Here is a 457,079-nt window from a genome sequence, read left to right on the forward strand (position 1 = left end):
TCCGGTAACGACGACCTGAACCTGCGGGTTCAGGTGTCAGACCATACAATCAGGAAACCTGATTTGTGTATACCGTCCGATTAACTTCGGGGTTTCCATGCCATTAAGAAAGCGTCACCCTCGGACCGGTTCAAACGGCAGGGCTTACCGATGGGTGAATCCCGGTGGGCGGTATCCAAAGCGGCGAAACCGCCAAAAAAGCGCGGACATCACGTGCTGTGATTTTGGTCAGATGTAGTCAAAGGCCCACTCGTTATATCCCTGTTCGCCGCGATACCAGATGACCCGGTCCGTGCCGCTTTCCCCATGGTTCCAGCGCTGTTTTTCGCCCTGCATCATTGCCGATCTCACTAGGGCGCGCCGTTTTTGGCTGAGCAGGATGTCGCGGGTCAACTCAGCCTCGTTCCATTTTTGCGAAACCTCTTTGCGGAAGCTTGCGACGGTGTCCTGATGGGTCTGCTCGTGGATCAGGTTGATACGCTCGTCCGGGTCGTTCGACAGGTCAAACAGCAGGTCTCCATCATGCGAGGATGAGATGAATTTGAACGCCCCGCGCCGGATCATGAAGATCGGCACCGGGGTCGCCTCGGCCAGATACTCTGCATAGACGGCCCGACGTGGTTCCGGGTCGTCCTGATTGGTCAGACTGGCAAGATCCACGCCTTCAAGGGGTTCGACTTCGCATTCCACGCCTGCGATGGCGTTGAACGTGGGCAGAAGGTCAACAAGTGAGGTCAGTTCCCGCACGCGTTGGGGCTCTATCCATGGGGCTGACATTATCAGCGGAATCCGCAGGGATTTTTCAAAGAAGTGTTTCTTGAACCACATACCGCGTTCGCCCAGCATTTCGCCGTGATCCGAGGTGAAAACCACCACAGTGTTTCTATCGGCGCCGGTGGCCCCAAGCGCATCCAAAACCCGGGCCACAAGGCTGTCGATGTAACTGATCGACCCGTAATAGGCGCGGATTGCGCGACGGATATCTTCATCGCTGAACTGAATGCCCAGCATTCCGAAATCGCGCAGAAGACGGGCAGAGTGCGGGTCATGTTCCTGCTCGGGCAGTGCGCCGACGCGCGGCATCGGGATATCCTTGCCTTCGTACAGGTCCCAGAATTCCTTTCGGCACAGGTAAGGTTCGTGCGGATGGGTATAGGAGACCTGCAAAAAGAAGGGCCGGTCATCGCCCGAGCGCGCCATGTCATAAATTTGCTGGACGGCCCTGAAGGTGACCTCTTCATCATAGTCGATCTGGACCGAACGCTCGCATATCCCGGCAATCCGAACGGCGCGCGGGTCGTTGGTGTCGCGCTTGCCCTCGTTGCCCCAACTGGGCACCCAGGCGAAATCTGCCGGGTAGAGGTCGGCGGTCAGGCGCTTTTCAAAGCCATGAAACTGGTCCGGCCCGATGAAGTGCATCTTGCCGGACAGCGCAGTCTGATAGCCCGCCGCGCGCAGGTAATGCGCGTATGTGGGGATTTCGGCCGAAAACTCGGCCGCATTGTCATAAGCCCCGACAGCCGAACAAAGCTGGCCCGTCGCCATGGAAAATCGCGAGGGCGCACACAGCGGGAAGTTGCAATAAGCGTTCTCGAAGACCACACCGTTATTTGCCAGCGCATCCAGCGTGGGTGCGTGGCAGATCGTATCGCCATAGGACCGCAGCGCCGAGGCGGTCAGTTGGTCCACCTGCAGAAACAGAATGTTGGGCCGGTCCGACATCGGTCTAGGCCTTCCCGATCAGGGCACGCACAGCGCCCACCGGGCCGGTTTCGTACCATTTCTTGTGGTTGCGTTCGCGGGCCGAGATGCCGAAGCTTTGCGAGGTGCGGTCGATGACGATGGCCAGAAAGACAATTCCCAGCCCGCCGACCGTGGCAAGGCCCATGTCCAGACGCCCGATACCCCGCAGCACCATCTGCCCCAGTCCTGTGACCGAGATCATCGAGGACACAACAACCATGGACAGGGCCATCATGATGGTCTGGTTCACACCGGCCATGATCGTGGGCATCGCCAACGGCAATTCGATTTTGTACAGCGTTTGACGGTTCGACGCCCCAAAGGCGCGGGCCGCCTCGACCATGTCCGGGCGCACCTGCCGGATACCCAGATTGGTCAGGCGGACAACCGGCGGCAACGCGTAGATAAAGGTCACAATCACGCCCGAGACGTTGCCGATTGAAAACAGCATGACGATCGGGACCAGATAGACAAAGGACGGAATGGTCTGCATCAGGTCCAGAATGGGCTGCAACACGGTCCAGAACCGGTTGTTCTTGGCCGCAATCACGCCCAACGGGATACCGATGAGCGAGCAGAAGACGACGCATGTCAGCACGATGGACAGGGTTGTCATGCTTTCTTCCCACGCGCCCATCAGACCAATGCCCAACATGCACGCCGTCGAAACCAAGCCCAGTTTTCGGCCACCTGCCTGCCACGCGATCAGTATGATCAGTGCAAAGATCAACAGATCGGGGGCCTGCGTTAAAGCATCCTCCAGACTGGTCAGTACGATTTCGAACGGGACTTTGATGGCCTGAAAGATAAAGCGGAAATTGGTCACCACCCATTGCAAGGCGTTCTCGACCCAGGTGCCGACCGGCACCCACTCGGTATCGAAGATATTCCAGAGATCCATGGTGCCTCCCTTAACCGCGCAGCGCCGTCAGTGCGGCTTTGATGGTGATTTGACCCACAGCGGGGCCGTCCGGGCTGACAACGGTCACCGGCAATTGGTCGTCCATGAAATGTTCGATGATTTCGCCAAGCTCGGCATCGGTGCGCACCTGTTTCGCGGTTGCCTCGCGACCGTCCAGCTTGTCCATGATGGTTTCGGCGCGCACCAGACCGACACGGCTGATGCCTTTGACGAATTCGGCGACATAATCGTCGCGCGGGTTGGTCACGATCTCTTCCGGTGTGCCGATCTGCACGATCTCACCGTCATTCATGATGGCGATGTGATCGCCCATTCGGATGGCCTCATCCAGATCATGCGTGATGAAAAGGGTGGTTTTGTCCAAATGGGCGGACAGGTTCAGGAACTGGTCCTGCAACTGGCGGCGTATCAGGGGGTCGAGGGCCGAAAACGGCTCGTCCATCAGCAGGATTTCGGGGTCGGCGGCCAGCGCACGGGCAAGGCCCACACGCTGCTGCATTCCGCCCGAAAGCTGATCCGGGTAGTGATCGATCCATCCGCCAAGGTCCATAGCCTCAAGCGCTTTGATCGCTGCGTCGCGACGCTTCTGTGCCGTGATACCACGTACTTCGAGGCCGAAACCCACGTTGTCGCCCAGCGTCCGATGCGGCCAGAGCGCCATGTGTTGAAAAACCATCCCGATGGTCTCGGCCCGCAATTGCCGCAACTGAGATTCGTCCATCGTATCAACGCGCTGCCCGGCGACGTGGATTTCGCCCGAGGTCGGTTCGATCAGACGGTTCACGTGCCTGACAAGGGTCGACTTACCTGAACCTGACAGGCCCATGATGCAGAAAATCTCGCCCTTTTGGACGGTGAAGCTGGCATCCCTTACACCCAGAACGCAATCAAACCGGTCGCGTACCTCTTCCTTGCTCAGCCCTTCGGTCAGAACGGCCTGCATCGCTTCGTCTGCGCGTCGGCCATAAATCTTCCACAGATCGCGACATTCAATTTGCGCGTCACTCATGGACAGTCCTTTCCGGAAAAGAGAGGGCGCGACACGGGCCGCGCCACCAGTGACGAGGAGGTATCAATTGGCCTGAGCGGCTTCGGCAACCCAGCTGTCGAACGTGTCCTGATTGGCGGCAACCCAGTCTGCGGCGTGGCGACGGAAATCTTCCAGCGTGTTTTCCCCGTCGCGCAGCTTGACCTGAGCCGCGTTGACAGCCGAGATCGGGATATCGACCAGCTCAAAGAACCTGGCCGCTGCGGGGTTGTCTTCGAGGAAATCGTTGTTGGCGACGATATACACGTCGTTCACCGCAAACCCCGCGTCGAAATCGCCGTCGGTCGGTACGCCGATTTTAACGACATCCGTTCCGGGGACCAACACGTCGCTGATCCAGTTCGGGGTCCATGTGTAATACAGGATCGATCCGCCCTCGTTGTAGCGGGTGATCGTGTCTGCCATGATCGCGAAGTAGCTGCCCTGATCATGCTGGACCACCTCGCGCAGGTCGTAGTCGTCCAGATGCGTTTCGATAGCGAGTTCGCACCCCCAACCCGGATTGCAGCCCGAAAGGTTGGCGCGCCCGTCGCCGTCGCTGTCGAAGACGGCTGCCAGTGCCGTATCCGACAATTGACCGATATCCGTAATGCCGTGCTCTTCGGCGGTTTTCTTGTCGATGAAATAGCCCTGACCCGCGCCTTTGATGGCCGGGTTAACGCGGGTCATCACGCTTTCCCCGCCCGACTTGTCGAAGAATTCGTTGTGCAGCGGCTTCCAATGATTGAACGTATAATCCGCGTCCCCGGAAGAGACCGCCAGATGGACAGCCGGGAAATCTGCTTCCAGCGTCTCTTCGACCTCGTAGCCCAGTTGTTCCAGGCCCAACTGCACCACCATGTGCTGAAACCACGCATTGGCAGGCGAGCCCTTGATCGGCGATACAGTTACGCCCGCTCCGGGTTGATCCGCTGCCAGTGACGGCAGAGCAAGTGTAGCGCCAAGCGCGGTGGCCAGGGTGAGTTTGGTGAATGTCGTCATGCTGTCCTCCCATATGCGCGGAAAACCGGGGCAGACCGCGCCGTTGCGCATAATGTTTGGTGAGAATGCCGGGCTTGTGAAGTTCCAAAATGCGTCGCCTTCTGTTAACCATAGCGTTATGGCAAATCTCCGAAACACGCTTACAAAGATACCGCATCTGATCACTTTTGAAGCGGCCAGCCGACACTCAAACTTTACAAGAGCGGCCGAGGAACTTGGCGTCAGCCGGGTATCGGTAAGCCGCCAGATCGCCGATCTGGAAGCCGCGCTGGGGGCCAAGCTGTTCTATCGGGAACACCGAAAAGTCACGTTGACGCAAACCGGTAAGGCACTGGAGTCCGAGGTCTCGCCGGCCTTGCACCAGATCGCCTCGGCGCTGAGCAGCGTACAGGCCCGTTCCGGTGGGCGGCGGCTTACGGTTACGACCACATCGGCCTTTGCCACCTATTGGCTGATGCCTCGTGTGGTCGAGTTCAGCAATATCCACCCCGAGATCGAACTGAATTTGATGGTTTCCGACCGCAAGCTTGATCTTGAGGCCGAGGGCGTGGATGTGGCGATCCGATATTCAAAAACGCTGCCCGGCGGGAAGTCGGTAACGCCACTGTTGCAGGAAGTTGTTTTCCCGGTTGTCAGCCCGAAATACCACGCGCGTACCGCGTTGCGCGAACCTCAGGACCTGATTCAGGAAAACCTTCTGCACCTGTCCGGCATTTACCGTCCGGGCGCGCGCTGGCCGAACTGGTTCCGCCAGAACGCGATCACCCCGCCGCAAGAGTCGTCGGGGGTGGTTCTGAACACCTATATCAACATGCTTCAGGCGGCGATCGCCGGGCACGGCATAGCATTGGCCGGAAACCCGCTGGTTGATCCTTATCTTGAGGATGGATCGCTCAGGAAACTTGACGGGTTTCTCGAGATCGAACGCGATTGGTTTTACCTGATCAACACGACCGAAAACCGCGCCGATGCCGAGGCTTTTTACGATTGGTTGATCGAACAGGCGCTGGGCATGGTTTGAAACGGTTTGGTCTCTGACGCCCATCCTCGGGCGTGTTGGGCTGAACGGCCTTTCGCGGACTGACAATAAGCGAAGATTATCTTCTGCGGACTTGCAGGCCCAATTCAGTTTCGCCAGTTTGAACGGGACCATAGGGGAGGGCAGACCATGGGTTGGGCAGAGTATCTGGACACACATCAACCGCGTTTCGTGGAAGAGTTGTGCGATTTTATAAGAATTCCGTCTGTTTCAGCCAAACCCGAAAACGCGGGCGATGTTCGGAACGCCGGGCAATGGGTGGTCGACCGGCTCATTTCGGCCGGAATGGAAAATGTGCAGATGATGGACACCGCAGGCCATCCGGTCGTTTGCGCCGACTGGCTTCATGCCGGGTCGGGTGCGCCGACGATCCTGATCTACGGTCATTTCGACGTGCAGCCGGCGGAACCGTTTGAACTCTGGTCTTCTCCCCCGTTTGAACCAACCATCCGCGGGGATCGGATTTACGGGCGCGGGGCGACCGACGACAAGGGGGCGATGCTGATACCGATCCTCGCTGCCGAGGCGCTGCTGGCAGAGACCGGTAAACTGCCGGTAAACGTGCGGTTTTTCTTTGAAGGGCAGGAAGAGATTGGCTCGCCCGATCTGCCGCCATTCATCGAAGCCAATCTCGACCGCCTTCAGGCGGATATGATTTTTTCGGCGGATGGCAGCCAGTGGGATACAGAGACCCCGCAGCTGGTTCTGGGCCTGAAAGGCCTCACCTCGCTTGAAATTTCGGTGCAGGGCGCGGCATCCGATTTGCACTCGGGCCTGCATGGGGGAGGGGTCGCAAACCCGGCAATGGCCCTTGCCCAGCTGCTGGCCAGCATGAAGTCACCCGATGGGCGGATCACGGTTGCCGGTTTCTACGACGATGTTATCGACCTGACCGATGAAGATCGCGCGGCGATCGCGAAGGTGCCGTGGGATGAAGCGGCTTATCTTGCGCAAACCGGTGCCCCCTCGACACTTGGTGAGCCGGGATTCACAACGCGTGAAAACCTGTGGGCGCGCCCGACACTTGAGGTCAATGGTTTAACCAGCGGCTGGCAGGGCCAGGGCACAAAGACCGTGTTGCCTGCGGTCGCCTCGGCCAAGATCACCTGCAGGCTGGTGGCAGATCAGAACCCCGAGAAGGTTTTTGACCTGATTGCCGCGCATGTCGGTGCGCATTGCCCGCCCGGCGTAACCGCCGAGGTGTCGCGGAACCCCGGTCGGGCGGATCCGTTTCTTGTCCCCGCCGGGCACAACGCGACCGCCATTGCGGGGCAGGTTCTGGAAGAGGTTTATGGAAAACCTGCCTACAAGACGCGGGTTGGCGGGTCGATCCCAGTGATGTCAACGCTTCTGGATGAGCTTGGGCTGCACGCCGTGATGTTTGCGTTCGGCCACGAAGACGAAAACCAACATGCCCCGGATGAGTTCTTTCGCCTGCCCACCTTCCGGCGGGGCCAGACGGCATACGCACGGCTTATGGAACGATTGGGAGAGTGAGCGCAGGCGGTGTTTTTTCCACCCCGGGACGGTCATTTCCAGATCTAAAAATGTAAGTTGAAGCGGCGCGCTATCCCTGCGACCTTCATCGCAATAGCTGAGGAGACCACGCATGCCCAACACAGCCCTGATCACCGGCGCGTCCTCTGGCATCGGCCGGGAATTTGCACGCCTGCATGCCCGCAATGGGGGCGATGTCATCATCACGGCGCGCCGTAAGGACGAGTTGGAAGCGCTCAAGACCGAGCTTGAGGCCGAGCACAAGGTGGCGGTCACAGCGATCCCGCTGGATCTTGGTGCCGAAGGGGGTGCGCAGACTCTCTATGATACGGTGGCGAAGACCGGCGTTCAGGTCGATATCCTGATCAACAATGCAGGCTTCGGCGGCCACGGCAAGTTCGTCGAGCGCGAGTTGCAAGCCGATCAGGCGATGATCGATCTTAACATCGACGCGCTGGTCGCGCTCTGCCATATGTATGGCAAGGACATGGTGGCACGGGGCGGCGGCAGGATCCTCAACGTCTCGTCCACGGCGGCGCATATGCCGGGGCCATTACAGGCCACGTATTTTGCCACAAAAGCCTTTGTATCCAGCTTCAGTCAGGCGCTGGCCGAGGAAATGAAGAACGACCGGGTGACGGTGACGGCGCTGGAACCCGGCTATGTCGAAACGGGCTTTGCCGATGCCGCCGATCTGGGGGGCACCGGTCTGGTCAAACAAAAGGGAATGACGGCGGCCGCGACCGCCAGGATCGGCTATGACGCCATGCTTGCGGGCAAGTTGACCGTGATAAACGAGGGCCGGTTGGGCTTTGTTCTGAACTGGGTTTTGCCGTTTCTTCCCCAAAAGACCAAGCTGTCGATGGTGCGGAAGATGCAAGAGAAGTAGGTGCCGGACGCGCGCTTGATCCAGACCGGGAAACGCAGGGCTTTGCGCTGGCGGCAAGAGGCCGGTTCGATGGGCCTGAACGCCACATCACTTGGTCGCCAGAAAGCGGGACCCTGTCCAAAACACGCTTTGCTAGCTACGGCAGAAAGGGGCGACAAAGCCGCCTTGGAAATACAATCGCCAGGCAGAAAAACCGCGAAATACCAACTCTGATTAATCAGTTGCAGTAAATGAGAATCCGCGTTTAACTCCTTAGTATTGCGAGAAACCGCGACAAATTTGAACGGTCAACACGGTGGCGAAAATCATGGGCACCCAGAAGCTGCAGGTCGGGAACGCAACGCCTTTTCTGGTATTTGATGACGTCAAGAAAACCTACGATCAGAAAAATCTGGTCGTAAAGGGCTTTGACATGCAGGTCGAAGAAGGTGAATTCATTACCCTTCTTGGTCCGTCCGGGTCCGGCAAGACCACCGTTCTGATGATGCTGGCCGGGTTTGAAAGCGTCACCTCGGGCGACATTGCGATCAGGGGGCAGTCGATCAACCGCATCGCACCTTACCGCCGAAACATCGGGATGGTCTTTCAGAACTACGCGCTGTTTCCGCATATGACTGTCGCGGAAAATCTGGCCTATCCGCTTTCGGTTCGGAAAATGTCCAAATCCGAGATCGAGGCCAAAGTGGTTGCCTCCCTCAAGCTTGTTGAACTGGATGGATTTGGGGGGCGTTATCCCGGTCAGCTTTCCGGCGGGCAAAGACAACGGGTTGCACTGGCGCGGTCGATGATATTCGAGCCGACGCTGATCCTGATGGATGAACCGCTGGGGGCGCTGGACAAGAAACTGCGCGAACAGATGCAGTATGAGATTACGCGCCTGCACGAACAGCTTGGCGTCACCGTGATCTACGTGACCCACGATCAGGCCGAGGCGCTTTCGATGTCCAGCCGGATCGCCGTATTCAACGACGGTGTCGTGCAGCAATGCGCGCCGCCTGCCGAACTTTATGAACGTCCTTCGAATGCTTTCGTGGCCGAATTCATCGGTGAGAACAACTTTATCGAAGGGCAGGTGCAGTCGATCTCGGGCGATGAAGCCAGGATCGTGACGCCGGGCGGCGAAACCGTGGTGGCCGTGGCGGGGGAGGGGCTGGCCGAGAACGCGCCGTGCCGCGTGTCGGTGCGGCCCGAAAAGCTGTTCATTTATCCCACAACCCATGATCACGACAACGAACTAACCGCGAAATTTATCACCCGCATCTATGTGGGCGATTTCATCCGGTATTATTTCAAACTGGCGAACGGGTCCGAGATCGTCGTCAAAGTTCTCAACGACCTGTCGGCGCCAGAGTTTTCGGAAGGACAGGATGGTCGCCTGATGTGGCTGACTTCGGATTGCATTGCGTTCCCGGCATAAGGGCGCGCGAGGCATGTACAGGGAAGGCGGGACCCAAATCTCCCGCGACAACAGGAGGTGAAAGTGATTAGAAAATCTGAATTGCTCACATGCGCTGCCGCTCTGGCACTGGCGGCATCTGGTGCCGCTGCGCAGGACCTGACCGTCACATCGTTCGGCGGTGCCTACGGGGCCGCGCAGCAAGAGCACATGATCGATCCCTACATGGCCGAGAGCGGCGTCAATGTCCTGTTCGAGGATTACGGCGGCGGCGTGGCCGAAATGAAGGCGCAAAGCGAATCCGGCAACGTTCAGTGGGATGTCGTCGATATCGAGGTGATCGACCTCGAACGCGCCTGCTCGGAAGGCTATCTCGAGGTCATCGATCACTCGATACTGCCAGCCGGGGATGACGGCACCCCGGCGGCGGATGACTTCATCCCCGAGGCGCTGCACGAATGCGGTGTCGGCAACATCGTCTGGACCATCATCTTTGCCTACAAAAACGATGCTTATGCCGACGGGCCCACGACCATCGCCGATTTCTTCGACACCGAAGCCTTCCCGGGCAAGCGCGGCCTGCGCAAACGTCCGCAGGTGAATATGGAATGGGCCCTACTGGCCGATGGCGTCGCACCTGACCAGGTCTACGACGTCCTGTCCACCGACGAGGGCCAGGCGCAAGCCTTCGCCAAGCTCGACACCATCAAGGACGACATCGTCTGGTATGATAGCTGGTCGCAGGCGCCCGTTCTGTTGAACGACGGCGGTGCGCAGATGGTGCAGTCGGCCAATGGCCGTATCTTTGCCGCCATCAAGGAAGAAAGCGCGCCCTTCACAATGGTCTGGGACAGCCATGTCTATGACCTTGACGTGTGGTCGATCATGAAAGGCACGGATCAGCTGGACACGGCGCTGGAGTTCGTAAAGTTCGCAACCCAGACCGTGCCGCTGTCGGGCATGCAGGACGTGGCCTACGGCCCGACCCGCAAGTCTGCGCAGGCGCTTCTGCCCGAAGACGTCAAGCAGGACCTGCCGACGGCACACCTCGACAAAGGGGTCAAGGCTGACGGTATTTTCTGGGCCGACTATGGCGAGTCGCTGGGTGAGAAGTTCAACGAATGGCTGCTGCAGTAAGCCTGTGACACCTGCCTGTGCCGGTTTCCCGGCGCAGGCATTCTGACCGGAGAAAAGCATTTGCCCGACACGACAGGCACAGTTTCAGAGGGTTTGAGCCGCGAAGACGCCCGCAACGCCGCGCGCGAATACCGGGCGCGCCGCCGCCGGGCGTTTATGTTCGTTGTGCCGCTGCTGGCCTTTATCGGCTTTTCTTTCGTCGCGCCGATTGCCTCGATGCTGTATCGCGGCGTCTACAATCCAACGGTTGCCAGCCTTGTTCCCGACACCCTTGCGCCGCTTGCCGATTGGGACGGTCAGGCGCGACCGGATGACGAGATACTCAATACCTTCGCCGCTGACCTTAAGCGGCTCGCCAATGACCGCACATCCGGCCAACTGGCCGAAGAGGTGAACCGCGCCCTTCCCGGGTCGTCCAGCGTCATCAAGTCCACCGCACGCAAGCTGCGCCGGGCCGAGGACAGCGAACTGGCCAGCAACGGCTCCGCGATTCTGATTGAGGCCAATGCCAAATGGGGTGAACCCGAAATCTGGCAGGCGCTGAAGAAAACCGGTCAGGTCTATACCGCCGGATATTACCTTACGGCGCTTGATCTGGAAAACGATCCCGACGGCGGCATCCAGCGCCGCGAGACGCAGATTTATGTCAAACTCTATGGCAAAACGCTCTGGATGGCGCTGATCATCACCATCCTGACCGTCATTCTGGGCTATCCGCTGGCCTATTTCATGGCCAACAGTTCCAGCGGAACCGCGAACCTGCTGATGGTCTTTGTGCTGTTGCCCTTCTGGACATCGCTTCTTGTGCGAACGACTGCCTGGATCGCCCTGTTGCAAACGAACGGAGTGGTCAACTCTACCCTGCTTGCCCTGGGCCTGACCGATGCGCCGCTCGAGATGTTGTATACGCAGTTCTCGACCATCATCGCGATGACGCATATCCTGCTGCCCTTCATGATCCTGCCGCTCTATTCGGTCATGCGCGGCATCGACCCCAGCTATATGCGCGCGGCGATGTCGATGGGCAGCCCGCCAATTGCCGCGTTTCTTCGCATCTATCTTCCGATGAGCTTGCCGGGCCTGTCGGCTGGCGCGCTGCTGGTTTTCATAATCTCGGTTGGCTACTATATCACGCCGGCTCTGGTCGGGGGCACGGATGGCCAGATGATCTCGAACATCATTGCCTTCCACATGCAGCAATCGAACAACTGGGAACTTGCAGCCGCCCTTGGCTCGCTTCTGCTGTTCCTGATCCTTGCGCTTTACTGGCTCTATGACCGGTTCGTGGGCGCGGGCAACATCAAGCTGGGCTAAGGCGATGCGGAAGTTCCCAGAGTATTTTACCTTTTGGCACATCGCCGGGCACTATGCATTGCGCTTTTCGGCCTATCTGGTGCTTGTATTTCTGATGCTGCCCATTCTGGTCATCGTGCCCCTGTCCTTTAACGCCGAGCCGTTCTTTACCTTCACCGAAGGCATGCTCTCGCTCGACCCCGAGGCTTATTCCCTGCGCTGGTATCAGGCCATCGCCGAGGATCAGAAATGGACGCTGGCGATCTGGAACAGTTTCGTCGTCGGGATCGCCGCCGCGATTTTGGCAACGGTGCTGGGCACGCTGGCAGCGGTTGGGCTTGCGTCGCCCTGGATGCCGTTCAAACGCCTGATCACCGCGCTGCTTCTGTCGCCCATGATCGTGCCGTTGATCATCATCGCGGCGGGCATGTTCTTCTTCTACACGAATTTCAATCTGGTCAGCACCTATGCAGGTCTGATCATCGCCCACGCCGCCCTTGGCGTGCCGTTTGTCATCATCACCGTCACCGCAACGCTGACCGGCTTTGATCGATCTTTGTTCAGTGCGGGCCTCAGCCTGGGGGCATCGCCGGTAAAGGTGTTCTTCGATGTGGTCATACCGATCATCCGGCCCGGCGTGATCTCGGGCGGGCTATTTGCGTTTGTGACATCGTTTGATGAGGTTGTTCTGGTGTTGTTTCTGGCCGGTCCCGAACAACGCACAATACCCCGCCAGATGTTCTCGGGCCTCCGGGAACAGATCAACCCGACGATTCTTGCGGTGGCGACACTGTTGGTGCTTTTGTCCATCGCGCTGTTGGCAACGCTCGAATTGCTGCGCCGCAGGTCCGAACGCTTGAGGGGGGCCTTTCAGGCGGACGCGGCCTGACACGGCTTCAATTTTGTCCGGCCGCGTCGCCAACGGGAACACCCAAACCGACCTTCTTTCGTCCCATCACAACGGATGTCCGAAAGCGACGGACGTTTGAATTGTCGAAGAAAAGCCGCTGTGTGAGTTCCTGAAAGTCGTCCATATCCTTTGCGGTACAGACCAGACAGAAATCGGCGTCTCCGGTGATGTAGTAGCATTGCTGGACCATGGGTTCAGACTGCACCTGGCGCGAGAAAGCGTCGATCTGATCCTGACGTTCGCGTTCCAGTTCGACCATCACGATGAAGCTCATCGCAACGCCCAGCTTTTTTGGGTCGACGATCGCCACTTCGGAAAGAATTGCCCCGAGGTTCTGAGCGCTTTCAGCCGCCGTTGGACGGATGCAACGGACAGGCCTGTTTCGGACGCCAAAGCTTCAAGGCCCATTTTCGCGTCGGTTTGCATCAGTTGAAGCAGGTTTCGGTCGAACTGATCGAGTTTCACGAGTTTTCCCTATGATTTGAGAAATTTTCCCAAAAATTTAGCCAAATTGACCATAAATGATCAAACTTTAAACGTAAAACTCTTCCTATGGAAAACTCTGTCAAACTCGACGTTGCGAAGCCGCTGGCTTTGCTGGCTGAATGCCCCGCCTACAGACCCAGCCCCTTGGAAACCTGCGGTTTTCGGGGGCGGTCAATACTCATCAAGGATGAAACCAACCGCATGGGCCTTGGCGCGTTCAAAGCGCTGGGCGGGGTTTATGCGGTCGCCAAGCTGATCGAAGCGCGCGTTGGTCGCCCGTTGGAAGCCAGCGCCTTTCTGGATGATCCCGTAAGGGAAACTGCCCGCTTGATGACCTTTGTCTGCGCCAGCGCAGGCAATCACGGCATGGCCGTGGCCGCTGGCGCGCGCCTGTTTGGCGCGCAGGCCCGCATTCATCTTGCCGAAACGGTGCCCGAGGACTTTGCCATTCGTCTGCGGGACAAGGGGGCCCGGGTTGTTCGATCCGGCGAAGACTACGAGGCAAGCGTAGCAGCAGCCATTGCCGATGCCGAGGCAAGCGGTGCCATCCACCTTGCCGATGGGTCCTGGCCGGGATACACCGAACCGCCCCGGCTGGTGATGGGAGGCTATACCGTCATTGCCGAGGAAATACGCCGCAAGCTAAAGGGCGCGGGGACCTGGCCCAGCCATGTGTATTTGCAGGCAGGCGTTGGCGGGCTGGCTGCGGGGGTAGCATACATGATCCGGTCGAACTGGCCGGTTCAGCCTAAGATCATCGTCGTCGAACCGGACGCCGCCCCGTGCCTCAAGGAAAGTGCGCGAGCGGGACAGATCGTGACCGTCGATGGCCCGGTGTCGAACATGGGGCGTCTGGATTGCAAAACGCCATCCATGCTGGCTTTGGATATTCTGAAACACTGTGCCGACGATTGGGTGACGATCAGTGATCAGCAGGCTCTGGCCGCTGTTGAGCAGGCGCGCGAATTGGGGTTTTCCACCACACCCTCCGGGGCGGCAGGTCTGGCAGCCTGCTTGACGGATCAGGCGGAATTGCCGTTGATTGTCTTGTCTGAAGGAAGTGTGTCCGATGCCTGACCTCACCGCATTTCGCCGTGATCTGCATGCCCACCCGGAAACCGGCTTTGATCTTGACCGGACCCCGCATCTGATCGCTACAGAGCTGGAGCGCGCCGGGCTTGAGGTTGCCCGTGGCGTAGGCCGGTCGGGTATCGTTGCCACCTTGCGCCGCGGTCCCGAGGACACCGCAATCGGCTTTCGTGCCGATATGGACGCCCTGCCGATTCAGGAAGCGACCAACTTGCCCTATCGCTCGCAAACAGACGGCAAGTTTCACGGATGCGGTCACGACGGCCACAGCGCCATGCTGCTCGGAGTCGCGCTGGAACTCGCCGCAGACCCAGCTTTCAAACGCACCGTTCATTTCATCTTTCAGCCGGATGAAGAGAACGGAAACGGGGCCGCCGCGATGATCGCGGATGGATTGTTCGACCGCTTCCCCATGGCCGCGATCTTCGGCCTGCACAATTTGCCGGGAATGGAGCTTGGCCATTTCGCCACGCAAGCGGGCCCGTTCTGCGCGTTCGAGGACAATTTCGAGATCCGCATTCAAGGCCGGGGCGGGCATGCCTCGATGCCAGAGGCAGGCATTGATCCGATAGTGACAGGGTCCGCGATTGTGCAGCAGTTGCAGTCGATCGTCTCTCGCTCGCTTTCCCCTCGTGAACACGCAGTGGTTTCCGTCACCGAGTTTCTGACCGATGGCGCGCGGAATATCCTGCCGAGCAATGCCACCCTGCGTGGGGATTGCCGTGGGTTTTCTGACGATGTTTCTGCAACTATCGAACGCAGAATGCGCGCCATCGTGGCCGGCGTCTGTGCGGCGCAAGAGGCCGAGGCGCAAGTCGACTACTCGACGTCATTCCGGCCTCTGGTCAACGATGCCGCAGCCACCGACCTGATCGCGAAAGCGGCCCGCGATGTCGGCCGTGTCGATGCCAATTACGGACGGGTGGGGTTCTCAGAGGATTTTGCCGAGTTTCTTGCCCATCGTCCGGGGGCATTCATCATGATGGGCAACGGGGTCGAGGGGAACAACGCAATGCCGCTTCACAACCCCTCCTACGATTTCAACGATGACGCGATCCGTCACGGCATCGCGTTCTGGACCAACCTTGCGCGGCGGGGGTTTTGACCGCGAAGCCCCAGTCGAAAATTGCAGACCCAATAATGTGTTGCACCGCCGCTTCCCGAACGCTTGGACAAAGGCCCCCAACACTGCTGAGGGCCTTCGTCCTGTTCCGATCAGGAAATCAGCGGGTCGTCACCAACTCGACTCCAAGCGTGTTCTGAACGTCAAGCAGATGGTTGTGGATCGTGATAATGGGCGAACCTGCAAACAGCAGTCCGACCCCGTTCAGATCAAAGTCCATCAGCAAGCTGCCAGAGTCGCCGCCTGCCGCCATTGCCGTCGTCAGGATCTGGTGCCGGAAGGTCGCAACACCTGCGCCGCCGAACCCGACCTGAACCGTTGCATTGGTCGCCAGAACCACTCCGGCGGTCACTTCCGTTGTGCGGCCAACTTTCAGGACGTTCATAAGCGGGAAGGCCTGACCAACCCCGGTCGGGGCCGCAGCGCCAAGGATTGACGCGGTGACATTGCGGCTGTCTGTCGGGCGCGCCACTGCGGCATCGACAAGATTGTACCCGCTTGCGCCAAACACAATTTCTTCGGTGCGCTCGAACGTCGCCACCATGTCCGAGGGGAACAGACCGCCATCCACAGGGCCCGGCTGCAGGATCTTGTCACCCGGGCGGGCCTGATTGACATCCGCCAGAACGTGGTTGTTGGACAGGATCAGATAGTCGCTTTCGCAGTCCTGACGATACCCGTCGCAGTCACACCCTTTCTCGACCTTGCAGCAGCACCGCCGCACATCCCGGACCAGAGCACCGAACGTGCCGGCCGTGATATTGTAATGCCCGATGCTGTAGCCGGGCAAAGCTGGCCGGACCTTTGCGTTGAACGCAAGCGCCTCAATCTCGCCGACTTCGACGACATCGGTGGGAACACCATCAATTCTCGAGGGCACTTTTGACGCCTTGTCGAGATTTGCCGACTTTTGTTTTGCGGTGACGTAAACGGTCAGGGTGCTTTGATCCCCAGGGTTTCCGCCCTTGACCTTTTTCGAAGCGGCAACGCCGACGACGTTATCCATTGCCAAAAGCTCGGCCTCGTGCTTGTCCTGCACTTCCGCAATACGGGCGATATCACCCATCGCGGACAGACTTTGTTCATTAGGTGCGCCCTGCTGCTGCTTTGCAAACGCAGTCCACGAATCTGCAGATTTCTGACCGGTTTTCTGTTGAGCACTTGTCCATTTTGAAAGATTTTTGGGCATAATTTACTCCTAAAAATGAAGTTCTTCTGAGAAAATACACGCTCCGTCCCGACCTGAAAAAAGGTCACGGAAGTTTCTTCATTGAATGAGTGGAGCGAGATTCAAGTATAGCAGAAACAACCATAATGCGAAACAGCGGCCACGCTGTCTTGGCGGCAATCCGCCAAGGTGACGAGGCATGCCAGGCCAAGCTCTGGTTGTTTTCTAAGGCGGCGAACTTATATTTGAAAGCCAGAGTAGGGTACGCTTGGGTCGATCAACGGGTTGGCGTCTACTCAACTGACTTGGGAAAGCATGGTAAGATGATTGCCCAGATTTTGATCGTTGCCATCAGCAACGCGTTTACCGTTTCACCGGCAGAACACAGCGCAAACGGTTTTCATCCTATTTCCATTTTGGAGGGGCCAATGACAAAGACACCGGGACCAAATTGGTCAGAAGATCAGATTGCCGCCGGACGCCAATTCGCGGACGGGTGGCGGAAATTTGCCGCGGTAAGCGACGCGCCACAGCCGCTTGCTGCTGATCGAACAAAAGTCGCAGGCGTTCTGGCCCGGCACGAGGCCGAGTTGATGGGTTATCCGCATGTGGTGGCCGTGGCGGATGGGGTCTGCCGCGATGACGATGGCTCGGCCTGTATCGTCATCTACGTCGAAAAAATGGTGGCTCAGGAGGAACTGAGCGAAGACGAGCGGTTTCCGGAAGAGATTGAAGGCGTCAGGGTGGAGGTGGTCGAGGTCGGGCAATTCAATGCCCTGCCTTTGGAGTAAAGGCCGGAACCAAGCCGGACTAATGGCATCGCACTAATACGTCGGGGGTGTCAGTCCCGCCTGAAACCAGCTGACAAGCGAAACCATCGAATAGACCGGCAGGCCTGTTGCCTGCTGAATATCCGCCGCATAGGGGCACATATTCGTGCATTCCAGAACAATCGCGCCCAGATCGGGGTGGTTTGACTGCAGGTCAAGGGCGGCCTCGATATTGTCAGCGCGGGCCTTGTCCACATCCAGCGAGATCTCATTTCCCAGAATGGCCCGGGTGAATTCATGGCCGCCTTCGGTGGTGCCGATCGGCGTGCCCAGCGGTACCTGCGCTGCCTGCAAGTGATCACCGGTCAGCGTTGAGGCCGAGATCGTCAGAATACCTGCCCGTTTGCCCGCCGGAAGCGTCCGGTTCACCATGTCGACCTGCGTCAGCGAGGATGTGACGACCGGAACCGGAACGGCGCTGGCCAGTTCCTGCTGGAACAGTGACAGGAACCCGCAATTGGTGGTGATACCATCCGCGCCATCTTTGACCAGCTCTTGGGCGGCGTCGATGAAGGCCTCCAGCATGCCCTCGGCTTTATGACGCACAACCCGGTCGGGTGAGGCATCGCGGACAATTCGATAGAGAACCGGGAACGGCCATGTCAGAGCGTTGCCCATGTCGCCCGGGATGCGGGGAAACCGGGCGTCCAGCATGAGGATGCCGACGGACGCGCCGTAGATGGATTTTCCGCCCTGCGCGATCATGCCTGCGCCTCCTCGATGATGCGGGTCGAGATGACCTCGGACCCTTCCATGTAGATGCTGGAGATGCCTTGCCGCACGGCGTCCTGCACCTGATCCATCCGTTTGGCGATATGGTTGCCCAGAATGCGCGTGGCCTCATCCGCGTTGCGGTTCAGTAGGGCCTGCATGACCTGCTTGTGTTCGTCTTTCGAGCGGTGCAGCCGGTCCATGCTCATCGAGATCCAGCGGATATAGCGGATGCGTTCGTTGATCCGGGTCAGGGTCTGCAAAAGCTCTGAATTGCCAGTGAGTTTTGCGATGCCTAGATGAAAGGCCTCGTCCCGGTTGACGGCGTCCTCGACGGTCAGGCCGGTGATGTCGATCCCGGTTGCATAAAGGTCATCCCGCAGTGACTGCAGGTCGTCGTCCGAGGCTTTGGCACAGGCGGTACGAACAGCCGCGACCTCGATGATCTGGCGCAGTTCGAACAGGTCAAACACGCTTTGCGCATCCAGCGGTCGGCAAAAGAAGCCTTGGCCGGGGCGGAAATCGAACAGCCGCTCGGCGACCAGCCGGTTCAGCGCCTCGCGCAGGGGGGTGCGGCTGACGCCCAGCTCTTTTGACAGCGCGACTTCATTCAGGCGGTCACCGGGACGAAGACGGAAAGAAACCGCCATCGCCTTAACCTGATCATAGATGTCATCGACGCGCGGACCCGCCATGTGCTCTGTCCTTTCGGTTGCGATCCACAGGTGCCACAAGCAGTTCTTGAAATCAATATACAAATCTGTATACAGGCTTGTGTGCAGAATTGACCTAAAGGAATCGCAAGCCATGACAGGGACGAATTATCTGACCGGAGCCGAGGCGATGGTGCGCATGCTCGAAGCGCATGGCGTGACCCATATGTTCGGCCTGTGCGGTGATACCACGCTGCCGTTCTATGATGCGCTGGCGCGGATGGATCATGGCATTCAGCATTTCCTGACACGGGACGAACGGCACGCGGCCTATATGGCCGATGGCTATGCCCGCGTGACCGGCAAGCCGGGGGTTTGCGAGGGGCCGTCCGGGGGTGGGGCGACTTACATTCTGCCGGGGGTGGTCGAGGCCAATGAAAGCTCGGTTCCGATTCTGGCGATCACCTCTGACGTGGCGACGACCAGCCGGGGGAAATATCCGCTGACCGAGTTGGACCAACCGGCGCTGTTTCGACCCCTTGCCAAGTGGAACGCCTCGCTGGATGACGCGGCGCGGTTGCCCGCCATGGTCCGCGCCGCGTTCCGGGCGATGACAACCGGCACACCCGGCGCGACCCATCTGGCGCTGCCGTTTGACACGCAGAAGGCCCATGTGGACGAGGCCGAGATCTGGGCCGATGCGCGCCATCGCAGCTATCCGGCGGAACGCGCTGGGCCTGATCTGGATGCGATTGAGGCGGCGGCAGAGATACTGGCCAAGGCAAAATCCGCCGTGGCCGTCTGTGGTGGCGGGCCGGTTCTGTCCGGTGCCGAAGGCGCACTGCGCCGCGTTGCCAGCCTGTTGGACATGCCGGTCGCCACCACCGTCTCGGGGCAGGGATCGATTGCCGAGACCGACCCGCTTTCCCTGGGTGTCGTCGGATCGAACGGAGGCGTCCCGGCAACCCGCGCCGTGGTGGATCAGGCCGATGTGGTCCTGTTTATCGGCTGCCGCGCCGGGTCCGTAACCACTGAACGTTGGCGCAGCCCCGGTCGCGACGCCACCATCATCCACATCGACAGTGACCCGATGGTGATAGGCGCGAATTATCAGACCAAGGTCGCCATCTGCGCCGATGCCCGTCTGGCGCTGGAAGCTCTGGCCGCAGCGCTTGAGGCACAGCAGGATCTGCCAAGCCTCGGCGGTGCCGAGAAAGCGCGCGCGGCGTGGCAGGCCAAGATGGCCGCCTTTGCCCCGCTTGCCGCAAGCCGTGAAACCCCGATCCGGCCCGAGGCTGTTATGGCATCCCTGATGGATATCCTCGACGACGATGCGATTGTTGTCGCCGATCCCGGCACGCCTTGCCCCTATTTCAGCGCGCATTATCGCTGGCGCAAGCCGGGGCGGCATTTCATCACCAACCGGGCGCATGGGGCGTTGGGCTATTCGCTGGGGGCCGCGATGGGGGCGCATGTAGGGCGCCCGTCCGTCAAAACCCTGTCTGTCATGGGCGACGGGTCGTTCGGGTTCACCTGCGGCGAGTTCGAAACCATGGTTCGGCACAATATGCCGATCACCTCGATCGTGTTTTCGAATTCGGTCTTTGGCTGGATCAAGGCCGGGCAGGAGGCCGGGTTCGGTCAGCGCTACTATAACGTCGATTTCAACCGCACGGATCACGCCGCCGTCGCCTCGGCCTTTGGCGTTAAATCATGGACGGTCAAAGACCCCGAGGATCTGCCCAAGGTTCTGAAACAGGCCATCGAACATGACGGCCCGACGCTGGTGGACATCCATTCGCAACAGCTTCACGAAGCGGCGGCGCCGGTTTCGGAATGGGTGGCGTAAGCGGCGATTGACGGGGTCAGTTGCGCCAGAAACGCCTGCGCGATGGTCGAAAGGGGCCGACCCTTGGCTGTGATGATTGCAAGGTCCAACATCACCGCCGGACGGAAGGGGCGGGTCTGATACCCGCTCTCTTCGTCAAAGGTGACGGTGAACGGGTCGATCATCGCAACGCCCATGCCCTGTTTGACGAAACTCAGCAGGTTTTCGGACAGGTGCGTGTGAATCTGGGTGCGCCATGTGCGCCCTGCGGTCTGGAATATGTCGCGGGTTCTGCGGTGGGTCTGATGCTCGGGGCCCATGACGATGAAGGGCTCGTTTTCCAGAATATCCGGGGTGAGCACGTCGTGTTTCGCCAGTGGACTGCCCTCGGGAAAGGTCGCCAGCGTTTCGAACTGAAACACCTGATAGTTCAGCGTGTCGTGCAGGATGGGCATCTCGACAATGCCGATCTCGAACAGGCCCGAGATCACCCATTCCTGAATCTTCGACGAATACTGCGATTGAAAACTCACCGACAGGTTCGGTCGGCTTTTGGCGAAGCGCGCGATCTCGCGCGGCATGAAGCCGAAGGACAGCAGATGCGGCGCGGCCACCTGCAACTGACCTGGGTGTTTGTTCTGCAGGTCTGTGACCGCCTGCGCCACGTGATCCAGCCCGCGCACGACCGTATCGACCTCTCGGTACAGCAATTCGGCCTCGGGTGTCGGCAGCAGACGGCCCTTGTTGCGTTCGAAAAGAGGCAACCGCGCTTCGCGTTCCAACTGAGCCAGCAGGTTGCTGATCCCCGGTTGCGAAATACCCAGAACCGAGGCCGCGCCGGTCACGGTTCCGGTCTCCATGATGGCGTGAAAGGCCTGTAGCTGGCGAAATCGTAGGGACATGGTCAGGCATCATTTTTTCTGATGAACTCTCAAAGATATAGTATTTGAAATGATATACCGGTCAAGGCAGGCTTGCTTTCGTCAACTGGGGGCGAAATGAGCGATCTGGACCAGAAAATCATCGGGTTTGATCTGTGGCACCTGAAACTGCCGGTCACGTCGCGGCGGGATCATGGCATTGGCTCGGTCGAAGGCGCCTGTGAGATTGTCGTCCTGCGTCTTACGGCAGAGGGCGGGGCGGAAGGGTTCGGAGAGGCCTCGCCCTGGTCGGTATTCACCGGGACGCCCGAAGCCACTTATGCTGCGCTGGATCGCTATCTGCGCCCGCTTGTGATGGGCGCAAGGGTCGGGGATCGGTCGGCGATCATGGCGCGCGCCGCCTATGCGGTGGCCCATTGTACCGAGGCCAAGGCGGCGCTGGAAACCGCGCTGCTGGATCTTGCCGGGCGGATCAGCGGGGTGCCGGTGTGGTCCCTGCTGGGGGGCCGGTGTCGTGATACGATTCCGCTAAGCTGTTCCATCGCGAACCCGGATTTCGCGCAGGATGTCGAACTGCTGGCGCGGTTGCAGGAGGATGGTGTCCGGATCGTCAAACTCAAGACCGGGTTCAGGGATCATGCGTTTGATATCATGCGGTTAGAGCATCTTGCTCAGAACTATCCCGAGTTCTCGGTGCGGGTGGATTATAACCAAGGGCTTGGTATCGAAGAGGCTGCGGCGCAGGTGCGGGATGTGGCTCAGTTCAACCCGGACTTCATCGAACAGCCGGTGCGCGCGCATCATTTCGGGATGATGGCAAAGCTGCGGCAGATGATCGATGTGCCGCTTTTGGCGGATGAAAGCGTCTTTGGCCCCGAAGATATGGAGCGCGCCGCGCGCGAAGGGATTTGTGACGGCGTGTCGGTGAAAATCATGAAATCCGGCGGCCTGACGCGCGGCCAGACGGTTGCGCGCATAGCTGCGGCGCATGGGCTGACGGCCTATGGCGGCGACATGTTCGAGGCCGGTCTGGCGCATCTGGCAGGCGCCCATATGATCGCCGCAACGCCCGAAATCACGCTGGGGTGCGAGTTCTATCAGGCGTCGTATTTCCTGCAGGAAGATATTCTGGAAGACCCGTTCCAAATCCGCGATGGGCAGGTCGTCGTGCCCTCGGGGCCCGGTTTTGGCAGCAGGCCCGATGTGGCGAAAATGGATCATTACGCTGTGGCCAAGGCGGTGGCAATGTGAGCGACAGGAAGACCATAGCCATTATCGGCGCGGGGATTGTGGGCGTATCGGCGGCGGTCTGGCTGCAACGCGACGGCCATGACGTGATCCTGATCGACAAAGCCGGACCGGGTGAGGGCACATCGCACGGGAATGGCGGTGTTCTGGCCTCCTGTTCCATCGTGCCCGTGACGGTTCCGGGGCTGCTGGGCAAAGCGCCGAGAATGCTGTTTAGCCCGTCTCAGCCGTTGTTTCTGAAATGGGGCTATCTGCCGAAACTGATCCCGTGGCTGAGGCGATATCTGAGCCACGCCAACGCCGATGACGTCGCGCGGATCGCTGCCGCCCTTGCGCCCATCGTTGGCGACAGCCTGAACGATCACAAGGCTCTGGCCGCCGGCACAGGTGCCGAAACGTGGATCGTGCCGTCTGACTATCTGTTCCTCTACAACGACCGGGCGCATTTCGAAGGGGATGCGTTCGGCTGGGACATCCGGCGCAAGAACGGGTTTCAGTGGGACGAGTTGGAGGGCAAGGCGTTCCACGACTACGACCCGGTGTTCAGTCCTGAGATCGGCTTTGCCGCCAGGCTGCCAGACCACGGGCACATCACAGACCCCGGACGGTATGTAAAGGACCTCGCTGCCCATGTCGAAGCGAACGGAGGCCGGATCGTCCGCGCCAGTGTAGAAGACGTGGTACGTGACAATGGCCGCGTCACGGGGGTACGTACAAATGGCGAAACCATCCCATGTGACACGGCAATCATAACCGCCGGGGTCTGGTCCGGGCCATTGGCCAAACGGTTGGGAATTTCTGTTCCTCTGGAAAGCGAACGTGGCTATCATCTTGAATTGGTGGACCCTTCTGCGATGCCGCGCAGCCCGGTCATGGTGGCATCAGGCAAGTTTGTTGCCACGCCCATGGACGGGCGGATACGTTTGGCGGGGATTGTGGAATTTGGCGGGCTGGATGCACCGCCCTCGCGCGCACCGTTTGAGTTGATGCGCAAGAATGCCCGGGCGGCCTTTCCGGGCGTGACATGGAAGGAGGAGGTAGAGTGGATGGGGCACAGGCCCGCACCGGCTGACTCGATCCCGATCATTGGCGATGTTCCGGGGGTTGATGGGGCGTATATGGGTTTTGGTCATCATCACATCGGCCTGACAGGCGGGCCGAAAACCGGGCGTCTTCTGGCGCAGATGATCGCGGGCAGAACCCCGAACACGGATATGAGCGTCTACGCGCCCTCACGTTTTGCAATATAAAAACAGGCCGGTGGCAAACATCGGCGCTTTGAAATCAAACAGGGAGACTATGATGAAAAAACTGACACATCTTCTGGCAGCGACCGCTCTGACTGCCGCTTCAGCCGCACCTGCACTGGCCGAGAAATGGGACATGCCGATGGCCTATTCGGCGTCGAACTTCCATTCGGCCACGGGCGCAGAGTTTGCCAAATGCGTGACCACCGGCACAGGCGGTGAGATTGAAATTGTCACCCATCCGTCGGGCTCGCTGTTCAAAGGCGGCGACATCAAGCGCGCGATCCAAACTGGGCAGGCCCCGATTGGCGAACGCCTGCTGTCCGGTCACCAGAACGAAAACGCGCTGTTCGGGTTCGACTCGATCCCGTTTCTGGCGACCTCGTTCGACGACAGCGCCAAGCTTTGGGAGGCTGCGAAGCCTGCAATCGAAAAGCTGCTGGCCGAGCAGAACCTGACGCTGCTTTACGCCGTGCCATGGCCGCCGCAAGGCCTCTATTTCAAGAACGAGGTGAACTCGGTCGCTGACATGAAGGGCATCAAGTTTCGCTCGTACAACAACGCCACATCACGGTTGGCCGAACTGACGGGGATGCTGCCCGTGACCATCGAAGCGGCTGAAATCAGTCAGGCCTTTGCTACCGGTGTCGCGGATTCGATGGTGTCTTCGGGTTCTACCGGCTATGACCGTAAGGTTTGGGAAAGCCTGAACTATTTCTACGAGGTCGACGCCTGGCTGCCGCGCAATTACGTCATGGTAAACTCGGACGTCTGGTCGGGTGTGTCGGATGCCAACAAGAACGTCATCAAGGCCTGCTCGGAACTGGCTGAATACGCCGGCAACTGGCGCGCCAAGGAATACACCGGCTTCACCCTGCAGGGTCTACGGGATGGCGGCATGACCGTTGGTCCGGCCTCGGATCAGATGGTGGGTGAGTTGAAGGAAATCGGCGTCACCATGACCAATGAATGGCTGGAAGCCGCCGGGGATGAAGGCAAGGCCATCGTCGACGCGTTCAATTCGTCACAGTAACGGCACATGCGGGCGGCGGGGTCTCTGCCGCCCGAAACCTGCACGATCATAACATAACGGGGACGGTATGGCGGTATTGCGAGGGCTTCGGTCCGTACTGGATTTCATCTATCTGGCAGCAGGGGTTCTGGCGGCGCTCAGCCTGATCGCTATCCTGTTGCTGATTGTCGTGCAGATGTTGGCCCGCTGGACCGGCGAGGTCTTTCCCGGCGCGCCCGACTATGCCGGATACGCGATGGCCGCCGCCTCGTTCCTTGCTTTTGCCAATGCCCTGAACCGGGGCAGCCATATCCGCGTCTCGATCCTGCTGAACGCGGTTCCGGATGGCGCCCGCCGCATCCTTGAAATCTGGTGTTTTGCCATCGGCACCGCTGTCATGTGGTACTTCTGCTGGTACGCCTACCGGTTCGTCTACTGGAGCTGGAAGTTCAACGATGTCAGTCAGGGGCAGGACAAGACCGCCCTGTGGATACCGCAATCCGCCATGCTGATCGGGGCCGTGATCCTTGCCATCGCGCTGACCGATCACCTGTTCCATGTCCTGTTCAAGGGTGACCACCGGATCACCCGCGATCTGGCCGACCAGAGCCACGGAGAGTAAGCGCATGGAAAACCTGTCCGTCATCATCCTTTTTCTCTTTGTTCTGTTTACCCTTCTGGGCACCGGCGTCTGGGTCGGGCTGGCGCTGATGGGCGTCGCCTGGGTCGGGATGGAGCTGTTCACGACCCGCCCCGTCGGCGACGTGATGATCACCACCATCTGGTCGGCATCCTCATCCTGGACCCTGACCGCTTTGCCGATGTTCATCTGGATGGGCGAGATCCTGTACCGAACGCGATTATCCGAGGACATGTTCAAGGGTCTGTCGCCCTGGATGGCGCCGCTGCCCGGTGGTCTGGTGCACACGAATATCGTGGGTTGCACCGTGTTTGCCGCCGTTTCAGGCTCTTCCGCCGCCACGCTGACCACGGTTGGCAAGATGTCGATCCCGGAATTGCGCAAACGCAATTACCCCGAGCGGATGATCATCGGCACCCTGACAGGGGCGGCGACGCTGGGGCTGATGATCCCGCCGTCACTGACGCTGATCGTCTATGGGGTCACGATCAATGAATCCATCACCAAGCTGTTCTTTGCGGGCATCCTGCCGGGCCTCGTGCTGGCGGCGATGTTCATGGGCTATGTCGCGATCTACTCGAAGCTGGGAAAGGACTGGAACCCGAATAGCGAGGGCAAACTGACCTTTTCCGAAAAGCTCAGGAACTCGCGTTTTCTGCTGCCGGTGATCCTGCTGATCATGGTGGTGATCGGGTCGATGTATCTGGGCTATGCCACCGCGACCGAGGCCGCAGCCTTTGGCGTGATCGGCGGGCTGCTGCTGGCCGCAGGGCAGGGTTCACTGAACTGGAAGACCTTCACCGAAAGCCTGATGGGCGCGACCCGGACCAGCGCGATGATCGCGCTGATCCTTGCGGGTGCTGCGTTCTTGTCGCTGTCGATGGGCTTCACCGGCCTGCCGCGGGGCTTGGCCGACCTGATTGCCGGGTGGGAACTGACGCGGTTCGAGCTGCTCATGGTTCTGCTGGTGTTCTACATCATTCTGGGCTGTTTCCTTGACGGGATTTCCTCGGTCGTGCTGACCATGGCCGTGGTCGAGCCGATGATCCGCGAGGCTGGGATCGACCTGATCTGGTTTGGCATCTTCATCGTGGTTGTCGTCGAAATGGCCCAGATCACGCCGCCGATCGGTTTCAACCTGTTCGTGATGCAAGGCATGACCAACCACGAGATGAGCTATATCGCCCGCGCCGCGATCCCGATGTTCCTGATCATGGTGCTGATGGTCTTTATCCTAATCTGGTTCCCCGATCTCGCCACCTGGCTGCCCGAGAACCTGCGTCAGAGTCCCGGCGGGTAGGGCCGCCCCGGTGAACCCGCTGCTCTGGGCGGCGCGCAACGGCCCTTATGTCATGGTCTCGGGGCTTGTGGCCGGGTTGCTGCTGCCCGGGCTGGCCGAGCCGATGCTGCCCTTGTTGCCGCCGCTTGTGGTTCTGCTGCTGTTCGTGACCATTCTGCGGATGGAACCTGCGGCCATTCTGGGATCGCTGGCCGATCTGCGTCAGGTGATGACTGCGGTGATCGCGTTTCAGCTTCTCACGCCGCTGGCCTTCATCGCGGTCGGGTTTGCCGGAGGTTGGATAGGGACAGCGATCATCCTGTCAGTGCTGATCATGACCGCCGCGCCGTCCATCTCGGGCAGTCCGAACATGTGCATGATGATGGGCTACCCCGCCGAACATGCCATGCGTCTGGTCGTGGTCGGTACCGCCCTATTGCCGCTGACGGCATTGCCGATCTTCTGGCTGATGCCCGAGCTTGGCGATCTGAGGGCGGTTCTGAAGGCGGCATTCAATCTGTTTCTGACGATTTCCATCGTCACGCTGGTTGCCGTCAGCATCCGCCAGTCCGTACTGCGCAATCCATCGCAAAGAACGCTTCTGAAACTCGAAGGATTTGCGGCGATCACCTTGGCCGTCTTCGTCACCGGTCTGATGCCGGCGGTCAGCGCGGCGGCGCTGACCGATCCGTGGCGTGCCGGGTTCTGGATCGCTTTCGCCTGTCTGGTGAATTTCGGCGCTCAGATCGTCACCTTCCGACTGACACGCAATCGCTTGCCACCGGCCAGCGCGACCGCAGTGTCCGTGATCGCCGGAAACCGCAACGTCGCGCTGTTCTTCCTGGCCTTGCCGCCCGAGGCCACGGCACCCATTATGGTGTTCATCGGGGCCTACCAGATACCGATGTACCTGACGCCTCTGGTCATGCGCCGGATGTATCGCGCGTGATCATGCGGCGTGCAGTTGGGGCCTTTGTTCAGTCAGTCAACTTTCACGACCATCTTGCCAAAGTTGCCACCGGCCAGCAGTTGATAGAAGGCTTCCGGAGCATTCTCCAACCCCTCAACCATATGTTCCTTGTAGTGTATTGACCCATCCGCCAGCCAGGCGGTCATGTCGCGGACAAACTCTTGATACACGTCGGCACCGAAATTGTCGTAGATGATGAACCCCTGCATTTTGACTTTCATCCGCAGGATCGTGCCCAGGATCGCTGGCCCCATGTCCGGGCCGTCCGGCAGGCCCGGTAGGTTGTACCACGATACAATCCCGCAGACAGGGACGCGCGCGAACGGGTTCAACAACGGCAGCACCGCGTACAGGACCTTGCCCCCAACGTTTTCGAAATACACGTCAATGCCATCCGGGCAGGCCGCGCGCAATTGTGTCGCCAGATCGTCGGAGCGGTGGTCCAGACAGGCGTCAAATCCAAGGTTCTCGACAACATGCGTGCATTTTTCCGAACCGCCAGCGATGCCGACCACGCGGCACCCTTTGAGCTTTGCAATCTGCCCGACCGTTGCGCCAACCGGGCCTGCCGCAGCGGCCACGACAACCGTCTCGCCAGCCTTGGGCTCTCCGATTTTCAGCAAACCGGCATAGGCCGTGTATCCCGGCATGCCCAGAATGCCGAGCGACCATGACGGGTTGTCCGGGGATTTGCCCAGATTGACGACCTGCGCTCCGTCTGAGACGGCGTAGTCCTGCCACCCGCTTGGATTGAGCACGTAGTCTCCGGCCTCGTAGCCCTCGATGTTCGATTTCACCACCTCTCCCACGACCTGAGCTGTCATCACGCCGCCAATCGCAACCGGTTCGGCATAGGATTTGCCGTCATTCATGCGACCCCGCATGTAAGGGTCCAGCGACAGATACACCGTTCGCACCAGCATCTCTGCCGGGCCGGGTTCGGGGATGTCCGTGGTTTCAAGACGCAGCGTATTTTCGTCCGGCTGTCCCTTCGGGCGTTCGGCCAGAACGAAACGACGGTTGGCGGTGGATGTCTGGGGCATTGTGACCTCGTGCAAAGCAGATGTCGTGCAGCAGAAACCGTATGCGGCCGGAGTGCAACCAAAACAGTGTCAGCACTGGGCTTGTGAACTTAGTAGCCTCAGAGTCCTTTTAGAAGCGTTTTGCCATCTCACACCGCTTTGATCTTTAGTGCGACCGGGAAATGATCGCTGAAACCGGTCTTGTCCACGTTCTTTCCGGCATCTCCCTTCGGTAGCCCGAACCGGCGCGGTCCTTCACCCGTTTTATGGGAAACCATGGCAGGAAAAGCGAACAAGCCCGCGCTGCCATCGACATATTTGAAGCCGCTGTCTTTCTTGGCATCAAGAAGCGGGCGATTGATCAGGATCTGGTCGAACAGATTGCCGTTGCTCTTGAAATACAGCGTGCCCTCCAGTTGGCGCTTCTTCCCGTTCAGATCCACGGTGTCCGAGATCAGGTAGTCCCAGGACAGGTTGTAGAACTTCGGGGACGTCGCCCGCCGAACATCGCCGCGCTCACGCGTGGCCAGCGCGTTCACGGTGACACTTCTGTCCCACGGATCGTCATTCAGATCGCCAAACGCCACGACCGGCGTTCGCTTTTTCAGAGGCGCGGCCTCGAAAATACGGCTGTGCCAGTAAGACAAGGTTTCCCCCGCCGTGGCCCGGAACCCGGCCGAGTCCTGCGCGCTCCCTCCTGACCGCGAGGGCCAGTGATTGGCCATGACCACGATTTCATTGTTATCGGCAACGGCCTTGAACGTTGCCTGCAAAATGTCCCGCGTCCCGGTCCGGCGCATGACAAAATGGTTGAAGACCAGCTTCTTATCGACGCTGAACTGGTTCTGATCATAGATGAACGCGGTGTCGATCCCCCGCGAGCTCAGGTCATCCGAGGCAAACACCGTCGCAAATTTTCGGGCGGGCAGCATCGGTGCGAGTGTTGCGATGAGGTCCTTCAGAACCGCTTCATCCTCGGCCTCGCAAACGCCAAGAATATCCGGCCCCGCACCATCGTTCATGGCCGCGATGACTTTTGCCAGTTGCTTGAGCTTGGTGCCATAAAGCGCCTTGGTCCAACCCTTCAGATCGTTCTTGACCTGCTTTTGAACCCATTCCGGCCTGTCCGGATGGTTCGACGGGCCAAAGAGGTTTTCCAGATTCCAGAACGCAAGATAATACTCGGCCATTGTCTTTTCTCCCAAAGCCGCTTTTCAAGAAATCCTTTGCCGCCACTTTAGGCACAGCGCTTGGGCTGGCTGCAACAGCTTTGATTACCGTGTCTGGCTGCGGCGCAAGGTTGGGACTTGGGATTGTGCAGAGCTTGCCCTAGTCGGTGTAGATGCCGCTAAAAAGCGGGACACGCGGGGATTTTTGAGACGGCAGCGCCGGATTTGTTTCGAGGGGCAGCATAAGGTTCGGCGACAGAAAGCCATACTTCTCCTCAAGGGCAGAGTTAAAGAGTGCGCCCAGATTGTCCGTGCGATAGGTCGCAATCACCAGGTGGGGCTCACCTTTCAGCAGCGCGGCGTAGAGGGTTGAGTTCTGGCCTTCTTTTCTGGTCTTGATAACGGCTTGGGCGTCGAGCCAAAGGCGTGGTTCCATCCGGCGGCTGGGGATCATACCTATGCCGTCGAAATAGGTGTCGCCATTTTCAAGCTGCGCTTCGGCCTGCTGGACCAGCGCTATTTGCGCCCGGTTGTCATGATCCAGATACTGTACATTCCGAACCGTGCTTTGCACGGCGATGATTATCAGTATCCCCGGAACCGCCGCTGACCATCTGTCCGAATACCGCAGCAGCCAGATCACTGCCGCCGCGCCGTAGACCGCCAGGAACGGCAGCGCCATGATGAAAACGTACGGCCATGTCTGATTGTGAAAGAAAACAAGCGCCGTGATCAGCACCGTGTAGATCAGGAATATGCGACCGGCTCCATCGCATCTGAAAAACCGCGTGGCCGCCAGAACAAGCCCGAAGACAACCAACCCATATTGCAAAGCGTTACGGAAAAGCGTTTGCCAGACATAGGCGTCCAGCCCTTCGTAGTAGCTACCGCCGTTGAGTGCGAGTTCGGCAGGACCCAGGAAAAGAACCTCAAGAACCTGCGGCATCGCTCGGCCCCCGAGCAGGACGCCGTATAAAGCTATTGCAATGACCCAACCCAGAACCAGCAGTGCCCCGCGTTTGATCGCGCGCGTGACCGAGGGCATGCAGATCGCATCGACGACCAGCGCGGCCCCCAAAGCGAAATTGAAATAGATCGATTTCTGGGTCGTCACAAAGGCAAGTCCGCTGAGCAGACCCGCGATGACAAGGGTTTTGGCCCGGTCGGTTTCGTATCGGATGACAACCAAGACCGCCATAGCCGCAAACAACGTGGCCAGTGGCTCGGATCTTAGGCGAAACCCGCGCTCGATAAAATTGCTGAAGCTGAGCAGAAGCGCCACGGCAAGGATCGCTGTAATACGTTCATGGCCAAGGGCGCGGGCGCATTTGTAGATGCACCAGGTCAATGTCAGCGCAAGGCATGCGGTGGTCAGTCGACCCGCCATCAGCATAGAGGTGGCATCCCAGCCAATCAGGTGAGAAAGCTCATAAAAAACCGCGTAGCCAACTGCTTTTTTGGGCCAGATTGTATCGAACGTGCCGTCGAACAGGTAAACTGGCTGGGTAAAGTGCCAGAATTCATCCATCACGAAGCGGGTGTTGAACGCCAGTACAAGCAGGACGGCGATTTTAAGCACCACGAACGCCCGGATCGCGAGCGACAGCTTTTGATCCTGGCTCAGGCCCTGTGGTCGGATTTGGCTTAGCGCGGTCATTCCCTGTGCCCTACCGTACGACCTTGAAGGCGTGGTTCTGTGACCAGGGTTTGATCGACTGTTCCGCGGCGATTGCGTCGTGCCCGAAAACGGACGTTATCAGAGCCCGCTGCTCCTCCATCGCCATGTAGGCCACGTTCTTGTCGCCGCCGATATGAACATCGGCCACGTAACATGCGGCGTGGATCGGGGTTTTCCGTCTCAGCCAGTCCTTGAACACAAGAACACCGCCCGGCATCAGCAGCTTTTTAGCAGCTTCCAGAATGTCCGCGCGGATCGCCTGTGGCACGTGATGCATGACGTCGTTGATCACGACCAGATCAAACTGCCCGGCGCATTCTTCGGCAAGGTCCTGCGCGTCGACCTGACGGAATTTGGCGCGATCCCCGTCATACATGCGCCCCAGATGAGGAATGATGTCGATACCCAGATAAGACGAGTTGGGGAAGTCCCGGCACAGGCGTTCCGCCAATGCCCCTTCACCGCACCCGATCTCGCAGATGGCTGTTGGGTCGGTCCAGTCCTGAATACAGTCTGCCAGATCTTCTAAATCAATGAAAACGCTGCGATACAGCTCTGACACTTGCCGCTCATAGGGGCCAAAAGCACGGCGTACACTTGCTCCGATCGAACCCAAGTCATGTTCCTCTTCTCAGGGCCAGCTTAAGCCGGGGTGCCAATCTGTTCACAATCTGCGTTGTCATCAGGAAATCGCGCCATTCAGACGGACCAAGCAACAGGGCCGCACGCAGGGCTGAACCGACACCGCGCAGATTGCGGTGATGCAAGCCAGCCAAACAGACGTTCAGCGCGTTGGCTGCTTCTGCACGCTTGCGGGCGCGTGTTACCAGCCGTTCCGGCAAATGCTCCAGATGACGGTCCAGCGGTATCTGCAACTGGCGTTTGAAGGACTGCAGGTCGCGCGATCCCGTCATGGTCAGAGACTTCGCGTGAATTCGAAACGCCGAGGCGCGCGTAGGGTCCCAGGCCAAACCGTTCTGCGCAAGGTTCAACCAAAGATCCCAATCGGCCGTGTACCAAAGGTTTTCATCCAAGCCACCGAGGCGCAATGCTGCGTCGCGCCGGAACATGGCCGCGGGCAGCGCCACGGTATTTTGCACGATCAGGCGCGACAGCGCCTCTTCCGAGGGCAAGACACACCGCACATTTCCAAAAGGTGGGCTCATCTGCCCGATGGTGTTCCCTTGCGCGTCAATTAGATCCGCACCGTGTACCCAGATGTCGACCTCAGGATGTTGGGTGCTCATCTCTTTCAAAAGCGCCGCACGCCCCGGCGACCAGATATCGTCCTGATGCAGCATCGTGACAAGCGGAGCGCGCGCTTCGCGCAGGCCGATATTTGTGTTCTCGGTCCACGATCTGCCATCGGGATTGTCGAATACCCGGATCGGAAGACGGGTCTGAGCTGCCTCAAGGATGTCACGGCTGCCATCGGTTGATCCCTGATCGACGGCGATAATCTCAAGCCCGTCGCACTGCCCCACAAGAGATGTCAGCGCGGCATCCAGCGTCGCGCGACCGTTGAAGACGGGCATGATCACTGAAAGCCAGGCCTGCGTCATGACGCGCCCCTTTTGCCGGGGTGAAGGCCGGTGAGCAAAAGCGGGGCGATCAGGAAAAAGCCCAGGGTCGAGATCACACGCAACGCCAAAGCGGCCTCGACCGCCTGATCGAACGGCAATCCTTCGCGCACAAGCACGCCCGCCCATGTCACTTCGACCACCCCGAGCCCACCGGGGAAGAACGGCAGGGACATGAGAAACAAAACCAAGGGATAGGCGATCAGCAGGGGCAGGATATCGACACCCGTAATCGCGCTCAGCAGCAGAACATTCAACCCGGCCAGGACGGCATATCCAAGAAGACTTAGTGCGGTGACGGACAGCAGGATCCGATCCGGCAATTGCGCGGCTTTCTCGAAACCTTGTTGCAGGCGCATTGCGATCTGAGACAAAAGCGATGCGTCAGGACCTGCGATACGGACCAGCAGCTTCGATGCCAGATGAATGGCAAACCTGACGAACACGACCATCGCAACCAAAGCAAGGATCGGGGCAATTGCGTTGAATATCCAGCCAACCGTGGGCACCAGAAACAAAAAGCTCAGGACTGCGGCGCTGACCAGTACGAGAAGCTGAAATGTCTGCTCAAGCGTCGAAGTGCCCAAAGACCTCAGGACCGGGATATCAAAACGCGACGCGAACCATGCGCGAATGACCGGGGTGCAAAGCTGGATCGGCAGGATTTGCCCGGCAATTGCCGCCGATGCCGTCGCCGCCACCGCAGGCCGCAGCGCCAGTGTTTCACCTTTAGGCGACACGGCTTTCAACAGCATTCTCCAGCGTATAGCCGCCAATATGACGATTGTGGCCTGAGCAAAGGCAATTACGCCATAAGCCCAAAGGGGAATGCGGGCGCACAAGGCTAAGAAATCGGCGAAGGACGCGCCGCTGCCCCAGAAAAGCGCGATCAACCCAAGGACCGCGCAGGCCGTGATCGACAGCGCGAAGACCACTCGACCGCGCTTTGTCTCTGGCCTTTCGATGATATGCTCTCCGGTCATCATGCGCATCGCCAGCGGAACTCAGACCCCCAAAGCAAACAGGTGTCTGGTGCGATTGCCGGATACCACCGACATTAGGAAGCCGGAAAAGAACACTTGCGCACCGATCACGCACATCGTTCCGGCGGCAAGCATCGAGCGCATCGCGCTGAGGCCCGCATAATCCGATGCGATCCAGCCGAACGTGATGGTGCTGATCCAGGTCAGGCCGACCGCGATCAACAGCATGCCTGTCAACAGCCAGTATCCAAGCCGCGACGCCTTGAGGAAAGCCAACGCGCGTTTGCCGGGCCGCCGGATATGTTCTTTGTAGTTATATAGCTGGGCAAAGAAGCCCATGGTTATCATCTGCACGGATACGATCATTGCCGCACTGGCCATGACAGCCCAGTGGCTGCCAAAGAAAAACCCGCCGATCTGCACCAACTCGTCCCCTCCGGCGACAAGCAGGGCGGTCATCAGGACAAGACCCAGAAGGCCAAGCGTTACGCCCGGCGCCATGAACAGCCAGCTTGGGCTGAGCAAAAGCATGTAGATGAGGTGCCGCATCCCGTCGCGCCAGGGGTTCAGATGGGGCGGGCGGCCGCGCTCATCAGGGGACAGGGTGACCGGAATTTCGGCGATTTTATAGTCCAGCAGAACCGATTTCAGAAGCATTTCCGAGGCGAATTCCATCCCCGTGGACGACAGGTTCAGGCGATCCAATGCGGGCGCAGTCAAGGCGCGCAATCCGCAATGGGCGTCGCCGATGTTGGTCTTGAACAGAGCCCGCAGAATGCCAGACAAAGCCGGGTTGCCGATATAGCGGTTCTTCCAAGGCATCGCGCCGGACTTTATTCCGCCACGAAACCGGTTGCCCATGCACAGGTCTGCCCCGTTCAAAAGTTCCTCGATCATCGGAACGGCTTCAACGAAGTCATAGGAACAATCGCTGTCGCCCATCACGAGGTATTGCGATTTTGCCGCGCCAAACCCGGAGATCAGGGCCGCGCCATAGCCGCGTTCCGTCACATGCACGACCTTTGCGCCGGCGCGCTGGGCGATGTCCTGGCTGCCGTCGTCGCTTCCGTTGTCGGCAACAATCACTTCGCCGGAAAGGCCAAACCTCTCGCGAACGAGCGTCAAAGCCTCTTTCGCTCTGAGAATACACCTTTCAAGTGTCGCTGCCTCGTTAAGACAGGGCAAAACAAAAGCGACAGAGATGGTTTCGTTCTTCATAAGCCCCTCATTCGCCAAAAGCTAAATTTCTGAACAGTTTGTTTCCGAATTGGCGGGTTTTTGTGTCGAGATTGGGGCGGGCTTCGTACTGATTTATGATTTACGCATGGCGGTCTTCCCTTCTGTGCGTAATAAACTTCAAGCTTAAAATATTTTTACTTGAAAGGACTCATTCCCCGATCTAACCTTTCAGGCAATCAGCTTTGGGGGGGGTATCATTTCATGCGCATTGCATGTCTTGGCGGTGGTCCCGCGGGTCTCTATTTCGGGATATCCATGAAGTTGCGCGATCCATCTGCCGAGGTGGTGGTGATCGAACGCAACCGCGCGGATGATACCTTTGGCTGGGGCGTGGTTCTGTCCGACGAAACGCTGGACAATCTGGCCGCCAATGACCCCGTCAGCGCCGAAGCCATCCGCAAGCATTTTGCCTATTGGGATGACGTGGCGCTGGTGCATCAGGGCAAGCGGACGGTTTCAAGCGGTCATGGCTTTTGCGGCATCGGGCGCAAGCAACTGTTGTTGATCCTGCAGGATCGCGCCCGCGAATTGGGTGTCGAATTGCGGTTTGAGACCGAGGTGGAAAGCGCCTCGGCCTATATGAGCGAGTTCGACGTGGTGGTGGCCGCAGACGGGCTGAACTCGAAAACGCGGGCTGAATTCGCCGAGGTTTTCAAACCCGATATCGACGAACGGCTGTGCCAGTTCGTCTGGCTCGGCACCCATCAGAAATTTGACGACGCGTTTACGTTTATCTTCGAGCACACCGACAAGGGATGGGTCTGGGCCCATGCCTATCAGTTCGACGACGATACAGCGACTTTCATTGTCGAATGCACGCAAGAGACGTTTGACGCCTATGGCTTTGGCGAGATGAACCAGGCAGAGTCAATCAAGGTCTGCGAAGAGATTTTCCGCGATCATCTGGGTGGCTATTCCCTGATGACCAATGCCAGCCATATCAGAGGCTCTGCCTGGCTGCGCTTCCCCCGGGTGCTTTGCGAAAAGTGGAGCTACAAGAATGTCGTCCTGATGGGCGACGCGGCCGCAACGGCGCATTTTTCGATTGGCTCGGGCAGCAAGCTGGCGATGGAAAGCGCGATCGCATTGGCGGAATATATCGTCAGCGAAGATACGCTCGAGGCCGCGTTCGCCCGTTATGAAGACGAGCGGCGGCTCGAGGTTCTGAGGTTGCAGTCAGCGGCGCGGAACTCTCTGGAATGGTTCGAAAATGTCGAGCGTTATCTGGATCTTGACCCGGTGCAGCTGAACTATTCGATGCTGACCCGTTCCCAACGGATCAGCCATGAGAATCTGCGCGAACGCGATGGTGCGTGGTTGAAGCAGGCCGAGGCGTGGTTCCTGCAACAGGCCGGTGTCGGGGCCAATGCGCCCGTCCGGGCACCGATGTTCGCGCCACTTCGCTTGCGGGATATGAGCCTGAAGAACCGTGTCGTCGTTTCGCCCATGGCGCAATACAAGGCGGTCGATGGCTGCCCGACCGACTGGCACCTGATCCATTATGGCGAGCGCGCCAAGGGCGGGGCCGGGCTGGTCTATACCGAGATGACCTGCGTTTCCGCCGATGGGCGGATCACCCCCGGCTGCCCGGGGCTCTATGCGCCCGAACACGAAGCCGCGTGGAAGCGTCTGACCGATTTTGTCCATGCCGAGACCGAGGCGAAGATTTGCTGCCAGATCGGTCATGCGGGGCGTAAGGGGTCGACCCGGCTGGGGTGGGAGGGCATGGATCAGCCGTTGGAGACGGACAACTGGCCGATCATTTCAGCCTCGGCCATTCCCTGGTCCGAAGGTAACGCCGCGCCAAAGGCGATGGACCGCGCCGATATGGACCGGGTCACGGCTGAATTCGTGGCCGCCGCCGGAATGGCGGATCGCGCGGGCTTTGACATGATCGAACTGCACGCGGCGCATGGCTATCTGATCTCGTCCTTCATCTCGCCGCTGTCGAACACCCGCGACGATGCCTATGGCGGGGCACTGGAAAACCGGATGCGCTATCCGCTTGAGGTTTTTGCGGCAATGCGTGCCGTCTGGCCTGACACAAAGCCGATGGCCGTGCGGATTTCGGCCAGCGATTGGGCAGGGGATCACGGGGTGACGGCTGAGGAAGCGGTCGGTATTTCCAGGATGTTCGCCGCCGCGGGGGCCGATATCGTCGATGTGTCGGCGGGCCAGACCTCGACCGGGGCCAAGCCTGTTTACGGGCGCATGTTTCAGACCCCGTTCTCGGACCGTATCCGCAACGAGGCCGGGATCAGGACAATGGCCGTCGGCAATATCTATGAACCGGACCATGTGAATTCGATCCTGATGGCCGGGCGGGCCGATCTTGTCTGTCTGGCGCGCCCGCATCTGAACGACCCCTATTGGACGCTGCACGCCGCGACCGCCCTTGGCGACCGGCAGGCGGTGTGGCCGAAACCTTATGAAGCGGGACGGGATCAGGCATGGCGACTGGCGGATCGGGAAGCGGAAATGGAGTTGAAGGCATGAGACGGGTTCTGGTTACAGGCGGCGGTACAGGGATCGGTCGGGCGATTGCCCGCGCCTTTGCCGAAGAAGGCGACGATGTGACCATCTGCGGCCGTCGGCTGAAACTGTTGAAGGACACTGCCGAAGGCTTTGAAATGACGGTGAAACAAGCGGACGTGACGGATGAGGACTCGGTCGCGGAGCTGTTTGAAAGCCCCTTTGACGTCGTGATCGCCAATGCCGGGATCGCGCGCACCGGGAAAGTAAAAGACCTGTCGCTAACCGATTGGAACGACACGCTGAACACCACGCTGACCGGAGTTTTCCTGACCTTCCGTGCCGCGCTCAGGGGCATGGATCCGGGGGGGCGGCTGATTGCCATCGCCTCGACCGCGTCTTTGCAGGGTGGCGCGACGCTGGCGGCTTATTGTGCGGCCAAGCACGGGGTTCTGGGTCTGGTCCGGTCGACCGCGAAAGAGGTCGCCAAGGGCGGGATCACCTGCAACGCCATTTGCCCCGGCTTCGTCGACACCGAAATGGCAACGAATGCGGCGCGCGGCGTGGCCGAGAAATTCAATGTGGACGAGGCAACCGCGATGGAGAAGATCACCGCCGCCAACCCCATGCACCGCCTGATCGCGCCCGAAGAGGTCGCGGCGACGGCGATTTTTCTGGCCTCGAAAGGGGCGGCGTCGATCAATGGTCACGGCCTCAGCGTCTCGGGGGGCGAGGTATGAGGTCGGGCCTGGCGCAAATCCCGCTGGAGGCCGCATCGAAGGAGCGGTTGCGCCTTTGGCTGCGGCTTCTGAAAACCACCCGCGCCATCGAAGGGCAGCTGCGCGAGAACCTGCGCGATGAATTCAAAACCACGCTGCCCCGGTTCGACGTGATGGCGGCGTTGTCCCGCTACGAGGATGGTCTGAAGATGAGCCAGATTTCGGGCGCGCTGCGTGTGTCCAATGGAAATGTGACCGGGATCGTGGATCGGCTGGTCGAAGACGGCCATCTTGAGCGTGTGGCCGTACCGGGCGACCGGCGCGCGCATCGGGTTCGCATGACGCGGCAGGGGCGCGCGGAATTCGCCCGTCAGGCCTCGGCCCATGAGGCGTGGATTGCCGATTTGCTGGGCCAGTTCTCGGCTGAAGAAGCCCGCGCCTTGGCCGCCGAATTCAACATGCCGGAGGATGCCGATGCGCAGTGACACGAAGCACTTCCAGTGCCGGATCGAAAACCGGATTGCCACCGTGGCGCTGAACCGGCCCGAGCGGAAAAACCCGCTGACGTTTGAAAGCTACGCCGAACTGCGCGACTGGTTCCGGGATCTGGTTTATGCCGATGATGTGGATGCGGTGATCTTTGCCGCGAATGGCGGCAATTTCTCGTCCGGTGGGGATGTGCATGACATCATCGGGCCGCTGACGCGCATGAATACGAAAGAGCTTTTGGCCTTTACCCGAATGACCGGCGATCTGGTCAAGGCGATGGTCAATTGCGGCAAGCCGGTCATCGCGGCGATTGATGGGGTCTGCGTTGGGGCGGGCGCGATCATCGCCATGGCCTCGGACTTGCGTATCGCGACGCCCGAGGCCAAATGCGCCTTTCTGTTCACCCGGGTCGGTCTGGCGGGCTGTGACATGGGGGCTTGCGCCATTCTGCCCCGGATCATCGGGCAGGGTAGGGCGGCAGAACTGCTGTATACGGGTCGGTCGCTGACCGCCGATGAGGGCGCGGCGTGGGGGTTTTACAACCGGGTCGTCGCGGCGAACGAGCTGGACGGCGCAGCGCAAGGACTAGCCGAACGGATCGCGGCGGGGCCGAACTTTGCGCATATGATGACCAAGACGATGCTGGCGCAGGAGTGGTCGATGTCGATCGAACAGGCCATCGAGGCTGAGGCACAGGCGCAGGCCATCTGCATGCAGACCGGCGATTTCGAACGGGCCTACAATGCCTTTGTTGCCAAAGAAAAACCGGTGTTCGAGGGGGATTGATGGCGGATCAGACCTTCCTTGACTGGCCTTTCTTTGAGCCTCGCCACCGCGACTGGGCTGTGCGGGTGGAAGAGGTTGCGGCAGGTCTGGACGTGGATCATGCCGACACCGATGCCACATGCCGTAAGTTGGTGGCGCTTTTGGGCGAGGCCGGGCTGTTGAGTGTCACTGCCGACCAAAACGGTCAACTGGATGTGCGGACCCTCTGTCTGGCACGCGAGACATTGGCGCGTCATGACGGGCTGGCGGATTTCGCCTTTGCCATGCAGGGGCTCGGGACCGGGGCGATTACGCTATTCGGCTCGGACACGCAAAAGGCGCGGTGGCTGCCCGAAACGCGCGCGGGACAGGCCATTTCCGCCTTTGCCCTGACCGAACCGCAATCGGGCTCGGACGTGGCAAATTCCACGATGACCGCCACTCTGGATGGCGACAGCTATGTGCTGAATGGCGAGAAAACATGGATATCGAACGGGGGTATCGCCGATCTCTACACGCTGTTCGCCCGGACCGGAGAGGCCCCCGGGGCCAAGGGGCTGTCAGCCTTCATCGTCACGCCCGACTTGCCGGGATTCGAAGTTGTCGAGCGGCTGGACACCATCGCACCACACCCCCTCGCACGGCTCAGGTTTACCGATTGCCGGGTGCCGGTGACGGCGATGATCGGCGCACCGGGGCAGGGGTTTCGTATTGCCATGTCGGTGCTGGATGTCTTCCGCTCGACCGTGGCCGCCGCCGCCTTGGGCTTTGCCCGCCGCGCGCTGGACGAGGCGCTGCAGCGGGTCACCACACGACAGGTGCAAGGCGCGCCTCTGTTCGATCTGCAGATGGTGCAGGGCCACATCGCCGACATGGCGCTGGATGTGGACGCAAGCGCCTTGCTGGTCTATCGCGCGGCCTGGGCCAAGGACAGCGGCGCGCCCCGAATTACCCGCGAAGCCGCTATGGCCAAGCTGTATGCCACGGATCAGGCCCAGCAGGTGATCGACAAGGCGGTTCAGCTGTTCGGCGGCGAAGGCGTCCGCTCGGGCAATTCGGTCGAGCGGCTTTACAGGGAAATCCGCGCGCTGCGCATCTATGAAGGCGCGTCCGATGTGCAAAAGGTCATCATCGCACGCGCGGCACAGGCGGCACATTTGGGAGGTTCGTGATGCTTGGTCCTTCGGCCCATACCGACACATTCGCACGGGACAACCTGCCGCCGCAGGATCAATGGCCGGACTTCCTGCTGGACGGATTCGACTATCCTGATCGATTGAACGTCGGCTACGAACTCACTGATGAAATGGTCGAAAAAGGCTTTGGTGACAACACCGCGCTGATCGGCAACGGCCGCTTGCGCACCTACAAGGAACTGACCGACTGGACCAACCGTCTGGCCCATGCGCTGGTTCAGGATCTGGGCGTCGAGCCCGGCAACCGGGTGCTGATCCGGTCGGCCAACAACCCGGCCATGGTTGCCTGCTGGCTGGCCGCGACCAAAGTGGGCGCAGTGGTGGTGAACACGATGCCGATGCTGCGGGCCTCTGAACTGACCAAATATGTCGACAAGGCCGAGATTCAGTTCGCGCTGTGCGACACGCGGCTGATGGATGAGATGTCGACCTGCGCCAAGGGCAGTCAATATCTAAAGAAGGTCGTGGGTTTTGACGGCACCTCGAACCACGACGCCGAACTGGACCGGCTGGCGCTGGAAAAACCCGTGAAGTTCGATTGCGTCGCCACCGGGCGCGATGACGTTGCGCTGTTGGGGTTCACCTCGGGTTCGACCGGCGAGCCCAAGGCGACGATGCATTTCCACCGCGACATCCTGATCATCGCCGACGGCTATGCGCGCGAGGTTCTGGGTGTCACGCAAGAGGATGTCTTTGTCGGATCACCGCCCTTGGCCTTTACCTTTGGGCTGGGCGGGCTGGCCGTGTTTCCGCTGCGGTTCGGGGCGACGGCGACCTTGCTGGAACAGGCCTCACCCCCCGGCATGATCGAGATCATCGAGAAATACAAAGCCACCGTCTGCTTCACCGCGCCCACCGCCTATCGCGTCATGCTGGGCGCGATGGAAGAGGGCGCGGACCTGTCGAGTCTGCGCGCTGCTGTTTCCGCCGGTGAGACCTTGCCTAAGCCCATCTATGACGACTGGATGGCGAAGACCGGCAAACCGATGCTCGACGGGATCGGCGCGACCGAGCTTTTGCATATCTTCATCAGCAATCGCTTTGACGATCACCAGCCTGCCTGCACGGGCAAACCGGTCTCGGGCTATCAGGCCAAGGTGTTGCGCCCCGACGGGGCCGAGGCCGATATTGGTGAGGTCGGCCGCCTGGCCGTGCGCGGCCCGACGGGCTGCCGCTATCTGAACGATGACCGGCAGGCGGGCTATGTTGCGGATGGTTGGAACATCACCGGCGACAGTTTTTCGAAGGACGCAGAGGGTTATTTCCACTTTGCCGCCCGCAACGACGACATGATTGTTTCGGCGGGCTACAACATCGCGGGCCCCGAGGTTGAGGCCGCGCTGCTGTCGCATCCCGCCGTCGCCGAATGCGCGGTGATCGGCATGCCGGACAAGGAACGGGGCCATATCGTTCAGGCACATGTGGTTCTGGCCGAAGGTGCCGAGCCGTCCGATGCTACTGTCGAAGCGCTGCAGGCCCATGTCAAATCCGCCATCGCGCCCTACAAGTACCCGCGCAGCGTTGTTTTCTGCGACGACCTGCCAAAAACGCAGACCGGCAAGGTGCAACGGTTCAAACTAAAAGCAGAAGCGGTTGCAAGCTGATGAAACCTAACCATAATCGCCGGGATTGGGGCGTGAAGCTGATAACCAACAAGGGGAGACTGAAATGAAAAAACTACTTATGGCCGCTGCCGCCACGGCGCTGTGCACCTCATCGGCACTGGCCGAGGTCAAGGTCGGTATGATCACAACGCTGTCCGGCGGCGGGGCCGGGCTGGGCATCGATGTGCGCGACGGCTTCATGCTGGCCATCGCGCAGTCGGGCCGCGACGACATCGATGTCGTGATCGAGGACGACCAGCGCAAACCCGACATCGCCGTGCAGCTGTCCGACAAGATGATCCAGTCCGAACGTGTGGATGTGATGACCGGCATCATCTGGTCGAACCTTGCGATGGCCGTTGTGCCTGCTGCGGTGAACCAGAACGTGTTCTACCTGTCGCCGAATGCCGGACCGTCGCCTCTGGCAGGCAAGAACTGCCATCAGAACTATTTCAACGTTGCCTGGCAGAACGACAACCTGCACGAGGCTGCAGGGGCGTATGCCAACGGTGCCGGATACAAGAACAGCTTCATCCTTGCCCCGAACTACCCGGCGGGCACCGACGCGCTGACTGGCTACAAACGCTTCTTCGAAGGGGATCTGGCGGGTGAGGTTTATACTCAGCTTGGTCAGACGGACTATGCGGCTGAACTGGCGCAGATCCGGGCCAGCGATGCGGACAGCGTGTTCTTCTTTCTGCCGGGGGGCATGGGGATTTCCTTCCTCAAGCAATACGCAGACAGCGGCATTGACCTGCCCGTGGTCGGCCCCGCCTTCAGCTTCGATCAGGGTATTCTGCAGGCGGTTGGCGATGCGGCACTGGGCGTGGTGAACACCTCGCAATGGAACAAGGATATCGACAACCCGACCAACGCGGGTTTTGTCGAAAGCTTCCAGGCGGAATACGGGCGGCTGCCGTCGCTCTACGCAAGTCAGGGCTTTGACACGGCGAACCTGCTGCTGTCCGCGCTGGAAAAAGCCGATCCTTCGGATGCCGATGCCTTCCGCGAAGCGCTGCGCGCCGCCGAGTTTGACAGCACACGCGGCGATTTCTCGTTCGGGCCGAACCACCACCCGGTGCAGACGATCTATGCGCGCGAGGTGATCAAGGACGGCGACGTGTTCACCAACAAGATCATCGGCACCGCGCTGGAAAACCACTCGGATGCCTATGCGGCTGACTGCAAGATGTAAGCCCTTTGCGCGCCCGGTTTCGGGCGCGCAACGTCCGGAGATTTCATGTCCTCGATCCTGATTATCGAACAGGTCCTGAACGGTCTGCAGTTCGGCGTCATGCTGTTTTTGATGGCCGCTGGTCTGACGCTGATCTTCGGCGTCATGGGGCTGATCAACCTGGCCCATGGCTCGCTTTACATGGTCGGTGCCTTTGCGGCTGCGGCGGTGGCGGGCGCGACGGGGTCGTTTTTTTGGGGCCTCGTGGCCGCCTTGGCGGCGGCGGCGCTGGCCGGGGCGGTGATCGAAATGGCGGTGATCCGGCGGCTCTACAAGGCTCCGCATCTGGATCAGGTGCTGGCAACCTTCGCGCTGATCCTGATCTTTTCGGAAGGAACCCGTTGGGTTTTCGGCTCATTCCCGCTGTTTCTGGATATCCCCGAGGCGCTGTCGGGGCCCGTTACACTGCTCGGTGGGATCGAATACCCGCTTTACCGCCTGACCCTGATTGCCATCGGCCTTGCGGTTGCCATCGGCCTTTGGGCGCTGATTGAACGCACACGTCTTGGGGTGCAAATCCGCGCCGGTGAAAACGACCGCGAGATGATCGCGGCGCTGGGGGTCGATATCTCGAAGCTGTATACGCTGGTCTTTGCACTTGGCGCGGCCTTGGCGGGGCTGGCCGGGGCGCTGGTGGGGGCCATCCAATCGGTGCAGGTCGGTATGGGAGAGCCGGTTTTGATCCTTGCTTTCGTGGTGATCGTCATCGGCGGCATCGGCTCGATCCGGGGGGCCTTTATCGGTGCGCTGCTGGTCGGGTTGACCGACACGCTGGGCGGGGTTTTCCTGCCCGAACTTTTCAAGCTGTTCATGGACACCGGCGCGGCGCAAAAAAGCGGCGCGGCAATCGCCTCGATGGGCATTTACGTACTGATGGGGCTGGTGCTGTTCTTCCGACCTACCGGACTGTTCGGAGCGCGTGCATGAAGATCAACGAACGCCTGCTGAACGCGCTGGTGATCGGCGGTCTTGTGGCGCTGCCCCTTTTCGCGCTGGTCGTGGATGAGCCCTTTACCATCACACTGGTCACGCGCGCGGTGATCCTGGCACTGGCCGCCGTTGGGCTGAACATCATCCTTGGCATCGGCGGCATGGTCAGCTTTGGCCACGCGTTGTTTTTCGGCCTCGGCGGTTATGCCATGGGCATTCTGGCCTATCACGCGCAGACCTATACCACGCTCGATCTGGGGCTGTTTTCCACCGACGGCACCAATTCCATGCCGGTGATCTGGCTGGTGGCCATGCTGGTCTCGGCCATCCTCGCCTTTTTCATCGGGCTGCTGACGCTGCAGACCACGGGCGTCTACTTCATCATGATCACGCTCGCCTTCGGGCAGATGTTCTTTTACTTCGCGATTTCCTGGGCCGAATACGGGGGCGAGGATGGGGTATCCATCTATGTGCGCAACGGGTTTCCGGGGCTGAACACATTGGTCCCGATCCAGTTCTTCGGCATCTGCTTTGTGATCCTGTGTGCGGTTCTGTATCTCAACGCGCGGCTGCAGGCGTCGCCCTTCGGTCTGGCGCTGAACGCCGCCCGGCAATCCGGCATCCGGGTCGAGACCGTGGGGATGAACCCGGTGCGCCTGAAATTGCTGGCCTTCGTGATTTCCGGCGCAATCACCGGGCTTGCGGGTGCTTTGTTTGCTGATCTCAACCGCTTTGTCTCTCCTTCCATGTTCGGCTGGCAGTTGTCGGGCGAGTTGATCGTTCTGATCATCATAGGCGGGGTCGGTCGCCTGATGGGGCCGGTTGTCGGAGCCTGCGTTTTTGTGGCGCTCGAGCATTTTCTGGGCGGGCTGACCGAATACTGGCATGTGTTTCTGGGGATCATCCTGCTGTGCATCGTCCTGTTCGGGCGTGGCGGATTGATCGGTCTGTTGACCGGCAAGGAGGGGGCGCATGTCTGACCCTGTCCTCGCCACCCAAAACCTGAGGAAAAGCTTTGGGGCCCTGAAGGCCACGGATGACGTATCAATCGATCTGAAAGCCGGAGAGATACATGCAATCATCGGACCAAACGGCGCTGGCAAGTCGACCCTGATCCAGCAGATTTGCGGCGGGCTGACGCCGGATTCCGGGCGGGTATTTCTGCAGGGGCGCGATGTGTCCGCGCTCAGCACACAGGCGCGGGCCCGGGCGGGGATGGGGCGCACCTTCCAGATCTCGGCCCTGTGCATGGAGGACACTGTGCTGGAAAACGCGGTGCTTGGCGCAATCGGGGCCAGCGGGTCCGCCTGGCGGTTCTGGCGTGCTGCGTTGAAGACCCGCGCCCTGACCGAACGGGCCGAGGCTGCGCTGGAACGCGTGGGCCTCAGCGATGACCGCAACACCCGCTGCGCCAACCTGAGCCACGGGCAGCGCCGCCAGCTGGAGGTCGCCGTTGCCCTGACACTGTCCCCCCGCGTGTTCGTCATGGACGAGCCGATGGCTGGGCTTGGGGCAGGGGGTTCGAAACGGCTGACCGGTTTTCTGGATGGCCTGCGGGCCGAGGCTCCGATCCTTCTGGTCGAACATGACATGGATGCAGTCTTTGCGCTGGCCGACCGCATCAGCGTTCTGGTCTATGGCAAGGTCATCGCCACCGGCACGGCGGACGAAATCCGCACCAGCGCCGAGGTGCGCGAAGCCTATCTGGGGGAAGAGGCATGAGCTTTCTGAGCCTCGACACCCTCACCGCGACCTATGGCGTCAGTCAGGCGCTGTTTGGCGTTGACCTGACAATGGCCGAGGGCGAGGTGACGGCGCTGATGGGGCGCAACGGCATGGGCAAGACGACAACGGTCAAGGCCATCTGCCGCATGATCCGGTCCGAGGGCGGGCTGAGGTTTGACGGCCACGACCTGCACGCGCTGCCCAGCCACAAGGTTGCCCGTCTGGGCGTCGGGCTGGTGCCCGAAGGCCGTCGGTGCTTTGCCGATCTGACCGTGCGGGAAAACCTGATCGCCGCCGCGCGGCCCGGCGCGTGGACGTTGCGCACCGTGGCCGACCTGTTCCCGCGCCTCGGCGAACGCTCGGATCAGCGCGCGGCGTCCTTGTCGGGTGGCGAGCAGCAGATGCTGGCCATCGGCCGGGCCCTGATGACCAACCCGCGCCTGTTGATTCTGGATGAAGCGACCGAGGGGTTGGCCCCGATCATCCGGCAGGAAATCTGGGCCGCATTGTGCCGCCTCAAGTCGGAAACCAGCGTCGCCATCCTGTTGATCGACAAATCGCTCAAGGAACTGGCCGCCGTGTCGGACAAGGCAGTGATCCTGGAACGTGGCAAAACCGTCTGGGCAGGGGCGATGACGGACCTGACCCCCGACATCTCGGAACGGTATGTGGGGGTGTGATGGCGTTTTCCTTTCCGCAAAAAGTGCTGTTCAAACATTGCGACCCTGCCGGGATCGTCTTTTTCCCCCGGTATTTCGAGATGATGAACGACTGCGTCGAGGCTTTTTTCGACGAAGCGCTGGGCCTTCCGTTCGAAACCCTGCACAAAACCGGCGCTGTGCCTACCGGCCAGATCCAGACACGGTTTTCCGCCCCCAGCCGCCATGGCGACCATCTGGTGCTGCAACTGGTCATCACCCGGATCGGCACCAGTTCGGTCGATTACCGCATGACCGCCCATTCGGGGGACGAGTTGCGCTTTACCACCACAGCAACGCTGGTTCACACCGGTCCGGGCGGGCGCTCGGCCCCGTGGCCGGACGAAATTCGCGAAAAACTCTCAGCATTCAGGGATGAAACCTCAGGCCCCGCACAGTGATCCATCCGCAAGGCTGGCTGTCGGCCAAGGGCTACGCAAACGGCACGCTGACCCGAGACAGGTCTGAACTGACCTGTCGACGCGACGGGGTCGAACCCTCGCTCTGATATCCATTGTAGTGTAAGATTGCCGAGTATCCGAACACATGTACGGAGGCGACAAGCATGCGCGTCTACCTTTCGTCAACGTTCCGCGACCTTCAATCCTATCGGGATGCAGCAGCGGCGGCCTTGCAGCGGCTGGGTTTTGCCGTCGTTCAGATGGAGCACTACGGGGCCGAAAACCGAACGCCGCTTGCAAAGGTCATGCAGGACATTCGCGGCTGCGACGCCTTTGTCGGCCTGTATGCGTGGCGGCTGGGGTCCAAACCTTCGAAAACGGGGAATAACAATCTGGTGTTGCCCGATGACATCAAGCTTGGCGTGTCCTCTTACACCCAATGCGAATTGGCTATCGCCAAAGAGGCCGGGGTTCACGATTTTCTCTTCGTGCTGGAAGACACGGTCCCGTGGCCCCCCTATTACATTGACGGGCTGGACGAAAATTCGACGATCGAGCCCATCAAGGCGCTTAGAAAGCAGGTGCAGGTCAGCAATCTGGTGGCGCAATTCCGCAGCCCCGAGGATCTGGCAACCAAGGTCGCGACCTCGCTGTCCAATTTTGAACCGACCCGCCAGTTTCTGATACTGATCTCTCCGGCCAAGGCTATGGACATGAACGATGAGCTTATGCTGGCAAACACGGAGATTAGTGAAAGCAGCCTGAGCGCGATTAGTGAACACTTGGACGACATCGCCACCGCCGTGGCCAGCGATCGAAGCGTTCGCGTTTTCAGAATCAATATCGACAACGTCTGGTGGTCGACTCGACTTCTGCTGCTGGCCGCTTTGGGCAGGAAACTTTCCGACATTCAAAGGATCATGATCACCGGAGGTCAGGGGGAAAACGAAGCGTTCGTTGGGCTGATCTCGACCGATACGGTCATCAGCAAGCTCTTGCAGGTTCACCCCGAACTCAAGGACGCCATAGACAAGATCGGAACCCTGACCGACGACAAGACCACCCGTGAGGAAGAAGTTAAGTCCTACATAGAAGAATTCCGGCAGACATTTTCGCAGAATGCGCCGTCAACCGGGGCTAAAGGCGGTCGCGGCAAGAAATCCGCTCGGTCAAGCAGCGCCAAACCTAAAAATAAAGCCGAGTGGGAACACAGCATCGTCGTCACGCGCGAAATTCTGCGGCGCTGGTTCGGGGATGCGCTTTTGACAAAGCCGCTGGTCATCAGCGATGCGGAAAGACCAACGCGCATCGATCTGGCCCTGGTTACGCGCTATCCGCACAACTTTGTGCCTATCGAACTGCGCCGACCCTATGAGCGCAAGGGTGGCAAGAATCCAACCCGATCAGCCCAGCGTTTCTGGGTGATCGATCAGTCCGGGTTGTCCGAGACGATGGCCGAGTTCTACCTTTCCGAGTTGTTTGCCCGGTAAAATTTCCAGCGGTGGTAGCGACCTGGGTGGCGTAGTTGAAGTCTCGTAACCACCTTCGTTCAGGGTGTACGACACTCAAATGCAGCCGTCGAACCAGATCGGTTCGTCTTCTTCGCGCCACGGTTTGTATTTGTTCATGATCAGCCCAAAGGATTCGCTATCCAGAAACCGGTCCAGCCACGCGATCAGATTTGGCCAGGGCTGATGGTCAAACCAAGCCCGGTCGATGTGAGTAAACTGGCGGACAAACGGCAGCAGCGCCAGATCGGCAAGGGTCGGGCGGTTTCCGAAAAGCCAGGGCCGACCGCTTAGCTGCCGGTCGAGGTCAATCAGATAACTGGCCGCCTTGATCCGCTCGGCTTCGTGGTCCAGTTCGGGATACCGGGTGGCGTATTTTGTATGGTCCAATGCAGCCTTGAACGGACCATCATTCGTCTCGATCAGGTGCCATCCGTCCTTAGGCATTTCCAGCAAGCGCTTTGGATCGTTTCGCTCCAGCGCCCAGATCATGATGTCCAGGCTCTCATCGAGAACCCGATCCTCCAGACGCAGGGCGGGCACGGTTGCTGTGGCCGATGTCTCAAGAAAAGCCTGCGGTTTGTCCCGCAGCAGGATTTCCCGCAACTCGACGGTTACGCCCGCGCTCAGGATGCCAAGCCGCGCCCGCATGGCGTAGGGGCAGCGGCGGAACGTCCACAGGATTGGATGCTGCGTCATGCGGCACTCTATCCGTGAAATTTCCGGCGGGGTCAAATCGCTACCGGATGCGCATCTCGAGCCTTGCGGTTGGGAACGATTTCAGGATGGTCTGCGCTTGCGCAGCGGGGGCGGCGCAGAGGGCGGTCGACAGGCCGTCCGCAAGGGCAGCCTCGGGTGCGGAAACGGATACGGTGTCCGGTGTCGCCGCCTGACCGTTGGGGTTCAGGATATGGCCCTGGCCATCCGCAAACAGTGTGCCCTTGGCCGATGAGGTCGCAACCGCCCGGTCCCGCAATGCGATTTCCCGGATCACCGTTCCTTCGTCGGACAGACCGACCTGCCAGGGCCGTCCGTCCCTGCGGTGGCCCATGGCGACGATTTCTCCCATATCCACCATGACATCCCGCAACCCGAAAGATCGCAGCAATGCCGCGACGCGATCCGTGATCGCGCCCTGCGCGATGCCGTTCAGCGTAAGGGCCGAGATACCGGACACCGGCAGGCGCACCTCGCGCCCGTCAAACCGGACCCGGTGCCAGCCAACGGTCATTTGCGCCGCGGCAAGGTCCGAGGCATCGGCCTGCAAAGCCAGAGCCTGCCAGACCGGTTGAATGGTCGGGTCGAATGCCCCGTCCGAGGCCGCATGCAGCGCCGAGCACAGGCTCAGGACGTTCAGCAATTCGGGGGCGGGTGCTGTCAGAACCCCCTTCCGGTTCAACTGGCTGAGCTGCGATTGCGGTCGGTAGAGGCTGAATATGTTCTCAAGGCGACTGAGTTCGGCTTCGATCGACGAGATGAACGGCGCGGCTTGCGCCTCGTCCAATCCTACCAATTGCAGGCTAGCTTTTGCGCCAAGCGCGGTGCCGCGCCATCGGGCGACGGGTGCAGCTGATGTGAGCGTCGGGACCGCAGCGCAGGCGGCGGAAATGGACAGAAAGCGGCGGCGGGACAGGGGGGTCATGCGGGGGTCTCCAGCTTCAGGTCCAGATCGACGGGGCCCAGCACCTCGGTATCCGGGATGTCGGACAGGGGCAGGGCCGCGCCGCCATAGTCGTTGATGAACGCCTCGGCGGCGGTCGGGTCGGCAAAGGGCACCACCTCGCGCGCGCCCATGCCGCCGGCGACGTTGGAGCCCACCACGAAAGTCGCGCCATCGGCGGCGATCCAGTTGGAAATACCCGGCTGCCGCCAACTGGGGGCCGCGCCCATATCGCTGACATAAACGGCGGTGATGTCCGCATCCCGCTCGGGGCTTTTGAGATAGGCCACCATATCGCGCACTTGGGCAAAGAACAGCGGCGCGGGGTAACCTTCCAGATGGATCTGACCCTTGGGGCCGCCATGTTCGGCGATGTTCATCTGGCAGAAAAAACTCAGCGCGTCGGGGGTCAGGTCGACCGGGTCGGGGGCCTCGGCCAGTTCTTCCTTGCAGGCCACCAGCGCGACCAAGGCGATCAGGGCGAGGCGTGTCATGGCTCGACCCTCCGGAACGCCAGCCGCGCGAGGGCAAAGCCCAGCACCGGCCAGATCAGCAAGGACACGGGCGCAGCCCAGACCGGCAGCGCCTGCGCGGCCCCGGTCATGCCGGATGCCATGGCGACGCCTTCGGTCGCGGCGATGTTCCACAGACGGAATGCGTCGGCCGGGTTGGCCACCATCACCCATGGAAAGACGGATTGGGTGAAGACGCCGCCCTTGTCCATGACGACGGCCCCCAACAGGCCCAGATCATAGAGGACGACAAAGACCAGCCAGAGCCCGGCCGACAGACCCGCCGCCGCCGTGGCCCCCTTTGCCAGGGCGGACAGCAGGTATCCCAGCGCCAGAAAGACAGCGCCCAGCAGGATGGAGGTGAGGATGAGGCGGACCAGCGCCATCAGGCTTTCCGGCCCGGCACCGCCAAAGAAGGCCGCCACCGCGCCGGCAGTACCGAAACCGACCGTCATGGCAAAGGCCAGCGCGGCAAGATGGGCGGTGAACTTACCCAACAGGATTTCTCCGCGCCCCGCCGGGTAGGACAGCAGCAACGACAGGCTGCCCCGATCCACGTCGCCTGCGATGGCGTCGAATGAAATCATCAAGGCCAGCAACGGCGCGAGGTAGACCGAAAGCGTGGTCATCGAGGCGACCGAGACGGTCAGCATGTCGACGCCCAACGTGCCGGTGGGGGCGCTGCCTGCAAAGGTCAGCGCCAGCGCGAACAGCACCATGATCAGCGTGGCGACCAGCAGCCAGCGGTTGCGGCGCAGGATCAGCATCTCGGTGCGGGTGATGGCGAGGAAGCGGGTCATTGCAAATCCTCCTGTGCGTAGTGGCGATACAGGTCTTCCAGCTTGGGCGGGGTCATTTCGACATCCGCCACGGCGTCGCCCAATCCGGCGATGCGGCGCAGGGCCTGCATCTTGTCATCGGGGGTGCAGAGCAGTTCGACCGACGCGCCGTTGATCCGGCTACCGCCCAGTTCGGCGGCCAGCGCGTCGGCATTGGTGCTGGCGCGGACCTTCAGGCGGATCGGCAGACCGGCCAGCGCCGACAGGTTGGTCAGTGTGTCGTCGGCCACCATCCGGCCCTTGCGCATGATGGCGATGCGGTCGGTGCGGGCCTCGACCTCGGTCAGTGCGTGCGACGCGATCAGAACGGCGGTGCCCTGTGCGGCCAGCTCGTCGATGATGGCATAAAGATCCTGTCGCGAGATCGGATCCAGCCCGCTGGTGGGTTCGTCCAGAAGCGCCACTTTCGGCTGGCCCAGCAACACCTGCGCCAGGCCCAGACGTTGCCGCATCCCTTTGGAATAGGCTCCGATACGGCGGTCCAGCGCATCGCTGAGGCCGACGCGGTTCAGCAAGCCGGGCACATCGGCCTTCGCGCCCGACAGTTGCGCAAACAGGGTCAGTTGCTCGCGGCCCGTCAGCGCCGGGTGGAAGGATACCGCTTCGGGCAGATAGGCCGTCTCGCGCCGCGCTTGCGCGCTGCCGGGGGTGGCGTCTCCGATCCGGATGGCGCCGCCGTGAATCGGCGTCAGGCCGAGGATGGATTTGATCAGGGTCGACTTGCCCGCGCCGTTATGGCCCAGCAGCGCCACGCGCTGGCCGGGGGCAAGAAACAGGGTGATATCGTCCAGAACGCGGGTTTTCCCCCGGTCCTTGCAGACGTTGTTTATCGTCAGGGCCTTATCCGTCATGAGGCACCTTTTTCATAGCTGGGGGTTCAGGGGCTTGCATCAAGGGATTGCTGTCCATCACACCGCCCGGCAACAGTGCCGGGAAGGCCGATTGCGACCAGCGCACCAGCTGCACGGCAGGCGAGCCGAGCAGCAATTTGGCTGCGGGTTGGGTCCACAGCACATGGTCCATCGAGTCATTGGGGCGATAGGGGGCATCAGCAATGCCGTTGCCATCCACATCAAAGGCGGCGAAATCGGACCAGTAATTGCCGCGGCCACCTTCCGACCACTCGACCCATTTTGTCGAGACGTATTTCACCTGCGTCCGATTGCCGACAAAGGCGTTGCCGACGATCCGATTGCGCTCGGACCCGGCGGTAAAGTGGATGCCGATGCCGCAACCCTGGAACCAGTTGTCGGTGAATTCGTTCTTGTTGGAATTATACAGGAAGGTGCATTTTTCCTTGGCACCTTTCACCACATTGCCGGTGATGGTGCTTTTATTGGCATAGTTCAGCATCACGCCATGCTCGCGGTCGCCGATGGATACATTGTTGGCGACAGTCACATTGGTCGTGAACATCACCGCATAGCCCAGATCATTGCCGATCGAGACGTTATCGCTGACCACCGAATTGTCGGCATACATGTAGTGCACAGCAAAGCGCAGGTCGCGGAACAGGTTGCCGGTAAAGGTGTTTTTCTTCGACGAGTTCACAAAAATCCCGTCACGACCGAACCTTATATCATTGTCTTCAACCACAGCACCCGGCGCGTTCCAGACATAGACGCCATTGCCACGCGCGTTCATGTGGCGGTCCTGCCGCCCTTCGATCCGGTTGCGGCGCACGATGCTGTCTTTGGCGCCGTGAATGTCGATGCCATAGAGATTGCCCAGCAGCACGTTATCCTCGACCACCGGCGCGGTGGCCGTTTTGGTCAACTGGATGCCGCTGTCGATCCCGTCATGGTCCGAGCCCGAGCCGATCACCGTCAGCCCGCGCACGGTCACGCCCGGTCCGGTCACGGTGATGACGCTGCCTTCCCCCTGTCCGTCAATCGTCGCCAAGCCCTGACCGTCGATGGTGACAGGCCGGTCCAGAACCAGCGTTTCGGCATAGGTGCCGGGGCGCAGGCGGAGGGTGTCTCCATCCGCCGCCTGCGCCAGTATCTGATTGATGGCCCCCGCCCGGTTGGGCACATCCCAATCCGCCGCCCAAAGGGGCGAGCCGAGCAGGAGCGGTATGAGCAGGGACCAACGCATGTTTACGCGCTCCGCGGCTCAACGAACATCCGGCCGCGCATTTCCATGTGCAGCGCGTGGCAGAACCACTGGCAATAGAACCAGTGCACGCCCGGACGGTCGGCAATGAAGGTGACCGAGGCGGTGGCTTGCGGCGCAACCTCCATCGCGATGCCGAAGTTCGACAGGCACAGCCCATGGGTCACGTCATCCACATCGTCCAGGTTGGTGACATAGATAGTCACCTCGTCGCCCTGTTTGACCGTGAACTTCTCCATGCTGAAGATCGGCGCGGTCGAGGTCATGTAGACGCGGACCTTGTTGCCATCGCGGATGGGTTCCTCGGCGCCTTCCTCAAGATCGACACCGTCGGCGGCGGCCTGCTGGCGCGCATCTTCCCACATCGGGTCGTTGCGGTCCCAGACGTTGACCGGGTTCACCTTGGAGCGGTGGACAAGGATCGAGTCATGCGGCTCGGCAAAGGTCGGGCCGTCATGGACCACCTTCATCTTGTCGCCCGAAATGTCGATCAACTGCTCGTTTTCCGGTTTCAGCGGACCTACGTTCAGGAAGCGGTCTTTCGAGAACTTGTTCATCGAAATCAGCCACTTGCCGTCAGCTTCGGCCGTTTCGCCCATCGAGGTCGAGTTGTGGCCCGGCTGATAATGCACATCCACCTTATCGACGATCGGGTCAACATCCGCCCCACCATAGGCCTCGATAGCTTTGGCGATGTCCCATTTTACCACCTGGCTGTCCAGGAACAGGGTTGTGTAGGCGTTGCCCTTGCCGTCGAAGGCGGTGTGAAGCGGGCCAAGACCCAACTGCGGTTCGGCCACGATGGCGGAACGCGGATCGGCGTTGTCAGCAAACAGCGCGTCGACCTTCTCCACATCGATCACCGAAACCGTCGGCGACAGTTTCCCGTTGATCATGATGTGTTTCTTGTCAGGCGCGGCGTTGACACCATGCGGCGAGTTCGGGATCGGAATGTAACGGGTCAGGTTGCCACCCGCCTCTTTGCGACCGTCCACAACCTTGACGCCGTTCAGTTCCTGAAAGTTCCCGGCGGCAATCGCGTCTTCGATGCCCTTGAGGTTGAACACGACCACATGGTCCAGCTCATTCTCGGTCATCTCGGCCAGGTTCATGCCCATTTCCGAGTTGTACGAGGTCGAGAAGGCGTATTTGCCCTGATAGTCGCAGTCGGTGTTGTCGAGGTTGCCTGACACCATCACCTGCCAGGCGATTTCCATCGTATCACCGTCGATGGCGGTGAAGATGTTCACGTATTGCGACGGATCGTCGAGGATTTCACCATCGTTGACCAACGGTGCTTCGTGTTCGCCATTGGCAAAGACGTAACCGGTGCGCGGATATTTCTGCGGGCGCAATCCGTGGATGTCATGGGCGTTCGGGATCTCGATGATCTTGTCGCATTTCATCACGTCGCAGCGCACGCGGGCGACGCGGGTGTTGGCTTTGTCGTTCATGAACAGATAGCGGCCGTCATAGGTGCCATCGGTGAAGGACATATGCGGGTGGTGCAGGTCGCCGTTGTCATAGGTGACCTTGCCGTTTGCGGCCAGATATTCCTTGGTTTCCGGCAGCAGCCCTTCGGTCAGGATCTTCAGCGATTCATTGGTCTGACCCCAGCCCGTGGCCGAGCAGCGGTTGAACACGGGAATACGCATCAGCTCGCGCATGGAAGGCACACCAAGGATGCGAACTTCGCCGGTCTGACCCGAAGACCAGAAGCCGTAATATTCGTCCAGCTCACCGGGTTCCAGATGCGCATTGGCGGCGGCGCTGGCTTCGCGCGCGGTCATCAGGGTTGACCCCAGACCGGTCCCCGCGATCACGGCACCGGTGGCAGTTGCCCCCAGCATCCCGCGGCGGGTGATGTTCAGTTTGTTTTCGTGGTCCGACATGATCGTTCCTCCTTTTTAGGAAACGGATTGCGGTTTGGCGTTCGGATGGTTCGCCGGTGGTTGCCCGAGGGGGGTCTTGATGGTGACCGACCCTGTCTTGGCCCGCCGTTTCAACTGGCGGATAACGACGGGACATGTGTCCTCGGACTGGTAGAGCACCTGACAATGCAGGCAGGTGACGCACTCGTTCGGATTGATCTCGCCGGTGGGGTGGATCGCCTGAACGGGGCATTCGTTGGCGCAGGTCTGACAGGGGGTGCCGCAATCCTTGTAGCGGCGCAGCCAGTCGAACATGCGGATACGGGCGGGGATCGCCAGCGCGCCGCCTAAGGGGCAGAGATAGCGGCAGTAGAACCGTTCGATGAACAGCCCGATCCCCAGCAGGGCCAGCGCAAAGACCACAAACGGCCAGTCGCGCATGAATTTCAGAATGATCGCGGTCTTGAACGGCTCGATCTCGGCATATTTCTCGGCCAGCGGGATCGAGACGAAACTGATCCCGAACAGCACGAGGAAGATCATGTATTTCGCAGGCCAAAGCCGTTCGTTCAGGCCCCAGGGCAGGGTCCATTGCGGCACTTTCAGCGCGCGCGCGATCTTGTTAGTCAGTTCCTGCAGCGCGCCAAACGGGCAGAGCCAACCGCAATAGGCCCCACGCCCCCAGAACAGCAGCGCAGCGGCAACGGCGAACCATTGGATAAAGACCAGCGGGTCCAGCAGGAAGGCATCCCACGAGAACCCGGTGCGCAGGCTGCCGGCCAGTGCCATCAGGTTCACCACGCTTAGCTGCGCATTGGCGTACCAGCCGATGAAGAACAGCGTCATGGTCAGGAACCCGATGCGGAACCAATAGAAGACCCGCGCATTCATCGTGGCGTGGAACTGGAAGAAGAAGGTGGCCGTCAGCAGCAACAGCATCGCGCCCAGAACGCCGATCTCGACCACGCGGTCTTTCCAGATGCGCTGCCACAGGGCGGCCTTGGCGGCGGCCTCGCCGGTCGCGTCATCAACCACTGCGGGGGCGGCGACGGGCAGCAGATACTGTTCCGGCAGCTTGTAGCCCAGATCAAAGGTCAGAAAGGTCTTTTCAACCGCACCTACGGCGCGTTGCACCAGCAGTTGCAGGCGGAAGGGCTCGGCCGGGTCAAACTCGGCATCCGCGGGGATCTTGAAAATGTCCAACTCGGTAAAGCTGGGCGCATCGGGGGCAGCGACCTTGCCCAGACGGCGCTGTTGCTTGTCGAAGAACCGAACCGAGCTGTCGCCCTGGATCAGCTGAATCCGGTCGAAAATCCCGCCGCGCACATAGCCCGATCCCTTGAAGCTGTAGGCCCCGCGCCCCAGCACCAGAATGGCCTGTTCGCCCTCATCCAGCCAGTCGACAAGGTTCTGGTACTCGGCCTCGCCCAGCAGCGACTTGCCGATCGACGGCACCGAAACCAGCGCCATATGCATGTCGATAAAGGTGTCGTCGGGCTCGCCCGGTTCGGGGCGCTTGATGGCGCGCTGATCGCCTGTGGCCTCGAACGCCGCATTAACCTGCCCAATATCCAGCGTCAGCCGCCGGACCGAGCCGTCACCGGACAGGGTGGTCCAGTCGTAGACCGCATCCTGCGCCATATCGACTTCGCGTTTCGGCCCATCGGCCTGCAAGGGTGACAGACCGCCCAGCCCCAGCGCGCGGGCCACTTTGATGCCGCCGCGCACGAGGCTGTCATCGATCACCATGATCGTGACCGTCGCGCCCGAGATGATGTCGAGGTCATGCCCCTCGCCCCCGGTTTCGGCCTCGACCTTCAGGTCCAGACCCGCATAGCCTTCGGTCAGTTCGACCATGCGCGCGTTGGGGATGCCGATCAGAACGATGGGTTCGGAATGTTTGACCAGTTTCACCCCGGTCAGCACCGCATCACCGTCGATGGCGGCAACCACGTGGATGGGTTTGCCGGAATAGCCGGTAGTGCCCACGAAATCCGAGGTCAGAAAGGCCCAGGCAACGGTGTCTGCGCCCTTCAGCACCGGGGCCACCGGTACGTCATCGCGGACGGGGCCAAAGGCATCGGCACCGGGCACCAGATCGGCGGGGTCTATGTCGGGCAGAAAGCTGGCAAGGCTGTCGGCGCGGGCGCTGATCGCCATCAGGCAGGACAGGAGAAGGGCCAGCAGGATATGGATTGCGCGACTTACGACCATGGCGCACCTCCGGTCTTTTGGGTGGGGGCCATGGACGCGCGCTGGGCGCGTTCAGATGTGTCTTGGATTGCTGGCGGAGGCCCACGGGTTTCGGGCCACAACCGTTTCACGCCATCGGGCCGGACTTCACAACGCGGTGCTGCAGGCGCGCTCTGAACCCGGTCGTGCTGCATCAGAACCGGCAGGCCGGGCACCGGGGCCGCCGAGGTGACGGCGCATAGCGCGCAGTCGGCGCATTTGGGGCAGGGCACGGTCGGGTCGTGATCTTCCTCCTCTAGGTCTATCTGGACCCAGACCGCCCCTGCGTCCGAGCAGATCTCAACCCACATGCTTTGCCCGGGACTCGCCAGCACCGGGCCAAGCATTTGCATCAACAGCAGGAAGATACCCGCCCATGCACAGGTCGCGCGCAGGGCACGAACAGGGAGACTGTGCAGAGGGTTAGAGGCGGGCATTGAGAATCCAACTCGGCAATCTTTCCTGAGTCCTATGCCTCTCTCTCGATTCGAAACTTGACTTATGTCATTTGTTTTCGAGCGGGCTGAAATTTAATTACCGGTATTTTTTGATATGAAAACATGCGATTAGAGGGGCGCCTCAGCCATCCGCCTCATCCATCAGCCCGCGCAGCCAGCGGCCCGCCAGCCACGCCGCTGGCACGCCCAAAGGCACGGACCATATCAGCGCGGTGACCGGCGGGATCACCCCGAACCCCGCGCTGTTGGCGATCAGACCGGCCAGAAACAGATTGATGGCCACCGCCAGCGCCGTGGCGGGATAAAGCAGGATGGCCAGTTTCCAGACCGGCCAGCGCCCGTCAGTGGCTGGTGCCTTCCGAGAAGGTGATCTTGTTCCAGACATTGTATTTCCCCGAGGGTTTGCGCATCGGCAGGCGGCGGACCTCTTCCAGGGTCTGCGCGTCATAGACGATCACCGCGCCGTCATCTTCCCAGATTGACACCAGCGCGTGGCGGCCATCCTTGGTGAATTCCACATGGGCCACCGTCTTGCCGGGGGCAGGGCGCAGGGTTTGGACGATCTCAAGGCTCTGCTTGTCGATCACATGCATCGCGTCCTTGTTGGGGCCAAAGAACACGTCGGCCCAGACATAAGGTGAGTTTTCATGGCTGCGCATGAAAAATCCCGGCCCTTCGGTCTTGATCCGCTTCACGGTCTCCCACGTCTCCATGTCGATCACCGAGACGGTGCCATCGGTCAGATGCGGGGTGGCCATCACGGTCGTGTCGCCATGTTTCCAGGTAATCCCCGAGCCCAGATGCGGCATCCCCGGCAGGTCCAGATCGGCCACTTTCTGACCGATCACCAGATCGATCACCTGACCGCCCGTTCCTTCGCGGGACGCGCCCATGACATATTCATAGCTCTGGTCGAAAAAGAAATCGTCCAGATAGTCGGGCGTGGTGATCTTGCGCACCGGGAACGGGTCAGGGTTCTTGAACTGACCTTCGATGCGGAAGTCGTGCCCCAGCCCGAATTGCGGCGGGTTGGCACCGTAGAAGACTTCCCAAATCTCGGGCACGTCCTTCAGCGCCAGAACAAAGCTTTCACGCGGCGGCGCCTGATAGACGGCAGAGACCCGGCTGGGAACGCCCTTCTTGCTTTTAACGTCGACAACCTTGGCGACCGACAAATCCGCAGTCGACAGCAGAGTCAGAGAGTTCGGCAGGTAGTTCGCCACCGCTACCCATTTGCCATCGCCCGACATGGCGATGTTGCGGCTGTTGAGGCCCGCGCGCACGCGGCCCACCTGCCGCAAAGCCCAGATGTCATATTTCTGCACCCAGCCATCGCGGGACATGATGAACACATAGCGCCCATCGGGGCTGAATTTCGGCCCGCCATGCACGGCAAAGGGCGTCTCGAACCGGTCCAGAACCTCGAACGTGTCGCCATCCAGAACGCTGACATGGTGATCGCCGGTCTCGACCGCCAGCGTGATGTTCATCGGGTCGCTGTCCCAGACCGGCGCATCCACCGCCACATATTCCTCATCCAGCGAGCGGCTGGCCATGATATCCGCCTCACCCCATTCGGGATTGGTCTCCAGCGGAGATTTCAGCCACCCCGCCAGTTCCTCGATCTGCAGCGCATCCAACTCATGCGAAAACGCAGGCATCTGCGTCGCAGTGCGCCCCTCGGCAATCACCGCCGCCACCCGTGGCCCCCGCATCCGCTTGAGCGTCTCGGGGATCAGCGCCGGACCAACTCCTCCCAACCGGTTCTCGCCATGGCAGGAGGCGCAAAACTCCGCATAATCCGAAGGCGCATCCGCCCAGGCCGCACCCACGCTCAGAAGGCAGACCAGCCCCCCCATCTTCATCTTTTCAAGAATACTCCCGCCGGAGGCTCCCGCATTCTCAACCCGAGCGGGGGCTGGACTGGAACGACCAACGGTTTCAAAAGAACTGATGCGCCGGATCATGACGTTTCCCCCGGAATGGCGTGACCTGCAGGCGTTCGCCCGCCTCATCCACGCCGATTTCTTCGTTTGACAGGTAACAGGCCGGATCTTCCGCCCATGGGTCGCCGGTCAGTTGCAGCGCGCGAATGCGGGTGTTGCCGCCGCACACGTCCTTCAAGCGGCAGGCCCCACAGCGCCCTTTCAAAGGTCGCGGGCGGGTGCGCAGCATCGCCAGCATCGGGTCATCGCCAGTCCAAAGCTCGGAAAACGGCGTCGTTTTCACGTTCCCCACCGTGTAGTCCGACCAATAGGTATCGGGATGCACGCGGCCCAGATTGTCGATATTGGCCACGCCCAACCCGCTCGAGTTACCACCCCACGCGGCCAGATGCGCGCGCACATGGGCCATTTTCTCGTCGTCGAAATGCGCCTGCACCCAGTTCAGGAAATATCCCGCATCGGCATCATTGTTGCCGGTCACAACATCCAGCGGACGCCCGCCCGAGGCGGCCTCCCACGCGCGTTCCAGCAGCAGGTCCATGCCCTTGCGGGTGCGCAGATGCTCGGCATCCTCGCCCCGGTTCTTGTCGCCACGTCCGGCGTAAACGAGGTGGGACAGATAGAACTTGTCCACCCCTTCGTCATCGCAAAGCTGCAGTAGGTCGGGCAGGTGATGCTGGGTGCCTTCGGTCAGGCAGAACCGCAGACCCACCTTGATGCCGCGTTTCTTGCATTCGCGGACACCGCGCAATGCGTCGGCAAAGGCCCCTTCGACGCCTCTGAACCAGTCATTCGTGGCCCCGATCCCATCCAGCGAAATGCCGACATAGCTGAAACCGACATCGGCGATCATGTCGGCGGTTTCATCGTAAATCCGCGTGCCGTTGGTCGACAGCGCCAGCATCGGCACCAATTCGCGGGCACGCTTGGCGATGTCGAAGAAATCGAACCGGTCCAGCGGTTCCCCACCCGAGAGGATCAGGGCCGGGACGCGGAACTGGCCCAGATCCTCAAGGGTTACCATGGCTTGCTCATGGCTGAGCTCACCGGGGAAGGCCACATTCGCCGAGACGGTGTAGCAATGGCGGCATTTCAGATTGCAGCGCCGCGTCAGGTTCCAGATCACCACCGGTTTCACCGGTCCGGGGCGGCGTTTGCGAACTGGTGTGGGGTGAACCAGTTGATGCATGTATTCGGTCAGGCGGAACATGGATCTCAGCCTTTCGTTTTCAGGCGCAGCCCGGTTTTCTTCAGGATGCGCGTGGAATAGAGGATATCTTTGGCCCGGCAGGCATCGCCAAGGATCGCGGCGATTTCGGCGCGTTTCTCTTCAACCTCGGCCTTGTCGGTGCCGTGCACCATGGCAAACAGGTTATAGGGCCAGTCGGGCAGGGCGCGGGGGCGTTCGTAGCTGTGGGTGACAAAGGGCAGCGCACCGATCTGCGCGCCCAGCTCGGTGATGCGGCTGTCTTCGACATCCCAGACGGTCATGCCATTTGCGGTCATGCCCAGCTTATAGTGGTTGGGCGCTGCCGCGATGCGCCGGATGACGCCGCGCGATTTCATGTCGGCCAGACGGAACAGCAGGGTGTCTTCGTCCAGACCCAACCCCTCGGCCACCTGCGCGTAAGGTTCAGGCACCAGGGGCAGGCCGCCTTGCAGCGCCTCGATAATCTCTCTGTCTTTTGCGTCGATCATGCTGCCACCCGGAAGCCGATGAAGAATTCCTGAAGTTTGGGGAATTGCAGGACCTTGATCCCGGTTTCCCGTTCGATTGCTTGGGCTGCGGCGGCGATCCCTTCGGGCGTTTCGGTTGCCAGAACGAACCACATGTTCAGCCGGTGCGTGCGCTCATAATTATGCGCGACTTCGGGATGCGCATTGACTTTGGTCAGTACGGTTTCAAAATCTTCCGAGGGGACTGCCATCGCGCACAGGCAAAAGGCCCCGCCCATCGCGGCGGCGTCGAAGAAGGGGCCAAACCGGGTGATCACGCGGTCGTCCTTCATGCGGGTCAGGCGTGCCAGCAAGTCAGCCTCGTCAATCCCCAGTTCCTCGGCCACGGTGGCATAAGGGCGCGAGGTCAGCGGCAGGTCGTCCTGCATCCGGTTCAGAATCGCGCGGTCGGTATCGTCGAGCGTCATGCGGCCACCTCTTTCGGCTGGATCAGTGCACCGGTCTGTTTGAAGCAACGGGTCGAGAACAGCACCTTGTGCCGCGCGCCCGCCATTTCGGGCAGGGCGGTGGCCCCGGACAGAACCTTGTGCGCCTCGGGGCGCGAGCGGGCGTGGATCATGGAATACAAACGATAGGGCCAGACCCCTTCGACCGGGTTGCGTTCGTAGCACAGCGTGACACCGGGATGCGCCGCAAGGGCGGGCCCGGCAGAGCCGACCTGTTCGGCGGGCATATCCCAGACCACCATCGCATTGGCCGACCACCCCAACGCGCGGTGGCGCACGATGACACCCAGACGCGAAATGATACCCGCTGCAAGCAGCGCCTCGATCCGCGCCATTACCTTCTCTACGTCGCGGTTCAGGCTATGGGCCAACTTGGTGTATGGATCAGCGATCAGCTGCAGCCCGGAACTGAGCGCCTGCAACAGGTGCCGGTCACCGTCCTGCATGACCGAGCGATCCACCTTGCGCGGGCCGGGAACGTTGCGGGTTTCCCCGGACATCCGGAACCCCAGGTCCACATTGAACGGACGCACCAGCCGCAGATCGAGAACCCGCAGCCCGGTGCGCCGGGCGATCCGGGCGAGCGTGTCATTGACGTGCTGCCGGTCGGGGCCGGTGGCGACGAACCAGAGGTTCCAGTCATCCTCGCGCTGGTAATTGTGGTTCACGCCGGGTTCCGCGTCGATCAGGGCCGCGACCTGTTCCAGCCGGTCGTCTGGCGCGGCGACGGCGGCCAGAGTACTGGCTGAAACGGCACCGGGTGCGATGGTGGCACCAACCCGCGTGATCCGCCCGGTCTTGCGCATCCGGGCCAGACGGTCCAGCACCTCGGCCTCGTCCAGACCCAGCGCGTCTGCCAGAACCTGAAACGGGCGTTCGGTGATGGGGAAATCGCGCTGGAACTCGTCCAGCAGGCGGCGGTCGATCGGGTCGGTGATGTGCTGCATCGGTTACAGCCCCGTTCTGTGCGCGCGGGCGGTGAAGAAGATGCCCGAGGGGCTGTCGGCCTCGATCTCGCGCAGTTTCTCGAAAGTCTGCGTGTCGTAAACCATGACCTTGTTCGCATCGCGCACGCTGAGCCAGACCTCATGGCCGCGGGGGGTAAACTCCATATGCAGCACCGCAGGACCGGGTTGGAATTCGTGGATGATCTCTTTGCTGACCGAGTCGATCACCTGAATCGTGTCGTTCAGCGGGTGGGCGAAATTCACCCAGACCTGCCGTCCGTCAGGACGCGCCATGGCAAAGACCGGCTGACCGTGGGTTTTGGTGCGCCCGGTTTCGGTCAGGGTGTCAGCGTCGATCCACAGAACCTCGTGATGGCCAACGGCGGGCAGCACGAATTCGCGGCCCGTCAATGCCCAACCTTCCAGATGAGGCATCTTGTAAACCGGCATCTCTTCCTGTCCGCGCCCGTAGTTCGGCAGCACGCGGATCGGTTCCGGCGTCTCGGCCCACAGGTCCAGCGCAGTCAGGCCATCCTCGCCGAACAGGCCGGTGATATAGGTGCGGCCATTGGCGGTGATCAGCGCGTCATAGGGGTTCTTGCCCATGTCGGGGATCTTTGTGATCGCGGGGTCGCCCTTGGCGAAATCGGCGATCCATGTCTCGCCCGTGTCCCACATGGTGAACACGAACCGGCGCCCGGGTGCATCGACCAGACCGATGGTTTTGCTGTCGGTGGGGATGTCGGCCACCATCTCGAGCGTATCCGCATCAAAAACCCGCACGCCGCCGGGTTCGTAATTCGACACGGCCACCAGCTTGCCATCGTCCGAGATCGCGCCGCCGATGGCGTTGCCCGCCTGCACGACACGGTTCACGATCTGGCGGGTGACGATATCAACCTTGGTCAGCCCTCCGTCCCGTCCAAAGACGTAAGCGAACCGTTCATCGGGCGAATAGACCAGCGAGGCATGAGACAGATCGCCCAGCCCGACGATCCGGGCCAGCGCGGCACGGTCGGATTGATCGACCAGCAGGACCGAGCCCTTGGCCCGTTCGATCACAAGCCCAAGGTCCCCGGTCGCGGTGGGTTCCGCCTGTGCGGTGGTCATCATCAGGGTGGCGGCAAGGGTGAGGATGAGCTGTTTCATTGTGCCTCTGGCTCCAGAAGATAGCGGGCGATCCATTCGGCCTCTTCCTGGCTGATCAGGGGCCGCCATGGGGGCATCGCGGTGTCGGGAATGCCGTCGAGGATCACGCCGGTCAGGACGTCCGCGTCGTAATGTTCCAGCGTCCCGGACCGCAGATCGGGGCCAAGCCCGCCTTTGAGCGACAGCCCATGGCATGATCCGCAATCCTGATGGACAAGGCGTTTCAGCGCATTGGGGTCGAGGGTTTCGGCGGCGAAGGCCGAGGTTGCAACAAGCACTGCGGTCGTCAGAACAGCGCGCGCGGTCCAGCCGGATCGTCCGGCGGGCAACGCCCGGGCCTGCCCCGAACTTCTACATCCAAGCCTAGCCATGAGCCTGCTCCAGCAACTCGGTCACAGGCTGGTCCGCATAAAGCGAGACCACCTTGCCGATGATAAACAGCGTGGGCGCTTTCAGATCGGCCTCGCGCACATCTGCCGCCAGCCGGTCCAGCCGCGAGACAAGGCGGCTTTCATCCGGTGTGGTGGCCTTGCCAACCGCCAGAACCGGGGTCGAGCCGGGCAGGTTCTCGGTCATCAGCCCCATGGCGATCTGGCCGATATTGGCAACGCCCATATAGACGACCAGTGTCGAATCCGGGTCGGCCAGACGTTTCCAATCGAGGTCAAGCACCTTGTCGGCCTGCCGATGCCCGGTGACATATTGCACCGAGGTCGCCAGCCCGCGATGCGTCAGCGGCACGCCGGTGGAACAGGACGCGCCCTGAGCGGCCGTGATACCAGGCGCGTATTCGACCGGGATGCCTCGGGCCATGAGGAAGGCAGCCTCTTCCGAACCGCGCCCGAAAATCATTGGATCGCCGCCCTTCAGCCGCGCAACCGTGTGACCGGCGCGGGCTTCTTCGACGAGGATGTCGTTGATACGTTCCTGCGGAACTGTGTGGCATTTGGGGGCCTTCCCGACCGGGATCAGCCGCGCGCCATCGGCATGCAGGTTGAGGATGTCGGTCGAGACCAGACGGTCATAGACCACCACATCCGCCTGTTGCAGCATCCGCAGCGCGCGCAGGGTCATCAGTTCGGGGTCGCCGGGGCCTGCGCCAATCAGAAAAACCTTACCGCTCATGTGCAAACTCGCTTGGTCTGAAGCTTTCTGAAGCCCGGGTTGGCCCGCACGATTCCGCTGAGTTTACGGGACGTTGCTGGGAAGGCCGGGCGTGTCATGGGGGCAGACTGGCGCAATCGAAAACAATCCTCCTTGACATAAGTTAAGGAGCGCGGGTTTTACGCTCGCGCTCCTCTCTCTCGTGCCTGTATGGTTGCCTCGGCTCAGGGTTCGACTGTGATCATTCCGATCATGTTCTGTGTCTCCCAATGCGGCCCGCACAGGTATTCCTGCGGGCCGGGGGTGAGGAAGGTCAGATCGACCGTTTCCTCGGGGAAAAGTCGGTCGCTTTCGGGCTCGCTGCCGTCTTTCAGCAGGACCGAGTGGCTGGTTCGTTTGTCGACATTCACCCAGCGCACCGTTGTGCCCGGTTTCACAGTCAGCTCGACCGGGCAGAAGGTGTATTTGTACATCAGTACCACCTCGGCATCCTCAACAGCCGAGGAAGGCTGGCCGAACAGTTCGACATAGCGCTCTTCGGCCTCGGCACACAGTTCGGCGGTCTCATCCGCCCATGCAGGGGCGGCCAGACACAGCAGCGCGGGAAGAAGGTGTTGGGGTTTCATCGACTTCTCCTCATCCAGGGGAAGGGGCCGGATTGTCCGGCCCCGATCCGTTATTGTTTGACCACGTTGATGAAGGCGCTGTCGTCATCCAGCGCCAGGCTGGTGTCCAGCGTCACGTGGTGGAACCGCGCGGCGGCAAAGTCATCGTGGATGGCAAAGCCCACCGTATAGGTCTGACCGGCCTCAAGCGGTACATCCCCTGCAGCGCCCGAGTTCAGCGGGCGGGTGAACACCACCGTCCAGATGCCGCCGTCCAGGCTGGCCGAGGCGGCAATCTCGCCGTCATTGACCACGCGCTGCTCCAGCAGATAGCCATTGGTGGCGCTGCCATCGGCATAGACGCGCATCAGGTCCAGATAGGTGCCGTCGGCCAGATACTGCTCGATCTGTTCAGCGGCCTGCAGCTTGTCCCATCCCCCCAGCGCTTTGCCGCGACGGCCTTTGATTTCGACCTCGGTCCGGCTTTCGCTGATGTATTTGGTCACGGTGTCCCGTGCGGTCATGCGACCGGCGACATCGCCGTTGGCGGCAATCGCCTCGGCGCCCGGATCAAAGGGCATATAGCTGTTGTCGGCGTGGCACGAGGCCCAGCAACCCACCTGATCACCCATCTCGATACCGGTGCCGGTGATCATCATCGCCACCTTGATCTGGTTGTCGGGATCCATCTTACCGCCATCGACGAAGGGCGCAGGATTGTGCCCGGCATCCGGCCATTGCAGACGGATATAAAGGTTCTCGTCATCATGGGCCGCCTGCACGGTGGCGTCGATCACACCACGCTTGCCAGGGATCGGGGTTGGCTCCAGATCGCCGCCCGCCACGATCTTGTTGCCGATCGCATCCAGTTCCTTGGCATGGCAGGTCGTGCATTGATCGCCGCCCTTGGTCAGAGGCCGCGCGCCGCCATGGGACCGTCCGTTCTGCACCCATTCAAACGAGGCCTGACCGGGGTAGAACAGTTTCATGTCGGTGCTGGCGACCGCGTTCCAGTCGATATTGCTTGCAACATCGCTACCGCCGCCTGCAGGCGCCGCCGGGGCGTCACCGCTGGCGCTGGCGCGTTCTTCGGCCAACGCGGCGTCAACTGCGGCTGCAATCTGTGCCTGCACAGCCTCTTGCTGGGCGACGCGCGCGGCTTTTTCGGCCTCGGCTTCGGCGGCTTCCTTGGCTTCGATCCGCTCAAGGCTGGCCAGATATTCAGGCGGGATCTCGCGGATGAAGGCGGGGTTCGGGGCTTCGAGTTCTTCCAGATACTCTTCATCCGCCCGGTCACGGGCATCCGAGTGCGCAATCCCCTTATGGCAGTCGATGCAGGTCTGACCGACCGTCATCGCGTTCAAGTGCTGCTGACGCGCGCGGGGTTTCTGGAACTCGGGCATCATCGACTCGAAGTCATGACAGTTGCGGCATTCGCGCGAGTCGGTGGACTTCATCCGCTCCCACTCGTTCATGGCCAGATGCACGCGCTTGGCTTCGAATTTCTCGCGCGTGTTGATCGAGCCGACCATCTTGCCATACAGCTCTCGGGACGCCTTGATCTTGCGGATCATCTTATGCGTCCAGTCCTTGGGTACGTGGCAGTCGGAACAGACCGCCCCCACGCCCGAGCGGTTCACGTCGTGGATCGTGCCGGTGTATTCCTCGTAGACGAAATCGCGCATCTCGTGGCACGAGATGCAGAATTCCTTGGTGTTGGTGGCCTCCATGGCGGTGTTGAACCCGCCCCAGAAGATGATGCCGGCGGCAAACGCCACGGCGATGCCGGCCACGGGCATTCCCCACAGGAAATACCGGCGCCAGATTGGTTTTTTCTTTTCCGGTTCCGAGGTCATATCCGGGCTCCGTTTTGGCTGTCTTGACTGGCCCGGTGTGCCGGGCGGGCGTGTTTGGCTGATGGGTCAAACGTGGAAAGGGCGGGCGAGGGGCCCGCCCTTTCCGGTTTCTGGTGTCATATCCGTCAGGTGACGTGGTTCGACCGGTTGTAGACGTTGAACTTGCCGGTCGGGGCAAACAGACCCTTCACGCGGCCGATCTCTTCCAGCGTCTTGGCGTCGAAGATCACGATCTCACCGTTGGCCTCTTTCGAGGTCGAGCGGTTCCATTTGGAAACCCAGACCTCGGAGCCGTCCTGGTTGAACTCGAAGTGGACGGCGACGTTGCCTTCCTCTTCGGTGATCTGGATCGTTTTCACGATCTCACCGGTTGCCTTGTCGATGACCTGCACCGATTGCTGAATTTCAGGCTCGGGGTGCTTGGTTTGGTCGGCCCAGATGTAGTCCGAGGTCGGGTGTGTCCGGATGAACAGACCGGGACCATCGGTTTCCACCTCATAGCAGACCTTCCACGCGTCATCCGGGCGACCTTCGGGGTCGTTGCCCCAGACGGTGACCGTGCCTTCGCCCAGGTGGGTCGTACCGGCGACCGGACCGCAATTCGGGTCATCCCAGTTGGCACCCGGGCCGGGGTGCGGCAGCGGTGCGGTGTCGATCATGGCTTCCAGCTTGTGGGTCTGGGTGTCGACCACAACCATCTTGTTCGACGCATTTGCGGCGATCTGGAAGAAGCGACCGGACGGATCGAAGAACCCGTCATGCAGGAACTTGGCGCTGTCGATCTTGTCGATGCGCAGGTTCTCGAGGTCGGTATAGTCCACCTGCCAGAGCTGACCGAGTTCCTTGACGGCCACGATCCAAGTCGGTTCGTTCGGGGTGGTGTAGATGGCGGCCACGCGGGCCTCTTCCACATAATCCCCGTCCACGTTGTAGCCGCGGGTCGAAACGACCTTTTTCGGCTCCATGGTATGGGCGTCGACGATGGCGAAATGCGGCGGCCAGTAGGCCCCACCGATCACGTATTTACCGTCACCCGATACGGCCACGTCGCGGGCGTCATAGCCAATGGTAACTTCCGCCACCAGCATGTTTTCGGGGTTCTGCCACAGGTCGATCTTGGTCATCTTGCCGTCGCGGCCCATGGTGTACCAGAAGCGGCCCGGGTTTTCCGGCTCTTCCAGCTTGTGGTGTTCCGAGGCTTTCAGAACGTGCACCGCATAACCGGTCGGGATATGCGCCAGCACTTCCTTGGTGTCGCCGTCGATCACGGCCACCTTGCCCACGTCCCGTTCGATGACCACAAAGAAGTTTTCCCAGTTGCGGCCATGCAGCGGCTCGGTCGGGTAATCTTCGGGTTCGACATAGACCTTGCGGGTCGCCATCATCTGCTCAAGCGACATTTCCGGCGGCTTGGGCGGCTCCATCTGGATATAGGTCGCCATATCGCGAATCTCGTCCTCGGACATCACGTCCGAGAAGTTGTTCATCCCGCCTTCGGTGCCCCAGGCGATGATCTTTTCAAGCCGCTCCTGACCCAGTTTCAGGGTGCCGGATTCGGTGACGGTGCCATCGGCGTTCTTTGTTTCCACCAATGGCTCGAGGCTTTTGCCCGTCGCCCCTTTGCGCAGCACGCCGTGACAGCCGGCGCAGCGTTCAAAGTAAAGTTGTTTGGACGATTCAAAGGCTTCCTTGCTCAGGGTTGGCTCTTCGGCAAAGGCTGGCGCGGCAACGCTGCCCAGCAACATCGCCAAACCGACCCCAAAGGCGCGGCCAGTTTTGTTGTAGCTGATTCCAAGTGACATGATCACTCTCCGTTTGCTGGTGAGGCAGGTTCCAGCCTGATACATCGGCGCCGGATGGTCCTTGACGAAAGTCAACAGCGGAGCAGGGAGCGTGACGATTTCCGCAAAAAGATTGCCGTAAAATCTGAGTCTTAGGTTCATATTTCCGCGCCGTTTTGACTTTGGTTAAGCCGCGCGTCAGGACGGCCTGCTAGGGTGCCCAAAACCGTTCAGGAGAGCAGTCATGCCCGCAATCATCACCCGTATTTTCGGGGAGGGGTTCCGCGTTTTCTTTTTGTCCGCCGGACTTTACGGCCTGTTCGTCGGGCTGGTCTGGGGGCTTTGGCTGACCGTGCCCTATATGGCACCGGATTACGGCATGACCCCACCGATGTGGCACGCGCATGAGATGATTTTCGGCTATGCCACCGCCGCGCTGGGCGGGTTCTTTCTGACAGCCGTGCCCAACTGGACCGGAGCGCCCGACGCGCGGGCGCGATTCATCACTCTGGCGGCGGGTCTGTGGCTGGCCGGGCGGATGGCGATGTGGTTTTCGGGGGTGCTGTCGCCGGTTCTGGTGGCGGTGGTCGATCTGGCCTTTGTGCCGATTCTGGCGGCCAAGATCGCAACGCAGCTGGTCCGGCGTCCGAAACCGCAGAACATGATCTTTCTGCTGCTGCTGAGCTTCATCTGGCTGGCCGATTTGCTGACCCATCTGGAATGGATCGGCCTTACCGCCGGCACGTTGCAAACCGGGCTGCGCGCGGGGCTGCTGACGCTGTGTTCCATGATCGCGATTCTGGGCGGGCGCATCACCCCGGCTTTCACCCGAAACGCCATGAAACGCGCCGGAGTGCCCGAGGCGGGCTGGCCGATCTCGGTCGCTGTTCTGGACAAGGTGGGGATGGTGCTGGCCCTTGTGCTGCCGCTGAGCGTTCTGGCGCTGGGAGTCGGGCCGGTATCTGGCGCAGTGGCGCTGGTTCTTGGGATTGTGCAGATCCTGCGCATGGCACGGTGGCGCACCCGCTGGACCGTGCGGCAGCCGATCCTGCTGGCGCTGCATCTGGGGCTGGCCATGCTGGCGCTGGGGCTGATCCTGTGGGGGCTGGCGGGGCTGGGCATCGGCAATGAGGTCGCCGCTGTCCATATCCTCGGCATCGGCTGCGTGGGCGGAATGACTCTAGCGGTCATGAGCCGCGCCGCTTTGGGCCACAGCGGCCGACCGCTGGTGGCACCGGCGCCAATGGTCGTGGCCTACGGGCTGATGGCGGCGGCTGCCCTGGCGCGCTGGGTCGGCACCGATCTGAGCGCAGGCTATCTGGTTGCCATGCTGCTGTCGGATGGCCTATGGGTCGGGGCGTTTGCGCTGTATCTGATCGCAATGTGGCCCGCGCTGACGGGCCCCCGGGCCGCTCGGGAGGGATGAATTTCAGTTCCGGTCGAGAGTCTTGACTTTCGTTAAGGCACCCGGACGACCCAACCGCCATTGTCGTCATACTAGCTAATCTGCGCAAAGGAGAGCGCAATGCGAGAAGTCATGACAAAGAGCATGGCTCGTAACATATTCTATGGCGGGTCACTGTTCTTCATACTAATCTTTCTGGCCCTGTCGGCCCATTCCCACCTGTATATCGTGCGATCCGAGAATGCTGCGAAACTGGATGAAAGTGTCATCCGGGGTAAGCACGTCTGGGAAAAGCACGCCTGCATCAACTGTCACACGATTCTGGGCGAGGGGGCCTACTTTGCTCCCGAAGTCGCGAATGTGATGACCCGCTGGGGCGTACTGGACGACCCGGAATCAGCCTTTGAAGCCCTCAAAGGCTGGATGGAGGCGCAGCCCACCGGAATTCCCGGCCGCCGGCAGATGCCACAATTCAACCTCAGCGACGAAGAGCTCCGCGACCTGACCAACTTCCTGATCTGGACGGACAATATCGACGCGCAGGGCTGGCCGCCCAACGAGGCGGGCTGAGAAGGGGACAAGGACAATGAAATACGAATCCCAAAAAATCGCCTATGCCTACTTTGCGGTGGCAATGGCCCTGTTCGCGATACAGGTGATCGGCGGCCTGCTGGCCGGTTTCATCTATGTATTCCCGAATTTCCTGAGTGAGCTTCTGCCGTTCAACATCGTGCGGATGCTGCACACCAACTCGCTGATCGTCTGGCTGATCCTGGGCTTCTTCGGGGCCGCCTACTTCCTGATCCCGGAAGAGGCCGAGCGCGAGATCCATTCGACCAAGCTGGCCTATCTGCAGCTGATCATCCTTGTGGTCGGCACGCTGGGCGTTGTGGTCACTTACGTCTTCAACCTGTTCGAAGGCAACTGGCTGCTGGGCAAAGAGGGGCGCGAGTTCCTTGAACAGCCCAAATGGGTCAAGGCGGGTATCGTCGTGGCCGCGCTGATCTTCCTTTACAACGTGTCGATGACCGTTCTGAAGGGCAAGAAAACCGCGATCACCAACATCCTTCTTTTGGGTCTTTGGGGTCTGGCGCTGCTGTTCCTGTTTGCCTTCTACAACCCCGGCAACCTGTCCCTGGACAAGCAATACTGGTGGTATGTCGTCCACCTGTGGGTCGAAGGTGTGTGGGAGCTGATCATGGCCTCGATCCTGGCCTATCTGATGCTGAAGCTGACCGGTGTGGACCGTGAGGTGGTCGAGAAATGGCTCTATGTCATTGTCGCCGCCGCGCTGTTCTCGGGCATACTTGGCACCGGGCACCACTATTACTGGATCGGGACACCTGCGTACTGGCAGTGGATCGGGTCGATCTTCTCGAGCCTCGAGGTGATCCCGTTCTTTGCGATGATGGCCTTTGCCTTCGTCATGGTCTGGAAGGGCCGCCGGGACCACCCCAACAAGGCTGCGCTGCTGTGGTCGCTGGGCTGTGCCACATTGGCCTTCTTTGGCGCTGGCGTCTGGGGCTTCCTGCACACGCTGCACGGGGTGAACTACTATACCCACGGCACGCAGATCACAGCCGCACATGGTCACCTGGCCTTCTACGGCGCCTATGTCTGCCTCAACCTGGCGATCTTCAGCTACGCGATGCCGATCCTCAAGAACCGTGATCCGTACAATCAGGTGCTGAACATGGGTTCGTTCTGGCTGATGACCAGCGGCATGGTCTTCATGACTTTCGTCCTGACCTTCGGCGGCACCGTGCAGACACATATGCAACGTGTGGTCGGAGACTACTTCATGGACGTACAGGACCAGATCGCGATCTTCTACTGGATGCGTCTTGGCTCTGGTGTGGTCGTGGTCCTTGGCGCGCTTCTGTTCATCTACTCGATCTGGGTTCCCCGGAAAGAGGTCATTGAACCCGGCGCAGCCGAAACCCCTGCGGAGTGATGGATATGGACGGCTCCATGCAACTGAACGAGGGGGCGGCAAACGCCCCCTTCTACCTGCCCCAGGGCGATGAATGCGATGTGTTCACCGCCGCCTATAACAACGACCTGCCGGTTCTGCTGAAAGGCCCGACAGGCTGCGGCAAGACCCGGTTCGTGGCCCATATGGCCGCCCGCCTTGGCCGCCCGCTTTATACCGTCGCCTGCCACGACGATCTGGCCGCCGCCGATCTGATCGGGCGCTACCTGCTGAAAGGCGGCGAGACGGTCTGGGTCGATGGCCCTCTGACCCGCGCGGTGCGCGAAGGCGCGATCTGCTATCTGGATGAAGTGGTCGAGGCCCGCAAGGACGTCACCGTCGTGCTGCACCCGCTGACCGACGACCGGCGCATCCTGCCGATCGACCGCACCGGAGAAGAACTTGAAGCCGCGCCGGGCTTCATGCTGGTCGCATCCTATAACCCCGGATACCAGAATATCCTGAAAACCCTGAAACCCTCGACCCGCCAGCGGTTCATCTCGCTCGAGTTCGACTTCCCGTCGCCTGACATGGAGGCACAGGTCGTCGCACAGGAAAGCGGGCTGGCGCTGGAGCGCTGCAAGCCGCTGATCCGGCTGGCGAACAAGCTGCGCGGGCTCAAGGGTCAGGATCTTGAGGAGGGCGTCTCCACCCGACTGGTCGTCTATGCCGCGACGCTGATCGCACAGGGCATGTCCACCGACCGCGCCATCCTTGCCGCAATGATCGAACCTCTGACCGATGACGAGGATATCAAACGCGGGCTCCTCGATCTTGTCACGGCTGTCTTTGGGTGAGGCCGGCCGATGGTCAAGATCGATTTTGAGCCATGGGAACCCGAAGAAACGATCGGGAAACTGTGGCACACCCTTGCCAGCCGCCTTGATGCACCTTTGGTGCATGATGGAGCCGCGGTCGACCTCTCGCAGGTCGCGGGGCGGCTGGCTGTCCTCTTTCGGGGGCTTGGGGGTAGCCCGGGCGTTGAATTGCGCCCGGTCTCACCCGAGATTTCACGCCACCGTCTAAGCTGGCGCCGCAAACTGGCGACCGAGGCGGAACTGATGCCGCGCGCGTCGTTCGATGGCGAAGTGTTGCGCCTGCCCGACCGGCTGGCTGTTTTCCCTGCGCGCGAGGCCAACGGCGCGCTGTATGTCTGGCTGGCCGCCGCTGCCGCCCATGCCGGAACCCGGATTGACGAAGGTGATCCGTTGCGCGCCGACCTGCGAGCCCTGATCGCCGCGCGAAACATGGTCGATGCGACGCTGGACGATGCCCCGGGCCTGCGCCCGCTTTACTCTGAACTGTGCAAGGGCGTTCTGCACCTTCGCGATGTACCCGGCCTGCCGCCGGTCGAGGCTGCGGTCGAAGAACTGGTCCGTCACATGCTGGGTGATCCTCAGCCGCTGTCAGAACGGGCTGAACAGATACTGGCGTTGCCCGACGAACTGACCGCCCCGCGCCGCTATCAGCCGATGCGCCCGGTGCCCCTGTGGCCGGACCTGCGCGCCGTGGGCTTTTCCGAACATAACGAGGTCGAAAACCCCGACACCGAAGGCCCGCCCGAGGAATCGGGCGAAAAAACCCACCGCGCCCGCCGCCGCAAATCGGATCAGGCCTCGCGCAGTGACAGCTTCATCCTGCACAAGTTCGAAGCCATCCTCAGCTGGGCCGAGTTCCTGAACATCAACCGCCGCATCGACGATGACGACCCCGACAATGCCAAAAAGGCTGCCGATGATCAGGAAGAAATTGGGTTGGGCCAGATCTCCAAGGCGCCACCGACCAAGCTGAAACTGCATCTGGACCTCGCGCCCGAGGATGTGAACCGCGAGCGTCTGTCGGGCCGCATCCTCTATCCCGAATGGGATGTGCGCACCGGGCAATACCTGCCGGACCACGTCAACGTCCTGCTATCCGACGCCGATATCCGCGACGACGCCGCCGAATTCGGCAAAGACCCCGCCACCGCCCGCCGCATCCGCGCCGTCAAACGCCAGTTCGAAGCCCTGCGCCCGGGTCGCGTCATGACCCGAGGCCATCTGGATGGCGACCAGCTGGATATCGAGGCCGCGGTACGCGCCGAAACTGACCGCCACGCCAGCGGCGAAGGCAATGAACGTGTCTGGATGCAATCCCGCCCCGAAGCGCGCGATCTGGCGGTCTCGATCCTGCTGGATGTCAGCCGCTCGACCGAAAGCGCCGTGACAGGCCGCGCCGTGATCGACATCGAACGCGAGGCGCTGGCCGCGCTGGCCTGGGGCCTGAACGCCTGTGGCGACGATTTCGCCATCCACGCCTTCAGTTCCCTGAAACGCCAACGCGTCTATGTGCAGCGCTGCAAGCGGTTTGATGAGCCGATGGGCGCCAACGTCGAACAACGCATCGCCTCGCTGCGCCCCGGTCACTACACGCGGCTCGGCGCGGCGATCCGCCACTGTTCGGCCGATCTGGCAGACCAAACCCGCAAACGCCGCCTGCTGCTGGTGATCACCGATGGCAAACCCAACGATCTGGACCATTACGAAGGCCGCCACGGCATCGAAGACACGCGGCAAGCCGTCCGCGAAGCCCGCCGCGCCGGGCAGTCGGTGTTCGGCGTTACCATCGACAAAACCGGCAAAAGCTGGTTCCCGCGCATGTTTGGTCAGGGCGGCTTCGCCGTCATCCCCGACCCGAACCGCCTGACCATGGCACTGCCGCAGATCTACCGCCAACTGGTCGGCGCATGAGCGACACCTCTCTCATCGACGAGCTTCCGGGCGAGTTGCTGATGTGGGTGCTGATCATCTCGGAACTGCTGGTCTTCGGCGCGGGCATGATCGCTTTCATGGGCGTGCGCCTGACCGACCCCGCAGGCTTTGCCGAGGCGCAATCGCACCTCTACCGCACCGGGGCCGCGTTCAACACGGCCGTTCTGGTGACGTCAGGCTACCTCGCTGCCCAGGCCCTGCACTGGCGGCAGGCCGCCCGACGCGCCGCCGCCCGTCTGGCGCTGATCGTCGCTGCCGCGGTGGGTGTCGTATTCCTGATCATCAAAGGTGCGGAATACGCCGATAAAGCCGCACAGGGCATCACCTACGAAACCCACCCGTTCTTCCTGTTCTACTACCTGCTCACAGGCTTCCACGCCGCGCATGTGCTGGCCGGAGTTTGCATCCTGCTACTGGTCGCCTGGCGCGACGAACCCCGCAACATCGAGGCCGGCGCGCAGTTCTGGCACATGGTCGATCTGGTCTGGATCATGCTCTTCCCCGTGATCTACCTGCTGGGATGAGAGCGATGCCAGCATCTTCATCTTTTCTCAAATACTCCCGCCGGAGGCTCCCGAACCCACTCACACGCGCCTGGCTCAGCCTTCTTGCGCTCAGCCTCGCATCAGCACTGCTGACCCTTCCGCCCATCCCACCGGCGGTCCTGGGCGGCGGTATCCTTGCCCTTGCACTGGCCAAATCCCGCATCATCCTTGCGCGCTACCTCGATCTTGCGACAAGCGCTGCCTGGCTGCGCGGCTTCACTATGGTGCTGACCGGCTTCGCGCTAATCATCTTCACGCTCTACCTGATCTGACCAAAGAAAAACGCCGCCTCTTTACGGGGCGGCGCTTAAGCAGGCGAGGGGCGCTTTGGCGTTACTGGGCGGCCATCGGCATCCGCGCGATCTGACAGCGTTGCCACAGCGCCGACAGCGCGCCGACCAGATGGTCGATATCCTCGTCCGTATGCACCGGCGAGGGCGTGATCCGCAGCCGCTCGGTCCCTTTCGGAACGGTGGGGTAGTTGATTGGCTGGATATAGATGCCGAATTCTTCCAGCAGCGTGTCCGAGATGAATTTGCATTTCACCGGATCGCCCACCATCACCGGGATGATGTGGCTGGGGTTTGGAAGATGCGGAATGCCCTCGGCGTCCAGCCGGGCGCGGACCTGCGCCACGCGGGCCTGTTGCTGGTCACGCTCGGTATTCGATTGCTTCAGATGCCGTATCGAAGCGGCAGCCCCGGCGGCAATTGACGGAGGCAGGGCGGTGGTGAAGATGAACCCGCTGGCAAAGCTGCGCACGAAATCGCAGAGCGCGGCTGAGGCGGCGATATAGCCGCCGACCACGCCAAATGCCTTGCCCAAGGTGCCCTCGATCACGGTCAGCCGATCCATCAGGCCTTCGCGTTCGGCAATACCGCCGCCGCGCGGGCCATACAGACCCACGGCGTGCACCTCGTCCAGATAGGTCATCGCGCCGTATTTGTCGGCCAGATCGCAAATCTCTTTGATCGGGGCGATGTCACCGTCCATGGAATAGACCGATTCAAAGGCGATCATCTTGGGCGCATCAGGGTCGGCGGCGGCCAGTTTCGCCTCAAGATCCTCAAGGTCGTTATGCTTCCAGATCACCTTTTGCGCGCGTGAATGGCGGATGCCTTCGATCATCGAGGCATGGTTCAGCGCATCAGAGAAAACAACCAAACCGGGGATTTTCGCGGCCAGCGTTCCCAGCGCGGCCCAGTTCGACACGTAGCCGGATGTGAACATCAACGCGGCCTCTTTCCCATGCAGATCGGCCAGTTCGCCCTCAAGCAAGACGTGGTCGTGGGTTGTGCCCGAGATGTTCCGTGTGCCCCCGGCACCCGCACCGCAGCGGTCCAGAGCATCATGCATCGCGGAAATCACGGCCGGGTGCTGGCCCATGCCAAGATAGTCGTTCGAACACCAGATCCGTACATCGCGTTGGGTTGCGCCATCGGTCTGGCGCGCGTTCGGGAAGGCGCCGCAGCGCCGTTGCAGGTCGATGAAGACGCGGTAGTTCCCTTCTTCCCTCAGGGCGTCCAGGCTCTGGGTGAAAAATCGCTCATAGTCCATAACTGGCTCCCCGGCTTGCTGGTGTTGAGCGAAGAATATGCCCGGCTTGCCTCGGGCGACATGACAATAGTCAAGTTGCCCAGCCGAATTGGGCTGGTGGTCTAGAACCGATTTGGCTTAGGCTACAGGCGAAGGATGGGCTGGCCGGACCATCGGCCAGGGAAGAGGGGACCCTTCGTGGCGCATGAAACACAAAAAGCTGTTGCGCGGCAATCGCTTCTGCTCAAGAGCTTGCCGGATCAGTATCTGGACCATTTGCTGAGCCGCGCGATCTGGCGGTCTTATGACCGGGGGGAAACGATTTTCCTGCAGGAAGAAGAGGCCAGGGCCGTGCACGTGGTTCTGTCGGGCTGGGTGAAATTGTTTCGCGTGTCGCCCACGGGGGCCGAGGCCGTCGTCAGCGTCTTCACGCGTGGTGAAAGCTTTGGCGAAGCGGTCGCTTTGCGCAATGTGCCTTACCCGGTTTCGGCCGAGGCCGTGTCTGCCTGCGAGATCATGCATATCCCCAGCCCGGTGCTGTTGTCGCTGATGAAGGAAGACCCCGAGATCGGCATATCCATCCTGGCCTCGACCTTCACGCATCTTCATTCGCTGGTGGCGCAACTGGAACAGCTCAAGGCTCAGACCGGGGCGCAACGGGTGGCCGAGTTCCTTCTGAACCTGTGCGAGATCGAAGATGGCGGCTGCGACGTGGAATTGCCCTATGACAAGATGCTGATCGCGGGCCGTTTGGGAATGAAGCCAGAAAGCCTGAGCCGTGCGTTTTCACGGCTGAAATCTGTTGGCGTGAAGATCAACCGCAATCATGCGGTGATTTCAGATGTCATCGAACTGCGCAACTACGCCGAAAACGAAGCCTCATAGCCGGATTGGCAGGGGCGGTTCCTGCCAAATCCGCCGCCGTGTCGTCACGTATGCAACAGCAGTTCGTAGACCCCACCCAGCGACACCGTTTGCGAGGCCGGCGCGCCGGCGACTGAGAACGTCATCGTGGCACCCGAGGCCGAGATGCTCTGGATCGACAGCCCCGAATTTGCGCCATCCCACCAGCGGGCGTTGGGGGTGGTCGTGTCCGAGAAATCCGTGGCAACGGGGGCTGCGTAAAGGTCGTCGGCATCCCCGGAATTGACGTTGTTTTCCAGATCGAACCGCCCATCGGCTTGTTCCAGCGACAGTTCGTAGTGCATCGAAGGCGTCATTTGCTCGTCATTGTTCGAGCCGCCTTCATCCACATGCCAGATGGCCAGACCCGCATCCGGAACCGCAGCGTCGCGCCCTGTCTGCTGGCGGTTTTCAATGATGAAATACTCCGCATTGTTGCGCGGGAAGATGTAAAAGTCGTTCTGCCCAGCGGTCACGGACGCGGTCATGCCGGGCGTCAGGGTCGTGATGCTCGAGGTCCATCCGGCAGCATGTTTCAGATAGGCATCGATCTGCACCGGATTGGTCGGGTTGCCGCTGGAGGACATCAGCGAATAGCGCCCGGTCCCCCGGGATTCCCCGCCGTAGTCGTAAAGATCCGGAAAGTCGCAGATCATGTGGCCATTCTCGTGGCAGAACGTGCCCAGCGTCAGCGAACTGCCCATATTGGTGAACTGATAGTCGTAAAACCGCCGTCCGCTGGGAAGATTATAAGGCGCGGCAAGCGACCAGGAATGCGGCCACAGCCCCTCGGACCAGTTGTTCACCCTTGGCCCAACATAGAAGACATTCAGCGCGTAGATATAATTGCCGCCATCGGCGCTGAGCGGGCTGAAATCGAAGCCGGACGCGACCAGATCATCCAGCGCCTCGGTGATCAACTCGCGCGCGCGGGTTCCGAAAGCGATGGCAGGATCGGTGTAGTAGGACCGGTTGTTGGCCGCTGTGTAATAGTGCGTGACGATGTTGGTATAGGTCAGCCTGCCGTCCGAGACGTCAAAGAAATAGTCCCGCACCGAGCCGTTATTGCCAAACCCGGAATAGCCGATCTGATTGCAGTAATTTTCAACCTCGGTGGGCTGGATGGTTGCGGCCACGTCCGGGAACTCGATCAGAACACATAAGCCGACATAGGTGCCAACAGTCGCCCCCGGAGGCGGAGCCGCGCTGATCCCCATGGATTCGGGCGAGATCGAGCGCAACGCCATGTGCCGCGCAGCCCCGCGTTCCTCCCACCGTCTGCGACCGCTGAGCATGCGGGCATGCGCCGCTTCGGCCTTGGCGGCCTGCGGGCTGGCATGAAGATGTTCGAGCAAGTCCGAGGCTTTGGGATCATCGCGCCCGGGCACAAGCGGCGAAGCCTGCAGGCGCTGCCCGTCGGACGAGGGTTCGGCAAACCGCCACTCGCCGCTGGCGTAATCTTTCACGACGGTATAGCCGTCTTCGGTCTCGAAATGCGCAAAAAACTGATTTCCGCTACCCCGGACTTTGAACGTAGTTCCATCGGGGTTTTCGAAGGTAAATTCCTGATCATCAAATGGCATCGGCATGGGGGTCTCTCCCGGAATTGCGAATGGCGCGGCTCTGGGACAACGATTAGGGTCGCCGGTCGTCTGACCGCGCTTTGCGTCACTTGCGTGGTTTTTTCGGTGCCGCTCGGCGTCTTGGTGCCTTTGGTTTCGCCTTGGCTTTGGGGTCGTCTGAAACGTCAGACGCGGGCACATTCAGGGGCTCAAGCGTTGGGGCCTCGTTCCGGGGCGCTTCTGCATCCCCGATGTCCCAGGGCGGCGGATTTTCGATTGACGATCCTGGCGCAGTGCCAGGCGCTGCACCAACGCTGCCCGGTAAGGTTTCAGGGCTCGGGTTCAGGTGATCGTCAAGCGCGCTGTCGCCATCAAGCGGCGGGTTGGCGATTGTGTCGGGCCGCGACGACGGCCCATGGGCGGGCACCGATTGGTCCGGCGGCGGGTTGGTAATCTCTGACATCGGCTCCTCCTTGCAGCATACAGGTGGCTCGTTCCAAGCCGGCGAGGCTGTCAATTGATGATGTAGAGCCTGTTGATGGTGCTGTAGCCCGAGGTTGAGGTCAGATAGGTATTCACCCGCTTCGACAGGCTGACCGCGGTAAGCGCGGTGGCCAGCATTTCGCGCTCCATCGCGGGAACGGCGATGAACCAGTTGTGGAAACTGTTATCGGTCGCCCGCAATGCGATATAGATCGTTCCGTTCTCGGCGGGACCGGCCTGTGTCACGTTACATGTTTTCCAGGGCATAGCGTTCACTCCCATTCTGGGTCAAAAATCCAATAAAATAAGACAAACCCGCCTGCGGAATGCGGGCGTTTTATGAAACGTGGAATTTGCTGATTGCAGTTGGAAATATACCTCGATTCGCCGTTTTTCACAACTTGAGGGACTTTTGACAAGCGAACCGACACGCTGGGAACTTGCCCCGCACCGCACCTGTTTCAGCATGGTTCGCAGGGAATATGGGCCGTGTCAGAATGGCTTAGCGTTGGTCGGGCAGGGCTGTTTCGCCACCCGTTGCGATAAGCGGAGTTTCACCCATGAATCACGTCGTGAAGGGCCCCGGTGTCCCAAAGACCGGCTTAAGACCTGCTCTGGCAGGGCACATCACCCGGCAAAGATGCCGGTTTGTGAACCGCCACGCCAAACATGACCAGCAGGACGCCTGCCATATCTGCGAGGCTGGGGATCTGCCGCAGAACAATCACGCCGATGATCGTCGCGGTGGCGGGCAATAGGGCCAGCAGAAAGGCGAAACTGGCACGGGGCAATCGCGACATGGCGAGCTGGTCGCAGACATATGGGATAACCGATGAACAGATGCCAACGCCAATCCCCGCAAGAACAAGCAACGGTGCCCCGAAAACGGCCAGCGCCTGCATCAAGCCGATGGGCATGACGAAAAGGAACGCGGCAGCCATTGCAGCGCCGAGCCGCTCGACCCCACCGGATGCGCCGCCTTCGGAAATCCTGTGGCCGAGAATGATGTAAAGGACGAACAACCCGCCATTCAGCGCCGCCCAGAACAGGCCGAGCAGGTCTGACGCAAGCGCCTGCCCATCGGCGGCCAGAAGCGAAGGCACATCGATCAGCAGGGCAACACCAGCGATAGCGACGGCCAAAGCCAGATAGTTTCTGCCGGTGCGCAAGCCCCATAGGGCAATGCCGATGGTTCCGACGAACTCGATGGCGGCCACCAGCGCAATCGGCAGCCGGTTCAGGGCCAGATAAAACGAACAGTTCATCAAGGTGAGGCAAGCCCCAAGGGCCAGCAACAGAACGCGCTCGCGATTGCCGGACGTTCGGAAAACCCGCCACGGTTTGGTGATGGGGGCAAGAACCAGTGCGGCCGACGCGATGCGGAACCAGGCTGTGCCAAGGACACCGACCACCGGGAACAGAAGTATCGCAAAGGCGGGGCCCAGATAGTGAAACACCGCCGAGACGCCGAACCATGTGTGGGGCGGCACCGCATCCGCCATGCGTGACAGGGTGCCGGTTGGAGGTTTGATTATAGAACGCGCGGGTGATTGATTTACCATTTGGTTATGATGCAAGGTAAAGCGATCGAACTATATGGTTTATCAGCATGCGGAATCCGAAAGTGACGACATATCGGAAGGAAGAAACCGACTTTGGCATTCGATCCGAAGTTTCGGGTTTGGACAGCATTGATGCAAAGATTCTGCGCGAGCTTTGCACCGATGCCCGCATTCCCCGGGCCGAGTTGTCGCGCCGTGTCGGCCTGTCCGCGCCCAGCGTTGCCGAGCGTGTCAGACGCCTTGAGGACGCAGGGATCATCACTGGCTATGGCGCGCGGATCGATCCGTCGCGCCTTGGCTATGGCCTCACGATCCTGATCCGCGCGCGGCCATTGCCGGGTGAGATGAAAAACATGATCGAGGCGATCCGCGAGACTCCGCAGATCGTGTCCTGCGACAGGGTTTCCGGTGAAGACTGCTTTGTCGCTCGGGCGCATGTCCGCGACGTGGCAGAGATGGAGGCGGTGATAGATCGGATCGTACCCTTCGGCGCGACCAACAGTGCAATCGTGCAGTCCTCACCGGTGGAAGAGCGTTTGGTGCGACTTTAAAAAGGCCGTGTATCTGTTTAATATCATTTGAGAAAGTAAGAATGTTTCCAAGCGGGCCGGTCGGCTGCAAGGCAATGAAGCCGCCGCAGGTCATGCTTGTACTAGGTGCTGCGATCAGAAACGCTCAGGACGCGATGGACCTGCACCGGGCTGGCGATCCCTTTCAACTCCACACTGCCCAGTTCATCGGTTTGGGCGATGCCTTCTATGTCCATCAGCGCCCTTTGGTTGATCAGGATCTGCCCATCTTGTGAGACATCGCAAAGTCTGGATGCAGTGTTCACGACGCCACCAATCGCGGTGTAATCCGCGCGGCCATGGAAGCCGATCAGCCCGAGGGTGGCGTATCCGCTGCTGATCCCGATGCCCAGCCCCATCATGTGGCCAAGCTTTTGCCAGGGTGCGCGGATGCCTTCGAAAGCCTCCCCAATGGCCATCCCCAGCCGCACCGCTTCCAAGACTGGCTGGTCGCAGGGAACGGGATCGTTGAAGAACACCATCAGCCCGTCCCCGGCGCGGTAGCCGATTGTGCCCTTGTGCCGGGCGACAAGGCTGCCGACCTCATCGTGGAAGCGCTGCAACAGCGTTATGACGTCTTCCGGTTCGATGACCTCGGACACGGCGGTAAAGTTCCGTATGTCGCAGAACAGGCAGGCGATGTAGCGGCGATGGGTCTTGAGCAGCTCGTCGCTGTCTTTCTCGACCACAAGTTCCGCGACCTGAGGAGCAAGGAACTGCTTTAAGCGGCCAAGCCTGTCGATTTCCGTTTCCTGCCGTTTCACCTTTTCGGTCAGCTTTTCGTTCAGCGCTTCGATCTGGTGCGTCTGGGTGCGGACAGTGTGGTTCAGGGTATCCAGAATGAAGTTCTGGTTGAGCAGGGCGGCGATCACCAGAAGCACATAGGCCAGCGCCTCGACCCGCTCATCATAGCCAAAATACAGCGTCACGATCAGGATCAGAGCGGCAAGACCGCCGAGGACAAGCGGAAGCTCTTTCGAGTGGCGCTTTCTGTCCCGCCAAAGGAAGGCCACCGCCAGCAGCGCCAGCGCCCACATCAGTACAGCCTGCGCATGCGGGTTTATCGAAAACGCCTGAAAGCCGAAGAGATAGGTTGCCAGTATCCCGGAATAGCACGTCGCCAATGAGGCCAGCGCGGCAATGACGGCCCCGATGCCGATGGGCATCGATATCCTGAACTCTTCGGTCGCCGCCCCAAACCCCTCGGCCACCGCATGGGGCGGGGGGGGTGAAGCCGTGCGATTTGTGTTCTCTGGATCTGGCATTGGTCTGGTTAGTGATTGGATGGTCCGAGACTACGGTTGAATTGTGATTGCGTCAAAAAACCCGAAGCCTTCCCGTCCCACGTCAAACGCCCAGACCAGATGCCGCATCCGCCAGTATTTCGCGGAACTGCGTGCTTGAGGCCGGGACAAGCGCCAGAATGTGCTCTTGCCGAAGGTCCGGGTTTCGGCGGCGCGCCTCGTTCACCCACCACTGCGATCTTTCGGTATTGCCGTTCAGCCAGTTGCTCATCGCGGCGAAAAAGGCCATCCCGGCATGGGACCATGGTGTGCGGGCGGCAATTTCCGCCCATTTCGTCGCCTTTTCCAGATCGCCATGCGCGATATACACCCACATCTTGTTGCCCGTCATGCCGGGCCGGAACGGGTCAATCGGGCTCAGGTCGATGGCGCGGTTGGCGTTTTCCATGGCGGTGTCGAAATCACCGGTGAACACGCTCGCCCAGCTGGCACCATAATGGCCCCATGTGTAGTTCGGGCACGAGGCGATGGATTGTGCGAACCATTGCTTGCTGGCTTCGGGGTCGTGGTCCAGCCAGTGACAGCGCCCCATCATGAAGTTGGCAAACGGGTCGCGCGGCTGCAGTGACAGGCTGGTTTCCGCAAAGCGCCGTGCGCGTTCGGCTTCGGATGCTGTATCCGGCGAATAGCGCATAAAGGCGTTCTGAAAGTGAACGAAGGCCATTCCGGCGCTGGCGCGCGCCAGATGAGGGTCCAGCTCCAACGCGCGGCTCAGCATCGTTTTCGCCATCTCATTACCGCTGCGGCTGAACTGGCTCATATAGCGAAATCCCAGATGCATGGCGGACCAGGCATCCAGATTTTCAGCTTCGGTCTGCGTCAGGGTCGAGGCCTCGTGCTGCGGGATTTCCAGCTCGGCCACCATGATGACATTGGCGGCGATTTCCGCGCGCAGGGCGTGAATATCGTCGATGTCGGCGCTTTTGCGCAGGGCCCAGATGACCTGAGAACTGCGGGTGTCGGACAGTTCGGTGTCGATGGTGATCCGGTTGCCGGTCAGATCGATAACGCCCGTCAGGCAATAGCGCGCGTTCAGGATTTGGTTCACCTGCGCCAGATCGATCTGCTTGCCGCGAAACTTAAAGGCGGACCCGTGCGAGACCACCTTGATCCATCGCAGGCTTGCCAGCGTCATGATCAACTCGCGCGGGATCGCCTCTTCAATGGCCTCGAACCTGTCCTGATCGCCATTTCTTTGAAAGGGCAGCACAGCGATCGAGGGTTGCGCGCGATTGCCGGTCATCAGTGGCTGGTCTGTGGTCGTCTGCGCGGTGGGTGTTGCCGCCGCAGGGGCCGCGCGCAAGTTGACATCGCCAGCGAACCGGAACCCGTGGCCGCGTACCGTGCGCACAAGGGTCGCGTCCTGACCGGCCTCTGCCAGAACGCGCCGAAGGTCCCGAATGCGGCTGGAGATCGCGTCGTCAGAGACGATGCGCCCTTTCCAGACTTTCTCGACAATCTCATCCCGGCTGATTACGCGATGGGCGTTTTCCACCAAAAGGGACAGAAGATCAAAGACCTGCGGCTGCAGGTGAACCGGCTGCCCGGCGCACCATAATTCACGGCGCGCATCGTCCAGCAAAAAAGGTTCGAACGCATATTTCACAACGACCGTTCGCTTCTTGAAATCCGTCTTTCAAGCATACCGGGATTGGGAAACCCTGCAATATCCCGGTTTTCTCCCCTTTGTCTCCAAGCAGCGCAGGTGAAATCGGCCTAGGGCTGGCGGATCGAACCATTTCAACGGAGATAGATTATGTCAGATTTTGTTACGAACCCTGCACTGCCGCTGGCCAGTGACGGTTACTTTTTGACCGATGGCGGAATTGAAACCACGCTGATCTTTCACGACGGCATCGATCTGCCGCTGTTTGCATCCTTCGTCCTGCTGGAAACCGAAGACGGACGGCGGGCGCTGACCGAGTATTTCGAGCGCCACATCGCCGTGGCCCGCGCGCATGGGCTTGGTTTCATTCTGGAAAGCCCGACCTGGCGGTCCAGCCGGGATTGGGCGCGGAAGCTGGGCTATAGCGACGCCGATCTGGACAAGATTAATGCCGAGGCGATCTATCTGATGCGCACGTTGCGGAACCGTCACGAAGATACCGTCTCGCCACTGGTCATCAGCGGCTGTGTCGGGCCCCGGGGTGACGGGTATGTGCCGGGCGAGCTGATGAGCGCGACCCAGGCGCAGACCTATCACGCGCCGCAGATCACCGTCATGGCCAAGGCCGGGGCGGATATGGTCACCGCGATCACGATGAACAACACGCCCGAGGCCACGGGAATTGCGCTGGCCGCCAAGGATCAGGGCGTGCCCGTGGTCATCGCCTTTACCGTCGAAACAGACGGCGCGCTTGCCACTGGTCAAACACTGGCCGACGCTATTCGCGAAGTCGACGCGGCCACCGGCGGCTATCCGATCTACTACATGGTCAACTGCGCGCATCCCGATCACTTCGAGCATGTTCTGCGGGATGGCAGCGACTGGCTTGGGCGGATCGGCGGGGTCCGGGCAAACGCCTCGCGCATGTCCCATGCCGAGCTGGATGAAAGCGAGGTGCTGGATGACGGAAACCCGGCGGAACTGGGGGAAGATTATCGCAGGCTGATGAAGTTTCTTCCCAATCTGCGGGTCATGGGCGGGTGCTGCGGCACCGATCATCGCCACGTTGATGCCATGGGGCGGGTGTGCACGCACGCCCATCCTGTTGCTGCGCAATAGTCGCCCTGAATGCCAGATCGATCCGGGCCAACGCCCGGATCACATTTTTTAAAAAAGGATTTAACTCCATGGACTTTACAATTCGCGCCGTCGCTGCCGAGGACACGAAATCCGTCGCAGTGATCCTGTCTGATCCAACTGTCATGCTGGGCACCATGCGTCTGCCCTTTGTCCCGGATGCGCTGGTGGCCGAACGGACCGCAGCGGAACCCGGACTCTACCGCCTGGTGGCAGAGGTCGAGGATGAGGTCGTCGCATATTGCCAGATGCGCACCTTCCCCGAAACGCCGCGTCACAATCATGTCGGTGAAATCGACCTGGTCGCCGTGCGCAGCGGGTTTCAGGGGCAGGGGATCGGCAAAGCGCTGATGGCCGCCGTTCTCGATCTTGCGGACAATTGGCTGCAGTTGCAGCGCACCGGCCTGCTGGTCTGGTCGGACAATGCCCGCGCCATCGCCCTGTACGAAGCCTTCGGGTTTGAGGTCGAAGGCACCCTGCGGCGCTATGCAAGACGACCGGGCGGGTTTGCCGATGCGTACACGATGGCCCGGCTGGTCGATGATCCGGCGCGTGTTGTGGCTGTGTCCACAGTCGGTGACCAATCCCCGTTTGACCGACCGAGTTCTGAGCGCAACGGGGAAGCCCCGCAAACTGTCCCCGGTTGAAGGGTCACTTAAGTGAGGTGTTTGGCGGGCGATTCGTACAGGGTTGCCCGCTCTTTGAGTCGTTCAGACAAAAAACACTGGACAAGATCGGTTTTCCGTTTATTGATAGCGCTAACAATTGACCGTTAATGGTCGAAAGGGTGGATTCGCTTGGGCGCTTGAAACCAGCCCGGCGCGCAGAAAAGGGAACGGTGCGAACGGCACCTTGTCGGGTGGACCCCCCGACTTGCCATCGGAGGAGGCAAGCCACACGCCGGGATTAAGTGCTCGCGCTGCGGGGTTTGGAAGTATCCAGATGGTTATCGGTAAGTATGGACTCGGTATCAGCCGAATGCCATGCTGGCCCTATGTAAAGAACAGAGCACCCTGAAAAAGGGGCCGAGCAATAGAGTACGCATTTAGGGAGGAAACAAGAATGCGCAATCTAATCAAGACAAAATCGCTGATTGTGGCGGGGCTTCTGTGCACGACGAGCATCGCGCAGGCCGAAGAGGTCGAAGTTCTGCACTGGTGGACCTCGGGCGGCGAAGCCGCGGCGCTGAACGTTCTTAAGCAAGACCTGGAAGGTCAGGGCATCGGCTGGACCGACATGCCGGTTGCCGGCGGTGGCGGAGAGCAGGCGATGACCGTTCTGCGGGCACGCGTCACGGCTGGAAACGCGCCGACCTCGGTGCAGATGTTGGGTTTTGACATTCTGGACTGGGCGGATCAGGGCGCGCTGGCGGACCTGAATGAGGTCGCGGCCAAAGAAGGTTGGGACGAGGTTGTTCCCGACGCGCTGAAAGCCTTTGCCAAGCATGACGGCAAATGGGTGTCGGCGCCGGTGAACGTGCATTCAGTGAACTGGGTCTGGGCCAACAAGAAAATCTTTGACGACAACGGCATCGCGCCGCCCCAGACATGGGACGAGCTTGTCGCGGCAATGGAAAAGCTGCAGGCCGCGGGGATTACCCCCTTGGCGCAGGGCGGTCAGCCCTGGCAGGAAGCGACCATGTTCGACTCGATCGTGATGGCGACCGGAGGCCCCGATTTCTACAAGGCCGCCTTTATCGATCTGGATGAAGAAGCCTTGGGTTCCGACACCATGAAAGAGGCGTTTGATCGCCTTGGGGTGATGCGCGCCAATACGGACGAGAATTTTGCAGGCCGTGAATGGAACCTTGCAACCGCGATGGTCATCAACGGTGAAGCGGCGTTTCAGGTCATGGGCGATTGGGCCAAGGGCGAGTTTGTGAACGCCGAAAAGGTTCCGGGCGAAGACTTCCTGTGTTTCCGCTTCCCGGGCACGACTGATCAGGTGATGTTCAACGCCGACCAGTTCGCGATGTTCGATCAGGGCGGCGTCGTCTCGGCGGAACAGGCAGCTCTGGCCAGTTCGATCCTGTCACCCACATTCCAATCGGCCTTCAACGTCGTCAAGGGTTCGGTGCCCGCCCGCACCGATGTCAGCGATGCGGATTTCGACGCCTGCGGCAAGCAAGGCATGAAGGATCTGGCGGCAGCGGCGTCTTCGGGCAACCTGTTTGGGTCGATGGCACAGGGGCACGCGGCCCCGGCATCAGTCAAAAACGCCTATTACGATGTCGTAACGGCATTTTTCAACGGCGAGTATGACAGCGAAACAGCCGTGGTCGAGCTGGTCGACGCGGTATCGATCGCCAAGTGATCCTGATGTGATCCTGTCGACGGGGCGGCTGGCTGGCCGCCCTGTCCCGCAGGGGCGGGATAAGCCCCGAAAACAACAACTCTGGAACGAGGAGGGCGCGCCATGGCTGTTTCAGCCGACGCGGACTTCAAGACACGCCTTCAGAACTGGCTTCCCAAACTGGTCCTGTCGCCATCGCTGGCCATGGTTCTGGTCTTTGTCTACGGCTTCATCCTGTTTTCGATCTATCTGTCCTTCACCGACAGCCGGATCTTGCCCTCGTTTGGCTGGGTCGGTTGGGAGAATTACGATAAGCTTTGGCGGCTAAGTCACTGGGAAACCTCGCTGATCAACATGGGCATCTTTGCGGGGCTCTATATCGTGATCTGCACCAGCATTGGTTTGGGACTGGCGATTTTCCTCGATCAGAAAATCCGGGGTGAGGGGTTTCTGCGCCCGATTTACCTGTACCCCATGGCACTAAGCTTCATCGTGACCGGCACCGCGTGGAAGTGGTTTCTGGACCCCGGCATCGGGCTTGAGAACGTCATGCACACATGGGGCTGGACCAGTTTCGAATTTGACTGGATCAAGAACCGCGACTACGCGATCTATACGGTGGTCATGGCAGCCGTCTGGCAGACCAGCGGATTTGTCATGGCTATGTTTTTGGCGGGTCTGCGCGGGATCGACAACGAGATTCTGCGCGCGGCGCAGATGGATGGGGCCTCGAACTGGAACCTCTATCGGCGGATTATCATCCCTCAATTGCGCCCCGCGTTCCTGTCGGCTTTTGTGATCCTCAGCCACCTTGCGATCAAGACCTTTGACCTTGTGATCGCCCTGACCGGAGGCGGGCCGGGCCGAGCAACCGAACTGCCCGCGACCTTCATGTATTCCTACACCTTTACGCGGAACCAGATGGGGATCGGCGCGGCCTCGGCCACGATCATGCTGATGACCATCGCGGCGATCATGATCCCGTACCTGTATGCAGAACTGCGGGAGAAACGCTAATGAGCCAGGCCTCGCAAGATACCGCAATCCGCACCGGCCGCGTCACGCGCACGCTGATCTATGTGGTGCTGGTCCTGTTCGCTTTGTTCTACCTGCTGCCACTTTACGTGATGCTGGTGAACTCGGTTAAACCGCTGGAAGAGATCACGGGCGGCGGCATGATGAACCTGCCGCAGGTCTTCACGCTTGAGCCGTGGTTCAAGGCGTGGAATTCAGCCCAGATCGGTGTCGAGCCGACCGGTCTGAAACCTTACTTCTGGAACTCAATCAAGATGGTGGTTCCGGCGGTGATCGTCTCGACCATTTTGGGCGCGCTGAACGGCTATGTGCTGACCAAATGGCGCTTCAAGTATGACACCATCCTGTTCGGAATGATGCTGTTTGCCTGTTTCATCCCGTTCCAGATCGTGCTGATTCCGATGGCGCGGATGCTGGGGATCATCGGTCTGGCGGGCACCACCTGGGGTCTGGCGCTGGTACACGTGGTCTATGGGATCGGCTTCACCACGCTTTACTTCCGCAATTACTATGCCGTGTTCCCGACCGAACTGATCCGGGCTGCGCAGATCGACGGTGCGGGGTTCTTCCAGATCTTCTGGCGCATCCTGCTGCCCAGTTCCGGGCCGATCGCGGTGGTGTCGATCATCTGGCAGTTCACCAACATCTGGAATGACTTCCTGTTCGGCGCCTCCTTTGCCGATGCCAACAGCCAGCCGATGACGGTGGCGCTGAACAATCTGGTGCAGTCGTCAACCGGGGTTAAGGAATACAACGTTCATTTCGCAGGGGCCATTCTGGCCGCCATGCCAACTCTGCTCGTCTACATCGTGGCCGGTCGATATTTCGTCCGCGGCCTGATGGCGGGTTCGGTGAAAGGATAAGACCTGATGGGTTTTCTGGACATAGATAACGCGACCAAATCCTATGGGTCGGTCGAGGTTCTGCACAAGGTGGACATCTCGGTGCAGGAGGGCGAGTTTCTGGTGCTGGTCGGCCCCTCGGGCTGTGGCAAATCCACCCTGCTGAACATGATCGCGGGGCTGGAAGAGATCACCAGCGGCGAGATTCGTATCAAAGATCAGGTCATGAACGGGGTGCACCCGTCGAACCGCAACATCGCCATGGTGTTCCAAAGCTATGCTTTGTATCCCAACATGACCGTCGGGCAGAACATCACCTTCGGGCTTGAGATGCACGGCGTTCCCAAGGCGGACCGCGACACCGCGATGCAGGAGGTCGCCAAGCTTCTGCAGATCGAGCAGTTGCTGGACCGTAAACCGGGGCAGCTTTCGGGCGGTCAGCGTCAGCGGGTCGCGATGGGTAGGGCTTTGGTGCGCAATCCGGATGTGTTCTTGTTCGACGAACCCCTGTCCAACCTCGACGCCAAGCTGCGTGTGGACATGCGGACCGAGATCAAGAAACTGCACCAGAACCTCGGCACCACCATCGTCTACGTGACCCACGACCAGATCGAGGCGATGACCCTGTCCAGCCGCATCGCTGTCATGAATGGCGGCTATGTGCAGCAGCTTGGCACGCCGCAGGAAATCTACGACACGCCCGCCAATATCTTCGTCGCGACCTTCATGGGCTCGCCCGCGATGAATGTCGTGCCCGCCCGCGTGGCGGTGCTGAATGGCCGCCCCCATGCCGAAGTCGCGCTGCACGACGGATCAATGTCGCAACTGCCGTTCAGTCAGGACAACCTCTCTGCCTGGGACGGGCGCGAGATTTTGTTGGGCATCCGCCCGGAAACCATCACGGATATGGATGGAGCGGACCGGAAATCGTCGAATATCGCACCTATGACCAACCGCATCGTGGTCACGGAACCTGCAGGCTCGGACACGTTCGTTTCGATGCAACTGGGCGGGCGGGACGTGATTGCCCGGATGCGCTCGGATGCCGAGGTTGCGCCGGGGCAGGATTTCCCTTTCGCCGTGAACATGGAAAAAGCCGTAGCCTTTGATCCCGAGTCCGAAATGCGGATCACTCCATGACGAGAGCTGCGCGCCGCTAAGACGCTCTGAGGGCAAGCCGGATGCCTGAAGGATATGATTTCATCGTGATCGGCGGCGGCTCGGCGGGCTCGGTCATCGCCGCACGCCTGTCCGAAGAGCCCTCGGCCTCCGTGCTGCTGCTCGAGGCCGGTTCGACCGACCGCCATCCGTTTTTCCACCTGCCCGCCGGGTTTGCGAAGATGACCAAGGGCATCGGCAGCTGGGGCTGGTCAACGGTTCCGCAAAAGCACATGCGGAACAAGGTTTTCAACTATACGCAGGCCAAGGTGATCGGTGGCGGGTCGGCCATCAACGCCCAGATCTACACCCGTGGTGCCGCGCAAGATTATGACGAGTGGCGGCAGATGGGGTGCGCGGGTTGGGGCTATGCCGATGTGCTTCCCTATTTCAGGAAATCCGAAGACAACGACACCTATGATGATGCGTTCCACGGCAGGGGCGGGCCTTTGGGCGTTTCTATGCCCGCAGCCCCTTTGCCGATCTGCGACGCCTATATCAAAGCCGCGGCGCAGGTCGGCATACCCGAAACGCGCGATGTGAATGGCGCGAAACAGGATGGTGCGGGGTACTACCAACTGACCCAGCGCAACGCGCGGCGCTCATCCGCTGCAATGGCGTTTCTTGCACCCAACCGCGCCCGACCGAACCTGAGGGTGCGCACGGGCGTTCAGGTCCGTCGCATCCTTGTGGACAAGGGCAGGGCGCGCGGTGTCGAGATGCTGAACGGTGAGACGATCAGCGCCGCGAAAGAGGTTATCCTGTCTTCGGGCGCCATCGGCTCTCCGCGCCTGTTGCAGCTTTCAGGGATCGGCCCGGCGGAACATCTGGAAAGCCTTGGGATCAGGACAGTTTACGATCAGCCGCAGGTTGGCGAGAACCTGCAAGACCATCTGGACCTCTATGCAATCTGCGAGGTGAGCGGCCCGCACACCTATGACCGGTTCGCCAGACTGCCATTCTCGGCCCTTGCGGGTTTGCGGTACCTGTTTACCCGCAAGGGTCCCGTGGCCTCGAGCTTGTTTGAAACCGGCGGGTTCTGGTACGCGGACCCCAATGCGCGCTCGCCTGACATTCAGATGCATCTGGGGCTGGGTACCGGTATCGAAGCGGGGGTCGAGGCGATGCCGAACGGCGGCGTCACGCTGAACGCGTGTTTCCTGCGGCCCCGGTCGCGCGGTACCGTGCGGTTGCAAAGCGCCGATCCTGCGGCGATGCCGTTGATCGACCCCAATTATCTGGCTGATCCCTATGATCGCGAGATGTCCATTCGAGGTCTGAAACTGGTGCAGACCATTCTGGCGCAGGACGCCCTGAAGCCCTTTATCCTTGCCGAACGCCTGCCGGGCCCGGGTGTGCGCACCGATCAGGACTATTTCGACTTCATCTGCGTTCACTCCAAAACCTCGCATCATTGCGCCGGCACCTGTCGGATGGGCGGTGATGAGCAGGCGGTGCTGGACCCGCGTTTGCGCTTCAACGGGATCGAGGGGCTGCGGGTTGCGGATGCGTCGATCATGCCGAGGGTCAATTCCTCGAACACTAACGCGCCTGCGATCATGATCGGTGAAAAAGCCGCCGATATGATCAAGCAGGACGACGGGTTTACCTTGTGATCCGCCACGTTGCGCCACCATCTCTTTTCCATTGGGTGGATTTGTGCCGATTGCGCGGGCTTAGGGCAGCGAAAGGCCCGAAAATCGTCGAATTGTGCTATGGTCGGGGCGCTATTTTCCCATTTTTTCAGCAGCGGGGGATGCCACGTTGCAAGATCATTTCAAACATACCGCCCAGCAAAAGTCTGCAAAACGGACGTATTGCAAACGCCGAAACCTGAACACACCGAGGGAGATTCTGTCGGCTGCGGACGGCATAGCTGCACTATCAGATGACGCAAAAACGCTGGTGGTGCCGACCCGGACCGGCATTGCCGTTCTGGATCTAAGCGCCGAGGCTTCGGGTTGCAGCCCGATCTGCATCGATCTGCCCTCACGCGCGCGGGCTTTGTCCATCGCGCCCGACGGCGCGATCTTTGCCCTGTCCAAAGACCCCTGCGCGGGCTGGGCCATTCACCGGGTGCGCGGTGACGACGCGCATTGCGTTATTGAACTTCCGCTGCCGGTGCGCGATTTCGTGGCCACCCGGCACAGGCTGGTTGTTGCAACCGCCGCCTCGGGGTTGGAGCCGCCGGGCCTTGCCGTGTTTGGCCGGGACAGTGGCCGCATAATCTCTCGCGAGGCTGTAAGGCGTCCGCCCCGCCTTCGCCGCGGTAAGCGGGATGAAGTTCTGGTGATGGAGCCGGGCTCGGGCACCCTGCGCCGGGTTGACGTGAACCGCAGGAAGTCTGCCTGCGACCCGTCCGATGATCCGACGTGGCCTGAACCTGATCCGACCCCGGACACGGGTCACCGTCCGCCCAAAAAGCCCTGTTGCTGCACACCCGATGACCGGGAGCCGCCGAAAGACGATGACCCGGACCGCGTGCCGCCTCGGATACCCGAAGAGCCGCCTGAGACGTGCGTACCGGGCGACGATGGCGATTCGGACGGCTGTTTTGTCTATGTGCAGGCCGGATCGTCGATCATCGTGCAGAATATCTGCGATCCGGGTCAAGGGCCGTGTTCCCAGGACCTGGGCTTTGGCATATCCGCCGTGCGCAAGGCGGGCCGGTCCGTGGCCGCGCTGTCGGATGATGGCCGTCAACTTACCCTGCTTGCGGCGGAAACTCTGAAACCGCTGTCCACGCTCAGCCTGTCACGTGGCACCACGCCGCTTTTTGCACGCGAAAGTGATACAATTCTGCTGCTGGCCCCGGATGGCGGGCTAGAGGAAGTGGACCCGACGCCAGTACTGCCCAGCCTTGACCTTGAATTGCAAAGCAATTCGGGCGGGCGCGTCTATATGGGGCAGGAATCGCCGGTGATCTGGTCGCGCGGCGGTGTTCAGACCGGGCCGGTTCGCGTGCTGATCATCCCGGTTCTGGAACCCGGGCAGGGCGATTTCCGGGGCACGATCAACGACTATTTCGATCACCCCGATTTTGAGGAAGCGCTGGAACTTGTCCGCTCATACTACGCCGAAGTGTCCTATTCCGACGACCGCGAGGCGAATGACGTCGATGTCAGTTTCCGGATCTTTGGCCGCGACACGCCCACGGCCTATTCCGGCCCGCCGGTTGTGCTGGATCGTCCATTCCGGGACTTCTGGAACACCGGCTACATTCCGGGCGGGATCATCGCCGAGGCGACATTGCCTGCAAATGGCATCCTGCGCTTTGACGGCGACGAACGCCTGACGCTGGACACCTTCACCGCGATCCCGACGGTGAACAAGCAGTTCGATGTCGCGTTCCCTGCCGCCTGCATCAAGGTCCGGATACCCGAAAGCACCTCTGGCTATTCCCTTGAATTCAGCGGTGGCAGCGCGCCCGGCCGGAGCTTTTCGCTGTCCGGCACCGACCGAAGCGGAGGCGCGTTCAATACCAACGCAAACAATTCGGCGCTGAGCGGATCGCAAACCGTCGTGATCCCGAATGTCGAGGCGATCCCCGGCGTGATCGACCAGATCGCCGATATTCTGGAAGAGATGCTAAGCGGTGCCACAGACCAACCCTTTGCGCGGCCAACCGTGGTCTGGCACGATGACGGCGAAGGCTGGGGCAGCCTGAGCGTGACGTTCTTTTTTGCCGGCAGCGGCGGGTCGCCTCAGGTCGATCTGGTGGATTTCGCGAACCTGTTCGTTATGGGGGAATTGGGCAGCCTCACCGCGATTGACGGGGAATTTGATATGTCCGTCACAGGCGATGTGTCGGATTTCGCCAGCTACATCTCAATCGCGCTGGCCCATTCGATGGCGTCGCAGGGGGGCATCTACAACTCTTCGACCGGGCAATTCGACCTTGGCCGGTTTCAGGCCCCGCAGGTCACGGTGCAGGGCAACCAGTTGACCGTCGATATCCGCCTGTCACAGGACTATGCCTATTCGCTGGACAAGGACAGCAACAGCGACACCGACCAGTCGCGGATCGAAGTCGCCTCGCAGCAGGGCCTGTCGAAGATCGGCATGGACAGCGCCACGGCTTTCATTGGCGAGGAAACCAAGCGAAGCAGTTCGGGCGGGCCTACGCTGGACAAGGCCCATATTCTGTTTGATCTGACATATACGCGGATGATCGACGCCATCATCCGGGACGGTGGCGGCAACCTGCAAACCCGGATCGATCGGGCCAACACACTGTTCAACTGCGACGGGCTCACCGCCATCGAATGCAACGTGTTCGAGCTGATCAATGTGTATATGATCATGCCGGTTTATCGGCGATACGGCGGTGTTTTCGGCCCGGCATTTGATCCAGACATTGACGACAACGGTGCCGATAAACGCCGTTTGCGAGCCTCGGCCCCGATTCTAGCCATGGATGACATGCCCGAAGAATACAGCGACAAGGACCCGACCCGCACGCTGAAGGCGATGCAGATCCCGAACTCGCGCGGGATGATGGTGACGCGATTGCGGTTCGGCGATCCGCTGGACCCGGACCGGCACCTGTCAGACGCGGCCACGCTGACGCATGAAATCGGGCATTCGCTTCTGGCCTTTTCCGATCAGTATCAGCAAAGCCAGGACCGCGATGATCTGGACTATGCGGGGGCCTATGACCCGATGGCGTCGTCCAGCCTCGCGCTGCCGCATTTCTCGAGCTATCACAAGCTGATTTCGGGGTGGCTGGGCGTTGGCTCGATCATCGATTTCACCCGCCCCCGCGAAGGCGACCGGATCGACGAAGACATCGTTCTGGTCAATATCGAAGGCTGGGACCCGCTGGACAGGGATAATCTGGCGCAGATGGCGCGGGATTTCCTGGACGTCCCGGACGAGTTCCGCATGGGACCCGCCGCGCTGTTGCGGCTGGGTGAGGACAGCACGCAATTCAACCTGCTTGAACTGCGCGGGCCGGGCGATCAGTTCTCGCAGGAGTTGTCACCGCCGCGGCTGGTCATGCTCAACGCCATCGATCCGCGCGACAGCACCCGCTACGGGGTGGGTGTGGACGATCCGGACACGCCAGAGGATGAAGGCGAGACCGGCCACAGCGTGCTGACCCGTTACCGCCGACAGTTGCACCTGATCGACGACAGCGTGCGCAATCAGCAGATCACCGGAGGGTCCGGGCCCGGAACGACCTATGATGTGGGCACGCATGATGCGCTCGCCGAAGTGGGGCTGCGATACACGCTTGTGCATCTGGTTCAGGTGGGCCTCGCCGCCCGCACCATCTGGATGGCCAAGGTCCGGGTTGAGTGGGAACGCGGACCGGCGGTTGATGTGGGGTTCGACAGTCAGGTGCCCGAGTGGCAGAGCCCCGATATCGCGGTCCTGTTGCCCGGCGATTTCACCCCGGGCGAGATTGGCGATTTCCCGGACCAGCAGGACCCGCAGGGGATCGAGTATTTCCGCACTCCCGGCGACGGGGACGATCCGCTGGAACATCAGGTTCTTGTGCGCGTCCATAACTTCGGCGATGCCGAGGCCCGCAATGTCGAGGTTCATCTGCGCGCCCGCATCCCCTATGGCAACGGCGACTGGACCAGCGACCCGTTCGACAATGACATGCCCTTCGCCCCTCAGGTGATCGACAGTATCGGCCCGGACGCCGAGGTCGTGATCGCGTTTCCCATGTTCGTCGAAAATGTCGAGGACGCGCATATGTGCCTTAGGGCCGAGATTGCGGATCTCGATCCCGTGTCGGGGGCCTCAAACGACGGAAACTCAAATAACGACTGGACGCAGCAGAACGTCTTTCGGGAAGAGGTGGTGCAAAACAGCCCGCTGCCGCCGCTTGACCGGCTGGTCTCGGTCACCAATGACGGGCCCTATGCCGAGGATGTCTTCATCGCCCCCCGCAACATGGTGCCGGGTGCAAAGCTGACGATCCGCCCGGCACAGATGCGCATTCCGGGCAAGTCGCGCGGCGTGTTCAGCGTGCGGGCGGAACTGGACGATTCGATGCTCGATGCCAAATGCGGTGGCGATTTCCCGGTGGTCATCGACGCGTGGATGCAACGCGACCATTATTGGGACCGATGGGGTGCGACCAAGATCGTGTACCAGCCGAAACGGGCCACCAAGATTGACCTGTCCATCAGCCTCGCCCCTGGTACGGGCATTCGGCTGTTCGGCGCTGTGACGCCGGACATTGGTGGTGAGGACCTGGACTTCCACGTCGTCCTGCCCGGCGCGGACCCGGTCTGGATTCGCCGCCCCCTAGGGCCCGGATCGACATTTGAGCACGTGATCGAAGGGGCGGTTGGGCCTAACGAGACCGCCTTTGCAACGGCCTATTTCGACGGCAATGACGAGTTCGCGTCGTCGGTGTCACAGACAGTTTCTGTCACGAATGTGATCGCGGGATGATCCGGTTGTCAGGCCGGGGGACACACGACTTCGATCAGAGAGGGTCCTTCGCTGGCCAGCCCGGCGGATAAGGCCTTGACGAAGCTGTCGATGTCTTCTGCCCGCGTTCCCGGAACACCGTGGCCCTTGGCGAGTGCAACCCAGTCCAGCACCGGATTTTCCACGTCGAACATGGCCTGAGCATTGCGTCCATAGCTTTCGACCCCGACATTCGCAAGCTCGTCGCGCAGGATCTGATAGCCGCGGTTCGCAAAGACGATCACGGTGACGTCCAGGTTCTCGCGGGCCATCGTCCACAACGACTGCAGCGTGTACATCGCCGAACCGTCACCGGTCAGCGCAATCACCTTTCTGTCGGGGCAGGCAATCGCCGCCCCGGTCGCGCAGGGCAGGCACAGCCCGATCGCCCCGCCGGTGCCGGAAAGCACCTCATGCGGGCGCGCCGAGGCTGTCGGCGGCATGACATGAAAGCCCGAGGTGACAGATTCATTGCAGATAATCGCGTTCTCAGGGATCAGCGCCGCCAGCGCCTGACCGACCTTTGCCAGCGTCAGGTCTCCGGTCGGAATGTCGGGCAGGTTCAGCGCATAGGTTTCCGGCTGGGTTTTGTCCGACACGCCGACCGCATCCGCCAGCGCCTGTATCGTCCATTCGATATCGTCTGTGGGGCTGCACAGGCTTGTGATCGAAGAACCGGCAGGTTCGGGCGTGCTGGGTTTTTTCGGGTAGGCAAAAAAGGCGACGGGCCTGTCGGTGCCCAGCAGCGAAATCGACGAGGTTTGTTCCAGTTGCGCGATCTTGGGTGTGATCGGATACACAAGCTGGTCCAGACGGGCCGTTTCGGCCCCCTTCGATATGCGCGGGATCAGCGTATCGGCCAGCAGGCGGCACCCGGTTGCAGCGGAGATTTTGCCGGCCAACATGCGCAGAGGTCCGAACAATGCAGACCCGCCGATCATCAGTGCCGCACCTTGGGTGTTCAGGCGCGCGGCTGTGGCCTCGACCTCTTCCGCAGACGGGCGATGCAACTGGGGCAGAGCACTGGCCGTTGCCGGACCGGTGGCAGGGTCCCAGGCGGTGTCCGCAGGCAGGATCAGCGTGGCGATCTGGCCATTTCGCGAGCGTGCCGCGCGGATTGCGGCGGCCCCGTCCTCAGCCACGCTGGAAGCGTGATCCGACACGCGGGTCCAATGGCTGATCGACTGGCTGATGCCAACGATATCACCTTTCAAAGGGCTTTCGTGGCGCAAGTGACGCGTCGTGTGATCGCCCACCACGTTCACGAGGCCAGAGTTCGCCTTGCGGGCATTGTGCAGGTTGGCAAAGGCATTGCCAAAGCCCGGTGCCAGATGCAGCAGCGTTCCGGCAACGTCCCGTTTCATGCGGTAATACCCATCGGCGGCCCCGGTCGTGCCGCCTTCGAACAGGCACAGAACGCAGTTCATCTGGGGGTGATCGTCCAGCGCGGCGACAAAATGCATCTCGGACGTGCCGGGATTCGCGAAAACCGTGTTCACGCCGCTTTGCAGAAAGGTTTTGACCAGAGTTTCCGCGCCGTTCATGTGACCCCCATTTGCTCAGCCATTGCAAGAGACTAGGGGACGGATGATCCGGGTGTCACTTAAAACTTTGGGCGCGCGACTAATTCTGAACCATGCAGCGCAGTCTATCCGTGCCTTGCGGGTTGCCCGACTTTGACCAGATATCCGAGAACAGGGCCTGAACCTCTTGCAGCGATTTCTTGTCGACCAGCACGATGATCCTGTCGGCCGGTACGCGCTGGGCCAGTGCCTTGATCTCAAACTGAATGCCTGTGCTGGACTGCTCGAACCCACGCATATCGATCAGCACGCGCTGCGCGTGGCTCATCAGCGTCAGGACGGTGGGTCGCCAACTGTTGTCCCGGCAATAGAAATCCCGCATCGGAAAGAGGCCGTCGCTGAGCCGGGCGTTGCCTTCGGCCTCGGCCTGCTTCAGGTCATCGGGGGTTTCGATGAAGATGTCCCGCAGGCGACGCCTGAGAAACGCCGAAAGCTCGGGCGCGTCCAGCGTTTCGGTGGCAAGATCGGCGGACCCGACCAACAGTACCGGGCCCGTTCTACGCCAGTCCAGAAGCAGCCCACGGGCGAGCGAGGTTTGCAACCGCCGCTGCCCGAAGACGCGAAGCAGCAAGTTCACGTCCGTTGCGCCGGAGGTTGGGCGGAGAAGACGGAGCGTGACTCGGTAGGCTGCGAAGGCGAGGACATAGGAAAGGGCCAATAGGCCACTTGTGTCCCACGCCAGCCCGATCATCCAGATTGTCTGGAACAACCAAAGCAAATCAAGCTGCATGGTTAATTCACTTGACCCAGCCAATGCCCGGGCAACAAGCCGCACGGCGAACGACGCGCATACGACCCCGATAGCAAGTGAAATCCCTAAAGCGATAACGAGGTATATAACCGCGACGAGCCGAACCGGAGCAAAGAGAAGCAGAAAATCCAGAACTCCGCTATCCATTAGCACAAAGAGTATTTCAAACGAAAACACGAACGGCACGACAAGCAAAACAGCAACAAGAAACAGCGGGATCGCGGTTGTTCTGAGGTACGGATTGCCGACGAGCAAAGAAAGGATCACAGCCGGTCCGACAAACATGCCTATCAAACCCGTGCTTTGGGGTGCGATGAGATTGAGCAGAAACATCCAGAACACGCCAAACAGCAGCACCCAGTACCAGCGCAGGCCTGCCACGTAGAGCGCGATGATCATCACCGGAAACGAAAATGACAGGACCACCACCGTAAAGCGGAACGGAAGAAATTCGGTCTCATCGAGGACGAACAGAGTGACTACCATAACGATGGCAAACACCACGCCGGACGCCAGATACCGAGAGGCAAGCCCAAACCGGAAAGGCAGGCGCTGCGCCGCTGGGGAGACGTCGAACTCAAGCGCCGATCTGTTCGGACGTATCGCTTGTGGCACGACAAACGCAGATTCCGGCGCACCTGATCGGGCCATCATCTCCCGTTTGATCGCCTTTCGATAACGCGCTTTGACAATCACCCCCAGGATTGCCGCGACCGGAACAGAAAGGAAAAACAAGAAAGCCAGAAATCCGCTGAAGTTGTATGCGTTAACCATGTCAGCTCCGGTCACGTCGGTTGGCTTTTTCGCATGGGGAAACGTGCCGCCCCGCAGAGCGACGTCAAGGCAGGCTCAGAGGCCGCGCGCCACCCCAATTCGTGATGCAACTCTAAGTCATGCGACCAATCCGGCAAAGCGCCGCGTGGGATGTGCCCTTTGGACCCGGCGGTTCCTGCTAAAGCGCGCGTTGAAACCCAACCGTGGCCTCACCACGGGTTTCCGGCTGCACCGTGTCACAGGTGGCTTTGCCGCCGGGCGCGGGGACGCAAGAGATTTTGCGCTGGTGAATATACCCGTTGTCCTGACACGGCAGATTTCCTGGCTCCAGCAGGTCAAGCCGCCCCTCGGAGAACTGCGCCTGAACCGGCCCTTCGCAGGTGATCCCATCGTCGGACCGCATGATCTGCTTGCCGTTGCCCTCAGTATCGAAGCACATTTGCCAGTCGCGATAGGTTCGGATGTCTCCGGTATCGACATCGCGGGTGCGATAGGTCGTATCCAGCGCCCAGCAGCCATAGAGCATCGTGAGATCAGCGTTGTCCCAGCCCTCGTCATTCAGCGGCCCGGTCGCATCGGGCGGGGCCTTGACGCATTGCAGGGCGGCCAGTTCGCGTTCAAGCTGGAAAATCCGGCGGAGCAGTTCCTCGTTATACGCGCCCGAGGTGGCAAGGCGTTCGACCGTCGCCAATTCCTCGGGCTGGGGGCACCGGGACAGGTGCCGCAGCAGCGGAATGTTCAACGCACAGGCCTGCAGGATAAGGGCGGTTGCCACACCGGCCAGCCCGATCAGACCGGCACTGGCCAGACCGACGGAAATCACGGATTTAAAAGACATAAACGCTCACAACAACCGCCAGATACCTGCCATACATCGTGTCAGAGTTGCGGATTATCCGGCGCTGGTCAATCCGTTCGCGATGATAGTTTTCGTCACTTTGCGGGGCCCTCAATTGCGCTATAGTGACCGGATATTGAGTGTGGAGTAAATTCGTGTCGCGGTTCAGCCAATTCTTCAGGTCCCTGTTTGCCGTCATCCTGTTTGTTGTCTTGGGCGCGGCAGCCCTTGCGCAGCACCAGAGCCCGAACCAGATCACCCGAGTGCTGTGGTTCAGCGGGATGCCGGATATCGGCGCTGATTTCACGTCTCGGCACCGCCAGAAAATGGCCGACTATCTGGGGCAATACGGGGACGGCAAGGTCTTTGCCGTCACTTATACTCGGAACCTTTCGGGGGGCGGTCTGGCTAATGCACTGCGCGGCGGGCAGTATGATATTGTGATCCTCGACATGGCGAACCGGCGCAAACGCGTGAATGGGGCTGATCTGCAGGCCCTGCAACAGTTTTACCAGGCCGGAAACCGGACCCTGATGCTGGATGGCTCGTTCGCAATTCGCAGCTTCAGGCACAATACCACGACCAATTTTCCGGGCCGCAACGGATCGAGCGCGGCGATCCTTGTCAATCAGTTGTCGGCCATGGCCCAGCGGGGCGGTGGTATTCTGATCGGGACGGATCACAACATCTGGCAGGTCAATGCGAATGCGGTCCTCGCGGCGCTCCTGCCGGGCGCGCAGTTCCGGGGAACGACAAACCCCTCGACCGATGGCGATTTTATTGGTGTGACCCTGATCGGCGGTCGCGAGTCGATCAAAGCGATTGATCTGCTGAGGCATTGGGAATCGGTTCCAAATCAGGGCGAGGCTCCGGTCGGCACGTTTCAGGATTTCACCGGCCAGCAGGTGGTGCTGTATTCGCTGGTCGAAACGGCGGATAAACCCGGCGGCGGGCGCAAACGGCCCTATATCTCGGCCAGCTACTTCCCGGGGGACAACCGCATTCCGATCGACAGCGAAGAAGAGATTTTCGACAACCTCCCCACACATAAAAGCGGGGGCTGAGCGGGGTCAGGTTGCGCCTTCCCGCAGAACCTCCGCCGGGTCTACCCGCGCGGCGCTTCGGGCGGCAAAGAAGGCGGATGTGCCGACAAACAACAAGGTCAGCCCGATGATCGCGATGGTTTGGGGGAGGCTGAGAACGACAAGCCCGCTTTCCCCGGTCAGTCCGTTGTCAAACAGCGTTTCCGCAACGGCCCCCGCGATCCGGTACAAGACAAAGCTGACAACCAGCCCCAGCAAGCCGCTGACCAGCGCCTGAATGACCGGAAACAGCCAAAGACGGCGCGGACTGATACCCAACAGCGCCAGCGCTGCCAAAGTCTGACGTTTGCGCGCAACCTCGCCCCAGAAGCCGAAGACCAGCGCCGCTGCCAGCCCGAGGCTGGCCACGACGGCAATCAGGATCAGCGCCAGATTCAGGTTGCGCCCAAGGCTGAGCACACCGCTGACCTCGGCCGTGCGCGCCTCGGTCTGGACGCCGAAGCGCTGTTCGACTTTTGACTGTAGTTCAGCCAGTTCGGTAATGTCGCGGGCAAAGATGCGCATGCCTTCGAATTCGGGAACGCGCAGGTTCAGATCGCGCCCTTCGGTGATGCCGTGATCGGGCAGGGCGTATTCGTCATAGAACGCCTCGACCAGATCGAGCACGGCGATGTCGGCCAGAACGGTTCGGCCAGACAGGGCGGAATCCGGCAGAATGGCGATCAGGTTCAGGGGCAGCATCAATTGCCGCTTCCGCTCGCTGGCCTGAGTGAAAATCTGCACCGTGTCGCCCACCGTGAAATCCAGCTGACGTGCCAGACTGGCGCTGAGGACGGCCTGATTGACCGCCAGTTCCATGCCTTTCGGCAGAGTCGGATCGCCGGTTCCCGACGGGACAAGCACCGCATCCCGCTTGGCAATCTCACCCTGTTTGCGGACGTTGACGAAATCGAAAACCGACCGCGTTTTGGCGGTGGCAAAGGCGGTCTGGTCCCAGCCAGCAACCTCGGCCACGTCACTGTCGACAAACGCGCTGTTGCCGGTGGTTTCGATCCGCAACGTCGCGGGGTCGTTCAGAAGCCGACCGATCAGGGCATCGTAAATCCCGTTCTTGGCGCCGAAAATCACCATCAGCGGCACAAGCACGCCGGCCAGGATCGCAACATTGCAGATCAGGTGCGTGCGCTGGCGCAGCAGGTCGCGCAGGGCCAGTTCGAACATCAGCTTCATGACGCATCTCGCTTTGGCATGGCATGGGTCTGGCCCTGCAACTGGCTAATAACGGCCGAGGCACCGGGTTCGCTGATCAGATTCAATGTCACGCGCCGCAGGTCGAACTGATCCAGCAAGCCAAGATCATGGGATGAGATGATCACGCCAGCCCCGTCCGAGGCTGCCATGTCGATCAAAAGCCCCATCGCGGTTGCGGCGGCATCGGGGTCCAGCGCCGCCGTGGGCTCATCCGCGATCACGAAAGCGGGGCGATGCGCCAGCGCCCGGCAGATGGCAACGCGCTGGCGTTGTCCGATGGACAGCGCGCCGGGGTACAGTGCGGAAATGTTGCCGATGCCAAGGCGATCCAACAGAACGGCGCACCATTGCGGATCGGGTTTCCCGGCGATTTTCTGCGACAGCGTGATATTCTCGGCTACGGTCAGAAAAGGCAGCAGCCCGCCACTTTGCGGCACAAAGCCAAACTGTGTCCCGCGCACAAGGGCAGGGGGCATCTGCCCCGAGTCCCAGACCCCGGCAAGATCGATCCCGCCTTGCTGCGATTCAATCTGAAACCGTTTCACAGCCTGCGGTCGCCGCAGCAGCCCAAGCGTTTCCAGTAGCAGCGTTTTCCCGGTGCCGCTTGGGCCGGTCAGACCGACAGCCTCGCCCGAGGCCAGATCGAAAGCAGGCACACTCAGCGTAAAGCGGCGGTCCTGATCGGCCAGACTGACCGAAACATCCCTGAGAAACAGAGTCTCGGTCATCAGTTAAGGCAGCACATCGAAAGGCATGGCAAAGACATGTTCGCCATCTGGCGCTCCGTCGTAGAGCGGGGTCCAAACCGAGCTGTCGAACAGCCATTTGCGGTACTGCGCCAGTTTTTGACGCATGCCGTCGATGACGCTGCGGCGGAACATGGCGCTTTCGGCCCAGCGTTGCTCGCTCATGCCCAGAACCTGACTTTGATAGGGCAGCCGGTCGAGAAACTCCATCGCGCCACCCAGCGTATCGGCATCGGCATTGACCAGCAGGTCGGGGTTTTGCGCCATATCCGCGATCAGACCGCGCACCTGCGAGAAGAAATCAAGCGACTGTTCCGAGCTTTGCGCGGTTTCGCCAAAACGGACGAGGTTATCCAGAAACTCGGCCATGCTGGCCATTTCGTTCTTGGTCACCAGCAGGCGGGGCTCGATGGCCAGCCGGTCCGGAGCCTCGACCGCGCGGTTTGACAGCCAGCCCTTGATCACGCTGGGGGCCTGTGTGCCCTTCTGCTCACCCAGCCAGGCAAGCTGCATGGCGCGGCCCAGTTCGACCAGACCCTCTCCGGCCTCTTCGGGGTTCAGCACGGTCTTTTCGCCGCGCACCAGCCGCACGTGGTCGGTCAGGGCGGTAACAACGCGGCTGACCACGCCTTCGAACGCTTCTTCGGAACCGCCCTCAATCGGGAAGTAGTATTCCCGCCCGGCAAAACGCGACAACTCGCGGTATTTTCCGGCGGCATAGGCATGGTTGCCCGACCCGTTCGGGGTTTTCAGGTGCAGTGTCATGATGACGATATTCCGGCCTTCGGCGTCTTTCTGCAGCTCAACCGTGCCGATTTCCGACCGGGCGTTCGGATCGCGCGGGTCTTTCGGGCCGGCATCGGTAACAAGGATCACGTAGCGCGCATCAATCTTGTCGCCATCGGCCTTGGTCAGATCCCAGTCGATCTTGTCGATGGCGTCCTCAACCCCGGCCAGACTGTCCTCGTTGAAGCCCGGAGAATTAGCCCGTGCCACATTGGTAGCCTGACCGATTGCCGCCAGAACCTGTGTCTGATCGCTTCGGCGGTCGACATCCATCAGCGTTTTGGTGCGGTATTCCAGGTCCGGCACCGCTTCGGTGTTGTCGCGAAAGCCGATCACGCCGAAATTCACCAACTCGCCGATTTCCGTGCCTTCGATCTGCCGCACGGTGTTTTGCAGCACCCGCTGCGTGGCGGCGATATAGGGTTCCATCGACTGCGTGGTGTCCAGAACAAAGACGATGCCCACATCAAAGGCCGATGTTTCGCCCTGCAATTCCTGCGCGCCCGAGGTATCTTTCTGTTTCGGGACCGACGCGACCTGCATCATCAGGATCTCGTCATATGTCAGCGGGTGCAGCGCCTCGGTGAAGTCGAGGATCGGCATCAGGTACAGCTCATCCTTGATGTTGACGAATTCCTGCGGTTCAACCGAAACCACACCGTTTTCCCCGTTTATGACCCCGGCCGAGGCTTCGGCGACCAGACGTTCCTGAATGTCCCGCAGCGCCTCGTGATTCATCAGCCAGTCCAGATCGCCCTGCGTATCAAACAGCAACTGGCGGCTGCGCCCGGCCGAGTTGGTGAAGGCACCTACGATGTTCTGCTTCCAGGGAACGGTTCCGTTTTCCTGAACCCACCCTTCCGGCGCGGCGTTGGGGCTGGGCCCGACCTCAAGCCAGTCACCTTCGCGGGCAAACACGTAAAGCGGCTGAAAAGCGGGGTAGGTGACCTGAACAGGCCCGTTCGCTGCCGCATGGCCCGTCGTTCCGGGGCGGGTCAGGACGCGTTGATAGATGGTCTGAGTGCCCTCCAGCAGCAGCGGTTTGCGCTGCTGCGCCACCGCATCCGCCGGTACAAATGCCCAGAGAAGCGCGGTCAGACAGGCCAGCCGGAATGTCAAAGCGAGTTGCATGATAGTTGGGCTCCTCAGGTTCACTGGCAATAATCTTCAAGCGCGCTTTGGGACAGGGTGTCGGATTTCAGCCTGAGCCGGTTGCAGACCGCGTTCAGGTGTGTGGCGGCCTGTTCCGAGCCTGCTGTGGCGGCACGGCTGTAATACTCTGCCGCGCGCGAGGGTTGGTCCGGGAAGGTCAGGCCGATCTGCCCCTCGATCACGTCGTCGGTCACGGTGGCGTCATAGAGCGTTCCGAACAGCGCAAGCGCGTCCGCATCGCCGGAATTGGCTGCCTTTTCGACAAACCCAAGTGCGTTGTCGGCGGATACCGAACTGCCGCACTCGCGTATTTTGCCAGCCAATGCGGTGAAGCCTTGGGACGACAGTTCCGCCAATTGGGACTGTTCGCAGGGGTCCGTTGCGGGGGCGTTCTGTTCAGGTTCGACAACGGCGGTTTCGGTCGCGTCGACCTCGGGTTCGTCCGACATGTTCAGGAAGAAATACGCACCGCCCGCAAGCAGCAGAACCAGTGCCGCAATGCCCGCTATCAGGCCGATCGAGCTGGATTTGTCCTCATCACCTGTGTTGTCCTCGGTCGCGCTGTCTTCTTCCGCTGCCGCTTCCTGATCCTCATCAGATGTTTCCGTTGCGGACAGCACGGTTTCGGAACTATCCGCCTCGGGCGCGGCGGCCATGACTGTGGGCGCTTTGGCTTCCGGCGTTGCACCGGTGCCGCCGATGCCGCCGATGATAGCCTCGTCCGGCCCGGCGTTGATATCATCCGGCCAATACGTATCCCAACTGCCCGCGCCGACCTCGATCCGGATCGGCGTATCCTCTTCGATCTGATTGACGATTTCGGGGCCGACGATCAGCCGCAGCACATCACCGTTCTGAATTGCGGATCGGGCGGGAATGGCTGCCTTGTTGGCCTGCCACCCTTCGGGGCTGAGCCACTTTTGCTGGTAGCTGTTGAACACCGCAACCGTCACCGGGTCACCCTCGGCCACGGCGCCAGAGATGGTGAGTTCGGCAAAGCCGCCATGCGGGTGTTTGGGATCTGGCCTGATCTCGATCACGAGGGCTGCTCCGTTCCTGTTGACAGCTCGGTCAGGACGCCGCCAAGTTTGATGTTCTGTTCGATATTGACCGTACCCGCATCACTGTCCTTGGCGTTTTCAACAAAGAGCGAATCCAGCGCAAAGACCCAGTCGGTCCAGGTGTCGGTTGCCGCGGCGCGCGGGGTTTCGGGCAGGCTTTCGGCGCTGTCGGCCCCAATGCGCGGCGCAAAGGCTTTCCGGCTGTTTCCGTCGCCCAGATCAATGTCCAGACCCTTGCCATCCTGCACATCCCGCGCGCCAAGCGTCGTGACGAAACCGTTGATGCGTTCCGAACACACGATCGCTGCCGAGGGGGCCTGTTTGTCCACCGTCAGCCCATAGGAGATCGCGCGCAGCATCTCCATGATGTCGTCCTGAACATTGGTGCGCGACAGCCCGTGGATCATCTCATTGACCAGATCGCCCGCCTTTTCCTGATTCAACTGGTAGACGGCAAGGCGTTCTTCGTCTTCTTTGAACCGGTTAAGTTCTTCAATCCAAACGGAAACAGCCGTCGACGCCTGAAAGGATTCCGGCGTCATGGTCCGGATCGTGTTTGCCTTTGGCTTGGCGGCTTCTTCCTCGGCGGGGGCCTGTTGCGCCACCGGGGCTTCAGCCGCAGGTGAAGCCGGACGGGCTGGCGCACCGGGGCGTAGTGGTGCCCCTGGACGGGCAGGGCGCGAGGTCGCGGCGGCCGGGGCCGCTGCCGCAGCGGGTTTCGGGGCCTCGTTCGCCACCGCGTTGGTGATACGGATCGAGGACGGCACCCGCGAAATCCGATCCTGCACCGCGTCCTGATCCACCGAAAGCGCCTTGAGGAAGGCTCCGAACCGGTGGTTCGACAGGGTCAATTCCAGGCCGTCGATGATCCCGGCGGCGGCCACCCGTTTCTCTTCAATGCGTTGTTCGACGTCGTCCGAGACATAGAACTGGGCCAGTTCCTGATGCAAGGATGCGGCGACGGCTTCGACCTGAGTGCTGATCTGGCGTAACTTGCTTTCCGGTTTGCAGACCTTGGTCAACTCATCGATCAGATAGCTGACGCCACCATCGTTCAGGCCAAGGGCGGCCTCCCACGCGCGATCGGGGTCTTTGAAGTGCTTTAGCACGGGCTCTGCCTGCAGGCATCCGGCCTTGAGCTGCGAGACCCGTTCGACCTTTTCGGGGATGATTTCGACTTCGCGATCATCTTCGTAGCGGATGAGCGCCTCAATGGGATAATAGGGGTTTCGCAGCCAGTAGCAGTTCGTAAAGGGCTCGGACCCGGCCCATTTATGCACCCAGGACGTCGGCACCTTGCCAAACCCCTTGAGCAGCGAGGCGTCCATGCGCCGTTCGAACCGCTCATAATCTTCCGCGCCCGAGGCGCTGTCGATCAGGTGTTTGTCGAACTTGGTCATCACAAAGAACAGGATGCAGTCGTTCTTGGCCCGCTCATCCGGGGTAGCGCCATGGGTCAGTTCGATCCATTGTTCGACCAGCCCCGGCAGGCTGAGCGTTTCCATATTGCTGTCCGGCACGCAGAGCAGCATCGAGGTGATTTCCTGGTTCGACACATAGCGGTCGAACAGATAGGCCACCTTGCCGCGCAGAAGCATGTTGGTAACGGCTTCTTCCGGGTTGCGAAGGGTCACAGACAATGGCGCCTCGAACCGGTTGCGGGCACCGGGGAAGTCGAGCAGATCGGTCTCGGCAAACAAGGGCGAGGGCTGTTCGTCCATCGGAAACACCAGTTCCGCCGCCAGTGCCGTTGTCACCGCCCGGTTCAACTGACCGTTCTGACCGGCAGCGGTCTGGATCGACAGCATGTCCTCGTTTTCGGGGCCGAACAGACCTGACAGGGTATTCACGTCGATAATCGACGTCTCGCGCGGTTGCAGCGAGTCGAGCGAGGCGTAGATCACCTCGGCATGGTTAATAGTCGCCAGCGCTTTGGACAGCTTGATGTAGAGGTTCGTCAGAGGTTCATAACCGCCCCACAGGATCGCAAGAAACTGACCGCGGTCTTCGGGTGAAAGCCGGGGGGCCAGTTCCGCCGCCTCGTCCCAGAACCCGCCGAGGTTAAAGGCATAAGACGATTTGCTGACCCATTTCTGCACATAATCGGCGATCTCATAGACTTCTTCATAGTCCAGCCCGCCAGTGGGCGCGCCTTGCGCCTTGCCGGAATGCGCCTTGAAATGCGCCTCGAGCGCTTCGGGGGTCGGGGGTTCTTCGCTCAGGTCGCCGTCTTCGTAGAAACTGTTGATCAGGGTGCGGGCAATGTCCGCCTCGGTCAGCAGGTTCAGCTGGATCGGAAAGCCATCCGGGGTAGGGGCCTTGGTCATCGTGAAGCGCGTCACAAGACCGGTGGATTCGCCATCCCCCGCCGGGTTGACCTGACTGATATAGTCCAGCTTGCCGCCCGGCCCGTTGAAATCCGCCACCAGTCGCCCCTCGTTCGGGCGCGCCAGAACCGAGACCAGAAAGGACTTACCGGCCTGCGACGGGCCGAAAACACTGACGCTCATCTTGGTTTGCGCCGCGCGGCTCAGCCGTTCCGCCCGCCGTGCGCTTTTGCGCAGAACCTTGGGCAGATGGGCAACCCGGCCTTCGACGGTTTTTTCGTTTTCAGGATCGTTGATCCACTCCAGCGCGGCGCGCGACAGGCGGGCGACCTCGGTGCAGCGGGCGGACAGGGCGTCTTGTTGGCTCATTTCATCGTCTCATCTCTTCAAACGGGTCAGACCTGGAACACGCCAGTGTCGATCCAGTATTCATCTTCAAAACCAAGGGTGTGCAGGCGCAGGATAACCTCGCTGGACTTCATCGCGCCGCCTTCGCCATCCTCGACCTGATCGATCTCGAACGCTTCGCGCATGGATTCGCGCCGCAGCTTGTCTTCGCTGGTCTCGCCATCACTGTCGTCGAAATCGGTCTTGCGCAGTTCAACCTTGATCGGCAGGGGCCGGGTCTGGTTGCCGGTATCCGCAAAATCCAGTCGGAACAGCGGCGTCGTGGTCCAGCGATCCAGCGGCAACTGGCGCGAGCCGATATAGACCGGGGAATACAGGTTCACGGTCGCCGTGTCGTTGCTGGACCCGTCAGAATCCAGATCGACATCGCTGAACAGAATACGCGCGTCGGGAATCTGGCCGTTGATGTCCATTTCCCCGACATAGCGCGCGGTGGATTGCATCTGGAATGCGCCGGTTGTGACCTTGAAGTTGGGGATGCGGTTTTCCGACAGCGCGATCAGCATGCCCCCAACGGCCACCGTCGATTTCGGATCGCCGATCTTCTGCGAAACCGGATCACGGAACGGATACCAGCGGCCGGTCTTGTATTGATGCATCGAGATCAGTCGGTGCGGTGGAACCACCAGCATTTCTTCGACAATGGATCGAATGGCGGGCAGGCGCGAGGGCCGCCCGGTCAGCAGAACCACATCGACGCCCAGATGGTCGATCACCTCGCACATATTGCCCAGAACGCGCTGGAACACCTCGCGGCTGATCGCATCCACATCCTCGCGCGAGGATGTCAGGATCAGATCCGCCAGTTTCCAATCCCGCGCGCCCAGAGCGGCAGCGGCGTCCTCGACGTATGACAGGATTTCCGACCCAACTTCTCCGCTGCTGTCGGTTTCAGGGGGGGGATCGGACGGCGTGACGGGCGTGGTTTCTTCCTCGCTCTCCTGCTCGTCAGGCTCGACCGGTTCGGGCATGCCCAGAATGCGGGCAACCGGCAGGTCAAAGCGTTCGAATTCTTCGGATGTTTCGCAATGGGCCAGCGTGGCCTCAGCCAGTGGCACCAGCACCCTTAGCGAGAATTGCCGTCGTCGTTGTACCGCCTGCTGGTCCTGTCCGCCGATATCGCCGCCGAACAGTTCCCGCAATTTCTCGGCGACATACACGCCGCCCGCGGCTTCGATGGATTCCTGAATGCGCGGAATGACGATGGCGCTGACGACCCGGTGCACAAGGTCATCGCCGGCAACCCGGAACCCTTCACGGAAGGTCTGTTCGGGGTGCAGAACGCGGTTTGCCTCGTTCCGGTAGGTGGTGATCATCAGGTCGGTGGTGCCGCCACCCACATCAATGCTTGCCAGCCGCAGCGAGGGTTCTTCGGCCCCCGACGGGGCCATCCGGGGCTTGCCCTTGAGATCGATAAATGTGTCCAGCCGACCGTCGAATTTCTGCGTCAGTTCGCTGTAGAGGTAGACCAGTTGCGTGCACGAGGCCTCATCCCAATCCACCTTGACCTCGGGCTTTGTCGAATAGGGTTTCTGAGCGTTGTCCAGACCCAATTGATGCCAGATCAGGCTCAGCGCGCCCTGCGTGCGGGACCGGATGATCGCCTGTTCCTTGATGGGCGTTGCGGTCGGCAGGCTAAGGATGATGCGGTTCAGGCGTCGGGGCAGGTCCGATTGCGCCCGGCGGGACCGGCCCGCAGGGTCGTTAATCTGGATCAGGGCGTGGGCGATAATCTCGCCCATCATGAACCCGAACAGCGAACTGCGCGAGAAACGCGGACGAATGGCGGGCGTCGTCGGCGTTTCCCCGCGACGGCGCAGGCGCTGTTCTTCCTCGTACCGGACCTGTTTCATCACATCGCCCGCCTCGTTCAGGTGGCGCATGGCTGACCGCACCGCCTTGGGCAGGTTGTTCGGGTCCATATGGTTGTGAAAGCGCCAGTCCTGCTGCACGGCGGCGCTGTCCCAGAGATAGCGTTTGGGCGAGGACAGGCCCGACAGGGTTTCCGTGCCTTCTTCGCCTTGTACCAGCCGCACCGCCTCGGGGCCGATGCGGACGAAACTGGGCCACAGAAATGCGTTGCGCCGACCCGACCGGCTGGCATAGCGGTCATCGCCGAACCGGACATCCGAGAATTCGACCCGGCTGGGAAACAGGCCGCTATAGTGAAACTCGGGGCGGCTCAGGTCGCGGATTTCCAGCGGGAAAGACCGGGCCAGATCGACCCGCGTTTCGCCCGGAAACTGTTCGATCAGAATGCCACAGGTGCGGCTGTTGCCAACGTCGAGTACCAAATCGACATTCACCGGCGTCACCGCATCGCGGGGGCTGACCGTATTGGCAAAGCGGATGGTCGGCGGGTTCGCGGCCTTTTGCACAACGTGCAAATAGGCAAGGTAGCGCGCCCAGTGTTCGAACCGGTGGGGCAGGTCCTCTTCTGCGAACCGGCGACCGGGGCGTTCGGCACGTTTGAAATCCAGAAACAACTCTTTCAGCCAGTCCGAGACCCAGCGCTGATGATCCAGCATGTTGCCGTTTTCATCCGTCTCGGGGCGGCGCAGGAACCAGCGCATGTCATTGGGTTCTGAAATCAGCCGGAAATCGCGGGCCTTTTCGGCGTCAGACTTTTCAGGCGCAACATAGTTCACGTCCTGCTGCAAATCGACCAACGCCGTATCCAGCGCGATCTGAATGCGGTGGGTGTGCCCGGTTTCCGGATCGGGTTCGGCCAGTTCAACCGTCCGCATCCGCGCCCAGCTTGTCGGGCCGGGATCGAATTGCAGTTCACCCGCATGCCCGCGCTGGCTTTTCTGCCGCAGGAACGGAATGGGCACCCATTTGTCCAGAAACGGATCGAGCGCGGCGGTAACGCGGACGGAATACTCATCATCGTCGTCCTGCCGCGCATCCAGCACCTCGGCATCGCGGGTATCGTCGCCGGACAGGGGGAACAGGGTCAGGATCTTCTCGCCATCCTGCTCGCCCGTCACCCGTTCGATATACCGCAGCGGGCGCATTTCCAGCTTGGCAATGTCAAAGCCGAAATCCAGCATTTGCGTGCCTGAAAACGGAATCAGAGTGATTTCATCGCGCAAATTCGCGAGTTTACGAATTTGTGGTTTGCGATCTCTGAGCATTAGTTACCCTTTCCGACTTCGTATATCGCGGTCCAGGCCGGTTGGTTTTGGGATACCGAGCCTGTGAACGTTTTGATCTTGCTGCCCTCTTTGACCCGCAGGCGAAACGGTTGCGTCGTGCTTTGGCCGTGTGGGTGGAAAAGAGAGATTGATATGAAATAGGTCCCGTCTGCCGGCGCGTCGAAATACATGCTTTCAATCGCGTTGGGCACGGCTGTGGTGATATCGTGGTTGCCGCCGATATCGAGCGTTCCGCCACAGGCTGACCGGTTGTCGTAGTTGATGATCTGGCTGCCGGGGCACCGCACATCCATGTGCAAATCCGCAATCGAGTCCCATAGCAGCGAAATCGTCAGCTTCCCTTCGCGCGCGCCGCGTTCGGTCAGCCTGTTGCTATCAACATCGGGGGCGGCCTCGGTCCGGTCTTTCGGGTCGGGGATCGGGGCCAACACCTTTTCAGGCTGGCAGGCCCGGTCGGCCATGCCAATCTGTCGTTCCAGGCTGGCAATCCGGTCCCTCAACCAAAGCGTGCGGCGTTCCTCTTCCGAAGCCTCCGCAGCCGGAGGCGGGCAGTAGCTTTCCACGCCCGGAAGGCGCAGGGCGCAGGCTTCGACCATCAGATACCAGATCGCGGCGATCATCAGCAGCAGCAACAACCAGCCAAACCACATCAGCCACCACAGGTTGAGGGGGCCCCGGTCAGCAGTGGCAACGGCTGCAGGCGCCGTGTCCTGACCGGTTGGCTGAGCGGCAGAGGCCGCCGTCGCCGCAGCTTGCGCCGCCGCTTTCTTTTGCGCCCGCGCGGCCCCTTCGGCCCCGCTGAGGTCACCGGTCACGGCGGCTTGATTGTCGGACACCCAGGCCCAGTTCAGCATGACCGGCTGTTTGGTGTCCCCGTCTTCCAGCACATAAACGCAGTCAGGTCCGGGATGCTGCACGGCGTTGCACAAAGCCTCGCCCAGTCGCTGCTGGTCGGGGTCTTTGCTGTCCAGCAGCGACTGGCCATATTCGGTGATATCGGACAGCAGCGACTGAAAGTCGTCTTCAATTTCACCGCGTACGTCTTCGTCGAAACTGTCCAACTGGCGCGGCTCACCCGCGGTGGTCGCGTACCAGTCGAACCGGTCGCCATATTGCGTCGCCACCGGTTCGGCGAACAGAGCGGCGTGCCGCTCGCCCAGTTTGTCGCGCACGGTGCCGGTGATCAGCTCGAACGACCGCTGCGGTGCGGTTCCAAGCGGGGACAGGCCCTGCGTTGATGTGTTTGCGAGGAAAGCTTCAAACATTACGCCAACTCACTCGCTTTTCGGCGTCAGCGTGGGAAGCTTGGGTAGGGGGGCCTCGGTGCTTTCCGGCACTCCCGAAGCCTGCGCGCTGTCCGGTGGCAGCGGGCGCTGGATCTGTGGCGCACAGTTCTGGGTCACAACCGTCGGCAGCGCGCCGGTGCCGTTCAGAAACTGCATGAGGTCGGGCGTGGACAGGGCAAAGTTCAGGCTGCGCATCGGCCCGACCTTGACGAATGTATTCACACCGACAAGACGGCCGCACATGTCGACAAGCGGCCCGCCGGAGTTGCCCCTTGAGATCGGTGCAGAGTGTACCACGACCTTATACTGCGGGTTGATCTGCTGTTCGGTGGACACCGTTCCATCCGTGACGGCCAATTCCGGCACAGCTGTCCGGTCGCCCGCCCGCAATTGCTGAAACCGCGCATCGCTTTGCAACAGATCGCCGGGATACCCGGCCGCGATGACAGATTGCAGGCGCAGTGATTCGTTTGAATCCAAGACGTTGAAGGACGGTTGTTGCGCCCCTTCGACCCGCAAAAGGGCAAAATCCCCTCCGGTCGCTTCCAACGGACCCAACGTTTTGAGAACCTGCGCTTCGCGCAGGGAACCCAGCGCGTTGTTGGTGACATAGATTGTCGAACCGGGGGCCGCGATGACGTGGTAATTCGTGACCAGTAGATCGGGGCCCACAAAGAACCCGGAGCCGCTGCCCAGACCTGCCGGGGAAGGGGCCAGCACAATCGCGGTGCGCTCTTCGATATAGGCCAGCAGCGATTTGGTGTCCTTCGGGCCGTCCGAGTCCGGAACCTGCACGCGCTCGGGATCGGGGGGCAGAATGGCTGTCCGCTCGGCGGGCCGGATCGCGCCGGGGATGTCGGTGCGATCATTGGGGTTTGGCGGCAGCAGCCCTTCGATAGTGCGTCCGTTGGGCATCAGAAGGGTTCCGTCCGCCTCGCAAACGGCACCGTCGATGGCGGTTTGCAACGTGGCCAGCCGCTGTTCCAGCGACTTGTTGGCGTTTGCCACTGCGGCCAGCGCGGCCTCATCAGTAATGGCCTTGTCGCCCGCCTGTTCCGGGAAAATGCGATTGCCGGGGATCAGCAGCCAGATCAACACGACACCCGCAATCAGCACCAGAAGCAACAGCGGAAGCCACGCCCACAAAGGCACCCGCTGCGGTGCGGCGGCGGCAGGCTGCGGCGCCTGGGGCGGAGGCGGCGGGGTCGTGCCGCCCGTGGCACCAACCGGCGGTGCGACCGAGGCGGAACCGGGGGCTTGTGAAGCTTGGGATGCGGCCTGTGCGGGCGCGGCCACCTCGGCGGTTGCAACCGCCGACGCGGCGACCGGCGCTGCCAGCGGCAGAAAGCGCCCGAGGGTCTGGGCGTAATGCGCCTTGCGCGTGTCTGCATCATGCTTGGCGCCTGCAGGCATCATGCCCCAGTTGATAATGACCGGCGTGCCATCCACGGACCACACATCGTTCAGGTCGGAAATATGCAACGCACTGCCCAGCAGGCCGCTGTTTTCATCACTCAAAGCGGACCGAAGCGGTTCCAGCCTGCGCGTCAGTTCTGCCGACAGCGCCGATTGCGAGGCCTCATCCAGCCGCCCGAACGGCGTGGCGTTGCCCTGAACGTTTGTATACCAGGACACCGATGGCGAAACCTGATCATTGCCGCGGCTCAGCAAAGGCTCGGCGAAAAGCTGGGCAGCCTCATCCCCCCCGGCTGACTTGAGGGCGTCCTGCAGGGCCGCAAAACCCTCGATCGCCAGTTCGCCATCAACCTCGAGGCATTGTTTCAGTTCAATCTGTGTTTTGGTCAGAAAATGTTCGGCCATCAGTTGCCTCTTGTGGATCGGCGGAATTCTACGGTTGCGGAACTTCCGACCTCGGGTTGTGTCACGACACAGTTTGCCGTGCCGGCCTGGTTCAGTTCGCAACTGCTGCGCAGGCGGTAGATATAGCCGCCATCGCTGCAGGACAGATCGCCGGGTTCTTCAATGATCAGCGCGCCGCTGCCGTCAAATGCGCCGGTCACAGGGCCCTCGCAGCTGTTGCCGTTGGCGGCGCGCATCTCTTCGCGGCCAACACCGTTTGCATCGAAACACATGATCCATTGGTTGTACGTGGTTTCAACGCCGGTGGTGCGGTTGGTTGTCACGAAACTGGAATCCAGTTCCCAACACCCTTCCAGCAATCCGATGCGCCGGCCTTCCCAATCCCCGCGATCGATCTTTTCGGGCAGCGGGGCCGGTTCCGGCAGGGCTGCCTGTTGGGGTTCCTCCGGCTGGCACTGTATCAGGGCAAGCTCGCGCTCGCGCTGAAGAATGCGATCCAGCAAAATCTTGTTTTGACCTTCCAGAACCGCCAACTGCGCTTCGGTCTCTTTGGCCTTGTTCACGGGGCACCAGTCGAACCATGTGGCTGCAACACGGTCCCCGGCACCACATGCCGGCACCAGCGCGGCAGCGGACCAGGCGACAATTGCGACAAGCAATGCAGTGCCAAAAAAGACCGAGACAATTCGGAGCAAAACGAAAACACCCCCTACAAATCGAAAGTCAGTAAACGTGACTCAACACTGATGGTCAACGCAATTCTGCGACTGCGATCAGTTACAAAAAATGTCATGCCCACCCGATTACAAAAGCTGTCATTTCAAACGGCTAACCGTACCCGCTACGAAGTTACCAAATGGTAAACACGTATGGGATTTGGGTCATGTTCGACTTTGAAACAGCAGAAAGAAACGAAACTCAGAAGACGCTTTTGTCGGTTTCCGGAGGCGGCCTGCTTGGGGTTATTCCAGCCGCGATGCTGATGCGTTTCGAGGCGCTTGGAAAAGACGCTTACGGACCTGCCTACCGGCTGTGCGACAGCTTCGATTCCGTTTCGGGGACTTCCACCGGAGCGGTGATCGCCGCCGGGGTCGCGCTTGGGCTTTCGGCCCAGGATATCGCCGACTTCTATCTGCGCGACGTGCCCCGTGGGTTCAAACGGCGCAAGCGCGCTGTTCCCCTGCTGCATGATGTCTTTGACAGCGAATTGCTGCACAGTTTCTTCGAACAACGCACCCAAGGGCGGCTGCTGGACCGAAGCCAGTTGGAATGCGATCTGACGGTGCTGACCAAGGACCTGCAGCGCGGAAAAGCCATTGCTTTTACGACAGTTGACAGCGATATCGATACGATCTTGTCCGCAGAAATTCGCCGCGAAATGCTGCCGCTGTCTGACCTGTTGCGCGCCAGCACCGCCGCGCCGGGGTTGTTTTCTCCGATCACACTGAACTTGAAGGGTCTCGGTCAGACCCGGTTGGTGGATGGCGGTTTCAGTCTGTTCAACGATCCGTCCTATCTGCTGACCCGGCTGACCCGCGAAGCGGGAGCTCGCCGGGCGGCTCTGATCTCGCTTGGAACCGGCAGTTCGCGGCCGACCTATTCCGGCAAAGACCTGGTGGACCGGGTCTCGGTTCTGCGCGCCTTTCGCGGTCTGTTCGGCCTGATCAAGGATGCCGAGGCACTGTCGCAGGAACTGATGCGCGACATGGCGCAGATGTTCGGCCCGTCCCTGCAGCACGACCATTACGACATGAGCCTGACCCGCGACACGTTCGAGGCGCTGTCCTTTTCCCTGAAACCCGGCGAATTAAGCGACATGCGGAAATTCGCGGATTTCGCGGGCAAAGAGCGGCTGTTCGAAGCCGCAGGTCTTTTGGCCGAGCGCCTGATTTCAGAGCCACTGCCGCTGACCGGCAGCGCATTAGTCACTGAAACGGTTGACAGATAATTCCATTTCCGCACCATTTGGGCAGTTGGGAATTTTAGCATGAAAACAATTGATGTCTCATATCTGGGTGGCATTCCCGAAAAAAAGGCCGCGCGCATAGCCATACTGGATGCTCAGAAACTTTCTGTCGCCAGTTCCGGCGAAGGGACTGTGACTGTTCTGGATACAGAAACGCTGCCGGATGAAGAGGCGGATGCCCGGCTTGCAGAGGTCTCGCAAACCGCGTCTCGGATATTGGTTTTGTTTTCCCTGTCGCACGGCGTCAGCTTCCGCAACCGGCGCGACGCGCTGCTGGCTGTTGGCGCAAGCGACGTCATGTCCGCCGACGGAACGGACGAAGAGTTTCTGACCCGTGTTCAGGCGCTGAAACTGCAGGCTCAGCCTCCGCGCATTCTGATCGTCGAGGATGAAGAGGAGATCGGCGATTGGGCCATCGACGTTCTGCGCGACGCCGGAATGGACGCAACCCGCGTGCGCACATTGAAAGAGGCGCAGGACCGGTTCGAGGCCGGTCCCGTCGATGCCCTGATCGTTGATCGTGGCCTGCCCGACGGCGATGGCCTGACCTTCATCAGCCGGTTGCGCGACCTCGGCATCCGCATTCCGGCGCTGTTGTTCACCGCGCTCGACTCCATCGAGGACAGAATTCGCGGCCTCGAAACGGCGCGGGCGGACGACTACATCTGCAAACCGGTGCACGAGGGCGAATTGCGCGCCCGTGTTCAGGTTTTGCTGCGCCCGCTGATCTCAGAGGAAACGATGGTCTTCGGCCCGCTCGAGATCAATCGCAAGGACAGAATAGTACGCTGGCGCGGCACACGGGTCGAGCTTCGGCCAAAAGAATGCGAGATGCTGATCTATCTGGCCGAACGCGAAGGCCTGCCGATCCCCAAACGGATGATCTATCTGGATGTCTGGCAAAAAACCTTCATGGATGTCGGCTCGAACCCGGTGACAGCCGCGCGGCACCGGCTGGTGCGCGATTTCAAATCGGCGCTTGGTGAGCGGGGCGACGAGTATCCTGAATTTCTGGCAACCGACGGCGACGCCTATGTGTTTCTGTCCGAAGAACTGTTGCGCATTCCGCCGGTAATAGGATCGGGACCGTGAACAAAAGGGCCGCAGCCTTCCCACAGCCCTTGCGCATGGTGACAGGGCAGGGGCTGTTTTACGCAGCGCTGGGCGTGTACCTGATGCTGGCTGCGGTCTTCTGCGTTTCGGTCTTTACAGCTGCCGACAGGGCGGATCAGAGGGCGCTGCACAGCGTCGAGGCGCAGATGCTGCGTATCCTAGAAGACACTGGGGTCAGTGGGCTGGCCACCGCGTTTGACCGGTCGCGCAACATTGTTCTGCCAGGAACGGATCGGCTGGAACTGGCGCTGTGGCAGATCGGTGGCGGCAAGCGGCGCGTGTTGCTGGAAACCGCCCCCGGCGCAGCAGCGGCGCTTGACAGCGAAGCGACGCAAGCCACCGTCGACGGCATCAATCTGGAACTGCGGTCGGTCGATGTTGCCGCCGCGTCCAGTGACTGGGCTTTGCCCATGGGGGACGTGGCGCTTGTGTTCGGCATCGAAGCCCCCAGCGCCGAGGCCAAACGCGCCCGGCGGCTTGCGCTTGCGACAGGTTTCATCTCGCTGTTTGTGTGCGGGCTGATGGTTCTGCTGCAGGTCGCGCACTGGCAACGCTATCGCCGCAATTTGCAGCGGATCAACACTTTGCTCGATCGCTATTCCTCGGGCGAAACCCGCATCCGGTTCGAGGATGAAAACCCCGCGCCCGAACTGCGCGAACTGGCGCGGCAACTGAACACGGCGCTGCCCAAGATTGATGAGCTTTTTGCCGATTTGCGCGCCCTGTCGGCGCATCTGGCGCATGAAATGCGAACCCCGCTGCAGAATATCCGCAGCGGCCTGCGCAAGATCGTGCGTGCCGAAACCGATGAAGAAAGACGCGCGCAAGCCCAGCGCATCGACATGGGCATCGACGCCGCCGATGCGCGCCTGCAGTCGATCATGCAACTGTTTCGCCTGCAAGCGGATGCGGATATCCAGTTCGAGCCAGAGGTCGCTTTGGGCGATATCCTCGAAGACCTGGTGTATGACTTCGAGGAAGACCTGACCGCGCAGGGCCGCGATCTGACGGTACGGATCGACAAATCGGTGTGCGTGACGGGTAATACGCATCTGCTGGAACTGCTGCTGGCCAATCTGCTGTCCAATGCGGTGAAATACGCGCCCGACAACTCGGGTATCTCGGTGGATCTGCAGCAGCGGGCCGGACAGTTCGAACTGAGGATTTCCAATGACGGGTCATTGCCGGAGGGGTTCACCGACAACGCGTTCGACCGGTACGCGCAAAGCGCCGAGAATCCGGGCTATGGGCTGGGCCTGGGGCTGGTCAAGGCTATTGCGCAAAAGCACGGGTTCAAGGCAGAGTTGGCCGGAGGCGAAGACGGGACCCGCGTCACCGCATATGTGCACGGCGCGGCGCTGCCGCAATCTGCGGAGGACGGTGATGACTAAGACGCACATCGTTTCAACCGTCCTTGGCCTCTGCCTTTGCTCCGCAGTTTCGGCGCAACCCGATCACCCCGTCGCCCGTGTTGCGGCGGGTCTGGTTCTGGCGGAAACCGCAGTTGAGGCGGAAAACGCGCCGCTGCTGTTATCGGCGCTTGAGATGATCTCGGCCCATTCTCCAAAGGGTGAGGCCGCAGCGCGATTGCTGGGGCAGTATCAGGCCGAGGCTCAGTTTCTTGCGCGCGGCGACCCGGGCTTGATTGACCGCCATGGCAAACTGTCCGGCGCGGGACCGGTTTCATCGCAACAACCGATGATATGGATTCTGAACGGCAGCGACAGCTTCCAGGTGCCCGACGCACAGGGCATTACGGCGTTCGCATCGCAATCCGGTGCGTCGGCGGACCAGGTACTTGGGGCCGCCGGATCAGCCTGCCACCGCGATGGGTTTATTTGGACATGCGCTCCACCGCTTGTGCAGGGACAGGTGACGATCCGCCCCGAAACATGGGTTGTGATCGAGACCCGCCCGGCAGCGCAATGAGACGTCTGGCCCTTTTGTTCAGCGCCTTGGCCTGTGTTTGCGCGCAGGCCGTCAACGCAGAGCACAAGGCGCTGATGATCGGTGTCATGAACTACGCAGCCGATCAGACCCGGGAGTTTGACACGCTGGGCGGACCGGGGCCGGACGTGGCCCTGATGACGCAGGTTTTCGTAGATATGGGGGTCGATGCGCATCAGATCACCGTTCTGACCGACGCGCCCGAGTTTCTGCGCACAGAGGGTATCACCCCATCCGTTCCCGACCGCGCCAACATACTCACCGCCCTGAACCGGCTTGCTGAAAACGCGAAGCCGGGGGACCTGATTACCGTCTATCTGGCGGGTCATGGGGCGCAGATACCAGCGCATGCGACGTCTGCGGAAACCGATGGCTTTGACGAGGTGTTCCTGCCCGCAGATTTCGGCTTTGACGCGGATGGGGCACCCGTGAACGTGGTTCTGGACGATGAAATCGGTGCCAGGATCGACCAGATGATTGCCGCCGGGGCACATGTCTGGCTGATTGCCGATACCTGCCACTCGGGCAGTTTTCGGCGCGACTTAGGGACTGATTTGGTGCCCAGGTTCGTTGACCTGAACCCGGACAACTCGCCCGGGGCCGGGGCGGATACGTTGGCCGACCTTTCGCCACCAAGCGCGCAGACCTCGGGGCAATTCACAGGGTTCTACGGGGCGGCGGCCGGGGCGCTGGCCTATGAGGCAAAGGTTGCAGGGTCAGAAACGCCCCATGGGCTGCTCACATGGGCACTGGCCCGCGCGCTGCGTGAGGGGCGGGCAAGCACCTTTTCAGACCTCGCGCGGCAGGTGACGTCCACCATCTGGACTGTCGGAAAAGGCCGGTCTGACCCGCAGTTCGAAGGAGCGCTGGGCGCAACCCACGCCTTTGCCGAGCACGCAGCGGATGCTGGCCGGTTTGCCCTGTCGGTTGATCAGGACATTGCCATCGCTGCCGGTCGAATTGACGGCATAACACCCGGCACTGTTTTTTCAGTGCGCGACCAGACCGAAACGGTGTTGTTCGAGGTGGTGGTTAGCGAGGTGTCCCTGACGCACAGCACTGGCTCACTACCCGCCGGGGCGCAGCCGGAACTCGACGGAAAACTGACTTCCGAAGGGCTGGACCCGACCCGTTTCCGTCTGCGCTGGCTACAGGACCGCGCGCCCGTTCTGACGGCCGAAGTAACGTCCCGGCCAACGGACTTGTCTTTTTCGGTGGCGCTGTCCCTGCAGGGCGTTGATGCCGGGATGTCCGAGCGCATCGCGCAGATGATCAGCGACTTAAGCCCGCGCCTGCGCCTTGAGCAGGACAAGGCAGACCTGCGCATCGTGGCCGAAGAGGATCAGCTTGTCCTGCAACCAACCGCACCCGGAGCGCAACATGCGATGGCAGTTCCATTGGATACTGCGCAGTTGCCTCGGTTGCGGAACATGCTGCAGCTTTATGCGAAATCGCGCTCGTTGCTCTCGGTCGCACAGTCCTTGCAGGCAACGGAGCTTGCAACAAATCTGACGGTCGGTCTGCAGCAACGCGCCGGGCAGGCGGGCGAGGGCGGGGTATGTAAGGACACCGTTGGCGCAAATCCGAACGCGCAGGACCCATCCCCCGGCGTGCCTCGGGTAACGCACTGCGACACTGTTTCCGTCACGGTTCAAAACCGCAACCCATGGCCGGTCGATCTGACGCCGCTTTATATCGCGCCCGACAATCAGGTGTATTTCCTGTCCGGATACCGGGATGCCGCGAAAGGCGGCTGGCGGATCGGGGCCAACGAAGCGGACACCCTGCGCTATGTCGAGGCGACGCAACACCCCGATGGTTCACCGCTTGCGACGGGACCGATGCGTCTTGTTATACTGGCCGAGCGTGGCGTTCCCGGTGCTGTTCCGGCCGATTTCCGGTATCTGCAATCGTCTGTCGCGCCGCCCGCCACCAGATCGGCAGACCCTGCGTCGTTGACCGCGCTGCTGACAGAGGCCGGGTTCGGACAATCCGCGCGCCGCTCGATCGGGGATACGGTCATGCGGCAAAGCGGGGCGGTGATCTTGCCGCTGAGAACGGTAGGGGAAGAGGGGAAGGATCGCGTTGCTGAGTAGATACAAGACAGTTGCAATAGGCCTGATTTGCCTGACATCGATGTGTTGGGCCGCTGCGGCGGTCGCGCAGGACAACAGGCTCAGCGCACAGGTTGCAGCGCGATGGGCCGTTGAGGCTCGCAACCCGCAGGCTTTGGCCGACAGCCTGTCTGTTTTGCTGGCAGAGGGCAGCACGCTGGATCGCGAAGATCCGTTCTCAGTTTCGCATTTCGCCGATGAATTGGCAGCCATGCCCCGTGGCCCGGACCTGCTAAAGGCCGTTCTGGCCGCAAAATCCCGTGGTCAGTTGGGCGGGGCGGCCCGGCTGGATCTGGAGCTTGCACCGGGCGAGGCGCATGAGGTGGAAGTCGTGCTTGTGGGCCATGAACTGACATGGGTCGAAGCCCGCCTCTGGCGCGGGTCAGCGGGTGCGGACATAGACGTTGTTCTGACCGGCACAGATGGCACAGGGCTTGCCGCCGACACGCAGCCGCAAACAGGCGTCGAAGGGGTTGCCGCTTTGCTGGATGTCTGGGTCGAATCCTGCACGCGCGCCAGATTGCGGATCACCAACGCCGGGACTGCCGTTGGCCGCGTTGCCCTGTTTGTCCCCCAGACCACCCGCCCGAACTGCGAGGCACCGGGATGAGGGCGATTATCGCGCTGGCAGGCAGCGTCTGCACCATATTGCTGCTGTCAGGTCAGCCCGTGACGGCGCAAACCCGGCCCGAGACGTTGCGCGAGCAAGCCGTTCAGGCGCTTATCGCGCAGGACTTCGCGACCGCCCGGGAACTGGCCGTTCAGCTTGAGCAGATGATAGATCAAGGGCAGCGCCCCGAAGGGACAAGCGGCGTGTCGCAATACGGTCTTGTGGCCGAGATGTTGTTCCATATGGGCGATGTCGAGGGCGCTGAACGCGCCTACTCAAAAGCCGTTGAAGCGGCGCGGTCCGAGGGGCTTTGGACCAGTCAGCAGGGTCTATATGTCCGTTACGAATATGGCAGTCTGCTGTTGGTGCAGGGCCGGACCCCGGCGGCGTTGGAGGTAGGGCAGGCGCTTCTGGCTGATCTCGACCATCTCGGGCAACTGGCCGGTCCCGCCGGTCTGGACACGGCCATTCTGGTTGGCATGGCGCAGCAGACCATGGGCGACCCCGAGCAGGCGAGCCGGACCTTCAAAGCTGCGGTTGATGCTGCGCAGAAGGGTGGCGAAAGCGGCCAGAAACTCAGGCTAGCGCTTGTGGGTCTGACGAATGCGCTGACGGAGCTGGGTGCGTTCGAAGCGGCGCTGGACCCGGCCCGTCGGGTTGTTGACATCGACCGGAGGCAGGGCGCGTCGGGCACCGAACAGGGGCTTTTCGCTCGCCTGCGCTATGGCATGGCGCTGGAAGGAGCGGGAGAGTTAACCGAGGGCAGATCCGTCACGCAGGCCGTTTTGGACGACGCGCTGCGCAGCCTGCCGCCGGGGCACAACGTGACGCAATTCGCCCGCCGGACGCTTGAAAAAATCGAGCGTGCGGAAGGGCGCAAGTTTGCGGCGCGCGCGCTGAACCGGCAGATCACAGACGCCGCCATCAACAGCGAGGACCCATCCGTCCGATTGGATGCGCTGCTGAATCTGGCTGCTCACAATCTGGCCAATGGCGCGTTGGATGGCTACGAAACATCTCTTCTGGCGGCGCTGGCGTTGATAACCGAGCATCCCCAGGCCGCGCCACCAACGCGCCGGGCCGAGATATTGTTCTCGCTGGCGGATTTTCTGGTCAATTACCGTCTGATGTTTGCCGAAGCCAAACCGCTTTATGAGCTTGCGATCGGTATCCTGACTCAGGAATTGGGGCCGCATCACCGGGAAACACTGCGCGCAAAGGCGCGTAGAATTCATGCGAAAGACAAGGAAATTCAGGTCTCGGCCTTGCCAATTTCCAGCGATCAGCCGGTGTTCTGGGACGGAACTGACGCTGGCAAAAAGCCGACAGCGGATGATCTGGATACACTGCGCCGCCTCGCCGATGAGGAGGGCAGGCATGGGACAAGGTTCGAGGCCTATGCCGCACATCTCAAATACGCGTTTTACCTGTCGGAAGCGGGGCAGTTTGACCTTGCGCTGGACGTGATTGAAACGCAGATCGACAAGCGCCGGGCAGAGCACTCCGTACCCGACCCGGAAATCGACTACAGGCTGGCCGATGCCCATGGAACGGCGTTGCTGAAAAGCGGGCGCTATGCCCTTGCGGCACAGGCTTTTGGCACTGGCACTGACGCCCTTTTGCTGTATCTGCGCGGTCTTCAATGGCTGGAAGGTCAGGTGAACGCGACGGCGCTGAACCTGCAGGGGCAGGTTTATGGTGAGCTTTACGCCTCGGCAGTATTGCGCGCGGCTGAAGACAGCCCGGCTGCGGAAAAAGAGCGAATGACCCAAATGGCGTTCGAGGCGACGCAACTGGCCGGATATGGCCCTGCATCGGTGGCGGTCGCCCGGGCAGCGATCCGCGAGGCTGCCGAGGACCCGGAGCTTGTCAAGCTGGCGGCGGACTGGCAGCAGGCGGTTCTGAACACGCCCGCCGAAGGGCAGAACACGGATCTGGACCGTTTGCGATCCCGCATGTCCGCCGATTTCGCCCAGTATTTCGAATGGCAGATTCCGGCCCCGACGGACCTGATCGACGTGCAGGAAAACCTTCTGGACCCGGATGAGGCTCTGATCACGCTTCTGACCGCAACGACCCAAAGCGCCAGTGACGGGGCGGTCAAAGGGTTGGTGCTGGCGGTCACACAGGACAAGGCAGTGTTGGCCGAGATACCGTTGGACTGGGCGCAGGTGGTCCAGGACATAAGCGCCCTGCACCAATCGCTCGACCCGAAGGTGCCGGAACGGATGGCGGCGCTTCGGGCACCGCTGGCCAGTGTTCAGGAGACATCTGAAACGGCATCGAGGCTTGCGGCCCCTTTTGCGTTCGATGCGGCCCAACGCCTGCACGATGCGTTCTTTGGCGAGCCGGAAATCGCAGACCTGATCAGTTCCAAACCGGTCTGGACGCTTGTGCCTTATGGCGAGACGATGGGCATCCCCTTTGCCGCCCTGATTGCGGGCGAGGAACGCAGTAACGCCCCGATGCAGCGCCGTACCGCAGACGAACTGCGCCAGATACGGTGGTTGGGGCACGAGCGGGCCTTGCAGGTCGTGCCCTCGGTGCATGCGCTGAAAGCGCTGCGCGCGAGCCGGACGCAGCGCCCCTCGGCCAGCCGACTGGCTTATGTCGGGATCGGCGCGCCCGAGTTTTCCGGCTCGCAATATGCCGCCTTGCCCAGCACGGATGCGGTCATGCTGCGATCCGCGTCCGAGCGGTTGAAGGCCGTCAGCGCTTTGCCGGCCTTGCCCGGCACGCGGCGTGAAATTGAAGCGTTGGCCGATGTGTTCGGCATGGACAGCAGCGAGGTCCGGCTGGGTGCCGAGGCGAACGAGCTTCAGATCAAGTCGCTCAATGACGAAGGCGTATTGGCGCAGGCCGATATTCTTCATTTCGCGACGCATGGCTTGCTGTCCGGCGCGTTCGAGGGGTTGTCGGAACCGGCCCTGGCGCTGACGCCCGATCTGGCCGCAAATGACGAACTGCAGTGGGATCGCGATGGCCTTTTGACGGCGTCCGAGGCTGCCCGGCTGAACCTCGACGCCGATTGGGTCATCCTTTCGGCCTGTGACACCGCAGGTGAGGACAAGCTGGGCGGTGAGGGGCTGGGCGGACTGGTTCAGGGATTCTTCGCGGCGGGCGCTCGTAACGTGCTTGCCTCGCATTGGCGGGTTGATGATCAGGCAGCCGAGCGGCTTATCACCCGCACGGTCGGTTTGTCGCAGAGTGGAACAGGCAAGGCCGAGGCGCTGCGCCGCGCCATGGTGGAACTGTCGGAAGATCAAACGCGCGATCAGTCTTTGCTGACCAATGCCCACCCGTCTGTTTGGGCTCCGTTCCTGATGATCGGCGGTGGTTGAGCGTGCGCCAACAAAAATGGCCAGCCCGAAGGCTGACCATTTTGCAACGTCTGTCGATACCGCTTAGTTCTTCGGTGCCAGAACAGGCAGCGTATTCGAGACCGGTACGACTTTCGGCAATGTATGATTGCCGCCGCTTGCGCGCTGGCTCTGAACCTGCAGCGCGGTGCGGATGACCTGAATGCGCTCAGGCGTCGTGCTGGGCACGAAGACCGGGGTTGCGCCACGCTCCAGCGCGTCCATCGCGTTCACGTACCACGGTGTCGCCGCCGAGGCAGAGGTCTGTACGCCAAATCCTTCACGCAGATGGTGGCCGACCAGTTCGCCGTAAGGATCGTTCCCGGCTGCCATCATCGTCAACGCGCCGGCCAGTGCCATTTCCGCATTGTCGAGGCGATATCCGATGCCGATGCAAATCTGCCCGTAGACGCCCATCGTTGCAGCATCGCTCAGACCCAGCTGCTGTGCTGTCGACTGCACGTTCGGAATGACCTGACCCGGAGCTGCGGTGCCAAGACCGGCAATCGTATCGCCAAACCCTGTGGCAATCTGTTCGCACAGCGCTGTCATTTCATTTTCGGACACCGCATATTGCGACGCCACCGATCCGCCCTGCGTGATTGCAAATCCGCGCGCTTCGCAGAACTTCTCGCTCAGCGCCTGGTTCGGGTCCGTCATATTGGTCGCCTGAACGACGCCGCCCTGAATACGCGTGGTTTGATCCACCAGTTCACAGCGGGCCGCCGCAGATGCCGCAACCTGACCCAGAGGCTGCAACGGCTTCAGTTTCGGCACCGTGCCAGCGGCGTTCCCGATGACCTGACCGCCTTGAGGCTGTACCTGAGGTACCTGCGCCTGAGGCACCTGTGCCTGAGGCTGAATTGCCGCGTTCTGAGTGCCATTATCGGGCCAGCGGTTGATCGTGCCTTCATTGTTGGCGCCGTAATTGGTGCCTACCAGGTCGCCGTAGCGCGACGCATAGTTCGGATCACGACCGATGTTCAGCAGCCCGCGTGGACCTTCGGCTGCCATGGTGCGCGGATAGGCACCACCGGCACCGGCCTGATATTTCTGCCAGCCGTCGATCAGGTTCTGACGTTCCCAATCCGACAGTTGGCCGGTCTGGGGGTAGCCCATGTAACCCTGATAATCCCGGATCGCCGCACGGCTGCGGTTTCCCATCACGCCATCAACGCCGCCGACGTTCCAGCCAAACCCATTCAGTGCTGACTGCACCTGCATGTTTTGCTGACGCTCCGCCGAATTCACAGATGAGCGGGGCTGAGACCGCGTCGCTTGCTGTTTCTTCTTGCCCTTACAATTGATGGCTCCGGATGCGCAGCCAATAATTGCCACAGCACCTGCGCCGATGATGACATCCGCAAGATCAGCCTGTGCGCGGCCCACTCCGGTAGTGATGAACATGGAGGCAAGAAGCGCGCCACCGATTGATTTACTAATAAACTGAAACCGCATTTCAGCTACCTCCATACCAAATACGTTGCACCGTAATATCTACGTAAACATGTGATTCAATGCATGTTACAAAAATTGTCACCGAATTGCATCCAACCATTTCTGGCGGGTTGCTGAATGTGAACTTGGTGCCGTGGGTGATTCTTTCGGTTAAGTCTTTGCTAAAAAATTAAAAAGTGGGCGTTCGTTCCGCGCAGTACTCGACCTCCTCACGCGTCCGAGATTCGCCTTCTTGTTGTAGGTGCGACATAGGCTCTCGAATTACGTGTGCCGGTGATCGCCCCGCCCGAATTCTCAAAACGATTCGCGTGATTGCGGGACATCATTAAAAGCCAACAACTTACGTTGCTTGCTCTGTCCTACTGTATGGCAATCTGCAGCAACTGGTCCTTTTCCATGTCCGGTGACTCGAGATACAAGGCCATGTCGTCCCAGAACCGGTTGAGCATATCCAGCAGCTGAAGCTGCTCTGCCTCTGCAAGGTCCTGCGCCAGCACCGAATAGGCGGTCACGCGCATCTCGGTTTCGACGTCCGATCCCAGCGTCTCAAGCGCGGCGCGGTAGGAAAGCAGATATGTGTCCCGGCTGGCCCGCAACGCATCCAACCGGTCGAGGTTGAGGTTCAGCGTCTGCATCAACTGCGCCCGCTGATCGCCGACCGTGACCTGAACGGTGTCCAGCAGCCTGCGGCTGTCACGCTCCAGCTGCCGGATTTCCCGGCTGCCCTCGATCAATGTTTCGACAAAGGCCGCGCCGCTCAGCAAAGTGGACTTGGCCGCCTGAGACAGGGATTCAGCCGCCTCTTCCCGCGCAATGCGGAACTCAAGCTGCAAATCCCCCAGCGCCGAGCGGCGGCGCGGGTCCACTTCGTCTTCCAGCAGCGTTTTCAGGGTGGATAGCGGGTCGGCCTCGGAATCCGTCGACCTGTCGGCCTCTTCCGTCCAGCCGGTGCGGATGGCGTTATACCGGTCTTCCGAGACCACGATTGCGCTGATCACCAGCCGGATGCCAAAGTATTCCCCCGCCAGCGCTTTGCCTGTCAGGTTGCTGTACATCGGGTATTCGTTGCGCCGCGCGGTGTAAATCTGCGCGTCTTCCTGATCGACCGAGCCACCCCGGGTCACAAGCCCACCGGGCTGGCCATGGGTGCGGCCTATGGCGTTCAAGCGGAACGGCTCGAGCATCAGTTCCTCGGCATTGCCGTAGATGTCCAGCAGCCCAAGCGGGTTCGGGGTGCGGCGGGCGCCGATGATCGACAGTTTCTTGCTGCCGCTGCCCGGCGCAAGATAGACCGCGTAATCCGTCAAGGACCCTTCGGAAAAGAAGCGCCGCGCTGCAAAGACCGAGGCATCCGCCTTGGCCCCGCCACGGGCGGCAAATTCCCATTCCGGCTCGGTTGGCAGGCGCAAGAACCCGATCCTGTCCCCTTGTTGCGGCAGGCTGTCGCGTGCATTCTGCATCAGCCACTCGGAATAGGCGCGCGAGACATCCACCGCCTGAAACCACGTCAGCCCGCCCTTGGCGCGGGCGTCGACGGGTTTGAAACCTCCCTCGCAATCGCCGGTGATGGCGCGGTATTGCCCTTCATTCAGCTCATAGCGCGCGATGTAATAGTAGCTGACCTGAGTTTCCGGGTCGTCGAATGCGCCGCGCAGATAGGTCGGCTTCAGGTAATCCGAGAATGCGGTATCCGCGTCGGACTGGCCCATGCGAAACGGCCGGTCCGACAGTGGGCTTGCCACATCCACCGGCACGTTGACACGCTGAAACGCCATCCCGCCACCGCAGGGCATGGGCAGGATCAGGTCCGCCGGGCCGTGGAACTTGCTGGACGGGTCCGTCAGAAGCTCGGGCCATTGCGCGTCATTCGCAAGCGCTGGCGCGCACCAGGTCAGGAATACCCCCAGGCAGAAACGGATGGAAACGGGCAACTCGGGATCTCCTTCAACCAGCAGTCCGCATGAACCGCATTGGCCAGTTTTGCACAAATCGGATGAACTTCAACCGACAAGATCGGGGTATTTCGGCTGGCTGCGCAGGCTCTTGCGGCGGGCGTGTTCTGCTTTTGCGTGCATCCACACCGAGACTGTTTCGCGAAACGTTAATTTTTGTTATCGTTGAGAATTATTGATCATATTATTTGGAGCACATTACCTGCCGGATTCAAAGTTGGTCTTTGGTTTCAATTTTCGAACTGCGCTTCGGAGACTTGAAGCGAGTTCGCCTCAACCATCACGGCAACCTGGCAAGTTTTGCGAAAGGGTCATCATGTGGATCTCGGTGCAACGAATGCTCTGTGCCAACAGCAGTCTCTTCGTCCGTCTCTTCCCCATGAAGGTTCGTGAACACAGCCCAAAAACAAAGTACCACGACCACCCGTTCGCGGAAGAAACTCGCGGCCATCGAGAAAATCAACATGATCCGAAAGGGGCAGATTGCACTTTCGACAATAGCTTTCCGTCAATTTGCAGAGGTCGACTATTATTTCCGCCTGCTCATAGCGATAGTTTCAAAAAAACACCAAAGTTTGCGATACCACCCATCTTCCGTTTACATGGTCGGCGAAAAGGCCGTGCAGGTCATTCTGGAGGACGCCTAACAAAACACTTTCATAGAAGGAGGCCATCATGGCACATAGCGTCGAATCCCTCATGGACTTGAGTCAGGAGGAGCTGGACGAATTGTTCTCCAGCGTGGCGGCCGGGGATATTCCCGACGGTGAGGCTGAAGGGACTGCCATCGTGGCTCCAGGCACCAGGTTCACACCACTGATCTCGCGCTTCATAAACAGCTTTGCCTGGCAGGGTAAAGTCTTCGACCAGCAGAAAGGCGTGCTACGCAATCGCATCCTGCCTTTCGGGCTCAATGCGATTCTGGCGAAAGTCTACAAGGACAAAAGCTGGCTTGACGGAAAAGAGTGCATCGTGCTGGATTACTCCGAAACGTCGCTTCTCGCGCAATGGATTCGCGACGAAATACGTGCCGTTGGTCCCGGACTCTATCTGGGTAAAGTCTATTGGGACGACAATCGTTTGATCGATTTTGCGCTGGACTTCAATGCCGATACAGCATCGCCCTGAATCTGGTAGACACATCCCGCCATGACACAGCAAAGCACATTTCTGATCTTGGCCCCAGTCGACGAAGGGCGCATTGAGGATCTGCGTGCGCTGCTGTCCGAAATGGTACTCAAACCCGGGTTGGCGAACCCTGAGAACCCGATTGTACCCTTTGCAGAATTCGATCGTCTGCACGTCGCGCGGTTCTTCCTTACTCAGGTCGACACATGGCGCGACATCGAAGCCTACAATGTGGAAGCGCGTCCATTTCCACCGCATCTGGCCTTTCTGGGCGACATTGACGGAGATCGGGACAGCTTTCTGGACGAGTTGGCAGATCAGGCAGGCGAAGGTTTGCGGCGGATCTTTTCGCATTGCGAGGGCTTCCGCGAAGACACGGACCTGAGCGATTGGATGGCTCGGTACAACGTGGTCGAGGCCGCCAATTACGTGAACATGCGCGGCCGCACCGTGCAGCAGGTTCGCGAGGAAGCTGCGCTTGCCCAGGCACTGAAATCGGAGTTGCGCGCGCTTGTCGAGGCGTATGGCGCGGATGATGCCATTCTGTTGCACGAGCGTTTGCAAGAATTCGTCTCGACCGAACAGCGGGCAGGGCGTCTGCGCCTGACGCCGCCGCAACCAACGCCATTGCCGCAGGCCGCCGTCGATTGGATCGAGAAGATCGCTGTGCCGATGCTGCTGCTGGCTATTTCGCCTCTCGTGCTGTTGGCCTCGCCGCTGCTGCTTTGGTGGCTGCGTCGACTTGAACGGTCGGACCCCGAAATCCTGCCGCGCCCGGACGACGCACATGTCGCCGCTATGGGCACCTATGAAGATCATGATGTTACCAACCCCTTTACCGCAGTTGGCGATCTAAAGCCCGGTGGTTTCCGGCGCGCGATTACTACGGTCGCTCTGTATCTGCTGAATTACGCTGCCAAGCATATCTTTTCGCGCGGCTATCTGACCCGCGTGCAGACAATCCATTTCGCGCGGTGGGTTTATTTCGACAACAAACGCCGCGTGATGTTCTGCAGCAACTACGATGGGGCATTGGAAAGCTACATGGACGATTTCGTTAACAAGGTCGCCTGGGGGCTCAACCTCGTGTTCTCGAATGGTGTCGGGTATCCAAGTACGCGGTTTCTGATCAAGGATGGGGCCGAGCAAGAGAGCAAGTTCAAGCGGTTCCTGCGAAACCGTCAGCAAGCCACCCCGGTGTGGTACAAGGCCTATCCCGGTCTGACGGCTATCGACCTCGACAGGCACTCTCAGATTCGTGCCGGACTTGAGCGGCGGCCCCTCGGGCTGCGGGCATTGCGAAAATGGCTGACAAAAATATGAAGAAAAACGGGGATATCACGGTCACACGGCCTGACTTTTCTGACATGCAGGGCTTGGTCCGGTTCGGTCATGGCAAGCTGACGGAAGCAGAGTTCCTGCTGCTGACAATCTCCGACGCGCAGACCGCGCGGGATTGGTTGACGACCGCGCCGATCACATCAGCCGAATGGATGGACACCCCCCCGGAAACGGCGCTGCAAGTCGCATTCACAGCAAACGGATTGCAGGCGCTTGGTTTACCGGCCGAGGCCCTTTCGCAGTTTTCGCAGCCGTTCCTGGCCGGGATGGCAGGCGAGGAAAGCCGCATCCGGCGGCTTGGTGATACCGGCGGGAACGCGCCGGAGAACTGGGTCTGGGATGGTGTTGAGATCCACGTTCTATTGATGCTCTATGCGCGCGAGGGTGGGCTGGAGGCCCTGAAATCGACTTTGCTGGAAGGCATTTTCAAAGATGCGTTCGACATCGCCCATTCACTTCCAACGCGCGCAAATGACGGCATTGAACCTTTCGGATTTGCCGATGGGATCAGCGAACCAAAAGTGGATTGGGACCAACAAAGCCCGCCGCCAAAACATGGCCGCGAAAAATACGCCAACCTGATCGCACCCGGCGAAATCGTTTTGGGCCATGTCAATGAATACAAGGAAGTCTCACTTGCCCGGCAGATCAATGCTGGCGAGGGGGATCACGACTTCGGGTGTAATGGCACCTACCTGGTCCTGCGCCAACTTGAGCAGGACGTGACGGGTTTCTGGCAGTATCTGGATACCGCGGCAAACGGGGACGCGGCGCGGCGCGAGGCGCTGGCGACCGCCATGGTGGGCCGCGCGCGGGATGGTACGCCTTTGATCAAGGGCCGACGCGAGATTGAGGGCGGGCGAAAGGGGAACGATTTCACCTACGAGGATGACGTCGACGGCGTGGTCTGCCCCGTTGGTGCCCATATCCGGCGGGCCAACCCACGAACCGGTGACCAGCCACCCGGCGTTGATAGCCGATGGGCCTGGCTTACCAGCACCCTCGGGTTTCGACGTAGACGCGATGGCCTGCCGGGCCGACACGATCTTGTTGCCTCGACACGGTTTCACCGTCTTGCCCGTCGTGGACGTGCTTATGGCCCGCCGCTATCTCCCGAGAAGGCGCTCTCGGACACTCCCGACACCCAAGAAGCGAGAGGGCTGCACTTCATCTGCCTCTGCGCCGATATCACGCGTCAGTTCGAATTCGTCCAGAACGCATGGATGTCCTCTCCTACCTTCGATGGTCTGCATGGTGAGGCGGACCCGATCGTCGGCAGCCGCGAACCCGTCGGAGGCGTGCCATCAGACAGTTTCAGTATCCAAAACGCGACCGGCATTGCCGAGCGGCTTGAAGGTATGCCCCAATTTGTGACCGTTAAGGGCGGCGGCTATTTCTTCCTGCCCAGCATGCGCGCGTTGCGCTTTCTCGCAGGGCAGAAGGACTAGGAGATATTTATGCGCGCCATCCTTCTTGTTATTCGCCGTTTCTTGCACTCTCTGCTTCAGATCGGGTTGCACTTCGAACGCAGGCTAGAGCCGTTTTTCCGCCCACAGCTTAACCGCCTCTTACGCGACCCGGCGGCCCGGTTCCTTCAGCGCCACAAGAATCGCAGGCGTCCAAACCACGGGCTTGGTCTGGCTGAGGAGAAGATATTCGACTGGGAAGAAGAGGCTTTGCAAACGATCATCGATGAGATGCGCGAGCAGATGAATCTGCATTTTCAGCCCGGCGCCTACGAACGCGGCGGTAATACAAAAACGCATGGGTTGGTACGCGCGACCTTTACGGTGAACTCCGATTTGCCCGAGCACCTGCGCAAAGGCGTGTTCGGTGATGAACGAAGCTATCCGGCCTATATTCGCTTTGCCGGACCCGGCCCCGACGTGCCCGAAGATATCCGCGATGTCGGCTTCGGATCGATGTCGGTCAAGCTCATGGACGTTCCTGGCCCGAAGCTGATGGAAGAAGAGAAATTCACGCAGGACTGGCCCGCTGTCGTCACGCCGACTTTCGTCACGCCGGACGTGCGTGAGAATGCCAAGTTGCAGTACTGGAGCACCATCGACGAGCCGATCTGGTATTTCCTGAACCCCAAGGACGCGCACCTGATCGACTTTCTCATGCAGGGTCTGTGGAACGAAACGCAGTACAATCCACTGGGCCAACGCTACTATAGCTGCGTGCCGTATCTGCTGGGCGAAGGGCAGGCAATGCTCTACTCCTACAAGCCGCTAACGGATGTTCCGATGACCATTCCCGGCGTCCCGTTCGGGCGTGTGCCTCCGAACTACCTGCGCGACAACATGGCCCGCGCGCTGCGCGCGGGTCCCGCCGAGTTCGAGATGATGGTCCAGATCCAGACCGACCCGCATCTGATGCCCGTTGAGGATGCCTCGGTGCTGTGGCCTGAAGAAAAATCGCCTTGGATACCGGTCGCACGCATCCATATCCCTCAGCAGGAATTCGACACGCCTGCACAAATGTCCTTTGCGCGGAACCTGCGTATCAACCCCTGGCATTCGCTGCCCGAACACCGCCCATTGGGCAACCAAAGCCGGGCGCGGCGGCGAATGTATCAGGAATTAGCGGCGTTTCGCCAGAAAATGAACAAGGCTGACCACGTCGAACCCGACGGGACAGAGACGTTCGAGTGACAATATCGCTGACCCGTTGCAAGTGATTGGAACAGCCAGATGCAGCGTTTCACCTCGGGATCAAACACCTAGGGTGATGCGAACCGCTCAAACATTTCCGGCAACAGCGTATTTCGGTAGAGGCCTTCAAAGTCTGACGGACGGATGGCAGCTGGCTGACCAGCGCGGGCGAGCATGCGGAAGAACGACTCCCATTGCTTGGTGGTGAGATCATCCAAAGCGTTCTTCTCTGCCAAGAGCGCCATGAACTCTTCCTCGGGGATCAGATCGTCGTCATGCTTTGCAGCCAAGTCAGTCAGTGTCCCCATATAGTCCGCTAGCAGATCTTCATCGATCATGCCGTTTTCATCATAGACCATCGTGCGTTTGCCGGGGCGGCGTTTCGCCATCTCTTTCAGGGGAATGCCACGACCCAGAAGGAGGTTTTTTAGCCCGCCGAATTTGAAGGTCGATCCAAGGGTCAGAAACAGCGCCCGAGACCCGCTCGTTTCAAACGTTTGCCAACCTTTCAGGTTCTCCGGCAGCCCAGCACGAGAAATGTCGTTGCCCAGGTTGAAGGGAAGGATATGCTTTTCCATATCCGTCAGCTTAAGTTGCACGCCTTCGCGTTTTTCGTCCTTGCGATAGCCTCTGAGTTGATTCACCTCCTTCTGCGTTAAAATCCACTCGCTCACAAAGCCAGGATGCTCGGGCGACTGGTAGCCGGGCCAAGGGTACCTTTTCTCTTTCAGAATAGCCTTGGCCGCTGCAATCAGTTCGACGCGGGTGACGCCATCGGGATCTTTGGTCAGTATGTCGCGGGCGAAGACACGGCCGTTACCTTCCAAGTCGGCGAAGACGGCGCCATCGGTTATGTCGACGATATAGACCGTGCCCCCATGTGCCACGCGGATCAGTTGGTTGGGCACATTGTCATTGAAATGCGCATCCTTCCACGGGTCACCAAGTCCCATGTCGCGAATATGCTGATCGCCCCACGTGATGATGCCAGTGGATTCGAGCGGATGCTCGTCCGGCGCTTCGGCTGCGGAGGTGCCGACATATTCGTACGTGTTGACCGTTTTTCGGCTCTCTAGCCAATCGCGCAGTTCTGGGCAGTGCAGGTAGAGCAGCTTTTCCTTATCGACGGCTTCTACCAGATTGATGGCTGTCCAACTGACTTCGTCCGGGCGCCATTTCTCGGTGAGATAAGGGTTTTTGCGGATGCGGCTGGTGGCTTCCTGCACGAAGGTCTGAAAGCCTTCGTTGGTGATCGCCAGACCCTCAGGCCTATGCTCGTTCAAGGTCAGCCCGATGATTGCATCCAATGTTTCAATGCCCTCAGGGTAGAGTTCTTTCAGCTTTGAAATCGTCGCTTTGGACGTCTCGCTTGATGGATCAAGGAATAGGTGCTCCCACTTCTCGCTTGGCGGGATGTTGTGGGCACGCTGATAGTCTGTCCAGAAGGGCGTGCCACGCTCGCGGTCTTTGCGGATTTCCTGCTCCAACATGTTCATGACACCTTCTTCGGTCGCCATGTTCCGGAAGAAATCGGCCGTATTGCCTGCAACGGGTGCACCAAGGCGGGTATTCATCATGTAATAGTAGACCGCTCCCAGGCCCTCATCCTTGAGGAATTGGTGGCCATCGAGCTCGCGCAAGTTCATCATGTTCACTTCGCGCGTGCCGTCCTTGGCGATCTCTCCAATGGGCGGGCACTTCAGCTGATCAACCCAGATTTGGTGGCCAAAACGGTAGGCTTTGCTGAAGAAGTTTCCTTTTATCTCGGGCTTGTTCTTCTCGACGTTCCCAGCGGCAATGCCGTGAGCCACTGGATCCGTGCCTTGCTCAGGCCGGTAGATCTTTTTGTCGAAATGCGGCCGCTTGCGTTCCGCGCGGCCGAACAGATTGGCGTTCAGCCCGTTGACCACGGCTTCATTGGCAAACAGCGTGTGTGTCCAGGTGCCGGTGTGGATTTTCACATAGGTCATGGTGACCACGCGCCGCGCGATCTGGAAAATCTGATTATCTGACCAATTTGGATAACGCTCCTTCAGAACCTCCGCGACCCAATTGTGATGGCGCGCATAGAGCGTGTGTTCGGCTTCCAACGGGGCCGTCATATTGCGCCCAAAGCCGGTAACAATCTGCTTTTGCAATGGGCCTTCTTCACTGACAGGCACGTCTTTCAGTGGAAGAAACCCGCCTGTACCATCTTCTTCAGTGTCTTCCAGATAGAGCTTACCGCCGGGCACTGGCGTGCCGTCTGGGAATGAGCGCACTTCTGCCAGCGTTTCGATATCGCTGCCATAAATGTGGCTCATGTCCCACCAGACAGTGGTGCCATGCATGCCTTCGCCATCTTCGCGCAAGGCATGCGGCGCATCGGACCGGCTCCAATCATATTTGACACCGAGCGCCGCCCATTCGCTGTCCGGGTCGATGGGGATCGCGTGTTTCAACGCATTGTCCGGCGCGGTTTGTGCCACGTCATGGACCAACTGCTGCAGGTGGGCGGCTGCATGAAAGCTGGCCGTCTTTGCTTCGATGGTTTTACCATTGCGATAGCCAAAAACTTTCGCAACATCCGCTTCGCTTGGCAGTTTTGAATTTTGGGATTGGTCTTGCGGGCGATAACCTATTTGAAGTCCGTGATCGACAAACTCTTGGCCCACACGGCCTTCCCCCGGCCCAAATTGTGTATCGAGATACGCGCCATCGGGAGAAAAGCCAGAATCCGCCCATTTGGGTATGTCGCCTTTGGGCAGCTGTCCGACGATGTCACCGCGTTCCCCGTCAGGGTCGCGCTCGCCCTTTTCCATCTGCGTGCGCGCATCGCCCAAAGCTGCGAGCCGCAGAATGCCAAGCTTGCGCTGCGTCCAACGGCCAGCATTGCCAGGCGTCGCGCCGGAATTCGCCCAGGCACCAACGGGACCGAGCGCCAGAGATACCAGAGAATCCTTGAAGTTTCGCGCCCTATCCAACAGCGATTTTTCGGGGATATGGTCTCCCGGTCGCTGGAAATCCGTGCACAAAACCCACGCGTCCTTGTGGCCGTCATAAGCCTTGGCAGGGTCGGTCTTTAAATAATCTTCCGTCAACGCGTTGGGCCGAAGGACACCCGCGCCGTTATTCCCATCCACCCGGTTCTTATCGATCTGTTGGGCCCAGAATGCCACAAGCTTGTGACTTGGGTCTTTCTGAACGGCCTTCTCGAACCAATCCGCCGCCGAGAGAAAGTCTCCCACATTGCGGAAAGCGTGCGCACCGAGGGCATAATCTTCCGCAGTTGCAAGACCCTCTTCGTGGCGATCGGCATATAGCTTTATGGCTGTCGAAAAGTTGCCTGCATTTATGTTCTCCAAAGGGTCTTCAGAGACAAGATCGACCCGCTGGTCGTGCTTTGCAGAGACAGGACACCTGGAAACGACATTCATTTCAACCTCCAACAAAACCTTGGGTTGAGGTGTGGCAGGACACCGAAAACCCTGAATGAGATTTAGAAACGTGACACCTACCAGCGGAAATTGGCTAGTGGGTTAGAGCTTATTCTAAATTACCCGGCTACTCAGGGCGACTATTTTTTCTGGCATGACCGGGGGGGCCTTAAATCTCGACACCCAGGGGCTCGGTTGCGTAATCCCTACCTAACGCGTGTCGGACCCTTTCCCCGCAGATGGGTGATCCCAAATTCAGCGACCGGTTTGGCACGATGCGGGGCGTTGATTATGAGACGCCGAAATGGCGGGTAATGGACCTGCTTTGCCGATTGCGGCGATGAAACACGTCCGCGCGCACGCCGTTGGGCTGCGGCATCATGGCGAACACTTCATCAAAGGCAAATGCCCGCCGTATTATCCCACCATGTCAGATGCGGTGGATGCAGTGATCGCGGGCAAGTTCGGGCCGGACGGCATCTACAAGAACGAGGCGCTGTTCGAGCGCATCTACAAGGGCGAATTCGGAGACAAGTATCTGGAAGAGGCGGGAGAATACAAGCAGGACGTGATCGACTGCGTCCGTGACATATGCACCTATATTCACAAAACCCATGGCCGCTTCCCCGCCCATTGCGAGGCCATCCATGCGCCCGGCATCTGGTTGCAGACCCATTGTGTCGAAAACGAGTATTACGACACCTATTTCGACAACGGCCTGACTGCCGCGCAACGCGCACATGACGACAACTGGGGGGTGTAACCTCAGAAACCGGCCAACTTCAGGCCTTCGAGGAAATGCTGTGTATCGGCTTGCAGTCGGTCGGGCTGAATGTCGGCCCAGCGGGACAGAGAGAAATTCGGATGCACGGCGCGGTGTTTGTCGGCGACCAACCGCGCCATTTCCAACTCGCCCAGTTGCGCATAGCTGGCTGCAAGCATGCGCTGACCCTCGGTGGGGTTGTGCATTTTGTTCACGGTTTCAATGACATCCCCGTAGCGCTTCAAGTTGAAATACGCGCCGCCCAGATGCCACAGATACTGGTCGGGGAAATACGGGTTCAGCCGCATGGCCTGCTTGAGGTGTGAGATCGCGCTCTCGTTGTCGCCGGAATGCGCCAGCGCATCGGCGAAATCCGAATGCAGGTCCGCGTCGTTCGGGTTCAGCGCCAAAGCCCGCTTATAGGACTGGATCGCCGAGTCATGTTCCTTGCGGTAAAGCTGCACAAAGCCCAACTCACCAAACCCGCGCGCGTCGGTCGGGTCCAGATCAATGGCGCGCTGGGCATAGGACAGCGCCTGATCCAGCGCGTTTTCAGCGCCATTGTCCCAGGAGTAGCGCCAGTTGATGTTCAGCGTCCGCGAAAGGGCTGCCGACGCGCGGGCATAGCCATCGTCGCGTTCAAGGGCAAACTCATAGCAGCTCTGCGCCCTTTGATTGTCGTTGCGGGTGTATTTGAAGATATAGTGCTGGCCCTTCAGAACCGCGCCGTAAGCCTCGAGGTCCGAGGGCGTGGCCTGCGCCATCCGCTGCTTTTCCTGCGACTCGATCATCACGGCGGCGGCGGCGACGATGCATTCCGTCACCTCGTCCAGAATGTCGAAAACGTCATCGATCTTGCGATCAAAGCGCTCGGCCCAGATGGTGCGTTCCGAGTTCACGTCGATCAGTTCGGTAGTGATCCTGATACGGCTTTGCGAGCGGCGAATGCTGCCACGGGCGATGTAGCGGACGTTCAGCCTGCGGGCGGCTTCTTTCGGCGGCATCGTCTCGGCCTTGAAGAAGAAGGACGAGTTTCGGGCGATGACGAACAGGTTTCGGAACTTCGACAAGTTCATGATGATGTCGTCGGTCAGCCCCTCGGCGATCCAGTTGTCTTCGGGTTCGCCGCTGGCGCTGGAAAACGGCAAAACCGCGACCGAGGGCATGTCGGGCCGCTGCATATTGCTCTCATGCAACTCGGGGCGCAGGGTTGCCGCCATCGTTGCGCCTTCGACCTCGCTGCGGACGCAATAGGTCGGCACCGGGGCCAGGATGTTCTTGAGGTGTTTCGGCCCAAGGAATTCATAGCCATAGCGTAGACGATTGCGGATCTGGTCGTACACGACTGCACTGATAAAGACCCGCTCGGGCTCGGCAATTTCTTGCAGGCGCGCGGCGATGTTTACGTTGTCGCCGTGAACGCCCCGCTCGTCGATCAGAACCTCGCCCATATGGACACCGGCGCGGAACTTGATCCGGTGGTCCTTGTCGCGCTTCTGATTGTGCTCGGCAGCAATGCGGTGCAACTCGACGCTGAACTCGACCGCGCTGGTTGCGGTGTCGAACAGGGCCAGAATGCCGTCGCCCCGAACCTCGACGATGTTGCCCTGATACTGGGTGCAGGTGTCTTCAAGCCTGGACAGCAGGGATTTTAGCGCGCTGTACGTATCAAGCTCGTTCTCGTTCATCAGACGCGAATACCCGACAACATCCGCAAACAGCACCGCGCCGAGCTTCTGCTTGATTTGTGTGTCTGGCCTGGTGTTTGTCACTAACGGTACTCGGTCGAGATTTTAGCAAGAGTTCAGGTAGTACGATGCCCCGATCTCATCCTGGGCGGTCAGAGGAAGCCCGTGTGCTTTACTTCCCGGCCCGCCTGTGATGGCGCAGGAAACTACCAAAACTGGGACCGACCACAGTTTCCTGCCATCGATCCGCCCATTCCGGTTTAAGGAATCCCCACCTGAGCATGTCATGAAACGGACCGCTTGCAAACCATGCTTTTCGAGGCGTTGCCAGAATGCCACTGCGTGTTTTCAACCGATTGGCGGGCGTATGGGAAACCTGATTCCGTGACAGATACGGCCTCTGATGCTAAGATTTAGTAAGCAGGGCAACGAAAAGTCTGCTCATATTTCGGGCAGACGTGCAGCTTTGTAAGGTTTCATAGGTTCAAGATTTTTCGCCATTAAAGATTTCGACAGGAGTTTGCGATGGACCAAACTGCAGAAAACACCCCGGCCCAGCTGATTGATGCCCGGCCAGAACTGCGGGTGTCCGAAAGCTCGGCGTGGCTTCGGGCCTATGAACAGCGGCAGCGTTTCATCGCCGCCATCGAAGCAGAACTTGCACGGCACAATGTCAAGGCGCTGGTGACAAAGTCGATCAATGGCGTTTACCCGCCCTGGCTCAAGGTCGAGGCATGGCTGCCGGACAATTCGGCCCGCCCCGAAGGCAGCGACCCGCGCGTGCGGTGCGAGATGCAGATCATCATCGACACCCGCCCGTATCACGAACACGATGTGGTCACTACGGCGCGGGCCGATGATGGCCGCAAGAAGATCGCCGTTTTCGACCGTCTGCATTTCGGCGAAAAGCAAGCGTCCGAATGGGTTGCCTACACTATCCAGAAAGGGCCGAAGCCAAGCGATTACACGCCCTGGCAGGACAGGCTTGAATCCCTTTTCCTGGCCTTCATTCCTTTTGCCAGAACCCGGCATTCCAATCGCATTCGCGATATCTATCGCAATAAGCTGCGGTTCTCGGGGCCCGGATTTCTGCTGATTGTGGGTGCCGTGATCGCGTTTATCGGGTCGTCCGCAGGTATCCTTCTTGTTCTCGGGTTGCTGGTGATCGCTGCCGCTTTGGTGATCCTTGCCCGGCGGCAGAAAAAGGTTTCGGTCATCAACACGCCCGACACGTCGCCCCGGGCGTTGTTGTCGGTGGATTCGTGGCAAACGGTTGTACCGCAACTGGGTGAGCGGTTGGCGGATATGAAGGGGCGTATCCTCAAGGCGCTTGGGGATCACGCCGAAGACGGGCTGATGGTCGAGGAAGAGACCTATGGCTTCAGAACGCCCCGCGGCTTTGAAGAGCGGGACCGCATCGTCGTCACCAAGGGGCAGGGCGTGGCGCAGATCCACATCTATCAGTTCGGCAAAGATATCTATGTCGGCTGGGAAAGCTTTGTGAACTGGGCGAAATGGGGAGAGACCAAGGCGATTTCCGCCCTGTCCGACATGACCTCGATTGTCGAGTTCCGGGCCGTGCAGGAAGAGCTGTACATCCCGAACCAGTTCGACCTGATCGACCTGAACAGCCTGTCCGAAGTTGTGCATCGGGACACCTCGGAAGTGGTCAAGGCGATGATGAAAGAGTTCAAGATCGATCAGGAGATCGACTTTCAGATCATCCGGGGCGATCGCGATAGTGCGCTGGACAAAGACCGCTTTGACAAGAGGAAGAAAAGCGAACGCAGCACCAAAACGCGGCGCTGGTCGATCCGCTAAACTGTTGGGTGCGTGATGCATATTCTGACGATTGACCGGCAAGACGACAGTGTCATTCAGGGCGCTTTGCGGGTGGAATTTCCCAAGGCGTCCGACGGTGCTTTTCCGGCCCGCCTTGCGCGGGTCTGGGGGCATATGCGGGTCGCGTTGCGGGGGTTCGCGGGCCTGTCCGCGCTATCTCGGTTCATGGCGGTCGACTCCCGGCCTGACGGAACGGTTTCCCTGACACTCAGCGCGATATGCGACACCCGGCACGAGACCGCGCTGAGGCATTGCCTGGCGGCCTTCTTCCGCTTGGACGGTCATGGTGAGGTCAGGGTTTCTTCCCCGGGCTCGGCCGAGGACTTTGGCGAAACCTATCTGGACCCCGAGGCTGAGAGATGGAGCATTCATACCGACGTGACAACCAGCGATGGCCGCATCCCTTTTTTGTTGCCGATCAGCTTGTCGACGCTGCTGCAGCAGGTGCTGACCCACGCAGAGCATTTGAGCCTGCCGTTTCGCTACGAATGCGCGCTGGCCCCCGGGCGTCCCGACCCCGACGTGGTGCGTCAGGCCCGATACGCGGCTGCCGCGCTCGAGGCGCAAAATGTCCCCGAAGCAATTGTTTCGGATCAACTTGCAAGAAGTGAGGGGTTGGCCAACACCACGACCCACGCGGTCGAGGCGTTGATAGCACCGCAAAACCTGTTGGAAGCGGTCGAAGATGAAGCCCGGCGCGCCGTATCCGGGCACCCGCTGGGTGCGTCGGGCTACGCGCCAAAGTTAGAGCTTTCGGAAGAGTTGCAGGCCGAGGCCTTGGCGTATCTGACCCATCCCGGCATTCTGGAACCCGGCGCTGATCTGGATGCGAACGGGTTTCTGGACGAGCCCGCGCGATTGGCCCGACTTCTGCTGGACCCGTTGGCGCTTTATCTGGGCGTTTCCGACCCCGACGCAGCCGAGGCGCTTGGCCCCATAGCCCAGCCCTCAAAACCGCTGGAACCAGATGACTTGGGCGAACCGTTCCTGTTCCTGTCCTATGCTCGTGACGACTGGGACCGGGTCGAGCCATTGGTTCTGACCCTGCGGGAAAAGGGCATCCGCATCTGGACCGACGCTCAGATTCTACCCGCACAGGAATGGGACACCGCGCTTGAGGAAAAAGTGCGCGGCGCTGCGGGGATATTCTGCGTGGTGACGGATGCGTTTGTGCAATCCAAGTACTGTCGCCGCGAGATCAAGTTTGCCGACGCGCTGGACAAGCCCATTCTGGCAGCGCTTGAGGAAAGCGCGACCTTGTCGGATGGGCTGGCGATGATATTCGCCTCATGCCAGTACGTGCCGATGGATCACGATCTGATTGCCGACAAGCTTTATGGCGCGGCAAAGGTCATGGTGCAGGAGAGGGATCATGAATGAACCCTCGATGCTTGCTTCGTTAATGCCTCTGCTTCTTCTGGCGGTGCTGTACTGGACGTTCAGAGGGTGGCGGAAACGCCGGACAGAGCTTAGCTTTGACGAACCAACGCGCGAGTTGTTTCAGGACAAGGCCGACCGGACGGAACGTCTGCTGCGCACGGGCAAACGGGCCGGGTCGGGGGCGGCAATCGGGGTCGTTGCCTTGCTGATTGCGGCGCTCATCGGGATCGCCGCAATCAGTCGCTATGCCTTTGGTATCGCGCTTTTTATTCCCTTTGATCTTGTCTTTCTGGTGGCAAACGCGTTCGTGATCGCGGTCGCGATTTGCGGTGTTCGCTTTACCGTTATTGGCAAAGCTGCTAGCCGCAACGGCACGGCGCTCTGGCTCAACCGTTTAGGGGCCGTTGGATTCGCCGCGATCCTTGCATACCTGCAGTTTCAGACCGCTGTGGAGGCCTTTCTGACGCGATGGCGGCATGATTATTACAACGTCGAGCTTTTCCCGACATACTTTGCCGCCGCCGTCATCTTCAGTGTCGGTGCGATTGTCGCGCTCCTACGCCTGTTGCGTGGAGAGGAGGGGCCATGATGGCCGATCTGTTCCTTCTGATCGCCATCGTGCTGGGCATTGGCCTGCCAATTCTGTTCGGCATCTGGCCACCCATTGTTTTTGCCATTGGCGGGGCAGTGGTCTTTGTCATGTCGGATGCGCCGCCGCGCATGTTTGTTTTTCTTGGTCAGCGAAGCATCCTGTCCGTGCTAGGCGGTTACACGGTCATAACCTTGTTTTTTTCCGTCTTCGCAGCGCGTCTGTTTGCAACGCTGTACATGCCGCCCAAAGGCGAGGGACCCTTGCCCGAAAGCTGGGCCGCAGTCGCGGGCGGTGGCGCGGGCGCGCTGGCGGCTGACGAGGCACCGGCCAGCGCTGAATTCGCCACGGCAGCACCTTTGTCGCAGTACCTGTCTGCCATCGCGCAGTTTGCACCATTGGCTGTTGGGCCGATTGTTGTCGCTCTGGTGTCCGAAACCAGTATCGTTCTGAGCATCGTCCCGTTTCTTATCCTGGCCGTGGTTTTCGTTTTCCTTACGCAATACCTGGGACCACAAGAAAGCCCGCTGGTGTTCGAGGGATACTCGCGTGCCGACTGGTCGGGATACCTGGCCATTCCTGTGTTCAGCGTGGCTGTTCTGTCGGGGGTTCTGGTACCGTCCGAGGCGCTGGCGTTGTCCGTTCTGTGGCTGGCCTTCGTTCAGTATCAGCGCGCCGGGTTCGGGGCATTGGCCGAGGCAATGAAAACCGGGGCAACCGATGCCGGTTCGCTGATCGCCACGTTTCTGACGGCTTATTTCTTCGGTCAGATCGTCTCGCTCGGCCTTCCGATCCGAGATATGGATTTCGGTCTGGTGCAAATTTTGCCGTATTTCTCGCTGATCCTTGCAGCCTTCATGGGGTTCTGCGGTGGCCCTATCATTGCGGTTCTGACCATCGTGTTTCTGACCATGCCTGCGGCCATAAGTACCGGCGTGACGGGTTATTCCCAGTTCGCGATGGCGGTCCTTGTCGCCGGCGAAGCCGGGCGCTTTGCGTCGACCCGGATCGGGTTTTTGTCGGGCAACAAAGGGATCGATGGCGGCTCGGCCGTCTGGATCGCGCTCGTGGCGCTTGCTTCGGTGTTGGTTCTTCTGGTTGATGTGATGTCGCTGCTCGACGAGTTTTTTGCCTGACCGAACAACCCGCTGCGGGTCCAACTTACAGTGAACTGACGCAGCTAAAGTTTCGGACCGCCTGACTGTTGAACGGGTTCAGCACAGACGATGTTTGTATGCGCAAGATCACCAACCGGCCATCGAGGTCCACAGTGGCGCGATATATGTCCAAAGATTTTTCGCGGTGAATGTCCATTTTGTCGAACAAACGGAACAGGGCCCAATCGCCTGTTTGGTAAACGCCAAACACGACCTCTTGCGCGTCCGACAGTAATTCCATCGATAGCATCCCGCTGGTCTGGGGCCAGTTGAACATGTAATCGCGGCCTGGGGCAGAGTGCTGATAGATAAACAAGTTACTACCCTGAAAATCTATCGCGACAGCCGAGGCGTTGGGGTCGAGCGCCTCTACGGAAAGGGAAAATGCCACGTTGGCCGAGCCACTTGTGCTAAAGAAAACGTCGCGAATTTCGGCTGCGTTTTCGAACATTCTCAGCGCCGCGTCGGACATTTGCAAATCTGCCGCCGCTGGACGCCAGCGCCAGGGCTTCCGGCTGCGATCGACCATAGAATTCAGGTTCGCGTTGAAAAACGAGTCGATGACCCCGCCGGGAGAAAACAGAGTATTAAAGTCCTGCAGGTTGGTGTCGACGGAGGACTCCGGAGCAAACGGGTAACGCTCGTGCGTGGTCAACTCGCAAAGGGCAGACACCTGCGCTTGGAAATCAGAATTCAACCGCGACCGCACGGGAGCGCGAACCGCATCGGTCGCCAAGGTCGCAAACTGAACCGCCCAGCGGTTCAGTGGGGCGGACAGGTTTTGGCCGATGCTGCGCAGATTGTCTGCAGCGGTCAGTTCACTGGGGATGGGCTGAGAGCCAGCGGATGTGCCCAGAACACTAAGTTCCCGGTACAGCGCTCCAAGTTCGACCTCTACAAAATCGCCAAGTTCAGATGGTGCATCCCCGTCGCCATCAACCATCTGATGTAACCAGCTGAAATAGTCATCGACGAACTGACCCGGCAGTTCGTTCGCGACTTGCCCCTGCTGTTGCTGCTGTTGTTGCAGCAGCGAGGTGACACGGGTCAAAGCCCGCGTCTGGGGGACGCTGAGAAGTTGTCTGATCTGCAGGTCCGCCGCGGCCGCGCTTGTCCCCGTGCTCACGCCTATCCCTACAGCGGGTTCGTTAAATCGCGCCAGTTTTGTTTCGGCGGAAATGGCCTGCATCAGCTCCAGAACCGGCGAGTCCGGGCTTGCCGCCAGATTTGTTATCTGGACCGCATGGGTCAGGGAATCTCCATGAATGATGTCGATGTCGGTCAGTAGTTCCGACCAGAGGCGAACGTAGTCGTTGTAGTAAAACGACAGAATGTCCTGCGCGATTGCGGCCTTGCGTGCTTCGGTCAGTTCCGGCGGGGCGTAATCTCCCAAGACCCAGTTGTGTTTCTGCACGTCATCAATTGCACCGGCCAGACCAGTCAGCAGAACCTCGTGAAATCCACGGCGCGTGTATAGCCCTTCAACCCCGGCGGTCAGAGGCTGACCGGAAGCGCGGGTGAAAACCCGCGCGGTGTCGGGACCGCCATGCTCGCTGATGCCCCATTGCGGCAACTTCTTGGCGTCGGGGCCATCGATGATTTCCCAGTAGGCCCGCGATGCCAGCGGCTCGCGCGCCAGCACGGCGCGGACGTTCTCGATCAACGGTCGGTTCATGGGATAGCGGCTGCGGCGGGCGTTATCCAACATGACGTTCAGGTGATTTTGCAGGACCTCCTGATCGCCAAACTGCCCCGGAAGAGAGGTTGCCCAGTCCGCGTGCATCCAGACGCGGATGGTCTCGGCATTGGTTGGACCGGCCTGACCCAACATCAGGTACACGCGAAGGGCCTGATTCAGATAACGCGGATTGTTCAGGTTCTGCGACATCTGCTGTTCCAGCCGGTACATAAGGCTGGTTCGGAAATGGCTGCCAATCATTTCGTGGTAGTGATCGCGGAGCCTGCCGGCCTCGGAAACCGGGTTCAGCCGGGGCAGAGACAGGAACTTCTCGTCAACCCACTGCATTCTCTGGGCCCGGTCCAGAAGCAGCCCGGTCTGCTCAAGCCGACGGTCCGGGCCAAGCTGGTTGGCGCTTATGGACAGATCGTCCAGTTCCTGCTGTAGCGTCGTCATTGTATCGGCGCTGTGGCGGTAGGATCGTTCGATGATCCAGAAGCACGCAATGGCAATCAGGATGGTGGGGGCCAATTGAAGCGCGACGTAAAATCGGGTGCGCCGCATCTGGCGGGCGGCTTCGGATTCGGCGCTACGCGGCTTGGTTTCCTTTTTGCGGAACCAAGCGATAAACAGACCCGCGACCACAAGGATGGCCAGGGTCACAATGCCCGCGATTGCGCCATCGGACAGAAACATCGCGAAAAGAAAAATGAAGACAAGCGCGATAAGCCCTATCAAGACAAGGGCGATCAGTACGCGGAAAAGAAACCGGATCATCGTCAGGATTCCTTTCTCACGATGATTTCGACACGGCGATTGCGGGCGCGACCCTCGGGCGTTTCGTTCTGCGCGATAGCTTCCAGATCACCGCGGCCTTCGGCGAACAGGCGCCTGTCGTCCTGAATGTTGTCTTTCATCGCCTCCAAAACCGATTGCGCGCGGGCCAGCGACAGCTGCGTATTGTCCCCCCGGATACCGCGCAGGGGCACGCTGTCTGTATGGCCGACGATGCCGATCGGGCCGGGCAGGGTGTCCAACACGCTCGCCAGCTTGTCGATAACGGGGGTGTAGTTTTCGTTTACTTGGTCCGACCCCGAGGCGAACAAATCCCCCGCGCTGAGCGTGATGACCACAAAACTGCCGTCAGGTTGCAAGCTGACGCTTCCATCGTTGATTTCCGCGCTCAGCGCATCGGCTAGGCGGGTCAGCGGGTCCTGCTGCTGTCCCTGCGCCGTTTCCGTGTCCTCAACCCCGTAGTCGGTGCGTTGCAGACGCACGACCGCCTGGATCTGAGTGTCGATGGCGTGGGCCTGAAGCTCATCCAATTGAAAGGTCAGGTCATCGCGGGCACCGTTCAGCAGGGCGACGCGGGTTCCGTAGAAAATCCCCAGCAGCACCAGCCCAGCGCAGGCCAGCAGCAGGTTGAAACGGGTCGCTGCCCGCATAATGCTGTGATGCCTCTCGGCTGCCGCTTTGGCGGCAATCAGGTCGGCGGTTTCGGCCTGATGGATCAGGTCACGCTGCCATTCCAGGATCGCACTGCCCAGAACGTCGTGATAAATCTCGAACCGGTTGCCCATGGTGTCGTCGGCGGCGACGACCTCGCGCAGGATGCGGGATTCCCGTTGGCACAGGCGCTTCAGAACCTGTTCGATTTCGGTGGTGTCGCACTCGGTGTAGTTTGCCAGATCCTCGGCGGAATGAGCGATTTTCGCCCCGGACGGGGTCACGAGGTAATAGAACACCTTGCGCGCTATGTCCTGTTCGGCAGGGGCCAGACGGTTCAGCACGCGGCCCAGATGGGTGCGCAGTATCTCTTGCGCGCCGCCAAGGTCATTGAGGGTCTGCAGCCGCAAGGCATTTGACCCGGCCTCGCGCTCTTCGCTCCAGATCCGTTGCATGACCAGTTGCAGATAGGGGGTTTCGATCTCTTCGCGGGGCTGCCCCTCGTCCTGCGCGACGCCGCGGCCTCGGTGGCCAAACCCCTGTTGCCCAAGCTGAACCTGACGCAGAACCTCTTCCCGCAGTTCCGGCTCGACGGTCACTTCTGGGTCTTGGTCGTCCTCGCGGTTCTCGTTCCAGCGGTCGACGGGGCCATCAATGGCCAGCCGCCCGGCTTCGAAATCCAGACGGTCGATGCGCAGATAGTTGGAAAACAGCTTGGGAACACGGCCCTTGAACCGGTCCATCTGGCTAAGCGCATCGTCGCGTAGCGACACCAGCAGGTTCACCGGCAAATCCTTGGCCGATGCGATCCGCGCGAGCGTATCTGCGAAGTCGCCGGGAATGTCGGTCGGGTGATACAGAAAATACTCTTCGAACTGGTCGAGAACAAGAAACAGCTCGCCGTTCAGACGCTCGCACCACGCGGCCAGCCGGTCCAATGTAGTATCACCATCCACCGGCCCGCCATCCCCACCCATGGCGTCAGCGACGGCCTCCCGCACCGCCCGTTCCAGCCGGATGCTCGGGTCGCCGCGCCATTCGCTGAGCCAGGCCACGGCAAATTCCGGCAGTCCCAACCGATCTAGATTGGTACGTGCCTCAGTCCGCATGTCACGCAAAACCCCGGCGCGCAGGACCGAGGTTTTGCCGACGCCCGAGGGGCCATAAAGCAGCGTAAATCTGGACGCGGACAGGTTTGAGGCAATCACCTTCCTTTCGCGGTCGCGGCCAAAGAAATAGGCGGCGTCTTCTTCCTGATAGGGCATCAGGCCGCGATAAGGGTCGGACCTCATGACCGTTTCCACGACGAACTTTCGCCGATCCAGCTTACCAGACCGTTGGCAAACTCGGGCAGTGAAGCCTCGATCAGTTCGGCGTTGCGATACGTCCAGAAATCGCGATCCTGCTCGTCATTCGTCTGATCCACGACCCAGCTGCGCGCGGGCAGGCGGCCACGCCCGAACACCCGGCTGAGGATGGATCGCAGGGTCCAGTGCGACAGGGAATGGCCGAGGAACAGGTAGTGACAGCGAAACAGCCGCGTCTTCAGCGCCGGTGGCAGCAATTGCTTGATATCGCGATCAACCACGTAAGAGAAATGATCGTCTTCGGTGACGACGAAATGCTCGATCCCGGATTCGGCCCGGTCAACCGTTCCGGCCAGTTTCAGCAGCAACGGACGCTCATGCTCGCCCAGCGAGAATTCCGAATTCTCATTGGGGCGCTTGAGCAATTTGGTCTCGTTGTCCGGCGAGATATGGCTGAAAATGCCGCGATTGTTCTGATCGACGGAATAGGCCAGCACATCCAGCGGTTCACCGATTTCGGCAAAGGCGCGTTCGGTCAGGTCGTCGTAGTTCACCGTGATGAAGATCGGATTAGGATCGGTCCGGCCCGAGGCCCGCAACGCGCCCGGCAACTGCGCCATGGCGCGGTGAATGTCGTTTATCGCGTAGTCGAGATTCAGCAGATCGTGCAGGTCGGAATAGATCGGCGCGATGCCGTCCCGCACCGCTACCCGCTGCGCAACCTCTGCAAGGCAGGCGTTGCCATCGACGGGCAAAGAGTTGTTTTCGGCGATGAACTGCGCGATTTCACCGCTCAGGGGCGGGGTAGTTGTACTTCCGTGCTGCCATCCGGAATACACACTCGGATCGGGGCGGTTCACGCCTTCACCCAGAAAGACGGCGACACGCCCCAAGTCCAGCGCGCGGAGTATGGTGTTGTATTTGTCTGCAAAAGGTGAGGCAGGCTCAGCCTTTTCCGGCTTTGGCTGCGCCGGTGCGACAGTAGCCTGCGGTGTGGGGGCCGGGGCCGTTTTCATCTCTTGCACCACGTCGGCGAAGGCATCGCCGACATCCGCCCAGGCCTGATCCCGCGCGCCGTTTTCTGTTGAAAACGAAACCACCGGAAGCCCGTCTTTCGGCAACACCTGCAAATCCGCAATCTCGCTGGCCTTCCAGCGGCAGGGGCGCAGGATGATCGGGAACATCTGCACGTTGCCAGCCTTCCAGCGTTTCAGAAGACGGCCCCATTCTTCGGAAAAGATGAAGTCCGAGTCGAGAAAGTTGGACGACACCAGCAGGACCGCGATATCGCAGGATTCGACGCGCTCCCGAATTTGCTGCAGCCAGGCGTCGCCGGGGCTGAGTTGCCGGTCATCCCACAGATCGATTTCACCGCCGCGGGTCAGGTCGATCAGTTGCTGGCGGAAGGTTTCCTTATGCTCCTCATCATCATGCGAGTAGCTGACAAATACTTTGAGGGATGAAACTTCATTATCCAAAGCAGCGTCCGTTCAACCTGTTTGGTTCTCGACGTATTTCTAAATTACATCAAAATACGACTTGCCGCCAATAACTTCGGCCCGCATGGCGAAATTTCCTTTTGAATCGGGCCTTTTATGCCTTGGTATTGACGCAGGGTGTTATTTGGGACTCGAGCCTTGATTGGGGCCTGATTTCTCTTTCAGCGCCAAATCGTGTAAACTGCTAACTAATTTAATTGAATTTTATTTTACTTGTGCAAGCGGTACCCAAAACGGGGCCCGGAAAGGTTAATTTTTTCAAGTTCTTAACGCGTTTCGTGGGGGCAAGGGGAATTCAGCAATTGATATATGCGTCTTCTGTCTTCGAAGCTTCGATGCCGCCCGTACGCACAGATGCCGGAACCTGCCCGGTGCTGATGCTCAAAAAGTCCCCTCATCGGGGTAAGAGCCCGACCCGCCCGACCGGCTGGACAGGGATTCAGGAGGAAGCAAATGCGAAATATCACGGAAATCATTGTTCATTGCAGCGCGACGCGTCCAAACTGGATGGAAGGCAAAAAAACCTCGGAAAAGGTTGAGGAAATCCGCCGCTGGCACACCGACCCCAAACCAAAGGGGCGGGGTTGGGCCGATATTGGCTACCATCACGTGATCGACCGCGACGGAACGATTGCAGCAGGCCGTCCGATTGATAAGGCCGGTGCACACACGAAAGGGCATAACGCAAATTCCATCGGGGTTTGCCTGCTTGGCGGGCACGGGTCTTCGGAAAATGACCGGTTTGAAGACAATTTCACACCGGAACAGGACGCGGCGTTGAGGGAATATATCCGAACCCAGAAAGAACGCTTCCCGGCAATCGAAAAAATCAGCGGGCACAATCAATATGCAGCCAAGGCCTGTCCGGGGTTCAATGTGTCGGACTGGTTCAAAAGCGGCTTGCCGGTCTCTTTGGTTGCGCTGGCGGATGCTGGTTCAGAACCCGCATTCCCGGTTGGCGGTGCCCCGGACGCCCGGTTCGAAAAGCTGCACGGGTTCGTTCGGCAATGGGCGAGCCGGACATCTGGACATCACGGCGTCGAAATCGAAACCCTGGCCGAGTGGCGGAAGTCCGAAGTATCGATGGACGATCTGAACGCGCTAACGCAGGCCGAAGCGGATGAGATTTTCCGCACGCTTTATTACGCGGCCTGCCGCTGCAGCGAAATGCCCGAGAGGATGGCGTTGGTTGTCTACGACGCGGCAACGCAATCGGGGCCCAAATCCGCGATCGAACTGGCACAGGGCGCATTCAACACGCTGGGCCTGACCGTCGACGGAGAGTCGCTGGACGTTGATGGCATCAACGGGCGTCTGACAATAGCGGCGATCAAAAAGACCGATCCAAGCGTTTTGGCCGAGGCGTTCATGGACGCACAGGAAGCGCGCCTGCGCGCCGACAACGACACGGACGGTTTGACCCGGCTGGCGGCCCTTCGTGAGTTTGTGAACACATTGCCTGAGGGAGCGGGCGTGCGCCCGAACAAGAAAATGGACGTTTCCGACAGAGATATTGACCTTAAAGACATTCTGGAAATCGCCGGCGCGGCCAAAAGTGGGGATACCGCAGGCTCTCTGGTCAAGGTCGCCAGCCTGTTGCTGCGGGACGACTCTGATGACAGCGAATCCAGAACGCGCAACAAGGCACTGGCGCGGATGATCCTTGGCATCAACGATGGCGCACCAATTCCGGCCGAGGTGGCGGGAACGGTTACAAAGGGTCCTGACGGTAAACCTCCGCTGACGCCGATTAACGCGGCTTTGGGTCAGACTGTCGGCAATGCCCTGAACGGAAAGAAATCCGTTTCGGGTATCGTGGGGCTGTTGCTGACCGTATTGTTGCCGAAGCTTGGTTTGTCCGGGGATATCGTCAATTTTCTTTCGAACAATGCAGAAGCTTTGATCAGCGTTTTTGCCCTGATCACCGGGTGGGGCATGTTTGGTAAACTCGATAAGGCAATTCGCCTGATGGGAATGATCAGCAGCCGGAAATAACCGGCGTTCCCACGGTCTGGCCTCTGGCTTTGACCCGTTCCCGGTGACTATGATCGGAGCATGTCATGACACATTTGAATGTTTGGAGCGAAAAATACTCTACTGAGCGTCCGCGCCGCCTTTTGGCGCTGGATGGCGGGGGGATTTTGGGGATCATCACTCTGGAAATCCTCAAGGAAATTGAAAGCCAACTGGCGGAAGAGACCGGTCAGGGGGCGTCGTTTCGGCTGGGGGATCATTTTGACTACATCGCCGGGACCTCGACCGGGGCGATAATTTCGACCGGTCTGGCGGTTGGTATGTCGGTGGATGAGCTGACCGATTTCTATGTGAAGTCCGGCAGCAGGATGTTCACCAAGCAATGGCTGCTCAAGCGGGCGAGGGCGCTTTATGACGCCGACCCCCTGCGTGAAGAGCTTCAGAATGTGCTTGTGGACGATCAGAAAATGGACAGAACCCTCGGGTCCGAGGATTTGCGCTGTCTGCTGCTGGTTGTGACACGAAACGCAACAACGGATTCCCCGTGGCCGGTGTCGAACAACCCCTTTGCCAAATACAATGACAGGGTGGGCTACGCCGATCGGAACAATCTGGATATTCGCCTGTGGGAGCTTGTGCGCGCATCAACGGCGGCCCCGGTCTATTTCCCGCCCGAGTCGCTTGAGATGGACAAGGATATGTCCTTCACCTTTGTCGATGGCGGTGTGACCCCGTACAACAATCCCGCCTTTCTGCTGTACCGAATGGCTACTTTGCCCCATTACCGGCTGAACTGGCCCAAGGGTGAGGATAAGCTGATGCTGGTCTCTGTCGGCACAGGATCGGCTGCGAAGGTCGAGCTTGATCTGGATGATCGCGGTGAGCTGCTGCCCAAGAACGCAGCCGCCATGCCCGGTGTTCTGATGGGCGGTTCGGCGGTGGATCAGGATATCAACTGCCGCGCCTTTGGCCGGTGCCTGTTTGGCGACGTGATCGATCGGGAGCTTGGCGATATGAAACCGCGCGAGGGCGATCCCGTGACCGGGGACGAAGTGCCGCGCGAAACGCCAACCGGCAGGGATTTCCTGTATGCACGCTATAACCCGGATGTCAGCCGCGCCGGTCTGGATGCGCTTGGCCTGCCAGATATCCCGGAACGGAATGTGCAGGCGATGGACAAGGTGGAATTCCTTGGCGACATGCGCAAGGTTGGTAAGGCTTATGCGCAGAAACATGTGGACATGTCCTTATTCAGCCATTTCGGCAGCGACTAGGGAGGCTTTGAAATGCGCGCCTTCATCATCCGGCCCTTTGGCACGAAAACCGCCAAAAGCGGGCGGGAAATCGATTTCGATCTGATCGAAGACGCCCTGATCGGCCCGGCGCTGACGGCCTCTGAAATCGAGGGGCGGACCACCGGCGACATCATTTCGCAGGGCAACATCCGGCGCGATATGTTCCAGCGGTTGCTGACGGCGGATCTGGTTGTTGCCGATATCACGGTCGACAACGCAAACGCGTATTACGAACTTGGCATCCGCCATGCGATGCGCGACCGGGTCACGATACTTTTGCGAGGAACCGCTGCCAAGGGCACGCCGGAACCTGATCCGGTGCCCTTCGATCTGAAAACCGACCGCTACCTGTCCTATGATCTGGATGATCCGGCGGCATCCGTGGACGACCTGACCCATGTGATCAAATCGAGCCAGCGAAACCTCGAATCCGACAGTCCGGTCTTTCAGATGCTGCCCGGCGTACAGCCGCAGGAGAAGCTGAAGTTCCAGTCCGTTCCGCGAGATTTCAACGAAGCGCATGCCGTCTATTCGCATGACCAACGGCGGTCTGAACTGTCTTTGCTGTCCGAAGAAATTGCGCGGTTCAAACCGGAATGGGAGTTGCTGGGGCAATTCATGATCGCCAAGTCCCTGTTCGAACTGGGCGCATACGGGCGGTCGGCCAAAGCGTGGGAGCACGTCTTGCAGCTGGAGCCGGACAACGTCCATGCGAACCTGAAACTGGGAACCTGCTATCAAAAACTGGGCGCGCCGGGGCGGTCGAACGTGGCCCTTGCCCGGGTCGAGGCGGACCGGCAGACGGCGCATGACAATGCGGAACGCCTGTCGCTGATGGCCAGCAACAAGAAAAGCCAGTGGATCGATGACTGGGAGGGCAAGCCAGCCGATGACCGCGCCGACGCCGCGCTGGCCTCGGGCCATTTGGATGAGGCGCGGAACCTCTATGCCGCAGCCTTCAAGCGCGATCTGAACCATTATTATTCGGGCTTCAACGCGCTGGCCCTGACAGTCATTGAACTGGAACTCGCAAACGCAAATTTGGACGCATGGCGCGCTGCATTCCTGTCCGAGGATGAGGCCGACACGCGCCACGCAGCACTGGTGCGCGAACGTGATGAGCTGGCGGTTGCCGTTCAGGTGTCTCTGGACGCGGCAACGCGACCGGATGAGAACGATGAATGGCTGCTGCTGACCCGCATTGATCTGGCGCTGCTGACCATTGACAGGCCCGACGCGGTTGCGCGCCAGTACCAGCGCGCTTTGGGCGGGCTCAGCCCTCAGCAACGGGATACGGTTTTGCGCCAGTTGGAGATTTACACCGGTCTTGGCGTCCGCGCCGAGGTCGCTGTGAAAGCCGCCGAAACAGTCGAGAAAATGGGGACGGAACGGGCCCAGTCCGTGGACAATCCAATTCCGCTGATCTTTACAGGCCACCGCGTTGACGCGCCGGGCCGGGAAACTCCGCGTTTCCCGAACACGCCCGCAGCTATTGACGCCGCAACGCAGATGATCCGCGCCGCAATCGAGAAAAGCACCGATGGTCTTGAAAACGTCATGGGCTTTTCAGGCGGCGCGAACGGAGGAGATCTGATCTTTCACGAGCAATGCGCCGAGCTGGGTATCGAAACCACGCTGCTTCTGGCGCTGCCGCGTGAGGACTACATGAAAGCTTCTGTAAATGACGGCGGGGCGGACTGGATAGACCGGTTTAACAAGGTCTATGCCGCGCTTTCTGACCAAAACCGCGTTCTGGTTCTTCAGGAAGAACCCGATCTGCCAGCCTGGCTGTCGGATGTCGAAAACTACAGCGTCTGGCAGCGCAACAACATCTGGACGCTTGGCTTCGGCTTGCTTGCGCCCCCGGGACAAGCGCGGCTGATCGCGTTGTGGAACCAGGAGCCGGGCGACAGCCCCGGCGGAACGCAAGAGATGGTCGGCCTGGCGCGCGACTATGGCATGGGCATCGAATTGCTGCCAGCGGCCGAGCTTGCTGCGGCGGCTGACTAGGTGCTCGGCCCAGTAATTCCTAGATTTTTTGCCTGTTTTCCGGCAGACTTCACAATGCTGCCGACCTACGGGTTATTTAAGGGTTCGATTCAGTTAAGGGGGGCAAGGATTACCTGCCTTGTAACCACAAAGGATTTTCTCCGGCATTTGACCGGAACATGACCATAGGCTGATATCGGGCCAACCACGAATGTTTTGATTTTTACTTTTGACGAGTTGGGGGAATATGGAAGGCACCAGGGCGCAAACCGCGTTATCCTCGGGCATGGTCTCCGGGGCGGAGGGGCTTGGGCCGATTTATTGGAGCAAGGCCCACAAGCTGGCCATTGATCGCCTGCGTTTTGCCGTCACTAGCCAGGCGCCGCTGACGATATTCATCGGCCAGATCGGAACCGGGCGAACCCGTCTGATCCGTGAACTGACCAAGCGCAAGTTTTCAGATGTCACCATCGGGACGCAGTACAACCCCGACGCGTTTTCGGGCGAGGTTTGTTCCGACGTGCTGTCGGTCTTCGACCCCAAACACAAACCCAGCGGCGACATCGAAACCGAGCGTCAGAAGCTGTCGACCCTGTTGGACAAGTTTCACGGCAAGAAGCGGTTCCCGGTTCTGATCGTCGATGATGCCGATATGCTGCCCAACCAATACCTGGGGGCCTTGTGCGCCTTGTGCGACCAAAGCGCCGGAATGCGGCCCATGCTTAAACTCGTTCTGGTCGGGCAACCCGGGCTGACGGACGTGCTGGCCTATGAACGCCCGGACCTGACCGGCCCGGCCTTTACGCTTAGCGGGATGAGCGAAGAGGACGTCACCGGATTTATTGAAGCGAGGTGTTCCAATCTGGGTGCCGACAGCAGCATCTTCACCGAGGATGCGGTGGCCGAGGTTGCCGCCCAAACCGATGGCATCCCCTCACGCATCAATGCGCTGTGCGACCGGGTGCGGCAGTTTGCGGCCAAAGAAGGGCTGGTCGCCCTCAACCGCGAACACATTCGCCGCGTCGTTGCCCTGACCCGGATTTTTGGCACGGGCCGGTTTACCTCCAGCGTTCCAACCCCGCAGAATGATGAGGAACAGGCTTCGGAGGTTGAAGCCGCATTGGGGATTGGGCAAGCGGAAACGGTCGTTTCGGATGCGCCGGACAGCCCGCAAACCGCACCAGAGGTGGAAGAACCCAAGGCTGCGGCCGTCCCTGAGCCGACAAAGCGTTCAGGCCGCAGGAAAACCCTCCTTGCCGGTGCGGTTGTTCTGGCGGGCATAGCCGCCGTCGCCGTGCTGCCCGAGACCGGAACGCCTGTGGGTGACCGCCTGCTGCCATTGCGCGACGATGCCATCGCAGCCTCGCAGCGGTTTTTGGCGGGTCTGTCTGACGGCGGTCAGGGGGAAGTCATTGCCGACTTTGATCCCGATCAGATTACCGCCGCGCAGGCCCGTGTGGCCCGAATTTCCGACGCCCTGACAGATACCGAATTGTCTGCCAGCGGACAGTACCGGGCCGCGCTGGACCTTGCAGACACCACCGCCGATGCGGCCGTTGTCGGCTTTGCCCGCGCGGCGCTGTCCGGTCATGACCGGTCGGCCTATTACCTTGGCCAGATTTTTGAGACCGGCGAGGGCGTGCCGGTGGATCTGGAACTGGCAAGAGCCTGGTACAAAGCCGCCGGGCCAGAGGTCAGCGGGGCGGTCAGCCGTCTTGGCGATTTGCAGCCCGCTGTCGAGGGCGAAGCGCCGTCTTCGCCCATCCAGCTGTTCTCGCACAAATTGCCGGGTGGGACGGTCGAACTTGTCTGGACCAGCGGGGACGGGTCAGACCCGTCTTTCTATCGCATCGAACTTGCAACCGCGGACGGGGATATCACGCTGAGCGTGCAGCCCATTGCAATCTCGGCGATCCGGCTGACAGCGCCCGAGGAAGCGCAGCAATGGCGCGTTGTTGCGGTGGATGAAAGCAGCGGCACGCAGGTCGCCTCGCCATGGGTTGCAATCGGCCCGACTTAGGCCCGCCACGGCAAGGCGCGGGGTCTCAGCAGCCAATCACAGCGCAAATTCTGCTGCGGTATGCGGCGTTGGCCTCGCTTTCGATGCTGTCCTGCGTTGGCGCGGCGGCGACCGGTTCGCAGGCAAGGTTGTAATCCTCGCTCAGCCCGGCGTTCACGCATTCCGAGATGTTCCAACCCGGCGGAATATCGTTCAGGTCCACATCGTTCCACTTCGGATGACCTGACTGCTGCAGGGTCTGGAACTGCTTCACAATAAGGTGTGCGGCGTCCGATACCGCCCGGCAGCTTTCCCGGTGATAGGCATTGCGCCGCGGGTCGTATTCATAGGTCATCAGCACGGCCTTTACCGCCACGACATCGATGGTGTCCTGCTGGAACGGGTAGGTGCCGGCATCGATCTTCGAGGGCGTGTAGACCGCTGACAGCGTCGGGTCGGTGATGGGCAGAAGGTGCAGTTTTTCCGGGTCGATCTGATCTGTCTGGAAAATCTTCGTTGGGGCCCCGGCGACGTAGAAAAACGCGTCGATATCGCCGGCAAGCAGCATTTGCAGCGATGTATCGGCGTTGATGGTCAGTCGTTCCGCCGGGGTAACACCGGCCAGATCAAGAACCAGTGAGGCGGTCAGAAACGTGCCGCTATCCTCGACGCCCACCGCAACGCGGCGACCGTTCAGGTCAGACAGCGAATTCACGTCGCGCTTGGCCAGAATGTGGACCTCTTCATTATACAGGGGAAAGGCGATGCGGACGCCGAAAATGGCCCGCGCAATCTCGGGGTCTTCGCTTGAATAGGTCTTGAGGTACTCCAGCACGTCACTTTGCACGATGCCCAATTGCGTGTGGCGACGCTTGCGGACACCCAGAAAGTTCTCGAGCGACCCCGCGCTTTCCTGCACGATCAGGTCGATGCCGCAGGCCGAGGCCAGATCGCTCATGTCACGCCCGATCTGAATGTAAGTGCCTGTCGGCCCGCCGGTCAGTATGTTCCGTTCGAACGCCGAAGCAGAGACCGGCAGCGTCAGCCCAAAGACTGCGATCGCCGAGACCTTGGTTAAAATCTTCTTTAGTTTAAATAATTTCATTTCACCCTCCCAATAAAAACCCTGAAAACTAGCAAATTTCTCCGGACCTGATCAAATGCAGCAAGGTCTGGCGGTTGATCTCTCCGGTGGCGGATTTCAACGCCTCGGTTGCGCAACTGCCGCTGGCCAGTTCGGCGATCAGGTCTTCGATAACGCTTGCAGACAAGTCGCTCAGCCCCGGCGCGCCGATCAGCAGTGAACGGACGCGTTCCACAGGCCGGGCGACCTTGTCGGCTGGCGGGGACGTGACCGGCAGTGCTGCGGGCTGCTGAGGTTCTTCTGCAGGCTCGTTCTGAGGCTGCGGGTTGAGCGACGAAAACCGCGAATCCGCTTCATCGGCGAAGCGTTCCAGCTCTTCAAGGTTGGCAGACAATCTGGACAGTTCATCGCGATAGGCCGCCGCTTGCAGGCGCAGGGAATCGAGTTCGGCCTTGGCGGTGGCGACATCCGTTTCGGATTCCGAAAGATCGGCCTGATTATCCGATTGCTGTTGCCGCGCCGCCTCGGCGTCTGATGCCGCCTGAGCCTTTGCGGCTTCCAGTTCCGCGACCTGCGCGGCTGCAGCTTCGCGCTGCGATTCCGCCTCGGAAACCTCAGAGGTCACGCGGTCCAGTTCCTCGCGGGCCAGGGTGATTTCCTCTTGCATCCCGCGCAGCTGGGCTTCGGCGCTGGCGACCTGAGCGTTCACGTCCTCCAACGATTGCGACGCCGCGGCGGTTTCCGTGGCACGGTCACTTGCCAGTTCGACCTCGGCGGTCAACTGGACCAGTTCCGCGCGGCGCGCATCTACGTCGCTGCGCAGTTGGTTCAACTCTTCCTCTGCCGCAACGGCGGCCTCGGATGTCTGCTGCAGTGAGGCGACCATCCGGTCACGCTCTTCATTCGCGGCGGTGGTTGTGGCGGTCAGGTCGTCGCGCCTTGCCTCAAGTTCTGACAGCTCAGCCTGCGCGGCATCGCGCTGGCTGGCCGCATCGGCGATTTCGGCGGCAACGTTGTCGCGTTCAAGACGCATATCTTCCAGTGCGGCCTGCAGGTCCGATCTGGCCTGATTTTCCCCTTCGATTGCCGACTGAATCTCTGCTTGCTGCGCCTGCAGTTCATCCCGCTTTGCACTCAGTTCAACCAGTGTCGCATTGGCCTCCGTGATCGAACGCTGCGATCCCGCCAGTTCTTCGTTCGAAGCGGCGAGGTCCACTGTCAATTGGTCCTGCTCCTGACGCAGACCTTCAATCGAGGCTGTCAGGTCCTGCAGGGCTTGCTCGTCCGCTTGCAGCGCACTCACCGCGTTTTCCGCTGCGGATTTTTGCTCGGCTGCAGATTGGACTGCGTTTTCAAGTTCGGTGCGCTCTGCCGCCAATGTCTCCAACTCGCCGGAGATCGCGTCGCGACGGTTGGTCAGGTCAGTCAGCGCCGTCTGGGATTGGTCGACCTCGGACCGGACGGTCTGCAATTCCTGCCGCAGCACAGACAGATCATCCTCCACCGACTGACGCTCCAGTTCCAGTTCCGCCAGATTCAACGAGGCTGCTTCGGACTCAGCGCCCGCCGCGCGCGCTTCTTCGATGGTGGCGGCGAGGGATTGGTATTCTTCCCTGCGAACGGCAATTTCGGCCTGCAGCGCAACAATTTCGGACTGCGTGTCGGACAGGGCGGTTTTTGCCTGTTCCAATTCGGCGGCGGCGTCCGCAGTTTGCTGGGCGGACGCGGACAGTTCCTGCTGTGCTTGCTCCGTTTCAGCGCGCAACGCTGAAAGGGCATCCGTGCCTTGCGCCAGTTCTTCATCAGCCGCCAGTTTCTGGCCGCGCAGGGCTTCCAGCGCGTCTTGCGTGGTTTCGATTTCGGTCTGCAGTGCCTCAAATTCTTCGGTGGCGCGCAGCAGATCTAGGCCTGCCGTTTCCTTCTGCTGTTCCATCGCCTGAAGCGACGGCTCGGCATTGGCAATGATTGCCGAGAACTCCTCGGCCTCGGTGGCCAGTTTGTCCCGTTCGGACGTCAGCGCCTGAACCTGTTCTCGCAACTGCGCCTCTTCCTGCTGCAACGCGCTCAACGCCGCCGTTGCGCCCTGTTCCTGACCCTGAGCGGTGCTGATCGCAGCCTCCAGCGCGTCTTTTTCCTGACGACGTTGCTGCGCCGCGGTCTGCAAACGCTTCAAATCCGCCGTGGCGCTGACGATTTCTTCGTGCAGGTTCGACAGGTCGGACTGAGAGGTTTCAAACTCGCTCCGGGACTGCCCCAAAGCCGCGCCCAGTGACTCAAGCTCATTTCGCTTTTCGGAAAGCTCGGACGTGACCGTCTCAAGATCAATGCGAGAAGTGACAAGGCTTTGGTCCAAAGCCTCTATCTCCAGGTTCGCTTTTTCCTGCGTGTCCTGCAGCGCCGTGACCTCGGTCTGCAATTCGGCGGCGAGCGTGCGGTCTGCTGCCAGCTTGCTTTCAAGGTCTTCCATCTCAAGCTTCAGCTGCTCAAGATTGCCAACCTCGGCCCTGGACGTTTCGACCTGAGTTTGAAGCTCGGCAAGCTCGGCGCTGGCTGTCTGGCTTTTGGCCGTAAGTTCTTGCAGTTCGGTTTCGGTTTCGGCCAGCAACGCGCCCTTTACATCTACCTCGCCTTCCAGCTGGGTCCGGGCCTCTTCCAGCTCGGCAATGCGCGTTGCGTGGTCCAGCCTTTCGGCGTCGGACGATGTGATCTGGGCCTGCAGGGCAGACAGTTCACCTTCGGCCTGCTCAATTTCTTTGACCAGATTGTCTTTGGTCGTCTGCGCTCTGGCGATTTCTTCTTCCAGCAGCGCGAATATCTTTCGCAGCGAAGCGGCTGTTTGCGTTGACCCATCAGGCAGCACCGATGGCTCTACAGGGTCCCGCGCAAACGCGGCAGGGGCCCAGGCACCAAAGCAAACAGTAAAAATTACACAACAAAACAGAGGAAGCCGTGCCATCCCCCACACTCCAAACAAAAAACGGCTCAGCAAGTCTCTCACAGGTTCGTAAAAAAGTCGAATCACGCGTGCATTCAGATATTTGGGCTTAAGGACGGGTCCCGCAGATCATCGGCGTTGAACGAAAGGCGCGGGGCCAACGGGCGCAAGTTTACTCCGCCGCCAGGTCTTTTTGCCTGCAATAACATGAGGCTTTGATTTCCACATCCGAACGGGCAAGGGCCTTATCCAGTTGCAGCCTGATATGCGCGGCTTCGACAGTTTCACCACGCCGGGTCAGGCATTCGTGTAGCCCGTGCAGGCTCCAGACATTACCGGGATGCTGGCAGGCCCGGCTGAGCGTTGCGTCCAGCCCGAGGTCAGCGCGATAAACCGCCTCGGCCTCTTCGACCTGACCTTGTTCCAGAAGAAGCGCACCCAGGGCGTGCCGGGTGGGCTGCATCCAGCCCCAGGGCTCGTCGTAGGGCAGGGCATCGTCGATTTCGACCGATTTGCGCAGATGGGCAAAGGCCGTTTCCGTTTCGCCCTTGTGATAGGCTAGTTCGCCCAGCATCATCTGTTCAGCGACCTGCAGGATATCGCGGCAGGTGTTGTTGAACAGCATCCGGCTGTCCGGAACACGCTCAAGAGCTTCATAGAACTGGGCTTTTTCAGCCTCTGCTTCATCAATCCGCCGGGTATTGGCGAAAGCAACCGTGCGGGCATAGCGCATCATGGCCAGCGTAACGCTATAGAGGTCCTGATCCTCGGGCAGCGCCTGATCCAGAATCTCCTGCCAGCGGCCAAACCGGATCAACACGTGCTGCTTCATGGGAATGAAGGCCTCGAACCAATCCGCCATCGGGCGCAGCGTGTCTGTCGGCAGGGTTTCGATCAACTCCTCAGCGGCTTCAAGCGCCGCATTGGGCTGGCCCAGAAACATCGCGCCGTAGATTTTGAAATGATAGTTGTGGCATCGGTAGACCGAATAAAAGTTGTCGGCCCTTTCAAGCGCCAGAAACTTCCGATCCGCCACAATCGCCGCTTCGTTGCGCAGGACCACATTCATGTAATCCCCGCACAGCACATCCACATGCGACGGCATGTGCAGCAGATGCCCCGCATCCGGAACCAGAGTGCTGAGCGCATCGCCATGGCGCAGCGCGCGTTCGGGGTGCGGCGACATCTCCATCAGGTGGATATACATGTGCAGCAGACCGGCATGGCGCCAGGCGCCGGGCAACGTGTCGAACGCCTTATCGAGCACGGCGATGGCCTCAAGCGTATTCGCGCCATCGGCTGGTTGACCGCTTGGCAGGTCCCAAAGCTGCCAGGGCGTTCGGTTCATGATCGCTTCGGCAAACACCGCGCAGACATCCAGATCGTCGGGGTGTTTTTCATAGGCCTTGCGCATGGCGTCGGCGAAGGCGTCATTCCACGGGCTGAAATCTTCGATATCCGACGTGTCAGGATAACGCGCGGGCAGCGCTTCGATGAACGCGCGCTCGACCGCCGAGAGGTTGTCCAGCCCTGCAAACGCCTCTTCGATTGCGCTTTTGGCAACTTCGATGCAATCCGGCTTTTCGTCGTCTTCGAATGTCTCCCACGGTTTGTTGTAGTTGGGGCCGATGCAATAGGCGATGCCCCAGTTCGCCATCGCACAGTCGGGATCGGCGGCCAGCGTTTTGCGAAAGCACTCGATCGCTTCTTCGTGGTTGTAGGCGTAGGTCCAGGCCAGTCCCCGGTCGAACCACAATTGCGCGTCTTTGGATCGTGTCGAAACCGGTCGAGAGTATGTGCCGAGGTCGTAGTAGTCCATCATAGCGGCCTCCTTCCCCTGTATCCGATCAGGGTACACCATCCGCCCTTGTCTACAAAGTGGCACAGGGTTGCAGCGATTGCCCTATAGTGCGAGTACGATGCGCCCTGACTGCCGCGCTGTGTATAGGGGCTGCTGCACGGTCATAAAGGAAAGACGCGCGTGTATCTGGGTCTGGATTTGGGAACATCGGGTCTTCGGGCCATTCTGGTCAATGAAGACGGGCAGGTTGCAGCCGAGGCTGAAGCGGCCATCGAAACCTCGACGCCTTATCCCGGTTGGTCCGAGCAATCTCCGATTGACTGGATCGGTGCGTGCAAACATGTTGTCGGGGCCTTGCGGAACACCAACGCAGCCGCATTTTCCGCACTGCGCGGTATCGGGCTGAGCGGTCATATGCACGGGGCAACGCTGCTTGATTCCGCCGGGACGGTGCTGCGGCCCTGCATTCTGTGGAACGACACGCGGTCAGCGCAGGAAGCCGCCGCGCTGGACCAGATGCCCGAGATGCGCGCAGTGACCGGCAACATCGTCTTCCCCGGCTTCACCGCCCCCAAGCTGGAATGGGTGCGTGTGCATGAGCCCGATATCTTCGCAAAGGTCTCTAAGGTTCTGCTTCCGAAAGATTATCTGAGGTTCTGGCTGACCGGAGATTACGTTAGCGACCTGTCTGACAGCGCCGGCACCGCATGGCTGGATGTTGGGCAGCGGAGATGGTCGGACAAGGCGCTGGAGCTGAGCCAAATGAGCGCAGACCAGATGCCGCGGTTGGTCGAAGGCAGCGCGCCGGGCGGAGAACTGAGGCCCGAGCTTGCGCAGGAATGGGGTTTGCCCGGACCGGTCGTTGTCGCGGGCGGGGCCGGGGACAACGCGGCGGCGGCCTGCGGGATCGGAAGTGTCAACGAAGGCACCGGGTTTGTGTCGGTGGGCACCTCAGGCGTTCTGTTGGTTTCGAAAGACAGCTACGCGCCCGCGCCAGAGACCGCCGTGCATTGCTTTTGCCATGCGGTTCCCGAGCGGTGGATACAGATGGGCGTCATTCTTTCCGCCACCAACAGCGTGAACTGGCTGTCGCGCACCCTTGGGCAGCCGGTTGGCAAGCTGGCCGCCGCTCTGCCGGACAAGGTCGATGGGCCGTCAACGATCACCTTTCTGCCCTATCTGTCCGGTGAGCGGACGCCGCATAACGACAGCTACATCCGGGGCGCGTTTCTGGGGCTGGATGTGTCATCCGGGTCCGCCGATCTGACACGCGCGGTAATGGAGGGCGTTGCGTTTGCCATGCGCGATTGTCTGGAAGCTTTGCAAAGCACCGGAACCGGGCCCGGCAGTCTGCTGGCCGTCGGCGGCGGGGCGCGATCCCGGTTTTGGTTGGAAACTCTGGCGACCGTTTTGAAAATACCGCTGGCCTTGCCCAAAGGCAGTGAATTCGGAGCGGCCATTGGCGCCGCCAGACTCGCAGCCTGCGCCGCGAGCGAAGCGGAAGTGGCCGACATCATGACACCGCCCGAGATTGCCGAACTTATTGAGCCGCGTGGCGATCTGGTTGACGCATACGAGGGCGAGTATCAGCGGTACCGGCAGTTTTATACGGCATTGTCGCCGCTGGCGGTGCGATGACGATGGGGAAGGGCGCGAACATCAAAAGGGTTGTGCTGAAAAACGGCGAGATGTCCGTCGCCCTTCTGAACTACGGCGCGATCACTCAGGGGTGGTGGCTGGGGGGCACGCCGCTGATCCTTGGTTATGAGACCCCTGAAGACTATCTGACCGATCCGTATTACATGGGCGCAATAGTAGGCCGCGTCGCCAACCGGATCGGCGGTGCGCGGTTCGAGTTGGAGGGCACTCGATATGATCTGACAGCGAATGAGGGCGGCAACACGCTGCATGGCGGCAAGGCGGGCCTGTCGCATCAGCACTGGACCCTTGAACAGGTTTCCACGACCGAGGCCGTTTTGAACCTCACCTCACCCGACGGGGAAAACGGTTTTCCTGGCGAGGTCCGGTTTGAACTGCGCGTCCATCTGAATCATCCACGCCTGACCTATGTGATCACCGCGCAGCCGGATCGTCCGACACCGATCAGCATCGCGCAGCATAATTACTATACGCTGGGCCGTAAGCGCACCGTGTCAGAGCATCGGCTGAAATTGGCCTCGGACCGGTTCCTTGAGGTTGACGATCAGGGGGTCCCTCCGGGCGCGTTGCGTAGCGTGGGGGAGGGTGGTCTGAATTTCACCCACTCGAAGCCAGTTGGCGAGGCCGCAACAGACTTGGACCATTACTTTGTTTTTGACCCCGATCGGGATCATAACGACCAAGTGGCGGAGGTCCGCGCGCCGTCGGGCCTTGGCATGGCCGTCTATTCCAACCAACCGGGCGCGCAGGTGTATTTTGCGGCGCATCTGTCCACGCCTTTCCAAAGCCGAGCAGGGCTGTGTATCGAGCCCTCAGGATACATCAACGCGCTGAATATTCCCGCGTTTCCGTCAATCATCTGCTCGCCGGATACCCCGTACCGCCAGACGCTATCGCTGGAGATTTCCGGGTACCGCTGAGGACCAATTGGCAGGCCGACGTGGCCTACCCTATCCGTTCGGTGCGGGCAGGTTCGAGATATGCATTGAGACCGCGACAAAAAACAGGACACTGCCGATCAGGACAAAGACGTGCCAGATGGTGTTGTGGAAGGGCATCCGGTCCATCAGGTAAAAGACCACCCCGGTGGTGTACATTACCCCACCTGCCAGCATGAAACCCACGACTGTCAGGGGCAGTTCGGTCAGCATTGAACTGCCGGCCCAGACGGCGGCCCAGCCCATCGCAAGATAGAGAAACAGCGCGAACCACTGAAAGCGGCCGGGGTCCACCATCTTGAGCGCTGTGCCGATGATGGCCGACCCCCAAAGCCCGGCCAGAAAGCCGGGTGCCGGAACGCTGGACAGCATGATGAACGGCGTGTAGGTGCCCGCGATCTTGACGTAGATCGCCGAGTGATCCAGCCGCCGCAGAAGCCCGCTCCAACGGTCGTTTTCGACCATGTTGTACAAGGCGGAAAAGACCAGCATCAACAGCAGCGATACGCCATAGATATTGGCGCTGAGGATGGCGGTTGTTTCGGATCGATATGCAACAGTCAGCGCAATCAACGCCGGGACGGCGACCAAGGCAAGGCCTATGCCCAAAACATGGACGACACCGTCACTCAGGCGCTCGGCCCGGCTATATGCCGGTCGGATGTGCGCAACTGACCACATATGTATAAGGTAAGGCCGAAGGCCTAACGCTTCAATAACAATAACGAAATCGTGCCAGAGGGATCAGGTCGGATCGTCGCCCGGTTTGGGGTCCTTGTACCGGTTGAGGTCCAGAATCCCCGCCTGTATGGCGTCTTGCTGCAGAAAACTTGCGTTTATCTGGTCGCTTATGGCCCAGAAATCGGGGCTGGTTCGGCGCACGCCGTATTCGGAGACGACATTCATCCAGTCGTCCGGCGCGCGCATGGATTGCAGGGCCTTTGCAAAAGCTTCCAGCTGATTGTCCTGAATTTTGAAAAAGAAGTTCGGATAGCTGCCGATTATCCCTGGAAGGATGGTCAGAGTGTCTTCTTCGGGCGTCCGGCGAGCCTGTTCGTCGAACAGAAATGCCACGTTGTCATGCGCCTTGTCATGGATCAGCGTGAATACCTCGGCTGGGCCGCTTTCGGTTTCGATAACAAGAACAGACAGGTCCGGCAGATACTTCACCCATTCTCCGGGATCGTTGGCCAATGTGCCCAAAACCCGACCGGTTGGATCTGACGGGCAGTTGCCATCTGCGCATCTGTTGATTGGGTCCGTGGTCGCCCACAGCCCTTTGCCGCGTTCCAGCAGGGCCAGAAGGAACTCTTGTTTCGGGGTTTCGGTCGCAAACTCGATACCGGTGGCAAAACTGTCATCGACGCGGCGCTGGTGCCAATAGGTGTGTATCTCGGCCAAAAGACCTTTGTACCAGCTTGCGTGCAGTCCGGGCCGGACCTCGCGCGGCAGGAAGGTCAGGAACAGATCCTCGCTCTCCATGCGCAACTCGTCCATGTAGAGCCGGGTGGCGAGTTGGTGTTCAACGCGCCCGAACACGTCGTACCCGGCGACAAGATCGTAATAGATGCGCTCGAACACCGGGTAGTCGATGACCCAGGCGGTCTCGGGGATGCCGCCGTGAAACCCGGTCATGGCCGAGGCATTGTCGAAGTGGCGAAACACGGTGAGCAGCGCGTTGGGGTTGGTGCGGTTGCCGTCCCAAATGGCGTCATATGCGAAACCCGTGTCGTGCAGCGGCGTGTCCTGATACCGCGCGTCCCGGAATTCGAGATACCGGACCTGATTTTCATGCGAGAACCCCTGCAGGTCGCCCAGCAATCCCCGGTCGACCTGCGCGACCGGCAGTTCCAGATGCTCCGCACCGTCCGTAAGATAGGTGGGGTCCGTGATCGACAGATCAAAGTCCGGATCAAGGAAGCTGACCCAGAAGTGGTCTTCGATTACGTCAACGGCGGTTTCGCCGTGACAGACTGGCCCGCGGATGAAACTGCGGACAAAGAACAAGGCGTCGTCCAGCATGAACTGATAGCGGCTGCGAGGCGGGATTGGCGCGAAAGTGCTGAACGGGTTGCCGCCCTCGGCGTCGCCATAAAGGGGCAGGGCCGTCAGCGTCCAGTCCGGGGTCAGGAACAGTTCTTGGAACCGCGCCATCCGGTCGGGGCCGAGGTTGTAGACCAGGTGCTCTTTATGCACGATCGTTTCGTCCACAAGCTGCAGACGGTAGTAGAAGGGGGCGCTGCCCGGATCGTCAAAGGGGCGCCGTGTGGCGATGACCTCGATCTTTTCGCCTTGCGGGGTTGCAGAGCGGACGAGTTGGAAGAACCGGCGCGGGTCGTCGCCCGGAAAGTGAAGCCGGGCGAGGAACAGATGCTCGTACAGATACCGGCTCATCAACTGGTTGCGGGTGTCGGGGGCGTTCAGAAACCCCTCCCACGCGGTAATCTGTTCGGCGATGTTGTCGGGAAGCGGGGTTGAGGCAGCAGGCAACGGCGTTCCATCACGCACCCAATGGATCAGTGTCTGGAACTCGGTGTCAGACAAGGGCGCGGTCGCATAGGGCATCCCGGCAAGCGGATGGCTTTCGCGAAACGCTTCGAACTCCTGCGGTGCGGGGCAGGCGAGGGGGCGGTCGATGGCAAGGGCCAATTCGTCCGGAACCTGTGCGTTGGGTTCCATGGGCCTGATGCGCCCAAGGCCCAGATAGCGTTCAAGCAGGTTCGGAACACCGGTCGGACCACCGGGTTCCGGCACGACCGGGTGGAACCCCAAACCGCGCCAATCCGGCACGGATTGGGCGTCGAACCCCAAACGGGTCGGTTGCGCGTCATTCAGGCGTTCCGTGTGATACACCGCTTCCTTGCTGCCACCGCGCAGCAGGCCCGCAGGGGATGTCAGTTTCAATTGGCAGGGTGCATCATAGCAGCTGTGGCAGACGACGCAGCGCTGGTCCAAAACCCCTTTGACCTCGGCCCAGTCCGTTTGGGACAGGGGGGCGGCGGCCATGAAACCAGCGGATTTTGAGGTGCCGCTATCGGACTGCGCCCAAGCCGACGCGCAGCACAAAAGAAAGAACGCTGTAGCAAAGCCCTTTGGGATTGCCCGGATGATCGACGGTCGCGTTTTCAATATCCGTTACCTCCAAAGCCTCTGGAGCGCTGCAATCGGGGCGACCGGTGCATGCCAGCCGCCCCGATCTTTGGTTATTCGAAGTTGTAGGGCACGCCAGCCTGATTGATCACGCTGTTATACTCGCGGAAGATGCCCACGATTTTCTCGTGCACTTCGCCTTCCTGCGCGATCTCGTTCCAGAACTCTTTCGCGGCGTTTTCCACCTCGGCCCATTCAGCAGGTGGTACGGAGCGCAGTTCCAGCTTGTCGCCATTGGCGCGCAGGGCCGCTTCGCCGCCCCAATACCACTGGTTGCGATAGGTGTGGCCCGCCTCGATGCCCGCCATCACGATGGATTTGAGGTGATCCGGCAGTTCATTCCACCGTTCCTGATTTGCAAACCACGATCCGATCCACGCGCCCGAGATGTTGTTGGTCAGGAAGTAATCCGTCACATCGGCCCAGCCCACGGTGTAGTCCTCGGTGATGCCGGACCATGCCATGCCGTCAAGCTCGCCGGTCTGCACGGCAACCTCGGCGTCTTCATAAGGCAGGTCCACCGGGATGACGCCGAATTTCGTCAGGAAGCGACCGGCGGTTGGGAAAGTATACAGCTTCAGGCCATCAAGGTCGGCGACCGAGGTGATTTCTTTCTTGGTATTGAAGTTGCATGGGTCCTGACCCGCCGCTGACAGCCACTGAACCCCGACCTTGGCGTATTCATCGCGCCAGATATCCGCCAGCCCATACTGGTTGAACAGCACTGGCACGTCGAGAATGTGCTTTGTCGCAAAGGGGAAGTATCCGCCAAAGACGCGCACCGGCGTGGGCGATGCCATCGAGTCATCGTCGGAATGGACCCCATCGATTGTCCCGCGCTGCAGCGCCTGAAACAGCTCTCCGGTCGGGACGATCTGGTTGGAATAGAAAAGCTCAATCTCCAGCTCGCCATTGGCGTTGGCGTTGATGTAGTCGATGGCCGGTTTGGTCACATGCTCGCCCAAAGCGCCGCCGGCATAGGTCTGGAACCGCCATTTGATCGGGGCCTGCGCTTTGACGATTGCGGGCGCGGCGAGCGTTGCAGGGGCCGCAATGGCAGCGGTCCGCAGGAAACTGCGTCTTGTCGTGGTCATTGTCTTCCTCTCCTGTGCTTTTCATTGAACTTCGATCCGGTTGCTCCGGTTTCTCGTTCTTCTTGTGCTCAGTTTCCGTAGACGACGCCCGGAAGCCACAATGCGATTTCAGGGAAAGTCATCACCAATCCCAGAGCCAAGGCCATCACACACACGAAAGGTATGATGGAACGATAAATATCTCCAATAGTTACTTCCGGCGGGGCCATCGCCCGCATCAGGAACAGATTATATCCGAACGGAGGGGTCATATAGGCGATCTGGCAGGTGATCGTGTAAAGAACGCCGTACCAGATCAGATCAAAACCAAGCGCGCCGACCAGCGGCACGTAAAGCGGGGCGACGATCACCAGCATGGCGGTGTCGTCCAGAAACGTGCCCATAAGAAGAAAGCTAAGCTGCATCAGGATCAGGATGATCCACGGGTTCAGGCCCAGTTGAACGGTAAACAGGTTCTCGATGGCCTTCACCGCGCCCAGACCGTCAAACACGGCACCAAAGGCAAGCGCGGCAAGGATGATCCACATGAACATGCAGGTGATCCCCAGCGTCTGCTTGACCGAGGTTTCGAACACCTGCCATGTCATCCGGCGTTTCAGAACGGCGGCCAGAAACGCGGCGATGGCCCCCAGCGCCGAGCTTTCCACAAGCGAGGTCCAGCCGTTCACGAAGGGCACCATCATCACCGCGAAGATACCCAGCGGCAGCAGCCCGGCCCCCAGCAAGCGGAATTTCTCGCCCCAGCTGACCTGCGCGCGTTCCTCGGCGCTCATCGCGGGGCCGAGCGAGGGGTTCAGTCGGCAGCGGATTGCAATGTAGATGATGAACAGGGTCGCCATCATCAGACCGGGCACCACCCCCGCCAGCCACAACTGCCCGACCGGCTGGCGCGCGATCATGGCATAGAGAACCAGCACGACAGACGGAGGCACGAGAATCCCAAGCGATGACCCGGCCTGAATCACGCCAGTCACCATGATCTTGTCGTAGTTCCGCCGCAGCAGTTCGGGCAGGGCGATTGTCGCCCCGATGGCCATACCGGCAACCGAAAGCCCGTTCATGGCCGAGATCAGGACCATCAACCCGATGGTGCCGATAGCCAACCCCCCGGACAGCCCGCCCATCCAGACATGGAACATGCGGTACAGGTCATCCGCGATCCGGGATTCGGACAGGATGTAGCCCATGAAAATGAACATCGGCAGCGTCAGCAGGGGATACCAGCGCATCACCTTGATCGCGGCGGCAAAGCCCAGATCATACCCGCCCCGGTCCCCCCACAGGAAAAAGGCGGCGATGACGGCAACAAAGCCGATGGCCCCAAAGACGCGCTGCCCGGTCAGAAGCATCAGCATCATGGTCGAGAACATGAGCGCGGCGATCACTTCGTAACTCACCCGCGATGCCCTCCTTCAAGGTCCTCGGGGGCGATGTGGACCGGCTCATCATCCTTGGGGCCCATGTCATGGCCCTTAAGGCGCAGGATGTCCTTGAACAGTTCCGAGATCGTCTGCAGCAGCATCAGGAAGATACCGATCACCATGATCGTCTTGATCGGCCAGATATAGGGCCGCCACGCCGAGGATGAGCGCTCACCCCCGTACTGGAAGGAATACATCAGACTGTCCCAGCCGCCCCACAGAAGAAAGCCCAGATAGACCATCAGGAACAGCACGGTGATCGCATCCACCTGACTTTTCCGCCGGTCTGTCCACTCCCCGTACAACAGATCCATCCGCACGTTTGCGCCCATCTGCATCGCGTAGGGCCCACCAAGGATGTAATAGGCAACCATCGCAAACTGCGCCATCTCCAGCGTCCAGAGCGATGGGACAAAAAATGTCTTGGATACCGAGGAATAGAGCAGGATCGCCATCATCACGAAGATGCCATACATGATGATCCGGCCCAGCATTCGGTTCGAGCGGTCCACGAACCGGATATATGCCTTCATCGCAGCGATCACGAGACGGCAGCCTTTGCAGGATGCGCGCTCGGGGATACGGCCCCGGTTTTCGGATCACGGATTGAATTCTTGTAGCTCACCCCGGCATCAGAACGGCAGGTTTTGCTTCTGTCAAGAACGACGGGGCCTTGGAACACCTTGAGAGGTCACGGAATTATCGAACCTGCCTCGGAACGTGTATTTCCCTGAAAACGAGCAGCGGCTGCCGCGAAATCCCGGTTGACTATGGATTGACCGGCGTGCTCGCATACACTGTGACCCAGCGGGTCAGGGGAAGAGCAGGCAAAGCTATGGCCAGTCAGTCACCGAAAAAAGCGGTTTTTCTCAGCGGCAGCCTGATGGGGCATGTCACGCGCATGTCCCTGACAACCAGCGTCGGGTTGATGGCGATCTTTGCCGTGGACTTCATCGATATGGTTTTCATCTCGATGCTGGGCAATGACGCGCTGGCCGCAGCTGTCGGGTACTCCGCGACGCTGCTGTTCTTCACCAATGCCATCAACATCGGCCTGTCCATCGCCGCCGGGGCACTGGTGGCCCGTGAACTGGGGGGCGGGCGGCCGGATCAGGCGCGGCAGTTTGCGTCCAGCGTTGCGGTACTGGGCGTCATCGTCGGGCTTGTTACGCCGGTTCTGGTTCTGATCAACCTGAGCTTCCTGATGTCCTTGCTCGGGGCCGAGGGTGAGGTTCTGCGGCTCGCCACCCGATACGCCTCGATCATCCTGCCGACGATGTGGGTCATGTCGCTTGCCATGGTTGCAATGGCCGTCCTGCGCGCGCATGGGGACGCGCGGCGGTCGATGATGGCGACGATTTACGGCGGGGTTGTGAATGCGGTGCTGGACCCGATTTTGATCTTTGCGGTCGGGTTGGGGTTGGACGGTGCCGCGATTGCCTCGGTTCTGGCGCGCATCTGCATGCTGATCGCTGCGCTGTGGCCGGCTTTGCGGGTCCACAAAGGGTTCACGCGCCCGTCTTTGCGGCAAGTGGTACAGGACCTGAGGCCGGTGCGCGCGATTGCCATTCCCGCCGTGCTGACCAATGTCGCTACGCCCATCGGCAACGCCATCGTGGTGCGTGAGATCGCCCAATACGGCACAGATGCCGTCGCGGGCATGGCTGTGATCGGACGGCTGATGCCGGTGGCGTTTTCGGTCATCTTCGCCCTGTCCGGCGCGATTGGTCCGATCATCGGCCAGAATTTCGGGGCCGAGCAATTCAGCCGCGTCCGCGCCGCCTTTCTGGCGGGCATCAGGTTTACTGCGATTTATGTGCTCGGGATGGCTGCGGTCCTGTTCCTGCTGCGCGCGCCGATTGCCGATCTGTTTCAGGCGCAGGGCGAGACGCGGGTGCTGATCTACCTGTTCTGCGGTCCGCTGGCTTTGGCCTCGTTTTTCAACGGGGTCATCTTCGTCTCGAACGCCAGTTTCAACAATCTGGGTCACCCGGTTTATTCCACATGGGTCAACTGGGGCCGTCACTCGGTCGGGACCTGGGTGTTTGCGGTGATCGGTTCTCATCTGGCTGGGGCCTCGGGCGTGTTGTTGGGGCAGGCCTTCGGCGGCGTTGTCTTTGCGGCGATCAGCTGGGTGCTGGTGACGCGGGTCGTCTCGCGGATGGAACGCGCGCAGGCGCCTGATCCGTTCGAGGATCAGAACCGTTTTCATTCCCTGTTCGGACGCCGGGGGTGGTAGGCTACGCCCGGGTCGGACACTGCGCCGGGCGCTCAACCTCGGGCGGCTCTGCAGCCTCGGCCATCTTCGTTTGCCAATTTGTGAATTCGTTGTAAGCTGCACGTAAGATTGCATAAATCGCTGCTGGTCTGCGCAGTGCCATTCAGAAAATCACTTAGGCGCATGAGGATAGATAATGTCCCGGAGTCTTTTGAAATTTACCCGTATTCTGGAAATTGTCGGGGACACCATCAAGGTCCGCGTTCCCTTTGACGGCACAGAAGACGCCGCGGTACGGTTCAACGATCTGGCGGTGATAGAAACGATAGACGGCCGCAAAACGCTGGCGCAGGTGATTTTCATCGACCGGGATGTGGTCACGCTGCAGGTGTTTTCCGGCACCAAGGGAATCTCGACTGAAGCGACGGCCACCTTTCTGGGCCATCCGATGCAAACACCCTATTCGGCCAATATTCTGGGGCGTGTCTTCGACGGGGCCGGGGCCGCAATCGACGGCGGGCCGGACCTGTCGGCGGAACCGCGCATCGACATCGGCGGCCCGACAGTGAACCCGGCCGAACGAGCGGTGCCCAACAAGATGATCCGCACCGATGTTCCGATGATCGACGTGTTCAACACGCTGGTCGAAAGCCAGAAGATCCCGATCTTTTCGGTCTCGGGCGAGCCGTTCAACGCCTTCCTCAGCCGCATCGGTATTCAGGCGGACGCCGATGTCGTGGTGTTCGGCGGGCTGGGCCTGATCTTTGACGATTACCACACCTTCCGCACCTCTTTCGAGGATGCAGGCGTGTTTGCGCGCACGGTGATGTTCGTCAATCAGGCGATGGACCCTCTGGTCGAGCGCCTGCTGGTCCCCGATATGGCGCTGGCCGTGGCCGAGAAATTCGCGGTGGAAGAGGGCAAGCGCGTGCTGGTCCTGCTGACCGACATGACCGCCTATGCCGACGCGATGAAAGAAGTGGGGATCAGCCAGGAACGTGTGCCCTCGCAGCGCGGCTATATGGGGGATCTCTATTCGCAACTGGCACGGCGGTATGAGAAGGCGTGCGATTATGCCAAGGGCGGCTCGGTCACCGTTCTGACCGTGACCACGATGCCCGGCAATGACGTGACCCATCCGGTGCCCGATAACACCGGCTACATCACCGAAGGCCAGTTCTACCTGCATTCCGGCGTGATCGACCCGTTCGGCAGCCTCTCGCGTCTCAAACAGAACGTGATCGGCAAGACCACGCGCGAGGATCACGGGCAGATCATGAACACCATGATCCGGTTCTATTCCGAAAGCCGCGATGCGGCGCAAAAGCAGGCGATGGCCTTTGATCTGTCGGATTACGATCACCAGTTGCTCAAGTTCGGCGACTTGTTCCGCACGCGGTTCATGGACATCAACGTCTCGATCTCGCTGGAAGAGGCGCTGGATCTGGGCTGGAAAACCCTGGCCGAATGTTTCGCGCCCGAACAACTGCTGATGAAACAGGCCCTGATCGACAAGTATTTCCCCAAGGATGCCGATGGCGCGGTTGCAGCTGAATAAATCGTCGCTCGCGCGCGAGCAGACGCAGCTGAAAAGCTATGAGCGGTTCCTGCCGTCGCTGGACCTCAAGCGCCAGCAGTTGATGGCCGAGCGGGTCAAGGCGCGCAAGGATGTACAGCGCCTGCAGGACGAAGTGCAGCAACTGGCACAACAGGTCGGAGAAAAGCTGCCCATGCTGGCGCAGCAGGGGATCGATCTGGATGGTCTGGTCGAGCTGAAAGACTTCAAGGTCAAAGAGGTCAACGTGGTGGGCGTCAAAATGCCCGATCTCGACCGGATCGAGGTTGCCGTGCGCCCCTATTCGGTGCTGGCCAAACCGCATTGGGTCGATGCCGCCGCCAGCCTGTTGCACGACATGATCGAAGCCCGCCTGCGCGTCAAAGTGGCCGAGGAACGGGTGCGGATATTCGACAAGGCGGTGGCCACGATCACCCAGCGGGTCAACCTGTTCGAAAAGGTTCTGATCCCGCGCGCCAAGGCCAACATCAAGAAAATCCGCATCTATCTGAGTGACGAGCAGATGCAGGCTGTGGTGCGGTCGAAAATCTCGAAGCGCAAACATGCGCAGGAGGCTGCGAGATGACCGTCGCGCGGCTCAAGAAGATGTCTCTGGTCGGGCCTGCCGCGCATAAGGGGGATACGCTAAGTGCGTTGCAGGATTTGGGCTGCATGCACGTGTTGCCGTTGGTGCCGCCGCCGGAAGAGCCGGAAAAGATCAGCGACCGCACGGCAAGACAGGCCTATAAGGCCCTGCGTTTCCTGACAGAAGTTGCCGATCCCCGGCGCCAGATACAGCGTGACCTCGAATTTGACATGGACCGGTTCGTGCCAAAGGTGATCGACCTGATACAGCGCACCCGCGACACCTTGGACCGCCGGGATTTTCTGGCGCATCGCATCGAGCAGGTGCGCCCGTGGGGGGATCTGGACTTCCCGCCGACGGACGCCTTGGCGGGCAACCGGCTGTGGTTCTACCAACTGCCCGTGAAACATCGCACGGCGCTGTCCGAATTGACGCTGCCCTGGGCCATTCTGGAAGAGGATCACCGCTATCTTTATGCCGTTCTGATCGCACCGGACGAACCCGATGACGACGTTCTGCCGGTTCCGCGTACCCATACCGGGTCGCTTCCCATTCACGAGTTGGAAGCGCAGTTGGAAGAGGCGGAAATCGAACTGGAAGCGCTTGAGGCCGAACGGGTCGCGCAGACGCGCTATCTGACATTGATGCGGCACAACCTGTCGGTTGCCGAAAGCGCCGCCGAACTGGCCCATGCGACGCAAAAAGTACGGGACGCCGAGGCCGTGTTCGCCGTGCAAGGCTGGGTGCCCGAAGATCAAATGGACGCGGTACTGGAGATGGCGAACGCAAACGGCGCAGCTGTGTTGATCGAGGAACCGGGGCCGGATGACGCTCCGCCCACTTTGTTGGAGCAGCCCAAAAACCGCCGTGCCGCCGTCGATCTGGCGCTGTTCTATCAGGTGCCCGGCTACCGGGACTGGGACCCGAGCGTCATCGTCGCGACCTCGTTCGCGATCTTCTTTGCGATGATCATCGCGGATGCGGGGTACGGCGCGGTCATACTGCTGGGCCTCCTGGTCTTTTGGAAGAAGCTGGAGGGTTCGGCGGATCAAAGGTCTTGGCGGCGTTATGGTCTGATCATCTCTGCCGCGACGGTTCTGTACGGTATTCTGGTCGGCAGCTATTTCGGCGTATCTCCGCCGGACGGGTCGGTCTGGGCCAGGGTCAAAGTGCTGGATATCAACAATTTCAACGCGATGATGTTGCTTTCCATCGTGGTGGGTGTGCTGCATCTGATACTCGCAAACGCTCTGGCCGCGCGGGCGGCGTGGGGGCGGCGCAAAGCCATTGCCAATCTGGGCTGGATCGCCGCGCTGAGTGGCGGGTTCGTTCTGTGGCTCAGCTATATGAATGGCAAATCACCGGTGCCGGGGGCGGCGACTATCGGCGTGGGGGTTCTGGCCATCGTGCTGTTTTCCAGCGAGCGGGTGATCACCAAACCAACCGACTGGCTGTGGCGGTTCATCGAGGGGGTGCAAAGCCTTGCCGGGGCTATGGGCGCGTTCGGCGATGTGCTCAGCTATATGCGCCTGTTTGCGCTGGGCCTCGCCTCGGCCTCGCTGGCGATAACGTTCAACGATCTGGCGGTGCAGGTGATGCATGCGCTGAAGGGGCCGGGCATTCTGTTCGGACTGCTGATCCTGATCGTCGGCCATGTCCTGAACTTCGCCCTCGCGATCATGAGCGGCGTCGTTCACGGATTACGCCTCAATTACATCGAATTCTTTAAATGGGGTCTGCCGGACGAAGGCACAGTCTTTCGCCCGTTCGCCCACAAGGAGGTTCAGGAATGAATGAGCTTGTTTTGACATTGGGCTGGCTGGGCATCTATGCGCCGATGGCACTGGGCGCTGCGGCCAGCGCCATTGGCTGCTCGATCGCCGGAATGGCCAGTATCGGCGCGATGACCGAAACCGAGGGCGGGTATGGCCGTTTCGTGGGCGTCTCGGCCTTTCCGTCGACGATGGTGATCTACGGTATCGTCATCATGTTCACCCTGAACCGCGAGGTGACGCCCGAGAATGCGGGCGGCCTGTTCGGCATCGGCATCCTGTCGGGTATCGCGCTGATTTATTGCGGCATCTGGCAGGGCAGGGCTTGTGCGGCGGCGATCAACGCGACCAAGGAAAAACCCGAGATATTCGGCCTGGCACTGGCCCCGGCGGCCATCATCGAAGGCTTCGGGGTCTTTGCCTTTGTCTTCGCTTTGGTCATCAGCGCGGGGATCAGCTAATGGCACAGGACGGTACGATTTCACATGGCGTTGACGCCCTGATCGACAAGCTGCGCAACGATGGGGTTGCTGCGGGTCAGGCCGAGGCCGAGAAGCTGCGCACCGAGGCTAAGGCCGAAGCCGCGCGCATTGTCGCCGACGCCAAGCGCGAAGCCGAGGCGTTCCAGAAAAAGGCCCGCACAGACACTGACAATTACCGCGCGGCGGGGGAAGAGGCGCTGAACACCGCCATGCGGGATGCGGTGCTGACGATGAAGGCGGGGCTGACGGATCGGTTCAAACAGGATGTCGAACGGCTTGTGACCAAGGAAATGGCCGACCCCGATCTGCTGAAACAGATGATCCTCGAAGTGGTTGGCCGTGCGGGGGAAGGAGCCAGTCTGGACGGCAAGGTGCATGTGATCCTGCCCGCCAAAGTCGCCACGCAGGAAGATATTAAGCAAAACGCCGACGACATTCAGTCGGGCAAGCTGACGAAATATGTTCTGGGCCTGACGGCCAAGATGCTGCGCGAAAATGTGGAACTGCACAGTTCAGACGACATTCAGGATGGCATCCGTGTGCGGGCCGAGGATCAGGGGGTGGTGCTGGATCTGACAGATAAGGCCGTTGCCTCGTTGCTGATGGAACATCTGCAGCCCCGGTTCCGCGCCGTTCTGGAAGGGGTGATCCGGTAGGATGCCCAACCCCGACGCCTATATCGCGCTGATCTGCAGCCTGCCGGGGTCCGAGCGGTTGTTTGTCGCCAAGCAACCGCCCCTGTCGCGGATCCGGCTGGATCGCCGCCTGAAAGCTCTGACGCCCGAAGACGCGCAGGTGTTGCGCGTGCTGGAACACACCCTGAGTTGGAGCGCTTATGACATGGACGTCACCGATGCGCAGGCGGTCCAGCGCTGCAAACGGGCGCTGCGGGACATCCCTCAGCCAACGTTGAAGAAAGCGTTTCTGGAGCGGATGGAACTGCGCTCGGCCATTGCTTCCCTGCGCCTGCGGAAACGGGGTGAGGGCGCGCCGCCCGGTCCAATCGGCGTCGGACGCTGGAGCCGCCATATACCAGCGAATTGGGGCGATCCGGGTTTCGGTCTGGAAACGGCCATGCCTTGGGTGAAAGAGGCGCAGCAGCTTTTGGATAACGAAGACCCGCTGGGTCTGGAACGCCTGCTGTTGTCGGTCAGTCACAAGCAACTGAAACGCCACGCCGCGCGCCATATGTTCGATTTCGAAGCCGTGGCGATCTACGTCCTGATCTGGAACATTTTCGACCGTTGGGCGCAAAGCAGCACGCAAGCGGCAGCCACGCGGTTCGAAGCCCTGGCACAGCAGGCCATGTCCGGCGTCGCCGATATCGATTTTGAGAGAGCAAGCGCATGACAGCCCCAACCTCATCCACCCAAACAGCCACGGCCCGCGTCGTCTCGGTGCAGGAGGGGCTGGTGCAGATTCAAGCTAACCCCGACGCCTCGGGGCAACCCGGTCAACTGGTCAAAAATGAGGTTGTCTACATCCTGCCATCCCGCCCCGGCCCACGCGGACGTCAGGAACGGCTCAAAGCCGAGGTGCTGCGCGTGCGGGGCGACACGGCGGATGTGCAGGTCTATGAAAGCACCGATGGCGTCGCCGTCGGCGACCCGGTCGAGCAATCCGGCCAGTTGCTGTCGGTCGAACTGGGGCCGGGCTTGCTGGGGCAGGTCTTTGACGGGTTGCAATCGCCCTTGCCGAAAGTGGCCGCCGAGTTCGGAACCTTCCTGCCGCGCGGCGCGGATGTTGCGCCGCTGGACGATCAGGCCAAGTGGTCTTTTTCGCCAACCGTGAAAGTGGGCGACACGGTCACAGCCGGGGACAGTATCGGCACCGTTCCCGAGGGGCATTTCAGCCACAAGATCATGCTGCCCTTTAACTGGGTGGGCGATTACAAGGTTGTCTGGGTTCAAAAGGGCGCTGCCACGATCCACGATATCGTCGCACGGCTCGAGGATGAGCAAGGCGGCGAGCACACTCTGACCCTGTCGCAGAAATGGCCGGTGCGCCGTCCGCTGCCCGAAAACATCCTGAAACGCGCCTTGTCCGAGCGGCTCTACCCGACCGAACCCGTGCTGACCTCGCAGCGCCTGATCGACACGTTCTTCCCAATCGCGCGCGGCGGAACCGCCTGCATTCCGGGGCCGTTCGGGGCGGGCAAGACCGTGTTGCAGAACCTGATCGCCCGGAACACCAAGGTCGATATCGTGATTGTCGTTGCCTGCGGCGAACGCGCCGGTGAGGTGGTCGAAACTATCCACGAATTCCCCAAAATGACCGATCCTTCTACAGGCAGCAGCCTGATGGACCGGACCATCATCATCTGCAACACCTCCTCGATGCCGGTCGCCGCGCGCGAGGCGTCGATCTTCACCGGCATTACCTTGGGCGAATATTACCGCCAGATGGGCTATGACGTGCTGCTAATTGCCGACAGCACCAGCCGCTGGGCACAAGCGATGCGCGAAACCTCGGGCAAGCTCGAGGAAATCCCCGGCGAGGAAGGCTTCCCTGCCTATCTGGAAAGCTCGATCAAGGGGCTGTACGAAAGGGCCGGGGCAGTCAAAACCAACGATGGCGATCTGGGTAGCCTGACCCTGATTGGCACGGTTTCACCCGCAGGCGGGAACTTTGACGAGCCGGTCACGCAGTCGACCCTGTCCACGGTGAAATGCTTCCTCGGCCTGTCATCCGAACGCGCCTATAAACGCTTCTATCCAGCCGTTGATCCAATGCTCAGCTGGTCGCGCTATCTGGATCAGTTATCAGCCTGGTACGACAAAAACGCCGAGCCCGGCTGGACTGGGAAAGTGCGCGATCTTCTGGCGCTGATCGAAAAGGGAGAACAGGTCGACCAGATGATGCAGGTCACTGGCGAAGAGGGCGTGACCATCGAGGACTTCGTGACCCAGCAAAAGGCGCTGTTCGTCGACATGGTCTACCTGCAGCAGGACGCTTTTGACAAAGTGGATGCAACCGTCCCGCTGGAGCGGCAAAAGATGACCTTCAAACTGGTCTACGACGTCACGCAATCCACTGCGCAATTCACCGACAAGGCCGAGGTTCGTCAGGTTTTCACGCAGTTGACGGGGTTGATGAAGAACTTCCACTATGCGGCGGAAAATACGCCGGAATACAAGTCGATCTGGGACCAGGTCGGAGATCTGTGCCGCAAAAAGTTCGGAGTGTAGGGGAAAATGGCAGCCCGTAGGGGAATCGAACCCCTCTTTCCAGGTTGAAAACCTGGCGTCCTAACCGATAGACGAACGGGCCATTTGGTCCAGACAAGCAAAAGTGGCAGCCCGTAGGGGAATCGAACCCCTCTTTCCAGGTTGAAAACCTGGCGTCCTAACCGATAGACGAACGGGCCACGCTGGCTTGTGGGGGGCCTTTTACGGTTTACCTCAGACCCCCGCAAGCCGAAAAATGCAGGGATGTGAAAGTTTTTTGGCGGGGTTAAAACCGGCTCTAGCCCGCCTCGGCGGCGTCTTCCAGCCTCAGTTGCACGCTCTGCCGTCCGCCCCAGGTGTTGACCTCGAGCCGTCCCGCAAAATGGAACCGCGCGCCGCCGTGATTGGACAGTTTGTCGCCCATCGGGCCGTCGAATGCGCCAAAGGCGATTGCGTCCAGCCCGCCACCGACCCCGTCAGACAGCGAAAGTTTCAGGTGGGTCTCTCCGACCCGCTTGGCAAAGCGCACCTGCAGATCGGGCAGGGCATAGCGCGGGGCAGGGGCGCTGGCCCCGAACGGCCCCGCCTTTTCGATCTGTTCGATCAGATCGACGGTGGCCGCGCCGGGCATCAGCGTGCCGTCGAGTTTCAGGTCCGCAGGCCCGCCTTCGCCTGCGCCCTGCCTGGCCAATAGCTCGCTCAGCCGTGCCATCGCGGGTTCCAACTGATCGCGCATCACCGTCAGCCCGGCAGCCATCTTGTGGCCGCCGCCCTTGACCAGCAGCCCCTCGGACGCAAGCCGCTGGATCGACGCGCCCAGATCGACGCCGGATATCGACCGGCCCGAGCCTTTGCCCTCATCCCCGTCAAAACCGATGACGATGGCAGGGCGGTTCGCGGCCTCTTTCAAACGCGATGCGACGATGCCGACAACACCCGGATGCCAGCCTTCGCCCGCAGCCCAGACCAGCGGAGCGTCCAGCCCCCGTTCCTCGGCCTGTTCTAGCGCCGCTGCGCGGACAGCGTTTTCGATATCCCGGCGTTCGGTGTTCAACTCGTCCAGCCGTTGCGACAGCGCCTCGGCCTCATGTTGCGAGTCCGTGCTGAGCAACCGCGCGCCCAGATCGGCTTGGCCGATCCGCCCGCCGGCATTGACGCGCGGTCCCAACAGAAACCCCAGATGATAGCTGTTGGGCGCCGAATCCATCCGCGCAACATCCGACAAAGCCACCAGACCGGGCCGCTGCCTTTGCGCCATAACCTTCAGCCCTTGCCGCACCAGCGCCCGATTGGCCCCGATCAGGGGGGCCACGTCCGCAACAGTCGCCAGCGCGACCAGATCCAGAAGCGAGATTAGGTCCGGGCTTTTGACCCCGGCCTCACGCAATTGCCGGCCCGCTTCGACCAGCATCAGGAACACAACGCCAGCCGCACACAGATAGCCCAGATCGCCGCTTTCATCCTGCCGGTTCGGGTTCACGACAGCCACGCAATCCGGCAGGGTTTCCCCGCCCAGATGGTGGTCCAGAACGATCACATCCGCGCCTTTCGCCGCCGCAATCGGCTCATGGCTGAGGGTACCGCTGTCCACACAGATGATCAGATCATGGGCCGCCGCAAGCTCCTGCATTGCCGGAACGTTCGGGCCATAGCCCTCGTCAATACGATCGGGCACATACAGCGTCGCCTGCAGCCCCATCTGGCGCAACCAGACCAGCAACAAAGCAGCCGAACTGCCGCCATCCACGTCATAGTCCGCAAACACCGCAATCCTCTGCCGTTCGCGCACGGCATTCAAAAACCGGCTTGCGGCAGTCTCCATGTCTTTCAGGCTGCGCGGATCGGGCAAAAGCTCTTTCAACTTGGGGTCCAGAAAACTCAGCGCCTCCATCGGCGGCACGCCCCGGCGCGCCAGAACCTGACACACAGCGCGCGGCAGGTCGGCCAGTTGCGCCAGCATGTCTGCGGCCCGCTCAACCTCGGGCGTGGGGCCAACCCACCGCCGCCCGGTCAGAGACTGTTCAACACCCAAAAACGCCACATCTCACCTCATGCACCAAGGCCGGACCCAATCGGACCCAGCCTCTTCATCTTTTCACAAATACTCTCGCCGAAGGCAGCGGCGCAAGCCGCTATGCTTCGTTATGCGGCCACATCGGTGTGCGGTAAGACATACGCCGGACCGAGCCTGTCTTGGACCGCATCAGCAATGTCGTCGTCTCGACCCAACCCGGTTCGCGCTTGATGCGCGGCAGCAGCGAGCCTCCGGTCACGCCAGTAGCGGCAAAGATCACATCCGCCGTGACCATCTCGTCCCGCGCATAGACGCGGTCCAGATCGGTAATGCCCGCCTTGGCCGCGCGGCCCCGTTCATCATCGTTTCGGAACAGCAGACGGCCAAAGATCTGCCCGCCCATGCATTTCAGGGCCGCGGCAGCCAGCACACCCTCGGGCGCACCGCCCTGACCCATATACATGTCGATGCCGGTCTCTTCGCTCTCGGCGCAATGCATGACACCGGCCACATCGCCATCGGTGATCAGACGGATCGAGGCGCCGGTCTCGCGCACCTCGGCGATCATTGCCTCATGGCGCGGGCGCTCAAGAATGCAAACGGTGATGTCGGCGGGTTCGCAGCCTTTCGCCTTGGCCAGCGCTTCGACCCGTTCGCGTGGGCTCATGTCCAGATTGACGATGCCCTCGGGATAGCCCGGGCCAACCGCCAGCTTGTCCATATACACATCCGGCGCATGCAACATCGAACCGCGCGGGCCCATGGCGATCACGGTCAGCGCGTTGGGCATGTCCTTGGCAGTCAGCGTGGTCCCTTCCAGCGGGTCCAGCGCGATGTCCACGCCGGGGCCGTTACCGGTGCCGACCTCTTCGCCGATATAGAGCATCGGTGCTTCGTCGCGTTCCCCTTCACCGATGACAACGACGCCTGCGATATCCAGCAGGTTCAACTGCTCGCGCATTGCGTTCACCGCAGCCTGATCAGCGGCTTTTTCATCGCCCCGCCCAACCAGCGAGGCCGAGGCCAGTGCAGCCTGTTCCGCAACCCTTGCCAGCCCCAGTGACAGCAGGCGGTCGTTAAAATCGATCTTGGCAGCACTCATGTTTTGGTATCCTTAGGTCAATACAGCCGTAATATCCGGCATAGCTTGCGTTTCATGCAGGCCGCAAGCTCAAACCTCTTCAATCCGCAAGGCAACGGGCTCGCCAGCGATGACATCGGTGTCGCGCAGACCCTCTAAGGCGACGTCCAGCGTTGTGCGTGTTGTCTTGTGGGTGACGATCAGCACCGGCGCGGTGCTTTCGGCATGCGCGTACTGGCGCATACGGTCGATCGAGACACCGGCATCGCCCAGAATAGCGGCCACCTTGGCCAGCGCGCCGGGTTTGTCCAGCAGAGCCAGCCGCAAATAATATGGTGCAGGCAGGCCGGTCACGGCGGGCCGCGCATCTTGCAACGAAGTGGCGGGGCGCCCGAAGGTCGGAATGTGCAGCCCACGCGCCAGGTCGCAGACATCGCCCATCACCGCACTGGCGGTCGGGCCTTCGCCTGCGCCCGGGCCGCGCAAAACGATCTGATCGACCGCGTCGCCATCCAGCACGACCATATTGGTGCCACCTTCCAACTGACCCAGAGGCGAGTCACTCGGCACCAGACAGGGCTGCATCCGCTGCTCCAGCCCGCGTGCGGTGCGCTGCGCTACGCCCAGCAGTTTGATCCGGTAGCCCATGTCGTTAGCCTGATGGATGTCATCCAGGCTGATCTGCTGGATGCCCTCGATCTCGATCCCGTCGAAATTTGGCTTGGTGCCAAAGGCAATCGAGGACAGCAGCGCCAGCTTATGTGCCGCGTCGATGCCGCCGACATCAAGGTTAGGATCGGCTTCCAGATAGCCAAGCTGGGCGCATTCTTCGAACAGAGCGTTATAGCCCAGCTGCTGCGACTGCATCCGGGTCAGGATGTAGTTGCAGGTGCCGTTCATCACGCCCATGACGCGGGTAATGTCGTTTCCGGCCAGCCCTTCGGTCAGCGATTTGATGACCGGGATGCCACCTGCCACGGCGGCCTCGAACCGGATCACGCGACCTTCGGCCTCAGCCATTTCGGCAAGCTGCTGCCCGTGGATCGCCAGCAGCGCCTTGTTGGCCGTAACCACATCCTTGCCACTGGCCAGTGCAGCCTCGACCGAGGCTTTGGCCGGGCCGTTCTCGCCGCCCATTAGTTCGACAAACACGTCAATGTCATCGCGTTTGGCCAGAGCAACCGGGTCGGTTTCCCAGGCATAATCCGACAAGCTGATGCCGCGATCCTTGCTGGCATCGCGCGCAGAGACCGCCACGATTTCGATCGGACGACCGGTCCGTGCCTGCAACAGCTCTGCATGGCGGCGGACGATCCTGACGACACCCACCCCGACCGTTCCCAAGCCCGCAATTCCCAGCCGCAGCGCCTGTGTCATTCCGTGGGTTCCTTTCCGCTCGAAATTTTCTGATTTCGGACCCGTCGTCCGTTCAGCGCTGCCTTAGCCGGTTCAGGCCAAGGGTGCAATCCGTCAGAGGGCCTTAGGCCAGTGCGATCAGTTGATCTGGGCGTTTTGCAGGGCCTGCGCCTTTTTCGACAGCGCTTCGCTGCGGGCGGTCAGGTCTTCTTCGACCTCGGTGGCCTCGCTGATCGGGTCCACCGGCGGGCCAAGCGTGTCCTGCAGCGGGATAAGGCGCGGGTAGCGGGCCGATTTCACCGAGGCTGGTTCGCTGCCTTCCAGTTCGGGAAAGTCAGCGCAGCCAGCGCAGAGGATTAACAATGCCAGCAGGGGCAGAGGCTTCACGGCAAACCCTTTCGATAGCGGTCTCAGCCCTGTGATGCACGGTTTATCGGACCGGTTCAAGCAGGGTTCTATTTGAACGATTGTTCAGATACGGTGCGCATATGGCAAGAACGCAAGGATCACATTCCGACATTACCGGCCCGCGCATCCGGAAAGCGGCGCTGGGACTTTTTGCGCGCCATGGTTACGCGGCGGTGTCGATGCGCCAGATCGCAGCTCAGGTCGGCGTGCAGGCCGGGGCGCTTTACAACTACACACCCGACAAGCAAAGCCTGCTGTACCGGCTGATGCGCGAACACATGCAGGAACTTCTGGCGGCCTATGACGCGTTGGACAAAGACGGCACTGCGCAGGACGCGCTGCGCCGGTTCGTCGGGTTTCACATCCGGTTCCACCTGCAGCGCCCGGATGAGGTTTTCATCGCCTATATGGAGCTGCGCAACCTGACGCCCGAGAACTTTGCCGAGATCGAGGATCTGCGCAGGCAATATGAAAACGCGCTGGAAAGCATCCTGCATGACGGCCAGCAGGCGGGTCTGTTTTCCATCTCGGACACCAAGATCACTGCACTGGCGGTGATCGCCATGCTGAACGGTGTCATGACCTGGTATCGGGCAGGGGGGCGGTTGTCGCTGGACGAGGTCGAGCAGATTTATTGGGACATGGTCCGCCGTGCGGTAACCGCCTGACCCGAACCGGGTCAGGCGCTAGGTTTAGTGGGCCGGGCGAATAAAGGTCCCGTTGCGCAATTCCTGAAACGCCTGTTCAAGCTCGGCGCGGGTGTTCATGACAATCGGTCCGTGCCACGCCACAGGCTCGTCAATCGGAGCGCCCGAGATCAGCAGGAACCGCACGCCTTCCGGTCCGGCCTGAACGGTGATTTCATCCCCGGTGCCAAAGCGCACAAGCGTCCGGTCGCCGGACATGTCGCGGATGTTGACCTCTTGCCCCGCGACCTCTTTCTCCAGCAAGACACCGGTGGGCTGCGAGGCGTCGGCAAAGGCGGCCTGCCCCTGAAACACATAGGCAAAGGCGCGCCGGTAGGTGTCGATGCGAAAGGTCTTTTTCACGCCCGCGGGGATCTGGATATCCAGATATTGCGGGTCCGCCGCGATGCCATCGACCGGTCCGGTTTTGCCCCAGAATTCCCCCACGACGACCCGCACCGTGGTTCCGTCGTCATCCGTGATTTCGGGGATGTCCCTGCTTTGCACATCCTGATAGCGCGGGGCCGTCATCTTCTGGTCCGAAGGCAGATTGCCCCACAGCTGAAACCCATGCATCTGGCCCGCGTTGTTCCCGTGCGGCATCTCCTGGTGCAAAATGCCCGATCCGGCGGTCATCCATTGCACATCGCCCGCCCCCAACGTGCCGCTGTTACCCAGCGAATCCGAATGCTCGACCGTTCCGGCCAGCACATAGGTGATTGTCTCGATCCCCCGATGAGGATGCCATGGGAACCCGGGCTGATAATCACGCGGATGTTCGTTCCGGAAATCGTCAAACAGCAGAAACGGGTCGAATTCCGAGGGGTCCTGAAACCCGAAGGCACGGTGCAGTTTCACACCTGCGCCTTCCATCGTCGGGACGGATTTCCGGGTTTCCAGTGTAGGTCTTAAGGACATGGTCGCCTCCTGTTCGTGTGAACAGCATGTAACCTCTGCATCCATGCGGTCAATTTGCGGCAAAACACCGGCTCTGTGCAGAAATGTTAAAGCGATCCCGACCTGTTGTCCGCGCCAAAAACCCGCTACATCAGGGCAGAGCAGACAGGAGGCATCAATGCAGGACGAAGTTCTGGCAACAATCCGGGCGTCATCCGCCAGACGGTGGACCGGGGTCGGGCTGTTGATCCTTGTGGGGGCCTCGGTGATCTATGTGGCGTTTGCGGCGCCTCCTGAACCGTTCTGGCAGGCATTTCTGCTTGTCTTCGGCGGCGGCGCCTTCTGGCTGTCGTATCGCATGTGGCAGGTCGCGTTCGACCGTATCGAGCTCACCCGGTCGGAGCTGAGAACGGGGCAGGGGGTTCTGATCGCAAAGGTTCAGGATATCGAGGCGGTTGACCGTGGGTTTTTGGCCTTCAAACCCTCAAACGGATTTGTGATCCGGACACGCAGCAAACAGGCGACCAGCTGGGCCCCGGGTTTGTGGTGGTGCGTGGGTCACCGAGTGGGCATTGGCGGCATGACAGCCGCCGCCGAAACCAAAGTTATGGCTGATGTTCTGTTAGTGAGATTGGCTGAAGGCTAGGTGACTTCACAATCGGGATTGTTGATGTTGGTGTAGCCGCGCGGGTGCGTGAATATGAAGTTCTCCATGGGGAAGGAATTGTCCCCAAAACCCGTTTTGAACGGGCGCGTGTACCAATCCCGGGCCTCGACGAGAATCATGGTACTGTCATCGGCCATCGTTGGAATGCGATCCAAAATTCCTTGAAAGGTCTCGGTATTCCACTCGGTGAAGTAGACGCCGCGTTCACAGGACCATTCGACCACATGCCCGTCGTCCGGATCCTTGCGAATAAACGAAATGCGCATGGATACGTCCGAACGGGACGCCAGCATGGCCTGCAACAGTTCATACATTGTGTCGATATACTGATTGTTCATCTCGCGACTTTCACGAGAGACGATATCCGCTAGCGCATATGTCGCCTTTAGATTCCGCGAACTTTGGCGATATCCGTCAAAATACGAAAGAGTGGACCACATGCCCCAGAAGAGCAGGGGAAGCATCAGGATCGCCTCGATCGAAACCGCGCCGCCGTCTTCCCTTCGCCACAGACGAGTGAAGAACCGTGAGACCTTTTTGCGGGGGGAGTGCTTAGTTGGGCTCATGGACAAACACCGACATTGCATGCAATTGATAACGACCATTTTCTTTGTGTTTGCGGAGCTGCTGAGAAAGCGTAGAGCCGACGATTAGTGGCTTAACTTCGACGCAGGCCCGAATGATCATTAGTTCGTTCGAAGCACCCACTTCAAAAATCCTGTCGTCAGGCTCACGAATTTCTTCGGGTGTATCGAGACACAGTGGTTCAAAGGTAAACAGAGCTTCGTTGCCAGCCGCGTTTGGGTCGTCCATTGGATCAAAGCTTTGCATTTCTACCGAGAGATTGGCGAAGCAATCGGGGATCGCCCCCGCCTTCTTGCAGATCTCTTCTTTGAGCAGTGTGTGCGACCAGCTTGCATTTGGCGAGGGATCGTATTTTTCGATCTTGTTCATGCGAACATCCTGAATGATCTCGTCCAGAGCCCGTTCAAGGTTGGCATGGTTGTACGAAAGGATTCCGTACTCCACGCCCGAATAGGTGCTCATCAAGAAAATCGGAAACCACATCACGAATTCGATGGTCGACGTGCCTTCTTCATTCTTACGAAAGCGGCGAAAACTTGAGAAAAGGCGCGTTATCATTGGGTAAGCCTTAGGCTGCGGATGCTGGACCCGATCGAGGCAAATACGTCCACGATCTGATCGCCGGTCGCTTCGTAATAGGCACCGTCGTCACTGCTGCAGTCTTTCAGCAGTGATTTGCCGGCGTCCGGAGCTTCGAAGGCGATGGTAAACACAACGATGTTCTTGCTGGCCGCATTGGCGCAGAGCGCGCGTGCCCGAGCGTCTTTGGTGCTGCGCCCAATGTACTCGACCGCATTGTTGTACCAGTTGTTACCAGCTGTGGTTCCCAGAGATTCTCTGAAAAGGTCGCGAATTGCGCGGTGTGTCGTGCGTTTCCAGACGTCTGGCCATTCCAGTACCGTAGAGTTAATTTCGTTTCCTGCACTGTCAGTTACGAAAATCTCACGGGTGAAGTTGGTGTCAAACGACGTACATTCGTAAGCTCCGCTGGCATTCTGACGCCAACCAGTACAGCGTGCTTCAGTGTACGAGTTGGGGCAGTCCGGCTGAGCTCTGACCAGATATGGGTCAGTGCCTTGGTACCCACCGTAGGGGCATTGCTGCCAAACCTCTCGGGCCCAATAAAATCCGCGGTTGCTATCCCACTCGTAGTTGGGGACATCGTGCCAATAGTACATTTCTCTGGCGTAGTCATAAGTGGAATAGTTGCCCTCAAGGCGGTGCCACCACAGGTTTGACACGCCCTCACGATAGGGTTCTTTGACCTTATATTGCGTTGTGTTCGCGCCGTCCGTCATCAGAACAACAACCTTCATGGCGTCATTGCTGGCATAGGTGTTCGGCCGGGTCGCGAATTCTGAAGGAATTTCGTTGTTCGCCGCAAGATCGGCCGCAACGGGCTGAAAGCTCTGGTCAAGCAGGGTCAGGCCCCATTTCAGACCAAGGTCGATTGAGGTGTTACCCGAAGCCTCAAGATTGTTGATGAATGCGTTCAGCGTTGCGGGATCTTTCTGCAATGTCTCCACTTCACGGTTCGTGCGACGGTCGCAGACTTCGTTGTACACAATGTCGTTTGTCGGGCGGCGATCATAAGTGGACCACGGCGTGAAATGCAGCGTACGGGGCCGGATCATGTCCAGGTCGAAAGAGCTTGTGTTGAACTCATCGCTCGTAAAGTTCAGACAGTTTGCGTATTCGTTCACTCCGGTGAAAGCCGATCCCGGCGACGGAGCGCCCGACATGAAATTGGCCTGCAGGCTGTTCATAAGGCTGTCCGAGACAGCAACCTGAGTTGCGTATGGTATGACCGAGATCGACAATTTGCCATCTTCGGTCTTGTCTGCCATTTCCTGCACAAATTCGGTAGCGGCTCGCTTCAGGTTTGTCAGGCGGCTATAGCTGTTCATCGAACCGGAAACGTCCAACACCAGCGAAATCTCGACGTCGTCGATAGATTCTTCAGCGACACTGTGGACCTGGGCCAGAATTGTGGGGTTTTTCAGACCGTCAGTCCCCCAAATGCCTGCCATTCCCATGAAGTGAGTGGGCACGTCCATTCTTACGATAGCCTCGACCCGACGATAGCCATCGATCGTCACGGCGGTAGAGCCACATACGTTGGGCTGCACGTCGATATAGGCGAGGAACTGATCCAGACCTTCTTTGTTTAGATAGTCGCGGATGACGTCCTCGGGGCACAGATCCTGATCCAGGTCGGCAGCAGCCAGAACCGCCCGGTCCAGGGCATATTGCAATCTGGCGCGCTCGCGGTCGTAGCGCATCACGTCAACGGCAAAACCCGTGACGGTAATGATGATCATCAGAAAGCCCAGCGTCATCGGAGTCATGGCGCCGCCTTCGCGGTTTAGAAAAGAATCCCGAAGCCATCGACGAACGCCAAAATTCTTCCGTTTTACCAATCCCGATTTCCAATCAAACTTCTTCATAACGTGTCCCTCTGCTGGCCAGACACACCGAACCCAGTTCTTTGCAACTTTAATTTTTTATCGTTCGAACGTGGCGAGAATTGGGCGTCAATGCCACTATGATGCTATTTTTGCATGAAAATCGGCTGCAGTTACTGCTGCCAGGCGGTGTTTGTTTCGACCTGTGGAACAATGCGGCCACTGCCGAAGTCGGGCGACTCGGCACAGGCCGGGGAAACGGTTCTTTCATTTTTTGATGAAAAAAGCAGCAGATGAAGATTGCGGCGACTGGTGAGCGGTGCGACAAGTTGACGTTCGTTTGCCAGTTACCAGTGCGGAGGAATTCATGGACGGTATCAAAGAACCGAGCTTTCGTGAGAGCGTCGATTTGATGTTCAACAGGGCTGCGTCCCTGATGGATCTGCCGCCGGGGCTGGAAGAAAAAATCCGCGTTTGCAATGCCACCTATACGGTTCGGTTCGGGGTTCGTCTGCGGGGAGAGATTCATACGTTTACCGGATATCGCTCGGTCCATTCCGAGCATATGGAGCCCGTGAAAGGCGGAATCCGCTACGCTCTTGCCGTGAACCAGGATGAGGTCGAGGCGCTTGCGGCGCTGATGACATACAAATGCGCACTGGTCGAAACCCCGTTTGGCGGGTCCAAGGCGGGCTTGTGCATTGATCCCCGTCAGTACGAAGAGCACGAGATGGAGCAGATCACCCGACGGTTCGCCTATGAGCTTGCCAAACGCGATCTGATCAACCCGTCCCAGAACGTACCCGCCCCGGACATGGGAACCGGCGAGCGCGAGATGGCCTGGATGGCGGATCAATACGCCCGGATGAACACGACGGATATCAACGCCCGCGCCTGTGTCACGGGCAAGCCGCTGAACGCCGGCGGCATCGCCGGGCGGGTCGAGGCCACCGGTCGCGGCATCAATACGCCCTGCGGGAGTTCTTCCGCCATCCCGAGGACATTGCAAAAGCGGGTCTGACCGGCACGCTGGATGGCAAGCGGGTCGTTGTGCAGGGGCTCGGTAACGTGGGCTATCACGCCGCGAAGTTCCTATGCGAGGAGGACGGATCACGCATCGTCGGGATCATCGAGTGGGACGGGGCGCTTTATAACCCGGACGGCATAGACGTTGAGGCGGTACGCCAGTGGATCGTCAAGCACGGCGGCGTCAAGGACTATCCCGATGCGACCCATTCCGCCGCAGGTGCGGATGTTCTGGAAGCCGAGTGCGATATCCTGATCCCGGCCGCGCTGGAGGGGGTCATCAATCTTGAAAATGCAGAGCGTATCAAAGCTCCGCTGATCATCGAGGCGGCAAATGGCCCGGTTACGGCGGGTGCCGATGAAGTCCTGCGCAAGAAGGGCACGGTGATCATTCCGGACATGTATGCCAATGCCGGCGGCGTGACGGTGTCTTATTTTGAGTGGGTCAAGAACCTGAGCCATATTCGCTTTGGCCGGATGCAACGCCGTCAGGAAGAGGCGCGGCACGAGTTGATCGTCAGCGAGTTGGAACGGCTGGACCGCTACCTTGGTGATGCGTGGTCCATGTCGCCGGATTTCAAGGCCAAGTACCTGAAGGGCGCGGATGAGCTGGAACTGGTGCGCTCGGGCCTGGATGACACGATGCGCATTGCCTACCAGTCGATGCGCGAAGTGTGGCATAGCCGCGACGATGTCGAGGATCTGAGGACGGCGGCCTATATCGTGGCCATTGATCGGGTCTCGAAAAGCTATCGCGCAAAAGGGCTGTGAAGGATCGAACGGCGGGGCAACCTGTTTGCCCCGCTGCGCAAGCTTTTGGCCGTGCCGGCTGATTTGAACGATGGCGGGCCGTCAAAAGCGCGGTTAATCTGCCTTTGATTAAACGATTCCCGGAGAACCCAATGTTGCGTATCGCACTTGCCGCCGCTTTATTCGCCACCCCTCTGGCCGCTGCCGAGACCAAAGAGCAAAGCTGTGGCTATCAGGCGGAAGTTGTCGCTGCGATCCAGAAGGCGCGGTTGGACCGGGTCAAGGAACGCGACGTGGCGCAGGCTATCGCGGATTCGGGGCCGTCGTGGCCCGAGAACTACAACGCGGCCATCCCTTTGATCACCCCGTGGGTCTATGAGCAAAAGATGCGCGACGTGCGCAAAAAGGACCTGGGTGCTGCGTGGCTGGAACTGTGCCTGCAGCAATAATCCACAGGGCTGCGAATTCGCTGTGGACAACCGCGCGCCATCCCCTTGGCGCGCGTTTCGGTTTCTGGCAGGTTTGAACCCATGTCACTGCCCCCCGGATTTCTCGATGAATTGCGCACGCGCCTCAGCCTGTCTCAGGTCGTCGGGCGCAAGGTCATGTGGGATCAGCGCAAGTCCAATCAGGGCAAGGGCGACATGTGGGCACCTTGCCCGTTTCACCATGAAAAGACGGCCTCGTTCCATGTGGATGATCAGAAAGGGTTCTATTACTGCTTCGGCTGCCATGCCAAAGGCGACGCGATCAGTTTCGTGAAAGAGACCGAAAACGTCTCGTTCATCGAAGCGGTCGAGATTCTGGCGCGCGAGGCCGGGATGCCCATGCCCGCGCGCGATCCCAAAGCGCAGGAAAAACAGGACCGCCGCGCGCAACTTGCCGAGGTGATGGAACAGGCAGTGCAGTTCTTCCGGCTGCAGCTCAAGACCGGGGCAGGCGGGCCTGCGCGCGATTACCTGACCCGCCGGGGGCTGGATGCACAGGCGCTTGACCGGTGGGAGATCGGATTTGCCCCCGATGGCTGGCAGGCACTGTGGGATCATCTGCGCGGCAAGAACGTGGCCGAGGATTTGATCCTCGGGGCCGGGTTGGCGAAGCCGTCGAACAAGGGCAAGAAGCCCTATGACACCTTCCGCAACCGGATCATGTACCCGATCCGCGACCCTCGCGGGCGGTGCATCGCGTTCGGTGGGCGGGCGATGGACCCTAACGACAATGCCAAATACCTGAACTCGCCCGAGACCGATTTGTTCGACAAAGGCCGCAGCCTGTACAACCACGGCCCCGCGCGGCAGGCGGCGGGGAAGGGGAAACCTCTGATCGTGGCCGAGGGCTATATGGACGTGATCGCGCTGGCCGAAGCCGGGTTCGGCGCGTCTGTCGCGCCCCTGGGAACGGCGATCACCGAACATCAGTTGCAATTGCTGTGGCGTATTTCGGACGAACCGATCATCGCGCTGGATGGCGATACGGCGGGCCTGCGGGCGGCGATGCGTGCCGTCGATCTGGCGCTGCCGCTGCTCGAAGCCGGGAAATCCCTACGTTTTGCCCTGATGCCCGAGGGAAAGGACCCCGACGACCTGCTGCGCGCCGAAGGGCCTGGGGCGGTTCAGGCGGTGCTGGAGGGCGCGCTCCCGATGGTCAAGCTGCTGTGGCAACGTGAGACTGAGGGTAAAGTGTTCGACAGCCCCGAACGCAAGGCGGCGCTGGACAAATCCCTGCGGGACAAGATCAAGCTGATTCGTGATCCCTCGATCCGGTCGCACTATGGGCAGGAAATCAAGGACCTGCGCTGGCAATTGTTTCGCCCGCAGCGGCAGTCGCAGAATCGCCCGTGGCAGCCGCGCGGGAAGTGGCAGCCGCAGGCTCAGCCCGCGACGCCGGGCGCGCGGGCCTCGTTTCTGGCCTCGGCCGAGAATGCCGATATCCAACTGCGCGAGGCCGCCATTCTGGCCATTGCCATCCTGAACCCGCAGGTCGTGGTGCAGTTCGAAAACCAGTTGGAGGAGATGGATTGCCAAGATCCAGATCACGCCGCCCTGCGCGGGGCGATCTTGCGCCACGCGATTGACGATCCCGACAACCTGCAGGACCACATCGTTCAAACTTTGGGCCCCGAACCCCTTGAAAACCTGCTGGCCCTTCGCCATGTCGCTGTGATCCCCTGCGTGAACAAACCGGGCGACGTTGAAAAGGCCGAAATGACGCTGGCCGAGGAACTCGCAAAGATCAAAGCGCTCCGGGGGTTGGATGCTGAAATTGCCGAAGCTGCAGAGGAACTGTCCGATCTGGCCGATGAGGCGCTGACGTATCGGCTGGCGCAGGCCGCCGAAGAGCGCAACAGAACTAGCCGCAGCCAGAATGAGGACAGGGCCGTTTTCGACATCGCCGACAACGGCGCGCGAATCAACCGCGACGAGAAAGATGCGTTCGAGGCAATTACATCCGGTATCAAATTCGAGCGGAAACGCCGGTAAACTGGTGTTTTCATAAGGCACTTGAAAAGAAAAACGGGTAAACGGGTGGCCGAATCACTTTCACGCGCTAATGATTCGGCTCTAACGAATCACCCATCCCTGCAGGAGCATTGAATGGCCGCCAAGGATACGAACGAAGACCGCAAATCCGACGAGCAGGAACAGGAAATCTCGCTGGATATGAGCCAGGCCCAGGTCAAGAAGATGATCGCCGAGGCCCGCGAGAAAGGCTACATCACATACGACCAGCTCAATCAGGTCCTGCCGCCTGATCAGGTCAGCTCGGAACAGATCGAAGACGTTATGTCGATGCTGTCCGAGATGGGCATCAACATCATCGAAGATGAAGAAGCCGAAGAGGAAGAGAACAAGGGCTCGACCGAACTGACCACCACCGAAAGCAACCGCGAGGTTGCGCTGGCCGGTGCCGCAACCGAAAAACTGGACCGCACCGACGACCCCGTCCGCATGTATCTGCGCGAGATGGGCAGCGTTGAACTGCTGAGCCGCGAGGGCGAGATTGCCATCGCCAAGCGGATCGAAGCGGGCCGGAATACGATGATCGCCGGTCTGTGCGAAAGCCCGCTGACCTTCCAGGCGATCACCATCTGGCATGACGAACTCTTGTCCGAGGATATTCTGCTGCGGGATGTCATCGATCTGGAAACCACCTTTGGCAACCAGATGGACGAGGACGGCGATGTTTCCGAGCCCGTTGTCGACACCTCGGCGGTGCAGGCGGCGAAGCCTGCCAAGGATGAGGGGCCGGAACTGGACGCCGACGGGAACCCGATTGCCAGCGACGATGATGACGATGACGACGATCAGGCCAACATGTCTCTGGCCGCGATGGAAGCAGCGCTCAAGGATCAGGTTCTGACCACGCTGGAGCGCATTTCCAGCGACTTCTCGATGCTTTCCGAAATGCAGGACAGCCGGATCTCGGCAACTCTGAATGAGGATGGTTCGTTCAGCGAGAAGGACGAGGAGACCTATCAGAAACTGCGCGCTGAAATCGTTGAACTGGTGAATGGCCTTCACCTGCACAACAACCGGATCGAGGCGCTGATCGACCAGCTTTATGGCATCAACCGCCGCGTCATGTCGCTGGACAGCGCGATGGTGAAACTGGCGGATCAGGCCCGCATCAACCGTCGCGAATTCATCGACGCCTATCGCGGCCGCGAACTTGACCCGAACTGGCTGGCCGAGATGGCGGAAAAACCGGGCCGGGGCTGGCAGATGTTCATTGAACGCTCGACCGACAAGGTTGAGGAGCTGCGCAACGATATGGCTCAGGTCGGTCAGTATGTCGGTCTGGATATCTCTGAATTCCGCCGCATCGTGCAGCAGGTTCAGAAGGGCGAGAAAGAGGCGCGGCAAGCCAAGAAGGAAATGGTCGAGGCCAACCTGCGTCTGGTGATTTCGATTGCCAAAAAGTACACGAACCGTGGCCTGCAATTCCTTGATCTTATTCAGGAAGGCAACATCGGCCTGATGAAGGCGGTGGACAAGTTCGAATACCGCCGGGGCTACAAGTTCTCGACCTATGCGACCTGGTGGATCCGTCAGGCGATCACACGTTCGATTGCGGATCAGGCGCGGACCATCCGTATTCCGGTGCATATGATCGAGACGATCAACAAGCTGGTCCGCACCGGCCGTCAGATGCTGCACGAGATCGGCCGCGAGCCGACGCCGGAGGAACTGGCCGAAAAGCTGCAGATGCCGCTTGAGAAAGTGCGCAAGGTGATGAAGATCGCCAAAGAGCCGATCAGTCTTGAGACGCCCATCGGCGACGAGGAAGACAGCCAGCTTGGCGATTTCATCGAGGACAAGAATGCCGTGCTGCCGCTGGACAGCGCCATTCAGGAAAACCTCAAGGAAACCACGACCCGGGTTCTGGCCTCGCTCACCCCGCGCGAGGAACGGGTTCTGCGGATGCGGTTCGGCATCGGCATGAACACTGATCACACTTTGGAAGAGGTTGGTCAGCAGTTTAGCGTGACCCGCGAACGTATCCGTCAGATCGAAGCAAAGGCGCTGCGCAAGCTGAAGCACCCCAGCAGGTCGCGTAAACTGCGGTCCTTCCTGGATCAGTAAGGATCAAGGCGCCTCTGACCGAGGCGCCTTTTTTCTTTGAAGCCGATCACAATGGCCAGTTCGCCAATCAAATTGGCGGGAACTCACAAAGATCACGCACGCGCCGTCTCTATATCCACCTTGTCCACTCATGGGACGGGCCGGGGCGAGGCGGCAGCGCTGATGACCCCCGGTCTCACACCCGTATCGGATGCTCCACCCGCGTGTTGAATCGGCCCGGCGTCTGGCCGGTCCACCGTTTGAAGGCGGTCGAAAACGCCGCCTGATCCGCATAGCCAAGTGAATAAGAAACCTCGGACAGAGGCATGCCGTTCGACACAAAGGTCTGCGCCAGATCGCAGCGCAGGTCCGAGACGATCTCGCGATAGCTGGTGCTTTCGTCCTTTAACCGGCGGGCAAAGGTTCTGGGGCTCATCCCCAGATTTGCGGCAGCCTCTTCCGCCTGAATGATCGTGCCGGGCAGGGACCTTGTAATCAGCCCTTCGACCTGAGCGCGCAGTTTCTGGTCGGTCGTGCGTTTCTCGGCCAGAACCCGTTCGCCATATTCCACAAGATGCGCGCGCAACTTGGGATCGTAGGTCGGAACGGGCAGGTCAAGCGAGGATAGGGACAGGATGATCTCCATCTTTTCTGCCCCGAACATCACCGGGAAGCCCGACAGTTTGCGAAAACTGGCCGCATGCGCCCCGACCTCGTGCTGAAACCGCATTTCAATCGGAAAAAAGTCCACCTGAGTCAGATTGCGCATGCGCGCCAGGGCGGCAAACAGCAGGAATTCGGTGCGCCGGTGATAGCGGGCATAGCTGGCGTCTTTCCATTCGGCCTCGAACGAGGCGAAATTCCCCGCATAGCGCAGGCTAAACACGACAGCCGGATCAATGATGCCATGAAAGCGCGAGGTGTTTTCGATCACCTGTTTCAGATCGCGCGAGTATTTACTGATATAAGCCGTCAGGCTCGAGGCAGAGGTGACAGCCAGACCGGTTCGCGCGCCAAAGGTGATGTCGTTCACCGCATCGCAGGCGTAGCGCACGAACAGAGCCTCTTTCTGCGCGCTGCAGACCGAGGCCGATTGCGCGATGTCATCAGGCGAAAGCCCGGTCTGGGCCAGAACGCGCCGCGACACAGCAGCATCGCCAGTATGGTCGTCAAGCGATTGGATCAGGCGATGAATGCGCGCGATATCAACGTCCATGGATGCCTTTCCGGTCAGGTGTCCGTGCTGTTTTGTCAGAATATCACAAAAACTTGTCCAATGACAAAAAGCACTTGTCGGCCCACGCATTAGGTTTCCCGCGTCGAGTAGGCACCTTTTTGGGGATGGGGTCAGAGCCTCGGAGCGCGCATTCAGAACGTGCCCGAGGTTCCCCGGCGCATCCATCGGCCCTTCTTGTCGCATTGGCGGTTAAACACTCGCATGACACTATCGCGCCAGGGTGTGATCAAAGGCGCGGGCGCCATGCAGAGTGTTCAAAATCAAGAACTTTTCAACCTTCCCGATCTGATCGTCTTTGACGGAGAATGCGTGCTGTGCTCGGGCTTTTTCCGGTTCATGCTGAAACACGACCGCGCAGGACGGTTTCAATTCGCGACGGCGCAGTCGCCTTTGGGGCAAAGCCTGTACCGCGACCTTGGGCTGCCGACCGATGATTTCGAAACCAATCTGGTTATCGTGAACGGGCATGTTTACCAGAAGCTCGATGCCTTCGCCGCCGCGATGCGCCGCTTGCCTGGCGCGTGGTCGGCTCTGGCGGTTTGCAGGTATCTGCCGCGCGTGGTGAAGGATCCTCTGTACCATCTGATCGCGCGGAACCGTTATGCGATTTTCGGACGAAGCCCGACATGTTTTGTACCAACCCCAGCGCTGCGCGACCGGTTCGTGCCGCAAGGGTTCTGAGGAATGGACCCATTCCTGCAGGCACTGCCCATTGCCGCTGAATTGCCTGCAGCGGTGCGGCACCTGCACAGTTCCACGGGCGTTTATGCGGGGCGCTGCCAAATCGAACGTGGTAAGGGTTGGCTTGTGGCGCTTGCACTGCGATTGGGGCGGTTTCCACCGGGCAGGGCGGACGTGCCGGTCACGGTCAGGATCTGCGACACAAAACAGGGCCGGATTTGGGAGCGTGACTTTGACGGGCACAAGACCCGATCCTGCCTGACCTATGACCACAGCACCGGATGCGTGCGCGAGGATTTCGGGCGAATGATCCTCTGGCTGAAGCCGGAACTCAGTAAGAACGGTCTAAAGATCGGTATCAACAGGTTGACCATATTCGGCATACCGATCCCCGCGTTTCTGCTGCCCTTGTCCTCGACTGTCGAGTGGCAGGATGAGCAGGGCCGATTCAGGTTCGATGTCTCTGCAGACGCGCCAGGGCTTGGTTTTCTGATCCGCTATCAGGGCTGGCTCACGCCCGTTCACGCGGGGACCTGTGCTGACTGAATTCATCGTGAAGCGGCTTTGTCTGATCGCGCGACAAACTAAATCAAGACCTGTCTCAGAACAGGAGAGAGTACGGTTATGAAACAGGTTTTGACTTACGCAGTTCTTGCCGCAGCAACATTAAGCGCATCGGCGTCGTCCGCCACTTTCGCGCGGTTCAGTTATCAGACGGCGGCGGTGAACAATTCGGTGTTCGAAGTGATCCCGCGCGGGCGCGATGATGCGGACGGGTACTGGTGTGCCGCATCGGATTATGCCCGCCGAACGCTGGGGGCCGGGTGGCAGCAACCGATCTATGTGGTGCGCGGCTACGGGCCAAGCGAGGCGACCGGGCGCAGGACCGCAGTTCAGTTTTCGCTGCAGAAACCAAGCGGTGTCACGCCACCTCAGTCCGGCATCGTTACAAGCAGCTTCGTTCCGGGTACAAGTGTGTCGGTGCAGGGGGCGAATGCCAGATGCAGCGTTAACATTCTGAATGACTGACACATTGACGAACCGGGATGAATGCAGACTGAATTTACCATCCGGACACAAGGGCCGGGCCTTTACGAGTTCACGTCCGAGGTGCACCGCTGGCTGAGGCAGGCGGCGGGGGACGGGGTGTTGACGCTGTTTGTGCGCCACACCTCTTGTTCCCTGCTGATACAGGAAAACGCGGACCCCGAGGTGCAGACCGATTTGCGCGCCTTTTTCGAAAGGCTCGTTCCCCCGTCGGATCATCCAGCCATGGCGTATTTGCGCCACACCTATGAAGGGCCCGACGATATGCCCGCGCATATCAAGGCGGCCCTTCTGCCCGTTTCGCTGACTATTCCGGTTTCGCAGTGGCGTCCGGTTTTGGGCACGTGGCAGGGGATTTACCTGTTCGAACATCGCTCGGCCCCGCATCAGCGGCGTGTCGCGGCCCATCTGGGCTGACCCATTATTTAGCGGTTGAAAATTCCGACTACCCAAACTCTAGCGGCTGTCCTATAGTTGTGGATAAGTAAGCCAAAGCGCTTACAAAAAGAGGCCGAACAAGGGACGAGGAGACGGCGGATGCGCTGCCCGTTTTGCGGAAACATCGACACTCAGGTCAAGGATTCACGCCCGGCAGAGGATCACGTTGCGATCCGCAGGCGCCGGTTTTGCCCCGCTTGCGGGGGCCGGTTCACCACCTATGAACGGGTGCAGCTGCGCGATCTGGTCGTTATCAAGACCAACGGTAAACGCGAGGATTTCGACCGCGACAAGCTGGAACGATCCATTCGCATATCGATGCAGAAACGTCCCATTGATCCGGACCGGATCGATCAGATGATCTCGGGCATCGTGCGCCGTCTGGAAAGCATGGGCGACACGGATATCCCGTCCAACAAGATCGGTGAGATCGTCATGGAAGCTTTGGCGCGGATCGATACCGTCGCCTATGTTCGCTTTGCGAGTGTGTACAAGAATTTCCAGGCGGCCGATGATTTCGAGGAGTTTGTCCACGAACTGCGCCCGCCGCAGCCTTCGACGGACGAGTGAGCGAAACAGATAAGCGATATATGGCGCTGGCCCTGTCCCTGGGGCGGCGCGGACAAAGTGTGTGCTGGCCCAACCCTGCGGTGGGCTGCGTCGTCGTCAAGGACGGGCGGATCCTGGGCCGGGGCTGGACCCAACCCGGTGGCCGACCGCACGCCGAGGCTGTGGCCTTGGCGCAGGCCGGGCAGGCGGCGCGGGGCGCTACGGCCTATGTCTCGTTGGAACCCTGCGCGCATCACGGTAAAACGCCCCCCTGTGCCGAAGCACTGATTGCTGCGGGCGTGGCGCGTGTCGTTTCGGCCATCGAGGACAGCGATCCGCGTGTGGCGGGGCAGGGGTTCGCCATGTTGCGCGAGGCTGGCATCGAGGTTGAAACCGGCGTTCTGGCGGATCAGGCAGCGCAGGATCACGCCGGGTTCTTTCTGAAAACCGAACAGGGGCGTCCTTTCGTGACGCTGAAACTGGCCAGCAGTTTCGATGGCCGCATCGCCACGTCGACCGGGCACAGCCAATGGATCACGGGCCCCGAGGCGCGGCGTTTCGTGCATGCGATGCGTGCGCGCCACGATGCGGTGATGGTGGGCGCAGGCACCGCGCGGGCAGATGATCCGTCGCTGACCGTACGAGATCTGGGCATTGCGCAGCAGCCCGTACGGGTTGTGGTGTCGCGCCATATGGACATTCCGTTGATGGGGCAACTTGCGCGCACCGCGTCAAAAACGCCGGTCTGGCTGTGCCACGGCCCCCATCCCGACGCCGAACGCGCCCGCGCGTGGGAGGGGTTGGGCGCTCGTCTGCTGCCCTGCGCCCTGCGGGATCACCATATCGACGCCGCGGATTTGTTACAGCAACTGGGGCAGGCCGGACTGACGCGCGTGTTCTGCGAGGGCGGGGCCGCCTTGGCCGCATCCCTGTTGGCGGACGATCTGGTCGATGAGCTTGTGGGCTTCACCGCCGGTCTGACCATCGGGGCCGAGGGGCTTTCGGCCATTGGGTCGCTTGGGTTCGAAAAACTGGACGAAGCCCCGCGCTTCGAACTGGTCGAAACGACGGCAATTGGTGGCGACGTGATGCATCGCTGGAGACGCACGAGTTAGCGGGTCAGCGCCAAAGATGCGTGTGCGTGGCAAAAGCCCCCTGCAGTTTTGACAGCAGGCGATTCATCGGACCGGACCGCGCGGTGTCACCTGCGGCCAGCCGATCCACCGCAACCTCGACCGGGCAGGGCAGGCCTGTGACCGGGTCCAGATAGCGCGGGTAATCGATCAGCGCGGCATGGACCAGACCCATCAATGTGGGCCGCGCCCCCCTGCGGGCCGGAACCGCACCCAGATCCGTGGTAAGACCCCACCCCGCATAGAAGGGCGCACCCAAAGTGGTGACGCTGACGCCGCGCAACAGGGCCTCGAACCCCAACAGTGAGGTCATTGTCCAGACCTCGTTCACAAGCGGCAACAGGGCCGCCGGGTCGCAGTTTTCGGCGATGACATCTGCCAATCCTTCAACCTCGATCCCGCCCACGCGCAGGCCTGCTTCGACGTCGGGATGGGGTTTGTAGATCACAATCGCATCCGGGTTCGCCTCGCGCACCATCCCGAGCAGTTCCAGATTGGTCCGAACGCCACTTGTGCCCAGCAGGATCGAGGCGTCGTCTTCAACCTGCCCCGGAACCAGAATGCGGTGCCCCTGGGGCAGGTCCGGGGGTTTGGTTCCGGTGTTGTACTTGCTCAACCCCGCGGCCAGCAGCTTTGCGACCAGCCGTTCTGCGCGCCGTTCCTGATCGGGGCGCAGGGTTTCGCGCTTTGCAATCAACTCTTCCAACTGGCTGGGACGGGTCGGGTCGTAGTAGATGCCCAGATCATCGGTGACGAGCGACAGGGGCGGGACAAGATTGGCCCCCAGCCCCCGGGAGCGCAGAAATCCATCCTCAACCCGGATGGCATCTTCGGCACCGCGCGATTGGCTGGCCCAGACCATGTGGAGGCGGTCCGGGGTGGACGATGCGGTGAATTGAAGTTTCTTGTGCCGGCCAAACATCCTCTGCAGATGCTTGCGTTTCCACAGGCGCATCCCTGATGCGGTCCAGCCATTTCGATCCTGCCGCCATGCCCGCGTCTGCGCCTCGAGCGTATCCAGTACGGTTTCCAATTCGCAAAGCTGATCGCGGTAGGGATCGTACCACGTGGGGTAAAGGATCATAGCCGCAGCGAATAACTGCGCCCGGGTCAGGTTGCGCTGGCGGCGCGGCATCGGGGTTTCATCCTGCGTTAGGCTCCAGCCCGCATAAAACGGCTGCCCGAACACGCGGGGCTTGTGCCCGGCCAGTATCGCCTCGAACCCCAGCTGCGAGGACAGGGTGTAAACCGCTATCGCGCCTTCGAGCAGCGGCCACGGGCTGATCGGGTCGTTCAGAAACGACACCCGGTCCGTCAGGTCCTGATCGGAGAAATACCCGCCCCGGTGCCCGGCCAGCGTTTCGGGATGCGCCTTGATCAACACACGCGCGCCTGGATTTTCCTCTTGCGCGATCACCAGCATTTCGCGGAACCGCGCGTGATCGCCGCCGCTGGCGGTCACGGCGGCGTCGCCCTGCGTCTGATCGGCGACCAGAACATAGCCCGGCTCGGGCGGTGGGATGGTCAGATCAAAGGCCGAATATTTGCTGAGGTGCAGTTCCTGCAGCCGTTCGATAGCCCCGCGCGCGCGGTCCAAAAGGGCGGTATCGTCCAGCGGATGGGTGGCCAGTAGGGTTTCCAAATCGGACGGTGTGCTCGGATCGAAATGCAGCCCGGATCGGTCCAGCAGCAATCCCAGCGGGGCCTCGCCGCTGCGCCCCGGATGCAGGGACCGCAGGAACGCATCCTCGACCCGCAGAACCTTGGCGCCTCGCTTTTCAGCGATGTTCAGGCCGCGATGGGCGGTAGGGCTATTGCCCCAAACCCCCACAAGCTCATCCGGTTTCGGCAGGCCCAGCCGGATGTCATACCCGGCCAGCGACAGGATACGCCGGATACGCTGGTTTGTCAGAAAACCGCCATTATAGACGAACAGCCGTTTGCGCTCGGTCCCGGATACGCAGTCGTGATCCGGGGTCATGCATCAGTTTCCGGTCAGGGTGGCCACGTTGGCAATCGGGGTCAGCCCACCTGCGATGAGCGAGATCGACTTGCTCCACTGCGCATAGGGCGCTTCGGTCACATAGATCGTGTCATCGTCGCGGATCACAAAGTCGCGCGCAATGAACAGCCCGTTGGGCGAGGTCAGATTCAGCAAATAGATCATCCGCTGTTCACCTTGCAGATCGGCCCGGCCCATGACATTGCGGGCGACGTCCTGACGCTCGTCCCGCAGGATAAAGATGCCCGTTGGGTCAGACGAGACCGTCACCAGACCGCCAACCTGTGCCAAAGCTTCAAGCGCCGATAGGTCCTGGCTTTCGAAGGCCACACGCGACTGCCCGCCGGTTGCGCCAAGTGCGATGTAGGATCGGCTGTCCTCTTCCACCAGAATGCGGTCGCCGCCACGCAGCGCGACATCCAGTTTGGGATTGCGGAACAGGTCTTCGTACCAGACCGTGCCTTTCTGATCGCCACGGATCAGGGTCACCAGCGCGATGTCCGAGGCAACGGAGACCCCGCCCGACTGGGACAGCATTCCAAGCAAAGAGCGGGTGGGGCGCTCAATCGGATAGATGCCCGGCGCCGCAACCGTGCCTGTGATCGAGACGGTCGATCCGTCGCCCGCAACGCGGCGCACCTCGACCTGCGGGTCGGGTGTTTGTTCCTGCAGCTTTTCCGTGATCAGAACGCGCAACTGTTCCGGAGTATTCCCGGCGGCGCGCATCCGACCGGCGTAGGGTACGAAGATAAATCCTTCGCTGTCGACCTGAACTTCGTTCAGTGCCGTGGCGGCACCGGTTTCACCGGCCAGCAGGCCGTCATCGACGTTTTCCCAGATGGTCAGGCCCAGAACGTCGCCGGGGCGTACCGTGTCAGCGGTCAGCCTCTGGGCGCTGCTGAACGAGGATGAGAATCCGAATTGCGGAACCGCCGAGGTCGCGCGGGTAACGCGGTCATCCACCTCGACCACAAAGGCGTTGCCGCCGTTTTCGACCGAACCGGCCAGGATTTCGCTTTTGTTGGGCCCCGATTTCGGAAGCTGGCACGCGGCCAGAAGGCCAATTGCGGCGACAAGGGAAAGCCCCCGTATCCATCGGATTGGAACGCATTGCACTGCCAGATATCCTCGGTCTTTTTTGTTTTAGTTTTCTGTTTGCGGCAGGTTACCGGTTTTGGCCTGTAACTTCCAGCCATGGATACCGGCAATCACCCAACGATTTTCAACTGTGGCGTCATAGCCGCGTTGTCCTCAATAGCAGTCTGATAGGGATCGCTGTGCCGCAAAACCATATCGGTCACATGCCGCAGCAATTGCCGCCGACCCCTATGGGAATAAAACCCCCCGGAAATCTGGCTGGTTTCCAGCAGGAACCGGCGATAGCAGTGATAGGCATCGTTGTCGGGCGGTTTCGGGTTGGCAAAGAACGATGCCATGGGCTGCTGCGAGACAAATTCGGGTTTGTCATAGACCGATCGGCCGAAAATACGCAGCGGAATCCCGCGCCACAGAACCTGCTGGCCCGCGGTTGAGTTGATTGTGACGGCTGAGCGCGCCTCGTTCAGCAGCCCGGCCAGCTTGCCACCGGGCACATAATGGACCCTGTCCGCAATGCCGTGTTGGCGCGCGAAATTGCGTACAAGGCGGCGCAGGGGTTCGCGGTGATTTTCCAGCGGGTGTTCTTTGATGACCAGCCGGTGATGCTGCGGGGCTCCTTCGGCGAACCCGGCGATGACCTGCTGCAGAAATTCGCTCATGCATGAATAGTCGGAATGGGACTGGACCGAGCTGTCATGGCCCAGCTGCAGCAGCGCCAAATGGTAGGGGAACCCACCCCAACGCACCCGTGCCGTGGCCCAGCTGCGCGATATGCGGTGAACGGGCATCAGGGCCAGCCTTTTGAAATACAGCCGAAATTCTCGCGACACCGGCAATTCCCGATGGGGGCGGAAGTTGCGATACCGATGGTTCAGGAACATTACGAACCAGTGGTACAGCGCGCCGTAGAAGATGTGGTGCCGCATGTCCCCCCAATGGGACGGCGGCAGCGGTGTTTCCGCATCGGAATAGGACAGCGCCTGCCTCATCTGATCGACATCCATGGACATGAGGCGTGAGTTTCCGTTCGACCCACCCCGTTCGTATGTCACCCACCAAGGGCGCAGGTATCCTTCTTCGAACACATGCACGGTGATGTTTCGGGTATTTGCAATCTCGACCGCCCGCGCATGGATCGGGCGTGTATCGCCGTAAAGCACAATATCCGTGACACCCTTTTCGGTGATCAAAGCGTCAAGGGTGTCCGGCCAGTCGTCAGGAGTGCCCCGAAATGCGATGTAGCTGTTGCGGTGAAACCAGAACGCCTGATCGCCAGCATTAAAGCCAACGCGCCACACCTGCGCCCCCGAAGTGCGCAGCATCCGCCCAAGCGCGCTGAAAAAAGGCCCATGCGGACCCTGAAGGAACAGGAAGACCCGGTTTTGCGTGCCTGTGTGCGTGTGGTGCATCTGTACTGCTGTATACGTTTTTGTTGTCAAAACTATGCCTGTTCTGACCCAATCCGGCAAGCAAGGGCTTGCCGGAGCGGGCGCTTGGGCTTACCTCGGCGGTGATGTTGAGGCTAGGCGCTGAGGGTTAACGGGATGTTTACAGGGATCGTCACAGACGTGGGCACTGTCACCGAATTGGAGCAGCAGGGCGACCTGCGGGCACGGATCAGGACGGCCTATGACACGGCTTCAATTGACATTGGTGCGTCCATTGCCAGCGACGGGGTGTGTCTGACCGTGATCGCGTTGGGCGATGACTGGTACGACGTTCAGATCAGCGCCGAGACCGTGTCCAAGACCAATCTGGATACGTGGACCGTGGGCAGCCGTGTCAATCTGGAGCGGGCGTTGAAGGTTGGCGACGAACTTGGCGGCCACATCGTCTCGGGTCACGTCGATGGCGTGGCCGAGGTGGTTGCGGTCGAAGACGAAGGCGACAGCACCCGTGTCACCCTGCGTGCACCCAAAGACCTGGCCCGCTTCATTGCGCCCAAAGGATCGGTTGCGCTGAACGGCACCTCGCTGACCGTCAACGATGTTGAGGGGCGCGATTTCGGCATCAACTTCATCCCCCACACCAAAGAGGTCACGACCTGGGGCAGTGTGGCAAAGGGCGACCGCGTCAACCTCGAGATCGATACGCTGGCCCGCTACGTCGCCCGTCTGGCCGAGATGTCCTGACCCTCAGGTCACGGAGCCAAATCGCGCGGTGAGCTTTTTGGCCAGCCACCAGATCACAAGCGCCAGGATGATCGAGGCATAGCCGTCAACGGCGTAGTGCCAGGCAAGGTGGACCGAGCCTAAGACGATTAATGCGGTGAAAGCGGTCAGGGCCCAACCAGCCCAGCGTGAGTAGGCAAAGCCGTAGAGGGCCAAAAGAACGCTGGTCGCCACATGCATGCTGGGCATGGCAGAGATGCCGCGCACGGAACCTCCGTTGAAGTACCCATCCAGTAGGACCTGATGCCATTCCAGCGCGCCGATCGGGCTGATTTCGTTTGACTGGTGGAGCAGGTCCATTTGCTGAACGAACGTGTCGCCGAACCCGAAAATCTCATAATAGACAGGTCCGACAGACGCGAAAACGGTTGCCAGAAGGTTGCCGCCGATGGACCAGCACAGGGCAAATGAGACAAGGAATATTGCACTTCTGGTCGGGTTCCGACGGTCCAGACATGCCAGGCAAACTGCCATGTAGATCAGCAGAAACCACCCGTGATAGGCCCAGCTGACCGCCGTTGTGACATAGGGCGATCCCAGAATGGGATGCAGCAGTACCCAGACGTCGTACCCGCCGTGAATATCCCGGTCCATCTGGGCAAAGAACGCATCCCAGGAATAGGGGTTAAGCAGCGGTATCGCTTCCTTGAGATAGGTGAAAGTGATGATCAGGATCAGGACGCAGAATACTCCGGCGAGGGCATCCGAGACCTGTGTGCCGTTCGACAAAATCGACCGGATATCGGCGATCATCCATTGAATGGGCCGTTTGGGTTTGACCTTGAACACGGCAACACCCAGCCGCCACAGCAGGAAATTGGCGGCGATGAACATGGACAGGGTTTTGAAGGCCACCAGAATCTTCGGCGCTGTCGAGGACCAGAAAGACGTGCCCAGATAGACGCTGACCCCGATTCCGCAGAGTAAATGCAACAGGACGATGGACAGCAGCAGTCGGTTCCGTCTGATCACCCCTGACGCATAGGGGGCCGAGGTCGTTACACCTGAAGAATATGCCATTTGCGCGAGTCTCTTGGGTGGGTCAAAGCTCAGAGACCTGATTGGTTTGAATCTGGGGCTATCCGAGGGCTTGAATGCGGCGATTTGTGGACAAAACGAATTAAGCGAACCGGTATGTTCGGCGAGGGTGGACAATCACGACGCAAAACCGGCGTGATCCAACCGGTCTGCCAGACACATTCTTCCCGGTTGCGGGCTGGCGTTTGCACCCACAGTGGTTTATCCCGCTGTGAAATTATGCTCCTGCGAAAGGCTGCTCCATGAGCTTTGAAACCCCCGGTCCGGTTGAGGCCCAACTGCGCAACGCGATCAGCCCGATCGAAGAGATCATCGAAGACGCGCGCAAAGGCCGGATGTACATTCTGGTCGACCATGAGGATCGAGAAAACGAAGGCGATCTTGTGATTGCGGCCGAGTTTGCCGATGCCGAGGCGATCAATTTCATGGCCACCCACGGGCGCGGGCTGATCTGTCTGCCGATGACGGCTGAGCGGATCGACATGCTGGGCCTGCCGATGATGGCCGTGAACAATTCGTCGCGCCACGAGACCGCGTTCACGGTGTCCATCGAGGCGCGTGAGGGCGTCAGCACCGGGATCTCCGCTGCCGACCGCGCGCTGACGGTGGCGACCGCAATCAACGAGCAGAACACGATGGCGCACATCGCTACGCCGGGGCACGTTTTCCCGCTGCGCGCCAAACGGGGCGGGGTGCTGGTGCGTGCAGGCCATACCGAGGCTGCCGTGGATATCTCGCGCCTTGCAGGGCTGAACCCGGCAGGGGTGATCTGCGAGATCATGAAGCCCGACGGCACCATGGCGCGGCTCCCCGATCTGGTGGAATTCGCCAAAGAACACAACATGAAGATCGGCACGATCAGCGACCTGATTGCTTACCGGTCGCGCAATGACAATCTGGTGGTTGAGACGTCTCGGGAAACCGTCACCTCGGAATATGGCGGCGATTGGGAAATGCGGATTTTCACCGATCAGACCCATGGCATCGAACATGTGGTCATGATCAAGGGCGATATCACCACGCCCGATCCGGTGCTGATCCGCACGCACGCGTTGCACGAAGCCCCCGATATTCTGGGCCTTGGCCCGAAGTCCTCACGCGAATTGCCGCGCGCGATGGAGAAGATTGCCGAGGAAGGGCGCGGTGTTGTCTGCCTGTTCCGCCAGCCGCGCAACTCGCTCTATGCGGTCGAGGAGGAGGGACCGCGTACCATCAAGCAAACCGGTCTGGGCGCGCAGATACTGTCCAAGCTGGGTATTCAGGAGCTTGTGCTGCTGACCGACTCGCCTGAAACCGTATATCTGGGGCTCGACGCCTTTGGCCTGTCCATCGTCGGCACCCGGTCCATTCTCAAGGAAGACTGATCGTGGCTGAACAAGACAAACACGGCATCCTGCCGACGCCCGAATTCGACAAGCCGGTGAAGCTGCTGATCGTGGCCGCCCCGTTCTACCGCGCGATTGCCGACAACCTGATCGCTGGCGCTAAGGCCGAGATCGAAGCGGCGGGCGGCACCTGTGAAGTGGTCGAAGTTCCGGGTGCGCTGGAGATTCCTACGGCCATCGCCATGGCGGACCGTCAGTGCAATTTCGACGGATACGTCGCGTTGGGTTGCGTTATCCGGGGCGAAACGACGCATTACGAAACGGTGTGCAACGACTCAAGCCGCGCCATCCAGTTGATGGGCCTGCAAGGGCTGTGCATCGGCAACGGCATCCTGACGGTCGAGAATGACGAACAGGCCGAAGTCCGTGCGAACCCGGAAAAGATGAATAAAGGCGGCGGAGCGGCCGCTGCGGCCTTGCATCTGATCGCGCTGAGCCGTAAGTGGGGCTCTTCGCAAAAGGGCGTGGGCTTCAAGCCGCCGTCCGAGTCCATCCTTGTGGCGGGCGACAGCAACGGACCCACGACAGCATGACCCAGACAGACGCGCCGAAACCGGCCAACCAGAAACGCCTGATGAAATCCGCCGCCCGGCTATATGCCGTGCAGGCGCTGTTCCAGATGGAGCAATCGGGCCAGACGACCGAAGCGGTTGTGGCCGAGTTTCTGGATCACCGGTTTGGGGCTGTCTATGAGGGCGAAGAGATGCTGGACGGCGATATCCGCCTGTTCCGCAAGCTGGTCGAAGACGCCGTGAACTATCAGGCCCCGATCGACCAGATGACCGACCGTGCTCTGGTCGCGAAATGGCCCATCGCACGCATTGACCCGACCCTGCGTGCTGCCTTCCGCGCCGCAGGGGCCGAACTGACCCAAAGCGACACGCCGCCCAAGGTTGTGATCACCGAATTCGTCGACGTGGCGCGCGCCTTCTTCCCCGAGGGCAAAGAGCCCAAATTCGTCAACGCCGTGCTGGACCACATGGCGCGCGAGGCCCAGCCCGAGGCATTCTGACGCCTTTACCGCAGGGGGGCGTGCGCTAGCATATAAAAGCGCAAGGAGGTCCCCATGCCCAAACTCGTCCGACTCTATATCACTCAGGTTGCCTGGGGTTTCGTCATCTCGGCTGTGTTTGTGGGCGTGCTGCTGGCCTTGAACGTGGCCAACCTGCGCGAATTGATCACGGGTTCGGATGTGGGGCTGATCGCGCTGGTGATGATCTGGTTCATGAACGGGATCGTCTTCGCCGGGGTCCAGTTTGCCTATAAAATCATGAGCATGGCCGAAAAGCCCGGCGGACCGGGGCGTGGCTCGCCCGTTGTGCACAGCTTCAAGCCCGCGCTTGCCAAACAGGACGCGCGCGCCGAGCGCTGAGTTTTCAAGAGAAAATGTGGCGGGACCACCAGTCAACCGTGCGGTGTGATTCCCGAGGACCTGTATGTACAGGTGGGCGCCAGGTAATCAGGCCAGGACCTGAACAGAGCCAGCCCCCTCGGAATTGCTTAAGGCCACCAGAATGCTACCAATCACAAGAAGGGCAGAACCCGCCACGGGCCTAAGTAGGGTGTGCGGCGGGTTTGCACAAGGGGTTCATTGGGGGTCAGGCATCAACTGTTTCGTGCAGGGCTTTGCGCATCTTGCCAAAGTGCTCATCCCAGCCATCATCCAGCGAAAGGATCAGGCCAAAGGCCTCGGCCCCCTGTGGCAGACCTTCGTGCAGCAATCCCAGACGCGTACCGCCAGGGACCGGTTCCAGCGTCCATTTCACGGTGCTGACGGCGTTGCCCATCGGCTTTACGGTGAATGTATATTCCAGATATTCCGGCGGGCGCGCCTCCAGCACTTCGCCCCAGATCAGCAGATCGCCGCTTGTTGTTCCGAACATCTCGAGCTTTTGACCCTTGGCCAGCGGGCGCTCGGGCTTGTGGAACCACTCGGCCAGCCGGTCCGGGTCGGTCAGATAGGCCCACACGGTCTCGGGCTCGGCCCTGAGAAAAATGGTTTTTTGCAAAACGGCATTGGTCATTTCTTTTTCCTTTCAACAGCTTCCTTAAGAGAGTTAAGGCGATCATCCCAGAACTGGTCGAAGTAACGAAGCCAGTCCAGCACCGGGGCCATCCCCTGTGGTTCAAGTCGGTTGATGCGTTCTCTGCCGCGCGCCTCGACCGTGATCAGGCCGCCATCGGACAGCACGGTCAGATGCTTTTTTACAGCCGCGCGGGTCATGTCGAACCGGTCGGTAAGTTGCCCGATTGTCATGTCCTGCGCTGCAAGCAACTGCACGATGTCCCGGCGGGTGGGGTCGGCGAGCGCGCGAAACGCGTTCTGGGTTTGGTTCTGCATATGTAACCTCAAACGAGATACCATTTGGTATCATATAAATGAAGTACCATATGGTATCATGTCAAGTTATTTGAGGCGCTTTACATTTGTTCACGAATTGTTCACATTTCACATATGACATTGGATCTGCAACCGGGACAAAAACTTGCGCGTGGCGTGGCACGCCATCTGAGCGCGCATGGCTTTGTGTCTGTTGAGGAATTTGTGCCCGCACGCGGTCTGCGGGTGGATGTCATGGGGCTGGGCCCAAAGGGGGAACTGTGGGTGATCGAATGCAAATCCAGCCGGGCCGATTACCAGTCGGATTCCAAGTGGCAGGGCTATCTAGAATGGTGTGACCGATTCTTCTGGGCCGTCGATACCGAGTTTCCGACCGACCTGTTGCCGGACGAAACCGGCCTGATCATCGCTGACGCTTACGATGCCGAGATCATCCGCATGGCCCCGGAAGACAAGGTTGCTCCGGCGCGGCGCAAGAAGATGATTCAGAAGTTTGCAACCGATGCCGCACGCAGGCTGCAGGCGCTGCGGGATCCAAGGATCTGAGGCAGGCTAGCCTTTGACAGCCCGGGCCGCGTGGGCGGCGGCACGAATCTCGTCTGCGATTTCCTCGGCTTCCTCGGGGTCGAAATCCATCGGAACTTCGACGCCGTCGGCCTCAATGAACAGCCGCACCATGCCCTGATCGGTCGGACCGATCTGCAGGTTCGCTTGAATATCGCGTTCGGTGTTAATGCCCATATGCGCCTCCGGGAGTGAGCGTTTGTGCTAGCGCGGGGACGGTTGAGAATCAAGCCGCCATTGTGGACAGATAAGCCATGGAAGACGTTGTTCTGAGACCTTTTCACCCTGACGACGCCCCCTGGCTGGTCGAACAGCACGACACGCTCTACGCGCTGGACGAGGGGTTTGACGACAGTTTCGCCCCGCTTGTGGCGCGTGTTCTGGACGATTTCATCGCGGATCACGACCCCTCGCGCGAACGGGGCTGGATAGCCGAACGGGCAGGGCAACGGCTGGGCAGCATCTTTTGCGTCGCCTTGGATGAACAGACCGCAAAGCTGCGGCTGTTTCTGCTGGTGCCCGAGGCGCGCGGATTGGGGCTGGGCAAACGGATGCTGGACACGCTGACCGCGTTTGCCCGCTCTGCGGGATACCGGGACATTTCACTCTGGACGCATGAAAGCCACAAGGCGGCCTGTGCGTTATATCGGGCAAATGGCTGGCGGTTGCTGGACAGCAAACCGGTGCATTCCTTTGGGGTCGATCTTGTCGAACAAAGCTGGAAAATTCGGCTTTAATCCCCTTGCATTCCGTGGGCGCGTTCGGTACATCGCCCCCTACTAAGTGCCGCCTTAGCTCAGTTGGTTAGAGCGCTGGATTGTGGATCCAGAGGTCCCCTGTTCAAGCCAGGGAGGCGGTACCATCTCTCCCAAATCGATCTTCGTTAGAAAGCAGAATCTTGTGCTTTGATTGCGCGCCGGACGCGCTGAAACTCAGCGCGCCAGGTTCAGTCGGAACTTCATCTTGGCCTGTTTTGCGACCGGCAAATGCCGGTTCAGTCGCTTGTTGATCACGCCAAAGGTCCAGACGATCACCAGCGTCAGCATGATGAAATAAAACGCCAGAATCGGGTAGGGGACAAACGGGTTGAACGTCTTGTCGGCGAAATAGCTGGCATAATACAGCGCGTCGCCCCGTTGCTGCCAGGCCGGGAAGGCCGAGAAAAAGACAAGCGTGGTGGACTGGAACACAAAGATCGCCTCGTTCGTGTAGGCGGGCCAGGCCAGCCGCAGCATGGTGGGCCAGATGATGCGCCGGAAGCGGGACCAGCCGGACATGCCATAGGCGTCGGCGGCCTCGATATCGCCCTTGGGGATCGAGCGCAGCGCGCCATAGAAGATCTCACCCGAATAGGCTGCCGTGTTCAGGAACAGGACGATCAGCGCCCCCAGCCAGGCCGAGGTCAGGGCGTCGAACATCGGATAAGGCTTCTTCAACGACAGGAAGAAGAAATAGGCAAAGAAGAACTGGATGAACAGCGGCGAGCCCCGGAACAGAAAGATGAACCACTCGGCCGGTTTGCGCAGCCATTTATTCGGGGACGCCTTGCCAACGGCCAGAGCGGTCGCCAGGAAGAAGCCGGTCATCATGGCCATGAGACCGAAATAGATGTTCCAGATCATGCCCGAGCCGATCAGCGTGAAATGCTCGCACAGGGTGAAGTCGGTTTTGGGCAGCAGACGTTCACCGATCCCGATGGAGCGCAGGCCATAGTCCTGAATGGTCTGGAGGCAACTCATGCCGTGGTCTCCTTGCGCAGCAGCTCACCGCCGGATGTGGCCTGTCCGTGGGACAGTTTGCGCATCAGGCGTTCGAGACCGATTTCCGAAACACGGGTCATGCCAAGGTAGAAGACCAGCAGGAACAGGAAGTACCACATGCGCCAGTCGCCATGCGGGTAGTCGGTAAAGCGGGACGTCTTGGTGCCGCCCAGTTCGCGGGCCCAATAGACGATATCCTCGATCCCCAGCAGGAACAGCAGCGGCGTGGCCTTGATCAGGACCATCCACAGGTTGCTGAGGCCGGGCAGGGCATAGACCCACATCTGCGGCACCAGAACGCGCCAGAAAGTCTGCCGGCGGGTCATGCCGTAGGCCTCGGCTGTTTCCAGCTGCGCATGGGGGACGGCGCGCATGCCTCCGAACAGAACGTTGGCCGCGAAGGCCCCGAAAACAATCGAGAAAGTGACGATCGCAAGGAAGAACCCGTAGGTCTCATGCACCCATTCGGGCGCGCTGCCCAGCGGCAGCTTGGCGGCCTGACAGACGATAAAGTCATTGCCCTGTCGGACCGGATCCGTCCATTCCGGGCACATGACCTGATGGCGTGTCCATTCAAAGGCCTGATCCAGCGCGATCACGAAAAACAGGAAGAAAGCGATGTCCGGCACGCCGCGCACGATGGCGATGTATCCCTTGCCCAGCCAGCTCAGAGGCGGGAAATGCGACCGGGCGGCCATTGCGCCCGCAAACCCGAAACTCAGTGCGACGGGGGCGGTGATGGCCAGCAGCCCGAGGACTTTGAGAAAGGACAGATAGAACGACCAGTGGACGCCGTTGGTCAGATAGCAGGAAAACCATCGGAACGTTCCAAGCGTGTCAGGGTCAGCGCAATAGGAAAACATGGGGCGTCTTTCGAACGTCGGTCCCGGCCAAAAGCCGGGGTGGGGCCGGCGCGTTGGCTGCGCCGCCCCCGTTAGTGCGGATTAGTTGGTAACGACTGTGCCGTCGGCGTTGAAGGTGCCGATGCCTTCGCCGAACCATTTGACCAGTATCTCGTTAAGGCTTCCGTCGGCCTTCATCGAGGTGATCGCCTCGTCGAACTTGCCGCGCAGTTCACTGTCGCTTTCGCGAATGCCCATACCGATGCCGCCGCCCAGCGGGACGTCATCACCGACAAAAACCAGTTCGCCGCCCGATTCCTCGACGATCGGAACAAGGAAGTCCTTGTCGGCAAGAACCGCATCCGCTTCGCCGTTGCGCACGGCGGCGATGGTTTCTTCCGGCGTCGCGAATTCTACCAGAGTCGCACCGCTTTCAGCCACGTGACCGGCCTGAATGGTTGCGGTCTGGGCAGCAACGATCCCGCTTGTCACATCGACGCCGTCCGAGGCCGCGACATAGGCCGATGCGGCCGGCGGGAAATAGTTCTGGGTAAAGTCGATAACCTCGTCACGCTCATCGGTGATGGACATGCCCGCGATGATGGTGTCGTAGTTGCCCGAAACCAGGTTCGGAATGATCGAATCCCAGTCGTTCTTGACCCACTCGCACTCCAGGCTGGCGCGCTTGCACAGCTCATCGCCCAGTTCACGCTCGAAACCGTCGATTTCACCGGCATCGTTGATGAAGTTGTACGGAGGGTAGGCACCCTCGGTGCCCATGCGCACGGTGTCGGCCATGGCCATACCGGCGGTCAGCGCCAGTGCTGTGGTGGTCAGAATCAGGTTTTTCATGTGTACTCCCCTTATTGGTTCTGTCCTGAAGTTATGCCGCCTTTGTGGCGGATAGAAAGCCCCTAAGTCGCTGGGATTCAGGGGACGTGAAGATGTCTTCGGGTGTGCCTTCCTCTTCGATCAGGCCCTGATGCAGGAACACGACATGGCTCGAGATATCGGCCGCCATTTTCATGTCATGGGTCACGATGATCATGGTGCGGCCTTCGGCGGCCAGATCCTTGATCACCCTGATCACTTCCTGTTCCAGTTCCGGGTCCAGGGCCGAGGTCGGCTCGTCGAACAACAGCGCCTCGGGTTCCATGCACAGACCGCGGGCAATCGCCGCGCGCTGCTGCTGGCCGCCGGACAATTGCGCCGGGTAGACGTCACACTTGTCGCCAATTCCCACTTTTTCCAGATACTTACGGGCGCTGTCTTCAACTTCGGCCCTGTCGCGGCCAAGCACGGTGACGGGTGCCTCCATCACGTTTTGCAGGATGGTCATGTGGGCCCAAAGGTTGAACTGCTGAAACACCATCGACAGGTTGGTGCGGATGCGCAGAACCTGTTTGGCGTCGGCGGGGCGGCGGTGGTGGCCCGCACCGGTCCAGTGCACCGGTTCGCCTTTGAACAGAATCTCGCCCTCCTGACTGTCTTCCAGAAGGTTGCAGCAGCGCAGCAGCGTCGATTTCCCCGAGCCGGATGAGCCGATCAGCGAAACGACGTCGCCCCGATGGGCGGTGATATCCACCCCTTTCAGCACTTCGAGACGTCCGAAGCTTTTGTGAAGGTTCTTAATCTCGATAACGGGAGCGGTGTCTGTCACGGGCGGTCCGGTTGTTGGTGCTGTTGGTGCGGTACTAGGGCTGAAAATTCAGCGCAATGCAATGCGCAAAAGGTAGAATCGGGCGATGAAAGGCTCAAATTGACCAGACGTCGTCGTCAAAATGGTCAGTGCTACGGGTCTGGCGCTTGTGGTGGCGGTGGGGTCGGAACGGCCAGATATCGGTCGGCTGGTATGTCGATCAGCCCCCGGATGTGCAACGCCGCGCGATCCGCATCGGACAGGTCGCCAATGGCTGCGCAGACCGCCTCGGCAACCCGAGCCGTGTCCTGGCCGGGGGCGGTGATGTAAGGCAGCGTCGGCGTCGGCTCGGTACTGGCGACTTCGCGCAGTTCGTGGCCCAGATCGGTAAACTCTTTCAGCATCATCCAGGTCAGCGCATCCAGCGAGGCAAAATCGGCGCGCTTTTCGGCTACCGCCTGCGCCGACAAGGCGTGCCCGCCGGTTTCCAGAGCGGTCTTTGGTGTCAGCCCCAGCTTCGACAGATGCGTGACCGGCGCAGCCCATCCGGATTGCGACAGCGCTTCGTTATACGCGAAAACGCCTTGGGCAAGGTCGGGCAAGTCCCGTTCATCCTCGCGCCGGGCCACGAAGACCGAGCAATAATACCCCGGCGGGCAACCCTCTAGCCCATAATCCGGTGTGCCGACCAGTTGCACCTTGCCGTGCAGACGGGTTCGGTACGGCATGCCGCAGGTTTGGGCGAAGACAAGATTAGGGCTCTGCCAGATGTCCCAGACGTTTCCATCGCGGGTCAGAAGCGACGGGCCAAAGCCCAGATGGGTGCGAATCGATGTCCAGAACCGATCATTCGCGGGCTGTATGGCGGGCATGTCGTACATGCCCAGCATTGCGATCACGATTTGGCGGCCTTTTGCCGGGCCAGCGCCGAATCGACATCGCTGACCCCCAGCAGGCTGACCACCAGCCGCAGCAGCGAATCCTCTTCCCCGGTCCGGTGCCCGTCGGCCAAAGCAACCGACCACATCGCCTGCACGACGGCCAGCCGGTCGTCATAGGCCACAGCTTCCTTGATGGCGCGGGTGAAGCGGACGGTATCGGGCGCCTCGGCCTCAAGATCCTCGGCTTTGGCGCGCAGTCCTGCAGCCTCGAAAGGAGACAGGCCGTAGCGTTCGGCGGAAATCTTGTCGATTCGGGCCATCTCGGTATCGGCATAGTCGTTGTCAGAGCGGGCAATGCGCACCAGAAGGGCCGTCAGGGCCAGTCGGGCATCGTCATCGGCAAGCGGGTCGGGCTGAGGCTGCGTGAGCCGGGACAGGAAATCGCTGAACATGACTGAGATATAGACCCGGCTTAGCTGGCTTCCAAGCGGCTTTGCACCCGCTCGCGTGCCGCCTGACTGTCGTTGTAACTCAGTCCCATCGCGGCGCGGGCTTCCTCGACGATCTTGATTTCGCCTTCATTCGAGTGGCCGTCGGCCAGCACGACCTCCCACAAGGCATCCAGCGCGGCCAGACGTTCTTTCAGGTCGGTGGTCTCGCGGATCAGCTTGCCGAACGTATCGGTTTCCGGGGCGGCCGCGTGCAGCTTTTCGCAGGTGGCGCGCACCTTGGCGGCCTCGATCGCGTTGTGCTGGTACAAACGCGCGAGGATTCGGTCGATCAGGCTGATCTCTTCCAGCTTGTAATCCCGATCCGCCTGTGCCACGCGCACCATCAAAGCACCCAGTGCCAGTTCGGCATCCGGGTCGGGCAGGTGATCATGTTGCGGCGGGCGAAACGCCTGAAGGAATTTTTTCAGCATGAGCCTAGGTTAGTCCTTATTTTCAACAGCGCCAAGCAAGGCTACCCGTCATAGCCCTGGATGATCACAAGATCGCCCATCGAGACGGGCGTGCGGATATCCTTGGCCTTTTGATAGCCGTCACTTTCGTAACAGGCGAGGGCGTCTTCGTAGCTGGGAAACTCGATCACCACTGTCCGCGATCTGGATGAGCCTTCCTTGATCTGGTGCGCACCGCCGCGCACCAGGAACTTTGCGCCGTATGCGGCAAAGGGTTCGGCGTTGGCAGCGATGTAGTTTTTATACGCGTCCATATCGTCGATATCGACATGGGCAACCCAGTATCCTTTGGTCACGGGGTGTTCTCCTGCTCGGTCACACGGGCAGGTTGATCAGATTTCGCGCGAATTGCAATCCCGCGTTCAGCCTGCCCAACCGATGGCGGCCTTGGCCTGTTCGCTCAGCCATTGCAGCATCTGCCTGTAGGGAACCGGCCCATAGCTTACACGGGCCACGCCAAGCTCTGCCAGATGCGGGGTTTCGGGGGTGCCGGGCAGAGCGATGATGTTCACCGGCAGGTCCGTTTCCGCGCAGAGGCTTTTGATCATCGCCTCATCCCTCAGGCCCGGCGCGAAAAATCCACTGGCCCCGGCATCGGCATAGGCTTTGGCGCGGGCGATTGCGTCATCCAGCATGGTGTTGTCATGCGTATCGGGCGCGGCTTTCAGGAAGATATCGGTGCGGGCGTTGATAAAGGCCGGGATACCCGCTGCATCGCAGCCTTCGCGCATCGCCGCGACCCGGGCGGCCTGCGTTTCGATATCGTAAAGGTCCTTGGTGCCGACGATCTGGTCCTCGAAGTTGAAACCGACGACACCGGTTTGGAGCGCCTGCTGGACGTTGCTGGCGATGCCCAGCACGTCTTCGGCATAGCCGCCTTCAAAATCCAGCGTGACGGGCACATCGACGGCATCCACGATCCGCTTTGCGTTCGCCAGCGCGATATCCATCGGGATATTCTGACCATCGGCATAGCCCTGCGCCATCGCGACGGGCGCGCTGCCGGTTGCAATCGCCTGCGCCCCGCCATCGGCCACTGCGGCAGCACTGCCTGCGTCCCAGATATTGAACAGGACAAACGGATCGCCCTTCTTGTGCAGGGCTGCAAACTGTTCCGCCTGGGTTGCTTGATTGGTCATGGCTGGCCTCCTGTCGCTGCTATGGCGGCAGTTAACCGTGCAAATCGCCGGCGCGTAAAGATGTTTCGCGCCGACTGGTACAATACCGGTATCGGTCCGTGATCAGACCAGGCGCGAGGTGTCTTTCGCTGCGCGCACGAACTCGCGGAACAGGGGGTGGGGTTCGAACGGTTTGGATTTCAATTCGGGGTGGTACTGAACCCCGATGAACCACGGATGATCCGACCATTCGACAATCTCGGGCAACCGGCCATCCGGCGACATGCCCGAGAAATTCAGACCCGCCTTTTCCAGCTTGTCGCGATATTTGATGTCGACCTCGTACCGGTGACGGTGGCGCTCTTCGATCTGGGTGCCGCCATAGACGTCGGCGACCTTTGACCCCTCGGCCAGAACCGCGTTGTACGCGCCCAAACGCATGGTGCCGCCCTTGTCGTCGCCGACTTTGCGTTCAACCTTGTGGTTGCCCTGAACCCATTCCTTGAGGTGGTAAACCACCGGCTCAAAACGCTTTTTCCCGGCTTCGTGGTCAAACTCCTCGGAACCTGCTTCGGCAATTCCAGCGGCGTTCCGGGCGGCTTCGATCACGGCCATCTGCATCCCCAGACAGATGCCCAGATAGGGCACCTTATGCTCGCGCGCATATTGAGCGGCCTTGATCTTGCCCTCGGTGCCGCGCTCGCCAAACCCGCCGGGAACGAGGATGGCGTGGAAGCCTTCCAGATAAGGGGCAGCGTCTTCGGTGTCGAATACCTCGGCATCGACCCATTCGATCTTGACCTTGACCCGGTTGGCCATGCCGCCATGGGTCAACGCTTCGGCAATCGACTTATAGGCGTCTTCCAACTGGGTGTATTTGCCGACGATGGCGACCTTCACTTCGCCTTCGGCGTTGTGGATGCGGTCGCTGACATCTTCCCATTTGGCCAGATCGGGCTTGGGGGCCGGGCTGATCTGGAACGCGTCCAAAACCGCCTGATCCAGACCTTCCTTGTGATAGGCCAGCGGGGCGTCATAGATGGTGCTGAGGTCCTGCGCAGCAATCACGCTGTCGGGGCGCACGTTACAGAACAGCGCCAGCTTTTCACGTTCCTTCTCCGGAATCGGACCCTCGGAGCGGCAGACCAGAATATCCGGGGCCAGACCGATCGACCGCAATTCCTTGACCGAGTGCTGGGTCGGCTTGGTTTTCAACTCGCCCGAGGCCTTGATATAGGGCAGCAGCGTCAGGTGCATGAACAGGCACTGACCGCGCGGCTTGTCCTGGCTGAACTGACGGATGGCCTCAAAGAAGGGCAGGCCTTCGATATCGCCGACAGTGCCGCCGATCTCACACAGCATGAAATCGACCTCATCCTCACCAATGGCGATGAAATCCTTGATCTCGTTGGTGACGTGCGGGATCACCTGAATGGTCTTGCCCAGGTAGTCACCGCGGCGTTCCTTCTCCAGCACGTTGGAATAAATCCGCCCCGAACTGACCGAGTCGGTTTTGCGGGCAGCCACACCGGTGAAGCGTTCATAATGGCCAAGGTCCAGATCGGTTTCGGCCCCGTCATCGGTGACGAAAACCTCGCCATGTTCGAACGGTGACATGGTGCCGGGATCGACGTTCAGATAGGGGTCCAGCTTGCGCAGACGTACCGAGTATCCCCGGGCCTGCAACAGCGCGCCCAAAGCCGCCGAGGCCAGTCCCTTGCCCAAGGACGAAACCACACCACCAGTGATGAAAATAAATCGCGCCATAGTTTTTCGGCTGCTCCCGTGAGACGTCATAATCAGCTGCCCGGCGGCTTGAAAAAACCGCTGCATCACGGGACTTCACGTATAAAGGATTCGCGCCAAAAGCGCAAGAGAACCGCAAGATGCTGTTGCAGTTCTCTTTCAGGTTTCTAGGTTTTGTGTATCAGTCGGCCTGCGGGATCAGCGGCGCGTTGTCGCCCTGTGCCGGTGGCAGAAGATCATCCGCCGATGGAACTGCCGGGGTGCTTTCCTCAGTCTGGGTTGTCTCCGACGGGCTATAGCGATCAAGCACCGAGCCGCTCGCGGACTTCTGAGCCGCCAGAATCGTCAGCGTGACGGAGGTGACGATAAAGCAGGCCGCCAGAACCCATGTGACCTTGCCCAAAGCGGTCGCCGCCGCACGGCCGGTCATGGCCCCGCCACCGCCGCCGCCCATGCCAAGGCCGCCACCTTCGGACCGCTGCATCAAAACGACGGCGATCAGGCCCAAAGCCAGAAGAAGATGGATGATGAGAACGACGTTTTCCATGGGTGTCCCGTACAGCGTGGCGTGTATCGCGTGGTACTTATGCAAGTTTGCTTCCGGGGGCAAGGGAGGAGTTGGCATCACAAACGCTGATGTGGCAGATCACGGCAAAGGGACTGGACAGGGCGGGACCCCGTGACGCAGGCTGCGCTCATGCCTCATGACAATCACGACGACCCGCATGCCCTGTTGCCGCCCGAGCCCGCGCTTCGCGTCAAAGCGCTTGAGACGATTTTGACCCGCAAAGGGCTGATCGATCCGGCGGCTCTGGATGAGATTATCGACACCTATCAGAACAAGATCGGGCCGCAGAACGGAGCCCGCGTGGTTGCCAGGGCGTGGAGCGATCCTGATTTCAAAGCCGCGCTGCTTGCCGACGCGACGCCGGTGGTTGCCGATCTTGGCTACTATGGCAGGCAGGGCGAACATATGGTGGTCGTCGAAAACACGCCGGACCAGCACAACATGGTCGTTTGTACCTTATGCAGTTGCTACCCGTGGCCGCTGCTGGGTATTCCGCCGGGCTGGTACAAATCCGACGCTTACCGCGCCCGTGCCGTGCGCGAGCCGCGCAAGGTGCTGGCCGAGTTCGGTGTGACTTTGCCAGATGAGACCTCAGTCCGCGTCTGGGATTCGACCGCCGAGATGCGCTACCTCGTCCTGCCAATGCGTCCTGAGGGTACAGAGGGCCTGAGCGAGGATGAACTGGCCGCGCTGGTCACCCGCGACAGCATGATCGGCACCGGTTTGCCGGGGGCTCCATCATGACTCGGGTCCATGATATGGGCGGGCGGTTCGGTGACGGTCCGATCAATCCCGAAGCCGAGGATGATCCCGTCTTTGCCGAAGACTGGCACGCGCGCGCTTTGGCGGTGACGGTAGCCGCGGATTCTTTGAGGCAGTGGAACATCGATGTTAAACGACACGCGCGCGAGCGGCTGTCGCCTAAGGATTACGCCCGATTTTCCTACTACGAGAAATGGATTTCGGGCCTCGCCAACCTGCTGGTCGAAAACGGCGTGCTGACCCGGGATGATCTTCGCGGGGCACAGACGAACGACCCGCACCCACTGGCAGATCGCGTTCTCAAAGCCGAGGCGGTGGCAAGCGCATTGGCCAGAGGAGGACCGGCAAACCGGCCCTCAAACATTGCCGCGAAGTTCGAGGTCGGGCAACAGGTCCGTACAACCCGCGCGCCGGGCAACCGGTTTGTCGATGGCGGGCACACCCGCCTGCCGGTTTACGCATCAGGGGCAAGGGGGCGCATCCTCAGACTGCATGGGACACATGTCTTACCCGATTCCAACGCCCATGGTTTGGGCGAGGCTCCCGAGCCGCTTTACGCAGTTGCATTTCCGGCCTCAGAACTGTGGGCGAACCCGGAACACCCAAAGGACGAGGTAGTGCTGGATCTGTGGCAAAGCTATCTGGAGTCGCTATGACCGGCTGCCAGACCCACAGCGCCCCCGAGCCTGCCTTTGCCGAACCCTGGCACGCGCAGGTTTTCGCAGTGACCGTTGCCCTGAACGAAGCGGGGCGTTTTGGGTGGGCAGACTGGGCGGACCGCTTCTCTGCCACGTTGAAGCGCCACGGTCTGGGAAAAGAGCTGGATGGCGGGGAAGACTATTTCCGGGCCTGGCTTGAGACGCTGGAAGGTCTGCTGGCCGAGAACGGTGAAGCCAAGACCGAGGAAGTGAATGGCCTGCAAGCGGATTGGGAGCAGGCTTATCTGACAACCCCCCACGGCCAACCTGTGCGCTTACCCGAACCGTAGCAGGGGGCGTTGCCCCCGCCGCCCGTTCCGGGCGACTCCCCCGGGATATTTTTGGCCAGATGAAGAAACGGATCCTTAACCATTTTGTTTGATGAAGAACGGGCGGTACAGGCGGGGACGCCGATGACCGCGCCAGGTGAAGCTCTCCGGCGTATTGGTCGGAGAGCGGATCCCTTCTTCATCTGGCTAAAAATATCCCCGCCGGAGGCATCGCGCGGTAGCGCGATTTCCCGCTGCGGCGAAATATCGGTTTCCCTGCCGTCTGAGCCTCGCTATACGAGCCGGGTTTGAATACTCAGCGTAAAAGGACCGGATATGGCCAACGTGGTTGTTGTCGGCGCCCAATGGGGTGACGAGGGAAAAGGCAAGATCGTCGACTGGCTCAGCGAGCGGGCGGATGTAATCGCGCGTTTTCAGGGCGGGCATAATGCCGGACATACGCTGGTGATTGACGGTGAGGTTTACAAGCTGCACGCATTGCCATCCGGTGTCGTGCGCGGCGGTAAGCTGAGCGTTATCGGCAACGGCGTGGTTCTGGACCCCTGGCACTTGATCAAAGAGATCGCCACGATCCGGGCTCAGGGTGTCGATATCTCGCCCGAGACGCTGATGATCGCAGAAAACACACCGCTGATATTGCCGATCCACGGAGAGTTGGACCGCGCGCGGGAAGAGGCTGCCAGCAAGGGCACCAAGATCGGCACCACCGGGCGCGGCATTGGCCCGGCTTATGAGGATAAAGTGGGTCGCCGCTCGGTTCGCGTGGCGGATTTGGCGGATCAAGCAACGCTTGAAGCGCGCGTGGACCGTGCTTTGCAGCATCACGATCCGTTGCGCAAAGGGCTGGGGATCGCTCCGGTTGACCGGGACGCGCTGGTCGCGCAGTTGAAGGATATCGCTGCGGAAATTCTGCCGTTTGCAGCCCCGGTCTGGAAGGTGCTGAACGAAAAGCGCAAGGCGGGTAAGCGTATTCTGTTCGAAGGGGCGCAGGGCGCGCTGCTGGATATTGATTTCGGCACTTATCCCTTTGTGACCTCGTCCAACGTGATCGCGGGGCAGGCGGCTACCGGTGTCGGAATTGGGCCGGGCTCGATTGATTTTGTGTTGGGCATTGTCAAAGCCTATACCACGCGCGTTGGCGAAGGGCCGTTCCCGACCGAACTGGACGATGCCGATGGTCAGCGGCTGGGCGAGCGCGGGCATGAGTTCGGGACAACCACGGGCCGCAAGCGGCGTTGTGGCTGGTTCGATGCCTGTCTGGTGCGCCAGACCTGTGCGACCAGCGGGGTCAACGGAATTTCACTGACCAAGCTGGATGTTCTGGACGGGTTCGAAACGCTGAAAATCTGCACTGGCTATGAGCTGGATGGGGAGCGCCTGGACTATCTGCCAACGGCGGCCGATCAGCAGGCGCGTTGCACACCCGTCTACGAAGAGCTGCCGGGTTGGAGCGAATCCACCGAAGGCGCGCGCAGTTGGGCGGATCTTCCTGCAAACGCCATTAAATACGTGCGCCGGGTCGAAGAACTGATCGAATGCCCCGTCGCGCTTTTGTCCACCAGCCCGGAGCGGGACGACACCATCCTGGTGACTGACCCGTTTGCCGACTGATGAGTGGCGATCAGAAACCGGGCCTCAGCTACAAGGCGCGCCGCCGCTGGTCGCTGGTGATCCTGCTGGTCGGGCTGCCGCTATATATCGTTGCGGTAGTGACGGTGGTAAATTGGCTGGACCGCCCGCCAATTTGGCTGGAACTGCTGGTTTACATCGGCCTTGGCATTTTGTGGGTGCTTCCGTTCAAGTTCGTGTTCCGGGGCGTCGGTAAGGAAGACCCGGACCAGTCCTGAGGACAGGATGCTGACGGCTGAGTGCCATAACAAAAGGGCCGGGGATGAAACCGGCCCTTTCTTTGTCTCTCTCTCAGCTTTTAGCCGACGGCGCGTTCGTCATCGGGGCGGAACCCGATCAGGCTTGAGGCGGCAAAGCGCCCTCCGCCCGCTTTTTCGATTTTCCCATCACGCAGCAGCTGCCCAAAAGTGCGCAGGCTTTCTTCGCGATTGAACTCGTCCTGCTTGAGCGAGCGAACCTTGTTCATCAGCTGCGGGCGCGAGAATTTTTCCTGACCCTCGATGAAGGACAGATAAGCGGCTGCAGCTTCCAGCAGATCAGGCAGCGACTGCGCGCCCTGATCCTGCGCGAACTGTGCAAAGCCGCTTTCTTCCGAGGCGGCCTCGTCATGCTCGGCGGTAACGCGGCGCGGCGTCACCGGGCCGGTCTGGGCTTCCCGATCGTCGATGCGCTGTTCCGCGACCAGTTTCAACGGGGCCGCGTTATCGGATTCAGGACGCATGCTGGTCACTTGAATTTCCGGGCGGCGGGGGCTAACCACCGACGCCAGATCGCCGCGATAATCCTGATCCGCCGATTTCGCATTCGCGTCTGCGTTGCCTTCGGCCTCGGTCGCGGCAACGGCAGTGCGCAGATGTGAATAGGTGTCGCGCGTGCCGCTGGTGGACGGATCGTCCATCTGCGCGTCGGCTTCGTCCATCAGACGTGACACGTCCAGATCGGACGCTACTTCATCGGTCTTTGTCTCGGCCAGTTGATCGGACAGTTCGGTTTCAATCTCGTCGATCTCGCTCAGCAGGCCGCTTTCGTCTTCGGCGGTCAGCGCCGCTGGTGCTGTATCGTCGGCGATGTCATCCGAAGCGGCCTCGGCGGTGGTCTCCTCAGTCTCATCGGTTTCCTCAGCCTCGTCCACGCTCAGGATATTGGTGATTTCGTCCTCTTCATCGACCTGTTCGGCGGCATCGTCCAGATCCGAGAATAGCGCATCCTCTGGGGTGGTCTCTTCCGATGCGTCTTCCTCCAGTTCGGGGGCTGAAACGGGGGCAAGATCTTCTGCAGGTTCAGTGACGGACGCGAAATCTTTTTCGGGGGCTGCAGCTTCGGCCATAGGCGCAGGCTCTTCCTGGTGTTCAGGCTCAAAGTCCTGCGCGCTGAGCGCGCCGGCCTCAAAGGCCAATGCAACCGCGTCGACCGGTTCGGGCGTGTCGCCCAGAAGGCCGGTATCCTCTTCCTCGGAATAGCCGCTCGCGCTATCTGTCGAGTGGGAAACGACAGCCCGAATGCGCTGCAGCTTGGCGGCAATGCTGTCGGCTGCCGGAGGGGGGGTATCTTCGACAGGCTCAGCGTCTACGTAGAGGGGGGCGGACATATCCGCCTGCGGTTCGGGGGTCGGGGCCGCAGGCTGTGCCACATTTTCGGTCGCTTGGGTCTGAGGGGCTTCGGTTGCGCGCAGCAGCAGGCCGGATTCGCTCTGGCGTGCTTCAACCTGCTGGTTCTGGTCGCGCCGCGCGATACGGGTCAGCATTTCGGCATCTGGCTGAGGCGGCTCGGAGCCGAAGTAGCGATCTTCGGCAGCGAGATCGCGGAAATACTCGGCAATGGCTTTCATCGTCTCAAAGGAATCGTCGAATCCTTCCAATGTGCAGGAGAAGGTTCCATAGGAAACGGTCAATACCTTGTTATTCTGTACCATCAGACGCACGTCCTCTACAAACTACGAGAGCCAACTTGCCCGGGACAGGGCGCACGCATTGGCTCAGAACTTTCTGCATGAACCTATCATTTTGTGGTCTGAATGTGTCCAAATCCGGGAAAAATGATCAATCTTAGAAAAAATAAGCCAATTGTGCGGTCATCCGGCCCAATTGGGCTGTTTGGAGGGGGGCAAATCGGGTCTGACGACCTGAATCTGGTGCTGAATCGCGTCAGTTCCGTGGTTGCGGCCGATGGTGGCGCGGCTGTTTTGGTCGATTCGGGGAGGATTCCGGACGCGGTTATCGGCGATTTCGATTCGCTGAACCAAGATGTGCAGGACAAGATCCCCGAAGACAGGCTGTTTCCGATCCATGAGCAGGACAGCACGGATTTTGACAAGGCGCTGCGCAGCGTTCAGGCCCCTTTGGTGTTGGGGGCAGGGTTTCTGGGGCAGCGTCTGGATCACCAATTGGCGGTTCTGAACACGCTGGTCACACGGTGCGCGCATCCCTGCGTCCTGCTGGGCGCGCATGAGGTTGTGTTCCATGCACCACCGTCGATTGCGATTAATCTTTCAGCCGGTGATGTGGTTTCTCTGTTTCCGCTCGCCAAGGTCACAGGGCGCAGCCGGGGGTTGGAATGGCCGATAGATGATCTGATTCTGAAACCTGACGGGCGAGTGGGCACGTCGAACCGGGCGCTGGGCGCGGTTGAGCTACAGGTGGATGGGCCCGGATTGCTGGTGATGGTGCCCCGGGATGCGCTGGACCAGGTTATGCGCGTTTTTCTGTCGGGGCGGACCGGGCGGTGGCCCTCTCACGCAGAATGACGTAGAGCCCGGCGGCGATGGTGATCAGGATACCCAGCGCCGCCAGCCCGTCCGGCAAGTCGTGGAAGATGATCCAGCCAAACAGGGTGGCGATCGGGATTTCCAGGTATTGCATCGGGGCTAGCGTGGCCGATGGCGCGTAGCGCAGCGACCACGTCATCAGCAAATGCGCGACGGTGCCCAGAATGCCGATCGTCAGCATCAGCCAATGCGCGTTGCCTTGCGGCAGGATCACCGAAAGCTCCCAGATACCGGCCTGTGTGCCAAACGCCATCATCGGCAGCAGCAAGGCCGTGGCAAAGACGCCCGAGACGGCCTGCAGGGAAACAGGATCGGTCTCTTTCGCGATCTGGCGCGTGACCAGCATGAACAGGGCAAAGTCCACCGCAACGATCAGTGGAAACAGCGCAGGCCAGCCAACTTCGGCAAAGCTGGGCTGGATCACCAGCAGAGTGCCGATGAACCCCACGATACAGGCCAGCAACCGACTGGTGCCGACCTCTTCGCCCAGCACATAGCGGCCCAGCAGCAGCATGATGAAGGGCATCACAAAGGCGATGGCAATCGCATCGGCCAGGGGCAGGAACTGCAAAGCGCTGAACATCGCGGTGATGCCGATGATGTGCAGAAGGGTGCGGATCACGGCCAGCCGCAGGATACGCCCACGCATGCGCCAGGGGCGTCCGGTCAGCGCGACCAGCGGGATCAGGATCAGCGCCTGAACGGCAAACCGCACCAGAACCAGCAGGCCCAGCGGCGTGGTCTCGCCCAGCAGTTTGGCCACAGCGTCGGCCAGCGGTGCGAGCACGCAAAAGCCAAGCATCAGAACGATGCCGAAAACCGGGCGATCATGGGTCATGGGCGCGACGCTAGCGGCTTGGCGTCGTGCTGAAAAGGTCAGGTTTCGGGAAGCGGCTGAACCTTGGTGTAATCCGGGCCGATACAGGTGGGCAGATCGTCATCAAGGCGCAGCCAGTTCAGCTTTTCCTCATGCGCCACGTGCAGGGTCGGCTGCAACGCTTCCGGATTTTCCAGTAGCGCCACATACAGGTGCAGCACATCCGACATCTTGGTCGAGCGGAACGAAATCGGCGTGCCGCAATTGGGGCAGAAGCTGCGCTCGACACCGGGGGAGGAGTTGAAGCGTTTGGGTTCCTCGCCGGTCCAGCGCCACTGGCCGTCGCGCACGCCGAAATAGGTGGTCATCGGGGCCGCGCATTGACGGCGGCAGCCGTCGCAATGGCAGGTGACGCAGGACAGGGCCGGAGGATCTATTTCGAACCGGACTTTCCCGCATAAACAATGTCCGCGCATATCACCTCCTCCTTCGTGGCGTCAGCAGTTCGGTATGTTCACGGCCAGACCGCCCAGCGAGGTCTCCTTGTACCTCTCGTGCATGTCGTGACCGGTCTGGCGCATGGTTTCGATCACCGCGTCCAGAGGCACAAAGTGCTGCCCGTCGCCGCGCAGCGCCAGTGACGCTGCCGAGACCGCCTTGATCGCGCCCAGCCCGTTGCGTTCAATACAGGGCACCTGCACAAGGCCGGCTACGGGATCGCAGGTCATGCCCAGATGGTGCTCCAACGCGATCTCGGCTGCGTTCTCGACCTGCTCGGGTGTGCCGCCCATCACCGCGCAAAGCCCGGCGGCGGCCATGGCCGAGGCGCTGCCGACCTCGGCCTGACAGCCCGCTTCGGCACCCGAGATCGAGGCGTTGTACTTCACCAACCCGCCAATGGCGGCGGCGGTCAGCAGGAAATCCTCGATATGGCTTTCGGATGCGCCGGGAACATGGTCGAGGTAATAGCGCAGCACCGCAGGCAGCACCCCCGCCGCGCCGTTGGTGGGCGCGGTGACGACCTGACCGCCAGCGGCGTTTTCCTCATTCACTGCCATGGCGTAAACGCTCATCCAATCGTTGATGGTGTGCGGCGCGGTCAGGTTCATGCCGCGCTCGGCAATCAGCGCATCGTAGATGCCCTTGGCCCGGCGGCGCACTTTCAGGCCCCCGGGCAGGATGCCGTCGGTGGTCAGGCCGCGTTCGATACAGTCGTTCATTACCTGCCACAGCCGGGCCGAGCCCTTGGCAAAGCTCACCGGACAGCCCCGCGCGATTTCATTTTCGCGCTTCATCGCGGCGATGCTCTTGCCGCTGGCTTTGGCCATGTCCAGCATCTCGATCGCGGATTTGAAGGGGAAGGGAACGGGGTCGCCTTCTTCGGTCGCTTTGCCTTCGGCCAGTTCCTCTTCGGTCAGAACAAAGCCGCCGCCGATGGAATAGAAAACCTGCCGCAGGATGACATCGCCCTGCGCGTCGGTGGCCATCAGGATCATCCCGTTGGCATGGCCGGGCAGGTTGTGGTCGTAATCAAAGACCAGATCCGCCTTGGGGTCGAATTTCAGGGTCGGCAAACCTTCGGGCGTGACCGTGTGCGTTTCCGCGATTGCGGCAAGCGCGGCCTCGGCCTTGTCATTGTCGTAGGTGTCCGGAACGAAACCGGCGAGCCCCAGAATGGTCGCCCGGTCGGTCGCGTGACCCACGCCGGTAAAGGCCAGCGAGCCGTGCAGCGATCCGCGCACACCTACGAAATCAAAGGGCGAGGCGCGCATCATATCCAAAAACCGAGCGGCGGCGACCATCGGACCCATAGTGTGCGACGAAGACGGGCCGATGCCCACTTTGAACATATCGAAGACAGAGAGGAACATATCAGATAGCTGAGCCTTCTGGAGGGTTGGCGTAAGTTGGTGACGTAAACGGTGTAACACCCAGACCTTCGGCGGCGATAGCGGCACGCGTCGCAGGCCTGGTTTCAAGCTGTTGCAGAATGTTCTGCAAATACGGCGTGTCGGCCATTTGATACCACGACCGGTCCACTTGCGCAGGATAGAGCGCCATCCACCGCATCATGCAGGCAATGTAATAAGTCAGGACCGAGGGCTGATCGGCGTGTAACCAAGCTGGTGCCCGTTTCGCCTCGGCATCCAGCAGTTTCAGATGGGTGCGCAGCCGGGGGCGAATGCCGTCTCGCAGGGTGTCCGCATGCGATGCATCGATGTATTTCTCGGCATAAAACAGGATGCGCAGGTCCGCGTGCAGCGTGTTCGAGGCAAAGAACAGCCATTTCAGAAACGGTCCGCGTTCGGGGCTGTCGGGGGCAGGGGCAAGCCGCCCATGGGTATCGGCCAGCCACAACAGGATCGCGGCGGTCTCGAAGATCGGACCTTGCGGCGTTTCCAGAACCGGGATCAGACCGTTGGGGTTCAACGCCCGGTACTCCGCGCCATTCTGCTCATCCCGCGCTCGGTCAACGAGGGCGGTTTCATAGGGCAGTCCCATCTCCTCGAGCGCCAGCCGGATCACCAGCGAGGCGTTGTCGGGGGCATAGTGAAGGCGAAAGGGCGCGGTCATGATATGTATCTATATCGCCCCCGCTGATCAGGAAGCACCGATTGCGACGTTTCCTATAAGAAACGCGCATTTTGGCGACGTGTTTTTGGCGGGCATTTTTGCGGTTTGGGTCTCGCAGTCGATCCGCGCTTTTCGTATAACGCGGGCGGGATACCAAGGAATGCTGCCATGACCGGAGAACTCTCGCCCATCGATACGGCAAAATACGTTGCCGCGTGCCGCGCTGCCGAAATGGTTGAGGACGGAATGCGGGTTGGTTTGGGCACGGGCTCGACCGCCGCCTGGCTGGTGCGGCGTCTGGGGGAACGGGTGCAGGATGAAGGGTTGCGGATCAAGGGCGTTCCGACCTCGACCCGTACCGCCCAACTGGCGCGCGAAGTGGGGATCGAGGTTGTCTCGCTGGATCAGGCCGGTTGGCTGGACATGACCATTGACGGCGCAGATGAGTTTGATGGCGAGCTGAACCTGATCAAGGGCGGCGGCGGGGCGCATCTGCAGGAAAAGATCGTGGCCACGGCCAGCGATCAGATGGTGGTCATCGCCGACGCGGGCAAAGAGGTCGAAACGCTGGGTGCGTTTCCCCTGCCGGTCGAGGTGATCCCGTTTGGCTGGCAGACCACGCGCACCCTGATCGAAGAGGCGCTGGATACGATGGATGTCCTGGGCAATTCCGCGGCCTTGCGCATGAACGGCGAGGCGCCCTTTGTGACGGATGAGGGGAACCACATTCTGGACCTGCACCTGCAACGCATCGGCAATGCGCGGCATCTGGCGCTGGTGCTGAACCAGGTTCCGGGCGTGGTGGAAAACGGGCTGTTCATCGATATTTGCGACAAGGTGGTCATCGGCCACGGCGATGGCCGGGTCGAACTGCGCGACATCAACGAAGGCACGATCGAGCTGGACCAGCTTGTCAGTGGAACCAAAGAGAACCTGTTTTCGGATCTGGCGGATTGAGGTCTGTCTGGCGTTGTTCCCAACCACCCGAGGAAAAACAGGATTTTCCGGGGTCAGGGGTTGGCACATCGGTTTTCACGCCCAGATATCCAAGGAATTTTGTTGAATGAAGGAACCCGGCATGAGCTTTGATTATGATCTTTTCGTCATCGGTGGCGGCTCGGGCGGGGTCCGGGCGGCGCGTGTGGCAGCGGGTGAAACCGGGGCCAAAGTGGCGCTGGCGGAAGAGGATCGCTATGGCGGCACCTGCGTTATCCGCGGATGTGTCCCGAAAAAGCTGATGGTTTTCGCCAGCGAGTTTTCGGGCATGGTGGGCGATGCGCAGGCCTATGGCTGGGACATCCGGCCCGGTGCCCTCGACTGGAACACATTCCACGGCAAGCTGGTTGCGGAACTGGACCGGCTGGAAGGTATCTACCGCAATATCCTGAAGAACAACGGCGTCGAAAGTTTTGACCAGCGCGCCCGCGTGGTTGACCCGCATACAGTGGAACTGGCCGATGGTACGCGCAAAACGGCCAAGCACATTTTGATCGCCACCGGTGGCCGCCCGGTTGTGCCCGAGTTTCCGGGGTCGGAACTGGCAATCACATCGAACGAAATCTTCCACCTCGACAAGCTGCCCGAAAGCATCCTGATCGTCGGCGGCGGCTATATCGCCAGCGAGTTTGCCGGGATCATGAACGGGATGGGGGTGAAGACCACTCAGTATTATCGCGGGGCGCAAATCCTGCGCGGCTTCGACGAAGAGGCGCGCGGTCTGATCAGTGAAGAGATGTGCCAGAACGGCATCGACCTGCATCTGGGCACAAACGTGCTTGAGATGAAACAGCAGGGCGACAAGATCTGGGTCAAGGCCACCAACGGGTCCGAGCAGCTGTTCGACGTGGTGATGTACGCCACGGGCCGTGCGCCGAATGCCGACGATCTGGGGCTGGAGAACTTAGGCGTAGAACGCGGCCGCAAGGGTGAGATCATCGTCGATGAATACAGCCAGACTGCCGTGCCCTCGATCTATGCTATCGGCGATGTGACCGACCGCGTGAACCTGACCCCTGTAGCGATCCGCGAAGGCATGGCCTTTGTCGAGACCGTGTTCAAAGGCAACCCGACGCCGGTGGATCACGAATTGATCCCGACCGCGATCTTCACCCAGCCCGAATTCGGCACCGTGGGGTTGAGCGAGGAAGAAGCCGCCGCGCAGGAACCTATCGAGGTTTACGCAACTTCGTTCAAGCCGATGCAAAAGGCGTTTGCCGGTGGCACGCAGCGCGTTTTGATGAAGCTTCTCGTCAGTCAGGCGACCCGCAAGGTGCTGGGCTGCCACATCGTTGCCCCCGGCGCGGGCGAGATGATCCAGCTTGCGGGCATCGCCGTCAAGATGGGCGCGACGAAGGAAGATTTCGACCGCACGGTTGCGGTTCATCCGGTCATGGCCGAAGAACTGGTAACACTGCGGCAACCTGTGCGTACGGCTTGATTTGCAACCGCGCGCACACACGTTACAAGGGAACCCGTGATCACACGGTCCAACACAAGGGAAAAGACACATATGGCGGGCAACAGCGGTGGCCCCTGGGGGGGCGGAAGCTCATCCGGCGGCGGAGGAAATCGGGGTAACAACGGGGACGGGCGCAAGCCACCCCAGGACGACGGCCCGCAGATCCCCGAGATCGACGAACTGATGAAAAAGGGGCAAGAGCAGCTGCGCGTCCTGATGGGCGGTCGCGGCGGCGGTGGCCGTGGCACCGGCGGTTCGGGCGGCGGCGGTGGTCCGGCGTTCACCAAAGGCACGGTTGCGATTGGTCTGGTGGCCGCGGCGGTGCTGTGGGGGCTGGCCAGCTTCTACACCGTCAAGCCCGAAGAACAGTCGGTTGAGCTGTTTCTGGGTGAGTTCTCGGCTGTCGGCAATCCGGGCCTGAACTTCGCTCCGTGGCCGTTTGTAACGGCTGAAGTTATACCGGTCACCCGCGAACAAAACGAAGATATGGGCGGTGCGCGCGGCAGCGACGATGGTCTGATGCTGACCGGGGACGAGAACGTGGTCGATATCGACTATCAGGTCGTCTGGAACATCAACGATCCGGCCAAGTATCTGTTTAACCTGCGCGATCCGCGTCAAACGATCCGCGCCGTGTCGGAATCGGCGATGCGCGAGATTATTGCACAAAGCGAACTGGCCCCGATCCTGAACCGGGATCGCGGGATCATTGCCGAACGTCTGCAGGAGCTGATTCAGCTGACGATGGACAGCTATGATTCCGGCGTGAACATCGTCCGTGTGAACTTTGACAAGGCCGACCCGCCGCAGGACGTGATCGCCGCCTTCCGCGACGTTCAGGCCGCTGCGCAGGAACGTGACCGTCTGCAGAACGTGGCCGACGCTTACGCAAACCGGGTTCTGGCCGAAGCGCGTGGTGAAGCCGCGCAGGTTCTGGAAGAGGCCGAAGCCTATCGCGCTCAGCAGATCAACAGTGCTCAGGGTGAGGCGAGCCGCTTCAGCGCGGTTCTCGAGGAATATTCCAAAGCGCCGGACGTGACCCGCAAGCGCCTCTATCTGGAACGGATGGAGCAGGTTCTGGGCGACGTGGACAAGATCATTCTGGATGAAAACTCCACCGGCTCGGGGCAGGGCGTTGTGCCCTACCTGCCGCTGAACGAACTGCGCCGCAACCAGGCCGAGGAGAGCAACTGATGCGTAAGGCAACATTTATTCTGCCGATCATCGTGATTGCGGTTGTCGGCCTTTTGTCCTCGATCTTCATCGTGGACGAGCGTGAACGCGCGCTGGTGCTGCAGTTTGGCCGTGTCGTTGCGGTCAAAGAAGAACCCGGTCTGGCGTTTAAGATTCCGCTGATTCAGGAAGTGGTGCGTTATGATGACCGCATCCTGTCGATCGACGTGCAGCCGCTGGAAGTCACCCCTCTGGATGATCGCCGTCTGGTGGTCGATGCCTTTGCACGCTACCGGATTTCCGATCTGGAACAGTTCCGACAGGCCGTTGGTGTCGGTGGCATCCCGGTGGCCGAAGATCGTCTGGACCGTATCCTGCGCGCCGAAACGCGTGAGGTTCTGGGTTCGGTTTCGTCCCGCGATATCCTCAGTTCTGACCGTGCCGCCCTGATGCTGCGCATCCGCAACAGCGCAATTGCCGAAGCGCGTGCGCTGGGTGTAAGCGTGATCGACGTGCGTCTGAAGGCGACCGATCTGCCGCAGGCGAACCTTGAAGCGACATTCGACCGGATGAAAGCGGAACGGGAACGTGAGGCGACCGACGAACGCGCCCGTGGTAACGAAGCGGCGCAGCGCGTGCGCGCGCAGGCCGACCGGACCGTGGTCGAACTGGTCTCGGACGCCAATCGCGAGGCCGAGATCATTCGCGGTGAGGCAGACGCCGAGCGCAACGCGATCTTCGCCGAGGCCTATGGCGCGGACCCGGAATTCTTTGAGTTCTACCGCTCGCTGACCGCCTACGAGAATGCCCTGCAAGGCAGCAACAGTTCGTTGATCCTGAGCCCGGATTCCGAGTTCTTCAACTATCTCGCCTCGCCGAGCGGACGGCGGGCACCGGCTGCTGCGGCATCTGAGTAATGGGAATGATCCTTCTGGCCCTCGGGCTGGTGCTGATTGTCGAGGGGCTGGCCTATGCGCTGGCCCCTTCGCTTATTGAACGCATGCTCGAGGCGCTGCGCGCGCTGCCGGAATCGGCCCGGCGGCTGATGGGGTTGCTGTGTGTGGTCAGCGGGCTGGTCCTGCTTTGGGGCGCTTACCAGTTGGGATTTTGACACAAGGACCTCACTTGCCGGTGATTTCCGCGCGATCCCGAGTTGCTCACGTTGTCAAACTGACTACATTGGATATCAAGGAAGGCTGCCGGTGGGCAGCCCGGAAGGTTTGTCGACGAGGAGACCCCAAGTGCAGGCGAAAGCGCGCAGTGTGTCCGTCCGGTGGGACGAGTTAAGTGTTATGATGCGGTTGATGTGGCTGGCCTTTGCAGGGTCGCTGCTTGTTCTGGCGCAGACCATCGCGGCGCAGGCGCGGGGCGAAAGCCTTGCTCCGCTGGCCGAACAGATCAGTCCGGCGGTGGTGAACATCACCACCAGCACGCTGATCGAGGGGCAGAGCGGCCCGCAGGGCATCGTGCCCGAAGGCTCTCCGTTCGAGGATTTCTTCCGCGAGTTTCAGGACCGCAACGGCGATGACGACAGCCGCCCGCGCCGCAGCAACGCGCTGGGGTCGGGCTTTGTGATCTCAGAAGACGGGTTCATCGTCACGAACAATCACGTCATCGCGGAAGCTGATGAAATTCTTATCGAATTTTTCCCCGGCGACGGGCAGCCCGCCAAGGAACTGCCTGCCAAGGTCATCGGGACCGACGAAAAAACCGATATCGCGCTGCTCAAGGTCGAAGCGACAGGCCCGCTGCAATATGTTCAGTTCGGCGACAGCGACACGGCGCGGGTTGGGGATTGGGTGATCGCCATGGGCAACCCGCTGGGGCAGGGCTTTTCGGTCTCTGCCGGGATCGTCTCGGCCCGGAACCGGGCGCTGAGCGGGTCTTATGACGACTACATCCAGACCGATGCGGCGATCAACCGCGGCAACTCGGGCGGGCCGCTGTTCAACATGGACGGGCAGGTGATCGGTGTGAACACAGCGATCCTGTCGCCTAATGGCGGCTCGATTGGCATCGGGTTCTCGATGGCCTCGAACGTGGTGATCAAGGTTGTTGATCAGCTGCGCGAGTTCGGAGAAACCCGCCGCGGCTGGCTGGGCGTACGCATTCAGGACGTGACCGAGGACATGGCCGAGGCAATGGGGCTGGACAAACCCGGCGGCGCGCTGATCAGCGATGTGCCGGATGGACCCGCGAAAGAGGCGGGCCTGAAAGCCGGTGACGTGATCCTGAGCTTTGACGGGGTCGAGGTGGAAGACACGCGTGGCCTTGTGCGTCAGGTGGGCGAAACCACTGTTGGCAAGTCGGTGCGGGTCGTCGTGCATCGGGATGGCGGCACGCAGACCGTGCTGGTCACGTTGGGCCGCCGTGAAGATGCCGAACGCGCTGATACTGGTAACGAGGAAACACCTGATGCCGAAACGGACGAAAACGCCGACATACTGGGCCTTACAATCTCGCCGCTGACGGACACGCTGCGTGAAGACATGGGGCTGGATGCCGATGCGGATGGTCTGGTTGTGTCCGAGGTCGACGAAGCGTCCGAAGCGTTTGCCAAAGGCCTGCGGGCGGGTGATCTGATCACCGAAGCTGGTCAGCAAAAGGTTGAAACCATCACCGATCTTGAAGCACGGATGGAGGAAGCCCGCGAGGCGGGCCGTAAATCCCTGCTGCTGCTGGTGCGTCGAGGCGGCGACCCGCGCTTTGTCGCGCTGAGCCTTGAGGAATAAGCTGAACGCGCCTCCGGGATATCGGATAGCCGTCACTTGAGAAGTAAGCACCCTCGCACAAAATGCGGGGGTGCTGTCGTTTTAGATACAGGCTAACCAGCCGTCGAGATGGTGACAGGCACGCCCCGCGTCAGCGAGTTGCTTACCATGCAACTAGATTTGGCACGCTCGACAATGACTGACGCGTCAGAGCCATCCTTGGTTGTGCAGTGAACGGTCATTTGCGCCGCAACTGCGACCAAAGGCTCACCGGCCAACTCAAGCGAAACATCCACCGATATTTCTGATATCCCGACACCCAGTTCGTCGGCCACATAGCGCAGGTCGTTGCAAAAACACCCGCCTAAGGACAGGGCAAGCAGTTGGGCACCGTTGAAACCAAGCCCTTGTCCGCCCGCCTTTCCCAGAGGTCTGTCGGCAACGATCGTATGCCCGCCAGCCCAACCGACCGCTGCTTCGGTGCCGGGCAGATTTCGCAAACTTACGTTAACTTGCATCTACGTTACCCCTCCAAGCTTTTCGGCGACCTCAAAATGGACGGTGACATCCCTGAAAACCGGGGCCTCCATCAATGGGAAACAGACCAAGCCTTGCCGCGAACACCTCACTCGGACGCGTTCAGAATCCGCCGGAGCGTTCCCTCCGGGTCCTTACGGAAACTGTCGGCGACCTTGCGAATGCACCCGTCGCCGCCAGAGGTATCAGCGGTGGTCGTGGTCGACTTGCCAGAACCCGCCGCCTCGGTCGCGTCCCCCAGACTGAGCCGAACCATGACAGGGCGATGATCCGACACCCGCGTCACGAAGTCGGGAAAGGCGCGGTCGGCGGCGATGATCATGAAATCCTCGCTGTCGATATTCGCGCTCATGTCCGCCGAGGCAAAGATCGAGTCGATCAGCGACAGGTAGGGCCGCTTGAGATAGGTAAAGGCCCCGTCGCGTTCATCCGCCGCGCTGAGCGCCTGAAAATCGGCGTCCAGCAATCCCTGAAACTGGCCCGTTCCAAGCTCGGCATTGATGTCGCCGCCGATCAGAACATCCGTCTCGCCAAATTCGCTCATGGCCATGTTGATGACCTTGGCCAGCATGTTTGCCGCCATCTTGCGCCTTTTTGCCCCCTCGGATTTGGCCTTGAGGTGCAGCGGGACCAGCAGGAAGTCGAACGGGTCACTCGATGCTGAGGTGGTCGAGGTAAACCGGAACAGCCCCGGGTAGCGGTTAAAGATCTTGCCGTCCACCGCTTCGAACTCCTGCGCATCGGGATCGCGGCTGTCGAGTTTCAGCAGCCGGTGCGCCTCGACCGGCCAGTCCAGACTTTCACCCGACACGGTCAGAGTGTTCCAGATGACGGTTGTGGTCTGCCTGCCGGTGCTGGCCCCGGGTTCTGAGGCAAGATAGTCGAATTCCATCTCGAACTTACGTTTCAGTTCCGCAACCAGCGCTTCGGTCGCTTCCGGCGACACTTCCTCGAGCGCCCAGATATCCAGGTTGAGGTCCGCGATGACCCGGGCGACGTCGCTGAGTTTATGCTCGTAGTCTCTGTTGAACCATTCGACATTCCAGAAGGCGACATCGACGTCCTGATCCGCCCCGCGATAGGTATCCACCACGCGCTCGAATGCGGTTTCGCCGCTGGGTTTTCGGCCCAGCGTACCGAAATACCCTGTGCGCGAGTCGCTGCCGCCCATGTGGCGCAACACCTCGCGCGCGGATTGCGGGTCCGGCCCGGTGCGGGCGCGAATGTCCAGATCGATGGCGATGGCGGAAATCTTGATGCCTTCGTTGATGCGGTCGCCGTCGTAGCCCGCCTTGTTCATGTCTCGGCGAAGGTCGGTATCCACGTCCTCGAACGCGTGATGCAGGGCAAACAATCGCCAGTCGTCGCGCAGGACAGGGGCGCCAGAGCTGCCATACATCGTGTCCGCTGTGTAATGAACCAGCACCTCGCGCGAGCCGAGTCCGGTGAAGATGTCATTCTTGCGCAGTGAAGCCCGTTTGGGCCTGCCATCCGGGTGGTGGATGATATGGGCGGGATAGCGGTCCTGCGCGATAAACGACCCGCGCCAAAGCTGTATGCTGTTGAATTGCTGACCGGGGTTGCCTTCGACCCAGACAAAGCAATAGTCCAGATCCTCGGGCGGGCTGGTGATGAACAGCCTGCTGGGGTTCAACCGGAACCGGGTCGAGGGTAACAGCTCTCCGTCCGCGCCTTCCTCGTATCCGAACTCCACCTCGGCTTCCGAGGCGACCTCGGGGCTGTTGATCACGTGGGAATTGGTCAGCAGGATGTTGGGCGCGATCAGAAAGCCGGTGCCCCGCCAACTGCCGGTTCGTCCATCCCAGGACCTGCCATGGGTGCTGATCCGGGCGACGGCCTTGCCGACCTCGGCCCCTTTGGACAGAAAGCCGTAAGGTACGCTGTCATCCTCTTCGATGATCGCCTCGAACCGGGTACTGGCGGTGAAACCTTCGGCAAACATTTCAAGATTGGGGATGCCGAGGGTTTCACCGGCAACCTCGGGCACGCCGATGCGGGATCTGGCCGCTTTGGGCATGGTCGAGATCTCGCCCGGCTGGGTCGAACCGCCACCCCCACCATAGACGGCAGAGGTTTCGAACCCGTCGCTGCGCGTGACCACCTGTTTCAGCACATGATCGAATTTGGCAGCGACCCGGCCAAATCCGGGGCTTTTGGCGTGAATCTCATCCGCCCAATCGGTTCTGTGCGTCAGGGTTCGGCGCACGTCAATCAGATGAACGTTCGGGTCCTCATCCGCGACCTCGGCGAGGGTGTCATAGAGTGCGTCGATCAGGATACGGATAATCTCGCGCCGGGTTTTGGGATTGTCGATGCCCTTGTCTTTAAAAGCGCTGCCCAACCATTTGTCCCGATTGGTGAAAACCCAGATCGGGCGGCGATTGTCATTCCTGCTGTTTGGAAACGGGAAGGCATAATCGTAACCGTGGATCAGAATGGGAAGGGTCTTAAACTGGTCGTCGGACCGGACATTGCGCACAACCTTGCGATAGCTTTCGCGCAGGCCGTCCGTTACCCGTTTCAGCTCGGCCCGGTTGATCAGCTTTTCGGGCCGGTCCGACCTCGTGCCGTTATGCAGTAGCGACAGCAGCACAGGTTTCCCGTTCTTCGCGCCGATCACATCGTTGCCAGCGGCCGACAGCAGAAACGCCTGAACATGGTGGGCCTGATCGCGCAGGCCCTGCATGTATTCCGCCGTATCATTGTCGATCATGTTCTCGACCGTGTCGCCGGCGGCCCCGAGGCTCCAGATCAGGTAATCGTCGCCCAGATGGTCAATCACGTCGTCCAGAAGCAGCGGGAACTGAAACCAGCTGTCGCCTTCGCTGACAAGAACGGGCCGGGTATCGCTCGCCTTGATCGCATCGTTGAAATCCCGTTGCCTGCGGCGTCGGCTGCGCGAGTTCAGGCTGGACAGGCTGGCCTCGAACCGGGGGATATCATAGACGGTTTCAGGATTTGGGCGAATGTTGAAGGAAAACGCGCTCTCGCCCGGTTCCATGATGACGTAGTTTTCAAGAACGTGATCAGGGGTATCCAGATTTTCCCACAGATCCATGAATCTGGCGTAAGAAATCTTCTGCATGGCCAATCCTCGGGAATATAGAACTTAACGAATAAGTCTGACCTTATCACAGATTAACCTGCAAAGCACCTTGGGGTCGGTATTGGGTTCAAATGGGCAGCGGGGTAATACCGCCCGCAAACGCCGCCAGGATCGGCGCAATCAGGGCGAACCCTGCGCGCAGCAGGTCGCTGGTCCCCTCGGACAACCCGTGCGACGAGCGCCATGCGCTAACATCAAACTCGCTTTCGGGGTCGTCAATCCGGTTTGCGGCAAGGGCCAGCCTGTTGATCCGGGTGTCCAGAATGACCGCGACCGGAAGGAAAAAGCTGAGCATCAGCAGGCAGAAATACGTGCCCGTAAACAAAGCAGACGAGGTGACAAGCGATGTATACGCAGCCTTGTGCGCGTCCGCGATCAAAGGCAGAGGCCAGTGCATCCAACTGGTGGCAAAGAACATGCCAAAGGTCAGGATCAGGCTGGACAGATACAATTGCTGCCGCATCTGACGCAGGTTTTTGGCCAGTTCAGTCGCCGTTTCCTCGACATCGCTGCGGTCACTCGAGGTCAGGCACAGGATCATCCCCACGATCAGCGATCCGACCGCAAGTCCGGCAAAGGCATTTACGATGTCCATAACACGCAAGAACATGGCAAAGACGGGCTTGTCACCGCAGTTTCCCAGCAGCCACGCATCTTCGGGCGTTTTGCAGCCGGGCAGGGTACCCTGTGACAGGGCGGTTTCAAACACGGCCTTTCCCACCTGATGGTAAATCTTGGGGGCCTGAGCGGTCACGTATTGCTGGATCGTCGGAACGATGGCCATAACAAAGATCGCCAGAACGGTCAGGATCGCGGCGGTTTTGGTCTTGCGGTCGATCGGGCGCGACAGGGTGCGGGCCAGCAATGCCACGGGCAGCAGAGACAAGGCGACAAAGAACCACGAGGCCGCCAGAAACCGGAAACGGCCGGTCGATTCCAGCCATGGACGGTCGTCCAGCAGGATGGCGACGGGCACATCAAGGTCTGCCGCGATCATGTGCTTCAGGATAAGCTCATGTACCCCGAAGACGACGATCGGCAGCAGCGCTATTGCAAAATAACGCAGTTTTACATGACGTTTAGCCAAACCGAACCTCTTGCCTTGCTGAGACGCGCAAGCGTCAGTCTAGCACGGAAATGGCGCGTCAGTATCGGGATCGCTGTGTCCCCGGCGATTGATGCCTGTCGCAAACAAAAAATGAGCCATACGCCCATGGGCATATGGCTCAGATACAGGGAGAGATCAGTGGACAGATATCGGGGATGATTCTCTGACCTCTTACAGTAACAGGAATCACTTTAGACCCCGGGCGGGCGCCCGTCTGTGAAGCAAGTCACAAGGATCAGATCAGGTCGGATTCCGCGAGTTCCCGCAGGGCCTCAAAATCCTGGATCAGCAAGCCGCCGCGCGATGCCTCGACCACCTCGTCGCGTTTCCAGGTTGAAATCGTCTTGGACACCGCCTCGCGCGTGGCGCCGACGAATTCAGCCAGTTCGCTTTGCGACAGGGTGATGCGGTCACGCGGATTGTCCTGAAGCCCCGACAGGTGCAACAGTTTGCGCGCCAGCCGGATCGGCATCGGCAGAAAGACCTGCTCGTTCAGTTGCGAGCCCATCCAGCGCATGCGCAGGCCTGCCAGACGGACCATATCGACCGCAAGGTCCGGATGCTGGCGGATCTGGTTCATCACGTCCCGGCGGCGCACACGCAAAACCCGTGAAGGTTCCGCTGCGGCGATGGTTGCTGTGCGGGGGCCGCTGTCGAATAGCGCAATTTCGCCAAACACCTCGCCGGGGCGCATCAGGGTCAGGGTCAGTTTTCGGCCGCTCATGGCCAGAAACGAAACCTCGAGCGTGCCTTCAAGAATGGCATAAAGCGCATCGCCTTCGTCGCCCTGTTCGAACAGGGTTTCCCCCTTGGTCAGTGAAATTTCGGATGCTTGTGCAGACAGCATTGCCCGCAGCCCTTCAGATGCGTCGGACAAAAAGCCGCTGTTTGGGAAGGCCGTCATACGTTACGGGTCTCCGGGTGTAAATTGTGAGTGGTGAGTTAACCTTTCACAGCTTGGGGGCTAAGCCAAGGATTTTGTCAGGTTTTCGCCGGTTGGGCCGATCCCTGCAAGTGCACCGCGCCGGGCCTATTGATGGTCGGGATCGTCCATATAGCTCTGCAGCAGGTTGAACTGCAGCATCAGAAACACCATCAGGGCGATGGGAAAGCCGAAGGTTTCGATCTTGACCCAAAGATCGGTGGACAGCGTGCGCCAGACCAGTTCGTTGGCCACCGCCAGAACGGCGAAACAGCCGCACAAGCGTCGGGTCAGGATCATCCAACCTTCGTGGCGCATGGGCAGCATCTCGTCCAGAACATAGGCCAGATAGGATTTGCCCTGTAGCAGCCCAACGCCAAGGATGACCGAGAAGAAGCCGTAGACAAGCGTTGTTTTCATCTTGAAGAACCGCTCGTCATTGAACCAGGCGGTCAGGCCGCCGAAGAAGATCACCATGATCGCCGTGAAAATCTGCATCCGGCTGAGCTTGCCGGTCAGGAGCCAAAGCACGCCCATCGCACCCAGCATCAGAGGCACGAAGATGATGGTAGCGACGATAAAGCCAGAATACTCGGTGCCGCCGATCAGAAAGCTGTCATCGCGCAGGCGCAGATAGATGAGGAAAAAGGCCAGCGGCGGGCCCAGTTCCAATGCCTGTTTCAGAAACGGGTTGATCTCTTTTTTGTCTGTCATGGCCTGCGTCCTGCTGCTTACCCGCCCATTTCAACTATTACGGCGCCGAGTGCAATCAATGCCATCAGGGCAATGCGCCTTGGGCCGACGGTTTCTTTCAGAACCAGCCATCCGATCAGCGCGGCAAAAACCGTTGAGGTTTCGCGCAGCACCGCAGCCTCGCCAACTTTGTCGAGGCGGGTGGCAAGCATGATGGCTCCGAAGGACATGGGTGCGATGATGCCGCCTGCAAGGCCGCGCAGCATAAGCGGGCCAAGCGCCGGGCGGTGGATCATGGCGCGGTATCTGAGGGCGGCATAGATGGGCATGGCTGCCCCGTCGATCATGAAGAACCATGCAAGGAAGGTGAATGGGTCGGCTGTCGCGCGGATGCCGTAGGCGTCATAGGTGGTGTAGAGCGCGACGAACAGGCCCGTGGCCAGTGCCAGCGCAAGGGCAATGCCCAGTGTCTCGCGGTTGGTTTCCAGGTACCGCAGGTTATAGGCGGCGAGGCCGAAGATGCCTGCCATCAAGGTCGCCACCCCCAGCCATTGAACGGCTGAGAAGGTCTCACCAAACAGCAAGTTGGCTCCGATGACGGTGAACAGAGGGCCCGTGCCGCGTACAACCGGGTAGACCACGGTGTATGAGCCCTTGGTATATGCCGCGGCCTGCAGGACTTTGTAGCCGATATGTATCAGCCAGACGGTGGCGAAGATGGGCCACATATAGGGTTCCGGCCAGGGGACCACGAAGAACGCGAAGGGGGCTGCCATCAGGCAATAGCAGGCGTCGATGGCCCCGCGTGACATCCACGGGTCGTGCCGGCCCTTTTGCAACGCGCCGAAAACGGCGTGCAGAAAGGCGGCCATCAGTGCGAGGGCGAGGGCAAGGTGGTGACCGGATTCAGTGCCTTCGAGGGAGATCAGCCAGTCACTCAATACTCAAGTCTTTCGCGGGTGGAGAGGCCGGGGGTTTTCCACCCCCGGACCCCCGGAGGATATTTTCAGACAGATGAAGGTCCGGATCAGCTTTGCAGGCCGGTGAGGGCGGCGGCGAATTCTTCGGGGTCGAAGGGGGCGAGGTCGTCGATTTGCTCGCCGACGCCGATGGCGTGGATCGGCAGGCCGAACTTGTCGGCCAGTGCCACCAGCACGCCGCCTTTTGCGGTGCCGTCGAGTTTGGTCATCACAAGGCCCGAGACATCGGCGAGGTTGCGGAAGGTTTCGACCTGGCTCAGCGCGTTCTGGCCAGTCGTGGCGTCCAGCACCAGCAGGGTGTTGTGCGGAGCGGTTTCGTCGACCTTGCGGATGACGCGCACGATTTTGGCCAGTTCCTCCATCAGGTCGGCGCGGTTTTGCAGGCGGCCTGCTGTGTCGATCATCAGCAGGTCAGCGCCATCGTTCTGCGCTTTGGTCAGGGCGTCAAACGCGAGCGAGGCAGGGTCGGACCCTTCGGGGGCGGTCAGGACCGGCACGCCTGCGCGGTCGCCCCAGACCTGCAGTTGTTCGACGGCAGCGGCACGGAAGGTATCTCCGGCGGCGATGACGACCTTTTTGCCTGCCGCTTTGAACTGGCTGGCGAGTTTGCCGATGGTGGTGGTTTTACCAGAGCCGTTGACGCCCACGACCAGCACGACCTGCGGGCGCTTGGGGTAGAGCGGCATGGGATTGGCCACAGGCTCCATCACGCGGGCGACTTCCTGCGCCAGCAGTTGCTTGATTTCCCGGGTCGAGAGTTTGCGGCCAAAGCGCCCTTCGGCCATGTTGGCGGTGACGCGCAGGGCGGTGTCGACGCCCATATCCGACGCGATCAGAAGCTCTTCGAGCTGCTCCAGCATATCGTCATCCAGCGTGCGCCGGATTTCGGTACGGGTTTCGCTGCGGCTGAACAGGCGGCCCAACAGGCCCTTGGATTCCGGCACTTCCGGCGGCGGTGGGGCCGGAATGGGGTCGGCGGGCAGAGGCGTTGGCGTTTCAACCGGTTGCGGGGCGGGGGCCGGTTCGGGAACCTCGGGAACCGGTTGCGGTTCCGGTTCGGGCTCGGGGATCACCGGATCGGGTGCAGCGGTTTCCTCACCCCCATCCTCGACAATCGCTTCAAGCCCCTGTTCGAGCCGCGATGAGGATTTGAACAGCTTGTCCTTGAGCTTTGAGAAAAACGCCATTTTCGGTCTCCGCAGGTGGTCCCCTCACCTAATGCGGATTTGCGGCAGTTGCAAAGGGTCACGAAAAGGCGAACAGAAAACCGGCCTGTGCGCCCCAATATAGCGGCCAGATCAGGTAAGGCGTGAGGGTCAGGGCAGGGTGATCGGCGGGCAACAGGAACTTCTCGGTCGCGAGGATCAGATCTGACGCGATGAACGCAAGGGCCGCAGGCAGCGCCCATCGCAACAGGCCTGTTTCGGGCAGGGCGAGGACGGTGATCCCCATGCCAAGGATAATCGGAACATAGGCCAGCACAGGCCCCTTAATATCCCCCGCGCGCGGGGCCAGCAACGTAGCCATGACAATCCCGAGAATCACCAGAGACCAGACCATGGCAGGCTGGTTCAGGATCAGAGAAAAGTTGCTGACAGGTTGGCTCAGGAACAGGGTGATATAGGCCACATGCCCCAGTGCGAAGGCAACGATCCCGGCCATGAAGGTGCTGTCGGTCTCGCGCGACAAAAGCGCGTCGCCGGCCGCGCACAGCGCCAGTGCGGCGACCAGCAGCCAGGGTGCGGCCTGCATCAGCGCGATCACGGCCAGCAACGCGACAGACACCGTTTTCAACACGGTTCGCAACCTGCTTGCCGGGCGGGCAGACATTGGCAGGTAAGCCAAAGCGCTGGCGAATGCTGTCCAGAAAACTACCGTCATATCCCGCTCCGATGCCATGCCCATCCTGATGCGGGCAGTCTGGCAACGGGGGGCAAACGGATGCAAGCAGTGACGTGGGGGCATCGTGGCCGCGCGGGAAAGCTTGAATGGTCACGCGCTGCGGTATCTGCCAGAGTAAGGCCATGTTCAGACGTCTTTTGATTCTCCTGGCTTTGGTTGGTCAGGCTGCCGCTGCGCAGTCGCCTTTGTCCGGGTCGGAGTTTGATGAATACACGCAGGGAAAGACCCTGTTTTATGAGTTCGGCGGGCAGGTCTATGGGGTGGAACGCTATCTGCCCAACCGTCGTGTTATCTGGTCGTTTCTGGATGGGAATTGCAAAGAAGGCGTCTGGTATCAGCGCGAAGACATGATCTGCTTTGTTTACGAGGATCAGCTGGACCCTCAGTGTTGGGTATTCACGCGCTCGGGTGGTGGGCTTGTTGCCCGACCCGATGGTGCTCCGGAAGCGCAGGAACTGTATGAAGTCGAAGACATTGATCAGGACATGGTTTGTCTTGGACCTGAGGTCGGGGTTTGAAGGCTCAGGTCACCCGCAGTTCGTCGTAGCTGATCATCACGTGCCTCTGGTAAGCGAGGCGCTGGGTCAGGGCGTCGTAGTACCTGCGCAGATTGCCAAGGGGTCTGCGGCGGATGTCGATATCGTAGTAGCGATACAGGACATGGCCCAGTTGGATATCGGCTAGGGTCAGGTCGTCGCCTGCCAGAAACCTGTTGTGGACAAGCTTGTCATCCGCGATTTCCATTTTGTTTTCAAGGGTTACAAGCGCGTCTTGAATTGCGGATTCATCCCGCTGCGACGGCGCAGTTCGAACGACGCGCCAGAAGACCGGCCCGGTGAAGGCCATGGCGATGTTCAGCTTTGCCCATTCGGCCCATTTATCGACCTCGGCCCGCCGGATCGGATCGCCGGGCCAGAATGTGTCACTGCCGTATCGCGCGGCGAGATAGCGCAGGATCGAGCTGGTCTCCCACAGGGGCGGGTTGTCGCCGTCCTGCAGAACCGGGATCGTTCGGTTTGGGTTCATGGCTTTGAAAGCGTGGGTGTCGAGCCCGCCGAACCTGTGGCCCAGATCAAGGCGCCGGTACGTGAGGCCAAGCTCGCCAATGCACCACATCAACGCCTGAACATTGGATGAGGTTTTGCGGCCCCAGACAGTCAGCATGGTTCAGAACAAAGAGCCCTGATCGGGCGCGTCGGGCTTGGATTTCCTGGGTGGGGACTTGCCCGACGCGCCGGTTTTCAGGCGGCCATCGGCGAATTCAATTTCCAGAACCGGATGCCCGGCGGCCATGGCTTTGGTGGTAATGACCTCTCCTTCGGCGCGTACGACTGCATAGCCCCGGTCCAGCGTCGCCTTGTAGCTGAGGGTTTCGCGCAGGCGGTCGGTGGCCTCAAGCTGTTGCCGCAGACGGTCCAGCCGCGAGGTTTGTGCGGTGTTCAGACGGTCGGTCAGCCGCGACAGAGCCTCGCGCCGTGCATCCAATTCACGTTGAATCGGGCGCAGGGACAGCCGCGAAGACAGGTTGCGCCAGCGGTCCCGGCGCGTTTCGACCAGTCCGCGCAGGGTGGACGGGCGCAGGTGGGCGGATGTATCCAGCAGTTTGACGCGGCGGTTTTGTACCCCCCGGATCAGGGCATTCGGCAAACGTTCGGAGATCTGGTCCAGCCGTTGGCGCGGGCTTTCCAGCAAGCTGTCCGGCCGTGGCAGCGCGCGGGACAGGTCGCGCAGGCGCTGGGATCGGCGTTGTACGGCGTCGGCGGCGGCACGGGACAGGCGCGCGCCTTGTTCGCCGGCCCAGGCCAGCAGTTCCATCCGCACCGGCACCGCCAGTTCCGCCGCGGCGGTGGGCGTCGGCGCGCGGCGGTCCGAGACGAAATCGATCAGGGTCGTGTCCGTCTCGTGCCCGACGGCTGAAATCAGGGGGATGGCTGAAGCCGCTGCTGCGCGGGCAACACTTTCTTCGTTAAACCCCCAGAGGTCTTCGATGGACCCACCGCCTCGGGCCACAATGATCAGGTCCGGGCGCGGCATAGCACCACCCGGTGTCAGCGCGTTGAAACCTTCGATGGCGCGTGTCACCTCAGGCGCGCAATTCGCGCCCTGGACGGCAACGGGCCAGATCAGCACCTTGCGCGGAAACCGGTCGCGCAGGCGGTGCAGGATATCGCGGATCACCGCGCCCGAGGGCGAGGTCACCACGCCGATAATCTGCGGCAGGTAGGGCAGGGGTTTCTTGCGCTCGGGCGCGAACAGGCCCTCGGATTCAAGCTGTTTCTTGCGTTTTTCAAGCAATGCCATCAGCGCGCCTTGCCCGGCGACGGCGACCTCATCGACATTCAGGTTGTATTTGGACTGCGCGCCAAAGGCGGTCAGGCGCCCGGTGACCACGACCTCGAGCCCTTCTTCCGGCACCACCGATAGGCCCGAAATCTGGCCTTTCCACGTGGTGCAGGCCAGCACATTCCGGTCGTCCTTGATGTCGTAATACAGATGGCCCGAGCGCGCCTTGAACACGCGCCCGACCTCGCCGCGCACCCGGATTCGCCCGAACGCGCCTTCCAAAGTGCGTTTCACCTCGCCCGAGATGTCCGAGACAGTGTATTCAGGGGTATTTTGGCCCCGGATCGGGTCGTCAAGCAGGTCGGACATTTCAGCGCCTTGTGTCAAATGCGCGGCCAGCTTAGAACGCGCGGCAAGCGAGGCCAAGCAGATCGGAGACGACCCCATGAACATCCTTATTCTCGGCAGCGGAGGGCGCGAGCACAGTCTGGCCTGGGCGGTGATGCAGAACCCCAAATGCGACCGTCTGATCGTGGCGCCGGGAAATGCAGGGATTGCACAGATCGCGGACTGCGCGGCGCTGGATATCGAAAACGGCGGGGCGGTGGTCAGCTTTGCCGAGGAAAACGCGATTGATTTCGTGATTGTCGGCCCCGAAGCGCCCTTGGCCGCAGGCGTGGCGGATCGGCTGCGCGAGGCGGGCGTGCTGGTCTTTGGCCCCTCGGCTGACGCAGCGCGGCTGGAAGCGTCGAAAAGCTTTACCAAGGAAATCTGTGACGCTTCGGGCGCGCCGACAGCTGCTTATGCACGGTTTACCGAAGCGGAACCGGCCAAGGCCTATATCCGCGAACAGGGCGCGCCGATTGTTGTCAAGGCGGATGGTCTGGCCGCAGGCAAGGGCGTGATCGTGGCAATGGACGAGCAAACCGCCTTGGACGCGATTGATGACATGTTCGGCGGCGCGTTTGGTGGGGCCGGGGCCGAGGTCGTGATCGAAGAGTTCATGGATGGCGAAGAAGCCTCGCTTTTCGTGCTGTGCGATGGTGAGGAAATTCTTTCCGTCGGCACCGCGCAGGACCACAAGCGAGTGGGAGAGGGCGACACCGGCCTGAACACTGGCGGCATGGGGGCCTATTCCCCGGCACCGGTGCTGAGCGCCGAGATTGAAGCCCGCGCGATGGACGAAATCGTGCGCCCGACCATTGCCGAGATGAAACGGCGGGGGATGCCATTTCAGGGCGTTCTTTATGCCGGCCTCATGATCAAGGACGGGCAGCCGAGGCTGGTGGAATACAATGTCCGTTTTGGCGATCCGGAATGTCAGGTGCTGATGATGCGCCTGGGCGCGCAGGCGATGGACCTGATGCATGCCGCCGCCGAGGGGCGCTTGGGCGAAATGCGCGTGAACTGGGCGGAAGATCATGCCATGACAGTGGTGATGGCGGCGCAAGGGTATCCGGGGTCGTACGAGAAAGGCTCTGTTATCAGGGGGCTGGAGGGGATTCCTGAAGACAGCAGCAACATGGTGTTTCATGCCGGGACCAAAGCCTCTGACGGTCAGGTTCAGGCGTCGGGGGGACGGGTTCTGAACGTGACAGCGCGGGGCGCGACGCTGCAGGATGCGCGCGACCGGGCTTATGCGATGGTGGATGGCGTCGACTGGCCCGAAGGGTTTTTTCGTCGCGATATCGGCTGGCGGGCGCTTTGATCGGCTGATCGGGTCAGGGGGCTTTGCCCTCTCGGCCTGCGGCCTCACCCCCAGGATATTTATGGACAGATGAAGTGCGGATCAGCAGCTCAGGGCGCTGGTCAGGCTGTCTGGGCCGTTGAACGGGCCGAGATCGGTTTTGGTCCAGCCGTTTCGGAATGAAACGCTGATGATGCGGGTCCAGTTGCCGTTCACGAGGATCATCTCGGGGGTGTCGCCGCAGGTGCGCAGGCCGCCGGAGATGAAATCTTCGCCGATTTTGTGGTTGGTCAGATCGGGGAGGGCGGCGATTTCGGTCAGGTTGCCGTTTTCGAAGCGCCAGATGCGCAGGGTTTTGGCTAGGTGCGGGCGGTCGATATAGGCGATTTCGATGTTGCCGTCGCCGTCCAGGTCGGTAGCGCCAATGGGGGCGAGCCAGCGGTTACGCGTGCCGATGTGGGGTGTGGCGGCTATCTTTTTGCCTTTTGCATCGTAGATCGCGAGTTGGGCACCAGTATCCTGCTGTGACTCAACAACGATAACCTCAAATGTGCCGTCTTGATCAACATCTGCTCGGCGAGGTTTTAGATCTTCAAAAACACGGTCTTCGGACAGACGTATTGTTATGACCGATCGTTTGACTACTGGATTGATCAATCGACTGCCAGACATGGCTTTTGGCGGTGCTGAGTTGTCTACCGTGATTTCCAGAGCGCCGTATTCAATATCGTCACCCAATACTCCATGCGCATAGCGTGTGGTGGGTTCGATAAAGCGCGCGGAGGTGATCGTGTCCTCCGCTTGGGTCGCTGAATTACCCGCTAGCCACAAACCCAACGCCAGCCCCGCGCCGCGTGCCCAACGTTGCCACAGGCGGGCGGGCAGGCGCGGCGCGCTTGCAGGCATCAGATCTGCTTTTCCGGCATCTGCACGACCAGCCCCTCCAGCTCATTCGTGACCTTGATCTGGCAGGTCAGGCGCGAGCGGGTGGGGTCGGGCTCATAGGCGAAATCCAGCATGTCTTCTTCCATGTCGTCCTTGGCCGGGATTTTCCCGACCCAGTCGGGGTGGACATAGACGTGGCAGGTCGAACACGCGCAGGCGCCGCCGCAATCGGCTTCGATGCCGGGGATGTTGTTGTCACGGGCCCCTTCCATGACGGTCAGTCCGTTGGCGACCTCGACAGTGTGTTCGGTACCGCCGTGCTCGACATAGGTGATCTTTGCCATTGCTTGCGTCTTCCTTTTGCGATGTTCGAAATGGTGTTTAGTCAAGGCATTGGGGTCTGACCAGCCTCATTTGCGACTCATCGCGCCGCCTCTGGACTTTCTTACGGTTTGTTCTATTTTTGTTCTCATGCTTGTTGCCTCTGTTTGCCCCGCAGTTTCAAACCGGGACTGGCCACACCCGCCTGCCTGTCTGCCCGCCAACCGGCTGGATGATCCGCCCGAGGGCGCGCGGGTGACGGTGGCCGGGCTGGTGATCCTGCGGCAGAGGCCGGGGACGGCCAAGGGGGTGATCTTCGTCACGCTTGAGGATGAGACCGGCATCGTCAACGTCGTGGTCTGGCGCAAAATCTATGAGCAGTTCCGCCGCGCGGTGATTTCGGGGCGGTTGCTGCGCGTGACGGGGCGGATGCAGAAGGCCGACGCGGTCATCCACGTGATCGCGGAAGAGATCGAGGATATCTCGGGGATGCTGGATGTGCTGGTGCGGGGGGAGGGGTAGGTTCTTGACTACCGAAGAACCTTGGTTTCAGGCCAACGAATATTTTGATCAATCGAAATGACAGATTCCGACTCCGGTGCCATTTCCAGGTCCCATTTCATGATACCTCTCATCAAGTCAAAGTCCTGCTCGTCCGGTTCCGGGTCGGCCGTAAACGTGATCGTCAATTCCTCTTGTTCGCTGTAGGGAACCCGGTCGAGCAGTTCCAGATTGTAGGTATCACGCCCTAAATTTCTGACTGTAATCCTGATTTCTTCATCTCGGACATTCGAGCGATTTATCAGACCACTATCGGCTTCGTTGCGATTCAGAACCTGCCGTTCCAACCTTAGGTCTTCTATCGGACCAAAGGCCAGAATCCCCTCATCTCCGGCCGCGATCTCTGCCATGTCCGAGACACCGACAAGCTGATTGTCTACAGAAAACGTGACCTCATACGCTTCAATGAACGGTTCCTGGGTCGCGTTTTCAAATCGCGCCATCAGAAATGCTGTTTCATCCCGGAATGGGACAGCCCGCGCAAATGTGGTTGCCGGAAAGCTCACGGTATCCAGGGCAACGCGGGCACCATCAACGCCGTTTGCTACGGTCACCCGCGCCGGTACGTCATAGGTAATGCCTGGCCCATCGTAGACTGGTGATGCGGTTTCTTCGAAGAGAATCGGTGCCTCGACAATGGGCTCAGCCAATGAGGCCGCCTGTTTGCGCTGCAGCGATGGAGGTGGCGCGGGTTCTACGGAAGAAAGCTTTTTGGGCCATAGATTAGACGGGTTTAGATCCGTGATCAGTGAAAGTGTGGACAGTTGTAGATCGATATCCGTCCAATCCTCGCCGCTGTTCTGATAAATCGTGGCACCGCGCCGGATATTCAGTTGCGCGGGGGCGGATGTTTTCAAGGACACATCATATTGCGGCTGCCATCCGGCCTCGGCGAAATACGATACGGTCAGTTCGGCGGTCGCTGCAGTGTCTGTCGACAGGGTGACGGCTGCCTGATACCGGCCCTCGTCTGCCGTCAATAATGCCGCCAGTTCGTCCTGTGCGGCTTTGACATTCTTTTCCAGTTCTTCGCGTGTTTCGTTCATGCCTCGGATGGTCTTTTCCGCGTCCAGAACAGATTGCCGTGCGCGTTCGGTTTGTTCTGCGATCATGACCGCGATTTGTCCCAGAGTTTCTGCATCGGGGTTCAGGCCTTCGTTCAGGGCCAGCGCCCCTAGAAACTCGATCTGAGTTTCCGCCCCTTCGGCCGTCGCCATAACGCGCGCCTGAGCGTCGAGGTGATTTGCCAGATCGTCTTCATACTGTTTCACCTTTGCGCGGGCTTCAGAAACAGCGTCGGTCTCTGCGTCGGGCAGAGGGGAAAGGGCGTCTTCTCTGACAGAGACAGGACCCAAGGTCGCGTTTGTCACCGAAATCTGCGGCAACAGAAACTCAACTGAATTCGGCAGATCAGGTAAAATGACAGTGTGCTGGCCAGCAGGCAAATCGACCGCTATTTTGCGGGTGACCTTGGAACCTTCCAGATAGACAATTGCTGAACTGGGTTCGCTGCGTATGACGAATGTGTCCGCAAAAACAGGTGCTGCCAAAGGGATCAAAGCAAAATAGAGAATCCTCAAAAAACCCACTCCTCGATAAAACGGTAGGGCGAGAGTGCCGTCTAGGGATTGCAGATGAAAGTCTGAATTTGCCGATTACGGGGATTTCACAGCTTGGATGGCGCTGCGTTGAGCGTAAGTGCGAAATGACTATGCAACAACGCGTTATCGCCTAAACAAAACCCCCTGCGCCTGCTTGTCCCGGTGATCCCCGCGCAACTCTGCATGTAACGCACGCCCGGCCTGTACCCCGGGACGCGCGCTGACCGTTTCCAGCCAGCGGGTAAAATGGGGTTTGTCCTCCAGCACCTGCTGTTGTCCTTCCCACAGGCTCGCCCAGCCCCAGATCGACATGTCGGCGATGGAATAGAAATCGCCCGCGACGTATTCGTTTTCGGCCAGCCGCCGATCCAGCACGCCATAAAGACGCCCGACCTCAGCCCGGTAGCGGTCTTTGGGGTAGGGCAGGTCTTGCGGCGGGTCCAGTTTCGGGGCGTATTTCAAGAAGTGATGCGCCTGACCCGCCATTGGGCCGACGCCGCCCATCTGCCACATCAGCCATTCCTCGACCGCGATCCGGTCGCGCTCGGTTTTGCCATAGAACCGCCCGGTCTTGCGAGCCAGGTACATCAGGATCGCGCCGCTTTCGAAGACCGAGATCGGCGCGCCGTCCGGGCCATCCGGATCGACAATTGCGGGCATCCGGTTGTTGGGGGCGATTTTCAGGAACTCGGGGTCGAACTGCTCGCCCTTTCCGATGTTGATCAGGCGAGTGGTGTATGGCAGTTCCATCTCTTCCAAAGCGATGGACACTTTCCAGCCATTCGGCGTGGGCCAGAAATACAGGTCGATCATGGCGTCTCCTCAGGTTCAGGCGATCATGAGGGTTTAGACAAATTCGGCAAGGGGGACGTGTCCGAGTGTTACGAAAGCGTGACCGATGCGCCGCCCGGACTTGACCAATGGCGGGGTGCGGCGTAAACGCTTTCCCACCACGTGGCGATTTGTTACCGGATTGCGGGCCACGCTAAACAACACCGCTAAAAGGTCAGGATGAAAGACCCCTTTCGCTTGGCCGCGTCTGGGGTTTTTTGTTTGCCTCCCGAGCAGGGGCGGAAAGGAATGACATGAGCGAGACCTGGAACAAACGCACCCAAGCCGTGCATGGCGGTATTCGCCGCAGCCAGTATAACGAGGTGTCCGAGGCGATTTTCCTGACGCAGGGCTTCGTCTACGACAACGCCGAACAGGCCGAGGCCCGGTTTCTGGAAAGCGGCCCGGACGAGTTCATTTATGCCCGTTACGGCAACCCCACCGTGTCGATGTTCGAACAGCGCATCGCGATGCTGGAAGGGGGCGAGGATGCCTTTGCCGCCGCGTCGGGCATGGCCGCAGTCAACGGCGCGCTGACCTCAATGCTTAAGGCGGGGGATCACGTGGTCTCGGCCAAGGCTCTGTTCGGGTCCTGCCTGTATATTCTTGAAAACATCCTGTCCCGCTATGGGGTTGAGGTGACGTTCGTCGATGGCACCGATCTGGAGCAGTGGCAGGCCGCCATCCGCCCGGATACAAAGGCCGTGTTCTTCGAATCCATGTCGAACCCGACGCTTGAGGTGATCGATATTACCGCAGTTGCGGAACTGGCCCATGCGGTTGGCGCGTTGGTCGTAGTAGATAACGTGTTTTCGACCCCGGTGTTCTCACGCGCGATCGAGCAGGGGGCGGATGTCGTGGTCTATTCGGCAACAAAGCATATCGACGGTCAGGGTCGTGCCCTCGGCGGAGTGATCATCGGCACCAAAGAGTTCATTCGCGGAACGGTCGAACCCTACATGAAGCACACCGGCGGCGCGCTCAGCCCGTTCAATGCGTGGATCATGCTCAAAGGTCTGGAAACGATTGCCCTGCGCGTTAACGCGCAGGCCGAGACCGCTCAGACACTCGCCGAGGCGCTGGAAGGGCATCCTGCGCTGGACCGCACTCTGTATCCGGGTCTTAAAACGCACGCGCAGAACGACCTTGTTCAGTCGCAGCTGGGCGGCAAGGGCGGCACGGTTCTGTCGCTGGACATCAAAGGCGGAAAAGAGGCGGCGTTTGCGTTTCTGAATGCGATGACGATTCCGGTGATCTCGAACAACCTCGGGGACGCGAAATCCATCGCGACGCATCCGGCCACGACGACTCACCAACGCCTGAGTGACGCGCAGAAGGACGAGCTGGGTATCACGCCCGGCCTGATCCGCCTGTCGGTTGGTTTAGAAGACGCCGAAGACCTTCTGGCGGATATCCGGCAGGCGCTGGACGTGTCCCAGACATAAGAGAAAGCGCCCCGGGACGGTGAAGCCGCCTTGGGGTGCAGTGCCTAAGCCCGGCCGTAAAATCCGATTCGTTCAGAGTCAGAAAAAGCGACGCCGGGGTTTTCATAATATGAGAATACGGCAATCACGCGCGGCTTGCCGCCGACCACAGGCGTGACCCGATGTGCGGTGTTCTTGCCCTTGAAAACATTCAATGTTCCGGGGCTGAGCGTGATAGTCTTGCTTTCCCCATCCGTGCCGTTCAGAAACCGGGCGACGCCGTCGTAGTTCGGGTCCTCATCGCTGCGCAGATCGGTCCGGTATTCGAAGCCGCCACCCTGATCGGGGGCCTGTAGCAACAGCGTTGTCGTGAACTCGGATCGGTCGAAATGCCAGTTCAGGGCCTGCCCGTCCTGATAGGCCATGACATTCACACGGGCCAGCGGGTCATCCATGACGTGAAGCTCGGGCTTGCCCATGGTCGCGGCCAGAAACTGCGCGAATTCGGGCCATTCGTACAGGCGCAACAGGGAAGAGCCATCGATCTGATCGGCGCAGAGCGTCCGGTTCGAGGTGTGAAACTCCTGCAGGGCGGGGTGGTCGTCGGGCAGATTATCAAGCTTCTTGAAATAGATGTTGTGGCGGCGTTCGTGCAGAAACGCCTCGGTTGCAAAACGGGGGGTCATCTCGGAAACGGCGGCGGCTGCCACGTCCTGCCGCATGAGACCGTCCAGATTATACATCCCGTTCGCGGCAAGCTCCGCCCGGCATCGCTCGACCAGTGCCTGCCATTCCGGGCTGCCGGGGCGGTCGATGGGAAATCGGTCGAGGTCGAGAATGGTCTGCATGCCAGCGCCCCTTTCGCATAGTCGTCGTTTCACGGCTTGGCTCATGCTATCCGGCATCAGCTTCAGGGCTGTTCTGATTGCGACACCAGCCGCAGAACGCGTTGTGCTTATTCCGGCTTTCCGCCAAGGCAGGGCGTATTCCGTTGTAAGATGACGGTTTTGCCCTATTATTTTCAATCCAGAGTGTTAGTGCATGCGTATTGGGTAAGACTGGAAAAACAACTGCAGTCGTATATATTCCGGCGACCAATCGAGGAACCCCATCCGATGAACGTTCACCCGCGCGACATTGACGATACCCCGGACCGTGACGAAGCTGCCGCTGCCCTGCACGTTCTGCGGCGTTGGGCAAAATCCGCCCCGACATCCGAGATCAGTCAGCTTGACCCGGCCCTGGCGCGGCTTGTGCCGGGTTTGGCCCCGGTGGACTATCCGGCCATGTCACGCGACTACCCCGAAGGGTTCCAGGTCGATGCCACCTACCGCGCAACGTTGCCTGACCTTCAGAACGGCCCGTCCAGTCTGATCCGGGGCGCGAAGCAGCAGATCCAGCATGTCGGGATCTCGAATTTCCGCCTGCCGATCCGGTTTCACCGCAAGGAAGGCGAGGATCTGACGCTTGAAACCTCGGTCACAGGAACGGTCAGCCTTGAGGCGGAAAAGAAGGGCATCAACATGTCCCGCATCATGCGCTCTTTCTACAAACACGCCGAGCGCACGTTCAGTTTTGAAGTGATGGAAGCGGCGCTGAGCGACTACAAGACCGATCTGGACAGCTTTGATGCCCGTATCCAGATGCGCTTTTCCTATCCGGTTAAGCTCAAAAGCCTGCGGTCGGGGCTGGAAGGGTATCAATACTATGACATCGCGCTGGAACTGATCGAACAGAACGGCACGCGCCAGAAGATCATGCATCTGGATTACGTGTATTCCTCGACCTGCCCATGTTCGCTGGAACTGAGCGAGCACGCGCGATCGCAACGCGGACAATTGGCAACGCCGCATTCGCAGCGCTCGGTGGCACGGATTTCGGTTGTCGTGGATTGCGATGCCGACTGCCTGTGGTTCGAGGACCTGATCGACCTCTGCCGCCGTGCTGTGCCGACCGAAACGCAGGTCATGGTCAAGCGCGAGGATGAACAGGCCTTTGCGGAACTGAACGCCGCCAACCCGATCTTTGTCGAGGACGCCGCGCGCCTGTTTTGTGCCGAACTGCTGGCTGACCACCACGTCGGAGACTTCCGCGTGATCGCGAGCCATCAGGAAAGCCTGCACAGCCACGACGCCGTTTCGATTCTGACCGAGGGCCCGACGTTTGCGGCCCCCAGTCTGGACCCGCGTCTGTTTTCAAGCTTGTTCCACGTCGGCTGACAAGCGGGCTAACCGGTCAGAAATTCATCACGTTTCCGCAGCGTAAGCGCCTTTTTGCCGCAATGCAGCGATATCGCTGCACTGTGGCATTTTTTTGGGTTAGGGTGGCCCGGAATGCAGCCGCTGCACGCCTGCGTCAAAAGACGGCGTGCCGCCTTTGAGGAAACCCGAGACGTGCCACGCCTTGGACTGCAACACCAAATCCGCCGCTCAAGCGATTTGAGCGGGCAGGGCGCCACTCACTCAATTTCCGTGCTGCGTTGTTATTACAGGAGAGAACGTAGATGAACCCGATTACCCAACCGCTGGAGCTTCAGGCTGCTGTCTGCCGCGTGGCTGGTTATGCGATTGTGAACCAGATGAAGATCATGCAGATCATGGCCCGTTCGGCGTTCGAACTGCCGATGGCGCCGGTTCAGGCGCTGCATGCTGCGGCTGCAAGCCCGGCCCCCGCTGTGGCGAAACCCGCCGCACCCAAGCCTGCCGCCAAGCCAAAGGCCAAGGCCCCGGCGGCCAAGCGCGCGAAGTCGGCGGCCAAAGCTGCACCTGCTGCAAGGAAACCTGCCGCCAAACCGGCTGCGGCCAAGGCGGAACCCAAGCCTGTTGCCGAGTTCACGGCAAAGCCGCGTACCGCCGCCAAAGCCCCCGCAGCCAAGCCTGTTGCCAAAGCGCCCGCTGCGAAGCCTGCCACCAAAGCTGCGCCAAAGCCCGTCGCCGCCAAACCGGCGGCTGCCGCTAAGGCACAGGCCGCACCGGCTAGGGCTCCGTCAAAACCGGCGGTGAAGGCTGACAAGACTGCTGCGCCGAAGCCTGCGGTGGCCAAAGCGGCACCAAATCCTGCGGTGGCCAAAGCGCCCGCTGCCAAACCGGCTGCGGCCAAGGCTCCGGCCCCGAAGCCTGCCGTTGCAGCCGTGAAACCTGTCGTGACAGCGAAAACCGCCACCGCACCTAAGCCCGCAGCACAGGCCAAAACGGCCCCGGTCGCGGCGGCGAAACCGGTCGAGGCAAAGGCTGCGAATACCACCGAAGCCACGCCCAAACCGCAGTCGCGCCGGACCCGTGCGCCGTCCAAACCGCCTGCGATGCCGTCCTCCAAGGCCAAGGCCGACGAATAATCGCAGATCATCTGCTTGACACGATCCCCATGGCGCGCCAACGCTGCGCGTCATGATGGATCTTCGCCCGGTCGGATATGTGATTGGCTTACTGGTCGCCATTCTTGGGGCGACCATGCTGTTGCCCATGCTCGCCGACATGCTCGAAGGGCGGGACGAGTGGCACGTTTTTCTGGAAAGCGCCATCATTACGGTGCTGACCGGAACGGTGCTGGCGTTAAGCTGTTCCAACGGCGTGGGCGAAGGTCTGACCATCCGGCAGACCTTTTTGCTGACAACCGGCGTTTGGGTCGCCCTGCCGGTGTTCGGGGCGATTCCGTTTTTGTTAGGTGAATCCGAGCTACGCTTTGTCGATGCGTATTTCGAGGCGATGTCGGGTCTCACCACCACCGGCTCGACGGTGATTTCTGGCCTCGATAGCCTGCCACAGGGTCTATTGCTGTGGCGCGGCATTCTGCAATGGCTGGGCGGTATCGGGATCATCGTCGTGGCGATGGTGTTCCTGCCCGAACTGCGCGTGGGCGGGATGCAGATCTTCCGCTCGGAAGGGTTCGAGACGATGGGGAAAATCCTGCCCCGCGCGCAGGAAATCGCGGGCCAGATATCCCTGATTTATGTTTTCCTGACAGTGGTTTGCGCCCTGGTCTATGCCGGGTTTGGTATGGGCTTCTTCGATGCCATCGTCCATTCGATGACGACAATCGCGACGGGCGGCTTTTCCAACTATGACAACTCGTTCGGCACGTTTTCAGGCCCTGCGGAATATGCCGCGTCGGTCTTCATGATCCTCGCGGCGCTGCCGTTCGTGCGCTATGTCCAGCTTGCCAACGGCAACACCAGTTCCCTGTGGCAGGACAGCCAGATCAGAGCCTTCCTTGCAACCATTCTGGTGCTCGTCGTCGTGATGTCGGTCTTTCTGACATCGGTCTTTCCGCATCATTGGGAGCAAGCCTTCCGGCAATCGCTGTTCAACATCACATCCATCATCTCGGGCACCGGATATGCCAGCGTCGATTACATGACCTGGGGCAGCTTTCCGGTCATGATCTTCTTTCTGATCGGCCTGATTGGGGGCTGCGCGGGCTCGACCGCCTGTTCGATCAAGGTGTTCCGGTATCAGCTGCTGTTTGCTTCGATTAAAACCCAGCTCAGCCGGATCAGATCGCCGCATGGCGTCTTCATGCCGCTCTATGACGGGCGGCCCGTCGGGCGCGATGTTTTGACCTCGGTCATGAGTTTCTTCATGTTCTTCGTCCTGTCGATGGGCATCCTGTCCTGGGCGCTGGCGCTGACGGGGTTGGATTTCATCACCTCTGTTTCGGGCGCGGCGACGGCGCTGGCCAATGTGGGGCCGGGGCTTGGCAGCCAGATCGGCCCGGCGGGCAACTTCGCCGGGCTGAGCGACACCGCCAAATGGCTGCTGTCGATTGGCATGCTGGTCGGGCGTCTGGAACTGCTGGCTGTCTACGCAATCTTCACCGTTCAATTCTGGAGAGGCTGATGCAAAAGCCCCTTGGCGCGCAGATCTCGCACATGCTGAAGGATCGCGGGGTCGACGTGATCTTTGGTACCCCCGGCGTGCATAACCAAGAGATGTATCGCGGCATCGAAGAGGCCGGGATCACGCATGTTCTGGCCCGGCACGAGCAGGGGGCCGGATTCATGGCCGACGGTTACGCGCGTGCGACGGGGAAGCCGGGGGTGGCCTATGTGATCACCGGGCCGGGCCTGTGCAACATGATGACGCCGATGGGGCAGGCCTATTCCGACTCGGTCCCGATGCTGGTTCTGTCCTCTTGTCTGGACGAAGCGCAGGCCCAGCGGGGCCAGTTGCACCAGATGAAGGATCAGCGCGCAGCGGCGGACACCGTGGCCGACTGGTCCTGTCAGGCCAACAGCGCGCAGGCAGCTTACGGGTTGATCGAGCGCGCGTTTGAGGAATTCGAACTGTCCCGCCCGCGACCCAAACACATTCAGGTGCCAATTGCTCTGCTAGAGGCCGCTGCCGAACAAGCGCCCCCGCCCAAGCCTTCGGCCATGCGGGCGGCTATGCCTCCGGATGTGTCGATTGTTGTGTCTTTGCTGGCGCGGGCACGCAGGCCGCTGTTCATTCTCGGCGGCGGGTGCCGGTCCGACCAGTGGCGGGACCTGCTGACACAGCTGGGCGCGGCCTGTTTCACCACCTATGCGGGGCGCGGGTTGGTTGGAGCCAACTATCCTTTGGATTTTGGGTCAATGCTGCCGCGACCGGGCAGCGTCGAGGTGATTGCCTCGGCTGATCTGGTGGTCGCCGTCGGGGCGGAACTGGGCGAAGTTGACCTGTGGCGGCGAGAACTGGGTCATGCCGCCAATCTGGTCCGCGTCGATCTGGACCCCGAGGTGTTGTCGGATCACCACCGCGCCACGGTCAAATTGCAGGCTGACGCCGAGGGTTTTAACCGTGCCCTGTCGGACGCCGTCAAAAACACCCAACCCGTCACAGGCTGGTCGCCCGAAGAGATTGCCGAGGCCCGCGCCCGCTGGCGCGCTGAGGTCGAGGCCGAACGCCCGGGGATCATCCAAGTCGCCGATGCCTTGCGCGCCGCATTGCCCGCCAAAACGATGATCTATTCCGACATGACCCAGTTCGCCTATGTCGCGAAAGAGGTCTGGGACATGGCCCACCCCCATCACTGGCACCACCCGACGGGATTTGGCACGCTGGGCTACGCCTTACCCGCCGGGATCGGCGGGGCGGTAGCGCGGCAGGGGCAGCCAACGGCGGTGATCGCCGGGGATTACGGGTTTCAATACACGATGCAGGAGCTGGGAACGGCGGTCGAACTGGGCCTCTCCTTGCCGATTATCCTGTGGGACAACGGCAAGCTAAAAGAGATCGAGGACAGCATGGTGCGCAGCCAGATCGCGCCCAACGCGGTGGTGGCCCGCAATCCCGATTTCTGCAAACTGGCCGAGGCGTTTGGGGCGTTGTCTGCGACCCCCACCAGTTTGGACGAGATGCAGTTGGTCGTGTGCTCAGCCTTTGCCGCGCCGGTGCCGACACTGATCCGCGTGACGCCGGATATCGCATAAGAAAAGCGCCGCAGGGGACTGCGGCGCTTTCTGGATTGCTTTAATGCTTACTTAGTCCCAGCAGTGAACCAGCACGGTCATTCCGATGGCCCGGCGGCTCAGCTCGTTGGGTGAGATTTGCGCGGTTTCCTGGCTCGACTGGCCCGACACGCCCGCTTTGCCCAGAACATCAGTCAACCGTTCCACGGTTGCGGCTAGGCTGACCGAGGCGGGCAGGGTGCGGCCTTCGGACGGGGCGGGCAGCAGCATGCCGATCACGTGGCCGTTGCCATCAAATACCGGACCACCGGCATCGCCAGGTTGCGCGCTCAGCGCAAGACGCTTGATCCCGGTTTCACCGTTAAGGCCTCGGATGTCCGCGACCTGCCCAAATGTCAAAGTCGGCGCGCCCAGTGCGCCCTGATACGAGAACCCAGACACGGCAACCTCGGACTGAATGCGGGGCTGGTCGGCGCTGAATTCGGCGATGTTGATGGGGGCGAGGGACCGGCTTGGGCGCAGGACCGAGATACCAAGGTCTGCGTCGGTCCAGACCACCTGAACCTCCTGATCGCCCTCCAGCGTGATCCGGCTGCAACTGTCGGCGGCCTCGGCGACCGTCAGCACGGTGCCTTGGGCATCTGCAAAGAACCCGGACCGGGACAGGCGCGGTTTGCGTATCTGCAGGCCCGAGACCAGATCGATCCGCTGCTCGGCATCCGCTCCGGCGGCAGCGTCCAGAACAGCGTCGGTGGTCAAAAAGCTGGCCTTCATCGCTGCCAGAACCCGCGCACGCCGCGCCTCGTCCCCTTCGGGCCAGATAATCGTGAAGCCTTTGATTTTGCCGTCCTTCAGCGCGGCCTGCGTGTAAGACACGACCCCGTTGCCGCGCCCCTCGAGCGTGAACCGATCCCCGCGCAGCTCGCGCGGGCCGTCGAGCGGTACGATTTCCAGCGATTGCATCACTTCGTACAGCGCGCGCAGGCTGGATTTGTCACCGTCCTGACTGATCAGCAAAGCCTGTGCCTCAAGGTCAGACGAGGCTTCGAAATGGGCAAACGGTGCCTCGTACCGGTCAAAGGCAACAACCCCCAATGGCAGGTCCAGCGAAATCCCGGCCTTGTCATCGATGTGCCGCGCCATGCCGACACTGATCAGCGGGGCGTTGTACTCGTCCATCAGCGCCCTGCGCTGTGATGTTGTCAGAACGCCGGTGGCTTCAAATCCGTTGAACCGCTGCCAGTCGCCCATGGAACGGCGCGTGCCCTGACCAAATGCGCCGTCGATGGTCGAATTGTAAAACCCGGCCGCTTGCAGCGCTGTCTGCAGGTCCCTGCGCTCTTGCGCGGTCAGCAGACGTTCGCTTTGCAGGGCCTGTGGGCGTGTTTCATCGGCGTTTTGCGGCGCGACGGCGGTTTGCGCAGGCTCCGGCTGCGACTCTGGCTCGACCGGCGGGGCAATGACGCCCCGGTTCAGAAGGTTCGCGCCAACCGGCCAGAACTGCTGACCCAGCGTGTTGGAAAAGGCGATGAAGCTGTCGGCGGGAATCTCGCCCTCGGCCCGGTAGACACGCAGCACCTGTTCGGCATCGCTGCGCAGGTAGGGGCCGATCACGATGGCGTACCAGCCGCTGTTCAGGCGGAACCCGTTCACATCCGGCAGCGCGTTGGCATAGGCCTGTGCGCGGTCTTGTGCCTGGCTCAGGGTCGGGCGCGCCTCGACCTGAACCCAGACGCCCTGATCCTGCTGAGCGTTTGCAGCCTGAAGGCCGAAGGTGAAAAACAATAGAATAACCGTTAATACGCGTGTCATTTTCTGCCCGTTTTATGCGCCAGTGGTGCTTTGGCGCAGATTACGCGAATTCTGACCCCGATTGCCATGCCATGAATGCGGGGAATTCTGGGTGTGGCCGCGCAGATACAGCATCGGGCCATTGGCCCGTTGACGCCCCCTGGCCCCTTGCATAGGAAGGGCAAAACCGACCGGAACCGGGTGCTATTGCGCCCAAAGGGAATGTCATGACCGAACACTCCAGCGCACCTCGTTCTTTTCAGGAGATTATCCTGCGGCTTCAGACCTATTGGGCGTCCAAAGGCTGCGCGATCCTTCAGCCTTATGATATGGAGGTTGGCGCCGGGACGTTCCACCCGGCGACCACCTTGCGCGCGTTGGGGGGCAAGGCCTGGGCGGCGGCCTATGTGCAGCCCTCGCGCCGCCCGACCGACGGGCGCTATGGCGAGAACCCGAACCGGTTGCAGCACTATTACCAGTATCAGGTGCTGATCAAACCCAGCCCGCCGGATTTGCAAGAGCTTTATCTGGGCAGCCTCGAGGCCATCGGCATCGACATGGACCTGCACGACATCCGCTTTGTCGAGGATGACTGGGAAAGTCCGACGCTGGGCGCATGGGGTCTGGGATGGGAGGTCTGGTGCGACGGCATGGAAGTCAGCCAGTTCACCTATTTCCAGCAGGTCGGCGGCCATGACTGCGCGCCTGTGTCGGGTGAGTTGACCTATGGTCTGGAACGTCTGGCGATGTATGTGCTGGGCATCGATCACGTGATGGACATGCCCTTCAACGATCCGCAATCGCCCAGCCCGCTGACCTATGGCGATATCTTCAAGCAGACCGAAGAGGAATACGCCCGCTGGAACTTCGACGTGGCCAATACCGAAGTTCTGCTGCGCCATTTTGAAGAGGCGGAGGCTGAATGCGCCGCCATTCTGGCGCAGGAGCATGACGACCCGAAAACCGGCAAACGCATCATCATGGCGCATCCCGCTTATGATCAGTGCATCAAGGCCAGCCACGTCTTCAACCTGCTGGACGCACGCGGTGTGATCTCGGTGACGGAACGCCAGGCCTATATCGGGCGGGTGCGGGCGCTGGCCAAGCAATGCGCGGATGCGTTCGTTCAGACCGAGGCGGCCGGGCATTCGGCCTGATGGGCAGTTACGCCAAACCCGGCAGCAACGCTTTCAGGCCGCTGGCGATCATGCTTATGGCGATGGCCGACAGGATCATGCCCATGAAGCGGCTCATGATGACACGAGCGGTGCCCGACAAACGCTCGGCCAGCCAGGCGGCATTCCAGAAGGTGATCAGCAAAAGGGCAACCACGCCAAGAAAGACGCCCGAAAAAGCAAGGGCATCTACGGGTTTGGTGATGTGATGGGCATACAGGATCAGCGTTGTAATTGTGCCGGGGCCGACAAGGATCGGAAACGCCAGCGGGTAGAACGCCACGGTGTCCGGTTCAGGGTAAGACTGCTTTTCCCCTTCGGTCCCGTGGTGCGAGGTGCTTTCGTTTCCGTTCAGCATGTTCAGCCCGATCATCATGACAACCAGACCACCCGCCACGCGCAGGTGATCCACGGTGATGCCGAACAGCCCCAGTGTCTGAGTGCCCACCGCAGCAAAGGCCGCCCCAAGGATCAGACAGTAGACCGCCGTTTTCACCGCAATTTTCTTCTGTTCCGTCGCTGGCAGGCCGTCTGTGACGCTCAGGAAAACCGGCAGGTTGGTCACGGGGTTCATGATCGCAAAAAGTGCGCCGAAAAACCCGACAGCAAGGGTCGATTCCATCCGGTGTTCCTTGATCCACACTGTTCTGTTGCAAAACCTGTCCTATTTTTGAGCAACTTAAAAGAGCCCGCGTAAAAGGATAAGCCAAAGTATGACCGGAAAGTTTCTAGCGATCATCCTGATCCTGTCCGCCGTTCTGGCGGGCGCGGGCATGTACTACCTGCAGGTCTACGGCTATTACTACACGGTCGAACCGCGCCCCGGGCAGGACGTTGTTTTGCTGGCCCAAGGGGCCGAGACTTCGGAGCCCATCAGCTATACCGCGTTTCAGGCGATTGATGCCGACAGCTCTCCGATCCGGTATCGCGCCTGTTTCGAAACCGACCTGACGCCCGAGGAGTTGCGGGCAACCTATAGCCCGGCCGAGGACGCAACCCCCCTGACCGCGCCGGGGTGGTTTGACTGTTACGACGCCGAAGCGCTGGCCGACGCTTTGAAATCGGGGCAGGCCGAGGCGTTTATCGGCGTGAAAAACGTTCATTACGGCGTGGACCGGATCGTGGCCGTGACTCAGGATGGTCAGGGCTTCATCTGGCATGTGCTGAACAATTGCGGTGAAAAGGCCTATGACGGCACCGTGGTTGGCGAAGAATGTCCGCCGCGCCCGGATAGCTGAGGATCACCCATGGCTGATGCGATACAGATTGATGACTTTCTGACCGTGACCCTTGGGTTTGCCGTCTATCTGGCGGGGGCCGAAATCAATGCTCGGGTTCCCGCATTGCGGCAGTTCAACATCCCCGAACCCGTGACCGGGGGCCTGTTGGCCTCGTTGGTGGTACTGCTGCTGTATCTGTTGTTCGATCTTGAGCTGTCTTTCGGCTTGGCTGCGCGGGACTTTCTGCTGGTTGTGTTTTTCGCGGGCATCGGTCTGAATGCGCGGTTTTCAGATTTGATTTCCGGCGGCAAGCCGTTGTTCCTGCTTTTGATTTTGACTTTGATCACAATCGTTGCCCAAAACGTAATCGGCGCCTTTGGGGCGTCGCTATTCGGATACCCTGCGCAGTCGGGCGTTCTGTTTGGCTCGGCAGCTTTGATCGGCGGGCACGGGACGGCAATCGCCTGGGCACCCGAAGTGGCCGAGGTGACCGGCCTTGCAAGCGCGACAGAATTGGGCGTCGCGGTTGCCACGCTCGGGCTGGTATTGGCCGCGCTGGTCGGTGGCCCGGTGGCCCGGTATCTGGTCGAAGGGCGCGGATTGTCACCCGCACGCCCCGAGGAAGAACACACTGTTGGGGTGCCGGATCAGGGTGATGAAAGCGCGACCAGGATCGATCACCTGACAATCATGCGGGTGCTGCTGTATCTGAACATCGCGATGCTGTTGGGTTACATGCTGTGGCAGGTGATCGACGAAGCGGGTCTCAAACTTCCTTTGTTTGTGCCTTGCCTGATCATGGGGATCTTGATTGCCAACCTCCGCGACGTTCTGGCCCCAAGCGCACGGCCTGTGGCGCGGACCCCGACGCTGGCGCTGATCTCGGAATTCTCGCTGGGTGCGTTTCTGGCGATGTCGCTGATGAGTTTGCAGCTTTGGACCATTGCCGAGCTGGGTCTGGCGATTGTCGTCATCATGTCCGCTCAGACCCTGTTTGCCGTCGCTTTCGTGATCTGGGTTCTGTTTCCGGTCATGGGCAGCAATTACCGCGCCGCCGTTCTCGCCGCCGGGTTCGGAGGTTTCGCTTTGGGCGCAACCCCCACCGCGATTGCCAATATGACCGCCGTGACCAAGCGATATGGCCCATCGCCTATTGCCTTTATCGTGCTGCCCCTTGTATCCGCATTCTTTGTGGATATCGCCAATGCCATCGTCATTCAGACGATCGTTAATTTCTAAGGACCGAAAATGCCCGACCTGCTGATCGAACTGTTTTCCGAGGAAATCCCCGCGCGCATGCAGACCCGCGCCGGCGAAGACCTGAAAAAGCGGATCACCGATGGACTGGTCGAGGGCGGTCTGACATATGCCGGGGCCGCCGCCCTGACCACGCCGCGCCGCCTGACATTGGCGGTCGAGGGCCTGCTGGCGGAAAGCCCCACGATCCGCGAAGAACGCAAGGGCCCCAAGGTCGGCGCGCCGGACAAAGCCATCGAAGGCTTCCTGCGCGGCGCGGGCCTGACCCGTGACCAGCTAGAGGAACGCGAGACCCCCAAAGGCGCGGTCTACTTTGCGACCATCGAAAAACCGGGCCGCCCGGCAGCCGAGATCGTGGCCGAAGTGCTGGAATCCACGATCCGCAACTTCCCATGGCCCAAATCGATGCGTTGGGGTGCCGGCTCGATGCGCTGGGTGCGGCCTCTGCATTCGATCCTGTGCATCCTCAGCGATGAGGCGGGCGCTCAGGTCGTACCGCTTGAGGTCGAAGGCATCACATCCGGCGACACGACCGAGGGCCACCGTTTCATGGCCCCGAACCGCTTTTCTGTAACGTCTTTCGACGATTACGCGGCGAACCTGAAACGCGCCTTTGTCGTTCTGTCGCCCGAGGAACGCGCCGAGCATATCTGGAACGACGCCCAGAACCTCGCCTTTGCTGCCGGTCTGGAAGTGGTCGAAGACAAGGGCCTGCTGGCCGAGGTCGCCGGTCTGGTCGAATGGCCCGTGGTCCTGATGGGACAGTTCGACGAAGGGTTTCTGGAACTGCCGCCCGAGGTTCTGCAGACCTCGATGAAAGAGCATCAGAAGTTCTTTTCCGTGAAGAGCCCCAAGACCGGTCGGATCGAACGCTTCATTACCGTCGCCAACCGCGAAACCGCCGACAACGGCGCGACCATTCTGGCGGGGAACCAGAAGGTGCTTTCAGCGCGTCTGGCCGACGCAAAATTCTTCTGGGAGAACGACCTGCGCGTCGCCAAATCGGACATCGCCCAATGGACCCGCGCGTTGGCGAATGTGACCTTCCACAACAAGCTGGGCACGCAGGCCGAGCGGATCGACCGCATCGCCGCACTGGCCCGCGAACTGGCCCCGGTGACGGGCGCGGATGCCGATCAGGCCGAGAAAGCTGCGCGTCTGGCCAAGGCCGATCTGAGTTCCGATATGGTCTATGAATTCCCTGAACTTCAAGGGCTTATGGGGCGGTATTACATCGAAGCCGCAGGTGAAGACGCCGCCGTGGCTGCCGTGGCGCAAGAGCATTACTCGCCTCTGGGGCCGTCGGATGACGTGCCGACCGCACCGCTTTCGGTGACCGTAGCGCTGGCCGATAAGCTGGATACGCTGACCGGGTTCTGGGCGATTGATGAGAAGCCGACCGGGTCGAAAGACCCCTTCGCGCTGCGACGCGCGGCGTTGGGGGTTATTCGGTTGGTTTTGGAGAATGGTCTGAAGTTCTCGGTTGCTGAAACCATAAACAAAGCTGTCAAAATCGGACAAGAACCGGAACTGGCTTACATCCAAGAAATGCATGCACATGTCGAGGGGCATCCGGACAAGCGGGATGTGATTGCAGCATTCGAATTCGCGTTTTCACGCGTTGATGGCTGGAAACCCCAAAACCTGAGCTGGCAACCGCAAGACGAAGCCGTCAATACGCAAGCAATGCCAGATGCGGATCAAGTTGTTGGTATCTACAAGGATGAATTCGGGTGGCCGTACTCTTCTTTCAATAGTGATGCGCGGGCTCGGGCTGACAAGCCTTACATGCCTTGGTCTGCCACGACGGAGAATGGTTTTGAGGAAAAGCAAACTGACCTCCTCTCCTTCTTCCACGACCGCCTCAAGGTATTCCTCCGTGACGAGGGCATCCGCCACGATGTCATCGACGCCTGTATCGCGATGGAGGGGAATGACGACCTCATCCTGCTGGTCAAACGCGCCCGCGCGCTGAATGCGGTGATTGCGACCGAGGATGGGGAAAACCTCGTGCAGGGTTTCAAACGCGCCAACAATATCCTGACGCAGGCCGAGGAAAAGGACGGGGTGGAATACTCCTACGGTGCGGATGTGAAATTTGCCGAGACGGATAGTGAGAAGGCGCTGTTCAACGCGCTGGATCAGGCGCAGGACAAGATCGCACCGGCGCTAAAGGTCGAGGATTTCCCGGCAGCCATGGCCGCAATGGCCGCGCTTCGCGGGCCGGTGGATGCGTTCTTTGAGGATGTGCAGGTCAATACCGACAACGACATCCTGCGCCGCAACCGTCTGAACCTGCTGAGCCAGATCCGTCAGGTGTGCTCCAGCGTTGCCGATCTGACCAGGATCGAAGGCTAAAGCCACGGGCGCGGGCTGAACCGCGCCCAGATCACCCTTGCGTGAAGGGCGCAGGTGCCTATGCTGCGGTGAAACCAAAAGGTGCCGCAGTGCAGAATAACCCTCATACCACGCTGATAACGCCCAAAGCGCCCGTTGCCACCGAAACCCATGGTGGCCGGGCCAAATGTCTGCAACGGCTGGTCCGTCTGGACATGCCCGTGCCGCGCACCGTGGCGCTGTCCTTCGATGCGGTCCTGAAGATCGCCAAGGGGGACATCCCTGATCTTGCGGCGATATTGGAACAGTTTGACGCGTCGGCCCTGCTATGTGTGCGGCCCAGTTCCGAAGACCCGGACTGGGGCGGGCCGGGGGCGGTTCTGAACATCGGCATGAACGATGCGCGCTATGTGGAACTGTCCGATGCCATGGGGGCCGAGGCCGCAGCGGCGCTGTATCTGCGCTTTGTCCAGAGCTACGCGATCCACGTGGCGCGGCTGGACGCGGATGTGTTCGACGATATCGAGGCCGATGGGCAGGAAGGGTTGCGGCAATCCCTGCGGGCCTATGAGGATGAGGCTGACGAGGTGTTCCCTCAGGACCGGGGCGAACAGCTTGCCGGAGTTCTGCGGTCGATGGCTCGGGCATGGGATGGCACCTCGGCCCGGTTGTTGCGTCAGGCTAAAGGAGCCCCTGCAGACGCGGGGCTGGGGCTGGTCATACAAGAGATGATCCCCGGCGTCGGGCAGGGCGAATGCGGATCGGGCGTGCTGCAACTGGTGGATTCGTCGACTGGTGAATCGCAGATCACGGGCCGGTACCTGAGCCAAAGCCAGGGCCGCGATGCCCTTGGCGCGGGTGCGGCTGCGATGTTTCTGGAAAAAGACCCCCGCGGATGTTCGCTTGAAGAAGTGGCGCCCGACGCATTTGCCGACCTCAAAGCGCATGCCGCGCTGATGCGGCGGAAGCTGCGGGAAGAAATGCAGGTCGAATTCGTCATCGAAAACGGCCGGGTGCATATTCTGGACGGAGTCCGGGTCCAGCGCAGCGCACGAGCGGCGATGAAAATAGCGGTTCGGCTGGCCGAGGACGGGATTATTCCGCCGCAAGAGGCGGTGATGCGCGTCGACCCGCATGCTCTGAACGAGCTGTTGCACCGTCAGGTTCACCCCGAAGCTGAACGTGATGTGCTGACCACCGGTATTGGCGCAAGCCCGGGGGCCTCGACCGGCAAGATCGTGTTCACCGCTGCCGAGGCTCAGGCCAGCGCGGCGCGGGGCGAAGCCTGCGTACTGGTCCGGCGCGAGACGGCACCGGAAGATGTGCGCGGGATGCATGCCGCCGTCGCCGTTCTGACCGAAAAGGGCGGGATGACAAGCCATGCCGCGGTGATTGGCCGGGGGCTTGGCCTGCCATGCATTGTCGGCGCGTCCGAGATGCGGTTTCAGACCAAGAAAAAGCTGCTGACCGCGCCGGATGGGCGGGTGTTCAAGACCGGGGACGTGCTGACGATCGATGGCAGTTCCGGTCAGGTGCTGGCAGGGCAGCCGGCGATGCTGGAAGCGGCGCTGGACGATTGCTTTCAGACGCTGATGGCCTGGGCCGATGCCGAGCGCGACATCGAAATCCGCGCCAATGCCGATACGCCCGCCGATGCGCAGACCGCCCGAAACTTCGAGGCGCAAGGCATCGGCCTGTGCCGGACGGAGCATATGTTCTTTGATCCCGGTCGGCTGATCGTCATGCGCGAGATGATTTTCGCCCAAACCCCATCAGGCCGCGCGGCGGTGCTGGAACGTTTGCTGCCCATGCAGCGCGAGGATTTCGTGCAATTGTTCCGGATCATGGAAGGGCAGCCGGTCTGTATCCGCCTGTTTGACCCGCCGCTGCACGAGTTCCTGCCGACCACCCGAAGCGGTCAGCGCGAACTGGCCGAGGCGCTGGACCTGCCGGTGTCGGATGTGGAGCGCCGAGTCGCTGCGATGACCGAATACAACCCGATGCTGGGCCTGCGCGGCGTTCGGTTGGGGGTCACGGTGCCCGAGATCTATGACATGCAAGCGCGCGCGATCTTCGAGGCCACGCTTGAGGCCAGCAAGAACGGCGCGCCGGTTGTGCCCGAAGTCATGATCCCTCTGGTCTCGGCCAAACGCGAGGTGGAACTGGTCAAATCCCGCATCGACTCGGTTGCTGCAGCAGTTGCGGCCGAACAGGGGCAGGAGTTCGAATACCGGCTGGGCGTGATGGTCGAAACGCCGCGCGCCTGCCTGCGTGCGGAAGAGATCGCGCCCAACACCTCGTTTCTCAGCTTTGGGACCAACGACTTGACCCAGATGACCTATGGCCTGTCGCGCGACGATGCGGGGCGGTTCATGTCCGCGTACGTCCGTCAGGGGGTCTTTACCGAGGACCCGTTTCACGTTCTGGACCCCGACGGAGTGGGGGAGTTGCTGAAACTTGGCGCCGAACGCGGGCGCGCCGCGAAGGCCGACGTGACCCTTTCGGTCTGCGGCGAACATGGCGGAAACCCCGAATCAATCGCCATTTGCCGCGATCTGGGCTTTGACTATGTGTCATGCTCACCCTTCCGGGTACCTGTTGCTCGGCTGGCTTCCGCTCAACTGGCGATTTCGTCCAGACTTGGGGGTTGACACCCGGTATTTCCCCAAGGATTAGTGGGTTTCAGGCAACCTTGTGGTGAAACTAAATCTTCCCACGGGCGATTTTCCACTTGCTTTTTGCGTAGTTCTGGACGTTTGCATCTGTCTGGGTTAAATGCCTCGTCGCGCCCGCCGGGGGAGGGTATGGCGCGTGAAGTGCCTGTGCGAGGTTATCTGATGCTACGTTATATAATGGCTGTTGCCGTGCTGGCAGCAACCGTGCTGCCGAGTGCGTCCTTCGCCGAGAAGGAAGCCACCACCAAATCCAAGCAAGAGCTTGTGGCCCGCAACGAATTGCCGGGGCAAAGCTTTCGGGACTATCTGAAACTGTTCCAGCCGCGTCGCGCGGCAGAGCCGGTCGAAGTGTCCTATTCCAAGGACTGGCTTGACCAGCAGCCAGCGCCGTCGGGCGACGAAAACTGGAAATGTCTGGCCGAGGCCCTGTACTTTGAAGCGCGGGGCGAAAGCGTCCGCGGTCAGTTTGCGGTGGCCGAAGTTATCTTGAACCGGGTCGAAAGCGGTCGCTTTCCGAATTCGCTGTGCGGCGTGATCCGTCAGGGAACCGGTAAGAAATACCAGTGCCAGTTCACGTATACATGCGATGGCCGCAAGGAAGTGATCCACGAAAAGAAAGCCTACGAGCGGGTTTCGAAAGTGGCGCGTGCCGCAATAGACGGCACCGCCAACAAACTGACCGAAGGGGCGACCCACTATCACACCACGGCGGTTCGTCCGTCCTGGGCGCGCGTTTACAAGCAGACCGCGAAGATCGGCGTGCATATTTTCTACCGTCACAACTATCGGACGGCGAGCAACTGATTGACGCACCCGCGCTGGAAGGCTGATGGCGCGGGGTTTCATGCAGGCTATATTGGGGGCCAGGAGGCCCCCAATGTATTTCAACCGCCGACAAATGCTTCAATCCGCAGCCGCCCTGGCGCTTTTGCCACGCGTGTCCAAAGCGGATTACCCGGCCCTTAAGGCCCAAGAGGCGGCGCAGCGCCTTGCGCCCGAGGGTTATCCCGAAACGAAACTTTGGAGTTATGGCGGTTCGGTTCCGGGCGTGCCGCTGCGAGTCAGGCAAGGCGACCGTCTTGTACGGCGGTTGGTTAACAATCTGCCGCAGGCCACTTCCGTTCACTGGCACGGCATTCGCATCGACAATGCGATGGACGGGGTTCCGGGGCTGACGCAGGACGCCGTGCTGCCGGGGGAAAGCTTTGACTATGACTTTGTCGCCCCCGATGCCGGAACCTACTGGTATCACGCGCATAACCAGTCGGTCGAGCAGGTGGCGCGCGGGCTTTACGGGCCGCTGATCGTGGAAGAGGCGACCCAGCCCGACATCGATCAGGATCTGGTGCTGATGCTGGACGACTGGCGGCTGGACCCCGAAACCGCGCAGATCACCGAAGATTTTGACAACGGGCACGATCTCAGCCACGCCGGACGCCTTGGCAATATCGTGACGGTCAACGGCACGTTTGATCCCGTGTTTGCCGTGAAAGGCAACGAGCGTCTCAGACTGCGCCTGATCAACGCGTCCAATGCCCGGATTTACGATCTGGGTTTGGGCGGGTTGGAGGGGTGGATCGTCGCGCTGGATGGCATGTCCTTGGAAACGCCTCTGGCGATCCCGGAAACCTTTCCCCTGGCACCGGCACAACGCGCGGACCTGATTGTCGATGTGACCGGTTTTTTCGGCGATACCGCCAGTCTGTTGAGCGCGGAACGGGATGGCGCCTTTGGTCTGGCGAGATTTGACGTAACCGGCGAAGCGTCGCGGGCGCGCCGCGCAGGTATATCGGCTTTGCCGCCCAATCCATTGCCGGACATCAAGGATATCCAGTCCACACCCCTGCACCGGATGGATCTGCAGGGCGGCGCGATGCGCTGGCTGGAAAGCGCTCGGCTTGGTGACACTGAACTGTCCGGGCGAGAACTTGCGCAGCTGGGCCGTTTCTGGGCCTTGAACGGATACGCCGAACGTCCGCAAGACCCGTTTCTGGATACCGCGCAGGGCAGTCAGCACCGGATCGCGTTCGTCAACGAAACCGCGTTCCCGCATGCGATGCACCTGCATGGTCACCACTTCCGGCTGATCCTTGAAGATGGCTCTTTGGGGCCGTGGCGCGATACAGTTCTTGTCGAGCGCGGCCAGACACGGCAAATCGCGCTGGTGGCCGACAACCCGGGCAACTGGCTGTTGCATTGCCATATGCTGGGGCATGCCGCATCGGGCATGATGAGTTGGTTTCGCGTAATCTGACGCCGCATTCGGCGGTTGGAATGGCGCATGTTAGAATGCTATAGGCGCTCGACACGCCTAAAGTAGGCGCACTTTTCAACAAGCCCGAAAAGGCCTGACCCATGAGTTCTGAAATCCGCCTTGCCTTTGCGCACCCGTCCGAACGGTCCGAGGCGACATCGCCGCAAGGTCCATTGGATCGTATTTCGCTACGCGATCACATTGTCGAAGTTGAAATCGGCGCGTTTCAGGCCGAACGGGGAACGACGCAGCGGGTCTGCTTTAACATCGTGGTCGAAGTGCGTCCGCTGACCGACCGGATCGAGGACGATGTGGATCGCATCCTGTCCTATGACCGCGTCACCGAGGCGATTGCATATGAGCTTGCCGCCGAGCGCCTGAACCTGCTCGAGACGTTGGCAGAACGTGTAGCTGAGCGGATTTTGCTTGAGCCACAGGCCGTAAGGGCCTTTGTTCGAATTGAAAAACTGGATCGGGGTCCGGGCGCGCTGGGTGTTGAAATCGTCCGTGGGCGCGATACGCATAACCATGGCATTGTAGAAGAGGAACGCCCGCATCCCCGGCTGGTCTACCTGTCGAACGAAGCGATAGACTCGGACAATCTGACCGGCTGGATTGATCAGCTGGAAAACCGGCAGCGCCCTTTGATTCTGTGTGTCGGCGCGTCTGATCTGTCTGTGTCCCAGACCGGCCACGCCATGACCCAGCGCCGGATCGATCTGCTGGCCATCGAACAAAATGCCTGGGTTCTGGCCGCGCGGGATCATCGCTGCGTCGTGGTCTCGACCCGGACCGAGCTGGACTGGGCGATGAAGAACGGCCAGATCTGCGTCTGGGCCCCGTCCAAGATCGTTCTGGACGCGGTGGACGGCCCCTCGGCCGCGCCATCGGATGCGGTGGCGCTTGCGGCGTGGTTCGCGGCGACCTTTGAAGCCAGCGAGATGCTGGTCATCGGCGGAGAGTTGCCGCAGGCGCCCAAGACACCACTGCGCGCGGTTTCAGTCGATCAGGCGCAATTGTGAGCGTTTATTATCGACCTTTGGCTCAACACGGACCGACCCGCCCTGCGGGGGCCGTCTCGCTGGCCGGGCAAGACCTGTGGTTTACGCATGCCGAGGCCCTGACGCGAAGCGATGGTCCCGAAATAGTGGCGGTTGCCGACATTCCTGCGGCCAGCCTGGACCGTCTGACCCGACCGCGCAGTCCCATCGCGGGGCCGGACATGGCGCGGCCTCAGATCATGGGGATACTCAACGCGACGCCTGACAGTTTTTCGGATGGCGGCCTGCATAACTCGGTCGAAAACGCCTGTGCTGCGGCGTCGGACATGGTCGCGCATGGGGCCAGCATTCTGGATATCGGCGGGGAATCCACCCGGCCCGGAGCTGATTTTGTGCCCGATACGGAAGAAATTGCCCGCACTCAGCCGCTGATTAAAGCGATCCGTGCGGGAACGGACGCGCTGATCTCAATCGACACGCGCAAGGCCAGCGTTGCCCAAGCGGCGGTCGAGGCAGGGGCCGGTCTGGTGAACGACGTTTCGGGCTTCACCTTCGATCCGGACCTTGCCCCGTACTGCGCGCAGAAAGGCGTGCCGGTCTGTGTAATGCATATGCAGGGCGATCCGGCCACGATGCAGGACAACCCGCAATACGATGACGTTCTGCTGGATGTATACGACTTTCTGGAAGCGCAAATTGCCCACCTTGAAGCTCTGGGCCTGAAGCGAGACCAGATCGTGGTTGATCCGGGCATCGGCTTTGGCAAGACCGAGGCGCATAACCTGACCCTGCTGCGTAACCTCAGCCTGTTTCACGGCCTCGGCTGCCCGATCCTGCTGGGCGTGTCGCGCAAGGGGTTCATCGGCCAGATCGGGCAGGAGCCGCGCAAAACGGCCCGCGCGCCGGGATCAATCGCAGTTGCGCTGGCCGGATTGTCCCAGGGCGTACAGATCATCCGGGTCCATGACGTTGCCGAAACCGCTCAGGCCTTGCGTCTGTGGGCCGCTGTCCGGTAATCCGGTCGCAAGAAATTTTCACGGAGTGACAGATATGCGCAAGCTGTTCGGAACCGACGGGGTGCGGGGCACGGCCAACACGCATCCGATGACCGCCGAGATGGCCCTGCGCATCGGCGCTGCCGTGGGGCGGTATTTCCGCCGCGACGCGACCGGCGTGCACCGTGTGGTGATCGGCAAGGACACGCGCCTGTCCGGGTATATGCTGGAGAACGCTCTGACGGCGGGGCTGACCTCGACCGGGATGAATGTGCTGTTGCTGGGGCCGGTGCCGACCCCGGCGGTTGGGCTTATGACTCGGTCGATGCGGGCGGACCTTGGCGTGATGATCTCGGCCAGTCACAATCCGGCCGAAGATAACGGGATCAAGTTCTTTGGACCCGATGGGTTCAAACTGTCGGATCAGGCCGAGGCTGAGATCGAGAAGCTGATCGAAGAGGGGGTCAAGCCCGCTCAGGCGCAAAACATAGGACGCGCGCGCCGTGTCGACGATGCGCGGTTCCGGTATGGCGAGCGGGTCAAATCCTCGCTGCCGCGCGAGTTGCGGCTGGACGGTCTCAAGGTGGTGATCGATTGCGCCAACGGCGCGGCGCACCGCACCGCGCCCGAGGTTCTGTGGGAATTGGGCGCCGAGGTCATTCCCGTTGGCGTTGCGCCTAACGGTAAGAATATCAACCAGAATTGCGGCTCGACCAAACCCCGGATGGCTGCCGAAACCGTGGTTGCGCATGGTGCGGATGTTGGCATCTGCCTTGACGGTGATGCAGACCGGGTGGTCGTGATTGATGAAACCGGGCAGGTGGCTGACGGCGATCAGTTGATGGCCTTGCTGGCGACCGCCTGGGCAAGATCGGGCCAGCTTAAGGGCGGGGCACTTGTTGCAACGGTCATGTCCAATCTCGGGCTGGAACGGCATCTTGGTGCGCGCGGGTTGCAGTTGGAACGCACCGCCGTCGGAGACCGCTATGTCGTCGAGCGGATGCGCGAAGGCGGGTTCAACCTTGGCGGCGAACAATCCGGTCACATCGTGATGAGCGACTATGCGACAACCGGGGACGGGCTTATGGCCGGGCTGCATTTCCTGGCCGAGATGGTCCTGTCCGAACGCAAGGCGTCAGAACTGTCCATGCAATTCGAAACCGTGCCGCAGCTGCTGAAGAACGTGCGCTTCAGCGCCGGGCGGCTTCCGCTGGAAAGCAAAAGCGTGCAGGCCGCCATTGCCGAGGCCGAAGCGCGCCTGAATGGGCAGGGCCGGTTGCTGATCCGTAAATCGGGGACTGAGCCGCTGATCCGCGTGATGGCGGAATGCGAAGATGACGGGTTGCTGGCGCAGGTCGTCGACAGCATCGTGGCCGAGGTCGAAGCCGCCGCAGGTTAACTGCCGAACAGGGCCTTGCGCAAGCTGAACCACTGGCTGATGGCCATGCCGGTCAGGATCAGGGCAAGGGCGATGTAAAAGCGCAGGGGCAGGGCCTCGGACAGGATCCATGCGCCGAAGATCATCGACCAGATCGGAACCTGATAGTTCACCAGCGTCAGGAATACCGATCCGGCGCTGCGGGTGACAGACACGCGCAACAAGGTGGCAAAGGCGGTTGGTACCAATCCCAGAACAATCAATGCAATCGTGGGGCGGGGGCCCTGCCACGTTGGCAGGCCCTCGGTCATCAGCATGATCGGAAGCAGGATCACCGCACCGACCACAAGCGTCAAAGCCGCCAGCACCAAAGGGTCCACCGGCGGGCAGCGCCGGGTCATGACCGAAGAGCTGGCGTAGCACAACGCCGCCGTGATGCAGGCCAGTTGCGCCAGCGGCTCGGCCCCCTGTCCCAGTTGCGCAAGGCCGGGTCCGATCAAAACCAGCGCTCCTGAAAACCCAAGGCATACACCAAGAAGACGGCGCAGGTTCAGTGGCTCGTCCGAGAAGAAATGCGCCAGCGGCAGCACCATCAGAGGAATTGCCGCCATGGACAATCCGGCAAAGGCGGAAGGTACGAATTGCTGGCCCCAACTGAGCAGCATGAAGGGTACGGCGGTGGACAGAACGCCGATCAGGACAACCGATGTGCCCAAGGCGGGCGTCAGAACCGGCATTTTGCGACCCGTCGCCCACATCAGCGCCAACAGGGTCACGGCCCCCAGCGTTGTCCGCGAGGTTGCCACGGTTATCGGGCCGTAACCTTCCAGTGCCATTGCGACGACCATGAACGTGGCGCCCCAAATCAGGCCCAGCGTAAAAACACCGCTCCAATCCTGTTTTGTCGGTTGCTGAACCATTGTGCGTCCTGTGGGTTGGTGGGAATGGTCAATCCCGCCAGCGGGTTATGAGCCGGTAGCAAGCCGGGTGCAAATGAAAAAGGGCGACCGCATCGGCCGCCCTTACCTTGGCATTCGCCGAACTTAGTTCTTTTCTTTGTCGACCATCTTGCCGGCCGAGATCCAGGGCATCATGGCGCGCAACTTGGCACCTGTTTCCTCGATCATGTGCTCGTCATTGGCGCGGCGCGACGCTTTGATGGTCGGCTGGCCCACGGCGTTTTCCAGCATGAAGTCACGAACGAATTTACCCTGCTGGATGTCGTTCAGAACCTCTTTCATACGCGCTTTGGTCTCGTCATACTTCAGGATGCGCGGGCCGGTGACGTACTGGCCGTACTCAGCCGTGTTCGAGATCGAGTAATCCATGTTGGCAATGCCGCCTTCATAGATCAGGTCGACGATCAGTTTCACCTCGTGCAGACACTCGAAATAGGCCATCTCGGGTGCGTAACCGGCTTCGACCAGAGTTTCGAAACCGCAGCGGATCAGTTCGACCAGACCGCCGCACAGAACGGCCTGCTCGCCGAACAGGTCGGTTTCGCATTCCTCGCGGAAGTTGGTTTCGATGATGCCCGAACGGCCGCCACCGATGGCCGAGCAGTAGGACAGGCCGATTTCCAGCGCCTTGCCGGTTTCATCCTTGTCGACGGCCACAAGGCAGGGCACGCCGCCGCCTTTGGTGTATTCGCCGCGAACGGTGTGGCCGGGGCCTTTGGGGGCCATCATGATGACATCGACGCCTTCTTTCGGCTCGATCAGGCCGAAATGCACGTTCAGGCCGTGGGCAAACGCGATGGCTGCGCCCGGCTTGATGTTGTCGTGGACGTATTTCTTATAGGTTTCGGCCTGCAGTTCATCGGGCATGGTGAACATGATCAGGTCGCACCATGCGGCGGCCTCGGCGATGCCCATGACCTGCAGACCTTCGGCTTCGGCTTTCTTGGCAGAAGCCGAGCCTTCGCGCAGCGCGACGACAAGGTTCTTCGCACCCGAGTCGCGCAGGTTCAGCGCATGGGCGTGGCCCTGGCTGCCGTAGCCCAGGATGGCCACTTTTTTGTCTTTGATCAGGTTGATGTCGCAATCGCGATCGTAATAGACGCGCATGTTGTCGGTCCTTTCGGTTTTGATTGCAGCGGTTCTATCCCGAGGTTTGGGTATTGGCGATAGGGTTGGGATTGAGTATTTGGAAAAAAGATGAAGAATAATTCTTCGAATAACGAGAAAACGAAAAAATCATGCTTGACGATACGGACCGGCGCATTCTGCGCCAATTCCAGGCCGAACCCAGCCTGACAATCGCAGAACTGGCCGAGCGCTGCCGGGTCAGCCAGGGGGTCTACTGGCGCCGCGTCGAAAAGATGCAGGCCGCTGGTGTCATTGCGGGCCAAGAGATCGTCATCGACTGGGCCGCGATGGGCTATGCCGTCGAGGTTTCGCTGCGGGTGACGTTGGACAAGACCTATGCGCGCGCCTTCGACGATTTCACGGCCGCCGCGCGAGAGGTGCCCGAAGTGATCGAGATTCAGACTTTTCTGGGCCGTGTGGACGTGCGCCTGTCTGTCCTGGCAAAGGGTATGAGCCATTACCAGCAGGTCTACCGCGACAGGATTCTGACCCTGCCTCATATCGCGGACATCGAGGCGCTGATGCATATCGCGCATGTCAAACAGGATGAGGCGCTGCCGATATGATCGAACTGGATGAAACGGATCGCCAGATTCTGCGGTCGCTCGTGCAGGATGCCACGCAAAGCGCGGGTGCGCTGGGACGCAAACTGGGCTTGTCGCAACCTGCGACATGGCGGCGGATTCGCAGGCTGGAGGAGACGGGCGTGATCAAGGGGCGGCGTCTGCGGCTGAATGCCGAGGCGCTGGGGTTCGGCGTGACCGTGTTTCTGGGCGTAAAACTGGCGCGCAAGGGGCAAGTCAGCCTGGAAGATTTCGAACGCGCCGTCAGCGCCATCCCCGAGGTTCAGACGGTTGAGCATGTGCTGGGGCTTTACGACTACCGCCTGCGGGTCGTTGCGCGGGATCTGTCGGATTTCGAACGCGTGCTGAGGCGAAGGATCATGACGCTGCCGGGGGCCGGCGACGTAGAGGCAAACGTTTTGCTGAGCGAAGAGCGCCTGCCGGGGCCAATCGGCTGATTGACCTCAGTATCTGGTCCGGATGCAATAGCCCGGATGATGGGTCATGCGGGCGAAGGTGATCGGCACGCTTTCTTTCCAAGTGGTCCGTTCCAGCTGAATCATGGACGCTCCGGTCGTGGTTCCCATGAACTCGGCAATGCGGCCATCGGCGGAAATGGCGCAGAACGCGATCTCGGCATCCGAAAAGGGGGCGGCATTCAACAGCCATTCATGCGGCCCGCTTTCGCTGAGATCGGCCTGTTCCACATCGGGGACAGCCTGGATGTTGATCCAACGTTCCTCGAGCAGAAAGGGGCGGTTATCGGCGTAATGCATGCAGACCACATGCAGCACCCTCGCATCGGGCGACACGCCAAGTTGCGAGGCCAGCCAGCCGGGGCTTGTGACCACCTGACGTTCCACCAGCGCATAGCGATAGGTAGCATTTTGGCTCTCGACCATCTGGCGGGTCAGCGAGAATTCCAGCTTCGCGTGTTTGCTGGGCTCTTTCTTGACCCGCGTGCCGCTTTTACGTTTACGCTCGACAAAGCCTTGTTCGGCCAATTCCCGCAGGGCGCGGTTCACCGTTGCGCGTGCGCAATTGAATTCTTCGGCTAGCTGTGTCTCGGTGGGTAATAACGAGCCTTGTGGCCAAACCCGGCTTTCAATTCTTCGTTTAACTTCGTCACGAACATACTGGAAACTGATCCGCTTTTGCGCAGTCACGGGTACAAAAGCCCTTTCATGTAAAAAGTGTGCTTATCTGTGCAGAAGCACGTCAAAGTGTAAAGAGGTATGACACTATATGGCGTCATATCTTGTGTTTTCAGCGGTATGTGGGGCGAAATTATGTCAAATACGTGAGTTGCCGCGAGGTCAACTCAACCTGAAATTTCATACTTTACCAATCCGCGCGAAGAGGCCAAGACTCCGGGAAACAGATCGAAAGGACAGACCATGCCCGCATTGCTGGATTCCATCGACCCAAACGGCCTTGAAGAATTCTCGGTCGTGTTCACGGATCGCTCGCTTAACCATATGTCCGCCAGCTTTCAGCAGGTGATGCGCGACATCTCGGGCATGTTGCGGCAGGTCTATAATGCCGATGGGGTTGCCATCATTCCCGGCGGCGGCACCTATGGGATGGAGGCTGTCGCCCGGCAGTTTGCGCGCGACGCCAATGTTCTGGTCGTGCGCAACGGATGGTTTTCCTATCGCTGGAGCCAGATCATCGAAAACGGCGCGCTGACCGCATCGGCCACCGTTCTGAAAGCCCGCGAAACCGGCAATTCCAGCCCGTCGCCTTTTGCCCCTGCGCCGATTGAAGAGGTTGTTGCAACCATTCGCGACCAACGCCCGGATGTGGTCTTTGCGCCGCATGTGGAAACTTCGGCGGGTGTCATCCTGCCGGATGACTACATCAAAGCCATGGCCGCGGCTGCGCATGAGGTCGGAGCGCTGATGGTGTTGGACTGCATCGCCTCGGGCTGCGTCTGGATCGACATGAAGGCAATCGGTGTCGACGTGTTGATTTCGGCCCCGCAGAAAGGCTGGAGCGCTTCGCCCTGTGCCGGTCTTGTCATGCTGTCCGAAAACGCCGAGGCGCGGTTGCAGCAGACAACATCCGACAGCTTCGCCATCGACCTGAAGAAATGGCGGCAGATCATGCAAGCCTATGAGAACGGCGGCCATGCCTATCACGCGACGATGCCGACGGACGCGTTGCGGGCATTCCGCGATACGATGGCTGAAACGCAGGAATACGGGTTCGAGAAGCTGCGCGAGGCGCAATGGGCGCTCGGCAACGGTGTTCGCGCAATGTTGAAGGACAAGGGCGTCGTCTCGGTCGCGGCAGACGGGTTTGGCGCGCCGGGGGTGGTGGTCAGCTATACCTCGGACCCCGAAGTGCAGAACGGCAAGAAATTCGCCGCCCTGGGCATGCAGATCGCCGCCGGGGTGCCCCTGCAATGTGACGAGCCCGACGGGTTCAGCACATTCCGTCTGGGCCTGTTCGGGTTGGACAAGCTGTATGACGTGGACGGCACGATTGGGCGGCTCAGGCGGGTGCTGGATCAGGTGCTGTGACCAACGGGCATCACTCAGCGCACGCCGAGGCCCATCTGCATCAGCGTCTTGCGCACGGGCGGCAGGGAATAGAGCGCACTCAGCCCCATCGCTCGCGCATCGCGCAACGGGCGCGCTTCGATCATCGAGGCGCGGTTCAGCAAGTCGATCCCTTTGACTCGCAACTCGATCTCGGTATGGCGGGCCTTGTGATAGGCATCCAGCATTTGCGCATCGCCCAACCCCTCGGGCCGGGCCTGTGCCAAATCCAGCAGGCAGCGCAGATCACCCAGGGACATGTTCAGCCCCTGCGCACCGATGGGCGGCACCACATGCGCGGCCTCGGCCATCAGGGCAATACGCTCGCCGGACAAGCGTTCTGCCGACTGGCTGATGATCGGCCAGATCGTGCGGCGCGAGGCCAGTTTCAGCGGCCCGAACAAGGCGCAGGACCGTTCGGTCATCGCGGCCTCGAAAGCCTCGGGTTCCAAATTCAGCAGCTCAACCGCGCGGGGGCCGCGTTCCATCCAGACGATGGCCGAAGATGGTTGGCCCTGCCAGTCGGGCAGAGGGACCAGCGTGAAGGGGCCGCCTGACCGGTGAATCTCGGTCGAGACGTTTTCATGCGCGATAGGATGCGTGACCGCAAAGGCCAGCGCCTTTTGCCCATAGCGCGTCGTGTGCACGTTGATCCCGGCAGCCTCGCGCATTGGGGAGTTGCGCCCATCGGCGGCCACCACCAGCTTGCAGCGTAAGCGGCTGCCATCGCTCAGGCCCACGCGCGCCTCATTGGTGCGGGTGAACAGGTTGATCGTGCCGGTACCGGGGCGGAAATCGACATTGGGCAGTTCGGCCAGCCGCGCCACCATCTCGCGCCGCAGCAGCCAGTTGGGCAGGTTCCAGCCAAAGGGCTGGTCCGAGATGTCCGATGCGTTGAAATCGCGCACCACGCGCGGTTCGGGCACGTCGCCACCGGCATCCACGATGCGCATGATTTGCAGCGGGGCTGCGTGGGCGTCCAGCCGGTCCCACAGCCCGCATTGTTCCAACAACCCGTGCGCAGGCTGCAGAAACGCCGTGGTCCGCAGGTCGGACCCATCGACGTCACGTTCGGTGATCGGCGGGGTCGGGTCGACGCACACAACGTCGAACCCGGCTGCTCCGAACACCGCCGCAGCGGTCAGGCCGGCGATTCCGCCGCCGGAAATCAGGATGTCGCAGCTGTCAGTCATGGCGTTTCCCATCGTTTTGGGCGGACCCTAATGCGGTTCCGTCCGACGTGCCAAGTGACATCCTGTCCCGTGTCTCAGCCGCGCGAGATCAGGATGAGGATCAGGAACATCACCGGCACCATCATCAGGGCGGGGATGTAAAGACCCGGCAGGCCGAACAACAGGGCGGAACAGCCCCACATGCTGAAAATCGCAAGGGCGGTATATCCCAGATCCTCGGGCTCGCCATCGGCCACATCGCGGGCCATCCAGCCAAACAGGGGGATTGCAAATAGCAGGCGTTGCCAAATCGGCGGGTGCCGAAGGCTTTCGATCGCGGTCATGGGGGTCTCCGTTCTGTTCGTCGCAACAGGCGATATAGGGCGCATGCTGCACGCGCAAAATGTTCAGAACGTCGCAGTGTGACAGCCTATCGCAGGCGGGACAGAAAAGCGGTCAGATCGTCGGTGTGGTGGTGGATATGATCGGCCTGATGCGGCTCGGGCGCGACATGCACCGTGCGCATGCCCATTTCGTGCGGGGCGGCCAGATTGCGGGGGTCATCCTCGAACATGGCGGCGGTTTTTGCCTGGATGCCGTCTTTCGCAAAGATCGCCTCGAACGCGGCTTTGGTTGGTTTGGGGCGGTATCCGGCGTGCTCGATGCCGTAGATCGCGTCGAACAGGCCCGACAGTCCGCGCGCCTCCAGCACTCGTTCCGCGTAGGGCGCGCTGCCGTTGGTATAGACGATCCGGCGGCCGGGCAGGGACCGGATGTGATCGGCCAGTTCGGCGTCGGGGTCCATGTGGCTCATGTCCACCTGATGCACGGCGTGCAGATAAGGGTCGGGGTCCAGATCATGCTCGGCCATCAGGCCGGCCAGCGTGGTGCCATATTCGCGCCAATAGTGGGAACGCAGCCGATCCGCCTCGGCCCGGTCGACGCCGATGGCCTGAACCACGTAATCCGTCATCAGCACCTCGATCTGATCGAACAGGCGCATGTGGGGCGGGTAGAGCGTGTTGTCCAGATCGAACACCCATTGGGTGACGTGGCTGAAGGCGGGTTTGACCATGATCCGGGTTTAGGACGCGGCGGACCGGTTTTCAATGGCCCACTTGATTGCAGCCCCTCGTGACGGATAGACATGTCCGGACGAGGAGACATATTACCCCATGCCCCAATCCCGACAGTCCAACAAGGACGCCTATAGCCTGATACTCGAAGCCATCGATGTGGGCGTCTACAAACCCGGCGATCGTCTGGTCGAAAGCGAGCTGGCCGAGCGGTTTGGCGTATCCCGGACTCCGATCCGCGAAGCGCTGCAGCGGCTGGAAACGCAGTCCTTGCTGGAGCGGGACGGAAGGTCGCTGATCGTGGCGTCCCTGGACCACAATCAGATGGCTGAACTTTATGTCGTGCGGCGCGAGCTTGAGGGGCTGGCCGCAAGTCTGGCCGCAAAACACGCCACCGAGGAAGAAATCAAAGTGCTGCAGGACATGGTGGCCGCCGATGACGCGCTGGTCGACGATCCAACGGCGTTGTCGCGGGCCAACCGGCGGTTTCACGAACAGATCCATCTGGCCTCGCACAACCGTTATCTGGTGCAGCAGCTTGACCTTGTGCACCGCACGATGGCGCTGATGGCGACGACCTCGCTGGCCGTACAGGGGCGCGGAGAGATTGCGCAAAGCGAGCATAAGGGCATTGTCGAAGCCATCGCCGCCCGCGACGAAGAAGGGGCGGCGCGCGCGTTGAAAGACCATATCTCGATCGCGTTCATGACCCGTCTGAAACAGGATGCTGTCCGCCGCGAAGGCTAGGGGTCAATGGGTTGGCTGGTCCTCGCCAGCCTGCCCGTGTTGGGTCTTGTCCCAGAAGAACGGTTTGACGGCCAGTTCCCACAGCGCCTTGTAGGCCGCGACCACGCCAAGCGGGTAATACAGGTCCATCGTCGGGACCCATGGCAGCAGAAAGCGCCGCTCGCGCGCGGATACGGCCAAAACGCCGATTGCGGCGTTCAGCCCCTCAGCCCCCAGAAAAAGCCAGATGAGGCTGGTTTGCATCTGGGGCGAGATGACCTGCAGCAAAGGGTTGTGCAGCCCCAGCGCGGTCAGCCAGAACATCCAAAGCACCGGGGCCAGCAGAAACTGGCCAATTGTGCCCAGAAAAAACGCCTGCACCCCGCAGAATTTCCACCAGCCAAGGTCCCTGCACAGCCGCGCAGGATCGCGCATGTGAACTAGATAGGTGACCATGAACCCCTTGAGCCAGCGCGAGCGTTGCTTGACCCAGGGCCAGGCGCGGAAATTGGCCTCTTCATAGGTTGCGGTCCCGACCATCTCGGTCCGGTATCCCACGCGGCTGAGGCGCACGCCCAGATCCGCGTCCTCGGTGACGTTATGTGCGTCCCAGCCGCCAAGCTCCAGCAGCTTGTCGCGGCGGAAGAAAAACGTCGTCCCGCCAAGGGGAACGACCAGACCCAGACGGGCGATGCCCGGAAGGATGATACGGAACCAGCTGTTGTATTCGATGGTGAAGCAGCGGGACCGCCAGTTGGTGCGGGGGTTGTAGTAATCCAGTACGCCTTGCAGGCAGACGACCTCAGGCGGGGCCTGCATGAAATGTTGCACAACGCGTTCGATCTGATCCGGTTGCGGGGCATCTTCGGCATCCCAGACGCCCAGAATATCCCCTCGGCAGAAATCCAGCGCATAGTTCATCGCGCGGAGCTTGGTGGTTAGCCCGTTCAGTTCCGGCACCTCGACCGTGCGAATCCAGTTGGGCAGGTCGACATTGGCCAGCGCGGTTCGGGTGACCTGGTCTTCCTGCTCGAGCACAAGGATGACGTCGAGCAGGGCTTTGGGATATGTGAGTCGCTGAAGCCGTCGGATCAGGGCGCCTGCGATCTCTCGTTCCTTGTAAAGCGGCACCATGATCGAGACGCGGGGCTGCTGCAGTGGGAGGGGGGTGGTGTTTTCCGGCCTTTTGAAAAACAGAAAAGCAAAAGCGCCCGAGATGCGCAAAAAAACAAAGAGGATCAGCGTGGTGACGGCCACAAAGACCAGTAAGGCCAGGCCGATCTTTGGCGCCGCTGAAAGAAGTGCCAACAGCCCGATCAAGCCTAACACAGGCCCGACGCGTGATCGCGCAGACCATGTGCGGCAGCTTTGCGCCTCGTCCACGCGTGTTTCAGCCGCCTGCGCCAGCGGTTGGGAAAAGAGATGCGCAATCGCCCGATCGATCTGGTCCGGCGCGGCCAGAACCGGAATAACGACATAGCCGCAGTCCTGCATCTCGGCCTTAACAGTCGAAAAGCTGTCGGGCCGGGCGGTTGCGATCAGAACCAGAGGTCCGACGCGCATCCATGGAATGACATTATGCTGCAGCCAGAACCCGACCGGCCTCAGATCGCACAGTTCGGGCGATGGTGGGACCTGCTCCAGATCCGCGACCTGCCAGCCGGTCTGTTCGGAAAGCGCGTTCAGAACGTCCTGTCGGCTGACCCGACCTTCGCCAACAAGGATTTCCCCCAGCGGTGCTTTTTGCCGCGACTGCAGTTTTAGCGCGTGATCCAGTTGATCCGGCGAAACCAGCCCTGACTCGAGCAGGCAGGTTCCAAGGGGTTTCCGGTGTCCCGGCGGCTGCACCGGCGCGGCGGACGTAAAATTCTGTAAATTCAGTTCCACCATAAAGAAAACCCTGACGCACTGATCTGGCGTCAGGGTTGATCCATCAAGGTTAACAGCGGGTTAACTTCGACCCGGCAGGGATCAGGCTTGTGCCTTTTTCGCGGCCATAGCGCTGGCAAACCGCTCGAACAGGTAGAAGCTGTCCTGCGGGCCGGGCGATGCTTCGGGGTGGTACTGCACCGAATAGACCGGGCGGTCGGTCATGCGGATACCGCAGTTTGACCCGTCGAACAGCGACCGGTGGGTTTCAACAACGCCATCGGGCAGTGTCTGGGCATCCACAGCAAAGCCATGGTTCATCGAGGTGATCTCGACCTTGCCGGTTTCCATATCCTTGACGGGGTGGTTCGCACCGTGGTGGCCGTGGTTCATCTTGACGGTCTGGCCGCCAAGGGCCAGCGCAAGCATCTGATGGCCAAGGCAAATTCCGAAGACGGGCAGATCGGTCGTGTCCAGAACCTGTTTGATCATCGGCACCGCGTATTCGCCGGTCGCAGCCGGGTCGCCGGGGCCGTTGGATAGGAAAACACCGTCGGGTTCATGCGCCAGAACTTCGGCTGCCGTCGCCGTTGCGGGCAGGACAGTCACGTCACATCCGGCCGAGGCCAGACAGCGCAGGATGTTGCGCTTGGCCCCGAAATCCACCGCAACAACCTTGTGCACAGGCGCTTCCTGCCGCGTGTAGCCATCGGGCCAGGCCCAGCGCATTTCGTCCCAGCGATAGCTTTGGGCGCAGGTGACATCCTTGGCCAGATCCATGCCTTCCAGCCCGGCAAAGCCACGAGCGGCGGCGATCAGGGCGGCGATATCGAAATTCCCCTCCGGATCATGCGCCAGCGCGACATGAGGCGCGCCCTGCTGGCGAATGGCGCGGGTCAGGCGGCGGGTGTCGACACCGCCGATGGCGATGCGCCCACGGCGGGCCAACCAGCCCTTGAGTTCTTCCGTAGAACGCCAGTTCGACGGCTCGGTCGGGTCCCATTTGACGACCATGCCTGCGGCCACCGGATCGCCGGTTTCATCGTCTTCCGGGTTCACGCCGACATTGCCGATATGCGGGAAGGTAAAGGTCACGATCTGCCCCGCGTAGGAGGGATCGGTCATGATCTCCTGATAGCCGGTCATCGCGGTATTGAAGCACAGTTCGGCCACGGTCTGGCCGGTTGCGCCGAAGCCAATGCCATAAAACAGCGTTCCATCGGCCAATGCCAGACATGCGGTGGGCTTGGACGGGGCGTTCTGGGCCATGGCGCGACTCTCCTGCAAGGTAAACCGGCGCATACCTAAGGGGGTTGAGGCCTTGGGTCAAGCCTGATCAAAATTTGTGCTATTGTTACTTTTCAACAGGTTAACAGCTTTCGCCCCCTGTTGTGCCCGCCTTTTTGTTTCGATATGGTCGGGGTTCCTTTGCCATGGGGATGGACAGACCATATGGATATGCGATCACGGGTGAATGCCGCCCTGAAGCAAGCAATGAAAGACAAAGAGGCCGAGCGCCTGTCGACGCTGCGGCTGATCAATGCCGCGATCAAGGACAAGGATATCGCCGCGCGCGCCTCGGACAATGAAGAGGTCAAAGGCTGCGGCGACGCCGAGGTTCTTGAAATCCTTGGAAAAATGACCAAGCAGCGCAAGGAAAGCGCGCGCGCCTATGAAGAGGGGGGGCGGCTGGATCTGGCCGAGCGTGAACTGCGCGAGGTTGAGGTGATCGAGGAATTCCTGCCCAAGCAATTGGATGAAGATGAAGTCGCCAAGGCGATTCAGACCGCCATCACAGCGACCGGCGCGGGCTCGATCCGCGATATGGGCAAGGTCATGGGCGAGTTGAAAACGCGCTATACCGGCCAGATGGATTTCGGCAAGGTCGGGCCGATGGTCAAGGACCACCTCTGCGCGGCTTCAAACGGCTAAAGCGACTGCGCGGCAGGGTCGTGCAGTTTCTGAACCAGGTCGTCATACAGGGTGATGCGCTCATCCTCGGACAGAAACGCGCCAATCTCGACCTCGCGCCCGTCTCCGATCAGGGTGACGTAATGCGGAACGGGTCCGCCTTTTTCGTGCATCTCGGGCCGCGCCCAATAGCGGTTGCAGGACCATTCCTGTTGCTGCCGTCCCGGAGTGTGGTGGACCAGATGCGCCTGCGTGCCGCTGAGCGTCAGCACCTCGAATTCACTGCGGGCGCGATAGTTGGTCTGGATGGCCAGCCACAGGCCCAGAACCGTCAGCAGCAGGAAGGGCAGCAGCCCCCACAGGATCACCGATCCCAGTACCGCCAGCAGGGGGATCAGGCCGAACAGAAACACCGACAGGATCACAATCATCGCCCCGCGTTTGGGCAGCGAGTTGTGTGGCCACAGGCGCAGCTGCTGTTCGGTGTCCGAGGTCTGATTCCATCGATAGGGCATGACGAAAATCTAGCGCAATGACCCTGCGTGTCGAAGTGCAAATGATCAGATGACGTGGCCGACGCGCGCCCAGGACAGGGCATCGTCCAACCGGTCGTCGCCCCAGAAAACCTCTCCGCGCACAACAAGGCTGGGTGCGCCGAATACGCCCAGTTTTGTGGCCTGATCGGTTTCAGCCTCCAGCGCAGAGACGGCTTCAGGACCACGGGCCCGGGCCAGGGTCAGGCGCGGGTCTTGTTGACACCGCAGCAGAGCCTCGGACAGAGCGCTTTCGCTGCCCGCCTCGGTGCCTTCTTCAAACCAGATGCGATAGAGGTTCTGCGTGAATGCCTTGCCCCAGCCATCCGGCATGCCCATCAGCGCCACCTGATTGGCCAGCGCCAGATCGGTGATCGGGTAGGGCGCGGGCAGTTTGGCGTGGATGTGGTATTTGGCAGCGCGACGCTCGATATCGCGCCACATATAGGCGGATTTGACCGGTTTGCCTGCAAAGGGCACGTTTTGCTGTTCAGACATCACGGTGCGCACGTTAAAGGGGCGCCACTGTACCGTTGCATCGTTTTCAGCGCACCAGTCATCCAGCCGCATGATCGTCAGGAAGCTGTAGGTGCTGCCGATGGAATACCAAAAGTCGATTTCGGGCATCTGAACACTCCGGTTTGCCGGATGGTTTGCCCGAACCAGAATAGCCTATTTTTGGCATTCTGGCGACTTGCCCGCTTTTTCAACGCCCGAACCAGCGCTTTTGGCAAAGAAAAACCCCGCCAATTAGGGCGGGGTTTTCCGGGATTTCCGGCGGGATCAGTGCGCGTGGCCCTTGTCCCAGTCTTCCTGCTTGGGCAGCTGCTCGAACGTGTGTTCAGGCGGCGGGGTGGGCAGGGTCCATTCCAGCGTATCCGCGTATTCGTTCCAGGGGTTCGAACGTGTCTCTTTCGCGCCGCGGAACAGGGCGTAGAACACGATGCCGAAGAACAGCAGGAACGAGGCGAAGGACACGAAGGCACCGATCGACGAAACAAAGTTCCACTGGGCGAACGCCTCGGGGTAGTCGATATAGCGGCGCGGCATGCCCTGACGGCCCAGGAAGTGCTGCGGGAAGAAGGTCAGGTTGGCACCGATGAAGAACATCCAGAAGTGGACCTTGCCCCAGAACTCGGAATACTGGCGGCCCGTCATCTTCGAGAAGTAGAAGTAGACCCCGGCAAAGATCGCGAATACGGCACCCAGGCTCATCACGTAGTGGAAGTGCGCCACCACGTAGTAGGTGTCGTGATAGGCGCGGTCGATACCCGCCTGCGACAGAACAACACCGGTCACACCGCCAACGGTGAACAGGAACAGGAAACCGAAGGCGAACAGCATCGGCGTCTTGAACTCGATGGAGCCGCCCCACATGGTCGCGATCCACGAGAACACCTTAACGCCCGTTGGAACCGCAATGACCATCGTGGCCAGCATGAAGTACGCCTGCTGACGCAGCGACATGCCAACGGTGTACATGTGGTGCGCCCATACGACGAAACCCAGCACACCGATCGCGATGATCGCCCAGACCATCGGCAGGTAACCGAAGATCGGTTTGCGCGAGAAGGTGGCGATCACGTGGCTGATGATGCCGAAACCGGGCAGGATCACGATGTACACTTCCGGGTGGCCGAAGAACCACAGGATGTGCTGATACAGGATCGGATCGCCGCCACCGGCCGGATCAAAGAAGGTGAAACCGAAGTTCCGGTCCATCAGCAGCATGGTGATCGCACCCGCCAGAACCGGCAGGGACAGAAGAATCAGCCATGAAGTGACGAAGATCGACCAGCTGAACAGCGGCACCTTGAACAGCGTCATGCCCGGGGCACGCATGTTCAGGAAGGTGGTGATCATGTTGATCGCGCCGAGGATCGAGGAGGCGCCCGATACGTGCACGGCGAAGATCGCAAGGTCCATGGACATGCCACCCTCGGTCGTCGACAGCGGCGGGTAGAGAACCCAACCCACGCCCGAGCCGAGCTGATCGTTGCCGCCCGGAGACAGCAGCGACGCGACGCCCAGCGAGGTACCGGCCACATACAGCCAGAAGGACAGGTTGTTCATCCGCGGGAACGCCATATCCGGCGCGCCGATCTGCAACGGCATGAAATAGTTGCCAAATCCGCCGAAAAGCGCCGGGATGACCACGAAGAACATCATCAGAACACCGTGGTAGGTGATCATCACGTTCCACAGGTGACCGTTCGGGGTACACGGGTCGGCCATGAACCCTTCGAGGCACATGTACTGAACACCGGGGTGCATCAGTTCGAGCCGCATGTAGACGGTCATCGCCACCGAGATGAACCCGGCGATGGCCGAGAAGATCAGGTAGAGAATCCCGATGTCCTTGTGGTTGGTCGACATGAACCAGCGCGTGAAAAAGCTGCGCTGGTCTTCATGATCGTGACCATGAATGGCTGCGTCTGCCATTATAGGTGCCTCCTGTTGCAACTACACCGCGCAGCCAGACCTCTCCGGCGCGCGGGATTCCTGCTGGTTTTAGAATGCGTAGGGGCGACCTTCAATGGTCGAGTTTGATCTGGATCAAGATTAATTGTCGCGGGCAGGGGGCTGCCGCGCGATTTCCGGGCCTTGATCCAGCCCTATCTGGCTATTCCGGCCCTGAATTCAAGAGGGGCAATGCCGACATCCGCCTTGACCCCCGCAAGGCCGCGCCGCAGAACTGGTCCGAACACCCGAAATCCGGAGATCACCTATGGCCGCCTACGACCCCGAGAACATCTTCGCCAAGATCCTGCGCGGAGAAATCCCGTCGACCCGCATCTACGAGGATGACGACACGCTGGCCTTCATGGACATAATGCCGCGCACCGATGGCCATCTGCTGGTGATCCCCAAAACGCCCTGCCGCAACGTGCTGGACGCGACGCCCGAACAGCTTTCTGCCGTCATGGCGACCGTCCAAAAACTGGCGAGGGCCGCGAAAGAGGCGTTCGGTGCCGACGGCATAACCATCCAGCAGTTCAACGAAGCCGCCGGCGGGCAAGAGGTGTTTCACCTGCACTTCCACGTTCTGCCACGTCACGAGGGCGTTTCGATGCGTCCGCCGGGCAATATGGGGGATTTCGACCTGATCGCGGAACATGCCGAAAAGATCAAAGCGGCTTTGGCGTGACCCCGGAATGAGAATTGCCGTTCCGATTTTGGGTCGGAACGGCAGACTCGTACCAAACACTATACGGATTTCTCGGGGGCAGGCCCCGGTCCACCGGTTAACATACCACTCACTCAAGATTGGCAATTTCATATTAAGAGATTTGCGCCGCTCTGTATTCAACCAACGCGCGTTTTGGTTAAAATTGGTCGAAAACCTGCGGGGATGCCGGTCAATTGTTATCGTGACGGGAAACAGACAATCTCAGCGCGCAGAATTGTTGTTGCCCTGAATATCTCAATGCGATTCGAGTCGGTCGGGATCAGGCATCGGCGTGCTCGAAGACCTCGGCAAAGGTTTTCTGCAGAGCGGCGTCAAGATCCGCCATGGTAACCGGCAACCCCAGATCTACCAGAGAGGTCACGCCGTATTCACTGATCCCGCAGGGGACGATCCCGGTGAAATGGTCCAGATCCGGTTCCACATTGACCGATATTCCGTGGAAGCTGACCCATTTGCGCAGGCGCAGCCCGATGGCGGCGATCTTGTCTTCGGCTGGTTTGCCGCTGATCGTCCTGGGCTTATCGTCCCGGCGCACCCAGACGCCCACGCGCCCGTCGCGGATTTCTCCATTCACATTGAACTCACCTAGCGCCGCGATGACCCAGTTTTCCAACTGCTTGACGAACCGGCGTACATCGCGCCCGCGTTTGTTCAGGTTCAGCATGACATAGGCAACTCGCTGGCCGGGGCCGTGATAGGTGTATTCGCCTCCGCGCTGGCTTTCATAGACGGGAAACCGGTCGGGGTCTGTCAGGTCTTCGATCTTGGCCGAGGTCCCGGCCGTATATAGCGGCGGATGTTCCAGTAGCCAGACGCATTCATCGGCCTCACCCGCCGCGATTGCGGCAACGCGCGCCTCCATAAAGGCGACCGCATCTTCATAGCTGGTCAGACCGTCGGTGATTTTCCATTCCATGGGGGCCTCATACCGTGCGGGGCCGGCGGGGGAAAGAGGTCAGGCGGCCTCGGTTTGGCAGCGCTGCAGGACCTGGCTGTAGGTCTCGGTCCTCTGCGCTCCGGTCAGCAGGTATTTCCCGGCAAAGACCATTGACGGCACGCCCGAGATCCCCCGGCTGGTCCAGAACTGCTGTTTCTCACGCACCGGAGCAGCGTGTTGCCCCGAGTCCAACGCCACCCGCGCTGCGTCCGGGTCCAGCCCTGCGGCTTCCACGGCGGTCAGCAGAACCTCGGGGTCCGAGACATCCTGCTGCTCGGTGAAATAAGCGTCGAACAGCGCCAGCTTCAAGGGATGTTGCTGGCCTTGCGTTTCCGCCCAATCCAGCATTTGGTGCGCCGAAAAAGTGTTCACGATCCGACTTTCATCATTGAAATTGAAGGTAAACCCCAGTTCTGCGCCCAATGCTGTCAGCCGGTCACGGGCTTGCTGGCTTTGCGCTGCGGTCGAGCCGTATTTTTCGGCAATATGCTCGCGCAGGTTCTGCCCTTCGGGCGGCATGTTCGGGTTCAAAGCAAAGGGATGCCACCTGAGCCGCGCCAGCTGGCCCTGTTCCTGCAGGGCCAGATCAAGCTGCCGGAACCCGACGATGCACCAGGGGCAAACGACGTCGGATACGATGTCGATCTGGATGGCGGGACGGGGGTCGGGTGTGGACATTCGTTGTTCCTGTCAGATGAGCGCGTCTTGGATATGCCCCAAAATATGAACGCAGGCCGGGAATTTAAACCACTGTGTTTTTGCCTCTTCACATCACCTGCGCCAGCGTCTATACGCGCCTCTACCAAGCCAATGGCAGTGCGGTCGTGGCGGAATTGGTAGACGCGCAGCGTTGAGGTCGCTGTGGGGTAACACCCGTGGAAGTTCGAGTCTTCTCGACCGCACCAGAACTTACTTGATCAGTTGGTTTTGGGTCATATAAATAAGGGCAATCAGCATTTTCTGAGTGTGTCGCATAACGCAAACAACACACACGGACAGCACACAATGGCCTTTGAAATGACCGTCAAGTACGTAGACCAAATCAGTGACACTCAATGGCGTTTCCGCAGAAGGTGGCCCAAGAGGGTTCGAGAAATTCTTGGAGAGAACGCTTACCAGAAGCACATTAAGGCCCGCGACGGGGCGGCTTTTCAGCGCGAGTACCAGTTTCACCTGAGGAATTTTGACACGATTGTTGAGGATACCCTAAGGCGGCACCCTGAAGTTGACACTAGGTCGGCCACTCAGAAGTTCATCGACGCCCAGCGCCTAGCAGAGCAATACATGGAAGGTGTCCAAGGGTTGGACCCCGAAGATAGCTGGACCCGTGGCGTAGTAGGGCACGGTCTGGCTGCCCGTGGAGAGGCCCCTGAAGTTGTCGCTGCTGTTCTGAACCCTAATCGGGAAGCCCCGAAGCCGACGCTGGCTGAGATGCGGGACACCTACGCCAAGGACAAGGGGCTGGCCGATGATCGGAAGGCGATGGTAAGAATTGACCGCACCTTCGGTCGGCTGAGCGATGCCTTGGGAAAGTCTTTGGAAGATGTGACGATAGAGAGTATCGACCGCCAGACCGCGCGCAGTTTCATGGACCATCTGCTGGGTCTCAAGAAAGCCAATGGACAACCTCTGGCCCTCAAGTCGTGTCAGCGTGAGGTGATCATAGTGGCCGCTGCCTACAACCATGCCGTCAGGGAATTGGAAATACCTTCAGAGCGAAACCATTTCGAGCGCCTGCCGTGGCCTAAAGAACAAGTTAGCTCACTTGATAAGAACGTCCCGCTACCAGACAGCGTTGCCGATGCCGTACAGACGACCCTAGAGGGCGGCAGGAGCAAAGACCTTCCTGATATGTGGCGAGTGCTGAAAGGTACTGGAATGCGACTAGGTGAAGCCTGTGGTCTGCGCATTAGCGACGTTGACCTTACCGGGGAAACCCCATCTATCCTGATCACCCCAAACGAAATCAACGGCATCAAGAACAGCAACAGTGACAGATACGTTCCAATAGCCTCAGACAGCCTCAGGGAATCCCTCAGGGCGCGTGTAGAGGGGCGCAAGGGAGACCAGCCTCTGTTCCCATCTTATGGCCGTGACGGCGGCCCTACGGCTGCCTCTGCGGCATTGATGAAGGCGGTCAGAAAGAACACTGACGACAAGCGCATGAAGGTCCACGGGCTGCGCCACAGGGCAAGCGATAAGCTGAGAGATGCCGGGGCACCTGTAGAGGTCCGTCACGGGTATTTAGGGCATTCCGCTCAATCGGTTGCCGAGAATACCTATGGTGGACGTGAGGCGCGGCTTAGAGAGTTCGCTAGGTGGGGCGTGAAGGCTGGGCTTTAGTTTGCTTGCCTTCGTGAGGAAATCTCAGGGGGTCGCATTTGGGCGGCCCTTTTGCACGCGCTAAAATTTTAGTGGTTCCAGCAGCCTTGAAGTTAGACTCTATTGAGAACTCTCCATTGCATTTCTCAAGATCACAGCCGTTTGCGTGTGGTTTTTCTGCTCCGAAAAAGACAGAGCAGACGAACCCGAGGGTGTTTCAAGGTGAGGGCTTGCCCCGCCTTCGAGAAGGACCACCACGGTATCTTCATAGCCGCTCTCAGCAGCTAGCATAAGTGCTGTAACCCCATCTTCTCGTTGCAAGTCTGGATCAGCCCCACTCGCTAGCAATAGTTCAGCGCTTCTTGTGTTTCCCTCTTGTGCGGCGTGCATCAGAGCTGTCATTTCCAGTTCGTCTTTAAGCCCGGTCGTTGCACCTCTGTTGAGTAACAGTTCTACAACGTCATCATGTCCTCGTTGTGCGGCGATCAGCAAAGCGTTGATCCCAATCTCGGTTGCGACGTCCGGGTCCGCTCCGAAGTCTAACAGCGCCTCTACGGTATTGCTGTGGCCCTTAAGCGAGCCAAGCATAAGTGCAGTCAAACCGTTCTGTAGTCGCAACTCATGGTTTGCCCCTTTCTGTAAGAGGGCTTTGACTACCTCCGGGTAGCCGTTTTGGGCTGATAACATAAGAGCCGACGCCCCGTTGTGGCCTATTATGTTTGGGTCTGCGCCTTTTTCTAGGAGAAGTGCTACGACCTCTTGTCGGCCATCACCAGCAGCCAAAATAAGTGAGGTTTGCCCTTTCAAAGCAGTTTGATTTACATTTGCGCCGCTGTTTATCAACGCTTCTACAGCGGCAAGCTTGCCAAGTTCCGCAGCAACCATCAGCGCGGTAGCACCGTCCGCGCCAGCTAGGTTTGGGTCTGCTCCAAAATCCAATAACGCTGCCACGGTTTCAGCGCTTGAAAGAGAGGCAAGTAATATCGCAGTTTTGCCTTCCTTATCTTGTAGATTAAGCGTCGCGCCTTTTCGGAGTAACGCAGTTACGATGTCCGGCCTTCCAATTTCAGAGGCAACCATCATTGCTGTTGCGCCGTCAGGACCCATTAAGTCAGGGGATGCGTCATTCGCTAGAAGCACTTCAACAACACTCAAATGTCCATTTCTGGCCGCAAGCATTAGGGGAGAGATGCCTTGCCTATCTTGAAGATCGGGACTTGCTCCATTCGCAATTAGTTCGACAACTACGTCTTGCTTCCCGCTTTGCGCCGCGAGTGCAAGCGCTGTACCACCGTCGTCTCTTTGATTGTTTGCTTCCGCACCAAACGCCAGAAGGGTTGTGACCGCTTCCAAGTGACCATTTTCGGCGGCATACATAAGCGCTGTAACACCAGTATCTCTCCCGAGATCAACTGTAGCGCCACCTTCCAGAAGAAGCTGAAGAGTTTCAACGTGACCGATTTCGGCCGCGTACATTAAAGCCGCTAGTCCGTTCTTTGGTTTCTGTAAGTCGGGGCGCGCACCTCTTCCTAAGAGTTCCTTGACAATCTCGGCGTTCCCGAATTTCGATGCGAACATTAAAGGTGTTGAGCCAGTCGCACCCTGCCAATTCACATCAGCTCCACTTTCGATCAGGTCGATAAGTACCTGCCGATCGTCTTTGTGTGCCGCTTTCAGCAGGCCATCACCAAAGTAATAGTCATCAAGCGATGCAATAGCCGCACAGTAGTGCTTTGGGTCGAGCGAATCTGTATTGAGGCCCATGTAGTCAAGTAGGTCTGGAACTTTGTCTGGGTCGCATGTTGGAGCTTTCGCCATCACTTTCCCAGCAAAGGGCAGAACAAGCGTCGCCGATATCAGCGCGACTAGAAGGCGACGAACGGTATCCGGCAATGTCAACAAAAATCCCCCAGTGGATTGCTGTTGCGATGGGTTCACGTTGTATGAAATTAACCGCATAAGACTGCCTCCCAAGGGCGAGAGTACTCTATTTGGTCGCTTGTATGTAGTATTGGGATTGTCAACGAAGAGATGGCCGAACGGTGAACCTCGCTAAGCAGCAAGTGCTATCTCAAAGCTGTACGGAGAGATGAACTCTCCTGCCGGTCAATTTTGGCTATAAAAATAAGGGGCTTTAGGCCAACTTCCCGTTAGACAAAAGATTTAGTACAGTCCCCTCTTAAGAGGCACCATCAGGGGACACTCAAGGGTCGCATTCGCTCCGAAAGACCAATTGAGGATTGATGATAGCTTGCCATCACTTCCTGATGATACTTCATCATCATGTTCGCAAGAACAGGTAAGTCTGCACCTTAGGGTTAGCATCTGATAGGACACCTGAATTATTCAGGCATACCATCAGGTGACCTTAAGCTTATGAGCTACAGGGTGGGTGCGAAGTAGCAAATTCATTGGCCGCGACCGGTTTTGACACCAGTGCGTGCTACCGACTAGCTCGCGCAACTTTGCCGCCGTTCGTCTTGTGGCAATTGAGGCCGCTTGACGGGTGTATGACACATCACACCTGAGCCTGCAGCTACCCGACGCGCAGATGGATTTGCAGGCGGGCAAACCAGCGTACCTTCAGCAGACACCTAAGCCACCACCTCAGGCACCCATCAGGTCCCCGTAATATAACACCTTTCAGTATCACGTTTAGTGATCGACCTGCGACCTTTCGTTAGTCATCGTGAAGTCACGCCATCAGGTATCGCGCAGTGGACGGTGTAGGTGCACCTTCAAGCCATGACGACGGGGGTGGCTTGAGGGCTGACGCTATGCGAACAAAGCAGTAGTCCGGTGAAGGCCGGGTCAATGCAGCGGCTCCCCTCACGTGTCGCCTGAAAAGCGCGAAACGGGTCGACAGATTGCAGCGGCGCGCGCTTGTCGCTAACGCGAAGAGTGCCCAAACTCGACAAAGAAGGCGCTGCTCGCCACACTAAACGACTTGCTTGCTCAGGTGCTCGCTCCGACTTACCCTAAGAGGTATTCAGTAGACGGGGTCGGATCAAACTTGTCGGAATCAGATATCAATTTTCCAGACTCAAGCGCAAAAATTGCAAAGGGCTTGGCGTTAGACACCGGTCTCTCTCTGGCCAGTTTGATTGGAATTCCCGTTTTTTCGATTGTCACGTACGCATTCATGTACGACCACGCATGGGGAACGGCAATCCAGCGCGGTTTGATGTATATGCTATGGAGTATCATGTTGGTTGCGGTCTGTTTTTCGCTAGTGAAGGTTTGGAACACTGTGAAGCCGATCCACGAAACGGTAGACTCGGCCCTGACCGATTTTCGCAATTCCCGAAACCGAAAGGCCAAGCTGATTTCAAGTGTAAATTCGCTTGCACAACGACTTTCAGACGAAGAATTTTCGACTCACCAAGGAATTGCGCAGACCGCACGAGAGGCAGCAGTGGAAATCTCACGCGGCAAGTCAGCTACGATAGTCCTTGCCAACCTTGCCGCGCAATTCCCTACGCTGAACAGTTCGTCTTCGTTCCAACATGCTCAACAAAACGCTGCACACCTAGAAGAACAGATTGATGCGGATCTTAGGCGGGTTAATCGACTAATTTCTGCCTACAATGAAATTGTCACTACCTTCCCGACCCTCCTGGCCGCAAGGCCGATGGGATTTGTTCGCCGCGACTATTTGTCGGACGAAGATATTATTCCGAGTTAAGAGACGAAGCGACCACAGTCGCCCGGGATTTGCGATAGATCTGGCGCGGTAGCTTAAGGTGACCCGTGAGGGACCGGGTGAAACCTTGGTTGATGTTGGCCGTTACAGGTTGACCTTCACGAACCACAAGAAGTTTGAGGCAGGGCGTTCTTCTGCTCCGCATTTTCCCGGTTAACTGAGGTGGAGGCTTAAAGTGCCTCTCTGGTGGCGTGAGGGATGCCTTGGGTACGGGCTTCAAGCAATAAGCGTACGAACTGGTCAGACTATATTCCACCGGATTGCAATGTTGGCTAAGTGGACAAAGCTGCGATTAGCAAGCGCCGCCTGCTCAGCAGCGAATTGCTCGTACTACTCGTGAGCCTTGCGCTGTTCTTGCTCTTGCAACGTTATGATCGAGCCCAAAGGTGGCACTGGGTTATATGAAGACGTTCCCTTGCAATGCGGGTAATCACGGCATCCCCAGAATAGCTGTCCTTTTGCGCTGCGCCGAAGAGCCATTTTAACTTCACATCTGTTGCAGTCAGGATGAGCGGATATGAATGCGGAGCAAAACTCCTTGTCTTTTTCCCAACCCTTGGGGAGGCATGCCGTCAGACCTCCTTCCCGGTTCAAGTCATTACCTGAAAGTGCTCGCACAAATTCCTTTTGTTTCAGGCTTTCCTTCAGGCGCATCCTTAGCTGTTGCCTCAAGCTGGTCTTTGGTGATCAAACCAGCGGCCAGAGCGGCCTCAACAGACGTGCGGCTTGCCGGATTGCCCGGTTCAACTTCGACGGTTCGAACGCCGCCATCGGTACGGATGGATGCAGTGACGTTGATGGGGGTTTCTTGCCCAGCAATAAATTCTCCGGCGTCGGGAACACCACTGTCCATGAGGACGCCATTGGTGACACCTTGAGTGTCCATTGCGGCGGCGGCTTGTTCGAGGCTCATGCCTTCATAGGGATTCATTGTCTTTCTATCCTTTTCAGGTGTTGGCTTCCGCCCGCGCTTTCTTTCGGGCGATGCGGTTGAAGTTCTGGCGTTTGCGCTTTTCGACGGTGTGCTTGATCTGTTCGACTTGCTCGGCAGCGATCTTGCCAGCCGCAAGTTCTGCGTTCAGGCGTTCCTCTAGGGACGGCCCAGAGTTGGGGGCTTTCATGCCTGCGAAGTGTCCCTTGGCGTTGCCGTAGAAGGTCCCGAGAATGACGACGCCATCAACGAAGCGCTGGGTCCACAAGACCTGACCGAACTGCTGGGCGAAGAGAACTCAGAGATTGTGAACTCGCTGATCGACAGCATGGGCGAAGAGGCGACGGGCGACATCCTTGGTCAAGCCATTGCAGACGACAACACCATTGACGTTGACGCCATCCGAGAAGCGTTAGGCGAAGGTGCCACTGATGAGGCAGTTGAAGATGCCGTTAACGACATGGCCGACGTGATTGAAGATGGTCTGGACTACCTGACCGAGCAAGTCGCCGCCGCTGGCATGGACCCTGACATGGTGGCCCAAGTCATCGCCAGTGACCCCGAACTTCTGGCCGAAGGTAAAGCTGCCTTTGGCGAATTTCTGACCGATGGGTCGATGAGGGCGTCTGATGCCCGCGTTGAGATCGAAGCCGTGGCTCACCGAATGGCTGAGTTTGACGGTTCCGAGACCGACGCCAAAGTGGCGGCTCTGGACTACGTTGAAGCCAAAGCCAACCTCGACATTGCTGAGCGCGTAAAGACCGCAGCCCGCGATGAGTTCAACCGTTCTTACCTTGTCCTGTTGCGGGCAGGGGTTCCCCAATTCGAAGGATAATCCAATGAGCTTACCCCTCATCTTACCCGCCCTTAAGGCTGCGATTGGATTGGCAGCGCCGATCACGAAGGTCAACTGGTTCGTGTGCCGTGTTTAAGGTAGACCTGTCCTGCTAGACCAAAAGTCGGAGCATAGAATGGGAAAGAACCTACGGAAGGATCGTAAGGAGCTATATCTTGGCTCTGCGAGTTACTTCTCTGGGCATCATGAGTACACTAGGTGGGTAGTGACCATAGATTTCGCAGAGCAGGATTGGGCTGAACTCGAAGAATCTGGGAGCTTACTTGGCTATGGTCCGGAGGAGTACTTCAAGGAAAGGCTGAAGCACGCTGTGAGGCCGAAGGCCAACATTGCGGTAATTCGAAACGCCTCAGATAGAAGAAGAATGTACGACGGTTATCAGGAGTTTTGGTTGCCATTCGTTCGGTACCTGATTTTTGCTCAAGTTTCCGTAATTTTTGGCGGTTTGGCAATTGAGTACGTTCTAGGCACGGTGAGTAAGTTCAAGCTTTTTTACTGGCTTTACGTGTTTTCTCTCTTTCTTGCTATTTGGGCTTGGGTCGCACACAAAACGGCTCTCATTTTTCAAGGTGAAAATCCAATGCTGGAGAATGATCGTTCGCTTCGTTTTCAGGCTGCGGTTGCACGTAGCGCAGAGTATTCGATGTGGGCTTCTTTTTTGGTCTTCGGCGGAACACTATTGTTACGGGTATTCTTGGGTGTTCTGTCGTGGATGTCGGCCTTAGAACTGTAGTTCAGCTTTTGGAAGGCAGCACGCCAACGTCAATTGGCAAGTTTTCTTCGGGTGGATTTTGGACGTCAGTTTGATTTCTTCTGAGTTGTCACTGATCAGAAATCTGAGTCCCGGAGCCGCAGCTTGAATCTAATGCAAGTGGGTTTGCTTGAACAAGCGAAGCCCATAGCGTTTTTGTTGAATGTCTGGACGACAAAGCCAAGGCCGCTTGACAGGTGGCGCAACACACAATAGCCCTTAGGACAGCACACATTTGGGGAAACCTGAAGGCTGCCCTAGGGCGTTTCGTCCATAAAAATAAGGAGTCATGGGCGCTAGTTCGATTGTTCTAGATGCTTCTCGACCGCACCAAACACTCCAACAAGACTACTGAATTAGCGGGTCACACCCTGTTAAGGACGGTGGTGTATCCGTCGGGCTATGCCCTGCCGCAAATCGTCTTGCCCGGTCTTTCTTCGCGCGCCGCAGCCGGTCGGGTTCGAGAAGCCGCAGATGCAGGTCAGGCGCGGTGTGGTCGCTTGCAAAGCGTTGTTGGGACACATAACAAAGTCGGGCGTTCGGCGAACCTGAAAGAAACAGGCGAAAAACGCAGCAAACGGCTACAGGTGCAATCTGATGAGACTTGTCATTTCCACGATGAAAGACGAAGGGCCGTTTATTCTTGAGTGGATCGCCTATTACCTATCCATCGGGTTCACGCATTTCATTGTAAGCTCGAACGATTGCGCGGACGGTACCGACAAAGTCCTCAAACGGTGCGATGAACTGGGGTTTCTTGCACATATCGACAACCCGGGGCCCTGGAAGTTTGGTCCTCAGGCGTCTGCTTATTCACACGCCATGGATCATCCCTGGTACAAAGAGGCTGAGTGGATTCTGGTCTGCGATGTCGATGAGTTCTTTGACATCCGCATTGGCGGCGGGACATTGGATGACCTGTTCCGCGTTTTGCCGCATGCGGATGGGTTTGCAGCGATTTGGCAGCTATTCGGCCATAATGGCATCGTCGATTTCGAAGATCGGTTTGTGACCGAGCAGTTCACCCGCGCGGGTGCACTGGGGGCGGTAAGCCCGCATAATCTGCGCGCTTTCAAATCGTTGTTCCGCAACATTGGCGCGTACCGTGAGATCAGTACGCATAGGCCCCGAGGCCCGGTTGGCGACAAAGCCGAAAAGTTTTTTTGGGTGGACGGAGATGGCGACCCCTTGCCGCCAGCGTTGCGCAGGCGGGGTTGGGCCTATTCAACCACGGGTGCCGCGTTTGGACAGTCCTTGTTCCGCATGAACCACTATGCTGTCAGATCAATCGAGAGTTACCTGATGAAGCGGCTACGAGGGGACGTGAACACCACGGCTTTTCATCCAAAGATGGAGGCATCTGGTCAGGCTTATTGGAATCTGCACTGCCACAATGATGTTGAGGAAACATCCATCCTTTCGAAGTTTGATCGGCTTCGCACTGCCTATGAGAAGTTGTATTCAGATGCCGTTTTGAAAGAGTTGCACGATCAGGCCGTGGCCCACCACAAGACACGGATCGCAACCATCCGAGAGAAGGATGTGGCAAAGAGTTTCATTAGGAAAAACAAGAAATTCCGCAGCGGTAAGAATGTGAAGGCGCTGGATTTAGGTGTAATGGAAGAGGCGGACCTTTCTTTTCATCCCGAAACCTACAAAGACCCCGAGGTCACATTTGCGCAGGTGGCCAAGTGGACGCGCTTGGGCAAGATGTCGAAAATCGAAAACTCCAAGCCGAACAATTTCCCCTGGTTTGTCCGGCTGGATTCCCTGGAAACTGCGCTGGAATATGAAGAGGCCGCAGCGCTGCACGACAGAATTACGGATGCCAAGCAGGTGTCCCTTCCGTTTGATCCGAAGGACCCCGCGCTTCTGCCCTCGGCATCGCCAGAGATCGACAGAACCAGGGAACAGCGGCAAAGCTTTCTGAAATCGATCAGCGGCAAGAAGAACTGGGTTCTGATCGGGCATGTGGAGCCCGAACTGGTCGATGAAATACTGGCGCTGGATGCGGTGTCCCAACTGACGGTCATTGCCCCCTGGGGACTGTCATGGGACAGCTTCAACTGCGCCGATGCCACCAAAGACCCCGAATTGCAGGCGCTCGACCGGTCGTTCTACGCTTTTCTCGAGTATTTTCGGCAACCCATCCTTGACGGGCGGCTGCGGGTCTACCGGGCGTTGCCCCCATTGATGCTGAAACTGTTCGAGGACGAATCCGTCGGCGTGGTCATCATTCGCGGTGTCCGGGCCGAGCGTGTCATGACCCAGCTACTCCGGCGGATCGACCGTGTTCTGGCCCCCGGCGGCAGTATCGCGTTTACCTCTTACCGCAGGGGGAAGGGGTCGTATTCGGGTATGTCCGCAGCGATAAACAGTTTTCTGGGGGGCAACGCGGCCCGGTACCGTGTCACCAGCCTGCAGCCACCGTGGCTTGGCATCGACAAGTTACCTCCACTTAACACTGAAGATACATAGTTTCTGGCTCTTGCGTCTTGGGCATGGTAGCCCTTCATCAAGCAACAAAACGGGTTGGAACAAAGCCCGCCACCACAGCGAGGTCGAGATGTCAGACGAATCCAAGGTCATCGGTGCGATGCCCGGAAGCCAGAAGAAGCCAAAGGCGGCGAAGGCGACCAAGCGGAAGAACTCGAAAGATGCCATTCGTCGGACCTTTCTCTCGCGCCTGCCCAAAGGCGGTGTCGCGGTTGAGATCGGGGTCTGGCAGGGAGAGTTCTCGCCGACCATTCTGAAGCTTCTGGAACCCAGCCAGCTTTTCCTGATCGACCCTTGGAAACATATCGGTGAGGAATCGCACACAACCGCGTTTGTCGGGCGGACCGAAGACGAAAAGATGGAGGCGATTTTCCAGAAAGTCGTCAAATCTTTCGAGAAAGAGATTGATGAGGGCAAAGTCGGCATCATCCGCGATTTTTCGGTTCCGGCGCTGCAGTTGTTCGAGGATGAGAGTATCTCATTCGCTTACGTGGATGGCGATCACTCCTACGAAGGCGTATCTGCCGATCTTGCGGCGCTGTTTCCCAAGATCAAGCCGGGCGGGATCATGGCCTTTGACGATTACCACCGGCGCGGCTGGTGGGGCGATGGCGTGATCCGTGCGGTGAACGAGTTTCTGGGGCTTCACCCCCGCGAACTGCGCATCCGTGCAATCGCGGGCGCGCAGATCGCGATTGAAAAGATCGTTCCGCAGGACGACAGCAAGCAATAAGACCACAAGGTATCGGGTAGCGGCGATGGGCAAATCTGAAAAAGTCCTGATCACGTCCATGAAGAACGAAGGGCCCTATATCCTGGAATGGGTGGCCCACCACACGGTGCTTGGCTTCGACAAGATCATCGTATTCACCAATGATTGTTCGGATGGGACAAACCAGATCCTCAGACGCCTGCAGCATTTGGGGCATGTGGAGTTTCACAGGAACCGGGTCGGTGTCGGGGGAATTCACCGGTCCGCTTTGCGGCAGGCGCGCCGTCTTCCCGTTGTGAAAGAGGCGCAGTGGATTTACGTCGGGGATGCAGACGAGTTTTTGAATATTCACGTCGGCAACAACAGGGTCGACGACCTGATCGAAGCTACGCCGGATGTGGATGTCATATCCATCCCGTGGAAGCTGTTTTCGAACAATGGTCGCCACGTGCTGCGGGATTCCCCGATCACCCGGCAATTCACCGACAGTGAAATGGATTTCGAAGATGGCGGGGCCGGGCGGCGGTTCGTCAAGTCGATGTTCCGGCAGGGGGAATACTACACGCGCTACGGGCTGCATAACCCGCACCCCAAGCCTGACCTGCAGGCCGGTATCTTCCGTTCCGTACCGGGCGGCCACGCGAAAGAGCCTGCGCCGTTCGGAAACCACGTGGCGCCCCCATTCGGGTTTGAGGTGGCACAGATCAACCATTACGCCGTCCGGTCAACGCAAGCCTATCTGGCTAAGCGCAGCCGGGGGCGGGCCAACCATTCCGCGCAGACTTTGGGAACCGAATACTGGGATCGCTGGAACCGGGGCGGTGCTGAAGACACCTCGGTCCTCAGGTACAAGGATAAGGTCGACGCGCTGGTGGAGGAATTCAAGGCTGATCCAAAGCTTAAACGGCTCCATAAACGGGCCTTCCGCTGGCACAAGGATCTGATCGGCCAGCTTCTGGAACTGCCGGACTACCACGATCTTTACGAAAAGCTCATCGACAAACCGGCTGTGAAATTCGTCGCCCGGGATCGCGATACTCACGAACGGCTTGCCAAGGTCGCGGTGCCTGCCTCGGATGAAAAGCGCCCTGAAACCTGACCGATAAGCCCCCGGAGTTGCGTTAATGGGTGTCGACAACAATCTTCCGACAATTGGAATGCTCTGGCTGGAGGGGCCGCTGAGCTTCCTTGAACAGATGTGCCTGCTGTCCTTCACGGCCAACGGGCACAGGGTGGTGCTGTTCCACTATGGCGAGGTCGAGAACGTCCCCGAAGGTATCGAACTGGTGTCGGCGAACGAGATTCACGAGCCGAAGCAGTTCATCATGAACAATCAGTTCCAAACACCTGTGCCGCAATCTGACATTTTCAGGCTGCAGCTTATGAAAAAGACGGATTTCCTGTGGTGCGATACCGATGTGCTTTCGCTGGCCCCAATTCCGAAAGCGGATCATGTTTTCGGATATTTCAGCAAATACTCGATCTGCAACGCGGTCATGCGGCTGCCAACCGATAGCCCTACCTTAAAGGCCTACACCGAATACAGTCTGGACCCGTTCCCGATCCGCCCTTGGGTTGAAGGTGCCGAAAGGGCAGAGCTTGAGCGCCAGAAGGCAGCTGGGGAATTGCCACACGCGTCCGAGCAGGCGCACAGCGTCTATGGCCCCGAGGTCATGACGTGGTACCTGAAGCATTTCGATGAGATCTCGCATGCCAGCCCGATCCCGGTGTTTTATCCCCTGCCGTTCCGCCAGACCGGGCAGGCCAACGATATTCATGCGCGTGAGTTCCGCGAAACCTACCTGACCGACGAAACGCTTGCTATCCACCTGTGGGGGCGTCGGATGCGTTGGTGGATTGCCAGGGGCATCAAGCGGTATTCGTTTCTGGATCGCAGGCTGCGCGCGCTGGGCATCCGCCCGGCCAACGCGCCGCTGCCACCGAGCAAGAAAAAGGCCGCCCGGAACAAGATCAGGTTTCCCGACGACCTTCCCCCGTTGCGCATCAGCCGGGAAGAGATCAGCCGGGCCACGAATGGCATCGTGTCCGAGGCTCAGGTCGCCAGTTCCGAAGACTCTCTTCGATACGCGCAAGAGCAGCTTGACGGGATTATGGAAGACAACTTGTTCGGTGTGAACAACACGCCGCGTCAGGGGCTTCTGCGCGGCTGGGATCATTACAAAAACCATGCCGCTAGGCTGAATGCCCTGTCGATGTCGCTGTCACGTTTTGCGAATAGTCATGGCTATCTACCGGATTTGACCAAGCCAAAGACGCTGACGGAAAAGCTGTTGGTCACGAAGCTGTTCGGCGAGATGCCGGAGCGCTCGGCGGCTGACAAACTGTCTGCCGACAGCTTCGTGCCCGAGGGTGCCCGGCACCTGTTGACCCCGGTGCAACGATATTGGGACTCGCCGTCGCCCGTGTTGCCTTCGCAACTCGAGCTTAACCCGGGTCGGTACTGGCTGAAACTCAACAACGGGCAGGGGAAGAACTTGCGCCTGACCTGGCCGTTGGACGAGGCTCAGCGCGACTTTGCCAGCCAAACGCTTTCGATATGGGCCAGAAAGCGTATTCCGCACGGCTTTTGGGCGGCAGAGTGGTGGTATTCCACAATAGAAACCCGGTTCTTTCTGGAAGAGGACCTGACCGCAGATGGTCAGGACATCATCGACTGGAAGTTCTGGGTGATTGCCGGGCGGGTTCACCTTGTGCAGGTCGACCGGGATCGCTCGCGCGGGCATGTGCAGATGATCCACGACCGGGATTTCAAATACATTCCGAAAGAACTGTATTTCCCGACCAGCGCGGAAACCGAGCCCCGCCCCGAACGATATGACGACATGGTGCAGATCGCCGAAGCCATAGGACAGCGCGTCGAGTTTGCGCGGGTGGACCTTTATGCCAAGGGTGACCGGATTTATCTGGGCGAGATCACGCTATGCCCCTTTGGCGGCAAGCAAAAAATGCGCACGCCGGGATTGGATGAGGAATTGGGACAGCGCTGGGTCGGAACGCGGCTGTTTCCCAACTGAACCACCGGTCATGTGCCGCGCGGGTCACTCGACCGCAACCTCCCGCCGCAGTTTGCCCGTGGTTTTGTCAAAGATCAGAATGCGGTTGTCATCCGTCACCACCGCATACCAGTTGTTGCCTATCGTCAGCGCCTGCGCCCGTGCACCGTCCGGCAGTTCGATCTGATCGGGCAGGGTGGGGGTGCGGTCCGAAAGCCGGATGACAATCAGCGCGAATGTCACTAGAACCCCGCCAATCATCACCGCGGTCAGTAACATGACCATGCGCCGCAACAGCCGAAGTTGCGGTGTTTCCTGCGGTTCCTGGGGTTCGGAAGGGACAGTCATGAGCACCCGCCAGATTGAGTTTCAGATCGCGGCCGCTCCGCCGCCCCGCCTTGATAAGGCGCTTTCGCGGGATGTGCCAGCCGGGGAAAACCTGTCGCGCACCCGTTTGGTTCGGTTGATCGAAGACGGCGCGGTTCTTGTAAACGGGGCGCAGGCGCGGGACCCGAAATTCAAGGTGGCCGAGGGCGCTGTGGTCGTGATCACCGTGGCCGATGCGGAAGAAAGCCATATCGGCCCCGAAGATATCCCGTTGCAGGTTGTCTATGAAGACGACGATCTGATCGTGCTCAACAAACCGGCGGGAATGGTCGTGCACCCGGCACCCGGCTCACCCAATGGGACGCTGGTAAACGCGCTGTTGCATCATTGTGGCGATGACCTGTCCGGGGTCGGCGGGGTCAAACGCCCCGGCATTGTGCATCGGATCGACAAGGAAACCTCGGGCCTGCTGGTCGTTGCCAAATCCGACGCCGCGCATCACGGGCTGGCGGCCCAGTTCGAGGCGCACAGCGTCGAACGCTACTACCGCGCCATCTGTTACGGCGTGCCGGATGCAAACGACCCGCGTTTGCGGGGGGTAAAGGGCGTCAGTTTCGAGCCCGGAAACATCATGCGCCTGACCACGCAACTGGCGCGGCACAAGACCGATCGTCAGAGGCAGGCGGTTCTGTTTCACGGCGGTCGCCACGCTGTCACGCGTGCGCGGGTGGTTGAAACATTTGGCGCACCCGCTGGTCTGGCGCTGATCGAATGCTGGCTGGAAACCGGGCGCACGCATCAAATCCGGGTCCATATGGCGCATGCGGGGCATGGGCTGGTCGGCGACCCGGTCTATGGCGGCAAGCGCAAATTGTCGGCCAAGGCGTTCAGCCCGGCTGCAATGGATGCTGTGCGCGCTTTCCCGCGTCAGGCGCTGCATGCCGCCGTTTTGGGCTTTGAGCACCCGGTAACGGGCGAAAACCTGCGGTTTGAGGCTGATTTGCCGGAAGATATGCAAAACCTGATTGTAGGGCTACGCGATCCGCTGACATAATCAGCAAAGTCTTGTGAGTAAGCGTTTCTTATCTTTTCTTTACCAAGGTTTAATTTCAAACTGTTAACAGCACCTCTTGAACGGACAGGGTTCCTTACCCATATCCTATGTTAAAGACTTAAACATTTGTCGGAGGGACATCATATATGGCAAACTACGCAAATCTCCCCGCACCGACGCCCGAGGGCGGCCTGAACCGCTATATGCAGGAAATTCGCAAGTTTCCCCTGCTGGAGCCGGAAGAAGAATACATGCTGGCCAAGCGCTGGGTCGAAAAGCAAGACACCGAGGCGGCGCATAAAATGGTCACCTCGCACCTGCGTCTGGCGGCCAAGATCGCCATGGGCTATCGCGGCTACGGTCTGCCGCAGGCCGAGGTGATCTCGGAAGCCAATGTGGGCTTGATGCAGGCGGTCAAACGGTTTGACCCGGAAAAGGGGTTCCGTCTGGCGACCTACGCGATGTGGTGGATTCGTGCCTCGATCCAGGAATATATCCTGCGGTCGTGGTCTTTGGTGAAGCTGGGCACGACCTCGGCGCAAAAGAAGCTGTTTTTTAACCTGCGCAAGGCCAAGGCCCGCATCGGCGCTTTGGAAGAGGGCGACCTGCGCCCGGAAAACGTCAAACAGATCGCCAACGACTTGGGTGTGACCGAAGAGGAAGTGATCAGCATGAACCGCCGGATGTCCGGTGGCGATGCCTCGCTGAACGCCACGGTCGGGTCCGAGGGCGAAGGCACAATGCAATGGCAGGATTGGCTGGAAGACGAAGATGCCGATCAGGCCGGTGACTATGAAGCGCGTGATGAGCTTGAGGCGCGGCGTGAGTTGCTGGCAGCCGCTTTGGATGTGCTGAATGACCGGGAAAAGGACATTCTGACCCAACGCCGCCTGATGGATCAGCCCGTCACGCTGGAAGAGCTCAGCACGCAGTATAACGTCAGCCGCGAACGTATTCGCCAGATCGAGGTTCGCGCTTTCGAGAAGCTGCAGAAAAAGATGCGTGAGCTTGCCCGCGAGAAGGGCATGCTGGGCGCTGTCTGACAAGGCAACGATCAGCCCGCTGTTTCGGCGGGCTGATCACTTTGCCAGCGACCAAATTTCCCAAATAATCCAAGCCCCGGAAAAGACTGACTTCGCTCCGGTTGCCTGATAGACAGGTCGGGCTGGTGAAGCCCTTTGAGCGCAAAGGGCTTCTGCGTTTGGATCACGGAGGGGATGATGCATAAACCGGTTCGCTTTGGTGTTTTGGGTGCCGCCAAATTTGCGCGGCAACATATGGCTCCGGCCATACATGCTGCGGGTGGGGCGGAACTGGCCGGTCTGGCGACCTCGGACCGGTCAAAGGCCGAGCCCTTTCTGGACTTCTGCCCCGGTTTGCAGGTCTATGACCGCTATGACGCCCTGCTGGCCGACCCGGAGATCGAGGCGGTCTATATCCCTCTGCCAAATCACCTGCATGTGGAATGGAGCCTGAAGGCGCTGGAGGCCGGCAAGCACGTTCTGTGCGAAAAGCCGATGACGATGCGGGTGGATGAGTTTGACGCCTTGATCGCCAAACGGGACCAGACCGGCCTGCTGGCAGCCGAGGCCTACATGATCGTGCACCACCCCCAGTGGCAACTGGCGCGCAAGCTGATCGCCGACGGGGCCATCGGCAAGCTGGCGCATGTGACGGGCGCTTTCAGTTTCGACAACCGGCAGGACACGACGAACATCCGAAACCGGGCCGAGACGGGCGGCGGGGGGCTGCGCGACATCGGCGTCTATGTCATCGGCGGCGTGCGGTTCGCGACAGGGCAAGAGCCGGCTTCGGTCCAATCGGCGATCCGCTGGCAGGATGACATAGACGTTTTCACCGAAATTCGCGCGCAGTTCCCCGATTTCACTTACTCAGCCTATGTCTCGATCCGCATGCATCCGCATCAGGAGATGGTGTTCCACGGCGAAGGCGGTGTGATCCGCCTGACCGCGCCTTTCAACGCGCGTGTCTTTGGCGAGGCGCGGGTGGAACTGCACCGTCCGGGGTTGGAACTGCAGGTCATGCGTTTTCCGGGGGACGACCACTATAAGCTGCAGGTCGAAGCCTTTTGCCGCTCGGTGCGCGAGGGCGTCGATTATCCGTGCCCGCTGGAATTCACACGCGGGACTCAGGACATGATTGATCGCGTGTTCGACGGGGCGGTTTCGCTGTAACTTGCCCGATCCCGCGCGACCTGTGTATCCTGTCCATCTCGGAAGCAGGAGGTGACTCATGGCCGGTGGTTGGGCGCGTGATGGCGCGGTAAGCGAACAGATCGAGGCGTCGATTTCGGACGAACTGGCGCGAATGCAGGCGCAAAAGCGGCCCGTTGGCGAAAGCCTGACCCACTGTGCGGAATGCGAGGAACCCATTCCCGAAAAACGCCGCAAGGCCCTGCCGGGGGTGAAGCTGTGCCTGGACTGCCAGCAGGACCGTGATGGCGCGTTCAAAGCGCGCGCCGGCATCAATCGGCGCGGATCGAAGGACAGTCAGCTGAAATAACCCGGGGAGGGGAGGCTTTGTGACCCACGATCCTGCAAAACGCACGCCGCTTTTGCAAAACGGACTGGTCCTTGGATTTGCAGCCGCTTTTCTGTGGGGGACCCACTCTGTCATCGTGCGGTATCTGACCGGTGATCTGGGCGGAATGCAGATTGCCGTGACGCGCCTTTTCATTGCGGCTTTGGCAATCTTCTGCATGCTGCGCGCGATGCGCGCGCCGGTCTCTGTTCAGTTTCGGGACGTCAATTTCCGCCTCGCGGTTTTGGCGACCGTTGTGAATTATGTGCTGTTTCATGTCGGGCTGGAACATACCGGTGCCGCCAACGCGATGGTGCTGGAAAACACGGCCCCGTTCTTCGTTCTCCTGTTCCTCTATTTCTTTGCGGACACACCCGTCAGACGGATCGAGGTGCTGGCAACCGTGCTGGCTATCTTCGGTGTTTTTCTGACCGTTTTCAGAGACTTCCAGGGCGGAGGTGAACCGCTCTTCGGCGACCTTATGGAGATCGGCGCAGGGTTCAGCTGGGCCGCGTTCCTGATCGCCAGCAGCCGGGCGATGAAGGCCTCGCAAACGACGGCTGAGCGGCTGAACTTTCTGTTCGGCATATTCGTCTGCTCTGGCGTGTTGCTGGTGCCTCTGGCGTTGTTTTCCTTGCAGATGCCGACAGCCAACGACGTGGTGTTCCTGTTGCTTCTGGGGATCCTGCCGACCGCGCTGGCCTATTACCTTTGGTACGAAGCTGCCGCGCTCGTCTCGACCCTGACCGCGACCCTGATGTTCGCGGCGTCGGTGGTGTTCACCTTTATCAACTCGGCGCTGTTTCTGGGGGCCGCAATCACGCCGATTGCGGCCTTGGGGGCTGCATTGATCGTGGCCGCCGTGTTCCTGACGACCACAAGCCAGAAGTGATCAGCCCTCCATCGCTTCCAATTCGTCAATAAAGCCCGAGATCATCGACAGGCCCTTGTCCCAGAATTTGGGATCGCTGGCGTCCAGCCCGAACGGGGCCAGCAGTTCCTTGTGATGCTTGGACCCACCGGCGCGCAGCATGTCGAAATACTTGTCCTCGAACCCGTCCGCGCCGCTTTCGTAAACGGAATAAAGCGCGTTCACGAGGCCATCGCCAAAGGCATAGGCGTAGACATAGAAGGGCGAGTGGACGAAGTGGGGGATATAGGCCCAGAACGTCTCGTATCCGTCCATGAATTCAAATGCGGGGCCAAGGCTTTCGGCCTGAACGCTCATCCACAATGCGTTGATGTCATCGGGGGTCAATTCGCCCTCGCGCCGGGCGGCGTGGAGCTTGCACTCGAAGTCATAGAACGCGATCTGGCGGACGACTGTGTTGATCATATCCTCGACCTTGCCGGCCAGCAGAACCTTGCGCTGTTCAGGCGTTTCGGCCTTATCCAGCATCTTGCGGAAGGTCAGCATTTCGCCAAAAACCGACGCAGTCTCGGCCAGCGTTAGCGGGGTCGACGACAGCATCTCACCCTGACCGGCGGCCAGAACCTGATGCACGCCATGGCCCAGCTCATGCGCCAGAGTCATCACGTCGCGCGGTTTGCCCAGATAGTTGAGCATGACATAGGGGTGAACATCGGTGACGGTCGGATGCGCAAACGCGCCCGGAGCCTTGCCGGGCTTCACGGCGGCGTCGATCCAACCTTTGGTGAAGAAAGGCGTCGCGATTTCGCCCATACGCGGGTCGAAGGCATTATAGGCGTCCATCACCGTTTTCTCGGCCTCGGACCAATTGACGACGCGGGTGTCTTCCATCGGCAGGGGCGCGTTGCGGTCCCAGACCTGCATCACGTCCAGACCCAGCCATTTGCGTTTCAAATCATAGTAGCGATGGCTCAGCTTGGGGTAGGCGGCGACAACGGCTTCGCGCAGGGCCTCGACCACTTCGGGTTCGACATCGTTTGATAGGTGGCGACCGGTTTGCGCTGTCGGCATGTTGCGCCAGCGGTCGACGATTTCCTTTTCCTTGGCCTGCGTGTTGTGGACGCGGGCAAAGGTTTTGACGTTGTCCTGAAATACGCTGGCCAGTTCCCGCGCGGCAGCTTCGCGCTTGCTGCGATCCTGTTCGGTCAGCAGGTTCAGCGTGCCCTCGATGTTCAGTTCCTGATCGTCAACGGAAAAGGTCAGCCCGGCGATGGTTTCATCGAACAGGCGTTCCCAGGCATCCCCGACAACGCCGAGGTCGTGTAGGAATTTCTCCAACTCGTCAGACAGTTGGTAAGGTTTCATCGCCCGGATACGGCGGAAAACAGGCTCGTAGCGGGCGAGGTCCGCATTTGCATCGAAATGCGCCTTTAGCGCGTTGTCGTCGATCCGGTTGATCTCGAGCGTGAAGAACACCAGCGGCGTGGTGAAGATGGTGATCTTTTCCTGCATGTCGGACAGGAACTTCGCGCGTTCCGCATCCGTGGTCAGTTGGTAGTAGCGCAGACCGGCAAAGGACATGATCCGCCCGGCGATGGCGTTGATCTTTTCGTTGCGCTGAACGCAGGTCAGCAAGCCCTGGGCGTCCAGATCGGCCAGCTTGCCTTCGTAATCCGCCGCGAACGAGGCGCATTCGCCTTCCAGCCAGTCCAGATCGCGCGAAATCTCGGGCGCCTCTTCCGAGGTGTAGAGATCACTCAGATCCCATTCCGGCAGGTTGCCCAGATTGTCGGCACCGCCGCCAGCGTTTGCATCACGGACGGGAAAGGGAAGGTCGCGCATGGATCACCTTTGTAAGATTGTTTGGCAAACATCTAGGGCTGGCGCGCCCGGATCACAAGCGGCCAGACCCTATCGCGACGATCAACGCGACAGGGCAGGCTCGGGCGCGCCGTTGGATTGGCTGGCCAGAAAATGCGCCGCCAACTGGTCAAGCACCGGTCCGCGGACGTCCGGGGCCTCCATCAGCACCTCATGCTCGCCATCGGGAATCTCGATCAGTTTGCCCGTGGGCCAGCTGGCCATGCGCGCCCGGATCGCCTTGCGGTCGACGATCTGTTCGTGACTGCCCATGAAGGTCAGGCACGGGGTGTCCGGTGCCGGCTGTTCGATCAGCCAGGCGCATTCATCCAGGGATTCACGCAGCCACCGGTTCGACGGCGCGCCAAGCGCCAGTTCGGGGTGGGCGGTCAGTTGATCCTGCATCATCTTGTACATGGCGGGATCGCGTGTCAGGACGTTTCCGTCAAAGGGCTGCGACAGGACATAGCTTTCCAACGTCGTCGTCGGAGGCGTCCATTGCCCCATCCCAAGCGCGGTGCCCCAATAGGCCGTGACCCGGCTGAGCGGCTTCATGATCGGGGTAAAGAAAATACCCCACATCGGGCCGGTAAAGGCGCAGGCCGCGAAGCATTTGTGTTCGATCACAGCCCGCAGACCGATTGCACCGCCCATCGAGTGGCCGATAACATACCAGGGCTGGGGCAAATCAAGTGTGGTGGCCAGATCAAGCACCGCCTGAACATCCCGCTGATAGTCGGGGAAGTGATCTACATGGCCGATGCGCGGATCATCCAGCAGCCGGTCCGCCATACCCTGTCCGCGCCAGTCCACGGCCAGCATTGCAAAGCCGCGTTTTACGAATTCGCCCGCCGTGCTGCCGTATTTCTCGACATATTCCGTACGGCCGGGAAACAGCATCACCGTGCCGTTCGCAGTGCCCTGCGGCAACCAATGGCCCACGCGAATGCGCTTGCCGTCCGAGGTGCGCAGCCAATGCGCCGCGCCCCCGGCAGGTCCACCGGCCACGGCTTCGAACAAGGGGGCCGGCGACAAGTCCATCAGGCCAGCACCGAGGCGAGCTTCATGGCGATTCCCATGTCTCCGTCCACGCTCAGCTTGCCGGACATGAACGCGCCGGTTGGGTTCATCTCACCGCTCAGGATCTGTTCGAACGTGTCCGCGTCGGCGCTCAGGGTCACGTCGGCCTCGTCATCACTGACGCGCGCGCCGTCGGCATCCAGCACGATGTTGCCCAGATCGGTAATGGCAAACCGGGCCGAGGCGTCGAACGCGCCGCTTTCGAGTTTTTCGTTCAGCGCGGCGGCTGCCTTTTCAAGAGTCACGCTCATGGTCTTCCTCACTTTTGTTTCGTGCGTCGTGAATGGACATCCTCTGTCTCGACGCTAAAGTGATGCTTGTTATGAGCATTGCAAGCATCAATCTCAAAGGTATCGTTGCGGCAACCGCAGTCCTAGTCATGTTTTCCACCAGTTGCATCGCGCAAGAGGCGGATTCCCGGGATGAGGGCGTGCTTTTGCAGCAATTGCAAGAATCGACGCCGGAACAGGCCATTGGGATTGAACGGCAGCTAAAGGCTTTGTGGTCGCAGTCGGGCTCGGCCTCGGCGGATTTGCTGCTGGAACGCGGGCGCGAGGCGATGGAAGACGGCGATATGGACGCGGCGCTGGATCACTTTACGGCGCTGACGGACCATGCGCCTGATTTTGCCGAAGGCTGGCATGCGCGGGCCTCGGTCTTTTTCGGGATCGAACGGTTTGGGATGGCCGCCGCCGATCTGGAATACGCGCTGACCCTGAACCCGAACAATTTCGAGGCGATCTACGGCCTGGGCCTGATTTTCGAAATTCTGGACAAGCCCAAGCAGGCGTATAACGCCTATGAGCGCGCGCTGGCTATACATCCCCACTATGAAGAAGTAACCAATGCCGTGAATCGACTGAAGCCTCAGGTCGAGGGCGCTGCGCTCTAAGATCCGGGGCAGGGGGCAAAGGTGAGCGGGTCATCCCGAATCGTGGCCGTACTTGGCCCGACAAACACAGGAAAAACCCATTACGCGATCGAGCGGATGCTGGGCTATCGGACCGGAGTCATCGGTCTGCCGCTGCGTCTGCTGGCGCGCGAGGTCTATGACAAGATCGTCGCCATCCGTGGTCCGTCCGTTGTGGCGCTGGTCACAGGCGAAGAACGGATTGTGCCGCCCCGCACCCAGTATTGGGTCTGCACGGTCGAGGCGATGCCCGAAGGCATGGGCGCGGATTTCGTGGCGGTGGATGAAATCCAGCTCTGTGCCGATCCCGAACGGGGCCATGTGTTCACCGACCGTCTGCTGCGTATGCGCGGCACGCATGAGACGCTGTTTCTGGGTTCTGACACGATGCGCGGTTCGATTGCCGCACTGGTGCCCGAGGCGCAGTTTGTCCGGCGCGAGCGGATGTCGCAGCTGGTGTATTCCGGTTCGAAAAAGATCAGCCGGATGCCTGCGCGCAGCGCCATCGTCGGGTTCTCGGTGGATAATGTCTATGCGATTGCCGAGTTGCTGCGCCGTCAAAAGGGCGGGGCGGCGGTGGTCATGGGCGCGCTCAGCCCGCGCACGCGCAACGCGCAGGTGGATCTTTATCAGAATGGTGAGGTGGATTATCTGGTCGCCACCGATGCCATCGGCATGGGCCTGAACCTGGACGTGAACCATGTGGCGTTTTCGTCCCTGACCAAATTCGACGGTCGGCGGATGCGTCCCTTGGCCCCGAACGAACTGGCCCAGATCGCGGGCCGTGCAGGTCGTGGCATGTCCGACGGCACCTTTGGCGTGACGGGCGAGGCCCCTCCGCTGGACGAAGGCGTGGCACAGGCGATCATGGACAGCCGATTCACGCCGATGAAAAAGCTTAACTGGCGGAATGCTGCCCTTAGGTTCGGCTCGGTTGACGCGCTGATCGACTCGCTCGAGGTCAGCCCGAATGACGAACATCTGATCAAGGCGCGGCCCGCCGATGACCTGAACGCGCTGAAATCGCTCTCGCAAGTGACCGAGGTGGCGGCCCGCGCTAGCGATGGTCAATCGGTCCGTTTGCTTTGGGATGTGTGCCGTATTCCCGACTTTCGCGGCATCAGCCACGCCGAACACGAAAGTTTGCTCGAAGTTATCTACGGCCACCTCCACGAACGAGGTGCAATCCCCGACGACTTCATGGCGCGGCAAATCCGCCGGATCGACCGAACAGACGGGGATATTGATGCGCTCTCCAAACGACTGGCATATATTCGCACCTGGACATATGTTGCGCAGCGAAATGGCTGGGTACGTGACGAATCCCATTGGCGCGAGGAAACGCGCACTGTAGAAGACAGGCTGTCGGACGCGTTGCATGACCGTCTGACCAAACGATTTGTGGACCGGCGCACGTCCGTTTTGCTGCGCCGGCTCAAACAGAAGGAGGCCCTTTTGGCCGAAGTAAATGACAAGGGTGAAGTGACCGTCGAAGGTGAATTCGTCGGTCGTCTGGAAGGGTTCCGGTTCATTCCGGACAAAGCCGCGCAGGGGACCGAGGCGAAAGCCTTGAAATCGGCCTCTTTGCAGGCACTCGCACCGCAATTCCATCTGCGTGCCGACCGCTTCTACAACGCGCCCGATACCGAAATTGATTTCACCGATCAGGGTGGCCTGATGTGGGGCGAATATGCCGTTGGTAAGCTGGTTGCAGGGGCTGAACCTCTGAAACCGGTGGTCGAGGTGTTTGTGGACGAGGCCGCAGGCCCGGACGTTGAACAGAAAGTGCAGCGCCGGTTGCAGCATTTCATCGACCGCAAAGTGGCCGCGCTGTTCGAGCCGCTGCTGAACCTGTCACGCGACGAAGAACTGACCGGTCTGGCCAAAGGTTTCGCCTTCCGCATGGTCGAAGCGTTGGGCGTGCTGCCCCGCGCGCAGGTCGCGCAAGAGGTCAAGGATCTGGATCAGGACGCCCGCGGTGCGCTGCGCAAGCACGGCATCCGGTTCGGCCAGTTCACCATCTTCATGCCGCTGCTGCTGAAACCCGCGCCGACGCGCCTGCGTCTGGTTCTGTGGGCGCTGTCCAGCGGGCTACAGGAATTCCCCGAAGCGCCGCCTCCGGGTCTGGTCACTGTGCCGGTCGCCAAGGACGCGCCCAAAGGCTACGACACCATGTGCGGTTACCGCGACGCCGGTGAGCGTTCGATCCGGATCGACATGCTGGAACGTCTGGCCGACATGCTGCGGTCCGAAGACAGCCGGGGCGGGTTCGAAGCCAAGGCGGATATGCTCTCGATCACCGGTATGACGCTGGAACAGTTCGCCGACCTGATGCAGGGGCTGGGCTACAAAGCCGAGCGCGGTGAGCGGGAGAAGGTCAAACCTGCTCCGGCAGAGCAACCTGCGGAAGAAGCGCCCGCGCAACCTGTCGCCGAAGAAACCCCGGCACCCGAAGCAACAAGCGAAGAGGTCGCCGCACCCGCCGAGGCGTCAGCCGAGGCACCTGCAGAGGATCAAGCTGCGGAACCGACATCCGACGAGCCCGAGGTCGAAGTGTTCTTCACCTTCACCTGGGGTCGCCAGCGCCAGCAGAACCGTGGCCCGCGCCGCGAGCAGGGGCCAGGCAAGGGCAAGCCGCGCGGCAAACCTCAGGGCAAGCCGCAGGGCAAGAAGGGCGGCAAGCCGCAGGGCGGCAAATCCTTCTCGTCCCGGCCTCCGAAAAAGGAAAAGGCCATCGACCCCGACAACCCCTTCGCAGCCGCGCTGATGGGGTTGAAAGACGGCAGCTAAGCGCCAATGGCAGAGCCCAAGCTGCGGATCGACAAATGGCTGTGGCAGGCGCGGTTCTTCAAGACCCGCAGCCTGTCCGCCAAACAGGTCAGCGGCGGCCATGTGCGCCTGAACGGAAACCGGGTTCTGAAACCGGCCCAGTCGGTTGTTCCCGGTGATGTTCTGACCTTCCCGCAGGGGCGGATCGTGCGCGTTGTCCGCATCGAAGCGCTGGGTGAACGGCGCGGTCCTGCGCCCGAGGCGCAAATGCTGTATACGGATCTGACCGAAAAGCAGGAAGCAAAGCCCAAAAATCCGGGTTTTGAGGGAAAAGGTCGCCCGACCAAGAAAGATCGGCGTGCGATTGATCTTTCTCGCAGGTCCGACGGCTGATCTTGGCTTGAAGAGAGCGCCATACTGAATTAGCTAGTCGCTCAAACCGCAAACGGGAATTCGACCATGACCTACGTTGTCACCGAGAACTGCATTGGCTGCAAATACACCGACTGTGTCGAAGTGTGCCCGGTGGACTGTTTCTATGAAGGCGAGAACACGCTGGTCATTCACCCTGACGAATGCATCGACTGTGGCGTCTGCGAACCCGAATGCCCTGCCGACGCAATTCGCCCCGACACCGAGCCAGGGATGGACCAATGGGTCGAGTTCAACCGGAAATACTCGGAAATGTGGCCGGTGATCGTCACCAAGAAAGATCCTCTGCCCGAGGCCGAGGAGCGCGATGGTGAAGAAGGCAAGATGGAAAAGTATTTCTCGGAAGCGCCGGGCGAGGGCGGCTAAGCGATTCGCGCCCGAAAATCGGCATGAAATTGGCGCAATACATGACCAACATGTTGAAAACGCGCAATATTCACCTGTCCGCGAAAGTGCGAACTTTCGGGTGTCGTATTTTTGTGATATAAACACTCCCACATGATGACCGATATTGGGATGCACTCCGTAAGTATGCTCACTTTGGAGTTCTGAATTTGTGACAATACCACCGCCTGACGGGGCTGAAAAAGTCCCCGCACGTGGTGTTTTTGTCGCCTGCGTTCCAAACTGTAACCAAGGATAAAACTGAATGACAAAGTCGAAAAAGCTTGAGTTCCGCCCGAACGACTATGTTGTCTACCCCGCTCATGGCGTGGGTCAGATCATCTCGATCGAAGAACAGGATGTCGCGGGGTTCACACTTGAGCTGTTCGTCATCTCATTTGAGAAAGACAAGATGACCCTGCGCGTGCCGACCAACAAGGTGACCGAAAGCGGCCTGCGTTCGCTCAGCTCGCCGGACGTGATCAGCCAGGCGATGAAGACGCTGAAGGGCAAGGCCAAGGTAAAGCGCGCCATGTGGTCGCGCCGGGCGCAGGAGTATGAACAAAAGATCAACTCGGGCGACCTGATCTCGATCGCCGAAGTGGTCCGCGACCTGCACCGCACCGACGACCAGCGCGAGCAGAGCTATTCCGAGCGTCAGCTTTATGAAGCCGCGCTCGAGCGTCTGACCCGCGAAGTGGCCGCCGTGTCCGGCGCAGGCGAGATTTCGGCTGCCAAGCAGGTGGATGAGGTTCTGACCTCGCGCGCAGCCTAAAACCGAGCAAATTGTATCAAGGGCCGTCTCTTTCGGGGCGGCCCTTTTTCGTGGCTTGGTGAAACCCGCATTTGGCGCTAATTTTCCTGTAGCCAGAGGCGGATACATGTCCAGGATAAAGCAAACCGTTAAGTTTCTGTACATCGCGCATGAGCCGGTTTCGGTCTGGTTCCGCTATGGATTGATCCTGTTTGATGCGGTGTCGATCGTGTTTTTCGTCGCCACGGCGAATATTCCGCATGGCCCGGGGATCACCCTTGCCAGCCTGTGTATCGGGGCCTTGATTCTGCTGGATTTCTCGGCCCGGGTGTGGATTGCGAAAGACCGCTGGAAGCTGTTGCGGCAGATTTACACGATTGCCGATATCGTGGTGATTGCCTCACTCATCCTCGATCCGTTTCTGACCGGCAATCTTGCCTTCCTGCGTATCCTGCGCGCCCTGCGCCTGATCCATTCCTACCATCTGCTCAGGGACCTGCGGCGGGACAGCAGCTTTTTCCGAACGCATGAAGACGCCGTAATCGCAGCAATCAATCTATTGGTGTTTGTCTTTGCAACCTCGACGGCGGTTTTAGTGTTCTTCGTCCCGGAAGACAGCCAAACGCCTTATATCGACGCGTTGTACTTCACGATGGCAACGCTGACGACGACGGGGTTCGGAGACATAACTCTGGCATCCCCGGCGGGTAAGCTGTTTTCCGTCTTCATAATGGTGGTCGGCGTCGCCCTGTTCGTGCGGTTGGCGCAGGCGGTGTTCATGCCGCAAAAGGTGCGTCACAAATGCCCAAGCTGCGGGTTGTACCGGCACGACCCCGACGCGGTGCATTGCAAGCATTGCGGATGCACCTTGCGGATTGAAACGGGCGGGGCGTCCTAAATCTGGGCGCTGATGGCGAGCAGAAAGGCGATCTCGGCTAGTTGCTGCGCGGCGCCGAGGATGTCCCCGGTCTGGCCGCCGATTTTCCTCCGCGCGACCCAGGCAAGTAGGCCAACTGCCACAGCAGCGGCCAGGACGGCTTTCAACGCAAGGATTCCGCAAAGAGCGAAGGTGACCAATACGGCCAATCCCAGTGATACGCCAACCGGTATCGAGCCGGGGATGCCGACCGAATGGCTGAGGCCCGAATTGCGGGCATTCGGCAACGACGCCATCAAAACCGGCATCAGGGCCCGCGAAAACACGCAAGCTGCCAGAACCGCCCAGATTGGTCCGTTTGCCAATACCGCCGTAATGGCGGAAACGCGAAGAAGCTGCGAGATCAGCAGGGCAAGTACGCCATATGTTCCGATATGGCTGTCCTTCATGATCTCAAGCCGGCGTTCGCGCGTGAAACCGCCCCAAAGACCATCGAATGTGTCGGCCAGCCCGTCCTCATGCATCGCGCCGGTTGTTGCGATCAGAACGGCAACCACCAGAACCGCAGCCGCAAAGGGCGATACATAGACACCGGCCAGCCAGCCAATCAGGCAGGCCGGCCCGCCCACGACCAGGCCAACCACCGGAAAAGCCCAGACCGCCTGCGCCTGCCGGGCGAATACACCATCAGGCAACCGGGGCAGGGGCAGGCGGGTCAGCAGGACCAGCGCCAGCGGGATGTCCCACGCGGAAAAGGGTCTGGTGTCGTTTTTATGCACTCCCGCGCCTTTCGGGGTCTTGTCGGTTTGGTTGCTTCGGTTAAACACACAGGACCACTCTGATGCAATGAGGCTTTGGATGCTGCCCGAACTTAATGATTTGAAGACTTTCCGTGACGCGCTGACAACCGCTCCGGGCCCTGATGAAGCTGCGCTGAGCGGGGCGGCGGACCGAAACAGGCAGTTGACCAAACCTCCGGGCGCGTTGGGGCGGCTTGAGGATCTGGCGATCTGGTACGCCGGTTGGCGCGGGGATGCGCGGCCACAGATCACCGCGCCACAGGTCATCGTGTTTGCGGGCAATCATGGCGTTACGGCTCAGGGCGTTTCCGCCTTTCCGCCCGAGGTTACGGTGCAGATGGTGATGAACTTTCAACATAGCGGGGCGGCGATCAACCAACTGGCCAAGGCGGCGGGCGCGAAGATGGACGTGCACGCGCTGGATCTGGACCGGCCGACCGCCGACTTCACTCAGGCCTCGGCGATGAGCGAAGAGGAGTTGCTGGACGCCCTGCGCACAGGCTGGCGGGCCGTCGACCCGCAGTCAGACCTGTTGGTGGTGGGCGAGATGGGCATCGGCAACACGACCCCCGCCGCCGCGATTGCCTGCGCGTTGTTCGGCGGTGAGGCCGCAGACTGGACAGGACGCGGCACCGGCGTCGACGATGCGGGGCTGGCCAACAAGACCCGCGTCGTGGCCGAAGGTGTGGCGCTGCACGGCGGGTCTGACGACGGGCTGGACATCCTGCGCTGCCTTGGCGGGCGCGAGATTGCAGCGATGGCGGGGGCCATTGCCGCTGCGCGTGTCCTGCGCATCCCCGTCATTTTGGATGGATTCATATGCTCGGCGGCGGCGGCCTGCCTTGCGCAGGTATCCGAGAGTGCGCTGGATCACGCCATAGCGGGCCACCAAAGCGCCGAAGGGGCCCATGGTGCGGTTCTGGCCCGGTTGGGCAAGGACCCTCTGCTGAATCTGGGCCTGCGCCTTGGTGAAGGCTCGGGCGGGGCGCTGGCCATCAACATTCTGAAAAGCGCGGTTGCCTGCCATTCGGGCATGGCCACCTTTGCCGAGGCAGGTGTGTCTGACGGCTGATTGCCGACCCTGACCGGAGCAAGTGCGCCGGTCAGGCCGATTTCTTGGCGTGTTCCTCGGCCAGTTCAAGCAGCGCCGTTTCCAGATCTTTTTCCAGCCGCCGTGCGCGGTCGATGTATTTCTTGTTCTCGGCGGTTGGCAGGCCCGGAACCCAAAGCTCGGCCAGTTCGCGAACCGAGGCCCGGTCGTGATGGTAAAAGGTCTGCTCGGCCTGAGCGGCCTCGTATTCGCTGAGCCCTATGTTTTCCAGCACATAGCGGCCAGCCCGCAGTGAACTGTCAAACATCTCGCGCACAATGTCGTTCGCGCCGGCCTGATACAGCTCGTACACATGCGTCCGGTCATGGGCGCGCGCGATGATATGCAGGTCGCGCCGCTGACGCCGCGCATAGCTGACCAGCCGCGTGACTTGTGTCCGATCATCCATGGCGGCCACAAGAACTGACGCCTTTTCAAACCCCGCCGCGCGCAGCAGTTCGGGCCGAGTGGGATCGCCAAGGAACCCTTTGACGCCAAAACGGCGCATCAACTGGATGGTCTCGATATCGTGGTCCAGAACGATTGTCTTGAACCCGCTGGCGCGTACCAGGCGGTTGACGATCTGACCGAACCGCCCGATCCCGGCGATGATCACAGGGCCTTTTTCGTCGATCTCGTCCGGTTCCATTTCCGTGGTCACCTCACCGATTTTGCGCGAAAGCAGATCGAAGAGAATGAACAGCAACGGGGTTATCAGCATCGTCAACGCGATGATCATCAACAGTTTTTGGGCCAGATCCGGCGGGATAACATTCTGTTGTCTGGAAAACGCCAAAAGTACGAAACCGAACTCACCCGCTTGTGCCAGCCCGAGTGTGAACAGCCAGTGATCGCGCCCGCGCAGCTTGAATGCTTTGCCGACCAGAAACAGGATGATCCCCTTGGCCAGTATGACCAGCAGCGCCAGCCCGATCAGGTCAAACGGGTCATTGAAGAAATACGCGACGTTGATCCCGGCCCCGACGGTGATGAAAAACAGCCCCAGGAACAGCCCTTTGAAGGGTTCAAGGTCACTTTCCATCTCATGCCTGAATTCCGAGTTCGCCAGAACGACACCGGCCAGAAACGCACCCAGCGCGGGCGACAGCCCCACCAGCGTCATCAGGAATGAGATGCCGACGACGATCATCAGGGCCAGCGCCGTGTACATCTCGCGCAGGCGGGTCGAGTGAATGAACCTGAACAATGGCCGGGTCAGGTAGATACCTGCCAGAATGACAAATGCCACCGCAGCAAGGGTTATCAGTGTCACCGCCCAGCCCGGCAACCCTTCGACCAGGGACAGGCTGTGATGGGCCGCGCCGTGATGATCGTCACCGGCACCACGGTCGATTGACCCATCCGCCAGAATATGCGGCATCGCAGGCAGCGCGAGCAACGGCAGGAACGCCAATATCGGAATGACCGCTATGTCCTGCGTCAACAGGACCGAGAAGGTCGCGCGCCCGCCATTGGTCTGCATCAGCCCCTTTTCAGACAGCGTTTGCAGCACGATCGCGGTCGAGGACAGCGATAACGTCAGCCCGACCGCCAACGCGACGGACCACGGGTGGTTGGCATACATCGCCACGCCGGCGATGACGGCAGTGGACAGGGCGACCTGCAGACCGCCAAGGCCCAGCAACCTGTCGCGCATGTCCCACAAGGCGCGCGGCTCAAGCTCCAGTCCGATCAGGAACAGCATCATCACGACGCCAAACTCGGCAACGTGCTGCAATTCCTCGGTTTCGGCACCCACCAGCCCCAGAACCGGCCCGATGATGATACCGGCAGCCAGATATCCCAGAACCGACCCCAGCCCCAGACGCGCCGAAAGGGGTACGGCGATCACGGCGGCGGCCAGATAGATCGAAGCCTGATAAAGGAACTCGTCCATATTTTTCCTCTTGCACCGGTCAGGTTGGCAGGGGGGCGTCTCGTTTTAGCTGGTCCATCACGATCTGGCTCTGGACCCGTGCAACGGCAGGATGCGGCAGGATCACCTGATGAAGCAAGCTGTTGAGGGCGGAAAGATCATCGCAATAGACATGCAGCAGGTAATCTGCCTCTCCGGTCATCGTCCAGGCGCTGGTGATTTCCGGGCGGGTATCGACCATGCGGGCGAAACTGGCCGATTGCTCGGGGCCGTGGGTGCCCAGATGGACCTGAATGAACCCCTGCACGTGCAGCCCCAGTTTCAACGGATCAAGCCGCGCGGCATAGCCGGTGATGTAGCCTTCGGCCTCAAGCCTTTGCCGCCGTCGCCCGGCCTGACTGGGTGACAGGTTCAGCATCTCACCCAACTGATGCGCCGTCAGGTGGGCATCCTTCTGCAAGGCGGAAAGAAGATGCGTGTCTGTGGCGTCAAGCATATGCGGCGTATTCCCGTATTTCTAATTATGTGTGCGAGATTTGCGCGTCTGAACATAGTTTACAGGAAAACAATGCGCAGAAAAAGCGTGGGATAAGGCGTAATTTAGAATCAGCAAAGAATTTCCTGTTTGAAAGGAGGCACCCATGGGCCCTTTCCCGCATAATGCACCGAAATCTGTCATCAGTGACGAAAACCCCGCCGGAACGGACGGCTTTGAATTTGTCGAGTTCGCACATCCCGAACCGCAGGAACTGCGCGACCTGTTCGCCAAGATGGGGTTCGAACTGGTGGCGCATCACAAACAGAATCCTGCTGTCGAACTTTGGCAGCAGGGCGATGTCACCTATATCCTGAACGCCAACCCGGACAGCTTCGCCGACAAGTTCGTGGCCGAACACGGCCCCTGCGCCCCGTCGATGGGATGGCGTGTCGTCGATGCGCAAAAGGCTTATGAGCATGCCGTGTCGAAAGGGGCCGAGCCCTATGACGCGGTCGATAAAACAATGGACGTTCCTGCAATCAAGGGTATCGGTGGATCGCTGATCTATTTCATCGATCAGTACTACGACACGTCGCCCTATAATCACGAGTTCAACTGGATCAAACAGTCCAAACCACGGGGTGAGGGGTTCTATTACCTCGATCACCTGACCCACAATGTCTACAAGGGCAACATGGACAAATGGTTCGGGTTTTACGGCGACCTGTTCAACTTCCGTGAAATCCGCTTTTTCGACATTCAGGGCAAGTTCACCGGGCTTTTCAGCCGCGCGCTGACCTCGCCCTGCGGTCGCATTCGCATTCCGATCAACGAAGATCGCGGTGAGACAGGCCAGATTGTGTCCTACCTGAAGAAGTACAAGGGTGAAGGCATCCAGCACATCGCGGTCGGAAGCGAGGATATCTATGCCTCGACCGACGCGATTGCCGAAAAGGGCCTGAAATTCATGCCGGGGCCCAATCAGGCCTATTACGACATGTCCACGACGCGCGTGACCGACCATGAAGAGCCGCTGGACCGGATGATGAAGCACGGCATCCTGATCGACGGCGAAGGCGTCGTGGATGGCGGCGAGACACGGATTCTGCTGCAGATTTTCTCGAAAACCGTAATTGGCCCTATCTTCTTCGAGTTCATTCAGCGCAAAGGCGATGATGGGTTCGGCGAGGGGAACTTTCAGGCCCTGTTTGAATCCATCGAACGGGAACAGATCGAATCCGGCGAGATTTCGGCGGCCTGAAATTGTTACTTCAGCGCGCAGACCAGTTCTGCGCGCCTTTTTTTGTTGGGCACGAAATGCTCAGCTACGCGGCATGGACAGGGTCAGGTTGCGGCCCTTTTTCTGATACCGCAATTCGCTGTCGCTGATGGCGATGACCTTGCCGCCATCCAGACGATCCCCGATTTTCAGCTTTTTGTACCGCCCGCTGGGCAGGCGCACCAATGCGCGCCGGTTGGCCGGGGTGCCGTAGACGCCGATCAGGTTCAGCCTGCGCAGGTTAAGCGCGTTGTCGATTGTCGCCTGACGGGCAACGGACGCAGCAGACGGTATCTTGGGCGCCACCGCTCTGGCTTGGAACGATCCGGCCTCGTCCGAGCTTTGGTTGACTGCCGCCGTCGAGCCCAGATTGGCCGTGTTTGCGCTGGCCGGTGCAGCCGCCGCCACGACACGGGCCGGGCGGAGTTTGGGGCGCGGGACCCGGACAACAGCCAAGGCCGTGGGGGTTTCATCCACCTGCTGCTTAACCTGCAGCGACTCAGGGCGCAGTTTGGGGCGCACACCTGCGAGTTCTTCCAGCGAGCGACCGCCCAGTTGCTGGCGTTCGAACTGCTCAATCAGATCGCCGGGACGACCCTTCGGGCGCAGACCTGCCAATCGCTGATCAGCCTCGTCGATCACCGGTTCTTCCTCGAACCGAACGGGCGGTTCCGGCGGCACCGAGGAGGGGCGACCTGCATAAACCATGACGCCATCGGGGTTCAGGGTGCCTTCGGAGGTTGGCGGCACCAGCCCGCGTTCATCCAGATCAAAATCTCCGTCTGCGGATTGAGGCAGAGCGATCTGAACAAACGGTAAATCCGTGTCAAAGCTTTCGACCGGGGGCAGGGCAATGGCGTCACTCGACAGGTCTGGTTTGTTGACCGAGGCCAGATAGTAATCGTCATCCTCTACCGGAACCGGCAACTCCAAGGCGGCTGGAGGCGTGATGTTCACCGCAGTCGCCGGGGCGAATTCCGTCTGAGGGTCCGTCTGGACCGACTCCACCGGCGTCGGAGGAATTTTCAAGGCCTCCAGAATCGCCGCGTCGGTTGAGGAGAGTTCCGGTTGCTCCTCAGGCTCCGGCAAAGATGCGGTTTCTGTGCCGGTTTCATCCGGCTGTTCGGGCACGGCAGGCTGAGGTTCGGAATTGTCTGCGATATCAGTTTGTTCTGTGTCTGTCTTAACCTCTGGCTGCACCACTTCAACGGGGGCCGAGGCGACCTCGGTTTCTTCGTCGTCAGACGCAAACAACGTCCAGACCGACAGCAAAACCCCGGCCAGTATTGCCGCCGCAATTGCGGGTAAAACCAAGCGTCCGGCCTTGGGTTCCGCCGCCGCAAAAACCGTTTGAAACGGTGCGCTGGACGGTTCTACCGAGCGGAACGTGTCAGGGTCCGCGCTTTCGGCAATGGCGTGAACGGGCGGTTCGGGTTCGGCAGGTGGCGGAGCAACTTCCGGTTCTGCAGGTTCAAGCGGTTCCTCTTCTGAGGTGGTTTCGACCTCGTGAGGGGACTCTTTCTCTGGCGTCGTATCAAGCTCGGCAAGCGGCTCGTCCTCGGGCGTCGTTTCAACCGCGACAGGCGGCTCATCCTCTGGCGTCGCTTCGATCACGTGCGGGGGGCCATCTGAGCCAAAACAGGGCTCTTGCGGGAAGTCCTCTTGACCCGGATCAGCGCTGAACAGGACCGGGATGAACCCGTGCTCGGCAGCAAAGGTTTGCGCCTCATCCAGTGTCTGGCGCGCTACTGCCGCGATGTGGATCGTGGTGCCTTCGGTCGCGGTGTCAAAGGACAGTTCCGACAGGTCGTAGGGCGTGGCCGAGGCCAGCGCGTCATAGACTTTTTGCTCGCTTTCCTCGGGGCTTAACCCATTTGTTTCAACCGACAAGTAGCGTATTTGATCCTCGGGGATCACGACCTTGCAACTCAGGTCATTTTCCAGCGCAAAAGCCTGATCGCGCAAGCTGCGAATCCGGTCCGACAGGTCGGGCGCGTCCAGCGGGACTGTGCCGATCTGATACCAATCGTCATCCGATTGGTGGTGCAGCGATATTCCGGCAGAAGAAAATGACAGCGCAAAGGCAGGTTTCATAATCCGGAGGAACCATAATTGTCAGCATCAATGCAAACGGCATTGCGTTCGCAGACCGACAATAAAGCAGGAACCCGCCGAGGGAAAGAAAAAGCCAATCTTCCCCCTTGTTCCACATACCCCCGCAAACCCATGTTGAGGCAGAACAACTCGGAGAGAGAACCTTGAAGACACTCGCTTTTCTGGCCGCAATGATGGCCGCGACCACCGCCGGGATGGCCCATGCGGAAGAACGTCGCATCACCGTTGATGCCACCGGAACCGTAGAGATTGCGCCCGATATGGCAACAATCACCCTGGGCGTCACCAACGAAAACGCTGAGGCATCTCAGGCCATGCAGGCTACATCTGACGCCGTCAGCCAGGTGCTGGCGCGGCTGCAGGAGATGGGCGTCGAAGAGCGCGATATCCAAACCCGCGACCTGTCCCTGTCGCCGATCTGGTCAGGTCGCAACAGCCAGACCGGAGAGCAGCCCGAGATCACCGGTTTTGCTGCCTCGAACCGCGTGTTCGTGCGGGTGCGCGATCTGGACAAGCTGGGGCAGATCATGGATGCGGTCATTCAGGACGGCGCGAATAATTTTGGCGGTCTGACCTTTGGCGTACAGGACCCCAAACCGCTCGAGGCGCAGGCCCGCGCAAAAGCAGTGGGCGAGGCCACGGCCAAGGCCGAGCAACTGGCGCAGGCCGCCGGGATCACTCTTGGGCCGGTCCAGTCGATTTCCGAACATTCGGGCGGGGTTCGCCCGATGCTCGAGATGCGCGCGATGAGCATGGCCGATTCCGGTGGCGTTCCGGTCGCGGGGGGCGAGGTTTCGGTATCCGTCAGCGTCTCGATGGAGTTCGGAATTTCCGAATAATCCTAACCCTTTGCACGGGCCATCAGCGGTTGGCGCTGTTGGCCCGTTTCGTCGAAGTTGTCCGGGGACAGCCAGGTTTCGAACGCCTCGCGAATACGCGGCCAGTCGCTGTCGATGATGGCGTACCACGCCGTATCCCGATTACGCCCCTTATAGTGGGTTGCCTGCCGGAAAATTCCTTCGAAGGTAAAGCCCAGCCGCTCCGCCGCGCTGCACGAAGGCGCATTCAGGGCGTCGCATTTCCACTCGTAGCGGCGATAGCCCAACTCATCGAAAACCCGCCGCATCATCAGATACATCACCTCGGTCGATTGCGGCTTGCGCTGCAACAGGGGTGAGAAGTGGATATGACCAACCTCGATCGCGCCCGCGACGGGTTCGATCCGCAGGTATGAGGCCATGCCGACCGGCACCTCATCCGCATCCAGCACCGTATGAAACATCGGGTCGGCATCCATGCAATTGGCGCGCGCCCAGTCCTCGAATGCGGGTTCCGCGTCGAAGGGGCCGTAGGGCAGGTAGGTCCAGTTACGCCCATCGGTGTCGTTGGCAAACGCCCGGAACAACCCGGGCGCATGGCGGTTCACGTCCAAAGGCACGACCGAGCAATACTGCCCCTGCATCGGCGTATAAGGCGGCGCAGGGCGGGGAAACTCGCCCTGAACCGGCAGGCCGATGGGCTGGCCCAGCTCGTTTGTGTCGTGCTGTGTCATCGTCAGGCGCTGGCTTTGCTGAGCGCCTGATCCAAGTCGGCGATCAGGTCGTCGGCGTCCTCGATCCCGATGGACAAGCGAACCACGTTGGGGCTGGCGCCTGCGGCCTCTTGCTGTTCGGGTGTCAGCTGCCGGTGGGTCGTGGATGCCGAGTGGATGATCAGTGATCGCGCGTCGCCCAGATTGGCTACATGGCTGAAGATTTCCAAAGCGTTGACCAGCTTGATGCAGGCGTCATAACCACCCTTGACCGCAAAGGTGAACAGCGCGCCCGCGCCGCGCGGGTACTGTGCCTTGACCCTGTCGTGGTAAGGCGATGAGGGCAGACCCGCATAGGTCACGTATTCCACACGGTCGTCAGCCTCGAGCCAGGCGGCGATCTTCTGGGCGTTCTCGACATGCCGCTCCATCCGCAGCGACAGGGTTTCGATCCCCAACAGCGTGTAATGCGCTGCCTGCGGGTTCATCGTCATGCCGAGGTCGCGCAGGCCGATGGCGATGCTGTGGAAGGTGAAGGCCAGCGGGCCGAATGTCTCGTGGAATTTCAGGCCGTGATAGGCGGGTTCCGGTTCGCTGAGCGAGGGGAACTTGCCATTCGCCGACCAGTCGAACTTGCCCGAATCCACGATGCAGCCACCGGTGACAGTGCCGTTGCCGGTCAGGTACTTGGTGGTCGAATGCACCACCAGCGTTGCGCCATGTTCGATCGGGCGGCACAGGTATGGCGTGGCCGAGGTGTTATCGACGATCAGCGGAACGCCCGCGCCATCGGCCACATCCGCCAAAGCGCGGATATCGGTCACATAGCCGCCGGGGTTGGCGATGGATTCACAGAACACCGCGCGGGTGTTTTCGTCGATGGCGGCTTTGACAGCGTCCAGATCGTCGGTGTCCACGAACTTGGCCGACCAGCCAAAGCGCTTGATGGTCTGGCTGAACTGCGTGACCGTGCCGCCATATAGACGTGTCGAGGCGATCACGTTGCAGCCCGGCCCCATCAGCGGGAACAGCGCCATGATCTGCGCTGCATGGCCCGAGGAACAGCAAACCGCGCCAACGCCACCTTCCAGCGTGGCAACACGTTCCTGCAGAACGGCCACCGTAGGGTTGGTCAGGCGGGAATAGATGAACCCAACCTCTTGCAGGTTGAACAGGGCTGCCGCGTGGTCCGCATCGCGGAACACATAGGCCGTTGTCTGGTAAATCGGTGTCTGGCGCGCACCGGTCGCCGGGTCGGGGCGGGCGCCTGCATGAATTTGCAGCGTGTCAAAACCATAGGTGGGGCCGTCAGACATCTTGAAAATCTCCTGTTGGAATTTGTCTTTAGTGACTGTCTAGGCGATTGCCCGTGTCCGCACAACGATCCTGTCAGCGCATCCACAACCCGTTGCGCTTGATCGTATTGCGAATGACCTGCTCGCGCTGGGGCAGGTTGTCCTGATCGAACAGATTGCGGATTTTCGCGCCCTTGCCCTGAATGACCAGTTTTTTCAGCGGGTCGTAGTTTTTCAGGACTTTCTTGACCTTGTTGGGCGTGGCGACGGTTTCCAGAACCTTGATCACATGATCGCTTTCGCGGGCGTAAAGCAGGGGAAACAGCCGGTAGTGGCAGCTGACGGTGCCATCCAGCAGCCCGTCGGGCAGAGCATCCCGCCCGCCCCCGAAAGAGTGGATCACCAGCGGAAGCGCAACCTGATCCAGCCAGGGGTCGAGGTTTTGTCCTGTCAGTTCCGGAATGTCTTCGTCGCGGATGGCGCGGGCGTATTCAAGGAAACGCTCACCGAACAGACGGGGGCATTTGTAGAAGAAATAGCCTGCGTTGAAGTACAAATACCGCCGCCAGTAGTCTTGCGGCTGTCCGGCATCCAGCGAGCTTTCGAAATCCAGCCCAAAGCGCTGGTAAAGCGCGCGCCAGATCCCTTCATAGCCCGGACCGTAAAGCGTGGGTCTGGGCCATGTCCCTTCAACCCGCAGCGACGCGCCGGGGCGGTTGAAATCAAACGGGACGCTGTTCAGGTCTCCGGTGATCAGCGTGTCGGTGTCGAAGAAGACAAAGGGCTCACCCTCGGGCAGGGCAAGCAGGGCCTCGATCTTGTTGCCGTTGGGATAGCTGTCGCCGAACACATGCGTGTCGAATGGCAGGATCTCGGCTCCCAACTGTCTCAGCGCCTTCAACACATCCTCATCCTGGATGCTGGGGTTCTGCTGCCAGCGCGGGCCGGGGTTCGGCGTTGCGACAAACAGCTTCCCGTCGAAATCCGGCGAAGAATGGCGCAGCGAGGCGGCGAACAGAACCGCCTCATACTGCAGGCGGTTGTTTTGCCCGACGATGACGACGTTGAATTTCTGCGAAGGTGCCTGCATTTTGCCTGTCCCTGTGGGCGTCTTTATCTTGCGCTCTTAGTTCGGGATTACAGGAAGCCGCGTAGGGCGTCAAAAGCCTGTCTTTTGAATCTGAAGGGGCAGGGCAGACAGGACACAGCGGCATTTGCATCAAAATCGGGCAAAACCGACTGGGAATGCACGTGATCGGGTCGGATTCCTCATTTTTTGACCAATTGGCAAATTTTACCAATTGATAAAAATTTCAGATGTGGCAAGCTGGAGCCATAACAAACATATCTACAGGGAGTAGAGTGATGGCACAGGGCCAGATGGCACCCGGGATCGTTTCCGGGCGGCTTTCCAGCGATGAGCTGACCTCGAATTTCACCGATCTGCATCCGCCACTGGCCCCGCATGAGGCCGCCGTGGCCGCCGATCGCTGCTATTTCTGCTATGACGCGCCATGCGTGACGGCCTGTCCGACGGATATCGATATTCCGCTGTTCATTCGCCAGATACAGGCCGGGCAGCCGCAATCGGCAGGGCGCACGATCCTTGAACAGAACATTCTGGGCGGCATGTGCGCCCGCGTATGTCCGACCGAGACACTGTGTGAAGAGGCCTGCGTGCGCGAAGCGGCCGAGGGCAAACCGGTTGAGATCGGACGCCTGCAACGCTTTGCAACCGACGACATCATGGCTTCCGGCGCGCATCCGTTCAGCCGCGCGACGTCGACCGGCAAGACCGTGGCGGTGGTTGGGGCGGGGCCTGCGGGGCTGGCCTGCGCGCACCGTTTGGCGATGCTGGGCCATGACGTGGTGATCCACGAAAGCAGGCCCAAGCCGGGCGGTCTGAACGAATACGGGATCGCCGCCTATAAGTCGACCAACGACTTTGCGCAGGCCGAGGTGGACTGGCTTCTCAAGATCGGCGGCATCGCGGTTGAGACCGGATCGATGCTGGGCGAAACCATCTCGCTGGACGGCCTCTTGGAAAATTACGATGCGGTCTTCCTGTCGATCGGTCTGGCCGGTGTGAACGCACTGCGCGCAGGTGGTGTCGACAAGGATGGTGTGCGTCCTGCGGTCGATTTCATCTCGGACGTGCGGCAGGCCAGTGATCTTGCCGATCTGCCGGTCGGTCGGAATGTGGTTGTCATTGGCGGCGGCATGACAGCGGTGGATGCGGCTGTGAAGTCCAAGCTGCTGGGGGCCGAGCATGTGACCATCGCCTATCGCCGGGATCGTGACGCGATGGGGGCCAGCCGGTATGAACAGGATCTTGCAGCGTCGCACGGGGTTCGGATCATGACCAACGTGCAACCCGTGGCCGTTCACGGAAACGGCGCTGCGGCAGAGATCGAGTTGGAATACACTTCCAGCCGGGATGGGCAACTGACAGGCACCGGAGAAATGATCCGCCTGCCTGCGGATCAGGTGCTCAAGGCCATCGGCCAGACACTGGATGGCGCGCCCGAGGGGTTGACGCTGGACGGCAACAAGATCGCTGTCACCGGGGCAGGCCGAACCTCGATGACAGGTGTTTGGGCGGGCGGAGACTGCGCTGCCGGTGGCGAGGACTTGACCGTGACTGCCGTGGCCGAAGGCCGGGACGCGGCAATGGACATCCACGCAGCACTGGTTTCGTGATAGGGTGGGGTATTCACCCCATTCCTTTCGCTGCCGAGGTTTTCTCATGTCCCAGATCGAACAAGCTGTTGCACAACACTACACGACCGGCGCTTTGACCGAACGCGTCCGCGCGGCGCTTGAGGCAAGCGGGATCGACCCGGATGCGGCCACCGTCGCCGATCTGAAGGCCGGGGATGAGTTCCACACGGGCGGCGTTCTGGCGACCGACAACCTGTTCGCGCAACTGTCGCCGACCCATGCGACACGGGTGCTGGATGTCGGGTGCGGGATAGGCGGCACCTCGCGTTACATCGTGGACCGGTTTGACTCGACGGTGACGGGGGTCGATCTGACGCCGGAATTTGTCGAGACAGCGACCGCGCTCAGCGATCTGGTTGGTCATTCCGGGAAGACCAGCTTTCATGTCGGCAGCGCCTTGGACATGCCGGTACCGGATGCCGGGTTTGACCTTGCGGTCATGTTGCATGTGGGCATGAACATCGAAGACAAGGCCGGGCTGTTTGCCGAAGTCTCGCGCGCCTTGGCCACAGGCGGGACCTTTGCCCTGTTCGATGTCATGGGCGGAGAGGCTGCCGAACCATTGGCTTTCCCCCTGCCGTGGTCGACCTTGGCCGAAACGTCCTTTGTGGATGCGCCGCAGGTTTACAAGGATGCGGCGGCGGCGGCGGGTCTGGACCTGACCACCGAAACGGACCGCACCCAGTTTGCGCTGGAGTTTTTCGAGGAAGTCTTTGCCAAGATCGCCGAAACCGGCCCGGCCCCGCTGGGCATCCATCTGATGATGGGCGAGACGGCCCCTGAGAAGTTCCAAAACTACGTCGAAAACCTCAAGGCCGGGCGCATTCGCCCGACAGAAATGATATTCAGAAAAACCGGCTGAGGAGCCGGGAAGGAGTACCCATGGCTGACCTGACGACTGACTTTCTGGGAATTTCCAGCCCCAATCCCTATTGGCTGGCATCCGCACCCCCGACCGACAAGGAATACAACGTGCGCCGCGCGTTCGAGGCCGGGTGGGGCGGTGTCGTCTGGAAAACGCTGGGGGCCGAGGGTCCGCCGGTCGTCAACGTCAATGGCCCGCGTTACGGCGCAATTTACGGCGCGGATCGGCGGCTGTTGGGCCTCAACAACATCGAACTGATCACAGACCGGCCATTGGAGGTGAACCTTGAAGAAATGGCGCGGGTCAAGGCCGACTACCCGGATCGCGCGCTGATCGCGTCGCTCATGGTTCCGTGCGAGGAGGAGGCGTGGAAAGCCATCCTGCCCCGCGTGGCCGAAACCGGCGCGGACGGGATCGAACTGAACTTCGGCTGCCCCCACGGGATGAGCGAGCGGGGCATGGGCTCTGCCGTGGGTCAGGTGCCGGAATATATCGAGATGGTCACGCGCTGGTGCAAGAAACACTATGACCGTCCGGTGATCGTCAAGCTGACGCCGAACATCACCGATATCCGCAAACCCGCCGAGGCCGCGCGGAATGGCGGTGCCGATGCGGTGTCGCTGATCAACACGATCAACTCGATCACCAGCGTCGATCTGGACACGTTCAGCCCCGAACCCTCGATCGACGGCAAGGGTAGCCACGGCGGCTATTGCGGCCCGGCGGTAAAGCCGATTGCACTGTCGATGGTGTCCGAAATCGCTCGGGCCGAGGCGACGCACGGCTTGCCGATCTCGGGCATCGGCGGCGTTACGACCTGGCGCGATGCGGCAGAGTTCATGTCGCTCGGCTGTGGCACGGTGCAGGTCTGCACGGCGGCGATGACCTATGGTTTCAAGATCATTGATGAACTGACCGCTGGTCTGTCCGAGTGGATGGACGAAAAGGGCTATTCGAACGTCTCGGAAATTGTCGGGCGGGCGGTCCCGAACGTGACCGACTGGCAATATCTGAACCTGAACTATGTCGCCAAGGCCAAGATCGACCAGGATCAGTGTATCAAATGCGGTCGATGCTATGCGGCGTGTGAAGACACCAGCCATCAGGCGATTTCCATGTCACCCGACCGGGTGTTCGAGGTGATTGATGAGGAATGCGTCGCGTGTAACCTCTGCGTTGATGTCTGCCCAGTCGAAGGGTGCATTTCGATGGTGCCAATGGCCGCTGGTGAGGTCGATCCGCGCACCGGTAATGTTGTGCAGGAAGAATACGCCAACTGGACGACGCACCCGAACAACCCGATGGCAAAGGCCGCCGAGTAGGGGAAACGGGCATATCGGCAACCCGCGTTCGGCGTTAAGCTGCCGCTGACGGACATGATCAAAGGAGAGCGTCATGCCAGCGGCACCAGCGGGCCGGAACAAGGGCGGCAACCGGGTTTCCAAACTGGACCGGGACCAGTCGAAAAAGAACGTTGCTTTGTCAAAGGCAAAGCAGCGCGACGCCATGGCCGCCAAGAACTTCATACAGCATCAGAAGCAGATCAAGAAGGATCGCGACGACATTCTGAAGTTGAAGAAATCCATCGAAGGCATGCTGGCCAAGCTCAAGGAAGACCGCGCGCTGGATCGCCAGTTCATGGGGCAGGTCATCAAAAAGGTCAAAGCGCTTCAGAACTTTGACCAATACGTGAAGGCATCCGCTCAGCAGCACACGGCTGGGGTTCAGCAACCCAAGATGTATACGGCAATCGTCAAGGATGCAGGGAAAGTGCCCAAGGTCAACACGGTCAAAACGATGGGTGATTTTACGATTCTGCTGGCAATGGCGATTGTTATTCTGAACCGTATTCTGGCGCTGAAACCCAACAAATAATCACTGGCTAGGGCGTCAGCAATTTTCGATAAAGCGTGTCGATAAACGGTCCGGCCCCATCATAGGGGTCTTCGTCCCCCAGAATAGACCGCACCTGCACATCGAAATCGGCGTAGTGCTGGGTCAGCGCCCAAATCGAAAAGATCAGGTGATGCGGGTGGAGCCGGGCGATTTTCCCCTGATCCATCCAGCGGGTCAGGATTTCGGCCTTTTTGTCCACAAGTTCTTTCAGATCATTGGACAGCGCCTCGTGAATGCGTGGCGCGCCCTGAACCAGTTCATTTGCAAACAGACGGCTTTCGCGCGGTAACTCTCGGCTCATCTGCAGCTTGCGGTGGATGTAGGACAGGATCTCGTGCATCGGGTCACCGTCCGCGTCGAGATCGTGCAGGGGGGCCAGCCAGACCTCGAGCAAACCGGACAGAAGGGCGGTGTGAATCGCCTCTTTCGACGGGAAATAATAGAGCAGGTTGGGTTTGCTCAGACCGGCCTCGGCGGCGATCTGATCCACGGTCGCCCCACGAAACCCATGCGCCGAAAACACGTTCAGCGCGGCCTCGAGAATCGCGGCGCGGTTCTTTTTCTGGATACGGGTCGGTGCGCGGTCTTTTGGCATGTTTCCTGCGTGTTTCTTTTTCCGTCAACCGGGTGCGAAATATGCCGAAAAATCCGGCGGTGCCTCGCAATTTCTTGACTGATCCCGAACCCGTGATAGCGTGAGTTTGACCAGATGGTCAAATCAAGACACCAAAAGCGAGCCAAATCGCAAGCGACAGGGATAAAGACTATGGCAGCTCCGGCGCAGAATCTCAGGATCAATGGCGACAGGTTGTGGGACAGCCTGATGGAGATGGCCAAGATCGGGCCGGGTGTTGCGGGCGGTAACAACCGTCAGACCCTGACCGATGAGGATGCCGAAGGACGTGCCCTGTTCCAGGCCTGGTGCGAGGAGGCCGGGTGTTCGATGGGTCTGGACCAGATGGGCAATATGTTTGCGCGACGCGAAGGAACAGACCCCGAGGCGTTGCCAGTTTATGTCGGCTCGCATCTGGATACACAGCCCACCGGCGGCAAGTATGACGGTGTGCTGGGGGTGCTTGGCGGGTTGGAGATCATCCGCACCCTGAATGATCTGGGTATCAAGACCAAACATCCGATTGTGGCGACCAACTGGACCAATGAAGAGGGTACGCGTTACGCGCCCGCAATGCTGTCTTCGGGCGTTTTTGCCGGGATGCACACGCAGGATTGGGCCTATGACCGCGAAGATGCCGAGGGCAAGAAATTCGGCGATGAATTGCAGCGTATCGGATGGCGCGGCGACGAAGAGGTCGGCGCGCGCAATATGCATGCGTTCTTTGAATTGCACATCGAACAGGGGCCGATTCTGGAGGCCGAAGGGAAAGATATCGGCGTTGTCACCCATGGACAGGGCCTGAGTTGGACGCAGGTCACCGTGACCGGGAAAGACGCGCATACGGGATCGACCCCGATGCCAATGCGCAAAAATGCCGGTCTGGCGATGGCGCGTATTCTTGAGAAGGTGGATGAGATTGCATGGTCCCACGCCCCTTATGCCGTTGGCGCGGCGGGGCATATCGAAGTGTTCCCGAACTCGCGCAACGTGATCCCCGGCAAGGCGGTGTTCACGGTCGATTTCCGCTCGCCCGATTTGGAGGTGATCACGGATATGGAAGGCCGCTTGCGGGTAGCCGCCGAGAAAATAGTGGCGGACATGGGCCTGCAGATCGAGTTCGAGAAGGTCGGCGGTTTCGATCCGGTGAAATTCGACGACGGCTGTGTGGCCGCGGTGCGCGATGCGGCGAACCGGCTGGGGTATTCGCATCGCGACATCATCTCGGGCGCGGGGCATGATGCCTGTTGGATCAACCGGGTAGCTCCGACCGCGATGGTCATGTGCCCCTGCGTGGATGGGTTGAGTCACAATGAGGCGGAAGAGATCAGCAAGGACTGGGCCGCGGCCGGGGCGGATGTTCTGTTTCACGCGGTCGTTGAGACGGCGGAGGTCGTGGAGTAGGAGATGGATGTCGATAAGATACTTGCAGCGGCGGTTTCTTTTTCGAATTTCTTCACAATTCGTTTGATTTGTGGATTTCTCGCCGTACTAATTGTATTTCCGGTTTTCGGAATGGAGTTTGACTCCGCCAGCACATATTTAAGTAATCTTCCTTTGCTTGATGCGGCGCTTGAATCCTACACTAACACGATCACTGCACTGGGCATCGACGATGTCGCAATATACCTAATTTTTTTCGTCTTCATTACTCTTCTTCATCTAAACTACGTCTTTAGCCTATCCATCGGAAAAGTAATTCCTCCCAGCTTTAACTTTCAAAGCCTTGAAAATCTGGAATTTCTGATTTGGACGGATGTGTCGCGATTGATTTCTGAGCGGGGCGGAGACGAAGAAGCTCGAAAAACTCTGACGAAAAAACTTGCTGGGGCGGTTGATGGTATCGGAAATGAAACGAGTAACTTGTACTCTAAATCTCTAAGTCAATCAGTTGAGTTTTATCGGTTAACCAAGTTCTTTTTCTTCGCTTTAATCATCATTACATTTTTTACTTATGCGTTTCCGAGTAACCCTCTTCTTAAAGGAAGGGCCGTTCCAGTATTGTTTTTGGCGTTCATCGGCACGCTTATTTTAGGTCTTCGATACTACCTGATTTCCAGAAACGCGCATACGCAGGTCGTGTCCAATATTAGAAGAAGGGTTGAGCATGTTCTTCGCGGCGAAGCCGACGAAGTGTTTGCACAGAAAATGGATGGCGCTATCGCGAGCTATTACGCCCGTTTCTCCGCCAAAATCGATTGGAATCTCCCAGGTGTTGGTTCTGCACGTGTTTTGGTGGAGCCGTTGCTGGAAAAACGAAAGCTAAAAAACAACAGAAATGTCCGAGAGGAACAGGAAAAATGAGCACTGTGATCAAGAACGGAACCGTTGTGACCGCTGATCTGACCTACAAGGCGGATGTGAATGTCGAGGGCGGGGTTATCACCGAAATCGGGCCCGATCTGCGCGGTGACACAGAGTTGGACGCGACCGGCTGCTACGTGATGCCGGGTGGCATTGATCCGCATACGCATCTGGAGATGCCGTTTATGGGGACCTATTCCAGTGACGATTTTGAAAGTGGGACGCGGGCCGCGCTGGCGGGCGGCACGACGATGGTTGTCGATTTTGCGTTGCCCAATCCGGGGGAAAGCCTGCTGGATGCATTGAAGCGCTGGGACAACAAATCAACCCGGGCCAATTGCGATTACTCGTTCCACATGGCCGTGACCTGGTGGGGAGAGCAGGTGTTCGATGACATCAAGACGGTGATCGAGACGCGCGGGATCAACACGTTCAAGCATTTCATGGCCTATAAGGGCGCTTTGATGGTGAATGATGATGAGTTGTTCGCCTCGTTCAAACGTTTGGCCGAGTTGGGTGGCACTGCGATGGTTCATGCCGAGAATGGCGATGTGGTGGCTGAGCTGAGTGCTAAATTGCTGGCCGAGGGCAATACGGGCCCCGAGGCGCATGCCTATTCCCGCCCCCCGCAGGTGGAGGGCGAGGCCACGAACCGGGCGATCATGATTGCGGATATGGCTGGCGTGCCGCTCTATGTGGTGCATACCTCCTGCGAAGAGGCGCATGAGGCTATTCGGCGTGCCAAGATGCAGGGTAAGCGGGTGTGGGGCGAGCCTCTGATCCAGCACTTGACCCTGGATGAAGGCGAGTATTTCCATCACGATTGGGAGCACGCGGCGCGGCGGGTCATGAGCCCTCCGTTCCGGAACAAGCAGCATCAGGACAGTTTGTGGAATGGTCTGCAATCGGGGACGTTGAGCGTTGTGGCGACGGATCACTGCGCCTTTACGACCGAGCAGAAACGCTATGGCTTGGGTGATTTCACCAAGATTCCGAACGGCACCGGGGGGCTTGAGGACCGGATGCCGATGCTCTGGACTTATGGCGTGAACACCGGGCGGTTGACGCCGAACGAGTTCGTGGCGGTGACTTCAACGAACATCGCCAAGATATTGAATTGCTATCCGAAAAAGGGCGCGGTTCTGGTCGGTGCGGACGCTGATCTGGTGGTTTGGGACCCCGACAAGGCCAAGGTGATCTCGGCCGAGACGCAGCAGTCTTCCATCGACTACAACGTGTTTGAAGGCAAAGAGGTGCGCGGGCTGCCCCGCTTCACGCTGACTCGTGGCGCAGTGGCGGTGCATGATGGCGAGATCAGGACGCAGGAAGGGCATGGAAAGTTCGTGGCGCGTGAGGCCAATACGCATGTGCACAAGGCTTTGAGTACGTGGAAAGAGTTGACTGCGCCGAGACCGGTTGAGCGGACGGGTATTCCGGCGACGGGGGTGTAATCTGATGAGGCGTATGCAGAGGTAACGGCGATGAAGGTTGGGAATACCATCAAGCTGAAGGGCTACATCACGCAAGCACATTTTCTTGCCAAGAAGTCCGGCCCGCAGTTGGAACGATTGCTCGGCTTCAAGGCAGGGCGGCTTGGCCTCGGTTGGGCTTTGCTTCATCTGAGCAAGCTGCCCGGCGTCGACGATTTTCAGTTCCGTGGATATTCGCAGATGTCCGGTGGTGTCAGCATGGGACACCTGAAGAATCCTTTGGACAAACGTACAGCGGAACAGAAACTGAAGGATGACCATTTCGATGTCGTGAAGCTCAAGGAAATGATCATCAAGAACACTTTTTCTGTGTCCGGCTCAAAGCGCCTTGTGAAGGTGATTCCAAACAGAAAACCCAGTGGAAACAAGGACTACCCGCCGGGATCAGGAATACCGCAATGGGAGCTTGTCCGTCCGCTTCAGTTCAAGGTCGCAGCCGTCATTCTGCCGGACGGTACAAAATGGCAAAAGAAGGATGGATAATTCAGTGTCGTGCCACGTGAAATCGGGACAGCGGGATCATCACCTGCAATGAGTAGTGCCGTAATCAAAGCAAGCAACCTTGACCTCACCTTCCAGACCAATGACGGCCCGGTCCATGCCCTCAAGGACGTCAATCTGACCGTCAACAAGGGCGATTTCGTCAGTTTCATCGGGCCTTCGGGCTGTGGCAAGACCACGTTCCTGCGTTGTATTGCGGCGCTGGAAACGCCGACCGGGGGGAGCCTGACCGTCAACGGAATGACCCCAGATGAGGCGCGGCGGAACAGGGCCTATGGCTATGTGTTTCAGGCGGCGGGGCTGTACCCGTGGCGCACCATTGCCAAGAACATCAAGCTACCGCTTGAGATCATGGGGTATTCTTCCTCAGATCAAGAAGAACGGGTGAAGAACGTTCTGGAACTCGTTGATCTTGAAGGGTTCGGCGGGAAATTCCCATGGCAGTTGTCCGGTGGCATGCAGCAGCGGGCCAGCATTGCACGGGCGCTGGCGTTCGACGCAGACATTCTGCTGATGGACGAACCCTTTGGGGCCTTGGACGAGATCGTGCGGGATCACCTGAACGAACAGCTTCTGGCGCTTTGGGCGCGGACAGGTAAGACCATCGGGTTCGTGACACACTCGATCCCCGAGGCGGTGTATCTGAGTACCAAGATCGTGGTGATGAGCCCGCGTCCGGGGCGGATTACGGATGTGATCGACAGCCCTCTGCCGAAAGAACGGCCATTGGACATCCGCGATACGCCCGAGTTCATCGAAGTCGCGCATCGCGTCCGCGAGGGGCTGCGCGCCGGGCATGGGGAAGAGGTGTGATGGCGGCAGGCGACCTCAGACGGGCAAGGGTGGAGGACGTTCCGGCGTGCGCTCGGGTCATTTCGACCTGGATGAACCGGACAGACTGGATGCCCGAGGAACTGGCGCAGGACCAACTGGCGGCGTTGATCGCCGAGGCCTTCCCCGACCGCGAGATATGGGTGCTGGGCGATCCGGTGGATTGCTATATGTCCGTCGATCCCAAGGAAAACAAAGTCGGGGCGCTTTATTGCCTGCGCACCGGTGAGGGCCTTGGCAAGCGTCTGCTGGACAAAGCCAAGGAGGGGCGCGATTTCCTGTGGCTCACCACGCATGAGCCGAACAGGGCCGCGCAAAGATTCTATCGGCGCGAAGGGTTCGTCGCCACCGGCACCGAGGCTCCGGTTCCGCCCGAAACCCTGCCCGTAATCCGAATGGAGTGGCGCGCATGAAACAGGTCTATGCTGTTGGTCTGGTCGTCCTGGCCATTTTGGCCGCTTGGTACATCGCCTGTATTCCGATGAACATCGACAGCGCCCTGAACCAGGCCGAGCGCGCGGGTGAGGAGGTCGATCCGCCGACCATGAAAGCGCGGACGCTGGAATACGATATCATTCTGGTCTGGAACAACAGCTTCGCCATCCCCGAAACGTGGGAGCAGGATCGCCCAAGGCTGCCCGCGCCACATGATGTGGCCATTGAGCTGTGGCAATCCACGGTGAACAAGAAAGTGACCTCGAAACGGTCGCTTGTGTATCACGGCTGGGTCACGCTCAGCGCGACGATGCTGGGGTTTGTGATCGGGACAGGGCTGGGCATTCTTCTGGCCGTTGGGATCGTGCACAGCAGGGTCATGGACCTTTCCGTCATGCCCTGGGCCATCGTCAGCCAGACCATTCCGATCATTGCGCTGGCACCGATGATCATCGTGGTACTGTATTCCATCGGGGTGCAGGGTCTTGTTCCGAAAGCGATCATTTCGGCCTATCTCAGTTTCTTCCCGGTGGTCGTGGGCATGGTCAAAGGGCTGCGCAGCCCCGATGCGATGCAGCTTGATCTTCTGCGCACCTACAGCGCCAGCCGGTCTCAGGCATTCTGGAAGCTGCGTTTGCCTGCGTCGATGCCCTACTTGTTCACCTCGCTCAAAATCGGGATTGCCGCGTCTTTGGTCGGCGCGATTGTCGGAGAGCTGCCAACCGGCGCGGTGGCCGGTCTGGGCGCGCGCCTGCTGGCGGGCAGCTACTATGGCCAGACGGTGCAAATCTGGTCAGCCCTGTTCGCGGCGGCCATTCTGGCGGCCAGTCTTGTCGGTCTGCTGGGGCTGTGTGAGCGGACGGTGCTTAAGCGGATGGGGATGGCGCAATGATCTTTGTCCTGTTCGCGATCCTGCTTTGGGTATTGGGCTGGTGGCTGAACAGCCGCCTTGCCAGCGGACCGCAGGCAGATACTAGGATGGTCCGGCTTCTTGCCCCGCTGATCTTTGGCCTGACGATCATAGCGGTGTGGGAGTTGCTGGTGCGGGGGCTTGAGGTGCCCCTTGTCATCCTGCCCGCGCCGTCGGTCATCGCTGTTCGGTTCGCGGACAGCCTGCCGATCCTGTGGGCGGATTTCGTGCAGACCATCATAAAGGGCGCGCTCAGCGGGTATCTGCTTGGCTGCGGCGCGGCCTTTCTGATGGCGATTGCCGTGGACCGCTGGGAATTCCTGCGCCTCGGCCTGTTGCCGGTCGGGAATTTCGTCGCGGCCCTGCCCATTGTCGGGACCGCGCCCATTCTGGTGATGTGGTTCGGGTTCGACTGGCACTCGAAAGCCGCCGTGGTGGTTGTGATGGTGTTCTTCCCGATGCTCGTGAACACGGTCGCCGGATTGCGTGAGGCGACAGCGATGCAGCGCGATCTGATGGAGACTTACGCCGCCACCTATTGGCAGAGCTTCTTTAAACTGCGTTTGCCTGCGGCGATGCCGTTTATCTTCAACGGATTGAAGATTTGTACCACTCTGGCCCTGATCGGCGCTATCGTGGCCGAGTTCTTTGGCTCGCCCATCGTTGGCATGGGCTTTCGGATTTCGACCAGCGTGGGGCAGTTGGCGCTGGATATGGTCTGGGCGCAGATCGTCGTGGCCGCGTTGGCTGGCACGGCGTTTTACGGGGCGGTGGCGATGATCGAAAAGACGGTGACATTCTGGCACCCGTCGCAGCGAGGATAAAATTCAGAAGATCCCGAAAACGGGACAAAAATAGCAACTAGGAGAAGTGAAGATGAATAAATTACTCAGCGGGGCGGTCGCAGCCTTTGGCCTGGCGGCCAGTTCGGTTCTGGCGGCAGATGAGGTGACACTGCAGTTGAAATGGGTCGGTCAGGCGCAGTTTGCAGGGTATTTTGTGGCCGAAGCCAAGGGATTCTACGACGAAGAAGGGCTGGACGTGACAATCAAACCCGGCGGCCCCGACATCGCGCCCGAGCAGGTCATCGCCGGGGGTGGTGCGGATGTCATCACCACATGGATGGCCGCCGGTCTGGCGGCGCGGGAGCGCGGGGTGCCGCTGGTCAACATCGCGCAGCCCTTCAAAACCGGCGGGTTGCAGGTGAACTGCCTGAAATCGACCGGCGTTGAATCGCCCGAGGATTTTCCGGGGCGCACAATGGGGGTCTGGTTCTTTGGCAACGAATACCCGTTCTATGCCTGGATGGCGTCTTTGGGGATCGAAACCGATGGCGCGGATGAAAACGGGGTCACGGTTCTGAAACAGGCGTTTTCGGCCGATCCGCTGATTCAGGGGCAGGCGGATTGCATTTCGACCATGACCTACAACGAATACCGGCAGATTTTGCAGGCGGGAATTGCGCCGGAAGAACTGGTGACGTTCAACTACCTGCAGATGGGTTTCGGCATGTTGGAAGACGGCCTGTATGTGCTGGAAGAAAACCTGCAGGATCCGGAGTTCGCTGACAAAATGGTCCGATTCGTTCGCGCCTCGATGAAAGGTTGGCAATACGCCGCCGAGCATCAGGAAGAGGCGGCTGAAATCGTGCTGGAATTTGACGAGACGGGCGCGCAGGAACTGGATCATCAGGTCTATATGATGGGTGAAGTTGCCAAGCTGATCGCGGGGTCCAACGGCACTCTGGACCCGGCCGACTATGATCAGACAGTTCAGACGCTTCTGTCTGCCGTTTCGACTGAAAACCCGGCAATCACCACACAGCCAGAGGGCGCGTGGACGCATCAAATCACCGATGCTGCGTTGAACTGATCCAGGCGATCATATGCACTGGCATTGGCGCGGTCCCGTTTGGGGCCGCGTTTCTTGTTTCTGATGTCGGATTTGTGTCTGTACTTGGCAGCCAAATGGCCTAGTATTTTCCTGTAAAACAACGCTTTTTGATACCATTCGGCGTGAAACAGGAAGATTATGCAGGGATTTGCATCAGAATTCAGTGGCGCCCTCTCTCTGATCCTTGACGGGGATGCAGAGTTGTGGGGGATTGTGCTGTTGTCCCTGCGGGTTTCGGTGTTCGCGGTGCTAATTTCGGCGCTGATCGGCATGCCGGTTGGTGCCGCTTTGGCGGTCGCGCGGTTTCCCGGGCGTCGGATGCTGATCGTGCTGATGAACGCGCTGATGGGGTTCCCTCCGGTCGTTGTCGGCCTGCTGGTTTATCTGATGCTGTCGCGATCCGGGCCTTTGGGGGTTCTGGAACTGCTCTATACGCCCACCGCGATGATCATCGCGCAGGTGGTGCTGGTCACGCCCATCGTCGCGGCGCTGACCCGGCAGGTGGTCGAAATGCTGGCCGAGGAGTATTCGGAACAGCTGCGTTCGCTGGGCGTGTCCCGGTTGGCGTCGGTTCCGGTGCTTTTGTGGGACGCGCGGCTGGCGCTGGTCACGGCGTTGCTGGCGGGGTTTGGGCGCGCCATTGCCGAGGTCGGCGCGGTGATCATCGTCGGCGGCAATATCAACCACGTAACGCGGGTGATGACCACGACCATCGCGCTTGAGACCTCGAAGGGCAATCTGGCGCTGGCGCTGGCATTGGGCGCGATCCTGATCGGTATCGCCATCGCCGTGAACGCGATGGTCAGCGCGCTGAGCCTGCGGGCCGAGCAGGAGGGGTTGCGCCATGCGTGATCTGGTCTGCGAAGCAGCCAATTGTCTGCAGGTCAGGCGTCTGCGGATTCGGCGCAAGGGCAAGGCGCTGCTGGATGTGCCCAGTCTGACACTGGACGGGCCGGGGCCAACCCTGATCCTTGGGCCGAACGGCGCGGGCAAAAGCCTGTTGCTGCGGTGCCTGCACGGGCTCATTACGCCGGATGAAGGGCAGGTTGTGCAGGGGGACGTTCCCCTGAACGCCGATCACAAGGCCCGGCAGGCCATGGTGTTCCAGCAACCGGTATTGCTGCGCCGGTCGGTGGCAAGCAATCTGGACTTTGTGCTGAAACGGCAGCGGTTGAACCGCGCCACGCGCAAAGCGCGGATTGCCGAGTTGCTGGCTGAGGGTGGGCTGGAGGACAAGTCTCGCCAAGCCGCGCGATCCTTGTCGGGTGGTGAGGCGCAAAGGCTGGCAATCCTGCGTGCGCTTGCCCTGAACCCCGAGACGCTGTTCCTTGACGAGCCCACCAGCGCGCTGGACCCCAGTGCCACGCAGATGATCGAACGGATGATCCTGCGCGCCTCGGCCCGCGGGGTGCGGATCGTGATGGTGACCCATGACATCGGACAGGCGCGGCGGCTGGCAGCGGATGTGGTCATGATGCATGGCGGGCATGTCGTGGAACACGGTCCGGCCAAACAGGTGCTGGACGTCCCCACAGCCGAGGCATCGCGCCGCTATCTGGCAGGCGGGCTGGTGACCTGACAAACCAAACGGAGAGTTGGATGTTGCGAAATCTCATTCGGGCGGCGTTGATAACGCTTGGGTTAACAGCTGCCCCGGCGGTGGCGGAAGAGCCCTTTATCGTGGTGCAATCCACGACCTCGACCCAGAATTCAGGCCTGTTTGATTTCATCCTGCCGGGGTTCGAGGCGGAGACGGGAATTGACGTCCGTGTCGTCGCGGTCGGCACAGGTCAGGCGATCCGAAATGCGATCAACGGGGACGGGGACGTTCTGCTTGTGCATGCCAAGCCTGCGGAAGAGCAGTTCGTGGCAGATGGCTGGGGCGTCGAGCGCAAAGACCTGATGTACAACGATTTCATTCTTGTCGGTCCGAAATCCGACCCCGCCGGAATTAAGGGCGGTGACGATATTCTGGCGGCCTTTGCGGCGATCGAGGCATCCGAGGCCCCATTTGTTTCGCGCGGAGACGACAGCGGAACCCACAAGGCCGAGATGGGCCATTGGGCTGCGACCGGCCTTGATCCGACCGGGGTCTCGGGCACTTGGTATCGGGAAACCGGCTCGGGCATGGGGGCGACGCTGAATGTTGCCAGTGGCATGGGGGCCTATACGCTGACCGACCGGGCGACCTGGCTGTCCTTTGGGAACAGGGGCAATCTTGGGGTTCTGGTCGAGGGTGATCCGCGTTTGTTCAACCAATATGGCGTAATTCTGGTGAACCCGGAAAAGCATCCCCGCGTGCGGACCAATGCCGGGCGGCGGTTTATCGACTGGCTGACGGGGCCGGACGGGCAGGCAGCCATTGAGGCCTATAAGCTGGACGGGCAACAGGTGTTCTTTCCGAATGCGCGGTGAATTGGCCTGCGGCCAATGCCTTCGGCGAGAGTATTTGGGAAAAGATGAAGCGCGTCAGCCGCTGGCACCGTTGTGATGAACCTGCCCGAGGTTTGACAGGTTGTACCCGCCGAATTCGGCTGCCCGCCTAGCGAAGGGTTCCGACCGCATGAAGGTCAGAAGCTTCTGCATCGGTGTGTCGAAATAGGCGCGCCGCCAGATGGCGAGGTCCAGCCGTTCGGAATGGGTTGGTGTGAAGCCGAGGTTGTACAGCCCGGCCAGCGCGCCTAGCCCAAAGCCCACTTCGGCTTTGGAATCGTGCAGGGCGATTGCAAGCTCTTCTTCGGTGCGCGCGCAGGTGGGCAGGGTGTCGAGGTCGTCTCGTGCCAGGCCATGCGCCATGAGCTGTGCATCGAACAGGCGCTGGCTGGCGGCGCTGTTTTGGCGAAGGATCACGTGGCGGCCTTTGAGGTCGCCGAACCCCGCGATGTCCGAAACGCCGGGGGCCAGAAGCAAACCACGCTCTCGTTGCGCGATTTCATACAGGACAACCGGGGCCTCACCCAGCGCGTCGCGCAGAGCGCCTGTATTGAACCCGTCCTCTTCGTGGATATGCAGCGCCGCGGCCTGTGCGCTGCGGTCGGCGAGGCGGCTTAGACCGTCGAAGGAGCCGTCATAATATGTGGCAAGGCCCGAGCCGCTTTCCCGCAGTGCCCAGTCGAGCAGGGGATCGTGGCTGCCGGCAACAATCGGGGGCAGGGGCGGTTCTGCCACCTGCGGGCCCGAGCGTGAGGCGTTGAGCCAGGCAATGACCTCGGCCCGCGGGAACAGCAGTTTACCCATGGCGCGGACGCAGGGAACCTCGCCTGACGAGGCGAGATCATAGGCCTTGCGCTCACCAATGCGCAGCAGGTCGGCCAGTTCGCGGGTGGTCAGGTATTCGGACATTCAATCCAGACGCACGGCTGAACCCGCCCCCGCATCCGCCGCGCTGAACCCGATCTGATCCAGCGCATAGGGCGCGGCAACTGTGATGACGACCATCGCGGCGACGGCGGCGAGAAAGGCTTTCATAATCTCCTCCGGTTCAGTTCTGGTCGGCCGTTGCGCGGCGCAGAAAGGCGATCAGATCGGTTCTGTCCTGCGCTTGCGCTATGCGTTGCATCGGCATCTTCGATCCCGGAATGTAGTGGTCGGGCCCTTCGTCGAAAAGGGCATTTATCGTCTCTTCATTCCAAATGATATCAGAGTCTTGCAGCGTATCCGAGTATAAATACCCCGGCAGCGTTCCGGCGGGGCGACCAAAGATGCCGTGCAGGGTCGGCCCGGCGCGTCGTTCACCGTCGGGTGTCAGGCTGTGGCAGATCGAACATTTCCGGGCGAACTGACGTTCGCCGTTCTCCATCTCATCGGGGTCTTTAAGGAATGCCGGTTCCGACGCTGCCATCTTTTCCGCATCGGACAGGGCGCTGACAGGCCAGCTGTACATTGCTTCGTCAATGCCGCCCGCATGGATGTTGCTGCCGTCGGTCGAGAATGCCAGCGCCCAGACAGGCCCGCGCAGCGTGGCGCGGAAATCCTGAGAGATGCGCCATTCAGCCGTGTCGATCACCATGATATACCCTTCGCCGTCCCCGACAGCCAGCAGGCTGCGATCCGGGCTGAGGGCCAGCGCAAGGATCGGGCGGCGGCCCAGGGTGAAATCGCGCTCTTCCCCGGTTGTCAGGTCCAGAATTCGCGTCACGCCATCAACGGCGCCGTAGCCGATCCAGTTGTCCTGCGGGTTCAACACCAGTTCGTTGATGCCGAACCCATGTTCGACCAGTCGGGTTTTTTCCTCGCCGCTCGCTACATGCCAGATGCGCAGTGACCCATCCATGCCCGCCGAGTAGAGCTGCGTTCCATCCGGTGAAAACACCACGGAATTCACGCCGCTGCCGGTGGGGCCAATTATCATGGGTTGGGAACCGTCCACAGGCCAGAGGCCAATAGTCCCGTCCCAGCTTGCTGTTGCGATGTGGGTTTTTGATGCGGCCAGACTGACGATCTTGCCCTGATGCCGCCCAACGATCTCGCCACCCGGCCAGCGGCGCAACGTGAAATCGTCACCCGCCGAATAAACGGCGGTTCCGTTGAACGCGACCGAGTTGACTGCGGCCTCGTGCCCCTCCAGCCATTCCGGCACCTGTTCGGTCCACAGGCCCACCGAATTGTCGAAGCTTGCGGTGGCGATACGCCCGTCCGGCGCGGTCGCGATCCCCATGATCGGCCCGCCATGACCCTTGAGCGTAAAGAACTCGGCCCCTGCAGGCAGGGGCAAAAGGGCCAGCGCCAGCGCCAGTCCCCGCATCTATTCGGCGGGCGAGGCCGCCCCTTTGCTGGCCTCTTTGTCCTGAACGTCTTCCAGCCACAGCGAGTGATGCTCGCGCGCCCATTGCTCTTCGACTTCACCGGTGCCCATGGCGTCAAACGCGCCCTCCATCCCGACCGAGCCGAGGTAGATATGCGCGATGATGATGGCGATGAAGACATAGGCGACCATCACGTGCCAGACCTGTGCATATTGCATTTCTTCCTGCGGCGACATCTGCACGGGCAGGTTCAGGCCCAGCATCTGCGGCAGGCCGGTTGCATTGGCGATCTGGAAGGTCTTGGCAAACATCGGCAGCTCGAACGGGAACAGCAGCGACAGGCCCGACAGGCTGATTGATATGCCCAGAAGGATGCAGGCCCAAAAGATGACCTTCTGTCCCGCGTTGAATTTTCTGGCGGGCGGGTGGCTGCCTTTGGTGAAGAGACCGCCGCCAGCGGCCAGCCATCTGAGGTCGGTCCGGTTCGGGATGTTATGGGCGATCCAGTTCACCGTGACGATGATCAGCCCCAGCATGAAGGCCCAGGCCAGATTGTTGTGCAGCCATTTGCAGGCCTGCGCGATGGTCGCGAACCCTTCTTTGCCGAACACAGGGATCAGAAAATCGCGGCCATAAAGCGTGAGCAGCCCGGTGATACCAAGAACCAGAAAGGACCCGGCGAAAAGCCAGTGGCCGAACCGCTCGAAGCTGTTGAACCGCGTCACCGTCCGGCCGGTTTTCTCGCCATCAATCCTGATCTTTCCTCGGATCAGGAAGAACAGCACGATGATGGCAATCATGCCGCCCAGAATATACGTTCCGTATTCGCGCAGCGGGCCGGTGCGGAAGTTCAGCCACCACATGCCGCCATCCTGTATCAGCACACTGTCAGCCGGTCCGCGCGACGAAACAGTGACATCTGCCGAGCCATATCGAAGCGCGCGATACACATCGCTGTCCGAGGCGACACCGCGCGTGCCGAACTGGCCAAGCAGGCCTTCCACATTACCCTGACCGGTGTTTTCGGAACGGAACGTGTTATCGACCTGCTCGCCGCGTTGCCGGGCGAGGATATCCTCTAGCGTCGTTGCCCCGCCGGTCTCGGCACGGTCCGGTGCGGAGGATGTGTCATCCGCCGTTTGGGCCAAGGTGGCTTGAGCAACCCCCAAGGCAAGCAGAAATGCGATGAGTAAGCGGAACATCTGAACCTCGGTCAAAATTCCCTGTCAGGCGACCCACGGATGCGGGTCGCCTGTTTGGTTCACACAGACGGTTTCTTAGCCGTCTTTCTGGTCGTAGGCCGTGCCCCAACCCCAGGCGCCCGAACCGAAACCGCGCGCCACGACGCGTTCGCGGTAAACGGCGGACACAACGTCGCCGTCTCCAGCAAGCAGGGCCTTGGTGGAACACATCTCGGCGCAGATGGGCAGTTTGCCCTCGGCGATCCGGTTGCGACCGTATTTGGCGAACTCTGCGGTCGAGTGCGTCTCCTCGGGGCCGCCGGCGCAGAAGGTACATTTGTCCATCTTGCCACGCGATCCGAAATTGCCCGCCTGCGGGTATTGCGGCGCGCCGAACGGGCACGCGTAGAAGCAATAGCCGCAACCGATGCACAGGTCCTTGGAATGCAGGACGACCCCTTCTTCGTTCTGATAGAAGCAGTCGACCGGGCACACCGCCATGCAGGGCGCATCCGAGCAATGCATACAGGCCACCGAGATCGAGCGTTCGCCCGGGTTGCCGTCATTGATCGTCACCACCCTGCGGCGGTTGATGCCCCAGGGCACCTCGTGCTCGTTCTTGCACGCGGTCACGCAGGCGTTGCATTCGATGCAGCGTTCAGCGTCGCAGAGAAACTTTGCTCTAGCCATTATCGTCCTCCTTACGCTGCCCAGATTTTGCAGAGAGTCGCTTTGGTCTCTTGCATCTGGGTCACTGAATCATAGCCATAGGTCTGGGCGGTGTTGGTACTTTCACCCAGCACATAGGGGTCGGCCCCGGCGGGGTATTTGTGCCGCTGGTCCTCGCCCTGGAAATGGCCGCCAAAGTGGAACGGCATGAAGGCAACGCCGGCACCGACCCTGTTGGTCAGCATCGCCATCACCTTGACCTTGCCGCCCTCGGGACCTTCGACCCAGACCTGCGATCCGTCGCGAATACCAAGGTTGTTGGCGTCGCGCGGATTGATCTCGACGAACATGTCCTGCTGCAGCTCGGCCAGCCACGGGTTCGACCGTGTCTCATCCCCGCCGCCTTCATATTCGACCAGACGACCTGACGTTAGGATTATCGGGTAATCCTTTGAAAAGTCGTTCTTCTGGATCGAAGCATAAAGGGTGGGCAGGCGATAGGCCTGACGGTCTTCATAGGTCGGATAGTCCTCGACCAGATCGCGCCGGTTTGTGTAAAGCGGCTCGCGATGCAGTGGGATCGGATCCGGGAAGGTCCAGACAACCGCGCGGGCTTTGGCGTTCCCGAAGGGCGCACAGCCATGCTCGATCGCGACCCGCTGGATGCCGCCGGACAGGTCGGTTTTCCAGTTGGTCTCTGGTCCCGCAACGGCGTCGATGGCTGCGCGTTCCTCAGCCGTCAGATCACCGTCCCAGCCAAGATCCATCAGCATTTGCATCGTGAATTCAGGGTATCCATCCTGAATTTCCGATCCAACGCTATAGACGCCTTCGGCCAGCAGATTGTCGCCATCGCGTTCCACGCCAAAGCGCGCGCGGAAGGTCAGGCCACCTTCGGCCACCGGTTTGGACATGTCATAGAGGTTCGGTGTCCCCGTATGACCCATCTCCGGTGTTCCCCAGCAGGGCCACGGCAGACCGTAATATTCGCCGTCGTTGGGTCCACCAATGGCTTGCAGCGTGGTCCTGTCGAACGTGTGCTGGTTGGCCATATGGCTTTTCAAACGCTCTGGCGACTGACCGGTATATCCGATGGTCCAGAGACCCGCGTTGAACTCACGTGTGATGCTTTCAACATTGGGGGTTTCCGGATCGTCCATCTCGATATTGCGGAACAACCGATCCGCCCAGCCAAACTTGTTGGCGAACTTGGCCATGATGACCTCGTCCGGCAGGCTTTCGAACAGTGGTTCTACCACTTTGTCGCGCCATTGTAGCGACCGGTTCGACGCCGTGACCGAGCCACGGGTTTCGAACTGCGTACAGGCGGGCAGCAGGTAGACGCCATCAGTACGGTCATGCAGAACGGCGGAAACGGTGGGATACGGGTCGATCACGACCAGCATGTCCAGCTTTTCCATCGCCGTCTTCATTTCCGTCATCCGGGTCTGAGAGTTGGGCGCGTGGCCCCACAGAACCATGGCGCGGACGTTGTTGTCCTGATCCATGTTGGCCGGGTCTTCCAGAACACCGTCGATCCAGCGGGACACCGGGATGCCGCGTTCGTTCTGAAGCGGTTTGTCCTTGCCGTCCTTGTCCTTGATCGTTGCGAACTGACCGGCGAGCCATTCGGGTTCCTCACCCCAGACACGCGCCCAGTGACCCCACGCACCCTTCGACAGGCCATAGTAGCCGGGCAGGGTGTGGGACAGAACGCCAAGGTCCGTCGCGCCCTGCACGTTGTCATGGCCGCGGAAGATGTTGGTGCCACCCCCCGAAGTGCCCATATTGCCAAGCGCCAGCTGCAACACGCAATAGGCACGGGTGTTGTTGTTACCATTGGTGTGCTGCGTCCCACCCATGCACCATATCACGGTGCCCGGGCGGTTGTTGGCCATGGTCCGCGCAACGCGCTTAAGCTGCGAGCCGGGAGTGCCGGTGACGCGCTCGACCTCATCCGGGTTCCACTTGGCAACTTCTTCACGGATCTGGTCCATGCCCCAGACACGGGTGCGGATGAACTCTTTGTCCTCCCAGCCGTTGTCGAAGATGTGCCACAGGATACCCCAGATCAAAGCGACGTCCGTGCCGGGGCGGAACCGCACATATTCATCCGCATGCGCCGCCGTGCGCGTAAAGCGCGGGTCGCAGACGATAAGCGGGGCGTTGTTCTGCTCTTTCGCGCGCAGAACGTGCAGCAGCGAGACGGGGTGCGCCTCGGCCGGGTTGCCGCCGATGATGAAGATGGCCCGCGAGTTGTGGATGTCGTTATACGAATTGGTCATGGCGCCGTAGCCCCATGTATTCGCAACGCCCGCAACGGTGGTCGAGTGGCAGATACGCGCCTGATGGTCCACGTTGTTCGTGCCCCAATATGCGGCGAACTTGCGGAACAGATAGGCCTGTTCGTTGTTGTGTTTCGCAGAACCCAGCCAGTACACGCTGTCCGGCCCGGATTCTTCGCGGATGTTCATCATGCCGTCGCCGATCTCGTTGATCGCCTCTTCCCAGCTGATGCGCTTCCACTCGCCGCCTTCCTTTTTCATCGGATATTTCAGGCGGCGTTCGCCATGGGCATGCTCGCGGACCGAGGCCCCCTTGGCGCAGTGTGCCCCCAGATTGAACGGGCTGTCCCAACCGGGTTCCTGCCCGATCCAGACGCCGTTCTGCACTTCGGCGACGACGGTACAGCCGACCGAGCAATGGGTGCATACGGATTTGATGTTTTCGACGGCCTGATTGGCCGCTGTCTGGGCGCTGGCAGGCGTCACGGTTCCACCCGTGGCGCTGATTGCGGCAAGGCCGCCGATCGTCAGGCCCGAGCCACGCAGAAATGCGCGGCGATCGACGGTTTTTTCGCCGACCTGGGACAGGATACTTGTCCGCTGGGGGCGTTTCGCAACCCCGTTGGTCTTTTTCCTAAGCATTGGTTTCCTCCCTTGCGCGCCGTGTAAGCCACGGCTGGCTTGGTACTCTTGGTGCCGACGTCAGGGCCAATCGCAACCGTCAGTCGGGGGGAAAGCGTCCGGTTAGAGCCGGGTGCTTTCATCGTGGCTCAAAAGCGCGTGCTTTCGATGTAGGCGCGGGTATGCGCGGTGTCCTGCATCCGGGTTTCATCCGTTGGCAGCTCGGCTGCTTCGGCTTTTCCGGTCAGGCTGGCGGCGGCAACGGCAGCGGGCGCTGCGGTTCCGGCCAGTTTCAGGAAGTCGCGGCGGGTTGCGCCTTCTTCCTTGGTCTTGCTCATGGGAGTCCTCCTTTCCCATTTGCGACATAGCGCCGATTTCGGCGCTGGCGAGTGGCAGCCTAGGCTGCCGTCATTCGGAAGGCCTCACGCTCGATCTCCATGAAGGTCCGGCCAGCGGTGCCGACCGAGGCATAGAGAACCGAGTTTTCAGCGGCTTCCAAATCCGAATAGAAATGCACGGCCCACGGGCCGATATGCTTGTTCCAGAACGCTTTTTGATCGTCCAGCGAGGCTGGCGTGCCAAACCGGCCGACGATCATGCCCGCCATCATCTCCATCAGCGAGGCGATGTTGTCTTCGGGTTCGAACACGTTCTGCGCGCGGGTAATGCCCCGTGACGCCATATCGTTGCGCAACTGCGCCAAGGGCTTTTCGTTCAGGAATCCGGTCAGGTAGAAACTGGCATATGGCAGCAACTCGCCCCGCCCCAGACCGATGAACAGCGCGTTGAACTCGCGCTCGGCGGCGGCGGGTTTGGTGACTTTGGCCACCCGCGCCATGGCTTGTATGGCTTGCCCAAGATCGGTGTCGTCACCGCTCAGGCCCGAGACCTGATCCAACAGCATCTGATCCGGCGGGGCTGACAGTATCAGACCCAGAAAGTTGTAGAAATCCGCGCGCAGGCGATCCTCGGCCGAGACATCCATCTGTTGCGCTTCGCTTGCGGTCATTGCGTTATCCTTCGAACTCGAATGTCATGCGACGCGGGGCGGGCGGCAGGTCCGCATCTTCGGTGTCATCGACCTGCGCCACATCGACCGGAACGGGGGTGTCCTGCGGTTCTTCGTCGGCGATCATAGGCTCGGGGGCTGCGTCTTCTTCCTCTTCGCCAATGTCCTCATCCGCGGCCAGAGCTTCGACATGCGCCAGCATGCCTTTGCCGACCTGATAGGCGGTCTGAAGGTTTTCGATCACGCAGGCCGCGTCGGTATAGTCCTCGCCGTAATCCACCAGCCCATCGACATTGGCCAGCACCGGGTTCAGCCGCCACAACCGCCGCAGCGCGCGGCGGCGCAGCCGGTCGGGTACCGCTTTGGCCATGAAACCTGATACGTCATCGCCGGGTTGCAGGTCGTCCGGGTCGGGAAGGTTGAACTCGGCCAGTATCTCGGCGTCAGACTTTTCTTCCAGTTCGGCGCGCTGATCTGCGAGGGCCTGTTCCTCCACGGCGGTCCGTTCGGCCTGGTCTTCAGCCTGCACCGCCGCCTTGCGACGGGACCAGAAATCGCGCGCTTCGGTCAATGCACGGCCCTCCGAGGTGCGCGATACACGTCCGAGGTCTGCCGGATACGCGCATCCCCCTTACCGTCCTCGACCAGATCGGTGCGTTTCTTGTCGCGGCGGCGTTTGACGAAAACCTCGTCCTGGTGATGCTGCAGGGTGAAATCGCGAACCCAGGCGATCAGCCCTTCGGTCATCGGTATCTTTTCGACGATCTCTTCGCCCGTATCGGCATAATCCTGACCCTCGTAAGGTGAGGCCGTGATCAGAACCGCCGTCAGGGGATGGTCGCCGCTGGGCTCGTTGCGCATCACAAGGTAGACCGAGGGCTGCCCGTCCGACAGGTTGGCCATATACGCCTCGGTCTCATCCGACCAGAGTTTCAGGGGCAGGGTGGCGGCGTGGTATTCAACCGCGTCGCCTTCGCGGCGCAGTTCAACCCAGTCCGCCGGACCTGCGCCGGGAAGGGCTGCAACGGCGCGCCAGTTCCACTTCGCCCACCGGGTCACCCCGGGGGTTTTGCGCACGATGACGCCAACCGGCATCTCTGTCTGGTTTGCGGCCTTGGCCACGTACTCCTCCCCGGAAGGCTCTCCCCTGCCTTCCCCAAGGTCTACTATGGTACACAAAACTGTCACCTGCCAAGCCTGTATTGATCGGAAACGGGGCTCATCACCGTTTGTTTATGCTGTTAACGACGCGGACGAACCGTGAGACAGCAACTCTGTCCTTTTTTTGCGGGTTTACATTGCCTCCGCCCCGCTGCGGCCTAAAGTGGTGGGGATGTTGGGGAGGAATTTGCATGAAACTACTGCTCTGTGATTGCGCAGGGTCGCAAGCCGTGGGCGCCGACGGGATCGCTGCAGCTTGCGATGTTGAATGTTCCAAGGTGCATACCGCGCTCTGCACCAAAGAACTGGGCGCTGCGGCAGAGCATTTGAAGGATGGCGGCGCGGCGCTGATAGCCTGCGGGCAGGAACAGGCGGTGTTTCGGGATTTGGCCGAGGATATGGGCGTTGAGACGCCGGGCTTTGTCGATCTGCGCGACCGGGCGGGCTGGTCCGATCAGGGCCGGAACGCCACCGCCAAGATGGCGGCGCTGACCGCCGAGGCGATGGTGCCGCAGCCCGTCACCTCAAGCGTGGATGTCATAAGCGAGGGCACGTGTTTCATCGTCGGAGCGGGCGAGGTCGCTTTCCCATTGGCCGAACGCTTGTCGGAAACGCTGGCCGTGACGGTGCTGGTGACGGACAAGGCGCAGCCGGTCTCGCGCGCGTTCGATGCCATTCGCGGGCGGGTGAAATCCCTGAACGGTGCGCTGGGTGGCTTTTCCCTGAAACTGGATGCGCTGCAACAGCTCGAACCCGGCGGGCGCGGAGAATTCAGGTGGTCGGAACCGCGCGACGGCGCGCGCTCGGCCTGCGATATCGTCATCGATCTGGCCGGAAGATCGCCGTTCGTTCAGGCCCCCGCCAAGCGCGAGGGGTATTTGCGCGCCGATCCGAAAGACACCGTTACGATTGAACGGCTGGCCTTTGACGCGGCGCAGCTTGTGGGCACTTTCGAAAAGCCGCTTTACGTGAGGTTGGAGGAAACCCTGTGCGCGCATTCCCGCGCCGAACAGGTGGCCTGCACGAACTGTCTGGATATCTGTCCGACAGGGGCGATAACGCCCGCGGGTGAGCATGTCACCATCGATCCGATGATCTGCGCTGGTTGCGGTGAATGTTCTGCCCTGTGCCCCTCGACCGCGATCACATACGAAGACCCGCCGGTTTCGGCCCTTCTGTCCCGGCTCCATATTCTGGCGCGCACTTATCGTCGCGCCGGGGGCACTGCGCCCCGACTGTTGGTGCATGATGCCTTCGGGGCCGAGATGATCCGGCTTTCCGCCCGCTTTGGGCGGGGCGTGCCTGCGGATGTCATTCCATTGGAGCTATCCGTGATTTCCGGGTTCGGCCATGCCGAGATGCTGGCCGCGCTGGCGCATGGCTTTGCGCGAGTCGATATCCTGCTGGCCCCGACAACCGAGCGGGATGCGCTGAAATCGGAACTTGCTTTGGCGCAGGCAATCGCGCCCAAGGCCGGGTTGGGGCTGATTGATCAGAGCGATCCCGACGCCTTGTCCGATCTTCTGTATTCACAGGAAGTTTCCGCGCCTTTGGCCGATCCGGTTCTGCCACTGGGCAACCGCAGGCAGATCGCCCGCCTTGCGGCGCAGTCGCTGAACCCGGGCCTCGATACGCCTTTGCCCCTGCCGGAAAACGCGCCGTATGGGGCGGTTGCCGTGGACACCGACGCCTGCACCCTTTGTCTCAGCTGTGTGTCGCTCTGCCCCTCTGGCGCGCTGATCGACAACCCGGACAAACCGCAACTGAACTTCCAGCAAGATGCCTGCCTGCAATGCGGCCTGTGTCGCGGCATCTGCCCCGAAAACGCGATCACGCTGGTTCCGCAGCTTGACCTGAGCGACGCGGCTTTGTCCCAACAAGTTCTGAACGAGGAAGAACCCTTTGCCTGCGTCGAATGCGGCGCGTTGTTCGGGGTGAAATCCACGGTCGAGCGCATTATGGACAAGCTGTCGGGCACGCATCCGATGTTTGCCACCTCGGACAAGGCGCGGATGATCCAGATGTGCGACAATTGCCGGGTGAACGCGCAGTTCCAGCAGAAGGACAACCCGTTCCAGTCAAACCCGAAGCCGCGTGTTGTGACCACGGATGACTATTTCTCAAAACGGAAGGATCACTGATGCTTCAGCGGCGCGCCAAGGTCGGCTGCGTTGATGACCGAGACGAAGGCGAGGATCGCCTCGAGATCGTCCAGCGTCATTTCGACCGGAACTATGGGCGAGGGGCGCGTGGGGTCGAAAGGCGGCGTCACCCCGTCGATTTGCGTGAAGGCGGGGTGGGGGTTGAGGGCAAAGAAAGCCTCGAACCGTTCGGACCAGTCGGGCAGGGATCGCAGCACGGCGAAAGACGGGGTCGAGCCAAGACCGTTCATCCGGTTCTTCGGCCCAATGACATGGCAGCGCCCGCAATGGGTCATCGACAGTTCTTCGCCCAGCACCGTGTCGCCGTCCACGGCGGAGTCATCAACCGCTGCCGCGATTTCGAACGTGGCGCTGAACGGGGCACCGTCAGGTGGGGCGAAGCTTTCGACCGTGCGTTTGCCGATGTCAGACAACAGCCAGTCGCGGAACCGGGTCTGGCGGGCGTTCTCTTCGGTTTGCAGGAAGAAAACCGTATCGCCTCGGGCAAAAACCGGCTCACCCGGCGGGGTGGTTGTCAAGGTCATGACACCGGTTTCGTCCGCAATCACGCGTATCCCGGTCTTGAGTGAGAAGCGCGGAAGAATATGTTGCAACAGGCCCGTGTCTGATACCTCGGCCGGGGCGGCAAGGCCAATGGCCTCCTGCGACCAAGAGGGGGTGGCGGTGAGCGTCAGGCTCAGGCACAAGAGGACAACGCGCATGCCGCAGCCTAACGGCGCAGTGCGGGATGCGTCAAATGAACAGAATGAGACGGAGACACATGCAATGAATGGCAGCCACGCGGTTGGGCAAATCAATGAGGCAAAGGCATGACTGTCCGTGACGCGGTTCTTGCGAACCTGAAAAAGATCACCGACCCGGTTTCCGGTCAGGACATTGTCAGCGCCGGTGTCGTACGCGCGCTGAACGTCGAAGGCGACACCGTGCGGTTCGTGCTGGAGATCGATCCGAAACACGCCGAGAAGATGGAACCGGTGCGCGAGACCGCTGAAAAGGCGGCACAGATGGTGGATGGGGTCGCCAAGGTTTCGGCCATGTTGACCGCGCATTCAGACAAGGCCCCGCCGGATTTGAAGCCCAAGCCGAAGCCCTCGCAAACCGGGCCGCAGGCGGTGCCGGGGGTGGACCGGATCATTGCGGTTGCCTCGGGCAAGGGGGGCGTGGGTAAGTCTACGGTTTCGGCCAACCTCGCCTGTGCGCTGGCGGCTGAGGGTCGCCGCGTGGGTCTGCTGGACGCGGATGTTTATGGCCCGTCGCAACCCCGCATGCTGGGCGTCTCGGGCCGACCGGCCAGCCCCGATGGAAAGACTATTCTGCCGCTGCGCAATCACGGTGTCACCATGATGTCGATGGGGCTGATGACCAATGAAGGGCAGGCCGTTGTCTGGCGCGGGCCGATGCTGATGGGCGCGCTGCAACAGATGATGAGCCAGGTGCAATGGGGGGCGCTGGACGTGCTGATCGTCGACCTGCCGCCGGGCACCGGCGATGTGCAATTGACGCTGAGCCAGAAGTTTCAGGTGGACGGCGCAATCGTTGTCTCCACCCCGCAGGATGTGGCGCTGATCGATGCCCGCAAGGGGATCGACATGTTCAACCAGCTCAAGACCCCCATCGTCGGGATGATCGAGAACATGTCCACCCATATCTGTTCGAATTGCGGGCACGAGGAGCATGTGTTCGGCCACGGCGGCGTCGCGTCCGAGGCCGAGGCCATGGGCGTGCCATTGCTGGGTGAAATCCCGCTGCATCTGGACATCCGCGTTGCGGCGGACGGGGGCGCACCCATTGTGGTCAGCAAGCCGGACAGCCCGCAGGCCGAGGCCTTCCGAAAAATCGCGCGGGACATGATCGCCAAAGGCAAAGCATGACCGAGCCGGTCTTTCCCCCGCTGCTGTCAGGGCAACCCGTAAAGGGTGGGGAAGACCCGTTTGAACGCGCGCAGGCCGTGGCAACGCTTGGTTGCGATGCAGGAACGGTGATCTACAACATTCAGGCCGACCGCCTGCGCGTCGCCATCGTGTTCGCGCCCGAGGTTGCGTTGCAAGACGCAATGGCGATGCTGCCGCTCTGCGCCGTGGGCTTTCAGAACGCGCTGGGGGCGCTGGCCCCGCCCGAAGTCGCCGTGCATCTGGGCTGGGACGGGCTGATTTGCGTGAACGGTGCCAAATGCGGTTCGTTTCACGTGGCCGCTTCGACCCATGCGCCCGGGGATCAGCCCGATTGGCTGGTTGTCGGATGGGAACTGGCCTTGCTGCAAACCAGCGACGCGCCGGGGGAAACGCCTGACGTGACCGCGCTCTATGATGAGGGATGCGCCGACGTTTCGCCAACCCAGTTGGTCGAAAGCTGGTCGCGCCACATGCTGACATGGCTCAACCGGTGGCAAGAGGACGGCAACGCGCCGCTGCACGCCGAATGGATGGGTCTGCTGCGCGGGGTCGGAGAACCGGTGGACGGCGGAGTATTCCTTGGCACAGACGAACGCTTTGGCATGCTGATCCGCGACGGCGCGGACACCCATCTGCGCCCGTTGACGCAATTGTTGGAGACCGCCTGATGAAACTGGCCCGTGCAATCCATTTCGACGAAAGCGACATGAACGTCTTTCATTCTCCGGCGCGTACCGGCGAATGGTGCATCTCGGGCGGATTCGAGTTTTCGAACTGGGGTGAGGGCGATCTTGAAGGCAAAGCACGTCAGGCTTTTGCCAATGGATGGCTGGGGTTAGAAACCTTTGGCCGCGTGACATTTGTTGCCGTGACGCAGATCGAACCTGCGGAACGGGATCAGGTCGCGCGCAATCTGGCGGAACATTTCGTGCAACTCTACGGCGCGCCTTCCCTTGAGGCCGCGCTGGACGTGGCCCAAGCCGAAATCGATCATATGTCAGAGCTATGCGAAGAGCATGGGCCCAACACACTGCTGACCGTCGCCCGCGAGTTGTCTGATGCAGGGGTGCACGAAGCATTTCGTGTCATCACCCCGCAAGAGGCCGAGCTTGAGGCTCTGGCCGTGCATGGGTCGCTGGACGAATGAGCCCGGCTTAGTCACCGGATAAGCAGGGAATTACTAGTACGCCAGCAGTTTCGGATGCGGCTCCAACTGCATCGGGGTCACTTCGGTGCAGTTCGGATCAAGGCTGTAACCCAACTGCTCAAAATCAATTCGGAACACGCGGGCGACAAGATCGATCGTCTCGTCGTCGTAATGCTGCAGGTAACTACCACGCTTCGATTTGTTCAGATGCGGCAGTTCAGCGTTGATCCCAAGATGCCGCGTGATCTCTGAAAAGCTGTCCGAGACCGTTTCGACACGCCCGATTTTCTGAACGAGATTGCGCCCTTCATCATCCACAAGATAACGCACCTGCCAGCTTTCCGGGTGATCGGGGTCGTAGGTCTTTAGAATGTAATCCCGAAAACTCAGCCCCTGCACCTTTTCATGGTCATGATGTTGCGGCGCCTGTTGCATGTAATAGAAAAACGAAACCATCAAATCGTATGGGTTTCGCACAAAGCTGAAGCTTTTCATCGACCAGTAACGATCTCCGAAATAGGCAAGATATTCAGCCGCCGTGGCGTGGTTTGGCAGAGGTTGGAACTGCGTGATCTCATAGATTTTCCGGCCCGAGACACGTTTCGAAATGCTGTTTACAAAGCGCTGCACCCTGTTCTCGCGGTCGAAATCGTGCCGCAGGCAATAGGTGACCGAGCTTCCGGCGGTCTTCGGGATGTGCACGAAGACAAAGTTCTTTTTGCTGCTGATCATCTTCTCTCCGAGCGCACTGCCTGTGGTGATTGCGGGCCGGATAGCAATTTAGCAGGCCACTCACCATAGATGAAGAGAAACGAGTATTCAGATGTTGTCGAGAAACTTCCCGAACTGACCGCGCTTGAAAATAAGGCCCTGACCGGGGCGGTGCATGACCGTTTCCACGTGACCGATCAGGATCAGATGATCCCCGGCCTCGTACCGGGCATGCAGGCGGCAATCGAACCGGGCCAGGCAATTGGCCAGACGCGGGCCGCCTGACGTGTCTGCGGCCCAGTCGGCATGCGAGAAATCGGCCCCGTCGCGGGCGAATTTCAGCGCCTGATCCTGCTGTTCCTGCGCCATGACATGGATGGAGTAGTGCTGGCAGTCGCTGAACGCGTCGAAGCGGTTCGACTCTTTGGCCAGACACCACAGCACCAGCGGCGGGTCCAGCGACACGGACGCGAAAGAGTTCACGGTGATTGCCCGTGGCCCCAGTGCAGTCTCCGTGGTGATGACGGTTACACCCGTGCCATAACAGCCCAATGCCTCGCGAAAGGCATTTCTTTGATCGGGGCTGGGGGTAAAGGTCTTCTCGGTCATCGCGCTTGTTCCTTGGCCGCGCATCAGGTGCCACGGCCCGCCGGATTTGTCCATCGAAAGCTGACTTTGACCCGCATATTACGGCAGGTCAGTTCAGGTCCTCGAGCAGACGGCCGTGTTTGCGCGTCTCGACGATGACGGCCCCGAACGTGTTCATACCCCGGGCCTGCAGCATCGGCAGCATCTTGACCAGCGCCTCGGCGGTTGCAACGGCGTCCCCCAAGGCGGTGTGGCGCAGCGCTTCGGGGATTTCGATGTCCAGCCGTTCGCATAGCGCGTCCAGCGTGTGGGTGTCGCTGGCCCCGAACAGGACCGCCGACAGCAGGACGGTGTCCAGGATCGGGTGATCCCATTCGACATTCATTCGTTTTGCATGGCGGCGCAGAAAGGCCATGTCGAACGGCGCATTATGGGCCACGATCACCGCATCACGGGCAAACTGGTGAAAGAGCCGTCCGGCTTCGGAAATATCCGGCGCGCCCTGAACCATGTGGTCGCTGACCTTGTGAACCCGGGTCGAGGCGGGCGGAATCGGAATGCCGGGATTGACCAGCGTGTCGATGCGCTCACCCTCGACGATCCGCCCTTTCAGAACCCGAACCGCGCCGATCTGAACGATTTCGTCCTTGTGGGGCAGCAGGCCGGTCGTTTCGGTGTCAAAGACCACAAAGCACAGATCGGACAGGGACAGGCTTTCAAATTCGCCTTCCGTGTTCGAGGTGAGCAGGTCGAAATCATAGACCAGCGGGCGCTCGGCATCGGGTGAGATCTGGACGGCGCTGTCGTCGAAGATCAGCATATAGCCGGGCGCGTCGCCCAGCGGCTTCATCCGGGCCGAATAGGTCTGATTTCCATCGATGCTGCGCAACGTGCAGGTCACGTCCAGACCTGTTTTCGTCAGCTTCGCATAGGCGCCTTCCAGATGCGTCGGGTCGAGGTATTCAAAAAGCGAGGCGTTTAGCCGGGGATGGGCGATCTGGGCCAGAACCTCGGCCGCCTGCGCGTCATATAGAACGATCTTATGCGTCGGTCCCGCCAGCAGCATGGCGACGGGAATTTCGGTCAACAGCGCCGTAAGCCGCTGTTTTTCCGCAGCGAGATTTGCGGTTTCGGCGGCAATGACCTCGGCGATGTTCATTGTTTTGTCGGACAATTGATCGGCAAGCCCGGCGGCGGCTGGCGCAAGATCGCCAAGGTACTTTGCCGCGTCCAGATCCATGTCGGTACTGACGCCCGCGTGCGCCCGCGCGCGCAACTCGGCGGACAGGCGCTCGATCGGTTTGGCGACATTGTCGTCGAACAGCAGCCAAATCCCGGCGATCATGGCGAGAAACCCAAACGCGATCAGGATTTCGGCGAAGATGAATGAGTCCAACAGGTCCGGATCGTTGGACCGTGCATAGCTGATCCAAAGCGCAACCGAACTGACGGCCAGCCCGCCCACGGCCAGAAGGCAGAAGAACAGAAAGACACGAAGGCGCAGGCTCAGCTTGGTCAGCATGATCAGACTCCGCAGGTTGCCTCGATAATCGGGTCACCTGAACCGGGGGCGATCCAGTCTGCATTCAGCACGCGCCCGTCGTCGCCGAACTCGACCCCGTCAGCCAGACTGGCGCGGCGGTTTTCGGCGCAGTTGACGGCGACCGGCAGTTTGGACACCGGAGCCCAGCGTCCGAAGAAATACAGATCGACAAGGCGCTGGTCCGGGACCTCGTCATTCTTGCGCACCGATACCGTATCGATGGCCGCGAACCGGTCGACAAAGGGCACTGCGTAAGTCCACGGGCGATAGAACGCGCGGCTTTCAACCTCTTCGACAATCTCAAGACTGCCGGGCAGGGTGCCGCGCGTGCGGTCATACCAGGAATATTCGCTGGCGATGGTCATGCCGATCATCCCCAACCCGGCGGCGACAGGGGCCGCCCAACGGGGCAAGCGCCCACCCGACAACTTGTTCAGCACCATCACGACGCCCGCAAAGGCAAAGCCCGCAAAAATCGTGCCGATCAATTCCAGAAACATGTGTCTCTCCGTTCTTCCGGCTTGTCAGCCTTTTATTCTTGGGCCGGGATCAGCCCAGCATTCCTTTGCCATGACCCACTGCGGACTGCATGGTTTTGACCACCACAAACGCATCCCGAAGATGGCTTCGCTCAAAATCCGAAAGGTTCGAGGGCGGCAGGTAATTGTCTGGTGTGTCGCCGGATTTTACCAGCCCGACCTGATGCTCCAGCCGCGTTTCGGCGATCAGGTCGTAGGCGTCCAGCAAATCCCGTGCGCCCGAGGGGCTAAGCACGCCAGCGCCTTCACCGGCTTTCAGGCGGGCGCGGGTGTTGGCCTCGGGCAGTTGGCCCTGCAAGCTGTAGATGCGCGCCAGATCGACCACCGGGACAACGCCGTTGTGTTTCAGGTCCAGCGTGTTGCGATGCTCGCCCGAGCGGATGGTCGCAAACCCCCGCAACAGGCCCAAAGGCGGTGTGTGTTTCAGCGAGTTCGAGATCATATGCGCGACAAAGATCGAATTCGCGCTGGCGGCCCTCAGCGTTTCCGATTGCAGGTCGGCGAACAAGTCAAACGCTCCGCCGATCGGGCGCAGGTCGAACATGACCGAGGCTAGCATCTGCGCCTCGGGGTTGGGTTTGGCGATCCAGCCGCTGAAATACTCGCGCCAGACCCGCACCGGCTGGCACCAGCGCGGATTGGTCGCCATCATATCGCCGGGACAGTAGAAATATCCGCAAACGTCCAGCCCGTCCGACACGAATTTCGCAAGCGCTGCGAAATAGGGCATGTCGGCCTCGGTCACGCTGTCATCCAGCATCAGGCAATTGTCCTGATCGGACACACCCGTCTGTTCCTGCCGGCCTTGCGAGCCGCAGGCCAGCCACAGGTAAGGGACGGGCGGGGGGCCAAGCTTTTCTTCGGCCAGAGCCAGCAATCGCCGCGTGACCGTATCCGCAACATCGGTGATCAGCCGGGTGACGATTTCATGCCGGTTGCCGCTGGCCACAAGCTGAACCAGAAGCTGAGGGATCTCGGCCGTGACCTGTGCCATATCCTGGGCCGCATTTGCCTGCGCAATCTGGCGCACCAGTTCGGCCGAGTTCACGGCCTGATAATGGGTCAGGTCCGTTTGGGTCACGATACCGACCAGTTGCCCGCCTTCGCAGATCGGGATGTGGCCGATCCCGCGCTCCATCATCACGTGCAGCACGTCCGACCCGATATCAGAGGGGGACAGCGTGACCGGATCGGGCGTCATGATCGCCGAGACAGGCGTATCCGGTGCCATCGCATCCGCCACGTATTTGCCCGAGATATCCCGCAAGGTCGCAATGCCCAGCAGCTTGGCTTCATCGCTGACACACAGCGAAGATATCCGCTTGTCGCGCATGATCTGTGCAGCATCCCGAACCGGCGTGCCGGGGGGACAGGTGGCCGGGTTCCGGGCCATCAGCACGTCGATGGCGCTGGTGGCAAGGCTTTGGGGGCCGGTGCGCCCGCCGCGTGTCCGGTTGAAAAACTTTGAGACGACATCATGCCCGTCGATCAGCTCTCGCACCAGATCAGGGGGCAGGACGATCAGGACCGAAGGCGAGTTCGCCCGCGCCTTGGTCGAGGCTTTGCCGCCCTTCAAAAGCCCGCGTTCGCCAAATGAATTGCGCAGACCCAGATGAGATACAACCTCGCCATTCTCATCGGTGATTTCGACCTGTCCTTCGTAGATCACGAAAACGCCGGGCAGAGTGTGGCCCAGATCGTAGACGCTGCTGTCTTCGTCCACCTCCCACACCTCGATCTGCTTGGCGATGTCGTCAAGAACCGTGTCCGGCAGGGCGTCATAGGGGTGTACGGATTTCAGAAACCGGGTGATCTGATCATGGGACAGGGGCATTATTTGTCTCCGGTTGTCTGATTGAAAAATCCCGCCCGGTGATATGCCGGGCGGGACAAGTAAGTCGAAAGACGCGGCATATGGAAGTTAACCATATGCCGCATCATGCTCATTTATTCTGAGCTGCGCCAGCACCACGGGGAATGCGAACGCTTTCGACCAGATCCTTGATCTCCTGCGGAGTTTCTTTGGTCATGCCTGCAACAACGTAGGCAGTCGCAAAGTTGATCATCGCACCGATTGCACCGAACGAGGTCGACTTGATCGGACCCAGCAGCGGATCAGCATCGGTGAACGAGTTGGTGCCCGGAATGAACAGCCAGCCCTTGTGCAGGAAGATGTAGACCAGGGTCACGACCAGACCTGCCAGCATACCTGCAACCGCGCCGGTGTTGTTGATGCGGGTCGAGAAGATCCCCATCATCAGCGCCGGGAAGATCGAGGCAGCCGCCAGACCGAACGCCAAGGCCACCGTCTGCGCCGCGAAGCCCGGAGGATTCAGACCCAGATAGGTTGCCACGACGATGGCCACGGCCATTGCAATCCGCGCCGCCAGCAGTTCACCCTTTTCAGAGATCGACGGGTTGATCGCACCTTTGACAAGGTCGTGGGACACCGCCGACGAGATCGCCAGCAACAGACCCGCAGCGGTCGACAGAGCAGCCGCAAGACCACCGGCAGCGACCAGACCGATCACCCAACCCGGCAGGTTGGCGATTTCGGGGTTGGCCAGAACCAGAATGTCACGGTTGAACTTGGTCAGCTCGTTTCCGACCCAGCCTTTTTCTTCCGCGATGACAGTCATGGCTTCGGACTTGTCGTTGTAGTACTGGATTTTGCCGTCGCCGTTCTTGTCTTCCCAATCCAGAAGACCGGTTTTCTGCCAGGTTTTCATCCAGTCATAACGCGGATCGGTGTCGATTTCCTCGACCGAGACAGCGCCACCTTCGATGCCACCATTGGGCCACATCATGTCGGTGATGTTCAGACGGGCCATTGCGCCAACCGCGGGTGCGGTCAGGTACAGCAGCGCGATGAAGACCAGCGTCCAGCCGGCGGACCAGCGGGCGTCAGACACTTTCGGCACGGTGAAGAAGCGCATGATCACGTGCGGCAAACCGGCGGTACCGATCATCAGCGACAGCGTGAACAGCACCATGTTCAGCGTGTTCGAGTGGTGCGCCGTGTAGTCGGCAAAGCCCAGCTCGGTCACGATCGCATCCAGCTTGGTCAGCAGGGGCTCACCGCTGGCGGTGTCACCAAACAGACCCAGCGCCGGAATCGGCGTGCCGGTCAGCTGCAGCGAGATGAAGATCGCCGGGATGGTGTAGGCGGTGATCAGCACGCAGTACTGAGCGACCTGCGTATAGGTCACGCCTTTCATCCCGCCGAACACCGCGTAAGCAAACACGACGCAGGCACCGATCAGCAGACCGGAGGTGTTCGACACCTCGAGGAAGCGGCCAAAGGCCACGCCCACGCCGGTCATCTGACCGATCACGTAGGTCACCGACGCAACGATCAGACAGACCACGGCCACAACACGTGCGGTCTGGCTGTAGAAACGGTCGCCGATGAACTCGGATACGGTGTATTTACCGAACTTACGCAGGTAGGGCGCAAGCAGAAGAGCCAGCAGCACGTAGCCACCGGTCCAACCCATCAGGAAGGTCGAGTTGTCATAGCCGGTAAAGGCAATCAGGCCCGCCATCGAGATGAACGAGGCCGCGGACATCCAGTCCGCCGCTGTCGCCATACCGTTGGTGACCGGGTGAACGCCGCGACCGGCGGCGTAGAATTCCGATGTGGACCCCGCCCGGGCCCAGATCGCGATGCCGATGTATAGCGCGAAGGATGCGCCAACAAACAGCAGGTTGATGGTAAACTGATCCATTGTCCCCGCTCTCCCTTACTCTTCGTCCACGCCGAACTCGGCGTCCAGCTTGTTCATGCGCCAGGCGTAGTTGAAGATCAGCACCAGAAAGACCAGGATCGATCCCTGCTGAGCGAACCAAAAGCCCAGATCGGTTCCGCCGACGGAGATGCCCGACAGCAGCGGACGCAGCAGAATGCCGAATCCAAATGACACCAGCGCCCAGATCGCGAGGCTGATGTAGATGAGACGCAGGTTGGCCTGCCAATAGCCCTTGTCGGCCTCGGCAGTCTGCGCGGAGTTTGTTGATTGATCCGCCATTGCGGGGTCCTCCTTCGCTTCCTCGTTGGGCGGCCCGTTGCCCAACTCCTCCAGTGCGTTGGGCCGCTTCTCACTTGTGCCGGATACCAGATGGCATCAGGCAAGACTTCCCGGTTCCGCCAAGGCGGGTCCTTGAAGTATTCTGATTTAGGATCAAAGCCTTACGGCCTCTCTCCTCCCCTTAACTCATCGCGTCGCCGACGATTGCCTCAAGATCGCTGGCGATGTCTTCGATTTTGCCCATGGCGTCCGTGCGCTGCAGGACACCATGCGTTTCGTAATACGTGATCAGCGGCGCGGTTTGCGCGTGATAGGCCTGCAGGCGCGAAGCCACGGTTTCCGCGTTGTCATCAGCCCGGCGCTTGAACTCGGTATGGCCGCACTTGTCGCATTCGCCTTCGACGGCGGGCTGCTTGAACGTGTCGTGATAGCCTTCACCGCAACCGGCGCAGGTGTAGCGGCCCGAGATTCGGATCACCATCTCGGCATCCTCAACCTCGAGGCTGATGGCGGCGCTGATCTTCTGGTCGTTTTCCGACAGCAAGCCGTCCAGCGCCTCGGCCTGAACTGTGGTGCGCGGGAAGCCGTCCAGAATGACGCCCTTGGCGCAATCCGGTTCCGCCATGCGGTCGCGCAGGATGGCAATGACGATCTCGTCGCTGACCAGATCGCCGGCTTCCATGACAGCCTTGGCGGCTTTCCCCGCCTCGGTCCCGGCGGCGACTGCCGCGCGCAACAGATCACCGGTGCTGAGTTGCACAAGCCCGAATTTGTCCTCAAGCATACGGGCCTGCGTTCCCTTCCCGGCACCCGGAGGGCCGAGAAGGATAAGAACGGCGGGTGTGGTGATCGTGTCAGCGTCCATCACATCCTCACTTGTTCGCGCGGTTTTCGATCAGGTCTTCGACCACCGACGGATCGGCCAGCGTTGACGTGTCACCCAAGCTGCCAAAGTCGTTCTCGGCAATCTTGCGCAGGATACGGCGCATGATCTTGCCGGACCGCGTTTTCGGCAGGCCGGGGGCCCACTGGATCACATCCGGGCTGGCAATCGGGCCGATTTCTGTCCGGACCCAGGTGCGCAACTCTTTCAGCAACTCATCCGACGGCTCGCGGTCATTCATCAAAGTGACATAGCAGTAGATGCCTTGTCCTTTGATTTCATGCGGATAGCCGACCACGGCGGCCTCGGCCACGGCGGCATGCGCAACCAGCGCGCTTTCGACCTCGGCCGTGCCCATACGGTGACCCGAAACGTTGATCACGTCATCGACACGTCCGGTGATCCAGTAATCGCCATCCTCATCGCGGCGGCATCCGTCACCGGTGAAGTAGTAGCCTTTGTAGTCCGAGAAATAGGTCTTCTCGAACCGCTCGTGATCGCCCCAGACGGTGCGCATCTGGCCGGGCCAGCTGTCCTTGATGCACAGCACGCCCTCGACCCCGTTGCCCTCGATCTCGACCCCCGATTGCGGGTCCAGAACCACCGGTTCGATGCCAAAGAACGGTTTCATGGCCGAGCCGGGCTTCAGCGCGTGGGCCCCGGCCAGTGGAGTCATCAGATGCCCGCCGGTCTCGGTCTGCCACCAGGTATCAACAATCGGGCAGCGCCCGCCGCCGATGACGTTGTAATACCAGTTCCAGGCTTCGGGGTTGATCGGTTCGCCCACGGTGCCCAGAATCTTCAGATCGCTCAGATCGTGCTTTTCGACCCATTCGTCGCCCTGACCCATCAGCGCGCGGATCGCGGTGGGGGCGGTGTAGAACTGGTTGACCTTGTGCTTGGCGCAGACCTCCCAGAAGCGGCCGGCATCCGGATAGGTCGGCACGCCTTCGAACATCAGCGTGGTCGCGCCATTGGCCAGCGGGCCATAGACGATATAGCTGTGCCCGGTGACCCAGCCCACATCCGCCGTACACCAATAGATATCGCCGTCATGGTAATCGAAGCTGATCTGATGCGTCATCGACGCATAGACCAGATAGCCGCCGGTGGTGTGGACCACGCCCTTGGGCTGGCCGGTCGAGCCGGAGGTATAGAGGATGAACAGAGGGTCTTCAGCACCCATCTCGGCAGGGGCGCAGTAATCGTCCGCCTCAAGGGCCATCTCGTTATAGTCATAGTCGCGCCCGTCGATCCACGTGGTCTGACCACCGGTGCGCTTGACGACCAGACATTTGACGGTGTCCTTGCAGTGCAGCAGGGCGGCATCGGCGTTGGATTTCAACGGCGTTTTGCGGCCACCGCGCGGGGCCTCATCGGCGGTGATCACGACCTTGGCGTCGCACCCGTTGATCCGGGCGGAGAGCGCGTCCGGAGAGAACCCAGCAAAAACGATCGAATGAATCGCGCCGATCCGCGCGCAGGCCAGCATGGCATAGGCGGCCTCGGGGATCATCGGCAGATAGATCACAACCCGGTCGCCCTTGCGCACGCCCATCGATTCCAGAATGTTGGCCATCCGGCAGGTGCGGCGGTGCAACTCGGCATAGGTGATGTGCTGTGCCGGGTCGTTCGGATCGTCCGGCTCCCAGATGATCGCCGTCTGATCACCGCGTTTCTCTAGATGGCGGTCCAGGCAGTTGGCCGACACGTTCAGCGTACCATCGGCATACCAGTTGATTTTGACGGAACCGAAATCGTAATTCGTGTCCTTGACCGTCGAGAAGGGCTTGATCCAGTCGATACGCTTGCCTTGCTCACCCCAGAATGCGTCCGGATCATCGATCGAGGCGGCATACATCTCGGTGTATTTCGCGGCATCTATATGTGCACGCGCAACAGTTTCTGCGGATGGCGGATATGTCTTGGCATCTGCCTGGGCAGCGGTGGTCATATGAGGCTCCTCCCTCTAGGACTGGATTGCTTTGGATCGTTTTTCGCCGGGTGTTCCGGCGAAGTCGATCCTTTTCCTCCCCATGCTGAATATTACCGTGCTTTGAAAATAAATAAATAAATTGCGGTAATATCAGGATTAGTTTGTAAATAAGTTTCTGAAATCGGCGTATTTTTGTAAACGTTCTGCGTAAAATCAGAAAAGTAACTTATTAAACAACAGGGTAAGTGTAACATCTGCCAAGACGAAATCTCGCCCCTGTCTGGCTTCGCCTCCCTGCACATCCGGGCGCTGATGGGCGTGCGGTCTTTGGTTCGGCCCAAACGCCTGCTTTGGCTGTCTGCTGCTTGGGGTTGGCACAAAGCTATGTTGGCGCTAGCTTCGTTCCAAGCGCTCCGAAACAGGGGCGCACCAACGGGAGAGATCACTATGAAAAGAATGTTGAGCGGCGCTGCCGTCGCCGCCTTGGGCGTTGCCTTCGTCACCGAAGCCGCAGCCACCGAATGGAATGCGTCCGTGTGGGGCAAACGCCGCGCCTTTACCGAGCATGTGGAAAAACTGGCCGAGCTTGTCAGCGAAAAAACCGGCGGAGACTTCACCATCAACGTCAGCTACGGCGGTCTGTCGAAACCGCGTGAGAATCTGGACGGGATCGAGATTGGCGCGTTCGAGATGGCCCAGTTCTGCGCCGGGTATCACCGGGACAAGAATCGCGCGATCACCGTTCTTGAACTGCCGTTTCTGGGCGTGAACAACCTGGACGAAGAGGTGGCCGTCAGCCACGCCGTCTATGACCATCCCGCGGTCAAGGATGAGATGGCGCAGTGGAATGCGCGCATCATCATGACCTCGCCCATGCCGCAGTACAACATTGTAGGCACCGGTGAGCCGCGCGACGAGCTTTCGGAATTTGACGGTATGCGTGTCCGCGCCACCGGCGGTCTTGGAAAGGCCTTTGAAGCGGTCGGCGGAGTGCCGACATCCGTTCCCGCGACCGAGGCGTTTAATGCAATGGAATCCGGTGTGGTCGACACGGTCGCCTTTGCCCAGCACGCGCATCTGTCCTTTGGCACCATCAACGAGGCTGACTGGTGGACGGCAAACCTGAACCCCGGCACCGTGAACTGCCCGGTTGTGGTAAACATCGACGCCTACGAGGCGCTGTCGCCCGAACATCGCGAGGCACTGGACAGTTCCATCGACGAAGCCATCGATCACTACCTTGCCAACTATGGCGGGCTGCTCGAACAGTGGGACAGCGTGCTTGAAGAAAAGGGCGTTCAGAAGGTCGAGATTGACGATGTGGTGATCGAGGAATTCCGCAAGACCGCAGCCGATCCGATCCGTGAGCAGTGGATTGCGGATATGTCCGCTCAGGGTCTGCCGGCGCAGGATCTCTACGATCTGGTCCAGGCGACGCTGCAACAACAGCGCGGTGGCAACTGATTGCTGTGACCGGGTGCCTGCAAGGGCACCCGCTTTTTTCTGAACATAAGGGAAATGCGGCATGGCAGGACAAGCCACCGTGCTGGAGGATGGCAGCCGCCTCAGCCAGTTGGACCAGCGTTTGCTGGGGTTGGAACGGTTTCTGGCACTGATCAGCGGCCTGGCGGTGTTCAGCCTTATGGTGCTGGCGGTGGTGTCCGTCAGCGGGCGCAACGCCTTCAACGCGCCGTTACCGGGCTATGTCGACTGGATCGAACAGGCGATGCCGCTGATCGCGTTTCTGGGCATCGCTTACGTTCAGCGGGACGGCGGGCATATCCGCATGGACATCGTAATCTCCCGCCTGCACGGGCGGGCGCTGTGGCTGTTCGAGCTGATCTCAGTCATTCTGATCCTTGTGCTGATGCTGGCGCTGGTCTGGGGCAGCTGGTCGCATTTCGACCGATCCTTCGATTTCGGCGCACCGCTGTGGAGCAGGGATAGCTCTATCGACATCGGCATTCCCTTGTGGCCCGCCAAACTGTTGGCCCCGGTCGCGTTTTCCGTTCTGTGCCTGCGGTTGGTTCTGCAGGTGTGGGGCTATGGGCGGGCGCTGGTTCTTGGGCTTGAGGCCCCGGTTGCGGTTCCCCTGATACAGGACGCCGCAGCGCAGGCAGCGGCCGAGGCCGAGCAGTTCGAAGGGCAGGACTAGGCCATGGACACGATTGAAATCGGCCTGTGGGTGACGGGCGGTCTGCTGGTTCTGGTCGTTACCGGCATGAGGGTGGCCTTTGCGGCGGGTCTGGCGGGCCTGTTCGGGCTGGTTTGGATTTTCTGGGCCAAGTTTGGCTACGACCCCGACCGGTTCGGCAAGGCCCTGACTGTTGCGGTGAAAACGGCGGGGCAGGTGCCCCATTCCAAGGTCGCCGCACACACGCTCAGCCTGATCCCCACCTTCATCCTGATCGGCTATCTGGCCTATTACGCCGGCCTGACCCGTGCCTTGTTCGAGGCCGCCAAGCGCTGGATCGCCTGGGTTCCCGGAGGATTGGCGGTGTCCACCGTCTTTGCAACCGCCGGGTTTGCAGCGGTATCGGGCGCCTCGGTGGCGACCTCGGCCGTTTTTGCACGCATCGCCATCCCCGAAATGTTAAGCGTCGGTTACAACAAGCGCTTTGCGGCGGGCGTTGTGGCGGCCGGGGGCACGTTGGCCTCGCTGATCCCACCATCGGCGATCCTTGTGATCTACGCCATCATCGTCGAACAGGATGTGGGCAAACTGCTGCTGGCCGGGTTCATTCCCGGCGCATTCTCGGCGCTGGTCTACGGCCTATTGATCGTCGGCATCGCGGTAGTGTTCAAATCCGTCGGCCCGCCGGTGACCGGGTTCAACTGGAAGCAACGCTTCGCCGCGCTGCCCGGTGCGATCCCGATTGTCGCGGTGATCCTGATCATCATCTGCTTCGTCTACAACCCGTTCGGCGACAAAGCCTGGGGCACACCAACCGAAGGCGGCGCTATCGGCGCGTTCATCGTCTTCTGTTTCGCCCTGTTCCACGGCATGCGCTGGCCCGAGTTCAAATCCGCGCTGCTGGAAACCGCGAAGCTGACCGCCATGATCTTCTCGATCATCTGGGGCGTCCTGATCTACGTGCGCTTTCTGGGCTTCGCGGACCTGCCCGGCGCGTTTTCGGACTGGATCACATCGCTAGAAATGTCGCCGATGCTGATCCTGATCTGCATCCTTCTGGCCTATGCGGTGCTGGGTATGTTCATGGACGCCATCGGCATGCTGCTGCTGACTTTGCCCGTGGTCTACCCGGCGGTGATGGCCTTGAACGGAGGCGAAACCGTCAGCGCCGCAGACAGCGCGTTCGGCATGTCCGGCCCCATGTGCGCGATCTGGTTTGGGATACTGGTGGTGAAAATGGCCGAGTTCTGCCTGATCACGCCGCCCATCGGCCTGAACTGCTTTGTCGTCGCCGGGGTGCGCCCGGACCTGAGTGTTCAGGATGTGTTCAAAGGCGTCACCCCGTTCTTCATCGCAGATGCAGTCACGATTGCGCTGCTTGTCGCGTTTCCGGGGATTGTGCTCTATCTGCCGTCCTTGGCAGGTTAGTGCGAAGGTTTTTGCGAGGCTCTGCCTCGCGCTCCGGGATATTTGGGGCCAGATGAATAAAGGATCCCATGCTTCATCTGGCTAAAAATATCCCGGGGGAGGCGCCCGCAGGGCGACGGGGGCAGCGCCCCCATTCGTGCGCCTTATCCGGCCCGCATCAACATACCATATAGATCGCGCGGATCATCAGGGTCGGCCAGCATGTCGAGGGGTTCGAAGAAATCCGTACCCTCAATGGCGCGCTTTATGAAGCGCAGGGCCGAGAAATCCTCGATGGCAAAGCCAACACTGTCGAACAGGGTAATCTGCCGGTCATCCGTTCTGCCCTTGGCTTGTCCGGTCATGACCTGCCACATCTCGGTGACCGGGTGATCAGCCTCAAGCGCCTGAATCTCGCCTTCGACACGGGTCTGTTCGGGATATTCGACAAAAATCTCGGAACGCAGCAGGATGTCGCGGTGCAGTTCGGTCTTGCCCGGGCAGTCGCCGCCGATTGCGTTGATGTGGACACCGGGGCCGACCATGTTGTCGGTCAGGATGGTGGCGTATTTCTTGTCGGCGGTGCAGGTTGTGATGATCTGCGCGCCTTCGATAGCGTCCTCGGGCGTTTTGCACGCGATAACCGTCAACCCTTTACCCTGTAGGTTCGCCGCGCATTTGGCGGTGGCATTCGGGTCGGTGTCATAAAGGCGCACCGTGTCGATCCCGCACATCGCTTTGAAGGCAAGGCACTGGAACTCGGACTGCGCGCCGTTGCCGATCATCGCCATTGTGGTGGCCGATTTCGGAGCCAGGTAGCTGCCGACCAGGGCCGAGGTCGCCGCTGTGCGCAGCGCCGTCAGCATTGTCATCTCGGTCAGCAACGTGGGGTAGCCGGTGTAAACGTCTGCCAGCAGGCCAAAGGCGGTCACGGTTTGCAGCCCTTCGGACGTGTTCTTGGGGTGGCCGTTCACGTATTTGAACCCATAGGCCTCACCATCCGATGTTGGCATCAGTTCGATGACGCCGTGGGGCGAGTGGGCCGGGATACGTGGGGTTTTGTCGAAACTCTCCCACCGTTTAAAATCGGCTTCGATCTGCGCGGCGATCCGGGTGATCATCTGCTCGAGACCGATATGGTGAACCAGCCGCATCATGTTGTCGACGGACACAAAGGGCACGAGGGCTTTGTCAGAAGGTAGGGTCATCAGAAACTCCGGGTCGGGCGATCGAAGATGCGGCGGCCAAGCAGGGACGCGGCCAGATCGACCATCAGTTTTGCGGTGCGGCCGCGCTCGTCTAGGAACGGGTTCAGTTCGACCAGATCGAGCGAGCAAACCAGCCCGCTTTCGTGCAAAAGCTCCATCACCAGATGCGCTTCGCGTTCGGTTGCTCCGCCGGGAACGGTGGTGCCGACAGCAGGTGCGATGGCGGGGTCGAGGAAATCGACATCCAGCGAGACATGCAGGATACCGTTTTCTGTCCTGACACGCTCCAGAAACGCCATTAAAGGGGCTTTGATGCCGTGTTCATCAATGCTGCGCATGTCTGCCAGCATCGCGTGATCATGCTCAAGCCGGGCGCGTTCGGCGGGGTCGACAGACCGCAGCCCGATCATGCCCACCTGATTGGTCGGGACTGTCGCGGGCAGGGGCGGGAAAGCGCCAAACCCGGGTTGCCCGGTGAAATAGGCAACCGGCGTTCCGTGCAGGTTGCCGCTGCCGGTGCTGTCCGGCGTGTGGAAATCGCTGTGGGCATCGAGCCAGAGAACGAAGAGAGGGCGATTCAGCCGACCCGCATGCGCGGCCATGCCAGCGACTGTGCCCATCGACAGGGCGTGATCCCCGCCCATGAAGATCGGCAGGCTTTGTCCCGCGACCTCCTGCGCCGTCTGGCTCAGTGCCTGCGTCCAGCCCACGCAAGCGGGCAGGGCAAACAGGTGCGGGTGATCCGGGGTGTCTGTCAGTTGGGGGCGCACATCGCCATAGTCGGTGACTGTGTGGCCCAGATCGGTCAGTGCTTGCTGAAGCCCGGCCACGCGATAGGCGTCAGGGCCCATGCGGCACCCCTGACGCCGTTTGCCAGCGTCCATCGGCGCGCCGACGAGTGTTATGTTCTTGGTGTCCATATGCTGATTTAGCCTGACGTTATGCCTTGCCGGAAGGCCACAAATTGTTCAAAAGGAAACCCAACGATCCAAAATGGAAATTGGTTGTGGACGATTTGGATAACAGGCTGCTCAGCGCGCTGCATCGGGATGCCCGTGCCTCTCTGTCCGAGCTTGCCGAGACGCTCGGCGTCACCCGCACGACGGTTCGCAGCCGGTTGCAGCGGCTAAAGGACTCGGGGGAGATTGTAGGCTTTACCGTTCTGACCCGCCGCGACGTGGCGCAAAGCCCGGTGCGCGGGCTTATGATGCTTGAGATTGAGGGGCGCGGGACCGAACGGACCATGGCGCGGATCGCCGCAATGCCGCAGGTGCGGGCAGTACATTCAACCAACGGCACCTGGGATCTGATCGCCGAGATCGGGACGGAAACGCTGGCCGAACTCGATGAGGTTCTGTTTCAGATCCGCCGCATGGACGGGATCACCCGGTCCGAGACGAACCTGCTGCTGTCCACGCGCAAGGGACGGCTTTAGCTCACAGCGGTCAGGCCACCGCGTAGTGCTTTGAGTTGCAACAAGATTGTGTCAATGTCAGCGGGCAGGCATCGCCGGTGTATCCGGTTCAGACAACAGGGACCTTCACAATGACCAGTCACGAGCAAGGCAGAGAACCCCGCGCCGTGCAATGGGCCGAGAAGGTCACGGCCACGCTTGAAAAACCCTGGGTCCGGATCGCGATTCCCGTGCTGATCACGCTGATCGCGTTGATCGTTCTGCATGAACTCTCGGGTCACGTTAAATGGTCGGATGTGCAGATGGACATCCGGAACACGTCCTGGACGCTGATGTTTTTCGCCCTGTGCTGGACGGCGTTCAGCTTTTTGTCGCTTTCAATGTACGATGTCTTCTCGGTCAAAAGCGTGGCCGATGGCCAGGTTCCCTTGCCGGTGGCGGGAATGGCGGGGGCCTGCGGATACGCAGTATCAAACTGTCTGGGCTTTTCCTACATCACGGGGACGGCGATCCGGTATCGAATCTATGCCTCGCTGGGCCTTGACCTTGGGCGCGTGGCCGGGGTGATCGCAACCTCGTGGATCGCGTTCTGGACCGGATTGGTTCTGACGCTGGGAATGCTGCTGACTTTTCACCCTGATGGCGTGTCCAAGGTTGTCCCGATCAGCGAAACGACGGAAACGATTATCGGGCTTTGCCTTCTGGCCCTGCTTATCGCCGTGTTTGTCTGGCTGTCCAAGGGCGGGCGCAAGCTGTCCTTTGCGGGCGTCGGGTTCAACCTGCCAAGCAGCAAACTGGCGGGGCTGCTGACGCTGGCCGCCTTGGGCGACCTGTTTGGCGCGTCCATGACGCTGTACATCCTGCTGCCTGACGATCTGGGTGTCGGCTTTCCGTTCTTCTTCACCGTCTACGTAGCGGCCATCGCGGTCGGTATCCTGAGCCACGCCCCGGGCGGGATTGGCGCGTTCGAGGCCACTCTGATCGCCGGTCTCGGCGCGTCCGGCCGGTCGGATGTCATTGCCGCTTTGGTGCTGTACAGGGTTGTCTACACCTTCCTGCCGTTTGGAATTGCCACCTTGTCCATCGCCGTTGCCTCGGCCCTGACGCAACGCCATCGGATCGGGGGGGCGGCAACGTGGGTGTATCGGGTTGTCCGCCCGATCGTGCCAATGGTCGCTGCCGGTGTGGCTGCTGTGGCGGGCGTAATCCTTCTGGTCTCGGGTGCGTTGCCGTCGAACAGCCAAAGCCTGGGCGTATTGCGAGAGTTTCTGCCCCTGTCCTTTGTCGAGGCATCGCATTTGCTGGGCAGCGCGGTGGGAGTGCTGTTGCTGCTGGTCTCACGCGGGTTGTTCCGCAAGCTTTACCGGGCGTGGGTTGTTGCGATGTTGTTGATGGTGGCAGGGTTTGTGGCCTCGCTCACCAAGGGGCTGGATACGCATGAGGCGGTCGGTATTCTGGCAACGATTGGTTTGCTGGCGACGTTCCGGGGGGCGTTCTATCGCGTCAGCGGCGCGTCGATCTTCCGGCTGAACATTCCATGGCTGGTCAGCGTTGTGGCGCTGCTGGCGGTGATCTTCTGGATCGGCCTGTTTGCCTATTCCCATGTGGAATACCAGAACGCGCTTTGGTGGGAATTCGCATGGAACGGTGACGCTTCGCGGTTCCTGCGCTCCAGCCTCGTGGTGGCGGTGATCCTTGGAGTGGTCGCAGTGAACTCGCTGTTCGGGCGCGAGATCCCCACGCCGGTCCGCACCGAGATTCCCGAAGTTGTCGAGCGCCTTGTGATGGAATCCGAGGATACTGAATCGCAAATCTCACTGACCGGAGACAAGCAGTTCCTGATCTCGCCGGACGAAACCGCGTTCATCGCTTATGCCGACACGGGCAACGCCATCATATCGAAAGGCGAACCGGTCGGGGATGAGACCGCAGGGAAACAACTGATCTGGCAAATGCGCGAGATGGCGGATCGTGAAGGCAAGCTTTGTGCCTTCTACAGCGTCTCGACCAAGTACCTGCCGACCTTTCTGGACCTTGGCCTGTCGATCCTGAAAATTGGTGAGGTCGCGCGTGTCCCGCTCGAAGGCTTCTCGCTGGACGGAAAGTCGCGCAAACGGTTCCGTCAGGCCAAGAACCGGGCCGAGCGCGAGGGTTATGTTTTCGAGATCATCCCGAAGGAAAACCTGGCCCCGGTGCTGCCGGAATTGCGCCAGATTTCAGACGATTGGCTGGCGCGCAAGGCGGGCGAAGAGAAAGGCTTTGCGCTGGGTGGCTTCGATGACGACTACCTGTCTTATTTCGATCATGCCGTCCTGCGGAATGAGGAAGGCAAGATCATGGCCTTTGCCAACCTGTTTCAGGGCGGCAACAAGTCCGAACTATCGCTGGATTTGATGCGCTACGAACCCGACAGCCCCAGCTTTGTGATGGACGCGCTGTTTGCCGAGATGATGGTGTGGGGGTCCGAGCAGGGGTTCCACTGGTTCTCGCTTGGGGCCGCGCCGTTTTCAGGGATCGAAAACCGGCAATTGGCCTCGCTCTGGAACCGGATCGGCGGGTTTGTCTATGAACATGGCGAGCAGTTCTATCATTTCGAGGGTCTGCGCTCGTTCAAGCAAAAATTCGAACCGGAATGGAGCCCGAACTATCTGGCCAGCCCCGGTGGGTTTGCGGCCCCGCGCATTTTGTACGAGGTGAATATCCTGATCTCGGGCGGGCTGCGCGGGCTGACGAAGTAACCTTCAGTTCAGGCTGGCACGTGCTGGGGTTTCCTGCAGCAGGTCGCCCCAATCGGTGCGATACGCCATCTCGGCCAGTACGGTTTCGGGCAGGAACTCCTGATTTTGCCGAATCTGCCAGCCGCCGCCGAGACCCTTGTAGACCGCGACCAGATTGCTGGACACCTGCTGCCGTGCTTCGATCAGGTTGGCTTGGGACTGCAGCAACGCCGTCTGCGTGTTCAGAATCCGCGAATAGCTGGCGATGCCGTCGGTGTACTGGCTGATGGCGATATCAGCGGCCTTGCGCGAGGCCTCGACGCTTTGCTGATAGAACCCGACCTGCTTGCGCGCCTGCGCATAGGCGACCATGGCGCTTTCAACCTCGGAATAGGCGGTCAGAACGGTGTTCTGGTAATTCGCGATCAACTCCTGATAGGCCGCGTCCTGCGCGCGGACGTTGTTCTTGATCCGGCCATAGTTCAGCACGTTCCAGACGACGCCCGCGCTGGCCAGCCCGGTGTTGCTGTTGGAACTGAACAGATCGCGCCCGCCCGAGGCCTGCAATCCGATCGAGCCCGACAGAATGAACTGCGGGTAGAGATCGGCCATCGCAATGCCAACCTGCGCCGATTGCGTGGCTGCCGCGAGTTCCGCGGCACGCACATCCGGGCGGCGCCGCAGCAGTTCGGCCGGAACGCCAACCGCGACATTGGACCGCGCAGACGGAATACGGCCCGAGTTACCAAGCTGGCTGGTCATGCGCGACGGCGTCGTGCCCAGCAGAACGGCCAAAGCGTTCTTTGTCTGCTGCAGATCGCTTTCCAGTTCCGGCACCAGCGCCTTGGTGTTGTTGAGCAGCGCCTTGGATTCCTGCACGTCCAACTCGGTCGTGACGCCGTTGTCGAAACGCAACTGGGTCAGGTCTGCCGATTGCTGTTGCAGGGCGATGTTTTCACGCGCCACGGCCAGCGATTCCTGCAGGGCGCGGATATTCACATAAAGCGCCGCCACATCCCCGGTCAGCGTCACCAGCGCGTCGTCGTAATTGGCCACCTGCAGCGCCAGATTTGACCGCGCCGCCTGAACCCCGCGCCGCTGCGCACCCCACACATCCAACTCCCACTGCGCGTCGAACCCGACCTGTGAGGTCGAGAACTCGGTATCCAGCGGGATGATGCGGTTGATGTCCGAGATCGGTCCAAGGTTTTCGCTGATCTGACGACGCTCAAGCGATCCGCCGATGGCCTGCGATTGCGGGTACAACTCGCCGAACGCGATGCCAAGCTGCGCGCGGGCCTGCAGCACGCGAGCTCCGGCAACCTGCAGCGTCAGGTTCTGGGCATAAGCCTCGGCGATCAGCCTGTTCAGGGTCGGGTCGTTAAACGTCTCCCACCATTTCACCACCGGCGCGCTGCGCGAGGTCAGCCCGCTGCTCTGGCTGGCTTGGGGCGAGTTGGTTTCGATCCACTGTTTCACGACCGGAGAGTTCGGGCGCACGAAATCCGGCCCGACAGGGGTGCAGGCCGCCAGCACGGCGGCGCACAGGGCTGTTCCCATCAATCTGCGAAAGGATGTGGCCCGTGTCATGATGTGCGTCCTCAAATATCCAGCGGTCGGATGAAGTTGGCGAAAGAGTAGAGACGGATGTTGATCCGCCGCAGAAACTCGAAACTTTTGCCCTGACCGGTATAAATCGCCACGGCGGCGTGACCACCGGCGGGAAAGGTATGGCCTTCGGGCAGGTCGACGGTGATCTGAACCGCGATCCGGCCCGGCAGTTTCGGCAGTTCGAAACCGGGCAGACGGCCCGAGGGCAGGTACTGGCCCTGACGCGTGGCCCACCAGATCGCCTCGACCTTGCCAGGCAGAATCTCTCCGGGATAGAGGTCCAGCGCGACTTCGACATCCTGACCCGGTTTGACGAATTTCAGGTTCTGCTGGCGGAAGGTGGCCAGAATGTAGGGGTTATCCTCGGTGACAAAGCTGGCGATGGCACCAAGGCGGATATCCCCGACAACAAGCCCGGGGCGGGCCTGTTGCGAGACGATCATGCCGTTTTCGGGGGCATAGATCGTTGTGTTGTCCAGAAAATACTGCGCTTCGGCCAGTTGCGCCTGCGCTTGCAGAACGCCGGTGTTAACCCCGTCGATCTGCGATTCCAGCGCCAGTTCCGATTTGTGCAGGTTGGCTTCGGCCTGCTTGACCGATGCCTGGTCTTCGGCGACCTGCTCGTTCCAGCGATCCAACTCGTCCTGCCGTGCGCCGCCGGCAGGTACAAGGTTTTCGTACCGCGCCTGCTCGGTCAGCGCATAGGCCAATTGCGCGTTGGCCCGTTCGACGGCCTCGGTCTTGGCGATCACGTCCTGCTCCAGAATTTTGGCATTCTGTTCCGCCGCAACCAGCTGAGCCTCGGCGTTATCGACCGCCAGCGAAAACACCGTATCGTCAAAGCGGTACAGCGGATCGCCCTTGGTGACCTTTGTGTTGGGTTCGACCAGAACCTCGGCCAGGATGGTCGGCTGCGTCAGCTTCGGCACGATCTGAATGGTCGAGCGCACCACGTGGCTGTCGACCGAGAAGGGCTGGAAGAACCGCAGGGCGACCAGAAAAATCAACAGCAGATGCGCGCCCACCCAGAAGGACACGATCCCCCACATGATGTTGAATTTCAGCCATTGAGCCTTGAAGAAAATGAACCAGACAAAGATGAGATAGAAAAGGGTAATGCCAAGGGCGACGAACATAGTGAGTTGATTCCTTTGGCCTTAGCTCTTCTGCGTCTCGTCTGACGCCTGGTATTCTTCTTTGACCGTGCCGCCCAAACGCTCGATATCCTTGCGGATAGCGTCTTTTTCCTCGTCCGGGCCGCGGCGGATGTCGACGGTCACGCCGTCATGGAAGGCCCACATAAAGGCGTGGACCCATGGAACAACGGCCAGAAAGCCCATCCAGCCCATGATTTTGACCGCTTCGGCATGTGGGTGATTACGCTTGATCGCGATCCGTCCGGGCAAGCCCATGAGGAACAGGAACAGCGCCATCACCGCCGCCAGAAGCAGGATCAATGCAACGAATGTCAGATAGTCGTAGTAGCCGAGTGGCTGCCCCAGTAGTCCCATGCTCGCGCCTCCTTGCGGGAAGGTTGCCCCATCCTCAGATGTTGGTCCCACCTCGTCAATCTATTTGTAGACGGTTGCGGGATTTGCGCAAATTGTGATCCGGATCGGTGGGGATTGTGCGGCCAAAGTAAAGGGGTCAGGGGCTGATTTGAACGGCGGTGTTCCAGTCTGCACAGGCCCGGTTCAGACGGTCTGGCAGCGCCTGGTCCGTAAAAAACACGTCCACGTCGCTGAGCGAGGCGATCCGGGCGGGGGCCGAGCGCTGGAACTTCGAATGATCGGCGACAAGGAAAGTCTGCCGCGCCTGGGCGATGATCGTCTGGCTGACCAGAACCTCCTGAAAATCGAAATCCAGCAGGTCGCCGTCGGTGTCCAGCGCAGAACAGCCGATAACTGCATAGTCGAATTTGAATTGGTTGATGGTTGAAACGGTCAGATTACCGATCAGCCCGCCGTCCGAGCGGCGCAGGATCCCTCCGGCGACAACAATCTCGCAGTCGGGGTTTTCGACCAGAATATTGGCGACGTTCATATTGTTGGTCACCACCATCAGGTTCTTATGGGCCAGCATCTGCCGCGCGACGGCTTCGGTCGAGGTGCCGATATTCATGAAAACCGACGCGCCATCGGGAATCGCGGCGGCGCAGGCGCTGGCAATCCCGGCTTTGGCGTCTTCGTTCAGGGCGCGGCGGTCCTCGTAGCCGATATTCGACACGCCGGACCGCAACACCGCGCCGCCGTGAACCCGGTCCAGCTTGCCCATATCCGACAGCTCGGACAGGTCGCGGCGGATGGTCTGAACCGTGACATCGAACCGAGCGGCCAGATCATCGACCGCAACGCGGCCGTTCTGTTTTGCGATCTCCAGAATGTCGGACTGGCGAAAGGAGAGGGACATTGTGGCTCCGATTCTCTGCTGTGTATTCGTTTTTGTTCCTTTTTGAGGGTATTGCAAGGAATTGATCCAATAGGGGTGCACCAGTTACTTGATCTGTTGCACATCTTATGGGTGCATACGCGCAAGAACGAAAAAAAACGAATAAAAGAATTGACGAACCGAGCGTCCAGCAGGTTAATGCGCGCGAGTTTCGAAGCTTGGGGAATCATCCGGAAATGGATCAACAGGACAATCAGATCACCGATCTGTTCATCATCGGCGGCGGGATCAACGGATGTGGCATCGCGCGCGATGCCGCCGGGCGCGGCTTGTCGGTGACGCTGGCCGAGATGAACGATCTGGCGTCGGCCACGTCCTCGGCCTCGACCAAGCTGTTTCATGGCGGGCTGCGGTATCTTGAGTTCTTCGAGGTCCGTCTGGTCCGCGAGGCGCTGATCGAGCGGGAAACCCTGCTGCGCGCCATGCCGCATATCAGTTGGCCGATGCGGTTCGTTCTGCCCTATCACCCAGACATGCGGTTTGATGCGGAAACGCCGACCTCGAAACTGTTAAGCACGGTCATGCCCTGGATGCGCGGGCGGCGTCCGGCGTGGCTGATCCGGCTAGGGTTGTTCCTGTACGATAACCTTGGTGGTCGGAAGATTTTGCCGGGAACCTCGTCCTTGAACCTGCGTACCGCCCCCGAAGGCGCACCGCTGCAGGACAAGTTCGAAACGGCCTATGAATACTCCGACTGCTGGGTTGAGGATTCGCGGCTGGTCGTGCTGAACGCCCGAGATGCCGAGGCGCGTGGGGCGGAAATTCTGGTGCGGACCGAGGTGATCCGGGCTGAACGTGTCGATGACCTGTGGCAGATCACACTCACGGACCGAAACAGTGGCGAGACCCGCGAGGTCAAGGCGCGGATGCTTGTAAATGCCGGCGGGCCGTGGGTTGGCGACATCATTCAAAGCAAGATCCACGTGAACTCGCGCGAGGGGGTTCGTCTGGTCCGGGGCAGCCATATCGTGACGCGTAAGCTCTACGACCACGACAAATGCTACTTCTTTCAGGGCGAGGATGGGCGCATCATCTTTGCCATCCCGTATGAGCAGGATTTCACCCTGATTGGCACCACGGATCAGGATCATTCCGACCCTTCAATCCCGCCAATCTGTACCGAGGCCGAACAGGATTACCTTTGTGCCTTTGCGACGAAATATTTCGCTAAACCCGTGACGCGAGACGACATTGTCTGGACCTATTCGGGTGTGCGTCCGCTCTATGATGACGGGGCCAGCAGCGCGACGGCTGCGACGCGGGACTATACGCTGAAAGTGGACGCACAAGGCGGGGCGCCGGTGCTAAACGTCTTTGGCGGCAAGATCACCACCTACCGTCGGTTGGCCGAGAGTGCTTTGGAAAAAGTGGCCGGGCATTTCCCAGACCTGCCCGGACCATGGACCGCGGGCGTGGCATTGCCGGGAGGGGATTTCCCGGTGGATGGTGTGCAAAAGCTGATCGACCACCTGATGGCGGACTATCCGTTCCTGGATAAACGATGGGCAGCGCGATTGGTGCGCGCCTACGGGACCGAGGCGCGTTCGGTTCTGGGCGATGCAAAGGAAGCCGCTGATTTGGGCGAGGATTTCGGGGCCACTCTGACCGCTCGCGAAGTGGCTTGGCTGATGGACAAGGAATTCGCGCGTAGGGCCGAAGATGTGGTCTGGCGGCGCAACAAACTGGGCCTGCGTCTGGATAAGGCCCAGATCGATCGATTGCAGACGTGGATGGAACAGCGCTTGCAATTGGAACAGGTTGCCTAAGAAAAAAGCCCCGCGTTTCGGCGGGGCTTTCTGTTTCGAGTATCGCCAACCTCACGTGGCGCCTTCGGACGTATCCGGGCCTTTCCTGTTGGTGCCCTTGATCCACTCGCGCAGGCCCTGCATCAGCGCATAAAGCACTGGTACAAGGATCACACCAATCAGCGTCGCCGCCAGCATGCCGCCAAACACGGCAACACCGATGGCTTTCTGGCTGGCCGCGCCCGCGCCGCTTGCGGCCAGCAGCGGTACAACGCCCAAGAGGAAGGATAGGGCGGTCATCATCACCGCGCGGAAACGCTGAAAGGCGGCCTCGGCAGCGGCGTCTTTGATCGACAGGCCCTTGGCGCGTTGCTCCATCGCGAATTCGACAATCAGGATGCCGTTCTTGGAGGCAAGCCCCACAAGCATGATCATCCCGATCTGCGTATAAAGGTTGATGTCACTGCCCACGATGGCCACAGCCGCCACCGCGCCGAACAAGGCAACTGTCACCGACAGCAGGATCGCCACCGGCATCGACCAGCTTTCATATTGGCCGACAAGGAACAGGTAGCCGAACAGGATCGCCAGCCCGAGGATCACGATGACCAGACCGCCCGCCGCCAACTGCTGCTGCGCAGTCCCGGTCCATTCGAACGCATAGCCGGGGGGCAGGGCGGTTGCGGATTCCTCGGTCATCACGGTGATCGCGTCGCCGCTGGAAAGACCCGGAGCCGGAACCGCCGTGACTGTCGCCGACCGGAACAGGTTGTGGCGTTTCAGCAGGACGGGGCCCAGAACATTCTCGACATCGATCAGGGTGCCCAGCGGCACCATCTCACCCTTGGTCGAGCGGACATAGAGGTTCGAGATGTCCTCGACATTATCACGGTACGAGCCATCGGCCTGAATCATCACGCGGTAGACGCGCCCGAACAGGTTGAAGTCGTTCACGTAATAGGACCCAAGCTGTGCCTGCATGGTCTGGAAAATCTCGGCCACCGACACCTGCAGGGTCTTGGCCTTTTCCCGATCCAGATCGACAAACAATTGGGGCACGTTGGCCCGGAAGGTCGTGTAGGCCTGACCGATCTCGGGCCTCTGGTTCGCCGCGTAGACAAACGAGCCGACGGCTGAGGCGAGATCCTGCGGTGATCCACCGCCGGTCTGCTGAACCTCCATTTCCACACCGGCTGACATGCCCAGACCCTGAATGGGCGGCGGGTTGAAGGCCACGATGGAAGCCGCCGATTCACCATTGGCAATAGCAAGTACTTTGCCCAGGATGGCATTGGCGCTCAGGTCATCCTCTTGCCGTTCCCCCCAATTGGTGAGGTTCACAAAGATCGCAGCCCCGTTTGTCGTGGTCCCGTTCAACAGCGAATAGCCGTTGACTAGAACGGTGCTGGCAACGCCCGGTATCTGTTGGATCTGCTCGTCGACGCGGGCGGAAATCGTTTCGGTCCGTTCCAGGGTGGCCGCGTCGGGCAGCTGAATGTCCACGAACAGATAGCCGTTATCCTCAAGCGGGATAAAGCCGCTTGAGGTGTTGGACATGATCGTGCCCGTTCCCATCGCCAGCGCCACGATCATACCCAGCGCAATGACCGGCAGGATCAGCAGCTTGCGCACGATCGAGACATAGCCGTTGCGCACCGTTCCGATGAAACCTTCAAACAGTGCCAGAACCCCTTTGGGCGGACCGCTTCGTGGCCGCAGCACCAACCCGCACAGGGCCGGGGACAGGGTAAGCGCGTTGATGGATGAGATCACAACCGCCGTTGAGATTGTCACGGCAAACTGAGAATAGAGCCGCCCGGAAATGCCGGGCATGAACGTCACCGGCACGAACACGGCCAGCAGAACCAGCGTGGTTGCAATGACCGGGCCGGTGATCTGACCCATCGCCTTGCGGGTCGCCTCGGCCGGGTCAAGCCCTTCATCCGCGATGATCCGCTCGACGTTTTCGACCACAACGATGGCGTCATCCACAACGATCCCGATGGCCAGAACCAGCGCGAACAGCGAGATCGTGTTGAGCGACATGCCAAAGGCCAAAAGGAACGCAAATGTCCCGATCAGCGAGACCGGGATCGCCACCGCAGGAATGATCGTCGCCCGCCAACTGCCAAGGAAGACGAACACGACCGAGATCACCAGAATGAAGGTCAGGATCAGGGTCGAAACCACATCGTTCAGGGATTGCTCGACGAAGTCCGTGGTGTTGAAGGGCACCTGGTATTCTACATCCGTGGGGAAGGACCGGGACAGACGCTCAAGCTCGGCCTCGACCCGATCCGATACCGCAAGCGCGTTTGCGCCGGGGGCCTGATAGATGCCGATCACCGTGGCCGGAACGCTTTGGAAATAGCCCGAGGCCGAATAGAACTGCGCCCCAAGCTCGACCCGCGCGATGTCTTTCACACGTACGATTGCACCCGCTTCGCCGGTGCGGATGACGATATCGCCGAACTCGGAGGCCGAAGTCAGGCGGCCTTTGGTCTTGATCGTGTATTGAAAGGTCTGCCCTTCGGGTACCGGGGGGGCACCAATCGATCCCGCCGACACTTCGATATTCTGTTCCCGAATGGCGTTGATCACGTCGCCCGGCGTGATCGACAGGGCGGCCATCTTGTCCGGGTCCATCCAGATGCGCATCGCGTATTCCAGATTGGTCAGAACATCCGCTTTACCAACCCCCTGAACCCGCGCCAGCGCGTCTTTCAGGTTGATCGACGCATAGTTGGACAGGAAAACGCTGTCATACGTGCCGTTAGGCGAAGTCAGCGTCACCAGCAGCAGCATGTTCGTCGATGCCTTTTGCGTGACCACGCCCGAAGACGTCACCTCGGTCGGCAGCGAAGACATGGCCTGCGCCACGCGGTTCTGCACGTTGACCGAGGCGATGTCGGGGTCGGTGCCGACCTCGAAGGTGATGTTCAGCGAATACGAGCCGTTATCCGACGAGGTGGACGTCATGTAGATCATGTCGTCCACACCGTTCACCTGCGCCTCGATCGGGGCGGCGACGGTGTTTTCCACGGTCTCGGCATTTGCACCGGTATAGGTGGTGGTCACGCTGACCACCGGCGGCGTGATGTCCGGGAACTGGGCGACCGGCAGAACCAGATAGCCGATGCCGCCCATGATCGTCAGGACAAGCGAGATGACAAGCGCCAGCTTGGGCCGGCTGATGAACAGGGCAGAGAACATCCGTTATTCTCCCGGCTGCTCGGACGCGACGACCGCGTCCACGGCAACACCGGGGCGGACGCGCTGCAGGCCCTCGACAATCACGCTTTCACCTTCCCGCAACCCTTCCGTCACGATGATGGCCGAGTCGACCGTGTCTCCGGTGGTGATATAGCGCTGCTCAACCATTTGCTTGTCGTTCACGACCAGAACGAACTCGCCACGCTGATCGCGCTGCAGTGCTGCTTGTGGGACCAGCACCTCTAGCGTAGGTTCAAGGGCCTCGATCTGCACGTTCAGGAACGCGCCGTCGATGATCAGCCGGTCGGTATTGTCGAACTCTGCCCGGACAGTGATGGCCCCTGTCAGAGGGTCGATCCGGTTGTCGACAAACACGATCTCACCGGTTTCGTCCAACTCGGTTCCGTTGGGCAGCGTCACGTGCACATTGGGGCTTTTGTCGCTTTCGGCCAGCGTGCTGGCATTCTCTCCAACCTGTTGAAGAACTGATGTAAATTGCTTTTCGTTCAGCGAGAAATTCACATAGATCGGCGCTTCGCTGACCAGATTGACCAAAGGCGGGTTTGTCGGGCCGACAACATCCCCCACGCTGGTCGTCACGCGCCCGATGCGACCAGTGAAGGGGGCGCTGATTTTGGTGTAGCTCAGGTCCAGCTGGGCTTGCTGGATGGCGGCATTGGCGGCCTTTACCTCGGCTTCGGCCACCAGTTCGTTCGCGCGGGCGATGTCGCGTTCGGATTCCGGGGTGGCCTCGCGTTTGAACAGTTCTTCCTTTCGGGCCAGATCCACCTTGGCCAGTTCCAGATTGGCCTCGGCCCGGTCCAGGTCGGCTTTGCGGGCTTCCAGCGTGGCCTCGTACAGGTCCGGCTCGATGGTAAACAGCAGATCGCCCTCGTTCACCAACGCGCCATCTTCGACCTCCTGACTGTCAAGGAAACCGCTGACGCGGGCGACGATATCGACCTTGTCGATAGCCTCGGCGCGGCCAATGAAGACGGCCTCGGCGGTGATTTCCTGAGTATAAGCGGCTGCGATTGACACTTTCGGAGGCGGCGCGTCGCTTTGGTCCTGCGCCAAGGCATTATGTGCTAGCCCCAGACATGCCACCATGGCAATCGCCCCGGCGGGTCCGGCTGTGCGGAAAATTGATTTCATCAGTGCAAGGGACATGGCGCGTGCCTCATTCGGACTAAGGATTAAGCGACGGGGCAGGCGGATTGCGCCGGCGAGTCGATTGAATTCCCGGTCAGGATGGCGGTTTTGCGATCATATCTCAAGCTTCTTGAATACGATGCGCGAATGGCCCGCGCGGGAATTTTCGCCATAGGTCGGCAGACTTAGGCAGGACGATTGGCGCTGACACCTGTCCGTTCGCGGGTTGAACATGAAAAAGCGGAGGCCCGGCGGCCTCCGCTTTCCATACCCGTCTTGGGGAGTGCTTAGCTGCGCGCTCCCGCGAAGCGTGTCTGCCAGTCTTCGCGCTGTTCGTCGGTGATCTTGGCGAACAGAACATCCGGCACCGAAAACGCGTGCCCGGCGGGCAGGGCGTTCAGCGCGGCCTCGACATCGTCGGGCCAGCTTGTGTCCAGCGTATTCATCGCGCTCAGCATCCGGGCTGAGGTTTCGGGAATGAACGGCGCGCTGAGCACGGCATAAAGCCGGATCAGGTTCAGACCCAGACGCACCTGTGCAGCGGCCTGTTCGGGGTCTTCCTTAAAGGTCGACCACGGCGCGGCAGACTGCAGGTATTCGTTGCCCGCAACCCAAATGGCCCGCAACTCCTGTGCGGATTTGCGAACTTCCATTGCCTCCATATGCCCTTCATAAGCGCGGACGCGCTGGGTGAGTTCTTCGATCAATGCCTGTTCGCGTTCGCCATAGCTGCCGCCTTGGGGCACGGCCTCGCCGAACTTGGAACGGCAGAACTTGGTGATCCGGCTGACGAAGTTGCCCAGAACATCCGCCAAATCCTTGTTCACCGATTGCTGGAAGTTCTCCCATGTGAACTCGCTGTCGCTGCTTTCGGGCGCATGGCTCAGCAGCCACCAGCGCCAGTAATCGGCGGGCAGGATATCCAGCGCCTGATCCATGAACACGCCGCGGCCCTGGCTGGTCGAGAACTGGCCGCCGTCATAATTCAGGTAGTTGAAGGATTTCAGGTGATCGACCATCTTCCACGGCTCGCCCGAGCCCAGAATAGTGGCCGGGAAAGACAGAGTGTGGAAGGGCACGTTGTCCTTGCCCATGAACTGTACGTAACGCACATCGTCGGCACCCTTGTCGGTGCGCCACCAGCGCTCCCAATCCGCATCTGTCTTGCCGGTGGCATCGGCCCATTCCTTGGCGCAGGCGATGTATTCGATGGGGGCGTCGAACCAGACATAGAACACCTTGCCCTCCATCCCCGGCCAGTCCTGATCGCCTTTCTTGACCGGAACCCCCCAGTCCAGATCGCGGGTGATGCCGCGGTCTTGCAGGCCGTCGCCATCGTGCAGCCACTTCTTGGCAATCGATGTGGTCAGGATCGGCCAGTCCGTCTTGCTGTCGATCCACGCATCCAGTTGATCCTTCATCGCCGACTGGCGCAGATACAGGTGCTTGGTCTCGCGCACTTCCAGATCGGTCGAGCCGGAAATCGCGCTGCGCGGCTCGATCAAATCGGTCGGGTCCAGCTGCTTGGTGCAGTTTTCACACTGGTCGCCGCGCGCCCGCTCATAGCCGCAATTGGGGCAGGTGCCCTCGATATAGCGGTCGGGCAGGAAGCGGCCATCGGCGTTGGAATAGACCTGCTTCTCGCTGACCTCGCGGATCAGGCCGGCTTCATCCAGCTTGCCCGCGAAATGCTGGGTCAGGTGCCGGTTCTGCGCGCTGGAGGAACGGCCGAAATGATCAAAGCTCAGCCCAAAGCGCTGCGCGATATCGGCCTGTACCGCGTACATATCGGCGCAATACTCAGCCACCGGCTTGCCCGCCTTGGCTGCGGCCAGTTCCGCCGGGGTGCCGTGTTCATCGGTGGCGCACAGGAACATGACCTCATTCCCCCGGCCACGCTGATAGCGCGCGTACAGATCGGCGGGCAATTGCGAGCCGATCAGGTTGCCGAGGTGCTTGATCCCGTTGATGTAAGGGATTGCCGAGGTGATGAGAATCCGAGCCATGTTCCGTATCCGCGTGTCTGTCTGCGCGCCCGTCTACATGAAGTGACGGGGCAGCAAAAGCCCGGCTTTTGGCAAGGGGCTATTTTTCAGACCTTTAATCCTCGCCCGACCGTTTCAGAAGCCGCCCGATCGTGAAGGAAGTGCGCGGCGCATAGACGTAGTTGGTCCGCGCATCCGGCGTCGGGCGCGACCGCATCCGGGCGAGGCCAAACAGGATCAGCCCCAGATGACCAACAGCCACAAACGCAAACAGAGCGCCTGGACCAAACTGCTGTATCAATGTGGATGAGACATAGGGCGAGGCAATCGCCCCCAGCGCGTACCAGAACATCAACGCGGCGGCCAGTTCGACACGTTGTTCGGTGGTGGCAAAGTCATTGGCGTGGGCCGATGAGACCGAAAAGATCGGAAAGGTGGTCAAGCCAAAGAACCCGGCGGCCAGCATCACGCCCAAGGTGCCCGACCCGCTGGCTGCCATGGTGATTCCACAGCTCAGCACGGCAGCAGCGGACAGCCAGATCAGAACCCATCGACGGTCATATTTGTCCGCCAGCCATCCCAATGGGTACTGCGCCAGCGCGCCGCCCAGAACGAATGAGGCAAGGAAAAACGCGATCTGATCGACGCCCAGCCCGACCTCTTGCCCGTAGATGGGACCGACCATCCGGAAAGACGCGGAACTGAGCGCCGCAACGATCACTCCGGCGACGGCCAGCGGTGAACTGGTCCAGGCCAGTTTGGGCCGCAGCCGGGGCGCATCCGGTGTGGCAGGCTGGCTGGCGCGGGTCAGAGTCAGCGGCAGCAATGAGGCGCAGCACAGGATCGCCAGCAAGTTATAGGACACGTATGAGGCGGGCGGCAGCACCGCGATGATCAGCTGCGCGCAGAGCGAAGCCCCCATATCCGCGATACGATAGGTGCCCATGGCGCGTCCGCGCGTCTCATTTGTGACCTTGGCGTTCAGCCAGGCCTCGATCACCGTGTAACTCCCGGCGACACAGGTGCCCGAGGCGATGCGCAAAGCGGCCCAGATATAGGGGTTTTCGGTCAACGTATGCCCCAGCAGGCCCATCGCCCCCAAAGCGGTGCAGACCGCAAAGGCGCGGGAATGGCCGACGGTGCCCATCAGCCGTGGGGCCCACCAGCACCCGATAAAAAACCCAAGGAAATGCGCCGAACCCAGCATACCGATCTGCTCGGTCGAGAAGTCCAGCGTCAGGCCCGAAATTGCGTCCAGCGGCCCCACACCCCCGGTCGAAAGCTGCAGCAAAATGACGGAAAGAAAAAGGGCGGCAAAGGAAATGATCGTGCGCATAGGGTCAGAGTGACGATATCGCCGCGCGGTGCACGCGACTATTCGACTTTATCTGGTCGTTTTTCGTCAATCGCGGCCTAACCCGCCAAAAGGATTTCAGCGTGGATGTCCAGACCGACTGTCTCGCGCACCAGATCGTCATAGCCCGAGGCCCCAAAGTCGTGCCGGTTCAGCGCGCCGGTCAGTCTTATGCTCAACTGATCCAGATCGTCGGCGGCGGTTCCCGGTGGGCGGTACAGGCTGGCGTCGAGCGTGATTGGCCGTGTCACGCCGCGATCCGTCAGATCGCCGGTGATCCGGGCCCCGTCCGAAATCCGCCCTCCGGGGCCCAGTTGCACATCGGTTGAGGCAAAGCGGATTGTCGGATGGCTTTCCGCGTCCAGCACCGTCTGGCCGAGCATCGGCGCCCGGGCAAAGGGCAACTTGGTTTGCGCGTTGCGGACGTCCAGAACCACTTCGACCTGACTGTTTTGCAGGCGGCGGGTGTCGATCCGGATGTCCGCCGACCGGACCGGCATGTACCCGGTCTGAGGGATGCCGGACAGAACAAAGGTAAAGCCAACCTTCGTGCCATCGGTCGAAAGGACATAAGGTTTCACCGCCGCCTTAGCAGGGCCGGACAGGGGAAGCGCGGCGAGGCCTGCCATGATGGTGCGCCTGTTCAGTGGGCTCATGCGAGAACCTCCTGCCTTTTGGGGCGCGACCGTTTCAGCAGGGTCAGAACGATGGCGATGTTCAGGCCGTTCCAGAGGATGCCGTTCACGAAGGCCAGTTGGTAGCTGCCGGTGATGTCGTAGATCCAACCGGACATCCAGCCGCCCAGAGCCATGCCGAGAATGGTCATCATCATGACAAAACCCACCCGCGCGCCGGCCTCTCGCGGTGGCATGTATTCCCGAACCACAAGGGCATAGCTGGGTACGATACCGCCCTGCGCCAGGCCGAACAGCAGGCTGATGATGTAAAGCGGCACCATCCCGTCATAGGGCAGGAACAGAAACAGGGCGATGCATTGCAGGATCGACCCGATCAGAAGCGTCAGGACACCTCCCAGACGGTCCGCGACAAGACCCGAGATGATACGGCTGACCACGCCGCCCAGCAGCATCAGCGACAGCATCTCGGCTCCGACCGCCGGACCGTATCCCAGCCCCACGCAATACGACACGATATGAACCTGCGGCATCGACATTGCAACGCAGCAGCCGATCCCCGCAAGTCCAAGGATGTACTGAAGTGCGCGGGGCGAAATCCCGACGCTGCGCGCGTTGATCTGTGCGGTTGCGGCGGCGGTGCTGTGCGCCTCGGCCGGGACCTGACGGCGCAGCAGCAAGGACAGGGGGATGACGACGATCAATGTCAGCGCGGCCAGTGTCAGATAGACCTGCTGCCAGCCGTCGCGCGCCAGAATGTCCGACAACATCGTGGGCCAGATCGCCCCGGACAGGTAGTTGCCGCTGGCCACCAGCGCCACGGCAATCCCGCGTCGGCGCAGGAACCAGTGCGAGATGTCGGCGATCAGGGGGGCGAAACCCACTGCTGTTCCCAGACCCAACAGCAGATGTGCCGCAGACAGCAAGGCGATGTTCGGGGCCAGCGTGGCCAGCAGGTAGCTGACAGCGATCAGGATCGCGGCACCGATCAGGGCCCTGGTCACGCCCAGCCGGTCCACCAGTTGCCCCAGCCACATGTTGCCCAGCGCGAAGCCGATCATGGCGAGGGTGTACGGCATCGAGACCTCGGCGCGTCCGGCGTCAAACTCGGCCTCGACCGCAGGCATCACCACGATCACCGCCCATATGCCCGCATTTGCCACCGTTGCGATGGCGAGCGTGATCAGAAGGCGTAGCCAGGAATAGCGGCTGTCATGGATCGGATGGCTCATGCGGTGACGCTAGGGTGAGGGTGGGGCGTTGGCCAGTCACTTCTTACGTGATCGGGCGTAGGGATCAGGCCAAAACATCCTCGGCCCCGGCCCGTTGCAGGTTCAGCCCGGCGCGCGGTCTGGTCTGGGTGGCGTGCCATGTGACCGGAGGCAGGGCGCGGGCGCGGCGGCGGGTCAGGGTCCATTGGCGCGCCTCGGCCCGATGGGCGGCGGCCATGTGCCAGCGCGTCTCAACCCCCTGCGCGCCGCCATCGCCGGGGGTCAGCAGCAACCCCAGCGGAGGCCGCCGCATCGCGCCGCCCTGTTCGGCGGCAAGATGCATCCGGCGCACCGGCGTCAGCCCGGGTGGGCCGGGCAGGTCGCCAATGATCAACGGGATCGCCCCGCTGCGCAGCGCTTCTTCCATGCACCACAGCAGGTCTTCGGCGCGGGTGGGGCGGACAAAGATAAACCGGGCCGGATCGGCAAAGGGCATCATCCCGTCAGGGTTCAACTGGCCGGGCTCCCACGCGGGGGAAATCCACAGAACCGGCCCCTGCGCCTGACTGGCCAGCCACATCGCAAAGCTGCGCCGGGCAGGGCCGCAGGCCTCGTGCACGCGGCCCAGTTGCAGGGTGATCCCGTTATGAAGCGTCACCCCCGGCGCGGCGCGCGCGGGCTTTTGACCAAGAAGCTGAGCAGACATGGCCCAACGCTATCATGTTCTCATTTTGTTCTCAAGTCGCGACCGCGCTTAGCGGGACAAAATCAAACGGCCATCGGCGAACTGAACATTGGAAAACCGGTGCAGGTAATCCATGCCCAGCAGAGATTTGTCGAGCTCACCTTCGTTGATCCAGGCCGAAACGCCGGTGTCCCGGATCGGGCCCAATGCAAGACTGTCCAAGCGTACCGGCGCCGTGCGTACAATGCCGTTTGCCGTCGAGGCGCGGCCGATATAGTTCAACTGGTCGGGGTCGATCCCGACGCGCTCGGCGTCCTGCGCGCTCAGCACGATCTGGCTGGCACCGGTGTCGACCAGAAAGGTGATCGGCTCTCCGTTCACCAGTAGGGGCAGATAATAATGCCCGTCAAAGGCGCGCGGAACCTCGATGGTGTTTCCCGTCACCGCCATCTGAGGCGTGGTGCTAACGGTCGAGCGGATATCGTCCCACAGCCCCACGACCGCGATCACACCGATGAAGATGAACACCCAGGCCAGAACCTGCTGCAGGGTCTTGCCCAGCGATTGCCGGTTGTGGGTGAAGAACCACATCAGCAGCACCGCACCCAGCACAACCAGATAGGTCAAACGCCCGATTTCATAACCATCCAAACCGTCACCCGGAAAAAGCTCTCATGCCCCGATATGGGACTTCACGACGCAAAACCAAAGGCCTTGAGGCCATCCAGAATGAACTGAACCGACAGCGCGGCCAGCAGCATGCCCAAAAGGCGCGTCAGCACGTTCAGCCCGGTCTTGCCCAGCAGCCGCGCCACCGCGCCCGAGGTCAGGTAGGTCACGAAAACCATCGCCACAACGATCAGCATCATGCCGATGACGATGGCCAGCCCTTCGATCCCCGGCGTCTGCCCGGCCAGCAGGATCATCGTGGCAATCGCGCCCGGACCGGCAATCAGCGGTATGCCAAGGGGGAAGACCGACGGGTCAGGGTGCTCTTCCTCTTCGGCGCTGTTTTCGCGCCGCTTGGTGCGACGCTCGAACAGCATGTCGAGCGCTGTCAAAAACAGCAGCACGCCACCTGCGACGCGGAATGCCTCCATCGAGATGCCGATGAAGCTGAGCACTGCCTCGCCGAAGGCGGCGAACATGGCGAGAATCCCGGCGGCAGTCAGACAGGCGCGGATCGCGATCACGCGGCGCATCTGCCGGTCCATGCCTTGAGTCAGCGCCACAAAGATCGGCGCCTGTGCCGGAGGGTCGATCACCACCACCAGCGTGGTGAACGAGGTTATCAGGAAGGCGGTGTCGTTCATGCAGCGCTCTCTGCTTGTTCCAGCCGTTCGGCTGCGGCGACCCACAGCGCCTCGGCCTTTTGCATCGCCTCGGTTACTTCGGCGAATTTGCGGTTCCAGGTTTCCAGATCGTTGATCTTTTCGTCTTCGTACAGCGTCGGGTCCGCCAGTTTGGCCGAGAGTTTCTCGTGCATATCCATCAGCTTTTCGATCCGGTCCTCGCATTTGCGCAGATCGGCACGCAGTGCCAGCATCGCGTCGCGCGACGGGCGCTTGGGCCTGGCTGATGGTTTTGCCTTGACCGGTTTGTCGCGCGCCAGCAGCAGGGACCGGTAGGCTTCCAGATCACCGTCAAAGGGTTTCACAGTGCCGTCCGAGACCAGCCACAGCCGATCTGCGACCAGCGACAGCAGATGCATGTCGTGGCTGACCAGAACAACCGCGCCGGAATAGGCGGTCAGCGCCTCGACCAGCGCCTCGCGGCTTTCGATGTCCAGATGGTTTGTGGGTTCGTCGAGGATCAGCATATGCGGGGCGTCGATGGTGGCAATCAGCAGCGACAGGCGCGCTTTCTGACCTCCCGAAAGGCGGCCCACAACGGTTTCCGCCTGATCCGCGTTCAACCCGAACCCGGCCAGACGCGAGCGCCATTTGCCCGGTGCCTCTTCCGGGCGCAGGCGGCGCAGATGGTCTAACGGCGTTTCGTCCACATAAAGCTCATCCACCTGATGCTGCGCAAAATATCCGATGCGCAGCTTGTTGCTGCAGGTCATTTTGCCCGCCATCAGTGGCAACCGGTCCGAGAGCAGCTTGGAAAGCGTCGATTTGCCCTGACCGTTCTTGCCCAGCAGGGCGATGCGGTCGTCCTGATCGATGCGCAGGTTCAGGCGGCGCAGCACCTCGGTCTCACCATACCCGGTCACGCCGCCTTCGATCTGGATGATCGGAGGGGACAGTTCCTCGGGCTTGGGGAACGAGAACGCACGCAAAGCGGCTTCTTGCGGGGTTGAGACCAGTTGGATGCGTTCGATCATCTTCAGGCGCGACTGGGCCTGAACGGCCTTCGACGCCTTGTAGCGGAACCGATCCACATAGCTTTGCAGATGCGCGATGCGGGCCTTGGCTTTGGCGTTCTCGGACTCGGCTTGCGCCAAACGCTCGGCGCGGCGTTCGGCGAACTTGTCGTACGGCACCGCGTAATACGTGAGTTTGCGATCTTCCAGGTGCAGGATCGACCCCACCGCGCGGTTCAGCAACCCGCGATCATGGCTGATGATAATGACCGTATGCGGGTATTTCGCCAAATAGCTTTCCAGCCACAGCGCGCCTTCGAGGTCCAGATAGTTGGTCGGCTCGTCCAGCAGCAACAGATCGGGCTGGGCGAACAGCACCGCCGCCAGCGCCACGCGCATCCGCCAGCCGCCCGAGAAATCGGAGCAGGGTTTCACCTGATCGTCGTCATCAAAGCCCAACCCTTTGAGGATCGAGGCCGCCCGCGCCTCGGCCGACCAGGCGTCGATATCGGCCAGCCGGGTCTGGATTTCGGCGATCCGTGCGGGGTCGGTGGCGCTGTCAGCCTCGGTCATGAGCGCGCTGCGCTCGGTATCGGCGGCCAGAACGGTGTTGATCAGCGAGACATCGGACGACGGCACCTCTTGAGCGACTCCGCCAATCCGCGCACGTTTCGGGACCGAGATATTGCCTGATTCCAGCGCCAGTTCCCCCCGGATCAGGCGGAACAGGGTCGTCTTGCCAGTTCCGTTGCGGCCAACCAAACCAACCTTGTGGCCATCAGGAATGGTCGCGCTGGCCCCGTCGAACAAGGGGCGGCCTTCAACGGCATAAGTGATGTCTTCGATCCGTAGCATGCGCCGCTCTTAGCAGAGGGTTGATGCCGCCGCCAGCGGCTTGGCATGTTCAAGCGCCGGGTGATGTGATAGCGCTGATCCGGTTGGATTTCAGACGGTTTTGACCCATGCGCGCGGCCCGGACGCCCCCATCTTTGGCAACATTGATTTTTGCAACGGCGCTGTCGGTGCTGTCGCTGAACATGTTCCTGCCATCGCTGGCGCGGATGGCCGAGGATTTTCAGGTCGATTACGCGCTGGTAAATCTGTCCATCGCCGCCTATCTGGCCGTGTCCGCCGTACTGCAGTTGATCCTCGGGCCTCTGTCCGACCGTTTTGGGCGCAGGCCCATCCTGCTGATCGGGATGGGGATATTCGCCTTCGCCTCGCTGGGCTGTGTGCTGGCCGAGTCAATCTGGGTCTTCCTCGGGTTCCGGCTGCTGCAGGCGGCGGTGGTGGCCGGGCCGGTGCTGTCGAGCGCGTCGATCCGCGACAGGTACCCGCCGAATGAGGCCGCCAGCAAGCTGGGCTATGTCGCGATGGCAATGGCGCTGGCTCCGATGCTGGGGCCGATGCTGGGCGGGGCGCTGGACATGTTGTTCGGCTGGCGCGCCGGGTTTGTGCTGTATCTGGTCTTTGGGGCAGGGATGTTTGCTCTGCTTTGGATGGATATGGGCGAGACGAACGTAAACCGATCTTCGACCTTTGCCGCGCAGCTTGGCGAATATCCGCATCTGTTCCGCGCCCGCAGGTTCTGGGGATACGCGCTGTGCGCCGCCTTTTCGATTGGAGCTTTCTTCAGCTTCATAACCGGCGCGCCGCTGGTGGCTGCGGCTTGGTTTGACCTGAGCCCCGCGATGCTGGGTCTGGGCATCGGGATCATCACCGGCGGCTTCATGGTCGGCAACTTCATCACCGGGCGCATCGCGGCACGCACCCAATTGTCGACGATGATCCTGATCGGGCGGATCGTGGCCTCGACCGGGCCGTTCTGCGGATTGCTGTTGTTTCTGGCGGATATGGGCTCGGTCTGGGTGTTCTTCGGGTCGGCCATCTGTGTGGGCTTCGGAAATGGCCTGACCAACGCCAATGCCTCGGCAGGTGTGATGTCGGTGCGCCCGAAGCTGGCGGGCAGCGCGGCGGGGCTGTCAGGCGCTATGATCGTGGCCCTGGGGGCGGTTCTGACCACGATGACCGGGGCGCTGGTCAACCCGCAGAACGGGCCATATCTGGTGTTGGGCATGATGTGCGCCAGCAGTTTCGTGGGCCTTCTGGCGATCCTCTATGTGCGCTGGGTCGATCTGCACGACCCGTTGCCCGACACGATCTGAGCGTCACGCCACATAGTGCTTTTCATAATGCAAATACCATGCTAGGCGGCGCGCGATGGATTTCGGCGCGCTCCCGCGCCACATTGTAAGGAGAGGCCGATATGGCACTGGAACGCACATTCTCGATCATCAAACCCGATGCAACCCGCCGCAACCTGACTGGCAAAATCAACGCCAAGTTCGAAGAGGCTGGCCTGCGCATCGTGGCGCAAAAGCGCATCCATATGACCAAAGCTCAGGCAGGCAAGTTCTATGACGTGCATGCCGAGCGTCCGTTCTATGACGAACTGTGCGAATTCATGTCGTCGGCTCCGGTCGTTGTGCAGGTTCTGGAAGGCGAAGGCGCCATTGCCAAGAACCGCGAAGTCATGGGTGCAACCAACCCCGCAGACGCGGCCCCCGGCACCATCCGCGCAGAGTTCGCTGAATCGGTCGGCGAAAACTCGGTCCACGGTTCCGATGCGCCCGAGACCGCAGCGGTTGAGATCGCCTATTTCTTCTCGGGCATCGAACTGGTCGGCTAATCCGTCTTTCGAATGAATGCTGGGGCCGTATCCCGCAGGGGATGCGGCCTTTTTCGTGCGCTCAGAGCGGTTCGATATCCTGCGGTGACACGCGCACCCCAATGGCATCAAGGTCCGAGATCATCTTGCTTTTCAGGGCCGGGCGCGTATTGGCCTTGATGGCGTCAAATCTTTGGCGCAGCGCCTTTTTCTCATCGCCTTTACAGTCGTTCCACGGACGTCCCTGCAGGCCCATCACCAGTACGTAGTAGCCGATGAAATGCGGTTTGGTTCCGGCCTGCAGCAGTCGGGCATAGGCCGCATCCGCGCCCAGTTCGCGCAGGTCCTGCGCCGAGTGGATCCCGGCGCGGGCACAGGCCTGTTCAAAGGCCGGGCCCAGATTTCGGATGGATGAGACAGGGTCAGTCATGCGTTTGTCTTAGCGGGCCGTCGACCGACTGTCATCCGCGCAGACGGTCCGACCTTGGTTAATTCAGCTTGCCGATGTGAGGGAATTGCGATTTCATGACATCACGCAGTCGAACGAGGTCCGGATTTTCAAGAACAGGGACGTCGGCGATTAGTGTGACAAACGCAATTCAAACACGCCGTTCGGGTTGGGTGACAAGACCCTCAAGGTGCGCAAGATCCGGGCGATTGAAGAGTTCAGAAGATCGCGGAAACTCTGGCGAGCGACTATCTTGAGGCTTCGGGGAAGGGCACGTCGTAATGCGAAAAACAGACGGGTTCTTTGTCATCCCGGGCGTGTTTGATGAGGCTGCTTTTGCAGAGTCGTTGACGAACATGTCTGTTCAGAAAGACGGGCAGACAGCGCCCCGGCCATGCCGGTTTCTGGATTGCCACGATCAGTCTTTGCGCAATGGCGGCAGAATTCTTATTGAAGCGGCTGGAACCCTGCAATTGCTGCAGGGCAACGGTCAGACGTGGTTTCAAAAGGCAAAGGGTGCCGGTCGCTTTGCGCAGGATTTACCCTCTGGCCCCGTGCGCGACGCGCTGAAGGGATTCCCGACCCTGCGCGCCCTGATGGTGATCGGTGCAGGCGAGGTCGAGGAAAGCGCCCTGTCCATTCTGGACGACCTGGAAAAGACACAGGTGCGCGGTAAGCTGCTGACGCTGAGGTCTGAAAGTGGTCAGGTCACCATCGTCAGAATTCAGAGGCTGAGAGGGTATGACCGCGCTTTTGCCGAGGTTCACAGCGCGCTCGAAGGGCTGACTGCTGGCAATGAAACGATCCAAGCGATGTTTCAGGGCCTTTTTCCGGGGATGGAGCCTTATCAGGCCAAACCCGAAATCCCATTGGGCAAAGACGAACCATCGATACAAGTCGCGACGGACATTATCTATACATATCTTGCGGTTGCGCGTCAGAATGAAAGCGGTGTGATTGCCGATATCGATACCGAGTTCCTGCATGACTACCGTGTGTCGTTGCGGCGCATCCGATCGGTCCTGAGCCTGTTCAAGGGGGTCTTCTCGGAACGCCAGACGGCTGAGTTGAAACGCGTCTTTTCCGATCTTATGGCCGTCACCGGCCGGACGCGCGATCTGGATGTGTATCTGCTGGAAAAGGATATGTATTTCAGCCTGATACCGCAAAATCTTCATGCCGGTGTGCAGATGATGTTCGACCGGTTTGAAAAAGAACGGGCACAGGAATTATCGCGCTTGTCCCGCCGGTTGCGCAGTGCAGCTTATGACGCGTCCATGGTCAAGCTCGCCGAGCTTTTCAACGACACCAGCAAGGTAGAGCCGGGGCCGAATGCAAACCGTGCAGCTTACGACTATGCCTGCGCCTTGATCTGGAAACGGTACCGCAAGGTCTGCAAACTGGCGCGCAGCATTTCCGAGGAGACTCCGGATCAGGCTGTGCACGACCTGCGGATCGACTGCAAGAAACTGCGCTATCTGATGGAGTTCTTTGCGCCGCTCTTCAATGCAAGTGATTTCAAAACCATCATCAAGCCATTGAAAAGGCTTCAGGATAACCTGGGCCTGTTCAACGATTATTCGGTCCAGCAAGAGGCGTTGCTGAATTTCGTCTCACAGCAAAGCAATGCCCGGGATCAGGTCGATGCGCAGCTTGGTCTGGCTGCAGGCGGGCTGATTGCGGTGCTGGATCAGCGCCAAAAAGCCGAACGGGCGCGCGTGATTGCGAATTTCCAGCAGTTTGACAGCGCCGACATTCGGCAGCTTTTCCGCAGCCTGTTTCACCAAAAAAGGAGCGATGGATGAAGATCATTGCCTGTTACAGCAACAAGGGCGGTGTTGGCAAAACCGCCACCTCGGTGAATTTGGCATATGCCTATGCTCAGGCGGGTCAACAGGTGCTGCTGTGCGATCTTGATCCGCAGGGGGCGTCGGGGTTCTACTTTCGGGTCAAGCCTTCGAAAAAGTTGACGGATGCCCGGTTTTTCGAGGATGTCAAACGTTTCACAAACGCGATCCGGGCCAGCGATTTCGAAGGGCTGGATGTGCTTCCGGCGAACCTGACCTTCCGCGATTTCGATGTGTTTCTGTCCCGGATGCGGAACAAGCGGTCGCGGCTGAAAAAGGCTCTGATCGCGGCGGGCAGCGATTACGACGTGATCATTCTGGACTGCCCGCCCAACTTCTCGACATTGTCCGAGAATATTTTCAAAGCCGCCGACGAAATCGTGGTGCCGGTCATTCCGACGACCCTGTCCGAGCGGACTTTCGATCAGTTGGTGAGTTTCTTCGCTGAGCACAAATTGCGCAAAAAGAAGCTACGTGCCTTTTTCTCGATGGTGCAAATGCGCAAGACGCTGCATCAGGAAACGATGGAGAAGATGCGCAAACTGTACCGCAAGCGTTTTCTGCAAACCTCGATACCGTTCGCGGCGGATATCGAAAAGATGGGCCAGCACCGCGCGCCGGTCAGCACCTATGCCCGGCGCAGCGCCGCCAGCGGGGCCTATCAGGCGCTGTTTGATGAACTTGAGAACGGAGTGATCTCGTCCAAATGAGCAAGGAAATTGAGCGCAAGTTTCTGGTGGCACGCCTGCCGGATCTGAAAGGCGCGGATAAGGCGGTGGTGCGTCAGGGCTATCTGACTGCGCCGGACGACTCGACTGAACTTCGCCTGCGCCAGAAGGGTGAGCGCTATTTTCTGACCCTCAAGGGCGGAGAAGGGTTGGTTCGGGTCGAACGTGAGACCGAGATTTCACAGGAGCAATTCCAAACGTTCTGGCCGGAAACCGAAAGCCGGCGGGTAGAAAAGGAACGGTTTACTAGTCAACTGCCGGATGGCCGGACGTTCGAGTTGGATGTCTTTCAGGGAAACCTCGCGCCGTTATGTCTGGTCGAGGTGGAATTCACCTCTGAACCCGAGGCGGTTGGGTTTCGGCCGCCGGAATGGTTCGGCGCAGATGTGACGTCGGATAAACGCTATAAAAACAAGACGATGGCGATCAAAGGTGTGCCCGCTTAGGGCTGATTGGCCAGCTTGATCGTCGTCTCAAGCCCCGGATCGCAGTTGCGCGCAGAAAACGCGCCGCCATGCATGCGTGATATGGCGGCCACGAGCGCAAGCCCAAGTCCCGCATTGCGCTCGGTCCGTGCCGGATCAAGGGTGACAAAGGGCATTTGCAGTTGCTGGAGGTCTTTTTCGGGCACGCCGGGGCCCCGGTCGCGGACGCTCAGGCGGGTGAATTCGCCGTCGCGCGCGATCGAGATCGTGATCGCCGTATCCTGCGGCGCATAGCGCATCGCATTTTCCAGCAGGTTTGAAAGCGCCTGCGACAACAAGGGGCGGTGGCCCTGGATCGGTTCGACTTGCCCCAAAACCTCGAGCTGGATGCCCTTGTCCGCCGCCACGGGGTCATAGAGTTCAACCGCATCGCTGACCAGTTGCTGCAAATCCACCTGTTCGAACTGCTCGCGCCCCAGACCGGCCTCGGCCCGTGAGATATCGGTGAGTTGCCCCAGAACCCGCAGAACATGGTCGATTTCGCCGGTTGCGCGGGCGATGTCGATCTCGCGGTCCAGATCACTTTTCCCCGGATCGGACAGGGCCTCGACCCGTTGCCGCAGACGTGAGAGGGGCGACCGCAAGTCATGGGCGATCGAGTTCGACGTGGTGCGCAGGTTGCTGATCAGTTCCTCGATCCGGTCGAGCATGTTATTCAGCGTTCCCGCGACTTGATCGAATTCATCCCCGGTTCCGCGCATAGGCATGCGCCGGGACAGGTCGCCAGAGACGATGTTCTCAGCGGTGCTGGCAATATCGGACAGCCGCGAGAAAACCAGACGGGTGAACAGCCAGCCTGTCAGAACGCTTAAAACCAGCGCAATTCCAAGGGCAAGCGCCACCGAGCGCAACAGGACACGGTCGAACTGTTGGCGTGCGACCGCGTCGCGCCCCACCAGCAAGCGTTCACCGCCGGGCAGGCGAATGGACGCGGCTGAGACGGGCACCAGCTGATCATTATCCGCGCGCCGCACGTCCAGTTCGACCCAGCCGCTGCCAGCGGTGATGTTGGTGGGCCAGCTTTTGAGGTTGCCGACCAGCGTGACGCCCAACCGGTCCGTCAGCAGATACATGGCATCCCGCTCGGACGCGGTCGGCAGCCGGCGTTCGATGGCTGCGATCAGGCCAATCAGCCCGCGTCGTTCGTATTCATCTGCCAGCCCGGTCAGTTCCGCCGACACGACCGATCGGGTTTCGGATTCAATGCTGCGATTGGCGGTCACATAGACCAAAGCCAGAACTGTCGCCGTCAGAAAGGTGCTGAGAACCATGCTGGCGACGACAAGCCGTGTGCGTGAATTGTTCAGGGAAAGCCGCAGGTTATCCATCAGACATCATGTAGCCTGCACCCCTTACGGTTTCAATCAACGGCATCTCTCCGCCCTCATCCAACTGACGGCGCAGCTTTGAGATATGAACGTCCACGACATTGGTGTTGGGGTCGAAATGGTAATCCCAGACCCCCTCTAACAGCATCGTGCGCGAGACGACGCGGTTTTTGCGGCGCAGGAAAAACTCGAGGATCTGAAACTCGCGTGGGGTCAGCGTAATCTCGCGCCCGTCGCGGGTGACTTTGCGCGTCAGCAAGTCCATCTCAAGGTCCTTGCAGGTAAGCGTCGGGGTCTCCTCGGATTCCTGCGGGCGACGCAACAAGGCCTCGATCCGGGCGTGCAGTTCCTGAAACGAGAACGGCTTCACCAGATAGTCATCAGCGCCGGACCGCAGGCCTTTGACCCGCTCATCCACCGCGCTCATCGCGGTCAGCATCAGGACCGGGGTTTTCAGGCCCGCCGCGCGCATGGACTTGATCAAAGAGAGCCCGTCCAGACCCGGCAGCATCCGGTCCAGCACAACCGCGTCGAACCCGCCATCGGTCGCGTGATACAGTCCTTCGCGGCCATCAGCGGCAACCTCGACAACGTAACCTTCTTCCCCAAACCCTTTGGCGATGAAGTCCCGAGTATCTTCGTCATCTTCAACGATCAGCAGGCGACGGCTCATGATGCGGGTTCCTTTCTACCGGGATTTAAACACAAAATTCATTCAAAGCACATGATTTACCAATGCTCTTGCCGGGTGCGGAGAACGCACCCGGCAACCCGGCGGATCGCGGACAAGTCAAACCGCCGGGGAGGCGCGCGCCAGATTTCCCCATCAAGTGGCGCGCGCGGGTCTTCGTTCAGGCGACTTCCACCGCAACAAAGATCTGGTTGCCGCCGCGATTGATCAGCACCAGGGCCGGATCGGTTTTCTCGCTGTCCAGTGCCGCCTTCAGCGCATCCGGCGTAAAGGTGTCCTGGTTGCCCAGTTTCACGATCACGTCGCCGCGTTGCAGGCCTGCCTTGGCGGCGGGGCTGTCGGGTTTCAGCTCGGTCACGACCACGCCATCGATGTTTTCACCAACACCCATCTCGGCGCGGGATGCGTCGGTCAGGGGGGCGACGGTGACGCCCAGGGACGTGCCCGAGACATTGCTGTCAACTGTGGTGTCAGCATCGGCCGAGGCCGTCTGATACTGACCGATCGTCAACTCAACCTGTTGCGGTTTGCCGTCGCGCAGCACGGTCAGGGTGCTGTTGGTGCCAACCTTGGTGGTGCCGACCAGCAAAGGCAGATCGCTGCTTGAATCGACATCCTCGTCGTTGAAGGTCAGGATCACGTCGCCCTGTTGCAGCACGCCATCTGCCGGGCTGCCCGAGACGACCTCGGCCACCAAAGCCCCTGCGGATTGGTCGATGCCCAATGCCGCGGCAAGTTCCGGGCTGACATTCTGGATCGAGACACCCAGCCAGCCGCGGCTGACCTGACCATCATCGCGCAGGTCTGCCGCGATATGTTCGACGATGTTCGATGTCACCGCAAAACCCAGCCCAACCGAGCCGCCGCTTGGCGAATAGATGGCCGAGTTCACACCGATCACTTCGCCTTCCATGTTGAACAGCGGTCCGCCCGAGTTACCCTTGTTGATGGCCGCATCGGTCTGGATGAATTCGGCATAGGGCCCCTGCGAGATGTTGCGGCCCTTGGCCGAAACGATGCCGGTGGTCACCGTCGAGTTCAGGCCAAACGGGTTGCCGATGGCCACGACATCCTCGCCCACGCGGATAACTTCGCTATCACCCATTTCAACAGCTTGCAGCGTTTCACCGGCGTCGATTTTCAGCACAGCGATATCGGTCAGCGGGTCGGTGCCGATCACTTCGGCTTCGAATGTGCGGTCGTCGTTCAGCCGGACGGTGATGGTCGAGGCATTGTCGACCACGTGGTGGTTGGTGACGATATAGCCAGCCTCATCCAGAACGAAGCCGGACCCAAGGCCCTGAGCCGGGCCGCGCTGGGGCATGTTGAACCCTTCCGGGCCGCCGAAGCGCTTGAAGAATTCCTGGAACGGGTGGCCTTCGAAATCGAAATTTTGTCCCTGTGCCGGTGCAGGTGCGGCGTCCTGCTCGGCGATAATGGTCACGACCGAAGGTGATACGCTTTCAACCAGATCGGCCAGCGCTTCATCCGCCATTGAGGGCAGGGCGGTCGTGGCCAGCATGGCGGCCCCTAACGCACCGACGCCGATCCAGTTGGATGTGCGCGGCAAAAGAAGCGGGGATTTACGGATGCTCATGTGTGTCTCCTGTATGTACCGCGCGATTACAGCCGCGCGTTGGAACAGCAGATGCCCGTCAAACCTGTGTCTTTGCTGACTGGTCCATTAAGAAATCTTAATTTCGCCACAAAGGCCCTGTCCTGTAGCGGCGGTGACGGCCGTGGATTCGTTCGTTTCGCCACAAATCCTGCATTCGAATCGGAGAATTGTTGCCGAAATCGGTGTCAAATTTTCAAAAACGTTGAATTAAATCAGTTTGGTTGACAAACGGGCTATCGCCTTGACCCAAACCCGGCAATTCACCTTTGGATTGTATGTCGTTTTGCGTATGTTAGGTGAGCCGCGAATAAACCATTTTATTTGTTTTCAATGCAGGCTAAAAGTTTGTGCATAACGACTGTTATCGTTGTGCGGCTAAAAATTGCACTCTCCTTAAAGTGGTGCAGCCTCCGGCAAGATGTTGCGCAAATGCCAAACACCTTTCGCCAAACTTAACCGTTTCCTCCAATTTTACGTTGTTTCGAGACTTCGGATCGGGGAGGATGAATTTGCCCAAGTAAGGGGGAGCCGAAGGCACTAGGGGGTGTCGACGGCTAGCTCAGTCTAAAAAGCGCTAGCGGCATGTTAACGAGGGGGTCTTGTTTCGGTTCAGCAGCGGATTGACCAGTACACCTGTGTGGTGATCTGGTTGCGTTTTTGGGATTGGTGAAAAGTGGTAGTCCTGTTTTGGGCAACCGGCCCGGTCGGAAACGACCGGGCCGTGTTCATTTACGGGGTGCGATCTGCGCGCCATGCTGCCCAATCCTCGGGCGTGTCGAGGTCCAACAGCGCATTCCGCCCGGGCAGGCGGTGCAGGTGTACTTTGTCCTTATGCGAACGCACGACGGCTTGCGCGCCATCATCGCCCTTCAACGCGGACAACTCGTCAAACAGGCTTCGGTCAAACAGGACGGGATGACCGGGTTTGCCGTCCTCGGTCGCGCCGCGCCAGATCAGGTGATCGGGGTGGTTTACTCTGGATTGCAGGACTGCGGCCAGATCTTGCGTGGTCAGATCCGGCAGGTCCGAAAGTGCCACCATCACCGCTGGGGCGTTTGGTAGAACATGCGCCAGCGCGCCGCGCAGGCTGGCGTTCATCCCTTCAGCGGCGTTGGGAATTGGAACTTTTTGCACGTCAAGATCATCGATGGCGTCATGTCTGGGGTGTGGGGCTGGGGGCAGGGCCACGATCACCGGGCCGACCGCACGCGCAGCAATCGCGATACGCCGGATCAGCGGCATGCCATCGACCTCTTGCATCAGCTTGTCTGTTCCGCCCATGCGGCGGGATTGGCCAGCGGCCAACAGGATGATCGGAATCCGGCTCATGCGGCCAACATGCCGTTGACCGCAGGGGAAGTCATCCCCTCATACGCGCGCCATCGGCGTCGAAAAGCGGGGTTGAAATCACGCGGGCCCTGCGCATCTGGCCGAGGATTTCGATCTTTACCTCCAGCCCGTCAACGGCGCGGTCGGTTGGCAGAAAGCCCATGGCGACGGATTTTCCGGCGAAATGGGAATACCCGCCTGACGTGCAGAACCCGACAACGGCCCCGTCCAGCCAGATCGGTTCGTATGCGTTAACGTCCGCGTCGTCCGCATCGACGTCGAAGGCGACCAGTTTACGGGACGCGCCGCCGGACCTTTCGGCCTCGGCTGCTGTGCGCCCGATGAAATCTGCGTTCTTCGAAAACGAGATGAACCGATCCAGCCCGGTTTCCGCCGCCGTGTAGTCGGGCGAGAATTCCCGCATCCACGATCCAAAGAACTTGTCCAGACGCAGTGACATCATGGCCCGCATGCCGAACGGGACCATGCCATGCGGTTCACCGGCCTGCCACAAGGTCCACCATAACTGCCGCTGGGCCATCGGATCACAGTAAATCTCGTAGCCCAGATCGCCGGTATAGCTGACCCGCTGAACGATGCAGTCGGTCGTGCCGACGGTCATCGGGCGCACGTCCAGAAACCGCAACGTCGAGACGTCGTCGCGCGTGCAGGCGCTCAGAACCTCGGCGGCTTTTGGCCCTGCGATCTGGAACCCGTTCAGCCGGTCCGAGATATTATCGACCGTCACACCGGGCTGGCCCAGCTGCTGGAACCAGCGCATGTGGAACGCCTGACTGCCGTACGAGGCGGTGAGTTGGAAGCATGTTTCGCTCAGGCATGAGACGGTGAAATCGCCGATCAGCTTGCCCTTGGGCGACAGCATCGGGGTCAGGGACACCCGGCCCGGCTGAGGGATGCGCCCGGCCATGATCCGGTCCAGCCAGTCGCGCGCGCCGGGTCCGGTGACGCGGTACTTGCCGAAATTGTGGACCTCATTGATCCCGACGCCCTGACGCACCGCCCGGACCTCGCGCCCTGTTGCCTCAAACGCGTCCGAGCGGCGGAAAGAGGGGGTTTCGTAACCCGGCTCGCCGTCTTGCGCGAAGTAGTTCGGCACTTCCAGCCCGTATTGCTGGCCCCAGACCGCGCCCAGATCGCTGAAGATGTCGTACATCGGCGTCGTGTGGTTAGGACGCGCGGCGGGCAGTTCCTCGTTTGGATAGGCAACGCTGAACCTTTTTTGGTAGTTCTCGATCACCTTGGGGCGGGTGTAGCCGGGGCTGATCCAGTCGCCGAACCGCGCCACATCCATGGCAAAGACATCCCGTTCCGGCTCGCCCTCGATCATCCACTGCGCCAGCGTCAGCCCGACGCCGCCACCCTGACTGAACCCGGCCATGACACCACAGGCGGACCAATAGTTCCGCACCCCTGGAACCGGCCCGACCAGAGGATTGCCATCGGGCGCAAAGGTAAACGGCCCGTGGATGACCGATTTCACCCCGGCTTCGGCCAGAACCGGGAAGCGGGAGTAGGCAAACTCGATACTGTCGGTGATCTTGTCGTAATTGTCGGGCAGCAATTCGTGCCCGAAGTCCCAAGGCGTTCCGTCGACCGCCCAGGGCTTGCAGGGCTGTTCGTAGAATCCGATGCACAACCCCCGACCTTCCTGCCGCAGATAGCTTTCCCCGGCAGGGTCCATCACATGCGGGTGCTCGCCGCCCGCGTCGATGATCGCCTCGATCTGCGGGATCGAGTCCGTCACAAGATACTGGTGCTCCATCGGGTGCAGGGGGAAGTAAATGCCCGCCATCGCGCCAACCTCACGCGCCCAAAGGCCGCCTGCGTTGACGATGTGTTCGGCGTGGATGGTGCCCTTGTCAGTGACCACATCCCATGTGCCATCGGGGCGTTGGTTGGTTTCCCGCACCATGCAGTGCGTTTCGATCGTCGCCCCGCCCATCCGCGCGGCCTTGGCATAGGCATGGGTGGTGCCGGACGGATCAAGATGGCCGTCCAGCGGATCGTAAAGCGCGCCGATGATGCCGTCGGTATTGGTGATCGGAGCAATCTTTTTGATCTCTTCCGGGCCGACGATTTCCGTTTCCAACCCCATGAACCGGTGTTTGGCACGTTCGGCCAGCAACATGTCGAACCGGTCCTGATTGTCGGCCAGCGTCACCCCTCCCACATGGTGCAAGCCGCAGGACATGCCGGTGATCTCTTCCAGTTCCTTGTACAGACGGATCGTATATCCCTGCAGCGCCGCCATATTGGTGTCGCCGTTCAGCGTGTGAAACCCGCCTGCCGCATGCCAAGTGGACCCGCTGGTCAGTTCGGACCGCTCTAACAGCATCACGTCGGACCAGCCGAGCTTTGTCAGATGGTAGAGGACGGAACAGCCAACGACACCACCACCAATGACCGCCACGCGGGTTTCGAGTTTCATGCAAGCCTCCGTCAGAATTTGTGCCAGTCTGATCGGCAGGGCCAGTGATGCAAGACGAAAACCGACAAAACATGTCGCTGGAAGCGGGTGCGCGGATCGCCCAACCCTAAAGCGGACGGATCTTCAGTCCGGTTATCCGGTTGCCTTCACGCGCAGTCACTTCGAACCGGAAGCCGTGGAAGGAAAACACTTGCCCGACCACCGGAATCATCTGAGCTTCGTGGATCACCAAACCGGCCAGCGTGTTGGCCTCTTCATCCGGCAGGGACCACTCCATCGCGCGGTTCACGTCGCGGATCGTCATCGCCCCTTCGACCAGATACTGGCCATCTTCGGTGCGCGTGACCGGAACCTCTTCTTCGATGTCGAACTCGTCGGCAATCTCACCCACGATCTCTTCCAGAATGTCCTCGAGCGTGATCAGGCCGCGCAGCGAGCCATATTCGTCAACGACCAGCGCAAAATGGCTGTGCATGCGCAGGAATTCCCGCATCTGATCGTCCAGAGTGGTGGTCTCGGGCACGAAATACGGATCATTCGCCACCTTCGAGATGTCGAAGGATTTCAGCTTGTCCGTATCCCCGTCAGCGCCGCCGACCTGCGCGTACATGGCGCGGAACAGGTCCTTTGCGTGTACGACGCCTACGATGTTCTCGGGTTCATCCCGGAATACGGGCAGGCGGGTATGGGGGCTTTCCAGACACTGCTTCAGAATATCTTCGGGCGGGGCATCGGCGTCGATCATCTCGATGTTCGAGCGGTGCAGCATGATCTCTTCAACCGCACGCTCGCCCAGATCGAGTGCGCCAAGGATGCGGTCGCGGTCTTCCTTTTCGACCACGCCCTCGGAATGGCCAAGCTGCAGGGCACCGGCGATTTCCTCGCGCACGGCTAGGATGTTGCTGTCGGGGTCGATCTTGACGCCGAACAGGCTCAGCACGCCGCGGACCAGCAAGCGCACTGCCGCGACGATGGGCGAGAAGACGGTGACGACAACGCCGATGATCGGCGCAACTGCGGATGCGGCCTTTTCCGAATTGGTGATCGCGTAGGTCTTGGGCAGAACCTCGGCAAAAACCAGAACCAGCAGGGTCATGACCAGCGTGGCCAGCGCAACACCGCTTTCGCCGAACAGCCGGGTGAACAGCGCCGTCGCCAACGAGGCGGCAAGGATGTTTACAAGGTTGTTGCCCAGCAGGACCGAGCCGATCAGCCTCTCGTTATCATCGGTGATCTCGAGCGCTTTTTTCGCTCCGCGCGAGCCCTTGTCGGCCTGCGCGCGCAGTTTCCCGCGCGAGGACGCGGTCAAAGCCGTTTCTGATCCCGAGAAAAAGCCCGACAGGACAAGCAAAAGCAGAATGGCGCCTGACGTAAGCCAGAATGCGCCGTCGATCAGAGAGGATGTGGGTTCCATCGGTCCTTGTTTGTTCGAGTACGTGCATCCGTTATGGGGATGCGGCCCCGCCGGATCAAGGGGTTAGCCCTTGTTGTCAGGGTCTTTCGCCAGCGGGTGATGCTCCAACACCAGTTCGGCCAGCCGCTCATCCAGAACATGCGTGTAGATTTCGGTGGTGGCGACATCGGCATGGCCAAGCAGGGTCTGTATCGATCGCAAGTCCGCGCCGTTGGCCAACAGATGCGTGGCAAAGGCGTGGCGCAGGGTGTGGGGGGTGACTTTTTCAGGGGAAACACCACCCTGAACCGCCAGTTCCTTGATCAGGTGAAAGAACATGTGCCGGGTCAAGTGTCCGGACTTCCCGCGTGACGGAAACAGGAACCGGGACCGTTGCCCGCCTTTTTCGACCACCTGATCCTCGGCCTCGTCGCGGGTTTTCAGCCAATCAGACAGCGCATCGCGGGCAGGTCGGGATAGGGGCACCATTCGTTCCTTGCCGCCTTTGCCCAGAACCAGCAGCATCCTCGGGTCGCCCCGCGCGGATGAGACCGGCAGCGACACAAGCTCGGTCACGCGCATGCCGGTGGCGTAGAGCAACTCCATCAGACAGGTGTTGCGCTCTCGATCCGCCGGGCTGCGCCCTGTTTCGCGGGCGGCGGCCAGCAGCCGGTCCACCTCGGGGACATCCAGCGTTTTGGGCAGCCGTTTCTGCCGACCGGGCCCTTTGATCTGAATGGCAGGGTTGGTTTCACGCCAGCCTTCTTCGAACGCGAACCGGTACAGTTGCTTGATCGCCGACAAGCGCCGCGCGCGGGTGGATCGGGACAAGCCCTGATCGTCGCAATCGATCAGATAGGCCTCGATCCGGTCCCGGTCGGCCTGTTCAAATCCGACATTGCGATGCTTCAACCACGCCGCAAAGTCCTTGAGGTCCCGCCCGTAGGCCAGCACCGTGTTGGTCGCCGCCCCTAGTTCGGCGGCCTGGGCCTGAAGGAAGGTGGATATCCACAGTTCTGGCGAAGCCGGGCCGGTCACAGGCGGCGGTCCTGCAGGATCAGCAGGTTCAACGCAGCGCGCCGGGCGGTGTCTTCCAGACCCACGCGCCTCAAGGTGGCGATGGCTGCCGTCAAGTCGACCAGATTGCCGCGCGCGCCGTGGGCGAACAGGTTCATGGTTTCCAAAATTGCCTCGCCCAGTTGCCCGTTGGTCAGCAGCGCATCTATGTCTGATGGCACCGGCGCAGCCCAGGCAAACCCTTCGGCAATCGCATCTGCCGTGGGTGAGGGCGAGGGCGAACGCGCGGGATCGCCCTGCGCCAGCGCTGTCAGGAACTGCGTTTCGACCGAGTCGTCGGGTGGCTCCAACGCGGCCTTCTCATAGAGGTCGGACAGCATCAAAACCTGCCAGCGCAGATTTTCCGCCGCTGGCATTGGGAGGGTAAGGTCGAACAGCGGCTCGGCAAACAGTTCGGCAAAGGCGACCTCGAGCCCGACGCTGCGCATCTGTTGCCAAACGTCGGGAAGGGTTTTGCCAATGGCCTCGGGGTTGCGGGTATTCAGCGCGCTCTCAAACCGCTGGACCGCTGCAACCCGATCCCAAACCGCGCCGGACGCCGCCGGGTCGCGTTCGGTGTATAGGCCAAGCAATTGGTTCGGCGTCAGCGCTCCGATCCGGGTCAGACGCTCAGCCGCTTCGATCTGGGCTTTCCAACCGGCCACATCGCGCAGGTCCGCGTTTGCGAACGCACGCGGCAGCGGGGCCGAGGGCAGGCGTTCCCCGATCGCTTCGAACAGGCGAAAGCTGAGCGGGTCGGGGTTGTCCGGTTGCGGCAAATAGGCCGCGTCTTCGAACAGTTCAGGGCTGAGGAACCGATCCAGCAAGTCCAGTTGCTCGGGCGGCAGAATGTCCAGCGCATGCGCCGCTTCCAGCGTCAGCGCGGCCGAGGCCCAATCCCCCCGGCGGGCCTTGCAGAAAATCTGCGCGGCGTAGTCATCCGACAGATGCGGCTGCGCGGTCAGGGCGGTGCAACTGCGGTCTTCATCGCCGGTCAGAAGCGTGGCATCGAACCAGCGCTGAAACCGATCTTGCGAATTCGTGGGACCAGCCAGTTGTACCAGCGACTGAACAGGGTCCGCCGCGCCAAGCTGCATCAGGCGGTCGAGGCGGCCCAGAAGCAAGGTTTCTTCGGCACCCGGGCCAGCGGGCGAGCGTGCCTCGGTCAGCAGCAGAGTAAACAGCAGGCGCTGCATGGCCGGGTTGTATTTGACGGGAACGCGCGCGATCAGTTCGGCCAGACGCTCGGGGTCGCTGCCCTGCCACAGATCCACGGGCAGGCCAGTCACCGACGAAGACACCAGCCCCAAAGGTTGCGACAGCGCTTCAAGCGGCGTGACCACAACGTCCGGCTGACCGCCATTCTGGGTCACCGGCGGTTCCAGCAGTACCGTCCCGGGCAGGTTTTCCGGCGGATTCGTCAGCCAGTCGATGGCCGACAGCGGCTCTTGCGCAAATGCCGGTCCGGCCACAAAGAGCGCCAGCAATGCGGGCTTAATCGACATCCAGCGTGACCGGTTCGCGGATTTCGCCCTGCGGAGCCGAAAAATCCGCGCCGAAAAACGGGCCGAGATAGGCATAGCCCACCAGCCCGATGAACCCCAGGCAAATGATATATATCAGGAACTTGATCAGACGGCCCATGGCGCCACGCTGCCTCAATTTTTGATTTTGACCAAGTTATAACTGGCATTTTTTCCAAGATCACGTCATTCACGGTTAAATGAGCGAAATAAAGCATAACACTCACTCAGCGGACACACGGCCGGGCTTTGATCTGCACAAAACCGTGGTTCTGGTGGGCATGATGGGCGCCGGGAAAACGGCGGTGGGCCGGGCACTGGCTGCGCGGCTGGGTGTGCCCTTCCTCGACAGCGATGCCGAGATCGAATCGGCGGCGAACATGACCATCCCCGAGATTTTCGAACGCGATGGCGAACCCTTTTTCCGCAGCAAGGAATCTCAGATCATCGGTCGGCTGCTGGATGAGGAAAAAGGCATCCTGTCCACCGGCGGTGGCGCGTTTCTGTCCGAGGAGAACAGGCGCATGATCACTCAGCGCGGGGCCTCGGTCTGGCTGCGGGCAGACCTGAATGTGCTGTGGAACCGGGTGCGCCACAAGGACACGCGCCCGTTGCTGCGCACGCCCGACCCCTATGCCACGCTCAAAGGCCTGTACGAAGCGCGCGTCCCGATCTATGCCGAGGCCGATCTGACGGTGCTGTCGGACGGGGAAGTCTCGATTGACAATATGGTAGAGCGGGTGCTGCAGGCCCTGACCGCGCGCCCTGACGTTTTGGAACGGAAGTAGATGCATCAGACCGTACATGTTGAGCTGGGCGAACGCTCGTATGACGTTGAAATCGGGCCCGATTTGCTGGCGCAGGCGGGCGCGCGGATCGCGCCTTTGCTGCATCGGCCAAAAGTTGCGGTTCTGACGGATGACAATGTGGCGCGGCTGCATCTGGACGCGCTGCGCGACGGCTTGGCGACCGCTGGCATTGAGATGACAGCACTGACTCTGCCCGCCGGTGAGGCCACCAAAAGCTGGCCGCATTTCGAACGCGCCGCCGAGTGGTTGCTGGCGGAAAAGATCGAGCGCCGCGATTTTGTGGTCGCTCTCGGCGGCGGCGTCATCGGGGACCTCGTGGGGTTTGCGGCTGCGGTGATGCGGCGCGGGGTGCGGTTTGTGCAGGTGCCGACATCTTTGCTGGCGCAGGTCGACAGTTCCGTGGGCGGCAAGACCGGCATCAATGCGCCGCAGGGCAAGAACCTGATCGGGGCGTTTCACCAGCCCTCTCTGGTTCTGGCGGATACATCCGTTTTGGGCACCCTGACCGCACGCGATTTTCTTGCGGGCTATGGCGAGGTTGTGAAATACGGCCTGTTGGGCGATGCCAAATTCTTTGAATGGCTTGAAACCAATGGCCCCATTCTGGCTTCGGGCGATATGGCCGCGCGTGTTCAGGCCGTAACCCGTTCGGTCCAGATGAAGGCCGACATCGTGGCGCGGGACGAAACCGAGCAGGGCGACCGGGCGCTGTTGAACTTGGGCCATACCTTCTGTCACGCGCTCGAGGCCGCGACGGGCTATTCCGACCGGCTGTTGCATGGCGAGGGCGTAGCCATCGGGTGCGCACTGGCGTTCGAGTTATCCTCGCGTCTGGGTCTGTGTTCGCAGGAAGACCCCAGCCGCGTGCGGGCGCATCTGCGGGCGATGGGGATGAAAACCGATCTGGCCGATATTCCCGGTGACCTGCCGGGGGCAGAGGCGCTTGTTGATCTGATGGCGCAGGACAAAAAAGTCGTTGACGGACAGCTGCGGTTCATTCTGGCGCGGGGGATCGGACAGGCCTTTGTGACTTCGGACGTGCCGCGGGATGCGGTTCTGTCGGTGCTGCAGGACGCTTTGGCAACGGCTTGATTGCCAAGCGTTTTAACGCCCCCGGATCACCATCAGCTCGCCGATATTCTCGCGCGTGATATACCCTACCATACGCCCCGTCCGGCTGAGAACGGCGATGGCCGGAGCGCCGTTGTGCAACCCTTTCAGAACGGTTTCCAACCCGGCGGTCAGGGCGACTTGCGGAATGTCTGTGACCATGATCGACGTCGCCGGGTCCGAGCGTGGATGATCCCCGGCCAACGCGGTAAACAGCCGGTCGCGGGTGACGAAACCAAGCAGGATACCCTCGGCGTCCAGAACCGGAAACTCGTGCTGGGTGGTGTGAATGACCGCCTGCGCCGCCGTGCTTAGCGAATCCTGCGGCGACAGGGCGTGAAACTCGGTGATCATGGCATCCCGCGCCAAAACGCGGCGCGCCACGGATCGCAGCGCAACATCCTGGCTTTCGGCATTGGCTGCGATGAACACGAAAACCGCGATCAGTACAAGGATCGGGTTGCCAGAGCTCAGCCCCAGAAACCCGAGCCCGACGGCGACGATCTGTCCGCCCAAGGCCGCAACGCGGGTGGCCTTGACGCGGTCCATCCGCAGGCACAGCAACGCCCGGAACACACGGCCCCCATCCATCGGGAAGGCGGGGATCATATTGAACGCGGCCAGCAGCAGGTTGATATAGGCCAGCCGGTTCAGAAACCCCGCATTGGGCGAGTCGATCTGGGTGATGGTTTCATAAGGCATGCCAGCGCCCAGAACGACCAGCACGAGCCATATGACGATATTGACGGCAGGTCCGGCCAGCGCCACCCAGACCTCCTGCATCGGTTTGTCGGGCATCCGCTCCAGCCGCGCCAGCCCGCCGATGGGCAGCAGGGTGATGTCGGGGGTCTTGATGCCATAGCGCCGCGCCATCAGCGCGTGGCCGAATTCATGTGCCACGACGCAGGCAAAAAGCAGAAGAACGAAAATCAGGTTTTCGACCGCTGCGGGCCAGCCGCCATTGTTATAGGCGGCAAACCCGATCCAGGCCAAAAGCAGGAAAAAGGTGACATGGACCCTCAGTTCGGACCCAAGCAGGCGGCCGAGTGAGAAGGACCATGTCATGTTGTGTCTCCGTTTCGGTTAGAACGGAATCTCGTCGTCGTCGATTCCGCCCGAGGCCGGCGCAGGCGCGCTGGACTGGCCGCCATAGGGGTCGCCATACCCGCTGCCGCCATGTCCGCCGCCATATCCGCCCGACTGGCCGCCGCCGCCTTCACCGCGCGCATCCAACATCACCAGAGTCGAGCCGAACCCTTGCAGAACGACCTCGGTCGAGTAGCGATCCTGACCGGATTGATCCTGCCACTTACGGGTCTGAAGCTGCCCTTCCAGATAAACCTTGGACCCTTTGCGCAAATATTGCTCGGCCACCCGAACCAGGCCTTCGTTGAAGATTGCGACGGTGTGCCATTCGGTGCGTTCCCGGCGCTCGCCCGTGTTGCGGTCTTTCCATGTCTCAGAGGTCGCAACGCGCAGGTTGCAGACTTTTCCACCGTTCTGGAATGTCCGGACCTCAGGATCGCGGCCAAGATTGCCCACCAGAATGACCTTGTTGACTGAGCCTGCCATATATTTCCCCGTTCTGTTCTACCTAGGATGCGCCGAATCTGGCGCTGTGTTTCAGAGTGACCCTATACGGCCTGCATCGTGGTTAAAACATGGTTGATAGCCACACCTGCGGGCTGATTTCTTAGGGTGGCCTTTACCAAGCTTTCATTTTTGTCTGGAATACCTATACTCCGACTGGTTTTGAACGGGCAGGATAGGCATTTATGCGATCTCTGGTAGTTGGTTTTACGGTTGCGTGTTTTGCGCTGGCAGTTGGCCCTGCGCAGGCGGAAACGCTGTCCTCGAAAAGCCGTAAGGACATTTTTCTGAAGCAGGCCAAAGTGTTGGACGGTCGCGCCGCGACGCAATACCGCGATTCCGCGCGGCTTAAGCCGAAGACATCGCAGAGCACGTTCAACAAGCGCTACACCGGAAAGTATCGGGGTGAGTATCTGGCACTGGCCCGCAACGCCGCGCGCCTGCACAGCGTGCCCGAAGATCTGTTTTTGCGCCTCGTTCAACAGGAAAGCGGCTGGAACCCGCATGCGAAATCCCACAAAGGGGCGTTGGGTCTGGCGCAGCTGATGCCGCAGACGGCCGAGTTGTTGGGCGTAAACCCGCATGACCCGAAGCAAAACCTTGAGGGTGGCGCCCGCTACCTGTCCTGGCAGTACCGGAAATTCAAATCCTGGAAGCTTGCGCTGGCCGCTTACAATGCAGGCCCCGAGGCTGTGGAACGGCATGGCGGTGTGCCACCATACAAGGAAACCCAGAACTATGTGCGGGTGATCTGGGGCGGCTGACGCTTAGCCTCATGGAATGAAAAAGGACCAGCGCAGCGCTGGTCCTTTTCGTTTCCGCTTCCGTTATTCGGCGGCGATTTTGATAACCGGCTCCATACGGGCAAGAACATCCTCGGCCAGGTGACATTTGACCTGATGCCCGTCCGCCAGCGTCTTGACCGGAGGCACGTCCGATTCACACCGACCATCCGGAACCTCGGACTTCCAGCGGCACCGCGTCTGGAACGGGCAACCGGGCGGAGGATTCATCGCCGACGGAATATCGCCTTCCAGAACGATATGTTCCTTTTCAATCGACGTATCCGCGATGGGCACCGCGCTCAGCAACGCCTCGGTATAGGGGTGGTAGGGCGGTGCGAATACCTGATCCGTCGACCCAAGCTCGACCACATGGCCCAGATACATCACCATCACCCGGTCGCTGAGGTAGCGGACAATCGACAGATCGTGACTGATGAACAGCAGCGTGGTCTTGTGTTCGCGCTGAATCTCCATCAGCAGGTCGGTGACGGCGGCCTGAACCGACACGTCCAACGCCGAGACCGGCTCATCCGCCACAACGATCCGCGCGTCCCCGGCAAAGGCACGGGCGATGCCGACGCGCTGTTTCTGCCCGCCCGACAACTGCCGTGGCATGCGGTCTGCAAAGGCACGAGGCAGCTTCACCAGATCCAGCAGTTCCAGCATCCGCTTCTTACGCTCGGCCTCGGAATTGCCGACGCCAAAGATTTCCAGCGCCCGGATGATCTGCCGGCCCACCGTCATCGACGGGTTCAGAGTGTCAAACGGGTTCTGGAACACCATCTGAACCTCGCCCACAGTCTTGGCATCGCGCTCTTCGATCGGCACGGCTTCGATGTTGCGGTTGTCCAGTAGGATTTGCCCGTCCGTGGCGGTTTCCAGACCCATCAGAACCTTGGCAAAGGTCGACTTGCCGCAGCCGGATTCACCGACGATGGCAAGGGTTTCGGATTCATGCGCCTCAAAACTCAATGTCTCGTTGGCTTTGACCACCTTCGTTGCGCCACCGCCGAACAGGGCGTTTGCGGCGACCTCATAGTATTTCTTGAGGTTGTCCATCTTCAGGACAGTGCGGCCAATTTCGGCTTTTTCTTTCTGCTCACCAACGGTGATCGGCGCGTTCCAGTCGATCTCTTTGAACTTCAGACACCGGGTGTGGTGACGGTCATTGCCGGGAACGGCTTCCATCAAAATGGCCTGTGCATCGCAGCGACCTTCCTCGAAATAGTCGCAGCGGGGGCCAAAGTTACACCCCGGCGGGCGTTCATGCGGCAGCGGGAAGTTCCCCGGAATCGCCACCAGAGGCCGTGCATTCTTGTCGGCACCAGGCAGGGGGATCGAGCGGAACAGCGCCTGCGTGTAGGGGTGCTGCATCTCGTCGAACACATCGTGGATCGAGCCGCGCTCGACCGCCTCGCCGGAATACATCACACAGAGCCGGTCGCAGGTTTCCAGAACCAGACCAAGGTTGTGCGAGATGAACAGCATCGAGGTGCCGTATTTCTTGCCCAGATCCTTGACCAGTTCGACCACCGCGGCCTCAACGGTCACGTCCAGCGCGGTCGTCGGTTCGTCCAGAATCAAAAGCGCCGGTTTCGACATCAGCGCCATCGCGATCACGATGCGTTGCTGCTGCCCGCCCGAAAGCTGGTGCGGGAACGAGTTCAGCATCCGCTCGGGGTCGGGCAGGCGCACATCTGTCACCACCTCCAGCGCGCGGGCGTATGCCTCTTCCTGTCCTACGCCCTCGTGGATCATCGGCACTTCCATCAGCTGCTTGCCGATCTTCATCGCCGGGTTCAGCGAGGCCATCGGCTCCTGATAGATCATCGCGATCTCGTTGCCACGAATGTCGCGCAGTTCCTCGGTCGTCATCTCGCTCAGATCGCGGCCCTTGAACTTGATCGTGCCACCCACGATGCGTCCGTTCTTGCCCAAATCCTGCATGACGCCCAGCGCCACCGTAGACTTGCCGCAACCGGATTCACCCACCAGCCCCACAGCCTCACCAGGCTGCACGCTGACAGAGAAATCCATCACGGCGGGAATTTCCCTCAGCCGGGTAAAGAATGAAATCGACAGCTTGTCGATCTCGAGAATTGGCCCGTCATAATCCGCCAGTTTGTTCATCTTGTTACTCCTCGCGAGAGTCCGGGGGATCCCCTTCATCTGGCTAAAAATATCTCGGGGGTCCGGGGGCAGAGCCCCCGGCCTTGATCACATCAGTCCTTCAGACTTTCTTCGCGCAGACCGTCCGCCAGCAGGTTCAGACCAAGAACCAGTGACAACAAGGCAAGCGCAGGCGGAAGGGCAGGGTGCAGGTAGATCGACAGAAGCTTGCGCCCCTCGTTGATCGTGGACCCCCAGTCCGGGCTTTCCGGCGGCAGACCCAGCCCGAAGAAACCCAAGGTTCCCAGCAGGATGGTCGTGTAGCCGATGCGCAGACAGAAATCGACGATCAGCGGGCCACGTGCGTTGGGCAGGATCTCCCACAGCATGATGTACCACGGGCCTTCGCCTCGGGTTTGCGCCGCAGCCACGTAGTCGCGGGTTTTGATGTCCAGCGCCAGACCCCTCACGATGCGGAACACCGTGGGTGAGTTCACGAACACCACCGAGACGAACACCACCAGAATACCGCCTGGAATGTCGAACAGATCCAGATAGGTCGGCAGTCCCCAGATGCTGTAGCTGTCGGTGTTGATGATGTAGCCCTTGGTCGAAATCAGCGACAGATAGAGCCACAGCGCCACGCCCAGAACCCCGATCAACAGCGGCGTCCGGAAGTTCGGCCGCGTGTAGTACCGCGAGTTCAGCAGGACGCCCAGGAAGATGATCGGGAACACGAACAGCACGGCCGCCATATAGTTCGGCACACCGGTCGCAACGATCTCGGGCGTCACCAGCAGGTAGAACAGCAGGATCACGGGGAAGGCCAGGATCAGGTTCGCCAGGAAGGACAGCAGCGTATCCAGCCGTCCGCCATAATAACCGGCGGGTAGGCCCAGCGTGATGCCGACCATGAACGCAAACATCGTCGCCAGTGGTGCGATCTGCACTACGATCCACGCGCCTTTGACCATGCGGCTAAAGACGTCGCGCGCCAGGTTGTCACCGCCCAGAAGATACCAGGCGTACTGACCCTCTTCCAGATTGGGCAGGGGCGTTCCCGGCACCTTGTTCTTCATGCCCGAGACCTGCGACAGCGAGTCATGTGTCACGATCAGGTCAAGCGCGCCGAAAATCCCGGTGAAAACCCAGAACATCACAAGGCCAAAACCGATCATGCCGATGGGACTGTCAAACAGTTTGCCATACAGGCCCAGCTTGCGTTTGAAAGCGATCGACATGGCATAAAGAATGATCAGCGACAGCCAAACCGGCAGGAACTGCTGGGAAATCGCGCCGATGATCCCGGCGCCGGTGCCCATCAGGATGCCAAGGACGATATAGGCAAGCGCGATCCCGACACTGGCAAGAAAGCTGTAGCGCAGCGCGAACTGTATCATGATCCGGGCGTTCGAGTTCGAGGTCAGCGTGCCATCCGGGTTGACCGTCATCTGATCCTCGGGCAGCACGATGCTGGCCAGCATCCAGACGACGATGGACAGCACCATCAGACTCAGCGCAAGCGCAAAGATCGGGTTGAGGAAGGCGATAGAGCCGGTCCAGGTAAGTGGTTCCATAATCTATCCCTCCTTAAGCGATGCGAATGCGCGGGTTGAGGTAGACATAGCCGATATCCGATATCAGCTGCGTCACCAGCACCACAAAGACCGACACGACCGAGATCGCCAGCAAGAGCTGGATGTCGTTATTGCCCGCCGCCTGAACCAGCGCCCAGCCGAACCCTTTGTAGTTGAACAGGGTTTCGACGATCACCACGCCGTTCAGCAGCCATGGGAACTGCAGCATGATGACGGTAAACGGCGCGATCAGCGCATTGCGCAGCGCGTGTTTCATGACGATGTTCGGGAAAGACACGCCTTTCAGACGCGCGGTGCGGATATATTGCGCCGTCATCACCTCGGTCATCGAGGCGCGGGTCATGCGGGCGATATAGCCCATCCCGTAAAGCGCGATGGTCAGCACCGGCAGAAAGAAGTTCTCGAATGTCGGGTTCTCCATCGCCTGTGTGGCGGTGCCCTTGAACCATTTCAATCCGACTGCGGATGAGGTGAAGATCGCGATGAAGATCACGCCCGAAACATATTCTGGCGTCGCTGTCGTCGTGATCGCAAAGGTCGACAGCGTGCGGTCGGTGGCCGATCCTTCTTTCATCCCCGCCAGAATGCCTAGGATCAGGGCCGAGGGGACCATCAGCAACATCACCCAGAACATCAGCCGACCGGTCAGAGCCAGCCGGTTGCCGACAACGGTCGAGACTTCTTCTTTAAAGACCGTCGAATACCCCCAGTACCCCTGCAGGATACCGCAGAAACTCGGTGCCTCTTCGGCGGACTGTCCCGGCAGAATGCATCTGCCCTGAACGGTGCCGTCGTCATTCGTGTGCCGGTAGGACGGCAGAACGCCCAGCCATTCACCGTATTTTATCGGCACCGGCTGAAGATACCCGCCCTTCTCAAGGAAGCTGGCGACTTGCTCGTCCGACATGCGGAAGTTGCCTTGTGTTTTGGCTAGCTTTTCGAGGTTCGGGTAGAGGTTGGTCAGAAAGAAGACCAGGAATGTCAGACACAATGCTGTCAAAAGCATGATGCCGACGCGCCTTAGAATAAAAAGTCCCATGTTAGCCCCTGTTGGTCGGCCAGCGTGAATTCGTCATGGTTTCACGCGTCGCTGTTTTTATGTCGCCGTATGCAGGACGAAAGGGCCGCACCTGAATGGCGCGGCCCCTGTAACTTCGGCTTAGGAAACGAGGCCGAATTTATAAAGTTGCGGCAGGTCTGCGATATGTTTCTCGACACCGACCATATTGTCCCGGTGGTGGCGCATCGCGGTCCGCCAGTAAGGCTGGATGACAACGCCTTCTTCGATCATGATCGCCTGCAGCTTGGCCATGACTTCGCGGCGCTGATCCACATCCGAGATCGAGTTCGCCTGGGCCAGAAGCGTATCGAATTCCTCATTCGCGAAGCCGGATTCGTTCCACGCCACGCCTGACTTGTAGGCCAGCGCCAGAATCTGCGTGCCTAGCGGACGGTGGTTCCAGTTGGTCGAGGAATAGGGGTACTTGGTCCAGTCGTTCCAGAAAGTCGAGCCCGGCAGAACCGTGTGCTTGGCCTTGATGCCCGCGTCGTTCAGCTGAGCAACAACCGCGGCGGTGGTGTTCCGGCGCCAGTCATCGTCGATCGACTGTACTTCGTGTTCGAAGTCGCCCATACCCGCTTCGTCCATCAGCGCCTTGGCTGCAGCCGGATCGTAGGGAATACGGGTGATCGACGAGTCATACTCGGGGTGCATCGGGCCAACATGGCTGTTTTCGGCCGCGATACCATAGCCGGACATGCCAAGCTCAAGACAGACCGCGTTGTCGACCGCCATGGCAAGCGCCTGACGCACGCGTTTGTCGCCGTAGATCTTGTTGCCATCGGCGTCTTCGGCCAGCTGGTTCGGACGAATGACGATGGTAAAGCCCGACGGGATTTCCGAGCGGACGAGGCCGATGCCGTCAAAGATATCGACGAATTCGCCAACCGATTCCCAGTTCATGTCGATCTCTTCGGCCTCGTACGCGGCCAGGAAAGCTGCGGGGTCGGTGCCGTAGTCGATGAACTCGATCCGGTCGATATAGCCGCCTTTGCCGGCCTCATAGCCCCACCAGTCGAAACCTTCGTTGCGAACCAGTACGCCCTTAACGCCGACTTCGTGGCTTTCTGGGATCATGAAGCCCGTGCCGATCGGATTGTCCAGCATAGTGTCGGGATCATGGCTGCTGTGGACGATGGCACCCGGATAGTCGGCCATGCCGGGGATGATCGTGATGTCCGGCGCATTGCACTTCAGCTTCACGGTATGGCTATCGACAACGGTGATGGCACCATCCGCAGCTTTCTGGGTGCTTTCGTCAACCAGCGACGCCATGCGCGACGCCATCGAGTTGCCTTCAACCGACGAATCGCACCAACCGGTGATGTTGCGCGCCACGTCCTCAGCGGTGAAATCGTCGCCATTGTTCCACTTCACGCCTTTGCGGACGTTCAGCGTGTATTCGGTGGCGTCGTCATTGGCTTCCCAGCTTTCCAGCAGCATCGGCTTGAACGAACCGTCGTTGTTGTATTCGACAAGGTACTCCAGCCAACCTGCGGTGAAGGTCGCGATCTGGGTCCAGTCAAAGGTGCGCGGGTCTTTCAGGGCGCGCACTTCCATCTGATAGCGGATGGTGCCGCCACGCTGCGGTTCCGCCGCTGCGGCAGGCGTTTGCAGACCGATCATGCCATAGGCCGCCGGCACGGCCACACCCAGCGCGGTTACACGCGCCAGAAACTCGCGTCGGTTCAGATTGCCTTCGCGATACTCCTTCGCGTGCATTTCTGCAGCCCAATGAACCGGTGAGCCGGTCAAAGTCTGATTTTTCATTATTGTGTTTCTCCCTGTGAGGTCTTTGTTTTTGTCGTGAAGTTATTGATCTACCCGGCGTGGTGAGCGCCAAAGGGTAGGTCGATGGGTTTTCTTTTTTGGATTCTCAACATCCCCATGGCCATATTCGGCACCAGAATTCCCTATAGGTCAATGTTGGAAATCGACATTCACGGTCTAAAAGCGACATCCGGACGATGCGCTCGCCTTTGCTGGCAGAGCAACAGGGGCGCTGTCGGGGGGATTGAAACGGTGCCGACCGGGGAACAATCTGTCGTTTGCCGGGAAAACTGTCAGCCTAGCCCGCGGTCGCGCTTAGTTAACCCGCCGCCGAATCAACAGTGGGAAGTATCATTTTGAGAAATCGATGTGATTCCAGTTCTTCATCCGGGCGCGAAACCAGGTGCGCTGGCGCTTCGCGAATTGACGGGTTGAGATCGTGGCCCGCTCGCGCGCCTGTTCCAGCGTCATTTCCCGGTCCAGATAGGCCATGAGTTCCGGCACGCCTATCGCCTTGCAGGCAGGCAGAGACCGGTCATACCGGTCCCGCATCGCCGCCACCTCGTCCAGCGCGCCCATGTCGAGCATCAAATCAAAACGGCGCGTTATGCGGTTCAAAAGCCAGTCTTTTTCAACGTCAAAGACAATGGGAATCGTGTTTTCCAACCGCAGAACCGGCGGTGGCGTATCGGCCTGCCAGGATGCAAGGCTGCGGCCGGTGGCCTGCTGAACCTCCCAAGCGCGTTGGACGCGGGCGCGGTTGTCTGTGTCGATCCGGCCAAGCGTTTCCGCGTCCACGCCCGCGATCAATGCCTTGGTCGTCATCTGATCGGCGGTCGCGCGGGTTTCCTGCGGCGTAGCGGGGATTTCGGCCATGCCTTCGGTCAGGGCGGTGAAATACAGCCCCGTGCCGCCAACGATGATCGGTCGCTGATCCGCGCCCAACAGGGGGATCACTTCGCGCAGCCAATGACCGGTGGAATAGTCCTGATCATAGGCGACATGCCCATAGAGCCTGTGCGGCGCGCGTGCTTCTTCCTCGGGCGACGGGCGTGCAGAGATGATCCGCCAGCAGTCGTAAACCTGGCTGGCGTCGGCATTGACGATGACGCCTCCGAACCTGTCGGCAATCTCCAGCGCCAGCGCGGATTTCCCCGAGGCCGTCGGACCGGCGATCAGCACCGGCTTGTCCTGCGGGATCGGCGGAAGCCTGTCCCAAATATCCGCAGCCGGGCTATTGGTCATTCCGGGTTGCCTTATTCCTCAGTATCCGCATTGAACCTGCGGTGTTTTTGCTTCATTTTGCGCCGCAAATAAACCCGTGCCAGCCCGGAGCGCAACATGACCCTTTCCCAGCCCGTCGAAACCGCCGAACCCCCGAAAACCAAGTACAATCGTGTCATGTTGAAAATCTCGGGCGAGGCGTTGATGGGCGATCAGGGATTCGGCCTGCACCCACCGACCGTTCAGCGCATCGCGCAAGAGGTGAAGTCGGTTCACGATCTGGGCGTTGAGATTTGCATGGTCATTGGCGGCGGTAACATCTTTCGCGGCCTCAGCGGCTCGGCCCAGGGGATGGAGCGGACGACGGCGGACTATATGGGAATGCTGGCGACGGTCATGAATGCGCTTGGAATGCAGTCCGCGCTTGAGGAAATCGGAGTGTTCACCCGTGTCATCTCGGCCATCCGCATGGATGAAGTGTGCGAACCCTATATTCGCCGCCGCGCGGTGCGCCACCTCGAAAAGAAACGGGTTTGCATCTTTGCAGCCGGGACCGGCAACCCGTATTTCACCACCGATACCGCCGCGACCCTGCGCGCGAACGAAATGGCCTGTCAGGCGATCTTCATGGGTAAGAATGGTGTGGACGGCGTGTATGACAAAGACCCCAAGGTTCACGCCGACGCCGTGCGCTATGACACTGTTTCTTATGACGATGTTCTGGCCAAACGGTTGCGCGTCATGGATGCCTCGGCCATTGCGCTGGCGCGCGACAACAACCTTCCGCTGATTGTGTTCGGGCTGGATGAGCCGGGCGGGTTCCGGGGCATTCTGGCGGGCGAGGGCACATACACCAAAGTTCAGGGCTGAAGTCTTGTCGTATTCCTAACTCGGCCAGACCAGAAGACCCGCTGCAACGTCCGACATATCCGGCGCTGCCAGCAGGCATCTCTACAAGACGAATGAGGAGTGAGTGGCCATGAGCACTCTGGATATCGATTTCGTTCGGGCGCAATTCCCGGCCTTTTCCGAACCCGCTCTGCAGGAGCAGGCGTTTTTTGAAAACGCGGGTGGCTCGTATACCTGCAAGCCGGTAATAGACCGGCTGACCCGGTTCTACGTTCAGCGTAAAGTTCAACCCGATCACCCGTTTGAGGTCAGCCGTCTGGCGGGCGAAGAGATGGACGAGGCCCGCACCCGATTGGCCGCAATTCTGGGCGTCGATACGGATGAGCTGAGCTTTGGCCCGTCGACCACGCAAAACACCTATGTTCTGGCGCAGGCGTTCCGGCAGTGGCTGAGCCCCGGCGAGGCGATTGTGGTGACCAATCAGGATCACGAGGCCAATTCCGGACCTTGGCGGCGTTTGGCGGATGATGGCGTCGAGGTGCGGGAATGGCAGATCGACCCCGAGACCGGCTCTCTGAACCCGCAGGACCTTGAGGAATTGCTGGACGAAAAGGTGCGTCTGGTCTGTTTCCCGCATTGCTCGAACGTCGTGGGTGAGATCAATCCGGTGACCGAGATCACGGCAATCGCCCACGCGGCGGGCGCATTTGTCTGCGTCGATGGCGTGTCTTATGCGCCGCACGGGTTCCCGAACGTGGGCGATCTGGGGCCGGATATCTATCTGTTCTCGGCCTACAAAACTTATGGCCCGCATCAGGGCCTGATGGTCATCCGGCGCACAGTCGGAGAGTTGCTGCCAAACCAGGCGCATTACTTTAACGGCGATGTACTTTACAAAAGGTTCACCCCGGCAGGTCCGGACCACGCCCAGATCGCGGCAAGCGCCGGAATTGCGGATTACATCGAGGCTTTGAGCGCGCATCACGGCGGGCCAGAAAGCGGCGCAGCGGCGCAGGGGGCCTTTGTTCACGACTTGATGCGAATGCATGAGGTCGAGTTGCTGCAACCCGTGCTGGATGCTTTGAAGGACAGAAACGCTGTGCGTTTGATCGGTACATCAGATGCCACCCGGCGGGCTCCGACCGTTGCCGTTGCGCTTAGTTGTCCGGCAGAACCTGTCGCCGCCGAACTGGCAAAGCACAACATCATGGCCGGTGGCGGGGACTTCTACGCCGTGCGTCCGTTGCAGGCGATGGGGGTCGATCCGGCGCAGGGCGTGTTGCGGGTCAGCTTCACGCATTACACGGCAAAGCACGAGATTGATCAGCTTTTGGAAGCCCTTGATCGCGTTTTATGATCCGGGCCTTGACCTGCCTCGTAAACAGGAAAAAGGCGGGCAGTCATGGATACGCAACCTCCGGTCATACTGTGGTTTCGGCGCGATCTGCGTGTCTCGGATCACCCTGCATTGCAGGCGGCCGTGGAAACGGGCCGTCCGATCCTTCCGGTTTACATTCTGGACGAACTTGCTGAGCGGTTGGGCGCGGCCCCGAAATGGCGTCTGGGGCAGGGGCTGGGGGTCTTTTCTGCCGCGCTGAAACAACTGGGAAGCCGCCTGATCCTGCGCCGGGGCGAGGCCTTGCGCGAACTACAGCGTTTGGTGGCCGAGACGGGGGCGAAGGATGTCTACTGGACCCGCGCCTATGACCCGGACGCGATTGCGCGGGATACCAAGGTCAAATCTTCCCTGCCTGCCTCTGGAGTGAATGCGAAGTCATTCGCAGGGCACCTTTTGTTCGAACCGTGGACGGTTGCCACCAAAACCGGCCAACCCTTTCGCGTATTCACGCCGATGTGGCGGGCGGTGCAGGACCGGGACGTTCCGGCCCCAAATGCGCCCCCATCCCGGCTGAACGCGCCTGATGCATGGCTTGCGTCCGACAGGCTTGACGATTGGGCCATGGGGGCCGGAATGCAGCGCGGTGCGCAGGTTGTGCGCCCCTATGTTCAACCGGGTGAACACGCGGCTCATGAGCATCTGAACGCGTTCCTGACTAATGTCGGCCAGTATTCCGATAATCGGGACCGGCTGGACCTTGATGGCACGTCCAACTTGTCGGAATACCTGTCATTGGGGGAAATCGGGCCGCGCAGCGTCTGGCACTTCGTCCAGCGCGCCGCAATGATGGGCACGCCGGGGACCGGGGCGTTCCTGCGCCAACTTGTGTGGCGTGAGTTTGCGTATCACCTGATGTATCACACGCCGCATCTGCTGACCGGGAACTGGAAGCCGGACTGGGACGCGTTTCCATGGAATGAGGATGCCGGACACCAGCATGTCACAGCTTGGCGGCGGGCCCGAACCGGCATTCCCGTTGTCGACGCAGGTCTGCGCGAAATGTACGTCACGGGCCGGATGCACAACCGCGCCCGCATGATTGTGGCAAGTTATCTGACCAAGCACCTGATGACTCATTGGAAAATCGGAATGCAGTGGTTCGAGGACTGCCTGATCGACTGGGACCCGGCGGCCAATGCGATGGGTTGGCAATGGGTGGCCGGGTCCGGCCCGGATGCCTCACCCTTTTTTCGGATCTTCAACCCGCAGACTCAGCAAGAACGTTTCGACCCAAACGGGTCCTATCTGCGGCGCTGGATCGCTGAAGGGCGAGCCGATCCGACCGAAACGGCGCTTTCCTATTTCGATGCGGTGCCGGTCTCATGGGGATTGCGGCGCGGTGCCGACTACCCACCGCCCGTTGTTGATCTGGCTGAGGGGCGTCGCCGCGCGCTTGCGGCGTATGAAGGCCGAAAAAGCCGGTAAGGAATTGAAAACTTGCCACAAACGGAATCCCGCCCTAGCTTTTATCACAGACCGCAGAGGGGAGAGCGGATGATCCTGACAACCACCGAGGGGCAGAAAAACCTGCCCAGATATTTCGCGCAGGTGTTCAGAATGCTGGGCAAGATGGAGTCCGGGCGGCTGGACATCACTCTGCCCGATGGCCGCACCTTCCGCAGCGAAGGTGAAAAGCCGGGGCCCGTCGCGCAGGTCGATATCCATGACGGCGACGTGTTCGCGCGCTTGATCCGCGAGGGCGAACTGGGGTTTTCTGACGCGTATCTGGACGGCCATTGGAGCACGCCCGACCTGCGCTCTTTCATGGATCTCGTGCATCTGGGCACGGAAACGGTTTATGACGGTTTCACCGGGCGGTTTCTTGTGCAGGCTTATGAGCGGCTGCGGTTCTGGCTGCATCGAAACAATCGTACGCAGGCGAAAAAGAATATCTCGTACCACTACGATCTGGGAAATGACTTCTACGGTCTGTGGCTAGACGACACGATGACCTATTCCAGCGCCTTGTTCGAAACCGGGCAGGAGAGCCTTGAGAAGGCGCAGACCGCCAAGTATGCCAGCCTTGTGGATGAGATGGGGGCCAAACCCGGCGATCACATCCTTGAAATCGGCTGCGGCTGGGGCGGTTTCGCGGAATATGCCGCCAAAGAGCGTGGCTTGCGGGTCACGGGTCTGACCATCAGCAAGGAACAGTTGAAGTTCGCCAAAAAACGAATTGAAAACGCAGGACTTTCCGATCTTGTTCAGTTCAAGCTGCAGGATTACCGTGATGAGCGCGGCGAATATGACGGCATCGCCTCGATCGAGATGTTCGAGGCGGTTGGCCAGAAATACTGGCCGGTCTATTTCGAAACGGTGCGAGAGCGGCTGAAGCCGGGCGCGCAGGCCACGCTGCAGATCATCACCGTCGGCGATCACCGGTGGGACTTTTACAAAAACGGCGTTGATTTCATTCAGAAATATATCTTTCCGGGTGGCATGTTGCCGTCACCCACAATCCTGAAACAAGAGATCAATCAGGCCGGTCTCAACGTCGTGCGATCCAAGGAGTTCGGCCAGAGTTACGACCTGACGCTGCGCCGTTGGTACGACACGTTCAATGACAAATGGGATCAGATTTCGGAATTGGGGTTTGATGAGCGTTTTCGCCGCATGTGGAATTATTATTTGACCGCATGCGGCGCAGCCTTTGACACCGGTAATTGCGATGTGACACAGATCACAATAGCAAAGCCAAGTTAACGAACGGACCCCGGAATGCCCAATGCCCCGCGATTAGTTGCCGCTGTATGTCTTGTGGTGGTGGCCTTTATCGTGTCCGGCATGATCATGGACAACGGGGACGAGGGCAAAGACTATGGCTATTTCGTGTACGTCAACATCGCGTTGGGCTGGATCTGCGGCTGGGCCATCATGGGCAAGCGCGCGGGCAGGGGTTGGACAGCGGGCGTAAACAATGGCCTGACGGGTGTGGCCTCGCTGGTGTTCTGGGCCCTGTTCGTGCAGGGCTGCAACGAGATGTTCCGCCTAGCGATGCGCCATCGCTATGACGGCCCGTTCGAGGCTGTGAAAGCCATTTTCGTCATCGGCATCGAATTCGGCCAGCAATTGCTGGTTCCGGAAATTCTGATCACGCTGGCCGTCGGGGCTTTGATCGCCGGTCTGGCAACCGAAGAAGCGGGCCGCCGCTGGCGGTAAACTGCATCCCCAACATGAGAGTATCATTCCGTGTCAGATTTGTTCTTCTACGGCACGCTGCGGCACGTACCGCTTCTTGAACGTGTCCTCGGGCGCGAGGCGTCCTCGCTGCAGACATTTTCAGCGCGCCTTCCGGATCATTGCGTGCGCGCGGTGCAGGGGCAGGATTTCCCGATGATCCGCAAGGAACCGGGCGGCACGGCGCAGGGGCTTTTTGTTCGCGGCCTGACTAAGGGCGACATCGAGCGGCTGGCCTATTACGAAGGCGGGTTCGATTATGATCTGCAACCGCTGCAGGTGAATCTGGACGATGGAACACGCGCCGAAGCACAGGTCTTTTTTCCGGCCCCGGGCACATGGACGGCAGGCGATGTGTGGTCGCTGCAAGATTGGGTGGATGCCCGGGGCGAGTTGACCGTTCTGGCCGCCGAAGAAGAGATGGCCTATTTCGGGCGTATCGATCCGCAGGACATGGTGCGCAATGTGCGGGCCATTCAGACCCGTGCCTGGGCCAAGCTGATGGCGCGGCAACGCAAAACCGGTGATCCCAGAGATCCCGCCAAGGACGTGATCGTGCATCGCCACAAACGCGCCTATGTCGATTATTTCGGGATGGAGGAAATCGATCTTCAGCACCGCCAGCATGATGGCACCATGGGCCCGGTTCTGAAACGCGCCAGCCTGATGCAGGGCAGCGCCGTGGCTGTGCTGCCCTACGACCCTGTGCGCGATCTGGTTCTGCTGGTCGAACAGTTCAGACCTCCGGTCTATTTGATCGACGATCCGGAACCCTGGTTGTGGGAAGCCGTCGCGGGGATGATCGACCCCGGCGAGACGCCCGAACAGGCCGCGCATCGCGAGATGATGGAAGAGGCCGGCGTCAAGGTTGACGCGCTGGAATATGCCGGCGGGGCTTATTCCTCAAGCGGGTCGTCCACGGGCTACTTGTATTTCTATGTCGGGTTGGGCGATCTGACCAAAACGGCAGAAGCCGGTGGGGTGGAGGCCGAGGGCGAGGACATTCGCAGCCGGATCCTGCCTTACGATGAATTTATCGACATGGTTGATCGGCATGTTTTCAAGGACTTACAACTGCTGAACCTGTCGCATTGGCTGGCGCGCCACCGCGACCGGCTGCGGTCCTGACTATCGCGCTTGTGGTTGTTGGATCGCGGCTGTAAATCTCCTTTGATACCAAATGACATGAGGGTGCCATGCGCATTTCACGAGACCTTGCCGACGCAGTAGGAAAAACACCGTTGATCCGGCTGCGCCGCATCAGTGAAGAGACCGGGTGCGAAATCCTCGGCAAGGCCGAGTTCATGAACCCCGGCCAGTCCGTGAAAGACCGCGCGGCGCTTTACATCATTCGGGATGCGGTCGCGCGGGGCGAGCTGAAACCGGGCGGCACGATTGTCGAAGGTACGGCGGGCAACACGGGCATTGGCTTGGCGCTGGTCGGGGCCTCGATGGGGTTCAAGACCGTGATCGTGATCCCCGAAACCCAGTCGGAAGAGAAAAAAGACATGCTGCGCCTTGCCGGGGCGCAACTGGTGCAGGTTCCGGCCGCGCCGTATCGCAACCCGAACAACTTTGTGCACTATTCCCGCCGTCTGGCCGAGGAACTGGCGCAAACCGAACCCAATGGCGCGATCTGGGCCAATCAGTTCGACAATGTGGCCAACCGGCAGGCGCATGTGGAAACCACCGGGCCGGAAATCTGGGAACAGACTGGTGGCAAGGTCGACGGTTTTGTGTCTGCCGTGGGGTCGGGCGGTACGTTGGCCGGTGTGGCGGATGCGTTGCAGCCCAAGGGCGTCAAGATCGCTCTGGTCGATCCGATGGGGGCGGGGCTGTATTCCTATTACACCACCGGAGAGATCGCGATGGAGGGTGGCTCGATCGCCGAGGGGATCGGGCAGGTGCGCATCACCAAGAACCTTGAAGGGTTCAAGCCGGACTATGCCTATCAGATGACCGATAACGAGGCGCTGCCCTACATCTTTGATCTGCTGCGCGACGAGGGCCTTGTCATGGGCGGCTCGACCGCGATCAACATGGCGGGCGCGGTGCGTCTGGCCAAGGATCTGGGGCCGGGCCATACCATCGTGACCATCCTGTGCGACTATGGCACGCGCTACCAGTCCAAGCTGTTCAACCCTGAATTCCTGCGCGAAAAGGAACTGCCGGTTCCCGACTGGATGACCGAAGCCCCGCGCAGCATTCCCGGCGTCTTCGAGGACGTATGATGCTGCGGCGGGTCCGCTGGTTTTTTGCGCTTGTCCTGACATGCCTGATTGTTCTGGGCGGCCCCGTTGCGGCCCAACTAAACGACGATCAAAGCGAATATTATCAGGGCTGGATCAAGACGGCGGATCTTGCCGAATCCATGATCGAGGCCGACCGCGCCCCGAATGCGACGCTCGAGAATCTGCGGGCGAAAATCCACAGCTACCGGGATGAGTTTAACAGCGCGCGGGGGGCCAATACCGAACGCATTCAGACGCTTGAGGCGCAGCTGGACGCGCTTGGGCCCAAGCCCGAAGGGGATGTGGCCGAACCCGAAGACATCGCAAATTTGCGCGCCCATCTGGAAGAACAGCTGAACGCGCTTCAGGTGCCGAAAATCATCTCGGAAGAGGCGTTCAGCCGCGCCAATGGTCTGATCACCGAGATCGATCATTTGCTGCGGAATCGCCAAAAGAAAGAACTGCTGGAACGTGGCCCATCCCCGATCAATCCGGTCTATTGGGGACCGGCCTGGCAGGATATCGTCGAGGCCGCGCGCAGCCTGTTCAACGAGGCCCGCAACAACTTTCAGACCGATGTGGTTCACGAAAAGCTGCGCAATCAGGGTCTGGGAATCTTCCTGCTGGTCTTATTCGCCGGTGTCCTGCTGTTCTACGGAAAAACGTGGTCCGAACTGGCCGCGAGTTACATGCGCCGGTTGGGCGGGCAGGGCAGTGGGGTCTGGACCTTTCTGACCTCGCTGCTGCGCATTATCCTGCCCTGGCTGGGCGTCTGGCTGATTGTCGAAGCCATTGTCCTGACCGGCGTGCCGGGTTTTCGCGGCACGCTGTTGATTGAAAAAGTGCCGTATTGGGCGGCGATCATTCTTTACTACGACTGGATTGGCCGTCAGGTCTTTGTGCTGCAACAGGCGCAGGGGTTCAAACGGCTGAGCGCCAATCGCGTGGCCGAGATACGGGTCTACCTCGACCTGCTGGCGATCTTGCTGATCCTGCACGAAATGGTGGATCTGTTCGATCAGATCGAAAACATCTCGGACGCGACCCGGGCGGTGGTTGGTTTCCCTGTCACCGTCGCCACGGCGCTGGTGCTGCTGCGCGTCCGAAAGGTCCGTAGTTCCGAGACCGCGGCCACTTCCGACGAGCCAACCGCCACCACGCGTGGTGCGGGGTTGGGCCAACTGATCGAATTTTTGCGCCGCGCCCTGTTCCTGCTGGGAATTGTCAGTCCGATTCTGGCCGTCGTGGGGTACACGAATGCCGCCGAAGCCATCGTCTATCCGGCAGTCAGGTCTCTGGTCCTGATCGCAGCGCTGGTGATCGTGCAGCGGTTCCTGACCGCGGTCTACGGTTGGATCACCGGGCAGGGTGAGACGGCGAAAGAGTCGCTGTTCGCCGTGCTCATCGGCTTTGCGATGGCGATTTTGGCTCTGCCTGTTCTGGCGATCTATTGGGGCGCGCGCGAAACCGACCTGTCCGAGGCCTGGTCGCGGCTGTTGCTGGGTTTCGATATCGGTGGCGTCACCATCTCGCCCAGCAACTTCTTCACCTTCGTGGTGATATTTACCATCGGCTACGGGCTGACGCGGTTGCTGCAAAGCGGGTTACGCAATTCCCTGTTGCCGAAAACCACAATCGATCCGGGTGGGCAGAACGCAATCGTGGCAGGCACCGGCTATGTCGGGGTCTTTCTGGCCGCGCTATCGGCAATCGTGGTCGCCGGGTTCGATCTGTCGTCGCTGGCCATCGTTGCCGGTGCCTTGTCGGTCGGGATCGGCTTTGGTCTGCAGACCATCGTGTCGAATTTCGTCTCGGGCATCATCCTGCTTGTGGAGCGTCCGATCTCGAAAGGGGACTGGATCGATGTGAACGGGATGATGGGCTATGTGCGCGACATCTCGGTCCGCTCGACACGGATCGAAACCTTCGACAGAACCGATGTCATCGTCCCGAACTCGGACCTTATCAGCGGGGTCGTCACGAATTACACACGCGGCAATACCGTCGGTCGCGTGATCGTGCCGGTTGGCGTCGCCTATGGGACAGATACGCGGCGGGTCGAGAAAATTCTGGGAGAGATTGCCAACAACCATCCCATGGTTCTTGCCAATCCTGCGCCAAGCGTCGTGTTTCAGGGCTTTGGAGCGGATTCTCTGGATTTTGAGATCAGGGCGATCCTGCGGGACGTGAACTGGGTCCTGTCGGTCAAGTCCGACATGAACCACGAAATCAACAGGCGCTTCGTTGAAGAAGGCATTGAAATTCCCTTTGCCCAGCGTGACGTGTGGCTGCGTAACCCGGAAGCTCTGGGTGCCCCGGCTTCGCCCGCAAAACCGGCTGCCAAGGTTGAAAGCGATCAACCAAAGACACCATCATCGTCCCCGGTCGACATGACCGAAGCCGACCTGTCCGACGGGGATGGGGATGAGATTTAGGGGTGTTTTCGATCCGACCGGCAAAGGTTGAAATTCGCCCCATTCACCCCTTGCAAATCCTTGGGCGATAGTCCAATTATCGCCGGCACGGAGAGGTGGCCGAGTGGTCGAAGGCGCACGCCTGGAAAGTGTGTAGGCGGGAAACCGTCTCCAGGGTTCGAATCCCTGTCTCTCCGCCACTTACTTTCGTTCAGCCAGAAAGCCTGCCGTGGCTGCGGATGGCGCGAAATCGGTGCTCTGATGACAGGCACGCTCGCGTGGTCTGGCACCGACCGATAAAGTCCAAGTATTTCTGAAAAATCGAAACTTCATTCCATGAATTTCGCATATGCAAGCTTTGCCTTAAGTGGCGCTTGATGGCGGCGGGTCGTGCATGTTTCACTTTAGATGTTTAGTCGGCAAAACAAGGCACAAGACAAAAGCACAAGGAAAGTGTCAGCCGACTAAGAACCAAAGCGCGCCGCCGGGCGGATGGACCTGTCTGGTGCGCTTAAGATGTTCAACATGGAGAAATCGAATGAACAAACTATCGATGCTTTTGGGTGGCGCCTCGATGGCGGTCGCCATGCCGGCTGTTGCGGCTGACATCGTAATCGGGGTTCCGAACTGGGCTTCGGTCAATGCAACGGCGCATATCCTTGAGCTTGTGATCGAAGAAAACCTGGGCCTGGACGTAGAGCTTCAGAACGGCACCAACCCGATCGTTTTCGAGGCGATGGACAGCGGATCGATGCATGTCCACCCCGAGGTCTGGATGCCGAACCAGCAGAACCTGCACGACACTTACGTCAAGGATAACGGCACCGTTGTGATGAACGACAAACCGGTTCAGGCCGAGCAGGGTATGTGCGTTCCGACCTATATCGCCGAGAAGCATGACATCAAATCCATCGACGACCTGAGCGACCCGGACAAGATCGCGATCTTCGACACCGACGGGAACGGCACGCCCGAGGTCTGGATCGGCGCGCCTGGATGGGCCTCGACCGTTGTCGAAAAGATTCGCGCGAAGTCATACGGTTATGATCAGCTTTTCGATATGACCGAGTATGAAGAAACCATTGCGTATGCAAATCTGGCGAACGCGACCAAGGCGGAAGAGCCATGGATCGGGTTCTGCTATAGCCCGCACTATATCTTCGTGACGCAGGATCTGACCGTTCTGGAAGAGCCGGCTCATGATCCCGCCACCTGGACCATCGTGCAGCCAACCGATGATCCGGACTGGCTGGCGAAGTCCGAAGCCTCGACCGCATGGAACGGGGCCACGTTGCATCTGCACTATGCCAAGGAACTGGAAGAGGCTTACCCCGAAGTGGCAGCTCTGTTCCGCAACTATCAGATGCAGGGCGACGACCTGAGCGCGATGGGCAAGGCGTTGGCGGTGGACAATGTCGAGGCGGCTGATTTCGCCCGGCAGTGGGTGTCTGAAAACGAAGACACCGTTATCGGCTGGCTGACCAACTGACCCAGCATTCGGGGCCGTGGCGAACCCTCGCTGCGGCCCTTTTCCTATCTGTCTGGCAAAACAACGCCTTATGGGGGGCTAATGGACGAATCCGTCGTAAAACTTGAACATGTCTGGAAAATTTTTGGCAACCGCGCGCCCGAAGCGATGGAGGCTGTCCTGAAGGAAGGGCTGACCAAGCCCGAAGTCCTTGAACAATTCGGCTGCGTGGTGGGCGTGCAGGATGCCAGCTTTGAGGTCTCGCGCGGCGAGATTTTTTGTATCATGGGCCTGTCTGGTTCGGGCAAATCGACACTGGTGCGCCATGTGAACCGCCTGATCGAGCCGACGGCGGGCAAGATCGAAATCCTCGGGCATGACGTCTCGAAAATATCCGAAACCGAGTTGCGGCGCATTCGCGCCCAGCAGATCGGTATGGTGTTTCAGCATATGGCGCTGATGCCGCACCGTTCGGTGCGCGACAACGTGGCTTACCCGCTGGAAATCCGCAGGGTTTCGAAATCCAAACGGTGGGCTGTTTCGGACCACGCACTTGGGCTGGTGAACCTGACCGGGTATGAGGACCGGCTGCCCAAGGAACTGTCCGGCGGGATGCAGCAACGTGTGGGTATCGCCCGCGCGCTGGCCTCGGACCCCGAGGTTCTGCTGATGGACGAGCCATTCTCGGCCCTTGACCCGTTGATCCGGCTGCAGCTTCAGGACCAGTTCAAGGCGTTGGTGGCGCAGCTGAAGAAAACGACCCTGTTCATCACTCACGATCTGGATGAGGCCATTCGCATCGGCCACCGGATCGCGATCATGAAGGACGGTGTCATCGTTCAGATCGGCACGCCCGAGGATATCGTGATGAACCCCGCCGACGATTATGTGCGCGAGTTTGTGCAGGGCATCTCGAAGCTGAAACTCGTCAAGGCGCATTCGATCATGGAACCCGTCGCCAGCTATTCCGGCCCGCTGGAGGGCGCGCCGCGCGCTGATGAGGCGGCGGATCTGGACCAGCTAATTGATTTGGCCGTGAACACCGACATGCCGGTCGTCATCACCGATGCCGGGGCCGATGTTGGCGTCGTGACCAAACCGCGCCTGCTGCGCGGAATTCAGGGAGGCAAGCAAGAATGACTGACATGACCGCAGAAATACAGGTCACTGCTGCCTCGGATATCGAGGTCGACCGCGACGCGCTTGACAGGTCGATCCACGAATTCGCTGGTCCAAACGGGGACTACTACGTCAAAACCTTCCACAAGATCCATGACGCCACCAGCGCCGTGCCGAACACGTTCAATATATGGGCGGCGGTTCTGGGGCCGTTCTGGTCGGCGTCGCGCGCTGTCTGGGGGATGTTCTGGACATTTCTGATCCTTGAAATCATCGCCTGGGTCCAGATCGGGCGCGGCTTGTGGGGCAACCCCGGCGCTGAATTCGCCGACCGGGCGGCCACTCAGCAGTCGCGGGCGCAAGAGTTTCTGGACCGCGCCGCAGCGGCGACAGAGCAATCCGATATCGACCGCTTTACGCGGATGGCCGAGAATATCCAAAAGGCGGCAGATACCAGTCTGGAAAGGGCATTGGCCGCGCAGTCCGAAGCATCCGGAATTCTGATCACCGGCCTGCTGATGCTGGTGGTGTTCAAACTGGTGCAGGGCTTTTATGCCGACCGGGTGTATGAAAAACAGTACTCGAAATGGCGGGTCAATCCGGCGCGCGTCGAAAGCGGCCGGTCCACCCGAAACATTGTGCTGGGCGCTGTTCTGATCGCGGCGATTGGGCCGTTGATCGTGTACAAGTTCACCGTAAACGCCTCGCTTCCATTGCTGGACGCATTCCCGGAGCAAGAGGTGTCGGCGCTTTTCCTGGGTGACGGCGGTGGGACATTGTACTCGTCTCTGGCATCGTGGATGGAGGCGCGGATTGACGCCGCTGCATTGGCGGGTGGCGATATCTTTGACGGGATCGTCGCGGGTGTCCGCTCGGTTCTGGATGCGCTGACGATTGCCTTGATCGGCTCACCCTGGCCGGTTGTCATGCTGGTGATTTGTGTCACGGCGTGGCGCGCGGCGGGTCCTCGGGTCGCGATCTTTACCGCGTCGTCCTTGGCCTATATCGCGCTGCTTGGCTATTGGGATGTGGCGATGGAAACGGTCGCACTGGTGGGTGCGGCGGTGCTGCTGTGCGTCGTCTTCGGCATTCCGCTGGGCATCTGGTTCGGCAAATCCCAGCGCGCCTATCGCGCAGCGGAACCGGTGCTGGACCTGATGCAGACGCTGCCGGCCTTTGTGTACCTGATCCCGATCATCGCCTTTTTCGGCACCGGCAACCCGCCGGGTATTCTGGCAACGATCATCTTCGGCATGCCGCCGGTGATCCGCCTGACGGCTTTGGGGATGAAAGGCGTGCCCGACAGTATCAAAGAGGCCGCCGTGGCCTTTGGAGCCTCGAAATGGCAATTGCTGAAGGATGTCGAGATTCCGCTGGCCTTGCCGTCGATCATGACCGGGGTGAACCAGACGATCCTGATGTGCCTGTCGATGGTGGTGATCATCTCGCTCATCGGCGGCGGCGGGCTGGGCAAGGAAATCCTTGAGGCGCTGCAATACGCCGCCAAGGGTCCGGGCCTGTTGGGCGGCTTTGCGATCCTGTTCTGCGCGATGGTCATCGACCGTATCGTTCAGGGCGCCTTCCGGCGAGAAGACGAGAAAATTTGATGGCATACGCACCTCCGGCCCTGCCGGGGGTGTTTTTTTGTTCAAGGGGTATGGCATGACGGATCGTTACGAGCAGTCGATGATGGAAAACCTGTATTGGTGGGGTGTCCCCACCCTGTTCCGCTGTCCGAATACAGGGCCGCAGGGGCAGGATATTGCGCTGGTCGGTGTTCCGCACTCGACCGGTAACGGGACGACCGAGCGGGATCAGCATCTGGGACCAAGGGCCTTGCGTCATGTCTCGGCGGTGCAGCGCCGGGTGCATTCGGTGTTTGGAACCGACCCGTGGAACAGCGCAAAGATTGCCGATGTGGGGGACGTGCCGTTTCCACGCGCCAATGACAACGAAGACTGTATCGAGCGCATCACCGCGTTCTACAAGGACATTGACGAGGCAGGCGCGCGCCCGGTGTCAGTTGGCGGCGATCACTCGATAACTGGGGGGATTGTGCAGGCTTTGGGCGGCGGAAAACTGGCGGGCGGTGAACCGATCAGCTTTCTGCATCTGGATGCGCATACGGATGTGTTCACCAAGGTCGATCACTTCCTCGGGGCCAAGAAATCTGCCGCCCATTGGGGGGCTTATCTTGCGGATCAGGGGCAGGTCGATCCGACCCGGTCCATGCAGATCGGGCTAAGGGGACATCCGCGCAGTCTGGACTGGCTACAGCCGTCTTACGACTATGGCTACAACATCGTAACGATGCGCGAGTTTCGCCAGCGCGGGCTTGAGGATGTGATCGACCAGACGCGGGATGTTCTGGGGGATCGTCCGGTCTATATCACGTTTGATCTGGATTGCCTTGATCCCACAGTCGCGCCTGCGGTTTCCAATCTGGAACCCGGCGAAAAGGGGTTCGACATTGACGAGGCCGTCGGCATCCTGCGCGCGGCGCGTGGTCTGAACATCGTGGGCGGAGACGTCGTCTGCATGATGCCCACAAAGGACAGCCCGAACAACATCACCGCGTTGACAGCGGCTGCTGTCATGTACGAGATGATCTCGATGATCGCCGAAAACGTCGCGGCTAAGTAGCCCGGCGCGCATCGACGGCCTCGGCCAGCACGCAAAGCAGTTCGAACATCAGTGAGATTCCCAGCCAGGCGGTTCCTCCACTGGGATCGAACGGCGGAGCCACCTCGACCAGATCGGCCCCGACAAGGTTCAGCCCGGACATTTTGCGAATGACCTGCTGCGCCTGGAAACTGTTGGGACCACCGACTTCAGGCGTGCCGGTCCCCGGTGCAAATGCCGGATCAACAAAATCGATATCGTAGGTGCAGTAGGTGGGGGCGGTGCCGACAATCTGGCGAACCTCGGCCATGACATCGTCGATGCCCCGGTCGAACAGTTCCTCGATACGAATGATGCGGATGCCCTGAACCTCGCCCCATTCGATATCTTCGGTGTTATAGGCGGTGCCCCGGATGCCGACCTGAACGAAGCGCTTGGGATCGACCAGCCCTTCTTCGACCGCGCGTCGAAAGGGGGTGCCGTGGGTGAATTTGTGGCCTCCGAAATAGCTGTCGAACAGATCGGTGTGGCTGTCGAACTGGATCAGGCCTAACGGGCCATCGGCTGCAAGCGCGCGCAGGACCGGCAGGGTTGGCAGGTGGTCGCCTCCGGCGGTCAGCGGTACGATTTTGCGTTGCACAAGATCGGCATAGAACGCGGTTATGCGTTGCAGAGTGTCACCGATATCAACCGGATTGGGCGCGACATCCCCAAGGTCCGCGCAATTGGTCAACGAAAACGGCGCTATGCCCGTAACCGGGTTCATCGCCCGGATCATCGTCGAAAAATCGCGCAACTGCCGAGGGCCATGCCGCGCGCCCGGTCGGTTGGTCGTACCGCCATCCCAGGGCAGGCCGACCAGGCCAATTTCGACCTCGCCAAACCGGGCGTGATCCTTAGACAACTGGGGCAGGCGCATGAAGGTCGGAACACCGGCAAACCGGGCCAGTTCCATCGCCGAAACCGGTTGAAAGAAATCGTCTGCCATCTGTTCTTCTCCGTCATATTCAGCGCCGAGCCTATCCTGTACCGGCATGCGTGCAAGCAGAAGATTGGCGATTCCGTCAGGCCAAAATCCGAAATCGCTTGCGGATTTCTGCGTCCTGCTCGGGCGTCAGGTATTCGGGGTGGTGCGTTCCCAAAATCTCTTGCGCGCGGTCGCGGGCGGTGGTCCAGGCGTCTTTGGCACCATCCTGTTCCCACGTTCGGGGTTCATTGCGATCAGCGAGCGTGGGGTAGAAGTAATCCCGCTCCATCGCGGCGTAGGTATGGGAACTGCCAAGGAAATGACCGTCGCCCAGTACGGATTGGCAAATGGCGTCGAAGCCAAGGTTTTCTTCGGTTACTTCAATACCGCGAAGGGCGCGATAGGTGTGCGAATGCATCTCATTGTCCAGAACGAAAGCTTCGAAACTCGCGCCCAGCAATGAGGCCGTCATACCCGAACTCTCATAGATCAGATTACCCCCCGCCAAGGCAGCGGCCAGTGAGGTCATGCCCTTTTCAGCCCCGTATTGCGCATCGATTGCCTTGGCATCCGTCATCGACGCCGCAACGCCCGAGGGTAGTCCCAGCCAGTTGATGATCTGCGCCGAAGCGGCATTCAGGATCGCGGTCTCGCCGCTGCCGCCCGCGAACGCTCCGGTTCTGAGGTCGACGATGAAGGGCCAGTTTGAGAAGACCATCGGAAAGCCCGGTTGGATCGTATTTACCATCACGAGGCTGGCCAATGTTTCCGCCAATGACTGCGCAAGGAACCCGGCCAGAGTCGCAGGGGCCGTCGCCCCGGCCTGAGCCGCTGTAATGCAGGACATCGGGATATTGTGCCGGACGCATTCGTAGACGACATCCACCGCATCCTCGCCATAGCGCAGGGGTGAGATCACCGGGCTGATATGGGCTTTCAGAAAGGGACGCTTGGAAAACGCGCCCGGACCGCCCGCGACAATGTCCAGCATTTCGACAATCGGGGCGACGTGTTCGGCAAGCGTGAATGAGGTCGCGATGGGTTTTGTCGTGTTTTTCACCAAAGCGTAAACCGTGTTCAGATCCAGATCGAAAACGTCCGGCACATCGGTCGCAACGCAGCACCGGGTGAACCAGCTGACGTTATCCAACACATCCTGAAGGCGCGTGAAATCATGCAGATCGGTCAACGTGGCAGGACGGTAGAGGCCCGTGCCCATGTCCAGCGTCTGCACCGCAGCGCCGCCGGTTCCGAAAAACACGCGATCTCCGCTAACTTCGATCGAACGGTTTTCATCCCGTCCGTGAAACACAAAGCTCTTGGCCGCCGAAGCGACGGCGTTTTCAACCATGTCGCGCGGAAACAGCAGCCTGTCCTGTTCGCCCGTCTGTGCTCCGCCCGCCAGCAGGTCGCGGCGCAGCCGATCCGGGACATTTCCCATCCCGAGCGTTTCAAGCAGCCGCAATGCGGTGTCGTGGATCAGGGCGATCTCGGCCTCGGCCAACGGGCGAAACGACCCTCCGCGCTGGCCCGGAGGGCAGGGGTCGAATTCAGGCTTGGCCGCACGTTGCGCGATAC

At 60.3% G+C, this 457,079-nt stretch carries 406 protein-coding genes, 5 tRNA genes, 1 pseudogene and 1 riboswitch (1 of these 413 only partly in view); of the genes and pseudogenes, 205 read left to right on the forward strand and 207 right to left on the reverse strand.

What is annotated here, in order from left to right:
• Window positions 1–228: 228 nt before the first annotated feature.
• The 4 genes from betC to proX all read right to left on the reverse strand — a co-directional run bounded on the left by betC (window position 229) and on the right by proX (window position 4,694).
• Window positions 229–1,722 carry a choline-sulfatase gene (betC, locus tag ACR0EZ_RS00495; protein ID WP_480609615.1) on the reverse strand — a complete coding sequence of 498 codons (1,494 nt, stop codon included), beginning with the start codon at window positions 1,720–1,722 and terminating at the stop codon, window positions 229–231.
• Between the two features lie 4 nt (window positions 1,723–1,726).
• Window positions 1,727–2,644 (reverse strand): ABC transporter permease, encoded by a 918-nt coding sequence (locus tag ACR0EZ_RS00500; RefSeq protein ID WP_480609619.1) that lies wholly within the window; start codon window positions 2,642–2,644, stop codon window positions 1,727–1,729.
• Window positions 2,645–2,654: 10 nt separating this feature from the next.
• Entirely contained in the window at window positions 2,655–3,674 is a 1,020-nt protein-coding gene (locus ACR0EZ_RS00505; protein ID WP_480609622.1) for a quaternary amine ABC transporter ATP-binding protein, read from the reverse strand.
• 63 nt (window positions 3,675–3,737) lie between these two features.
• Window positions 3,738–4,694: a glycine betaine/L-proline ABC transporter substrate-binding protein ProX gene (proX, locus tag ACR0EZ_RS00510; protein ID WP_480609625.1), complete on the reverse strand. Its 957-nt coding sequence runs from the start codon at window positions 4,692–4,694 to the stop codon at window positions 3,738–3,740.
• 118 nt (window positions 4,695–4,812) lie between these two features.
• Between proX and ACR0EZ_RS00515 the strand changes: the two genes are divergently transcribed.
• The 7 genes from ACR0EZ_RS00515 (at window position 4,813) to ACR0EZ_RS00545 (ending at window position 12,834) form a co-directional block, all read left to right on the forward strand.
• On the forward strand, window positions 4,813–5,715 hold the full coding sequence (locus tag ACR0EZ_RS00515; RefSeq protein ID WP_480609628.1) for a LysR substrate-binding domain-containing protein: 903 nt from the start codon (window positions 4,813–4,815) through the stop codon (window positions 5,713–5,715).
• A 147-nt stretch (window positions 5,716–5,862) separates the two neighbouring features.
• Window positions 5,863–7,230 carry a dipeptidase gene (locus ACR0EZ_RS00520; RefSeq protein WP_480609631.1) on the forward strand — a complete coding sequence of 456 codons (1,368 nt, stop codon included), beginning with the start codon at window positions 5,863–5,865 and terminating at the stop codon, window positions 7,228–7,230.
• Between the two features lie 112 nt (window positions 7,231–7,342).
• Window positions 7,343–8,119 (forward strand): SDR family NAD(P)-dependent oxidoreductase, encoded by a 777-nt coding sequence (locus ACR0EZ_RS00525; RefSeq protein WP_480609634.1) that lies wholly within the window; start codon window positions 7,343–7,345, stop codon window positions 8,117–8,119.
• Between the two features lie 307 nt (window positions 8,120–8,426).
• Window positions 8,427–9,536: an ABC transporter ATP-binding protein gene (locus ACR0EZ_RS00530; protein WP_480609637.1), complete on the forward strand. Its 1,110-nt coding sequence runs from the start codon at window positions 8,427–8,429 to the stop codon at window positions 9,534–9,536.
• Between the two features lie 63 nt (window positions 9,537–9,599).
• Entirely contained in the window at window positions 9,600–10,652 is a 1,053-nt protein-coding gene (locus tag ACR0EZ_RS00535; protein ID WP_480609640.1) for an ABC transporter substrate-binding protein, read from the forward strand.
• A 60-nt stretch (window positions 10,653–10,712) separates the two neighbouring features.
• Window positions 10,713–11,966: an ABC transporter permease gene (locus tag ACR0EZ_RS00540; RefSeq protein WP_480609643.1), complete on the forward strand. Its 1,254-nt coding sequence runs from the start codon at window positions 10,713–10,715 to the stop codon at window positions 11,964–11,966.
• Window positions 11,967–11,970: 4 nt separating this feature from the next.
• Complete coding sequence (locus ACR0EZ_RS00545; protein WP_480609646.1) at window positions 11,971–12,834, forward strand: ABC transporter permease; 864 nt, start codon at window positions 11,971–11,973, stop codon at window positions 12,832–12,834.
• A 7-nt stretch (window positions 12,835–12,841) separates the two neighbouring features.
• Here the strand turns inward: ACR0EZ_RS00545 and ACR0EZ_RS00550 are convergent, their stop codons facing one another.
• Complete coding sequence (locus ACR0EZ_RS00550) at window positions 12,842–13,165, reverse strand: Lrp/AsnC family transcriptional regulator (protein ID WP_480609650.1); 324 nt, start codon at window positions 13,163–13,165, stop codon at window positions 12,842–12,844.
• The gene (locus tag ACR0EZ_RS00555) at window positions 13,126–13,281 is read right to left on the reverse strand and encodes an AsnC family transcriptional regulator (protein WP_480611118.1); all 156 of its coding nucleotides are present in this window, start codon (window positions 13,279–13,281) and stop codon (window positions 13,126–13,128) included. The genes ACR0EZ_RS00550 and ACR0EZ_RS00555 overlap by 40 nt, the downstream gene beginning before the upstream one ends.
• 126 nt (window positions 13,282–13,407) lie before the next feature.
• Here ACR0EZ_RS00555 and ACR0EZ_RS00560 point away from each other — a divergent pair, with 126 nt between their 5' ends.
• A complete protein-coding gene (locus ACR0EZ_RS00560; RefSeq protein ID WP_480609653.1) occupies window positions 13,408–14,418 on the forward strand; it encodes a pyridoxal-phosphate dependent enzyme in 1,011 nt (336 codons plus the stop codon).
• A complete protein-coding gene (locus ACR0EZ_RS00565; protein WP_480609656.1) occupies window positions 14,411–15,535 on the forward strand; it encodes a M20 aminoacylase family protein in 1,125 nt (374 codons plus the stop codon). The genes ACR0EZ_RS00560 and ACR0EZ_RS00565 overlap by 8 nt, the downstream gene beginning before the upstream one ends.
• Before the next feature lie 118 nt (window positions 15,536–15,653).
• Here ACR0EZ_RS00565 and ACR0EZ_RS00570 read toward each other — a convergent pair whose 3' ends face one another.
• Complete coding sequence (locus ACR0EZ_RS00570) at window positions 15,654–16,619, reverse strand: chymotrypsin family serine protease (protein ID WP_480609659.1); 966 nt, start codon at window positions 16,617–16,619, stop codon at window positions 15,654–15,656.
• A 530-nt stretch (window positions 16,620–17,149) separates the two neighbouring features.
• On the opposite strand from ACR0EZ_RS00570, the gene ACR0EZ_RS00575 reads away from it, so the two are divergent.
• Complete coding sequence (locus tag ACR0EZ_RS00575) at window positions 17,150–17,512, forward strand: hypothetical protein (RefSeq protein ID WP_480609663.1); 363 nt, start codon at window positions 17,150–17,152, stop codon at window positions 17,510–17,512.
• 33 nt (window positions 17,513–17,545) lie between these two features.
• Here the strand turns inward: ACR0EZ_RS00575 and ACR0EZ_RS00580 are convergent, their stop codons facing one another.
• Together ACR0EZ_RS00580 and ACR0EZ_RS00585 are read right to left on the reverse strand one after the other, a co-directional pair.
• The gene (locus ACR0EZ_RS00580) at window positions 17,546–18,256 is read right to left on the reverse strand and encodes an aspartate/glutamate racemase family protein (RefSeq protein ID WP_480609666.1); all 711 of its coding nucleotides are present in this window, start codon (window positions 18,254–18,256) and stop codon (window positions 17,546–17,548) included.
• The gene (locus ACR0EZ_RS00585) at window positions 18,253–18,957 is read right to left on the reverse strand and encodes a GntR family transcriptional regulator (RefSeq protein ID WP_480609669.1); all 705 of its coding nucleotides are present in this window, start codon (window positions 18,955–18,957) and stop codon (window positions 18,253–18,255) included. Before ACR0EZ_RS00585 ends, ACR0EZ_RS00580 begins: the two co-directional genes overlap by 4 nt.
• A gap of 112 nt (window positions 18,958–19,069) precedes the next feature.
• Between ACR0EZ_RS00585 and ACR0EZ_RS00590 the strand changes: the two genes are divergently transcribed.
• Window positions 19,070–20,764 (forward strand): thiamine pyrophosphate-binding protein, encoded by a 1,695-nt coding sequence (locus ACR0EZ_RS00590; RefSeq protein ID WP_480609672.1) that lies wholly within the window; start codon window positions 19,070–19,072, stop codon window positions 20,762–20,764.
• Here the strand turns inward: ACR0EZ_RS00590 and ACR0EZ_RS00595 are convergent.
• A complete protein-coding gene (locus ACR0EZ_RS00595) occupies window positions 20,725–21,645 on the reverse strand; it encodes a LysR family transcriptional regulator (RefSeq protein ID WP_480609675.1) in 921 nt (306 codons plus the stop codon). The two genes, ACR0EZ_RS00590 and ACR0EZ_RS00595, sit on opposite strands and share 40 nt — an antisense overlap.
• A 96-nt stretch (window positions 21,646–21,741) precedes the next feature.
• On the opposite strand from ACR0EZ_RS00595, the gene ACR0EZ_RS00600 reads away from it, so the two are divergent.
• The 6 genes from ACR0EZ_RS00600 to ACR0EZ_RS00625 all read left to right on the forward strand — a co-directional run bounded on the left by ACR0EZ_RS00600 (window position 21,742) and on the right by ACR0EZ_RS00625 (window position 27,999).
• Window positions 21,742–22,875, forward strand: coding sequence for an enolase C-terminal domain-like protein (locus ACR0EZ_RS00600; protein WP_480609678.1), 1,134 nt, complete (start codon window positions 21,742–21,744; stop codon window positions 22,873–22,875).
• Complete coding sequence (locus tag ACR0EZ_RS00605; RefSeq protein ID WP_480609680.1) at window positions 22,872–24,122, forward strand: NAD(P)/FAD-dependent oxidoreductase; 1,251 nt, start codon at window positions 22,872–22,874, stop codon at window positions 24,120–24,122. Before ACR0EZ_RS00600 ends, ACR0EZ_RS00605 begins: the two co-directional genes overlap by 4 nt.
• Window positions 24,123–24,174: 52 nt before the next feature.
• Window positions 24,175–25,152 carry a TRAP transporter substrate-binding protein gene (locus tag ACR0EZ_RS00610; protein ID WP_480609682.1) on the forward strand — a complete coding sequence of 326 codons (978 nt, stop codon included), beginning with the start codon at window positions 24,175–24,177 and terminating at the stop codon, window positions 25,150–25,152.
• 67 nt (window positions 25,153–25,219) lie between these two features.
• Complete coding sequence (locus tag ACR0EZ_RS00615; RefSeq protein ID WP_480609685.1) at window positions 25,220–25,753, forward strand: TRAP transporter small permease; 534 nt, start codon at window positions 25,220–25,222, stop codon at window positions 25,751–25,753.
• Window positions 25,754–25,757: 4 nt separating this feature from the next.
• A complete protein-coding gene (locus ACR0EZ_RS00620) occupies window positions 25,758–27,071 on the forward strand; it encodes a TRAP transporter large permease (RefSeq protein ID WP_480609688.1) in 1,314 nt (437 codons plus the stop codon).
• A 10-nt stretch (window positions 27,072–27,081) separates the two neighbouring features.
• A complete protein-coding gene (locus ACR0EZ_RS00625; RefSeq protein WP_480609691.1) occupies window positions 27,082–27,999 on the forward strand; it encodes a hypothetical protein in 918 nt (305 codons plus the stop codon).
• A 32-nt stretch (window positions 28,000–28,031) separates the two neighbouring features.
• Here the strand turns inward: ACR0EZ_RS00625 and ACR0EZ_RS00630 are convergent, their stop codons facing one another.
• The 7 genes from ACR0EZ_RS00630 to ACR0EZ_RS00660 all read right to left on the reverse strand — a co-directional run bounded on the left by ACR0EZ_RS00630 (window position 28,032) and on the right by ACR0EZ_RS00660 (window position 35,670).
• On the reverse strand, window positions 28,032–29,063 hold the full coding sequence (locus ACR0EZ_RS00630) for an NADP-dependent oxidoreductase (RefSeq protein WP_480609694.1): 1,032 nt from the start codon (window positions 29,061–29,063) through the stop codon (window positions 28,032–28,034).
• A 128-nt stretch (window positions 29,064–29,191) separates the two neighbouring features.
• The gene (locus ACR0EZ_RS00635; protein ID WP_480609696.1) at window positions 29,192–30,232 is read right to left on the reverse strand and encodes an endonuclease/exonuclease/phosphatase family protein; all 1,041 of its coding nucleotides are present in this window, start codon (window positions 30,230–30,232) and stop codon (window positions 29,192–29,194) included.
• Between the two features lie 139 nt (window positions 30,233–30,371).
• A complete protein-coding gene (locus ACR0EZ_RS00640; protein WP_480609699.1) occupies window positions 30,372–31,868 on the reverse strand; it encodes a DUF7056 domain-containing protein in 1,497 nt (498 codons plus the stop codon).
• Between the two features lie 10 nt (window positions 31,869–31,878).
• Complete coding sequence (locus ACR0EZ_RS00645; RefSeq protein ID WP_480609702.1) at window positions 31,879–32,505, reverse strand: class I SAM-dependent methyltransferase; 627 nt, start codon at window positions 32,503–32,505, stop codon at window positions 31,879–31,881.
• 1 nt (window position 32,506) lies between these two features.
• Window positions 32,507–33,451 carry a glycosyltransferase gene (locus ACR0EZ_RS00650; RefSeq protein WP_480609705.1) on the reverse strand — a complete coding sequence of 315 codons (945 nt, stop codon included), beginning with the start codon at window positions 33,449–33,451 and terminating at the stop codon, window positions 32,507–32,509.
• The gene (locus tag ACR0EZ_RS00655) at window positions 33,448–34,461 is read right to left on the reverse strand and encodes a lysylphosphatidylglycerol synthase transmembrane domain-containing protein (protein WP_480609708.1); all 1,014 of its coding nucleotides are present in this window, start codon (window positions 34,459–34,461) and stop codon (window positions 33,448–33,450) included. Before ACR0EZ_RS00655 ends, ACR0EZ_RS00650 begins: the two co-directional genes overlap by 4 nt.
• Window positions 34,462–34,473: 12 nt before the next feature.
• A complete protein-coding gene (locus tag ACR0EZ_RS00660; RefSeq protein WP_480609711.1) occupies window positions 34,474–35,670 on the reverse strand; it encodes a glycosyltransferase family 2 protein in 1,197 nt (398 codons plus the stop codon).
• A 222-nt stretch (window positions 35,671–35,892) separates the two neighbouring features.
• Here ACR0EZ_RS00660 and ACR0EZ_RS00665 point away from each other — a divergent pair, with 222 nt between their 5' ends.
• The 13 genes from ACR0EZ_RS00665 to ACR0EZ_RS00725 all read left to right on the forward strand — a co-directional run bounded on the left by ACR0EZ_RS00665 (window position 35,893) and on the right by ACR0EZ_RS00725 (window position 49,414).
• Window positions 35,893–38,187 carry a bifunctional salicylyl-CoA 5-hydroxylase/oxidoreductase gene (locus tag ACR0EZ_RS00665; RefSeq protein WP_480609714.1) on the forward strand — a complete coding sequence of 765 codons (2,295 nt, stop codon included), beginning with the start codon at window positions 35,893–35,895 and terminating at the stop codon, window positions 38,185–38,187.
• Window positions 38,184–38,903 (forward strand): SDR family NAD(P)-dependent oxidoreductase, encoded by a 720-nt coding sequence (locus tag ACR0EZ_RS00670; RefSeq protein ID WP_480609717.1) that lies wholly within the window; start codon window positions 38,184–38,186, stop codon window positions 38,901–38,903. The genes ACR0EZ_RS00665 and ACR0EZ_RS00670 overlap by 4 nt, the downstream gene beginning before the upstream one ends.
• Window positions 38,900–39,367 (forward strand): MarR family winged helix-turn-helix transcriptional regulator, encoded by a 468-nt coding sequence (locus ACR0EZ_RS00675; protein ID WP_480609720.1) that lies wholly within the window; start codon window positions 38,900–38,902, stop codon window positions 39,365–39,367. The genes ACR0EZ_RS00670 and ACR0EZ_RS00675 overlap by 4 nt, the downstream gene beginning before the upstream one ends.
• Window positions 39,357–40,157 (forward strand): enoyl-CoA hydratase family protein, encoded by an 801-nt coding sequence (locus ACR0EZ_RS00680; RefSeq protein ID WP_480609723.1) that lies wholly within the window; start codon window positions 39,357–39,359, stop codon window positions 40,155–40,157. Before ACR0EZ_RS00675 ends, ACR0EZ_RS00680 begins: the two co-directional genes overlap by 11 nt.
• A complete protein-coding gene (locus tag ACR0EZ_RS00685; protein WP_480609726.1) occupies window positions 40,157–41,308 on the forward strand; it encodes an acyl-CoA dehydrogenase family protein in 1,152 nt (383 codons plus the stop codon). The genes ACR0EZ_RS00680 and ACR0EZ_RS00685 overlap by 1 nt, the downstream gene beginning before the upstream one ends.
• Complete coding sequence (locus tag ACR0EZ_RS00690; RefSeq protein ID WP_480609729.1) at window positions 41,308–42,936, forward strand: AMP-binding protein; 1,629 nt, start codon at window positions 41,308–41,310, stop codon at window positions 42,934–42,936. Before ACR0EZ_RS00685 ends, ACR0EZ_RS00690 begins: the two co-directional genes overlap by 1 nt.
• Window positions 42,937–43,000: 64 nt before the next feature.
• Complete coding sequence (locus ACR0EZ_RS00695) at window positions 43,001–44,131, forward strand: ABC transporter substrate-binding protein (RefSeq protein WP_480609732.1); 1,131 nt, start codon at window positions 43,001–43,003, stop codon at window positions 44,129–44,131.
• 45 nt (window positions 44,132–44,176) lie between these two features.
• Window positions 44,177–45,097, forward strand: a complete 921-nt coding sequence (locus ACR0EZ_RS00700) for a branched-chain amino acid ABC transporter permease (protein WP_480609735.1) — start codon at window positions 44,177–44,179, stop codon at window positions 45,095–45,097.
• Window positions 45,094–46,080 (forward strand): branched-chain amino acid ABC transporter permease, encoded by a 987-nt coding sequence (locus ACR0EZ_RS00705; RefSeq protein ID WP_480609738.1) that lies wholly within the window; start codon window positions 45,094–45,096, stop codon window positions 46,078–46,080. The genes ACR0EZ_RS00700 and ACR0EZ_RS00705 overlap by 4 nt, the downstream gene beginning before the upstream one ends.
• Window positions 46,073–46,822, forward strand: a complete 750-nt coding sequence (locus tag ACR0EZ_RS00710) for an ABC transporter ATP-binding protein (protein WP_480609741.1) — start codon at window positions 46,073–46,075, stop codon at window positions 46,820–46,822. Before ACR0EZ_RS00705 ends, ACR0EZ_RS00710 begins: the two co-directional genes overlap by 8 nt.
• Window positions 46,819–47,505, forward strand: a complete 687-nt coding sequence (locus tag ACR0EZ_RS00715) for an ABC transporter ATP-binding protein (RefSeq protein ID WP_480609744.1) — start codon at window positions 46,819–46,821, stop codon at window positions 47,503–47,505. The genes ACR0EZ_RS00710 and ACR0EZ_RS00715 overlap by 4 nt, the downstream gene beginning before the upstream one ends.
• Window positions 47,505–47,924, forward strand: coding sequence for an acyl-CoA thioesterase (locus ACR0EZ_RS00720; protein WP_480609747.1), 420 nt, complete (start codon window positions 47,505–47,507; stop codon window positions 47,922–47,924). The genes ACR0EZ_RS00715 and ACR0EZ_RS00720 overlap by 1 nt, the downstream gene beginning before the upstream one ends.
• Before the next feature lie 164 nt (window positions 47,925–48,088).
• On the forward strand, window positions 48,089–49,414 hold the full coding sequence (locus ACR0EZ_RS00725) for a DUF4062 domain-containing protein (protein WP_480609749.1): 1,326 nt from the start codon (window positions 48,089–48,091) through the stop codon (window positions 49,412–49,414).
• Between the two features lie 75 nt (window positions 49,415–49,489).
• Here ACR0EZ_RS00725 and ACR0EZ_RS00730 read toward each other — a convergent pair whose 3' ends face one another.
• From ACR0EZ_RS00730 to ACR0EZ_RS00830, 21 genes are all read right to left on the reverse strand, one after another.
• A complete protein-coding gene (locus ACR0EZ_RS00730) occupies window positions 49,490–50,131 on the reverse strand; it encodes a glutathione S-transferase (RefSeq protein ID WP_480609752.1) in 642 nt (213 codons plus the stop codon).
• A gap of 40 nt (window positions 50,132–50,171) precedes the next feature.
• Complete coding sequence (locus tag ACR0EZ_RS00735; protein WP_480609755.1) at window positions 50,172–51,074, reverse strand: FAD:protein FMN transferase; 903 nt, start codon at window positions 51,072–51,074, stop codon at window positions 50,172–50,174.
• Window positions 51,071–51,586, reverse strand: a complete 516-nt coding sequence (locus tag ACR0EZ_RS00740) for a nitrous oxide reductase accessory protein NosL (RefSeq protein ID WP_480609757.1) — start codon at window positions 51,584–51,586, stop codon at window positions 51,071–51,073. Before ACR0EZ_RS00740 ends, ACR0EZ_RS00735 begins: the two co-directional genes overlap by 4 nt.
• A complete protein-coding gene (locus tag ACR0EZ_RS00745; RefSeq protein ID WP_480609760.1) occupies window positions 51,583–52,404 on the reverse strand; it encodes an ABC transporter permease in 822 nt (273 codons plus the stop codon). Before ACR0EZ_RS00745 ends, ACR0EZ_RS00740 begins: the two co-directional genes overlap by 4 nt.
• A complete protein-coding gene (locus ACR0EZ_RS00750) occupies window positions 52,401–53,294 on the reverse strand; it encodes an ABC transporter ATP-binding protein (protein WP_480609764.1) in 894 nt (297 codons plus the stop codon). Before ACR0EZ_RS00750 ends, ACR0EZ_RS00745 begins: the two co-directional genes overlap by 4 nt.
• Window positions 53,284–54,540, reverse strand: coding sequence for a nitrous oxide reductase family maturation protein NosD (locus ACR0EZ_RS00755; protein WP_480609767.1), 1,257 nt, complete (start codon window positions 54,538–54,540; stop codon window positions 53,284–53,286). The genes ACR0EZ_RS00750 and ACR0EZ_RS00755 overlap by 11 nt, the downstream gene beginning before the upstream one ends.
• A gap of 2 nt (window positions 54,541–54,542) precedes the next feature.
• On the reverse strand, window positions 54,543–56,450 hold the full coding sequence (nosZ, locus tag ACR0EZ_RS00760; RefSeq protein ID WP_480609769.1) for a TAT-dependent nitrous-oxide reductase: 1,908 nt from the start codon (window positions 56,448–56,450) through the stop codon (window positions 54,543–54,545).
• 15 nt (window positions 56,451–56,465) lie between these two features.
• Complete coding sequence (locus ACR0EZ_RS00765; RefSeq protein WP_480609772.1) at window positions 56,466–58,643, reverse strand: 4Fe-4S binding protein; 2,178 nt, start codon at window positions 58,641–58,643, stop codon at window positions 56,466–56,468.
• Window positions 58,634–59,098, reverse strand: a complete 465-nt coding sequence (locus tag ACR0EZ_RS00770; protein WP_480609775.1) for a DUF2946 family protein — start codon at window positions 59,096–59,098, stop codon at window positions 58,634–58,636. Before ACR0EZ_RS00770 ends, ACR0EZ_RS00765 begins: the two co-directional genes overlap by 10 nt.
• A 142-nt stretch (window positions 59,099–59,240) precedes the next feature.
• Complete coding sequence (locus ACR0EZ_RS00775) at window positions 59,241–59,504, reverse strand: hypothetical protein (RefSeq protein WP_480609778.1); 264 nt, start codon at window positions 59,502–59,504, stop codon at window positions 59,241–59,243.
• Window positions 59,461–60,978, reverse strand: coding sequence for a cytochrome D1 domain-containing protein (locus ACR0EZ_RS00780; RefSeq protein WP_480611121.1), 1,518 nt, complete (start codon window positions 60,976–60,978; stop codon window positions 59,461–59,463). Before ACR0EZ_RS00780 ends, ACR0EZ_RS00775 begins: the two co-directional genes overlap by 44 nt.
• 82 nt (window positions 60,979–61,060) lie before the next feature.
• Window positions 61,061–62,275, reverse strand: coding sequence for a heme d1 biosynthesis radical SAM protein NirJ (nirJ, locus tag ACR0EZ_RS00785; protein WP_480609780.1), 1,215 nt, complete (start codon window positions 62,273–62,275; stop codon window positions 61,061–61,063).
• Window positions 62,276–62,280: 5 nt separating this feature from the next.
• Window positions 62,281–62,763 (reverse strand): siroheme decarboxylase subunit beta, encoded by a 483-nt coding sequence (gene ahbB / locus ACR0EZ_RS00790; RefSeq protein WP_480609783.1) that lies wholly within the window; start codon window positions 62,761–62,763, stop codon window positions 62,281–62,283.
• On the reverse strand, window positions 62,760–63,209 hold the full coding sequence (locus ACR0EZ_RS00795; protein WP_480609785.1) for an Lrp/AsnC family transcriptional regulator: 450 nt from the start codon (window positions 63,207–63,209) through the stop codon (window positions 62,760–62,762). Before ACR0EZ_RS00795 ends, ahbB (ACR0EZ_RS00790) begins: the two co-directional genes overlap by 4 nt.
• Window positions 63,206–64,195, reverse strand: coding sequence for a siroheme decarboxylase subunit beta (ahbB, locus tag ACR0EZ_RS00800; RefSeq protein WP_480609788.1), 990 nt, complete (start codon window positions 64,193–64,195; stop codon window positions 63,206–63,208). The genes ACR0EZ_RS00795 and ahbB (ACR0EZ_RS00800) overlap by 4 nt, the downstream gene beginning before the upstream one ends.
• 3 nt (window positions 64,196–64,198) lie before the next feature.
• The gene (locus tag ACR0EZ_RS00805; RefSeq protein WP_480609791.1) at window positions 64,199–65,344 is read right to left on the reverse strand and encodes a cytochrome D1 domain-containing protein; all 1,146 of its coding nucleotides are present in this window, start codon (window positions 65,342–65,344) and stop codon (window positions 64,199–64,201) included.
• Window positions 65,341–65,715 (reverse strand): c-type cytochrome, encoded by a 375-nt coding sequence (locus ACR0EZ_RS00810; RefSeq protein WP_480609794.1) that lies wholly within the window; start codon window positions 65,713–65,715, stop codon window positions 65,341–65,343. Before ACR0EZ_RS00810 ends, ACR0EZ_RS00805 begins: the two co-directional genes overlap by 4 nt.
• Complete coding sequence (cobA, locus tag ACR0EZ_RS00815; RefSeq protein WP_480609797.1) at window positions 65,708–66,469, reverse strand: uroporphyrinogen-III C-methyltransferase; 762 nt, start codon at window positions 66,467–66,469, stop codon at window positions 65,708–65,710. The genes ACR0EZ_RS00810 and cobA overlap by 8 nt, the downstream gene beginning before the upstream one ends.
• Window positions 66,470–66,672: 203 nt before the next feature.
• Window positions 66,673–67,074: a cupredoxin domain-containing protein gene (locus ACR0EZ_RS00820; RefSeq protein ID WP_480609800.1), complete on the reverse strand. Its 402-nt coding sequence runs from the start codon at window positions 67,072–67,074 to the stop codon at window positions 66,673–66,675.
• A 50-nt stretch (window positions 67,075–67,124) separates the two neighbouring features.
• Window positions 67,125–68,909: a NapC/NirT family cytochrome c gene (locus tag ACR0EZ_RS00825; RefSeq protein WP_480609803.1), complete on the reverse strand. Its 1,785-nt coding sequence runs from the start codon at window positions 68,907–68,909 to the stop codon at window positions 67,125–67,127.
• Between the two features lie 125 nt (window positions 68,910–69,034).
• Entirely contained in the window at window positions 69,035–70,711 is a 1,677-nt protein-coding gene (locus ACR0EZ_RS00830; protein WP_480609806.1) for a cytochrome D1 domain-containing protein, read from the reverse strand.
• A 223-nt stretch (window positions 70,712–70,934) separates the two neighbouring features.
• Here ACR0EZ_RS00830 and ACR0EZ_RS00835 point away from each other — a divergent pair, with 223 nt between their 5' ends.
• The 7 genes from ACR0EZ_RS00835 to ACR0EZ_RS00865 all read left to right on the forward strand — a co-directional run bounded on the left by ACR0EZ_RS00835 (window position 70,935) and on the right by ACR0EZ_RS00865 (window position 77,634).
• The gene (locus tag ACR0EZ_RS00835; protein ID WP_480609809.1) at window positions 70,935–72,116 is read left to right on the forward strand and encodes an NnrS family protein; all 1,182 of its coding nucleotides are present in this window, start codon (window positions 70,935–70,937) and stop codon (window positions 72,114–72,116) included.
• Between the two features lie 99 nt (window positions 72,117–72,215).
• Complete coding sequence (locus ACR0EZ_RS00840; RefSeq protein WP_480609812.1) at window positions 72,216–72,665, forward strand: c-type cytochrome; 450 nt, start codon at window positions 72,216–72,218, stop codon at window positions 72,663–72,665.
• A gap of 16 nt (window positions 72,666–72,681) precedes the next feature.
• The gene (locus ACR0EZ_RS00845) at window positions 72,682–74,049 is read left to right on the forward strand and encodes a cbb3-type cytochrome c oxidase subunit I (RefSeq protein ID WP_480609815.1); all 1,368 of its coding nucleotides are present in this window, start codon (window positions 72,682–72,684) and stop codon (window positions 74,047–74,049) included.
• Between the two features lie 5 nt (window positions 74,050–74,054).
• Complete coding sequence (locus tag ACR0EZ_RS00850; protein ID WP_480609818.1) at window positions 74,055–74,864, forward strand: AAA family ATPase; 810 nt, start codon at window positions 74,055–74,057, stop codon at window positions 74,862–74,864.
• Window positions 74,865–74,873: 9 nt separating this feature from the next.
• Entirely contained in the window at window positions 74,874–76,796 is a 1,923-nt protein-coding gene (locus ACR0EZ_RS00855; protein ID WP_480609821.1) for a nitric oxide reductase activation protein NorD, read from the forward strand.
• Entirely contained in the window at window positions 76,793–77,341 is a 549-nt protein-coding gene (locus ACR0EZ_RS00860) for a cytochrome c oxidase subunit 3 (RefSeq protein ID WP_480609824.1), read from the forward strand. Before ACR0EZ_RS00855 ends, ACR0EZ_RS00860 begins: the two co-directional genes overlap by 4 nt.
• A 5-nt stretch (window positions 77,342–77,346) precedes the next feature.
• Window positions 77,347–77,634 carry a nitric oxide reductase F protein gene (locus tag ACR0EZ_RS00865; RefSeq protein ID WP_480609827.1) on the forward strand — a complete coding sequence of 96 codons (288 nt, stop codon included), beginning with the start codon at window positions 77,347–77,349 and terminating at the stop codon, window positions 77,632–77,634.
• Window positions 77,635–77,695: 61 nt separating this feature from the next.
• On the opposite strand, the gene hemA is transcribed toward ACR0EZ_RS00865, so the two are convergent.
• On the reverse strand, window positions 77,696–78,919 hold the full coding sequence (gene hemA, locus ACR0EZ_RS00870) for a 5-aminolevulinate synthase (RefSeq protein ID WP_480609830.1): 1,224 nt from the start codon (window positions 78,917–78,919) through the stop codon (window positions 77,696–77,698).
• 177 nt (window positions 78,920–79,096) lie between these two features.
• On the opposite strand from hemA, the gene ACR0EZ_RS00875 reads away from it, so the two are divergent.
• Window positions 79,097–79,783, forward strand: coding sequence for a Crp/Fnr family transcriptional regulator (locus ACR0EZ_RS00875; protein WP_480609833.1), 687 nt, complete (start codon window positions 79,097–79,099; stop codon window positions 79,781–79,783).
• 44 nt (window positions 79,784–79,827) lie between these two features.
• On the opposite strand, the gene ACR0EZ_RS00880 is transcribed toward ACR0EZ_RS00875, so the two are convergent.
• The 4 genes from ACR0EZ_RS00880 to ACR0EZ_RS00895 form a co-directional block, all read right to left on the reverse strand.
• Complete coding sequence (locus tag ACR0EZ_RS00880) at window positions 79,828–81,390, reverse strand: M6 family metalloprotease domain-containing protein (protein WP_480609836.1); 1,563 nt, start codon at window positions 81,388–81,390, stop codon at window positions 79,828–79,830.
• A gap of 79 nt (window positions 81,391–81,469) precedes the next feature.
• The gene (locus ACR0EZ_RS00885) at window positions 81,470–81,826 is read right to left on the reverse strand and encodes a hypothetical protein (protein WP_480609839.1); all 357 of its coding nucleotides are present in this window, start codon (window positions 81,824–81,826) and stop codon (window positions 81,470–81,472) included.
• Window positions 81,827–81,876: 50 nt separating this feature from the next.
• Entirely contained in the window at window positions 81,877–82,113 is a 237-nt protein-coding gene (locus tag ACR0EZ_RS00890) for a hypothetical protein (protein ID WP_480609841.1), read from the reverse strand.
• A gap of 335 nt (window positions 82,114–82,448) precedes the next feature.
• On the reverse strand, window positions 82,449–83,408 hold the full coding sequence (locus ACR0EZ_RS00895) for an EamA family transporter (protein ID WP_480609843.1): 960 nt from the start codon (window positions 83,406–83,408) through the stop codon (window positions 82,449–82,451).
• Between the two features lie 62 nt (window positions 83,409–83,470).
• On the opposite strand from ACR0EZ_RS00895, the gene ACR0EZ_RS00900 reads away from it, so the two are divergent.
• Window positions 83,471–83,959 (forward strand): Lrp/AsnC family transcriptional regulator, encoded by a 489-nt coding sequence (locus ACR0EZ_RS00900; RefSeq protein WP_480609845.1) that lies wholly within the window; start codon window positions 83,471–83,473, stop codon window positions 83,957–83,959.
• Between the two features lie 101 nt (window positions 83,960–84,060).
• On the opposite strand, the gene ACR0EZ_RS00905 is transcribed toward ACR0EZ_RS00900, so the two are convergent.
• Both ACR0EZ_RS00905 and ACR0EZ_RS00910 read right to left on the reverse strand, forming a co-directional pair.
• On the reverse strand, window positions 84,061–85,242 hold the full coding sequence (locus ACR0EZ_RS00905) for an adenylate/guanylate cyclase domain-containing protein (protein WP_480609848.1): 1,182 nt from the start codon (window positions 85,240–85,242) through the stop codon (window positions 84,061–84,063).
• A gap of 82 nt (window positions 85,243–85,324) precedes the next feature.
• Complete coding sequence (locus tag ACR0EZ_RS00910; protein ID WP_480609851.1) at window positions 85,325–86,887, reverse strand: winged helix-turn-helix domain-containing tetratricopeptide repeat protein; 1,563 nt, start codon at window positions 86,885–86,887, stop codon at window positions 85,325–85,327.
• 150 nt (window positions 86,888–87,037) lie between these two features.
• Here ACR0EZ_RS00910 and ACR0EZ_RS00915 point away from each other — a divergent pair, with 150 nt between their 5' ends.
• The 8 genes from ACR0EZ_RS00915 (at window position 87,038) to ACR0EZ_RS00950 (ending at window position 99,765) form a co-directional block, all read left to right on the forward strand.
• Window positions 87,038–88,006: a homocysteine S-methyltransferase family protein gene (locus ACR0EZ_RS00915; RefSeq protein WP_480609853.1), complete on the forward strand. Its 969-nt coding sequence runs from the start codon at window positions 87,038–87,040 to the stop codon at window positions 88,004–88,006.
• Between the two features lie 68 nt (window positions 88,007–88,074).
• Window positions 88,075–88,671 (forward strand): GNAT family N-acetyltransferase, encoded by a 597-nt coding sequence (locus tag ACR0EZ_RS00920; protein ID WP_480609856.1) that lies wholly within the window; start codon window positions 88,075–88,077, stop codon window positions 88,669–88,671.
• 415 nt (window positions 88,672–89,086) lie between these two features.
• Entirely contained in the window at window positions 89,087–90,337 is a 1,251-nt protein-coding gene (locus tag ACR0EZ_RS00925) for an ABC transporter substrate-binding protein (protein WP_480609858.1), read from the forward strand.
• Between the two features lie 102 nt (window positions 90,338–90,439).
• A complete protein-coding gene (locus ACR0EZ_RS00930) occupies window positions 90,440–91,333 on the forward strand; it encodes a carbohydrate ABC transporter permease (RefSeq protein WP_480609860.1) in 894 nt (297 codons plus the stop codon).
• Window positions 91,333–92,214: a carbohydrate ABC transporter permease gene (locus ACR0EZ_RS00935; RefSeq protein ID WP_480609863.1), complete on the forward strand. Its 882-nt coding sequence runs from the start codon at window positions 91,333–91,335 to the stop codon at window positions 92,212–92,214. Before ACR0EZ_RS00930 ends, ACR0EZ_RS00935 begins: the two co-directional genes overlap by 1 nt.
• Window positions 92,215–92,220: 6 nt before the next feature.
• Entirely contained in the window at window positions 92,221–93,333 is a 1,113-nt protein-coding gene (locus ACR0EZ_RS00940; RefSeq protein WP_480609866.1) for an ABC transporter ATP-binding protein, read from the forward strand.
• Window positions 93,334–93,374: 41 nt separating this feature from the next.
• Window positions 93,375–94,967 (forward strand): GMC family oxidoreductase, encoded by a 1,593-nt coding sequence (locus ACR0EZ_RS00945; RefSeq protein ID WP_480609868.1) that lies wholly within the window; start codon window positions 93,375–93,377, stop codon window positions 94,965–94,967.
• A gap of 148 nt (window positions 94,968–95,115) precedes the next feature.
• Window positions 95,116–99,765, forward strand: a complete 4,650-nt coding sequence (locus tag ACR0EZ_RS00950; RefSeq protein WP_480609871.1) for a hypothetical protein — start codon at window positions 95,116–95,118, stop codon at window positions 99,763–99,765.
• Window positions 99,766–99,773: 8 nt separating this feature from the next.
• Here ACR0EZ_RS00950 and ACR0EZ_RS00955 read toward each other — a convergent pair whose 3' ends face one another.
• The 3 genes from ACR0EZ_RS00955 to ACR0EZ_RS00965 form a co-directional block, all read right to left on the reverse strand.
• Window positions 99,774–101,327, reverse strand: coding sequence for an acetolactate synthase large subunit (locus ACR0EZ_RS00955; protein WP_480609874.1), 1,554 nt, complete (start codon window positions 101,325–101,327; stop codon window positions 99,774–99,776).
• 79 nt (window positions 101,328–101,406) lie between these two features.
• Entirely contained in the window at window positions 101,407–102,906 is a 1,500-nt protein-coding gene (locus ACR0EZ_RS00960) for a hypothetical protein (RefSeq protein ID WP_480609877.1), read from the reverse strand.
• Window positions 102,907–103,069: 163 nt separating this feature from the next.
• Window positions 103,070–103,729 carry a hypothetical protein gene (locus ACR0EZ_RS00965; RefSeq protein WP_480609878.1) on the reverse strand — a complete coding sequence of 220 codons (660 nt, stop codon included), beginning with the start codon at window positions 103,727–103,729 and terminating at the stop codon, window positions 103,070–103,072.
• 155 nt (window positions 103,730–103,884) lie between these two features.
• Here ACR0EZ_RS00965 and ACR0EZ_RS00970 point away from each other — a divergent pair, with 155 nt between their 5' ends.
• A complete protein-coding gene (locus ACR0EZ_RS00970) occupies window positions 103,885–104,793 on the forward strand; it encodes a hypothetical protein (RefSeq protein ID WP_480609881.1) in 909 nt (302 codons plus the stop codon).
• 6 nt (window positions 104,794–104,799) lie between these two features.
• Here the strand turns inward: ACR0EZ_RS00970 and ACR0EZ_RS00975 are convergent, their stop codons facing one another.
• The 9 genes from ACR0EZ_RS00975 to ACR0EZ_RS01015 are packed head-to-tail and all read right to left on the reverse strand — an operon-like array spanning window position 104,800 to window position 119,427.
• The gene (locus ACR0EZ_RS00975) at window positions 104,800–106,002 is read right to left on the reverse strand and encodes an ABC transporter permease family protein (protein ID WP_480609882.1); all 1,203 of its coding nucleotides are present in this window, start codon (window positions 106,000–106,002) and stop codon (window positions 104,800–104,802) included.
• Window positions 105,999–106,751 (reverse strand): ABC transporter ATP-binding protein, encoded by a 753-nt coding sequence (locus ACR0EZ_RS00980; protein WP_480609884.1) that lies wholly within the window; start codon window positions 106,749–106,751, stop codon window positions 105,999–106,001. Before ACR0EZ_RS00980 ends, ACR0EZ_RS00975 begins: the two co-directional genes overlap by 4 nt.
• A 3-nt stretch (window positions 106,752–106,754) precedes the next feature.
• Complete coding sequence (locus ACR0EZ_RS00985; protein WP_480609885.1) at window positions 106,755–108,686, reverse strand: vWA domain-containing protein; 1,932 nt, start codon at window positions 108,684–108,686, stop codon at window positions 106,755–106,757.
• Between the two features lie 20 nt (window positions 108,687–108,706).
• Window positions 108,707–109,747 (reverse strand): hypothetical protein, encoded by a 1,041-nt coding sequence (locus ACR0EZ_RS00990; RefSeq protein WP_480609886.1) that lies wholly within the window; start codon window positions 109,745–109,747, stop codon window positions 108,707–108,709.
• Window positions 109,744–112,464, reverse strand: coding sequence for a virulence factor SrfC family protein (locus ACR0EZ_RS00995; RefSeq protein WP_480609888.1), 2,721 nt, complete (start codon window positions 112,462–112,464; stop codon window positions 109,744–109,746). The genes ACR0EZ_RS00990 and ACR0EZ_RS00995 overlap by 4 nt, the downstream gene beginning before the upstream one ends.
• A 26-nt stretch (window positions 112,465–112,490) precedes the next feature.
• Complete coding sequence (locus ACR0EZ_RS01000; protein ID WP_480609890.1) at window positions 112,491–115,640, reverse strand: virulence factor SrfB; 3,150 nt, start codon at window positions 115,638–115,640, stop codon at window positions 112,491–112,493.
• A complete protein-coding gene (locus tag ACR0EZ_RS01005; protein ID WP_480609891.1) occupies window positions 115,640–116,926 on the reverse strand; it encodes a hypothetical protein in 1,287 nt (428 codons plus the stop codon). The genes ACR0EZ_RS01000 and ACR0EZ_RS01005 overlap by 1 nt, the downstream gene beginning before the upstream one ends.
• A gap of 9 nt (window positions 116,927–116,935) precedes the next feature.
• The gene (locus ACR0EZ_RS01010) at window positions 116,936–118,768 is read right to left on the reverse strand and encodes a S1C family serine protease (RefSeq protein ID WP_480609893.1); all 1,833 of its coding nucleotides are present in this window, start codon (window positions 118,766–118,768) and stop codon (window positions 116,936–116,938) included.
• Complete coding sequence (locus ACR0EZ_RS01015) at window positions 118,768–119,427, reverse strand: hypothetical protein (protein WP_480609895.1); 660 nt, start codon at window positions 119,425–119,427, stop codon at window positions 118,768–118,770. The genes ACR0EZ_RS01010 and ACR0EZ_RS01015 overlap by 1 nt, the downstream gene beginning before the upstream one ends.
• 224 nt (window positions 119,428–119,651) lie before the next feature.
• Here ACR0EZ_RS01015 and ACR0EZ_RS01020 point away from each other — a divergent pair, with 224 nt between their 5' ends.
• From ACR0EZ_RS01020 to ACR0EZ_RS01050, 7 genes are read left to right on the forward strand one after another with little or no spacing between them, the layout of a single operon-like run.
• Window positions 119,652–120,716: a patatin-like phospholipase family protein gene (locus ACR0EZ_RS01020; protein ID WP_480609897.1), complete on the forward strand. Its 1,065-nt coding sequence runs from the start codon at window positions 119,652–119,654 to the stop codon at window positions 120,714–120,716.
• Between the two features lie 39 nt (window positions 120,717–120,755).
• On the forward strand, window positions 120,756–121,826 hold the full coding sequence (locus ACR0EZ_RS01025; RefSeq protein WP_480609899.1) for a response regulator transcription factor: 1,071 nt from the start codon (window positions 120,756–120,758) through the stop codon (window positions 121,824–121,826).
• Window positions 121,823–123,238 carry a sensor histidine kinase gene (locus ACR0EZ_RS01030; RefSeq protein ID WP_480609901.1) on the forward strand — a complete coding sequence of 472 codons (1,416 nt, stop codon included), beginning with the start codon at window positions 121,823–121,825 and terminating at the stop codon, window positions 123,236–123,238. Before ACR0EZ_RS01025 ends, ACR0EZ_RS01030 begins: the two co-directional genes overlap by 4 nt.
• On the forward strand, window positions 123,231–123,776 hold the full coding sequence (locus ACR0EZ_RS01035) for a hypothetical protein (RefSeq protein ID WP_480609902.1): 546 nt from the start codon (window positions 123,231–123,233) through the stop codon (window positions 123,774–123,776). Before ACR0EZ_RS01030 ends, ACR0EZ_RS01035 begins: the two co-directional genes overlap by 8 nt.
• A complete protein-coding gene (locus tag ACR0EZ_RS01040) occupies window positions 123,773–125,890 on the forward strand; it encodes a caspase family protein (protein ID WP_480609904.1) in 2,118 nt (705 codons plus the stop codon). Before ACR0EZ_RS01035 ends, ACR0EZ_RS01040 begins: the two co-directional genes overlap by 4 nt.
• A 40-nt stretch (window positions 125,891–125,930) precedes the next feature.
• Window positions 125,931–126,518: a hypothetical protein gene (locus ACR0EZ_RS01045; RefSeq protein ID WP_480609906.1), complete on the forward strand. Its 588-nt coding sequence runs from the start codon at window positions 125,931–125,933 to the stop codon at window positions 126,516–126,518.
• Entirely contained in the window at window positions 126,515–129,859 is a 3,345-nt protein-coding gene (locus ACR0EZ_RS01050; RefSeq protein WP_480609907.1) for a CHAT domain-containing protein, read from the forward strand. The genes ACR0EZ_RS01045 and ACR0EZ_RS01050 overlap by 4 nt, the downstream gene beginning before the upstream one ends.
• Before the next feature lie 63 nt (window positions 129,860–129,922).
• Here ACR0EZ_RS01050 and ACR0EZ_RS01055 read toward each other — a convergent pair whose 3' ends face one another.
• Together ACR0EZ_RS01055 and ACR0EZ_RS01060 are read right to left on the reverse strand one after the other, a co-directional pair.
• Window positions 129,923–131,284: a peptidoglycan-binding domain-containing protein gene (locus ACR0EZ_RS01055; RefSeq protein WP_480609909.1), complete on the reverse strand. Its 1,362-nt coding sequence runs from the start codon at window positions 131,282–131,284 to the stop codon at window positions 129,923–129,925.
• Between the two features lie 410 nt (window positions 131,285–131,694).
• Complete coding sequence (locus ACR0EZ_RS01060; protein ID WP_480609911.1) at window positions 131,695–133,266, reverse strand: formylglycine-generating enzyme family protein; 1,572 nt, start codon at window positions 133,264–133,266, stop codon at window positions 131,695–131,697.
• Window positions 133,267–133,676: 410 nt separating this feature from the next.
• Between ACR0EZ_RS01060 and ACR0EZ_RS01065 the strand changes: the two genes are divergently transcribed.
• From ACR0EZ_RS01065 to ACR0EZ_RS01085, 5 genes are read left to right on the forward strand one after another with little or no spacing between them, the layout of a single operon-like run.
• Window positions 133,677–133,934, forward strand: a complete 258-nt coding sequence (locus ACR0EZ_RS01065; protein ID WP_480609913.1) for a hypothetical protein — start codon at window positions 133,677–133,679, stop codon at window positions 133,932–133,934.
• 28 nt (window positions 133,935–133,962) lie between these two features.
• Complete coding sequence (locus ACR0EZ_RS01070) at window positions 133,963–134,415, forward strand: hypothetical protein (RefSeq protein ID WP_480609915.1); 453 nt, start codon at window positions 133,963–133,965, stop codon at window positions 134,413–134,415.
• A 21-nt stretch (window positions 134,416–134,436) separates the two neighbouring features.
• A complete protein-coding gene (locus tag ACR0EZ_RS01075; RefSeq protein ID WP_480609917.1) occupies window positions 134,437–135,738 on the forward strand; it encodes a hypothetical protein in 1,302 nt (433 codons plus the stop codon).
• Window positions 135,720–137,204, forward strand: a complete 1,485-nt coding sequence (locus ACR0EZ_RS01080; RefSeq protein ID WP_480609918.1) for a Dyp-type peroxidase — start codon at window positions 135,720–135,722, stop codon at window positions 137,202–137,204. The genes ACR0EZ_RS01075 and ACR0EZ_RS01080 overlap by 19 nt, the downstream gene beginning before the upstream one ends.
• Before the next feature lie 9 nt (window positions 137,205–137,213).
• A complete protein-coding gene (locus tag ACR0EZ_RS01085) occupies window positions 137,214–138,413 on the forward strand; it encodes a catalase family protein (RefSeq protein ID WP_480609920.1) in 1,200 nt (399 codons plus the stop codon).
• Between the two features lie 68 nt (window positions 138,414–138,481).
• On the opposite strand, the gene ACR0EZ_RS01090 is transcribed toward ACR0EZ_RS01085, so the two are convergent.
• Window positions 138,482–141,829, reverse strand: a complete 3,348-nt coding sequence (locus ACR0EZ_RS01090; RefSeq protein WP_480609921.1) for a peroxidase family protein — start codon at window positions 141,827–141,829, stop codon at window positions 138,482–138,484.
• Between the two features lie 304 nt (window positions 141,830–142,133).
• On the opposite strand from ACR0EZ_RS01090, the gene ACR0EZ_RS01095 reads away from it, so the two are divergent.
• Window positions 142,134–142,592, forward strand: coding sequence for a hypothetical protein (locus tag ACR0EZ_RS01095; protein ID WP_480609923.1), 459 nt, complete (start codon window positions 142,134–142,136; stop codon window positions 142,590–142,592).
• 2 nt (window positions 142,593–142,594) lie between these two features.
• On the opposite strand, the gene ACR0EZ_RS01100 is transcribed toward ACR0EZ_RS01095, so the two are convergent.
• Entirely contained in the window at window positions 142,595–144,364 is a 1,770-nt protein-coding gene (locus tag ACR0EZ_RS01100) for an adenylate/guanylate cyclase domain-containing protein (RefSeq protein ID WP_480609924.1), read from the reverse strand.
• Window positions 144,365–144,805: 441 nt separating this feature from the next.
• Here ACR0EZ_RS01100 and ACR0EZ_RS01105 point away from each other — a divergent pair, with 441 nt between their 5' ends.
• Genes ACR0EZ_RS01105 through ACR0EZ_RS01120 form a run of 4 tightly spaced genes read left to right on the forward strand, consistent with a single transcriptional unit; the run spans window position 144,806 to window position 149,227 of the window.
• Entirely contained in the window at window positions 144,806–146,101 is a 1,296-nt protein-coding gene (locus ACR0EZ_RS01105; protein WP_480609926.1) for a hypothetical protein, read from the forward strand.
• Between the two features lie 15 nt (window positions 146,102–146,116).
• The gene (locus ACR0EZ_RS01110; protein ID WP_480609928.1) at window positions 146,117–147,502 is read left to right on the forward strand and encodes a toll/interleukin-1 receptor domain-containing protein; all 1,386 of its coding nucleotides are present in this window, start codon (window positions 146,117–146,119) and stop codon (window positions 147,500–147,502) included.
• Window positions 147,495–148,091 (forward strand): hypothetical protein, encoded by a 597-nt coding sequence (locus tag ACR0EZ_RS01115; RefSeq protein ID WP_480609929.1) that lies wholly within the window; start codon window positions 147,495–147,497, stop codon window positions 148,089–148,091. Before ACR0EZ_RS01110 ends, ACR0EZ_RS01115 begins: the two co-directional genes overlap by 8 nt.
• Window positions 148,091–149,227, forward strand: coding sequence for a hypothetical protein (locus tag ACR0EZ_RS01120; protein WP_480609931.1), 1,137 nt, complete (start codon window positions 148,091–148,093; stop codon window positions 149,225–149,227). Before ACR0EZ_RS01115 ends, ACR0EZ_RS01120 begins: the two co-directional genes overlap by 1 nt.
• A 25-nt stretch (window positions 149,228–149,252) precedes the next feature.
• On the opposite strand, the gene tssM is transcribed toward ACR0EZ_RS01120, so the two are convergent.
• Genes tssM through ACR0EZ_RS01135 form a run of 3 tightly spaced genes read right to left on the reverse strand, consistent with a single transcriptional unit; the run spans window position 149,253 to window position 155,157 of the window.
• The gene (gene tssM, locus ACR0EZ_RS01125) at window positions 149,253–151,703 is read right to left on the reverse strand and encodes a type VI secretion system membrane subunit TssM (protein ID WP_480609933.1); all 2,451 of its coding nucleotides are present in this window, start codon (window positions 151,701–151,703) and stop codon (window positions 149,253–149,255) included.
• A 2-nt stretch (window positions 151,704–151,705) separates the two neighbouring features.
• Entirely contained in the window at window positions 151,706–153,664 is a 1,959-nt protein-coding gene (locus tag ACR0EZ_RS01130) for an nSTAND1 domain-containing NTPase (RefSeq protein ID WP_480609935.1), read from the reverse strand.
• Complete coding sequence (locus ACR0EZ_RS01135) at window positions 153,661–155,157, reverse strand: SIR2 family protein (RefSeq protein WP_480609937.1); 1,497 nt, start codon at window positions 155,155–155,157, stop codon at window positions 153,661–153,663. Before ACR0EZ_RS01135 ends, ACR0EZ_RS01130 begins: the two co-directional genes overlap by 4 nt.
• A 474-nt stretch (window positions 155,158–155,631) precedes the next feature.
• On the opposite strand from ACR0EZ_RS01135, the gene ACR0EZ_RS01140 reads away from it, so the two are divergent.
• The 4 genes from ACR0EZ_RS01140 to ACR0EZ_RS01155 all read left to right on the forward strand — a co-directional run bounded on the left by ACR0EZ_RS01140 (window position 155,632) and on the right by ACR0EZ_RS01155 (window position 162,456).
• Entirely contained in the window at window positions 155,632–157,173 is a 1,542-nt protein-coding gene (locus ACR0EZ_RS01140) for an N-acetylmuramoyl-L-alanine amidase (protein WP_480609938.1), read from the forward strand.
• A gap of 65 nt (window positions 157,174–157,238) precedes the next feature.
• The gene (locus ACR0EZ_RS01145; RefSeq protein WP_480609940.1) at window positions 157,239–158,426 is read left to right on the forward strand and encodes a patatin-like phospholipase family protein; all 1,188 of its coding nucleotides are present in this window, start codon (window positions 157,239–157,241) and stop codon (window positions 158,424–158,426) included.
• Window positions 158,427–158,438: 12 nt separating this feature from the next.
• A complete protein-coding gene (locus ACR0EZ_RS01150; protein WP_480609942.1) occupies window positions 158,439–160,457 on the forward strand; it encodes a tetratricopeptide repeat-containing protein in 2,019 nt (672 codons plus the stop codon).
• Between the two features lie 226 nt (window positions 160,458–160,683).
• A complete protein-coding gene (locus ACR0EZ_RS01155) occupies window positions 160,684–162,456 on the forward strand; it encodes an ExeA family protein (RefSeq protein ID WP_480609944.1) in 1,773 nt (590 codons plus the stop codon).
• A 25-nt stretch (window positions 162,457–162,481) separates the two neighbouring features.
• Here the strand turns inward: ACR0EZ_RS01155 and ACR0EZ_RS01160 are convergent, their stop codons facing one another.
• The 3 genes from ACR0EZ_RS01160 to ACR0EZ_RS01170 all read right to left on the reverse strand — a co-directional run bounded on the left by ACR0EZ_RS01160 (window position 162,482) and on the right by ACR0EZ_RS01170 (window position 168,273).
• The gene (locus ACR0EZ_RS01160; RefSeq protein ID WP_480609946.1) at window positions 162,482–163,540 is read right to left on the reverse strand and encodes a TAXI family TRAP transporter solute-binding subunit; all 1,059 of its coding nucleotides are present in this window, start codon (window positions 163,538–163,540) and stop codon (window positions 162,482–162,484) included.
• Between the two features lie 28 nt (window positions 163,541–163,568).
• On the reverse strand, window positions 163,569–166,379 hold the full coding sequence (locus ACR0EZ_RS01165; RefSeq protein ID WP_480609948.1) for a coiled-coil domain-containing protein: 2,811 nt from the start codon (window positions 166,377–166,379) through the stop codon (window positions 163,569–163,571).
• 247 nt (window positions 166,380–166,626) lie between these two features.
• Entirely contained in the window at window positions 166,627–168,273 is a 1,647-nt protein-coding gene (locus ACR0EZ_RS01170; RefSeq protein ID WP_480609950.1) for a hypothetical protein, read from the reverse strand.
• A gap of 162 nt (window positions 168,274–168,435) precedes the next feature.
• On the opposite strand from ACR0EZ_RS01170, the gene xylB reads away from it, so the two are divergent.
• Both xylB and ACR0EZ_RS01180 read left to right on the forward strand, forming a co-directional pair.
• On the forward strand, window positions 168,436–169,893 hold the full coding sequence (gene xylB / locus ACR0EZ_RS01175; protein WP_480609952.1) for a xylulokinase: 1,458 nt from the start codon (window positions 168,436–168,438) through the stop codon (window positions 169,891–169,893).
• Complete coding sequence (locus ACR0EZ_RS01180; protein WP_480609954.1) at window positions 169,890–170,834, forward strand: aldose epimerase family protein; 945 nt, start codon at window positions 169,890–169,892, stop codon at window positions 170,832–170,834. The genes xylB and ACR0EZ_RS01180 overlap by 4 nt, the downstream gene beginning before the upstream one ends.
• A 30-nt stretch (window positions 170,835–170,864) precedes the next feature.
• Here ACR0EZ_RS01180 and trhA read toward each other — a convergent pair whose 3' ends face one another.
• The 5 genes from trhA to ACR0EZ_RS01205 form a co-directional block, all read right to left on the reverse strand.
• Window positions 170,865–171,533, reverse strand: coding sequence for a PAQR family membrane homeostasis protein TrhA (trhA, locus tag ACR0EZ_RS01185; RefSeq protein ID WP_480609956.1), 669 nt, complete (start codon window positions 171,531–171,533; stop codon window positions 170,865–170,867).
• A gap of 63 nt (window positions 171,534–171,596) precedes the next feature.
• The gene (locus ACR0EZ_RS01190; protein ID WP_480609958.1) at window positions 171,597–173,981 is read right to left on the reverse strand and encodes a fatty acid cis/trans isomerase; all 2,385 of its coding nucleotides are present in this window, start codon (window positions 173,979–173,981) and stop codon (window positions 171,597–171,599) included.
• Window positions 173,982–174,055: 74 nt separating this feature from the next.
• A complete protein-coding gene (locus ACR0EZ_RS01195) occupies window positions 174,056–175,096 on the reverse strand; it encodes a TRAP transporter substrate-binding protein (RefSeq protein WP_480609960.1) in 1,041 nt (346 codons plus the stop codon).
• Between the two features lie 68 nt (window positions 175,097–175,164).
• Entirely contained in the window at window positions 175,165–176,493 is a 1,329-nt protein-coding gene (locus tag ACR0EZ_RS01200) for a TRAP transporter large permease (protein WP_480609962.1), read from the reverse strand.
• Entirely contained in the window at window positions 176,490–177,050 is a 561-nt protein-coding gene (locus ACR0EZ_RS01205; RefSeq protein WP_480609964.1) for a TRAP transporter small permease subunit, read from the reverse strand. Before ACR0EZ_RS01205 ends, ACR0EZ_RS01200 begins: the two co-directional genes overlap by 4 nt.
• Window positions 177,051–177,418: 368 nt before the next feature.
• Here ACR0EZ_RS01205 and ACR0EZ_RS01210 point away from each other — a divergent pair, with 368 nt between their 5' ends.
• The 8 genes from ACR0EZ_RS01210 to ACR0EZ_RS01245 all read left to right on the forward strand — a co-directional run bounded on the left by ACR0EZ_RS01210 (window position 177,419) and on the right by ACR0EZ_RS01245 (window position 186,318).
• Window positions 177,419–178,756, forward strand: coding sequence for an MATE family efflux transporter (locus tag ACR0EZ_RS01210; RefSeq protein WP_480609966.1), 1,338 nt, complete (start codon window positions 177,419–177,421; stop codon window positions 178,754–178,756).
• A 175-nt stretch (window positions 178,757–178,931) separates the two neighbouring features.
• Window positions 178,932–180,293 (forward strand): V-type ATP synthase subunit B, encoded by a 1,362-nt coding sequence (locus ACR0EZ_RS01215; RefSeq protein WP_480609968.1) that lies wholly within the window; start codon window positions 178,932–178,934, stop codon window positions 180,291–180,293.
• On the forward strand, window positions 180,271–180,876 hold the full coding sequence (locus ACR0EZ_RS01220) for a V-type ATP synthase subunit D (protein ID WP_480609970.1): 606 nt from the start codon (window positions 180,271–180,273) through the stop codon (window positions 180,874–180,876). The genes ACR0EZ_RS01215 and ACR0EZ_RS01220 overlap by 23 nt, the downstream gene beginning before the upstream one ends.
• Entirely contained in the window at window positions 180,873–182,669 is a 1,797-nt protein-coding gene (locus tag ACR0EZ_RS01225; protein ID WP_480609972.1) for a V-type ATP synthase subunit I, read from the forward strand. Before ACR0EZ_RS01220 ends, ACR0EZ_RS01225 begins: the two co-directional genes overlap by 4 nt.
• The gene (locus ACR0EZ_RS01230) at window positions 182,666–183,109 is read left to right on the forward strand and encodes an ATP synthase subunit C (RefSeq protein WP_480609974.1); all 444 of its coding nucleotides are present in this window, start codon (window positions 182,666–182,668) and stop codon (window positions 183,107–183,109) included. The genes ACR0EZ_RS01225 and ACR0EZ_RS01230 overlap by 4 nt, the downstream gene beginning before the upstream one ends.
• Entirely contained in the window at window positions 183,109–183,786 is a 678-nt protein-coding gene (locus ACR0EZ_RS01235; protein ID WP_480609976.1) for a hypothetical protein, read from the forward strand. The genes ACR0EZ_RS01230 and ACR0EZ_RS01235 overlap by 1 nt, the downstream gene beginning before the upstream one ends.
• Before the next feature lies 1 nt (window position 183,787).
• Window positions 183,788–184,480, forward strand: a complete 693-nt coding sequence (locus ACR0EZ_RS01240) for a hypothetical protein (protein WP_480609978.1) — start codon at window positions 183,788–183,790, stop codon at window positions 184,478–184,480.
• Complete coding sequence (locus ACR0EZ_RS01245) at window positions 184,477–186,318, forward strand: V-type ATP synthase subunit A (RefSeq protein ID WP_480609980.1); 1,842 nt, start codon at window positions 184,477–184,479, stop codon at window positions 186,316–186,318. The genes ACR0EZ_RS01240 and ACR0EZ_RS01245 overlap by 4 nt, the downstream gene beginning before the upstream one ends.
• Before the next feature lie 7 nt (window positions 186,319–186,325).
• Here the strand turns inward: ACR0EZ_RS01245 and ACR0EZ_RS01250 are convergent.
• The 6 genes from ACR0EZ_RS01250 to ACR0EZ_RS01275 all read right to left on the reverse strand — a co-directional run bounded on the left by ACR0EZ_RS01250 (window position 186,326) and on the right by ACR0EZ_RS01275 (window position 191,135).
• Window positions 186,326–186,400 (reverse strand) — tRNA-Glu (locus tag ACR0EZ_RS01250).
• Between the two features lie 22 nt (window positions 186,401–186,422).
• Window positions 186,423–186,497: transfer RNA gene (locus tag ACR0EZ_RS01255), tRNA-Glu, on the reverse strand.
• 98 nt (window positions 186,498–186,595) lie between these two features.
• A complete protein-coding gene (recJ, locus tag ACR0EZ_RS01260; RefSeq protein ID WP_480609982.1) occupies window positions 186,596–188,338 on the reverse strand; it encodes a single-stranded-DNA-specific exonuclease RecJ in 1,743 nt (580 codons plus the stop codon).
• A 91-nt stretch (window positions 188,339–188,429) separates the two neighbouring features.
• The gene (glpX, locus tag ACR0EZ_RS01265; protein WP_480609983.1) at window positions 188,430–189,413 is read right to left on the reverse strand and encodes a class II fructose-bisphosphatase; all 984 of its coding nucleotides are present in this window, start codon (window positions 189,411–189,413) and stop codon (window positions 188,430–188,432) included.
• A gap of 69 nt (window positions 189,414–189,482) precedes the next feature.
• Window positions 189,483–190,769 (reverse strand): homoserine dehydrogenase, encoded by a 1,287-nt coding sequence (locus tag ACR0EZ_RS01270; RefSeq protein WP_480609985.1) that lies wholly within the window; start codon window positions 190,767–190,769, stop codon window positions 189,483–189,485.
• A gap of 117 nt (window positions 190,770–190,886) precedes the next feature.
• Window positions 190,887–191,135 carry a hypothetical protein gene (locus ACR0EZ_RS01275; RefSeq protein WP_480609986.1) on the reverse strand — a complete coding sequence of 83 codons (249 nt, stop codon included), beginning with the start codon at window positions 191,133–191,135 and terminating at the stop codon, window positions 190,887–190,889.
• Window positions 191,136–191,236: 101 nt separating this feature from the next.
• Here ACR0EZ_RS01275 and ACR0EZ_RS01280 point away from each other — a divergent pair, with 101 nt between their 5' ends.
• Window positions 191,237–191,824, forward strand: coding sequence for a TetR/AcrR family transcriptional regulator (locus tag ACR0EZ_RS01280; RefSeq protein WP_480609988.1), 588 nt, complete (start codon window positions 191,237–191,239; stop codon window positions 191,822–191,824).
• A gap of 24 nt (window positions 191,825–191,848) precedes the next feature.
• On the opposite strand, the gene ACR0EZ_RS01285 is transcribed toward ACR0EZ_RS01280, so the two are convergent.
• Window positions 191,849–192,760, reverse strand: coding sequence for a pirin family protein (locus ACR0EZ_RS01285; protein WP_480609989.1), 912 nt, complete (start codon window positions 192,758–192,760; stop codon window positions 191,849–191,851).
• A gap of 157 nt (window positions 192,761–192,917) precedes the next feature.
• Between ACR0EZ_RS01285 and ACR0EZ_RS01290 the strand changes: the two genes are divergently transcribed.
• Window positions 192,918–193,385 (forward strand): hypothetical protein, encoded by a 468-nt coding sequence (locus tag ACR0EZ_RS01290; protein WP_480609990.1) that lies wholly within the window; start codon window positions 192,918–192,920, stop codon window positions 193,383–193,385.
• Here ACR0EZ_RS01290 and ACR0EZ_RS01295 read toward each other — a convergent pair.
• Genes ACR0EZ_RS01295 through ACR0EZ_RS01305 form a run of 3 tightly spaced genes read right to left on the reverse strand, consistent with a single transcriptional unit; the run spans window position 193,382 to window position 196,339 of the window.
• The gene (locus tag ACR0EZ_RS01295; protein ID WP_480609991.1) at window positions 193,382–193,972 is read right to left on the reverse strand and encodes a TadE/TadG family type IV pilus assembly protein; all 591 of its coding nucleotides are present in this window, start codon (window positions 193,970–193,972) and stop codon (window positions 193,382–193,384) included. The two genes, ACR0EZ_RS01290 and ACR0EZ_RS01295, sit on opposite strands and share 4 nt — an antisense overlap.
• Window positions 193,959–194,549 carry a TadE/TadG family type IV pilus assembly protein gene (locus tag ACR0EZ_RS01300; protein WP_480609992.1) on the reverse strand — a complete coding sequence of 197 codons (591 nt, stop codon included), beginning with the start codon at window positions 194,547–194,549 and terminating at the stop codon, window positions 193,959–193,961. Before ACR0EZ_RS01300 ends, ACR0EZ_RS01295 begins: the two co-directional genes overlap by 14 nt.
• Window positions 194,546–196,339: a pilus assembly protein TadG-related protein gene (locus tag ACR0EZ_RS01305; RefSeq protein ID WP_480609993.1), complete on the reverse strand. Its 1,794-nt coding sequence runs from the start codon at window positions 196,337–196,339 to the stop codon at window positions 194,546–194,548. The genes ACR0EZ_RS01300 and ACR0EZ_RS01305 overlap by 4 nt, the downstream gene beginning before the upstream one ends.
• 424 nt (window positions 196,340–196,763) lie before the next feature.
• Here ACR0EZ_RS01305 and ACR0EZ_RS01310 point away from each other — a divergent pair.
• The 4 genes and pseudogenes from ACR0EZ_RS01310 to rpoD all read left to right on the forward strand — a co-directional run bounded on the left by ACR0EZ_RS01310 (window position 196,764) and on the right by rpoD (window position 202,755).
• A pseudogene (locus tag ACR0EZ_RS01310) lies at window positions 196,764–198,193 on the forward strand (Glu/Leu/Phe/Val family dehydrogenase).
• A gap of 131 nt (window positions 198,194–198,324) precedes the next feature.
• Entirely contained in the window at window positions 198,325–198,621 is a 297-nt protein-coding gene (locus tag ACR0EZ_RS01315; RefSeq protein WP_480609995.1) for a hypothetical protein, read from the forward strand.
• Window positions 198,622–198,702: 81 nt separating this feature from the next.
• Window positions 198,703–200,652: a DNA primase gene (dnaG, locus tag ACR0EZ_RS01320; protein WP_480609997.1), complete on the forward strand. Its 1,950-nt coding sequence runs from the start codon at window positions 198,703–198,705 to the stop codon at window positions 200,650–200,652.
• A 114-nt stretch (window positions 200,653–200,766) separates the two neighbouring features.
• Window positions 200,767–202,755, forward strand: a complete 1,989-nt coding sequence (gene rpoD / locus ACR0EZ_RS01325; RefSeq protein WP_480609998.1) for an RNA polymerase sigma factor RpoD — start codon at window positions 200,767–200,769, stop codon at window positions 202,753–202,755.
• A 175-nt stretch (window positions 202,756–202,930) separates the two neighbouring features.
• Here rpoD and ACR0EZ_RS01330 read toward each other — a convergent pair whose 3' ends face one another.
• Window positions 202,931–203,950 (reverse strand): helix-turn-helix domain-containing protein, encoded by a 1,020-nt coding sequence (locus ACR0EZ_RS01330; RefSeq protein ID WP_480610000.1) that lies wholly within the window; start codon window positions 203,948–203,950, stop codon window positions 202,931–202,933.
• A 222-nt stretch (window positions 203,951–204,172) separates the two neighbouring features.
• Here ACR0EZ_RS01330 and ACR0EZ_RS01335 point away from each other — a divergent pair, with 222 nt between their 5' ends.
• From ACR0EZ_RS01335 to ribD, 6 genes are all read left to right on the forward strand, one after another.
• Window positions 204,173–204,652: a thiol-disulfide oxidoreductase DCC family protein gene (locus ACR0EZ_RS01335; protein WP_480610001.1), complete on the forward strand. Its 480-nt coding sequence runs from the start codon at window positions 204,173–204,175 to the stop codon at window positions 204,650–204,652.
• 3 nt (window positions 204,653–204,655) lie between these two features.
• Window positions 204,656–205,198 (forward strand): DUF4166 domain-containing protein, encoded by a 543-nt coding sequence (locus tag ACR0EZ_RS01340; RefSeq protein WP_480610003.1) that lies wholly within the window; start codon window positions 204,656–204,658, stop codon window positions 205,196–205,198.
• A 78-nt stretch (window positions 205,199–205,276) separates the two neighbouring features.
• The gene (locus ACR0EZ_RS01345; protein WP_480610004.1) at window positions 205,277–205,681 is read left to right on the forward strand and encodes a hypothetical protein; all 405 of its coding nucleotides are present in this window, start codon (window positions 205,277–205,279) and stop codon (window positions 205,679–205,681) included.
• A 21-nt stretch (window positions 205,682–205,702) separates the two neighbouring features.
• On the forward strand, window positions 205,703–206,116 hold the full coding sequence (locus ACR0EZ_RS01350; protein ID WP_480610005.1) for a secondary thiamine-phosphate synthase enzyme YjbQ: 414 nt from the start codon (window positions 205,703–205,705) through the stop codon (window positions 206,114–206,116).
• A 120-nt stretch (window positions 206,117–206,236) separates the two neighbouring features.
• Window positions 206,237–206,707 carry a transcriptional regulator NrdR gene (gene nrdR / locus ACR0EZ_RS01355; protein WP_039525240.1) on the forward strand — a complete coding sequence of 157 codons (471 nt, stop codon included), beginning with the start codon at window positions 206,237–206,239 and terminating at the stop codon, window positions 206,705–206,707.
• A complete protein-coding gene (ribD, locus tag ACR0EZ_RS01360) occupies window positions 206,704–207,801 on the forward strand; it encodes a bifunctional diaminohydroxyphosphoribosylaminopyrimidine deaminase/5-amino-6-(5-phosphoribosylamino)uracil reductase RibD (protein WP_480610007.1) in 1,098 nt (365 codons plus the stop codon). The genes nrdR and ribD overlap by 4 nt, the downstream gene beginning before the upstream one ends.
• 4 nt (window positions 207,802–207,805) lie before the next feature.
• Here the strand turns inward: ribD and ACR0EZ_RS01365 are convergent, their stop codons facing one another.
• The 3 genes from ACR0EZ_RS01365 to ACR0EZ_RS01375 form a co-directional block, all read right to left on the reverse strand.
• Window positions 207,806–209,800: a capsular polysaccharide biosynthesis protein gene (locus ACR0EZ_RS01365; protein ID WP_480610009.1), complete on the reverse strand. Its 1,995-nt coding sequence runs from the start codon at window positions 209,798–209,800 to the stop codon at window positions 207,806–207,808.
• A gap of 3 nt (window positions 209,801–209,803) precedes the next feature.
• Window positions 209,804–210,937, reverse strand: coding sequence for a polysaccharide biosynthesis/export family protein (locus ACR0EZ_RS01370; protein ID WP_480610011.1), 1,134 nt, complete (start codon window positions 210,935–210,937; stop codon window positions 209,804–209,806).
• Window positions 210,938–211,029: 92 nt separating this feature from the next.
• Window positions 211,030–212,328: a capsule biosynthesis protein gene (locus ACR0EZ_RS01375; RefSeq protein ID WP_480610012.1), complete on the reverse strand. Its 1,299-nt coding sequence runs from the start codon at window positions 212,326–212,328 to the stop codon at window positions 211,030–211,032.
• Between the two features lie 135 nt (window positions 212,329–212,463).
• Here ACR0EZ_RS01375 and ACR0EZ_RS01380 point away from each other — a divergent pair, with 135 nt between their 5' ends.
• Window positions 212,464–213,051, forward strand: coding sequence for a riboflavin synthase (locus tag ACR0EZ_RS01380; protein WP_480610014.1), 588 nt, complete (start codon window positions 212,464–212,466; stop codon window positions 213,049–213,051).
• A 3-nt stretch (window positions 213,052–213,054) separates the two neighbouring features.
• On the opposite strand, the gene ACR0EZ_RS01385 is transcribed toward ACR0EZ_RS01380, so the two are convergent.
• Window positions 213,055–214,110 (reverse strand): phosphatase PAP2 family protein, encoded by a 1,056-nt coding sequence (locus ACR0EZ_RS01385; protein ID WP_480610016.1) that lies wholly within the window; start codon window positions 214,108–214,110, stop codon window positions 213,055–213,057.
• A 260-nt stretch (window positions 214,111–214,370) separates the two neighbouring features.
• Here ACR0EZ_RS01385 and ribB point away from each other — a divergent pair, with 260 nt between their 5' ends.
• Genes ribB through ACR0EZ_RS01405 form a run of 4 tightly spaced genes read left to right on the forward strand, consistent with a single transcriptional unit; the run spans window position 214,371 to window position 216,885 of the window.
• The gene (gene ribB, locus ACR0EZ_RS01390; protein ID WP_480610017.1) at window positions 214,371–215,492 is read left to right on the forward strand and encodes a 3,4-dihydroxy-2-butanone-4-phosphate synthase; all 1,122 of its coding nucleotides are present in this window, start codon (window positions 214,371–214,373) and stop codon (window positions 215,490–215,492) included.
• Window positions 215,493–215,494: 2 nt separating this feature from the next.
• Window positions 215,495–216,046 (forward strand): 6,7-dimethyl-8-ribityllumazine synthase, encoded by a 552-nt coding sequence (locus ACR0EZ_RS01395; RefSeq protein WP_480610018.1) that lies wholly within the window; start codon window positions 215,495–215,497, stop codon window positions 216,044–216,046.
• Complete coding sequence (gene nusB, locus ACR0EZ_RS01400; protein WP_480610020.1) at window positions 216,043–216,525, forward strand: transcription antitermination factor NusB; 483 nt, start codon at window positions 216,043–216,045, stop codon at window positions 216,523–216,525. Before ACR0EZ_RS01395 ends, nusB begins: the two co-directional genes overlap by 4 nt.
• Before the next feature lie 54 nt (window positions 216,526–216,579).
• Window positions 216,580–216,885 (forward strand): hypothetical protein, encoded by a 306-nt coding sequence (locus tag ACR0EZ_RS01405; protein ID WP_480610022.1) that lies wholly within the window; start codon window positions 216,580–216,582, stop codon window positions 216,883–216,885.
• Window positions 216,886–217,111: 226 nt separating this feature from the next.
• On the opposite strand, the gene ACR0EZ_RS01410 is transcribed toward ACR0EZ_RS01405, so the two are convergent.
• Window positions 217,112–217,537 (reverse strand): SRPBCC family protein, encoded by a 426-nt coding sequence (locus ACR0EZ_RS01410; RefSeq protein ID WP_480610023.1) that lies wholly within the window; start codon window positions 217,535–217,537, stop codon window positions 217,112–217,114.
• Window positions 217,534–217,854, reverse strand: a complete 321-nt coding sequence (locus tag ACR0EZ_RS01415; protein ID WP_480610025.1) for an ArsR/SmtB family transcription factor — start codon at window positions 217,852–217,854, stop codon at window positions 217,534–217,536. The genes ACR0EZ_RS01410 and ACR0EZ_RS01415 overlap by 4 nt, the downstream gene beginning before the upstream one ends.
• A 114-nt stretch (window positions 217,855–217,968) precedes the next feature.
• Between ACR0EZ_RS01415 and ACR0EZ_RS01420 the strand changes: the two genes are divergently transcribed.
• A complete protein-coding gene (locus tag ACR0EZ_RS01420; RefSeq protein ID WP_480610027.1) occupies window positions 217,969–218,400 on the forward strand; it encodes an MmcB family DNA repair protein in 432 nt (143 codons plus the stop codon).
• A gap of 6 nt (window positions 218,401–218,406) precedes the next feature.
• Here the strand turns inward: ACR0EZ_RS01420 and ACR0EZ_RS01425 are convergent, their stop codons facing one another.
• Window positions 218,407–218,595 carry a DUF6324 family protein gene (locus ACR0EZ_RS01425; RefSeq protein ID WP_480610029.1) on the reverse strand — a complete coding sequence of 63 codons (189 nt, stop codon included), beginning with the start codon at window positions 218,593–218,595 and terminating at the stop codon, window positions 218,407–218,409.
• A 77-nt stretch (window positions 218,596–218,672) separates the two neighbouring features.
• On the opposite strand from ACR0EZ_RS01425, the gene ACR0EZ_RS01430 reads away from it, so the two are divergent.
• A complete protein-coding gene (locus ACR0EZ_RS01430; protein ID WP_480610030.1) occupies window positions 218,673–219,155 on the forward strand; it encodes an N-acetyltransferase family protein in 483 nt (160 codons plus the stop codon).
• 48 nt (window positions 219,156–219,203) lie between these two features.
• A tRNA-His gene (locus ACR0EZ_RS01435) sits at window positions 219,204–219,280 on the forward strand.
• Window positions 219,281–219,350: 70 nt separating this feature from the next.
• On the opposite strand, the gene ACR0EZ_RS01440 is transcribed toward ACR0EZ_RS01435, so the two are convergent.
• From ACR0EZ_RS01440 to secG, 11 genes are all read right to left on the reverse strand, one after another.
• Entirely contained in the window at window positions 219,351–220,157 is an 807-nt protein-coding gene (locus tag ACR0EZ_RS01440; protein ID WP_480610031.1) for an ABC transporter permease, read from the reverse strand.
• Window positions 220,154–221,041, reverse strand: coding sequence for an ABC transporter permease (locus tag ACR0EZ_RS01445; RefSeq protein ID WP_480610033.1), 888 nt, complete (start codon window positions 221,039–221,041; stop codon window positions 220,154–220,156). Before ACR0EZ_RS01445 ends, ACR0EZ_RS01440 begins: the two co-directional genes overlap by 4 nt.
• An 81-nt stretch (window positions 221,042–221,122) precedes the next feature.
• Window positions 221,123–221,872, reverse strand: a complete 750-nt coding sequence (locus ACR0EZ_RS01450; RefSeq protein WP_480610035.1) for a transporter substrate-binding domain-containing protein — start codon at window positions 221,870–221,872, stop codon at window positions 221,123–221,125.
• 31 nt (window positions 221,873–221,903) lie between these two features.
• The gene (locus tag ACR0EZ_RS01455; protein WP_480610037.1) at window positions 221,904–222,680 is read right to left on the reverse strand and encodes an ABC transporter ATP-binding protein; all 777 of its coding nucleotides are present in this window, start codon (window positions 222,678–222,680) and stop codon (window positions 221,904–221,906) included.
• A gap of 131 nt (window positions 222,681–222,811) precedes the next feature.
• On the reverse strand, window positions 222,812–223,558 hold the full coding sequence (locus ACR0EZ_RS01460; protein ID WP_480610039.1) for a phosphate/phosphite/phosphonate ABC transporter substrate-binding protein: 747 nt from the start codon (window positions 223,556–223,558) through the stop codon (window positions 222,812–222,814).
• Entirely contained in the window at window positions 223,555–223,992 is a 438-nt protein-coding gene (locus ACR0EZ_RS01465; protein WP_480610041.1) for a tellurite resistance TerB family protein, read from the reverse strand. The genes ACR0EZ_RS01460 and ACR0EZ_RS01465 overlap by 4 nt, the downstream gene beginning before the upstream one ends.
• A 20-nt stretch (window positions 223,993–224,012) precedes the next feature.
• On the reverse strand, window positions 224,013–224,462 hold the full coding sequence (locus ACR0EZ_RS01470; RefSeq protein WP_480610043.1) for a tellurite resistance TerB family protein: 450 nt from the start codon (window positions 224,460–224,462) through the stop codon (window positions 224,013–224,015).
• 41 nt (window positions 224,463–224,503) lie between these two features.
• Window positions 224,504–224,797, reverse strand: a complete 294-nt coding sequence (locus ACR0EZ_RS01475; protein WP_480610045.1) for a DUF1330 domain-containing protein — start codon at window positions 224,795–224,797, stop codon at window positions 224,504–224,506.
• Window positions 224,798–224,863: 66 nt separating this feature from the next.
• Entirely contained in the window at window positions 224,864–225,640 is a 777-nt protein-coding gene (locus ACR0EZ_RS01480) for an isocitrate lyase/PEP mutase family protein (protein WP_480610046.1), read from the reverse strand.
• Between the two features lie 102 nt (window positions 225,641–225,742).
• On the reverse strand, window positions 225,743–227,386 hold the full coding sequence (locus tag ACR0EZ_RS01485) for a CTP synthase (RefSeq protein WP_480610048.1): 1,644 nt from the start codon (window positions 227,384–227,386) through the stop codon (window positions 225,743–225,745).
• 160 nt (window positions 227,387–227,546) lie between these two features.
• Entirely contained in the window at window positions 227,547–227,912 is a 366-nt protein-coding gene (gene secG, locus ACR0EZ_RS01490) for a preprotein translocase subunit SecG (RefSeq protein ID WP_480611124.1), read from the reverse strand.
• 150 nt (window positions 227,913–228,062) lie between these two features.
• Here secG and nthA point away from each other — a divergent pair, with 150 nt between their 5' ends.
• From nthA to ACR0EZ_RS01515, 5 genes are all read left to right on the forward strand, one after another.
• The gene (gene nthA / locus ACR0EZ_RS01495) at window positions 228,063–228,677 is read left to right on the forward strand and encodes a nitrile hydratase subunit alpha (protein WP_480610050.1); all 615 of its coding nucleotides are present in this window, start codon (window positions 228,063–228,065) and stop codon (window positions 228,675–228,677) included.
• Complete coding sequence (gene nthB / locus ACR0EZ_RS01500; RefSeq protein WP_480610052.1) at window positions 228,674–229,351, forward strand: nitrile hydratase subunit beta; 678 nt, start codon at window positions 228,674–228,676, stop codon at window positions 229,349–229,351. Before nthA ends, nthB begins: the two co-directional genes overlap by 4 nt.
• A complete protein-coding gene (locus ACR0EZ_RS01505) occupies window positions 229,348–229,683 on the forward strand; it encodes a nitrile hydratase accessory protein (protein WP_480610053.1) in 336 nt (111 codons plus the stop codon). Before nthB ends, ACR0EZ_RS01505 begins: the two co-directional genes overlap by 4 nt.
• Before the next feature lie 315 nt (window positions 229,684–229,998).
• A complete protein-coding gene (locus tag ACR0EZ_RS01510; protein ID WP_480610055.1) occupies window positions 229,999–231,294 on the forward strand; it encodes an adenylosuccinate synthase in 1,296 nt (431 codons plus the stop codon).
• Complete coding sequence (locus ACR0EZ_RS01515; protein ID WP_480610057.1) at window positions 231,294–231,530, forward strand: DUF2842 domain-containing protein; 237 nt, start codon at window positions 231,294–231,296, stop codon at window positions 231,528–231,530. The genes ACR0EZ_RS01510 and ACR0EZ_RS01515 overlap by 1 nt, the downstream gene beginning before the upstream one ends.
• An 80-nt stretch (window positions 231,531–231,610) precedes the next feature.
• Here the strand turns inward: ACR0EZ_RS01515 and ACR0EZ_RS01520 are convergent, their stop codons facing one another.
• Window positions 231,611–233,224, reverse strand: a complete 1,614-nt coding sequence (locus ACR0EZ_RS01520; protein WP_480610059.1) for a hypothetical protein — start codon at window positions 233,222–233,224, stop codon at window positions 231,611–231,613.
• 123 nt (window positions 233,225–233,347) lie between these two features.
• Here ACR0EZ_RS01520 and ACR0EZ_RS01525 point away from each other — a divergent pair, with 123 nt between their 5' ends.
• The gene (locus tag ACR0EZ_RS01525; RefSeq protein ID WP_480610060.1) at window positions 233,348–234,055 is read left to right on the forward strand and encodes a thiamine diphosphokinase; all 708 of its coding nucleotides are present in this window, start codon (window positions 233,348–233,350) and stop codon (window positions 234,053–234,055) included.
• Here the strand turns inward: ACR0EZ_RS01525 and ACR0EZ_RS01530 are convergent.
• The 4 genes from ACR0EZ_RS01530 to ACR0EZ_RS01545 are packed head-to-tail and all read right to left on the reverse strand — an operon-like array spanning window position 234,000 to window position 237,467.
• A complete protein-coding gene (locus tag ACR0EZ_RS01530) occupies window positions 234,000–234,914 on the reverse strand; it encodes a DMT family transporter (RefSeq protein ID WP_480610062.1) in 915 nt (304 codons plus the stop codon). The genes ACR0EZ_RS01525 and ACR0EZ_RS01530 overlap by 56 nt on opposite strands.
• A gap of 38 nt (window positions 234,915–234,952) precedes the next feature.
• Entirely contained in the window at window positions 234,953–235,369 is a 417-nt protein-coding gene (locus ACR0EZ_RS01535) for a GFA family protein (protein WP_480610064.1), read from the reverse strand.
• 21 nt (window positions 235,370–235,390) lie between these two features.
• On the reverse strand, window positions 235,391–236,764 hold the full coding sequence (locus ACR0EZ_RS01540) for an L-serine ammonia-lyase (protein WP_480610066.1): 1,374 nt from the start codon (window positions 236,762–236,764) through the stop codon (window positions 235,391–235,393).
• A gap of 1 nt (window position 236,765) precedes the next feature.
• Complete coding sequence (locus ACR0EZ_RS01545) at window positions 236,766–237,467, reverse strand: glutathione S-transferase family protein (RefSeq protein ID WP_480610068.1); 702 nt, start codon at window positions 237,465–237,467, stop codon at window positions 236,766–236,768.
• 168 nt (window positions 237,468–237,635) lie between these two features.
• On the opposite strand from ACR0EZ_RS01545, the gene rpiA reads away from it, so the two are divergent.
• The 6 genes from rpiA to ACR0EZ_RS01575 all read left to right on the forward strand — a co-directional run bounded on the left by rpiA (window position 237,636) and on the right by ACR0EZ_RS01575 (window position 243,830).
• Window positions 237,636–238,424, forward strand: coding sequence for a ribose-5-phosphate isomerase RpiA (gene rpiA, locus ACR0EZ_RS01550; RefSeq protein WP_480610070.1), 789 nt, complete (start codon window positions 237,636–237,638; stop codon window positions 238,422–238,424).
• A 121-nt stretch (window positions 238,425–238,545) separates the two neighbouring features.
• On the forward strand, window positions 238,546–239,904 hold the full coding sequence (gene gor, locus ACR0EZ_RS01555; RefSeq protein ID WP_480610072.1) for a glutathione-disulfide reductase: 1,359 nt from the start codon (window positions 238,546–238,548) through the stop codon (window positions 239,902–239,904).
• A 72-nt stretch (window positions 239,905–239,976) separates the two neighbouring features.
• Window positions 239,977–241,119 (forward strand): FtsH protease activity modulator HflK, encoded by a 1,143-nt coding sequence (gene hflK / locus ACR0EZ_RS01560; protein WP_480611127.1) that lies wholly within the window; start codon window positions 239,977–239,979, stop codon window positions 241,117–241,119.
• Window positions 241,119–242,015 carry a protease modulator HflC gene (gene hflC, locus ACR0EZ_RS01565; RefSeq protein ID WP_480610074.1) on the forward strand — a complete coding sequence of 299 codons (897 nt, stop codon included), beginning with the start codon at window positions 241,119–241,121 and terminating at the stop codon, window positions 242,013–242,015. Before hflK ends, hflC begins: the two co-directional genes overlap by 1 nt.
• On the forward strand, window positions 242,015–242,209 hold the full coding sequence (locus ACR0EZ_RS01570; RefSeq protein ID WP_480610076.1) for a DUF2065 domain-containing protein: 195 nt from the start codon (window positions 242,015–242,017) through the stop codon (window positions 242,207–242,209). Before hflC ends, ACR0EZ_RS01570 begins: the two co-directional genes overlap by 1 nt.
• 181 nt (window positions 242,210–242,390) lie before the next feature.
• Window positions 242,391–243,830, forward strand: a complete 1,440-nt coding sequence (locus ACR0EZ_RS01575; RefSeq protein WP_480611130.1) for a Do family serine endopeptidase — start codon at window positions 242,391–242,393, stop codon at window positions 243,828–243,830.
• A gap of 92 nt (window positions 243,831–243,922) precedes the next feature.
• Here the strand turns inward: ACR0EZ_RS01575 and ACR0EZ_RS01580 are convergent, their stop codons facing one another.
• The 8 genes from ACR0EZ_RS01580 to ACR0EZ_RS01615 form a co-directional block, all read right to left on the reverse strand.
• A complete protein-coding gene (locus tag ACR0EZ_RS01580) occupies window positions 243,923–244,327 on the reverse strand; it encodes an OsmC family protein (protein ID WP_480610078.1) in 405 nt (134 codons plus the stop codon).
• A 107-nt stretch (window positions 244,328–244,434) separates the two neighbouring features.
• Window positions 244,435–247,452 carry a trypsin-like peptidase domain-containing protein gene (locus tag ACR0EZ_RS01585; protein ID WP_480610080.1) on the reverse strand — a complete coding sequence of 1,006 codons (3,018 nt, stop codon included), beginning with the start codon at window positions 247,450–247,452 and terminating at the stop codon, window positions 244,435–244,437.
• Between the two features lie 88 nt (window positions 247,453–247,540).
• Window positions 247,541–248,560 (reverse strand): hypothetical protein, encoded by a 1,020-nt coding sequence (locus tag ACR0EZ_RS01590; protein ID WP_480610082.1) that lies wholly within the window; start codon window positions 248,558–248,560, stop codon window positions 247,541–247,543.
• Between the two features lie 256 nt (window positions 248,561–248,816).
• Window positions 248,817–249,485, reverse strand: a complete 669-nt coding sequence (locus ACR0EZ_RS01595) for a Crp/Fnr family transcriptional regulator (RefSeq protein WP_480610084.1) — start codon at window positions 249,483–249,485, stop codon at window positions 248,817–248,819.
• 126 nt (window positions 249,486–249,611) lie between these two features.
• Window positions 249,612–250,217 carry an inner membrane-spanning protein YciB gene (locus ACR0EZ_RS01600; RefSeq protein WP_480610086.1) on the reverse strand — a complete coding sequence of 202 codons (606 nt, stop codon included), beginning with the start codon at window positions 250,215–250,217 and terminating at the stop codon, window positions 249,612–249,614.
• A 17-nt stretch (window positions 250,218–250,234) separates the two neighbouring features.
• Complete coding sequence (locus ACR0EZ_RS01605) at window positions 250,235–251,137, reverse strand: EamA family transporter (protein WP_480610088.1); 903 nt, start codon at window positions 251,135–251,137, stop codon at window positions 250,235–250,237.
• An 86-nt stretch (window positions 251,138–251,223) separates the two neighbouring features.
• Window positions 251,224–252,363: a signal recognition particle-docking protein FtsY gene (ftsY, locus tag ACR0EZ_RS01610; RefSeq protein ID WP_480610090.1), complete on the reverse strand. Its 1,140-nt coding sequence runs from the start codon at window positions 252,361–252,363 to the stop codon at window positions 251,224–251,226.
• Between the two features lie 58 nt (window positions 252,364–252,421).
• A complete protein-coding gene (locus ACR0EZ_RS01615; protein ID WP_480610092.1) occupies window positions 252,422–253,057 on the reverse strand; it encodes a lysoplasmalogenase in 636 nt (211 codons plus the stop codon).
• Window positions 253,058–253,200: 143 nt separating this feature from the next.
• Between ACR0EZ_RS01615 and ACR0EZ_RS01620 the strand changes: the two genes are divergently transcribed.
• On the forward strand, window positions 253,201–253,596 hold the full coding sequence (locus ACR0EZ_RS01620) for a hypothetical protein (protein WP_480610094.1): 396 nt from the start codon (window positions 253,201–253,203) through the stop codon (window positions 253,594–253,596).
• A gap of 4 nt (window positions 253,597–253,600) precedes the next feature.
• On the opposite strand, the gene ACR0EZ_RS01625 is transcribed toward ACR0EZ_RS01620, so the two are convergent.
• Both ACR0EZ_RS01625 and xseA read right to left on the reverse strand, forming a co-directional pair.
• Window positions 253,601–254,242, reverse strand: a complete 642-nt coding sequence (locus ACR0EZ_RS01625) for a glutathione S-transferase family protein (RefSeq protein WP_480610096.1) — start codon at window positions 254,240–254,242, stop codon at window positions 253,601–253,603.
• A gap of 3 nt (window positions 254,243–254,245) precedes the next feature.
• Window positions 254,246–255,730 (reverse strand): exodeoxyribonuclease VII large subunit, encoded by a 1,485-nt coding sequence (gene xseA / locus ACR0EZ_RS01630; RefSeq protein WP_480610098.1) that lies wholly within the window; start codon window positions 255,728–255,730, stop codon window positions 254,246–254,248.
• 76 nt (window positions 255,731–255,806) lie between these two features.
• Between xseA and purD the strand changes: the two genes are divergently transcribed.
• Entirely contained in the window at window positions 255,807–257,069 is a 1,263-nt protein-coding gene (gene purD, locus ACR0EZ_RS01635) for a phosphoribosylamine--glycine ligase (RefSeq protein WP_480610100.1), read from the forward strand.
• An 81-nt stretch (window positions 257,070–257,150) separates the two neighbouring features.
• Here purD and ACR0EZ_RS01640 read toward each other — a convergent pair whose 3' ends face one another.
• Both ACR0EZ_RS01640 and ACR0EZ_RS01645 read right to left on the reverse strand, forming a co-directional pair.
• On the reverse strand, window positions 257,151–257,954 hold the full coding sequence (locus tag ACR0EZ_RS01640) for an FG-GAP repeat domain-containing protein (RefSeq protein ID WP_480610102.1): 804 nt from the start codon (window positions 257,952–257,954) through the stop codon (window positions 257,151–257,153).
• Complete coding sequence (locus ACR0EZ_RS01645; protein WP_480610104.1) at window positions 257,954–258,277, reverse strand: 2Fe-2S iron-sulfur cluster-binding protein; 324 nt, start codon at window positions 258,275–258,277, stop codon at window positions 257,954–257,956. Before ACR0EZ_RS01645 ends, ACR0EZ_RS01640 begins: the two co-directional genes overlap by 1 nt.
• A gap of 127 nt (window positions 258,278–258,404) precedes the next feature.
• Here ACR0EZ_RS01645 and ACR0EZ_RS01650 point away from each other — a divergent pair, with 127 nt between their 5' ends.
• A complete protein-coding gene (locus tag ACR0EZ_RS01650) occupies window positions 258,405–258,776 on the forward strand; it encodes an OB-fold nucleic acid binding domain-containing protein (protein ID WP_480610106.1) in 372 nt (123 codons plus the stop codon).
• Between the two features lie 8 nt (window positions 258,777–258,784).
• Here ACR0EZ_RS01650 and ACR0EZ_RS01655 read toward each other — a convergent pair whose 3' ends face one another.
• Window positions 258,785–260,404 (reverse strand): DUF4139 domain-containing protein, encoded by a 1,620-nt coding sequence (locus ACR0EZ_RS01655; RefSeq protein ID WP_480610108.1) that lies wholly within the window; start codon window positions 260,402–260,404, stop codon window positions 258,785–258,787.
• A 135-nt stretch (window positions 260,405–260,539) separates the two neighbouring features.
• Entirely contained in the window at window positions 260,540–261,229 is a 690-nt protein-coding gene (locus ACR0EZ_RS01660; RefSeq protein ID WP_480610109.1) for a glutathione S-transferase N-terminal domain-containing protein, read from the reverse strand.
• Window positions 261,230–261,360: 131 nt separating this feature from the next.
• Window positions 261,361–261,438, forward strand: a riboswitch (SAM riboswitch).
• A 63-nt stretch (window positions 261,439–261,501) separates the two neighbouring features.
• Here ACR0EZ_RS01660 and metZ point away from each other — a divergent pair.
• On the forward strand, window positions 261,502–262,692 hold the full coding sequence (gene metZ, locus ACR0EZ_RS01665) for an O-succinylhomoserine sulfhydrylase (protein WP_480610111.1): 1,191 nt from the start codon (window positions 261,502–261,504) through the stop codon (window positions 262,690–262,692).
• 44 nt (window positions 262,693–262,736) lie between these two features.
• Here the strand turns inward: metZ and ACR0EZ_RS01670 are convergent, their stop codons facing one another.
• Window positions 262,737–263,519 carry a HalD/BesD family halogenase gene (locus ACR0EZ_RS01670; protein ID WP_480610113.1) on the reverse strand — a complete coding sequence of 261 codons (783 nt, stop codon included), beginning with the start codon at window positions 263,517–263,519 and terminating at the stop codon, window positions 262,737–262,739.
• Between the two features lie 267 nt (window positions 263,520–263,786).
• On the opposite strand from ACR0EZ_RS01670, the gene folE2 reads away from it, so the two are divergent.
• The 4 genes from folE2 (at window position 263,787) to ACR0EZ_RS01690 (ending at window position 269,077) form a co-directional block, all read left to right on the forward strand.
• On the forward strand, window positions 263,787–264,890 hold the full coding sequence (folE2, locus tag ACR0EZ_RS01675; RefSeq protein WP_480610115.1) for a GTP cyclohydrolase FolE2: 1,104 nt from the start codon (window positions 263,787–263,789) through the stop codon (window positions 264,888–264,890).
• A gap of 284 nt (window positions 264,891–265,174) precedes the next feature.
• On the forward strand, window positions 265,175–266,005 hold the full coding sequence (locus ACR0EZ_RS01680) for a hypothetical protein (protein ID WP_480610117.1): 831 nt from the start codon (window positions 265,175–265,177) through the stop codon (window positions 266,003–266,005).
• 52 nt (window positions 266,006–266,057) lie between these two features.
• Window positions 266,058–267,506 (forward strand): TrkH family potassium uptake protein, encoded by a 1,449-nt coding sequence (locus ACR0EZ_RS01685; protein ID WP_480610119.1) that lies wholly within the window; start codon window positions 266,058–266,060, stop codon window positions 267,504–267,506.
• Window positions 267,506–269,077 carry a 5-guanidino-2-oxopentanoate decarboxylase gene (locus ACR0EZ_RS01690; protein ID WP_480610121.1) on the forward strand — a complete coding sequence of 524 codons (1,572 nt, stop codon included), beginning with the start codon at window positions 267,506–267,508 and terminating at the stop codon, window positions 269,075–269,077. The genes ACR0EZ_RS01685 and ACR0EZ_RS01690 overlap by 1 nt, the downstream gene beginning before the upstream one ends.
• A gap of 51 nt (window positions 269,078–269,128) precedes the next feature.
• Here the strand turns inward: ACR0EZ_RS01690 and ACR0EZ_RS01695 are convergent, their stop codons facing one another.
• On the reverse strand, window positions 269,129–270,868 hold the full coding sequence (locus tag ACR0EZ_RS01695; RefSeq protein ID WP_480610123.1) for a serine protease: 1,740 nt from the start codon (window positions 270,866–270,868) through the stop codon (window positions 269,129–269,131).
• Between the two features lie 206 nt (window positions 270,869–271,074).
• Between ACR0EZ_RS01695 and ACR0EZ_RS01700 the strand changes: the two genes are divergently transcribed.
• The gene (locus ACR0EZ_RS01700; RefSeq protein WP_480610124.1) at window positions 271,075–272,004 is read left to right on the forward strand and encodes a glycine--tRNA ligase subunit alpha; all 930 of its coding nucleotides are present in this window, start codon (window positions 271,075–271,077) and stop codon (window positions 272,002–272,004) included.
• Between the two features lie 7 nt (window positions 272,005–272,011).
• Here the strand turns inward: ACR0EZ_RS01700 and ACR0EZ_RS01705 are convergent, their stop codons facing one another.
• Window positions 272,012–272,644 (reverse strand): MarC family protein, encoded by a 633-nt coding sequence (locus ACR0EZ_RS01705; RefSeq protein WP_480610126.1) that lies wholly within the window; start codon window positions 272,642–272,644, stop codon window positions 272,012–272,014.
• Between the two features lie 91 nt (window positions 272,645–272,735).
• Here ACR0EZ_RS01705 and ACR0EZ_RS01710 point away from each other — a divergent pair, with 91 nt between their 5' ends.
• The 9 genes from ACR0EZ_RS01710 (at window position 272,736) to glmM (ending at window position 285,160) form a co-directional block, all read left to right on the forward strand.
• Entirely contained in the window at window positions 272,736–273,260 is a 525-nt protein-coding gene (locus tag ACR0EZ_RS01710) for a DUF6446 family protein (protein ID WP_480610127.1), read from the forward strand.
• A 9-nt stretch (window positions 273,261–273,269) separates the two neighbouring features.
• Window positions 273,270–274,481, forward strand: a complete 1,212-nt coding sequence (gene gltS, locus ACR0EZ_RS01715; RefSeq protein ID WP_480610129.1) for a sodium/glutamate symporter — start codon at window positions 273,270–273,272, stop codon at window positions 274,479–274,481.
• A 9-nt stretch (window positions 274,482–274,490) separates the two neighbouring features.
• Complete coding sequence (gene glyS, locus ACR0EZ_RS01720; RefSeq protein WP_480610131.1) at window positions 274,491–276,857, forward strand: glycine--tRNA ligase subunit beta; 2,367 nt, start codon at window positions 274,491–274,493, stop codon at window positions 276,855–276,857.
• Between the two features lie 68 nt (window positions 276,858–276,925).
• Window positions 276,926–279,487, forward strand: a complete 2,562-nt coding sequence (locus ACR0EZ_RS01725; protein ID WP_480611133.1) for a putative PEP-binding protein — start codon at window positions 276,926–276,928, stop codon at window positions 279,485–279,487.
• A 186-nt stretch (window positions 279,488–279,673) separates the two neighbouring features.
• Entirely contained in the window at window positions 279,674–280,315 is a 642-nt protein-coding gene (locus tag ACR0EZ_RS01730) for a cell wall hydrolase (RefSeq protein WP_480610132.1), read from the forward strand.
• Window positions 280,316–280,388: 73 nt separating this feature from the next.
• On the forward strand, window positions 280,389–281,765 hold the full coding sequence (locus tag ACR0EZ_RS01735) for a multicopper oxidase family protein (RefSeq protein ID WP_480610134.1): 1,377 nt from the start codon (window positions 280,389–280,391) through the stop codon (window positions 281,763–281,765).
• Window positions 281,766–281,866: 101 nt separating this feature from the next.
• Window positions 281,867–282,787 (forward strand): dihydroneopterin aldolase, encoded by a 921-nt coding sequence (locus tag ACR0EZ_RS01740; protein ID WP_480610136.1) that lies wholly within the window; start codon window positions 281,867–281,869, stop codon window positions 282,785–282,787.
• Window positions 282,784–283,782: a dihydropteroate synthase gene (gene folP / locus ACR0EZ_RS01745; RefSeq protein WP_480610138.1), complete on the forward strand. Its 999-nt coding sequence runs from the start codon at window positions 282,784–282,786 to the stop codon at window positions 283,780–283,782. Before ACR0EZ_RS01740 ends, folP begins: the two co-directional genes overlap by 4 nt.
• A gap of 34 nt (window positions 283,783–283,816) precedes the next feature.
• The gene (gene glmM, locus ACR0EZ_RS01750) at window positions 283,817–285,160 is read left to right on the forward strand and encodes a phosphoglucosamine mutase (protein ID WP_480610140.1); all 1,344 of its coding nucleotides are present in this window, start codon (window positions 283,817–283,819) and stop codon (window positions 285,158–285,160) included.
• On the opposite strand, the gene ACR0EZ_RS01755 is transcribed toward glmM, so the two are convergent.
• Both ACR0EZ_RS01755 and ilvC read right to left on the reverse strand, forming a co-directional pair.
• Window positions 285,157–286,059 (reverse strand): DMT family transporter, encoded by a 903-nt coding sequence (locus ACR0EZ_RS01755; RefSeq protein ID WP_480610142.1) that lies wholly within the window; start codon window positions 286,057–286,059, stop codon window positions 285,157–285,159. The genes glmM and ACR0EZ_RS01755 overlap by 4 nt on opposite strands.
• A 123-nt stretch (window positions 286,060–286,182) precedes the next feature.
• Window positions 286,183–287,205, reverse strand: coding sequence for a ketol-acid reductoisomerase (gene ilvC / locus ACR0EZ_RS01760; RefSeq protein WP_480610144.1), 1,023 nt, complete (start codon window positions 287,203–287,205; stop codon window positions 286,183–286,185).
• A 131-nt stretch (window positions 287,206–287,336) separates the two neighbouring features.
• Between ilvC and ACR0EZ_RS01765 the strand changes: the two genes are divergently transcribed.
• Window positions 287,337–287,792 (forward strand): Lrp/AsnC family transcriptional regulator, encoded by a 456-nt coding sequence (locus ACR0EZ_RS01765; RefSeq protein ID WP_480610146.1) that lies wholly within the window; start codon window positions 287,337–287,339, stop codon window positions 287,790–287,792.
• A complete protein-coding gene (locus tag ACR0EZ_RS01770) occupies window positions 287,789–288,247 on the forward strand; it encodes an Lrp/AsnC family transcriptional regulator (RefSeq protein WP_480610147.1) in 459 nt (152 codons plus the stop codon). The genes ACR0EZ_RS01765 and ACR0EZ_RS01770 overlap by 4 nt, the downstream gene beginning before the upstream one ends.
• 6 nt (window positions 288,248–288,253) lie before the next feature.
• Here ACR0EZ_RS01770 and ACR0EZ_RS01775 read toward each other — a convergent pair whose 3' ends face one another.
• On the reverse strand, window positions 288,254–288,955 hold the full coding sequence (locus tag ACR0EZ_RS01775; protein ID WP_480610149.1) for a GntR family transcriptional regulator: 702 nt from the start codon (window positions 288,953–288,955) through the stop codon (window positions 288,254–288,256).
• A 231-nt stretch (window positions 288,956–289,186) separates the two neighbouring features.
• Here ACR0EZ_RS01775 and ACR0EZ_RS01780 point away from each other — a divergent pair, with 231 nt between their 5' ends.
• A complete protein-coding gene (locus tag ACR0EZ_RS01780; RefSeq protein WP_480610151.1) occupies window positions 289,187–290,314 on the forward strand; it encodes an aminotransferase class V-fold PLP-dependent enzyme in 1,128 nt (375 codons plus the stop codon).
• A gap of 14 nt (window positions 290,315–290,328) precedes the next feature.
• Here the strand turns inward: ACR0EZ_RS01780 and ACR0EZ_RS01785 are convergent, their stop codons facing one another.
• From ACR0EZ_RS01785 to ACR0EZ_RS01795, 3 genes are all read right to left on the reverse strand, one after another.
• Window positions 290,329–291,525, reverse strand: a complete 1,197-nt coding sequence (locus tag ACR0EZ_RS01785; protein WP_480610152.1) for a UbiH/UbiF family hydroxylase — start codon at window positions 291,523–291,525, stop codon at window positions 290,329–290,331.
• A gap of 74 nt (window positions 291,526–291,599) precedes the next feature.
• Window positions 291,600–291,848, reverse strand: a complete 249-nt coding sequence (locus ACR0EZ_RS01790; RefSeq protein ID WP_480610153.1) for a hypothetical protein — start codon at window positions 291,846–291,848, stop codon at window positions 291,600–291,602.
• Between the two features lie 86 nt (window positions 291,849–291,934).
• Window positions 291,935–292,579: a pyrimidine 5'-nucleotidase gene (locus ACR0EZ_RS01795; RefSeq protein ID WP_480610154.1), complete on the reverse strand. Its 645-nt coding sequence runs from the start codon at window positions 292,577–292,579 to the stop codon at window positions 291,935–291,937.
• A 100-nt stretch (window positions 292,580–292,679) separates the two neighbouring features.
• Here ACR0EZ_RS01795 and ACR0EZ_RS01800 point away from each other — a divergent pair, with 100 nt between their 5' ends.
• Window positions 292,680–293,327, forward strand: coding sequence for a GntR family transcriptional regulator (locus ACR0EZ_RS01800; RefSeq protein ID WP_480610156.1), 648 nt, complete (start codon window positions 292,680–292,682; stop codon window positions 293,325–293,327).
• Between the two features lie 3 nt (window positions 293,328–293,330).
• Here ACR0EZ_RS01800 and ACR0EZ_RS01805 read toward each other — a convergent pair whose 3' ends face one another.
• Together ACR0EZ_RS01805 and carA are read right to left on the reverse strand one after the other, a co-directional pair.
• Complete coding sequence (locus tag ACR0EZ_RS01805; RefSeq protein ID WP_480610157.1) at window positions 293,331–295,196, reverse strand: glycosyltransferase; 1,866 nt, start codon at window positions 295,194–295,196, stop codon at window positions 293,331–293,333.
• A gap of 81 nt (window positions 295,197–295,277) precedes the next feature.
• Complete coding sequence (carA, locus tag ACR0EZ_RS01810; protein ID WP_480610159.1) at window positions 295,278–296,444, reverse strand: glutamine-hydrolyzing carbamoyl-phosphate synthase small subunit; 1,167 nt, start codon at window positions 296,442–296,444, stop codon at window positions 295,278–295,280.
• Window positions 296,445–296,627: 183 nt separating this feature from the next.
• Here carA and ACR0EZ_RS01815 point away from each other — a divergent pair, with 183 nt between their 5' ends.
• Window positions 296,628–297,107 carry a GatB/YqeY domain-containing protein gene (locus ACR0EZ_RS01815; RefSeq protein ID WP_480610161.1) on the forward strand — a complete coding sequence of 160 codons (480 nt, stop codon included), beginning with the start codon at window positions 296,628–296,630 and terminating at the stop codon, window positions 297,105–297,107.
• Here ACR0EZ_RS01815 and ACR0EZ_RS01820 read toward each other — a convergent pair.
• From ACR0EZ_RS01820 to ctaD, 3 genes are all read right to left on the reverse strand, one after another.
• Window positions 297,104–297,601, reverse strand: coding sequence for a DUF2244 domain-containing protein (locus ACR0EZ_RS01820; protein WP_480610163.1), 498 nt, complete (start codon window positions 297,599–297,601; stop codon window positions 297,104–297,106). The two genes, ACR0EZ_RS01815 and ACR0EZ_RS01820, sit on opposite strands and share 4 nt — an antisense overlap.
• Before the next feature lie 45 nt (window positions 297,602–297,646).
• Window positions 297,647–298,246 (reverse strand): DsbA family protein, encoded by a 600-nt coding sequence (locus ACR0EZ_RS01825; protein WP_480610165.1) that lies wholly within the window; start codon window positions 298,244–298,246, stop codon window positions 297,647–297,649.
• A gap of 156 nt (window positions 298,247–298,402) precedes the next feature.
• Window positions 298,403–300,061, reverse strand: a complete 1,659-nt coding sequence (gene ctaD, locus ACR0EZ_RS01830) for a cytochrome c oxidase subunit I (protein ID WP_480610167.1) — start codon at window positions 300,059–300,061, stop codon at window positions 298,403–298,405.
• A gap of 286 nt (window positions 300,062–300,347) precedes the next feature.
• Here ctaD and ACR0EZ_RS01835 point away from each other — a divergent pair, with 286 nt between their 5' ends.
• Window positions 300,348–300,767 carry an HIT family protein gene (locus ACR0EZ_RS01835; protein ID WP_480610169.1) on the forward strand — a complete coding sequence of 140 codons (420 nt, stop codon included), beginning with the start codon at window positions 300,348–300,350 and terminating at the stop codon, window positions 300,765–300,767.
• Between the two features lie 301 nt (window positions 300,768–301,068).
• On the opposite strand, the gene lipB is transcribed toward ACR0EZ_RS01835, so the two are convergent.
• Complete coding sequence (gene lipB / locus ACR0EZ_RS01840; protein WP_480610171.1) at window positions 301,069–301,725, reverse strand: lipoyl(octanoyl) transferase LipB; 657 nt, start codon at window positions 301,723–301,725, stop codon at window positions 301,069–301,071.
• Between the two features lie 39 nt (window positions 301,726–301,764).
• The gene (locus ACR0EZ_RS01845; RefSeq protein ID WP_480610172.1) at window positions 301,765–302,424 is read right to left on the reverse strand and encodes a DsbA family oxidoreductase; all 660 of its coding nucleotides are present in this window, start codon (window positions 302,422–302,424) and stop codon (window positions 301,765–301,767) included.
• A gap of 140 nt (window positions 302,425–302,564) precedes the next feature.
• Between ACR0EZ_RS01845 and ACR0EZ_RS01850 the strand changes: the two genes are divergently transcribed.
• Window positions 302,565–302,651 (forward strand) — tRNA-Leu (locus ACR0EZ_RS01850).
• 100 nt (window positions 302,652–302,751) lie between these two features.
• Window positions 302,752–304,089: a tyrosine-type recombinase/integrase gene (locus ACR0EZ_RS01855; protein WP_480610174.1), complete on the forward strand. Its 1,338-nt coding sequence runs from the start codon at window positions 302,752–302,754 to the stop codon at window positions 304,087–304,089.
• A gap of 99 nt (window positions 304,090–304,188) precedes the next feature.
• On the opposite strand, the gene ACR0EZ_RS01860 is transcribed toward ACR0EZ_RS01855, so the two are convergent.
• Window positions 304,189–306,027, reverse strand: a complete 1,839-nt coding sequence (locus ACR0EZ_RS01860) for an ankyrin repeat domain-containing protein (RefSeq protein WP_480610176.1) — start codon at window positions 306,025–306,027, stop codon at window positions 304,189–304,191.
• Between the two features lie 1,054 nt (window positions 306,028–307,081).
• Here ACR0EZ_RS01860 and ACR0EZ_RS01865 point away from each other — a divergent pair.
• Window positions 307,082–307,753, forward strand: a complete 672-nt coding sequence (locus ACR0EZ_RS01865) for a LemA family protein (protein WP_480610178.1) — start codon at window positions 307,082–307,084, stop codon at window positions 307,751–307,753.
• A gap of 348 nt (window positions 307,754–308,101) precedes the next feature.
• Here ACR0EZ_RS01865 and ACR0EZ_RS01870 read toward each other — a convergent pair whose 3' ends face one another.
• Genes ACR0EZ_RS01870 through ACR0EZ_RS01880 form a run of 3 tightly spaced genes read right to left on the reverse strand, consistent with a single transcriptional unit; the run spans window position 308,102 to window position 308,892 of the window.
• Window positions 308,102–308,425 carry a topoisomerase DNA-binding C4 zinc finger domain-containing protein gene (locus ACR0EZ_RS01870; RefSeq protein WP_480610180.1) on the reverse strand — a complete coding sequence of 108 codons (324 nt, stop codon included), beginning with the start codon at window positions 308,423–308,425 and terminating at the stop codon, window positions 308,102–308,104.
• Window positions 308,370–308,702, reverse strand: coding sequence for a hypothetical protein (locus ACR0EZ_RS01875; RefSeq protein WP_480611167.1), 333 nt, complete (start codon window positions 308,700–308,702; stop codon window positions 308,370–308,372). The genes ACR0EZ_RS01870 and ACR0EZ_RS01875 overlap by 56 nt, the downstream gene beginning before the upstream one ends.
• A 16-nt stretch (window positions 308,703–308,718) precedes the next feature.
• Window positions 308,719–308,892, reverse strand: coding sequence for a hypothetical protein (locus tag ACR0EZ_RS01880; RefSeq protein WP_480610182.1), 174 nt, complete (start codon window positions 308,890–308,892; stop codon window positions 308,719–308,721).
• A gap of 9 nt (window positions 308,893–308,901) precedes the next feature.
• On the opposite strand from ACR0EZ_RS01880, the gene ACR0EZ_RS01885 reads away from it, so the two are divergent.
• The 6 genes from ACR0EZ_RS01885 (at window position 308,902) to ACR0EZ_RS01910 (ending at window position 316,552) form a co-directional block, all read left to right on the forward strand.
• Window positions 308,902–309,537: a hypothetical protein gene (locus ACR0EZ_RS01885; protein WP_480610184.1), complete on the forward strand. Its 636-nt coding sequence runs from the start codon at window positions 308,902–308,904 to the stop codon at window positions 309,535–309,537.
• A 136-nt stretch (window positions 309,538–309,673) separates the two neighbouring features.
• Window positions 309,674–310,291, forward strand: a complete 618-nt coding sequence (locus tag ACR0EZ_RS01890) for a hypothetical protein (RefSeq protein WP_480610186.1) — start codon at window positions 309,674–309,676, stop codon at window positions 310,289–310,291.
• Between the two features lie 615 nt (window positions 310,292–310,906).
• On the forward strand, window positions 310,907–312,787 hold the full coding sequence (locus ACR0EZ_RS01895; protein ID WP_480610188.1) for a glycosyltransferase family 2 protein: 1,881 nt from the start codon (window positions 310,907–310,909) through the stop codon (window positions 312,785–312,787).
• An 88-nt stretch (window positions 312,788–312,875) separates the two neighbouring features.
• Complete coding sequence (locus ACR0EZ_RS01900) at window positions 312,876–313,538, forward strand: class I SAM-dependent methyltransferase (RefSeq protein WP_480610190.1); 663 nt, start codon at window positions 312,876–312,878, stop codon at window positions 313,536–313,538.
• A 25-nt stretch (window positions 313,539–313,563) separates the two neighbouring features.
• Entirely contained in the window at window positions 313,564–314,616 is a 1,053-nt protein-coding gene (locus tag ACR0EZ_RS01905) for a glycosyltransferase family 2 protein (RefSeq protein WP_480610192.1), read from the forward strand.
• 25 nt (window positions 314,617–314,641) lie between these two features.
• Window positions 314,642–316,552 (forward strand): ATP-grasp fold amidoligase family protein, encoded by a 1,911-nt coding sequence (locus tag ACR0EZ_RS01910; RefSeq protein WP_480610194.1) that lies wholly within the window; start codon window positions 314,642–314,644, stop codon window positions 316,550–316,552.
• A gap of 24 nt (window positions 316,553–316,576) precedes the next feature.
• Here the strand turns inward: ACR0EZ_RS01910 and ACR0EZ_RS01915 are convergent, their stop codons facing one another.
• Window positions 316,577–316,879, reverse strand: a complete 303-nt coding sequence (locus ACR0EZ_RS01915) for a DUF6476 family protein (protein ID WP_480610196.1) — start codon at window positions 316,877–316,879, stop codon at window positions 316,577–316,579.
• Between ACR0EZ_RS01915 and ACR0EZ_RS01920 the strand changes: the two genes are divergently transcribed.
• From ACR0EZ_RS01920 to ACR0EZ_RS01940, 5 genes are all read left to right on the forward strand, one after another.
• On the forward strand, window positions 316,878–317,912 hold the full coding sequence (locus ACR0EZ_RS01920; RefSeq protein WP_480610198.1) for an RluA family pseudouridine synthase: 1,035 nt from the start codon (window positions 316,878–316,880) through the stop codon (window positions 317,910–317,912). The two genes, ACR0EZ_RS01915 and ACR0EZ_RS01920, sit on opposite strands and share 2 nt — an antisense overlap.
• Window positions 317,913–318,058: 146 nt before the next feature.
• Window positions 318,059–318,955: an RNA polymerase sigma factor RpoH gene (gene rpoH, locus ACR0EZ_RS01925; protein ID WP_480610200.1), complete on the forward strand. Its 897-nt coding sequence runs from the start codon at window positions 318,059–318,061 to the stop codon at window positions 318,953–318,955.
• A gap of 177 nt (window positions 318,956–319,132) precedes the next feature.
• Window positions 319,133–320,107 (forward strand): Gfo/Idh/MocA family protein, encoded by a 975-nt coding sequence (locus ACR0EZ_RS01930; protein WP_480610202.1) that lies wholly within the window; start codon window positions 319,133–319,135, stop codon window positions 320,105–320,107.
• Window positions 320,108–320,165: 58 nt separating this feature from the next.
• A complete protein-coding gene (locus ACR0EZ_RS01935; RefSeq protein WP_480610204.1) occupies window positions 320,166–320,435 on the forward strand; it encodes a DksA/TraR family C4-type zinc finger protein in 270 nt (89 codons plus the stop codon).
• Window positions 320,436–320,454: 19 nt separating this feature from the next.
• On the forward strand, window positions 320,455–321,345 hold the full coding sequence (locus ACR0EZ_RS01940) for a DMT family transporter (RefSeq protein ID WP_480610206.1): 891 nt from the start codon (window positions 320,455–320,457) through the stop codon (window positions 321,343–321,345).
• On the opposite strand, the gene ACR0EZ_RS01945 is transcribed toward ACR0EZ_RS01940, so the two are convergent.
• From ACR0EZ_RS01945 to ACR0EZ_RS01955, 3 genes are all read right to left on the reverse strand, one after another.
• On the reverse strand, window positions 321,346–323,166 hold the full coding sequence (locus tag ACR0EZ_RS01945; protein ID WP_480610208.1) for a M3 family oligoendopeptidase: 1,821 nt from the start codon (window positions 323,164–323,166) through the stop codon (window positions 321,346–321,348).
• Window positions 323,167–323,247: 81 nt separating this feature from the next.
• Window positions 323,248–324,225, reverse strand: coding sequence for an alpha/beta fold hydrolase (locus ACR0EZ_RS01950; RefSeq protein ID WP_480610210.1), 978 nt, complete (start codon window positions 324,223–324,225; stop codon window positions 323,248–323,250).
• Window positions 324,225–324,515 (reverse strand): SCP2 sterol-binding domain-containing protein, encoded by a 291-nt coding sequence (locus tag ACR0EZ_RS01955; protein WP_480610212.1) that lies wholly within the window; start codon window positions 324,513–324,515, stop codon window positions 324,225–324,227. Before ACR0EZ_RS01955 ends, ACR0EZ_RS01950 begins: the two co-directional genes overlap by 1 nt.
• Before the next feature lie 71 nt (window positions 324,516–324,586).
• Here ACR0EZ_RS01955 and ACR0EZ_RS01960 point away from each other — a divergent pair, with 71 nt between their 5' ends.
• The 6 genes from ACR0EZ_RS01960 (at window position 324,587) to ACR0EZ_RS01985 (ending at window position 330,411) form a co-directional block, all read left to right on the forward strand.
• Complete coding sequence (locus ACR0EZ_RS01960) at window positions 324,587–325,156, forward strand: tetratricopeptide repeat protein (RefSeq protein ID WP_480610214.1); 570 nt, start codon at window positions 324,587–324,589, stop codon at window positions 325,154–325,156.
• Between the two features lie 21 nt (window positions 325,157–325,177).
• Window positions 325,178–327,964 (forward strand): helicase-related protein, encoded by a 2,787-nt coding sequence (locus tag ACR0EZ_RS01965; RefSeq protein WP_480610216.1) that lies wholly within the window; start codon window positions 325,178–325,180, stop codon window positions 327,962–327,964.
• A gap of 6 nt (window positions 327,965–327,970) precedes the next feature.
• Window positions 327,971–328,336, forward strand: a complete 366-nt coding sequence (locus ACR0EZ_RS01970; RefSeq protein WP_480610218.1) for an RNA-binding S4 domain-containing protein — start codon at window positions 327,971–327,973, stop codon at window positions 328,334–328,336.
• Window positions 328,337–328,402: 66 nt separating this feature from the next.
• The gene (gene fdxA, locus ACR0EZ_RS01975) at window positions 328,403–328,741 is read left to right on the forward strand and encodes a ferredoxin FdxA (RefSeq protein WP_171121124.1); all 339 of its coding nucleotides are present in this window, start codon (window positions 328,403–328,405) and stop codon (window positions 328,739–328,741) included.
• 283 nt (window positions 328,742–329,024) lie between these two features.
• A complete protein-coding gene (locus tag ACR0EZ_RS01980; RefSeq protein WP_480610220.1) occupies window positions 329,025–329,534 on the forward strand; it encodes a CarD family transcriptional regulator in 510 nt (169 codons plus the stop codon).
• A gap of 106 nt (window positions 329,535–329,640) precedes the next feature.
• Window positions 329,641–330,411 carry a potassium channel family protein gene (locus ACR0EZ_RS01985; RefSeq protein WP_480610222.1) on the forward strand — a complete coding sequence of 257 codons (771 nt, stop codon included), beginning with the start codon at window positions 329,641–329,643 and terminating at the stop codon, window positions 330,409–330,411.
• Here the strand turns inward: ACR0EZ_RS01985 and cobS are convergent.
• Complete coding sequence (gene cobS, locus ACR0EZ_RS01990; RefSeq protein WP_480610224.1) at window positions 330,408–331,169, reverse strand: adenosylcobinamide-GDP ribazoletransferase; 762 nt, start codon at window positions 331,167–331,169, stop codon at window positions 330,408–330,410. The two genes, ACR0EZ_RS01985 and cobS, sit on opposite strands and share 4 nt — an antisense overlap.
• 79 nt (window positions 331,170–331,248) lie before the next feature.
• Between cobS and cobT the strand changes: the two genes are divergently transcribed.
• On the forward strand, window positions 331,249–332,262 hold the full coding sequence (cobT, locus tag ACR0EZ_RS01995; protein WP_480610226.1) for a nicotinate-nucleotide--dimethylbenzimidazole phosphoribosyltransferase: 1,014 nt from the start codon (window positions 331,249–331,251) through the stop codon (window positions 332,260–332,262).
• 31 nt (window positions 332,263–332,293) lie between these two features.
• Here the strand turns inward: cobT and ACR0EZ_RS02000 are convergent, their stop codons facing one another.
• Both ACR0EZ_RS02000 and ACR0EZ_RS02005 read right to left on the reverse strand, forming a co-directional pair.
• The gene (locus ACR0EZ_RS02000) at window positions 332,294–334,177 is read right to left on the reverse strand and encodes a monovalent cation:proton antiporter-2 (CPA2) family protein (protein ID WP_480610228.1); all 1,884 of its coding nucleotides are present in this window, start codon (window positions 334,175–334,177) and stop codon (window positions 332,294–332,296) included.
• A gap of 19 nt (window positions 334,178–334,196) precedes the next feature.
• A complete protein-coding gene (locus ACR0EZ_RS02005) occupies window positions 334,197–334,652 on the reverse strand; it encodes an Lrp/AsnC family transcriptional regulator (RefSeq protein WP_480610229.1) in 456 nt (151 codons plus the stop codon).
• Window positions 334,653–334,797: 145 nt separating this feature from the next.
• Here ACR0EZ_RS02005 and hppD point away from each other — a divergent pair, with 145 nt between their 5' ends.
• Window positions 334,798–335,895: a 4-hydroxyphenylpyruvate dioxygenase gene (hppD, locus tag ACR0EZ_RS02010; RefSeq protein ID WP_480610231.1), complete on the forward strand. Its 1,098-nt coding sequence runs from the start codon at window positions 334,798–334,800 to the stop codon at window positions 335,893–335,895.
• Window positions 335,896–335,955: 60 nt separating this feature from the next.
• Here hppD and ACR0EZ_RS02015 read toward each other — a convergent pair whose 3' ends face one another.
• Complete coding sequence (locus tag ACR0EZ_RS02015; protein ID WP_480610233.1) at window positions 335,956–338,007, reverse strand: hypothetical protein; 2,052 nt, start codon at window positions 338,005–338,007, stop codon at window positions 335,956–335,958.
• A 164-nt stretch (window positions 338,008–338,171) separates the two neighbouring features.
• Between ACR0EZ_RS02015 and ACR0EZ_RS02020 the strand changes: the two genes are divergently transcribed.
• Window positions 338,172–338,867 (forward strand): SIMPL domain-containing protein, encoded by a 696-nt coding sequence (locus ACR0EZ_RS02020; protein WP_480610235.1) that lies wholly within the window; start codon window positions 338,172–338,174, stop codon window positions 338,865–338,867.
• 2 nt (window positions 338,868–338,869) lie between these two features.
• Here ACR0EZ_RS02020 and ACR0EZ_RS02025 read toward each other — a convergent pair whose 3' ends face one another.
• The 3 genes from ACR0EZ_RS02025 to ACR0EZ_RS02035 all read right to left on the reverse strand — a co-directional run bounded on the left by ACR0EZ_RS02025 (window position 338,870) and on the right by ACR0EZ_RS02035 (window position 341,944).
• The gene (locus ACR0EZ_RS02025; protein ID WP_480610236.1) at window positions 338,870–339,580 is read right to left on the reverse strand and encodes a GNAT family N-acetyltransferase; all 711 of its coding nucleotides are present in this window, start codon (window positions 339,578–339,580) and stop codon (window positions 338,870–338,872) included.
• A 2-nt stretch (window positions 339,581–339,582) separates the two neighbouring features.
• Window positions 339,583–340,875: an O-acetylhomoserine aminocarboxypropyltransferase/cysteine synthase family protein gene (locus ACR0EZ_RS02030; RefSeq protein ID WP_480610238.1), complete on the reverse strand. Its 1,293-nt coding sequence runs from the start codon at window positions 340,873–340,875 to the stop codon at window positions 339,583–339,585.
• 73 nt (window positions 340,876–340,948) lie between these two features.
• On the reverse strand, window positions 340,949–341,944 hold the full coding sequence (locus ACR0EZ_RS02035; protein ID WP_480610240.1) for a hypothetical protein: 996 nt from the start codon (window positions 341,942–341,944) through the stop codon (window positions 340,949–340,951).
• Between the two features lie 275 nt (window positions 341,945–342,219).
• Here ACR0EZ_RS02035 and ACR0EZ_RS02040 point away from each other — a divergent pair, with 275 nt between their 5' ends.
• The 4 genes from ACR0EZ_RS02040 to ACR0EZ_RS02055 all read left to right on the forward strand — a co-directional run bounded on the left by ACR0EZ_RS02040 (window position 342,220) and on the right by ACR0EZ_RS02055 (window position 346,315).
• On the forward strand, window positions 342,220–343,554 hold the full coding sequence (locus tag ACR0EZ_RS02040) for an NAD(P)-dependent oxidoreductase (RefSeq protein ID WP_480610241.1): 1,335 nt from the start codon (window positions 342,220–342,222) through the stop codon (window positions 343,552–343,554).
• A gap of 46 nt (window positions 343,555–343,600) precedes the next feature.
• The gene (locus tag ACR0EZ_RS02045) at window positions 343,601–344,437 is read left to right on the forward strand and encodes a methyltransferase domain-containing protein (RefSeq protein ID WP_480610243.1); all 837 of its coding nucleotides are present in this window, start codon (window positions 343,601–343,603) and stop codon (window positions 344,435–344,437) included.
• A gap of 20 nt (window positions 344,438–344,457) precedes the next feature.
• Window positions 344,458–345,762, forward strand: coding sequence for an NAD-dependent dihydropyrimidine dehydrogenase subunit PreA (preA, locus tag ACR0EZ_RS02050; RefSeq protein WP_480610245.1), 1,305 nt, complete (start codon window positions 344,458–344,460; stop codon window positions 345,760–345,762).
• Between the two features lie 73 nt (window positions 345,763–345,835).
• On the forward strand, window positions 345,836–346,315 hold the full coding sequence (locus tag ACR0EZ_RS02055; protein WP_480610247.1) for a hypothetical protein: 480 nt from the start codon (window positions 345,836–345,838) through the stop codon (window positions 346,313–346,315).
• A gap of 7 nt (window positions 346,316–346,322) precedes the next feature.
• Here ACR0EZ_RS02055 and ACR0EZ_RS02060 read toward each other — a convergent pair whose 3' ends face one another.
• Entirely contained in the window at window positions 346,323–346,931 is a 609-nt protein-coding gene (locus tag ACR0EZ_RS02060) for a TetR family transcriptional regulator C-terminal domain-containing protein (RefSeq protein WP_480610249.1), read from the reverse strand.
• A 171-nt stretch (window positions 346,932–347,102) separates the two neighbouring features.
• On the opposite strand from ACR0EZ_RS02060, the gene ACR0EZ_RS02065 reads away from it, so the two are divergent.
• The 12 genes from ACR0EZ_RS02065 to ACR0EZ_RS02120 all read left to right on the forward strand — a co-directional run bounded on the left by ACR0EZ_RS02065 (window position 347,103) and on the right by ACR0EZ_RS02120 (window position 357,728).
• Window positions 347,103–348,353: a Zn-dependent hydrolase gene (locus tag ACR0EZ_RS02065; protein WP_480610251.1), complete on the forward strand. Its 1,251-nt coding sequence runs from the start codon at window positions 347,103–347,105 to the stop codon at window positions 348,351–348,353.
• A 3-nt stretch (window positions 348,354–348,356) separates the two neighbouring features.
• Window positions 348,357–349,253: a hypothetical protein gene (locus ACR0EZ_RS02070; RefSeq protein ID WP_480610252.1), complete on the forward strand. Its 897-nt coding sequence runs from the start codon at window positions 348,357–348,359 to the stop codon at window positions 349,251–349,253.
• Entirely contained in the window at window positions 349,250–350,704 is a 1,455-nt protein-coding gene (gene hydA / locus ACR0EZ_RS02075) for a dihydropyrimidinase (protein ID WP_480610253.1), read from the forward strand. The genes ACR0EZ_RS02070 and hydA overlap by 4 nt, the downstream gene beginning before the upstream one ends.
• Window positions 350,705–350,734: 30 nt before the next feature.
• A complete protein-coding gene (locus ACR0EZ_RS02080) occupies window positions 350,735–351,226 on the forward strand; it encodes a hypothetical protein (protein WP_480610255.1) in 492 nt (163 codons plus the stop codon).
• Between the two features lie 48 nt (window positions 351,227–351,274).
• Window positions 351,275–352,057, forward strand: coding sequence for an ABC transporter ATP-binding protein (locus tag ACR0EZ_RS02085; protein WP_480610257.1), 783 nt, complete (start codon window positions 351,275–351,277; stop codon window positions 352,055–352,057).
• The gene (locus ACR0EZ_RS02090) at window positions 352,057–352,488 is read left to right on the forward strand and encodes a GNAT family N-acetyltransferase (protein ID WP_480610259.1); all 432 of its coding nucleotides are present in this window, start codon (window positions 352,057–352,059) and stop codon (window positions 352,486–352,488) included. Before ACR0EZ_RS02085 ends, ACR0EZ_RS02090 begins: the two co-directional genes overlap by 1 nt.
• Window positions 352,485–353,402 carry an ABC transporter permease gene (locus ACR0EZ_RS02095; RefSeq protein WP_480610261.1) on the forward strand — a complete coding sequence of 306 codons (918 nt, stop codon included), beginning with the start codon at window positions 352,485–352,487 and terminating at the stop codon, window positions 353,400–353,402. Before ACR0EZ_RS02090 ends, ACR0EZ_RS02095 begins: the two co-directional genes overlap by 4 nt.
• The gene (locus ACR0EZ_RS02100; RefSeq protein WP_480610262.1) at window positions 353,399–354,244 is read left to right on the forward strand and encodes an ABC transporter permease; all 846 of its coding nucleotides are present in this window, start codon (window positions 353,399–353,401) and stop codon (window positions 354,242–354,244) included. Before ACR0EZ_RS02095 ends, ACR0EZ_RS02100 begins: the two co-directional genes overlap by 4 nt.
• Before the next feature lie 52 nt (window positions 354,245–354,296).
• On the forward strand, window positions 354,297–355,292 hold the full coding sequence (locus tag ACR0EZ_RS02105) for an ABC transporter substrate-binding protein (RefSeq protein WP_480610263.1): 996 nt from the start codon (window positions 354,297–354,299) through the stop codon (window positions 355,290–355,292).
• 159 nt (window positions 355,293–355,451) lie between these two features.
• The gene (locus tag ACR0EZ_RS02110; protein ID WP_480610265.1) at window positions 355,452–356,165 is read left to right on the forward strand and encodes an ABC transporter permease; all 714 of its coding nucleotides are present in this window, start codon (window positions 355,452–355,454) and stop codon (window positions 356,163–356,165) included.
• On the forward strand, window positions 356,158–356,892 hold the full coding sequence (locus tag ACR0EZ_RS02115; RefSeq protein ID WP_480610267.1) for an ATP-binding cassette domain-containing protein: 735 nt from the start codon (window positions 356,158–356,160) through the stop codon (window positions 356,890–356,892). The genes ACR0EZ_RS02110 and ACR0EZ_RS02115 overlap by 8 nt, the downstream gene beginning before the upstream one ends.
• Before the next feature lie 20 nt (window positions 356,893–356,912).
• Window positions 356,913–357,728: an ABC transporter substrate-binding protein gene (locus ACR0EZ_RS02120; protein WP_480610268.1), complete on the forward strand. Its 816-nt coding sequence runs from the start codon at window positions 356,913–356,915 to the stop codon at window positions 357,726–357,728.
• A 54-nt stretch (window positions 357,729–357,782) separates the two neighbouring features.
• Here the strand turns inward: ACR0EZ_RS02120 and ACR0EZ_RS02125 are convergent, their stop codons facing one another.
• From ACR0EZ_RS02125 to ACR0EZ_RS02170, 10 genes are all read right to left on the reverse strand, one after another.
• On the reverse strand, window positions 357,783–358,655 hold the full coding sequence (locus ACR0EZ_RS02125; protein WP_480610270.1) for a substrate-binding domain-containing protein: 873 nt from the start codon (window positions 358,653–358,655) through the stop codon (window positions 357,783–357,785).
• Window positions 358,656–358,781, reverse strand: a complete 126-nt coding sequence (locus tag ACR0EZ_RS02130; protein WP_480610272.1) for a hypothetical protein — start codon at window positions 358,779–358,781, stop codon at window positions 358,656–358,658.
• Between the two features lie 13 nt (window positions 358,782–358,794).
• Complete coding sequence (locus ACR0EZ_RS02135; protein WP_480610274.1) at window positions 358,795–360,057, reverse strand: c-type cytochrome; 1,263 nt, start codon at window positions 360,055–360,057, stop codon at window positions 358,795–358,797.
• Window positions 360,058–361,260 carry a formate dehydrogenase subunit gamma gene (locus ACR0EZ_RS02140; protein ID WP_480610275.1) on the reverse strand — a complete coding sequence of 401 codons (1,203 nt, stop codon included), beginning with the start codon at window positions 361,258–361,260 and terminating at the stop codon, window positions 360,058–360,060.
• A 75-nt stretch (window positions 361,261–361,335) separates the two neighbouring features.
• Complete coding sequence (fdh3B, locus tag ACR0EZ_RS02145; protein ID WP_010439472.1) at window positions 361,336–361,929, reverse strand: formate dehydrogenase FDH3 subunit beta; 594 nt, start codon at window positions 361,927–361,929, stop codon at window positions 361,336–361,338.
• A gap of 11 nt (window positions 361,930–361,940) precedes the next feature.
• Window positions 361,941–364,835 (reverse strand): formate dehydrogenase subunit alpha, encoded by a 2,895-nt coding sequence (locus ACR0EZ_RS02150; protein ID WP_480610276.1) that lies wholly within the window; start codon window positions 364,833–364,835, stop codon window positions 361,941–361,943.
• A 128-nt stretch (window positions 364,836–364,963) separates the two neighbouring features.
• On the reverse strand, window positions 364,964–365,152 hold the full coding sequence (locus ACR0EZ_RS02155) for a ubiquinol-cytochrome c reductase iron-sulfur subunit N-terminal domain-containing protein (RefSeq protein WP_039535039.1): 189 nt from the start codon (window positions 365,150–365,152) through the stop codon (window positions 364,964–364,966).
• A 59-nt stretch (window positions 365,153–365,211) separates the two neighbouring features.
• The gene (locus tag ACR0EZ_RS02160; protein ID WP_480610278.1) at window positions 365,212–365,823 is read right to left on the reverse strand and encodes a TorD/DmsD family molecular chaperone; all 612 of its coding nucleotides are present in this window, start codon (window positions 365,821–365,823) and stop codon (window positions 365,212–365,214) included.
• Between the two features lie 4 nt (window positions 365,824–365,827).
• Window positions 365,828–366,394 carry a DUF3306 domain-containing protein gene (locus ACR0EZ_RS02165; RefSeq protein WP_480610280.1) on the reverse strand — a complete coding sequence of 189 codons (567 nt, stop codon included), beginning with the start codon at window positions 366,392–366,394 and terminating at the stop codon, window positions 365,828–365,830.
• Complete coding sequence (locus ACR0EZ_RS02170) at window positions 366,391–366,945, reverse strand: DUF3305 domain-containing protein (protein ID WP_480610282.1); 555 nt, start codon at window positions 366,943–366,945, stop codon at window positions 366,391–366,393. The genes ACR0EZ_RS02165 and ACR0EZ_RS02170 overlap by 4 nt, the downstream gene beginning before the upstream one ends.
• A gap of 230 nt (window positions 366,946–367,175) precedes the next feature.
• On the opposite strand from ACR0EZ_RS02170, the gene ACR0EZ_RS02175 reads away from it, so the two are divergent.
• The gene (locus ACR0EZ_RS02175; RefSeq protein WP_480610284.1) at window positions 367,176–369,125 is read left to right on the forward strand and encodes a 4Fe-4S binding protein; all 1,950 of its coding nucleotides are present in this window, start codon (window positions 367,176–367,178) and stop codon (window positions 369,123–369,125) included.
• Here ACR0EZ_RS02175 and ACR0EZ_RS02180 read toward each other — a convergent pair.
• On the reverse strand, window positions 369,119–369,847 hold the full coding sequence (locus ACR0EZ_RS02180; RefSeq protein ID WP_480610285.1) for a hypothetical protein: 729 nt from the start codon (window positions 369,845–369,847) through the stop codon (window positions 369,119–369,121). The two genes, ACR0EZ_RS02175 and ACR0EZ_RS02180, sit on opposite strands and share 7 nt — an antisense overlap.
• 108 nt (window positions 369,848–369,955) lie before the next feature.
• Here ACR0EZ_RS02180 and ACR0EZ_RS02185 point away from each other — a divergent pair, with 108 nt between their 5' ends.
• From ACR0EZ_RS02185 to ACR0EZ_RS02195, 3 genes are read left to right on the forward strand one after another with little or no spacing between them, the layout of a single operon-like run.
• On the forward strand, window positions 369,956–371,017 hold the full coding sequence (locus ACR0EZ_RS02185) for an Mrp/NBP35 family ATP-binding protein (RefSeq protein WP_480610287.1): 1,062 nt from the start codon (window positions 369,956–369,958) through the stop codon (window positions 371,015–371,017).
• Complete coding sequence (locus tag ACR0EZ_RS02190; protein ID WP_480610289.1) at window positions 371,014–371,706, forward strand: biotin/lipoate--protein ligase family protein; 693 nt, start codon at window positions 371,014–371,016, stop codon at window positions 371,704–371,706. Before ACR0EZ_RS02185 ends, ACR0EZ_RS02190 begins: the two co-directional genes overlap by 4 nt.
• Window positions 371,706–372,185: a DUF6505 family protein gene (locus ACR0EZ_RS02195; protein WP_480610291.1), complete on the forward strand. Its 480-nt coding sequence runs from the start codon at window positions 371,706–371,708 to the stop codon at window positions 372,183–372,185. The genes ACR0EZ_RS02190 and ACR0EZ_RS02195 overlap by 1 nt, the downstream gene beginning before the upstream one ends.
• Window positions 372,186–372,218: 33 nt before the next feature.
• Here ACR0EZ_RS02195 and ACR0EZ_RS02200 read toward each other — a convergent pair whose 3' ends face one another.
• The 9 genes from ACR0EZ_RS02200 to acs form a co-directional block, all read right to left on the reverse strand.
• Window positions 372,219–372,917 carry a sulfotransferase family 2 domain-containing protein gene (locus ACR0EZ_RS02200; RefSeq protein ID WP_480610292.1) on the reverse strand — a complete coding sequence of 233 codons (699 nt, stop codon included), beginning with the start codon at window positions 372,915–372,917 and terminating at the stop codon, window positions 372,219–372,221.
• Between the two features lie 87 nt (window positions 372,918–373,004).
• On the reverse strand, window positions 373,005–373,505 hold the full coding sequence (locus tag ACR0EZ_RS02205) for a flavin reductase family protein (RefSeq protein WP_480610294.1): 501 nt from the start codon (window positions 373,503–373,505) through the stop codon (window positions 373,005–373,007).
• Between the two features lie 88 nt (window positions 373,506–373,593).
• A complete protein-coding gene (locus ACR0EZ_RS02210; protein WP_480610295.1) occupies window positions 373,594–375,006 on the reverse strand; it encodes a 3'-5' exonuclease in 1,413 nt (470 codons plus the stop codon).
• A 2-nt stretch (window positions 375,007–375,008) separates the two neighbouring features.
• Complete coding sequence (locus ACR0EZ_RS02215) at window positions 375,009–375,527, reverse strand: hypothetical protein (protein WP_480610297.1); 519 nt, start codon at window positions 375,525–375,527, stop codon at window positions 375,009–375,011.
• A gap of 49 nt (window positions 375,528–375,576) precedes the next feature.
• Window positions 375,577–377,400, reverse strand: a complete 1,824-nt coding sequence (locus ACR0EZ_RS02220) for a DUF294 nucleotidyltransferase-like domain-containing protein (RefSeq protein WP_480610299.1) — start codon at window positions 377,398–377,400, stop codon at window positions 375,577–375,579.
• Between the two features lie 109 nt (window positions 377,401–377,509).
• The gene (locus ACR0EZ_RS02225; protein ID WP_480610300.1) at window positions 377,510–379,294 is read right to left on the reverse strand and encodes a sodium:solute symporter family protein; all 1,785 of its coding nucleotides are present in this window, start codon (window positions 379,292–379,294) and stop codon (window positions 377,510–377,512) included.
• Between the two features lie 15 nt (window positions 379,295–379,309).
• Window positions 379,310–379,594, reverse strand: coding sequence for a DUF4212 domain-containing protein (locus ACR0EZ_RS02230; protein ID WP_480610301.1), 285 nt, complete (start codon window positions 379,592–379,594; stop codon window positions 379,310–379,312).
• Between the two features lie 181 nt (window positions 379,595–379,775).
• The gene (locus ACR0EZ_RS02235; RefSeq protein WP_480610303.1) at window positions 379,776–380,459 is read right to left on the reverse strand and encodes an adenylate kinase; all 684 of its coding nucleotides are present in this window, start codon (window positions 380,457–380,459) and stop codon (window positions 379,776–379,778) included.
• A 7-nt stretch (window positions 380,460–380,466) separates the two neighbouring features.
• On the reverse strand, window positions 380,467–382,431 hold the full coding sequence (gene acs, locus ACR0EZ_RS02240; protein ID WP_480610304.1) for an acetate--CoA ligase: 1,965 nt from the start codon (window positions 382,429–382,431) through the stop codon (window positions 380,467–380,469).
• 429 nt (window positions 382,432–382,860) lie between these two features.
• Here acs and ACR0EZ_RS02245 point away from each other — a divergent pair, with 429 nt between their 5' ends.
• The 3 genes from ACR0EZ_RS02245 (at window position 382,861) to ACR0EZ_RS02255 (ending at window position 385,975) form a co-directional block, all read left to right on the forward strand.
• A complete protein-coding gene (locus ACR0EZ_RS02245; RefSeq protein ID WP_480610306.1) occupies window positions 382,861–383,877 on the forward strand; it encodes a C4-dicarboxylate TRAP transporter substrate-binding protein in 1,017 nt (338 codons plus the stop codon).
• A gap of 61 nt (window positions 383,878–383,938) precedes the next feature.
• Complete coding sequence (locus ACR0EZ_RS02250) at window positions 383,939–384,568, forward strand: TRAP transporter small permease subunit (protein WP_480610308.1); 630 nt, start codon at window positions 383,939–383,941, stop codon at window positions 384,566–384,568.
• Between the two features lie 3 nt (window positions 384,569–384,571).
• Window positions 384,572–385,975 carry a TRAP transporter large permease gene (locus tag ACR0EZ_RS02255; RefSeq protein ID WP_480610310.1) on the forward strand — a complete coding sequence of 468 codons (1,404 nt, stop codon included), beginning with the start codon at window positions 384,572–384,574 and terminating at the stop codon, window positions 385,973–385,975.
• Window positions 385,976–386,118: 143 nt separating this feature from the next.
• Here the strand turns inward: ACR0EZ_RS02255 and ACR0EZ_RS02260 are convergent, their stop codons facing one another.
• Window positions 386,119–387,162 carry an ornithine cyclodeaminase gene (locus tag ACR0EZ_RS02260; protein WP_480610311.1) on the reverse strand — a complete coding sequence of 348 codons (1,044 nt, stop codon included), beginning with the start codon at window positions 387,160–387,162 and terminating at the stop codon, window positions 386,119–386,121.
• A complete protein-coding gene (gene rocF, locus ACR0EZ_RS02265) occupies window positions 387,162–388,082 on the reverse strand; it encodes an arginase (protein ID WP_480610313.1) in 921 nt (306 codons plus the stop codon). Before rocF ends, ACR0EZ_RS02260 begins: the two co-directional genes overlap by 1 nt.
• 86 nt (window positions 388,083–388,168) lie before the next feature.
• On the opposite strand from rocF, the gene ACR0EZ_RS02270 reads away from it, so the two are divergent.
• Both ACR0EZ_RS02270 and mprF read left to right on the forward strand, forming a co-directional pair.
• On the forward strand, window positions 388,169–388,597 hold the full coding sequence (locus ACR0EZ_RS02270) for an Lrp/AsnC family transcriptional regulator (RefSeq protein ID WP_480610315.1): 429 nt from the start codon (window positions 388,169–388,171) through the stop codon (window positions 388,595–388,597).
• Window positions 388,598–388,707: 110 nt separating this feature from the next.
• Window positions 388,708–391,314, forward strand: coding sequence for a bifunctional lysylphosphatidylglycerol flippase/synthetase MprF (gene mprF / locus ACR0EZ_RS02275; protein WP_480610317.1), 2,607 nt, complete (start codon window positions 388,708–388,710; stop codon window positions 391,312–391,314).
• Window positions 391,315–391,317: 3 nt separating this feature from the next.
• Here mprF and ACR0EZ_RS02280 read toward each other — a convergent pair whose 3' ends face one another.
• From ACR0EZ_RS02280 to ACR0EZ_RS02295, 4 genes are all read right to left on the reverse strand, one after another.
• Window positions 391,318–392,883 carry an efflux transporter outer membrane subunit gene (locus ACR0EZ_RS02280; RefSeq protein ID WP_480610319.1) on the reverse strand — a complete coding sequence of 522 codons (1,566 nt, stop codon included), beginning with the start codon at window positions 392,881–392,883 and terminating at the stop codon, window positions 391,318–391,320.
• Window positions 392,884–392,894: 11 nt separating this feature from the next.
• Window positions 392,895–394,040 carry an HlyD family secretion protein gene (locus ACR0EZ_RS02285; protein ID WP_480610321.1) on the reverse strand — a complete coding sequence of 382 codons (1,146 nt, stop codon included), beginning with the start codon at window positions 394,038–394,040 and terminating at the stop codon, window positions 392,895–392,897.
• A gap of 21 nt (window positions 394,041–394,061) precedes the next feature.
• Window positions 394,062–394,415, reverse strand: coding sequence for a DUF3302 domain-containing protein (locus ACR0EZ_RS02290; protein WP_480610323.1), 354 nt, complete (start codon window positions 394,413–394,415; stop codon window positions 394,062–394,064).
• A gap of 136 nt (window positions 394,416–394,551) precedes the next feature.
• Window positions 394,552–395,313 carry a DeoR/GlpR family DNA-binding transcription regulator gene (locus ACR0EZ_RS02295; RefSeq protein WP_480610324.1) on the reverse strand — a complete coding sequence of 254 codons (762 nt, stop codon included), beginning with the start codon at window positions 395,311–395,313 and terminating at the stop codon, window positions 394,552–394,554.
• Between the two features lie 215 nt (window positions 395,314–395,528).
• Here ACR0EZ_RS02295 and glpD point away from each other — a divergent pair, with 215 nt between their 5' ends.
• Entirely contained in the window at window positions 395,529–397,118 is a 1,590-nt protein-coding gene (gene glpD, locus ACR0EZ_RS02300; RefSeq protein WP_480610326.1) for a glycerol-3-phosphate dehydrogenase, read from the forward strand.
• Between the two features lie 51 nt (window positions 397,119–397,169).
• Here the strand turns inward: glpD and ACR0EZ_RS02305 are convergent, their stop codons facing one another.
• The 10 genes from ACR0EZ_RS02305 to ACR0EZ_RS02350 form a co-directional block, all read right to left on the reverse strand.
• Entirely contained in the window at window positions 397,170–400,310 is a 3,141-nt protein-coding gene (locus tag ACR0EZ_RS02305; RefSeq protein WP_480610327.1) for an efflux RND transporter permease subunit, read from the reverse strand.
• A gap of 3 nt (window positions 400,311–400,313) precedes the next feature.
• Window positions 400,314–401,465, reverse strand: a complete 1,152-nt coding sequence (locus ACR0EZ_RS02310; protein ID WP_480610329.1) for an efflux RND transporter periplasmic adaptor subunit — start codon at window positions 401,463–401,465, stop codon at window positions 400,314–400,316.
• A 284-nt stretch (window positions 401,466–401,749) separates the two neighbouring features.
• Entirely contained in the window at window positions 401,750–403,468 is a 1,719-nt protein-coding gene (metG, locus tag ACR0EZ_RS02315) for a methionine--tRNA ligase (RefSeq protein WP_480610331.1), read from the reverse strand.
• A gap of 94 nt (window positions 403,469–403,562) precedes the next feature.
• Complete coding sequence (locus tag ACR0EZ_RS02320; RefSeq protein ID WP_480610333.1) at window positions 403,563–404,783, reverse strand: MFS transporter; 1,221 nt, start codon at window positions 404,781–404,783, stop codon at window positions 403,563–403,565.
• Between the two features lie 77 nt (window positions 404,784–404,860).
• A complete protein-coding gene (locus tag ACR0EZ_RS02325) occupies window positions 404,861–405,457 on the reverse strand; it encodes a YceI family protein (RefSeq protein WP_480610335.1) in 597 nt (198 codons plus the stop codon).
• Window positions 405,454–406,668 carry an MFS transporter gene (locus ACR0EZ_RS02330; protein WP_480610336.1) on the reverse strand — a complete coding sequence of 405 codons (1,215 nt, stop codon included), beginning with the start codon at window positions 406,666–406,668 and terminating at the stop codon, window positions 405,454–405,456. The genes ACR0EZ_RS02325 and ACR0EZ_RS02330 overlap by 4 nt, the downstream gene beginning before the upstream one ends.
• A gap of 64 nt (window positions 406,669–406,732) precedes the next feature.
• A complete protein-coding gene (locus ACR0EZ_RS02335; protein WP_480610337.1) occupies window positions 406,733–407,353 on the reverse strand; it encodes an ImuA family protein in 621 nt (206 codons plus the stop codon).
• Between the two features lie 48 nt (window positions 407,354–407,401).
• The gene (locus tag ACR0EZ_RS02340) at window positions 407,402–407,983 is read right to left on the reverse strand and encodes a retropepsin-like aspartic protease family protein (RefSeq protein ID WP_480610339.1); all 582 of its coding nucleotides are present in this window, start codon (window positions 407,981–407,983) and stop codon (window positions 407,402–407,404) included.
• A 41-nt stretch (window positions 407,984–408,024) separates the two neighbouring features.
• The gene (locus tag ACR0EZ_RS02345) at window positions 408,025–408,645 is read right to left on the reverse strand and encodes a MarC family protein (RefSeq protein ID WP_480610341.1); all 621 of its coding nucleotides are present in this window, start codon (window positions 408,643–408,645) and stop codon (window positions 408,025–408,027) included.
• Window positions 408,642–410,492: an ABC-F family ATP-binding cassette domain-containing protein gene (locus ACR0EZ_RS02350; protein WP_480610343.1), complete on the reverse strand. Its 1,851-nt coding sequence runs from the start codon at window positions 410,490–410,492 to the stop codon at window positions 408,642–408,644. Before ACR0EZ_RS02350 ends, ACR0EZ_RS02345 begins: the two co-directional genes overlap by 4 nt.
• A 107-nt stretch (window positions 410,493–410,599) precedes the next feature.
• Between ACR0EZ_RS02350 and ACR0EZ_RS02355 the strand changes: the two genes are divergently transcribed.
• Both ACR0EZ_RS02355 and ndk read left to right on the forward strand, forming a co-directional pair.
• On the forward strand, window positions 410,600–411,802 hold the full coding sequence (locus ACR0EZ_RS02355; protein WP_480610345.1) for a multidrug effflux MFS transporter: 1,203 nt from the start codon (window positions 410,600–410,602) through the stop codon (window positions 411,800–411,802).
• A gap of 101 nt (window positions 411,803–411,903) precedes the next feature.
• Complete coding sequence (gene ndk, locus ACR0EZ_RS02360) at window positions 411,904–412,326, forward strand: nucleoside-diphosphate kinase (RefSeq protein ID WP_008757405.1); 423 nt, start codon at window positions 411,904–411,906, stop codon at window positions 412,324–412,326.
• 61 nt (window positions 412,327–412,387) lie between these two features.
• Here the strand turns inward: ndk and ACR0EZ_RS02365 are convergent, their stop codons facing one another.
• On the reverse strand, window positions 412,388–412,735 hold the full coding sequence (locus ACR0EZ_RS02365) for a TfoX/Sxy family protein (protein WP_480610346.1): 348 nt from the start codon (window positions 412,733–412,735) through the stop codon (window positions 412,388–412,390).
• Between the two features lie 374 nt (window positions 412,736–413,109).
• Between ACR0EZ_RS02365 and ACR0EZ_RS02370 the strand changes: the two genes are divergently transcribed.
• The 3 genes from ACR0EZ_RS02370 to ACR0EZ_RS02380 are packed head-to-tail and all read left to right on the forward strand — an operon-like array spanning window position 413,110 to window position 415,774.
• Entirely contained in the window at window positions 413,110–414,558 is a 1,449-nt protein-coding gene (locus ACR0EZ_RS02370) for a CHAD domain-containing protein (protein ID WP_480610348.1), read from the forward strand.
• Window positions 414,555–415,310: a ParA family protein gene (locus ACR0EZ_RS02375; protein WP_480610350.1), complete on the forward strand. Its 756-nt coding sequence runs from the start codon at window positions 414,555–414,557 to the stop codon at window positions 415,308–415,310. The genes ACR0EZ_RS02370 and ACR0EZ_RS02375 overlap by 4 nt, the downstream gene beginning before the upstream one ends.
• A complete protein-coding gene (locus ACR0EZ_RS02380; protein ID WP_480610352.1) occupies window positions 415,307–415,774 on the forward strand; it encodes a CYTH domain-containing protein in 468 nt (155 codons plus the stop codon). The genes ACR0EZ_RS02375 and ACR0EZ_RS02380 overlap by 4 nt, the downstream gene beginning before the upstream one ends.
• Here ACR0EZ_RS02380 and ACR0EZ_RS02385 read toward each other — a convergent pair.
• The 9 genes from ACR0EZ_RS02385 to ACR0EZ_RS02425 all read right to left on the reverse strand — a co-directional run bounded on the left by ACR0EZ_RS02385 (window position 415,771) and on the right by ACR0EZ_RS02425 (window position 427,321).
• On the reverse strand, window positions 415,771–417,141 hold the full coding sequence (locus tag ACR0EZ_RS02385; protein ID WP_480610354.1) for a sensor histidine kinase: 1,371 nt from the start codon (window positions 417,139–417,141) through the stop codon (window positions 415,771–415,773). The two genes, ACR0EZ_RS02380 and ACR0EZ_RS02385, sit on opposite strands and share 4 nt — an antisense overlap.
• Window positions 417,134–417,814 (reverse strand): response regulator transcription factor, encoded by a 681-nt coding sequence (locus ACR0EZ_RS02390; RefSeq protein ID WP_480610356.1) that lies wholly within the window; start codon window positions 417,812–417,814, stop codon window positions 417,134–417,136. The genes ACR0EZ_RS02385 and ACR0EZ_RS02390 overlap by 8 nt, the downstream gene beginning before the upstream one ends.
• Window positions 417,815–417,992: 178 nt before the next feature.
• The gene (locus ACR0EZ_RS02395; RefSeq protein ID WP_480610358.1) at window positions 417,993–419,429 is read right to left on the reverse strand and encodes a DegQ family serine endoprotease; all 1,437 of its coding nucleotides are present in this window, start codon (window positions 419,427–419,429) and stop codon (window positions 417,993–417,995) included.
• Between the two features lie 750 nt (window positions 419,430–420,179).
• Entirely contained in the window at window positions 420,180–420,779 is a 600-nt protein-coding gene (locus ACR0EZ_RS02400) for a nucleotidyltransferase family protein (RefSeq protein WP_480610359.1), read from the reverse strand.
• A gap of 31 nt (window positions 420,780–420,810) precedes the next feature.
• Entirely contained in the window at window positions 420,811–423,228 is a 2,418-nt protein-coding gene (locus ACR0EZ_RS02405) for a GcvT family protein (protein ID WP_480610360.1), read from the reverse strand.
• Between the two features lie 106 nt (window positions 423,229–423,334).
• Entirely contained in the window at window positions 423,335–424,642 is a 1,308-nt protein-coding gene (locus ACR0EZ_RS02410) for an HlyC/CorC family transporter (RefSeq protein ID WP_480610362.1), read from the reverse strand.
• 63 nt (window positions 424,643–424,705) lie between these two features.
• Entirely contained in the window at window positions 424,706–425,659 is a 954-nt protein-coding gene (locus tag ACR0EZ_RS02415) for a tyrosine recombinase (protein WP_480610364.1), read from the reverse strand.
• Window positions 425,656–427,182 carry a hypothetical protein gene (locus tag ACR0EZ_RS02420; protein WP_480610366.1) on the reverse strand — a complete coding sequence of 509 codons (1,527 nt, stop codon included), beginning with the start codon at window positions 427,180–427,182 and terminating at the stop codon, window positions 425,656–425,658. Before ACR0EZ_RS02420 ends, ACR0EZ_RS02415 begins: the two co-directional genes overlap by 4 nt.
• Window positions 427,172–427,321: a hypothetical protein gene (locus tag ACR0EZ_RS02425; protein ID WP_480610367.1), complete on the reverse strand. Its 150-nt coding sequence runs from the start codon at window positions 427,319–427,321 to the stop codon at window positions 427,172–427,174. Before ACR0EZ_RS02425 ends, ACR0EZ_RS02420 begins: the two co-directional genes overlap by 11 nt.
• A gap of 79 nt (window positions 427,322–427,400) precedes the next feature.
• Between ACR0EZ_RS02425 and ACR0EZ_RS02430 the strand changes: the two genes are divergently transcribed.
• Window positions 427,401–427,988: a shikimate kinase gene (locus tag ACR0EZ_RS02430; protein WP_480610369.1), complete on the forward strand. Its 588-nt coding sequence runs from the start codon at window positions 427,401–427,403 to the stop codon at window positions 427,986–427,988.
• Window positions 427,989–429,101, forward strand: a complete 1,113-nt coding sequence (gene aroB / locus ACR0EZ_RS02435) for a 3-dehydroquinate synthase (RefSeq protein ID WP_480610371.1) — start codon at window positions 427,989–427,991, stop codon at window positions 429,099–429,101.
• Window positions 429,102–429,113: 12 nt separating this feature from the next.
• Here the strand turns inward: aroB and ACR0EZ_RS02440 are convergent, their stop codons facing one another.
• Window positions 429,114–430,184, reverse strand: a complete 1,071-nt coding sequence (locus tag ACR0EZ_RS02440) for a site-2 protease family protein (protein WP_480610373.1) — start codon at window positions 430,182–430,184, stop codon at window positions 429,114–429,116.
• Between the two features lie 18 nt (window positions 430,185–430,202).
• Window positions 430,203–430,691 (reverse strand): single-stranded DNA-binding protein, encoded by a 489-nt coding sequence (gene ssb / locus ACR0EZ_RS02445; RefSeq protein ID WP_480610374.1) that lies wholly within the window; start codon window positions 430,689–430,691, stop codon window positions 430,203–430,205.
• A 203-nt stretch (window positions 430,692–430,894) separates the two neighbouring features.
• On the opposite strand from ssb, the gene ACR0EZ_RS02450 reads away from it, so the two are divergent.
• Window positions 430,895–431,473 (forward strand): lytic transglycosylase domain-containing protein, encoded by a 579-nt coding sequence (locus ACR0EZ_RS02450; protein WP_480610376.1) that lies wholly within the window; start codon window positions 430,895–430,897, stop codon window positions 431,471–431,473.
• A gap of 63 nt (window positions 431,474–431,536) precedes the next feature.
• Here the strand turns inward: ACR0EZ_RS02450 and ACR0EZ_RS02455 are convergent, their stop codons facing one another.
• From ACR0EZ_RS02455 to miaA, 5 genes are all read right to left on the reverse strand, one after another.
• Window positions 431,537–433,624 carry a dipeptide ABC transporter ATP-binding protein gene (locus ACR0EZ_RS02455; RefSeq protein WP_480610378.1) on the reverse strand — a complete coding sequence of 696 codons (2,088 nt, stop codon included), beginning with the start codon at window positions 433,622–433,624 and terminating at the stop codon, window positions 431,537–431,539.
• Window positions 433,625–433,716: 92 nt separating this feature from the next.
• The gene (locus ACR0EZ_RS02460) at window positions 433,717–435,180 is read right to left on the reverse strand and encodes an ABC transporter permease (protein WP_480610380.1); all 1,464 of its coding nucleotides are present in this window, start codon (window positions 435,178–435,180) and stop codon (window positions 433,717–433,719) included.
• Window positions 435,181–435,193: 13 nt separating this feature from the next.
• Window positions 435,194–436,240, reverse strand: coding sequence for an ABC transporter permease (locus tag ACR0EZ_RS02465; RefSeq protein ID WP_480610382.1), 1,047 nt, complete (start codon window positions 436,238–436,240; stop codon window positions 435,194–435,196).
• A 120-nt stretch (window positions 436,241–436,360) separates the two neighbouring features.
• On the reverse strand, window positions 436,361–438,031 hold the full coding sequence (locus ACR0EZ_RS02470) for an ABC transporter substrate-binding protein (RefSeq protein WP_480610383.1): 1,671 nt from the start codon (window positions 438,029–438,031) through the stop codon (window positions 436,361–436,363).
• Window positions 438,032–438,382: 351 nt separating this feature from the next.
• Complete coding sequence (gene miaA / locus ACR0EZ_RS02475) at window positions 438,383–439,276, reverse strand: tRNA (adenosine(37)-N6)-dimethylallyltransferase MiaA (RefSeq protein ID WP_480610385.1); 894 nt, start codon at window positions 439,274–439,276, stop codon at window positions 438,383–438,385.
• Window positions 439,277–439,372: 96 nt separating this feature from the next.
• On the opposite strand from miaA, the gene pyrH reads away from it, so the two are divergent.
• The 13 genes from pyrH to ACR0EZ_RS02540 all read left to right on the forward strand — a co-directional run bounded on the left by pyrH (window position 439,373) and on the right by ACR0EZ_RS02540 (window position 454,555).
• Window positions 439,373–440,125 (forward strand): UMP kinase, encoded by a 753-nt coding sequence (gene pyrH / locus ACR0EZ_RS02480; protein ID WP_480610387.1) that lies wholly within the window; start codon window positions 439,373–439,375, stop codon window positions 440,123–440,125.
• Between the two features lie 109 nt (window positions 440,126–440,234).
• Window positions 440,235–441,461 (forward strand): aminotransferase class V-fold PLP-dependent enzyme, encoded by a 1,227-nt coding sequence (locus tag ACR0EZ_RS02485; RefSeq protein WP_480610389.1) that lies wholly within the window; start codon window positions 440,235–440,237, stop codon window positions 441,459–441,461.
• A 45-nt stretch (window positions 441,462–441,506) separates the two neighbouring features.
• The gene (locus ACR0EZ_RS02490) at window positions 441,507–442,928 is read left to right on the forward strand and encodes a cryptochrome/photolyase family protein (RefSeq protein ID WP_480610391.1); all 1,422 of its coding nucleotides are present in this window, start codon (window positions 441,507–441,509) and stop codon (window positions 442,926–442,928) included.
• A gap of 69 nt (window positions 442,929–442,997) precedes the next feature.
• A complete protein-coding gene (locus tag ACR0EZ_RS02495) occupies window positions 442,998–444,206 on the forward strand; it encodes a class I SAM-dependent methyltransferase (RefSeq protein WP_480610393.1) in 1,209 nt (402 codons plus the stop codon).
• A 15-nt stretch (window positions 444,207–444,221) separates the two neighbouring features.
• A complete protein-coding gene (locus ACR0EZ_RS02500; RefSeq protein WP_480610395.1) occupies window positions 444,222–444,662 on the forward strand; it encodes a TrgA family protein in 441 nt (146 codons plus the stop codon).
• Window positions 444,663–444,692: 30 nt separating this feature from the next.
• Entirely contained in the window at window positions 444,693–445,808 is a 1,116-nt protein-coding gene (locus ACR0EZ_RS02505; protein WP_480610397.1) for an NUDIX domain-containing protein, read from the forward strand.
• 68 nt (window positions 445,809–445,876) lie between these two features.
• On the forward strand, window positions 445,877–446,911 hold the full coding sequence (locus tag ACR0EZ_RS02510; protein ID WP_480610399.1) for a cysteine synthase A: 1,035 nt from the start codon (window positions 445,877–445,879) through the stop codon (window positions 446,909–446,911).
• Window positions 446,911–449,346: a DUF3772 domain-containing protein gene (locus tag ACR0EZ_RS02515; RefSeq protein ID WP_480610401.1), complete on the forward strand. Its 2,436-nt coding sequence runs from the start codon at window positions 446,911–446,913 to the stop codon at window positions 449,344–449,346. The genes ACR0EZ_RS02510 and ACR0EZ_RS02515 overlap by 1 nt, the downstream gene beginning before the upstream one ends.
• 89 nt (window positions 449,347–449,435) lie before the next feature.
• Window positions 449,436–449,525: transfer RNA gene (locus tag ACR0EZ_RS02520), tRNA-Ser, on the forward strand.
• Window positions 449,526–449,863: 338 nt separating this feature from the next.
• On the forward strand, window positions 449,864–450,814 hold the full coding sequence (locus ACR0EZ_RS02525; protein WP_480610403.1) for an ABC transporter substrate-binding protein: 951 nt from the start codon (window positions 449,864–449,866) through the stop codon (window positions 450,812–450,814).
• A gap of 81 nt (window positions 450,815–450,895) precedes the next feature.
• Window positions 450,896–451,933 carry a quaternary amine ABC transporter ATP-binding protein gene (locus tag ACR0EZ_RS02530; protein ID WP_480610405.1) on the forward strand — a complete coding sequence of 346 codons (1,038 nt, stop codon included), beginning with the start codon at window positions 450,896–450,898 and terminating at the stop codon, window positions 451,931–451,933.
• Window positions 451,930–453,519, forward strand: coding sequence for an ABC transporter permease (locus tag ACR0EZ_RS02535; protein WP_480610407.1), 1,590 nt, complete (start codon window positions 451,930–451,932; stop codon window positions 453,517–453,519). The genes ACR0EZ_RS02530 and ACR0EZ_RS02535 overlap by 4 nt, the downstream gene beginning before the upstream one ends.
• 55 nt (window positions 453,520–453,574) lie before the next feature.
• Window positions 453,575–454,555, forward strand: coding sequence for an arginase family protein (locus ACR0EZ_RS02540; RefSeq protein WP_480610409.1), 981 nt, complete (start codon window positions 453,575–453,577; stop codon window positions 454,553–454,555).
• Here ACR0EZ_RS02540 and ACR0EZ_RS02545 read toward each other — a convergent pair.
• Together ACR0EZ_RS02545 and ACR0EZ_RS02550 are read right to left on the reverse strand one after the other, a co-directional pair.
• Window positions 454,548–455,522 carry an agmatinase gene (locus ACR0EZ_RS02545; protein ID WP_480611136.1) on the reverse strand — a complete coding sequence of 325 codons (975 nt, stop codon included), beginning with the start codon at window positions 455,520–455,522 and terminating at the stop codon, window positions 454,548–454,550. The genes ACR0EZ_RS02540 and ACR0EZ_RS02545 overlap by 8 nt on opposite strands.
• A gap of 76 nt (window positions 455,523–455,598) precedes the next feature.
• Window positions 455,599–457,079, reverse strand: partial view of a trimethylamine methyltransferase family protein gene (locus ACR0EZ_RS02550; protein WP_480610411.1) — the 3' portion only. The gene runs 40 nt beyond the window's last position; the window shows 1,481 of its 1,521 coding nt (coding positions 41–1,521); its start codon lies beyond the right edge, outside the window; its stop codon occupies window positions 455,599–455,601.

The sequence above is a fragment of the Ruegeria sp. AK4 genome (assembly GCF_056541025.1).

Excerpts from the sequence above, each read along its gene's own strand:
- betC (WP_480609615.1), bottom strand. The coding sequence starts at position 1,722 with ATGTCGGACCGGCCCAACATTCTGTTTCTGCAGGTGGACCAACTGACC.
- ACR0EZ_RS00500 (WP_480609619.1), bottom strand. The coding sequence starts at position 2,644 with ATGGATCTCTGGAATATCTTCGATACCGAGTGGGTGCCGGTCGGCACC.
- ACR0EZ_RS00505 (WP_480609622.1), bottom strand. The coding sequence starts at position 3,674 with ATGAGTGACGCGCAAATTGAATGTCGCGATCTGTGGAAGATTTATGGC.
- proX (WP_480609625.1), bottom strand. The coding sequence starts at position 4,694 with ATGACGACATTCACCAAACTCACCCTGGCCACCGCGCTTGGCGCTACA.
- ACR0EZ_RS00515 (WP_480609628.1), top strand. The coding sequence starts at position 4,813 with ATGGCAAATCTCCGAAACACGCTTACAAAGATACCGCATCTGATCACT.
- ACR0EZ_RS00520 (WP_480609631.1), top strand. The coding sequence starts at position 5,863 with ATGGGTTGGGCAGAGTATCTGGACACACATCAACCGCGTTTCGTGGAA.
- ACR0EZ_RS00525 (WP_480609634.1), top strand. The coding sequence starts at position 7,343 with ATGCCCAACACAGCCCTGATCACCGGCGCGTCCTCTGGCATCGGCCGG.
- ACR0EZ_RS00530 (WP_480609637.1), top strand. The coding sequence starts at position 8,427 with ATGGGCACCCAGAAGCTGCAGGTCGGGAACGCAACGCCTTTTCTGGTA.
- ACR0EZ_RS00545 (WP_480609646.1), top strand. The coding sequence starts at position 11,971 with ATGCGGAAGTTCCCAGAGTATTTTACCTTTTGGCACATCGCCGGGCAC.
- ACR0EZ_RS00555 (WP_480611118.1), bottom strand. The coding sequence starts at position 13,281 with ATGCAAACCGACGCGAAAATGGGCCTTGAAGCTTTGGCGTCCGAAACA.
- ACR0EZ_RS00560 (WP_480609653.1), top strand. The coding sequence starts at position 13,408 with ATGGAAAACTCTGTCAAACTCGACGTTGCGAAGCCGCTGGCTTTGCTG.
- ACR0EZ_RS00565 (WP_480609656.1), top strand. The coding sequence starts at position 14,411 with ATGCCTGACCTCACCGCATTTCGCCGTGATCTGCATGCCCACCCGGAA.
- ACR0EZ_RS00570 (WP_480609659.1), bottom strand. The coding sequence starts at position 16,619 with ATGGGTGATATCGCCCGTATTGCGGAAGTGCAGGACAAGCACGAGGCC.
- ACR0EZ_RS00575 (WP_480609663.1), top strand. The coding sequence starts at position 17,150 with ATGACAAAGACACCGGGACCAAATTGGTCAGAAGATCAGATTGCCGCC.
- ACR0EZ_RS00580 (WP_480609666.1), bottom strand. The coding sequence starts at position 18,256 with ATGATCGCGCAGGGCGGAAAATCCATCTACGGCGCGTCCGTCGGCATC.
- ACR0EZ_RS00585 (WP_480609669.1), bottom strand. The coding sequence starts at position 18,957 with ATGGCGGGTCCGCGCGTCGATGACATCTATGATCAGGTTAAGGCGATG.
- ACR0EZ_RS00590 (WP_480609672.1), top strand. The coding sequence starts at position 19,070 with ATGACAGGGACGAATTATCTGACCGGAGCCGAGGCGATGGTGCGCATG.
- ACR0EZ_RS00595 (WP_480609675.1), bottom strand. The coding sequence starts at position 21,645 with ATGTCCCTACGATTTCGCCAGCTACAGGCCTTTCACGCCATCATGGAG.
- ACR0EZ_RS00600 (WP_480609678.1), top strand. The coding sequence starts at position 21,742 with ATGAGCGATCTGGACCAGAAAATCATCGGGTTTGATCTGTGGCACCTG.
- ACR0EZ_RS00610 (WP_480609682.1), top strand. The coding sequence starts at position 24,175 with ATGAAAAAACTGACACATCTTCTGGCAGCGACCGCTCTGACTGCCGCT.
- ACR0EZ_RS00615 (WP_480609685.1), top strand. The coding sequence starts at position 25,220 with ATGGCGGTATTGCGAGGGCTTCGGTCCGTACTGGATTTCATCTATCTG.
- ACR0EZ_RS00620 (WP_480609688.1), top strand. The coding sequence starts at position 25,758 with ATGGAAAACCTGTCCGTCATCATCCTTTTTCTCTTTGTTCTGTTTACC.
- ACR0EZ_RS00630 (WP_480609694.1), bottom strand. The coding sequence starts at position 29,063 with ATGCCCCAGACATCCACCGCCAACCGTCGTTTCGTTCTGGCCGAACGC.
- ACR0EZ_RS00635 (WP_480609696.1), bottom strand. The coding sequence starts at position 30,232 with ATGGCCGAGTATTATCTTGCGTTCTGGAATCTGGAAAACCTCTTTGGC.
- ACR0EZ_RS00640 (WP_480609699.1), bottom strand. The coding sequence starts at position 31,868 with ATGACCGCGCTAAGCCAAATCCGACCACAGGGCCTGAGCCAGGATCAA.
- ACR0EZ_RS00650 (WP_480609705.1), bottom strand. The coding sequence starts at position 33,451 with ATGACGCAGGCCTGGCTTTCAGTGATCATGCCCGTCTTCAACGGTCGC.
- ACR0EZ_RS00655 (WP_480609708.1), bottom strand. The coding sequence starts at position 34,461 with ATGCGCATGATGACCGGAGAGCATATCATCGAAAGGCCAGAGACAAAG.
- ACR0EZ_RS00660 (WP_480609711.1), bottom strand. The coding sequence starts at position 35,670 with ATGAAGAACGAAACCATCTCTGTCGCTTTTGTTTTGCCCTGTCTTAAC.
- ACR0EZ_RS00665 (WP_480609714.1), top strand. The coding sequence starts at position 35,893 with ATGCGCATTGCATGTCTTGGCGGTGGTCCCGCGGGTCTCTATTTCGGG.
- ACR0EZ_RS00670 (WP_480609717.1), top strand. The coding sequence starts at position 38,184 with ATGAGACGGGTTCTGGTTACAGGCGGCGGTACAGGGATCGGTCGGGCG.
- ACR0EZ_RS00675 (WP_480609720.1), top strand. The coding sequence starts at position 38,900 with ATGAGGTCGGGCCTGGCGCAAATCCCGCTGGAGGCCGCATCGAAGGAG.
- ACR0EZ_RS00680 (WP_480609723.1), top strand. The coding sequence starts at position 39,357 with ATGCGCAGTGACACGAAGCACTTCCAGTGCCGGATCGAAAACCGGATT.
- ACR0EZ_RS00685 (WP_480609726.1), top strand. The coding sequence starts at position 40,157 with ATGGCGGATCAGACCTTCCTTGACTGGCCTTTCTTTGAGCCTCGCCAC.
- ACR0EZ_RS00690 (WP_480609729.1), top strand. The coding sequence starts at position 41,308 with ATGCTTGGTCCTTCGGCCCATACCGACACATTCGCACGGGACAACCTG.
- ACR0EZ_RS00695 (WP_480609732.1), top strand. The coding sequence starts at position 43,001 with ATGAAAAAACTACTTATGGCCGCTGCCGCCACGGCGCTGTGCACCTCA.
- ACR0EZ_RS00700 (WP_480609735.1), top strand. The coding sequence starts at position 44,177 with ATGTCCTCGATCCTGATTATCGAACAGGTCCTGAACGGTCTGCAGTTC.
- ACR0EZ_RS00705 (WP_480609738.1), top strand. The coding sequence starts at position 45,094 with ATGAAGATCAACGAACGCCTGCTGAACGCGCTGGTGATCGGCGGTCTT.
- ACR0EZ_RS00710 (WP_480609741.1), top strand. The coding sequence starts at position 46,073 with ATGTCTGACCCTGTCCTCGCCACCCAAAACCTGAGGAAAAGCTTTGGG.
- ACR0EZ_RS00715 (WP_480609744.1), top strand. The coding sequence starts at position 46,819 with ATGAGCTTTCTGAGCCTCGACACCCTCACCGCGACCTATGGCGTCAGT.
- ACR0EZ_RS00720 (WP_480609747.1), top strand. The coding sequence starts at position 47,505 with ATGGCGTTTTCCTTTCCGCAAAAAGTGCTGTTCAAACATTGCGACCCT.
- ACR0EZ_RS00725 (WP_480609749.1), top strand. The coding sequence starts at position 48,089 with ATGCGCGTCTACCTTTCGTCAACGTTCCGCGACCTTCAATCCTATCGG.
- ACR0EZ_RS00730 (WP_480609752.1), bottom strand. The coding sequence starts at position 50,131 with ATGACGCAGCATCCAATCCTGTGGACGTTCCGCCGCTGCCCCTACGCC.
- ACR0EZ_RS00735 (WP_480609755.1), bottom strand. The coding sequence starts at position 51,074 with ATGACCCCCCTGTCCCGCCGCCGCTTTCTGTCCATTTCCGCCGCCTGC.
- ACR0EZ_RS00740 (WP_480609757.1), bottom strand. The coding sequence starts at position 51,586 with ATGACACGCCTCGCCCTGATCGCCTTGGTCGCGCTGGTGGCCTGCAAG.
- ACR0EZ_RS00745 (WP_480609760.1), bottom strand. The coding sequence starts at position 52,404 with ATGACCCGCTTCCTCGCCATCACCCGCACCGAGATGCTGATCCTGCGC.
- ACR0EZ_RS00750 (WP_480609764.1), bottom strand. The coding sequence starts at position 53,294 with ATGACGGATAAGGCCCTGACGATAAACAACGTCTGCAAGGACCGGGGG.
- ACR0EZ_RS00755 (WP_480609767.1), bottom strand. The coding sequence starts at position 54,540 with ATGCGTTGGTCCCTGCTCATACCGCTCCTGCTCGGCTCGCCCCTTTGG.
- nosZ (WP_480609769.1), bottom strand. The coding sequence starts at position 56,450 with ATGTCGGACCACGAAAACAAACTGAACATCACCCGCCGCGGGATGCTG.
- ACR0EZ_RS00765 (WP_480609772.1), bottom strand. The coding sequence starts at position 58,643 with ATGGTCGTAAGTCGCGCAATCCATATCCTGCTGGCCCTTCTCCTGTCC.
- ACR0EZ_RS00770 (WP_480609775.1), bottom strand. The coding sequence starts at position 59,098 with ATGCCCGCCTCTAACCCTCTGCACAGTCTCCCTGTTCGTGCCCTGCGC.
- ACR0EZ_RS00775 (WP_480609778.1), bottom strand. The coding sequence starts at position 59,504 with ATGTCTGGAACAAGATCACCTTCTCGGAAGGCACCAGCCACTGACGGG.
- ACR0EZ_RS00780 (WP_480611121.1), bottom strand. The coding sequence starts at position 60,978 with ATGGGGGGGCTGGTCTGCCTTCTGAGCGTGGGTGCGGCCTGGGCGGAT.
- nirJ (WP_480609780.1), bottom strand. The coding sequence starts at position 62,275 with ATGTTCCGCCTGACCGAATACATGCATCAACTGGTTCACCCCACACCA.
- ahbB (WP_480609783.1), bottom strand. The coding sequence starts at position 62,763 with ATGATCGACGCAAAAGACAGAGAGATTATCGAGGCGCTGCAAGGCGGC.
- ACR0EZ_RS00795 (WP_480609785.1), bottom strand. The coding sequence starts at position 63,209 with ATGACGCTCGACGATACCGACCGCGCGATTCTGAACCGGATGCAGGAC.
- ahbB (WP_480609788.1), bottom strand. The coding sequence starts at position 64,195 with ATGCAGCACATCACCGACCCGATCGACCGCCGCCTGCTGGACGAGTTC.
- ACR0EZ_RS00805 (WP_480609791.1), bottom strand. The coding sequence starts at position 65,344 with ATGAAACAGCTCATCCTCACCCTTGCCGCCACCCTGATGATGACCACC.
- ACR0EZ_RS00810 (WP_480609794.1), bottom strand. The coding sequence starts at position 65,715 with ATGGCTAGGCTTGGATGTAGAAGTTCGGGGCAGGCCCGGGCGTTGCCC.
- cobA (WP_480609797.1), bottom strand. The coding sequence starts at position 66,469 with ATGAGCGGTAAGGTTTTTCTGATTGGCGCAGGCCCCGGCGACCCCGAA.
- ACR0EZ_RS00820 (WP_480609800.1), bottom strand. The coding sequence starts at position 67,074 with ATGAAACCCCAACACCTTCTTCCCGCGCTGCTGTGTCTGGCCGCCCCT.
- ACR0EZ_RS00825 (WP_480609803.1), bottom strand. The coding sequence starts at position 68,909 with ATGACCTCGGAACCGGAAAAGAAAAAACCAATCTGGCGCCGGTATTTC.
- ACR0EZ_RS00830 (WP_480609806.1), bottom strand. The coding sequence starts at position 70,711 with ATGTCACTTGGAATCAGCTACAACAAAACTGGCCGCGCCTTTGGGGTC.
- ACR0EZ_RS00835 (WP_480609809.1), top strand. The coding sequence starts at position 70,935 with ATGCCCGCAATCATCACCCGTATTTTCGGGGAGGGGTTCCGCGTTTTC.
- ACR0EZ_RS00840 (WP_480609812.1), top strand. The coding sequence starts at position 72,216 with ATGCGAGAAGTCATGACAAAGAGCATGGCTCGTAACATATTCTATGGC.
- ACR0EZ_RS00845 (WP_480609815.1), top strand. The coding sequence starts at position 72,682 with ATGAAATACGAATCCCAAAAAATCGCCTATGCCTACTTTGCGGTGGCA.
- ACR0EZ_RS00850 (WP_480609818.1), top strand. The coding sequence starts at position 74,055 with ATGGACGGCTCCATGCAACTGAACGAGGGGGCGGCAAACGCCCCCTTC.
- ACR0EZ_RS00855 (WP_480609821.1), top strand. The coding sequence starts at position 74,874 with ATGGTCAAGATCGATTTTGAGCCATGGGAACCCGAAGAAACGATCGGG.
- ACR0EZ_RS00860 (WP_480609824.1), top strand. The coding sequence starts at position 76,793 with ATGAGCGACACCTCTCTCATCGACGAGCTTCCGGGCGAGTTGCTGATG.
- ACR0EZ_RS00865 (WP_480609827.1), top strand. The coding sequence starts at position 77,347 with ATGCCAGCATCTTCATCTTTTCTCAAATACTCCCGCCGGAGGCTCCCG.
- hemA (WP_480609830.1), bottom strand. The coding sequence starts at position 78,919 with ATGGACTATGAGCGATTTTTCACCCAGAGCCTGGACGCCCTGAGGGAA.
- ACR0EZ_RS00880 (WP_480609836.1), bottom strand. The coding sequence starts at position 81,390 with ATGCCGATGCCATTTGATGATCAGGAATTTACCTTCGAAAACCCCGAT.
- ACR0EZ_RS00885 (WP_480609839.1), bottom strand. The coding sequence starts at position 81,826 with ATGTCAGAGATTACCAACCCGCCGCCGGACCAATCGGTGCCCGCCCAT.
- ACR0EZ_RS00890 (WP_480609841.1), bottom strand. The coding sequence starts at position 82,113 with ATGCCCTGGAAAACATGTAACGTGACACAGGCCGGTCCCGCCGAGAAC.
- ACR0EZ_RS00895 (WP_480609843.1), bottom strand. The coding sequence starts at position 83,408 with ATGGTAAATCAATCACCCGCGCGTTCTATAATCAAACCTCCAACCGGC.
- ACR0EZ_RS00905 (WP_480609848.1), bottom strand. The coding sequence starts at position 85,242 with ATGCCAGATCCAGAGAACACAAATCGCACGGCTTCACCCCCCCCGCCC.
- ACR0EZ_RS00915 (WP_480609853.1), top strand. The coding sequence starts at position 87,038 with ATGTCAGATTTTGTTACGAACCCTGCACTGCCGCTGGCCAGTGACGGT.
- ACR0EZ_RS00920 (WP_480609856.1), top strand. The coding sequence starts at position 88,075 with ATGGACTTTACAATTCGCGCCGTCGCTGCCGAGGACACGAAATCCGTC.
- ACR0EZ_RS00925 (WP_480609858.1), top strand. The coding sequence starts at position 89,087 with ATGCGCAATCTAATCAAGACAAAATCGCTGATTGTGGCGGGGCTTCTG.
- ACR0EZ_RS00930 (WP_480609860.1), top strand. The coding sequence starts at position 90,440 with ATGGCTGTTTCAGCCGACGCGGACTTCAAGACACGCCTTCAGAACTGG.
- ACR0EZ_RS00935 (WP_480609863.1), top strand. The coding sequence starts at position 91,333 with ATGAGCCAGGCCTCGCAAGATACCGCAATCCGCACCGGCCGCGTCACG.
- ACR0EZ_RS00940 (WP_480609866.1), top strand. The coding sequence starts at position 92,221 with ATGGGTTTTCTGGACATAGATAACGCGACCAAATCCTATGGGTCGGTC.
- ACR0EZ_RS00945 (WP_480609868.1), top strand. The coding sequence starts at position 93,375 with ATGCCTGAAGGATATGATTTCATCGTGATCGGCGGCGGCTCGGCGGGC.
- ACR0EZ_RS00955 (WP_480609874.1), bottom strand. The coding sequence starts at position 101,327 with ATGAACGGCGCGGAAACTCTGGTCAAAACCTTTCTGCAAAGCGGCGTG.
- ACR0EZ_RS00965 (WP_480609878.1), bottom strand. The coding sequence starts at position 103,729 with ATGTCTTTTAAATCCGTGATTTCCGTCGGTCTGGCCAGTGCCGGTCTG.
- ACR0EZ_RS00975 (WP_480609882.1), bottom strand. The coding sequence starts at position 106,002 with ATGAAGCTGATGTTCGAACTGGCCCTGCGCGACCTGCTGCGCCAGCGC.
- ACR0EZ_RS00980 (WP_480609884.1), bottom strand. The coding sequence starts at position 106,751 with ATGACCGAGACTCTGTTTCTCAGGGATGTTTCGGTCAGTCTGGCCGAT.
- ACR0EZ_RS00985 (WP_480609885.1), bottom strand. The coding sequence starts at position 108,686 with ATGCAACTCGCTTTGACATTCCGGCTGGCCTGTCTGACCGCGCTTCTC.
- ACR0EZ_RS00995 (WP_480609888.1), bottom strand. The coding sequence starts at position 112,464 with ATGAGCCAACAAGACGCCCTGTCCGCCCGCTGCACCGAGGTCGCCCGC.
- ACR0EZ_RS01000 (WP_480609890.1), bottom strand. The coding sequence starts at position 115,640 with ATGCTCAGAGATCGCAAACCACAAATTCGTAAACTCGCGAATTTGCGC.
- ACR0EZ_RS01005 (WP_480609891.1), bottom strand. The coding sequence starts at position 116,926 with ATGTTTGAAGCTTTCCTCGCAAACACATCAACGCAGGGCCTGTCCCCG.
- ACR0EZ_RS01010 (WP_480609893.1), bottom strand. The coding sequence starts at position 118,768 with ATGGCCGAACATTTTCTGACCAAAACACAGATTGAACTGAAACAATGC.
- ACR0EZ_RS01020 (WP_480609897.1), top strand. The coding sequence starts at position 119,652 with ATGTTCGACTTTGAAACAGCAGAAAGAAACGAAACTCAGAAGACGCTT.
- ACR0EZ_RS01025 (WP_480609899.1), top strand. The coding sequence starts at position 120,756 with ATGAAAACAATTGATGTCTCATATCTGGGTGGCATTCCCGAAAAAAAG.
- ACR0EZ_RS01035 (WP_480609902.1), top strand. The coding sequence starts at position 123,231 with ATGACTAAGACGCACATCGTTTCAACCGTCCTTGGCCTCTGCCTTTGC.
- ACR0EZ_RS01040 (WP_480609904.1), top strand. The coding sequence starts at position 123,773 with ATGAGACGTCTGGCCCTTTTGTTCAGCGCCTTGGCCTGTGTTTGCGCG.
- ACR0EZ_RS01045 (WP_480609906.1), top strand. The coding sequence starts at position 125,931 with ATGTGTTGGGCCGCTGCGGCGGTCGCGCAGGACAACAGGCTCAGCGCA.
- ACR0EZ_RS01050 (WP_480609907.1), top strand. The coding sequence starts at position 126,515 with ATGAGGGCGATTATCGCGCTGGCAGGCAGCGTCTGCACCATATTGCTG.
- ACR0EZ_RS01055 (WP_480609909.1), bottom strand. The coding sequence starts at position 131,284 with ATGTTCATCACTACCGGAGTGGGCCGCGCACAGGCTGATCTTGCGGAT.
- ACR0EZ_RS01070 (WP_480609915.1), top strand. The coding sequence starts at position 133,963 with ATGGCACATAGCGTCGAATCCCTCATGGACTTGAGTCAGGAGGAGCTG.
- ACR0EZ_RS01075 (WP_480609917.1), top strand. The coding sequence starts at position 134,437 with ATGACACAGCAAAGCACATTTCTGATCTTGGCCCCAGTCGACGAAGGG.
- ACR0EZ_RS01080 (WP_480609918.1), top strand. The coding sequence starts at position 135,720 with ATGGCTGACAAAAATATGAAGAAAAACGGGGATATCACGGTCACACGG.
- ACR0EZ_RS01085 (WP_480609920.1), top strand. The coding sequence starts at position 137,214 with ATGCGCGCCATCCTTCTTGTTATTCGCCGTTTCTTGCACTCTCTGCTT.
- ACR0EZ_RS01090 (WP_480609921.1), bottom strand. The coding sequence starts at position 141,829 with ATGAATGTCGTTTCCAGGTGTCCTGTCTCTGCAAAGCACGACCAGCGG.
- ACR0EZ_RS01095 (WP_480609923.1), top strand. The coding sequence starts at position 142,134 with ATGGCGGGTAATGGACCTGCTTTGCCGATTGCGGCGATGAAACACGTC.
- ACR0EZ_RS01105 (WP_480609926.1), top strand. The coding sequence starts at position 144,806 with ATGGACCAAACTGCAGAAAACACCCCGGCCCAGCTGATTGATGCCCGG.
- ACR0EZ_RS01110 (WP_480609928.1), top strand. The coding sequence starts at position 146,117 with ATGCATATTCTGACGATTGACCGGCAAGACGACAGTGTCATTCAGGGC.
- ACR0EZ_RS01115 (WP_480609929.1), top strand. The coding sequence starts at position 147,495 with ATGAATGAACCCTCGATGCTTGCTTCGTTAATGCCTCTGCTTCTTCTG.
- ACR0EZ_RS01120 (WP_480609931.1), top strand. The coding sequence starts at position 148,091 with ATGGCCGATCTGTTCCTTCTGATCGCCATCGTGCTGGGCATTGGCCTG.
- tssM (WP_480609933.1), bottom strand. The coding sequence starts at position 151,703 with ATGATCCGGTTTCTTTTCCGCGTACTGATCGCCCTTGTCTTGATAGGG.
- ACR0EZ_RS01130 (WP_480609935.1), bottom strand. The coding sequence starts at position 153,664 with ATGAGGTCCGACCCTTATCGCGGCCTGATGCCCTATCAGGAAGAAGAC.
- ACR0EZ_RS01140 (WP_480609938.1), top strand. The coding sequence starts at position 155,632 with ATGCGAAATATCACGGAAATCATTGTTCATTGCAGCGCGACGCGTCCA.
- ACR0EZ_RS01145 (WP_480609940.1), top strand. The coding sequence starts at position 157,239 with ATGACACATTTGAATGTTTGGAGCGAAAAATACTCTACTGAGCGTCCG.
- ACR0EZ_RS01150 (WP_480609942.1), top strand. The coding sequence starts at position 158,439 with ATGCGCGCCTTCATCATCCGGCCCTTTGGCACGAAAACCGCCAAAAGC.
- ACR0EZ_RS01155 (WP_480609944.1), top strand. The coding sequence starts at position 160,684 with ATGGAAGGCACCAGGGCGCAAACCGCGTTATCCTCGGGCATGGTCTCC.
- ACR0EZ_RS01160 (WP_480609946.1), bottom strand. The coding sequence starts at position 163,540 with ATGAAATTATTTAAACTAAAGAAGATTTTAACCAAGGTCTCGGCGATC.
- ACR0EZ_RS01170 (WP_480609950.1), bottom strand. The coding sequence starts at position 168,273 with ATGGACTACTACGACCTCGGCACATACTCTCGACCGGTTTCGACACGA.
- ACR0EZ_RS01180 (WP_480609954.1), top strand. The coding sequence starts at position 169,890 with ATGACGATGGGGAAGGGCGCGAACATCAAAAGGGTTGTGCTGAAAAAC.
- trhA (WP_480609956.1), bottom strand. The coding sequence starts at position 171,533 with ATGTGGTCAGTTGCGCACATCCGACCGGCATATAGCCGGGCCGAGCGC.
- ACR0EZ_RS01195 (WP_480609960.1), bottom strand. The coding sequence starts at position 175,096 with ATGACCACGACAAGACGCAGTTTCCTGCGGACCGCTGCCATTGCGGCC.
- ACR0EZ_RS01205 (WP_480609964.1), bottom strand. The coding sequence starts at position 177,050 with ATGAAGGCATATATCCGGTTCGTGGACCGCTCGAACCGAATGCTGGGC.
- ACR0EZ_RS01210 (WP_480609966.1), top strand. The coding sequence starts at position 177,419 with ATGTCCCTGACAACCAGCGTCGGGTTGATGGCGATCTTTGCCGTGGAC.
- ACR0EZ_RS01215 (WP_480609968.1), top strand. The coding sequence starts at position 178,932 with ATGTCCCGGAGTCTTTTGAAATTTACCCGTATTCTGGAAATTGTCGGG.
- ACR0EZ_RS01220 (WP_480609970.1), top strand. The coding sequence starts at position 180,271 with ATGGCGCGGTTGCAGCTGAATAAATCGTCGCTCGCGCGCGAGCAGACG.
- ACR0EZ_RS01225 (WP_480609972.1), top strand. The coding sequence starts at position 180,873 with ATGACCGTCGCGCGGCTCAAGAAGATGTCTCTGGTCGGGCCTGCCGCG.
- ACR0EZ_RS01230 (WP_480609974.1), top strand. The coding sequence starts at position 182,666 with ATGAATGAGCTTGTTTTGACATTGGGCTGGCTGGGCATCTATGCGCCG.
- ACR0EZ_RS01235 (WP_480609976.1), top strand. The coding sequence starts at position 183,109 with ATGGCACAGGACGGTACGATTTCACATGGCGTTGACGCCCTGATCGAC.
- ACR0EZ_RS01240 (WP_480609978.1), top strand. The coding sequence starts at position 183,788 with ATGCCCAACCCCGACGCCTATATCGCGCTGATCTGCAGCCTGCCGGGG.
- ACR0EZ_RS01245 (WP_480609980.1), top strand. The coding sequence starts at position 184,477 with ATGACAGCCCCAACCTCATCCACCCAAACAGCCACGGCCCGCGTCGTC.
- glpX (WP_480609983.1), bottom strand. The coding sequence starts at position 189,413 with ATGAGTGCTGCCAAGATCGATTTTAACGACCGCCTGCTGTCACTGGGG.
- ACR0EZ_RS01270 (WP_480609985.1), bottom strand. The coding sequence starts at position 190,769 with ATGACACAGGCGCTGCGGCTGGGAATTGCGGGCTTGGGAACGGTCGGG.
- ACR0EZ_RS01280 (WP_480609988.1), top strand. The coding sequence starts at position 191,237 with ATGGCAAGAACGCAAGGATCACATTCCGACATTACCGGCCCGCGCATC.
- ACR0EZ_RS01285 (WP_480609989.1), bottom strand. The coding sequence starts at position 192,760 with ATGTCCTTAAGACCTACACTGGAAACCCGGAAATCCGTCCCGACGATG.
- ACR0EZ_RS01290 (WP_480609990.1), top strand. The coding sequence starts at position 192,918 with ATGCAGGACGAAGTTCTGGCAACAATCCGGGCGTCATCCGCCAGACGG.
- ACR0EZ_RS01295 (WP_480609991.1), bottom strand. The coding sequence starts at position 193,972 with ATGAGCCCAACTAAGCACTCCCCCCGCAAAAAGGTCTCACGGTTCTTC.
- ACR0EZ_RS01300 (WP_480609992.1), bottom strand. The coding sequence starts at position 194,549 with ATGATAACGCGCCTTTTCTCAAGTTTTCGCCGCTTTCGTAAGAATGAA.
- ACR0EZ_RS01305 (WP_480609993.1), bottom strand. The coding sequence starts at position 196,339 with ATGACTCCGATGACGCTGGGCTTTCTGATGATCATCATTACCGTCACG.
- ACR0EZ_RS01315 (WP_480609995.1), top strand. The coding sequence starts at position 198,325 with ATGTTGCGTATCGCACTTGCCGCCGCTTTATTCGCCACCCCTCTGGCC.
- dnaG (WP_480609997.1), top strand. The coding sequence starts at position 198,703 with ATGTCACTGCCCCCCGGATTTCTCGATGAATTGCGCACGCGCCTCAGC.
- rpoD (WP_480609998.1), top strand. The coding sequence starts at position 200,767 with ATGGCCGCCAAGGATACGAACGAAGACCGCAAATCCGACGAGCAGGAA.
- ACR0EZ_RS01330 (WP_480610000.1), bottom strand. The coding sequence starts at position 203,950 with ATGGACGTTGATATCGCGCGCATTCATCGCCTGATCCAATCGCTTGAC.
- ACR0EZ_RS01335 (WP_480610001.1), top strand. The coding sequence starts at position 204,173 with ATGACACTATCGCGCCAGGGTGTGATCAAAGGCGCGGGCGCCATGCAG.
- ACR0EZ_RS01340 (WP_480610003.1), top strand. The coding sequence starts at position 204,656 with ATGGACCCATTCCTGCAGGCACTGCCCATTGCCGCTGAATTGCCTGCA.
- ACR0EZ_RS01345 (WP_480610004.1), top strand. The coding sequence starts at position 205,277 with ATGAAACAGGTTTTGACTTACGCAGTTCTTGCCGCAGCAACATTAAGC.
- ACR0EZ_RS01350 (WP_480610005.1), top strand. The coding sequence starts at position 205,703 with ATGCAGACTGAATTTACCATCCGGACACAAGGGCCGGGCCTTTACGAG.
- nrdR (WP_039525240.1), top strand. The coding sequence starts at position 206,237 with ATGCGCTGCCCGTTTTGCGGAAACATCGACACTCAGGTCAAGGATTCA.
- ACR0EZ_RS01365 (WP_480610009.1), bottom strand. The coding sequence starts at position 209,800 with ATGACCCCGGATCACGACTGCGTATCCGGGACCGAGCGCAAACGGCTG.
- ACR0EZ_RS01375 (WP_480610012.1), bottom strand. The coding sequence starts at position 212,328 with ATGCACCACACGCACACAGGCACGCAAAACCGGGTCTTCCTGTTCCTT.
- ACR0EZ_RS01380 (WP_480610014.1), top strand. The coding sequence starts at position 212,464 with ATGTTTACAGGGATCGTCACAGACGTGGGCACTGTCACCGAATTGGAG.
- ACR0EZ_RS01385 (WP_480610016.1), bottom strand. The coding sequence starts at position 214,110 with ATGGCATATTCTTCAGGTGTAACGACCTCGGCCCCCTATGCGTCAGGG.
- ribB (WP_480610017.1), top strand. The coding sequence starts at position 214,371 with ATGAGCTTTGAAACCCCCGGTCCGGTTGAGGCCCAACTGCGCAACGCG.
- nusB (WP_480610020.1), top strand. The coding sequence starts at position 216,043 with ATGACCCAGACAGACGCGCCGAAACCGGCCAACCAGAAACGCCTGATG.
- ACR0EZ_RS01405 (WP_480610022.1), top strand. The coding sequence starts at position 216,580 with ATGCCCAAACTCGTCCGACTCTATATCACTCAGGTTGCCTGGGGTTTC.
- ACR0EZ_RS01410 (WP_480610023.1), bottom strand. The coding sequence starts at position 217,537 with ATGACCAATGCCGTTTTGCAAAAAACCATTTTTCTCAGGGCCGAGCCC.
- ACR0EZ_RS01415 (WP_480610025.1), bottom strand. The coding sequence starts at position 217,854 with ATGCAGAACCAAACCCAGAACGCGTTTCGCGCGCTCGCCGACCCCACC.
- ACR0EZ_RS01420 (WP_480610027.1), top strand. The coding sequence starts at position 217,969 with ATGACATTGGATCTGCAACCGGGACAAAAACTTGCGCGTGGCGTGGCA.
- ACR0EZ_RS01425 (WP_480610029.1), bottom strand. The coding sequence starts at position 218,595 with ATGGGCATTAACACCGAACGCGATATTCAAGCGAACCTGCAGATCGGT.
- ACR0EZ_RS01430 (WP_480610030.1), top strand. The coding sequence starts at position 218,673 with ATGGAAGACGTTGTTCTGAGACCTTTTCACCCTGACGACGCCCCCTGG.
- ACR0EZ_RS01440 (WP_480610031.1), bottom strand. The coding sequence starts at position 220,157 with ATGAGTTGCCTCCAGACCATTCAGGACTATGGCCTGCGCTCCATCGGG.
- ACR0EZ_RS01445 (WP_480610033.1), bottom strand. The coding sequence starts at position 221,041 with ATGTTTTCCTATTGCGCTGACCCTGACACGCTTGGAACGTTCCGATGG.
- ACR0EZ_RS01450 (WP_480610035.1), bottom strand. The coding sequence starts at position 221,872 with ATGAAAAACCTGATTCTGACCACCACAGCACTGGCGCTGACCGCCGGT.
- ACR0EZ_RS01465 (WP_480610041.1), bottom strand. The coding sequence starts at position 223,992 with ATGTTCAGCGATTTCCTGTCCCGGCTCACGCAGCCTCAGCCCGACCCG.
- ACR0EZ_RS01470 (WP_480610043.1), bottom strand. The coding sequence starts at position 224,462 with ATGCTGAAAAAATTCCTTCAGGCGTTTCGCCCGCCGCAACATGATCAC.
- ACR0EZ_RS01480 (WP_480610046.1), bottom strand. The coding sequence starts at position 225,640 with ATGACCAATCAAGCAACCCAGGCGGAACAGTTTGCAGCCCTGCACAAG.
- ACR0EZ_RS01485 (WP_480610048.1), bottom strand. The coding sequence starts at position 227,386 with ATGGCGCGATTTATTTTCATCACTGGTGGTGTGGTTTCGTCCTTGGGC.
- secG (WP_480611124.1), bottom strand. The coding sequence starts at position 227,912 with ATGGAAAACGTCGTTCTCATCATCCATCTTCTTCTGGCTTTGGGCCTG.
- nthA (WP_480610050.1), top strand. The coding sequence starts at position 228,063 with ATGCCTCATGACAATCACGACGACCCGCATGCCCTGTTGCCGCCCGAG.
- nthB (WP_480610052.1), top strand. The coding sequence starts at position 228,674 with ATGACTCGGGTCCATGATATGGGCGGGCGGTTCGGTGACGGTCCGATC.
- ACR0EZ_RS01505 (WP_480610053.1), top strand. The coding sequence starts at position 229,348 with ATGACCGGCTGCCAGACCCACAGCGCCCCCGAGCCTGCCTTTGCCGAA.
- ACR0EZ_RS01510 (WP_480610055.1), top strand. The coding sequence starts at position 229,999 with ATGGCCAACGTGGTTGTTGTCGGCGCCCAATGGGGTGACGAGGGAAAA.
- ACR0EZ_RS01515 (WP_480610057.1), top strand. The coding sequence starts at position 231,294 with ATGAGTGGCGATCAGAAACCGGGCCTCAGCTACAAGGCGCGCCGCCGC.
- ACR0EZ_RS01520 (WP_480610059.1), bottom strand. The coding sequence starts at position 233,224 with ATGGTACAGAATAACAAGGTATTGACCGTTTCCTATGGAACCTTCTCC.
- ACR0EZ_RS01525 (WP_480610060.1), top strand. The coding sequence starts at position 233,348 with ATGATCAATCTTAGAAAAAATAAGCCAATTGTGCGGTCATCCGGCCCA.
- ACR0EZ_RS01530 (WP_480610062.1), bottom strand. The coding sequence starts at position 234,914 with ATGACCCATGATCGCCCGGTTTTCGGCATCGTTCTGATGCTTGGCTTT.
- ACR0EZ_RS01535 (WP_480610064.1), bottom strand. The coding sequence starts at position 235,369 with ATGCGCGGACATTGTTTATGCGGGAAAGTCCGGTTCGAAATAGATCCT.
- ACR0EZ_RS01540 (WP_480610066.1), bottom strand. The coding sequence starts at position 236,764 with ATGTTCCTCTCTGTCTTCGATATGTTCAAAGTGGGCATCGGCCCGTCT.
- ACR0EZ_RS01545 (WP_480610068.1), bottom strand. The coding sequence starts at position 237,467 with ATGACCGCGCCCTTTCGCCTTCACTATGCCCCCGACAACGCCTCGCTG.
- rpiA (WP_480610070.1), top strand. The coding sequence starts at position 237,636 with ATGACCGGAGAACTCTCGCCCATCGATACGGCAAAATACGTTGCCGCG.
- gor (WP_480610072.1), top strand. The coding sequence starts at position 238,546 with ATGAGCTTTGATTATGATCTTTTCGTCATCGGTGGCGGCTCGGGCGGG.
- hflK (WP_480611127.1), top strand. The coding sequence starts at position 239,977 with ATGGCGGGCAACAGCGGTGGCCCCTGGGGGGGCGGAAGCTCATCCGGC.
- hflC (WP_480610074.1), top strand. The coding sequence starts at position 241,119 with ATGCGTAAGGCAACATTTATTCTGCCGATCATCGTGATTGCGGTTGTC.
- ACR0EZ_RS01570 (WP_480610076.1), top strand. The coding sequence starts at position 242,015 with ATGGGAATGATCCTTCTGGCCCTCGGGCTGGTGCTGATTGTCGAGGGG.
- ACR0EZ_RS01575 (WP_480611130.1), top strand. The coding sequence starts at position 242,391 with ATGATGCGGTTGATGTGGCTGGCCTTTGCAGGGTCGCTGCTTGTTCTG.
- ACR0EZ_RS01580 (WP_480610078.1), bottom strand. The coding sequence starts at position 244,327 with ATGCAAGTTAACGTAAGTTTGCGAAATCTGCCCGGCACCGAAGCAGCG.
- ACR0EZ_RS01585 (WP_480610080.1), bottom strand. The coding sequence starts at position 247,452 with ATGCAGAAGATTTCTTACGCCAGATTCATGGATCTGTGGGAAAATCTG.
- ACR0EZ_RS01595 (WP_480610084.1), bottom strand. The coding sequence starts at position 249,485 with ATGACGGCCTTCCCAAACAGCGGCTTTTTGTCCGACGCATCTGAAGGG.
- ACR0EZ_RS01600 (WP_480610086.1), bottom strand. The coding sequence starts at position 250,217 with ATGACAGACAAAAAAGAGATCAACCCGTTTCTGAAACAGGCATTGGAA.
- ftsY (WP_480610090.1), bottom strand. The coding sequence starts at position 252,363 with ATGGCGTTTTTCTCAAAGCTCAAGGACAAGCTGTTCAAATCCTCATCG.
- ACR0EZ_RS01615 (WP_480610092.1), bottom strand. The coding sequence starts at position 253,057 with ATGACGGTAGTTTTCTGGACAGCATTCGCCAGCGCTTTGGCTTACCTG.
- ACR0EZ_RS01620 (WP_480610094.1), top strand. The coding sequence starts at position 253,201 with ATGTTCAGACGTCTTTTGATTCTCCTGGCTTTGGTTGGTCAGGCTGCC.
- ACR0EZ_RS01625 (WP_480610096.1), bottom strand. The coding sequence starts at position 254,242 with ATGCTGACTGTCTGGGGCCGCAAAACCTCATCCAATGTTCAGGCGTTG.
- xseA (WP_480610098.1), bottom strand. The coding sequence starts at position 255,730 with ATGTCCGACCTGCTTGACGACCCGATCCGGGGCCAAAATACCCCTGAA.
- purD (WP_480610100.1), top strand. The coding sequence starts at position 255,807 with ATGAACATCCTTATTCTCGGCAGCGGAGGGCGCGAGCACAGTCTGGCC.
- ACR0EZ_RS01640 (WP_480610102.1), bottom strand. The coding sequence starts at position 257,954 with ATGCCTGCAAGCGCGCCGCGCCTGCCCGCCCGCCTGTGGCAACGTTGG.
- ACR0EZ_RS01645 (WP_480610104.1), bottom strand. The coding sequence starts at position 258,277 with ATGGCAAAGATCACCTATGTCGAGCACGGCGGTACCGAACACACTGTC.
- ACR0EZ_RS01650 (WP_480610106.1), top strand. The coding sequence starts at position 258,405 with ATGCTTGTTGCCTCTGTTTGCCCCGCAGTTTCAAACCGGGACTGGCCA.
- ACR0EZ_RS01660 (WP_480610109.1), bottom strand. The coding sequence starts at position 261,229 with ATGATCGACCTGTATTTCTGGCCCACGCCGAATGGCTGGAAAGTGTCC.
- metZ (WP_480610111.1), top strand. The coding sequence starts at position 261,502 with ATGAGCGAGACCTGGAACAAACGCACCCAAGCCGTGCATGGCGGTATT.
- ACR0EZ_RS01670 (WP_480610113.1), bottom strand. The coding sequence starts at position 263,519 with ATGCAGACCATTCTCGACCTCGACCGATTTCCCATCGACCGCCCCGGC.
- folE2 (WP_480610115.1), top strand. The coding sequence starts at position 263,787 with ATGAACGTTCACCCGCGCGACATTGACGATACCCCGGACCGTGACGAA.
- ACR0EZ_RS01680 (WP_480610117.1), top strand. The coding sequence starts at position 265,175 with ATGAACCCGATTACCCAACCGCTGGAGCTTCAGGCTGCTGTCTGCCGC.
- ACR0EZ_RS01685 (WP_480610119.1), top strand. The coding sequence starts at position 266,058 with ATGATGGATCTTCGCCCGGTCGGATATGTGATTGGCTTACTGGTCGCC.
- ACR0EZ_RS01690 (WP_480610121.1), top strand. The coding sequence starts at position 267,506 with ATGCAAAAGCCCCTTGGCGCGCAGATCTCGCACATGCTGAAGGATCGC.
- ACR0EZ_RS01695 (WP_480610123.1), bottom strand. The coding sequence starts at position 270,868 with ATGACACGCGTATTAACGGTTATTCTATTGTTTTTCACCTTCGGCCTT.
- ACR0EZ_RS01700 (WP_480610124.1), top strand. The coding sequence starts at position 271,075 with ATGACCGAACACTCCAGCGCACCTCGTTCTTTTCAGGAGATTATCCTG.
- ACR0EZ_RS01705 (WP_480610126.1), bottom strand. The coding sequence starts at position 272,644 with ATGGAATCGACCCTTGCTGTCGGGTTTTTCGGCGCACTTTTTGCGATC.
- ACR0EZ_RS01710 (WP_480610127.1), top strand. The coding sequence starts at position 272,736 with ATGACCGGAAAGTTTCTAGCGATCATCCTGATCCTGTCCGCCGTTCTG.
- gltS (WP_480610129.1), top strand. The coding sequence starts at position 273,270 with ATGGCTGATGCGATACAGATTGATGACTTTCTGACCGTGACCCTTGGG.
- glyS (WP_480610131.1), top strand. The coding sequence starts at position 274,491 with ATGCCCGACCTGCTGATCGAACTGTTTTCCGAGGAAATCCCCGCGCGC.
- ACR0EZ_RS01730 (WP_480610132.1), top strand. The coding sequence starts at position 279,674 with ATGCTACGTTATATAATGGCTGTTGCCGTGCTGGCAGCAACCGTGCTG.
- ACR0EZ_RS01735 (WP_480610134.1), top strand. The coding sequence starts at position 280,389 with ATGTATTTCAACCGCCGACAAATGCTTCAATCCGCAGCCGCCCTGGCG.
- ACR0EZ_RS01740 (WP_480610136.1), top strand. The coding sequence starts at position 281,867 with ATGAGTTCTGAAATCCGCCTTGCCTTTGCGCACCCGTCCGAACGGTCC.
- glmM (WP_480610140.1), top strand. The coding sequence starts at position 283,817 with ATGCGCAAGCTGTTCGGAACCGACGGGGTGCGGGGCACGGCCAACACG.
- ACR0EZ_RS01755 (WP_480610142.1), bottom strand. The coding sequence starts at position 286,059 with ATGGTTCAGCAACCGACAAAACAGGATTGGAGCGGTGTTTTTACGCTG.
- ilvC (WP_480610144.1), bottom strand. The coding sequence starts at position 287,205 with ATGCGCGTCTATTACGATCGCGATTGCGACATCAACCTGATCAAAGAC.
- ACR0EZ_RS01765 (WP_480610146.1), top strand. The coding sequence starts at position 287,337 with ATGCTTGACGATACGGACCGGCGCATTCTGCGCCAATTCCAGGCCGAA.
- ACR0EZ_RS01770 (WP_480610147.1), top strand. The coding sequence starts at position 287,789 with ATGATCGAACTGGATGAAACGGATCGCCAGATTCTGCGGTCGCTCGTG.
- ACR0EZ_RS01780 (WP_480610151.1), top strand. The coding sequence starts at position 289,187 with ATGCCCGCATTGCTGGATTCCATCGACCCAAACGGCCTTGAAGAATTC.
- ACR0EZ_RS01785 (WP_480610152.1), bottom strand. The coding sequence starts at position 291,525 with ATGACTGACAGCTGCGACATCCTGATTTCCGGCGGCGGAATCGCCGGC.
- ACR0EZ_RS01790 (WP_480610153.1), bottom strand. The coding sequence starts at position 291,848 with ATGACCGCGATCGAAAGCCTTCGGCACCCGCCGATTTGGCAACGCCTG.
- ACR0EZ_RS01795 (WP_480610154.1), bottom strand. The coding sequence starts at position 292,579 with ATGGTCAAACCCGCCTTCAGCCACGTCACCCAATGGGTGTTCGATCTG.
- ACR0EZ_RS01800 (WP_480610156.1), top strand. The coding sequence starts at position 292,680 with ATGCCCCAATCCCGACAGTCCAACAAGGACGCCTATAGCCTGATACTC.
- ACR0EZ_RS01805 (WP_480610157.1), bottom strand. The coding sequence starts at position 295,196 with ATGGTGGAACTGAATTTACAGAATTTTACGTCCGCCGCGCCGGTGCAG.
- carA (WP_480610159.1), bottom strand. The coding sequence starts at position 296,444 with ATGGCCCAGAACGCCCCGTCCAAGCCCACCGCATGTCTGGCATTGGCC.
- ACR0EZ_RS01815 (WP_480610161.1), top strand. The coding sequence starts at position 296,628 with ATGGATATGCGATCACGGGTGAATGCCGCCCTGAAGCAAGCAATGAAA.
- ACR0EZ_RS01820 (WP_480610163.1), bottom strand. The coding sequence starts at position 297,601 with ATGCCCTATCGATGGAATCAGACCTCGGACACCGAACAGCAGCTGCGC.
- ACR0EZ_RS01825 (WP_480610165.1), bottom strand. The coding sequence starts at position 298,246 with ATGCCCGAAATCGACTTTTGGTATTCCATCGGCAGCACCTACAGCTTC.
- ctaD (WP_480610167.1), bottom strand. The coding sequence starts at position 300,061 with ATGGCAGACGCAGCCATTCATGGTCACGATCATGAAGACCAGCGCAGC.
- ACR0EZ_RS01835 (WP_480610169.1), top strand. The coding sequence starts at position 300,348 with ATGGCCGCCTACGACCCCGAGAACATCTTCGCCAAGATCCTGCGCGGA.
- lipB (WP_480610171.1), bottom strand. The coding sequence starts at position 301,725 with ATGGAATGGAAAATCACCGACGGTCTGACCAGCTATGAAGATGCGGTC.
- ACR0EZ_RS01845 (WP_480610172.1), bottom strand. The coding sequence starts at position 302,424 with ATGTCCACACCCGACCCCCGTCCCGCCATCCAGATCGACATCGTATCC.
- ACR0EZ_RS01855 (WP_480610174.1), top strand. The coding sequence starts at position 302,752 with ATGGCCTTTGAAATGACCGTCAAGTACGTAGACCAAATCAGTGACACT.
- ACR0EZ_RS01860 (WP_480610176.1), bottom strand. The coding sequence starts at position 306,027 with ATGCGGTTAATTTCATACAACGTGAACCCATCGCAACAGCAATCCACT.
- ACR0EZ_RS01870 (WP_480610180.1), bottom strand. The coding sequence starts at position 308,425 with ATGCGCCTGAAGGAAAGCCTGAAACAAAAGGAATTTGTGCGAGCACTT.
- ACR0EZ_RS01875 (WP_480611167.1), bottom strand. The coding sequence starts at position 308,702 with ATGAATCCCTATGAAGGCATGAGCCTCGAACAAGCCGCCGCCGCAATG.
- ACR0EZ_RS01880 (WP_480610182.1), bottom strand. The coding sequence starts at position 308,892 with ATGAAAGCCCCCAACTCTGGGCCGTCCCTAGAGGAACGCCTGAACGCA.
- ACR0EZ_RS01890 (WP_480610186.1), top strand. The coding sequence starts at position 309,674 with ATGGGAAAGAACCTACGGAAGGATCGTAAGGAGCTATATCTTGGCTCT.
- ACR0EZ_RS01895 (WP_480610188.1), top strand. The coding sequence starts at position 310,907 with ATGAGACTTGTCATTTCCACGATGAAAGACGAAGGGCCGTTTATTCTT.
- ACR0EZ_RS01900 (WP_480610190.1), top strand. The coding sequence starts at position 312,876 with ATGTCAGACGAATCCAAGGTCATCGGTGCGATGCCCGGAAGCCAGAAG.
- ACR0EZ_RS01905 (WP_480610192.1), top strand. The coding sequence starts at position 313,564 with ATGGGCAAATCTGAAAAAGTCCTGATCACGTCCATGAAGAACGAAGGG.
- ACR0EZ_RS01910 (WP_480610194.1), top strand. The coding sequence starts at position 314,642 with ATGGGTGTCGACAACAATCTTCCGACAATTGGAATGCTCTGGCTGGAG.
- ACR0EZ_RS01920 (WP_480610198.1), top strand. The coding sequence starts at position 316,878 with ATGAGCACCCGCCAGATTGAGTTTCAGATCGCGGCCGCTCCGCCGCCC.
- ACR0EZ_RS01915 (WP_480610196.1), bottom strand. The coding sequence starts at position 316,879 with ATGACTGTCCCTTCCGAACCCCAGGAACCGCAGGAAACACCGCAACTT.
- rpoH (WP_480610200.1), top strand. The coding sequence starts at position 318,059 with ATGGCAAACTACGCAAATCTCCCCGCACCGACGCCCGAGGGCGGCCTG.
- ACR0EZ_RS01930 (WP_480610202.1), top strand. The coding sequence starts at position 319,133 with ATGCATAAACCGGTTCGCTTTGGTGTTTTGGGTGCCGCCAAATTTGCG.
- ACR0EZ_RS01935 (WP_480610204.1), top strand. The coding sequence starts at position 320,166 with ATGGCCGGTGGTTGGGCGCGTGATGGCGCGGTAAGCGAACAGATCGAG.
- ACR0EZ_RS01945 (WP_480610208.1), bottom strand. The coding sequence starts at position 323,166 with ATGCGCGACCTTCCCTTTCCCGTCCGTGATGCAAACGCTGGCGGCGGT.
- ACR0EZ_RS01950 (WP_480610210.1), bottom strand. The coding sequence starts at position 324,225 with ATGGACTTGTCGCCGGCCCCCTTGTTCGAAGCCGTGGCCGGTGGACCT.
- ACR0EZ_RS01955 (WP_480610212.1), bottom strand. The coding sequence starts at position 324,515 with ATGAGCGTGACTCTTGAAAAGGCAGCCGCCGCGCTGAACGAAAAACTC.
- ACR0EZ_RS01960 (WP_480610214.1), top strand. The coding sequence starts at position 324,587 with ATGAGCATTGCAAGCATCAATCTCAAAGGTATCGTTGCGGCAACCGCA.
- ACR0EZ_RS01970 (WP_480610218.1), top strand. The coding sequence starts at position 327,971 with ATGGCAGAGCCCAAGCTGCGGATCGACAAATGGCTGTGGCAGGCGCGG.
- fdxA (WP_171121124.1), top strand. The coding sequence starts at position 328,403 with ATGACCTACGTTGTCACCGAGAACTGCATTGGCTGCAAATACACCGAC.
- ACR0EZ_RS01980 (WP_480610220.1), top strand. The coding sequence starts at position 329,025 with ATGACAAAGTCGAAAAAGCTTGAGTTCCGCCCGAACGACTATGTTGTC.
- ACR0EZ_RS01985 (WP_480610222.1), top strand. The coding sequence starts at position 329,641 with ATGTCCAGGATAAAGCAAACCGTTAAGTTTCTGTACATCGCGCATGAG.
- cobT (WP_480610226.1), top strand. The coding sequence starts at position 331,249 with ATGCTGCCCGAACTTAATGATTTGAAGACTTTCCGTGACGCGCTGACA.
- ACR0EZ_RS02000 (WP_480610228.1), bottom strand. The coding sequence starts at position 334,177 with ATGGACGAGTTCCTTTATCAGGCTTCGATCTATCTGGCCGCCGCCGTG.
- ACR0EZ_RS02005 (WP_480610229.1), bottom strand. The coding sequence starts at position 334,652 with ATGCTTGACGCCACAGACACGCATCTTCTTTCCGCCTTGCAGAAGGAT.
- hppD (WP_480610231.1), top strand. The coding sequence starts at position 334,798 with ATGGGCCCTTTCCCGCATAATGCACCGAAATCTGTCATCAGTGACGAA.
- ACR0EZ_RS02015 (WP_480610233.1), bottom strand. The coding sequence starts at position 338,007 with ATGAAACCTGCCTTTGCGCTGTCATTTTCTTCTGCCGGAATATCGCTG.
- ACR0EZ_RS02025 (WP_480610236.1), bottom strand. The coding sequence starts at position 339,580 with ATGACACAGCACGACACAAACGAGCTGGGCCAGCCCATCGGCCTGCCG.
- ACR0EZ_RS02030 (WP_480610238.1), bottom strand. The coding sequence starts at position 340,875 with ATGTCTGACGGCCCCACCTATGGTTTTGACACGCTGCAAATTCATGCA.
- ACR0EZ_RS02035 (WP_480610240.1), bottom strand. The coding sequence starts at position 341,944 with ATGCAGGCACCTTCGCAGAAATTCAACGTCGTCATCGTCGGGCAAAAC.
- ACR0EZ_RS02040 (WP_480610241.1), top strand. The coding sequence starts at position 342,220 with ATGGCACAGGGCCAGATGGCACCCGGGATCGTTTCCGGGCGGCTTTCC.
- ACR0EZ_RS02045 (WP_480610243.1), top strand. The coding sequence starts at position 343,601 with ATGTCCCAGATCGAACAAGCTGTTGCACAACACTACACGACCGGCGCT.
- preA (WP_480610245.1), top strand. The coding sequence starts at position 344,458 with ATGGCTGACCTGACGACTGACTTTCTGGGAATTTCCAGCCCCAATCCC.
- ACR0EZ_RS02055 (WP_480610247.1), top strand. The coding sequence starts at position 345,836 with ATGCCAGCGGCACCAGCGGGCCGGAACAAGGGCGGCAACCGGGTTTCC.
- ACR0EZ_RS02060 (WP_480610249.1), bottom strand. The coding sequence starts at position 346,931 with ATGCCAAAAGACCGCGCACCGACCCGTATCCAGAAAAAGAACCGCGCC.
- ACR0EZ_RS02065 (WP_480610251.1), top strand. The coding sequence starts at position 347,103 with ATGGCAGCTCCGGCGCAGAATCTCAGGATCAATGGCGACAGGTTGTGG.
- ACR0EZ_RS02070 (WP_480610252.1), top strand. The coding sequence starts at position 348,357 with ATGGATGTCGATAAGATACTTGCAGCGGCGGTTTCTTTTTCGAATTTC.
- hydA (WP_480610253.1), top strand. The coding sequence starts at position 349,250 with ATGAGCACTGTGATCAAGAACGGAACCGTTGTGACCGCTGATCTGACC.
- ACR0EZ_RS02080 (WP_480610255.1), top strand. The coding sequence starts at position 350,735 with ATGAAGGTTGGGAATACCATCAAGCTGAAGGGCTACATCACGCAAGCA.
- ACR0EZ_RS02085 (WP_480610257.1), top strand. The coding sequence starts at position 351,275 with ATGAGTAGTGCCGTAATCAAAGCAAGCAACCTTGACCTCACCTTCCAG.
- ACR0EZ_RS02090 (WP_480610259.1), top strand. The coding sequence starts at position 352,057 with ATGGCGGCAGGCGACCTCAGACGGGCAAGGGTGGAGGACGTTCCGGCG.
- ACR0EZ_RS02095 (WP_480610261.1), top strand. The coding sequence starts at position 352,485 with ATGAAACAGGTCTATGCTGTTGGTCTGGTCGTCCTGGCCATTTTGGCC.
- ACR0EZ_RS02100 (WP_480610262.1), top strand. The coding sequence starts at position 353,399 with ATGATCTTTGTCCTGTTCGCGATCCTGCTTTGGGTATTGGGCTGGTGG.
- ACR0EZ_RS02105 (WP_480610263.1), top strand. The coding sequence starts at position 354,297 with ATGAATAAATTACTCAGCGGGGCGGTCGCAGCCTTTGGCCTGGCGGCC.
- ACR0EZ_RS02110 (WP_480610265.1), top strand. The coding sequence starts at position 355,452 with ATGCAGGGATTTGCATCAGAATTCAGTGGCGCCCTCTCTCTGATCCTT.
- ACR0EZ_RS02115 (WP_480610267.1), top strand. The coding sequence starts at position 356,158 with ATGCGTGATCTGGTCTGCGAAGCAGCCAATTGTCTGCAGGTCAGGCGT.
- ACR0EZ_RS02120 (WP_480610268.1), top strand. The coding sequence starts at position 356,913 with ATGTTGCGAAATCTCATTCGGGCGGCGTTGATAACGCTTGGGTTAACA.
- ACR0EZ_RS02125 (WP_480610270.1), bottom strand. The coding sequence starts at position 358,655 with ATGTCCGAATACCTGACCACCCGCGAACTGGCCGACCTGCTGCGCATT.
- ACR0EZ_RS02130 (WP_480610272.1), bottom strand. The coding sequence starts at position 358,781 with ATGAAAGCCTTTCTCGCCGCCGTCGCCGCGATGGTCGTCATCACAGTT.
- ACR0EZ_RS02135 (WP_480610274.1), bottom strand. The coding sequence starts at position 360,057 with ATGCGGGGACTGGCGCTGGCGCTGGCCCTTTTGCCCCTGCCTGCAGGG.
- ACR0EZ_RS02140 (WP_480610275.1), bottom strand. The coding sequence starts at position 361,260 with ATGTTCCGCTTACTCATCGCATTTCTGCTTGCCTTGGGGGTTGCTCAA.
- fdh3B (WP_010439472.1), bottom strand. The coding sequence starts at position 361,929 with ATGGCTAGAGCAAAGTTTCTCTGCGACGCTGAACGCTGCATCGAATGC.
- ACR0EZ_RS02150 (WP_480610276.1), bottom strand. The coding sequence starts at position 364,835 with ATGCTTAGGAAAAAGACCAACGGGGTTGCGAAACGCCCCCAGCGGACA.
- ACR0EZ_RS02155 (WP_039535039.1), bottom strand. The coding sequence starts at position 365,152 with ATGAGCAAGACCAAGGAAGAAGGCGCAACCCGCCGCGACTTCCTGAAA.
- ACR0EZ_RS02160 (WP_480610278.1), bottom strand. The coding sequence starts at position 365,823 with ATGACCGCAAGCGAAGCGCAACAGATGGATGTCTCGGCCGAGGATCGC.
- ACR0EZ_RS02175 (WP_480610284.1), top strand. The coding sequence starts at position 367,176 with ATGAAACTACTGCTCTGTGATTGCGCAGGGTCGCAAGCCGTGGGCGCC.
- ACR0EZ_RS02180 (WP_480610285.1), bottom strand. The coding sequence starts at position 369,847 with ATGCGCGTTGTCCTCTTGTGCCTGAGCCTGACGCTCACCGCCACCCCC.
- ACR0EZ_RS02185 (WP_480610287.1), top strand. The coding sequence starts at position 369,956 with ATGACTGTCCGTGACGCGGTTCTTGCGAACCTGAAAAAGATCACCGAC.
- ACR0EZ_RS02190 (WP_480610289.1), top strand. The coding sequence starts at position 371,014 with ATGACCGAGCCGGTCTTTCCCCCGCTGCTGTCAGGGCAACCCGTAAAG.
- ACR0EZ_RS02195 (WP_480610291.1), top strand. The coding sequence starts at position 371,706 with ATGAAACTGGCCCGTGCAATCCATTTCGACGAAAGCGACATGAACGTC.
- ACR0EZ_RS02200 (WP_480610292.1), bottom strand. The coding sequence starts at position 372,917 with ATGATCAGCAGCAAAAAGAACTTTGTCTTCGTGCACATCCCGAAGACC.
- ACR0EZ_RS02205 (WP_480610294.1), bottom strand. The coding sequence starts at position 373,505 with ATGACCGAGAAGACCTTTACCCCCAGCCCCGATCAAAGAAATGCCTTT.
- ACR0EZ_RS02210 (WP_480610295.1), bottom strand. The coding sequence starts at position 375,006 with ATGCTGACCAAGCTGAGCCTGCGCCTTCGTGTCTTTCTGTTCTTCTGC.
- ACR0EZ_RS02215 (WP_480610297.1), bottom strand. The coding sequence starts at position 375,527 with ATGTTTCTGGAATTGATCGGCACGATTTTTGCGGGCTTTGCCTTTGCG.
- ACR0EZ_RS02220 (WP_480610299.1), bottom strand. The coding sequence starts at position 377,400 with ATGCCCCTGTCCCATGATCAGATCACCCGGTTTCTGAAATCCGTACAC.
- ACR0EZ_RS02225 (WP_480610300.1), bottom strand. The coding sequence starts at position 379,294 with ATGGATCAGTTTACCATCAACCTGCTGTTTGTTGGCGCATCCTTCGCG.
- ACR0EZ_RS02230 (WP_480610301.1), bottom strand. The coding sequence starts at position 379,594 with ATGGCGGATCAATCAACAAACTCCGCGCAGACTGCCGAGGCCGACAAG.
- ACR0EZ_RS02235 (WP_480610303.1), bottom strand. The coding sequence starts at position 380,459 with ATGGACGCTGACACGATCACCACACCCGCCGTTCTTATCCTTCTCGGC.
- acs (WP_480610304.1), bottom strand. The coding sequence starts at position 382,431 with ATGACCACCGCTGCCCAGGCAGATGCCAAGACATATCCGCCATCCGCA.
- ACR0EZ_RS02245 (WP_480610306.1), top strand. The coding sequence starts at position 382,861 with ATGAAAAGAATGTTGAGCGGCGCTGCCGTCGCCGCCTTGGGCGTTGCC.
- ACR0EZ_RS02250 (WP_480610308.1), top strand. The coding sequence starts at position 383,939 with ATGGCAGGACAAGCCACCGTGCTGGAGGATGGCAGCCGCCTCAGCCAG.
- ACR0EZ_RS02255 (WP_480610310.1), top strand. The coding sequence starts at position 384,572 with ATGGACACGATTGAAATCGGCCTGTGGGTGACGGGCGGTCTGCTGGTT.
- ACR0EZ_RS02260 (WP_480610311.1), bottom strand. The coding sequence starts at position 387,162 with ATGACCCTACCTTCTGACAAAGCCCTCGTGCCCTTTGTGTCCGTCGAC.
- rocF (WP_480610313.1), bottom strand. The coding sequence starts at position 388,082 with ATGGACACCAAGAACATAACACTCGTCGGCGCGCCGATGGACGCTGGC.
- mprF (WP_480610317.1), top strand. The coding sequence starts at position 388,708 with ATGACCAGTCACGAGCAAGGCAGAGAACCCCGCGCCGTGCAATGGGCC.
- ACR0EZ_RS02280 (WP_480610319.1), bottom strand. The coding sequence starts at position 392,883 with ATGACACGGGCCACATCCTTTCGCAGATTGATGGGAACAGCCCTGTGC.
- ACR0EZ_RS02285 (WP_480610321.1), bottom strand. The coding sequence starts at position 394,040 with ATGTTCGTCGCCCTTGGCATTACCCTTTTCTATCTCATCTTTGTCTGG.
- ACR0EZ_RS02290 (WP_480610323.1), bottom strand. The coding sequence starts at position 394,415 with ATGGGACTACTGGGGCAGCCACTCGGCTACTACGACTATCTGACATTC.
- ACR0EZ_RS02295 (WP_480610324.1), bottom strand. The coding sequence starts at position 395,313 with ATGTCCCTCTCCTTTCGCCAGTCCGACATTCTGGAGATCGCAAAACAG.
- glpD (WP_480610326.1), top strand. The coding sequence starts at position 395,529 with ATGGATCAACAGGACAATCAGATCACCGATCTGTTCATCATCGGCGGC.
- ACR0EZ_RS02305 (WP_480610327.1), bottom strand. The coding sequence starts at position 400,310 with ATGTTCTCTGCCCTGTTCATCAGCCGGCCCAAGCTGGCGCTTGTCATC.
- ACR0EZ_RS02310 (WP_480610329.1), bottom strand. The coding sequence starts at position 401,465 with ATGAAATCAATTTTCCGCACAGCCGGACCCGCCGGGGCGATTGCCATG.
- metG (WP_480610331.1), bottom strand. The coding sequence starts at position 403,468 with ATGGCTCGGATTCTCATCACCTCGGCAATCCCTTACATCAACGGGATC.
- ACR0EZ_RS02320 (WP_480610333.1), bottom strand. The coding sequence starts at position 404,783 with ATGCGCACGATCATTTCCTTTGCCGCCCTTTTTCTTTCCGTCATTTTG.
- ACR0EZ_RS02325 (WP_480610335.1), bottom strand. The coding sequence starts at position 405,457 with ATGAGCCCACTGAACAGGCGCACCATCATGGCAGGCCTCGCCGCGCTT.
- ACR0EZ_RS02330 (WP_480610336.1), bottom strand. The coding sequence starts at position 406,668 with ATGAGCCATCCGATCCATGACAGCCGCTATTCCTGGCTACGCCTTCTG.
- ACR0EZ_RS02335 (WP_480610337.1), bottom strand. The coding sequence starts at position 407,353 with ATGTCTGCTCAGCTTCTTGGTCAAAAGCCCGCGCGCGCCGCGCCGGGG.
- ACR0EZ_RS02345 (WP_480610341.1), bottom strand. The coding sequence starts at position 408,645 with ATGAACGACACCGCCTTCCTGATAACCTCGTTCACCACGCTGGTGGTG.
- ACR0EZ_RS02350 (WP_480610343.1), bottom strand. The coding sequence starts at position 410,492 with ATGCTACGGATCGAAGACATCACTTATGCCGTTGAAGGCCGCCCCTTG.
- ACR0EZ_RS02355 (WP_480610345.1), top strand. The coding sequence starts at position 410,600 with ATGCGCGCGGCCCGGACGCCCCCATCTTTGGCAACATTGATTTTTGCA.
- ndk (WP_008757405.1), top strand. The coding sequence starts at position 411,904 with ATGGCACTGGAACGCACATTCTCGATCATCAAACCCGATGCAACCCGC.
- ACR0EZ_RS02365 (WP_480610346.1), bottom strand. The coding sequence starts at position 412,735 with ATGACTGACCCTGTCTCATCCATCCGAAATCTGGGCCCGGCCTTTGAA.
- ACR0EZ_RS02370 (WP_480610348.1), top strand. The coding sequence starts at position 413,110 with ATGTCTGTTCAGAAAGACGGGCAGACAGCGCCCCGGCCATGCCGGTTT.
- ACR0EZ_RS02375 (WP_480610350.1), top strand. The coding sequence starts at position 414,555 with ATGAAGATCATTGCCTGTTACAGCAACAAGGGCGGTGTTGGCAAAACC.
- ACR0EZ_RS02380 (WP_480610352.1), top strand. The coding sequence starts at position 415,307 with ATGAGCAAGGAAATTGAGCGCAAGTTTCTGGTGGCACGCCTGCCGGAT.
- ACR0EZ_RS02385 (WP_480610354.1), bottom strand. The coding sequence starts at position 417,141 with ATGGATAACCTGCGGCTTTCCCTGAACAATTCACGCACACGGCTTGTC.
- ACR0EZ_RS02390 (WP_480610356.1), bottom strand. The coding sequence starts at position 417,814 with ATGAGCCGTCGCCTGCTGATCGTTGAAGATGACGAAGATACTCGGGAC.
- ACR0EZ_RS02395 (WP_480610358.1), bottom strand. The coding sequence starts at position 419,429 with ATGAGCATCCGTAAATCCCCGCTTCTTTTGCCGCGCACATCCAACTGG.
- ACR0EZ_RS02400 (WP_480610359.1), bottom strand. The coding sequence starts at position 420,779 with ATGAGCCGGATTCCGATCATCCTGTTGGCCGCTGGCCAATCCCGCCGC.
- ACR0EZ_RS02405 (WP_480610360.1), bottom strand. The coding sequence starts at position 423,228 with ATGAAACTCGAAACCCGCGTGGCGGTCATTGGTGGTGGTGTCGTTGGC.
- ACR0EZ_RS02410 (WP_480610362.1), bottom strand. The coding sequence starts at position 424,642 with ATGGAACCCACATCCTCTCTGATCGACGGCGCATTCTGGCTTACGTCA.
- ACR0EZ_RS02420 (WP_480610366.1), bottom strand. The coding sequence starts at position 427,182 with ATGTCGATTAAGCCCGCATTGCTGGCGCTCTTTGTGGCCGGACCGGCA.
- ACR0EZ_RS02425 (WP_480610367.1), bottom strand. The coding sequence starts at position 427,321 with ATGGGCCGTCTGATCAAGTTCCTGATATATATCATTTGCCTGGGGTTC.
- ACR0EZ_RS02430 (WP_480610369.1), top strand. The coding sequence starts at position 427,401 with ATGAGCGAAATAAAGCATAACACTCACTCAGCGGACACACGGCCGGGC.
- aroB (WP_480610371.1), top strand. The coding sequence starts at position 427,989 with ATGCATCAGACCGTACATGTTGAGCTGGGCGAACGCTCGTATGACGTT.
- ACR0EZ_RS02440 (WP_480610373.1), bottom strand. The coding sequence starts at position 430,184 with ATGACATGGTCCTTCTCACTCGGCCGCCTGCTTGGGTCCGAACTGAGG.
- ssb (WP_480610374.1), bottom strand. The coding sequence starts at position 430,691 with ATGGCAGGCTCAGTCAACAAGGTCATTCTGGTGGGCAATCTTGGCCGC.
- ACR0EZ_RS02450 (WP_480610376.1), top strand. The coding sequence starts at position 430,895 with ATGCGATCTCTGGTAGTTGGTTTTACGGTTGCGTGTTTTGCGCTGGCA.
- ACR0EZ_RS02455 (WP_480610378.1), bottom strand. The coding sequence starts at position 433,624 with ATGAACAAACTGGCGGATTATGACGGGCCAATTCTCGAGATCGACAAG.
- ACR0EZ_RS02460 (WP_480610380.1), bottom strand. The coding sequence starts at position 435,180 with ATGGAACCACTTACCTGGACCGGCTCTATCGCCTTCCTCAACCCGATC.
- ACR0EZ_RS02465 (WP_480610382.1), bottom strand. The coding sequence starts at position 436,240 with ATGGGACTTTTTATTCTAAGGCGCGTCGGCATCATGCTTTTGACAGCA.
- ACR0EZ_RS02470 (WP_480610383.1), bottom strand. The coding sequence starts at position 438,031 with ATGAAAAATCAGACTTTGACCGGCTCACCGGTTCATTGGGCTGCAGAA.
- miaA (WP_480610385.1), bottom strand. The coding sequence starts at position 439,276 with ATGACCAATAGCCCGGCTGCGGATATTTGGGACAGGCTTCCGCCGATC.
- pyrH (WP_480610387.1), top strand. The coding sequence starts at position 439,373 with ATGACCCTTTCCCAGCCCGTCGAAACCGCCGAACCCCCGAAAACCAAG.
- ACR0EZ_RS02485 (WP_480610389.1), top strand. The coding sequence starts at position 440,235 with ATGAGCACTCTGGATATCGATTTCGTTCGGGCGCAATTCCCGGCCTTT.
- ACR0EZ_RS02490 (WP_480610391.1), top strand. The coding sequence starts at position 441,507 with ATGGATACGCAACCTCCGGTCATACTGTGGTTTCGGCGCGATCTGCGT.
- ACR0EZ_RS02495 (WP_480610393.1), top strand. The coding sequence starts at position 442,998 with ATGATCCTGACAACCACCGAGGGGCAGAAAAACCTGCCCAGATATTTC.
- ACR0EZ_RS02500 (WP_480610395.1), top strand. The coding sequence starts at position 444,222 with ATGCCCAATGCCCCGCGATTAGTTGCCGCTGTATGTCTTGTGGTGGTG.
- ACR0EZ_RS02510 (WP_480610399.1), top strand. The coding sequence starts at position 445,877 with ATGCGCATTTCACGAGACCTTGCCGACGCAGTAGGAAAAACACCGTTG.
- ACR0EZ_RS02515 (WP_480610401.1), top strand. The coding sequence starts at position 446,911 with ATGCTGCGGCGGGTCCGCTGGTTTTTTGCGCTTGTCCTGACATGCCTG.
- ACR0EZ_RS02525 (WP_480610403.1), top strand. The coding sequence starts at position 449,864 with ATGAACAAACTATCGATGCTTTTGGGTGGCGCCTCGATGGCGGTCGCC.
- ACR0EZ_RS02530 (WP_480610405.1), top strand. The coding sequence starts at position 450,896 with ATGGACGAATCCGTCGTAAAACTTGAACATGTCTGGAAAATTTTTGGC.
- ACR0EZ_RS02535 (WP_480610407.1), top strand. The coding sequence starts at position 451,930 with ATGACTGACATGACCGCAGAAATACAGGTCACTGCTGCCTCGGATATC.
- ACR0EZ_RS02540 (WP_480610409.1), top strand. The coding sequence starts at position 453,575 with ATGACGGATCGTTACGAGCAGTCGATGATGGAAAACCTGTATTGGTGG.
- ACR0EZ_RS02545 (WP_480611136.1), bottom strand. The coding sequence starts at position 455,522 with ATGGCAGACGATTTCTTTCAACCGGTTTCGGCGATGGAACTGGCCCGG.